The organism is Streptomyces sp. AHU1, from assembly GCF_045343905.1.
GTDB classification, from domain to species: Bacteria; Actinomycetota; Actinomycetes; order Streptomycetales; family Streptomycetaceae; genus Streptomyces; species Streptomyces triticiradicis.
Map to the genome: position 1 here is coordinate 4,375,172 of NZ_CP174283.1, position 461,373 is coordinate 4,836,544.

Annotated in this window: 399 protein-coding genes, 11 tRNA genes, 1 other RNA gene, 8 pseudogenes and 1 riboswitch (2 of these 420 only partly in view); of the genes and pseudogenes, 226 read left to right on the forward strand and 193 right to left on the reverse strand. The window is 70.8% G+C overall.

What is annotated here, in order from left to right; translation table 11 throughout:
- The 5 genes from ACICHK_RS19525 to ACICHK_RS19545 all read left to right on the forward strand — a co-directional run.
- Positions 1–662, forward strand: partial view of an ABC transporter ATP-binding protein gene (locus ACICHK_RS19525; protein WP_406837919.1) — the 3' portion only. The gene continues 355 nt to the left of window position 1, outside the view; only the last 662 of its 1,017 coding nucleotides appear in the window; its start codon lies beyond the left edge, outside the window; it ends in the stop codon at positions 660–662.
- Positions 659–1,462 (forward strand): ABC transporter permease, encoded by an 804-nt coding sequence (locus tag ACICHK_RS19530; RefSeq protein ID WP_406837920.1) that lies wholly within the window; start codon positions 659–661, stop codon positions 1,460–1,462. Before ACICHK_RS19525 ends, ACICHK_RS19530 begins: the two co-directional genes overlap by 4 nt.
- A 20-nt stretch (positions 1,463–1,482) precedes the next feature.
- On the forward strand, positions 1,483–2,826 hold the full coding sequence (locus ACICHK_RS19535) for a sensor histidine kinase (RefSeq protein ID WP_406841263.1): 1,344 nt from the start codon (positions 1,483–1,485) through the stop codon (positions 2,824–2,826).
- A complete protein-coding gene (locus ACICHK_RS19540) occupies positions 2,823–3,467 on the forward strand; it encodes a response regulator (protein ID WP_406837921.1) in 645 nt (214 codons plus the stop codon). Before ACICHK_RS19535 ends, ACICHK_RS19540 begins: the two co-directional genes overlap by 4 nt.
- Positions 3,468–3,489: 22 nt before the next feature.
- Positions 3,490–3,562, forward strand: a tRNA-Gly gene (locus tag ACICHK_RS19545).
- Between the two features lie 97 nt (positions 3,563–3,659).
- Here the strand turns inward: ACICHK_RS19545 and ACICHK_RS19550 are convergent.
- The 6 genes from ACICHK_RS19550 to ffs form a co-directional block, all read right to left on the reverse strand.
- Positions 3,660–4,559: a phosphoribosylaminoimidazolesuccinocarboxamide synthase gene (locus ACICHK_RS19550; RefSeq protein ID WP_406837922.1), complete on the reverse strand. Its 900-nt coding sequence runs from the start codon at positions 4,557–4,559 to the stop codon at positions 3,660–3,662.
- Between the two features lie 184 nt (positions 4,560–4,743).
- Entirely contained in the window at positions 4,744–6,261 is a 1,518-nt protein-coding gene (locus ACICHK_RS19555) for a N,N-dimethylformamidase beta subunit family domain-containing protein (protein WP_406837923.1), read from the reverse strand.
- Between the two features lie 218 nt (positions 6,262–6,479).
- A complete protein-coding gene (locus tag ACICHK_RS19560; RefSeq protein WP_406841264.1) occupies positions 6,480–8,309 on the reverse strand; it encodes a hypothetical protein in 1,830 nt (609 codons plus the stop codon).
- Positions 8,310–8,675: 366 nt separating this feature from the next.
- Complete coding sequence (gene purD / locus ACICHK_RS19565) at positions 8,676–9,929, reverse strand: phosphoribosylamine--glycine ligase (protein ID WP_406837924.1); 1,254 nt, start codon at positions 9,927–9,929, stop codon at positions 8,676–8,678.
- Positions 9,930–10,257: 328 nt separating this feature from the next.
- Positions 10,258–12,546, reverse strand: coding sequence for a DNA polymerase III subunit gamma and tau (locus ACICHK_RS19570; protein ID WP_406837925.1), 2,289 nt, complete (start codon positions 12,544–12,546; stop codon positions 10,258–10,260).
- A 124-nt stretch (positions 12,547–12,670) separates the two neighbouring features.
- Positions 12,671–12,769, reverse strand: an RNA gene (gene ffs, locus ACICHK_RS19575) — signal recognition particle sRNA small type.
- 72 nt (positions 12,770–12,841) lie between these two features.
- Here ffs and ACICHK_RS19580 point away from each other — a divergent pair.
- Positions 12,842–12,929: transfer RNA gene (locus ACICHK_RS19580), tRNA-Ser, on the forward strand.
- 142 nt (positions 12,930–13,071) lie between these two features.
- Here ACICHK_RS19580 and ACICHK_RS19585 read toward each other — a convergent pair.
- The 3 genes from ACICHK_RS19585 to ACICHK_RS19595 all read right to left on the reverse strand — a co-directional run bounded on the left by ACICHK_RS19585 (position 13,072) and on the right by ACICHK_RS19595 (position 17,785).
- On the reverse strand, positions 13,072–15,039 hold the full coding sequence (locus ACICHK_RS19585; protein WP_406837926.1) for a copper resistance protein CopC: 1,968 nt from the start codon (positions 15,037–15,039) through the stop codon (positions 13,072–13,074).
- A gap of 63 nt (positions 15,040–15,102) precedes the next feature.
- Positions 15,103–15,735, reverse strand: a complete 633-nt coding sequence (locus tag ACICHK_RS19590; protein WP_406837927.1) for a GNAT family N-acetyltransferase — start codon at positions 15,733–15,735, stop codon at positions 15,103–15,105.
- Entirely contained in the window at positions 15,725–17,785 is a 2,061-nt protein-coding gene (locus tag ACICHK_RS19595; protein ID WP_406837928.1) for a penicillin acylase family protein, read from the reverse strand. Before ACICHK_RS19595 ends, ACICHK_RS19590 begins: the two co-directional genes overlap by 11 nt.
- A gap of 739 nt (positions 17,786–18,524) precedes the next feature.
- On the opposite strand from ACICHK_RS19595, the gene ACICHK_RS19600 reads away from it, so the two are divergent.
- Both ACICHK_RS19600 and ACICHK_RS19605 read left to right on the forward strand, forming a co-directional pair.
- Positions 18,525–18,821 carry a type II toxin-antitoxin system VapB family antitoxin gene (locus ACICHK_RS19600; RefSeq protein ID WP_030420160.1) on the forward strand — a complete coding sequence of 99 codons (297 nt, stop codon included), beginning with the start codon at positions 18,525–18,527 and terminating at the stop codon, positions 18,819–18,821.
- A gap of 114 nt (positions 18,822–18,935) precedes the next feature.
- On the forward strand, positions 18,936–19,574 hold the full coding sequence (locus tag ACICHK_RS19605; protein ID WP_406837929.1) for a LytR C-terminal domain-containing protein: 639 nt from the start codon (positions 18,936–18,938) through the stop codon (positions 19,572–19,574).
- A gap of 325 nt (positions 19,575–19,899) precedes the next feature.
- On the opposite strand, the gene upp is transcribed toward ACICHK_RS19605, so the two are convergent.
- Positions 19,900–20,535: a uracil phosphoribosyltransferase gene (gene upp / locus ACICHK_RS19610; protein WP_151474514.1), complete on the reverse strand. Its 636-nt coding sequence runs from the start codon at positions 20,533–20,535 to the stop codon at positions 19,900–19,902.
- Positions 20,536–20,673: 138 nt separating this feature from the next.
- Here upp and ACICHK_RS19615 point away from each other — a divergent pair, with 138 nt between their 5' ends.
- The 4 genes from ACICHK_RS19615 to ACICHK_RS19630 all read left to right on the forward strand — a co-directional run bounded on the left by ACICHK_RS19615 (position 20,674) and on the right by ACICHK_RS19630 (position 23,070).
- Positions 20,674–20,856: a hypothetical protein gene (locus tag ACICHK_RS19615; RefSeq protein WP_192582817.1), complete on the forward strand. Its 183-nt coding sequence runs from the start codon at positions 20,674–20,676 to the stop codon at positions 20,854–20,856.
- A 610-nt stretch (positions 20,857–21,466) separates the two neighbouring features.
- A complete protein-coding gene (locus ACICHK_RS19620) occupies positions 21,467–22,006 on the forward strand; it encodes a hypothetical protein (RefSeq protein WP_406841265.1) in 540 nt (179 codons plus the stop codon).
- Positions 22,007–22,256: 250 nt separating this feature from the next.
- Positions 22,257–22,688 (forward strand): tRNA adenosine(34) deaminase TadA, encoded by a 432-nt coding sequence (gene tadA / locus ACICHK_RS19625; protein ID WP_406841266.1) that lies wholly within the window; start codon positions 22,257–22,259, stop codon positions 22,686–22,688.
- A gap of 297 nt (positions 22,689–22,985) precedes the next feature.
- Positions 22,986–23,070, forward strand: a tRNA-Ser gene (locus tag ACICHK_RS19630).
- Positions 23,071–23,211: 141 nt separating this feature from the next.
- On the opposite strand, the gene ACICHK_RS19635 is transcribed toward ACICHK_RS19630, so the two are convergent.
- A complete protein-coding gene (locus tag ACICHK_RS19635; protein ID WP_406837930.1) occupies positions 23,212–24,066 on the reverse strand; it encodes a calcium-binding protein in 855 nt (284 codons plus the stop codon).
- A gap of 625 nt (positions 24,067–24,691) precedes the next feature.
- Between ACICHK_RS19635 and ACICHK_RS19640 the strand changes: the two genes are divergently transcribed.
- From ACICHK_RS19640 to ACICHK_RS19660, 5 genes are all read left to right on the forward strand, one after another.
- On the forward strand, positions 24,692–24,871 hold the full coding sequence (locus ACICHK_RS19640; RefSeq protein ID WP_406837931.1) for a hypothetical protein: 180 nt from the start codon (positions 24,692–24,694) through the stop codon (positions 24,869–24,871).
- Between the two features lie 121 nt (positions 24,872–24,992).
- Entirely contained in the window at positions 24,993–25,286 is a 294-nt protein-coding gene (locus tag ACICHK_RS19645; protein ID WP_406837932.1) for a Dabb family protein, read from the forward strand.
- Positions 25,287–25,502: 216 nt separating this feature from the next.
- Positions 25,503–26,531 carry an RNA polymerase sigma factor SigF gene (locus ACICHK_RS19650; protein ID WP_406837933.1) on the forward strand — a complete coding sequence of 343 codons (1,029 nt, stop codon included), beginning with the start codon at positions 25,503–25,505 and terminating at the stop codon, positions 26,529–26,531.
- A 244-nt stretch (positions 26,532–26,775) separates the two neighbouring features.
- Positions 26,776–27,672 (forward strand): RNA polymerase sigma factor SigF, encoded by an 897-nt coding sequence (locus ACICHK_RS19655; RefSeq protein WP_151474509.1) that lies wholly within the window; start codon positions 26,776–26,778, stop codon positions 27,670–27,672.
- A 104-nt stretch (positions 27,673–27,776) separates the two neighbouring features.
- Positions 27,777–28,604 carry a hypothetical protein gene (locus tag ACICHK_RS19660; RefSeq protein ID WP_406837934.1) on the forward strand — a complete coding sequence of 276 codons (828 nt, stop codon included), beginning with the start codon at positions 27,777–27,779 and terminating at the stop codon, positions 28,602–28,604.
- A 76-nt stretch (positions 28,605–28,680) separates the two neighbouring features.
- Here the strand turns inward: ACICHK_RS19660 and ACICHK_RS19665 are convergent, their stop codons facing one another.
- Positions 28,681–28,878, reverse strand: coding sequence for a hypothetical protein (locus ACICHK_RS19665; RefSeq protein ID WP_103554757.1), 198 nt, complete (start codon positions 28,876–28,878; stop codon positions 28,681–28,683).
- Between the two features lie 295 nt (positions 28,879–29,173).
- On the opposite strand from ACICHK_RS19665, the gene ACICHK_RS19670 reads away from it, so the two are divergent.
- Positions 29,174–29,680: a MarR family winged helix-turn-helix transcriptional regulator gene (locus tag ACICHK_RS19670; protein WP_406837935.1), complete on the forward strand. Its 507-nt coding sequence runs from the start codon at positions 29,174–29,176 to the stop codon at positions 29,678–29,680.
- Between the two features lie 21 nt (positions 29,681–29,701).
- Positions 29,702–31,423: pseudogene (locus tag ACICHK_RS19675) on the forward strand (MDR family MFS transporter); the annotation flags it as partial.
- Positions 31,424–31,557: 134 nt separating this feature from the next.
- On the opposite strand, the gene ACICHK_RS19680 reads toward ACICHK_RS19675, so the two are convergent.
- Complete coding sequence (locus ACICHK_RS19680) at positions 31,558–32,280, reverse strand: ANTAR domain-containing protein (protein ID WP_406841267.1); 723 nt, start codon at positions 32,278–32,280, stop codon at positions 31,558–31,560.
- A 141-nt stretch (positions 32,281–32,421) separates the two neighbouring features.
- Here ACICHK_RS19680 and ACICHK_RS19685 point away from each other — a divergent pair, with 141 nt between their 5' ends.
- Positions 32,422–32,892 carry a PPOX class F420-dependent oxidoreductase gene (locus ACICHK_RS19685; RefSeq protein ID WP_406837936.1) on the forward strand — a complete coding sequence of 157 codons (471 nt, stop codon included), beginning with the start codon at positions 32,422–32,424 and terminating at the stop codon, positions 32,890–32,892.
- Between the two features lie 332 nt (positions 32,893–33,224).
- Here the strand turns inward: ACICHK_RS19685 and ACICHK_RS19690 are convergent, their stop codons facing one another.
- The 8 genes from ACICHK_RS19690 to ACICHK_RS19725 form a co-directional block, all read right to left on the reverse strand.
- Positions 33,225–34,028: a TetR/AcrR family transcriptional regulator gene (locus ACICHK_RS19690; protein ID WP_406837937.1), complete on the reverse strand. Its 804-nt coding sequence runs from the start codon at positions 34,026–34,028 to the stop codon at positions 33,225–33,227.
- Positions 34,029–34,182: 154 nt separating this feature from the next.
- Complete coding sequence (locus ACICHK_RS19695; protein ID WP_406837938.1) at positions 34,183–36,462, reverse strand: ArnT family glycosyltransferase; 2,280 nt, start codon at positions 36,460–36,462, stop codon at positions 34,183–34,185.
- On the reverse strand, positions 36,459–37,952 hold the full coding sequence (locus tag ACICHK_RS19700; protein ID WP_406837939.1) for a glycosyltransferase: 1,494 nt from the start codon (positions 37,950–37,952) through the stop codon (positions 36,459–36,461). Before ACICHK_RS19700 ends, ACICHK_RS19695 begins: the two co-directional genes overlap by 4 nt.
- A 14-nt stretch (positions 37,953–37,966) precedes the next feature.
- The gene (locus ACICHK_RS19705; RefSeq protein WP_406837940.1) at positions 37,967–39,574 is read right to left on the reverse strand and encodes an ATP-binding protein; all 1,608 of its coding nucleotides are present in this window, start codon (positions 39,572–39,574) and stop codon (positions 37,967–37,969) included.
- A complete protein-coding gene (locus ACICHK_RS19710) occupies positions 39,571–40,311 on the reverse strand; it encodes a response regulator transcription factor (RefSeq protein WP_192582816.1) in 741 nt (246 codons plus the stop codon). The genes ACICHK_RS19705 and ACICHK_RS19710 overlap by 4 nt, the downstream gene beginning before the upstream one ends.
- Positions 40,312–40,420: 109 nt before the next feature.
- A complete protein-coding gene (locus ACICHK_RS19715) occupies positions 40,421–41,302 on the reverse strand; it encodes an amidohydrolase family protein (RefSeq protein ID WP_406841268.1) in 882 nt (293 codons plus the stop codon).
- A gap of 55 nt (positions 41,303–41,357) precedes the next feature.
- Positions 41,358–41,708 (reverse strand): antibiotic biosynthesis monooxygenase family protein, encoded by a 351-nt coding sequence (locus tag ACICHK_RS19720; RefSeq protein ID WP_406837941.1) that lies wholly within the window; start codon positions 41,706–41,708, stop codon positions 41,358–41,360.
- Positions 41,709–41,846: 138 nt separating this feature from the next.
- Positions 41,847–42,743, reverse strand: a complete 897-nt coding sequence (locus tag ACICHK_RS19725) for a DUF2797 domain-containing protein (RefSeq protein ID WP_406837942.1) — start codon at positions 42,741–42,743, stop codon at positions 41,847–41,849.
- A 399-nt stretch (positions 42,744–43,142) separates the two neighbouring features.
- Here ACICHK_RS19725 and ACICHK_RS19730 point away from each other — a divergent pair, with 399 nt between their 5' ends.
- A complete protein-coding gene (locus ACICHK_RS19730) occupies positions 43,143–43,997 on the forward strand; it encodes a helix-turn-helix domain-containing protein (RefSeq protein ID WP_406837943.1) in 855 nt (284 codons plus the stop codon).
- 37 nt (positions 43,998–44,034) lie between these two features.
- Positions 44,035–44,493, forward strand: coding sequence for a hypothetical protein (locus tag ACICHK_RS19735; protein ID WP_406837944.1), 459 nt, complete (start codon positions 44,035–44,037; stop codon positions 44,491–44,493).
- A 224-nt stretch (positions 44,494–44,717) separates the two neighbouring features.
- Here ACICHK_RS19735 and ACICHK_RS19740 read toward each other — a convergent pair whose 3' ends face one another.
- Positions 44,718–45,002: a DUF397 domain-containing protein gene (locus tag ACICHK_RS19740; protein ID WP_406837945.1), complete on the reverse strand. Its 285-nt coding sequence runs from the start codon at positions 45,000–45,002 to the stop codon at positions 44,718–44,720.
- A gap of 499 nt (positions 45,003–45,501) precedes the next feature.
- The gene (locus ACICHK_RS19745) at positions 45,502–46,005 is read right to left on the reverse strand and encodes a hypothetical protein (RefSeq protein ID WP_406837946.1); all 504 of its coding nucleotides are present in this window, start codon (positions 46,003–46,005) and stop codon (positions 45,502–45,504) included.
- Positions 46,006–46,324: 319 nt separating this feature from the next.
- Here ACICHK_RS19745 and ACICHK_RS19750 point away from each other — a divergent pair, with 319 nt between their 5' ends.
- Complete coding sequence (locus tag ACICHK_RS19750) at positions 46,325–47,734, forward strand: helix-turn-helix domain-containing protein (protein WP_406837947.1); 1,410 nt, start codon at positions 46,325–46,327, stop codon at positions 47,732–47,734.
- Between the two features lie 209 nt (positions 47,735–47,943).
- On the opposite strand, the gene ACICHK_RS19755 is transcribed toward ACICHK_RS19750, so the two are convergent.
- The 3 genes from ACICHK_RS19755 to ACICHK_RS19765 form a co-directional block, all read right to left on the reverse strand.
- The gene (locus tag ACICHK_RS19755) at positions 47,944–48,531 is read right to left on the reverse strand and encodes a hypothetical protein (RefSeq protein ID WP_406837948.1); all 588 of its coding nucleotides are present in this window, start codon (positions 48,529–48,531) and stop codon (positions 47,944–47,946) included.
- 115 nt (positions 48,532–48,646) lie between these two features.
- Positions 48,647–48,719 (reverse strand) — tRNA-Arg (locus ACICHK_RS19760).
- A gap of 240 nt (positions 48,720–48,959) precedes the next feature.
- A tRNA-Ser gene (locus ACICHK_RS19765) sits at positions 48,960–49,050 on the reverse strand.
- A gap of 157 nt (positions 49,051–49,207) precedes the next feature.
- Here ACICHK_RS19765 and ACICHK_RS19770 point away from each other — a divergent pair.
- Together ACICHK_RS19770 and ACICHK_RS19775 are read left to right on the forward strand one after the other, a co-directional pair.
- Positions 49,208–49,783: an SSI family serine proteinase inhibitor gene (locus ACICHK_RS19770; protein ID WP_406837949.1), complete on the forward strand. Its 576-nt coding sequence runs from the start codon at positions 49,208–49,210 to the stop codon at positions 49,781–49,783.
- Between the two features lie 245 nt (positions 49,784–50,028).
- A complete protein-coding gene (locus ACICHK_RS19775; RefSeq protein ID WP_406837950.1) occupies positions 50,029–54,246 on the forward strand; it encodes a PAS domain-containing protein in 4,218 nt (1,405 codons plus the stop codon).
- 152 nt (positions 54,247–54,398) lie between these two features.
- Here the strand turns inward: ACICHK_RS19775 and ACICHK_RS19780 are convergent, their stop codons facing one another.
- From ACICHK_RS19780 to ACICHK_RS19815, 8 genes are all read right to left on the reverse strand, one after another.
- Complete coding sequence (locus ACICHK_RS19780; RefSeq protein ID WP_151470959.1) at positions 54,399–56,075, reverse strand: long-chain fatty acid--CoA ligase; 1,677 nt, start codon at positions 56,073–56,075, stop codon at positions 54,399–54,401.
- 78 nt (positions 56,076–56,153) lie between these two features.
- Positions 56,154–56,747, reverse strand: a complete 594-nt coding sequence (locus ACICHK_RS19785) for a SigE family RNA polymerase sigma factor (protein ID WP_151470960.1) — start codon at positions 56,745–56,747, stop codon at positions 56,154–56,156.
- Positions 56,748–57,061: 314 nt separating this feature from the next.
- Complete coding sequence (locus ACICHK_RS19790; protein ID WP_406837951.1) at positions 57,062–58,228, reverse strand: lipid-transfer protein; 1,167 nt, start codon at positions 58,226–58,228, stop codon at positions 57,062–57,064.
- Positions 58,225–58,683, reverse strand: a complete 459-nt coding sequence (locus ACICHK_RS19795; RefSeq protein ID WP_151470962.1) for a MaoC family dehydratase — start codon at positions 58,681–58,683, stop codon at positions 58,225–58,227. Before ACICHK_RS19795 ends, ACICHK_RS19790 begins: the two co-directional genes overlap by 4 nt.
- Positions 58,680–59,726, reverse strand: a complete 1,047-nt coding sequence (locus tag ACICHK_RS19800; RefSeq protein ID WP_406837952.1) for an acyl-CoA dehydrogenase family protein — start codon at positions 59,724–59,726, stop codon at positions 58,680–58,682. Before ACICHK_RS19800 ends, ACICHK_RS19795 begins: the two co-directional genes overlap by 4 nt.
- A gap of 1 nt (position 59,727) precedes the next feature.
- Complete coding sequence (locus tag ACICHK_RS19805; protein WP_406841269.1) at positions 59,728–60,750, reverse strand: bifunctional MaoC family dehydratase N-terminal/OB-fold nucleic acid binding domain-containing protein; 1,023 nt, start codon at positions 60,748–60,750, stop codon at positions 59,728–59,730.
- A 38-nt stretch (positions 60,751–60,788) separates the two neighbouring features.
- Positions 60,789–62,042, reverse strand: coding sequence for an acyl-CoA dehydrogenase family protein (locus ACICHK_RS19810; protein WP_406837953.1), 1,254 nt, complete (start codon positions 62,040–62,042; stop codon positions 60,789–60,791).
- A 267-nt stretch (positions 62,043–62,309) separates the two neighbouring features.
- Entirely contained in the window at positions 62,310–62,468 is a 159-nt protein-coding gene (locus ACICHK_RS19815; protein WP_406837954.1) for a hypothetical protein, read from the reverse strand.
- Between the two features lie 369 nt (positions 62,469–62,837).
- Here ACICHK_RS19815 and ACICHK_RS19820 point away from each other — a divergent pair, with 369 nt between their 5' ends.
- Positions 62,838–63,737 carry a bifunctional DNA primase/polymerase gene (locus tag ACICHK_RS19820; protein ID WP_406837955.1) on the forward strand — a complete coding sequence of 300 codons (900 nt, stop codon included), beginning with the start codon at positions 62,838–62,840 and terminating at the stop codon, positions 63,735–63,737.
- A gap of 369 nt (positions 63,738–64,106) precedes the next feature.
- Complete coding sequence (locus ACICHK_RS19825) at positions 64,107–65,402, forward strand: hypothetical protein (RefSeq protein WP_406837956.1); 1,296 nt, start codon at positions 64,107–64,109, stop codon at positions 65,400–65,402.
- A 128-nt stretch (positions 65,403–65,530) separates the two neighbouring features.
- Here the strand turns inward: ACICHK_RS19825 and ACICHK_RS19830 are convergent.
- Positions 65,531–65,615 (reverse strand) — tRNA-Ser (locus ACICHK_RS19830).
- A gap of 427 nt (positions 65,616–66,042) precedes the next feature.
- On the opposite strand from ACICHK_RS19830, the gene ACICHK_RS19835 reads away from it, so the two are divergent.
- Positions 66,043–66,939 carry a DUF2637 domain-containing protein gene (locus tag ACICHK_RS19835; protein WP_406837957.1) on the forward strand — a complete coding sequence of 299 codons (897 nt, stop codon included), beginning with the start codon at positions 66,043–66,045 and terminating at the stop codon, positions 66,937–66,939.
- Positions 66,940–67,042: 103 nt separating this feature from the next.
- Here the strand turns inward: ACICHK_RS19835 and ACICHK_RS19840 are convergent, their stop codons facing one another.
- Positions 67,043–68,521: a S1C family serine protease gene (locus ACICHK_RS19840; protein WP_406837958.1), complete on the reverse strand. Its 1,479-nt coding sequence runs from the start codon at positions 68,519–68,521 to the stop codon at positions 67,043–67,045.
- Positions 68,522–68,778: 257 nt separating this feature from the next.
- Between ACICHK_RS19840 and ACICHK_RS19845 the strand changes: the two genes are divergently transcribed.
- The 3 genes from ACICHK_RS19845 to ACICHK_RS19855 all read left to right on the forward strand — a co-directional run bounded on the left by ACICHK_RS19845 (position 68,779) and on the right by ACICHK_RS19855 (position 71,481).
- Positions 68,779–69,588 (forward strand): glycerophosphodiester phosphodiesterase, encoded by an 810-nt coding sequence (locus ACICHK_RS19845; protein ID WP_406837959.1) that lies wholly within the window; start codon positions 68,779–68,781, stop codon positions 69,586–69,588.
- A gap of 126 nt (positions 69,589–69,714) precedes the next feature.
- Entirely contained in the window at positions 69,715–70,344 is a 630-nt protein-coding gene (locus ACICHK_RS19850; protein WP_406837960.1) for an ATP-binding protein, read from the forward strand.
- A gap of 171 nt (positions 70,345–70,515) precedes the next feature.
- The gene (locus tag ACICHK_RS19855; RefSeq protein ID WP_406837961.1) at positions 70,516–71,481 is read left to right on the forward strand and encodes a DUF5926 family protein; all 966 of its coding nucleotides are present in this window, start codon (positions 70,516–70,518) and stop codon (positions 71,479–71,481) included.
- Positions 71,482–71,722: 241 nt separating this feature from the next.
- Here the strand turns inward: ACICHK_RS19855 and ACICHK_RS19860 are convergent, their stop codons facing one another.
- Entirely contained in the window at positions 71,723–72,235 is a 513-nt protein-coding gene (locus ACICHK_RS19860) for a hypothetical protein (RefSeq protein WP_406837962.1), read from the reverse strand.
- 130 nt (positions 72,236–72,365) lie between these two features.
- A complete protein-coding gene (locus tag ACICHK_RS19865; RefSeq protein ID WP_406837963.1) occupies positions 72,366–73,031 on the reverse strand; it encodes a bifunctional DNA primase/polymerase in 666 nt (221 codons plus the stop codon).
- Positions 73,032–73,513: 482 nt separating this feature from the next.
- Between ACICHK_RS19865 and ACICHK_RS19870 the strand changes: the two genes are divergently transcribed.
- Entirely contained in the window at positions 73,514–75,013 is a 1,500-nt protein-coding gene (locus ACICHK_RS19870; RefSeq protein ID WP_406841270.1) for a PP2C family protein-serine/threonine phosphatase, read from the forward strand.
- Between the two features lie 99 nt (positions 75,014–75,112).
- The gene (locus ACICHK_RS19875) at positions 75,113–76,600 is read left to right on the forward strand and encodes an aminopeptidase P family protein (RefSeq protein WP_406837964.1); all 1,488 of its coding nucleotides are present in this window, start codon (positions 75,113–75,115) and stop codon (positions 76,598–76,600) included.
- A 173-nt stretch (positions 76,601–76,773) separates the two neighbouring features.
- Here ACICHK_RS19875 and ACICHK_RS19880 read toward each other — a convergent pair whose 3' ends face one another.
- Both ACICHK_RS19880 and ACICHK_RS19885 read right to left on the reverse strand, forming a co-directional pair.
- Positions 76,774–77,598 (reverse strand): triphosphoribosyl-dephospho-CoA synthase, encoded by an 825-nt coding sequence (locus ACICHK_RS19880; RefSeq protein ID WP_406837965.1) that lies wholly within the window; start codon positions 77,596–77,598, stop codon positions 76,774–76,776.
- A gap of 156 nt (positions 77,599–77,754) precedes the next feature.
- Positions 77,755–78,210 (reverse strand): ATP-binding protein, encoded by a 456-nt coding sequence (locus ACICHK_RS19885; protein ID WP_151470975.1) that lies wholly within the window; start codon positions 78,208–78,210, stop codon positions 77,755–77,757.
- A 275-nt stretch (positions 78,211–78,485) separates the two neighbouring features.
- Between ACICHK_RS19885 and ACICHK_RS19890 the strand changes: the two genes are divergently transcribed.
- The 9 genes from ACICHK_RS19890 to ACICHK_RS19930 all read left to right on the forward strand — a co-directional run bounded on the left by ACICHK_RS19890 (position 78,486) and on the right by ACICHK_RS19930 (position 88,770).
- Entirely contained in the window at positions 78,486–79,331 is an 846-nt protein-coding gene (locus tag ACICHK_RS19890; RefSeq protein WP_406837966.1) for a hypothetical protein, read from the forward strand.
- Positions 79,332–79,555: 224 nt separating this feature from the next.
- Positions 79,556–80,290 (forward strand): YcnI family protein, encoded by a 735-nt coding sequence (locus tag ACICHK_RS19895; protein ID WP_406837967.1) that lies wholly within the window; start codon positions 79,556–79,558, stop codon positions 80,288–80,290.
- A gap of 145 nt (positions 80,291–80,435) precedes the next feature.
- Positions 80,436–81,080: an SCO family protein gene (locus tag ACICHK_RS19900; protein ID WP_151470978.1), complete on the forward strand. Its 645-nt coding sequence runs from the start codon at positions 80,436–80,438 to the stop codon at positions 81,078–81,080.
- Entirely contained in the window at positions 81,077–81,562 is a 486-nt protein-coding gene (locus ACICHK_RS19905; protein WP_406837968.1) for a copper chaperone PCu(A)C, read from the forward strand. Before ACICHK_RS19900 ends, ACICHK_RS19905 begins: the two co-directional genes overlap by 4 nt.
- A 13-nt stretch (positions 81,563–81,575) precedes the next feature.
- Entirely contained in the window at positions 81,576–83,588 is a 2,013-nt protein-coding gene (locus tag ACICHK_RS19910) for a copper resistance CopC/CopD family protein (RefSeq protein ID WP_406837969.1), read from the forward strand.
- A gap of 8 nt (positions 83,589–83,596) precedes the next feature.
- Complete coding sequence (gene efeB / locus ACICHK_RS19915) at positions 83,597–84,916, forward strand: iron uptake transporter deferrochelatase/peroxidase subunit (RefSeq protein ID WP_406837970.1); 1,320 nt, start codon at positions 83,597–83,599, stop codon at positions 84,914–84,916.
- Positions 84,917–85,122: 206 nt separating this feature from the next.
- Positions 85,123–86,058 (forward strand): prephenate dehydratase, encoded by a 936-nt coding sequence (pheA, locus tag ACICHK_RS19920; protein ID WP_151470982.1) that lies wholly within the window; start codon positions 85,123–85,125, stop codon positions 86,056–86,058.
- A gap of 583 nt (positions 86,059–86,641) precedes the next feature.
- Entirely contained in the window at positions 86,642–87,919 is a 1,278-nt protein-coding gene (gene serS / locus ACICHK_RS19925; protein ID WP_151470983.1) for a serine--tRNA ligase, read from the forward strand.
- Positions 87,916–88,770 carry an HAD family hydrolase gene (locus ACICHK_RS19930; protein WP_151470984.1) on the forward strand — a complete coding sequence of 285 codons (855 nt, stop codon included), beginning with the start codon at positions 87,916–87,918 and terminating at the stop codon, positions 88,768–88,770. Before serS ends, ACICHK_RS19930 begins: the two co-directional genes overlap by 4 nt.
- Before the next feature lie 43 nt (positions 88,771–88,813).
- Here the strand turns inward: ACICHK_RS19930 and ACICHK_RS19935 are convergent.
- The 6 genes from ACICHK_RS19935 to ACICHK_RS19960 form a co-directional block, all read right to left on the reverse strand.
- Positions 88,814–88,898, reverse strand: a tRNA-Ser gene (locus ACICHK_RS19935).
- Positions 88,899–89,161: 263 nt separating this feature from the next.
- Entirely contained in the window at positions 89,162–89,392 is a 231-nt protein-coding gene (locus ACICHK_RS19940; protein WP_151470985.1) for a hypothetical protein, read from the reverse strand.
- A gap of 128 nt (positions 89,393–89,520) precedes the next feature.
- Positions 89,521–90,240 (reverse strand): ABC transporter permease subunit, encoded by a 720-nt coding sequence (locus ACICHK_RS19945; RefSeq protein WP_151470986.1) that lies wholly within the window; start codon positions 90,238–90,240, stop codon positions 89,521–89,523.
- A 10-nt stretch (positions 90,241–90,250) separates the two neighbouring features.
- Positions 90,251–91,162 carry an ABC transporter ATP-binding protein gene (locus ACICHK_RS19950; protein WP_406837971.1) on the reverse strand — a complete coding sequence of 304 codons (912 nt, stop codon included), beginning with the start codon at positions 91,160–91,162 and terminating at the stop codon, positions 90,251–90,253.
- Positions 91,159–92,064 carry an ABC transporter permease gene (locus tag ACICHK_RS19955; RefSeq protein ID WP_151470988.1) on the reverse strand — a complete coding sequence of 302 codons (906 nt, stop codon included), beginning with the start codon at positions 92,062–92,064 and terminating at the stop codon, positions 91,159–91,161. The genes ACICHK_RS19950 and ACICHK_RS19955 overlap by 4 nt, the downstream gene beginning before the upstream one ends.
- Positions 92,054–93,016 carry an ABC transporter ATP-binding protein gene (locus tag ACICHK_RS19960; RefSeq protein WP_151471085.1) on the reverse strand — a complete coding sequence of 321 codons (963 nt, stop codon included), beginning with the start codon at positions 93,014–93,016 and terminating at the stop codon, positions 92,054–92,056. Before ACICHK_RS19960 ends, ACICHK_RS19955 begins: the two co-directional genes overlap by 11 nt.
- A 267-nt stretch (positions 93,017–93,283) precedes the next feature.
- On the opposite strand from ACICHK_RS19960, the gene ACICHK_RS19965 reads away from it, so the two are divergent.
- The 6 genes from ACICHK_RS19965 to ACICHK_RS19990 all read left to right on the forward strand — a co-directional run bounded on the left by ACICHK_RS19965 (position 93,284) and on the right by ACICHK_RS19990 (position 99,965).
- The gene (locus ACICHK_RS19965; RefSeq protein WP_406837972.1) at positions 93,284–95,107 is read left to right on the forward strand and encodes an SDR family oxidoreductase; all 1,824 of its coding nucleotides are present in this window, start codon (positions 93,284–93,286) and stop codon (positions 95,105–95,107) included.
- A gap of 327 nt (positions 95,108–95,434) precedes the next feature.
- Positions 95,435–96,379, forward strand: a complete 945-nt coding sequence (locus tag ACICHK_RS19970) for a MerR family transcriptional regulator (RefSeq protein WP_406837973.1) — start codon at positions 95,435–95,437, stop codon at positions 96,377–96,379.
- 230 nt (positions 96,380–96,609) lie between these two features.
- On the forward strand, positions 96,610–97,158 hold the full coding sequence (locus tag ACICHK_RS19975) for an RNA 2'-phosphotransferase (protein ID WP_406837974.1): 549 nt from the start codon (positions 96,610–96,612) through the stop codon (positions 97,156–97,158).
- A gap of 42 nt (positions 97,159–97,200) precedes the next feature.
- Complete coding sequence (locus tag ACICHK_RS19980; protein WP_406837975.1) at positions 97,201–98,073, forward strand: DUF72 domain-containing protein; 873 nt, start codon at positions 97,201–97,203, stop codon at positions 98,071–98,073.
- A 10-nt stretch (positions 98,074–98,083) separates the two neighbouring features.
- Complete coding sequence (locus ACICHK_RS19985) at positions 98,084–98,980, forward strand: LLM class flavin-dependent oxidoreductase (RefSeq protein ID WP_406837976.1); 897 nt, start codon at positions 98,084–98,086, stop codon at positions 98,978–98,980.
- A gap of 115 nt (positions 98,981–99,095) precedes the next feature.
- Positions 99,096–99,965: a Cof-type HAD-IIB family hydrolase gene (locus ACICHK_RS19990; RefSeq protein WP_225860646.1), complete on the forward strand. Its 870-nt coding sequence runs from the start codon at positions 99,096–99,098 to the stop codon at positions 99,963–99,965.
- 257 nt (positions 99,966–100,222) lie between these two features.
- Here the strand turns inward: ACICHK_RS19990 and ACICHK_RS19995 are convergent, their stop codons facing one another.
- The 6 genes from ACICHK_RS19995 to hisC form a co-directional block, all read right to left on the reverse strand.
- Positions 100,223–101,263, reverse strand: a complete 1,041-nt coding sequence (locus ACICHK_RS19995) for a M23 family metallopeptidase (protein WP_406837977.1) — start codon at positions 101,261–101,263, stop codon at positions 100,223–100,225.
- Positions 101,264–101,409: 146 nt separating this feature from the next.
- On the reverse strand, positions 101,410–103,119 hold the full coding sequence (locus tag ACICHK_RS20000; protein ID WP_406837978.1) for a GAF domain-containing protein: 1,710 nt from the start codon (positions 103,117–103,119) through the stop codon (positions 101,410–101,412).
- 104 nt (positions 103,120–103,223) lie between these two features.
- Positions 103,224–106,751, reverse strand: coding sequence for a thiol reductant ABC exporter subunit CydD (gene cydD / locus ACICHK_RS20005; protein WP_406837979.1), 3,528 nt, complete (start codon positions 106,749–106,751; stop codon positions 103,224–103,226).
- Between the two features lie 60 nt (positions 106,752–106,811).
- Positions 106,812–107,819 carry a cytochrome d ubiquinol oxidase subunit II gene (gene cydB, locus ACICHK_RS20010; RefSeq protein WP_406837980.1) on the reverse strand — a complete coding sequence of 336 codons (1,008 nt, stop codon included), beginning with the start codon at positions 107,817–107,819 and terminating at the stop codon, positions 106,812–106,814.
- A gap of 20 nt (positions 107,820–107,839) precedes the next feature.
- Positions 107,840–109,348, reverse strand: coding sequence for a cytochrome ubiquinol oxidase subunit I (locus ACICHK_RS20015; RefSeq protein WP_406837981.1), 1,509 nt, complete (start codon positions 109,346–109,348; stop codon positions 107,840–107,842).
- Between the two features lie 316 nt (positions 109,349–109,664).
- Positions 109,665–110,741 carry a histidinol-phosphate transaminase gene (hisC, locus tag ACICHK_RS20020; protein ID WP_406837982.1) on the reverse strand — a complete coding sequence of 359 codons (1,077 nt, stop codon included), beginning with the start codon at positions 110,739–110,741 and terminating at the stop codon, positions 109,665–109,667.
- Positions 110,742–111,292: 551 nt separating this feature from the next.
- On the opposite strand from hisC, the gene ACICHK_RS20025 reads away from it, so the two are divergent.
- From ACICHK_RS20025 to ACICHK_RS20035, 3 genes are all read left to right on the forward strand, one after another.
- A complete protein-coding gene (locus ACICHK_RS20025; protein ID WP_151471001.1) occupies positions 111,293–112,405 on the forward strand; it encodes a LacI family DNA-binding transcriptional regulator in 1,113 nt (370 codons plus the stop codon).
- Positions 112,406–112,606: 201 nt separating this feature from the next.
- Positions 112,607–113,749, forward strand: a complete 1,143-nt coding sequence (locus tag ACICHK_RS20030) for a metallophosphoesterase (protein ID WP_406837983.1) — start codon at positions 112,607–112,609, stop codon at positions 113,747–113,749.
- Positions 113,750–113,931: 182 nt separating this feature from the next.
- On the forward strand, positions 113,932–114,795 hold the full coding sequence (locus ACICHK_RS20035) for a hypothetical protein (RefSeq protein ID WP_406837984.1): 864 nt from the start codon (positions 113,932–113,934) through the stop codon (positions 114,793–114,795).
- Positions 114,796–114,936: 141 nt separating this feature from the next.
- Here the strand turns inward: ACICHK_RS20035 and ACICHK_RS20040 are convergent, their stop codons facing one another.
- Together ACICHK_RS20040 and ACICHK_RS20045 are read right to left on the reverse strand one after the other, a co-directional pair.
- Positions 114,937–116,466, reverse strand: a complete 1,530-nt coding sequence (locus tag ACICHK_RS20040; protein ID WP_406837985.1) for a VWA domain-containing protein — start codon at positions 116,464–116,466, stop codon at positions 114,937–114,939.
- Positions 116,463–117,407: a LysR family transcriptional regulator gene (locus tag ACICHK_RS20045; protein ID WP_406837986.1), complete on the reverse strand. Its 945-nt coding sequence runs from the start codon at positions 117,405–117,407 to the stop codon at positions 116,463–116,465. The genes ACICHK_RS20040 and ACICHK_RS20045 overlap by 4 nt, the downstream gene beginning before the upstream one ends.
- A gap of 184 nt (positions 117,408–117,591) precedes the next feature.
- Here ACICHK_RS20045 and ACICHK_RS20050 point away from each other — a divergent pair, with 184 nt between their 5' ends.
- Positions 117,592–117,987 carry a VOC family protein gene (locus ACICHK_RS20050; RefSeq protein WP_406837987.1) on the forward strand — a complete coding sequence of 132 codons (396 nt, stop codon included), beginning with the start codon at positions 117,592–117,594 and terminating at the stop codon, positions 117,985–117,987.
- A 56-nt stretch (positions 117,988–118,043) separates the two neighbouring features.
- On the opposite strand, the gene thiC is transcribed toward ACICHK_RS20050, so the two are convergent.
- The gene (gene thiC / locus ACICHK_RS20055; RefSeq protein WP_406837988.1) at positions 118,044–119,864 is read right to left on the reverse strand and encodes a phosphomethylpyrimidine synthase ThiC; all 1,821 of its coding nucleotides are present in this window, start codon (positions 119,862–119,864) and stop codon (positions 118,044–118,046) included.
- Positions 119,857–120,013, reverse strand: a riboswitch (TPP riboswitch). Its footprint overlaps the gene before it by 8 nt.
- Positions 120,014–120,084: 71 nt before the next feature.
- Between thiC and ACICHK_RS20060 the strand changes: the two genes are divergently transcribed.
- Positions 120,085–121,578: a YibE/F family protein gene (locus ACICHK_RS20060; RefSeq protein WP_406837989.1), complete on the forward strand. Its 1,494-nt coding sequence runs from the start codon at positions 120,085–120,087 to the stop codon at positions 121,576–121,578.
- Between the two features lie 81 nt (positions 121,579–121,659).
- Here ACICHK_RS20060 and ACICHK_RS20065 read toward each other — a convergent pair whose 3' ends face one another.
- The 4 genes from ACICHK_RS20065 to ACICHK_RS20080 all read right to left on the reverse strand — a co-directional run bounded on the left by ACICHK_RS20065 (position 121,660) and on the right by ACICHK_RS20080 (position 124,181).
- Positions 121,660–122,097 (reverse strand): SsgA family sporulation/cell division regulator, encoded by a 438-nt coding sequence (locus tag ACICHK_RS20065; RefSeq protein ID WP_151471009.1) that lies wholly within the window; start codon positions 122,095–122,097, stop codon positions 121,660–121,662.
- A gap of 101 nt (positions 122,098–122,198) precedes the next feature.
- A complete protein-coding gene (locus ACICHK_RS20070) occupies positions 122,199–122,987 on the reverse strand; it encodes an IclR family transcriptional regulator (protein WP_406841271.1) in 789 nt (262 codons plus the stop codon).
- A 499-nt stretch (positions 122,988–123,486) separates the two neighbouring features.
- Positions 123,487–123,699: a DUF5326 family protein gene (locus ACICHK_RS20075; RefSeq protein ID WP_406837990.1), complete on the reverse strand. Its 213-nt coding sequence runs from the start codon at positions 123,697–123,699 to the stop codon at positions 123,487–123,489.
- A gap of 164 nt (positions 123,700–123,863) precedes the next feature.
- Entirely contained in the window at positions 123,864–124,181 is a 318-nt protein-coding gene (locus tag ACICHK_RS20080; protein ID WP_151471012.1) for a cupin domain-containing protein, read from the reverse strand.
- An 81-nt stretch (positions 124,182–124,262) separates the two neighbouring features.
- Here ACICHK_RS20080 and ACICHK_RS20085 point away from each other — a divergent pair, with 81 nt between their 5' ends.
- The 5 genes from ACICHK_RS20085 (at position 124,263) to ACICHK_RS20105 (ending at position 128,131) form a co-directional block, all read left to right on the forward strand.
- Entirely contained in the window at positions 124,263–124,640 is a 378-nt protein-coding gene (locus ACICHK_RS20085; RefSeq protein ID WP_151471013.1) for a phage holin family protein, read from the forward strand.
- A gap of 18 nt (positions 124,641–124,658) precedes the next feature.
- Positions 124,659–125,150 (forward strand): low molecular weight protein-tyrosine-phosphatase, encoded by a 492-nt coding sequence (locus tag ACICHK_RS20090; RefSeq protein WP_406837991.1) that lies wholly within the window; start codon positions 124,659–124,661, stop codon positions 125,148–125,150.
- Positions 125,147–126,346 (forward strand): cystathionine gamma-lyase, encoded by a 1,200-nt coding sequence (locus ACICHK_RS20095; protein ID WP_406837992.1) that lies wholly within the window; start codon positions 125,147–125,149, stop codon positions 126,344–126,346. The genes ACICHK_RS20090 and ACICHK_RS20095 overlap by 4 nt, the downstream gene beginning before the upstream one ends.
- Positions 126,347–126,560: 214 nt before the next feature.
- The gene (locus ACICHK_RS20100; RefSeq protein WP_406837993.1) at positions 126,561–127,466 is read left to right on the forward strand and encodes a LysR family transcriptional regulator; all 906 of its coding nucleotides are present in this window, start codon (positions 126,561–126,563) and stop codon (positions 127,464–127,466) included.
- A gap of 182 nt (positions 127,467–127,648) precedes the next feature.
- A complete protein-coding gene (locus ACICHK_RS20105) occupies positions 127,649–128,131 on the forward strand; it encodes an NUDIX domain-containing protein (RefSeq protein WP_103553423.1) in 483 nt (160 codons plus the stop codon).
- A gap of 35 nt (positions 128,132–128,166) precedes the next feature.
- On the opposite strand, the gene ACICHK_RS20110 is transcribed toward ACICHK_RS20105, so the two are convergent.
- Complete coding sequence (locus ACICHK_RS20110; protein WP_406837994.1) at positions 128,167–128,799, reverse strand: HAD family hydrolase; 633 nt, start codon at positions 128,797–128,799, stop codon at positions 128,167–128,169.
- Between the two features lie 157 nt (positions 128,800–128,956).
- Here ACICHK_RS20110 and ACICHK_RS20115 point away from each other — a divergent pair, with 157 nt between their 5' ends.
- The gene (locus ACICHK_RS20115; RefSeq protein WP_406837995.1) at positions 128,957–129,823 is read left to right on the forward strand and encodes a GNAT family N-acetyltransferase; all 867 of its coding nucleotides are present in this window, start codon (positions 128,957–128,959) and stop codon (positions 129,821–129,823) included.
- A 103-nt stretch (positions 129,824–129,926) separates the two neighbouring features.
- Complete coding sequence (locus tag ACICHK_RS20120) at positions 129,927–130,379, forward strand: N-acetyltransferase family protein (RefSeq protein ID WP_406837996.1); 453 nt, start codon at positions 129,927–129,929, stop codon at positions 130,377–130,379.
- Positions 130,380–130,446: 67 nt separating this feature from the next.
- On the opposite strand, the gene ACICHK_RS20125 is transcribed toward ACICHK_RS20120, so the two are convergent.
- Complete coding sequence (locus ACICHK_RS20125; protein WP_406837997.1) at positions 130,447–131,832, reverse strand: serine hydrolase domain-containing protein; 1,386 nt, start codon at positions 131,830–131,832, stop codon at positions 130,447–130,449.
- A 224-nt stretch (positions 131,833–132,056) separates the two neighbouring features.
- On the opposite strand from ACICHK_RS20125, the gene ACICHK_RS20130 reads away from it, so the two are divergent.
- Positions 132,057–132,623 (forward strand): dihydrofolate reductase family protein, encoded by a 567-nt coding sequence (locus tag ACICHK_RS20130; protein WP_406837998.1) that lies wholly within the window; start codon positions 132,057–132,059, stop codon positions 132,621–132,623.
- Positions 132,624–132,732: 109 nt separating this feature from the next.
- Here the strand turns inward: ACICHK_RS20130 and dnaB are convergent, their stop codons facing one another.
- Entirely contained in the window at positions 132,733–134,199 is a 1,467-nt protein-coding gene (dnaB, locus tag ACICHK_RS20135) for a replicative DNA helicase (RefSeq protein WP_103553419.1), read from the reverse strand.
- 459 nt (positions 134,200–134,658) lie between these two features.
- Here dnaB and ACICHK_RS20140 point away from each other — a divergent pair, with 459 nt between their 5' ends.
- The gene (locus ACICHK_RS20140) at positions 134,659–135,996 is read left to right on the forward strand and encodes an MATE family efflux transporter (protein WP_406837999.1); all 1,338 of its coding nucleotides are present in this window, start codon (positions 134,659–134,661) and stop codon (positions 135,994–135,996) included.
- Positions 135,997–136,196: 200 nt separating this feature from the next.
- Here ACICHK_RS20140 and rplI read toward each other — a convergent pair whose 3' ends face one another.
- From rplI to rpsF, 4 genes are all read right to left on the reverse strand, one after another.
- Positions 136,197–136,643, reverse strand: coding sequence for a 50S ribosomal protein L9 (rplI, locus tag ACICHK_RS20145; protein ID WP_151471023.1), 447 nt, complete (start codon positions 136,641–136,643; stop codon positions 136,197–136,199).
- A gap of 18 nt (positions 136,644–136,661) precedes the next feature.
- Positions 136,662–136,898: a 30S ribosomal protein S18 gene (gene rpsR, locus ACICHK_RS20150; protein WP_003949403.1), complete on the reverse strand. Its 237-nt coding sequence runs from the start codon at positions 136,896–136,898 to the stop codon at positions 136,662–136,664.
- Between the two features lie 57 nt (positions 136,899–136,955).
- Positions 136,956–137,546: a single-stranded DNA-binding protein gene (locus ACICHK_RS20155; protein WP_151471024.1), complete on the reverse strand. Its 591-nt coding sequence runs from the start codon at positions 137,544–137,546 to the stop codon at positions 136,956–136,958.
- A gap of 74 nt (positions 137,547–137,620) precedes the next feature.
- A complete protein-coding gene (rpsF, locus tag ACICHK_RS20160) occupies positions 137,621–137,911 on the reverse strand; it encodes a 30S ribosomal protein S6 (RefSeq protein WP_037615007.1) in 291 nt (96 codons plus the stop codon).
- Between the two features lie 287 nt (positions 137,912–138,198).
- Between rpsF and ACICHK_RS20165 the strand changes: the two genes are divergently transcribed.
- From ACICHK_RS20165 to ACICHK_RS20175, 3 genes are all read left to right on the forward strand, one after another.
- The gene (locus tag ACICHK_RS20165; protein WP_151471025.1) at positions 138,199–138,510 is read left to right on the forward strand and encodes a hypothetical protein; all 312 of its coding nucleotides are present in this window, start codon (positions 138,199–138,201) and stop codon (positions 138,508–138,510) included.
- Positions 138,511–138,673: 163 nt separating this feature from the next.
- The gene (locus tag ACICHK_RS20170; RefSeq protein WP_151471026.1) at positions 138,674–139,795 is read left to right on the forward strand and encodes a peptidoglycan bridge formation glycyltransferase FemA/FemB family protein; all 1,122 of its coding nucleotides are present in this window, start codon (positions 138,674–138,676) and stop codon (positions 139,793–139,795) included.
- Positions 139,796–139,953: 158 nt separating this feature from the next.
- Complete coding sequence (locus ACICHK_RS20175; RefSeq protein WP_103553414.1) at positions 139,954–140,985, forward strand: alanine racemase; 1,032 nt, start codon at positions 139,954–139,956, stop codon at positions 140,983–140,985.
- Positions 140,986–141,075: 90 nt separating this feature from the next.
- Here ACICHK_RS20175 and ACICHK_RS20180 read toward each other — a convergent pair whose 3' ends face one another.
- Entirely contained in the window at positions 141,076–142,581 is a 1,506-nt protein-coding gene (locus tag ACICHK_RS20180; RefSeq protein ID WP_406838000.1) for a glycosyltransferase family 87 protein, read from the reverse strand.
- 110 nt (positions 142,582–142,691) lie between these two features.
- Positions 142,692–145,424 (reverse strand): transglycosylase domain-containing protein, encoded by a 2,733-nt coding sequence (locus ACICHK_RS20185; protein ID WP_406838001.1) that lies wholly within the window; start codon positions 145,422–145,424, stop codon positions 142,692–142,694.
- 374 nt (positions 145,425–145,798) lie between these two features.
- Here ACICHK_RS20185 and ACICHK_RS20190 point away from each other — a divergent pair, with 374 nt between their 5' ends.
- The 5 genes and pseudogenes from ACICHK_RS20190 (at position 145,799) to ACICHK_RS20210 (ending at position 150,917) form a co-directional block, all read left to right on the forward strand.
- Positions 145,799–146,482: a PadR family transcriptional regulator gene (locus ACICHK_RS20190; protein WP_151471029.1), complete on the forward strand. Its 684-nt coding sequence runs from the start codon at positions 145,799–145,801 to the stop codon at positions 146,480–146,482.
- A 44-nt stretch (positions 146,483–146,526) separates the two neighbouring features.
- Complete coding sequence (locus tag ACICHK_RS20195; protein ID WP_406838002.1) at positions 146,527–147,609, forward strand: inositol-3-phosphate synthase; 1,083 nt, start codon at positions 146,527–146,529, stop codon at positions 147,607–147,609.
- A gap of 78 nt (positions 147,610–147,687) precedes the next feature.
- Positions 147,688–148,950, forward strand: a complete 1,263-nt coding sequence (locus tag ACICHK_RS20200; protein WP_406838003.1) for an MFS transporter — start codon at positions 147,688–147,690, stop codon at positions 148,948–148,950.
- Positions 148,951–149,063: 113 nt separating this feature from the next.
- Positions 149,064–149,558, forward strand: coding sequence for a hypothetical protein (locus ACICHK_RS20205; protein ID WP_406838004.1), 495 nt, complete (start codon positions 149,064–149,066; stop codon positions 149,556–149,558).
- Positions 149,559–149,805: 247 nt separating this feature from the next.
- Positions 149,806–150,917, forward strand: a pseudogene (locus ACICHK_RS20210) (transposase).
- Between the two features lie 1,192 nt (positions 150,918–152,109).
- On the opposite strand, the gene ACICHK_RS20215 reads toward ACICHK_RS20210, so the two are convergent.
- A complete protein-coding gene (locus ACICHK_RS20215; RefSeq protein WP_406838005.1) occupies positions 152,110–153,576 on the reverse strand; it encodes a CCA tRNA nucleotidyltransferase in 1,467 nt (488 codons plus the stop codon).
- A 222-nt stretch (positions 153,577–153,798) separates the two neighbouring features.
- Here ACICHK_RS20215 and ACICHK_RS20220 point away from each other — a divergent pair, with 222 nt between their 5' ends.
- The 7 genes from ACICHK_RS20220 to trxA all read left to right on the forward strand — a co-directional run bounded on the left by ACICHK_RS20220 (position 153,799) and on the right by trxA (position 163,488).
- Positions 153,799–156,219, forward strand: coding sequence for a DUF6049 family protein (locus tag ACICHK_RS20220; protein ID WP_406838006.1), 2,421 nt, complete (start codon positions 153,799–153,801; stop codon positions 156,217–156,219).
- A gap of 46 nt (positions 156,220–156,265) precedes the next feature.
- Positions 156,266–158,509 carry a murein biosynthesis integral membrane protein MurJ gene (gene murJ, locus ACICHK_RS20225; RefSeq protein WP_406838007.1) on the forward strand — a complete coding sequence of 748 codons (2,244 nt, stop codon included), beginning with the start codon at positions 156,266–156,268 and terminating at the stop codon, positions 158,507–158,509.
- A 118-nt stretch (positions 158,510–158,627) separates the two neighbouring features.
- Positions 158,628–160,343 (forward strand): protein kinase family protein, encoded by a 1,716-nt coding sequence (locus tag ACICHK_RS20230; protein ID WP_151471036.1) that lies wholly within the window; start codon positions 158,628–158,630, stop codon positions 160,341–160,343.
- A 28-nt stretch (positions 160,344–160,371) separates the two neighbouring features.
- Positions 160,372–161,103 carry an RNA polymerase sigma factor SigM gene (sigM, locus tag ACICHK_RS20235; RefSeq protein WP_406838008.1) on the forward strand — a complete coding sequence of 244 codons (732 nt, stop codon included), beginning with the start codon at positions 160,372–160,374 and terminating at the stop codon, positions 161,101–161,103.
- Positions 161,100–162,005, forward strand: a complete 906-nt coding sequence (locus tag ACICHK_RS20240; RefSeq protein WP_406838009.1) for an anti-sigma factor family protein — start codon at positions 161,100–161,102, stop codon at positions 162,003–162,005. The genes sigM and ACICHK_RS20240 overlap by 4 nt, the downstream gene beginning before the upstream one ends.
- A 145-nt stretch (positions 162,006–162,150) precedes the next feature.
- On the forward strand, positions 162,151–163,110 hold the full coding sequence (gene trxB, locus ACICHK_RS20245) for a thioredoxin-disulfide reductase (RefSeq protein ID WP_103552379.1): 960 nt from the start codon (positions 162,151–162,153) through the stop codon (positions 163,108–163,110).
- A 45-nt stretch (positions 163,111–163,155) separates the two neighbouring features.
- Positions 163,156–163,488, forward strand: coding sequence for a thioredoxin (gene trxA / locus ACICHK_RS20250; protein ID WP_151471039.1), 333 nt, complete (start codon positions 163,156–163,158; stop codon positions 163,486–163,488).
- A 148-nt stretch (positions 163,489–163,636) separates the two neighbouring features.
- Here the strand turns inward: trxA and ACICHK_RS20255 are convergent, their stop codons facing one another.
- The 9 genes from ACICHK_RS20255 to rpmH all read right to left on the reverse strand — a co-directional run bounded on the left by ACICHK_RS20255 (position 163,637) and on the right by rpmH (position 170,648).
- On the reverse strand, positions 163,637–164,254 hold the full coding sequence (locus ACICHK_RS20255) for a GNAT family N-acetyltransferase (protein ID WP_406838010.1): 618 nt from the start codon (positions 164,252–164,254) through the stop codon (positions 163,637–163,639).
- 327 nt (positions 164,255–164,581) lie between these two features.
- Positions 164,582–165,676, reverse strand: a complete 1,095-nt coding sequence (locus ACICHK_RS20260; protein ID WP_406838011.1) for a ParB/RepB/Spo0J family partition protein — start codon at positions 165,674–165,676, stop codon at positions 164,582–164,584.
- A complete protein-coding gene (locus ACICHK_RS20265; RefSeq protein WP_151471087.1) occupies positions 165,673–166,746 on the reverse strand; it encodes a ParA family protein in 1,074 nt (357 codons plus the stop codon). The genes ACICHK_RS20260 and ACICHK_RS20265 overlap by 4 nt, the downstream gene beginning before the upstream one ends.
- 362 nt (positions 166,747–167,108) lie before the next feature.
- A complete protein-coding gene (gene rsmG, locus ACICHK_RS20270) occupies positions 167,109–167,825 on the reverse strand; it encodes a 16S rRNA (guanine(527)-N(7))-methyltransferase RsmG (protein ID WP_406838012.1) in 717 nt (238 codons plus the stop codon).
- 118 nt (positions 167,826–167,943) lie between these two features.
- On the reverse strand, positions 167,944–168,453 hold the full coding sequence (locus tag ACICHK_RS20275; protein WP_103552385.1) for a R3H domain-containing nucleic acid-binding protein: 510 nt from the start codon (positions 168,451–168,453) through the stop codon (positions 167,944–167,946).
- A 15-nt stretch (positions 168,454–168,468) separates the two neighbouring features.
- Positions 168,469–169,764 carry a membrane protein insertase YidC gene (gene yidC, locus ACICHK_RS20280; RefSeq protein ID WP_406838013.1) on the reverse strand — a complete coding sequence of 432 codons (1,296 nt, stop codon included), beginning with the start codon at positions 169,762–169,764 and terminating at the stop codon, positions 168,469–168,471.
- A 3-nt stretch (positions 169,765–169,767) separates the two neighbouring features.
- Positions 169,768–170,121 carry a membrane protein insertion efficiency factor YidD gene (yidD, locus tag ACICHK_RS20285; RefSeq protein WP_103552387.1) on the reverse strand — a complete coding sequence of 118 codons (354 nt, stop codon included), beginning with the start codon at positions 170,119–170,121 and terminating at the stop codon, positions 169,768–169,770.
- Positions 170,118–170,489 (reverse strand): ribonuclease P protein component, encoded by a 372-nt coding sequence (gene rnpA / locus ACICHK_RS20290; RefSeq protein ID WP_151471043.1) that lies wholly within the window; start codon positions 170,487–170,489, stop codon positions 170,118–170,120. Before rnpA ends, yidD begins: the two co-directional genes overlap by 4 nt.
- A gap of 21 nt (positions 170,490–170,510) precedes the next feature.
- A complete protein-coding gene (gene rpmH / locus ACICHK_RS20295) occupies positions 170,511–170,648 on the reverse strand; it encodes a 50S ribosomal protein L34 (RefSeq protein ID WP_006381191.1) in 138 nt (45 codons plus the stop codon).
- Positions 170,649–171,047: 399 nt separating this feature from the next.
- On the opposite strand from rpmH, the gene dnaA reads away from it, so the two are divergent.
- The 9 genes from dnaA to ACICHK_RS20340 all read left to right on the forward strand — a co-directional run bounded on the left by dnaA (position 171,048) and on the right by ACICHK_RS20340 (position 184,690).
- Positions 171,048–173,063: a chromosomal replication initiator protein DnaA gene (dnaA, locus tag ACICHK_RS20300; protein ID WP_406838014.1), complete on the forward strand. Its 2,016-nt coding sequence runs from the start codon at positions 171,048–171,050 to the stop codon at positions 173,061–173,063.
- A 1,060-nt stretch (positions 173,064–174,123) separates the two neighbouring features.
- A complete protein-coding gene (gene dnaN, locus ACICHK_RS20305; protein ID WP_151471045.1) occupies positions 174,124–175,254 on the forward strand; it encodes a DNA polymerase III subunit beta in 1,131 nt (376 codons plus the stop codon).
- A 188-nt stretch (positions 175,255–175,442) separates the two neighbouring features.
- The gene (gene gnd, locus ACICHK_RS20310; protein ID WP_151471046.1) at positions 175,443–176,318 is read left to right on the forward strand and encodes a phosphogluconate dehydrogenase (NAD(+)-dependent, decarboxylating); all 876 of its coding nucleotides are present in this window, start codon (positions 175,443–175,445) and stop codon (positions 176,316–176,318) included.
- 149 nt (positions 176,319–176,467) lie between these two features.
- Positions 176,468–177,592 carry a DNA replication/repair protein RecF gene (gene recF, locus ACICHK_RS20315; protein ID WP_406838015.1) on the forward strand — a complete coding sequence of 375 codons (1,125 nt, stop codon included), beginning with the start codon at positions 176,468–176,470 and terminating at the stop codon, positions 177,590–177,592.
- Positions 177,589–178,155 (forward strand): DUF721 domain-containing protein, encoded by a 567-nt coding sequence (locus ACICHK_RS20320; RefSeq protein WP_151471048.1) that lies wholly within the window; start codon positions 177,589–177,591, stop codon positions 178,153–178,155. Before recF ends, ACICHK_RS20320 begins: the two co-directional genes overlap by 4 nt.
- Before the next feature lie 921 nt (positions 178,156–179,076).
- Positions 179,077–181,140 carry a DNA topoisomerase (ATP-hydrolyzing) subunit B gene (gene gyrB / locus ACICHK_RS20325; protein WP_151471049.1) on the forward strand — a complete coding sequence of 688 codons (2,064 nt, stop codon included), beginning with the start codon at positions 179,077–179,079 and terminating at the stop codon, positions 181,138–181,140.
- Between the two features lie 42 nt (positions 181,141–181,182).
- Complete coding sequence (gyrA, locus tag ACICHK_RS20330; RefSeq protein ID WP_151471050.1) at positions 181,183–183,774, forward strand: DNA gyrase subunit A; 2,592 nt, start codon at positions 181,183–181,185, stop codon at positions 183,772–183,774.
- A gap of 18 nt (positions 183,775–183,792) precedes the next feature.
- A complete protein-coding gene (locus ACICHK_RS20335; RefSeq protein WP_406838016.1) occupies positions 183,793–184,515 on the forward strand; it encodes a DUF3566 domain-containing protein in 723 nt (240 codons plus the stop codon).
- Positions 184,516–184,616: 101 nt separating this feature from the next.
- Positions 184,617–184,690: transfer RNA gene (locus ACICHK_RS20340), tRNA-Ile, on the forward strand.
- Positions 184,691–185,166: 476 nt separating this feature from the next.
- On the opposite strand, the gene ACICHK_RS20345 is transcribed toward ACICHK_RS20340, so the two are convergent.
- The gene (locus tag ACICHK_RS20345; protein WP_406838017.1) at positions 185,167–185,589 is read right to left on the reverse strand and encodes a DUF6344 domain-containing protein; all 423 of its coding nucleotides are present in this window, start codon (positions 185,587–185,589) and stop codon (positions 185,167–185,169) included.
- A 327-nt stretch (positions 185,590–185,916) separates the two neighbouring features.
- On the opposite strand from ACICHK_RS20345, the gene ACICHK_RS20350 reads away from it, so the two are divergent.
- Positions 185,917–186,045 carry a DLW-39 family protein gene (locus ACICHK_RS20350; protein WP_003999697.1) on the forward strand — a complete coding sequence of 43 codons (129 nt, stop codon included), beginning with the start codon at positions 185,917–185,919 and terminating at the stop codon, positions 186,043–186,045.
- 288 nt (positions 186,046–186,333) lie between these two features.
- Positions 186,334–187,821 (forward strand): hypothetical protein, encoded by a 1,488-nt coding sequence (locus ACICHK_RS20355; RefSeq protein ID WP_406838018.1) that lies wholly within the window; start codon positions 186,334–186,336, stop codon positions 187,819–187,821.
- Between the two features lie 32 nt (positions 187,822–187,853).
- Here ACICHK_RS20355 and ACICHK_RS20360 read toward each other — a convergent pair whose 3' ends face one another.
- Together ACICHK_RS20360 and ACICHK_RS20365 are read right to left on the reverse strand one after the other, a co-directional pair.
- Positions 187,854–189,941 carry a protein kinase domain-containing protein gene (locus ACICHK_RS20360; protein ID WP_406838019.1) on the reverse strand — a complete coding sequence of 696 codons (2,088 nt, stop codon included), beginning with the start codon at positions 189,939–189,941 and terminating at the stop codon, positions 187,854–187,856.
- Positions 189,942–190,067: 126 nt separating this feature from the next.
- Positions 190,068–190,616, reverse strand: a complete 549-nt coding sequence (locus ACICHK_RS20365) for a transcriptional regulator (protein ID WP_037614940.1) — start codon at positions 190,614–190,616, stop codon at positions 190,068–190,070.
- 181 nt (positions 190,617–190,797) lie between these two features.
- Between ACICHK_RS20365 and ACICHK_RS20370 the strand changes: the two genes are divergently transcribed.
- Positions 190,798–190,870: transfer RNA gene (locus ACICHK_RS20370), tRNA-Ala, on the forward strand.
- A gap of 481 nt (positions 190,871–191,351) precedes the next feature.
- Here ACICHK_RS20370 and ACICHK_RS20375 read toward each other — a convergent pair.
- The gene (locus tag ACICHK_RS20375) at positions 191,352–192,053 is read right to left on the reverse strand and encodes a DUF5324 family protein (protein ID WP_151471054.1); all 702 of its coding nucleotides are present in this window, start codon (positions 192,051–192,053) and stop codon (positions 191,352–191,354) included.
- Between the two features lie 431 nt (positions 192,054–192,484).
- Here ACICHK_RS20375 and ACICHK_RS20380 point away from each other — a divergent pair, with 431 nt between their 5' ends.
- Both ACICHK_RS20380 and ACICHK_RS20385 read left to right on the forward strand, forming a co-directional pair.
- Positions 192,485–193,018 carry a peptidylprolyl isomerase gene (locus ACICHK_RS20380; RefSeq protein ID WP_406838020.1) on the forward strand — a complete coding sequence of 178 codons (534 nt, stop codon included), beginning with the start codon at positions 192,485–192,487 and terminating at the stop codon, positions 193,016–193,018.
- A gap of 149 nt (positions 193,019–193,167) precedes the next feature.
- Positions 193,168–194,079 carry a rhomboid family intramembrane serine protease gene (locus ACICHK_RS20385; RefSeq protein WP_406838021.1) on the forward strand — a complete coding sequence of 304 codons (912 nt, stop codon included), beginning with the start codon at positions 193,168–193,170 and terminating at the stop codon, positions 194,077–194,079.
- A gap of 290 nt (positions 194,080–194,369) precedes the next feature.
- Here ACICHK_RS20385 and crgA read toward each other — a convergent pair whose 3' ends face one another.
- The gene (gene crgA / locus ACICHK_RS20390) at positions 194,370–194,624 is read right to left on the reverse strand and encodes a cell division protein CrgA (RefSeq protein WP_103554277.1); all 255 of its coding nucleotides are present in this window, start codon (positions 194,622–194,624) and stop codon (positions 194,370–194,372) included.
- 141 nt (positions 194,625–194,765) lie between these two features.
- Here crgA and ACICHK_RS20395 point away from each other — a divergent pair, with 141 nt between their 5' ends.
- The 6 genes from ACICHK_RS20395 to ACICHK_RS20420 all read left to right on the forward strand — a co-directional run bounded on the left by ACICHK_RS20395 (position 194,766) and on the right by ACICHK_RS20420 (position 199,448).
- Entirely contained in the window at positions 194,766–195,545 is a 780-nt protein-coding gene (locus tag ACICHK_RS20395; protein WP_406838022.1) for a DUF881 domain-containing protein, read from the forward strand.
- 65 nt (positions 195,546–195,610) lie between these two features.
- Positions 195,611–196,336, forward strand: a complete 726-nt coding sequence (locus tag ACICHK_RS20400; protein ID WP_406841272.1) for a class E sortase — start codon at positions 195,611–195,613, stop codon at positions 196,334–196,336.
- Between the two features lie 31 nt (positions 196,337–196,367).
- Positions 196,368–196,529 carry a hypothetical protein gene (locus ACICHK_RS20405; protein WP_037614928.1) on the forward strand — a complete coding sequence of 54 codons (162 nt, stop codon included), beginning with the start codon at positions 196,368–196,370 and terminating at the stop codon, positions 196,527–196,529.
- Positions 196,526–197,164, forward strand: a complete 639-nt coding sequence (locus tag ACICHK_RS20410; protein ID WP_151471058.1) for an aminodeoxychorismate/anthranilate synthase component II — start codon at positions 196,526–196,528, stop codon at positions 197,162–197,164. The genes ACICHK_RS20405 and ACICHK_RS20410 overlap by 4 nt, the downstream gene beginning before the upstream one ends.
- Positions 197,161–198,591, forward strand: a complete 1,431-nt coding sequence (locus ACICHK_RS20415) for a class E sortase (protein WP_406838023.1) — start codon at positions 197,161–197,163, stop codon at positions 198,589–198,591. The genes ACICHK_RS20410 and ACICHK_RS20415 overlap by 4 nt, the downstream gene beginning before the upstream one ends.
- 95 nt (positions 198,592–198,686) lie before the next feature.
- On the forward strand, positions 198,687–199,448 hold the full coding sequence (locus ACICHK_RS20420; RefSeq protein WP_404818563.1) for a class E sortase: 762 nt from the start codon (positions 198,687–198,689) through the stop codon (positions 199,446–199,448).
- Positions 199,449–199,696: 248 nt separating this feature from the next.
- Here ACICHK_RS20420 and pknB read toward each other — a convergent pair whose 3' ends face one another.
- The 6 genes from pknB to ACICHK_RS20450 form a co-directional block, all read right to left on the reverse strand.
- Positions 199,697–201,691: a Stk1 family PASTA domain-containing Ser/Thr kinase gene (gene pknB, locus ACICHK_RS20425; RefSeq protein ID WP_406838024.1), complete on the reverse strand. Its 1,995-nt coding sequence runs from the start codon at positions 201,689–201,691 to the stop codon at positions 199,697–199,699.
- A 170-nt stretch (positions 201,692–201,861) separates the two neighbouring features.
- Positions 201,862–203,343: a peptidoglycan D,D-transpeptidase FtsI family protein gene (locus tag ACICHK_RS20430; RefSeq protein WP_406838025.1), complete on the reverse strand. Its 1,482-nt coding sequence runs from the start codon at positions 203,341–203,343 to the stop codon at positions 201,862–201,864.
- The gene (locus ACICHK_RS20435) at positions 203,340–204,785 is read right to left on the reverse strand and encodes an FtsW/RodA/SpoVE family cell cycle protein (protein WP_151471063.1); all 1,446 of its coding nucleotides are present in this window, start codon (positions 204,783–204,785) and stop codon (positions 203,340–203,342) included. The genes ACICHK_RS20430 and ACICHK_RS20435 overlap by 4 nt, the downstream gene beginning before the upstream one ends.
- Positions 204,786–204,811: 26 nt before the next feature.
- A complete protein-coding gene (locus ACICHK_RS20440) occupies positions 204,812–206,350 on the reverse strand; it encodes a Stp1/IreP family PP2C-type Ser/Thr phosphatase (RefSeq protein WP_225860647.1) in 1,539 nt (512 codons plus the stop codon).
- Positions 206,351–206,470: 120 nt separating this feature from the next.
- Positions 206,471–206,992, reverse strand: a complete 522-nt coding sequence (locus ACICHK_RS20445; RefSeq protein WP_151471065.1) for an FHA domain-containing protein — start codon at positions 206,990–206,992, stop codon at positions 206,471–206,473.
- A gap of 10 nt (positions 206,993–207,002) precedes the next feature.
- A complete protein-coding gene (locus ACICHK_RS20450; protein ID WP_151471066.1) occupies positions 207,003–207,845 on the reverse strand; it encodes a DUF3662 and FHA domain-containing protein in 843 nt (280 codons plus the stop codon).
- A gap of 596 nt (positions 207,846–208,441) precedes the next feature.
- Between ACICHK_RS20450 and ACICHK_RS20455 the strand changes: the two genes are divergently transcribed.
- Positions 208,442–208,528 (forward strand) — tRNA-Leu (locus ACICHK_RS20455).
- Between the two features lie 193 nt (positions 208,529–208,721).
- Here ACICHK_RS20455 and ACICHK_RS20460 read toward each other — a convergent pair.
- Together ACICHK_RS20460 and ACICHK_RS20465 are read right to left on the reverse strand one after the other, a co-directional pair.
- Positions 208,722–210,545, reverse strand: a complete 1,824-nt coding sequence (locus ACICHK_RS20460; protein WP_406838026.1) for a hypothetical protein — start codon at positions 210,543–210,545, stop codon at positions 208,722–208,724.
- On the reverse strand, positions 210,542–211,462 hold the full coding sequence (locus ACICHK_RS20465) for a hypothetical protein (RefSeq protein WP_406838027.1): 921 nt from the start codon (positions 211,460–211,462) through the stop codon (positions 210,542–210,544). Before ACICHK_RS20465 ends, ACICHK_RS20460 begins: the two co-directional genes overlap by 4 nt.
- A gap of 183 nt (positions 211,463–211,645) precedes the next feature.
- On the opposite strand from ACICHK_RS20465, the gene ACICHK_RS20470 reads away from it, so the two are divergent.
- Entirely contained in the window at positions 211,646–211,870 is a 225-nt protein-coding gene (locus ACICHK_RS20470; protein ID WP_406838028.1) for a multiprotein-bridging factor 1 family protein, read from the forward strand.
- Between the two features lie 271 nt (positions 211,871–212,141).
- On the opposite strand, the gene ACICHK_RS20475 is transcribed toward ACICHK_RS20470, so the two are convergent.
- The 4 genes from ACICHK_RS20475 to ACICHK_RS20490 form a co-directional block, all read right to left on the reverse strand.
- Positions 212,142–212,576: a hypothetical protein gene (locus ACICHK_RS20475; protein ID WP_406838029.1), complete on the reverse strand. Its 435-nt coding sequence runs from the start codon at positions 212,574–212,576 to the stop codon at positions 212,142–212,144.
- Positions 212,577–213,178: 602 nt separating this feature from the next.
- Complete coding sequence (locus ACICHK_RS20480; RefSeq protein ID WP_406838030.1) at positions 213,179–214,432, reverse strand: MFS transporter; 1,254 nt, start codon at positions 214,430–214,432, stop codon at positions 213,179–213,181.
- A 3-nt stretch (positions 214,433–214,435) separates the two neighbouring features.
- Positions 214,436–214,894 carry an ArsI/CadI family heavy metal resistance metalloenzyme gene (locus ACICHK_RS20485; protein WP_406838031.1) on the reverse strand — a complete coding sequence of 153 codons (459 nt, stop codon included), beginning with the start codon at positions 214,892–214,894 and terminating at the stop codon, positions 214,436–214,438.
- A 51-nt stretch (positions 214,895–214,945) separates the two neighbouring features.
- Positions 214,946–216,319, reverse strand: coding sequence for an NAD(P)-binding domain-containing protein (locus tag ACICHK_RS20490; protein ID WP_406841274.1), 1,374 nt, complete (start codon positions 216,317–216,319; stop codon positions 214,946–214,948).
- Between the two features lie 172 nt (positions 216,320–216,491).
- Between ACICHK_RS20490 and ACICHK_RS20495 the strand changes: the two genes are divergently transcribed.
- Complete coding sequence (locus tag ACICHK_RS20495) at positions 216,492–216,866, forward strand: ArsR/SmtB family transcription factor (protein ID WP_406838032.1); 375 nt, start codon at positions 216,492–216,494, stop codon at positions 216,864–216,866.
- On the forward strand, positions 216,863–217,357 hold the full coding sequence (locus tag ACICHK_RS20500; RefSeq protein WP_406838033.1) for an N-acetyltransferase family protein: 495 nt from the start codon (positions 216,863–216,865) through the stop codon (positions 217,355–217,357). Before ACICHK_RS20495 ends, ACICHK_RS20500 begins: the two co-directional genes overlap by 4 nt.
- Here the strand turns inward: ACICHK_RS20500 and ACICHK_RS20505 are convergent.
- Genes ACICHK_RS20505 through ACICHK_RS20520 form a run of 4 tightly spaced genes read right to left on the reverse strand, consistent with a single transcriptional unit; the run spans position 217,350 to position 220,127 of the window.
- Positions 217,350–217,892, reverse strand: a complete 543-nt coding sequence (locus tag ACICHK_RS20505) for a DinB family protein (protein ID WP_406838034.1) — start codon at positions 217,890–217,892, stop codon at positions 217,350–217,352. The two genes, ACICHK_RS20500 and ACICHK_RS20505, sit on opposite strands and share 8 nt — an antisense overlap.
- A 41-nt stretch (positions 217,893–217,933) precedes the next feature.
- Positions 217,934–218,974: an ArsO family NAD(P)H-dependent flavin-containing monooxygenase gene (locus ACICHK_RS20510; RefSeq protein ID WP_406838035.1), complete on the reverse strand. Its 1,041-nt coding sequence runs from the start codon at positions 218,972–218,974 to the stop codon at positions 217,934–217,936.
- A complete protein-coding gene (locus ACICHK_RS20515) occupies positions 218,971–219,768 on the reverse strand; it encodes an aquaporin (protein WP_406838036.1) in 798 nt (265 codons plus the stop codon). Before ACICHK_RS20515 ends, ACICHK_RS20510 begins: the two co-directional genes overlap by 4 nt.
- A 44-nt stretch (positions 219,769–219,812) precedes the next feature.
- Entirely contained in the window at positions 219,813–220,127 is a 315-nt protein-coding gene (locus ACICHK_RS20520) for an ArsR/SmtB family transcription factor (protein ID WP_406838037.1), read from the reverse strand.
- Positions 220,128–220,198: 71 nt separating this feature from the next.
- On the opposite strand from ACICHK_RS20520, the gene ACICHK_RS20525 reads away from it, so the two are divergent.
- Entirely contained in the window at positions 220,199–220,621 is a 423-nt protein-coding gene (locus tag ACICHK_RS20525; protein ID WP_328449988.1) for an arsenate reductase ArsC, read from the forward strand.
- A 7-nt stretch (positions 220,622–220,628) separates the two neighbouring features.
- Complete coding sequence (gene trxB, locus ACICHK_RS20530; protein WP_406838038.1) at positions 220,629–221,627, forward strand: thioredoxin-disulfide reductase; 999 nt, start codon at positions 220,629–220,631, stop codon at positions 221,625–221,627.
- 89 nt (positions 221,628–221,716) lie between these two features.
- Here the strand turns inward: trxB (ACICHK_RS20530) and ACICHK_RS20535 are convergent, their stop codons facing one another.
- From ACICHK_RS20535 to ACICHK_RS20545, 3 genes are read right to left on the reverse strand one after another with little or no spacing between them, the layout of a single operon-like run.
- Complete coding sequence (locus ACICHK_RS20535) at positions 221,717–222,406, reverse strand: ATP-binding cassette domain-containing protein (RefSeq protein WP_406838039.1); 690 nt, start codon at positions 222,404–222,406, stop codon at positions 221,717–221,719.
- Positions 222,394–224,226, reverse strand: a complete 1,833-nt coding sequence (pstC, locus tag ACICHK_RS20540) for a phosphate ABC transporter permease subunit PstC (protein ID WP_406838040.1) — start codon at positions 224,224–224,226, stop codon at positions 222,394–222,396. The genes ACICHK_RS20535 and pstC overlap by 13 nt, the downstream gene beginning before the upstream one ends.
- A 2-nt stretch (positions 224,227–224,228) precedes the next feature.
- Positions 224,229–225,137 carry a phosphate ABC transporter substrate-binding protein gene (locus ACICHK_RS20545; protein WP_406838041.1) on the reverse strand — a complete coding sequence of 303 codons (909 nt, stop codon included), beginning with the start codon at positions 225,135–225,137 and terminating at the stop codon, positions 224,229–224,231.
- 262 nt (positions 225,138–225,399) lie between these two features.
- Between ACICHK_RS20545 and ACICHK_RS20550 the strand changes: the two genes are divergently transcribed.
- Entirely contained in the window at positions 225,400–225,825 is a 426-nt protein-coding gene (locus tag ACICHK_RS20550) for an ArsR/SmtB family transcription factor (protein WP_406838042.1), read from the forward strand.
- A 24-nt stretch (positions 225,826–225,849) separates the two neighbouring features.
- On the opposite strand, the gene ACICHK_RS20555 is transcribed toward ACICHK_RS20550, so the two are convergent.
- From ACICHK_RS20555 to ACICHK_RS20575, 5 genes are read right to left on the reverse strand one after another with little or no spacing between them, the layout of a single operon-like run.
- Complete coding sequence (locus tag ACICHK_RS20555) at positions 225,850–226,557, reverse strand: glutamine amidotransferase-related protein (protein ID WP_406838043.1); 708 nt, start codon at positions 226,555–226,557, stop codon at positions 225,850–225,852.
- Entirely contained in the window at positions 226,554–226,901 is a 348-nt protein-coding gene (locus ACICHK_RS20560) for a hypothetical protein (protein WP_406838044.1), read from the reverse strand. Before ACICHK_RS20560 ends, ACICHK_RS20555 begins: the two co-directional genes overlap by 4 nt.
- The gene (gene gpmI / locus ACICHK_RS20565; protein WP_406838045.1) at positions 226,898–228,436 is read right to left on the reverse strand and encodes a 2,3-bisphosphoglycerate-independent phosphoglycerate mutase; all 1,539 of its coding nucleotides are present in this window, start codon (positions 228,434–228,436) and stop codon (positions 226,898–226,900) included. Before gpmI ends, ACICHK_RS20560 begins: the two co-directional genes overlap by 4 nt.
- Positions 228,433–229,743 (reverse strand): 3-phosphoshikimate 1-carboxyvinyltransferase, encoded by a 1,311-nt coding sequence (aroA, locus tag ACICHK_RS20570; protein ID WP_406838046.1) that lies wholly within the window; start codon positions 229,741–229,743, stop codon positions 228,433–228,435. Before aroA ends, gpmI begins: the two co-directional genes overlap by 4 nt.
- 34 nt (positions 229,744–229,777) lie before the next feature.
- Positions 229,778–230,095: a hypothetical protein gene (locus ACICHK_RS20575; RefSeq protein WP_406838047.1), complete on the reverse strand. Its 318-nt coding sequence runs from the start codon at positions 230,093–230,095 to the stop codon at positions 229,778–229,780.
- Between the two features lie 545 nt (positions 230,096–230,640).
- Between ACICHK_RS20575 and ACICHK_RS20580 the strand changes: the two genes are divergently transcribed.
- A complete protein-coding gene (locus ACICHK_RS20580; protein ID WP_406838048.1) occupies positions 230,641–231,612 on the forward strand; it encodes a LuxR C-terminal-related transcriptional regulator in 972 nt (323 codons plus the stop codon).
- 108 nt (positions 231,613–231,720) lie between these two features.
- Here ACICHK_RS20580 and ACICHK_RS20585 read toward each other — a convergent pair whose 3' ends face one another.
- The 3 genes from ACICHK_RS20585 to ACICHK_RS20595 form a co-directional block, all read right to left on the reverse strand.
- The gene (locus tag ACICHK_RS20585) at positions 231,721–233,322 is read right to left on the reverse strand and encodes a GNAT family N-acetyltransferase (RefSeq protein ID WP_406838049.1); all 1,602 of its coding nucleotides are present in this window, start codon (positions 233,320–233,322) and stop codon (positions 231,721–231,723) included.
- Between the two features lie 73 nt (positions 233,323–233,395).
- Positions 233,396–233,641, reverse strand: a complete 246-nt coding sequence (locus ACICHK_RS20590) for a hypothetical protein (RefSeq protein WP_406838050.1) — start codon at positions 233,639–233,641, stop codon at positions 233,396–233,398.
- 240 nt (positions 233,642–233,881) lie between these two features.
- Positions 233,882–234,253, reverse strand: a complete 372-nt coding sequence (locus ACICHK_RS20595; RefSeq protein WP_406838051.1) for an ArsR/SmtB family transcription factor — start codon at positions 234,251–234,253, stop codon at positions 233,882–233,884.
- A gap of 95 nt (positions 234,254–234,348) precedes the next feature.
- On the opposite strand from ACICHK_RS20595, the gene ACICHK_RS20600 reads away from it, so the two are divergent.
- Positions 234,349–235,413 (forward strand): permease, encoded by a 1,065-nt coding sequence (locus ACICHK_RS20600; RefSeq protein WP_406838052.1) that lies wholly within the window; start codon positions 234,349–234,351, stop codon positions 235,411–235,413.
- Positions 235,414–235,520: 107 nt separating this feature from the next.
- On the opposite strand, the gene ACICHK_RS20605 is transcribed toward ACICHK_RS20600, so the two are convergent.
- Positions 235,521–235,841 carry a metalloregulator ArsR/SmtB family transcription factor gene (locus ACICHK_RS20605; protein ID WP_245173078.1) on the reverse strand — a complete coding sequence of 107 codons (321 nt, stop codon included), beginning with the start codon at positions 235,839–235,841 and terminating at the stop codon, positions 235,521–235,523.
- Positions 235,842–236,031: 190 nt separating this feature from the next.
- Between ACICHK_RS20605 and ACICHK_RS20610 the strand changes: the two genes are divergently transcribed.
- Positions 236,032–236,205 carry a hypothetical protein gene (locus tag ACICHK_RS20610; RefSeq protein ID WP_386598336.1) on the forward strand — a complete coding sequence of 58 codons (174 nt, stop codon included), beginning with the start codon at positions 236,032–236,034 and terminating at the stop codon, positions 236,203–236,205.
- 41 nt (positions 236,206–236,246) lie between these two features.
- Positions 236,247–237,494 (forward strand): pyridoxal phosphate-dependent aminotransferase, encoded by a 1,248-nt coding sequence (locus tag ACICHK_RS20615; RefSeq protein WP_406838053.1) that lies wholly within the window; start codon positions 236,247–236,249, stop codon positions 237,492–237,494.
- Between the two features lie 244 nt (positions 237,495–237,738).
- Here the strand turns inward: ACICHK_RS20615 and ACICHK_RS20620 are convergent, their stop codons facing one another.
- The gene (locus ACICHK_RS20620) at positions 237,739–238,824 is read right to left on the reverse strand and encodes a TniQ family protein (RefSeq protein ID WP_406838054.1); all 1,086 of its coding nucleotides are present in this window, start codon (positions 238,822–238,824) and stop codon (positions 237,739–237,741) included.
- 169 nt (positions 238,825–238,993) lie between these two features.
- Between ACICHK_RS20620 and ACICHK_RS20625 the strand changes: the two genes are divergently transcribed.
- On the forward strand, positions 238,994–239,449 hold the full coding sequence (locus ACICHK_RS20625) for a hypothetical protein (protein WP_406838055.1): 456 nt from the start codon (positions 238,994–238,996) through the stop codon (positions 239,447–239,449).
- A gap of 59 nt (positions 239,450–239,508) precedes the next feature.
- Here the strand turns inward: ACICHK_RS20625 and ACICHK_RS20630 are convergent, their stop codons facing one another.
- Complete coding sequence (locus ACICHK_RS20630) at positions 239,509–240,522, reverse strand: hypothetical protein (RefSeq protein ID WP_406838056.1); 1,014 nt, start codon at positions 240,520–240,522, stop codon at positions 239,509–239,511.
- A gap of 651 nt (positions 240,523–241,173) precedes the next feature.
- The gene (locus ACICHK_RS20635) at positions 241,174–241,995 is read right to left on the reverse strand and encodes a TIGR04255 family protein (protein ID WP_406841275.1); all 822 of its coding nucleotides are present in this window, start codon (positions 241,993–241,995) and stop codon (positions 241,174–241,176) included.
- 231 nt (positions 241,996–242,226) lie between these two features.
- On the opposite strand from ACICHK_RS20635, the gene ACICHK_RS20640 reads away from it, so the two are divergent.
- Positions 242,227–243,816: a hypothetical protein gene (locus tag ACICHK_RS20640; RefSeq protein ID WP_406838057.1), complete on the forward strand. Its 1,590-nt coding sequence runs from the start codon at positions 242,227–242,229 to the stop codon at positions 243,814–243,816.
- A gap of 484 nt (positions 243,817–244,300) precedes the next feature.
- Here the strand turns inward: ACICHK_RS20640 and ACICHK_RS20645 are convergent, their stop codons facing one another.
- On the reverse strand, positions 244,301–244,954 hold the full coding sequence (locus ACICHK_RS20645; protein WP_406838058.1) for an FMN-dependent NADH-azoreductase: 654 nt from the start codon (positions 244,952–244,954) through the stop codon (positions 244,301–244,303).
- Between the two features lie 207 nt (positions 244,955–245,161).
- On the opposite strand from ACICHK_RS20645, the gene ACICHK_RS20650 reads away from it, so the two are divergent.
- The 4 genes from ACICHK_RS20650 (at position 245,162) to ACICHK_RS20665 (ending at position 248,970) form a co-directional block, all read left to right on the forward strand.
- Positions 245,162–245,524: a winged helix-turn-helix transcriptional regulator gene (locus ACICHK_RS20650; protein WP_406838059.1), complete on the forward strand. Its 363-nt coding sequence runs from the start codon at positions 245,162–245,164 to the stop codon at positions 245,522–245,524.
- A gap of 268 nt (positions 245,525–245,792) precedes the next feature.
- On the forward strand, positions 245,793–247,361 hold the full coding sequence (locus tag ACICHK_RS20655) for a DUF2252 domain-containing protein (protein ID WP_406838060.1): 1,569 nt from the start codon (positions 245,793–245,795) through the stop codon (positions 247,359–247,361).
- A gap of 181 nt (positions 247,362–247,542) precedes the next feature.
- On the forward strand, positions 247,543–248,586 hold the full coding sequence (locus ACICHK_RS20660; protein WP_406838061.1) for a hypothetical protein: 1,044 nt from the start codon (positions 247,543–247,545) through the stop codon (positions 248,584–248,586).
- A 36-nt stretch (positions 248,587–248,622) separates the two neighbouring features.
- A complete protein-coding gene (locus ACICHK_RS20665) occupies positions 248,623–248,970 on the forward strand; it encodes a rhodanese-like domain-containing protein (protein WP_406838062.1) in 348 nt (115 codons plus the stop codon).
- A gap of 43 nt (positions 248,971–249,013) precedes the next feature.
- On the opposite strand, the gene ACICHK_RS20670 is transcribed toward ACICHK_RS20665, so the two are convergent.
- The 6 genes from ACICHK_RS20670 to paaA all read right to left on the reverse strand — a co-directional run bounded on the left by ACICHK_RS20670 (position 249,014) and on the right by paaA (position 254,045).
- Positions 249,014–250,147 carry an acyl-CoA dehydrogenase family protein gene (locus ACICHK_RS20670; protein WP_406838063.1) on the reverse strand — a complete coding sequence of 378 codons (1,134 nt, stop codon included), beginning with the start codon at positions 250,145–250,147 and terminating at the stop codon, positions 249,014–249,016.
- A gap of 266 nt (positions 250,148–250,413) precedes the next feature.
- Positions 250,414–251,478 carry a 1,2-phenylacetyl-CoA epoxidase subunit PaaE gene (gene paaE / locus ACICHK_RS20675; RefSeq protein ID WP_406838064.1) on the reverse strand — a complete coding sequence of 355 codons (1,065 nt, stop codon included), beginning with the start codon at positions 251,476–251,478 and terminating at the stop codon, positions 250,414–250,416.
- The gene (gene paaD / locus ACICHK_RS20680) at positions 251,478–252,011 is read right to left on the reverse strand and encodes a 1,2-phenylacetyl-CoA epoxidase subunit PaaD (RefSeq protein WP_406838065.1); all 534 of its coding nucleotides are present in this window, start codon (positions 252,009–252,011) and stop codon (positions 251,478–251,480) included. Before paaD ends, paaE begins: the two co-directional genes overlap by 1 nt.
- A complete protein-coding gene (gene paaC / locus ACICHK_RS20685) occupies positions 252,005–252,724 on the reverse strand; it encodes a 1,2-phenylacetyl-CoA epoxidase subunit PaaC (protein WP_406838066.1) in 720 nt (239 codons plus the stop codon). The genes paaD and paaC overlap by 7 nt, the downstream gene beginning before the upstream one ends.
- Positions 252,721–253,008, reverse strand: coding sequence for a 1,2-phenylacetyl-CoA epoxidase subunit PaaB (gene paaB / locus ACICHK_RS20690; protein WP_037614825.1), 288 nt, complete (start codon positions 253,006–253,008; stop codon positions 252,721–252,723). The genes paaC and paaB overlap by 4 nt, the downstream gene beginning before the upstream one ends.
- Positions 253,005–254,045, reverse strand: coding sequence for a 1,2-phenylacetyl-CoA epoxidase subunit PaaA (gene paaA / locus ACICHK_RS20695; protein WP_151471074.1), 1,041 nt, complete (start codon positions 254,043–254,045; stop codon positions 253,005–253,007). The genes paaB and paaA overlap by 4 nt, the downstream gene beginning before the upstream one ends.
- Before the next feature lie 262 nt (positions 254,046–254,307).
- Between paaA and ACICHK_RS20700 the strand changes: the two genes are divergently transcribed.
- From ACICHK_RS20700 to ACICHK_RS20710, 3 genes are read left to right on the forward strand one after another with little or no spacing between them, the layout of a single operon-like run.
- Positions 254,308–255,519, forward strand: a complete 1,212-nt coding sequence (locus tag ACICHK_RS20700; RefSeq protein ID WP_406838067.1) for a DUF5819 family protein — start codon at positions 254,308–254,310, stop codon at positions 255,517–255,519.
- Positions 255,516–256,757, forward strand: coding sequence for an HTTM domain-containing protein (locus tag ACICHK_RS20705; RefSeq protein ID WP_406838068.1), 1,242 nt, complete (start codon positions 255,516–255,518; stop codon positions 256,755–256,757). Before ACICHK_RS20700 ends, ACICHK_RS20705 begins: the two co-directional genes overlap by 4 nt.
- Positions 256,754–257,503 (forward strand): TrmH family RNA methyltransferase, encoded by a 750-nt coding sequence (locus ACICHK_RS20710; RefSeq protein ID WP_406838069.1) that lies wholly within the window; start codon positions 256,754–256,756, stop codon positions 257,501–257,503. The genes ACICHK_RS20705 and ACICHK_RS20710 overlap by 4 nt, the downstream gene beginning before the upstream one ends.
- Before the next feature lie 17 nt (positions 257,504–257,520).
- Here the strand turns inward: ACICHK_RS20710 and paaN are convergent, their stop codons facing one another.
- Positions 257,521–259,233 (reverse strand): phenylacetic acid degradation protein PaaN, encoded by a 1,713-nt coding sequence (gene paaN, locus ACICHK_RS20715; RefSeq protein ID WP_406838070.1) that lies wholly within the window; start codon positions 259,231–259,233, stop codon positions 257,521–257,523.
- A gap of 148 nt (positions 259,234–259,381) precedes the next feature.
- Between paaN and ACICHK_RS20720 the strand changes: the two genes are divergently transcribed.
- Both ACICHK_RS20720 and ACICHK_RS20725 read left to right on the forward strand, forming a co-directional pair.
- Entirely contained in the window at positions 259,382–260,896 is a 1,515-nt protein-coding gene (locus ACICHK_RS20720) for a 3-hydroxyacyl-CoA dehydrogenase (protein ID WP_406838071.1), read from the forward strand.
- Positions 260,893–261,483 carry a TetR/AcrR family transcriptional regulator gene (locus tag ACICHK_RS20725; protein WP_151471079.1) on the forward strand — a complete coding sequence of 197 codons (591 nt, stop codon included), beginning with the start codon at positions 260,893–260,895 and terminating at the stop codon, positions 261,481–261,483. Before ACICHK_RS20720 ends, ACICHK_RS20725 begins: the two co-directional genes overlap by 4 nt.
- Before the next feature lie 276 nt (positions 261,484–261,759).
- Here ACICHK_RS20725 and ACICHK_RS20730 read toward each other — a convergent pair whose 3' ends face one another.
- Positions 261,760–262,305 (reverse strand): Lrp/AsnC family transcriptional regulator, encoded by a 546-nt coding sequence (locus tag ACICHK_RS20730; protein WP_406838072.1) that lies wholly within the window; start codon positions 262,303–262,305, stop codon positions 261,760–261,762.
- A gap of 174 nt (positions 262,306–262,479) precedes the next feature.
- Here ACICHK_RS20730 and pdhA (ACICHK_RS20735) point away from each other — a divergent pair, with 174 nt between their 5' ends.
- The 6 genes and pseudogenes from pdhA (ACICHK_RS20735) (at position 262,480) to ACICHK_RS20760 (ending at position 269,108) form a co-directional block, all read left to right on the forward strand.
- Positions 262,480–263,649 (forward strand): pyruvate dehydrogenase (acetyl-transferring) E1 component subunit alpha, encoded by a 1,170-nt coding sequence (gene pdhA / locus ACICHK_RS20735; protein WP_151471080.1) that lies wholly within the window; start codon positions 262,480–262,482, stop codon positions 263,647–263,649.
- Positions 263,646–264,650, forward strand: coding sequence for an alpha-ketoacid dehydrogenase subunit beta (locus ACICHK_RS20740; protein ID WP_406838073.1), 1,005 nt, complete (start codon positions 263,646–263,648; stop codon positions 264,648–264,650). The genes pdhA (ACICHK_RS20735) and ACICHK_RS20740 overlap by 4 nt, the downstream gene beginning before the upstream one ends.
- Positions 264,650–266,188 carry a dihydrolipoamide acetyltransferase family protein gene (locus tag ACICHK_RS20745; protein ID WP_406841276.1) on the forward strand — a complete coding sequence of 513 codons (1,539 nt, stop codon included), beginning with the start codon at positions 264,650–264,652 and terminating at the stop codon, positions 266,186–266,188. Before ACICHK_RS20740 ends, ACICHK_RS20745 begins: the two co-directional genes overlap by 1 nt.
- An 80-nt stretch (positions 266,189–266,268) precedes the next feature.
- Positions 266,269–266,694, forward strand: a pseudogene (locus tag ACICHK_RS20750) (molybdenum cofactor guanylyltransferase); the annotation flags it as partial.
- Positions 266,695–267,114: 420 nt separating this feature from the next.
- A pseudogene (locus ACICHK_RS20755) lies at positions 267,115–267,660 on the forward strand (DUF6457 domain-containing protein); the annotation flags it as partial.
- Positions 267,657–269,108 (forward strand): molybdopterin molybdotransferase MoeA, encoded by a 1,452-nt coding sequence (locus tag ACICHK_RS20760; protein ID WP_406838074.1) that lies wholly within the window; start codon positions 267,657–267,659, stop codon positions 269,106–269,108. The pseudogene ACICHK_RS20755 and the gene ACICHK_RS20760, both read left to right, overlap by 4 nt.
- Before the next feature lie 147 nt (positions 269,109–269,255).
- Here the strand turns inward: ACICHK_RS20760 and ACICHK_RS20765 are convergent, their stop codons facing one another.
- Positions 269,256–270,365: a potassium channel family protein gene (locus tag ACICHK_RS20765; RefSeq protein WP_406838075.1), complete on the reverse strand. Its 1,110-nt coding sequence runs from the start codon at positions 270,363–270,365 to the stop codon at positions 269,256–269,258.
- Positions 270,366–270,762: 397 nt separating this feature from the next.
- On the opposite strand from ACICHK_RS20765, the pseudogene ACICHK_RS20770 reads away from it, so the two are divergent.
- Positions 270,763–271,455, forward strand: a pseudogene (locus ACICHK_RS20770) (potassium channel family protein); the annotation flags it as partial.
- A 29-nt stretch (positions 271,456–271,484) separates the two neighbouring features.
- A complete protein-coding gene (locus tag ACICHK_RS20775) occupies positions 271,485–272,465 on the forward strand; it encodes an NAD(P)H-quinone oxidoreductase (RefSeq protein ID WP_151470015.1) in 981 nt (326 codons plus the stop codon).
- Between the two features lie 77 nt (positions 272,466–272,542).
- Here the strand turns inward: ACICHK_RS20775 and ACICHK_RS20780 are convergent, their stop codons facing one another.
- A complete protein-coding gene (locus tag ACICHK_RS20780) occupies positions 272,543–272,893 on the reverse strand; it encodes a hypothetical protein (RefSeq protein ID WP_406838076.1) in 351 nt (116 codons plus the stop codon).
- 798 nt (positions 272,894–273,691) lie between these two features.
- Between ACICHK_RS20780 and ACICHK_RS20785 the strand changes: the two genes are divergently transcribed.
- Positions 273,692–274,234: a bacterial proteasome activator family protein gene (locus tag ACICHK_RS20785; protein WP_151470017.1), complete on the forward strand. Its 543-nt coding sequence runs from the start codon at positions 273,692–273,694 to the stop codon at positions 274,232–274,234.
- A gap of 149 nt (positions 274,235–274,383) precedes the next feature.
- Here ACICHK_RS20785 and ACICHK_RS20790 read toward each other — a convergent pair whose 3' ends face one another.
- Positions 274,384–276,003: a protein kinase domain-containing protein gene (locus ACICHK_RS20790; RefSeq protein WP_406838077.1), complete on the reverse strand. Its 1,620-nt coding sequence runs from the start codon at positions 276,001–276,003 to the stop codon at positions 274,384–274,386.
- Between the two features lie 304 nt (positions 276,004–276,307).
- On the opposite strand from ACICHK_RS20790, the gene ACICHK_RS20795 reads away from it, so the two are divergent.
- Positions 276,308–277,873 (forward strand): protein kinase domain-containing protein, encoded by a 1,566-nt coding sequence (locus tag ACICHK_RS20795; RefSeq protein ID WP_406838078.1) that lies wholly within the window; start codon positions 276,308–276,310, stop codon positions 277,871–277,873.
- Between the two features lie 221 nt (positions 277,874–278,094).
- Here the strand turns inward: ACICHK_RS20795 and ACICHK_RS20800 are convergent, their stop codons facing one another.
- Positions 278,095–278,760 (reverse strand): response regulator transcription factor, encoded by a 666-nt coding sequence (locus ACICHK_RS20800; RefSeq protein ID WP_151470020.1) that lies wholly within the window; start codon positions 278,758–278,760, stop codon positions 278,095–278,097.
- A 412-nt stretch (positions 278,761–279,172) separates the two neighbouring features.
- Here ACICHK_RS20800 and pdhA (ACICHK_RS20805) point away from each other — a divergent pair, with 412 nt between their 5' ends.
- Genes pdhA (ACICHK_RS20805) through ACICHK_RS20815 form a run of 3 tightly spaced genes read left to right on the forward strand, consistent with a single transcriptional unit; the run spans position 279,173 to position 282,855 of the window.
- Positions 279,173–280,402 (forward strand): pyruvate dehydrogenase (acetyl-transferring) E1 component subunit alpha, encoded by a 1,230-nt coding sequence (pdhA, locus tag ACICHK_RS20805; RefSeq protein ID WP_406838079.1) that lies wholly within the window; start codon positions 279,173–279,175, stop codon positions 280,400–280,402.
- 2 nt (positions 280,403–280,404) lie between these two features.
- Positions 280,405–281,385, forward strand: a complete 981-nt coding sequence (locus tag ACICHK_RS20810) for an alpha-ketoacid dehydrogenase subunit beta (protein ID WP_406838080.1) — start codon at positions 280,405–280,407, stop codon at positions 281,383–281,385.
- A 9-nt stretch (positions 281,386–281,394) separates the two neighbouring features.
- Positions 281,395–282,855: a dihydrolipoamide acetyltransferase family protein gene (locus ACICHK_RS20815; RefSeq protein ID WP_406838081.1), complete on the forward strand. Its 1,461-nt coding sequence runs from the start codon at positions 281,395–281,397 to the stop codon at positions 282,853–282,855.
- Between the two features lie 113 nt (positions 282,856–282,968).
- On the opposite strand, the gene ACICHK_RS20820 is transcribed toward ACICHK_RS20815, so the two are convergent.
- Positions 282,969–283,868, reverse strand: a complete 900-nt coding sequence (locus ACICHK_RS20820) for a D-alanyl-D-alanine carboxypeptidase family protein (RefSeq protein WP_103552614.1) — start codon at positions 283,866–283,868, stop codon at positions 282,969–282,971.
- Positions 283,869–284,070: 202 nt separating this feature from the next.
- On the opposite strand from ACICHK_RS20820, the gene ACICHK_RS20825 reads away from it, so the two are divergent.
- Positions 284,071–284,745, forward strand: coding sequence for a GntR family transcriptional regulator (locus ACICHK_RS20825; protein WP_406838082.1), 675 nt, complete (start codon positions 284,071–284,073; stop codon positions 284,743–284,745).
- Complete coding sequence (locus ACICHK_RS20830) at positions 284,742–286,040, forward strand: nitrate/nitrite transporter (protein WP_406838083.1); 1,299 nt, start codon at positions 284,742–284,744, stop codon at positions 286,038–286,040. The genes ACICHK_RS20825 and ACICHK_RS20830 overlap by 4 nt, the downstream gene beginning before the upstream one ends.
- A 127-nt stretch (positions 286,041–286,167) precedes the next feature.
- On the opposite strand, the gene ACICHK_RS20835 is transcribed toward ACICHK_RS20830, so the two are convergent.
- On the reverse strand, positions 286,168–286,992 hold the full coding sequence (locus ACICHK_RS20835; RefSeq protein ID WP_151470026.1) for a maleylpyruvate isomerase family mycothiol-dependent enzyme: 825 nt from the start codon (positions 286,990–286,992) through the stop codon (positions 286,168–286,170).
- Positions 286,993–287,146: 154 nt separating this feature from the next.
- Between ACICHK_RS20835 and ACICHK_RS20840 the strand changes: the two genes are divergently transcribed.
- Positions 287,147–287,962 (forward strand): carbon-nitrogen family hydrolase, encoded by an 816-nt coding sequence (locus ACICHK_RS20840; protein WP_406838084.1) that lies wholly within the window; start codon positions 287,147–287,149, stop codon positions 287,960–287,962.
- Positions 287,963–287,967: 5 nt separating this feature from the next.
- Here ACICHK_RS20840 and ACICHK_RS20845 read toward each other — a convergent pair whose 3' ends face one another.
- Both ACICHK_RS20845 and ACICHK_RS20850 read right to left on the reverse strand, forming a co-directional pair.
- Entirely contained in the window at positions 287,968–288,462 is a 495-nt protein-coding gene (locus ACICHK_RS20845) for an LURP-one-related/scramblase family protein (RefSeq protein WP_151470028.1), read from the reverse strand.
- Positions 288,459–288,761, reverse strand: a complete 303-nt coding sequence (locus ACICHK_RS20850) for a hypothetical protein (protein WP_406838085.1) — start codon at positions 288,759–288,761, stop codon at positions 288,459–288,461. The genes ACICHK_RS20845 and ACICHK_RS20850 overlap by 4 nt, the downstream gene beginning before the upstream one ends.
- Before the next feature lie 145 nt (positions 288,762–288,906).
- Between ACICHK_RS20850 and ACICHK_RS20855 the strand changes: the two genes are divergently transcribed.
- A complete protein-coding gene (locus ACICHK_RS20855) occupies positions 288,907–289,332 on the forward strand; it encodes a cupin domain-containing protein (RefSeq protein WP_406838086.1) in 426 nt (141 codons plus the stop codon).
- Between the two features lie 6 nt (positions 289,333–289,338).
- On the opposite strand, the gene ACICHK_RS20860 is transcribed toward ACICHK_RS20855, so the two are convergent.
- The 3 genes from ACICHK_RS20860 to ACICHK_RS20870 all read right to left on the reverse strand — a co-directional run bounded on the left by ACICHK_RS20860 (position 289,339) and on the right by ACICHK_RS20870 (position 293,030).
- Positions 289,339–289,584 carry a DUF6458 family protein gene (locus ACICHK_RS20860; RefSeq protein ID WP_151470030.1) on the reverse strand — a complete coding sequence of 82 codons (246 nt, stop codon included), beginning with the start codon at positions 289,582–289,584 and terminating at the stop codon, positions 289,339–289,341.
- 158 nt (positions 289,585–289,742) lie between these two features.
- Complete coding sequence (locus ACICHK_RS20865) at positions 289,743–291,050, reverse strand: M18 family aminopeptidase (protein ID WP_406838087.1); 1,308 nt, start codon at positions 291,048–291,050, stop codon at positions 289,743–289,745.
- Between the two features lie 153 nt (positions 291,051–291,203).
- Entirely contained in the window at positions 291,204–293,030 is a 1,827-nt protein-coding gene (locus ACICHK_RS20870) for an acyl-CoA dehydrogenase (RefSeq protein ID WP_151470033.1), read from the reverse strand.
- A gap of 143 nt (positions 293,031–293,173) precedes the next feature.
- Between ACICHK_RS20870 and ACICHK_RS20875 the strand changes: the two genes are divergently transcribed.
- The 3 genes from ACICHK_RS20875 to ACICHK_RS20885 all read left to right on the forward strand — a co-directional run bounded on the left by ACICHK_RS20875 (position 293,174) and on the right by ACICHK_RS20885 (position 296,055).
- Positions 293,174–293,668 carry an SseB family protein gene (locus ACICHK_RS20875; RefSeq protein ID WP_103552626.1) on the forward strand — a complete coding sequence of 165 codons (495 nt, stop codon included), beginning with the start codon at positions 293,174–293,176 and terminating at the stop codon, positions 293,666–293,668.
- A gap of 156 nt (positions 293,669–293,824) precedes the next feature.
- Positions 293,825–294,796: a pirin family protein gene (locus tag ACICHK_RS20880; RefSeq protein ID WP_406838088.1), complete on the forward strand. Its 972-nt coding sequence runs from the start codon at positions 293,825–293,827 to the stop codon at positions 294,794–294,796.
- A gap of 167 nt (positions 294,797–294,963) precedes the next feature.
- Positions 294,964–296,055 (forward strand): AI-2E family transporter, encoded by a 1,092-nt coding sequence (locus ACICHK_RS20885; protein WP_406838089.1) that lies wholly within the window; start codon positions 294,964–294,966, stop codon positions 296,053–296,055.
- Here ACICHK_RS20885 and ACICHK_RS20890 read toward each other — a convergent pair.
- Entirely contained in the window at positions 295,980–298,349 is a 2,370-nt protein-coding gene (locus tag ACICHK_RS20890) for a SpoIIE family protein phosphatase (RefSeq protein ID WP_406838090.1), read from the reverse strand. The genes ACICHK_RS20885 and ACICHK_RS20890 overlap by 76 nt on opposite strands.
- A 165-nt stretch (positions 298,350–298,514) precedes the next feature.
- Between ACICHK_RS20890 and aspS the strand changes: the two genes are divergently transcribed.
- Complete coding sequence (gene aspS, locus ACICHK_RS20895) at positions 298,515–300,278, forward strand: aspartate--tRNA ligase (protein ID WP_406838091.1); 1,764 nt, start codon at positions 298,515–298,517, stop codon at positions 300,276–300,278.
- Positions 300,279–300,417: 139 nt separating this feature from the next.
- On the forward strand, positions 300,418–301,356 hold the full coding sequence (locus tag ACICHK_RS20900; RefSeq protein ID WP_406838092.1) for an intradiol ring-cleavage dioxygenase: 939 nt from the start codon (positions 300,418–300,420) through the stop codon (positions 301,354–301,356).
- Between the two features lie 114 nt (positions 301,357–301,470).
- Here ACICHK_RS20900 and ACICHK_RS20905 read toward each other — a convergent pair whose 3' ends face one another.
- The 6 genes from ACICHK_RS20905 to ACICHK_RS20930 all read right to left on the reverse strand — a co-directional run bounded on the left by ACICHK_RS20905 (position 301,471) and on the right by ACICHK_RS20930 (position 312,455).
- Entirely contained in the window at positions 301,471–301,947 is a 477-nt protein-coding gene (locus ACICHK_RS20905) for a hypothetical protein (protein WP_151470038.1), read from the reverse strand.
- Positions 301,948–302,145: 198 nt separating this feature from the next.
- Entirely contained in the window at positions 302,146–305,226 is a 3,081-nt protein-coding gene (locus tag ACICHK_RS20910) for an FG-GAP-like repeat-containing protein (protein ID WP_406838093.1), read from the reverse strand.
- A 195-nt stretch (positions 305,227–305,421) separates the two neighbouring features.
- Complete coding sequence (metG, locus tag ACICHK_RS20915; protein WP_406838094.1) at positions 305,422–307,146, reverse strand: methionine--tRNA ligase; 1,725 nt, start codon at positions 307,144–307,146, stop codon at positions 305,422–305,424.
- A gap of 167 nt (positions 307,147–307,313) precedes the next feature.
- A complete protein-coding gene (locus tag ACICHK_RS20920) occupies positions 307,314–309,137 on the reverse strand; it encodes a VWA domain-containing protein (RefSeq protein WP_406838095.1) in 1,824 nt (607 codons plus the stop codon).
- Positions 309,138–309,447: 310 nt separating this feature from the next.
- Positions 309,448–311,382 carry an FUSC family protein gene (locus tag ACICHK_RS20925; RefSeq protein WP_406838096.1) on the reverse strand — a complete coding sequence of 645 codons (1,935 nt, stop codon included), beginning with the start codon at positions 311,380–311,382 and terminating at the stop codon, positions 309,448–309,450.
- 173 nt (positions 311,383–311,555) lie between these two features.
- The gene (locus ACICHK_RS20930) at positions 311,556–312,455 is read right to left on the reverse strand and encodes a hypothetical protein (RefSeq protein WP_406838097.1); all 900 of its coding nucleotides are present in this window, start codon (positions 312,453–312,455) and stop codon (positions 311,556–311,558) included.
- A 303-nt stretch (positions 312,456–312,758) separates the two neighbouring features.
- On the opposite strand from ACICHK_RS20930, the gene ACICHK_RS20935 reads away from it, so the two are divergent.
- A complete protein-coding gene (locus ACICHK_RS20935; protein WP_406838098.1) occupies positions 312,759–313,313 on the forward strand; it encodes an SH3 domain-containing protein in 555 nt (184 codons plus the stop codon).
- A gap of 102 nt (positions 313,314–313,415) precedes the next feature.
- Here the strand turns inward: ACICHK_RS20935 and ACICHK_RS20940 are convergent, their stop codons facing one another.
- Positions 313,416–313,850, reverse strand: coding sequence for a hypothetical protein (locus tag ACICHK_RS20940; protein WP_406838099.1), 435 nt, complete (start codon positions 313,848–313,850; stop codon positions 313,416–313,418).
- A 169-nt stretch (positions 313,851–314,019) separates the two neighbouring features.
- Here ACICHK_RS20940 and ACICHK_RS20945 point away from each other — a divergent pair, with 169 nt between their 5' ends.
- The 3 genes from ACICHK_RS20945 (at position 314,020) to ACICHK_RS20955 (ending at position 317,227) form a co-directional block, all read left to right on the forward strand.
- On the forward strand, positions 314,020–314,658 hold the full coding sequence (locus ACICHK_RS20945) for an NAD(P)-dependent oxidoreductase (protein ID WP_151470046.1): 639 nt from the start codon (positions 314,020–314,022) through the stop codon (positions 314,656–314,658).
- A gap of 28 nt (positions 314,659–314,686) precedes the next feature.
- The gene (locus ACICHK_RS20950) at positions 314,687–315,886 is read left to right on the forward strand and encodes a PP2C family protein-serine/threonine phosphatase (protein WP_406838100.1); all 1,200 of its coding nucleotides are present in this window, start codon (positions 314,687–314,689) and stop codon (positions 315,884–315,886) included.
- A 120-nt stretch (positions 315,887–316,006) separates the two neighbouring features.
- The gene (locus ACICHK_RS20955) at positions 316,007–317,227 is read left to right on the forward strand and encodes a hypothetical protein (protein ID WP_406838101.1); all 1,221 of its coding nucleotides are present in this window, start codon (positions 316,007–316,009) and stop codon (positions 317,225–317,227) included.
- 206 nt (positions 317,228–317,433) lie between these two features.
- Here the strand turns inward: ACICHK_RS20955 and ACICHK_RS20960 are convergent, their stop codons facing one another.
- Positions 317,434–318,678, reverse strand: coding sequence for an amidohydrolase (locus ACICHK_RS20960; RefSeq protein WP_406838102.1), 1,245 nt, complete (start codon positions 318,676–318,678; stop codon positions 317,434–317,436).
- A 69-nt stretch (positions 318,679–318,747) separates the two neighbouring features.
- Complete coding sequence (locus tag ACICHK_RS20965) at positions 318,748–318,921, reverse strand: hypothetical protein (protein WP_406838103.1); 174 nt, start codon at positions 318,919–318,921, stop codon at positions 318,748–318,750.
- A gap of 150 nt (positions 318,922–319,071) precedes the next feature.
- On the opposite strand from ACICHK_RS20965, the gene ACICHK_RS20970 reads away from it, so the two are divergent.
- Entirely contained in the window at positions 319,072–320,415 is a 1,344-nt protein-coding gene (locus tag ACICHK_RS20970; RefSeq protein ID WP_151470049.1) for a helix-turn-helix domain-containing protein, read from the forward strand.
- A gap of 48 nt (positions 320,416–320,463) precedes the next feature.
- Here the strand turns inward: ACICHK_RS20970 and ACICHK_RS20975 are convergent, their stop codons facing one another.
- Positions 320,464–321,153: a L,D-transpeptidase gene (locus ACICHK_RS20975; protein ID WP_406838104.1), complete on the reverse strand. Its 690-nt coding sequence runs from the start codon at positions 321,151–321,153 to the stop codon at positions 320,464–320,466.
- On the reverse strand, positions 321,143–321,700 hold the full coding sequence (locus ACICHK_RS20980) for a SigE family RNA polymerase sigma factor (RefSeq protein WP_240657814.1): 558 nt from the start codon (positions 321,698–321,700) through the stop codon (positions 321,143–321,145). Before ACICHK_RS20980 ends, ACICHK_RS20975 begins: the two co-directional genes overlap by 11 nt.
- A gap of 111 nt (positions 321,701–321,811) precedes the next feature.
- On the opposite strand from ACICHK_RS20980, the gene ACICHK_RS20985 reads away from it, so the two are divergent.
- From ACICHK_RS20985 to ACICHK_RS20995, 3 genes are all read left to right on the forward strand, one after another.
- Positions 321,812–322,765 (forward strand): L,D-transpeptidase, encoded by a 954-nt coding sequence (locus tag ACICHK_RS20985; RefSeq protein ID WP_406838105.1) that lies wholly within the window; start codon positions 321,812–321,814, stop codon positions 322,763–322,765.
- Between the two features lie 50 nt (positions 322,766–322,815).
- Complete coding sequence (locus tag ACICHK_RS20990) at positions 322,816–323,412, forward strand: hypothetical protein (protein ID WP_406838106.1); 597 nt, start codon at positions 322,816–322,818, stop codon at positions 323,410–323,412.
- 439 nt (positions 323,413–323,851) lie between these two features.
- Entirely contained in the window at positions 323,852–324,073 is a 222-nt protein-coding gene (locus ACICHK_RS20995; protein WP_037614735.1) for a hypothetical protein, read from the forward strand.
- Positions 324,074–324,155: 82 nt separating this feature from the next.
- On the opposite strand, the gene ACICHK_RS21000 is transcribed toward ACICHK_RS20995, so the two are convergent.
- Positions 324,156–325,010 carry a hypothetical protein gene (locus ACICHK_RS21000; protein ID WP_406838107.1) on the reverse strand — a complete coding sequence of 285 codons (855 nt, stop codon included), beginning with the start codon at positions 325,008–325,010 and terminating at the stop codon, positions 324,156–324,158.
- 199 nt (positions 325,011–325,209) lie between these two features.
- Between ACICHK_RS21000 and ACICHK_RS21005 the strand changes: the two genes are divergently transcribed.
- On the forward strand, positions 325,210–325,524 hold the full coding sequence (locus tag ACICHK_RS21005) for a MerR family transcriptional regulator (RefSeq protein WP_406838108.1): 315 nt from the start codon (positions 325,210–325,212) through the stop codon (positions 325,522–325,524).
- A gap of 278 nt (positions 325,525–325,802) precedes the next feature.
- Positions 325,803–326,006, forward strand: coding sequence for a cold-shock protein (locus ACICHK_RS21010; protein ID WP_151470054.1), 204 nt, complete (start codon positions 325,803–325,805; stop codon positions 326,004–326,006).
- A 235-nt stretch (positions 326,007–326,241) separates the two neighbouring features.
- Here the strand turns inward: ACICHK_RS21010 and ACICHK_RS21015 are convergent, their stop codons facing one another.
- From ACICHK_RS21015 to modA, 5 genes are all read right to left on the reverse strand, one after another.
- Positions 326,242–326,664 carry an ATP-binding protein gene (locus tag ACICHK_RS21015; protein WP_225860556.1) on the reverse strand — a complete coding sequence of 141 codons (423 nt, stop codon included), beginning with the start codon at positions 326,662–326,664 and terminating at the stop codon, positions 326,242–326,244.
- Positions 326,665–326,857: 193 nt separating this feature from the next.
- On the reverse strand, positions 326,858–327,316 hold the full coding sequence (locus tag ACICHK_RS21020; protein WP_406838109.1) for a cupin domain-containing protein: 459 nt from the start codon (positions 327,314–327,316) through the stop codon (positions 326,858–326,860).
- 170 nt (positions 327,317–327,486) lie between these two features.
- On the reverse strand, positions 327,487–328,566 hold the full coding sequence (locus tag ACICHK_RS21025) for an ABC transporter ATP-binding protein (protein ID WP_406838110.1): 1,080 nt from the start codon (positions 328,564–328,566) through the stop codon (positions 327,487–327,489).
- 103 nt (positions 328,567–328,669) lie between these two features.
- Positions 328,670–329,551, reverse strand: coding sequence for an ABC transporter permease (locus tag ACICHK_RS21030; protein WP_151470057.1), 882 nt, complete (start codon positions 329,549–329,551; stop codon positions 328,670–328,672).
- An 87-nt stretch (positions 329,552–329,638) separates the two neighbouring features.
- The gene (gene modA / locus ACICHK_RS21035; protein ID WP_406838111.1) at positions 329,639–330,484 is read right to left on the reverse strand and encodes a molybdate ABC transporter substrate-binding protein; all 846 of its coding nucleotides are present in this window, start codon (positions 330,482–330,484) and stop codon (positions 329,639–329,641) included.
- A 218-nt stretch (positions 330,485–330,702) separates the two neighbouring features.
- Between modA and ACICHK_RS21040 the strand changes: the two genes are divergently transcribed.
- Complete coding sequence (locus ACICHK_RS21040) at positions 330,703–331,209, forward strand: molybdopterin-dependent oxidoreductase (RefSeq protein ID WP_406838112.1); 507 nt, start codon at positions 330,703–330,705, stop codon at positions 331,207–331,209.
- A 35-nt stretch (positions 331,210–331,244) separates the two neighbouring features.
- On the opposite strand, the gene ACICHK_RS21045 is transcribed toward ACICHK_RS21040, so the two are convergent.
- The 5 genes from ACICHK_RS21045 to ACICHK_RS21065 all read right to left on the reverse strand — a co-directional run bounded on the left by ACICHK_RS21045 (position 331,245) and on the right by ACICHK_RS21065 (position 335,668).
- A complete protein-coding gene (locus ACICHK_RS21045; protein ID WP_151470060.1) occupies positions 331,245–331,640 on the reverse strand; it encodes a molybdopterin-binding protein in 396 nt (131 codons plus the stop codon).
- A gap of 109 nt (positions 331,641–331,749) precedes the next feature.
- Positions 331,750–332,340 carry a hypothetical protein gene (locus ACICHK_RS21050; RefSeq protein ID WP_406838113.1) on the reverse strand — a complete coding sequence of 197 codons (591 nt, stop codon included), beginning with the start codon at positions 332,338–332,340 and terminating at the stop codon, positions 331,750–331,752.
- A gap of 63 nt (positions 332,341–332,403) precedes the next feature.
- On the reverse strand, positions 332,404–333,768 hold the full coding sequence (locus ACICHK_RS21055; RefSeq protein WP_406838114.1) for a dipeptidase: 1,365 nt from the start codon (positions 333,766–333,768) through the stop codon (positions 332,404–332,406).
- On the reverse strand, positions 333,765–334,202 hold the full coding sequence (locus ACICHK_RS21060; RefSeq protein WP_406838115.1) for a hypothetical protein: 438 nt from the start codon (positions 334,200–334,202) through the stop codon (positions 333,765–333,767). The genes ACICHK_RS21055 and ACICHK_RS21060 overlap by 4 nt, the downstream gene beginning before the upstream one ends.
- The gene (locus ACICHK_RS21065) at positions 334,199–335,668 is read right to left on the reverse strand and encodes an APC family permease (RefSeq protein WP_406838116.1); all 1,470 of its coding nucleotides are present in this window, start codon (positions 335,666–335,668) and stop codon (positions 334,199–334,201) included. The genes ACICHK_RS21060 and ACICHK_RS21065 overlap by 4 nt, the downstream gene beginning before the upstream one ends.
- Positions 335,669–335,894: 226 nt before the next feature.
- Between ACICHK_RS21065 and ACICHK_RS21070 the strand changes: the two genes are divergently transcribed.
- Positions 335,895–336,032, forward strand: a complete 138-nt coding sequence (locus ACICHK_RS21070) for a hypothetical protein (RefSeq protein WP_406838117.1) — start codon at positions 335,895–335,897, stop codon at positions 336,030–336,032.
- Between the two features lie 91 nt (positions 336,033–336,123).
- Here ACICHK_RS21070 and ACICHK_RS21075 read toward each other — a convergent pair whose 3' ends face one another.
- Together ACICHK_RS21075 and ACICHK_RS21080 are read right to left on the reverse strand one after the other, a co-directional pair.
- Positions 336,124–336,471 carry a hypothetical protein gene (locus ACICHK_RS21075; protein ID WP_406838118.1) on the reverse strand — a complete coding sequence of 116 codons (348 nt, stop codon included), beginning with the start codon at positions 336,469–336,471 and terminating at the stop codon, positions 336,124–336,126.
- A gap of 111 nt (positions 336,472–336,582) precedes the next feature.
- Complete coding sequence (locus ACICHK_RS21080) at positions 336,583–336,927, reverse strand: MerR family transcriptional regulator (protein ID WP_406838119.1); 345 nt, start codon at positions 336,925–336,927, stop codon at positions 336,583–336,585.
- Between the two features lie 683 nt (positions 336,928–337,610).
- Between ACICHK_RS21080 and ACICHK_RS21085 the strand changes: the two genes are divergently transcribed.
- Positions 337,611–338,294 (forward strand): hypothetical protein, encoded by a 684-nt coding sequence (locus ACICHK_RS21085; RefSeq protein WP_406838120.1) that lies wholly within the window; start codon positions 337,611–337,613, stop codon positions 338,292–338,294.
- A gap of 73 nt (positions 338,295–338,367) precedes the next feature.
- Here ACICHK_RS21085 and ACICHK_RS21090 read toward each other — a convergent pair whose 3' ends face one another.
- Entirely contained in the window at positions 338,368–339,033 is a 666-nt protein-coding gene (locus ACICHK_RS21090) for a DUF4142 domain-containing protein (RefSeq protein WP_406838121.1), read from the reverse strand.
- Positions 339,034–339,782: 749 nt separating this feature from the next.
- On the opposite strand from ACICHK_RS21090, the gene ctaD reads away from it, so the two are divergent.
- The 5 genes from ctaD to ACICHK_RS21115 all read left to right on the forward strand — a co-directional run bounded on the left by ctaD (position 339,783) and on the right by ACICHK_RS21115 (position 344,389).
- Positions 339,783–341,426: a cytochrome c oxidase subunit I gene (gene ctaD, locus ACICHK_RS21095; protein ID WP_225860567.1), complete on the forward strand. Its 1,644-nt coding sequence runs from the start codon at positions 339,783–339,785 to the stop codon at positions 341,424–341,426.
- Positions 341,427–341,429: 3 nt separating this feature from the next.
- A complete protein-coding gene (locus ACICHK_RS21100) occupies positions 341,430–342,005 on the forward strand; it encodes a hypothetical protein (RefSeq protein WP_406838122.1) in 576 nt (191 codons plus the stop codon).
- Between the two features lie 258 nt (positions 342,006–342,263).
- Complete coding sequence (locus tag ACICHK_RS21105) at positions 342,264–342,515, forward strand: PLDc N-terminal domain-containing protein (RefSeq protein WP_151470073.1); 252 nt, start codon at positions 342,264–342,266, stop codon at positions 342,513–342,515.
- 397 nt (positions 342,516–342,912) lie between these two features.
- A complete protein-coding gene (locus ACICHK_RS21110) occupies positions 342,913–344,097 on the forward strand; it encodes a glycosyltransferase (RefSeq protein WP_406838123.1) in 1,185 nt (394 codons plus the stop codon).
- Between the two features lie 106 nt (positions 344,098–344,203).
- The gene (locus ACICHK_RS21115) at positions 344,204–344,389 is read left to right on the forward strand and encodes a hypothetical protein (protein WP_151470075.1); all 186 of its coding nucleotides are present in this window, start codon (positions 344,204–344,206) and stop codon (positions 344,387–344,389) included.
- Positions 344,390–344,521: 132 nt separating this feature from the next.
- Here ACICHK_RS21115 and ACICHK_RS21120 read toward each other — a convergent pair whose 3' ends face one another.
- Positions 344,522–344,710: a hypothetical protein gene (locus tag ACICHK_RS21120; RefSeq protein WP_406838124.1), complete on the reverse strand. Its 189-nt coding sequence runs from the start codon at positions 344,708–344,710 to the stop codon at positions 344,522–344,524.
- Positions 344,711–345,098: 388 nt separating this feature from the next.
- On the opposite strand from ACICHK_RS21120, the gene ACICHK_RS21125 reads away from it, so the two are divergent.
- Both ACICHK_RS21125 and ACICHK_RS21130 read left to right on the forward strand, forming a co-directional pair.
- A complete protein-coding gene (locus tag ACICHK_RS21125) occupies positions 345,099–346,136 on the forward strand; it encodes a hypothetical protein (RefSeq protein WP_406838125.1) in 1,038 nt (345 codons plus the stop codon).
- Between the two features lie 653 nt (positions 346,137–346,789).
- Positions 346,790–348,745, forward strand: coding sequence for a YncE family protein (locus ACICHK_RS21130; protein WP_406838126.1), 1,956 nt, complete (start codon positions 346,790–346,792; stop codon positions 348,743–348,745).
- A 108-nt stretch (positions 348,746–348,853) separates the two neighbouring features.
- On the opposite strand, the gene ACICHK_RS21135 is transcribed toward ACICHK_RS21130, so the two are convergent.
- Both ACICHK_RS21135 and ACICHK_RS21140 read right to left on the reverse strand, forming a co-directional pair.
- Positions 348,854–350,791 carry a YncE family protein gene (locus tag ACICHK_RS21135; protein ID WP_406838127.1) on the reverse strand — a complete coding sequence of 646 codons (1,938 nt, stop codon included), beginning with the start codon at positions 350,789–350,791 and terminating at the stop codon, positions 348,854–348,856.
- Positions 350,792–351,130: 339 nt separating this feature from the next.
- A pseudogene (locus tag ACICHK_RS21140) lies at positions 351,131–351,430 on the reverse strand (GNAT family N-acetyltransferase); the annotation flags it as partial.
- Between the two features lie 75 nt (positions 351,431–351,505).
- Between ACICHK_RS21140 and ACICHK_RS21145 the strand changes: the two are divergent.
- Positions 351,506–352,987, forward strand: coding sequence for an FG-GAP-like repeat-containing protein (locus ACICHK_RS21145; RefSeq protein WP_406838128.1), 1,482 nt, complete (start codon positions 351,506–351,508; stop codon positions 352,985–352,987).
- A 284-nt stretch (positions 352,988–353,271) separates the two neighbouring features.
- Entirely contained in the window at positions 353,272–356,259 is a 2,988-nt protein-coding gene (locus ACICHK_RS21150) for a hypothetical protein (protein WP_406838129.1), read from the forward strand.
- Positions 356,260–356,767: 508 nt separating this feature from the next.
- Here the strand turns inward: ACICHK_RS21150 and ACICHK_RS21155 are convergent.
- Positions 356,768–357,124, reverse strand: coding sequence for a hypothetical protein (locus tag ACICHK_RS21155; RefSeq protein WP_406838130.1), 357 nt, complete (start codon positions 357,122–357,124; stop codon positions 356,768–356,770).
- A 302-nt stretch (positions 357,125–357,426) separates the two neighbouring features.
- Between ACICHK_RS21155 and ACICHK_RS21160 the strand changes: the two genes are divergently transcribed.
- The gene (locus tag ACICHK_RS21160; protein WP_406838131.1) at positions 357,427–358,194 is read left to right on the forward strand and encodes a calcium-binding protein; all 768 of its coding nucleotides are present in this window, start codon (positions 357,427–357,429) and stop codon (positions 358,192–358,194) included.
- Positions 358,195–358,571: 377 nt separating this feature from the next.
- On the opposite strand, the gene ACICHK_RS21165 is transcribed toward ACICHK_RS21160, so the two are convergent.
- The 5 genes from ACICHK_RS21165 to ACICHK_RS21185 all read right to left on the reverse strand — a co-directional run bounded on the left by ACICHK_RS21165 (position 358,572) and on the right by ACICHK_RS21185 (position 366,025).
- Positions 358,572–360,872, reverse strand: coding sequence for a tetratricopeptide repeat protein (locus tag ACICHK_RS21165; protein WP_406838132.1), 2,301 nt, complete (start codon positions 360,870–360,872; stop codon positions 358,572–358,574).
- Positions 360,869–361,294, reverse strand: coding sequence for a hypothetical protein (locus tag ACICHK_RS21170; RefSeq protein WP_406838133.1), 426 nt, complete (start codon positions 361,292–361,294; stop codon positions 360,869–360,871). The genes ACICHK_RS21165 and ACICHK_RS21170 overlap by 4 nt, the downstream gene beginning before the upstream one ends.
- 203 nt (positions 361,295–361,497) lie before the next feature.
- A complete protein-coding gene (locus ACICHK_RS21175) occupies positions 361,498–361,929 on the reverse strand; it encodes a DUF4240 domain-containing protein (protein WP_406838134.1) in 432 nt (143 codons plus the stop codon).
- Positions 361,930–361,968: 39 nt separating this feature from the next.
- A protein-coding gene (locus tag ACICHK_RS21180; RefSeq protein WP_406838135.1) for an IS5 family transposase occupies positions 361,969–362,786 on the reverse strand; the annotation gives its coding sequence in 2 pieces (ribosomal slippage) (positions 361,969–362,429 and positions 362,429–362,786; 819 coding nt in all).
- Between the two features lie 305 nt (positions 362,787–363,091).
- Positions 363,092–366,025, reverse strand: coding sequence for an NB-ARC domain-containing protein (locus tag ACICHK_RS21185; RefSeq protein ID WP_406838136.1), 2,934 nt, complete (start codon positions 366,023–366,025; stop codon positions 363,092–363,094).
- Between the two features lie 599 nt (positions 366,026–366,624).
- Between ACICHK_RS21185 and ACICHK_RS21190 the strand changes: the two genes are divergently transcribed.
- The 15 genes from ACICHK_RS21190 to ACICHK_RS21260 all read left to right on the forward strand — a co-directional run bounded on the left by ACICHK_RS21190 (position 366,625) and on the right by ACICHK_RS21260 (position 376,618).
- The gene (locus tag ACICHK_RS21190) at positions 366,625–366,879 is read left to right on the forward strand and encodes a hypothetical protein (protein WP_406838137.1); all 255 of its coding nucleotides are present in this window, start codon (positions 366,625–366,627) and stop codon (positions 366,877–366,879) included.
- 119 nt (positions 366,880–366,998) lie between these two features.
- Positions 366,999–367,859, forward strand: coding sequence for a helix-turn-helix domain-containing protein (locus ACICHK_RS21195; RefSeq protein WP_406838138.1), 861 nt, complete (start codon positions 366,999–367,001; stop codon positions 367,857–367,859).
- A gap of 92 nt (positions 367,860–367,951) precedes the next feature.
- Complete coding sequence (locus tag ACICHK_RS21200; protein WP_406838139.1) at positions 367,952–368,350, forward strand: ATP-binding protein; 399 nt, start codon at positions 367,952–367,954, stop codon at positions 368,348–368,350.
- A gap of 175 nt (positions 368,351–368,525) precedes the next feature.
- A complete protein-coding gene (locus tag ACICHK_RS21205) occupies positions 368,526–369,377 on the forward strand; it encodes a sigma-70 family RNA polymerase sigma factor (protein WP_406838140.1) in 852 nt (283 codons plus the stop codon).
- The gene (locus tag ACICHK_RS21210) at positions 369,374–370,195 is read left to right on the forward strand and encodes a protein phosphatase 2C domain-containing protein (protein ID WP_406838141.1); all 822 of its coding nucleotides are present in this window, start codon (positions 369,374–369,376) and stop codon (positions 370,193–370,195) included. Before ACICHK_RS21205 ends, ACICHK_RS21210 begins: the two co-directional genes overlap by 4 nt.
- A 178-nt stretch (positions 370,196–370,373) precedes the next feature.
- Positions 370,374–370,721: a hypothetical protein gene (locus tag ACICHK_RS21215; RefSeq protein ID WP_406838142.1), complete on the forward strand. Its 348-nt coding sequence runs from the start codon at positions 370,374–370,376 to the stop codon at positions 370,719–370,721.
- Positions 370,722–370,726: 5 nt separating this feature from the next.
- The gene (locus ACICHK_RS21220; protein WP_406838143.1) at positions 370,727–372,100 is read left to right on the forward strand and encodes an FtsK/SpoIIIE domain-containing protein; all 1,374 of its coding nucleotides are present in this window, start codon (positions 370,727–370,729) and stop codon (positions 372,098–372,100) included.
- Positions 372,101–372,185: 85 nt separating this feature from the next.
- The gene (locus tag ACICHK_RS21225; RefSeq protein WP_406838144.1) at positions 372,186–372,887 is read left to right on the forward strand and encodes a DUF2637 domain-containing protein; all 702 of its coding nucleotides are present in this window, start codon (positions 372,186–372,188) and stop codon (positions 372,885–372,887) included.
- A gap of 17 nt (positions 372,888–372,904) precedes the next feature.
- Entirely contained in the window at positions 372,905–373,090 is a 186-nt protein-coding gene (locus ACICHK_RS21230; RefSeq protein ID WP_406838145.1) for a hypothetical protein, read from the forward strand.
- On the forward strand, positions 373,087–373,266 hold the full coding sequence (locus tag ACICHK_RS21235; protein WP_386597879.1) for a mobile element transfer protein: 180 nt from the start codon (positions 373,087–373,089) through the stop codon (positions 373,264–373,266). Before ACICHK_RS21230 ends, ACICHK_RS21235 begins: the two co-directional genes overlap by 4 nt.
- Before the next feature lie 15 nt (positions 373,267–373,281).
- Complete coding sequence (locus tag ACICHK_RS21240) at positions 373,282–373,437, forward strand: hypothetical protein (protein ID WP_406838146.1); 156 nt, start codon at positions 373,282–373,284, stop codon at positions 373,435–373,437.
- A 26-nt stretch (positions 373,438–373,463) separates the two neighbouring features.
- Positions 373,464–373,769 (forward strand): SpdD protein, encoded by a 306-nt coding sequence (locus ACICHK_RS21245; RefSeq protein WP_406838147.1) that lies wholly within the window; start codon positions 373,464–373,466, stop codon positions 373,767–373,769.
- A 97-nt stretch (positions 373,770–373,866) separates the two neighbouring features.
- Positions 373,867–375,213, forward strand: coding sequence for a replication initiator (locus ACICHK_RS21250; protein ID WP_406838148.1), 1,347 nt, complete (start codon positions 373,867–373,869; stop codon positions 375,211–375,213).
- Entirely contained in the window at positions 375,210–375,422 is a 213-nt protein-coding gene (locus ACICHK_RS21255; RefSeq protein ID WP_406838149.1) for an excisionase family DNA-binding protein, read from the forward strand. The genes ACICHK_RS21250 and ACICHK_RS21255 overlap by 4 nt, the downstream gene beginning before the upstream one ends.
- Positions 375,422–376,618, forward strand: coding sequence for a tyrosine-type recombinase/integrase (locus ACICHK_RS21260; RefSeq protein ID WP_406838150.1), 1,197 nt, complete (start codon positions 375,422–375,424; stop codon positions 376,616–376,618). The genes ACICHK_RS21255 and ACICHK_RS21260 overlap by 1 nt, the downstream gene beginning before the upstream one ends.
- 49 nt (positions 376,619–376,667) lie before the next feature.
- On the opposite strand, the gene ACICHK_RS21265 is transcribed toward ACICHK_RS21260, so the two are convergent.
- Positions 376,668–376,741, reverse strand: a tRNA-Gly gene (locus ACICHK_RS21265).
- Positions 376,742–377,383: 642 nt separating this feature from the next.
- Between ACICHK_RS21265 and dcd the strand changes: the two genes are divergently transcribed.
- The 3 genes from dcd (at position 377,384) to ACICHK_RS21280 (ending at position 380,190) form a co-directional block, all read left to right on the forward strand.
- Complete coding sequence (dcd, locus tag ACICHK_RS21270; RefSeq protein ID WP_151470086.1) at positions 377,384–377,959, forward strand: dCTP deaminase; 576 nt, start codon at positions 377,384–377,386, stop codon at positions 377,957–377,959.
- 10 nt (positions 377,960–377,969) lie between these two features.
- Positions 377,970–378,467 carry a phosphoribosyltransferase gene (locus ACICHK_RS21275; RefSeq protein ID WP_406841277.1) on the forward strand — a complete coding sequence of 166 codons (498 nt, stop codon included), beginning with the start codon at positions 377,970–377,972 and terminating at the stop codon, positions 378,465–378,467.
- A 238-nt stretch (positions 378,468–378,705) separates the two neighbouring features.
- Positions 378,706–380,190, forward strand: a complete 1,485-nt coding sequence (locus ACICHK_RS21280; RefSeq protein WP_406838151.1) for a protein kinase domain-containing protein — start codon at positions 378,706–378,708, stop codon at positions 380,188–380,190.
- A gap of 89 nt (positions 380,191–380,279) precedes the next feature.
- Here ACICHK_RS21280 and ACICHK_RS21285 read toward each other — a convergent pair whose 3' ends face one another.
- The 5 genes from ACICHK_RS21285 to ACICHK_RS21305 form a co-directional block, all read right to left on the reverse strand.
- Positions 380,280–381,332 carry a Yip1 family protein gene (locus tag ACICHK_RS21285; RefSeq protein WP_406838152.1) on the reverse strand — a complete coding sequence of 351 codons (1,053 nt, stop codon included), beginning with the start codon at positions 381,330–381,332 and terminating at the stop codon, positions 380,280–380,282.
- 101 nt (positions 381,333–381,433) lie between these two features.
- Positions 381,434–382,924: an FG-GAP and VCBS repeat-containing protein gene (locus ACICHK_RS21290; protein ID WP_406838153.1), complete on the reverse strand. Its 1,491-nt coding sequence runs from the start codon at positions 382,922–382,924 to the stop codon at positions 381,434–381,436.
- A 297-nt stretch (positions 382,925–383,221) separates the two neighbouring features.
- Positions 383,222–384,688: an FG-GAP repeat domain-containing protein gene (locus tag ACICHK_RS21295; protein ID WP_406838154.1), complete on the reverse strand. Its 1,467-nt coding sequence runs from the start codon at positions 384,686–384,688 to the stop codon at positions 383,222–383,224.
- 81 nt (positions 384,689–384,769) lie between these two features.
- Complete coding sequence (locus ACICHK_RS21300) at positions 384,770–384,955, reverse strand: hypothetical protein (RefSeq protein ID WP_406838155.1); 186 nt, start codon at positions 384,953–384,955, stop codon at positions 384,770–384,772.
- Between the two features lie 207 nt (positions 384,956–385,162).
- A complete protein-coding gene (locus tag ACICHK_RS21305) occupies positions 385,163–387,439 on the reverse strand; it encodes a heterodisulfide reductase-related iron-sulfur binding cluster (RefSeq protein WP_151470091.1) in 2,277 nt (758 codons plus the stop codon).
- 264 nt (positions 387,440–387,703) lie between these two features.
- On the opposite strand from ACICHK_RS21305, the gene ACICHK_RS21310 reads away from it, so the two are divergent.
- The 5 genes from ACICHK_RS21310 (at position 387,704) to ACICHK_RS21330 (ending at position 393,145) form a co-directional block, all read left to right on the forward strand.
- A complete protein-coding gene (locus ACICHK_RS21310; protein WP_406838156.1) occupies positions 387,704–388,819 on the forward strand; it encodes an MraY family glycosyltransferase in 1,116 nt (371 codons plus the stop codon).
- 147 nt (positions 388,820–388,966) lie between these two features.
- Complete coding sequence (gene dnaK / locus ACICHK_RS21315) at positions 388,967–390,811, forward strand: molecular chaperone DnaK (protein ID WP_103550084.1); 1,845 nt, start codon at positions 388,967–388,969, stop codon at positions 390,809–390,811.
- Positions 390,808–391,467 carry a nucleotide exchange factor GrpE gene (grpE, locus tag ACICHK_RS21320; RefSeq protein ID WP_151470093.1) on the forward strand — a complete coding sequence of 220 codons (660 nt, stop codon included), beginning with the start codon at positions 390,808–390,810 and terminating at the stop codon, positions 391,465–391,467. Before dnaK ends, grpE begins: the two co-directional genes overlap by 4 nt.
- Positions 391,468–391,500: 33 nt before the next feature.
- Positions 391,501–392,685 carry a molecular chaperone DnaJ gene (gene dnaJ / locus ACICHK_RS21325; RefSeq protein WP_406838157.1) on the forward strand — a complete coding sequence of 395 codons (1,185 nt, stop codon included), beginning with the start codon at positions 391,501–391,503 and terminating at the stop codon, positions 392,683–392,685.
- A 7-nt stretch (positions 392,686–392,692) separates the two neighbouring features.
- Positions 392,693–393,145, forward strand: coding sequence for a heat shock protein transcriptional repressor HspR (locus ACICHK_RS21330; protein ID WP_103550081.1), 453 nt, complete (start codon positions 392,693–392,695; stop codon positions 393,143–393,145).
- 65 nt (positions 393,146–393,210) lie between these two features.
- Here the strand turns inward: ACICHK_RS21330 and ACICHK_RS21335 are convergent, their stop codons facing one another.
- Positions 393,211–395,628 (reverse strand): PA14 domain-containing protein, encoded by a 2,418-nt coding sequence (locus tag ACICHK_RS21335; RefSeq protein WP_406838158.1) that lies wholly within the window; start codon positions 395,626–395,628, stop codon positions 393,211–393,213.
- 280 nt (positions 395,629–395,908) lie between these two features.
- Between ACICHK_RS21335 and ACICHK_RS21340 the strand changes: the two genes are divergently transcribed.
- From ACICHK_RS21340 to ACICHK_RS21360, 5 genes and pseudogenes are all read left to right on the forward strand, one after another.
- The gene (locus tag ACICHK_RS21340; RefSeq protein ID WP_406838159.1) at positions 395,909–397,033 is read left to right on the forward strand and encodes a substrate-binding domain-containing protein; all 1,125 of its coding nucleotides are present in this window, start codon (positions 395,909–395,911) and stop codon (positions 397,031–397,033) included.
- Positions 397,034–397,258: 225 nt separating this feature from the next.
- Positions 397,259–397,914 (forward strand): annotated as a pseudogene (locus tag ACICHK_RS21345) (M15 family metallopeptidase).
- A 734-nt stretch (positions 397,915–398,648) separates the two neighbouring features.
- The gene (locus ACICHK_RS21350; protein ID WP_406838160.1) at positions 398,649–399,008 is read left to right on the forward strand and encodes a hypothetical protein; all 360 of its coding nucleotides are present in this window, start codon (positions 398,649–398,651) and stop codon (positions 399,006–399,008) included.
- Positions 399,009–399,181: 173 nt separating this feature from the next.
- On the forward strand, positions 399,182–399,889 hold the full coding sequence (locus ACICHK_RS21355) for an ABC transporter ATP-binding protein (RefSeq protein WP_406838161.1): 708 nt from the start codon (positions 399,182–399,184) through the stop codon (positions 399,887–399,889).
- A 260-nt stretch (positions 399,890–400,149) separates the two neighbouring features.
- Complete coding sequence (locus ACICHK_RS21360) at positions 400,150–402,057, forward strand: hypothetical protein (RefSeq protein ID WP_406838162.1); 1,908 nt, start codon at positions 400,150–400,152, stop codon at positions 402,055–402,057.
- A gap of 57 nt (positions 402,058–402,114) precedes the next feature.
- Here ACICHK_RS21360 and ACICHK_RS21365 read toward each other — a convergent pair whose 3' ends face one another.
- Positions 402,115–402,783 carry a LuxR C-terminal-related transcriptional regulator gene (locus ACICHK_RS21365; RefSeq protein WP_406838163.1) on the reverse strand — a complete coding sequence of 223 codons (669 nt, stop codon included), beginning with the start codon at positions 402,781–402,783 and terminating at the stop codon, positions 402,115–402,117.
- 356 nt (positions 402,784–403,139) lie between these two features.
- On the opposite strand from ACICHK_RS21365, the gene ACICHK_RS21370 reads away from it, so the two are divergent.
- Positions 403,140–404,210: a LuxR C-terminal-related transcriptional regulator gene (locus ACICHK_RS21370; RefSeq protein WP_406838164.1), complete on the forward strand. Its 1,071-nt coding sequence runs from the start codon at positions 403,140–403,142 to the stop codon at positions 404,208–404,210.
- Here ACICHK_RS21370 and ACICHK_RS21375 read toward each other — a convergent pair.
- Positions 404,143–405,147, reverse strand: a complete 1,005-nt coding sequence (locus ACICHK_RS21375; RefSeq protein WP_406838165.1) for a LuxR C-terminal-related transcriptional regulator — start codon at positions 405,145–405,147, stop codon at positions 404,143–404,145. The two genes, ACICHK_RS21370 and ACICHK_RS21375, sit on opposite strands and share 68 nt — an antisense overlap.
- Positions 405,148–405,170: 23 nt before the next feature.
- Positions 405,171–406,154 (reverse strand): helix-turn-helix transcriptional regulator, encoded by a 984-nt coding sequence (locus ACICHK_RS21380; RefSeq protein WP_406838166.1) that lies wholly within the window; start codon positions 406,152–406,154, stop codon positions 405,171–405,173.
- 333 nt (positions 406,155–406,487) lie between these two features.
- On the opposite strand from ACICHK_RS21380, the gene ACICHK_RS21385 reads away from it, so the two are divergent.
- Positions 406,488–406,823 carry a hypothetical protein gene (locus ACICHK_RS21385; RefSeq protein WP_406838167.1) on the forward strand — a complete coding sequence of 112 codons (336 nt, stop codon included), beginning with the start codon at positions 406,488–406,490 and terminating at the stop codon, positions 406,821–406,823.
- Positions 406,824–406,983: 160 nt separating this feature from the next.
- On the opposite strand, the gene ACICHK_RS21390 is transcribed toward ACICHK_RS21385, so the two are convergent.
- The gene (locus ACICHK_RS21390; protein ID WP_151470100.1) at positions 406,984–407,397 is read right to left on the reverse strand and encodes a pyridoxamine 5'-phosphate oxidase family protein; all 414 of its coding nucleotides are present in this window, start codon (positions 407,395–407,397) and stop codon (positions 406,984–406,986) included.
- Positions 407,398–407,527: 130 nt separating this feature from the next.
- Between ACICHK_RS21390 and clpB the strand changes: the two genes are divergently transcribed.
- Both clpB and ACICHK_RS21400 read left to right on the forward strand, forming a co-directional pair.
- Positions 407,528–410,140 (forward strand): ATP-dependent chaperone ClpB, encoded by a 2,613-nt coding sequence (gene clpB / locus ACICHK_RS21395; protein WP_151470101.1) that lies wholly within the window; start codon positions 407,528–407,530, stop codon positions 410,138–410,140.
- A 214-nt stretch (positions 410,141–410,354) separates the two neighbouring features.
- Positions 410,355–410,885 (forward strand): YbjN domain-containing protein, encoded by a 531-nt coding sequence (locus ACICHK_RS21400; RefSeq protein WP_151470102.1) that lies wholly within the window; start codon positions 410,355–410,357, stop codon positions 410,883–410,885.
- Between the two features lie 54 nt (positions 410,886–410,939).
- On the opposite strand, the gene ACICHK_RS21405 is transcribed toward ACICHK_RS21400, so the two are convergent.
- The gene (locus tag ACICHK_RS21405) at positions 410,940–412,139 is read right to left on the reverse strand and encodes a hypothetical protein (protein WP_406838168.1); all 1,200 of its coding nucleotides are present in this window, start codon (positions 412,137–412,139) and stop codon (positions 410,940–410,942) included.
- A gap of 648 nt (positions 412,140–412,787) precedes the next feature.
- Here ACICHK_RS21405 and ACICHK_RS21410 point away from each other — a divergent pair.
- Complete coding sequence (locus ACICHK_RS21410) at positions 412,788–414,632, forward strand: hypothetical protein (RefSeq protein WP_406838169.1); 1,845 nt, start codon at positions 412,788–412,790, stop codon at positions 414,630–414,632.
- Positions 414,633–414,711: 79 nt separating this feature from the next.
- On the opposite strand, the gene ACICHK_RS21415 is transcribed toward ACICHK_RS21410, so the two are convergent.
- Entirely contained in the window at positions 414,712–415,929 is a 1,218-nt protein-coding gene (locus ACICHK_RS21415; RefSeq protein ID WP_406838170.1) for a pyridoxal phosphate-dependent aminotransferase, read from the reverse strand.
- 268 nt (positions 415,930–416,197) lie between these two features.
- Here ACICHK_RS21415 and ACICHK_RS21420 point away from each other — a divergent pair, with 268 nt between their 5' ends.
- The 8 genes from ACICHK_RS21420 to ACICHK_RS21455 all read left to right on the forward strand — a co-directional run bounded on the left by ACICHK_RS21420 (position 416,198) and on the right by ACICHK_RS21455 (position 425,342).
- A complete protein-coding gene (locus ACICHK_RS21420; RefSeq protein WP_406838171.1) occupies positions 416,198–416,572 on the forward strand; it encodes a peptidoglycan-binding protein in 375 nt (124 codons plus the stop codon).
- An 889-nt stretch (positions 416,573–417,461) separates the two neighbouring features.
- Positions 417,462–417,992, forward strand: a complete 531-nt coding sequence (locus ACICHK_RS21425) for a DUF2617 family protein (protein ID WP_151470108.1) — start codon at positions 417,462–417,464, stop codon at positions 417,990–417,992.
- Positions 417,993–418,147: 155 nt separating this feature from the next.
- Positions 418,148–419,800, forward strand: a complete 1,653-nt coding sequence (locus tag ACICHK_RS21430) for a polyamine aminopropyltransferase (RefSeq protein WP_406838172.1) — start codon at positions 418,148–418,150, stop codon at positions 419,798–419,800.
- 67 nt (positions 419,801–419,867) lie between these two features.
- Positions 419,868–421,037 (forward strand): carbon monoxide dehydrogenase, encoded by a 1,170-nt coding sequence (locus ACICHK_RS21435; protein WP_406838173.1) that lies wholly within the window; start codon positions 419,868–419,870, stop codon positions 421,035–421,037.
- Positions 421,038–421,081: 44 nt separating this feature from the next.
- Positions 421,082–421,876 (forward strand): aldose 1-epimerase, encoded by a 795-nt coding sequence (locus ACICHK_RS21440; protein ID WP_406838174.1) that lies wholly within the window; start codon positions 421,082–421,084, stop codon positions 421,874–421,876.
- Between the two features lie 10 nt (positions 421,877–421,886).
- On the forward strand, positions 421,887–422,435 hold the full coding sequence (pyrE, locus tag ACICHK_RS21445; protein ID WP_326786548.1) for an orotate phosphoribosyltransferase: 549 nt from the start codon (positions 421,887–421,889) through the stop codon (positions 422,433–422,435).
- Positions 422,436–422,621: 186 nt separating this feature from the next.
- Positions 422,622–423,644: a class II fructose-bisphosphate aldolase gene (fbaA, locus tag ACICHK_RS21450; RefSeq protein ID WP_406838175.1), complete on the forward strand. Its 1,023-nt coding sequence runs from the start codon at positions 422,622–422,624 to the stop codon at positions 423,642–423,644.
- A 99-nt stretch (positions 423,645–423,743) separates the two neighbouring features.
- Positions 423,744–425,342 carry an MFS transporter gene (locus tag ACICHK_RS21455; RefSeq protein ID WP_406838176.1) on the forward strand — a complete coding sequence of 533 codons (1,599 nt, stop codon included), beginning with the start codon at positions 423,744–423,746 and terminating at the stop codon, positions 425,340–425,342.
- A 129-nt stretch (positions 425,343–425,471) separates the two neighbouring features.
- Here ACICHK_RS21455 and ACICHK_RS21460 read toward each other — a convergent pair whose 3' ends face one another.
- The 4 genes from ACICHK_RS21460 to ACICHK_RS21475 all read right to left on the reverse strand — a co-directional run bounded on the left by ACICHK_RS21460 (position 425,472) and on the right by ACICHK_RS21475 (position 429,326).
- On the reverse strand, positions 425,472–425,891 hold the full coding sequence (locus ACICHK_RS21460) for a DUF3151 domain-containing protein (RefSeq protein ID WP_151470114.1): 420 nt from the start codon (positions 425,889–425,891) through the stop codon (positions 425,472–425,474).
- 130 nt (positions 425,892–426,021) lie between these two features.
- Positions 426,022–426,723, reverse strand: coding sequence for an ABC transporter ATP-binding protein (locus ACICHK_RS21465; protein ID WP_151470115.1), 702 nt, complete (start codon positions 426,721–426,723; stop codon positions 426,022–426,024).
- 43 nt (positions 426,724–426,766) lie between these two features.
- Complete coding sequence (locus ACICHK_RS21470; protein WP_406838177.1) at positions 426,767–428,869, reverse strand: hypothetical protein; 2,103 nt, start codon at positions 428,867–428,869, stop codon at positions 426,767–426,769.
- 172 nt (positions 428,870–429,041) lie between these two features.
- Positions 429,042–429,326: a lactococcin 972 family bacteriocin gene (locus tag ACICHK_RS21475; protein WP_151470117.1), complete on the reverse strand. Its 285-nt coding sequence runs from the start codon at positions 429,324–429,326 to the stop codon at positions 429,042–429,044.
- 483 nt (positions 429,327–429,809) lie between these two features.
- On the opposite strand from ACICHK_RS21475, the gene ACICHK_RS21480 reads away from it, so the two are divergent.
- The 11 genes from ACICHK_RS21480 (at position 429,810) to ACICHK_RS21530 (ending at position 442,807) form a co-directional block, all read left to right on the forward strand.
- Positions 429,810–431,261, forward strand: coding sequence for a glycosyltransferase family 39 protein (locus ACICHK_RS21480; RefSeq protein ID WP_406838178.1), 1,452 nt, complete (start codon positions 429,810–429,812; stop codon positions 431,259–431,261).
- A 161-nt stretch (positions 431,262–431,422) separates the two neighbouring features.
- Complete coding sequence (locus ACICHK_RS21485; RefSeq protein WP_151470119.1) at positions 431,423–432,268, forward strand: tryptophan 2,3-dioxygenase family protein; 846 nt, start codon at positions 431,423–431,425, stop codon at positions 432,266–432,268.
- Positions 432,261–433,463 (forward strand): kynureninase, encoded by a 1,203-nt coding sequence (gene kynU / locus ACICHK_RS21490; RefSeq protein ID WP_406838179.1) that lies wholly within the window; start codon positions 432,261–432,263, stop codon positions 433,461–433,463. Before ACICHK_RS21485 ends, kynU begins: the two co-directional genes overlap by 8 nt.
- A 268-nt stretch (positions 433,464–433,731) precedes the next feature.
- On the forward strand, positions 433,732–434,646 hold the full coding sequence (locus ACICHK_RS21495) for an alpha/beta hydrolase (protein WP_406838180.1): 915 nt from the start codon (positions 433,732–433,734) through the stop codon (positions 434,644–434,646).
- Positions 434,647–434,829: 183 nt separating this feature from the next.
- Positions 434,830–435,873, forward strand: a complete 1,044-nt coding sequence (locus ACICHK_RS21500) for an alpha/beta hydrolase (protein WP_406838181.1) — start codon at positions 434,830–434,832, stop codon at positions 435,871–435,873.
- Entirely contained in the window at positions 435,866–437,107 is a 1,242-nt protein-coding gene (locus ACICHK_RS21505) for an acyltransferase (RefSeq protein WP_406838182.1), read from the forward strand. Before ACICHK_RS21500 ends, ACICHK_RS21505 begins: the two co-directional genes overlap by 8 nt.
- A gap of 208 nt (positions 437,108–437,315) precedes the next feature.
- The gene (locus tag ACICHK_RS21510; RefSeq protein WP_406841278.1) at positions 437,316–438,656 is read left to right on the forward strand and encodes a sensor histidine kinase; all 1,341 of its coding nucleotides are present in this window, start codon (positions 437,316–437,318) and stop codon (positions 438,654–438,656) included.
- Entirely contained in the window at positions 438,653–439,333 is a 681-nt protein-coding gene (locus ACICHK_RS21515; RefSeq protein WP_406838183.1) for a response regulator, read from the forward strand. Before ACICHK_RS21510 ends, ACICHK_RS21515 begins: the two co-directional genes overlap by 4 nt.
- A 146-nt stretch (positions 439,334–439,479) precedes the next feature.
- On the forward strand, positions 439,480–440,817 hold the full coding sequence (locus ACICHK_RS21520) for a sensor histidine kinase (RefSeq protein WP_406841279.1): 1,338 nt from the start codon (positions 439,480–439,482) through the stop codon (positions 440,815–440,817).
- Positions 440,814–441,497: a response regulator transcription factor gene (locus tag ACICHK_RS21525; RefSeq protein WP_151470126.1), complete on the forward strand. Its 684-nt coding sequence runs from the start codon at positions 440,814–440,816 to the stop codon at positions 441,495–441,497. Before ACICHK_RS21520 ends, ACICHK_RS21525 begins: the two co-directional genes overlap by 4 nt.
- Positions 441,498–441,586: 89 nt before the next feature.
- Positions 441,587–442,807, forward strand: coding sequence for a cytochrome P450 (locus tag ACICHK_RS21530; RefSeq protein ID WP_406838184.1), 1,221 nt, complete (start codon positions 441,587–441,589; stop codon positions 442,805–442,807).
- Between the two features lie 67 nt (positions 442,808–442,874).
- Here the strand turns inward: ACICHK_RS21530 and ACICHK_RS21535 are convergent, their stop codons facing one another.
- Positions 442,875–444,509: an ABC transporter permease gene (locus ACICHK_RS21535; protein ID WP_406838185.1), complete on the reverse strand. Its 1,635-nt coding sequence runs from the start codon at positions 444,507–444,509 to the stop codon at positions 442,875–442,877.
- Positions 444,506–445,534 carry an ATP-binding cassette domain-containing protein gene (locus tag ACICHK_RS21540; RefSeq protein WP_406838186.1) on the reverse strand — a complete coding sequence of 343 codons (1,029 nt, stop codon included), beginning with the start codon at positions 445,532–445,534 and terminating at the stop codon, positions 444,506–444,508. The genes ACICHK_RS21535 and ACICHK_RS21540 overlap by 4 nt, the downstream gene beginning before the upstream one ends.
- 102 nt (positions 445,535–445,636) lie before the next feature.
- Here ACICHK_RS21540 and ACICHK_RS21545 point away from each other — a divergent pair, with 102 nt between their 5' ends.
- Positions 445,637–446,137 (forward strand): GbsR/MarR family transcriptional regulator, encoded by a 501-nt coding sequence (locus tag ACICHK_RS21545; protein ID WP_406838187.1) that lies wholly within the window; start codon positions 445,637–445,639, stop codon positions 446,135–446,137.
- Positions 446,138–446,193: 56 nt separating this feature from the next.
- Here ACICHK_RS21545 and ACICHK_RS21550 read toward each other — a convergent pair whose 3' ends face one another.
- A complete protein-coding gene (locus tag ACICHK_RS21550; RefSeq protein ID WP_406838188.1) occupies positions 446,194–447,051 on the reverse strand; it encodes a diacylglycerol kinase family protein in 858 nt (285 codons plus the stop codon).
- Positions 447,052–447,247: 196 nt separating this feature from the next.
- On the opposite strand from ACICHK_RS21550, the gene ACICHK_RS21555 reads away from it, so the two are divergent.
- Together ACICHK_RS21555 and ACICHK_RS21560 are read left to right on the forward strand one after the other, a co-directional pair.
- On the forward strand, positions 447,248–448,531 hold the full coding sequence (locus tag ACICHK_RS21555; protein WP_151470132.1) for an adenylosuccinate synthase: 1,284 nt from the start codon (positions 447,248–447,250) through the stop codon (positions 448,529–448,531).
- 205 nt (positions 448,532–448,736) lie between these two features.
- On the forward strand, positions 448,737–449,027 hold the full coding sequence (locus tag ACICHK_RS21560) for a DUF3303 family protein (RefSeq protein WP_406838189.1): 291 nt from the start codon (positions 448,737–448,739) through the stop codon (positions 449,025–449,027).
- Between the two features lie 82 nt (positions 449,028–449,109).
- Here ACICHK_RS21560 and ACICHK_RS21565 read toward each other — a convergent pair whose 3' ends face one another.
- The 3 genes from ACICHK_RS21565 to ACICHK_RS21575 all read right to left on the reverse strand — a co-directional run bounded on the left by ACICHK_RS21565 (position 449,110) and on the right by ACICHK_RS21575 (position 452,187).
- Positions 449,110–449,760, reverse strand: a complete 651-nt coding sequence (locus tag ACICHK_RS21565; RefSeq protein ID WP_151470133.1) for a hypothetical protein — start codon at positions 449,758–449,760, stop codon at positions 449,110–449,112.
- Between the two features lie 205 nt (positions 449,761–449,965).
- Positions 449,966–450,661, reverse strand: a complete 696-nt coding sequence (locus tag ACICHK_RS21570) for a GntR family transcriptional regulator (protein WP_406838190.1) — start codon at positions 450,659–450,661, stop codon at positions 449,966–449,968.
- Between the two features lie 170 nt (positions 450,662–450,831).
- Entirely contained in the window at positions 450,832–452,187 is a 1,356-nt protein-coding gene (locus tag ACICHK_RS21575; protein ID WP_406838191.1) for an aspartate aminotransferase family protein, read from the reverse strand.
- 299 nt (positions 452,188–452,486) lie between these two features.
- On the opposite strand from ACICHK_RS21575, the gene ACICHK_RS21580 reads away from it, so the two are divergent.
- Together ACICHK_RS21580 and ACICHK_RS21585 are read left to right on the forward strand one after the other, a co-directional pair.
- Positions 452,487–454,541, forward strand: coding sequence for a serine/threonine-protein kinase (locus ACICHK_RS21580; protein ID WP_406838192.1), 2,055 nt, complete (start codon positions 452,487–452,489; stop codon positions 454,539–454,541).
- A 111-nt stretch (positions 454,542–454,652) separates the two neighbouring features.
- A pseudogene (locus ACICHK_RS21585) lies at positions 454,653–456,184 on the forward strand (substrate-binding domain-containing protein).
- A 22-nt stretch (positions 456,185–456,206) separates the two neighbouring features.
- Here the strand turns inward: ACICHK_RS21585 and ACICHK_RS21590 are convergent.
- Complete coding sequence (locus tag ACICHK_RS21590; protein WP_406838193.1) at positions 456,207–456,947, reverse strand: SLATT domain-containing protein; 741 nt, start codon at positions 456,945–456,947, stop codon at positions 456,207–456,209.
- A 309-nt stretch (positions 456,948–457,256) separates the two neighbouring features.
- Here ACICHK_RS21590 and ACICHK_RS21595 point away from each other — a divergent pair, with 309 nt between their 5' ends.
- The 5 genes from ACICHK_RS21595 to ACICHK_RS21615 all read left to right on the forward strand — a co-directional run.
- A complete protein-coding gene (locus tag ACICHK_RS21595; RefSeq protein WP_151470139.1) occupies positions 457,257–457,601 on the forward strand; it encodes a YbaB/EbfC family nucleoid-associated protein in 345 nt (114 codons plus the stop codon).
- Positions 457,602–457,688: 87 nt separating this feature from the next.
- A complete protein-coding gene (gene recR / locus ACICHK_RS21600; protein WP_103554796.1) occupies positions 457,689–458,288 on the forward strand; it encodes a recombination mediator RecR in 600 nt (199 codons plus the stop codon).
- Positions 458,281–458,940, forward strand: coding sequence for a DUF5063 domain-containing protein (locus tag ACICHK_RS21605; RefSeq protein WP_406838194.1), 660 nt, complete (start codon positions 458,281–458,283; stop codon positions 458,938–458,940). Before recR ends, ACICHK_RS21605 begins: the two co-directional genes overlap by 8 nt.
- A gap of 266 nt (positions 458,941–459,206) precedes the next feature.
- A complete protein-coding gene (locus ACICHK_RS21610) occupies positions 459,207–460,499 on the forward strand; it encodes an aspartate kinase (protein WP_406838195.1) in 1,293 nt (430 codons plus the stop codon).
- On the forward strand, positions 460,496–461,373 hold the 5' portion of the coding sequence (locus ACICHK_RS21615) for an aspartate-semialdehyde dehydrogenase (RefSeq protein ID WP_406838196.1). Its footprint extends 184 nt past the window's final position; 878 of the gene's 1,062 nt are visible here — the first part of the coding sequence; it begins with the start codon at positions 460,496–460,498; the stop codon falls past the right edge of the window. Before ACICHK_RS21610 ends, ACICHK_RS21615 begins: the two co-directional genes overlap by 4 nt.

Sequence of the window (461,373 nt, forward strand, 5' to 3'; positions counted from 1 at the left end):
CCGCCGGACAGGTCCTGGACCGGATCGGCCTCGCGCACCGCTCCGACGTCCGCGTGAAGCAGTTGTCCGGCGGCGAGAAGCGGCGCCTGGACCTGGCGCTCGCGCTCCTCGGCGACCCCGAGGTCCTCTTCCTCGACGAGCCCACGACCGGACTCGACGTCGAAGGCCGCCGCGGCACCTGGGAGTTGGTCCGCGAGCTGCGCGACGGCGGGACCACGGTCCTGCTGACCACCCACTACCTGGAGGAGGCGGAGGCGCTGGCCGACCGGCTGGCGATCCTCCACGAAGGACGTGTCGCGGCCGTCGGCACCCCGGCCGAGGTGACCGCCTCCCAGCCGTCGCACGTCTCCTTCGAACTGCCCGACGGCTACCTCCCCGGCGATCTGCCCCCGCTGCCGGGGCTCGGCGTGAGCGGCCACGAGACGGTGGGCCGGACGATCAGGCTGCGCACCGGCGAACTGCAGCGGACGGCCACCGCCCTGCTGGTGTGGGCCGAGCGGGCACGCGTCGAACTGCGGGGGCTCGACGTGCGCCAGGCCTCCCTGGAGGAGGCGTTCCTGCGGATCTCGCGGGAGGCGGCGGCACACGACGGGGGCCGGGCGAGGACGACGGAACCGGCCACGGACCCGCGGAAGGCCCGCAAGAGGGGAGCGGCGGCATGAGCGGAACAGCGGTCACCACGGGAGCGGACCCGGCCCGGACCACGGCGGCCGGCCGGACGAGAGCGCTCGCACGCGCCGAACTGACGCTGCTGGGCCGCACCCGGGCCACCCTCGCCGCGGCGGTGTTCGTGCCACTGATCATGCCGTTCTCGCTCCGCTCGGCCGTCACCTCGATGAACCTGAAGGGCACCGGACTCACGGTCGGCTCGGTCCTGCTGCCCTCCTCCATCGGCTTCGCGCTCCTCTTCGCCGTCTACGGCTCGCTGGTGAGCGTGTACGCGGCGCGCCGGGAGGAACTCGTCCTCAAGCGGCTGCGCACCGGGGAGCTTCGGGACGTGGAGATCCTCGCGGGTGCCGCGCTGCCCTCGGTGGCGATCGGTCTCGCCCAGTGCCTGATCCTGACCGTGGCCTACCGGGTGACCCTCGGCGTCGGGATGCCCGAGCGGCCCGGACTCGTCCTGCTGGGGCTGCTGTGCGCGTTCGTCACCTGGCCCGCGCTCGCGGCCGTCACCGCGAGCCTCAGCAGGAGCGTGGAGGGCGCCCAGGTCGCGGCCGCGCCCCTGACCCTGGTGTCCCTGGTCGGCTCGGGAACCTTCGTCCCCCTGGAGCTGCTGCCCCACGGCGCGGCCCCGTTCTGCGAACTGCTGCCGCTCACCCCGGTGATCACCCTGGTCCGCGGCGGCTGGAGCGGACACCTCTCCGCCCACGACACCGTCGGCGCCCTCGTCACGGCGGTGGCCTGGACCGTGATCGCGGTGTTTGCTGTACGCCGGTGGTTCCGCTGGGAACCGCGGCGGTGACCACGGACACGGGGGTGGGCATGGGCAGGCCGTCCGGCTGGTGGCGGGGCAAGAGCACACCGGCGAAGGTCGACACGTACACCCGGTGGTCGTTCCACTTCTTCTCCCTGCTCGAAGCCGCCTCGATCGGACTGCCGGTCTTCGGGAACATGCCGGCGCCCCGCTCCTGGGTGGTGTTCCTGCTGGTGTGCGGGCACTCCGTGTTCTGCGCGGTGACGGCCTCGCGGGCGCTGGACTGGACACGCGGCACACGCGAGCGGCCGCGGCGGACGCTGCTGGCCCTGGCCGTGGCCACCTGCGGGGTGGTCGTCGTGGGGACCGTCCTCTCGGGCGCCCCCTGGCTCCCGGCGGACGACGACGCGTTCCTGGTCGCCTCCTCGCTCCTCGTCGGTGTCACGGCCTTCGGCGCGGGCACGGTCGCGCTCGGGACGCGTGACAGACGACGGATGACGTACGTCGTGCTCGGCGCGGCCGCGGGTGCCGGGGCGGTCTCCCTGCCCCTCGGGTTCGCGGGCCCCGCCGCGCTGGTCACCGCCGTCATCGTCCTGCTGACCGGCGGTCTCCTCACCTCCACCGCGGCCTTCTCCGTCTGGCTGCTCAACGCCGTGTACGAACTCGACGAGGCCCGCGAGACCCGCGCCCGGCTCGCCGTCGCCGAGGAACGGCTGCGCTTCGGCCGCGACCTGCACGACGTGATGGGCCGCAACCTCGCGGTGATCGCCCTCAAGAGCGAACTCGCCGTGCAACTGGCCCGGCGCGGGCGGTCCGAGGCCGTGGACCAGATGACCGAGGTGCAGCGGATCGCCCGGGAGTCCCAGCGGGAGGTGCGCGAGGTGGTACGGGGCTACCGCGACGCCGATCTCGCGGGCGAACTGGCGGGCGCCCAGGGGGTGCTGGCGGCCGCGGACATCGACTGCCGCATCACCGGCACGGCCGCGGAACTGCCGGCGCAGGTCCAGTCGGCGCTCGGCTGGGTGGTGCGGGAGGCGACCACCAACGTGCTGCGGCACGGGAACGCCCGGAGGTGCGCGCTGTCCCTGCGGGTGACGAGGGAACGGGTGACGCTCACCGTCGAGAACGACGGGGTGCCGCGGGATGCGGGGCCGGGTCCCGGACCGGGAAGGGGCAGCGGGCTCGCGGGGCTGCGGGAGCGGCTGGAGGAGGTGGGCGGGACGCTGCGGGCGGGCGCGGACGGCGAAGTGTTCCGCCTGACGGCGGACGTACCCCTGCGCTCCGCCCACGACGCCCGCACGGCATCTCCCGGCGACCCGGCCCCGGACGGTCCTGCCCCCGCAGGCGGCGAGGCGCCCGGAAACCCGTCGGCCCCGTCGGTTCCGCACCAGGTGAGAGAGGTCACCCCATGACATCCGTGCCGTCCGGCCCGCCGGCGACCGGCGCTCCCGTACGACTGCTGCTCGCCGATGACGAGCATCTGATCCGGGGAGCGCTGGCCGCGCTGCTCGGGCTGGAGGACGACCTGGTGGTGGTGGCCGAGGCGGCGACCGGACCGGAGGCGCTGGCGATGGCGCGGGCGCACGTGCCCGACGTCGCCGTCCTGGATCTCCAGATGCCGGGGGCGGACGGTGTGAGCGTGGCCACATCCCTGCGGAGCGAACTGCCGGGCTGCCAGGTGCTGATCGTGACGAGCCACGGGCGGCCGGGGCATCTGAAGCGGGCGCTCGCGGCGGGTGTGCGCGGGTTCGTCCCGAAGACGGTCAGTGCGCGGCGACTCGCGGAGATCATCCGTACCGTGCACGCGGGAAACCGTTACGTGGACCCGGAGTTGGCCGCCGACGCGATCTCCGCCGGGGACTCGCCGCTGACCGCGCGGGAGGCCGAGGTCCTCGAATTCGCCGCCGACGGGGCCCCCGTGGCGGAGATCGCGGAGCGGGCCGCGCTGTCCCAGGGGACGGTGCGGAACTATCTGTCGTCGGCCGCGTCCAAACTGGGCGCGGAGAACCGCCACGCGGCAGTGCGTCTCGCACGGCAGCGAGGTTGGGTATAGTTGCTCTCGCGCCACGGCGCATGCGGACGTAGCTCAGTTGGTAGAGCGCAACCTTGCCAAGGTTGAGGTCGCGAGTTCGAGCCTCGTCGTCCGCTCCGAAAAGAAGCCCCCGACCTCGGTCGGGGGCTTCTTCGTGTGCGGTGGCCCCTTCGCCCGCGCGGGCCCGGCCGACGGCCGGGCCCGCGGACGGGGTCAGGACCAGCTCACGCCCGTCAGACGCTCGTAGGCCTCGATGTACTTGGCGCGGGTGGCCTCCACGACGTTCTCGGGCAGCGCGGGCGGCGGCTGCTCGCTCCTGCGGTCCCAGCCCGACTCGGCGGAGGTCAGCCAGTCGCGGACGTACTGCTTGTCGAAGGACGGCTGCGCGTGGCCCGGCTCCCAGGCGTCGGCGGGCCAGAAGCGCGAGGAGTCCGGGGTCAGCACCTCGTCGGCCAGGACCAGCGTCTCGCCGTCGTAGCCGAACTCGAACTTGGTGTCCGCGAGGATGATGCCCCGGTCGCGGGCGATGTCACGGGCACGGCCGTAGATCGCGAGGGTCGCCTGGCGCAGCTCGGCCGCGGTGTCGGCGCCGACCTGACGGGCGACCTCCTCGTACGAGACGTTCTCGTCGTGCTCGCCGACCGCCGCCTTGGTGGCCGGGGTGAAGATCGGCGCGGGGAGCTCCGAGCCGTCGACGAGACCCTCGGGAAGCGCGAGGCCGCAGACCGTACGGGACTCGTCGTACTCGACGAGGCCCGAGCCGGTCAGATAGCCGCGGGCCACGCATTCGACCGGGGCCATCCGCAGGGACTTGCAGATCAGGGTGCGGCCGTCCCAGTCGGCCGGGGCGCCCGGCGGGAGTTCGGTGCTCAGCACGTGGTTGGGCGCCAGCTCGGCGAGCTGGTCGAACCACCACAGGGAGAGCTGGGTGAGGGTACGGCCCTTGTCGGGGATCTCGGTGGGGAGAACCCAGTCGTAGGCGGAGATGCGGTCGCTGGCGACCATCACGAGGTCGCCCGCCTCGTTCTGGTACAGATCGCGCACCTTGCCGGTGTGCAGATGCACCAGACCCGGCACCTGGAGGGGCTCGGGCTTTTCGACGAATCCGGACACGGTTCCTCCCCGTGGTTGAAGGAAAAAGGCGCCCGCAGGGCCCGAACAGGGTGGCGGTGGGCGACGGGTGGGCCAAGTGGCTCGATTCTCCCGTACGGGGCGAGCGCATGTGGACAGGGGGCGTGCCGGACGCGTGCGGACGCCCCGTGGCGCGGGCGCGTCACGGGTGCCCGGCGGGGCTTCCTCAGTCGTGTTTGCAGATGCGGTCGAGGAGATTGGCGGTCGCCCGCTGGACACGGGGGTCCACGTGGCCGGGGCGGTCGAGGGCCGGGGACCACGCGAACGTCCCGGACGCGAAGACCAGGGCGCCGGACGGGGCGCGGTAGAGCGAGGTCTCCTGATGGCGCAGGACGCCCTCGCTGTCGGGGTACGGGGAGTGCGCCAGCAGGATCCGGTCCTGGTGCTCGGGCAGTGGGGTGCGCGGGAAGTAACGGTCCGCCTCGCCGGCGACCATGCCCTCCACCTCGTCGCCGTCGTGCGCCCCGGTGGCCTCCCACAGCCAGTGGTCGGCGTTGCGGACGATCAGGGGGTGCGGCTCGGGGACGCGCCCGGCGTACTGGATGCCGATGAGCTGCTGCTCGGGGCGGTCGATCTCGCGCCACAGCACGGGCTTTCCGGGGCCCCGGCGCTTGCGGCAGGTCAGCAGCCGGTCGGCGACGCCCGACGGGGACGGCCCGAGTTCCACCTGCCAGTACATGGTGTTGGCGGAGAGGAAGACGAGTGAGGTGCCGTGCTCACGGGCGAGTTCCGTGGTGCGGCGCATCTGCGGCGACCAGTACTCGTCGTGGCCGGGGAAGACCAGGCCGCGGTAGCGGGTGGGGTCGACGCGGCCGGCGTGCAGATCGCGGGCGTCGGCGTAGGCGAGGTCGTATCCGTAGCGCTCGGCCCAGCGGATGAAGTCGTAGGCGTGGCCGACGTGGAGGGGCAGGCCCGCGCCCGCGTACGGGCGGTCGAAGGAGACGGTCGTCGCGGCGTCGGCCTCGCCGAGGAGCCGGCCGTCCTTGTCCCAGGCGTGGTAGAGGCTGGCGCCGGTGTGGCCGTCCTCCGGGTACAGGTTGTACGCCTGCCAGGTGATGTCCGGGAGCAGCAGGAGCAGATCGGCCGTCTGGTGGTCGCGGACGGTGAAGGGGACGTGCGAGCGGTAGCCGTCGAGGGTGGTCAGGACGGCGACGTAGGCGCCGACGTTCCAGTAGGAGGGGATCTGCAGGCGCCAGGACAGCCACCAGTGGTGGCAGGAGACCGTGCGGTCGGCCGTCAGCGGCGGCGGCTGGACGATCCCGGAGAGCCGGGGGCTCGTGGTGATCTTGCTGGCGCCGTCCCCGCCGTAGTGGCCGATGCGGTAGATGTCGACGCTGAACTCCTGCGGCGGGTCGACCGTGACGTGGAAGTCGATGGAATCGCCGGGGGCGGCGGCTCCCGTGCTGGTGAAACCCTTGATCTGGCGGTGGACGTCGTCGGCGGAACGGGGGCCCGGATCCGTGCGCGGACGGGTGCGGGGGGTGGAGCGCGGGGCCGGGATCCGGGAGGCGCCGGCCGCCGGCTGGGGCGCTTCGGTGTCCACGTACCAGGGGACGACGTGGCCGGTGTCGTCGAAATAGGTCTCGCTGCCACGGAGCCAGGGAACGGGTCCCAGGCCGAAGGGATCCGTGACGGCGTGCGCGAGTGCTCCCGACTCCCAGCGGCGGATCTGCTCCGATCCCATGCCCGCACCCCTCCCTCGTGCCCCCGTCGCACTGGCAAGCCCTTGCGCTGTGCTCGACCGGCCCCAGCACATCACATTACGCACGCACTCCGTCACCGTTCGTCGCGAATTGGCGTGAGTGGAACGGTTGACTCCGCCTGAGCCGGTGCGACCGCGCCCTGTGGGGGTGCGCACGGCCAGGACGTGAACGGTGGTGGCGGTCCCCCGGCGGGCCGCCGTCAGACCAGGCGGACCGGTTTCTCCGGGCGGACGCCGAGATGGCGGAGCCAGTCCCGCAGGGGCGCGGGGTCTCCCGTCTCTATCAGGGTGAGGACGCGGGGTCCGATGTCGGCGGCCCGCTCACCGGCGACGAGGAGGGACGGGCCGTCCAGCCAGTCGAGCCCGGGGACCGCCCCGGCGGTGTCCATCGCGGCGCAGCAGACCATCGCCGTGACGTGGTCGGCCAGCAGCTCCCGGCCGGTCCTGGGCGGCTGGAGGGGGAACAGCGGGAGCATCCGGTCGTCCCAGAGGTCGTGGTCGGGGCCCTGCTGCCCGGCGCTCCCCGCGGGCCGGGGCCTGGCCGGGGCGGACGCCTCCTCGCGGGCCACTTCCGCGGTGAGCCGGGCCGCGAGGGCCGCCGACCGCTCGTTGCCCACGGCGAGGTCGTGGTCCTCGCTCTCGGCGATCCCCATCTCCCCGTACGCCTCCGTCCGGTGCTCGGCGAGGGCGGCTCCGGGGTCCGGCTCGGGGACGGGCACGGCTCCCGGCGCGGACAGGTGGTCCAGCACGCGTGCCAGGGTCGGTCCGTTCGCCTCGGGCAGCGCGGGGTCGGCGGGGTGGCGCACGCCGAGCGCGTCCAGGACCCGGTGGAGCCGGGCCGCGTCGGTGCGCCACGTGCGGTCGACGACCTCGTCCGGGTAGTCCTGCCAGTCGACCGGCGCCCAGTCGGGGCCGGCCTCGGCGGGACCGCCGTGGAAGAGCCGGGCGGCGAGCAGCGAAGCGGCCTCGTCCACGGTGCCGGGCTCTTCGAGCAGGTCGCAGGCGGGGCGCTCGCCGAGCCGGGAGGCGAAACCCTCGGCGAGGCGGTCGCGGCGGGACAGCTCGGTCAGGGCGGCGACGACCCCCACGTCCAGCCGGGAGGGCCAGCGGCCCATCCGCCAGGCGGGCAGCGCGACCCGGGTCAGCAGGCGGTCCCAGCCCGCGTACGCCAGCCCCACCTGCTCCTGGGCGACGATCCGCACGCCGTAGTCCACGGCCTGCGCGCGCTCGGCCGCCGCGGACGCCACGGCCCGCTCCATCTCGGCCGCGTGGTCCCGGCAGCCGCGCAGCAGGAGCCGGGTGGTCCAGCCGGCGCCGGCCAGGACCGTACGGGACAGCGGGCCGCGGCCGGGTGCCGAGGCCACGGCGACGGCCGCGTCCAGGCCCCGGACGAAGCGGCGGGCCGCGGCTATGTCCGGGTGCGCCGACGGGCCCGTACCGGCGACGACGGGGGCGAGGACCGCCCGCAGCTCGCCGACCCGCATCCACCACAGGAAGGGGGAACCGATGACGAGGACGGGGGCGGCGCCGGCGCGGGCGGCGCGGTCCGTCGGCACGGTCACCGGACGGCCTCCGGCCGGGCCCCGGCCGTCCGGTTCGTCCCTCGTGCCCGGGGAGAACCAGCCGTGCGCCCGGTGGGTGCGGTCCTCCAGCCAGCTGTCGCAGTCCGGGGTGAGCGCTATCTCCGAGGGGGCCGGGACGTCGAGGCGGTCGGCCAGGTCACGGACCATCCGGTAGAGGTCGGGGGCGGATTCCTCGGAGACCGGGACCGTGGGGCTGATCGCGGGCCGGGCGCGGGCCACGAGGAGCGCGATGCCCGCCGCCGCCAGCAGGACGAGAACGGCGAGGACCGTCACGATCCACCCCGCGATCCCCCAGGGTCTGCCGGTGACGCGGCCGGTGGAACCACCGACGAGCAGCACGACGGCCACGGCCGCGGGCAGCAGGGCGACGGCCAGCGCCCTGCTGCGGACGCGCAGCACGGCGAGAGCCCGGGAGCGCGCTGCCTGCGCGCCCACCTCCACACCCATACCGGTCACGACCGGACGTCACCCCCTCTTGTCCGCCGGGCCCCGGCCCTGTCACTGCCGGCGCCGACGGATGCCCTGGCGTTGGTCACTCCCCCACTGTGGCACCCGCCGCCGACATCGCAATGCCGGTGGGCCAAGTGCCGGAATGCCTTCGCCGCACCATAGTTGGGGCCCCGGCCCTCGTCAGCCGGATAGGGCATCGGTCACCCGATGGAATGGCTCTGGGGAAAGGTGGATGACGGCGGACCCCGGACAGACTTTCGCTTTCGTGCGGAAACCTGCAGGTGGGAGGGGGTGGACGTGACAGGACAAAGCCCCGGATTCCGTACGGAGTCCGGGGCGCTGTACTGCTATAGGGGCCTGGGGCTACGCCTCGGCCGCCGCCTTCGCCGCGATGTCGGTGCGGTGCTGCGAACCCTCCAGGCCGATGCGGGCGACGGCCGCGTAGGCGCGCTCGCGGGCCTCGGCGAGGCCGGATCCGGTCGCCGTGACGGACAGCACACGGCCGCCCGCGCTCACCACCGCTCCGCCCTCGTGCCGGGTGCCTGCGTGCAGGACGTACGCGTGCGGGGCGTCCTGCGCGGCCACCTCGTCGAGCCCGGTGATCGGGTCGCCGGTGCGCGGGGTGTCCGGGTAGTTGTGCGAGGCCACGACGACGGTGACCGCCGCCTCCTCGCTCCAGCGCAGGGGCTCCAGATCGGCGAGGGTGCCGTTCGCGGACGCCAGCAGGACACCGGCGAGCGGGGTCCTCAGACGGGCGAGGACCACCTGGGTCTCGGGGTCGCCGAAGCGGGCGTTGAACTCGATGACCCGTACGCCGCGGCTGGTGATCGCCAGACCGGCGTACAGGAGGCCGGAGAACGGGGTGCCGCGGCGGCGCAGTTCGTCGACGGTCGGCTGGAGGACGGTCTCCATGACCTCCTCGACGAGCTTCGGGTCCGCCCACGGCAGCGGCGAGTACGCGCCCATGCCGCCGGTGTTCGGGCCCTCGTCGCCGTCCAGCGCGCGCTTGAAGTCCTGGGCGGGCTGGAGCGGGAGCACGGTCGTGCCGTCGGTGATCGCGAAGAGGGAGACCTCGGGGCCGTCGAGGAACTCCTCGATGACGACGCGGTCGCAGGCGAGGGCGTGCGCCCGCGCCGTCTCCAGGTCGTCGGTCACGACGACGCCCTTGCCGGCCGCCAGCCCGTCGTCCTTCACGACGTACGGCGCCCCGAACGCGTCGAGCGCCTCCTCGATCTCCTCCGGCGTCGAGCAGACGTAGGAGCGTGCCGTGGGGACGCCGGCACCCGCCATCACGTCCTTCGCGAACGCCTTGGAGCCCTCCAGCTGCGCGGCCTCCCGGGAGGGACCGAAGCAGGGGACGCCCGCCGCGCGCACGGCGTCGGCGACACCGGCGACGAGCGGGGCCTCCGGGCCCACGATCACCAGCTCGGCGCCGAGCCCGGTGGCCAGCGCGGCCACGGCGGCGCCGTCGAGGGCGTCGACCGCGTGCAGCTCCGCCACCTCCGCGATCCCGGCGTTCCCGGGAGCGCAGTGCAGGGCGGTGACGTCGGGGTCGAGGGACAGGGAGCGGCACAGGGCGTGTTCGCGGGCGCCACCACCGATGACAAGGACCTTCACGGGGTCAGCCTAACCGCCGCGCGAGGGTGCCCTTTGTGGGGGCTTCCGAGACGACGGCCCCACGACGCTCGTGCGATCCTCCAGGAAACCGTTTCCCGCATGCCGCTCGGCGCGGTCTCGTGCACCGGCGGACACGGTGGGCGGGCACGGCACCGAAGGGCTGACGGACGGCACGTCGGGCGGCGCGGCCGCCGGGCACCGCTGTCCGGAGCCCGGTCCGAGGCCCGGCGGGCGGCGCGCCGGGAGAGGTGGCCCGCGGCGGGCTCGGCTCGACGGCGTCCGGAGGGCGGCGACCGCTTCGGAGCGGGCGGGGGTGCCCCCGCCGGAGTCACTCGTTCGAGAACTCCTCGACCACCGTCGCCCCGAGTTCGCGGACGATCAGCTCGCGACCCGAGAGGGCGGACTCGTTCAGGTCGGGGTCGTCGTCCTCCGGGATGTCGTCCTCGGGGGCGACCGGTGGCGGCTCGTACGCCGGGGCCTGCGCGGGCGCGGGCATGCCCTGGCCCTGGGGACGGCCGGCGGACGGGCCGGGCCCCGGGGCCGAGGGGCCCGGAGCCGGAGCGGACGGCTGCTGGGGCGCCGGGCCCCGGCCTGCCGGAGCTCCGCCGAACCCGCCGCCTCCGCCGCCGTAGCCACCGCCACCGCCGTAACCGCCTCCGCCGCCGAACCCGCCGCCCGCCGGGGCGGGCGGCGGCGCGGAGCCGCCCGAGGCGTCCACGACCGCCTCGACCTTCCACTGCACGTTGAACTGCTCCGCGAGCGTCTGCCGCAGCACGTCCTCGCTGCCGCTGCTCGCGAAGGTGTCCCGTGCTCCGGCGTTGACGAAGCCGATCTGCAGGGTCGTCCCGTCGAAGGCCGTGACCTGCGCGTTCTGGCTGAGCAGGATCCAGGTGAAGCGGCGGCGGTTCTTCACCGCCTCCAGGATGTTCGGCCACAGCACCCGGGGGTCGGGACCGCCCGCGACCGGAGCGGGAGCCTGCGGCGTCCCAGGAGCGGCGGGAGCGGCGGGAGCGGGCGCGGCGGCGGGTGCCGGTGCGGACTGCGCCGGAGGCCGGCCGCCGCCCGCGGGGGCGGCCGTGGGCCAGCCGCCGGGCCGCCGGCCGCTGCCGGCCGCCGTGGCGGTGGGCCAGGCACCGGGCGCGGCCCCCGTGGGAGCGCCGACCGGTGCGGCGGGCCGCTCGGGCGCCGCGGGAGCGGACGACGGCGCGCCTGTGGGAGCCGGGGCGCCGAAGGACGCGGCGGGTGCGACGGGAGCGGGCGCGACGGGCGCCGCGCCCGGGGCGCCACCGACGCCCTCCCCGGCTCCCGCCGGTCCCGCTCCCCGGACCGCCGCGCGGGCCGCCGCGAGGCCTCCACCTGGAGGGACCGCCGGCCCGGCCCCCGGGACCGGAGCCGCGCCGTGCGCCTCGGGTCCGGGCACGTAGCCCATGGCGGGGGCGGCCGCGCCGCCGGAGAAGTTCACCCCGCGCTCGATGCGGTCGAGGCGGGCCATGACGGAGCGCTCGTCGCCGTAGGCGGCGGGCAGCAGGACGCGCGCGCAGATGAGTTCGAGCTGGAGGCGCGGCGAGGTGGCCCCGCGCATCTCCGTCAGCCCCGCGTTGACGAGGTCGGCGGCGCGGCTCAGCTCGGCGGCGCCGAAGACCTGGGCCTGCGCCTGCATGCGCTCCACCACGTCGACCGGGGCGTCGATGAGCCCCTTCTCCGCCGCGTCCGGGACGGCCGCCAGGATCACCAGGTCCCGCAGCCGCTCCAGCAGGTCGGCGACGAAACGCCGCGGGTCGTTGCCGCCCTCGATGACGGTGTCCACGACCTCGAACGCGGCGGCGCCGTCCCCGGCCGCGAACGCCTCGACGACGGCGTCCAGCAGCGAGCCGTCCGTGTACCCGAGCAGCGAGGTCGCCATGGCGTACGTCACACCGTCGTCGGCGGCGCCCGCCAGCAGCTGGTCCATCACGGACATGGAGTCACGCACGGATCCCGCGCCCGCCCGCACGACGAGGGGCAGCACGCCGTCCGCGACGGGGATCCCCTCCTGGGCGCAGACCTCGCCCAGGTATTCGCGCAGGGTGCCCGGCGGCACCAGCCGGAACGGGTAGTGGTGGGTCCGCGACCGGATCGTCCCGATGACCTTCTCGGGCTCGGTCGTGGCGAAGATGAACTTGAGGTGCTCCGGGGGCTCCTCGACGACCTTCAGCAGCGCGTTGAAGCCGGCCGACGTGACCATGTGGGCCTCGTCGATGATGTAGATCTTGTAGCGGCTGCTCGCGGGCCCGAAGAAGGCCTTCTCCCGCAGGTCACGGGCGTCGTCCACACCACCGTGCGAAGCCGCGTCGATCTCGATGACGTCGATGGAGCCCCGGCCGCTGCGGGCGAGGTCCTGGCAGGACTGGCACTGGCCGCACGGGGTCGGGGTGGGGCCCTGCTCGCAGTTCAGGCAGCGGGCCAGGATGCGCGCGCTCGTCGTCTTGCCGCACCCGCGCGGGCCGCTGAACAGGTACGCGTGATTGACCCGGTTGTTCCGCAGCGCCTGCGACAACGGGTCGGTGACATGCTCCTGCCCGATGACCTCGGCGAACGACTCCGGGCGATAGCGGCGGTACAGCGCGAGAGACGACACGCCTACGAGGTTATAGGCGCCCGCTGACAACGAGGACCGCCCGAGCGCGTCACCGGGCCCGGCCCCGGCGGCACCGGGACGCCGGGCCCGCACGGCCCCCGGCCGCCCCGTCGACCGCCCCGGAAACGCAAGCGCCCCCCACGCACCCGCCAGAGCCGACCTACCCTTGCTGCCTTCCGGCCCTGGGGGAGTTCAGTCAGATAGCGCCACGTGAGGGGCTCCGCAAAGAGTACAGGATTCCCGGGGTGGGGATCGAGTTCGCGAGCACTCCTCAGAGTCTTGTATTGTTTGCCGCGGAGGATTCGCCTAGAGGCCTAGGGCGCACGCTTGGAAAGCGTGTTGGGGGCAACCCCTCACGAGTTCGAATCTCGTATCCTCCGCCAGTGCCTCACCGGGCACGTTGTCGAAGGGCCCCGCTGCTCGCAGCGGGGCCCTTCGACGTTGTGCGGCCCGTCCGGGCGTGCGAAGGGCCCGGCCACCCTCGTGGCCGGGCCCTTCGCACGCGGACCTCAGTGCACGCGGACCTCAGTCGATCTCCACCTTCTTCGAGACGGTGACCTCGTCGAGGTCGCTGGTGCGGATCGTGACCTTCATGGTCCAGGTGCCGGGCAGGGGGAGGGTGAGGCCGTCGGAGGTCCAGTAGCCGCCCTTGTCGGTGATCCCCGCGTCGATCGGACCGACCTTCTGCGATTCCAGGGTGAAGGTGAGGCGCACCTCGGGGACGGTCACGAGGCCGCCGTCGGGTCCGAAGACCACGGCCTGGACGGAGTTCTCGCCCACCTGGCCGGGCGTCAGCTCGATCTGGGCCTTGCCGTGTCCGCCCGGGGTGCCGACGTCGAAGGGGACGACGGTGGTCCTCGAGGTCACCCGGCGCACGGCCGCCACCGCGTCGGCGCTCTCCGTGGCGGCCCGGCCCGGCTGGGTGCCGGTCAGCATCGTCGTGATCACCAGCACCAGGATGCCGACGGCGACCTCGGCGAGCACCGAGCGGCGCAGGCCCCGGTGGTACTCCGTGTCCCCGGGACCACCCGTCGCCCCGGCTCCCGCCGGCACCTCCGGCACCGCCCCCTCCGCCGCGTCCTCCGCCGCCGGGCCGTCCGGGGCCGGGCCGTCTCCCCCGGACCCCTCCGCCGCCGTCCCGGCTCCCGCCGCGGCCTTCCGGCCGTCCGGGTCCTCCTCGTCCGTCCGCTCCTCGCCCGGGTCCCCGGAGACGGCACCCGTGCCCGTCGCCCCGGCCGCCACCGCCACCGGGACCGCGGCCCGTTCCGCCGGGACGGTCCCGGGGACCGCCGCCGGCACCGACCGGGCCGTCCAGCGCCGCGAGAACGCCGCTCCCGCCAGGAGCAGCGCCACCAGGACGAGCTTCACGGCCAGGAGCCTGCCGTACGCCGTCGAGGTCAGGGCGTCCCAGGAGCCGAGGCCGCGCCAGGACTGGTAGACGCCGGTGACCGCGAGGACGGCGACCGAGGTGAGGGCGAGCCGGGAGAAACGGGTGACGACGGCCGGGGGGACCGGCTCGGCGGGGCGGTGGAGGGCGGTCAGCAGGGCGACCAGGCCTCCGAACCACACCGCCATGGCGAGCAGGTGCAGCACGGAGGAGGCCATCGCCACGGGCACCTGGATCCCGGCGGAGGCGTGCTCGGAGGCGGCCCAGGTGACCGCCAGGGCCAGGGAGAACAGCGTCCCGAGCACGAGAACGCCCCGACCGGATCCCCGCTCCCGTGCCAGTGCCCCCGGGGGCACGAAGGCCACTGCGGCGAGCAGCGCCAGCCGCGCCACCAGCACGACGCCCGGCCGGGAGGCCAGGGTGTCGCTGAGACTCGCCGGGTCGAGGGCCCCTGACGGGCCGGTGCCGCGCTCGTAGGGGCCGCGCAGCAGGAGCAGCGCGAACGTGGAGCCGAGCAGCATCCACCAGCCGGTCACCAGGAGACGCCGCAGGGACCCGGGGGAGCCGCAGCCGAGCACGAACGTGACCGTGCCGATGAGCAGGGCGAGTCCGCTGTACGCGATGTAGCGGGCGATGTCGTAGAGGGCGGAGGAGACGGGGTCGCCGGCGGTGGGCGGCAGCGGTGCGCGGGTCGCGGAGGGCTTGCCGACGGAGAAGGTGAAGGCACCGGAGACGGGGTGGCTGTCCGCCGAGACGACCCGCCAGGCCACCGTGTACGTGCCCTCGCCGAGGCCGCGCGGCAGCGTGACGCCGGCGGTGTCGGAACGGCCGTCCGCGTGTTCCGCCTCGCCGGTGCGCACGCGCCGGTTCTCCGGGTCGAGCACCCGGAAGGAGTCGTCGAACAGGCCGATCGACTCGCTGAACGTCAGGGTCACCTGGCGGGGCGCCGACTTCAGCACGCTGCCGTCGCGCGGATCGGTGTCCGTCAGCGCGGCGTGGGCGGAGGCGCCGCCCACGCCGCCGAAGAGCACCAGGACCAGGACGCTGCCCAGCAGGGCCAGGGCCCTGGCGCCGAGCCGTCGCTCTCGCTGCCGGTTTCCGTTCACACGCCGTCTCCGTATCCGCATGTCCAGAGTCTCGGGCATGTACGGATCCGGGCCGCGTCCGGCTCACCTCGGGGCCGCCCCGCCCCTCTCGAAGGCCTCGCGCGTCAGGAAGGCGAGCAGGGCGCGCTTCTCGGGCAGGTGGACCTCGGGCAGGTCGATCCCGGGGAGCACGATCTCACCGGCGGGGACGAAGCCCTGCCGGGTCAGGCGGGCGATGGCCCTGGTGTTGCGGGCGTCGGGCTCGACCACGGCCCGCTGCCGGTCGAGGCCGGTCAGCGCGTACGCCAGGAACGCCCCCAGCAGCGCGGACGACCAGCCCGGCAGCGCACCGGCGCCGGGTGCGGGGGGCCCGATGAGCAGGTGGACGCCGATGTCGCCGGGCCGGACCTCGTAGCACTCGGAGACCCGGTCGGCCTCGGGCTCGTAGGTCTGGAAGAGCGCGGCCGGTACGCCGTCCTTGACGGTGAGGAAGGCGTGGTGGGTGTCGAGCGAGTCGAGGTGCAGATAGGTCTCCAGCACCTGCTGCCTGGTGAACCCGGTCATCCCCCAGTACGCGGCCCGCTCCTCGGTGACCCAGCCGTGCAGCACGTCGAGGTCGGCGCGCGGGTCCAGGGGCAGCACGCGGACCGTGCCGAAGCCGTCGATCCGCTGCTCGTGGACGGCCTCGCGGGCGTCGGCGTACGTCTCAGTCGTCATCGCTCTCCTTGGTCAGCGTGTTCCAGTCGGTGGTCACCCGGGCGAGTTCTCCCCCGAGCCACAAGGGGAGTTGATCGCGGTGGTGGGCGGCTCCGGGAACGCCGTCGGCCCCGAACGGGACCACCCAGAGGCTGCCGTCCCGGTCGGCGAGGTCCCAGACGTAGCGGGCCGCGGGCCCGCGGACGCTCAGGTCGGTCAGCCCGGGGAGCGAGGAGGTGGACAGGACGCAGTCGTTGTCGCCGGACAGGGCCGGTTCGTCGTACGGGGTGCCGGGGAGTGCCCGCCAGGGGGCGAGGCGGTGGGTGTCGCCCCAGGTGCCGGAGACGGGCTCCGCGGCCACTTCCTCGACGGCCTCCCGCACCACGGCGTCGCGGTCGATGCCGTACCGCTCCCCCGCCGTCAGCAGGTTCTCCAGGGCGAAGGCGACGCGCGGGACGACCGCGAGCCAGGGCAGGAAGACGGCCGGGAGGGCGGGCGGTTCGGCCAGGACGGCGAGGGCGGGGTGCGCCACGAGCCGTCGTACGACCGCGTCGCGCACCCGCGCGTACACCGCGGCCGTGCCGCTGCCCGCGTCCATGTGCCGGTCCCAGCCGAGGAGCCGGTCCCGGAGGCCGGCCGCCTCGTCCGAGAGTTCCAGGGCCGCCAGCGGGTCCAGCAGGGCCGCCGCGGAGCCGAGACGGGTGTCCGTGTGGATGGCCGGCATGTCCGCCGCCGACAACGTCCCGCCCTCCTCGAGCAGTCGGCGGATGCGGTCGGCGCGGTGGGGCGGCGCGAACTCGACGCCGAGCGGGGTCGCGGGGCCGCGCTGGTTCGCCATCACGGCGAGTCCGTCCTCGACCGGCCCGTACGGCATCTCGTGCCAGCCGGTCCACTCGTGTCCGGCCTCCCACGCGTTCACCACCCGGAGGCGGTTGGCCGCGGCGCGCACCGGGACCCGGCCCGCGACGCGGTGCAGCAGCCCGCCCTCGGTGTCGGCGGCCTGCACGACGTTCACCGGCTCCGCCCAGGCGTCGAAGGCCCGGTCCACGTCGGCGGCCCGGCGGGCCCGCAGCAGCGGCAGGAGCGCGCCGAAGCCGAGGTCCGCGGTCACGCGGGGCGGGTAGCGCAGGCTGACGGACTCCTCGGCACCGGTGCCCCCGATCACCACGGGTCCGCGCGCCGTCTCGATCACCTCGACCTCGACGCTCTCGCCCCCGGCCACCTCCACCCGCTCCGTGTGCCGTGCCGCGGGCCGCCAGACCCCGTCGGGATCGAGGGCCTCGACGGCCCCGGCACCGGCGTCGCGCAGCCGCTCGCGGTAGAGGTCCTGGTAGTCGGCCATCGCGTTGGTGATCGCCCAGGCGACGGTTCCGGTGTGGGCGAAGTGGGCGATGCCCGGGACACCGGGGACGGCGAGGCCGACGACGTCGAACTCCGGGCAGGACAGGCGGATCTGCTGGTAGACGCCGGGGTCCTCGATGAAGCGGTGCGGGTCTCCGGCGATCAGCGCCCGTCCGGTGGCGGTGCGCCCGCCGCTCACCAGCCATCCGTTGCTGCCCGCCGTGCCCGGGCCGTCCATGGCGAACAGGCCGACCGCGTCCGCGCCGAGGCGCCGCACGACCTCCTCGCGCCACAGCTTCGCGGGGAACCCGGCGAAGAGGATGTGGGTGCCGAGCCAGACGCCCAGCGGGCTCCAGGGCTCCCAGCGTCCCGGGACGAGCCCGCTCGCCGCGAACTCGGGTGCCCGCGCGGCCCCTTCGGCCAGTCCGGCGTTGACCCCGTCGACGTACGCGACGACCCACGCGGCGGTCTCGGGGTCGTGTTCCTCCAGGGACGCGAAGCAGCGTCGCGCGGTGTCGTCGAGCCGGGACTGCCGCGCGAACCGGTCCCAGCCGACGGACTCCGCGCCGAGGAACGCGGCCGAGGTGCCCTGGGAACGGTGCCGTTCGACCTCCAGCTGCCAGGCGCGGTCCAGGGCAGTGACGCGGCCCTGGACGCGGGCGAGTTCCAGGGCGCCGGCCGCGCGCAGGTGCGGGATGCCCCAGGTGTCACGGTAGATCTCGGCGGTCACGGTCCATCCCCAGTCATGTCAGGTTAGGCTAACCTAATCTAGCTTCGGGATGGTACGTCGGGGACGCGGACCCGGCGAACCCGGGGAAGTCGTCCGGCCGCGCCCGCACGCCCCGTCGACGGGCCCGGTGCGCGCCGGGCCGGGCCGCCGGGCCGGGCGGGGACGTCACCGGGAAGTCCCCCGATGTCCTCGCCACGGGGAAGCGATGACCCCTTTCGAGCGAATGAGCCGGACGGCCCGCGCGATCGGGTCCGGGAACGCCCCCCGGAGCCGCCGGGGGGACGGACGGACCTCTCCCCGTCGGCGTCGCCGGCCTCCAGGAAGTCGGGAAAAAAGAGGGCGGCGGGCAGCCACGTCGGGAACGCCGGGAAGAGCCGTGCCCGCCCCGCGCCGGGAGCGCCGGAAAGAGCCGTGACCCCGCCCCGCGCCGCGAGCGGTCCGAGCACCGGGATCACACCCCGGCCGTCCGGCGCCGGGCGCGTGGACCCGCCCGCGCCGCGCCGGGATCGGGGGCGGCCCGCGAAAGCGCGGCCGGCGGCGGTCTCCGGCGCCCCCGCGGGAGTGCGGCGCCACCGTCCACCCTCCCGGCAAGGGTCTCGGCGGCGGTCGACCTCACGGTCCCGCCGCCACTCGTATCAGACCCCTGTTCCCGGTTTGCAAGGATTTACGACATCTTTTCCAGCGCCGCACTCCGTCGCCATGGCTGCGCCCGGAAGGTCTTGACCGGTAGGCTTTCCGTGTGATCTTCAAGCGCATCGGAAACGGCCGGCCGTACCCCGACCACGGCCGGGAAAGCACCCGGCAGTGGGCGGACGTCGCGCCACGCCCGATCCGCCTCGATCAGCTCGTGACGACCAAGGGCCAGCTGGACCTGGAGACCCTCCTCGCCGAGGACTCCACCTTCTACGGCGACCTCTTCGCCCACGTCGTCAAGTGGCAGGGCGATCTGTACCTGGAGGACGGCCTGCACCGCGCCGTCCGCGCCGCTCTCCAGCAGCGCCAGGTACTGCACGCGCGCGTTCTCGAACTGGACTAATGGCCACGGCTTGACCCCAATGGGTTGAACTGAACGCCGGGCAATGATCATCTAGTAGGCATAGGCGCCCCGGCGCACTACGCTGCGCCCATGAGCATGCTTACTCCCCCTGGCATGGGTGGCCAGTATCGGATCACGGGGGACAAGTACCCGCGGATGCGCCGGCGCAGTGGGCGCCGCAAGTTCGCGTTCGTGGGCGTCGCCTCCGTGACCGCACTCGGGCTGATCGGGTGGGGGTCCCTGCAGCTCATCGACATCTACACGGGCGGCGGCAAGGCCACGGCGGCGGACACCAAGGCCGACTGCGCCTCGAAGATCACGCCCGAGTCGAAGGACGCCGTCGCGGCCGCCGCCCTCGCGGCCACCCTGCCGAAGCCCGGCCAGATCACCGTGAACGTCCTCAACGCGACGCCCCGCAGCGGGCTCGCCAAGCAGACGGCGGACGAACTGAAGAAACGCGGCTTCAAGATCGGCGACGTGGGCAACGCGACGGCCGCGTACGACAAGAAGGTCGCGGGCGCCGGGATACTGCTCGGCGCCAAGGGTGCCGAGCGGGCCGCGCTGCCCGTCCTCAACACCCAGCTCTCCGGCGCCCAGCTGAAGACCGACGGCCGCGCCCAGGCCACCACGGTCGACCTCGTCATCGGCACCGGTTTCAAGACGCTGACGAAGAAGGAGGACGCCGACAAGGCGCTGACCGTCCTGACTCAGCCCAAGCCGGCGCCCGCCGCCTCGAAGAAGAAGAGCTGCTGACCGCGGGACCGCTCCCGGGCGAGAGCCGCTGACCACGGGACCGGTCCCGAAGAAGAGCCGCCGGCTCCGGAGCCGTCTCGGACGAGAGCCGTCTCGGACGAGGGCCGTCGGCCCCGCAGCCGTGCTCGGACGAGGACCGTCGGCTCCGGAGCAGCGCTCGCGGGAGGAGCTTCCGGCCGCGGGCGCGCTCCGGCGGAAGCCGTCGGCTCGGAGGCCGGTCTCCGGTACCCGAGCCACAGCTCCGGGACCGCTCTCCGGCACGGCCTGCGGCTCCGGGACCGGGCCGCGGCACGGGACGCGGCTCCGGGCCGCGGGCGCCGCGGAACTACTCGGCGGCCCCGTACATCCGGTCACCCGCGTCGCCCAGGCCCGGCACGATGTAACCGTGCTCGTTCAGGCGCTCGTCGACCGAGGCCGTGACCACGGTGACCGGCGTGCCCGCCAGCTCGCGCTCCATGATCTCGACCCCCTCGGGGGCGGCGAGGAGGACCACGGCGGTGACGTCGTCGGCGCCGCGCTTGATCAGCTCCCGGATCGCGGCGACGAGCGTGCCGCCGGTTGCCAGCATCGGGTCCAGGACGTACACCTGACGGCCGGAGAGGTCGTCCGGCATCCGGGTGGCGTACGTGGAGGCCTCGAGCGTCTCCTCGTCGCGCACCATGCCCAGGAAACCCACCTCGGCGGTCGGCAGCAGCCGGACCATGCCGTCGAGCATGCCGAGGCCCGCGCGCAGGATCGGCACGACGAGCGGGCGCGGGTGGGAGAGCTTGACGCCCGTGGTCGAGGAGACCGGCGTCACGATGTCGACCTGCTCCGTGCGCACGTCGCGGGTGGCCTCGTAGGCGAGCAGGGTGACCAGTTCGTCGGCCAGCCGCCGGAAGGTCGCGGAGTCGGTGCGCTGGTCGCGCAGAGTGGTGAGCTTATGGGCGACCAGGGGGTGGTCGACGACGTGAAGACGCATGTCCACAACAGTAGCGGGGCCGACGGTACCCGCCACTGACCCGCCCGGCGGGGCCCACCGCCCGGCATCGCCCCTCCGCTGGCATCAAACCGCCCGTCGGAGGGAAGGTGGGAGGGACGGACCTGGGGTGGTGTGCCAATGCGGAACCCGCAAGAGGAGTCGTCCGAACGGCTGGAGAGCGACGCCGAGCGCAGGAGGCGACGGGCCCAGTTCCTGCGCGACCTGGCCGAGGCCCGCGAGCTGCGCGACCGGGTCCAGCCCCGCCGCGCCAAGACCGCCCGGCTGCGCCATGCGATGCGCATGCGCACGTTCCGCTGGTAGCCGACGCCCGCGGCGGACCGTCGGCCCGCGCGCCGGGGCCGCCGGACGGACCCGCCACGGTCTCGGCCCGCCCGCCACGGCCGTCGTCCGGCCGTCCCTCACCGACAGCCCCCGGCCCGCCGTCGCCGCCCGGCCTCCGGACACCGGAGCCCATCGCGTCACCCACGGCGTCACCGTCGGACGGCCTCCGTCACGGCGCCGACCCGTGCGGCACGCCGCCGCCCCCGTGGCCGACACGCCCGCCGGAGGAATCCGCGGCGCGCCCTCACGGAACCCCCGCCGTGACGGGGAACGCGCCCGCCCGGAGGTCGGCGCGCGCGGAAGGGAGAACCGGCTCCCGGCCGCCGCGGCACCGGGCCGCACCCGCGTCGCGAGGGGCCGTGTGGCGGACGTGTCGGGCGGGGAGGTGTCCACGTGACGCGGGCAGCCGCGTACGATCCGCTGTTAGCGATCAAAAGAGGCAGACACAGCAGGCCGAAGACGTCCCCTGAACGCTGTCTTTCTGCCACGATTCCGAGTGGGCGGGGCTCGGAGCAGCAGCACTCCCCGCCCACAGCCTCCGCCGGGGGGAACCCCAACCGGCACACCTATGACCAGTGGGAGAGTCACGGTGTACTTCGCCGCACTGCTCGCGCGCACCGAAGACGGGTGGGAAGCGAGCGATACAGAGCTCGACGATGTGGAAACCCTGTCGGATCTGACCGATCTGGCCCGTGAAGTCTCGGACGAGGACACGGTGCTCGTGCTCATCGAGCAGGAGGACGCGTGGTTCGGCGTCGTCCGCGTGGACGGCGAGGAGGATCCTCGTATCTACGTCTCGGACGCCGCCGCGGCCGCCCGTAGTTCCTACGGCGAGATCCTGCTCACGGACGAACTACTAGGACGGGAGCCGGGCGACGACGACGCCGACCTGGACTCCCTCGATCTGGACGGCACGGAGGACCCCGAACCGGGGGACTCCGAGGACGACGACGAGGACCAGGGGAGTGTGTCCGGCGACGCCGTGTCGCACAGCCCCGTCGGGGACCGCGACATCCTCGCGGACCTCGGAGTGAGCGAGAGGGAACTGCTGGCCCTGGACGAAGGCGACGCGCTCGGCACGATCGCCGAGGCCCTGGGAGCGGCAGAGGTCCTGGAGACCGTCCGCTAGGGCCCTGGAAACGGGGCCCGGCCCTCTCGCCCGCGAGCCGGCCTCCGTACCGGCGAACCGGCCCCGTCCGGCGGGCCGGGTCTTCGCCTGCCGTCGGCCGGCCTCCTCTCCGGACGGTGGGACGGCGGGGGCCGCGTCCGCGGGTCCCCTGCCGTCGGCCCCGGCGGGATTCCGCTAGGTTCCCGGGGTGAGCACCCCCCACCAGGTACCCCGGCCGCCCGATCCCGTACGTGACCGGTGGCGGGCCCCGATGCGGCTCGCGCTGGACGAGGCACGGCTGGCCCTCCGGGGCGGCGACGTTCCCGTCGGTGCCGTCGTGCTGTCCCCGGACGGCACGACCGTGCTGGCGGCCGGACACAACGAACGCGAGGCCACCAGCGACCCGACGGCGCACGCCGAGGTCCTCGCGCTGCGCCGGGCCGCCGCCCGGCTCGGTGAGTGGCGGCTGTCCGGGTGCACGCTCGTCGTCACCCTGGAGCCCTGCACGATGTGCGCGGGCGCACTCGTCCAGTCCCGTGTCGAGCGGGTGGTGTACGGCGCCCGCGACGAGAAGGCGGGCGCGACCGGATCCGTCTGGGACGTCGTCCGCGACCGGCGGCTCAACCACCGTCCCGAGGTGATCGAGGGCGTCCTCGCCGACGACTGCGCCGCGCTGCTCACCGACTTCTTCCGCACCCGCTGACCGCCCGCCGACGGCCGCCGGCAACCGGACGGAAGGCGGACAGGCCCGACCGGCCTCCCGACGGCCGACAGCGGCCGAGCCCCGCCGCGTACGCCCACGAACGCACCACCCGGCGGCGGCCGCCGGAAACCGTCCGGGCGGCGACGGGAGCGCGTAGGGGGACGACGGACAGGACGGCCCGGGCACCGGCCGGACGGCGGTCCGCGCCGCCCGTCCCACGCCCCTGTTCCACCCGGACGGACCGGGTCGCCGAAACGGATTTCAGACCACGGCCCACCTTGGGGTAGGGTCTCCCTCGGTAGCGTGTCCGAGCGGCCGAAGGAGCTCGCCTCGAAAGCGAGTGTGGCGCAAGTCACCGAGGGTTCAAATCCCTCCGCTACCGCAGATATGCGAAGGGCCCGACTCGATGAGTCGGGCCCTTCGTGCGTTTCCGTTCCGGTCCGGCCGGGAGGCCGGGCGGGGGCGGTCTCCTTCGTCGCGGAAGGCCCCGGAGCGATCCGGGGCCGCCGCTCAGCCGCTCACATCACCTGACGTCGACGTAGTCGTAGGCGTCCGCGACGGACGAGGTGCTGTTGCCCGCGTAGTGGAAGCGCCAGGTGCCGTCCGCCGAGGCGGTCACCGTCGTCTTCAGGTAGCCGCTGGACGAGCTCTTGACCGTCTTGACGGTGCTGTAGGTGCTGGTGCCCGCCTTCTTGAACTGCAGCTGGACGTACTGGCTGCCGTAGCCGTAGTACTTCAGGTAGGTCCAGCTCGCGCGGTTGAGGGTGCCGGTGACCGTGATGGTCTTGCCCTTGGCGACGGGCTCCGGAGAGGCGTTGAAGCCGCTGAAGCTCGCGGCCCGCTTCACCCAGCTGTTCTTGTAGACGTCCTTCTCGACGTAGTCGCCGTCGTTGGCGATGGCGTACACCGCCACGTTCCACTTGCCGGCCAGGAAGCTGTCGTACAGCTGGGACGTTTCGGTGTACCCGGCCTCGGCCGTGATGGTGATCTTGCAGGTGGCGGAGGTGGCGCTCCAGTTGTCGCAGGTGGCCTCCTGCTCCGCCCCCATAGCCCCGTCGAGGCCGTCCTCGGAAAGGCTGGTGCCGTGCCACAGGATGGCGTCGGCGGTGCTGATGCCGGACGGGTCGGTCGCGGTCACGTAGATGTTGAAGCTCTTCTTGGACACGCCGACGACGATGTCCGAGTTGCCGTTGACCGTGACCTTGGTGATCCGGGTGTCGCCCTGGCTGTCGTCGGCCGGCGTGGCGCCCGTGAACGGCGCCATCTTCGGCGTGGTGATCTCCGGACCGTCCGTCGCCTGGGCGGCGGGAGCGGCGAGGCCGGCGAGCACCACGGCACCGGACACGGTCGCGGCGGCCAGACCTGCACGAATACGCATGCGCGTTCCTCAAATGGGCTGAGCGCTCACGTTCGATGGGGGTCACGTGGGCGCGAGGCTTCGGAGGAGCCCGTTCGGGCTCACGTGCGAAGACTCGTGATCGCGAGGAACAGTTGTACGGCCGCCCGGGGATTTTTGAAATGTTAATGACAGCCGGAGGACCGTCCGGGTATTCCGCGGGTTCACCCGCGGGGACGGCGCTCCGGCCGCCGCCGCGGGTCCCGCCCGTCGCGCGCTCCGGGCGTCCGGGGACGCGGAGGAGCCCCGGCGCCGCTCGGTCGCCGGGGCTCCTCCGCACCCGCAAGGGTGCTCCGCTCCCACAGAGGAGGGGGGAAGGGGCGCATCGGGGCGCACCCGCTTCCCCCACGGAAGGAACCCTCAAGTCCACGCCGCCGTCTTGGGGGAAGGTCGGGCGGCGAGAACCCCGCAGTGGGGCCCCTCCGGCCCCGGGGACTCCTTTCGGCTCCCGCCGGGGCTCCCTTCCATCCTGGACCGCGAGAGCGCCCGTGAGGCCCGGCAAAGGACCTCTGCCAGCGGGCCGTTGGTCCTTAAAGAGAACGTGAAGGTTAAACTCGCCGCCGGCGGCAGGGGGCCGACGGGCGCGGAAGTCACAGGGGAGGCCGCCATGGCGGTGAATTCGAAGAAGATCGCCATCTATGTGCTCGTGGTCTTCGCGCTCTATGTGATCATCACTGATCCGGCCAAGGCCGCCGACTACGTCCAGATAGCGTTCGAGGGCATATCGAACGCCGCCGGGGCGATAGGCGACTTCATGACCTGGATCGCCGACGGCGCGGGGAACTGACGCCGGACGGCGACGCCGACGCGGGAATCTCGCGCACCCGGCGCCGGACAGGCAGGACGCGAGGCGCGGCCGGGCGAGGACGCGACCGCGCGAAGAACCACCTCACCACCAGGGAGCCCCCGTGATCCGCCATCTGGTCCTCTTCAAGCTCAACGACGGCGTCCGGCGCGACGATCCCCGCGTCGTCGAGGGCGTCGCCGCCTTCCGCGCGCTCGGCGGCCTGATCCCCGAACTGCGGTTCTGGGAGTGCGAGTGGAACATCAGCGACCGGCCCATCGCGTACGACTTCGCGATCAACTCCGCCGTCGAGGACACCGACGCCCTCAAGCGGTACCTGGAACACCCGGCGCACACGGCCGGCGTCGCCCTCTGGCGGGAGTTCGCCACCTGGGTGATCGCCGACTACCCGTTCTGATCATTTTTGATCGCACACTCCTTCCGGGCCCTTGACCGCAACCGGTCAGGGGTTCTCGGCGTCTTGGACCTCAACTCACCTCCAACTCACCCCCAACACGGCGTTATGCGGTGCTTGCACACAGTGCACATGTCTTGTGATGCTATGACCGCTTTTGACGAACGAGTTGACGGATACGTTGACGGATCGTTGACGAATGAAGAGGTGGCGTTGACCGTGTCGGCCAGTACTGCGCCGCCCCAGGAGAAAGCCCCGGCCGAGGACCGGGCGACGGCCCTCGCGTCCGCCCCGCCCTCCCCTCCGGCGCGGACCACGGCGCAGACCACGGCCCCGAACCCGGCGCCGGGCACACCGGCCCCCGCGGCCGGTACCGCGGCGGCCCCCGCGGCCCCTCCCGCGTCCGGCCACCCCGCCCCCGGCACCGCCGCACCGGACGCCACGTCCGGCCCCGCGCCGGTCCAGGAGGTCGCGCAGGAGCGGCGTCGCGGCGCCGACACCCGGGCCCTCACCCAGGTCCTCTTCGGCGAGCTCAAGGTGCTGGAGCCGGGCACCCCCGAGCACGACCGGGTCCGCGGCGCCCTCATCGAGGCGAACCTCCCGCTCGTCCGGTACGCGGCGGCCCGGTTCCGCTCCCGCAACGAGCCGATGGAGGACGTGGTCCAGGTCGGCACCATCGGCCTGATCAACGCCATCGACCGCTTCGACCCGGAACGGGGCGTGCAGTTCCCGACCTTCGCGATGCCGACGGTCGTCGGCGAGATCAAGCGGTACTTCCGTGACAACGTTCGCACCGTCCACGTGCCGCGCCGGCTGCACGAGCTGTGGGTGCAGGTGAACAGCGCGACCGAGGACCTGACGACCGCCTTCGGGCGCTCGCCCACCACCGCCGAGATCGCCGAGCGGCTGCGCATCACCGAGGAGGAGGTGCTCTCCTGCATCGAGGCCGGACGGTCGTACCACGCGACCTCCCTCGAAGCGGCCCAGGAGGGCGACGGGCTGCCGGGGCTGCTCGACCGGCTCGGCTACGAGGACCCCGCGCTCGACGGAGTCGAACACCGCGACCTCGTACGGCATTTGCTCGTACAACTGCCCGAACGCGAGCAGCGGATCCTGCTGCTCCGCTACTACAGCAATCTGACCCAGTCACAGATCAGCGCAGAACTGGGCGTCTCCCAGATGCACGTGTCAAGGCTCCTCGCCCGCAGCTTCGCGCGTCTCCGATCCGCAAACAGGATCGAGTCGTAACCGAAAAGAGCGATTCGCTCAAGGTCGATTTTTACGTCGGTTCAGCGCTGAAAACCCGTCAGACCCCTTTTTTCCAGCGCTGATCCACCCTCAACATGTCGACAAGTCTCTACAGCGTGTTGCCGACATGTGACATTCTTCCGGGAGCGCGTTTGCCGCGGCCTCGCCTCCGGTATTCAGGTGGAGGCTGCGTTCCTCCGACGGGAGCGACTGCCGCGACCGTCCGCGACCCAAAGGGGGTGGCATGTCCGCAGATCAGGGCAGCTCGAAGGTGCTCACGCTCACGAAGAGCGACGCAGTGCCCGAGGCGCACGCCGCGCTTCACGACGTCCCTGCCGCCGAGGCCCCGGAAGCCGCTCTGGTCCCCGAGTCCTCGGGCGCCATCGACACCCGGACCCTGTCCCGCTCCCTCTTCCTGCGCCTCGCGGCACTCTCCGAGAACAGCCCTGAGCGCGGCTACGTCCGGGACACCCTCATCGAACTCAACCTCCCGCTCGTCCGGTACGCGGCGGCCCGCTTCCGCTCCCGCAACGAGCCGATGGAGGACATCGTCCAGGTCGGCACCATCGGCCTGATCAAGGCGATCGACCGCTTCGACTGCGAGCGCGGCGTCGAGTTCCCGACCTTCGCGATGCCGACGGTCGTCGGCGAGATCAAGCGGTTCTTCCGCGACACCTCCTGGTCGGTCCGCGTCCCGCGCCGCCTCCAGGAGCTGCGCCTGGCCCTCACCAAGGCCAGCGACGAGCTGTCGCAGAAGCTCGACCGCTCCCCGACGGTCGCCGAACTCGCCGCGGCCCTCGGGGTGTCCGAGGAGGACGTGGTCGACGGCCTCGCCGTCGGCAACGCGTACACGGCGTCGTCGCTGGACTCGCCCGCCCCCGAGGACGACGGCGGCGAGGGCTCCCTCGCGGACCGCCTCGGCTACGAGGACACCGCGCTGGAGGGCGTGGAGTACCGCGAGTCGCTCAAGCCCCTGCTCGCCAAGCTGCCGCCCCGCGAACGCCGCATCATCATGCTGCGCTTCTTCGCGAACATGACCCAGTCGCAGATCGGCGAGGAGGTCGGCATCTCGCAGATGCACGTCTCCCGCCTGCTCACCCGCACGCTGGCCCAGCTGCGCGAGGGACTCATCTCCGACTGACCCGCCCACGCGGGGTTCATAATTGACGGATCGTCAGTCAGACTGGCGCGATGCGTCAGGAGCCGATGCGTCACGAGTCGACGAGCGGCCGTCGAGGTGCCCTGATGAGCGCCTCGGCGGCCGTGCTGTGTCTGGGCGGACTGCTGGCCGCGTGCGGGAGCGGCCGAAGCGGCGGCTATGCCGCCGTCGGGGCCGCGGACGGCTCCCCACGGGTGTCCGGGGCGGTGGTGGCGCCTTCGGGCGAGGTGTCCCTGGTGCCGCTGGACGGCGGGTCCGCGGACGGCTCCGACTCCCCTGGGGGCAAGGCGGGTTCCGGGTCCGGGAACAGGACGCCGACCACCGGTCCGGGCGGGTCCTCGGCCGACGGCGCGGGTGACCCGGGAGATCCTGCCTCCGACCCGGACGGTCCGGGAGGACCGGGCGCCGACGCGGGCGGATCCGGGCCGGGCGCGGGAGGTACGGGAGGTACGGGAGGTACGGGAGGTACAAGAGGTACGGGGACCGGCACCGGCGGCGGGTCCTCTTCGTCCCCGGGTTCACCGTCGGACGGTGACTCCGGCCGTACGGGCGGGAGTTCGGGAGGTTCCTCCGCGCCGCCCGCGCCCGGCCCGACGGTGAGCGCCGGTCCCGCCGCGCTCGCCGTGAGCGGCACCTCGCGCACGGCCACCGACCGGCGGTGGTGCGAGAAGGTGACCGTCTCCTTCAGCAACACCGGTGGTACGGCGGTGCGTTCGGGCACGGTGACGTTCGGTACGCACATCATCGGGGCGCTCGGGATCGACTGGGCGACGATCCGGTCGACCGAGGCCCTTCCGGCGCCGATCGAGGCCGGCGCGCGGAAGAGCGGGACCTGGACGGTGTGCGTCGACGCGTGGCGGGTGCCGCTGGGCATGCACGTCGAGACGCGGGACGTGTCCGTCCGGTGGGAGTAGGGGCGCGGCCCCGCCGGGTCACGCGGCCCCGCTCACCCGCTCGTTCCGTTGCGTCCGCCCGCGCGGCCCCGCGGGATCACATGAAGGCGAGCCAGGCCACCCCGACGACGACCGCGACGGCGAGGACGACGCCGACGATCAGGCCCACGCGGGGACCGGCGGGAGCGGCCGCCTGCTGCTGCCGGCCCTGGGGGGCCTCGTCGACGAACGCACGGAACATCTGAGTGCTGCCCGCGGGGTCGTAGTTGCCCTCGGGGCCCTGGGTGTTTGCCATAGGCCGGACCCTAGCGAATGCGCGGGGGCTGCCCAAGTGCCGGGTTCGCCTTCACGCCGTCCGTGACGCTTCCGCGCCCTCCCCGCGACCAGGGCGCACGCGGTCTCGTACGGCCCCCTCGCCCCGCCCCCGCTCCGCACCCGCGTCACCACCCCTCCTCCACCGCTCCCACCTGCCCGTTTCCGTTCGCCAACACTTGCCTTTGCCAAGTTTTTAGCCCTGAATCCCCGAACTCATTTGCCTGCGGCAACCAACTTCTTTATGGTTGCCCTAAGCAACGAACAGGGGAGGTGCGATGGCCGGGCAGGCGCAGTACGAGGAACTGGCCCGTCAGCTCAGCGCCATCGGGGCCGTGAAGCGGGGCCTGGGACGGATCCTGCCGCCCGAGTGCCCCGCGGGATCCGCCGCCGTGCTCACCCTGCTCGGCCGGTACGGCGAGATGCGGATGAGCCGGCTCGCGGAGCTGCTCTCCGTGGACATGTCGGTGACCAGCCGCCACGTCGCGCACGTCGCCGACCGGGGCTGGATAGAGCGGTGCCCCGACCCGGCCGACAAGCGCTCGCGCATCCTGCGCCTCACCGAGGCCGGGCACGCGCAGCTGGACGAGCTGTCCCTGCGCACGTCGCGACTGCTCTCCGACCGGCTGAGCCACTGGTCCGACGACGAGGTCGGGCTGCTCATCGAGCTGATGGGCCGGCTGCGCGAGAGCTTCGGCGACTGCCGCTCCCCGCAGCGGGCACCCGCGCACCCTCCCCCGTACGCGACAAGCGCACCAGAACCGACCACCCGTACACCCGTGTAAACACGTCAGAAAAGGAACCCCATGGCAACGACCACACCAGCCGGTGTGCGGGGCTCTCACGCCAAGCACGGAGGCGCCGACGGCGCTCCGATGACGCACCGGCAGATCATGGAGGCGCTCTCCGGGCTGCTGCTCGGCATGTTCGTCGCGATCCTGTCGTCGACGATCGTCACCAACGCACTCCCCGAGATCATCGGCGACCTGGGCGGCGGACAGTCCGCCTACACCTGGGTCGTCACGGCCTCGCTGCTGGCCATGACCGCGACCACGCCCTTGTGGGGCAAGCTGTCCGACCTGTACAGCAAGAAGGCGCTCGTCCAGATAGCACTGATCATCTACGTACTGGGATCGGCCGCCGCCGGTCTGTCCCAGAACCCCGGCATGCTGATCGCCTGCCGTGTCGTGCAGGGCATCGGCGTCGGCGGTCTGTCCGCCCTCGCACAGATCGTGATGGCCGCGATGATCTCCCCGCGCGAGCGCGGCCGCTACTCCGGCTACCTGGGCGCGACGTTCGCCGTCGCAACCGTCGGCGGTCCGCTGCTCGGCGGTGTCATCACCGACACCAGCTGGCTCGGCTGGCGCTGGTGCTTCTACGTCGGTGTGCCGTTCGCGGTCATCGCGCTGATCGTGCTGCAGAAGACCCTGCACCTGCCCGTCGTGAAGCGGGACGTGAAGGTCGACTGGGGCGGCGCGTTCTTCATCTCCGCCGCGGTCTCGCTGCTGCTGCTCTGGGTCACCTTCGCGGGTGACAAGTACGACTGGATCTCGTGGCAGACGTACACGATGGTCGGCGGCTCGGTCGTCCTCGGCCTGCTGTTCGTGCTGGTCGAGTCGAAGGCGAGCGAGCCGATCATCCCGCTGCGGCTGTTCCGCAACCGCACCATCACCCTCTCCTCCCTCGCGTCGCTGTTCGTCGGTGTCGCGATGTTCACCGGGACCGTGTTCTTCAGCCAGTACTTCCAGCTGGCGCGGGACAAGTCCCCGACGATGTCGGGCGTCATGACGATCCCGATGATCGGCGGCCTGTTCGTCTCGTCCACGGTCTCCGGCCAGATCATCACCAAGACCGGCCGGTGGAAGTACTGGCTCGTCTCCGGCGGCTTCCTCGTCACCGCGGGCCTCGGCCTGCTCGGCACCATCCGCTACGACACGGCCTACTGGCACGTCGCGGTCTTCATGGCGCTGCTGGGCCTGGGCATCGGCATGATGATGCAGAACCTGGTGCTGTCCACGCAGAACCAGGTGGCGCCCTCGGACCTGGGCGCGGCGAGCTCCACGGTGACCTTCTTCCGCTCCCTCGGCGGTGCGATCGGTGTCTCCGCGCTCGGCGCGGTCATGGCCAACCGGATCACCGACTACGTGAAGGACGGCCTGACCGACCTCGGCCCGAAGTACGCGGCCCTCGCGTCCGGTTCGGGTTCCGGCTCCAGCATCCCGGACATGGACAAGCTGCCCGCGCCGCTGCGGAACGTGATGGAGAGCGCGTACGGCCACGGCATCGCGGACGTCTTCCTGATCGCCTCCGGCATGGCGCTGGTCGCCTTCCTCATCGTGCTGTTCATCAAGGAGGTCCCGCTGCGGACGTCCGGCGCGATGGCCCAGGCCGCCGCGGAGAAGTCCGGTGAGCCGGCCACCGAGGCGCCCGTCGCCGAGGCGGTCGAGGCAGCGGCCACCGCCGCCCTCGCCCCGGCCGCCGGCACCGCACCGGAAGCGGGCCCCGAGGACGACGTCGAACCCGCCCGCCGCGGCGAATAGCCCGAGCCCCGGCCCGTGGGATGCGCGCACCCTGAGCGGCGGTGCGCCCCCACGGGCCGGTTTTCATCGCCCGGGACCGGACGTCCGAGCCGTGCCGGAGCCGTCGGCCTCCCGGGACCGGCTCACTCGCCCTCGCCGGCGTCGATGACCCGTCGGGCCAGGTCGCGGAGCTTGACGTTCTCCCGCTGGGAGGTGCGCACGAGGCTGTCGAACGCCTCGGCGGCGTCGATGTCGAGCCGCTCCATGAGGATGCCCGTGGCCTGCCCGATCAGATCCCGGGTGCGCATCGCCTCGGTGAGCTGTTCGCGCAGGGTCGCCGAGTCCAGCGCGATGCCGACGTGCGCGGTGAACAGCCGTCCTATCCGGGCCGCCGACTCGTCGAAGGCGCGGGGCTCCCGCGCGTACGCCGTCAGGACGGTCAGCCGCCGCCGGTCGGCGCGCAGCCGCAGCGACAGCACCGACCGCAGCCCGAGGTCCGACAGCGCGAGATCCCCGTCCTCCGCGGCGCTGTCCTCCATACGGGCCACCGGTGCCGTCCACAGCCGGTTCCAGTACGGGTGGTGCTCACGGCCCGCGTTCAGCGCGTCGGCGGAGCGGACGACCTCGTCCGTCCAGGCCAGTGTCTGCCGGTCGGACTTGGGCTCGATGACGGAGATCCCGGCGTACTCGACGCCCGGCAGGATGCGCACGGCCAGCCGGACGGCGGTGTGCAGGGTGGCGTGGGGGCTCGATGTCTCGTGCAACTGCTGAGCGGCGGTCGTGAGACCTTCGGCCAGCTCGAAACCCGTATCGGAACGGGACAATTCGGAAAACTCAGACGCAGTCACTACGAACCTCTTCGGCATGCACGGCCACACGGCCATGCGCAGGAGAGCTCCGCAGCACATTCCCGACTGCGAGCACAGGACGAAGAGCACTTTAGCCTCTTCGCCGAGGTCGGGTGCCGCCCGCAGGCGGTCGCGGGGCACGCGCCCTACGCTGATCGCATGGCACCCGACATCGCGACGAACACCTCTGTCTCCCTGGACGAGTTGCTGGACTTCGTACGCCCCCGCCACCGGGCGATCCTGCTCACCCGCCGCGCCGACGGCGGCCCCCAGGGATCCCCGCTGACCTGTGGTGTCGACGACTCGGGCCGCATCGTCGTCTCGACGTACCCCGAGCGCGCCAAGACCCGCAACGCCAAGCGGGACGAACGGGTCAGCCTCGTCGTCCTCAGCGACGAGTGGAACGGGCCCTGGGTCCAGATCGACGGCACCGCCGAGGTGATCGACTCCCCCGACTCGGTCGAGCCCCTCGTCGAGTACTACCGGAACATCGCCGGTGAGCATCCCGACTGGGACGAGTACCGCGCGGCGATGCGCAAGCAGGCCAAGTCGATCATCCGCGTCACTCCCACCCGCTGGGGCCCGGTGGCCACCGGCGGCTTCCCGGCCCACCTGGCCCCCCAGGACTGACCCTCCGCCGGACGGCCCCACCCCCTGTTTTTTTCGCCCCCTCCGCCCCTACCCGACCCGTACCCGGGGGCTCCGCCCCCGGACCCCCGCTCCTCAAACGCCGGAGGGGCTGAACTTTCCCCGCAGCCGGGATCCGGCGCGAGGCGCTGGAACTCAGCCACGATGCACCGGCACCCGGCGACGCACGCGAGGGGCCGTGCCGGTACATCGATGCCCGTCGCCACCGACGCCCACGCCTCACCCGACAGCGACGGGCTGATGCACCGGCACGGCCCCGACCCACCACCGGACCGGCACCGCACCCGCGACGGCCAGCGCAGCGAACCGCGGGGTCAGCCCCGCGCCACCATCGCCTCGATCCCCGCGATCAACAGCGACAGCGCGAACCCGAAGTCCCGCTCCCGCATCTCGGACACGGTGTCCCCGCCCCGCGCCTCCATGAGACCCGCCGCGCCCTCGAAGTGCGCGGCGAACTGCGGCTCTTCGCCGATGGTGCTCATGGCCCGCCGGAAGTACTCGTCCTGCGACATGCCCGCCGATGCGCAGCGCTGCACGAAGTGGCCCTCGATCGTCCCGAACCCGTACACGAACTGGAACACCGCCGACATCGCCCCCATCTGCCCGTGCGGCGGCATCCCGGTGTTCCGGATCACCTGCCGCACGCACGACGAGAACGCCAGGGAACACGGCCCGATGTTCAGGAAGTTCCCTATCAGCGTCGACACCCAGGGGTGGCGCACCAGCAGCGCCCGGTACCCGACGGCCAGCGCCCGCAGCTGATCACGCCAGCCGTCCTGCGACCCGGCGTCCGGCAGCGCCAGCTCACCGAACACGGCGTCGAGCGCGAGCTCCAGCAGATCGTCCTTGGTGTCGACGTACCAGTACACGGACATCGCCGTGACGTTCAGCTCCGCCGCCAGCCGCCGCATGGAGAACTTCGCCAGCCCCTCGGCGTCCAGCAACCGCACCGTGGCCCCGGTGATCCGCTCCCGGTCGAGCCCGGACGGCTGGCCACCTTCCCGGGCCGCCCCGTCCCGAGCCGCCCCGTCCCGGGGAACCCTGCCTCGTGAAGCCTTGCCCTCCAGCCAGACACTGGTCCGCTCCGGTCGTTTCGCCCTGTCGGCTGCCTTCACCATGGCGCACCCTCCTGGGAACTCGAACCCCGTCGCGGGCCGGAACCTCCCGGACCACCCTCCTCGACGATGCTAGGCGGGCCCTTCAGGGACATGGACCGCACTCCGTCCGAAATCCGGCTCTCCTCCGAAACGGCGGTGGCCGGTCAGCTGCCGGTCAGCTGTCGGCCTTCGGCTGCGTCAGGTCGTAGAAGGTGGCCGAACCCACCGTCACCTTCTTGAAGTTGGCCGTGACCCACGAGCTGATCTGCGAGGAGGTGGAGGAACCGCCGGAAGCCGAGCCGCCACCCATGCCACCCCCCGTTCCGCCGCCGCCCATTCCGCCGCCCGAGATGAAGTAGTGGATCCTGCCGTCCGTCACGTACTTCTTGAACTGGGCCAGGGTCGGGGACGGGTCGGTGCCGTTGAAGCCGCCGATCGCCATCACCGGCTTCCCGGTGGCCAGTTGGTAGCTCGCGGAGTTCTGGGAACCGATCGCGGCGGCCGCCCAGGTGTAGTCCCCCGCGTTCTTCGACAGCAGCGCCTCGGCCGCGGAGCTGACGGTCGCGCCGTTCAGCAGCCCTCCGGCCCCGCCGCCACCGCCGGGCATACCGCCCTCACCCGTACCGCCGCCGGGCATGCCACCCTGCTGGTTCTGACCCCGGGTGCCGCCGTTGCCCTGCTGGTTCTGACCGGGGAAGCCCCCCGTGCCACCACCGGGCACACCACCGCCGGGCATCCCGCCACCCTGCTGCCCGTTCGGGGCGGTACCGCCGCCCTGCTGGTTCTGACCACCACCGGGGAACCCGCCCCGCATGCCGCCACCGCCGCCGGGGAACCCGCCCCGTCCGCCGCCGAAGCCGCCCATGCCCGCCCCGGCCGGACCGGCCGTCACGATGGAGCCGGTGTGTCCGGTGTCCACCGTGGAGAGCGTGTACGCCGTCGGGCCCGCGACCGCCGCCACGAAGCCCAGTCCGGCTGCCGCGAGGGAGAGCTGCCTGCCCAGCCGGGCCACGAAGATCAGGCCGAGCGCTGCGGTCAGACCGCCGACGAGGACCAGCCACTTGAGCCACGGCAGATAGTCGGACGTGCGGTTGAGAAGGACGTAGCCCCAGACCGCGCCGGCGGTGACCGCGCCGGCGAGGGTGAGCGCCGCCCACACCTTGCCCCGCTCCTCCCACAGCGCCGTGGCACCCATGCCGACCACGGCGGCGATGTAGGGGGCCAGGGCCACCGTGTAGTACTGGTGGAAGATGCCGGCCATGTAGCTGAAGACCAGCGCGGTCATCAGCAGCGCGCCGCCCCAGGCGAGGAACGAGGCACGGGCCAGGTCGGTCCGCTTCGCCTTCCGGGTCAGGACGAGACCGCCCACCAGCAGGATCAGGGCCGCCGGGAGCAGCCAGGAGATCTGGCCGCCGATCTCGGAGTTGAACATCCGGTCCCAGCCGGTCTCGCCCCACTGCCCGGTGCCGCCCCCACCGCCACCGCCACCGACGCTGCCGGTCTCGTCGCCGTTGATGCGGCCGAGGCCGTTGTAGCCGAAGGTCAGCTCCAGGAAGGAGTTGTTCTGGGAGCCGCCGATGTACGGGCGGGAGGACGCGGGCCACAGTTCCACGATCGCGACCCACCAGCCACCGGCGACGATCATCGCAGCCGCCGAGAGGCCCAGTTGCGTGAACCGCTTCCGGACCGGCACCGGCGCGCAGACCGCGTACACCACGGCCAGCGGCGGCAGGATCAGGAAGGCCTGGAGCGTCTTGACGAGGAAGGCGAGGCCGACCGCCGCGCCCGCCCACAGGAGCCACTTCGTGCGGCCGTCCTCCAGGGCGCGGATCACGCAGTAGACCGTGACGGTCATGAGCAGCGCGAGCATCGCGTCCGGGTTGTTGAACCGGAACATCAGCGCGGCGACCGGGGTGAGCGCGAGCACCGCGCCCGCGATCAGGCCCGCTGCGGCGCCGAACCGGCGGCGTACGGCCGCGTACAGGACGCCGACCGTGGCCACGCCCATCAGGACCTCGGGGACGAGGATCGCCCAGGAGCTCAGGCCGAAGACCCGCACCGACAGGGCCATCGGCCACAGCGAGGCCGGGGGCTTGTCGACGGTGATGGCGTTGGCCGAGTCGAGCGAGCCGAAGAAGAAGGCCTTCCAGCTCTGGCTGCCGGCCTGCACGGCCGCGGAGTAGAAGGAGTTGGCGTACCCGGAGGCGCTCAGGCCGTACAGGTACAGCACCCCGGTGGCGAGCAGCAGGCCGAGGAGGGCGGGGCGGGCCCAGCGCGGGTCCTCGGACCGGCCTCTCCAGACTCGCCGGAGGAAGGGCCGCTCGGGCTCACCGGAGCCGGGGAGGGTCGCGGGCGGGGCGTGCTCCGGGGGAGGCGTCGAGGAGGCCGGCCCCCAGGCGTGACCGGGACCGGAGTCCGTACGCGTAACGGCGCTCGTGTCGGGCTGTGTCGTCATCGCGCGTTCCTCGGATCGTGATCGTGCGGGCGCACCGCCTGCAACTGCATGGTCGAATCCCGCCAGGAGCCGTCCGCGGCCTCACCGGCGCGGTACGGGGCCGTGTCGTACGGGGACGGGGCCGCCGTCGGGCGCTGCGGCAGCGGCGGACACGCGTCCCCGCCCCGGCGTGCGGCCGTCGGGTGGAACGGCTGGACCGGCGGGACCGGCTGGTGGGAGGCCACCACCGGGGACGGCGACGGCGTCCCGCCGCGCCGGTCGGGGAAGACCCAGGCACGGAAGAGCAGGAAGCGCAGCACGGTCGCCGCGAGGTTGGCGATGACGAGCACCGCCAGTTCGGTGGAGTGCGAGGGGTCGCTCGTCGCGGTGTTCAGCGCGGCGAGGGAGCCGCTGGTCAGGGCGAGCCCGATGCCGAAGACGACCAGGCCCTGCGCCTGGTGCCGGACGGCACCGCTCCGGCCGCGCACGCCGAAGGTGAGCCGCCGGTTGGCCGCCGTGTTGGCGATCGCCGACACGAGCAGCGCGAGCGCGTTGGCGACCTGTGCTCCGGAGAAGGAGCGGAAGCCGCTGTAGAGCAGCAGGTAGAAGAGGGTGGACAGGCCGCCGACGACGCAGAATCCGACGAGCTGGCGGGCCAGTCCCCCGGGTACGCCGGTCAGTTCGCGGTCGCGCGGGTCGTCCCCGAAGGGCCGGGTGAGACGGTCGAGCGACAGCGAGCCGGTGGCGAGGGCGCGTCCCACCCGCCACACGCCCTTGAGGTCGTCCGTCGCGGTCTTCACGATGTGGACCGTCGAGTTCGGGTCGTCGACCCAGTCGACCGGGACCTCGTGGATGCGCAGCCCGGCCCGCTCGGCCAGCACCAGCATCTCGGTGTCGAAGAACCAGCCGGTGTCCTCGACCAGGGGGAGCAGTTCCTGGGCGACGTCACGGCGGATCGCCTTGAAGCCGCACTGCGCGTCCGAGAAGCGGGCCTGGAGGGAGCCGCGCAGGATCAGGTTGTACGTGCGGCTGATGAACTCCCGCTTGGCGCCCCGCACCACCCGTGAGGAGCGGGACAGCCGCGAGCCGATCGCGAGGTCCGAGTGTCCGGAGATCAGCGGGGCGACCAGCGGCAGCAGGGCGTTCAGATCGGTGGACAGGTCCACGTCCATGTAGGCGAGGACCGGCGCGTCGGACGCCGACCACACGGTCCGCAGCGCCCGGCCGCGGCCCTTCTGCTCCAGCCGGAAGGACGTGACCTCCGGGATCCGTTCCGCCAGCCGCGCCGCCACCAGGGGGGTGGTGTCCGTGGACGCGTTGTCCGCCACCGTGATGCGGAACGCGTAGGGGAACGTGCGCTTGAGGTGCTCGTGCAGTCTGAGCACACATGGCTGGAGGTCCTTCTCCTCGTTGTAGACGGGGATCACTACGTCCAGGACAGCCGTACCGGCGTCTGTGGCCGGGAGGTGCTCCCGCGCCGGCAGATTGCCGGGAGAAGAGTCGGTTCGCATGGGAGCGACTCTCGTCAAGCCCCCTGTCGCACCCATGTGGTGGCGCTGTGCTGTGCCTGTGAGTGCGATGGCCAGGACGTTTCGGGGGCGAGCGCGGGCAGGTGCAGGGTGAACACGGTCCTGCCGGGGACGCTGTCCACGGTCACGGCACCTCCGTGCGCGGCCGCGACGGCCTGCACGATGGCGAGCCCGAGACCGGTGGACCCGGTGGCCCGGGAGCGCGCCGAGTCGCCTCTGGCGAACCGCTCGAACACATGCGGCAGCAGGTCGGGCGGGATTCCCTGGCCGTCGTCCTCCACGTCGACGCACATCCACGACCCGCGCCGCTGGACACGCACGGTGACCGTCGTACCGGGCGGGGTGTGCTTGCGGGCATTGCCCAGCAGATTGACCAGCACCTGTTGGATCCGTGCCGCGTCCGCCGACGCCAGCGCCGGTTCTTCGGGCAGGTCGAGCCGCCAGTTGTGGTCCATGCCCGCCGCGCGCGAGTCGCTGATGGTGTCCACCACGAGCGGGACGAGGTCGGTCTGCTCGAACTGAAGGGGCCGTCCGGCGTCCAGGCGCGCGAGCAGCAGCAGATCCTCCACGAGCAACGTCATACGGCCCGCTTCGGACTCGATGCGGCCCAGGGCGTGCCGGGTGTCGGGGCCGACCTGCTCGCGGCCGCGCCGGGTCAGCTCGGCGTACCCGCGGATGGAGGCGAGAGGGGTCCTGAGTTCATGGCTCGCGTCGGCGACGAACTGCCGCACCCGCATCTCGCTCTGCTGGCGGGCGTGCAGGGCGCCGTGCACGTGGTCGAGCATCCGGTTGAGCGCGGCACCGACCTGGCCGACCTCGGTGTGCTGGTCGGCCTCGGACTCCGGGACCCGCTCGTAGAGGGTGACCTCGCCGGTGTGCAGGGGGAGTTCGGAGACCCGGGTGGCGGTCGCGGCGACCTTGCGCAGGGGGCGCAGGGCGAGGGTCACGATGGCCGCGCCCGCGAGGGACGCCGCGGCGAGACCGGCGCCGGTGACGCTGATCTCGACGTAGATCAGCGTGGTGAGGGTGTTGGTGACGTCGTCGGTCGGGAGCGCCACGTAGAAGGCGCCGTTCCAGCCCTCCTTGTACTGCACGCGGTACTCGCCCCGGCCGGGGATCTCCACGGTGTGGGCGTGTCCGTCCTTCTCCACGGAGGCGAGGGCGGCGCGCTGGCTCACGCCGAGCCGGAGCGCGGTGGGCTGCTTGACCCCGTTGGAGTCCTTCTTCCCCACGCTGACTATGCCCTCGGTGACCTCGCCGTTCGTCACGGTCGCGCCGATGGCGCCCATGGACTGCCCCCGGAGGACGAACTCCAGGGGATCCTTGGCGATGCCGTCGTCACCCGGGGGGTGTGCGGCTCCGTCGCCGGTGGGGTTGCCCACGGGGGCGGAGCCTCCCGGGCCCGCCGCGCGCATCGCCAGCTCGGCGACGTTGTCGTCGAGCTGGTCGTACAGGTGTGTGCGCAGCGCGAGCGTGGTCACGGTGCCGATCACCGCGCCCACGACGGCGATCAGCGCCACGGACGCGACGACGAGCCGCGAGCGCAGGGTGCGCGGCTGTCGTGCTCGCCTCTTCTGCGCCCGCGTCCGCCGTCGGCCGCTCATGACGCGGCGGGCTTGATCAGGTAACCGGCGCCGCGCCGCGTGTGGATCATCGGCTCGCGCCCGGCGTCGATCTTGCGGCGCAGATACGAGATGTAGAGCTCGACCACATTGGCCTGGCCGCCGAAGTCGTACGACCACACACGGTCGAGTATCTGCGCCTTGCTCAGCACCCGGCGCGGATTGCGCATCAGGAAACGCAGCAGCTCGAACTCGGTCGCGGTGAGGTGGATGTTGTCCCCGCCGCGCGACACCTCGTGGCTGTCCTCGTCCAGGGTGAGGTCCCCGACGACGAGCACGGACTCGGACCGCCGGTCGGCCGCGCCGGAACGGCGGATGAGACCGCGCAGCCGGGCCACGACCTCCTCCAGGCTGAACGGCTTGGTGACGTAGTCGTCGCCACCGGCGGTGAGGCCCGCGATCCGGTCCTCGACGGCGTCCTTCGCCGTCAGGAACAGGACCGGGACGTCCGGCAGCTCCCGGCGGAGCCGGCCGAGCACGGTGAGCCCGTCCATGTCGGGCAGCATCATGTCGAGCACCACGGCGTCGGGCCGGAACTCGCGCGCGGTCTGCACCGCGCCCGTCCCGTCACCCGCGCTGCGGATCTGCCATCCCTCGTAGCGAAGGGCCATGGACAGCAGCTCGGTGATCGACAGCTCGTCGTCCACCACAAGCACCCGGACGGGGCTCCCGTCCGGCCTCAGCAGTTCGGTGCGCCCCTGGGGCGAGGTCGTGGTCATAGCGGACACCTTGGTGGGCGCCGCTGAGAGCATCCTTTCGGAGACCTGTGATTTTCCTGAGAAACGCACAGGTGCCTCTCAGGAAATTGCTGGGTAGCGCTTTCCGGCGTCAGCGGAGGCCGAAGAGACGGGCCCCGTTCCCGAAGCAGACCGCCCGCAGCCAGTCGTCGCCCAGCCCGAGCCGTTCCAGCGCGCGCAGCTGGTGGACGTACGGGTACGGGATGTTCGGGAAGTCCGTGCCGAGGAGCACCCGGTCCCCGAGGTCCGCGAGCCGGGGCAGCAGCGCGGGCGGGAACGGCGCGAGCCGCTCGCTGAAGTCGGTGAACGCCATGGTCGTGTCGAGCCGCACCTCGTCGTACCGCTCGGCGAGGCCGAGGAAGTCCTCGTACTCGGGCATCCCCATGTGCGCGAAGACGAACCGCAGCCGGGGATGACGGCGCAGGACGGCCGCGGCCGGTGCCGGGCCGGTGTACTTGCCGGGTGAGGGCCCCGATCCACAGTGGATCACCACGGGGATCCCCGCCTCGGCGATCAACCCCCAGGCGGGGTCGAGGAGTTCGTCCGCCGGGTCGTACGCCCCCACCTGTACGTGCGCCTTGAAGACGCGCGTGCCCGCCTCCACCGCCTCGCGCACGTACCCCTCGACGCCCGGCTCGGGGAAGAGGGTCGAGGTGTGCAGGCAGTCCGGGGTTCGGCGGGCGAAGCCGACGGCCCAGGAGTTGAGCCACTCGGCCATGCCGGCCTTGTGCGGGTAGAGCATCGCCGTGAAGGCGCGCACCCCGAACTCCCGGATCAGCGCCAGCCGTTCGTCCTCGTCCGCGCGGTAGGCGATCGGCCACTCGATGCCGCCGGTGAGCTCGCCCAGCCCGTCGAAGTAGTCCCACACCTTGCGCAGCACCCGCTCGGGCATGAAGTGCGTGTGGACGTCGACGAGTCCGGGCAGACCGAGGCCTTCCCAGAAGCCCCGCACCTCCCGGGCCTCGTCCCGCACTTCCCGTGCCTCGCCCCGCTCCTCCCGGGCCGCCGGCCGCTCCGCGCCCTCCCGCTCAGTCCCCGGCACGCTCGTACCCGTGGCTCCGCTCGACCTTGGCGATGTGCAGGGTGTACCGCTCGTACCATTCGGCCCGGCCGCGTCGCTGCGCCGCCCGGTGTTCGGCGTGCGCGCCCCACTCCTTGATGGCCTCCTCGTCCCGGAAGTACCCGACGGTGATGGCCAGGCCGCCCGGGGTCCGGGCGTGATCCATTCCCAGATAGCCCGGTACCTGCTTCACCAGGTCCTCCATCCGGTCGGCGGTCTCCCCGTACCCGGCGTCCTCCTCGCTCCGCACGGAGGTGAACACGGCGATGTAGTAGGGGGGCTCATGGGCCGGGACGGGCAGATCAGAGTGATCGTTCATGTCCGCCACTCTCCTTCCGGGCGTCCTCCGCCGTCCACCACCTTTCCGAACGGGATCCAAAAGGGATCGAAGTCTTGACCTTTCCGGCCGCGCCCCGCCCCTCCGAACCCTTTCCCTCCCCCCTCGCACCCTTCCCGTTCAGAAGAGACCGTCCTGGACACCGGCGTCCGCAACGGGCAACTCCCGTACGGGAAAGGTGACTCCAGAACCTCCGTCCGCGCCCCCGGCACCGGCACCGGCACCGGTCAGGTCCCATCCGGTCATCAGCCGGGTGTCGAGGACGACGGCTCCACGCCCGGTGAGGAGATGGAGATCGGGACCCGCCACACCGCACAGCTCACCGCTGACCGCGCCCCCGGCGGCCAGCTCGCGCACGGCCTCCCGCGCGGGCGGAAGCCCGGCGAGTCCGAACACGTCCGTGTGATCGACGGGCTCGAAGGGCGCGCGCACGACCGACTCCGGCCAGCCGTCGAGGTCCCCGGCGCGCCCGTGCAGCTCCCGGAGCTCGGCGACGCGCTCCCCGGGCTCCGGCAGCACCGCCCGCACCGCCCTCTTGTCCGCGTACGGAATCCGGTCCGGCACCCCGAGCGCGGCCCGCAGCAGTTCCTCGGTCCGGCGCGCCGCCATCAACGGCCCCTGCCCCAGCCAGCTGAAGGTGACGGCGCCCTGCTCCAGAAGCCGCACGGAACCCCGCTCGACCCGGGTGATCCCCACCTTGACCATGCCGGGCCCGAACCACGCGAGGTACACCCGGTACGGCCGCGGGTCGTCGGCCAGCGTGTCGGCGGCCACGGAGTGCGCCCGGTCCAGCCGCGCGCACTCCTCGCACCGCGCCCCCGTACCGCGCGGCGACACGACGGCCCGCACGGGGCACGCGTTCCCCCGCGCCCCCACGCAGGTCCGCACGCCTCCGTCCACGACACCGAACGCGACCCGCCGCCCCGGAGCCAGCGGACTCGTCCGCCCGCCGCCCCACACGAGCACGGGCCCGTCCCCCGACCACCGCAACCCCGAACACGTCCACACCCGCCGCACACGACGACAGTAGGGCCTCCCACCGACACAGGGTCTGACCAGCGGGAACGCCCGGAACGCCGGCTTCGGACACGAACGGGAGCGTGCGGCACGAACAGCAGCGGTCCCCGCACGTCCGCAGAGCCGGTCCCGGAGCGCCGTTCCGGATGACATCACTCCTCGAGAGCACCTGAAACCACGCCCGACGCGAGAGGATGTGACGCGCGACACTCTCCCCGGTCTATTCCAGCTCTCGTCGATTAGACATGTGTCGTTTGGGTACCTGCTAGGTGACAGCGGCGTCAAGCGTAGAGCCGTTTGGGTAGCTCGATGTGATGACGGCCAACAGAACCCTTAGGATAGAAAGGTTTCGACACGCCAAGTGTCAAGACGCCCCTGTCGCCCAATCGAAGGAGCGCCATGCCCACCGCCGTGGACCCCAGCCTCAACCGCCGCAAACTACGCCTCGCACTCAAGGCGGCCCGCGACAAACGCGGCCTGACCCAGCGCGAGGCCGCGGACTCCCTGGAGTGGTCCCTGTCGAAGCTCATCCGCATCGAGGCGGGCACGGTCAGTCTTTCGGTCACGGACCTGCGAGCGATCCTCCACGAGTACGGGGTCGACGACCCGGATGTCGTGGCGGATTTGGAAGAGGCCGCACGCGGGAGCAAGGGGCAGTCCTGGTGGACGGAGTACAACGACGTCATCAGCCAGCCCTTCAGCCAGTACCTGGGCTATGAAAGCGCGGCGAACGACATCAGGGGCTATCACCCGAGCCTGATCCCCGGGCATTTGCAGACCGCGGACTACATCAACGCGCTCTTCGAAGTCGGCCAGCCCGTGGCCAAGGCCCAGTTGCGGATCGACCTCCGACTGGCAAGGCAGGACCGCATCTTCCAGGAGGGCGGACCCCAGGTGGAAATGATCCTGGACGAGGCGGCGCTCCGCCGCCAGGTCGGCGGAGCGACCGTGATGCGCCGCCAGCTGACATTCCTCAAAGAACTGATCACGCAGAGCAAGGCCGTCCTGCGGGCCCTGCCCTTCTCCGCCGGGGCCCACGACAGCCTGGACAGCAGTTTCTTCCTGCTGGGCTTCCACGACGACGAGGACGTGCTCTACGTGGCAGGACCGGGAGGCGTGTCCACGATCCGCGACGACCGTGAACTCGTGGCCCGCTACCAGGAGTGCTTCGAGGACCTGCGGAACAAAGCGCTCTCCGAGGAGGACACCGTGGCGCTGATCGACGAACTCATCGAACAATTCCACCGCACCTGACGCCGCATCAGAGTGCTATCGGGGCCCAGGGGAAGTCATGACGACCGGCAAGAGGAGGAGCAAGCGCCGCGGACGGGAGCAGAATCCCGAGACCGCGAGCGTCGGCACCACACGTCCGGCCACCGTCCCTGGGCCCCGCCGGGAACTCGAAAACTCTTCGTTCACCAGGCTGGTTCTCGGCAGTCGCGATGCCTGCGCCCGCCTGCTGCGGTGGAAGAAGGCGGAGACCGACAACGGGATCCGGCGCCGACGGGCTCATGTGGACGACGTGCTGCGTGTCATCCGCAACCTCGTGGTGATGGTGGCGTTCTTCTCCGCGGTCTCGGTCCTGGTGGCTTACGCCGGCATACAGATGGGTGTGCCCCCGGAGGTTGCCTGGGTCGGCACGGTGACCGGAGGACCGATGCTCGTCAGAACGTTCATCAAGCTTTTCGAGAGTGTGCGCTCCGCACTGCCGGACGCGCCAAAAGATCCACCGTCCAGCGACGGGCCGTAGCGGGGGATCTCGCCCACCACCAGCCGGCGCCCGCGGCCAGCGCCACCAGCACGGCCAGCCACACGCCCAGACGCACCCACGGGCTTCCGCCGAGCAGAGAGAACCCGGCACCCGCAGCCGAGGCGAGCATGCCGGTCACCAGGGAGTACCCGATGACGCCGGACCCCCTGCTCATCGACCGTTCACGCTGTTGGCTGCTCATCGCACATCCGGTTGTATCAGAGTCACCCGCTCGACTGCCGGGAACCGCTCCAGGTCGAGAACAACGTCAGTGCCACTCGCCAGGCATCCGGAGTGAAGGTGAGCACGGTGCCACTCGGACGCTTCGAGTCGCGTACTCGGATCTCGCAGGAGAGCACGGCAACCTCACAGCAGTTGCTTTCATTGGTGCCGCTGTAGCTGCTCTTCCGCCAGGAAGCCGCACCCCGATCCTCAGCCAACGCCGCCCCCTTTCGCACGCCGAGATGCTGTCCTCCCCCGGCAGACCGCCCAGCACCGGGAGACCGCACCCGGGCGTCTGGGCCCTGTCAACGCGAGGTTCGATCCGAGAAACACTGTCCGTGTAAGGGGGTTCTACCCCCAGTGGGAGCGGTTCAACAGGCCTCTGCCGGCTGACCGATCCGGTGCAGGCCACATTTCCGAGCCACCCGCGAAGCCCCACCGGGGCGGACAGCCGACGCCGTTCCGTCGTGTGCTTGGACCAATGGTGAGCAAGTGGCACACCCCGGCCCGCTGATCACGTGGAACGAACTTGGCGCAAACACAGCCGAGCCGTCCGAGCGGGAACCACGAACCAGAGGGGCTGCCGGTCGAAACGGGCCCTACCCAGGTCAGCCATCACGCGCACCGGTGTGCTGTCGTCGCCGTCAGGGCTGCCGTCGATCCGGCCGACGAACCAACGGGCAGCGCCTGGGCCCGCCCCGGTTCCGCCCGGCAGCCGACGCACCAGCCGCCGGCGCCTTCTTCCGGTGGTTCCGGTGAAGGCGCCCGGCCCACGGCACCTGGCGGCTACTTGGCCGGGGTGATGCTGACGATGCGGTGATTGGGGGTCATGACGACCGAGAGCTTGACGGGGGCGCCGTGCTCCCAGGACAGGGTGACGGCGGCCTCGGTGGAGTCGCCCTTGCTCTTCTCGGTCACCGTCCACCGGGAGGGGATGCTCTGGGCGCGCAGGACGCCGTCCGCGTGGTTCGTGCGCTCCCAGGCCGTCAGCTTCTTGCTGAGCGCGGAGTCCAGGTAGTGGGCGCGCAGGTCCTTCATCAGCTTGGGCTCGGGGTCGAAGCCGTTCTGGGCGTCGATGTAGGCACCGTAGAAGTCGGCGATGCCGGTCAGCGCGTCGCCGGTCTTGCCGCTCACGGTCCGCGGCTTGGCGGTGGCCGCCAGGGGAGCGCGGTGCCCCGCGTCGGCCTGGGAGGCGTGCGCCGAGACGCCGAGCCCGAGGCCCAGGGCGAGGCCGGCGGTGACGGCCGCGATGCGGCGGAGGCTGCGGCGTCCGGAGGTGTTGCCGTGCATGGTGTGTTCCTCGTTCCTGGTCGGTGGACGTCGTCGCACGGGCCCGTCGGACGCCCCGTCGGGGTGCGTCCGGGCATGGGTGTCCCTGTGGACGGGTCGGTGGTGTGGATGCCGCTCGCCTGAACAGGTCGGCCGGTGGGGCCGTACCGCTGGGAGCGACACCAGGAGCATCGGCGACCCTGGGGGACCGCGGCAATCACTGCCGTCCGATCCGCAACGGTGGAACCGTCCCAGGGCTGTTGACGTGCAAGGAAATGAAGTGACTGGGATGCCGTTCCGGGGCGGGACGGCGAAGTGCGAGCGAAGGTGGGCACGGGCCATGGCCGCGGCCGACGACGACGTGACGAGGTTCGCGGAGCTGCTGGCGCGCCTCAAGGCCCGTACGGACCGCAGCTACGCGGCTCTCGCCCGGCGCCTGGACATGAACGCCTCCACGCTGCACCGCTATTGCGCGGGCGAGGCGGTACCGCTGGACTTCGCCGTGGTGGAGAGGTTCGCCGTGCTGTGCCGGGCCTCGCCCCAGGAGCGCGTGGAGTTGCACCGCCTGTGGATCCTGGCGGTCGCGGAGCGGCGACGGTCCCGCCCGGCCGCCGCCCGGCCGCGGCCGTCCGCGACCCCGCCGCGAGCCGTGCCCGCGGGTGAACCCGCCGTCCCGGCGGGCGGCACGGAGGAGCACGGCGGAACCCCGGAGCCGGGTGCCACGACCGCGCCCCGCCCGGCACCCGCGCCCTCGACGTCGCCCGCGCCGGACGCACCACCCGCACCGGCCTCGCCGGACGCACCACCCCTACGGGACGCACCGGACACGGCGGACACGGCGGCCGCGCGAACCGCCCAGGACACGCCTCCCGCACCGGGCGCCGCGGCCGGAGCCGTCGGCGAGCGGCCCTCCCGCGCCTGGTACCGGCGCCGTCCGGCCGTCGTGTCCGCGGTCCTGGGCACCGTGCTCCTCCTGACCGCCGCGGGGCTCTCGGCGATCTCGGGGTTCCCCGGGTTCCCGGACGTCCTCTCCCCGGGCTCGCCCGGCGGCGCGGCCTCACCGCACCGCGGCACGTCGGCGTCACCCACCGGCTCCCCGGCACCGTCGTCCGCCCCGGCCGTCCCCTTCACCTGGACCGTGAACTCCCACATGTGGGAAGAGGACTGCGGCCACGACTACATCATCGACAAGCCCCCGCGGCAGGTCCCACCGCCGCCGGTCGCCGAGGACGCGGAGGTGTGGGCGAACGCCCAGGACGCGGTGCACGGCGGGGAGACGATCGTGCGCGTGGCGGTGCAGGGGCGCACCTCGGCGGCCGTCGTCCTGGAGGCCCTGCACGTGCGGGTCGTGCGCCGCGCCGCGGCCCCGACCGGCGGGGCCTTCGTCTACGACACGTCCCTGGGCTGCGGCGGAGGCATCAAGCCCAGGTCGTTCGAGGTGAGTCTCGACAAGCACACCCCCATCCCCCACGCCGTGTCCGGACGCAAGGGGGACACGGTCCTGCCGGCGCGGCGCCTCCCCTACCGGATCTCCGTGGAGGACCCGGAGGTGCTGCTGGTCAAGGCACGGACCGAGCACTGCGCGTGCGACTGGTACCTCGATCTCGACTGGTCCTCGCAGGGCAGCACCGGCACCACCCGGATCGACGACCACGGCCGCCCCTTCCGCACCGCCGGCATCGCCGGGCTCCCGCTCTACCGGTACGCCGGTTCGTCCCCGCGGTGGGTCCCGGACTCCCCGCGGAGCTGAGCCCGCCCTTCCCGGGCCGGCACGACCCGGACACCACCCCGCCGAACGGCTCACGGCCCCCGGGGCGTTGATCCCGCCCACTCACGCCGAAGGCCCCGCCGGTCCGACCGGCGGGGCCTTCGATCCGTGCGCGCCCGGCAGGGCTCGAACCCGTGTCCTTCTGACCCGCGGGACCGGGCGAGCCGTTCGGCGAAAGGACCGGCTGCCGGCTAAAGCCGTTTCAGGTTCCGGTCCAGGATCGCCCGAAGCCGGTCCACGTCGGCGGGGTCCTGGGCACCCCTCATGGGCAGTACCGCGATTCCGGCCGCGCGGTCACCGCTCAGCAGCACGAAGAGCCCGGGTGTCTCCAGATACTCCCGGTGCGCCGTCCACTCGGTGGTGTGGGACGCCCGCTCGCCGGTGATGACCGCGCCCCGCTCGTCGGCCACCATGCGGCACTGCCCGTACGACGACTCCATGACGCCGAACATCCGGCGGGCCGTGGTGCGCAGCCCTCGTACGGCGCCCCAGGACGTGGCCGCCACGGAGAGCACCAGCGTGGCGATCCACACGGGCGGCGAGGCGTCGTGGAGGGTCGAGAAGACGGACACGGCGACTGTCGCCGTCAGCGGCGCCATGAGGAACTGGACCCGGCCCGCCGGTGACCGACGGGCCCGTGCGCGGAGGGCCTCCTCGAAGTCCTCGGCCGTCGGCCGGTAGACGAACTCCACCGCCCTGCCACGGTCCGTGTCCTGCCGTGGTGCATCCCCGCCCCTGGTGTCCATGAACAGGAATCCTCCCAGGAAGATCAGGTCCATGCCAAGATTTACCGGCGCCGCCGACCCGCTCCCGAACCCGGCCGCCGGCCATCACCCCCGTCGACACAAAAGCCAGAGGCCCCGTGGATCTCTCCACGGGGCCTCTGGTGTGCTGTGCACTCGGCAGGATTCGAACCTGCAACCTTCTGATCCGTAGTCAGATGCTCTATCCGTTAAGCTACGAGTGCTTGTTCTGTTTTTCTCTTCTGTCTTCGCTCCCCGGGCTTTTGCCCCGCTCGCGGCGACAGGAAGAACATTACATGACTGCCGCCGCCATGTGAAATCCATTCCCCCCACCCCTTGTGACCTGCGAAAACGTCCTTCAGGGTGATCGCGGGCCGGTCGAGGGCAGGTGGGGGCGGCGGTCCTCGTGGACCCCGGGAACGCCGAAACCCCGGTCCAGTGGACCGGGGTTTCGGATCTTCGGGCGGAGGCGGAGGGATTTGAACCCTCGATGGGATTGAAGTCCCAAACCGCATTAGCAGTGCGGCGCCATAGACCGGACTAGGCGACGCCTCCCGCACAACCCCTCACGCGAACGCGAGTGGTGCGTGCAGATGATGACACAGACGAGCACCGCGTCACCAATCGCCTCCCACGGTACTAGGCAGATGCGCCGCACTGCAAAGCCCCCGCGGGTGCGCAACCGGGTGGGTCTCGCCGCGTTAAGCAGGTCATGTTGCGCCGACTGCTCCTCACCGCCGCCGTGTCAGCCACCGCCGCGCTCTCCTCCGTGCCCGCCGCCACCGCCGCCGGCACCCCCTCCGGCGCCCCGGGGGTCTCCCTCGTGCCCGTGGTGTCCCCCTCCGGACCCTCCGGACCCTTCGCGGCGTTCACCGGCGGACCGTCGTCGCCGCTGTCCGCCGCCGCGTACCGCGCCGCCCTGCCGGCCCTCATGCCCCCGCCGGCCCGCCCCGACGACTCCGCCGACCGGCTCACCGTGACCGTCCACGGCGCGGGCGACGGCGCGGACGGGACGTTCGAGCTGGAGTGCCACCCCGCGGGCGGCACCCATCCGCACGCGGCGGAGGCCTGCGCCCGGCTCGACCGGATGACCACCTGGGGCAAGGACACCTTCGCCCCGGTGCCGCCGGACAGCATGTGCACGATGGTCTACGGGGGTCCGGCCACCGCGCACGTCACGGGTACCTGGGCGGGACGCCCCGTCGACGCCCGCTACGACCGCTCGAACGGGTGCGAGATCTCGCGCTGGAACGCCCTGGAGCCCGTCCTGCCCGGCGCCCGCCCCTAGCGCGGAAGCGGCGAGGACACGGCGAAGTCACGGTGATCTCACAGTGCTCTCACGGTTCCGCACGGTGAAATGCGTGGTCACAGGTTCTCCGCCGGTTCTGCGTCTCATATGTGTGCGACCTCCCTCTCATCCGGCATCGCGAGCGCAACCTCTGCCCGTAGACTCCCTCGCGTGACACGCCGCGGGCCGGTTGGCAAGATGGCCCCCGCGGTCGGCAAGGTGCGGTAACAGGGAGGAAGCGTCTCGTGAGCAGCAGGCCATCCCGAGGCGCTGCTCGCCTCGCAGCCATACTGGACGCGCTGCCCGATGCGCTGGTCCTGGTCAACGCCAACGGGACCGTCGTCAACGCCAACACGATCGCCCTGGAGGCCTTCGAGACCCCGGGCACGGCCCTGGTGGGTCGCGGGCTGCTCGATCTGCTTCCCGAGTTCGACTCCAAGCTGATCCCCGGCTCCATGCGGCGCCCCGACACCACCGACGAGCGCGGGCGGACCAAGCCGACCCGGATGGTCGCGCGGCGGACCGACGGCTCGGAGTTCCCGGTCGAGGTCACCAGCGCGAACCTGGAGAGCGGCCAGCAGGCCTACGACAACTACGGTCCCCTCCCCGACGAGCTGCTCATGCTCGTCGTGCGCGACCTGTCGGGCACCGTCGACACCGAGGCCGAGCTCGCGCGTTCGCAGCGCCAGACCGAGATGATCCTGCGCGCGGCGGCCGAGGGCGTCGTCGGGACGGACACCGACGGGCGGGTCGTCCTCGTCAACCCCGCCGCCGCCCAGATCCTCGGATACCGGGCCAGCGATCTCGGCGGCAGGGAACTGCACACCCTCGTCCTGCACTCGCGGGCGGACGGCGAACCCTTCCCCTACACGGAGTCGCCGCTCGCCGACACCCTGCGCTCCGGGCGCAAGCACCGGGTGCGCGGGCAGGTGCTGTGGTCGAAGTCCGGGGACAAGGTGCCCGTCGACCTGACGACCTCTCCGGTGCGCGACGGGGACCAGCTCGTCGGCGCCGTCATGACCTTCACCGACCGGCGGCCGTACGACGCCCTGGTCGAGGAGAAGGAGGCCGCCGCCACCCGGCACGCCGAGGAGCTGGAACGGCTCGGCGAGGAGCACGCCGCCGAGCTGGCGAAGCTGCGCGAGCGGCACACCGCCGAGCTCACCGAGCTGACCGAGGGGCACGAGGAGGAACTCGCCGCCGGCGAGGAGCGGTACGCGGCGCTCGGCGAGCGCGAGAAGGACCGTTACGAGGCGCTGGCCGCCCGGCACGAGCAGCTGCTCGCCGTCCTCGGCCACTCCCTGCGGGGCCCCCTCGACCAGCTGCGCGGCGAACTCGCCAAGCTCGCCGCCGACGACGCGGGCCAGCTGTGGCCCGAGGCCAACCAGGTCCTCCACCACCTCTCGGCCGGCTACTCGCGCATCACGACGCTCGTCGACAACGTCCTCGGCTACCAGCGCCTGGACGCGGGCATCGACACGATCTTCCGTACGAACGTGATGCTGGACGCCGTGGTCGCGGCCGGTGTCGAGGGTGCCATCGAGCTGATCGGGCCCGGACGCGTCCAGTTCGCCGTGCACGCGCCGCCCATCGAGGCCGAGGTCGACCCGGGGCGTCTCGCGCGCGCCCTCGCCCACCTCGTCGCGGACGTCGCGGGAGTCGACGCGACCGGCAACGCGCCGGTGTCGGCGGGCGGTTACATGGACAACACGGTCGTCGTGGCGGCGGCGCAGCGCGGCGAGGTCGTGCGCATCGAGGTGCGCGGGCCGTACGCCGGGGGAGACCCGGTGCACGAGCCGATCGTGCGCGGGATCGTGCGCGCGCACGGCGGTGTGCTCCAGACGCACGAGGTGCCGGGGATGAGCGGCAGCGCGTACGTCCTGGAGGTGCCCATCGGGGGCGGGGCGGGCGCGGTCCCGCTCGAGGCCGTGACACCCGTCGGCGCCGAGATCGCCCTTCCCGAGCAGGACCCGCGGCAGGCCCTGCAGCAGAGCGGTGGCAGGCGGCGGGCCCGGCGGGCCTCCACGGACGCCTTCCTGGAGGGCGAGGAGTCGGGCGAGTCCGCTCCGAACGCCGTCGAGGCGGCCGGCGCGGCGGCTCCCACGGGGCGCCGTCGCCGGCGTGCCGTCGAGGAGCAGACGGCGGGCGAGCCGCCGGCCGCGCAGGAGCAGCCGGGCGAAGGCACCGAGGACGGCTCCGGCGGCACCGGACGACGCCGTGGCCGGCCCAGCCCCGCCGAGGGCGCGGGTGAGGCCCCTGCCCAGGACACGCCCGGCGGGGTCGCCGAGGGCGCGGTCGTGATGGCGGGCGAGCACGGGGCGGGGACCGCGGCCGTGGGATCCGGGCTGGGGCCGGCGGTGCCTCCGCAGGGGGTGCCGGTACCGGTGCCCTCCGGACGGCGCGCGCGCCGGGACGGCGAGCAGAACGCGCTGCCGGCGGCACCCGCCGCGACGGCACCGGACCACGGTCCCGACGAGGACGACGGCACCGCCGACGAGGCCGGCCGGCCGACCGGGCGGCGCCGCCGTGCGCTCGCCGCGGCGGCCGAGCGTGCCGCCGAGCAGGAGACGGGCGCCCGTACGGTGTTCGCGCTGCCTCCGGCGGAGGCGGACCAGTCGCCGGAGTACGTCCAGGCCGCGGCGCAGGTGCAGGCCGCCCAGGTCCAGGCGGCCGAGGCCCACGCCGCCGAGGTCCAGGCCGCGCGGGAACAGGCCGCCCAGGAGGCGCAGGCCCAGGTCCAGGCCCAGGTCGCGCCGGACCGGCAGGCCGAGGGCCGCCATGACGCGATGCTGCACGACCCCGACGACGATCACACCCCGCCGCAGCCGCACCCGGCCTCCGCCCCGACGGGCCGCCGACGCGCCCGTCAGCTCGCGGAACCGGCTCCCGCGGCGGCGGCCGGCGCACCCGGGCAGGCTCTCCCGGCACCGGGCGTTCCCGGACAGCCGGTCCCCGCGCAGGGCGTCCCCGCACAGCCTGTGCCCGCGCTCGGACAGCCGGTCCCCGCGCAGGGCGTCCCCGCGCAGCCGGTCCCCGCACAGCCTGTGCCCGCGCTCGGACAGCCGGTCCCGGCGCAGGGACTTCCCGCGCAGGTGGTCCCGGCCGCCGGTCAGCCGGTGCCCGCGGGCCTGCCCGCCGCCGCGGCGCAGCCGGGTGCCGCCCCGGAGGCGGCGCTGCCGGGCGCCGCGCCCGCCCCGGTCCAGCCCTGGCCCGAAGCGAACACCACCGGCGCGCAGCCCGCGCTCCCGGCGGCGAACTCGGCGGCCCCCGCCCCGCTCCCCCCGGAGCGCCCGGCCGCGCGGGTCGCCCAGCCGCTGCCCGCCGAGGCGACGCCCGCCATCGCCCCGGCCGACCCCGACTCGGCGCAGAGCCGTGCCATAAGCGTGCGCACGCTCGGCCAGGGCGTCCCGTTCGCCCGCCAGGTCGCGGACCGGCCGGGCGGAGGTGTCCAGAGCCCGACGCCTCCCCCGCACGCGACGAACGGCGGGGGCCGCCGCCGCAAGCTCGGTACTCCGCCCGAGCCCGCCGCCGAACGCACGGAGACGGCCGCGCGCGCCCTTCCGGGAGGTGCCCAGCCGGGTGCCGGACCCCGGCGGCCCGGCACCACCGAGGGCGCCGGCCGGTCGTACGCGATAGGCGCGCCGGACGAGAACGCCGCCGAGGGCCCCGAGCCGCTCGACGGTCCCGGTGGTGCCGTCGAGGTCTCCGACCAGCCGCACCCGCGGCCCGTGGACGACGAGCTGCCCCCGGAGCCGCTGGACAACCCGCGGCGGCTGCTCGTGTGGCCGGCGCCCGACGCCGGCACCCAGCAGGCGCTGAGCGACCGTGGCTACCGGCCGGTCGTCGTGAACTCGCGCGAGGAGGTCGACGCGCAGATCGCCGCGTTCCCCGCCGCGCTGTTCGTCGACCCGCTGACCGGACCGATCACCCGCACGGCGCTGCAGTCGCTGCGCCAGGCCGCCGTCGCGGCCGAGGTTCCCGTCCTGGTGACGGCCGGACTCGGACAGGCCACGCGCGAGGCGGCGTACGGCGCCGACCCCGCGGTGCTGCTCAAGGCGCTCGCGCCCCGCGACTCCGAGCAGCACCCGCCGCGCGTCCTGCTCATCGAGGAGCACGCGGAGATCGCGCTCGCGCTGACGGCGACGCTGGAGAAGCGCGGGATGCAGGTCGCGCGCGCCTCGACGGACGAGGACGCGGTCACCCTGGCCGCGCAGATGCGGCCCAACCTCGTGGTGATGGACCTGCTGCAGGTACGGCGCCGGCAGGCCGGGATCGTCGACTGGCTGCGCGCGAACGGGCAGTTGAACCGCACCCCGCTCGTCGTCTACACCGCCGCCGTCGACCCGTCCGAACTGCCGCGGCTGGCCGCGGGGGAGTCGGTGCTGTTCCTCGCCGAACGCTCCACGAGCGACGAGGTCCAGGAGCGGATCGTCGACCTGCTGGCCCGCATCGGTACCAACTAGGGCCGTACGGCGCGTCCTCCCGGTCCGTACGTACGTCCTCGCGTCCTGGGGTCCGTACGTACGTCCTGCGGGTCCGTACGTCCGTGAAGCGCGCGTGAGCCGGGCGGGGAGTTTCGAGGCTCCCCGCCCGGCTCACGCGCGTCGTCCGTGGGTCAGAGCTTGGTCACGTCCAGGGCCCCCTCCGCGTACTTCTTGCGGATGACCTTCTTGTCGAACTTGCCGACGCTCGTCTTCGGGACGGCCTCGACGATCGACCAGCGCTCGGGGAGCTGCCACTTGGCGATCTTGCCCTCGTCGGCGAGGAAGGCGCGCAGCGACTCGAAGTCGGCGGTGGAGCCCTCCTTCAGGACGACGGTGGCCAGCGGGCGCTCGCCCCACTTCTCGTCGGGGACGGCCACGACCGCGGCCTCGGTCACGTCCGGGTGGGACATGAGGGCGTTCTCCAGGTCGACCGAGGAGATCCACTCGCCGCCCGACTTGATGACGTCCTTGGCCCGGTCGGTGAGGGTCAGGAAGCCGTCGGGGCTGATCGTGCCGACGTCCCCGGTCTTGAGCCAGCCGTCCTCGCTGAACTTGTCGGCGGGACGCAGCGGTTCCCCGTCGCTGCCGCCGTAGTAGGCGCCGGCGATCCACGGGCCCCGGACCTCCAGCTCGCCGGCGGACTCGCCGTCCCACGGGAGCCGTTCGCCGCCGGGGCCGGTGAGGCGGGCCTCGACGCCCGCCGGGAAACGGCCCTGGGTGAGGCGGTAGGCGAACTCCTCGTCCGTGCCCACCGCGTGGGCCGGCGGGCGGGCGATGGTGCCGAGCGGGGAGGTCTCGGTCATGCCCCAGGCGTGACAGACGTGCATGCCCAGGTCGTCGAAGGCGGCCATGAGCGAGGGCGGACAGGCCGAGCCGCCGATCGTCACCTGGGTGAGGGAGGAGACGTCACGGGGCTTGGCGGTCAGCTCGGCGAGCAGTCCCTGCCAGATGGTCGGGACGGCGGCGGCGTGCGTCGGCCGCTCGGACTCGATCATCTCCGCGAGCGGAGCGGGCTGGAGGAAGCGGTCGGGCATCAGCATGTTGATGCCCGACATGAAGGTCGCGTGGGGCAGGCCCCAGGCGTTGACGTGGAACTGCGGCACCACGACGAGGGTCGTGTCCCGGTCCGTGAGGCCCATGGACTGGGCCATGTTCACCTGCATGGAGTGCAGGTAGATCGAACGGTGGGAGTAGACGACGCCCTTGGGGTCCCCGGTGGTCCCGGAGGTGTAGCACATGGCCGCGGCCTGCCGCTCGTCGATCTCCGGCCAGTCGTAGACCGTCGGCTTCCCGGCGATGAGCTCCTCGTAGTCGTGCACCCGCACGCCCGCCCCGTCGAGCGGCGAGCGGTCGCCGGGGCCCGAGACCACCACGTGCTCCACCGTCGGAAGGTGGGGGAGGAGCGGTGCCAGCAGCGGGAGCAGCGATCCGTTGGCGATGATCACGCGGTCGGCGGCGTGGTTGACGATGAAGACGAGCTGCTCGGCCGGGAGGCGGAGGTTCAGGGTGTGCAGCACGGCGCCCATGGAGGGGATCGCGTAGTACGCCTCGACGTGCTCGGCGTTGTTCCACATGAGGGTCGCGACCCGCTCGTCGCCCGTCACCCCGAGGTCGTCGCGCAGGGCGTGGGCCAGCTGGTTCGCGCGCCGCCCGGCCTCGCGGAAGCTGCGGCGGTGCGGTTCCGCCTCACCCGTCCAGGTCGTGATCTGCGAGTCTCCGTGCACCAGCGCCCCGTGCTCCAGAATGCGGGTCACAGTCAGCGGTACGTCCTGCATCGTGCTCAGCACGGCGTCCTCCCGGGGCGACATTGCCTACGCGGTAGTAATGGGTTGCGCTGATTCTGCGCACATACCGCTTGGTATGTCACTAGGCCCAGGAATGATCGATCACCTCAGGGCCCGCTCGGGCTCCGGCCGGGAGCCTTCGTGGCGGACGGGGATCAGCTCGGGGTCCTCGCGCAGTTTGCCCAGCGCACGGGAGACCGCCGACTTGACCGTGCCCACGGAGACCCCGAGGACCTCCGCCGTCTGGGCCTCGCTCAGGTCCTCGTAGTAGCGCAGCACCACCATCGCCCGCTGCCGCGCCGGCAGCTTCGTGATCGCCCGCCACATCGCGTCGTGCAGCGCCTGCTGCTCGGCGGGGTCGGCGGCGGGCAGCCCCTCCGGCTCCGGCAGCTCGTCGCAGACGAACTCGTCGACCTTGCGCTTGCGCCACTGCGACGTGCGCGTGTTCAGCAGGGCGCGCCGCACATAGCCGTCCAGCGCCCGGTGGTCCTCGATCCGGTCCCAGGCGACGTACGTCTTCGTCAGCGCCGTCTGCAGCAGGTCCTCCGCGTCGCTCGGGTTCGCGGTGAGTGACCGGGCGGTGCGCAGCAGCACCGGCTGCCGCGCCTTCACGTACGACGAGAACGACGGGTACGAACGGGTCCGCGCCCCCCTTGTGGCGGCGTCCGAGGCGCTCGTGCAGACGGGTGTGGTCATGGCTCCACGCTAGGTTCGCCCCCTCGTCCGGCGGATCGGCCGCAGGTCCCGAAGCGGTGTCCGCCTCAGGTTGTAGAGACGGGGCCGGTCCCACCTCCTGAAGGTGGACAAGCGTGCCGTCGCGTCTGAGGGTTCGCCCCTGAGACGCGGCCGCCGGGGACGGTGTCGCTCCGGTGGGGGGGTCGGGGCCGTGCCGGTGCATCAGCCCGTCGCCGTCGGGTGAGGCGTGAACGTCAGTGGCGACGGGCATCGATGTACCGGCACGGCCCCTTCCTCCTGATGCCGACTGCGGGTGATGCGTGGTGGCGGTGGTCTCAGGCGTCGGTCCCGAGGATCAGGCCCGATGTCGGAACCCCGGTTCCCGCGGTCACCAGGACGCGCTCGGCGCCCGCCGTCTGGTTCACGGACGTGCCCCGCAGCTGCCGCACGCCCTCCGCTATCCCGTTCATGCCGTGCAGGTACGCCTCCCCGAGCTGTCCCCCGTGGGTGTTCAGCGGCAGCCTCTCCTCGGCGACGAAGTCCGCGGCCTGACCCGGCGCGCAGAACCCGAACTCCTCCAGCTGCATCAGCACGAACGGCGTGAAGTGGTCGTACAGGATCCCCACGTCGATCTCCGCCGGGCCCATCCCCGCCGTCCGCCACAGCTGCCGGGCCACCACGCCCATCTCCGGGAGCCCGGTCAGACCGTCCCGGTAGAAGCCGGTCATCTGCTCCTGCGCCCGGCCCGCGCCCTGGGCGGCGGCCGTGATCACCGCGGGGGAGCGCCGCAGGTCGCGGGCCCGCTCCACGGAGGTGACCACCAGGGCCTGGCCGCCGTCGGTCTCCTGGCAGCAGTCCAGCAGCCGCAGCGGCTCCACGATCCACCGCGAGGCCGCGTGCTCGGCGAGCGTGATCGGCCTGCCGTGGAAGTACGCCGCCGGGTTCGTCGCCGCGTGCCTGCGGTCCACCACCGCGACGTGGCCGAACGCCTCGGGTGTCAGTCCGTGGGCGTGCAGGTACCGCTGGGCCGCCATCGCCACCCAGGAGGCCGGGGTGAGCAGCCCGAACGGCAGGACCCAGCCCAGCGCCACGCCCTCCGCGGACGGCTCCCGCCGCTGCACGCCCGCGCCGAACCTACGGCCGGAGCGCTCGTTGAACGCCCGGTAGCAGACCACGACCTCGGCCACCCCGGCCGCCACCGCGAGCGCCGCCTGCTGGACGGTCGCGCAGGCCGCCCCGCCGCCGTAGTGGACGCGCGAGAAGAACGACAGCTCCCCGATGCCGGCCGCCTGGGCGACGGTGATCTCCGGGCTGGTGTCCATCGTGAACGTCACCAGACCGTCCACGTCACCGGGCGTCAGCCCCGCGTCGTCGAGCGCGGCCCGCACCGCCTCCACCGCCAGCCGCAGTTCGCTGCGCCCCGAGTCCTTGGAGAACTCGGTGGCCCCGATGCCGACGATCGCCGCCCGTCCGCCGAGGCCGTCCCGCCCGCGCACGCTCATGCGCCACCGCCTTCGGACCGGGGCCCGGCGGGAGCGGGGTCCGGGGCGGGCGCCGCTCCGGGAGCGGGAGCCCCGGCCGGGACCGTCACCGTCACCGTGCCCGTGACGTGCCGGCCGATGCCGTTGGTGCCGAGGATCCGCACCGTGGCCGTGTCGCCGTCGACCTCCTCGACCGAGCCGGTCAGCACCATGGTGTCCCCGGGGTGGTTGGGGGCGCCCAGCCGTATCGCCACCCGGCGCAGCACGGCGTCCGGGCCGAAGTGGTCGGTCACGTACCGCCCGACCAGTCCGTTGGTCGTCAGGATGTTCATGAAGATGTCCGGCGATCCCTTGGCCCGCGCCAGGTCCGCGTCGTGGTGCACGTCCTGGTAGTCCCGTGAGGCGATCGCCCCGGCCACGATCAGCGTGCGGGTGATCTCGATCTCCAGCGGCGGCAGTGCTTCGCCCGCCCTCATGTCCCCGCCTCCCCGTTCACGATCGGCTCCCCGTTCACGATCGCCTCCCCCAGTTCCTGCAGCACTTCGCCTCCGCCTCCCAGGTACGCGTCCAGCTGACGGCCCCACAGGAAATGCCGGTGGACGGGGTGTTCGAGGTCCGCGCCCGCCCCGCCGTGCAGGTGCTGGCCCGTGTGCACCACCCGCTGCCCGGCCTCCGACGCCCACCAGGCCGCCGTCAGGGCGTGCGTCACGTACGGCAGCCCCTCGTCGCGCCGCCACGCGGCCTCGTACGCCGTCACCCGTATCGCCTCGGTGTCCATGTACGCGTCGGCGGCCCGCAGCTGGACGCCCTGCCGGGCGGCGAGCGGCCGCCCGAACTGCTCGCGCGCGTTCGTGTGCTCCACCGCCCGCGCCAGCGACCCCGCGCACACCCCGGCCTGCAGTCCGGCGAAGGCGGTACGGGCCGTGGCCAGCAGGTCCTCGTACGCTCCCGGGCCGCCCAGCGCCTCGCCCGGCGTCCCCTCCAGCGTCAGGCGCCCCGCCGACCAGGGCGCCGTGAGCTCGACCGGCTCGCTCGCCGCCGCCTCCGCCACGCGGACCAGCCAGAGCTCGCGCCGGTCGTCGGCGACGAGCACATGGGTGGCGTCACGCAGCCAGGGCACGGCGGGAAGGACACCGGTCAGGGCACCGGAGACGGACCGGACGCCCGGGCCCGGCACCGCTCCGGTCACCACCACCGTCCCGTCGGCGATCCCCGGCAGCAGCCGCTCGCGCTGCTCCGGCGAACCGTGCGCCGTCAGCGCGAGCAGTCCGTACACACAGCTCACGGCGAACGGCACCTGCGCCGTGGTGCGCCCCTGTTCCTCCAGCAGCAGCACGAGGCCGAGGAGCCCGGTGTCCGCGACCGCGGCCACCAGCCCGGCGGAGCACAGTTCCTTCCACAGCCCGGCGTCGCTGCCGGTGCCGGCGGCGGTGAGCCGCTCGTGGGTGGAGAGGTCGCCGAAGATCCGCGCGGCCAGCTCCGCGGCGGCCGCCTGCTCCTCGGTGGGCGTGAAGTCCATGTCAGCCCTCCCCGCCCGGACCGGTGCCGGCCCGCCGCGCGGCGCGGAAGACCGGCAGCTCCAGCTCCTCGTCGTACCGCCGGAACTCGAGCCGCACCGGCATCCCGATCCGCACCTCGCCGGGCGGGACCCCCACCACGTTGCTCACGATCCGCACGCCCTCGGCCAGCTCGATCAGGGCGACGGCGTAGGGCGGGTCGAAGGCCGGGAACGGGGGGTGGTGCATGACGACGTACGAGTACACGGTCCCCTCGCCGCAGGACTCGACCGTGTCCCAGTCCGGGCAGCCGCACGCGCCGCACCCCGGCAGCCAGGGGAACCTCAGCGCCCCGCAGTCCGCGCAGCGCTGGATCAGCAGCCGGTGCCGCCCGACGCCCTCCCAGAAACCGGAGTTGTCCCGGTTGACCACCGGCCGCGGGCGTCGGGCTCCCGCCCCGGCGTTCCCGGTCCGCGCGGTGCCCGACGCGTCCCGGGGCGCCTCGCCGGCCCCCGGACTCCGGCGCGCCGGGCGGTACTTGAGGATGCGGAACCTGTGCGTCCCGGCGAGTTCTCCCCCCGCCCGGATGTCCATCCGTGTGGTGACGAAGTACCCGGTGCCCAGCTTGGTCGTCTTGCGCCCGGACACGGACTCGATCATCGAGTCGAAGGTGATCTCGTCCCCGGGGCGCAGCGGGCGCAGGTACTCCTGTTCGCAGTCGGTGGCGACGATCGAGGTGTACCCGGCGCCGTCGAGCAGGGCGAACAGCTCGTCGTAGGTCCCGGAGCGGCCGGGGCGGTCGGTGTGCCCGGAGAGGCCGCTCATCGTCCACGCCTGGAGCATGGTGGGCGGGGCCACGGCGTCCGGCCCCTCGTACGCCGGGTTGGTGTCCCCCATGGCCTCGCACCAGTGCCGGATCATCGGCGCGTTGACCAGGTCCCTGCCCACGCCCCCGACGGTGGCCGGGCGCCCCTGGTACTTCCGCAGGCGTTCCGACAGCTCGTCCCCGTCGTCCGCGCCGGTGCCGGCCGGGGCGGTGTCCCGCACGTCTCCGTCGCGGGCGGCCGCACCCGCTTCCCGCCCGCTCACCGCCGCCCCCTCCTCATGCCGAGCCGCATCGTCGCGACGATCTCCCGCTGCACCTCGCTCACCCCGCCCCCGAACGTGTTGATCTGCGCCGCCCGGTTCATCCGCTCCAGTCCGCCTCCCCCGAACGCGCCCGGCGAGCCGGAGCGGACCAGGGCCTCCGCTCCGACGACGTGCTGGCACATCCGGTACACCGCGACCGCGGACTCGGTCCCCGCGACCTTCACGCCGCTCGCGTCCCCGGGCGCCGGCCCGCCGGATCCCAGGTCCCCCACCAGACGCCAGCTGAGCAGGCGTGACGCCGCCAGCCGGGCGTGCGCCTCGGCGAGCCTGAGACGCACCCACGGTTCGTCGGCCCGGCGCCGCCCGGTCACCGGGTCGGGGGTGCGGGCCGCCTCCAGGGCGGCCGCGTAGAAGTCCTCGGCCTGCATGCCGATCGCGGCCAGGGCCACCCGCTCGTGGTTGAGCTGGCTGGTGACGAGTTCCCAGCCGGCGTTCTCCTCGCCGACCAGGTTCCCGGCCGGAACGCGGATCCCGTCGTAGTAGGTCGCCGTGGTGGTCTGGCCGCCCACCGTCTCGATCGGTGTCCACGAGAAGCCGGGCGCGTCGGTGGGGACGAGCAGGATCGAGATGCCCCGGTGTTTCGGCGCGTCCGGGTCGGTCCGGCAGGCGAGCCAGATCCAGTCGGCGTTCTGGGCGTTGGAGGTGAAGATCTTCTGTCCGTCGATCCGCCAGTGCCCGCCCCCGGTGCCGGTCCCGTCGTCGGTGCCGGTCCCGTCGTCCGCCGCACCGGGACCGGTCCCCGCGCGGGCCGGTCCCGCGGTCCCCCCGGCCTCCCGGACGGCGCGCGTGCGCAGCGAGGCGAGGTCCGTGCCGGCCGCCGGCTCCGAGTACCCGATGGCGAAGACGAGGTCGCCCTTCAGGATGCGCGGCAGGAAGAAGTCCTTCTGCTCCTCGCTGCCGTACTTCATGAGGGTCGGCCCGACGGTGTTCAGCGTGACCATCGAGACGGGCGCACCGGCCCGGTACGCCTCGTCGAAGAAGACGAACTGCTCGTCCGCTCCGCGCCCCTGTCCCCCGTACGCGGCCGGCCAGCCGAGACCGAGCAGACCGTCGGCCCCGATGCGGCGCAGCAGCGCCCGCTGTCCCGCTGGGTCGGTGGCCGGTGGCGGGCCGTCCGGCATCAGGTCCCGGAAGTACGTGCGGAGCTCGGCGCGCAGCCGTTGCTGGCGCTCGGTGGGGGCGAGGTGCACGGCGGCGGCCCTCCCGGACCTCGTACGAACAAGGTTTTCTGACTGTCCGTCAGATACCGTCGCCTGTCAAGGTCGTGGACACCCCGCCCGGACCGCCCCCTCGACGCCGGGCCGGGTACCGCCGCGCCCCTCCCCGCCCCCGCGGACACGTCCGTGCGACGGCGCCGGAGCACCGTCGCACGGACGCCGTGAACCCCCCGGGAGCGCCCACCCGCCCCCACACCCCCCGACCCCCGGCCCCCAAGCCCCTCGGCCCCCGCCTCCGGCTCACCAGGGCCCGACGAAGCCGACGTCGACGTCCCCCCGTCGGACGGCCGCGAACACGGAACCGTCCGGCCGGGCGGCGCTGCCGCGGCCCGGGTCCCCGGAGCCGATCGCCTGCCGCCGAGCGGCGGCGAGGGCGCGGGCGGTACGGATGCTTGCCATGCGAGTTCCTCCAGAACCGGTCGTACGCACCGGCGGTGAGCCGGGCCGTGCGGGAAGTACGGCTTGTTCCGGGGCGGTTGGCCCGCCGCCCCGGACTGTCCACGACGTCGCGGGTCCAGAGTTGCCCACGGCGCCCCGGCGAACCACCCCGGAAGGCGTGAATCCCCCTCAAGCGTGATGACATGTCGATAAACCCCCTCATGACCCGCGAAGCCCCCGCTCAGCCTCCCGCCGGCCACCGGACCCGGGCGCCGCAACGGCCGAAGCGCTCCGGCACCTTTTCGGCCGGTTCCGCGGATCACCCGTCCGGCGCTCCCGCACGCCCGCGGCACCCTTCCTTTTCTCGAACATCCGTACGAGCATGGAGACATGGCCACCATCGACCGGCGGGCCACCACTCTGGCCCTGGCCCATGCCCTGTCCGCGGCCGAGCGCGGACTCGCGGTGATCCCGCTGTCCCGCACGAAGCTCCCGGCCCTGCGCTCCCCCCACCGTGACGACCCCGACCCCCTCCCCTGCCACGGCGAATGCGGCCGCTTCGGGCACGGCGTGTACGACGCCTCGACCGATCCCCGGCGCATCCGCGAACTGTTCGCCGCCGCCCCCTGGGCCACCGGCTACGGCATCGCCTGCGGGCTGCACCCGCACCACCTCATCGGCGTCGACCTCGACACCAAGTCCGGTACGGACTCCTCGGTGGCCCTGCGCGAGCTGGCCCTGCGCCACCTCTTCACGATCCCGGACACGGTCGTCGTCCTGACCCCCAGCGGCGGACGCCACCTGTGGCTGAGCGGACCGCCGGACGTCGTGGTCCCCAACTCCGCGAGCCGGCTCGCCCCCGGCATCGACATCCGCGGCGCGGGCGGCTATCTCGTCGGCCCCGGCTCACGGACCGGACACGGCGTGTACGAGACGGCCCCCGGCACCTCCCGGCTCGCGCCCGCGCCCTGCCCGTCCGAACTCCTGCGCCTGCTCCTGCCCCCGCCCCGCACCCACCACCCCGGCCCCTCCACGGCCGGGCGACAGGGGCAGGGACCGGGACAGGGACAGGGGCAGGGACTGGTCCAGTTCGTCCTCGCCGCCCACGAGGGCCAGCGCAACACCCGCCTCTTCTGGGCCGCCTGCCGCGCCCACGAGAACGGCATCGGCCCCCAGCTGACCGACCGGCTCGTCCAGGCCGCCGTCCGCACGGGCCTGACCGAACGGGAGGCCCGCTCGACGATCGCCTCCGCGGCACGGATGACGGCCCCCGCCGACCGGCGGCACTGAGACGGGCCCGCCCCCCGTGCCGTCGGGCGACGGGCGGCACGGGCGGCGGGCCCGCGGGACGATGCACACGTACGGGGTGCCGACCAGCGAAGTTTCATCACACGTACGGGTGAGCGTCGGGACCCTATGGCCGGGTATGTGCCCACCTGCCCGGAGTCCTGGAAAAGCCCGTCCCGGTGACGCTCCGAGCGGCGAAAACGCCCGGCGGCAAAGGTGTTTCCGGAGGGCGGCGGTGACACGGAACGCGTTTCCGGTCCCCACGAGTCAACGGTGTGTGCGTGTCTACACCGAACCAAACGCCTCGATTGTTCAGAATGTGGCCAACCGCCCCATTTGAAACTTTGAAGTTTCGTTGCCGAGGAGCGTGGCATGCAGGTTCGCAGGTGGCTCCCGGGCCAACCCACCCATATCGGACGGCACGACTGGCCGGACGAGGGCGATGACAGGACACACCTGCGGTTGCGGTCCGGCTCCATTGTGGTACTGGACCGGCAGGCCTGGCGGGTCCTGGAGATCAACGACTACCCGGGCGACTGGTGGCCGGAGGCCTACGAGAAGGCGTGGGGCGAGCACCTGGAGCTGTGGTGGCACGCCAACGAACTGCGGCGGGCCAACGGCCAGGCTGTCAAACCGGCCCCGGAGCGCGCCGAGTTCTACAAGCGCCCGGTGATCCTGGTCCTGCGCAGCGAGAACCTGCCCCGGTCCGCGCCGAAGCACTGGTGCGCTCCCGCCAGCCACGACTGGCAGGTCCTCCCGGAGCACTACGCCGTCTGCCGCGCCTGCGGCGAGCTGCCGCCCTGCCACCACGGGGAGTACCGCTGGGAGAGCGGTCCCCGTCGCCCGGAGCAGAGCGGCGGCATCCCGCTCATGGTGCCGGAGGGCTGCTGCATGGGGTGCGCCGAGCAGATCAAGCCCCGGGGACGGACCGTGCACTTCCCGGGTCCGAACCTCTGGTACCCGGACCTGGGGGAGAACACCGCGGTCTTCCACACCCGTGCCGCCTGCGCCGACCAGGTCGACTGCTACCGCATGCAGTGGCAGGCCCAGTACAGCCCCCGCGCCTCCACGCACTCCGCCACCCTGGCGTTCCCCGGTTTCGAACACCTCATGCTGCCCCGGACGCGTCGTGCGCCGGACCTGCCCCCGCACGTCCAGCAGATCGCCCAGGGACCCTACGCGGCGTCGTCCCCACCCGCTCCGGCGTCCCGTCCGGAAGAGGAGACGCACGCCTTCCCGGTCAGCGGTGCCGGAACCTTCCGTCTCCCGTTCGACAGGTACCGGGGGGAACCGGAGACCGGCGCCGCGCCGGCCGGCCCGCCCGCGCCCGCCGTTCCCGAGCCGACGGGCCCGTCGGCGCCCGCGGCCTCCGGCGCGCCCCCGGCGAACCCGGCCGCGCCGGTCCGGTCCGTCGCGTCGGGGTCCCCCCTCCCGGCCGAGGTTCCCGCGCCCGCCGCCGCCCCGTCCTCCGCTCCCGCTCCCGCTCCCGCTCCCGCCGAGAGTGCCGGAGCGGCTCTGCGGGCGGCGCAGGAACTGGGTCTGTCACTGGCGGAACGCCCGGCCTTCCACAACGCGGAACAGGCGGCCAGGGTGATCGAGGAACTCACCGCCGCGGTCCGGAACATCGCGCTCTGCCTGAACAACCCGGCGACCCGCGAGCACTCCTGACCCGCACCGGTCGCCGGGCCGGACCGGTCGCCGGGCCAGGCAGGCAGGCCGGCCGGAGGACGGAGCCCATACGAATGGGGTGCCCCTCACCGAGGGGCACCCCATTCGTCCTGCGCGTCCATGAACCGCGGTGGGTGTGGGATTTGAACCCACGGTGACTCGCGCCACGACGGTTTTCAAGACCGTTCCCTTAGGCCGCTCGGGCAACCCACCTCGCCCGTCCCACCTGGGACGGAGCGGCTACAGCCTACCGGCCGCGAGCGCCTGGCGGGGGCCGTGGCCCATGAGGGAGCCATCCGTACCGTAATGGTGCGGTACCGGGTGGTTCCGTCCCGCCCGGTCCGCCGAGCACGTGGTCATGGACGCCGACGGCACCCGGCCACCAAGGCGCGGGAAGTCGTCAGACACGGACACGAAAGGCAGCTTTCGCGGACAGTTCCGCCATCTCGCGCTCACTCGATTGCCGCACATCCGGAAGAGGGGGAACAGCGTTAGCCGAACATGGCGAAAGCAAGACCTCTCGCTCCGGCCGTCCCCGAAACGACGGCGGCGGACACGGTCCAGGAGGAAATCGGCCAGCGGTGGAACGGCCGGGGACGCTCCGGCCGCCACGGCGCTCACGTGACCGGGAAGAATTTCCGTGAATGACGACCATGTGAATCTCTCCTTCGCCCGGTACGGACAGAATCCCGGACACCTGGCCGGGACGGAGAGCGGTCCGTACGACGATCCCATGACCACCCTGCACGAACAGGGCTGGGACCCGGTCGAGGAACTCACCTATCTCCTGCAGGACGCCGCGGCGGCGGAGCACGAGGTCACCGTGCCGCAGCCGCGCACCGAGGCGGCCTACGCTCCGCGCGCCGAAGCGGCCTACGCTCCGCGCCCCGAGGCGGCCTACACACCACACGTCGAAGCGGCCTACGCCGACGAGTTCACCGATGACCCGATGGACGATCTGGTCCAGATCACCGCCGAGCTGCCGCCCGTCCGGCGCTCCTCGGCCGGGCACCGCAAGGTACGGGTCCGCAAGCCCCGCAACTGGCTGCAGGCCGTCAGCTTCACGATCGCCGCGATCGCCGCCGCCACCGTGTCGATGGTGAGCGTCTTCAGCGGCATGGTGGCCTACTCGCCCCTGCAGCGCATCGCGTCCAACGCGCAGAGCGGCACGGGGCCTTGGTGGCCCCTTCTGGTCTACGGTCCCTGGACGGTGGCCTCGCTCTCCATCCTGAGGGCCGCCCTGCACCAGCGCCGGGCCGTGCACTCGTGGTACGTCGTCCTGCTGTTCTCCTCCGTCGCCATGATGTTCTGCGTGGCCGACGCCCACCAGACGGTCACCGGCGTGGCCACGGCCGTCGTACCCGCCCTCGCGTCGTTGACCTGCTTCCAGCAGTTGGTCCGTCAGATCACGCTGACCCGGCCGCCCCGCCAGACCGTCTCCCGCCATCGGCAGCGCCCCTGCCCGGCACCGGAACGCGCCGGGAGCAAGGCCGGGGGCGCGAAGGGCCCGTCCGGCGTGAAGAGGGCGCGCGCCTGACCCGTCTTTGGTCACGGGTCCTTCCCGGCCGGGCGCGGCGGGCGCGGAACACGCGGAAGGGGTGTCTCTCGCGAGAGACACCCCTTCCGGCCTGTGCGTGGGGTCAGCTGTCGCCCTCGCGGGAGCCGAGGGTGACGTCGACCGTGTGGGTCTTGCCGTCGCGCGTGTAGGTGAGCTTGACGGTGTCGCCGGGCTTGTGGGTCCAGATCGCGCCGATGAGGGTCGGACCGCTGTCGACCACCATGCCGTCGAGCTTGGTGATGACGTCGCCGGGCTTGAGGCCGGCCTTGGCGGCGGGACCGCCGGGCTCGACCGCCGAGGCGCCGCTCGCGCCCTGCTCGGTGATCTTCGCGCCGCCCGAGTCCTCGTTCAGGGAGACCGAGGCGCCGATCTTCGCGTACACCGGCTTGCCCGTCCGGATCAGCTGCTGGGCCACGTACTTGGCCTGGTTGACCGGGATGGCGAAGCCCAGACCGATGGAACCGGACTGGCCGGAGCCGCCGAGACCGCCGCTGCTCGACGACTGGATCGCCGAGTTGATGCCGATCACCGCGCCCGAGGCGTCGAGCAGGGGCCCGCCGGAGTTGCCCGGGTTGATCGAGGCGTCCGTCTGCAGGGCGCTCATGTACGAGGACTTGCTGTCGGTGCCGCCGTCGCTGGAGGCGACCGGACGGTTCTTCGCGCTGATGATGCCCGTGGTCACCGTGTTGGACAGGCCGAAGGGCGCGCCGATCGCGATGGTGGAGTCACCGACGGCCACCTTGTCGGAGTCGCCGAGGACGAGCGGCTTCAGGTCGGAGGGCGCGTTCTTGAGCTTGATGACCGCGACGTCGTACCCCTGCGCGTGGCCGACCACCTCGGCGTCGTACTTCTTGCCGCTCGGGAAGGTGGCGGTGAGCTTGCCGCCGTCGACCGCGTCCGCCACCACGTGGTTGTTGGTGAGGATGTGGCCCTGCTTGTCGAAGACGAAGCCCGTGCCGGTGCCGCCCTCGCCGTTGGTGCTCTGGGCCTCGATGGTGACGGTGCTCGGCAGCGCGGTGGCGGCCACGTTCGCGACCGTGCCCGAGGCGCGCTTGACCCCGCCGCTGGCGCTCGGGGCGGAGACCGTCGTCGAGTCGGTGGAGCTGTCGTCGTTCTTGGCCAGCGAGTAGCCGATGCCGCCGCCGACACCGCCCGCGACCAGCGCGGCCACCAGCACCGCGGCGACCAGGCCGCCGCGCCCGTTCCTGGGCTTCGGCGCGGGCTGCTGGTAGGAGGAGCCCCAGCCGCCGTGCCCCGGGCCGCCGCCGTCGGCGTACGAAGGGGTGGCGGGCGGCGGGGGCGGCCAGCCCGCCTCGGGCGCGGAGCCCTGCGTCGGCGCCTGTCCGTAGGGGTCGGCGCCCTGTCCGGCTCCGTTCGACGCGTACGCCGGCATGCCCGCGGGCGCCGGGGCGTGCTCCGGTGCGCCGGGCACCGCGGGGATCGGAGCGGTCGGCGCGCCCCCCGCGTGCGAGGCCTGCGCGGAAGCAGCGGGAGTTTCCACCGGCACGGGAGGTGCGGACGGGGCCGGGGGTACTGCGTTGCCCTCGTTCTCGGTGCTCACAGCTCTTCTCCTCGATCCACGGCTGTTGTTCTCGGTCGCACTCGGTCACGCCCACTCACACTTGTCGATGGCCCGGCGCGATGCAGCTGTGCATGTGCTTTTGTACGCCGCCAGCTTTTCCCACGGGGCGTCAGGGCACCATAAGCGGTGGCTGTGGGTCCGAGGTCATCCTTTATAACGGACTTTTATTACTAAAAGGAACGAGATGGGAGATATCTCACCTCACACCTGCGGCGCGACGGTGGCACCATGACGCGGTGACCCTCGCACGACAGCACCCGATCCAGGTCGTCGCCCACCGCGGAGCCTCCGAAGAGGCCCCCGAGCACACGCTGGCCGCGTACAAGAAAGCGATCGAGGACGGTGCGGACGCCCTCGAGTGCGATGTGCGGCTGACCGCCGACGGCCATCTCGTCTGCGTCCACGACCGGCGCGTGAACCGGACGTCCAACGGCCGCGGAGCCGTCTCCGCCCTGGAACTCGCCGAACTCGCCGCGCTGGACTTCGGCTCGTGGAAGAACCGCGACGAGTCGCCCGACTGGGAACACACCCCCGGAAGCCTGGCCGACACCTCCGTCCTCACCCTGGAGAAACTGCTCGAACTCGTCGCCGACGCCGGCCGCCGCGTGGAGCTGGCCGTCGAGACCAAGCACCCGACCCGCTGGGCGGGCCAGGTCGAGGAACGGCTGCTGCATCTGCTGAAGCGTTTCGGCCTGGACGCCCCCGCCTCCGCCGACGAGTCCGCGGTGCGCGTCATGAGCTTCTCGGCGCGCTCGCTGCACCGCGTCCGGGCCGTGTCCCCGACCCTGCCGACGGTCTATCTGCTCCAGTTCGTGTCGCCCCGGCTGCGGGACGGACGACTGCCCGCCGGTGTCCGGATCGCGGGCCCCTCGATGCGGATCGTGCGCAGCAACCCCGGATATATCGAGCGGCTCAAAAGATCCGGGCACCAGGTGCACGTCTGGACCGTGAACGAGCCGGAGGACGTCGATCTCTGCGTCGAGCTGGGCGTCGACGCCATCATCACCAACCGTCCGCGCGCGGTGCTGCGTCAGCTGGGCCGCTGACCCGGCGCCGACCGGAGCCGGCGACCCGCCGGAGAACACCACGATCCCCCCTCCGAAACGGCCGATAACCGGCCTCCGGTCACAGGGAGTGCACCGGCGCGTTCGCTCCGCATTCGATCGTCGTGAGTGCGTCGGCGGACGGCTACCGGCCGGTTTCCGCTCTGGTCCGAAGGGGCATTCACACCGTGGCGTGGGGTGAAGGAGGTTTCGGGGGTGGCGTTGGTGGTGGCACAGGAGGTGCCCACGTCGTCGAGCATGGCCGTACCCCATGGCCCTGCGGGCGTGGGGGAAGCAAGACACCGGATGCGCGATCAACTGCGCTCGGGGGGCGTGGCGGAAACGGTCATCGACGATGCCGTACTGATCCTTTCCGAACTGCTCAGCAACGCGTGCCGACACGGCAGGCCGTTGGGGGACGCCCTCGCGGGCGACGGCGACGTACGCGCGGCCTGGCGTGTCGACCCGGCGGGACGGCTCACGGTCGAGGTGACGGACGGCGGCGGCCCGACCCGCCCCGTGCCCGCCACCCCGTCGGTCACCGCCCGGGGCGGCCGCGGGCTGAACATCATCACGGCGCTGGCCGAGGACTGGGGCGTACGGGACGGGCTGCGCGGCGAGGTCACCGTGTGGGTGGTCGTCCGGGACGACCTGGAAACGGCGCGTCGGCGCGACGATTTCGCTACGCGCGTCGCGTCACCGAGGGTGCCCGGGATCTCCGGTCTGGACTTCGTGGACGCCTTCGACGACCTGGACTGAGCCGGACCGGGGCGCGGGCCGGGGAGCCCGGCCACGCCCCGGCGGGGGGCGCGGGCCGGCCGCCGGACTCCGGGACGACGCGGTGCGTTGTCCACAGGATCCCGTCGCTCTGCGTACGAGCGGCTAGGCTCGCGCCAGTACGAGACGAGCCGTGATCGGGAGACAGCCACGATGGCCAAGAAGCGACCCCAGACGAAGGCCCAGCGGCCGCAGCTCAAGGACGGCGAGATCCCGGTCGTCGGCGCCCGCGAGCCCTGCCCCTGCGGCAGCGGCCGCCGCTACAAGGCCTGCCACGGCCGGGCGGCCGCGCACGCCGCGACCGAGCTGGTGCACCGTCCGTTCGAGGGCCTGCCCGGCGAGGGCGACTGGGTCGCGCTGCGCGAACTGGTGCCCTCCGCGACGGTCGAGCTGAAGCTCAAGGAGAGCCTGCCCGAGGGCGTCCCCTCGGTCACCCTCGCCACGGTCCTGCCGATGGCGTGGCCCGCGCTGCGCCGCGAGGACGGCTCGGTGCTGCTCGGCCTGCAGAACGACACGTCGTCCGGCGACATCAGCCGCGACCTGGCCGACACCCTCCAGCGCGCGCTCGTCGCGCCGCCCGGCACCCCGGTCGAGGGCCGGCGCGCCCCGGTCGACGGTCCCCGGCTCCAGGACCTGCTCGACCCCGAAGGCGCCTTCGAGCCAGTTGTGCACAGCGGCTTCGAGTTCTGGGTCCCGGACGCGGAGAACGCGACGGCCGAGGTGACCGCCTCGCTGGAGCGGGCCAACGCCGCCGCCATCCCGACGGTGAAGCTCTCGGGGGTCGACGCCGCCTACTGGTGCGAGACGCCCGAGAAGAACCACCTGCGCTGGGTCATGCCGTACGCGGAGGAGCAGCTTCTGGACGCTCTGGCGCGGCTGCACGCCGAGGGCCGTTCGAGCCTCGGGGAGGGCACCCGGCTGGTCGGTTCCTTCCGCGCCCACGGGCTCACGGTGCCGGTCTGGGACCTGCCGAGCGGCGTCACGGCGGACGACGTCGAGAAGCCGGCGGCCGAGTTCGCCGAGCGCCTCGCCACCGCTCTGGCCACGGACGCGCCGCTGACGGCGGACGAGCGCCGCGCGCGCGGCGGGCTCACCAACCGCCAGGTGACCCTCAGCTGACCCACAGCCGGCCCACAGGACGGAAAACTGACCGACCGGTCAGCTGGTCGGCACCCATGGAACGGGTGACTCCTGTCACAACTCCCCGTTGTGACAGGTAAATCCGTGTCCGAATAGCCGAGATCGAATTTGCGAACAGCCGATCTCTTGTTACCGTTCGAGTAGCCCGGTTGCTGGTGCATCCCCCGTCGCCAGCAACCGGGTCTTTCCATGTTCGGAATCCCGAACAATATCAATCGTCTTAGCGGCGGCCCGAGTTGCTTCCCGAGCGCAACAGCAGCGGCTCGTCGGAGTCGGCACTCCTCGCGAATTCCGCGACCGCCGAGTACGCCCCCGGATCCCCCGCCGTACGTTCCCCGGGCGTCTCGCACACCCCCGGGTCGTCCTCCGCGTCCACCGCGCAGTTCATCTGCACCGTGCGGCCGCCAGGGCCCATCAGGGTCAGGGCCGAGCTCAGCGCGTCGCCGGTCGCGTTGCGGTAATAGGTGCGCGCCCAGGTCTCCCCGCCCCGCGTCAGGACACAGGTCTGCGCCTCGACGCCGTCGGGCGAGGAGAGCTCGGGACCGCACCGGGCGGTCACGGCGGACCCGGGGCCGGGCCGCGGAGGAGGGTTCCGGGGCCCGGGCGCACGCGGCCGGTCGTCCGGGCGGGCCCTCCCGCGCACGGCCGTGGAACCGTCGTCGGCCACCGGGCCGGCCGAGGACACGGCCAGCGGCAGGGCGAGCACGAACACCACGACCCCCGCCGGCGCCACGAGGCGGACTCTTCGGGGATCCGGCCCGCGGCCCTGTGGCGCCGAGGCCCCGTACCCCCCGGAACGACGCTGCACGGTCGGACGATAACGAGCACGGGCGGGCGCGCGGCCCGCCGCGCGCCAAACGCCCCTACAACTCGGGCGTGCTCACACCCGTACGAGTGAGTGCCTCGACGACGGCGTCCACCACGGCCTCCACGTCGGGCACCCAGGGGGCGGCCGAACCGGGCAGCGGGGCACGCTCCCAGCGGATCTGGCCCTGGCCCGTCCCGGACGGCGGCAGCGCGATGTAGCCGCCGTCGCCGTGGAAGCGCAGGGAACCGGGGACGAAGTCCTTGGCGTAGAGCAGTTCGCCGAGCTGCTCCATGGAGTACGGGGCGACGAGGATCGCCCAGCGGGAGGAGGACGCGACGACCGGGCCGAGGCGCATGCCCGTGCGGTCGAGGGCGTCCAGCGCGCGGGCCGCCGCGAGGGCGGGCAGGCTCACCGCGCACGGGGCACCGCCCCCGGTGGCCAGCACGACGGGGGCCGAGGGCCGGTTGGTCCACCACCAGCGCACCATGCGCTCGTCCGTGGTGGCAGCGAGGAGGCCGGGGTCGAAGGGATGGGCGCCCGGCACCGTGCACTCCGGGTCGGGGCATCCGCAGCGGGCACGCCTCTGCGGGTCTGCCGCCACACCCGGTAGTACGGGCCACCGCCATTCGGTCGCGAAGGTCAGGGCCGCGCTGAGCATCTCAGGCCTCCCGTCGTTCCGCCCGGACAGGAGCCCGCGTCGCCTTCCGAGGATCTCGCGCATGAGCGCTCGTTCCTTTCCGTTGCACGCCTGGCAACACCGAGGATCACATCACACCATGTGTCGATCACTTCACTGTGCGTACCTGCTGGCGCATCACACCCCTGCCGGAGACAAGGGGAACCCCTCTGGGCCGAGCATGTGGCTGTGTCCGCGCCCATACCGCGTATATCCAAAGCATGGGCATGGCGTGGGGTGGCGGCGCCTGGCGTTTTACGTCCCGCGATTTCCTAGCCGCCTCCGCCACGGGAGGATGGGGCACGGTCGTCGGTGGTTAAGACGCCCGGGTCCGTCGCCAGGTTCCGGGCGGATCCCAACCGCCCCTGGCCTTCACCGAGTACGTACCCATCACGACCGCTGTGACGCTCCGTCGAACAAGGCCAGTCGACCTCAATAAGCCGTTGCCCGAGTCAGTTTTAGGCCAATTTTGATTTCCCGCAAGGGTTACCACCGGTCTCATGGACACCAGGAATCCCGGCAGGACAATGCTGGACATCCCCTCACGAGTACGTGTACATGTGGAGACACCGCTAGCGGCGCAGAACGACATGGGGGTTTGCGATGCTATTGAGCAATACGCACCGGTCGGAAAGCCGGTCGTCATGAACGCCCCTCACCTTCCGAAAGTGGCCGGAATCGATTCAACGGTTCCTTCGCCCGCACACACTGTCGCGCCGACGTCCGCGCCCGCGGGCTCCTCACCGGCCGGCCCCGGGGTCGCCCTCCAGGACCGTCTCGCGGGCTGGGTCTCGGACCTCACCACGCTCCACGAACTCACCGAGCGCCTCACCCGCACCGCGACCCTGGACGACGCGCTGCAGGAACTGCTGCGCGCCGGATCCGCCCTCGTGGGCGCCCGGCGCGGTCTGGTCGTCATGGAACCCGGCGACGGCCTCGGCCCCGACACCACGATCGGCCTCGGCCTCGGCCGGGCGGACCTCGGCCACATCGAGACGGTGCCGCGCAGCTCCATGTCGTACGGAAAGATCCTGGACGGACTGCCCGGCGGCGAGGGCGAGATCACCCAGCCCGACCTCCTCTCGGAGGACGGGCTCGACCCGCGCCACCGCGAGGTGGCCGCCCGCCTGGGCTACGCCGCCAGTTACGCGCTGCCGCTGTCGACCGAGGCGGCGGGCCGGCTCGGCGCCGCCGTGTGGCTCTACGACGAGCCCGCCGAGCCGGTGGAACGCCAGCGCCACCTCGTCGGCCTCTACGTCCACCAGGCCACGGAGCACCTGGCACGGCTGGTCGAGCTCGAACGCGCGCGGGCGTGCGTGACGACGATCTCCGAGGAGCTGCTTCCCCCACGGCTGCCCCGGGTCTCCGGCGTCCAGCTCGCCGCCCGGCACCGCACCGGACCGCGCGGCGGCGGCGACTGGTACGACGCACTGCCGCTGCCCGACGCCGCCCTCGGCCTCGCGGTCGGCTCCGTCACCGGGTCGGGACCCAGCGCGGTCGCCGCCATGGGCCGGCTGCGCGCCTCCCTGCGCGCCTACGCCGTCATGGAGGGCGAGGACCCGGTCGCCGTCCTCTCCGACCTCGAACTGCTGCTGCGGCTGACCGAACCCGCGCGCTCCGCCACCGCCCTCTTCGCGTACTGCGAGCCCGCCCTGCGCAAGCTCACGCTCGCCGGTGCCGGCCACAGCCCGCCCCTGGTGGTCGGCCCGCGGCGCACCGAGTTCGTGGAGACCTCCCTGTCCGCGCCCCTGGGCATGCTCGCCTGCTGGGAGGCGCCGAGCGTCGAACTGACCGCCGGCCCCGGCGAGACCGTGCTGCTCTACACCGACGGTCTGCTGCACCGCACCGGCGATCCGATGGACCGCGCCTTCGCCCGGCTGCACGCGGCGGCGGCGAGCGTGCCGAGGGCGCTGCGCGACGACCCGGGCGCGATCGCCGACCACGTGCTGCGCGGTGTGCTGCCGGACGGCCTCGACGAGGCGGACAGCGACGAGGACGTCGTCCTCCTGGCGGCCCGTTTCGAGTGAGAGGGGCCTCACCCGATGTAACAGGCCTTCCGGCCCTGGGCCCCCTTCAGTACGACCGTACGATGGGTGAGGTCCTAAGTCGTACGAAGGAGGCAGACCGTGTCGGAGGCGCTCACCCCGGAGACCCCGGAAGCCGTGCTCGACGAAGCCGCTGACGAAGCGGGCGAGGAAGAGCCCATCAAGCAGCGCAAGAACGGCCTGTACCCGGGCGTGTCCGACGAGCTGGCCGCCAGCATGAAGTCGGGCTGGGCCGACACCGAGCTGCGGGGCCTCACGCCCATCGCGCAGGCCGAGTACACCGCGGCCCGCCGCGCCGCGCTGTCCGCGCGCTTCCCGGGCGAGCGCCTGGTGATCCCGGCGGGCAACCTGAAGACCCGCTCGAACGACACGGAGTACCCCTTCCGTGCCTCGGTCGAGTACGCCTACCTCACCGGCAACCTCACCGAGGACGGCGTCCTCGTGCTGGAGCCGGCCGCCGAGGGCCACAGGGCGACGATCTACCTGCTGCCGCGCTCCAACCGTGAGAACGGCGAGTTCTGGCTGTCCGGGCAGGGCGAGCTGTGGGTCGGCCGCCGCCACTCCCTGGCCGAGGCCGAGCAGCTCTACGGCATCCCCGCCTCGGACGTCCGCGAACTTCCCGCCGCGCTGAAGGAGGCCACCGGTCCCGTCCGGGTCGTGCGCGGTCACGACGCCGCGATCGAGGCCGCGCTGACCGACAAGGTCACCCTGGAGCGGGACGAGGAACTGCGCGTCTTCCTGTCCGAGGCACGGCTCGTCAAGGACGAGTTCGAGGCCGGCGAGCTGCAGAAGGCCGTCGACTCCACCGTGCGCGGCTTCGAGGACGTGGTGAAGGTCCTGGACAAGGCCGAGGCCACCAGCGAGCGCTTCATCGAGGGCACCTTCTTCCTGCGCGCGCGGGTCGAGGGCAACGACATCGGCTACGGCTCGATCTGCGCTTCGGGCCCGCACGCCTGCACGCTGCACTGGGTGCGCAACGACGGCCCGGTCCGCTCCGGCGACCTGCTGCTGCTGGACGCGGGCGTGGAGACCCACACCCTCTACACCGCCGACGTCACGCGCACGCTCCCGGTCAACGGCACCTACACGGAGATCCAGAAGAAGATCTACGACGCCGTGTACGACGCCCAGGAGGCCGGTATCGCGGCCGTCCGGCCGGGCGCCAAGTACCGCGACTTCCACGACGCCGCGCAGCGCGTGCTGACCGAGCGGCTCGTCGAGTGGGGTCTCGTCGAGGGCCCGGTCGAGCGCGTCCTGGAGCTCGGCCTGCAGCGCCGCTGGACCCTGCACGGCACCGGCCACATGCTCGGCATGGACGTCCACGACTGCGCCGCCGCGCGCACCGAGACGTACGTCGAGGGCACGCTGGAGCCGGGCATGTGCCTGACCGTCGAGCCGGGTCTGTACTTCCAGGCGGACGACCTGACCGTGCCGGAGGAGTACCGCGGCATCGGCGTCCGCATCGAGGACGACATCCTCGTCACTGAGGACGGCAACCGGAACCTGTCGGCCGGTCTGCCGCGCCGCTCGGACGAGGTCGAGGCCTGGATGGCGTCCCTCAAGGGCTGACGCGGCGCCCGCGAGGGCCGACGCGGTACCGATGGCCGGGTGTCCTCCGGGGCGCCCGGCCATCGGTGTGTCCGGGTGGCGCGTACCCGCACGCCCGGTCCGTGCCCCCGACGGTTCCGGGTGTGCCCGGAGCGGCCGTCCGCGGACGCGGTCTCCGCTCCGGTGGCGGTCCGTCAGGCCGGCGTGACCGGCAGCGCGTCCACGAACAGCGCGCCCGCGAGCAGGGCACCGCTGCCGCCGGGCCTCCACCCGCGCGCGTGGAGGTCGTCGTCGAGGGCGGCCAGGCCCGAGCGTCCCGCCCGCGTGGACGTGCCTCCCGCTTCGAGCACTTCCCGGGCACCGGCCTGGACATGGCGAAGGCCGTGGGGTCCGGCCGTGTACAGCAACTCGGTGTCCTGGAGCGTGGACATGACGGTGAGCAGGGCGTCGAGACGGGCGCGGGGTTCGGGCGCGCCGGCCGCACGGGTGGTCGCGAGCGCGTCCAACGCCCTGCGCACGTGCGGGAATCCGGCCCGCGCCTCACCGCGCGCGCCGGCCGCGCCGTACTGCGCCGAGACGGACGAGCCGCGGGAGGGCCGCCGCGGTGCCCGCCGGTCGGTGTGCGCCGCGATCCGCTTGGCCGTCGTGGTGACCTCGGCTCCGCGGGCCCCGGGATCCAGGGCCGCCGCGGCGACCAGCAGCCCGAGGGCCCACAGCGCGCCCCGGTGTCCGCCGCCCGCCAGGGCCACCGAGTGCTCGGTGCACCGGCCGATCGAGCCCAGTTCCGCGCGGAGTCCGGGGGTGGCCCGGCCGGTGCGGCGGGCGGCCGCGGCCATGGCCGCGAGGCCGGGGGTCAGCGCCTTGGCGGACCAGCGCAGGGAACACAGATCACGCCGGGTGACCCGGGCACGGAGGTCACGCGGGTCGGGCAGCCCGGGTTTGGGGGTCAGCTCCAGCTGCCGGGTCAGCGCGGCCACCGCGGCCACCGCCAGCGCCTCGTCGTCCTCACGGCTGTTCATCGACGTATCCCTTCCCCTGAGGACACCGGCGGTGGAGGCACCGGAGCCGAAGCCGGCCGCGCGGGAAGGAAACCTAGACGCGCCGGCTGTCGAAAACCTGGGCGGGCGCTGTCACCGGCCTGTGGAACGCGGGAGAACCGGGGGAGGGCCGGCGCGTCAGGCCGGGAGCAGCGAGGGGACCGTCCTCCACTTGAGGATCTTGTCGAAGCTCACCACCGCACCGCCGCGCCCGGGCCTGTTGCCGATGTGGACGTGGTCGGCGAGCTCGTGGATCAGGCACAGCCCCCGGCCGTGCTCCGCGTCCTCGTCGGCCGGGCGCAGCGGCGCACGGACGCTGCCGGCCGGGAACCCCGGGCCGAAGTCGGTGACTTCGATACGGAACTGGTCGCCGTCGAGATAGGCCGTCACGCGGTACGCCTCGCAGGAGGGGTCGTGCACGTCGTCCCCGCCGTGCTCGACGGCGTTGGCGCAGGCCTCGGTGAGGGCGATCGAGAGGTCGTACGAGATGTCCGGGTCGACACCCGCGCTCTCCATCGTGCCGAGCAGCAGACGTCTGGCGAGCGGAACACTCGCAGCCTCGCGCCGCAGATGGAGTGACCACCAGATGCTCATGCTCCAGCCTCCCGGCCGCGGCTCGACATACCGTTACGTATTGCCGCAACCACCCGTGCGCAATCGCATACGCGACGTGATGCCGCCCATACGGCCGACGCGCTCCCCCGGGCAAGCGGTGTATGCGCGAGCGATCAGGCGTCCGGCGCGGACCGCGATCAGGCATCTGACGAGGACCGTTCGGCGGTACGCCGCACGGCGGACGGACCGGTCACAAGCCGTCAATCGGACCTGCCGTACGGGTCGTGCGGGCCCAGTGCGATGATGAGCCCGCCATGACTGCCCCCCACCAGCGTTCGGCGCGCTCCGGAGCAGGCCTCCGGATCCTGAGGGCCGCGGTGTTCGCCGCGGTCTGCGTCGTGCTGGCCGCGGCCGGTCACGGGATCGCCTCCTGCGCCACGGTCCCCCTGTGGACGCTGGGTGCCGGATTCGTCGCGGTCTTCGCCGTCGCCGCGGCGCTGGCGGGCCGCGAACGCGCGCTGCCGGGCATCGTGGTGCTCCTCGCGCTCGGCCAGACGGTGCTGCACACGCTCTTCGGACTCGGTCTGGGGACCCGTGCGTCGGCCACCGGGTCCATGGGCTCGATGGCGCCGGGGCCGCCGATGTCCGACGCCATGCTCGTGGAGCGGGCCGCCCGCCTGGTGTGCGGTACGGCCGCGGCGGCGATCAGCCCCGCGCAGGCCATGAAGATCCTCGCCGACGCGCGGATCGACACGGGCATGACGGGGATGACGGGCATGACGTCGTCCATGCGCCATGCCGCCGACGCCGTGCCCGACGCCGCGGGCACCTCGATGCCGATGCTTCCCTCCCTGCCGATGCTGCTCGGCCACGTGCTCGCGGCCGTCGCCGCCGGGTGGGTGCTGCGCCACGGCGACCTGGCCCTCCTGCGGCTCATGCGGCTGTCGGCGCAGGGAGTCACCGAAGCGGCGCTCGTACGGTCCCTGCGCGCCGCCCTGACACTCGTACGCGCCCTGCGCACGGGACTTCCCGGGGCGCCCGAGATCATGCGCACGCCCCGTACCGCGCTGCTCACGCCCCTCGCTCCCCGGACGACCGCTCTTCAGCACACCGTCGTCCGGCGCGGGCCGCCCTCCACCGCGTTCGCCCTCGTCGCCTGACACGACGCGCCGCCTCACGGAGATCCACGGAACGCCCCGTCCTCGGAGTCCTCGACTCCACGGACCCCGCGGCCTCCAGGACCTCCCCGAAGGGGACGCGGTCGTGCCGCACACGCGCGTGCCCGCCAAGTCTCCCTCCGGGCTTCGTTCCGCCCCTTCCACGGGACACCGAGGCGCACGCGCGTCCCCTTCGTCACCGGACTGAAAGTGGAGTGTTTCCCTACATGAAGACCTCTCGCCTCGTCGCCGCCGGCACCGTCGCCGCCACCGCCGTTCTCACCCTGTCCGCCCCCGCGTTCGCGCACGTCAGCGTGCAGCCCGAGGGCGTGGCCGCCAAGGGCAGCTACGCCGTCGTGAACTTCAAGGTGCCCAACGAGAGCGACACCGCCTCGACCACCCAGGTCGAGGTGAACCTCCCGGCCGACCACCCGCTGGCCTCCGTCATGCCGCAGAAGATCGACGGCTGGACCGTGAAGGTCACCAAGTCCAAGCTGGACAAGCCGGTCACCGCGCACGGCGAGAAGATCGGCGAGGCCGTCACCAAGGTCACCTGGACCGCCGACGGCAAGGGCATCGAGCCGGGCTTCTTCCAGAAGTTCCCGCTCTCCATCGGCGCGCTGCCCGAGGACACCGACTCCCTCGTCTTCAAGGCCGTCCAGACGTACTCCGACAAGAGCGTCGTGCGCTGGATCGAGCCGCAGAAGGAGGGCGCCGAAGAGCCCGAGCACCCGGCCCCGACGCTCGCGCTCTCCGCCGCGACCGAGGGCGGCCACCACGGATCCGCCGCCGCGGAGGACGCCTCCCACACCGAGGAGTCCGCCGAGCACACCGACGAGGCGGCCTCCGCCGCGGACGACAGCGACACCACCGCGCGCGTGCTCGGCGTCGTCGGCATCGTCGTCGGCCTGGCGGGCGTGGCGTACGGCGTTCTGGCCGGCCGTCGGCGTACGAACGCCTGAGGTACAGGCACCCGCCTGAGGCACTGAGACACACACGCTCCTGGTGGGCACCGGAGAGCCGCGGACGCGGCTCCCCGGACCCGGCCCCTCGGCCTCGTCCGGCCCCCGGTGCCCACCGGCGCGCTCACATCTGGGACATTTTTCTATGCGCAAGAAGACGTACGCGACGGCCGCCCTGTTCGCCGCCGCCGCTCTGACCCTCTCCGCCTGCGGCAGCGGCGACGACAGCGCCGCGCCGGCCGCCGTCGTGTCCGCCCCCACCAAGGCCGCGACGGTCCTCGACCAGCCGTTCGAGAAGCCGGACCTCGTGCTCACCGACACGACCGGCAAGAAGTACGACCTGCGCGCGGAGACCAAGGGCAGGCCGACGCTCGTCTACTTCGGTTACACCCACTGCCCCGACGTCTGCCCCCTGACGATGAACAACATCGCCGTCGCCAAGAAGCAGCTGCCGAAGGCCGAACAGGACAAGCTGCGCGTCGTGTTCGTCACCACCGACCCGGCCCGCGACACACCCGCCGCGCTCGGCACCTGGCTCAAGGGCATCGACTCCGAATTCATCGGCCTGACCGGCGACTTCGACACGATCCAGGCCGGCGCCCGCAGCCTCGGCATCACCATCGAGCCGACGACCAAGGACAAGAACGGCAAGACCGTCTCGGTGCACGGCACCCAGGTCATCGCCTTCTCGCCGAAGACCGACGCGGGCTACGTGCTGTACGGCGAGAAGGCCACCGTCGACGACTACACCAAGGACCTGCCCGAGATCGCCGAGGGGAAGAACCCGTGAGCCGCCGTCCGCGCCGGCACAAGGGGCTCCTCGCCGCCTGCTCCCTCGTCCTGGCCACCGCGGGAACCCTCACGGCCTGCGGTCCGGACGGCTCCCCGTCGTCCTCGGCCGCGCCCGAACTCAAGGTCACCGGCGCCTACATGCCCGCTCCGAGCATGGACACGATGGCGGCGGGCTTCTTCACCGTCACCAACTCCGGCGGCGCCGACACGCTCACCTCGGTCACCAGCGACCTCTCGGACGAGGTGACGATGCACGCGACCGTGGACGGCGCGATGCAGGAGAAGAAGTCGTTCACCGTGCCCGCCGAGGGCACCCTGGCCTTCGCCAGCGGCGGCAACCACCTCATGTTCGGAAAGCTCACCCACAAGCCCGGACAGGGCGAGAAGGTGTCCGTGGAACTGCACTTCGCCAAGTCCGGCACGGTCAGGATCTCCATGCCGGTGAAGCCCGCGACCTACGACCCGAAGACCGGACGCTGAGGGAGGCATCACCGTGACACCGACCATCGCCCCCCGCCTCAGGACCCTCCTGCTGCTGCTCCTCACCGTCCTCGGAGCGCTCCTGGCGGGTGCCGCGCCCGCCTCCGCGCACGCCGCGCTGACCGGGAGCAACCCGACGCAGGGATCGGTGGTCGACGAGGCACCCGCCCAGGTCTCGCTCACCTTCTCCGAGCAGGTCTCGCTGAACGGGAACTCGCTCCAGGTGCTCGACCCCAAGGGCAAGCGGGTCGACACCGGCGGCGCGAGCGACCTGGGCGGCGACACCTACGGGCTGAAGATCCGCCCCGGGCTGCCCGACGGCACGTACACCGTCACCTACCAGGTGGTGTCGGCGGACAGCCACCCCGTCTCGGGTGCCTTCACCTTCTCCGTCGGCGCCCCCTCGGGGACCTCCGTCGCGCTGTCCGGCCAGGCGGCGGGCGGCGGCACGGTCGGCTTCCTCTACGGAACCGCGCGCTACTTCTCCTACGCGGGATTCATCCTGCTCGTCGGCGGCGCCGCCTTCGTACTGGCCTGCTGGCAGCGGGGTTCGGGCATCCGGCCCGTGCAACGGCTCGTGGTCGGCGGCTGGCTCACCCTGACCGCCTCCACCCTCGCCCTGCTGCTCCTGCGCGGCTCGTACGTGGGATCCGGCAAGGCCGCCGACATCTTCGACCTGACCCTGCTCGGCCAGGTGCTGCAGACCAAGTCGGGCGCGGCACTGATGTCGAGACTGCTGCTGCTCGCCGCGGCGGCGCTGTTCATCGCGGTGCTCTTCGGCGCGTACGCCAGACGCGACGAGGACGAACGGACGGCCGGCGCGAACACCGGTGACGGCGGGACGGCCGAAGGAGCCGGCACCGGCTCCCGGGACACCGGGGACCCGGACACCGGGGCCCGGACCGCCGGGGACCCGGACACCGAGACCGGTCACCCGGCCGCGGAGAAGAGCGACCTCACCTTCGGGCTCGCCGTCGGCGGCTCCGTCGTCGCGGCCGGCATCGCCGCCACCTGGGCCATGGCCGAGCACGCCTCGACCGGCCTCCAGCCGGGCATCGCGATGCCCGTCGACGTCCTGCACCTGCTGGCCGTCGCCGTCTGGCTCGGCGGTCTGTCGACGCTGGTGGTGGCCCTGTTCCGGGCTCCCGCGGACACCCCGATCGAGGCGAGCGCCGTACGCCGGTTCTCCCGCCTCGCGTTCGGCGCCGTCCTCACGCTGGTCTCGACCGGGATCTACCAGTCGTGGCGGCAGCTCGGCTCCTGGTCGGCCCTCACCGGCACGTCGTACGGACGACTGCTGCTCGTCAAGATCGGCCTGGTGGCAGTCCTCGTGGGCATCGCGTGGCTCTCGCGGCGCTGGACGGGACGGCTGACCGGGACGACCGCCCCCGAAGCCTCCGCCGTCGTCGTGGAGCAGCGCTCCGAGGCGAGGACCCCCGCCACCGTCCCCGCCGACCCCCGGCGCGCCGCCCAGCTCGCCCGGCAGCAGGCCGCCCTGGACTCCACGCGTGACAAGCGGGTCCGTGACGCCGACCCGCACCGCTCGGGCCTGCGGCGCTCGGTGCTCGCCGAGGCCGGGGTCGCGGTCGTCCTGCTCGCGGTCACGACCGCGCTGACGGCGACCGAGCCGGGACGCACCGAGGAGGCGGCCCGGCAGGCCACGGTGTCCGCCGAGCGGCGCTCCGGACCGCTGTCCCTGAAGATGCCGTTCGACACGGGCGGCGAGGACGGCAAGGGCACGGTGGAGGTCACCCTCGACCCGGCCCGCGTCGGCGGCAACCAGATGCACGTGTTCGTGCTCCGGCCGAACGGCAAGGCCTTCGACGTCCCCGAGGTGAAGGTCGCCTTCACCCTCACCGCGAAGGACATCGGCCCGCTGCCCGTGACCCCCGACCGGGTCTCCACCGGGCACTGGGCGGCGAGCGGAGTGCAGATCCCCCTGGCGGGCGACTGGAAGGTCGCGGTGACCGTGCGCACCTCCGACATCGACCAGGCCACCGTGAACAAGAACGCGCAGATCGGCTGAACCTGACCATGGCTGACCAGTCCACCCCCGGGACCTCCGCCCCCTCCGCCCGGAAAGCCCCGACCCCCGAGGAGTCCCCCGGCACCCCGCCGTCGGCCGGCTCCCCGACAGGGGTCATGTCACGGCGCCGGCTGCTCGGCACCGCCGGGGCCACCGGACTCGCCCTCGGCGCGGCGGGCGCCGCCGTGGGATACGCGGCGGCGCCCGCCCCCGTGAAGACCGTCCCGCTGACCTCCGTCGGCGCGGACATGGCGATGTTTCACGGGAAACATCAGCCGGGCATCACCACCGCCCTCCAGGCGCGTGGCCACCTCGTCGCCTTCGACCTCACGGCGGGCTCGGGCCGCAGGGAGGCCGCCGCCCTGCTGCGCCGCTGGTCGGTGACGGCCGAGCGGCTGATGGCGGGCGAGGCCGCGGCCCACGAGGACACGGATGTCGCCCGGGACGCCGGCCCGTCCTCCCTCACCGTCACCTTCGGCTTCGGCCACAGCTTCTTCTCGCGCACGGGCCTGGAGAAACAGCGCCCCCTCGCCCTGGACCCGCTGCCCGACTTCTCCTCCGACCGCCTCGACAAGGCACGCAGCGACGGCGACCTGTGGGTGCAGATCGGAGCGAACGACGCCCTCGTCGCCTTCCACGCCCTGCGCGCGATCCAGAAGGACGCCGGCGCCGCGGCGCGGGTGCGCTGGCAGATGAACGGCTTCAACCGCTCGCCGGGGGCCACCACCGAGCCCATGACCGCCCGCAACCTGATGGGCCAGATCGACGGCACCCGCAATCCGAAGCCGTCCGAGCCCGACTTCGACGGACGGATCTTCGTCCCCGCCTCCGGCACCCCCGAGTGGATGGCGAACGGCTCGTACGCCGTCGTACGCCGTATCCGCATGCTCCTCGACGACTGGGAGAAGCTCTCGGGCAAGGCCCAGGAGGACGTCATCGGACGGAAGAAGTCCGACGGGGCACCGCTCAGCGGCGGCACCGAAACCACCCCGATGGACCTGGACAAGACCGACGCCGACGGCAACCTGATCGTGCCGGTCAACGCGCACGCCCGCATCACCCGGCCCGACCAGAACGGCGGCGCCGCCATGCTGCGCCGGCCGTTCTCCTTCCACGACGGCATCGGCGCCGACGGCACGCCCGACGCCGGTCTGCTCTTCGTGTGCTGGCAGGCCGATCCGGTGCGCGGTTTCGTCCCCGTCCAGCGCAAACTCGACCGCGGCGACGCGCTCTCGACGTACATCCGCCACGAGTCGAGCGGACTCTTCGCGGTGCCGGGCGGCGCCGCCGAAGGGGAGTACGTGGGACAGCGGCTGCTGGAGGGCTGACCGCCCGGCCTCCGGGAGTCTCCTGCACGGTGGTCCGGCGCCAGGCCCGTACCGGACCGCGCGCCGGCCCGGTGCCGGGCTCCGCGCGGACTCGGCACGACGCTCCGTACCGCCTTCCGTACCGCGGTACCGGACTCCGTACCGGAGCCGGTTCCGGGGATCCGCGGGTGTCGGACGCGCCGGGCGAGGCCTATTAGGGTGACGGTATGTCGGCGACGCGCTACACCTATCTCGGCCCCGAGGGTACGTTCACCGAGGCCGCCCTCCGCACGCTTCCCGAGGCCGCGACACGGGAGCTGGTCCCCATGGTGTCGGTGCCGGCCGCGCTCGACGCGGTACGCGGCGGCCAGGCCGCGGGCGCGCTCGTCCCGATCGAGAACTCCGTCGAGGGCGGTGTCACCGCCACCCTCGACGAACTGGCCAAGGGCGACCCGCTGATGATCTACCGCGAGGTCGTGCTGCCGATCGCCTTCGCGCTGCTGGTCAGGCCCGGCACGGCACTGAAGGACGTCAAGACGGTCACCGGACACCCGGTCGCCCAGCCCCAGGTGCGCAACTGGCTGGCCGCGCATCTGCCGGACGCCGTGTGGGAGTCGGCGGCGTCGAACGCGGACGGCGCCCGGCTGGTGCAGGAGGGCCGTTACGACGCGGCCTTCGCGGGCGAGTTCGCCGCGGCGACGTACGGCCTCGAACCGCTGGTGACCGAGATCCACGACGCGGCGAACGCCGAGACCCGCTTCGTGCTGGTCGGCCGCCCGGCCCGGCCCGCCGCGCCGACCGGCGCCGACAAGACGTCCGTGGTCATCTGGCTCGGCGACGACCACCCCGGAGCACTGCTCGAACTGCTCCAGGAATTCGCCGTCCGCGGCGTCAACCTGATGCGGATCGAGTCCCGCCCCACCGGCCGGGGCATCGGCAATTACTGCTTCTCGGTGGATGCCGAGGGCCACATCACCGACCGCCGGGTGGGCGAGGCGCTGATGGGCCTCAAGCGGATCTGCCCCCAGGTGCGTTTCCTCGGTTCCTATCCGCGGGCCGGTGTCGCCCTGGAGGACGTGGGGCCGCTGCGGCCCGGGACGTCCGACGACGAGTTCTCCGCGGCGTCGGACTGGCTGGCGCGCTGCGCCGACGGCCGGTTCTGAACGGCGGATCCACATCCGTCCGAGCGTCGTCCCCCGGTCCTACCTGCCGATTTTCTTTGTCCACAAAGTTATCCACAGGAGTGCTTCTCGACCTGGGGACAAGTCGACAACGAAGCCCTACATCATCGACAAATCGGCTACTCGACCCAAGTCCGTCCACACCCCCGCGCGTCCCTCTTCGTCTACCCTTTTCCATTGATCAACCCTATGGAGCGAATCTTTTACACCCGAAAGTGGGTGTACAGACGGTTTGGACCAGGAATTCCTCGGCCATCCGAGACGGATCGGAACGATCAATTCCGACATCCACAGATCATCCACACAGCCTGTGGATAACTGACCGGTGAGGCCAATCCCTGTGGACAACCCGGTTCGCAAGTCCCGCTCCCCACAAGGGAATCCAGTCAACCGGCCACATGCCCTCTGCCCCGTTTCGGGGAGTAGGCCCCCTTTCCTTGACGGCGTCGGGCGATCAGTCGGGCGATCAAGGGATTCGGTCCGGCATTTCACTCATACCGTGACAGCCATCACGCTCCGGAATATCGGTTCGTTGGCCGGAAGCCCGCACCGGTAGCCTTGAGGGGTGATTGACCTTCGCCTGCTCCGTGAGGACCCCGACCGTGTTCGCGCCTCCCAGCGCGCCCGTGGAGAGGATGTCGCGCTCGTCGACTCCCTCCTCTCCGCCGACGAGCGGCGCAGGTCGTCCGGCGTCCGCTTCGACGAGCTGCGTTCCGAGCAGAAGTCGCTCGGCAAGCTGATCCCCAAGGCCACCCCGGACGAGCGCGCCGAGCTGCTGAAGAAGGCCGAGCAGCTCAAGACCGACGTCAAGACCGCCGAGGCCGAGCAGAACGAGGCGGACGAGGAGACCAAGCGGCTCCTCCTCCAGCTCGGCAACCTGGTGCACCCCGACGTCCCGGTCGGCGGCGAGGAGGACTTCGTCGTCCTGGAGACGCACGGGACCATCCGTGACTTCGCCGCCGAGGGCTTCGAGCCCAAGGACCACCTGGAGCTCGGCGAGGCCCTGGGCGCCATCGACGTCGAGCGCGGCGCCAAGGTGTCCGGCTCGCGCTTCTACTACCTGACCGGTGTCGGCGCGCTCCTGGAACTCGCCCTCGTCAACGCGGCGATCGCGCAGGCCACCGAGGCCGGCTTCACTCCGATGCTGACCCCGGCCCTGGTCCGCCCGCGCGCCATGGAGGGCACCGGCTTCCTCGGCCAGGCCGCGGAGAACGTGTACCACCTGGAGAAGGACGACTACTACCTGGTCGGCACCTCCGAGGTCCCGCTCGCCGCGTACCACATGGACGAGATCCTCGACGCGGACAAGCTGCCGATGCGCTACGCCGGTTTCTCGCCGTGCTTCCGCCGCGAGGCCGGCACCTACGGCAAGGACACCCGCGGCATCTTCCGCGTGCACCAGTTCGACAAGGTCGAGATGTTCTCGTACGTCGCCCCGGAGGACGCGGAGAACGAGCACCGGCGGCTCCTCGAGTGGGAGAAGCAGTGGCTGACCGGCCTCGAACTGCCCTTCCAGGTGATCGACGTGGCCAGCGGCGACCTGGGGGCCTCGGCCTCCCGCAAGTTCGACTGCGAGGCGTGGATCCCGACCCAGGGCAAGTACCGCGAGCTGACCTCGGCCTCCAACTGCGACGGCTTCCAGGCCCGCCGCCTCTCCGTCCGCATGCGCGACGGCAAGAAGGTCCAGCCGCTCGCCACCCTGAACGGCACGCTGTGCGCCGTCCCGCGCACCATCGTCGCGATCCTGGAGAACCACCAGCTCGCCGACGGTTCGGTCCGGGTTCCCGAGCTGCTGCGTCCCTACCTGGGCGGCCGTGAGGTTCTGGAGCCGATCTCCAAGTGACCAGCACCACCGGTTCGGCGGGAGCGTCCGGGGCCGCGGAGCCCGGGGCGTTCCCGTACAAGCTCGTCGCGACCGATCTCGACGGGACGCTGCTGCGTTCCGACGAGACGGTCTCGGCGCGCACACGGGACGCGCTCGCCGCGGTGACCGAGGCTGGCGCGGCCCACATCGTCGTCACCGGGCGCGCGGTGCCCTGGACGCGGCACATCCTCGACGGGCTCGGCTACCGGGGTCTGGCGGTCTGCGGCCAGGGCGCGCAGGTCTACCACGCGGGGGAGCACCGGCTGCTCACCTCGGTGACGCTGGACCGGCAGCTGGCCGGTCTCGCGCTCGCCAAGATCGAGGCGGAGGTCGGACCGCTGCTGCTGGCCGCGAGCCGCGACGGGCTCGACGGCGAGGTGCTGGTGGGTGCCGGCTACCGCAGGCTGGAGGGGGCGCTGCCGGTCGTCCCGCTCAGGGACGCGGCGGACCTGTGGTCGGCCCCTCTGAACAAGCTGTACGTCCAGCACCCGACGCTCTCCGACGACGAGCTCGCGGCCGTGGCCGTGGAGGTCGCGGGCGGACTCGTCGGCGTCACGATGGCGGGTCCGGGGATCGTCGAGCTGCTCCCGCTCGGCCTGACCAAGGCGACGGGACTGTCCCTGGCGGCCCGGCGCCTGGGCGTCAAGGCCGCCGACACCATCGCCTTCGGCGACATGCCGAACGACCTCCCGATGTTCGCGTGGGCGGCCCACGGCGTGGCCATGGCCAACGCCCACGACGACCTCAAGGCGATCGCGGACGAGGTGACGTCCTCGAACGAGGAGGACGGGATCGCGGTGGTGCTGGAGCGGTTGCTGGCGCGTCCGTAGCGACGCCCTCGGCGGCGCCGGGACTTCGGGCGGGAACGTCTCGCGGAGGATGCGCGGATCGAACGCGCGCGGGGTCTCCCCCGACCACGGCTTAGCAAGCCGGTGCCTTTCCACTCGGCCAATCCTCCGGGTGGGCGGCCCGCGCGGTGACGCGCGCTCGAAGCGGCCGCCCCGGGCAACTCCCCCTGCGAGCGGGTTCGACGGAGGTAGTGACTACTCCGGAACCCGCCGCGGGCTGCCCTGTCGGGAGCTCGACGAACTGCTCCTGATGAACATCGTCGCGCTCCTCTCCCCGTGTGTGGCGCCGGCTCGACGCGGCGGCGTGGACGACAACCACTGTGCCCGGGCGCCGACTTGGGCGCCACTGATTAAAAGGCGCGGCCCCGGGGGCTCACTTGCGGCGCCATCTGCGCCGCCGGCCCTTGCTGAAGAACCACCCGGCGGGCGGCTCGTCCGAGCGCCAGGGCTGCGGGTCGGGGCCGCCCTCGCGCCAGCGGGCGGCGAGCATCCGTGCGCGGGCCGACGGCTCGGTCGTCTCCGCGGACCGTACGAAGTCCTCGTCGAGCACGAGGTCGTCCCACGGCTCCCCCGCCGGTTCCCTTCCCGGTTCCTCGGTCGTCATCCCCGTACCTCCCGGCCGTGCGTCCCCGTTCCGGCCAGTGTGCCCGGGCGGGAGTGAAGCCTCTGTCAAGGAAGAAGGGCTCTCCGCGCGCGTGCCCGTGACGGGCACGCGCGCGGAGAGCCCTCGTCTCATTCCTCGCCGGCCAGCGTCAGCGACCGCAGTCGCTGTCCCGCGTACCAGGTGGCGAGGACGGTGACCACGACCAGCAGGACCGTCGCGGTCGGCAGGCTCACGTCCGAGGTGACGATGTCCCCGCCGGTCACCTTGTGGCCCACGGCGAGCGCCCACTGCTGGACGCTGAGCGTGCGCGCGCCGGACACCAGGGACCCGAACAGGGCTTCCCAGACGAGCGCGTAGACGAGCCCGAAGACCACCGCGTGCCGGGTGACGGTCCCGAGGAGCAGGAACATCGCGGCGTAGGCGATCGAGGCGACCAGGGCGGCCACGGTGTAGGCGACGGCGATCTGCTGGCCGTTGCCGTTGAGGATCATGCCCGCGACGAAGGTCGGCACCGCCGAGAAGGCCATGGTGACGGCGATCGCGACGATCAGCTTGGTGAAGATGATCGTGGGCCGCTTCAGGGGCTTGGCCAGCAGGTACACCACCGAGCCGTCGTCGATCTCGGGTCCGATCGCGCCCGTGCCCGCGATGACGCCGATGATCGGGACCATGGTGGCGAGCGCGAACCCGCCGAGCAGGTCCGAGGCCACCTGGTCGTCGGCTCCGGAGAAGCTGCGGACGGCCAGGGAGATCACGACGAGCAGGACGGGCAGGACGCCGAGGATGAGGGCCCGGCGGCGGCCGAGCAGGCCCCGGTAGGTGAGCCGGGCGACTGTGGGGTCGTACATCTTCGGCCTCCTACGCCGCGACGAGATACGAGAAGACGGATTCGAGCGACTCGTCGGACGGGGACACCGTCAGCAGCCGGATGCCGTGCTCGCGCGCGACCTTCGGCAGCAGGGTGGTGAACCGGCCGAAGTCGACGGCCTGGATGCGCAGCGCGCCCTCGGCGAGGTCGACCTCGATGCCGGAGGTCGACGGGTCGGCGATGAGTGCCGCGGCCAGTGCGCGGTCGTCGCTGGAGCGGACCAGGTAGCGGTGCGGGCGGTCGGTCATCAGCCGGCGGATGCGCCGGAAGTCGCCGCTCGCCGCGTGCCGTCCGGCGACGATCACCTCGATGTGGGCGGCGAGCTGCTCCACCTCTTCGAGGATGTGGGACGAGAACAGCACGGTGCGGCCCTCGTCGCCCATGCGGCGCAGCAGGTCCATGAGCTGCATGCGCTGGCGCGGGTCCATGCCGTTGAACGGTTCGTCGAGCAGCAGCAGCGAGGGTTCGTGGACCAGCGCGGACGCCATCTTGACGCGCTGTCGCATGCCCTTGGAGTACGTGGAGATCTTGCGGTCCTGCGCGTACTCCATCTCGACGGTGGCGAGCGCGCGGTCGGCGGCCTTCGCGCCGAGACCGTGCAACTCGGCGTTGGCGAGGACGAATTCGCGTCCGGTGAGGAAGTCGTACATCGCCTCGCGTTCGGGGACGATGCCGATGTGCCGGTAGATGTCCTCGTTGCGCCAGGTCGGCTTGCCGTCGAGGGTGACGGAGCCCGTGGAGGGGGCGAGGAAGCCGCCCATCATGTTGATGAGGGTGGACTTCCCGGCGCCGTTCGGGCCGAGCAGGCCGGTGACGCCGGGGCCGATCGTCATCGTGATGTCGTTGACCGCCACCACGTTGCCGAACCAGCGCGATACGTGGTCGATGGTGAGCGTGGTCACAGCCCGGCCTTTCGGTAGCGGCGCATCAGGAGGCCGTAGCAGCCCGCGATGAGACCGAGGACGACGGCGAGGTAGACGAGTCCCTGTGCGGACGAGGGACCCACCTCGCCGGGGAAGGCGGAGGAGGCGCCGAGGAAGGCCGTCTGGACCCCGTCGATGAGGGTGATCGGGGAGAAGAGGCCGAGCCAGGGCACGGCTCCGCTGCTGGACCGCTCGAAGGCGATGGCCTGGACGGTGGAGACCGCTCCGTAGGAAATGGTCAGGGCGGCGATGACGGCCGCGATGCCGAAGCCGCGGCGCGGGGTGACCGCCGAGATGACCAGGGCGATGCCCGCGAAGAGCAGGGACAGCAGGGCCACGGAGGCCAGTCCCTGTCCGAAGCCCTTGGACTGGTCGGCGAAGTCGAGCTTGGCCAGCAGCGCGCCCACGTAGAGGACGATCAGCGGAGCGGCCGTGAGGACGAACAGGGCCGAGGCCAGGGCCGCGTACTTGGCTCGCACGTAGTCGGCGGTCTCGATGGGGCGCGAGAAGTACAGCGGCACGGTCTTGAAGCGCAGGTCCCGGGAGACCGCCTGGGGGCCCTGCGAGGCGACGTACAGGCCGATGACGGCCTGCATGATCACGGCGTAGCGGGTGTAGTCGACGGGGAGGTCCTTGGCCTTGGTGGCGACCGCGACGGCCACCATGATCAGCGCGGGGACGCACATGACCACGAAGAGCAGCATCGGCAGGATCTTGGACTTGACCGAGCGGCCGAGTCCGTAGGCGCCGCGCAGGGACTGCGAGTAGAGGGAGCGGCGGGCGTAGGCGCGGCCGAGGCGCGGGCCGTCGTAGTTGCGGTAGCCGATGTTGTGGATACGGGTCTGCTCACCCGGCTGGGTGAGGGGGTGCTCAACCGCCATGGCCGACCGCCTCCTTCCGCTGTTCGTCGCTGTCGGTGAAGACCTCGGCGATGTGGTGCCTGCGCTGTTCCATGCGGACCAGCCCGAGGCCGAGGTCGGCGACCGTGTCGCGGACGAGGTCGTAGGTGTCCTCGCTCTCGGCGGTGAGCAGCAGGATGTGTCCGGCGCCGGGCAGTCCGCCGCCGTCGTGGGTCTCGATCCCGCGCGCGTGGAGCACCTCGCGGACCGCGCTCGTGCCGTCCGGGTGCTCGTCGCTGTCGGTGACCTCGATGGCGAGGGTCGTGGTGGTCTTGGTGAAGTCCGTGGTGGAGCTGGAGCGCAGCAGCTTGCCGCCGTCGACGACCACGACGTGGTCGCAGGTGCGTTCCAGTTCGCCCAGGAGGTGCGAGGTGACCAGGACCGAGATGCCGAAGTCCGTGTGGATGCGGCGGATCAGTCCGAGCATGTCGTCGCGGCCGACCGGGTCGAGGCCGTTGGTCGGTTCGTCGAGGAAGACCAGCTGGGGGTCGTGGACGAGGGCCTGCGCGAGTTTGACGCGCTGCTTCATGCCCGTCGAGTAGCCGCCGATGGGGCGGTAGCGCTCCTCGTACAGACCGACGTGGCGCAGGGTGTCCGCGGTGCGCTCGCGGGCCGCGGCCGGCGGCAGTCCGGACATCCGCGCCATGTGGACGACGAACTCGGTGGCCGAGACGTCGGGCGGCAGGCAGTCGTGCTCGGGCATGTACCCGACACGCTCGCGGATGGCGGCGCCCTCGGTGGCGACGTCGAGACCGAGCACGTGCGCGCGGCCCTCGGTGGCGGGGGACAGACCCAGCAGGATCTTGATCAGTGTGGACTTGCCGGCTCCATTGGCTCCGACGAGTCCGGTCACACCAGGCCCGACGTCCACGGAGAGCCGGTCAAGCGCGGTCACCCGGGGGTACCGCTTGCTCAGGCTTTCGGTCGCGATCACAGTCACGGTTCGACGGTAGTGGCGCACACCACAGGGGTCGTCAACCCGTGGAGGTGGATCCGCGTCAGCCTCCAGTCGTACGGGCCCGTAGGGGTCACCCTCAGGTACGGCCGCCGGGCCGGACGGGCCGTCCCGCCCGGCCGGTCGTCCACAGCCGATCGCGGGACTGTTGACGCGGCCTCTAACAACTGTCACATTCGCCGGTGTCACGTTACGGACACGTACCGCGATCGGCGGGGACAGGTGGGGCGGGGCATGAGGACGGCCATGACGGACGGACCGCCGACGAAGCCGCGTGTGCGGCGCCGGGGGGGAGGACGAGTGAGTCTCGTGGGCGCGCGCGAGCGCCGGATACGGACGGGCGGGGTCGAGCTGTGCGTCGCCGAGCTGGGGGACGGCGGGCGGCCGACCGTGGTGCTGGTGCACGGCTATCCGGACTCCAAGGAGGTGTGGTCCGAGGTCGCCGAGCGGCTCGCCGACCGCTTCCACGTCGTGCTCTACGACGTGCGGGGGCACGGCCGTTCGACGGCGCCGCGGCCCCTGCGGGGCGGGTTCACGCTGGAGAGGCTGACCGACGACTTCCTGGCGGTGATCGACGCCGTCAGCCCCGGTGAGCCGGTGCACCTCGTGGGCCACGACTGGGGTTCGGTGCAGTCGTGGGAGTTCGTCACGGCCGCCCGCACCGAGGGGCGGATCGCGTCCTTCACGTCGATGTCCGGTCCGTCGCTCGACCACCTCGGCCACTGGATCAGGCGGCGGACGCGCCGGCCCACCCCGCGCGGGATCGGCCAGCTCCTCGGCCAGGGCGCCAAGTCCTGGTACGTGTACATGCTGCACACGCCGGTGCTGCCCGAGCTGGTTTGGCGCGGCCCCCTGGGCAAGCGGTGGCCGGGGATCCTCCAGCGGTTCGAGAAGGTGCCCGCGGGCGACTACCCGACCGCGTCGCTGCCCTCCGACGCGGCGCACGGCGCGTGGCTCTACCGCGACAACGTGCGGACCCGGCTCGGCCGCCCCCGCGAGGACGCGTACGCGCACGCGCCCGTGCAGCTCATCACCCCCCTGGGGGACCCCTTTCTCTCCGAGCGGCTCCACGACGAACTGGAGAGGTGGGCCCCCGGTTCGGTGCGCCGCACGCTCCCGGCCGGGCACTGGGTCCCGCGGACCCGCCCCGACCAGCTGGCCGCCTGGATATCGGGGTTCGTGACGGCCAACGAGGGCCGCGGGAACGAAGCTCCCGCGCCCGGGCCGGCGGCCTCCGGCAGGTACGCGGACCGGTTCGGCGGGCAGCTCGTGCTGGTCACCGGCGCCGGCAGCGGCATCGGACGGGCCACCGCGCTCGCGTTCGCCGAGGCCGGCGCGCGGGTGGTGGCCGTCGACCGGGACGCGCAGGGCGCGGCCCGCACGGCGGAGACGGCCCGGCTGGTCGGCTCGCCCGCGGCCTGGGCCGAGACGGCCGACGTCGGCGACGAGCGGGCCATGGAGGAACTCGCCGCCAAGGTCGCCGCCGCGTACGGCGTGGTGGACGTGCTGGTGAACAACGCCGGCATCGGGCTCGCCGGCTCCTTCTTCGACACCACGGCGGAGGAGTGGAGGAAGGTCCTCGACGTCAATCTGTGGGGCGTGATCCACGGCTGCCGGCTCTTCGGCGGACAGATGGCCGAGCGCGGGCAGGGCGGCCACATCGTCAACATCGCGTCGGCGGCGGCGTACCAGCCCTCGCGGGCCCTGCCCGCCTACAGCACCTCCAAGGCGGCCGTCCTGATGCTCAGCGAGTGTCTGCGCGCGGAGCTGGCCGGGCGGGACATCGGCGTCTCGGCGGTCTGCCCCGGCTTCGTCGACACGGGCATCACCTCCACCGCGCGCTTCGCCGGGACCGACGCGGCCGAGGAGGAACGGCGCCGGAAGAAGTCGGCGCGGCTCTACGGGCTGCGCGGCTACCCGCCGGAGAAGGTCGCCGACGCGATCCTGCGCGCGGTCGTCCGCGACGAGGCGGTGGTGCCGGTCACCCCGGAGGCGCGTGGTGCCCGCTTCCTGCACCGCTTCGCTCCGGGGGCGCGGCGTGCGGTCGCACGGATGAGGCCGCCCCTGTGAGCGGATGACCGGACGGGGCGCCGGGCGGCCCGGCAGGACCGCCCGCCCCGCTCCACCGGCCGTCCGCGTCGCTGTCCGCCGTGCGCGACGAGGCCGCGCGGAGGCCTTCGCCCGGAGACCGCCGCCCGGCGGGAAGGAGTTCCGCGCGGCGGCCGGAAGGAGTTCCGCGCGGCCGTACCGCCCTCTCCGCGGCGGTCGTACCATCCGTCGCGGGAAGGTTCACCGCTCAGGCCGCCGGACGTCCGGCGCGGCCGCCCGCGGCTCGGTCCGCGGCGGGGGCGAGCGGGCGGCGTCCTCCCGGGGCCCGGGGGCAGGAGGGCGGAAGAGATGAGCGACGAGCCGGGCGGTGTCGTGTACCGCATCGAGGACCTGGCGCACCACAGCGGCGCCACGGTCCGGACGATCCGCGCCTATCAGGACCGGGGGCTGCTGCCCCGCCCCGAGCGGCGCGGCCGCGCCAATGTGTACGCGGACGCCCATCTGGCGCGGCTGCGGCAGATCGCCGATCTCCTGGACCGGGGCTACACGCTGACCTCGATCAAGGAACTCCTGGAGGCATGGGACGCGGGCCGGGGCCTGGGCGGGATACTCGGCCTGGTCGCGGAGGTCGACGGGCCGTGGACCGACGAGGAGCCCGCCCGGATCTCCAGGGCCGAACTCGAGGAGCGGTTCGGCGGCCTTCCCGACGACACGGCGGTGGCGGAGGCCGTGGAGCTGGGAGTGCTGGAGCCCGTTCCGGGCGACGAGGACAGCTTTCTCGTCCCGAGCCCCCAAGAGCTGTCGACCGCGGCCGAGTTGTACGCGGCGGGCGTTCCCCTGTCCGCGATCACCCTCCACCTCAGGGAGTTGAGGGGTCAGGTCGAGCACATCGCCTGCCGTTTCCTGGAGTTCACCACGGAGCACGTCTTCGCGCGCTACCTGGGGGAGCACCCGCCGAGCGACGCGGAAGCGGCCGAGGCGGCCTCACTCGTGCGCCGGCTCCGACCGCTCGCGCGGCAGACGGTGGACGCCGAACTGGCCCGCGCCATGCGGCTCTTCGCCACTCGCCATCTGGACCGGCACCTCGCCACGAGGCAGTTCCCGGCGGAGCGGGAGGGCGCACGCCCGGTGGAGGTGTCCGCCGGGACGATACGGGCCGTTGAACGCCTGGTCGGCGCGGAGCAGGCCGCGGCCTTCATCACGGCGGCCGCCGAACGGGAGCTGCAGGCACGCACGTTGGACCGTCTGACGGCAAACACCCACGACCACAGCGTCGTTGACGAAATGCCTTGAAGCGCAGCCACGTTGTCCACAGGTTCGCCAATTCTCCTGTGGATAACAGTACTTGGCTGTGGATCAAACCTCCGGGCCAAAATAAAATGCGTGATCCGTCTCTCTCCAGGCACGCTGGAGCGATGAAGGAGCACGACGACGAACGGACGCACGGACGGACACGTGAGCGAGCACGGAGCCGGGCGCATGAGCGGACGGATGACCGGACAGAACGACGGGCCGATGAACCGATGGATGAAAAACGCACCGTGAAGGTGTCGAAGTACCTCTCGAAGCACCTGCGGCACCGGCCCGAACGGATCGGACTCACCCTCGACGAGGGCGGCTGGGTCGAGATCGACGCGCTGATCTCCGCGGCCGGCGCGCACGGCTTCCGGTTCACCCGCGACGAGCTCGACCATGTGGTGGCCAACAACGACAAGCGGCGCTTCGCCGTCGAGGGCACCCGCATCCGGGCCAGTCAGGGCCACTCCGTCGAGATCGACCTCGGACTGCCCCCGGCGACTCCGCCCGCGTACCTCTACCACGGGACCGTGGCCGCCAGCCTGGACCCGATCCGCGCCGAGGGCCTGAGACCCATGGACCGGCACGACGTGCACCTCTCCGCGGACCGGGAGACGGCGACCCGCGTCGGCGCCCGCCGCGGCCGCCCGGTCGTCCTCGCCGTGGACGCCGCCGCCATGCACCGTGACGGCCACGTCTTCCAGGTCAGCGCCAACGGCGTCTGGCTGACGAAGGCCGTGCCCCCGCGCTATCTGCGGTTCCCCGAGCCGCACTGATCCCGGACGAATCCGTCACCGCGTACGGGGAACCCGGGCGGAATGGGAGAGATCCGGGTCGGAACCTGCTCGTGGACGGACAAGGCGCTGGTGTCCAGCGGCTGGTACCCGGCAGGTCACCGCGACGCGGAGGGCAGACTGCGGCACTACGCCACCCGGTTCCCGGTGGCGGAGGTGGACTCCACCTACTACGGACTGCCCAGCACCCGCAACAGCCTCCTGTGGATCGACCGCACTCCCGCGGGGTTCCGGTTCGACGTGAAGGCCTTCTCCCTGCTCACCGGGCATCCGACACGGCCGGAAGCGCTGCCTGCGGACCTGCGCCCGGCCTTCGCGCGACAGCGGGAGCGACCGGGTGTCGATCCCGGACTGCTCGACGACGTGTGGGACCGGTACAGCGGGGCCCTCGAACCGCTCCGCGCATCCGGCCGCCTGGGGACGCTGGTCTTCCAGTTCTCGCACCGGTTCGTGCCCGGGAGACCGGCGGTGGAGTTCCTGCGCCGGTGCCGTGAGCGCGCCGCGGGATGGCCGGTGGCCGTGGAGTTCCGCAACCCCGGCTGGTGGCGCGACGAGCACGCCGACGCCACGACCGCCCTGCTGACCGACCTGGACGCGGGGGCCGTGGCCGTGGACATGGCGCAGGACCTTCCCTCTTCCGTGCCACCGGTCGTGCGGGTCACCACGCCGGAACTCGCCCTGGTGCGTCTCCACGGCCGCAGCGACGCCTGGAGGACGGGAACCAAGGAGGAGAGGTTCCGCCACTCGTACACGCGCGAAGAGCTCTCCGAGTGGGTACCGCGCGTCCGGGAGACGGCCGAACGGGCACAGGAGGTCCACGTCCTGTTCAACAACTGCTGCGGTGACGCCGCCGTCCGCGCCGCGCAGTCGATGCGACAGCTGCTCGGTCTCTCGTAGAGTCGACCCCATGCGACTGAGCACTGTGATTCTGCCGATCGACCGCTGGCGCGACGGGGGACGTGACAAGTGGCGACGTGCCGAGGAACTGGGCTTCCACACCGCGTTCACCTACGACCACCTCTCCTGGCGGACCTTCCGCGACGGGCCGTGGTTCGGGGCCGTGCCGACGCTGACCGCGGCGGCCGCCGTCACCGACCGGCTGCGTCTCGGCACGCTCGTGACCTCGCCGAACTTCCGGCACCCGGTGACCCTCGCCAAGGACCTGATCTCCCTCGACGACGTCTCGGACGGCCGGGTCACGCTGGGCGTCGGAGCCGGCGGCACCGGTTTCGACGCCACCGCGCTCGGACAGGACCCCTGGACCCCGCGTGAGCGCGCCGACCGCTTCGGTGAGTTCGTCCCGCTGCTCGACCGGCTCCTCACCGAGGACTCGGTCTCCTACGGCGGCAACTTCTACTCGGCGCACGAGGCCCGCAACATCCCGGGCTGTGTCCAGCGCCCCCGGCTGCCGTTCGCCGTGGCCGCCACCGGCCCGCGCGGGCTGAGGCTCGCCGCCCGTCACGGGCAGGCGTGGGTGACGACCGGCGACCCGAAGCTGTACGAGACGGGCACCCCCGAGCAGTCGGTCCAGGCCCTGCGCGGACAGATCGGCAAGCTCGCCGACGCGTGCGCCGAGCTCGGCAGGGACGTGGCGGAGCTCGACAAGATCCTGCTCACCGGCTTCACCCCCGACCGGGGCCGCCCCCTGGAGTCCCTCGACGCGTTCGTCGACTTCGCGGGCCGGCACGCCGAACTGGGCTTCACCGACATCGTGATCCACTGGCCGATCCCCGACTCGGACTTCGCCGCCGACGCGAAGGTCTTCGAGCGGATCGCCATGGAGGCGGTGGCCCAGCTGCGCTGAACCGCGCCGCCACGACGCGGTGTCGACAGGGGGTGACGGCACCGCCGAGGACAGTGACCACTCAGGTGTGCGGGCCGCCGCACGACCGTGCGCGCGGGTGCGGGAGAATGAGCACGTGACCTCAGCGACTCGCCGGCCCGAGACCCCGGCCTCCACCGTCCCGACCCGGCTGATCGCCACGGACCTCGACGGCACCTTGCTGCGCGACGACAAGTCGGTGTCCGACCGCACGATCGCCGCCCTCGCCGCCGCCGAGCAGGCAGGCATCGAGGTCTTCTTCGTCACCGGCCGTCCGGCCCGCTGGATGGACGTCGTCAGCGACCACGTCCACGGGCACGGCCTGGCCATCTGCGGCAACGGCGCCGCCGTGGTCGACCTGCACGGCGGCCCCGGCGCCCACCGCTTCGTCAAGATCCGCGAACTGACGACCGACATCGCCCTGGACGTCATCCGGATCCTGCGCTCCGCCGCGCCCGGCACGGTGTGTGCCGTCGAGCGGACGTACGGCCTCCATCTCGAACCGGGCTACCCCCTCATGCACATGGAGCCCCCGGAGATCGTCCTGCCCGCCGAGGAACTTCTCGCCGAGGATGCGCTGGACGCCGATCAGCCGGTGCTGAAGGTGCTCGCGTTCCACCCGGAGATGGACCCGGACGAATTCCTCGCCGTCGCCCGCCCGGCCATCGGCGACCGGGCCAACGTGACCCGGTCGAGCCCCAGCGCCCTGCTGGAGATCAGCGGCCCCGGCATCTCCAAGGCCAGCACCCTCGCGCTGTGCTGCGCCGAGCGCGGCATCTCCCCCGAGGAGGTCGTCGCCTTCGGTGACATGCCGAACGACGTCGAGATGCTCACCTGGGCGGGCCGGTCGTACGCGATGGGCAACGCCCATCCCGCGGTGATCGCCGCCGCCTCCGGGCGCACGGTCGCGAACAACGAGGACGGGGTGGCGGTCGTGATAGAGCGGATCCTGGCGGACCGCGCGTAGCCCTCCGGGGCACGGCCACGGGTCCTTCGGCGGCATGCCCGGAGGACCCGGACGGCGTCGGGCGGCCCGCCGAGGGCTCGGGCCACGCACCGGAGGGCCTGCGGCCTCTGCGGTTGTCTGCGGTGACCTCTGTGAGTGCCTGCGGCGGTTCCTTCCGTACGGAAGCGGGGCTCCGCGGCACTCGCCCGGCCCCGTCGGGCGCCGAGCCCCGGCCCGAACCGATCCGACCAGGTCCGACCCGGTCCGGACGGAACCCCCTAGACGACGACCCCGCGCCCCGCCAGCCACGGCACCGGGTCGATCGCCGATCCCATGTCCGGCGTCACCCGCACCTCGAAGTGCAGGTGCGGACCGGTCGAGTTGCCGCTCGTGCCCGACTGCCCGATCCACTCCCCGGTCGAGACCCGCTGCCCCTGGTCGACGGCGACGGACGCGAGGTGCGCGTACTGGGTGTAGTAGCCGCCCGGGTGCTCGATCACGACCTCGATGCCGAAGGCGCCGCCACAGGACACCCTCACCACCCGGCCCGCTCCGGCCGCCCGCACGGGGGTGCCGATGGGCACCGCGAAGTCCTGCCCGGTGTGCCGGTGCGCCCAGTGCTCGCCCCCGCTGCCGAAGCCCGCGGAGAGTTCGTACGTCTCCACCGGCGCGACCCACGCGCGCGTGAACTCCGTCGGCGGCTGGTCGAGACGGACCGCCCCGCGGCAGGAGCCCGCCGCCACGGAGGCGTCCGCCCGGCTCTGCAGCGCCGACCGCGCCTCGTCGAGCTTCGCCTCGATGGTCCGCTTGATCGCGGCGAGTTCCCCGCTCCGCTTCTCCAGCGCCTGCCACTCGGACCGGGCCTTCGCCTCGTCCGCGGCGAGCCGGCCCTCGGCACGCCGGCTCTTCGCGACGGCGCCGGCGACGGCCAGATCGGCCCGTCGCACGGCCTGCTGACCGCGCATCAGACCGTCGGGATCCTTCGCGAACAGGATCTGCGCCGTGTACGGCAGCCCGCCGCCCTGCCGGTAGTGGGCGCGCACGATACGGCCCAGGTCCTCGTGCAGGACCGCGATCTCCTGCCGCTCCCGCGCGAGGCGGCGCTCCGCCCGCTCCGCCCGGCCGCGCTGCGCCTCGGCGTCCTGTCTCCCCGTCTCGTACTGCCCCGTCGCCACGGAGGCGTCCTCGTACAGCCGCGCCACCTGGGCGCTGATGTCGAGGTCCGCGCCGTCGTCGGCCGCCGCGGGCCGGACCGCGAGGACCACGAGCGCGGACAACAGGGCCGGTACGAGAAGGGGATGGCGGCGAGATGAGCGCATGACAGCGATCGTGGCCCGCGCCCTCGGGTCCGGCCCGTTCAAGACGTACACCTGGGGGACAGGGGGTCACGAATGGCCCAGCGGCACGACCGGCCGGTCCCGCACCGGCGGGCGCCGTCGCGAACAGGTCGTCCGCGCAAGGGGGTTCAGTGCGGTGCCTGCCACACCACCGTCGTGCCCCCGCCGTCCGCGCCGATCCCCGGCCCGTGCCAACTCGCGCCGCCCAGCGACTCGGCACGCCGTTCGAGGTTCCTCAGACCACTGCGCCGACCGCCGTCGGGGATGCCGACGCCGTCGTCCGCGACGGCGAGGCGCACGCCCGGGCGCCCGTCCGGCAGCAGGACGTCCGCGTCGACGGAGACCTCGATGCGGGAGGCCCCCGCGTGCCGGAAGGCGTTGGAGAGCGCTTCACGCAGCGCGGCGATGAGGTTCTTGCCGGTGAGTTCGCCGACCAGCGTGTCGACGGGGCCGGTGAAGCGGTGTCCGGGCTGGAAGCCCAGGGGGACGGCGGCCGTGCTGATCTCGCGCAGGACACGGGTGCGCAGGCCGGACGGCATCTCGGCGGGGTCCTGCCGGAGCGCGAAGATCGCGGTGCGGATCTCCTGGATGGTGATGTCGAGTTCGTCGACCGCCTTGCCGACGCCCCGCCGCACCTCGGGCACGTCCGACCGGCGCTGCGCGCTCTCCAGCATCATTCCGGTGGCGAACAGCCGCTGGATGACCAGGTCGTGCAGGTCACGGGCGATCCGGTCCCGGTCCTCGTACACCGCGAGCCGTTCCCGGTCGCGTTGCGCCTCGGCCATCATCAGCGCCAGGGCGGCCTGCGAGGCGAACTGTGTGGCGAGGGTCCGCTCGGTCTCGGTGAACTCGCGCCCCTCGCGGGACCGCGGGGTGAGGAGGGCGCCGAGGACCCTGCCGTCGCTCTGCAGGGGGAGCATCATGACGGGCCCGTAGTCGCGGGTGAGATCCGCCCGCATACGCGGGTCGGCGGACGCGTCCGCCAGGAACACCGGTTTCCCGTCGCGGAGTTCGGCGACCAGTTCGCTCTCCGGCGGGACGACCACGCCGAGTTCCCTCGACGGCTGCTCCGAGGCCACCGCGACGACCTCCAGGCCGCCGTCCTCCACGACCAGCAGCACGATCCCGGCCGCGGAACCGGAGAGCCGACGGGCCTGTTCGGCGACGGTCTGCAACGCGTCCTCGGCGTCGCCGCCCGCCAGCAGCGCGGTGGTGACGGCGACCGAGCCGTCGATCCAGCGCTCACGCTGCTGCGCCGCCTCGTACAGGCGGGCGTTGCCGACGGCGATGCCGGCCTCCGTGGCCAGCACCCGCACCATGTCGAGATCGTCGTCGTCGAAGGTGCCGCCGCCGCGCTTCTCGGTGAGGTACAGGTTCCCAAAGATCTCTCCCTGCACCCGGATCGGTACCCCGAGAAAGCTGCGCATCGGTGGATGGCCGGCCGGGAACCCGCAGGAGCGCGGGTCGTCGGTCACGTTCGCGAGGCGCACCGGACGGGGATCGCGGATGAGCGCGCCCAGCAGTCCCTTGTGTCCGTCGGGTCTGCGCCCGATCCTGCGGACGGTCTCCTCGTCGACGCCGTGATGGACGAAGTCCGCGAGTCCCTCCCCGTCCTCGGCCGCGACTCCGATGGCCGCGTACCGCGCGCCCGTGAGCTCGGCCGCCGTCTCGCAGATGCGGTCCAGCTTGGAGTGCAGCTCCAGCCCTGATCCGACCGACCGCACGGCCTCCAGCAGCCGCGGGACCCGTACGGACGGCTCTCCGGACAGCCCTCCCCGCGCACGGGCCGCCGCGTCCGTGCTGTCGCCCGGGACGGGAGAGGCCGGGGCCGCTGACATGGCTCGAGCCTAATCAGTCCCCTTTGCGGGGGAAAGTCGGGTCACGGGGCAGAGGGGGACCCGAGGCCGCCGATACCTTCCCCTGACGTCCGCCCGTACGACGCTCAGCGCGCCACCGCCCGCACCAGCAGATCTCCGGCGGTCTCCCGCTCCGCCATCTCCCGCAGCGGCCCTTCGGCGGCCAAGAGCTCCGCGAACGCCCCGCGCTGGACCACACGTCCCCGCGCGAGCACGATCACCTCGTCCACCGCGTCGAGTCCGGCCAGCCGATGCGTGATCAGCAGCGTCGTACGGCCCTCGGTCGCGGCCAGCAGATCCGCGGTGAGCGCGTCGGCCGTCGGCAGGTCGAGATGTTCCGCCGGTTCGTCGAGGACGAGCACGGGGAAATCGGCGAGCAGCGCACGCGCCAGAGCGAGCCGCTGGCGCTGACCGCCGGACAGCCGTGCCCCGTGTTCTCCGATCAGGGTGTCGAGCCCGTCGGGCAGCCCGTCCACCCAGTCGAGGAGCCGGGCCCGTCCGAGCGCGTCACGCAGTGCGGCCTCGGTCGCGTCCTTGCGGGCGAGCAGCAGGTTCTCGCGCACGGTGCTGTCGAAGAGGTGCGCGTCCTGGGCGCACAGCCCGACCAGCCGGCGCACGGCGTCCCCGTCCATCCCGTACGCGTCCGCCCCGCCCAGCGTGTACGTCCCCGCCTCAGGGTCCAGGAAGCGCAGCAGCACCTGTGCGAGCGTCGTCTTGCCCGCCCCGGACGTGCCGACCACGGCGATCCTGCGACCCTCCTCGAGGGTCAGATCGAGTCCGGTCAGCGCGTCCCGGTCCTGTCCCGCGTGACGGGCCCGGAGCCCGGACACACGGAGCGGGAACGGTGAGGGAGGCGCCGGCAGCGGCTGTTCGGGCTCGTGTACGGGATCGGCGGTGTCCAGCACCTCGTAGACGCGCTCGGCGCTCTTGCGCACCCGCTGCCGGTACTGGACGGCGAGCGGCAGCCCCATGACGGCCTCGAAAGCGGCGAGCGGGGTGAGGACGACGACGGCCATGGCCACGCCGTGCAGTCGCCCCGCGACGACCGCCTGGGCGCCCACGACGGCGGTGGCCGCGACGGTGAGCCCGGAGACGAGTGCCGTGAGTCCGTCGCCGAGGGCGGTCGCGGTGGCGGCTCGCGAGGCGATGCCCGTGAGAACACCGTCGGCCCGCCGCGTCCTGGCGATGCGGACGGGCAGCGCGCCCGCGACGGTCAGCTCGGCGGTGCCCGTGAACAGATCGGCCACCTGGGTCGCCAGCGCACCGCGCGCGGGAGCCAGCCGCCGCTCGGCGCGGCGCGCCACGGCACCGGTCACCAGGGGGACACCGGCTCCGGCCGCCAGCAGACCGACGGCGAGAACGGCCCCGGCTTCGGGCAGCAGCCAGGTGGTGAACCCGACGGAGGCGGCCGACACCAGGGCCGCGGCTCCGGCCGGCAGCAGCCAGCGCAGCCAGTAGTCCTGCAGGGCGTCCACATCGGCGACGAGCCGCGACAGCAGATCACCGCGCCGGGTGGTCCGCAGTCCGGCGGGCGCGAGCCGTTCCAGTCGCCGGTAGACGGCGACCCGTGTGTCGGCCAGCATCCGCAGCACGGCGTCGTGCGACACGAGCCGTTCCGCGTACCGGAACACCGCCCGCCCGATACCGAACGCCCGGGTGGCCGTCACGGCCACCATCAGATAGAAGACCGGCGGCTGCTGGGACGCCCTCGAGATGAGCCATCCGGAGGTCGCCATGAGGCCGATGGCACTGCCGAGCGCGAGGGCGCCGAGGAGCAGGGCGAGCGCGAGCGGCCCACGTCGGGGAGCCGCCATCGCCCGGACGCGGGCGAGCACATCGCCCCGGTCCCGGGACATCGCGACGTGTGCCTCTCCGTCCGCCGGGAGCGCGCCCTCCGGCCCGGCCGCCCGGGGCGGCTGTGCGCGCGTCGGCTCGGTGGAACCGGGAACGCCGTCCCCGAGCGCCGGCCGCGGCTCGTCGGTCACGGCGGCTTCCAGGCGTACCACCCGGTCCGCCGCCTCCAGCAGGGCCGGCCGGTGCACGACCAGCAGTACGGTCCGCCCCACGGCCAGCCGCCGGACCGCCGCGACGACCTCGGCCTCGGTCTCCCCGTCGAGCGAGGCCGTCGGCTCGTCGAGCAGCAGCACGGGCCGGTCCGCGAGGAACGCCCGCGCCAGTGCGAGGCGTTGGCGCTGGCCGGCCGACAGTCCGGCGCCGTCCTCGCCTAGGACCGTGTCGGCCCCGGCGGGCAGCGCGTCGACGAATCCTGCAGCGCCGGCGTCGACGAGAGCCCTGCGCAACGCGTCGTCGTCGGCGTCGGGCCGCGCCAGCCGTACGTTCTCGGCGATGGACCCGGCGTACAGGTGCGGCCGCTGCGGCACCCAGGCGATCCGTGAGCGCCACTGCGTGAGGTCGGCGTCGGCGAGTTCGACTCCCCCGGCCCGGACCTGGCCGGCGGTGGGCGCCACGAACCCGAGCAGGACGTTCAGCAGCGTCGACTTGCCCGCGCCGCTGGGGCCGACGAGGGCGACCGTCTCGCCGGGCCCGACCGTGAAGGAGGCGTCCGAGACCGCGTCCGCGGAGCGCCCCGGGTACCTCACGGTCACGCCCTCGAAGGTGATCTCCCCCGCGGGCACACGCAGTGAGCCGGTCCTCGGCGCCGGGGTCTCCAGCACCTCGAAGATCGCCTCGGCGGCCGCGAGTCCCTCGGCGGCGGCGTGGTACTGGGCGCCCACCTGCCGCAGCGGCAGATAGGCCTCGGGTGCCAGCACGAGGATGACGAGCCCTGTGTACAGGTCCATCTCGCCGCGGACGAGCCGCATTCCGATGGTCACCGCGACCAGGGCGACCGAGATGGTGGCGAGCAGCTCCAGGGCGAAGGAGGAAAGGAAGGCGATCCGGAGCGTCCGCATGGTCGCCTGCCGGTACTCGCCGGTGATCTTCCGGATCGACTCGGCCTGCGCCTTGGCCCGGCCGAACACCTTGAGCGTGGGCAGTCCCGCGACCACGTCCAGGAAGTGTCCGGACAGCCGGGACAGCATCCGCCACTGGCGGTCCGTCTGACTGCGCGTGGCCCAGCCGATCAGCACCATGAACAGGGGGATGAGCGGCAGGGTGCAGACGATGATCGCCGCGGACACCCAGTCCTCGGTGACGATCCGCGCCAGCACCGCCACCGGCACCACCAGCGCGAGTCCCAGCTGGGGCAGACAGCGCGAGAAATAGTCGTCGAGTGCGTCGACGCCCCGTGTCGCGAGAGCGACCAGGGATCCCGTCCGCTGACCACTGAGCCACCCGGGTCCGAGCGAAGCGGCCTTCTCCACCAGCCGCCCCCTCAGCTCGGACTTGACCGCGGCGCTCGCGCGGTGCGCGGCGAGCTCGGTGAGCCAGGCCACCGCGGCACGCCCGAGCGCCACGGCCGTCAACAGGATCAGGGGAGTGCGCAGTTCGGCGACGGAGAAGCCGTGCTGGAAGGCGCCGACCACCACGTCGGCGATGAGCATCGCCTGGGCGACGACCAGGGCCGCTCCGGCGACGCCCAGCCCCACGACCGCCGCGAGGAAGAAGCGGGTGGCTCGGGCGTACCGGAGCAGGCGCGGATCGATTGGTTTCACGTGAAACACACCTTTGGCCCATCAGGCACGTTTCACGTGAAACATGCCGCTACATCGGATTCAGTGCGACACGTCCACGGCGATGTGGTGCGTGCCGATGCGCTTGCGGAACACCCAGTAGGTCCAGCTCTGGTAGAGCAGGACGACCGGCGTGGCGATCACGGCACACCAGGTCATGATCTTCAGGGTGTACTGACTCGACGAGGCGTTGGTGACCGTGAGGCTCCAGTCCGCGTTGAGCGAGGACGGCATGACATCGGGGAAGAGCGACAGGAAGAGCATCGCGACGGCGGCCACGATGGTGAGCCCCGAGAGAATGAAGGCCCATCCCTCACGCCCGCCGTTGACCATCGCCAGCGCCCCGACGAGGGCGGCCACGGCCACGATCAGCGCCGCCAGGGAGGCGCCGTCACCGCTGTCGACCTGGGTCCAGATCAGGAAGACCAGCGCCAGCACGGCCGTCACCAGGCCGACCTGCAGCGCGAGCTTCCGCGACCGCTCCCTGATGTCCCCCACCGTCTTGAGCCCGACGAACACGGTCCCGTGGAAGGTGAACAGCGTGAGCGTGACCAGACCGCCGAGGATCGAGTACACGTTGAGCAGGTCCCAGAAGTTGCCCACGTACTCGAAGTTCCGGTCGATCTTCACTCCGCGCACGATGTTGCCGAAGGCCACTCCCCACAGGAGCGCGGGGATCAACGAGGTCCAGAAGATCGCCGTCTCCCAGTTGCGCTGCCAGTGCTCCTCGGGCCGCTTCGCCCGGTACTCGAAGGCGACACCGCGCACGATCAGACAGACCAGGATGATCAGCAGCGGCAGGTAGAAGCCCGAGAAGAGGGTGGCGTACCACTCGGGGAAGGCCGCGAAGGTCGCGCCGCCGGCCGTGAGCAGCCACACCTCGTTGCCGTCCCACACGGGGCCGATCGTGTTGATCAGCACCCGCTTCTCGGTACGGTCGCGGGCCAGCAGCTTGGTGAGGATGCCGACCCCGAAATCGAAGCCCTCCAGGAAGAAGTAGCCGATCCAGAGGACCGCGATGAGGACGAACCAGACGTCGTGAAGTTCCATGACTCAGCAGCTCCCCGAGCCTAGTAGGAGAAGGCCATCGGCTTGTCGGCGCCACTGGAGTCGCCGCCGATCCTCGTGGGCGGGTTGAGGTCGGACTCGGTGAGCTCGGGCGGCCCTGCCTTGACGTACTTCGCGAGCAGCTTGACCTCGATGACGGCGAGGATCGCGTAGATCAGCGAGTAGACGGTCAGCGAGGTGATGACCTCGCCCTGGGAGACAGTGGGAGAGACGGCGAACCGGGTCTGCATGACGCCGTACACGACCCACGGCTGCCGGCCCATCTCGGTGAAGATCCAGCCCCAGGAGTTGGCGATCAGCGGGAAGGCCAGGGTCCAGATGGCGATGCGCCAGCCCCACTTGGTGAGCTTCGGGCCGAGCGCCTTGTTCTTGAACAGGACCAGATGAGGCGCCTCGTCCTCGCCGACCCTCAGGTGCTGCGGCAGCATGAACTTCTTACGGGTCAGCCAGAGCCCGACGATGCCGATCACGAAGGAGGCCATGCCGAAGCCGATCATCCAGCGGAACGCCCAGAAGGTGACCGGGATGATGGGGCGGTAGTCGCCTGGACCGTACTTCTCCTGCTCGGCCTTGTTCGTGTCGTTGATACCGGGCACGTACGAGTTGAAGTCGTCGTTGGCGAGGAACGACAGTATCCCCGGGATCGACAGCTCGACGGTGTTGTGGCCCTTGCTGACGTCTCCGTACGCGAAGATCGAGAAGGGCGCGGAGTCCTGGCCGTCCCACAGCGCCTCGGCCGCGGCCATCTTCATCGGCTGCTGCTTGAACATGACCTTGCCGAGGGTGTCACCGCTGATCGCCGTGAGGAGACCGGCGATGACGACGGTGACGAGGCCGAGCCGCAGCGAGGTCTTCATGACGGCGATGTGCCGCTTGCGGGCCAGGTGGATCGCGGCGATGCCCACCATGAACGCCCCACCGGTCAGGAAGGCCGCCGTGAGGGTGTGGAACGCCTGGGCGAGCGCGGTGTTCTGGGTGAGCACATGCCAGAAGTCGGTGAGTTCCGCGCGCCCCTTCTCCTTGTTGATCCGGTAGCCGACCGGGTGCTGCATCCATGAGTTGGCCGCGAGGATGAAGTACGCCGACAGGACGGTACCGATGGAGACCATCCAGATGCAGGCGAGGTGGAGCTTCTTCGGGAGTTTGTCCCAGCCGAAGATCCACAGCCCGATGAAGGTGGACTCGAAGAAGAAGGCGATCAGGGCCTCGAAGGCGAGCGGGGCTCCGAAGATGTCACCGACGAAGCGCGAGTAGGCGGACCAGTTCATGCCGAACTGGAACTCCTGGACGATGCCGGTGACGACACCCATCGCGATGTTGATCAGGAAGAGCTTGCCCCAGAATTTGGTGGCTTTGAGGTACTTCTGATTCTCCGTACGCACCCAGGCGGTCTGCAGACCGGCGACGAGCGCGGCGAGCGAGATCGTCAGAGGGACGAAGAAGAAGTGGTAGACGGTGACAATGCCGAACTGCCATCGCGCCATGGTTTCCGGCGCCAAAGCCAATTCCACGTCGTCATCTCCTTACGTCGCGGCAGTTGCAGTGGCAGTTTGCCCGTTTTCGAGCAGACATTACTAGAACAATAGGACACGCTTGTGAACGCGTTCACATTCACAAGCAATTATGACGCATGCCCGTTCGACGGCAGGGGGTGGGGGGTCCTTGAGCCCGGGCCGAAGGGCCCACGCGCAGAGGGGCCCGTACGCGCTCGACGCGTACGGGCCCCTCTGCGGGCTCACGGATCACCGCCCTCACGGACGCCGGACGGGCCCGCCCCGACAGGCAGTTGATCAACCGTCCCGGCGGACGGGCCGGCCGACCGGGCGGCTACAGCCCCTTGGAGAAGCTCTCGGTCGCCTTCAGGAAGATGTCGTTCGCCTCGGTCTCACCGATGGTGACGCGGACACCCTCGCCCGCGAAGGGGCGCACGACGACACCGGCCTGCTCGCAGTGCGCGGCGAAGTCGAGGGTCCGCTCCCCCAGGCGCAGCCACACGAAGTTGGCCTGCGTCTCGGGCACCGTCCAGCCCTGACCACGCAGGGTGTCGACCACCCGGGTGCGCTCGGAGACCAGGGAGCCGACCCGGCCGAGCAGTTCGTCCTCGGCGCGCAGGCTCGCCACGGCGGCGTCCTGGGCCAGCTGGCTCACGCCGAACGGCACCGCCGTCTTGCGCAGCGCGGCCGCCACCGGCTCGTGAGCGATCGCGAAGCCGACCCGCAGGCCGGCCAGTCCGTACGCCTTGGAGAAGGTGCGCAGCACACAGACGTTGGGCCGGTCCCGGTAGATCTCCACGCCGTCCGGCACCTCGACGTCACGGATGAACTCGCGGTACGCCTCGTCCAGGACGACCAGCACATCGCTCGGCACCCGGTCCAGGAACCGCTCCAGCTCGGCCCGGCGGACCACGGTGCCGGTCGGGTTGTTCGGGTTGCAGAGGAAAATCAGCCGGGTCCGCTCGGTGACGGCATCGGCCATCGCGTCCAGGTCGTGCACCTCGCCCGGGGTCAGCGGCACCTGCACCGAGGTCGCCCCGCTGATCTGCGTGATGATCGGGTACGCCTCGAAGGACCGCCAGGCGTAGATGACCTCGTCACCGGGACCACTCGTGGCCTGCAGCAGCTGCTGCGCGACACCGACCGAGCCGGTGCCGGTCGCCAGGTGGGAGACGGGGACGCCGAAACGGTCCGCCAGCTCGTTCATCAGCCCGGTGCACGCCATGTCCGGGTAGCGGTTGAACGAACCGGTCGCCGCGGTCAGGCTCTCGAGGACACCGGGCAGCGGCGGATACGGGTTCTCGTTGGAGGACAGCTTGTACGCCACCGCGCCGGCCGCGGCGGGCTTGCCGGGCTTGTAGGTGGGGATACCCGCCAGCTCGGCGCGCAGCTTGGGGTTCGTCTCGCTCACCGCAGTCCTCCTCGTGACCACCAGCGGCTCATGACCACCACCGGCTACCAATGCTTCTCACCTTATGAGGATTCCACTCCGCTGCGAATGGGCTGTGGACAACCGGAGACCACCTCGTGTCCGACAGGGCGGTCCTCCACGGACACCGAGGACGCAGGAACGGCCATCGGCGCCGCACGGTCCGGGGCCGCGCGATCCGGGACCGCACGGTCGGGGACCGCACGGTCGGGGGCCGCACGGTCGGGGGCCGCACGGTCCGGGTCCGTCCCCGTACGAAGTCGTACGAAAAGGGGGCGCGTCGTCGATTACCACATGCGCCGGTGGCTCACGCCGTGGCGCGCATCCCTCGTACAGGTGAGTTGAGACCTCTTCGAGACATGGCCCACTCGGCAGGCCTGCGCGCGCCGACAAGTCACGTATCGGGGTGAGATCGCCCAACTGCCTTCAGTTCGCAGGAAGTTATCAACTATCGATCATGCAGAAACGTGCCTGTCAACGTGTGCATATGCGTCCGCACTACCCCACCGCATGAGCCCTACTATCGGCTCGCCATGACAGCAGCAGGGAAGCACCAGGTGAGCCGGGCGGAGACCTCCCGCCGAGGCGGTCGGCCGGGCCGGGCGGGCATCAGAGACGTGGCCGCGGCAGCAGGGGTCTCCATCACAACCGTGTCCGATGCCCTCAACGGCAAGGGACGGCTCCCGGACGCCACCCGACGCCACGTCCGCGAAGTCGCCGACCGGCTGGGCTACCGCCCCTCGGCCGCGGCCCGAACCCTCCGTACCGGCAAGTCCGGACTGATCGGTCTGACCGTCACCACGTACGGGGATGAACCTTTCACCTTCACCGAGTTCGCGTACTTCGCCGAGATGGCCAGAGCCGCCACCTCGGCCGCGCTCGCCCGGGGATACGCCCTGGTCATCCTCCCCGCGACCTCCCGCCACGACGTGTGGTCGAACGTCGCCCTGGACGGAACCGTGGTCATCGACCCGTCCGACCAGGATCCGGTCGTCAGCGAGCTGGTCCGCCAGGGGCTGCCCGTCGTCTCCGACGGCCGGCCCGTGGGATCGCTCCCGGTGACCGCCTGGGTGGACAACGACCACGAGGCCGCGGTCCTCGGCATCCTCGACCACCTGGCGGACGCGGGCGCCCGCCGCATCGGTCTGCTCACCGGCACCACCACGGACACGTACACCCACCTCTCCACCACCGCGTACCTGCGCTGGTGCGAGCGCGTGGGCCAGGATCCGGTGTACGAGGCCTATCCGGCGCACGATCCGTGCGCCGGGGCCGTGGCCGCCGACCGGCTCCTCGCCCGGCCCGACCGCCCGGACGCCGTGTACGGCCTCTTCGACCCGAACGGCACCGACCTGCTGGCCGCCGCCCGCCGCTACGGTCTGCGCGTGCCCGACGACCTGCTGCTGGTCTGCTGCAGCGAGTCGACGGTCTACGCCAGCACCGAGCCTCCCGTCACGACGCTCTCCCTCAAACCGCGCAGGATCGGCACGGCCGTCGTCCAGCTGCTGATCGACGCCATCGAAGGGGTCGAATCGGACCAACCGGTCGAGCAGGTGATACCGACGGAGCTGATCGTGCGGACCTCGTCGGAACGCCGGGCACCCCGTACGACCGTCAGTCCGCCCCGATCACCCGAACAGGGTTGACGCCGTTACGACGAGGACGGGGCAAGCACCGCCCAATCCGGGCGAAAGCCGCGGTGAACTGGACTCCTGTTCCGATTCACCACCCCTGGGTCATCACATGGCGCGATTCGCATTCCTATGATGGGCGGACGACACCGCGGGCCGCTGCGACCAGGCAGTCCGAACCGGTGCAGATGCGGCGCGATGGTGGTGGAGGGGTCGATGACTCAGGGGGCCGGTCAGGGACCCGAGGTGGTGCGGACGGCGACGTTGCGCGACTTCCGAGTACCCGGGTACGTCCACGAGACCGGTCCGTATGCGCAGAACACGCCTCACGGCGAGGGCGCCGGACCCGTCGGAGGGACTGGAGGGTACGCGTCGGGCGAGCCCAACCCGTACATGTCCGGGGAGTCCCCGTCGGAGTTCCCGGGAGAGTTCTCCGAGGGGTACACGCCCACGCAGCGTGATCTGCCGGTCATCAACCGGGGCGACACCCAGCAGGTCGTCGTCGACCCCTCGGGGGCGCCCGCCCCGGCCCCCGGCGCCGGGCCCGGCCCCCTGTACGTCGTCGGGGACGTGCACGGCTACCTCGACCAGCTCCTCGCCGCGCTCCAGGCCAAGGGCCTGGTCGACGCCGCGGGCAGCTGGTCGGCCGGCACCTCGCGCCTGTGGTTCCTCGGCGACTTCACCGACCGCGGCCCGGACGGCATCGGCGTGATCGATCTCGTGATGCGGCTGTCCGCCGAGGCGGCCGCGGCCGGCGGCTACTGCAAGGCGCTCATGGGCAACCACGAGCTGCTGCTGCTCGGTGCCAAGCGGTTCGGCGACACCCCCGTCAGCTCCGGCGCGGGCACCGCCACCTTCCAGGCCGCCTGGCTGCTCAACGGCGGCCAGAAGACGGACATGGACCGCCTCCAGGACCACCACCTGCAGTGGATGGCCCGCCTCGACGCCATGGAACTGGTGGACGGACACCTCCTGGTGCACTCCGACACCACCGCCTACCTCGACTACGGCGACTCCATCGAAGCGGTCAACGACACCGTCCGCGAAACCCTCACCCGCAACGACGCCGAGGACTGCTGGGACCTCTTCCGCAAGTTCACCCGGCGCTTCGCCTTCCGCGACGAGGGCGCGGAGGCGGTCCGCGAACTGCTCGGCGCGTACGGCGGCACGCGCGTCGTCCACGGCCACAGCCCCATCCCGTACCTGCTGGGCGAAGTGCTCCCGGAGGACGGCGAGGCCGGAGCGGGTCCGGTGATCGAAGGACCGCACGTCTACGCCGACGGCCTGGCCATCGCGATGGACGGCGGAGTGACCATGGCCGGAAAGCTGCTGGTCCAACAACTTCCGCTGGACATCTGAGCGTTCACCGGACAGGCGTCCGGCGGGCGGACCGCTCCGGACAGGGGGGCCAATTTCTGGAAACCCCCTGTCACGGCGTGCCGTCACCGCTCTACCATCGGCTTATCCGTAGCAGGCTCCCCTCCGTTTCTGCCCAACGGCTCGTCAGCGTGCGAGCCATCAGCCCTACGGAGCATCGGGGGATGCAGATGAACAGCGTTCCGCAGCACCTGTTGAGCGAGGACCGCCAGGAGTACGAGCGGATCCTCGATGAGGCGCTGCGCTCCGCACCACACCGCCCGGAACTCGCCGCTGTCGGCCAGCGGCTCAATCTCGAACAACTGCGCACCATGGCGCTCAACGCCACGGCCCTCATCACGACGGCCGCGTCGGACGAGTACGCGCACTATGTGAAGGTCCGCAGCGAACTGCGCCGCCCGGTGCGGACCGCCCCGGTCATGAGCGAGGAGACCGGCTCCGCGGAGCCGGGCACCACCGCGATGGGGCTCGCCACCACCGTGGGGGAGGTCACCGAGACCGCCGGTGCCGGCGCGGTCGCCGTCGTCGCGGTCCTCGCCCCCGTCCTCGCCGGGACGGCCGCGGCGATATTCCTGCTCGTGGGCTACGTCCTGAGGATGCTCGATCCCGAGCCGACCATCACCCAGACCCTCCTGACCACCGGATGGGTCTTCGGTGCGGTCACGGCGGCCGCCATCCTGGTCGCCGCGGCGGGACTGCTGCTGACCGCACTGCGCAACAGCTCGTCCTCCCTGCGGGCCGGAGCGGGCGACGAGCTGACCGAGCAGGTCACCCGGGCCAAGGAGGCCTGGCGTGACGCCCTGCTGGAGCGCGGCATCCTGCCGTTCCTCCGGGAGGCCCTCTCGGACCCGGACTCGGTGGCGCTGGACCGCCCCGCGCCGGCCCCCAGCCGCATACCCCACCTCGGTTACGGCCGACCGGGGTTCAGCAGTCCCGAGGACGGACCCGCGGCCGGCCCGCGCCCGAGCTTCTCCAGCCCGGACTTCACCAGCCCGGACTTCGGGGGGCCTGAACACCAGCCCGAGTGACCCGGCCGGCCGACGGCCGGGTTCACGGCGGGAGGGCCCGTGCGGATGCGCGGGCCCGTACACCGCGCTGCCGGTGCGGCCCGGTCCTGCGAACGGGCGCCGGGGTGTCGTGCGGGCGTCGTCCGCCGTCTTCGGGCCGTCTCAGACGATGCCCAGCCGCCGTGCCTCCTTCGTCCACGCCGGGAACTCGGACAGCAACCGGTCGTAGAGCTCCGGATCCGGTACGTCGGCGATGTCGTCGACCGCGAAGAAGCCGACGTTGTCGACGCGCCGGCCCGGCAGGGTGTCGAACCGCTCCAGCACGCCGTAGTTGGAGCGCCCCAGTCCGACGAACTGCCAGAAGACCGGTTCCTCCACCGCCTCCCGCAGCTCCTTCTCGATCTCCTTGTTGCGGTAGACGCCCCCGTCGGAGAAGAAGAGCACCAGCGTGGGATCGGCGGCCGGGTGCTCGCGGACGTACGCCCGGACCTCGGCGATCACCTTCTGCTCCTCGTTCTGGATCCCGACCGCCCGCATGTCCACCTGGCCCGGCAGCAGGCCCTTCTTCGGCTTCTTCCGCCGGAACAGGGTCAGTTCACCGACCCGGACATGCCGCTCCAGCCACTCCGGCAGGTCCCCCAGGGAGAGGTCCGGCAGCCGGGCCGGGTTCGACGCGAAAGTCCACGCCTGCATCTCCCCGTCGTCGTCCATCTGGGCCGCCACCGCGGCCATCCGCTCCACCACGTCGGCCACGACGCCCTTGGAGTACAGGAACGACATCGAACCGGAAGCGTCCAGCACCAGGATGACGCGGGCCCTGATGCCCACCGCCCCGTGCTTGCGCAGACTGACCGCCACCTGCTCCTTGCGCAGGGAGAGCCGCTTGCGCATGTCCAGGGGCAGCCGCTCCTCGCCCTTGACGAGACGAGGAGCCGCTCCGAAGGCCGGGGGCACGGGTGGCGCCGGAGGGACGGGCGCGGGCGGGGGGCCCGGAACCGGCGGGGGCGTGGGCGCCCACTGGGGTGCCGGTGCCGACGGGGGTGCCGGGGGTACGGACGCGGTCGGGGGCGCGGGGGCCGGCGGGGGTACCGGTGCCGGTGCCGGCGAGGTGGCCCCTGCGGCCGTGCTCCTCGTGTCCGTGCTCCCGGAGGTACCCGGCTCCTCGTCCACGCTGATCCCGAAGTCGGTGGCCAGACCGGCGAGCCCGGAGTCGTATCCCTGGCCCACCGCGCGGAACTTCCATCGACCGCCCCGCAGGTACAGCTCGCCTCCGATGAACGCCGTCTCCGTCGTCGCCTCCATCTCGAAGAACGCCAGTTCCTCACCGGTTCCGGCGTCGAGCAGCCTCAGTCGCAGATCCGACAGACGGCCGAAGGTTCCCCCGTCTGCGGAGGCGCCCAGGACCACCCGCTGGATCTCCGGCTCCAGGGTCCGCAGGTCCACCTCGACGGTGTCCGTCGTCCTCTCGCCCTCCCGCCGCTTCCCCAGGTGACGCACGGCACCGGAGGCGTGTTCGGGCTGGTTGTAGAAGACGAAGTCACCGTCGTCGCGCACCCGCCCGTCCGCACGGAGCAGCAGGGCCGAGGCATCGGCGTCCGGCGCGCCGGGGCCTCCGGACCAGCCGAGCACGACCCGCACCTGCTGCGCGTCGACGGGAAGATTGGCGCCCTTGCTCATCGATGTCGGTGTCATACGTCCAGTCTTCCTGGAGAAACCGCCGGTTGATCCGGCGGATACGCCTGCGAGTGGAAAGAGCCGACCGCGTCCGTCGCCGCCCGTACGAACTCGCGCAGCCGTTCGGTGGTGTTTCCCTTCATCCACACCAGTCCCCGTTCGATCGGTTGCGCGTCGTGAAGGGGTACGTAGGCGACATCGGGCCGGGGGTAGTACTGCCGCGAGTGCTCACCGACCGGGAGGACGCCCCGGCCCATGGCGACCAGGGTCAGCATCTCGGAGAACGAGCCGCCGACCGGGCCCTTCGGAACGGGTCGGCCCGAGGGGGTGCGGTCCGGTGTGCGGTCCTGCTTGAACCCCGTCGAGGTCACCTGTGGGTACTGCACCACAGGGTGTTCCGCGAGGACCTCGACGGACAGCCGCTCCTCGCCGGCCAGCGGATGATCCGCCGCGACGGCCAGTACCCGTCCCTCCCGCAGCAGAGCGGGCCCGCAGGCCATTCCGTCGAAGGGGAACGAGGCGAGCAGCACGTCGACCGACCCGTCCAGCAGACTCGCCCGGGAGTTGGACAGCTGTACCTCCCGCACGTCGACCCGGCAGTCGGGGTGCCGCTCGCCGAACCGTGCGACCGCTCTGAGGAGTGCGGGCGCCGTCCACTCACCGAGGAAAGCGGCCCGCAGCTCTCCGGTGACCCCCTTGCCGGCGTCGGTCGCCCTGCGCAGCGCTTCTTCCATTCCCGCGACCAAGGGCGCCAGATCGTCCGCCAGCCTCCGGCCGATCGGGGTGAGCCGCACGGAACGGCTGGTGCGTTCGAACAGCAAACCGCCGACTCTGCGCTCCAGTGCCTTGATCACCTGGCTGACCCGCCCGGTCGTGATCTGCAGCCGCGCGGCGGTACGGCCGAAGTGCAGTTCCTCGGCCAGCGTCAGAAACGTCTCGATCTCCAGCCGTTCCAGCATGAAACCCCCGTCGTTAAATCTAGCTCAACGGTCGTGCAGCAATCATGTCTTGATGGCGTCCGCCGCGAGGCGGATCGTAGAAGGCGTCCATCCGGCCGCGGGAGGAACCGAACCCGGCCGTGCCGACGAGATCCCCCGCCCTGTTCAGCGCGTGGCACCGCCACGCCGTCGCCCTGGAGACGACATGACCACCGTGCGCGTGAAGGCCTTCGACCACTTGGTCCTCAACGTCGAGGACATCGAACGGTCCCTCGGCTTCTACACCGGACTCCTCGGCCTGGAACCCGTACGCGTCGCCGAATGGCGGCGCGGCCAAGCCCCGTTCCCGTCGGTGCGGGTCACCTCGGAGACCATCATCGACCTGGTCGCCCACGCCCCTGAGGGGTCCAACGTCGACCACATCTGCCTCACCGTGGAGCCGCTGGACTGGGACCAGGTCATCGCCTCGGGATCCTTCACCGTGCTCGAGGGTCCCGTGGAGCGCTACGGCGCGCGGGGCGACGCCATCTCGGTCTACGTCCAGGACCCGGACGGCAACACCGTCGAACTGCGCTGGTACCCGCAGGACGTCACGTCGTGACCGTGCCGGGGGCGCGGTCCGGGTGTCCGCCCCGGACCGCGCCCCCGTGCGGTGGATCAGTCGGCCAACGGCAGATACACGCGGTTGCCCGCTTCCGCGAACTCCCGGGACTTCTGGAGCATGCCCTCGGAGATCTCCTCGGCGGAGGCGCCGTCGGCCACCTCGCCGCCGAACCGCTCGTTGATGTTCTGGCTGATCTTCATCGAGCAGAACTTCGGACCGCACATGGAGCAGAAGTGGGCCGTCTTGGCGGGCTCGGCCGGCAGCGTCTGGTCGTGGAACTCCCGCGCCGTGTCCGGATCGAGGGCCAGGTTGAACTGGTCCTCCCACCGGAACTCGAAGCGGGCGTCGGAGAGCGCGTCATCCCATTCCTGCGCACCTGGGTGCCCCTTGGCGAGGTCGGCTGCGTGGGCGGCGATCTTGTAGGTGATGACGCCGGTCTTGACATCGTCACGATCGGGCAGGCCCAAGTGCTCCTTGGGCGTGACGTAGCAGAGCATGGCCGTGCCCCACCAGGCGATCATCGCGGCACCGATGCCGGAGGTGATGTGGTCGTACGCCGGCGCGACGTCCGTCGTCAGCGGGCCGAGGGTATAGAACGGAGCTTCATCACAGATCTCCTGCTGAAGGTCGATGTTCTCCTTGATCTTGTGCATCGGGATGTGTCCCGGGCCTTCGATCATCGTCTGTACCTGAAAACGCTTCGCGACCGCGTTGAGTTCCCCGAGCGTCCTCAACTCCGCGAACTGTGCGGCGTCGTTGGCGTCCGCGATGGAACCCGGCCGCAGCCCGTCGCCGAGCGAATAGGTCACGTCGTACGCGGCGAGGATCTCGCAGAGTTCCTCGAAGTTCTCGTACAGGAACGACTCCTTGTGGTGGGCGAGGCACCAGGCCGCCATGATCGAGCCGCCGCGGGAGACGATGCCGGTCTTGCGGTTCGCGGTGAGCGGCACGTACGCCAGGCGCACGCCCGCGTGGACCGTCATGTAGTCCACGCCCTGCTCGGCCTGCTCGATGACGGTGTCCTTGTAGATCTCCCAGGTCAGCTCCTCGGCACGGCCGTCGACCTTCTCCAGGGCCTGATAGAGCGGCACCGTGCCGATAGGCACGGGGGAGTTGCGCAGCACCCATTCACGCGTGGTGTGGATGTTGCGGCCGGTGGACAGGTCCATGACCGTGTCGGCGCCCCAGCGGGTCGCCCAGGTCATCTTCTCCACCTCCTCCTCGATGGAGGAAGTGACCGCGGAATTGCCGATGTTGGCGTTGACCTTCACCAGGAACCGCTTGCCGATGATCATCGGCTCGATCTCCGGATGGTTGACGTTCGCGGGCAGCACAGCCCGGCCCGCGGCGATCTCCTCCCGTACGACCTCGGGGTCGACGTTCTCCCGGACCGCCACGAACTCCATCTCGGGCGTGATCTCACCGCGTCGCGCGTAGGCGAGCTGGGTGACCGCCTGCCCGGGACGCCCCCGGCGCGGCTGCCGCGGCCGGCCGGGGAAGACCGCGTCGAGATTGCGCAGCCCTCCGCGCGGGGACGTGTGCTTGATCCCGTCGTCCTCGGGACGGACGGGACGGCCCGCGTACTCCTCGGTGTCTCCCCGGGCGATGATCCAGCTCTCACGCAGCGGCGCCAGCCCCCTGCGCACATCGGTGTCGACGGCCGGATCGGTGTACGGGCCGGAGGTGTCGTACAACGTCACGGACTGCCCGTTGGTGAGGTGCACCTGGCGAACCGGCACCCGCAGATCGGGGCGTGTGCCCCCGATGTATGCCTTGTGCCAGCCGATGGACTGCTTGTCCCCGCCGTCCGGGGACGGCGGGGAAGCCCCGTCCGTCCGGCCGGAGGCAGGCGTGCGTACATCCTTGTCGGTCATGAGACCTACTCCCTACGCCGGCATTACCCGGTAACAGGTTCAGCGGTCGACGCAGCGGCTTCCGATCGTCGATGTTTCATGTGAAACATCGCGAAGACGGAGGTCAGCGCCCTCTCAGCCCGGTGCTCCGAGCTCCCGCGTGTGCAAAGGTGCCTCCACGCTAGCGTCATGTCTGGCGCGGTGAACAGAGGGCCCTTGACGTTCTTGCGATGATCGGGCGGTGACAACGACCCGGCAGCACCCGTTCCCTCCGTCCGAGCCACCGCGCCGTCCCGGCTCCGACGGCCACCATGGGCACGGTCCCGACGCCGGGCACAGGCATGAACACGGACCGGGCGGTGGCCACCAGGGCTCCGACGACGAACACGGTCCGGGTCCCGGCCGGGGGCACAGCACGCCTGCGAGCAGCGGACACGGGCATTCCCACAGCCACGGTCCCGCCGCGCCGGTCTCCAAGCAGCTGCGCAAGGTCATCGCCACGGTACTGATCCCCTTCGCGGCCGCGGTGGCGGTGGGTCTCGTGGTGCTGTGGCCCGGCGGCGCGCCCGCCCACGAGCGCACCGGTGTCGGCTTCGACCGGCAGACCCAGCAGGCGACGGTCACGAAGATCGACCAGGTGGACTGCAAGTCCGTGAACGCCTCCTCGGGGGCTCCGGCGGACGGCGCCTCCGCCGCCGGGGATTCCGCCGCCCAGCGCCGGGCGGCGGGGGAATGCAAGAAGGCGACGGTCCGGATCGACACCGGAAAGGACAAGGGCCGCACGTTCACCGAGATCGTTCAGCCAGATCAGTCACGGCAGCTGCACCAGGGCGAGAAGGTCGTCGTCGCGTACGAGCCCTCCGCCCCCAAGGAGCTCCAGTACTCGGTCACGGACGCGAACCGGAAACTGCCCCTGACGCTGCTCGCCGTGATTTTCGCGGTGGTCGTCGTGGTGATCGGCAGGATGCGCGGCGTCATGGCGCTGGTCGCCCTGGCCATCAGCTTCCTGATCCTCAACTTCTTCATCCTGCCCGCGATCCTGCAGGGCTCCGACCCGCTGCTCGTGGCCGTCGTAGGATCCAGCGCGATCATGCTGATCGCTCTCTACATGTGCCACGGCCTGTCGGCCCGGACCTCCGTGGCGGTGGTCGGCACCCTGCTCTCCCTGGTGCTGATCGGCCTGCTCGGCTCGGTCTTCATCGACTGGGCCGTGCTGACCGGCAACACCGACGACAGCACCGGCCTGATCCACGGTCTGTACCCGTCCATCGACATGAGCGGCCTGTTGCTGGCCGGCGTCATCATCGGTTCGCTCGGTGTCCTGGACGACGTGACGGTGACGCAGACGTCCGCGGTCTGGGAACTGCACGAGGCGAACCCCACGATGGGCTGGCGCGGCCTGTACCGCGCGGGCATCCGTATCGGCCGCGATCACATCGCGTCCGTCGTCAACACGCTCGTCCTGGCCTACGCGGGCGCCGCGCTGCCGCTGCTGCTGCTCTTCTCGATCGCGCAGAGCAGTGTGGACACCGTCGCCAACAGCGAACTGGTCGCCGAGGAGATCGTGCGCACGCTGGTCGGATCGATCGGTCTGGTCGCCGCCGTACCGGTGACGACCGCGCTGGCCGCCCTCGTGGTCGCCGCGGACCGCGAAGGCGGCGTGGCCGTCCCCGCGCAGCCCGCGGCTGCCAGGACGCCTGCACGGAGCGGCAGGGGCCGTCGCCGCAAGCACTGAGCCGTTCCTCGAAACGCTGAAACCATCCTGCTGTGGCGCCCCTAGTGAGGAAGCGTTACTCCGCTCCGGGCGGGCGGGGCTTCAGCCCGCGCTCTGCTCCTCCGTGAGGATGCGGTCGAGCACCGCGTCGAGGGACGTGTCGAAGCCCTCGAGGGAGCGTTCCTGCCCGAGCGGCACGAGCCGGTCCGTCCGGTCGAGGAACGCGACGAGCGGCGCGGTCCCGGACCTGAACAGCGCGTGATCGCCACCGACCTGAAGCCGGATCAGCACCTCGCCGAGTGCCTCCGGATCGGCCGGAGCGATGTGCACATCGCCGTCACCACAGGGCCCGCCCACCCCGTCGATCAGCAGTTCCCGCCCGAAAACCCAGGTCACAGGCGCGTCACCGGGCAAGTGGAAGGTCAATCGCACGGCGTACGGATCACAGGTCTCGTACCGCAGCTCGACAGGAATGCGGAAGGACAGCTCCTCGGACACGAGGAAGCTCATCATGACCTCTGCCTGCACCGACTCGCGCATCGCCTACCCCGTCGTTTGCCGTCGACTGGCCAGGAGTCGTCCCACCTGACACTGCTGGAAATCTTGCTCAATGTGTATGCCACATCACAAGGAGTGATTTTTCAGATACTGATAGAGAGGGTGAGTGTTCCCAGCAGCCCGCCGACCTCGCTCTGCAGCTTCCGTGCCGCGGGCATCAGCCGGTCGGCCTGGTGGGACGGGAGGGAGAAGGCCACGGCCGCGGCCGAACTGCCCGCGGTGACCGGGACGGCGGCGCAGACCGTGCCCAGCGCGTACTCCTGCCGCTCGATCACCGGTTCCATCCGCCCCGCTCGTTCCAGGCGTCGCAGCAGACGGTCCTCGTCACGCACCGTGTACGGAGTGATCGGCTGCACCGGGTGGCGGTCGAGGTGGTCACGCCGGGACCGTTCGTCCAGTTGGGCCAGCAGACACTGGCCGAGCGCGTGGGCGTGCCCGGTCTCACGGAAGTCGGCCCACTCCTCGACCGCGGGGTTCGCCGGAGCGTCGGCGACGCACATGACCTCGATCTCACCCTCGCGGTAGACCGCGTAGTACACGGGCGCGTCGATCGTGTCGCGCCAGTGCGCGAGCGTGTCCCTCATCGTGCTGCGACGTTTCTGCCGGGCTCCGCTGCCGCTCAACCGCTCGACGGCCTCGCCGAGGAAGAACAGCCCTCTGTCACGCCGGAGATAGCCCTCGTGGACCAGAGTGCGCAGCAGGTGGTAGGCGGTCGGCAACGCCAGTCCCGCCTCCCGGGCGAGCTGTTTGGCGGGGGCGCCCTGCTCACGCGAGGCGACGGCCTCCAGCAGACGCATCGCGCGCTGGACCGAGCCGATCAAAGTGGTGGTGTGAGAGTCCAGGGGAGCGGCTTCGGGCCCCGCGGAGGGGATGCGGGCCGGCCGTGCCGTCCCCGCGCCCGGCGAGGACGACGTGCGCGTCACCGGCGGTCCGGTGCGCCCGGTGAGCCCGTCCGCCGGCGCGGTGCGCCGAGCGGGTGCCTCCACCGCCGCGGTCCGGGCCGGCGCCGGCTCCCTGGGCGGAGCCGACGGAGTGTGCGAGAGGGGCGGCTGCCCCGGCGAGGTACGTGGCTGGACCGGTGGAACACGTGCCGCCGCGGGCGTGCCCGGTCGTCGGAAGGGTGGAGCGACGGATGGTGCGGGTGCGGTGTCGACCGTGGCCAAGGGGCACTCCGAAGAGCGAGGAGGACCGCCCGTGCGGGGGTTCACGGGAGGGGGCTGTGCGCTGCCCGCGGGATCGGCCCCGCGAGTTCCGGACTCTAACGGCCCGTCACCGCTCGTATGCGGCCTCGCCGGAAAACTTCCCTCGGCCGAGGGAACCTTGGGTTCCCTTTGCCCCTTCGCCGTTACCTGCCGCTCACCCTCTCGCGCCTCACCAGTCGCTCCGCGAGGAGGAACCCGACATGAACTTCCGCACGATGAAGATCAGCCCGCCGACCAGCGCGACGAAGACGAGCAGCTTGAAGAGCAGGCCGATGACGAACCCGACGACGGTCGCTATCAGACCGCCGAACACCACCAGGGCGATGATCGGCACCGCGACCCACTTCACCCACCACGGCATACCGCTGAAGATCTCCTGCATCGCCCTGTCCTTACCTCTCCTCGCCCGTGGTCCCGACTCCGGGACACCGATTCCGGGTTCTCCGATGTCTCGCATCCGATGCTAGGCCGGGGAGGGGGCCGTACGGTGGCCTCGCATCCCTTGTCCTCCCCTGACCGTCCCCCTAGGGAACCCTGAGACGCCTGTCAGCTCTCGGGCGGAGAGAACATCACCAGGACCCGCAGGTCCTCCGTGATGTGGTGGAACTTGTGGGCGACCCCGGCAGGTACGTAGACGACGCTGCCCCGGGCCACCTGGGTGGTCTCCAGGCCGACCGTGATCGACGCGCGTCCGCTGACGACGAAGTACACCTCGTCCTGGGCGTGCGGCTTCTGCGGATCGAGGGCGCCGGCGTCGAGCGCGTACAGCCCGACCGACATGTTCCGCTCGCGCAGAAACTGCAGGTACGCACCGTCGTTGGCGGCACGTTCCGCTTCCAGTTCATCCAGCCGGAATGCCTTCATCGCCCTTGTCCGCTCCCGTGCACCGCAGGCTGTTTTCACAGCCTCTTCTGGCCAGTCGATCTCTCTGCCACGATCAGACACATGAAGAATTTCGTAGTCAAGACGCTCGCCAACGCGGGGGCTCTGGCCGTCGCCGTCTGGCTGCTCGACAAGATCACCCTGACAGGTGACAGCACGGGCAAGGAGATAGGCACGCTCCTCCTCGTCGCGCTGGTCTTCGGACTGGTGAATTTCCTGGTCAAGCCGATCGTGAAGGTACTGACCTTCCCCCTCTTCGTCCTCACCCTCGGCCTGATCACCCTTGTGGTGAACGCCTTGATGCTGCTTCTCACCTCGTGGCTCGCCGACAAACTCGACCTGAGCTTCCACGTGGAGGGCTTCTGGACCGCCGTCCTGGGCGGCCTGATCGTCTCCGTCGTCTCCTGGGCACTCAACGTCGTGCTGCCCGACGGCGACTGAAACGGCCGGGAGAGTCCCATGACCTACCGTGTCTGCTTCGTCTGCACCGGCAACATCTGCCGCTCGCCGATGGCCGAGTCCGTCTTCCGCACCCATGTGGCACGAGCCGGGCTCGACGGGCTGGTCGAGGTCGACAGCGCGGGCACGGACGGCTGGCACGAGGGCGACGGCGCCGACGAACGCACCGTCGCCGTGCTGGAGGCGGGCGGCTACGAGAGCGACCACACGGCCCGGCAGTTCCAGGCCTCGTGGTTCTCCCGCCTCGATCTCGTCATCGCCCTCGACACAGGCCACCTCAAGGCCCTGCGCCGCCTCGCGGGCAGTGCCGGCGACGCCGAGAAGGTCCGGCTGCTTCGCTCGTACGACCCCGCCGCGGACGACGACCTGGACGTCCCTGATCCGTATTACGGACATATGGAGGGCTTCGAGGAATGTCTTGAGATGGTGGAGGCGGCGAGCCCCGGGCTGCTCGCCGCGGTACGAGAACGACTGGAGGAACGAGCGGCATGACGTCAGGGGATTTCGTCACGGCGAACGGCGAGGGCACGGGCCCCGAGAGGGAGAGCGGGGGCACGCGGGCGACATTGCCGGGTGACGGCACACGGGCGGTGCGCGCCGGGCTGCCCGAGCCCGTCAAGTACGAGCCCACTCTTCCCGGCCCGGTCTTCGCCGCGCACTTCCATCTGCCCGGCGACCCCACCGGCCCCTACACCTACGGCCGCGACGAGAACCCGACCTGGACGCTCCTGGAACGCGCCATCGGCGAACTGGAGGCGCCCGGGCTGGACTCCGCCGAAACGCTCTCCTTCCCCTCCGGCATGGCCGCCATCTCCGCCGTGCTCTTCTCGCAGTTGCGGGCCGGTGACGTCGTCGTCCTGCCCGACGACGGCTACCAGGTGCTGCCGCTGGTCCGCGAGCAGCTGACCGCGTACGGCATCGAGGTGCGCACCGCCCCCACCGCCGGAGACGCCCAGCTGGAGGTGCTGGACGGCGCGAAGCTGCTGTGGATCGAGACGCCCTCCAATCCGGGGCTCGACGTCTGCGACCTGCGGCGCCTCGTCGCCGCCGCACACGCACAGGGCACCCTCGTCGCCGTCGACAACACCCTGGCCACCCCGCTCGGACAGCGCCCGCTGGAGCTGGGCGCCGACTTCTCCGTGGCCAGCGGAACCAAGATGCTCACCGGGCACGGTGACGTCCTCCTCGGGTACGTCACCGGCAGGGACGCCGGCCTGATGGCCCCCGTACGACGCTGGCGCAAGATCGTCGGCGCCATCCCCGGGCCCATGGAAGCCTGGCTGGCCCACCGCTCGCTCGCCACGCTCCAGTTGAGGGCGGACCGGCAGACCGCCACCGCGAGGACGATCGCCGATGCCCTGCGGAACCGGCCCGAGGTGACCGGGCTGCGCTACCCGGGGCTGCCCGACGACCCCTCGTACAAGATCGCCTCACAGCAGATGCGCCGCTTCGGATGCGTGGTCTCCTTCACGCTGCCCTCGCGCGAGCGTGCGGAGCGTTTCCTCGGCGCGCTGCGCCTGGTGGACGACGCCACCAGCTTCGGCGGGGTGCGCTCCACGGCCGAGCGGCGCGGCCGGTGGGGCGGCGACGCCGTCCCGGAAGGCTTCATCCGCTTCTCCGCCGGCGCCGAGGACCCCGAGGACCTGGTGACGGACATCCTGCGGGCCCTCGACGCGTCCGCGGAGTAGGGCGTCCACCACCACGGAACCGGTGCTCCCCACGCACGACAGACGGTCCGAGCCTCCCCCCTCGTGGCTCGGACCGTCCCGGTTCTGCGCGCGAAGAACCGCGCGACCAAGGCTAGTTGACTCTGTGTCAGTGTCCAATCACAGTAGCGACAGCGACCTATCGACTTATTTATAGTTGAGGTTCGCGCGGGGGTGCTGAAAGGGGAGGGGCACCATGGACTTGGCCTTGCTGCGCACGTTTGTGACTGTGCACCGGGCCGGTTCCTTCACTCGCGCCGCCGCACTGCTCGGCCTGTCCCAGCCTGCCGTCACCTCGCAGATCCGCACGCTGGAGCGCCAGTTGGGACGGCCTCTGTTCCTGCGCCAGGCGCGTGGGGTGACGCCCACGACCATGGGCGACGAACTGGCCCACAAGGCGGCACCGCATCTCGATGCCCTCGTGGAGATCGCCGAGACCGGTCTCGACGAGGACTCGTCCCTTCGCACACTGCATCTCGCGGGACCGCCCGAGTTCACCGCGGAACGCGCGTTACCCGCTCTCATGGAAATGGCCGGCACCGGCGGCCAGGCCTTCGCCCTGCGCGCCGCCTTCGGCAACGCGGAGGAGACGATGGAGGGGCTCGCCGCCGGGCATCACGATCTGGCCATGACGACGGCCCGGCCACGCGGTGCGCTCCTCACCGCGACTCCGCTCTGCGACGAAGAGCACGTCCTGGTGGCCGCTCCGCGCTGGGCCGCCGAAATCGGTCCGGGCAAGCTCCGCCGCAAGGGCGCCCACGCTCTCGAGGGCTTCCCCGTCGTCGAAGTCCACGAGTCGCTGCCGTTCGTCACCCGCTACTGGGCCTCGGTCTTCGACTGCCGCCCGGCCGCCTCCGGCACGGTGATCGTCCCGGACCTACGGGCGGTCCTCGCCTGCGCCTCCGCGGGCGCCGGTCTCGCCGTCCTGCCCAAATACCTCTGCTCCGACGCCATCGAGCGCGGAGACGTCGTGGCGCTCCTCGATCCCGCGGTACCCCCGCTGCGTACGTACTTCCTGGTCGTACGGACCGGAACACTGGCGATGCCCCACATCGCCCGAGCACACGAAGGGCTGCTGCGCGCGGCCTCCGACTGGAGCTGAGACCGGCACCACCGGGAAGCAGGGACACACGGCGGAAACGCTGCCACCAGGCCGGGGACGCGGCGGCGCGGGACGCCCGTCCGTCACCCGATTCCCTGGCGACCAGGACGGTCTCCAGGGCGTTTCACACGGAATCGGCCGGGCGATGTTTCACGTGGAACCAGCCGGGCCACATTTCTCCCATGACCGTCCGACCCGTGGTCAAGCGCACCGCACGTGCCGTCCTGCTCGACGGCGACGACCTGATCCTGATCAAGCGCACCAAGCCCGGCGTCGATCCCTACTGGCTCACACCGGGTGGCGGGGTCGAGCCGGAGGACACGACTGTCGTCGAAGCACTCCATCGCGAGGTGCACGAGGAACTCGGCGCCAAGATCGTCGATGTGGTGCCCTGCTTCGTCGACACGGTCGAGCACATCGGCGACGACGGCGGCGCGACCGGCGTGAAGGTCCAGCACTTCTTCGTCTGCCGGCTGGAGTCCATGGACCCGGCCCTGCGGCACGGTCCCGAGGTGGACGAACCCAGCGGTGAGTACGAGATCGTCCGCGTCCCGTTCACCAGGGTCGGGATCGCCTCCGTGCACCTCGTGCCGCTTTCACTGAGGCACTATCTCGACGGAAACATCGAGGGTGTCCGAGCCATGCACGCACCCGACCTGGGCTGACCGGGAGGGGCACCGACGGGGACGGCCACCCGTGATCACCCGGTTCGGCACACCAGTCGATAGGCGGCATTTAGGTCCCGTCCCACGTAGGAGTGCGTGGCGAGGCTCCGCAGATGCCGGTCCGCGTTGACCGCGACGGACACCGGCACAGCGCCGAAGAGATCCTTGTCCGAGCCGGAGTCTCCGTAGGCGACACAGTCGGCTCGGCTCACTCCGAACTCCTCGCAGAGCAGGTCCGCGATCTGTACCTTCGCCGCGGCGCTGAGAATGCCTGTCGGGTCCAACGGCTCCGCGAACGGCACGGCGGGAAAACGCGAGCCGTGGGCCGCGTGCGCTCCCCACGAGATCAGGCGCTCCACGAAGAAGGAGGGAGACAGCGAGACGACGGCGCAGTAGTCGCCGTTCCGCCGGATCTCCCTCCAGACCTCCTCGATCCCCGACATCCATGGCGCACCCTCGAAAGCCGCCGTCACATGCGCCACGGTGAGATCGGCCCACAGAGCATGCACCTGCGCCGCGTACTCCGGAGGACCTATACGCCCCTCGGAGATGGCTCTTTCGAGCGCGAAGGTCTCGGCCTCCAGACCGAGTTGCCGGGAGATCTCCAACGGCGCGGTGCTGCCGTGGAGCAACGTCCCGTCGAGGTCGAAGAGATGAAGTCTCGCCATGTCCGCCGAGGCTACTGGGGCAACCGGCGTCCATGAGCCGATGTTCCACATGAACGGCTGCCCGCCCGTCGCCGCCGAGCGGAGTATGGCCAAAAGCCGGTAGAACTGTCGGGAAAGCGGTGGACGGCATGGGCCCGTATCGGACAGCCTGACCTGCGTGTCGACTCCTTCCCTCGCCGCTCTGCCCATTCGCCGTCTGACGCTCCGCGACCTCGCCGCCTGCGCCGACTTGTCCGAGGACCGGGGCTGGCCCCGCGAGGAGCACAAGTGGGGTCTGCTGCTCGCCGGGGGAACCGGATACGGGATCGACGACCCCGCCGGCGGTCTCGTCACCGCATGCGTGGTGACGGAATACGGACCGCACGAGCGTCCCGAACTGGCCGCGATCGGCATGGTCCTCGTCGCCGAGCGGCACGCGCGCCAGGGCGTCGGCCGTCGTCTGATGCGACACGTCATCGAGAGGACGGGTCCTACCCCGTTGACCCTGCACGCCACCGTGTACGGGCGCCCGCTCTACGAGGAGCTGGGGTTCAAGGTCATCGGCCAGGCGGAGATGGTCCGTGGAGTGTTCACTCCTGACGGTGCCGAGTCCGGGGTCTTCACCCGTCCGGCCACGGCGGAGGACCTCGCCCCTGTGCTCCGGCTGGACGAGGAGGTCTTCGGCACCGACCGCACCCATATGATCGCGCGGCTGCCCGCCTTCGCGGACCAGCTGCGCGTGGCCGAGGAGAACGGCCGGATCACCGGCTACGCGGCCGCCTGGCCCAACATGGCCACCCAGGTCGTGGGCCCGCTGGTGGCCCGGGACACGGCGACGGCGAAGGCTCTCGTCTCCTCGCTCGCCGCCCGTACCGACCGCCCGCTGCGCACCGACATCGACATCAGGCACGAAGACCTGCTGGGCTGGCTGAAGGAACGCGGACTGGCCTCCGTCGGCTTCAACGCGGTCATGACGTACGGGATCCCCGAGCTGCCCGGCGACTGGACCCGCCGCTTCGCGCCACTGACCGTGGCCGCCGGCTAGGAGCCCGATCGCCGCGGACACAGCGTGTGCCGGTCTCCCGGGCCCAGCGGAGACCGGCACATCCGGACGGCCGTACGTCAGGCGGCCCTCGTAGGGTGTGCTCATGGCAGATCTTGAGATACGGGCCGCCGTCGCCGACGACCTACCCGCCATCGTCGCGATGCTGGCCGACGACCCGCTGGGCGCCCGACGTGAATCACCCGACGATCTGACCCCGTACCTGGCCGCCCTGCAGCGGCTGAGCAGCGACCCGAACCAGCACCTGGTCGTCGCCGTCCGCGAAGGCCGTGTCATCGGCACGCTGCAGCTCACCGTGATCCCCGGACTGTCCCGCAGAGGGGCGACGCGCTCCGTCATCGAGGCCGTACGCGTCCACGCCGACGAACGCGGCAGCGGTCTCGGGACACAGCTCATCGAGTGGGCCATCGCGGAATCCCGCCGCCAGGACTGCCGATTGGTCCAGCTGACCTCCGACGTCTCCCGCCCCGACGCCCACCGCTTCTATGAGCGGCTCGGATTCGAGGCCTCCCACATCGGCTTCAAGCTCTCGCTCTGAGAAGCTCGCCGCCCGGGATGCGAGGGGGCCGTTTCACGTGAAACGGCCCCCTCGCATCCCGGGGCGTCTACCGGACTCCTCGCCAGCCCTCCGGGTCCACTCCGCCGGGCACCGGAGCGTTCTCGTCGTACGGCTGGCGCGTGAACACGAACGACCCGAGATCCAGGTGGCTCACGGAGCCGTCAGGCCGTCGCAGGGGCCTCAGAAGCTCACCCGCGTAGTAGCCCTCGAGCCCCGTCCACGTTCCGTCACCGTTCGCCCGGAAGCGGGAACCCCTGCCGACGCCCGAGAGCGGGACCAGCACCAGCCCCCCGTCGGCCGGCAGCCGCAGACCGTAAGCCTGAGTCCCCCAGTACCACTGCCCCGCCAACTCCAAGGCGCTCTGGTCGACTTCGGCCATCGGGCTCCAGGGATCGGGGATCCGCGGCTCCGCCTCGGCGACGATCCGCACCAGATCGGCGGCCACGGTGAACACGGGCGGCCCCGAAGTGCAGTTGGACAGCACCACCGCGGCCACGTCGTCCTCCACGTCGATCACCAGTCCGGCGAGGAATCCCGGCAGGGAACCGGAGTGCCCCACGAGGGTCCGGCCATCACGGTGAACGATCTGCAGGGCGAGCCCGTACGAGGACCCCGCCGCCAACTCGGCGGTCTCGGGCGGAGCGGCAGGCGCATGCATCTCCTTGACGGACGCCGCGCTCAGCACCCGGTCGTCACCGTGGGCGAGAAAGACGGCGAAGCGGGCCAAGTCCCCCGTGGTGGACCACAACTGCCCGGCAGGAGCCATTCGCCCGAGGTCTTCCGCGGGTTCGGGCATCATCGCGTCCGCCCAGGGGTGCACAGCCCATCCCCCGGCGTGCGGCGCCTGCGGATGGGCGCTCGTACGGTGCAGAGCGAGCGGTTCGAGGATCTCGCGGCGCAGCACTTCCTCCCAGGGCGCGCCCCGCAACTCCTCGACCAGCGCTCCGAGCAACGTGTAGCCGGGGTTCGAGTAGTGGTACCGGCGTCCGACCGGATGCCTGAAGGGCTGCTCGCCCAGTACGTCGGCCAGTTCGGGACGCAGCGAGCCGGAAGTGCGCTCCCACCATGGCGCCGGCGACTCCGCGGCCAGTCCTCCGGTGTGGGCGAGCAGTTGGGAGATGGTGACCTCCCCCGCGCCGGTGCCGGGCACGTGCTTCTCCAACGGGTCGCCGAGATCCAGGACACCCTCGTCGCGCAGCCGCAGCACCAGAACGGCGGTGAAGGTCTTGGTGATGGAACCGATCCGGTACTGCACGTTCTCGTCCGGGCCGTGACCCGGCACCGAGGTCCGCGCACCGGTCCATACCGCCTTCCCGCCACGGACCACCGTCGCGACGAGCGACGGCGTCCGTCCCTCGCTCTGCGCGACGGCGATACGGTGCAGCAGGGCCCGGCGCGTGCCGGGAAGCAGATCATCGTGGGATGTCGTCATGACACCAGTCCACCCGCCCGGGCGCCGGACGTCGAGCGGATTGAACCGAGGGCGAGGTCGAGATCAGGCGGCTTGCCCGTGTCGGCCGGGTACACCACGCTGAACCCCGAGGACGAGGACCACCGGCGAGCCCGCATCACGCACCGATGAGTTTCCCGCGCCGCGCCGGTCCATACGCCGGACACCCACGGAACGCCGGACACCCACGGACGGAAGGCTGGGCCATGCGGAAACTGATCTACGCCATGAACCTGACCCTGGACGGCTACATCGCCGCGGCCGGCGACGACATCGGCTGGAGCGGACCGCCGAGCCACGAGCTGTCCCAGTGGTGGCTCGGCCACGAGCAGGCGAGTGGCCTGACGCTGTACGGGCGCAAGCTGTGGGAGACGATGAGTTCCTACTGGCCGACCGGCGACCAGAAGCCCGACGCCACCCCGGCGGAGATCGAGTTCGCGCGGAACTGGCGGGACACGCCGAAGGTGGTGTTCTCCTCGACGATCGACAAGGTCGACTGGAACACCCGCCTGGTCACCGGCGACGCGATCGCCGAGATCACCCGGCTCAAGGCCGAGGACGGCGGCCCGATGAACATCGGCGGCGCAACGCTCGCCGGGGCGGCCATGCGCGCCGGGCTGATCGACGAGTACGTGATCGCCGTCCATCCGGTCCTGGTGGGCGGCGGCACGCCGTTCTTCACCGCGCTGGACAGCTGGATGAACCTGAACATGGTGGAGACGCGGACACTTCCCGGCGGCGTGGTCCTGACCAGGTACGAGACGAGGCGCTGAGCGGCAGCACTCGACACGCTTCGGTCTCACGGTGATGTCGTACACGGCATCGGTACGACACGGCCCGTGAGACGACGACATCAGCAGCGCGGCCCCGCGGACCGTCGGATCAGGTCTGCGCCATGTCCACGAAGCGCGAGTAGTGGCCCTGGAAAGCCACCGTGATCGTCGCCGTCGGACCGTTACGGTGCTTGCCGACGATGATGTCGGCCTCGCCGGCGCGGGGCGACTCCTTCTCGTAGGCGTCCTCGCGGTGGAGCAGGATGACCATGTCCGCGTCCTGCTCGATCGACCCGGACTCACGCAGGTCGGAGACCATGGGCTTCTTGTCCGTCCGCTGCTCGGGGCCACGGTTGAGCTGCGACAGCGCGATCACCGGCAGTTCCAGCTCCTTGGCCAGCAGCTTCAGGTTTCGCGACATGTCGGAGACCTCCTGCTGGCGGCTCTCGGAACGCTTGCCGCCGGACTGCATCAGCTGGAGGTAGTCGATGACCACGAGCTTGAGGTCGGCGCGCTGCTTGAGGCGGCGGCACTTGGCACGGATCTCCATCATCGACAGGTTCGGGGAGTCGTCGATGTAGAGGGGGGCGGCCGAGACGTCCGGCATACGGCGGGCGAGCCGGGTCCAGTCCTCGTCCGTCATGGTGCCGGACCGCATGTGGTGCAGTGCCACGCGCGCCTCGGCGGACAGCAGGCGCATCGCGATCTCGTTGCGGCCCATTTCGAGCGAGAAGATCACGCTGGGCATGTTGTGCTTGATCGAACAGGCCCGGGCGAAGTCCAGGGCCAGCGTCGACTTACCCATGGCGGGACGGGCCGCGATGATGATCATCTGACCGGGATGCAGACCGTTGGTGAGGGAGTCGAGGTCGGTGAAGCCGGTCGGTACGCCGGTCATCTCCCCCGAACGCGATCCGATCGCCTCGATCTCGTCGAGCGCACCCTCCATGATGTCGCCGAGCGGCAGATAGTCCTCGGTGGTGCGCTGCTCGGTGACCGCGTAGATCTCGGCCTGGGCGCTGTTGACGATCTCATCGACGTCACCGTCGGCCGCGTACCCCATCTGCGTGATGCGCGTGCCGGCCTCGACCAGGCGGCGCAGGACCGCGCGCTCGTGCACGATCTCCGCGTAGTACTCGGCGTTCGCCGCGGTCGGGACCGTCTGGACCAGCGTGTGCAGATAAGGTGCGCCGCCGACCTTGGTGATCTCGCCGCGCCTGGTGAGCTCGGCCGCGACCGTGATGGGGTCGGCCGGCTCGCCCTTCGCGTACAGATCGAGGATCGCTCCGTAGATGGTCTCGTGCGCCGGCCGGTAGAAGTCGTGGCCCTTGAGCACTTCGACGACATCGGCGATGGCGTCCTTCGACAGGAGCATGCCGCCGAGGACGGACTGCTCGGCGTCGAGGTCCTGGGGTGGTACCCGTTCGAAGGACGAACCGCCGCTCTCCCATGAACCGTTGTCCCGGTCGTGCTGCTCGTCGCGGCCTCGGCCACCGTTCCCACGCCGACGGGAGGGCAGACGATCACTGGGGCCGCTGTCCGCCCAGGGGTCGTCCAAGGGCTCGGAAACAGTCACCGAGCCACCTCCTCCCGTCCGCGGAGCGGACCTAGCAATGCCTTCAATTCCTACGGCATGGCACTGACAAGTGAGCTGCCCGGTTCCGGATCTCGCGCGACGGTTTTGCGTGGTTTCCGAGGACGGAGGAGAGAACAGGCGACGCACCACGTTAGGCCCGCGAGAGGCCCCAGCCAATCTGGTTATCCACAGGCCATGTGGACGACGGCCCCGATGCTGTGGAGAACTCCGCGAAACCTGTGCACGACCCGGTGGACAGCCCTGTGAACAAGCCCTCAGCTCTTCCGGACCATGGGCTCTGACCTGGAGTTTTCCCGTCCACCGGCTGTGCAGAAGAAAAACTTCCCCAGCCGGATCAAGATCGTCCCTCACCGTGCGCCACGACACACCCGGCACGACGCAGAGTAAGGGTCCATATGCCTTTGCATCTCTTACCTGTGGAAGATTAGATTGATGCCCATGACACAGGCTCCCGCGATACCCAAGGCCGCCCGGCGCCGGCACGACCGAGAGATCGTCGCGCTGGCCGTCCCGGCGTTCGGCGCACTCGTGGCCGAGCCTCTCTTCGTGCTGGCCGACAGTGCCATCGTCGGCCATCTCGGCACCGCGCAGCTGGCCGGACTCGGCGTCGCCTCGGCCCTCCTCATGACGGCCGTCGGAGTCTTCGTCTTTCTCGCCTATGCCACCACGGCCGCGGTCGCCCGCAGGGTCGGCGCCGGCGATCTGCGAGCCGCGATCCGCCAGGGCATGGACGGCATCTGGCTCGCCCTGCTCATCGGCGTGGCCGTGATCGCCGTCGCCCTGCCCGCCGCCCCCTCCCTCATGGAGTTGTTCGGAGCCTCCGACTCCGCCGCCCCGTACGCGACGACCTATCTGCGGATCTCGGTGTTCGGCATCCCCGCCATGCTCGTCGTGCTGGCCGCCACCGGAATACTGCGCGGACTCCAGGACACGAAGACCCCGCTGTACGTCGCCGTCGGAGGCTTCGTCGCCAATGCGGTTCTCAACGCCGCCCTCGTCTACGGCACCGGTCTGGGCATCGCCGGATCCGCCTGGGGAACGGTCATCGCTCAGTGCGGCATGGCCGCCGTCTATCTCCGCGTCGTCATCCGCGGAGCACGGCAGCACGGTGCCTCCCTGCGACCTGACACCGCCGGTATACGAGCCTGCGCCCAGGCCGGCACCCCCCTGCTCGTCCGGACACTGTCGCTCCGCGCGATCCTCCTGATCGCCACGGCGGTCGCCGCCCGTCTCGGGGACGCCGACATGGCGGCACACCAGATCGTCCTGTCGTTGTGGAGTCTGCTCGCCTTCGCCCTCGACGCCATCGCCATCGCGGGACAGGCCATCATCGGGCGCTACCTCGGTGCGGACGACGCCCGTGGTGCCCATGAGGCGTGCCGCCGCATGGTGAGGTGGGGGCTCGTCACCGGGCTCGTCCTCGGCCTGCTGGTCATCGCGGCTCGCCCCCTGTTCCTTCCGCTGTTCAGCGGCGACCCCGGCGTGCGGGACGCGGCGCTGCCCGCACTGGTGATGGTGGCTGTCTCCCAGCCGGTCTGCGGGATCGTCTTCGTGCTGGACGGCGTACTGATGGGCGCGGGCGACGGACCGTACCTGGCCTGGGCCATGCTGCTCACCCTGGCGGTGTTCACCCCCGCCGCCCTGCTCGTTCCCGTTCTCGGCGGAGGGCTGGCCGCCCTCTGGGGAGCGATGACGCTGATGATGACGATGCGGATGCTGACCCTGTGGCTGCGCTCCCGATCGGGCCGCTGGATCGTCACGGGCGCGACCCGCTGACGTACATCGGACGGGCATCGCCCCAGGGAGCGGTCCGATGACGTACGCCGGGTGTTTCCCGGGAAAAAGCCGACGGCAGTTTCACGTGAAACGGCGGTCTCCGGCATCGGAAAAGCCCACGCAGGCGCGCTTGAGGGAAAGCGGAAGGGCCGCGCCCCGAGGGGTGCGGCCCTTCCTCTCAGCTATGCCGAGTGCTGCACTCAGGCAGCGACAACCTCGATGCTGACCTTGGCGGCAACCTCGGGGTGCAGACGCACGGACGTCTCGTGGGAGCCCAGGGTCTTGATGGGCGAGCCCAGCTCGATGCGGCGCTTGTCGACCTCGGGGCCACCGGAAGCCTTGATCGCCGAAGCGACGTCGGCCGGGGTGACGGAGCCGAAGAGACGACCGGCGTCGCCGGAGCGAACGGCCAGGCGGACCTTGACGCCCTCGAGGCGGGCCTTGATCTCGTTGGCCTGCTCGATGGTCGCGATCTCGTGGATCTTGCGAGCACGACGGATCTGCTCGACGTCCTTCTCGCCGCCCTTGGTCCAGCGGATCGCGAAGTTCCGCGGGATCAGGTAGTTGCGGGCGTAACCGTCCTTGACGTCGACGACGTCGCCGGCGGCACCGAGGCCGGAGACCTCGTGGGTAAGGATGATCTTCATGTGTCGGTCACCCTTCCTTTATCGCGCGGTGGACGTGTAGGGCAGCAGCGCCATCTCACGGCTGTTCTTCACAGCCGTGGCGACGTCACGCTGGTGCTGCGTGCAGTTGCCGGTCACGCGGCGGGCACGGATCTTGCCGCGGTCGGAAATGAACTTCCGCAGCATGTTCGTGTCCTTGTAGTCCACGTACGTGACCTTGTCCTTGCAGAACGCGCAGACCTTCTTCTTCGGCTTGCGCACAGGCGGCTTCGCCATGGTGTATCTCCTGTGTGATCAAGAAGTGGGAGTACGGCCCACCCTCGGCCCTGAGGCCTAGAAGGGGGGCTCGTCCGAGTAGCCGCCGCCGGAGCCGCCGGAGCTTCCGCCCCAGCCACCGCCACCGCCGCCGCCCTGGTTGCCACCGGCGGGAGCACCGGTCGCCCAGGGGTCGTCGGCCGGAGCGCCGCCGCCCTGCTGACCGCCGCCGGGGCCACCGCCCCAGCCGCCGCCCTGCTGGCCGCCGCCACCGCCGCCGCCGTAACCGCCCTGGCCGCCCCGGCCCGTGGTCTTGGTGACCTTGGCCGTGGCGTTCTTCAGGCTGGCGCCGACTTCCTCTACGTCCAGTTCGTAGACCGTGCGCTTGACGCCCTGGTTGTCCTCGTAGGACCGCTGCTTCAACCGGCCCTGCACGATGACGCGCATGCCGCGCTGGAGCGACTCGGCGACGTTCTCCGCCGCCTGACGCCAGACCGAGCAGGTCAGGAACAGGCTCTCGCCGTCCTTCCACTCATTGGTCTGACGGTCGAAGGTGCGGGGAGTGGACGCGACACGGAACTTCGCGACCGCCGCACCGGAAGGGGTGAAGCGCAGCTCGGGGTCGTCGACAAGATTGCCGACGACCGTGATGACGGTCTCGCCTGCCATGGGGGAACCTCTCGGCGGGTTTGCTGCTGGCTGCTGGTACTACTCGATGCCCGAGATCAGCTGAGCTGGAGAGCTCAGTGGGTCTCGGGGCGGAGGACCTTGGTCCGGAGGACCGACTCGTTCAGGTTCATCTGGCGGTCGAGCTCCTTGACGACCGCAGGCTCGGCCTGCAGGTCGATGACCGAGTAGATGCCCTCGGGCTTCTTCTTGATCTCGTACGAGAGACGACGACGGCCCCAGGTGTCGACCTTCTCGACCTTTCCGGCGCCCTCACGGACGACGGAGAGGAAGTTCTCGATCAGGGGGGCGACGGCGCGCTCCTCCAGATCGGGGTCGAGGATGACCATCACTTCGTAGTGACGCATGTGGAACCCACCTCCTTTGGACTCAGCGGCCACGGTCGTTCCGTGGCAGGAGGGTTGTGATGCGTACGCAACGGTATCGGCCGCCACTGACAATCGGGCCGCCGATCGGTGAACCGAGCGGTGATCCCTGTCGTGACCTGGCCTTGAGCCTGGGCAGACACCGGTGCAGACGGTACAGACTACCTGCACACCTGCTTCCGGTTGAAATCCGACCGGGTTGGCCGTCAATCTGTACACATCGGGTGTGTATGGCGCTACGATGCGCCGCCTTCCGCAGGAGGTGCCTCATGGCACAGGTAATGCGTCCCAGTACCACCGGCTCACTCTTCGCCACGGACGGCAAGCCGCATCCGCTCCAGGACACCCTGCTCGCGGTGACCCTGGTGTGCGGAGTCCTGGCCTTCGTCACGTCGATGTTCCACAGCCTCCATCTGCTGAGCTCGTGGGCCGGACTGGTCGGGATCCTCACCGGCGCCTACGGCCAGTTCATCTCCGAGACGACCCGGGAGCGCTTCGGGCTGATCGTCGGACTCGGCCTCTCGGGCGTCGGTTTCTACCTCGGCCTGGCCCACGGCGGCCTCTTCGGCGGTGTGATCTGAGTCGAACGTCCGTTTTCCCCTGGCCTCGGGACGCCTCGCACCGCGTCCCGGGGATCCAGGTCCCATACGGCCATTCGGGGCGCTCGCGGGGCGCAGTAGGCTTCGGCGCGAGAGCCGGAGCCCTTGTACCCATGGGGACACACCAGCCCGAGGAGCGCCCCTAATGAGCCTGACCCTGAGGACCATCAGCCGAGAGCAGCATCTGGCATACATCCAGAGCCTGCCCGCGGCCAGCCACATGCAGGTCCCCGCGTGGGCGGACGTGAAGGCCGAGTGGCGTTCCGAGAGCCTCGGATGGTTCGACGAGAAGACCGGCCAGATGGTCGGCGCGGGCCTGGTGCTGTACCGCCAGCTGCCCAAGATCAAGCGTTATCTCGCCTACCTGCCCGAGGGCCCGGTCATCAACTGGTTCGCGCCGAACCTCGACGACTGGCTGCAGCCGATGCTCGCGCACCTCAAGCACCAGGGCGCCTTCTCCGTGAAGATGGGCCCGCCGGTGATCATCCGGCGCTGGGAGGCCACGTCCATCAAGGGCGGCATCCAGAACCCGGACGTGAAGCGTCTGCGCGACATCGAGGCCGACTTCATCGAGCCGCGCGCCTTCGAGGTCGCCGACAAGCTGCGCCGCATGGGCTGGCAGCAGGGCGAGGACGGCGGGGCCGGCTTCGGCGACGTCCAGCCCCGCTACGTCTTCCAGGTGCCGCTGGCCAACCGTTCCCTCGAAGAGGTCCACAGGAACTTCAACCAGCTGTGGCGCCGCAACATCAAGAAGGCCGAGAAGGCCGGCGTCGAGGTCGTCCAGGGCGGTTACCAGGACCTGGAGGAGTGGCAGCGGCTCTACGAGATCACCGCGATCCGCGACCACTTCCGGCCGCGCCCGCTCTCGTACTTCCAGCGCATGTGGACGGCCCTCAACACCGAGGACCCCAACCGCATGCGGCTCTACTTCGCCCGCCACAACGGAGTGAACCTTTCGGCGGCGACGATGCTCGTCGTCGGCGGACACGTCTGGTACTCCTACGGCGCCTCGGACAACATCGGGCGCGAGGTCCGGCCCTCGAACGCGATGCAGTGGCGCATGCTGCGCGACGCGTACGCCCTGGGCGCCACGGTCTACGACCTGCGCGGCATCTCCGACTCGCTGGACGAGACCGATCACCTCTTCGGTCTGATCCAGTTCAAGGTGGGCACGGGCGGAGAGGCCGCCGAGTACCTCGGCGAGTGGGACTTCCCGCTCAACAAGCTGCTCCACAAGGCTCTCGACATGTACATGTCCCGCCGCTGAGCCGTCCGGAACCGCGTCCCGGGCCGCCGGAACGCCCCGAATCGCAGCCCGGGCCGCCGAACCGGCCCGGGACAGCCCCATCGGCCCGGCGAATCGGCGACAATTCCTTTTCATACCCCTGATACACCGCAGCCACGAGAAAGGTTCCGGGACCGGCCATGGCGCTCACGCTCTACGTCGACACCGCGCGCTGGCGGGCACACCACAAGCAGGTGTCCGAGCAGTTTCCGGGGCTCGTCCCCGTCTGCAAGGGCAACGGTTACGGCTTCGGCCACGAACGGCTCGCGGACGAGGCCACCCGTCTGGGCTCGGACATCCTCGCCGTCGGCACCACGTACGAGGCCGCCCGTATCAAGGACTGGTTCGGCGGCGACCTGCTGGTCCTGACACCGTTCAGGCGCGGCGAGGAGCCGGTGCCGCTGCCCGACCGCGTCATCCGCTCCGTGTCGTCCGTCGACGGCGTGTACGGCCTCGTGGGCGCCCGTGTCGTCATCGAGGTGATGTCCTCGATGAAGCGGCACGGCGTGAGCGAGCAGGAACTGCCGCACCTGCACTCCGCCATCGAGAACGTCCGGCTGGAGGGTTTCGCGATCCACCTGCCGCTGGACCGCACGGACGGCTCGGACGCCGTCGAGGAGGTCATCGGCTGGATGGACCGCCTCCGTGCGGCCCGGCTGCCCCTGCACACGATGTTCGTCAGCCACCTCAAGGCCGAGGAACTCGCACGGCTCCAGCGGCAGTTCCCGCAGACCCACTTCCGCGCCCGCATCGGGACGCGGCTGTGGCTGGGGGACCACGAGGCCACGGAGTACCGCGGGGCCGTCCTGGACGTCACGCGCGTCTCCAAGGGCGACCGCTTCGGCTACCGGCAGCAGAAGGCGGCCTCCGACGGCTGGCTCGTGGTCGTGGCGGGCGGTACGTCGCACGGGGTGGGCCTGGAGGCCCCCAAGGCCCTGCACGGCGTCATGCCGCGCGCCAAGGGCGTCGCGCGCGCCGGCCTCGCGACGGTCAACCGGAACCTTTCTCCGTTCGTCTGGGCGGGCAAGCAGCGCTGGTTCGCCGAGCCCCCGCACATGCAGGTCTCGATCCTCTTCGTGCCCCACGACGCCACGGAGCCGAAGGTCGGCGACGAACTGGTGGCCCATCTGCGGCACACCACCACGCAGTTCGACCGCGTCGTCGAGCGCTGACCGAGGATCCGGCGCACTCCGGCACAGCGAAAAGGCCGTACACGGACACCGTGTACGGCCTTTCGCGTGCCCCTTCCGCGCCCCGTTCGCTCAGAGCGAACGGTCTCCTGGTGCCGGGTCCTCACGCCAATCGGCCCCGGGAACCCCGTCGAAGTGCGCCGCGTGCCGCCGCGGGTGCCCGGCCGGGCCGAGGACGAAGACGTCCTCCGCGCCGTCGAGGATCCCGCCCGACGGGTCGTCGTCGCCCTCACGGCGCACCACGTCGTGCTCCGGCACGAAGATGTCCCGTACGACCGTCCCGCACAGGTACAGCGTCCCCAACAGGTGGACGGCGATGGCGACCTGGTACCCGTCGGTCGGCAGGCCCTTGTGGGCGTCTCCGCTGGTCGTGTACGCGAGGTACATCCAGATGCCGAGGAAGTACGCCACCTCGCACGCCTGCCAGACGAGGAAGTCCCGCCAGCGCGGCCGGGCCAGCACCGCGAGGGGGACCAGCCAGAGCACGTACTGCGGCGAGTAGACCTTGTTCGTGAGGATGAAGGCCGCGACGATCAGGAAGGCGAGTTGGGCGAGGCGGGGGCGGCGGGGGGCGGCGAGCGCGACGGCGGCCAGACCCGCGCAGATGATCACCATCATCACCAGCGCCCACGCGTTGGCCGTGTCCGGTGTGATCGCGATCTTCATCCACTGCGAGACGAACAGGAAGACCGAACCGAAGTCGACGCCGCGGTCGTGGCTGAAGCTGTAGAACTTCGACCACCCCTCGGGCGCGAGGTACATGACGGGAAGGTTCACGGCCAGCCAGGCACCGACGGCACCGAGCAGCGCCGTGCCGAACTCACGCCACTTGCCGGCGCGCCAGCACAGCAGGAAGAGCGGTCCGAGGACCAGGAACGGGTAGAACTTGGCGGCCGTGGCGAGCCCGATCAGGACGCCGAAGGCGAGCACCCGTCCGCGGGACCACATGAGCATCGCGGCGGCCAGCAGGGCCACGGCGAGGAGGTCCCAGTTGATCGTGGCCGTGAGCGCGAAGGCGGGCGCCAGGGCGACCAGGAGGCCGTCCCAGGGGCGACGGCGGTGGGTGCGCGCGGTGCACACGGCGATGACGGCCGCGCACGCCATCAGCATCCCCGCGTTGACCATCCAGTAGACCTGCTCCTGGTGCTGGATGCTCCCGCCGCCCGGGGTGAGCCAGGCCGCGACCTCCATGAACACACCGGTCAGCACCGGGTACTCGAGGTAGTCCATGTCGCCGGGGAGCTTGTCGAAGTACGGCACGAGGCCGTCGGCGAAACCCCGCCCCTGATAGAGGTGCGGGATGTCCGAGTAGCACGCGTGCGTGTACTGCGAGCTGGCGCCGAAGAACCAGCCGCCGTCGTAGCAGGGCAGCTTCTGGACCATGCCGAGGGCGAACATGCCGATCATCACCAGCGCGACGACCCGTACGGGCGTCCACCAGGACGTCCCGAGCAGGGCGCGCCGCCCGATGGGGCCGCCGATCAGCTCACTGCCGGCGGTGGCGATCTCGTCATCCCTGGTCGGCCGCACCGGCTCCGGCTCGTGAACGCTCGCTCGCGTCGTCTCTGCACTGGGCATGCCGCACATCCTGCCGTACGTGTCCGAGAAGGGAAGCGGGGACGACCCCGGAAACGGCTTCGCGCGTGCGCCCCGAAGGTGCGCACGCGCGAAGGCCGGGTCGGCGACCGTCAGCCGGAGCCTCCGAGGAGACCCCCGCCGCCGTTGCCGTTTCCTCTGGTGCTACCGGTGCTGGCCGGCGCTGTCGGCGTGGTGGCCGTCGCCGTCGGCGACGTGGTCACACCGCCGTCCGTACCACCGATGTCGGTTCCGCCGTTGTCGTTGCCGTTGTTGCACCTGAAGTCGAACTTCCTGCAGGTCTCGGTCGGCGTCGGCGAGGGGGACGTCAGGGTCGCGCTCGGGGTCGGGCTCGGGCTCTCGGTCGCGCTCTCGGTGGCCGAGGGCGTCGGCGTCGGGCTCGGGGCCTCGTTGATGATCTGCCCGATGTCCTCGGGCGTCGGGAAGGCCTTCGCCGGCTGTCCCTTGAGCGCCACCCTCATGTAGTCCCGCCAGATCTGGGACGGGAACGAGGCACCGTGGATGGTCTCCTCACCACCCGTGCCGTACATCTCCAGGAACTCGCGGTTCTTCTTGGTCTCGTCGTCGTCCAGGCGGTACATGCCGATCGCCGTGGACAGCTGCGGGGTGTACCCGACGAACCAGGCCGACTTGTTGCCGTCGGTCGTACCGGTCTTGCCGGCCACCTCACGGCCCGGCAGCTGGGCGTTGGTGCCGGTGCCCTTCTCGACCACGGTCTTCAGCACGTCGGTGACGTTGTCGGCGACCTTCGACGTGAAGGCCTCCACCGTCTTCGCGATCTTGTCGTGCTGGAAGACGGTGCCGTCCTTGTCGGTCACCTTCTCGACCGAGTACGGGTCCCGCTGCTTGCCGCTGGCCGCGAAGGTGGCGTACGCCCCGGCCATGCGGATCGCGCTCGGGGAGGAGGTGCCCAGGGAGAACGAGGGGAACCTGGAGCTGGCGAGGCTGGACTCCTTGATACCCGCACGCAGGACGGAGTCCTTCACCTTGTCCAGACCCACGTCCATGCCCAGCTGGACATAAGCCGAGTTGACGGACTCGCGCATGGCCTCACGCAGGTCGATCTGGTAGGTCGGCGGGTTGAGGGACTGCCCGCCGTCGTTCGTCTGCAGCCACTCCTGTCCCTTGTCGTCCGTCCAGTCGGTTCCGTCGTAGTCCTTGATCTTGAGCTTGTTCTTGCCGCTGTACAGGCTCTTCGGCGAGACGACGGTGCGCTCGTCCTGCGCCTGGGTCGGGTCCCCGTCGGGATCCCTGACGCCCCAGGACATGGCGGCCGCCAGCACGAAGGGCTTGAACGTCGAACCCACCTGGGCACCGGTCTGGTCGGCGTTGTCGGTGAAGTGCTTGGTCGCGTCCACGCCGCCGTAGATGGCCTCGATCGCACCGCTGTCCGGGTTGACCGACGCCCCGCCGAACTGGACGTACTTGTCGGTCTTCGGCCGCAGCTTGGGCTTGATGTTGGCCTTCTGCACCTTCTTCACCGCGGCCTCGAGCGCGTCGACCTTCTTCTTGTCGAAGGTCGTGTGGATCTGGAGGCCGCCCTGCCGGAGCTTGGTCTCGGTGATCCCGGTCTTGTCGCTGTTGTTGACCAGGTACGAGTTGACCAGGTCGACCAGATAACCGACCTGTCCGCCCAGCGCGGCGTTCGTCCGCGGAGACTTGATCTCGGGGAACTTGGTGTACTTGGCCCGTGTGGCCGCGTCCAGACGGCCGTCCTTGACCTCTTCGGTGAGGATCCACCGCCAGCGTTCCTCGGCGCGCTTGCGGTTGGCCTCGGGCGTGGCGGACGAGTCGATCGACACGGCGCCCGCCGGGTCGTAGTACGTGGCGCCCTTGAGCACCGCCGCCAGGAAGGCGCACTCGCTGGGGTTCAGCTTCGTGGCGTCCTTGTCGAAGTACGCGTGCGCGGCGGCCTGGATCCCATAGGCGTTACGCCCGTAGTACGCGGAGTTCAGGTAACCGGCCATGATGTCTTCCTTGGGCACCTTGGCCCCGACCTTGATCGAGACGAAGAGCTCCCTGAGCTTGCGGGAGACCGTCTGCGACTGGTCCTCGAGCATCGCGTTCTTCACGTACTGCTGGGTGATGGTGGAGCCACCCTGCGTCTGGCCACCCTTGGCCATGTTCACGAAGGCGCGGGCGATACCCATCGGGTCGACGCCGCTGTCGGTCTCGAACGTCTTGTTCTCGGCCGACATCACCGCCCACCGCATCTCCTTGGGGATCGCGGCGTAGCCGATGATCTGGCGGTTGGCCTCGCCGCCCGTGGCGACCATCTCGCTGCCGTCGGCCCAGTAGTAGACGTTGTTCTGCGCCTTGGCGGTCTTTCCGATGTCCGGAATGCCCACGAGGGCGTAGCCGACACCGGCGGCCACGACCAGGCTGCCGGTGAAGCCGATGAACAGGCCCGTCACGAGCTTCCAGGACGGCACCCAGCGCTTGGCGCCGTACCGGCCCGCGCGCGGGTAGTCGATGATTCGTTTCTTGGCGGGCTCGGGAGCGCGCCCCCGGCCACGCCCGGGACCCCCCGGGCCCTGGGGACCACCGCGCCGGCCGCCCCCTCCTCCGGAGCCGCCGTGGCCCGCACCGTCGGCGGCTCTGCGCCGGCCTCCGGCGTTCCCGCGCTGCGTGGCACGACGCGCCTCGGCACGGCTGCCGAACGGGCTCTCTTCACCTCCCGTGCCATACGGCTCGGAAGGAGACCCGGTGGCGTCTCGCGGTGCCTCGCGGCGGCCTGCGGACGGGCCGGGCTGTGGCTGGCCGCGCCGGGCCGCGGCACGTCCGCCGCCCTGCGGCTGCGGCGGTTTGCGACGGTGCTCGCTCATCGAACGACTACTCCTCGGGCAGGCGCACCCTTGCGCGCCTGGAAACGGCGGCTGGTTTCCGGTCCCCCCGAAGTACGGATGCGGTCGATCGTGCATTCACCCGTACTGCACCAAAGACGTTGACGCTCTCAGACGTCACTCGGTTCCCGGTGGTCTCCATCCCGCACAGAGTACGCACCGCCAAAACTCATCTAGCACGAAGTTCACCTCAAATCAGGCAACTCGCTTCGTATGAATCGGTGATGTGACGTCGTTCACTCTGCTCCCCCTTGCCGCATACGTAAGGTCGTCCTATCGTGCTGATGTATCGAGTCGATACATCAGCACGGCATAAAGACCACGCCGACGAGGCAGCGACAGGAGAGGGGGCGACGATGAGCCGGCGTGCCGGGATCCTCGAGTTCGCCGTACTCGGCCTGCTCCGCGAGTCCCCGATGCACGGTTATGAGCTGCGCAAACGACTCAATACGTCACTGGGTGTGTTCCGTGCCTTCAGTTACGGAACGCTCTACCCCTGCCTCAAGACGCTGGTCGCCAACGGCTGGTTGATCGAGGAAGAAGGATCCACACCCGAAGACGCCCTGACGGCAACGCTCGCGGGACGTCGCGCCAAGATCGTCTACCGGTTGACGGCGGAAGGTAAGGATCACTTCGAGGAGCTTCTCGCGCAGACGGGTCCCGACGCGTACGAGGACGAGCACTTCGCGGCTCGCTTCGCCTTCTTCGGGCAGACGTCACGCGATGTACGCATGCGCGTACTGGAAGGTCGCCGCAGCCGTCTGGAGGAGCGCCTCGAGAAGATGCGCGCCTCGCTGGCGCGCACCCGGGAGCGCCTCGACGACTACACGCTTGAGCTCCAGCGCCACGGAATGGAGTCCGTGGAGCGCGAAGTGCGCTGGCTGAACGAGCTCATCGAGAGCGAGCGGGCCGGCCGGGACGTCAAGCGTCCCGGCCTCGAAGGCTCCGCTCAGCAGGACAACACATCTGGAGAGACGGGCGGCCTGCCCCGGCACCGGGACAGCCCCCGGCCGGATCCGTCCGACGACACCGCCACGTGAGGCCCCGTTCGGGGTTTCACCGATATACACAGGGAGCAACCGGAATGGGTTCGGTTCGCGTAGCCATCGTCGGCGTGGGCAACTGCGCCGCCTCGCTGGTTCAGGGCGTCGAGTACTACAAGGACGCCGACCCGGCGACCAAGGTGCCCGGCCTGATGCACGTCCAGTTCGGCGACTACCACGTCGGTGACGTCGAGTTCGTCGCCGCGTTCGACGTCGACGCGAAGAAGGTCGGCCTCGACCTCTCCGACGCCATCGGTGCCAGCGAGAACAACACCATCAAGATCTGCGACGTCCCGAACAAGGGCGTCACGGTCCAGCGCGGTCACACCCTGGACGGTCTCGGCAAGTACTACCGCCAGACCATCGAGGAGTCCGCCGAGGCGCCGGTCGACGTCGTGCAGGTCCTGAAGGACCAGCAGGTCGACGTCCTCGTCTGCTACCTGCCCGTCGGTTCCGAGGACGCGGCGAAGTTCTACGCCCAGTGCGCCATCGACGCCAAGGTCGCCTTCGTCAACGCCCTCCCGGTCTTCATCGCCGGCACCAAGGAGTGGGCGGACAAGTTCACCGAGGCCGGCGTCCCGATCGTCGGCGACGACATCAAGTCGCAGGTCGGCGCGACCATCACGCACCGCGTGATGGCGAAGCTGTTCGAGGACCGCGGTGTCCGTCTCGAGCGCACCATGCAGCTCAACGTCGGCGGCAACATGGACTTCAAGAACATGCTCGAGCGCGACCGCCTCGAGTCCAAGAAGATCTCGAAGACGCAGGCCGTCACCTCGCAGATCCCCGACCGCGATCTGGGCGAGAAGAACGTCCACATCGGTCCCTCGGACTACGTGGCCTGGCTCGACGACCGCAAGTGGGCCTACGTCCGCCTCGAGGGCCGTGCCTTCGGCGACGTCCCGCTGAACCTGGAGTACAAGCTCGAGGTCTGGGACTCCCCGAACTCGGCCGGTGTCATCATCGACGCCCTGCGCGCCGCGAAGATCGCCAAGGACCGCGGCATCGGCGGCCCGATCCTCTCCGCGTCGAGCTACTTCATGAAGTCCCCGCCGGTCCAGTACTTCGACGACGAGGCCTTCGCCAACGTCGAGAAGTTCATCAAGGGCGAGGTCGAGCGCTAAAGCGCACTTTCGTGCTCGCTGTCGAGGGTCCCCGGGCTTACTGCCCGGGGACCCTCCTCGTATGTGAGGCTGTGCCCCATGGCCGTCATCCGTGACCTGCGCGTTCTCCTGCGCTTCCAGGGATTCAGACGCCTGCTCGGGGTACGGCTGCTGTCCCAGGGCGCCGACGGCGTCTATCAGATCGCGCTGGCCACCTACGTGGTCTTCTCACCGGAGAAGCAGACCTCGGCGGCCGCCATCGCCTCCGCGATGGCGGTGCTGCTCCTCCCGTACTCCCTCATCGGCCCCTTCGCGGGCGTCCTGCTGGACCGATGGCGGCGACGGCAGGTCTTTCTGTACGGCAATCTGCTGCGCGCGGTGCTGGCGTGCGTGACCGCCGTCCTGATCCTGGGCCAGGCACCCGACTGGCTCTTCTACACCTCCGCGCTCTGTGTCACCGCCGTCAACCGCTTCGTCCTGGCCGGGCTGTCGGCCGCGCTGCCCCGCGTCGTCGACACGGACCGGCTGGTGCTGGCCAACTCGCTCTCTCCGACCGCCGGAACCCTCGCGGCCACCGCGGGCGCGGCTCTCGCGTTCGCCGTACGGCTGGCCGTCGCGGACTCCGACGCCGCGGTGGTCCTCGTGGGAGCCGCGCTGTATCTGAGCGCGGCCCTCGCCTCGCTGCGTATCGCCCCGGAGGTCCTCGGGCCCGACCAGGAGCTGGTCCGCCCGTACCTGGGCACGGTGTTCGCCGGCACCGCACGAGGTCTCGCCGGAGGTGTACGCCATCTCGCGGAGCCTCCACGGCGGGAGGCGGCCTGGGCTCTGATGGCGATGACCCTGATGCGCTTCTGCTACGGCGCCCTGACGGTCATGGTGCTGATGCTCTGCCGGTACGCGTGGGCGTCCGGGGCGAACGGCGGGCTCGCGCTCCTGGGACTGGCCGTGGGGGTCTCCGGAGCCGGCTTCTTCGTCGCGGCCGTGGTGACACCCGGGGCGGCCGGACGACTGGGCCCGGGCCGTTGGATCGCCGTCTGCGCCGGCGCCGCCGCGGTCCTGGTCCCCGCGCTCTGCCTCCCGTTCGCCCCCGCACCCACGCTGTGCGCCGCTTTCATGCTGGGCGTGACCACACAGGGCGCGAAGATCGCCACGGACACCATCGTGCAGTCCGCCGTGGACGACGGTTTCCGCGGCCGGATCTTCTCCCTCTACGACGTCCTGTTCAACGTCGCCTTCGTCGGAGCGGCTGCGGTGGCCGCCCTGATGCTGCCTCCTGACGGGCGGTCCGTTTCCCTCGTCCTCACCGTGGCGGCGGTCTACGCGTCAATTGCGGCCGCTATGGCCCGCTTTGAGCTTCAGTAAGTGTCACATCAGGGCTACAGAGCCACTTCTGACTACTGCATTGTCACAGGAGCCCGATAACTTACGTGCGTCTTACTTTCGCGTCACGCACTTACGTTCCAGGGGGACCTCCAGTGACAACTCCGCCGCCGCCCCAGGGCCAGAACCCCTACGCGCAGGGGCAGCCTCCCCAGGGCGGCAACCCGTTCGCACAGGGTCAGCCCCCGCAGGGATACCCGCAGCAGCCGACCGCCGGTTACGCCCCGGTCCCGCCCGCGCAGCCAAAGCGCAAGATCACCTTCAAGCTGGTCAAGAACGTCGTGACCGTCGTCGTGGTGGCCGTCGCGGTCATCGGTGGCTACATAGCCAGCCGCGACGACGCCAACACGGCGGCGGTCGGTGACTGCATGCACCGCGGCAACAGCAGCAGCACCAACCCCGACCTCGAGGTCGTCGAGTGCAGCTCGTCGCAGGCGCAGTACATCGTGCTGGCCAAGATCGAAGGCTCGTTCACCTCAGCCACCGCAGACAGCAAGTGCTCGGCGGAGGCCAAGGACTTCCAGTACTCGTACACCGAAAGCGGTGACGGCAGTGACTTCCTGCTCTGCCTGAAGGACTACTCGAAGTAAGGCAGCTACGCGAAGGGGCGGTGTTTCACGTGAAACACCGCCGAACACCGAATCGGCGCCGCATCAGCCCTGCGCTTTCATGAAGCGGGCTGTCCGGCAAGTGGTCAGGCCAGCAGAAAACGCCTCTGACTAGTGAGAATGAAGATTGCTGAGATCCTTGTTCCCGCCGCTGTCCGAGGCGCTTTCCAGGTGAAGGAGCCCATCCGGGCCCTGTCCCCATGTCTTTGTCCGGGATGACGGCCGGGCCGTGGTCCCACAGGCCGGTTCGGTACTGCTGGACGAAGCGGCCCGTATGGCCAGCCTCGACCAGGCCATTTCCACAACACTCGCTCCCTAGCGGAAATCGAGGGGCGTCCACGGCCCGGGCAAGACACTCGTGCGATCTTGCGTCGGTGGTCGCGCCCGGAGGGGAACTGCCTCGCCAGCATCGCGATGCTGTGCGCCGAGTTGGCCGTGTTTGAGCTGGCCGCCTCCGATCCCACGGTCTCCCGTCTAGTCAACTCCCTCGCCCCCACAGGTGATGAAGCATTGACCACGATCCGCTCCGCATAACCTGAAGTGCATCAACGCTCCTGGACGTTGGTCGGCAAACGAGCACCGGACACCGGTGGGCAAGCGACCGTGGACCTAGACGGAGTCCTGGTCGTCCCTCACTCCAACAAGCAGAATGTCGCCCCGACATGCAAGAAGTGCCGGCGCGGGCGGCAGACCCTCATCCGATGCGACTCCACAGACGGCGTCCACAAGTTCGTGACCTGGCTCGCTCGGCGCGGGCGCTGGCCGTCCTACCCCGCTGGCATGGTGAATTGGGGTCATCCATCAACACGTTTCGAAGATCCCGGCATCAGCTTGGACCCCGGCCTTTAAGAGCGGCAGCGGAGTCCGCGACGGATCATGGGACACTCAACTCACCGGCGACGTCGTGGAGGGCTGGCCGAAAGGCATGCAACTGATCCTTCGCAAGGAACGGCCGCATCCCGGTGCCCAGCTGAGGATCATGAACACGGACGGCATGCGGGTCACGTGCTTCGCGCCAACAGCGCCAGCTGTCCGATCAACCAGCTCAAGCTCCGTCACCGGCTGCAAGCCCGGGCCGAAGACCGGATCCGGTCCGTCCGCGCGACCGGCTTGCGCAGCCTGCCCCTGCATGACACCGCGCAGAACAAGGTCTGACTCAAAGTTGTCCAGGTCGCTCTCGACCTGCTGGCATGGGATGCCCATGCTCGCCCTGGTCGGCCAGGCCCGCTTCCGGGCGCCCGCCATCTACGGTTCCGCCTGTTCTTCTGCAGCCAGGTAACTCGTCACCACCGGTTGGCGACGCATCCTCCGCCTCGCCCGCCACTAGCCTGGGCAGGTTAGGTCACCACCGCTCTCGAACATCTTGCGCTCTTACCGAACCCCGGCGGAGCAGCAACCTTCCAGTCTCTACGAGGAAACCGGTCCAGACCGGAGCAGTGGAACCTAGCGTCCGCCCGGGACGGCACTCGGGCCTTCCGTCCGCCCACCATCAGCTACGAAAGTGAAGTGGTCTACTGACTACGTCGACGGACCATCACGAAAGATCGAGGCTAGAGCGGCGACCTCAACAGCAAAATCAAGACAACATGTTAACGATCCGCAAATTTATTGATCATGAGCATGATGCGAATGGTACAGTGATCGCTGTTCTTCGACCATTCGCAGGGGGAATAATGAAGAAGGTAATGGCTACCTTGATGGCCACTGCCGGAATATGTGCAGGAATGGCTACATTTTCTGTACCTGCGCAAGCAGCAGTGGGTAGCTGTTTCAAAGAACTGCATCGCGCCACCTATCCGATGTACGTGCGTATGACATGCTCATCGGGTGACGGAGAGTTTCAAGTCCACATAACCTGCCGCGAGGCGAGTGGAAGAACTTATGTCGCGCAGGGTGCTTGGGGGGCCCCTCAAGTGAAGGCTTCTAAGGCTAGCTGCCGCGGGGAAGACTACCTTGTCACCTACACCGTGAGCTATCGATAATTCTCGTTCCGATGGCATAAAAAATCCCAGATCTGGCGTTCATCAAACGCTTTTAGGTGAATTAGGTCCGGTGCCCGTTCGACCTCGAACAGGCACCGGATCGGGGCCGTACGCCGTCCATAGCGGGGGCTATGCATTCCCGGAATACCAGCAGCACGACATCGCTGCACAATGGCGACGTCACCATGGGGCGCGACAGCACCATCAGCGGGGTTTCTGTCGCCGCGGCCCGCCCTTTGCCTAGCCGATGCCGCCAAGAGGAACATCACAGGTGTCATCAGCACCTCCAAAAGCACGCCGAAGAAGGTGCTGAGCAGCTGGGATGGCGCCCGCGTGGCGGCCACTGCAGCAGCGGGCTGGCCAGGGGAAGCAACTACCAATTCGATAAGGAGCAGTGGACGAGGGTCAACGTTAACGACAAGCTCACCAACAGCTCCCTGCGCAACGTGTAGACCAGCAGGACAGCACAATGACCCGCTGACCGTTCGGCTTCCTGGGAAGGGCCGTCATGTTTCACGTGAAACATGACGGCCCTTCCCAGGTCTCAGCCCTCAGCCCTGCTCGGTCCACCACTCCTTGAGTGCCGTCACCGCGGCGTCATGTTCCATCGGTCCGTTCTCCAGCCGCAGCTCCAGCAGGAACTTGTAGGCCTGGCCGATCGCGGGGCCGGGGCCGATGCCCAGGATCTCCATGATTTCGTTGCCGTCGAGGTCGGGCCGGATCGCGTCGAGTTCTTCCTGCTCCTTGAGCTGGGCGATGCGCTCCTCCAGTCCGTCGTAGGCGCGGGAGAGTGCGGTCGCCTTGCGCTTGTTGCGCGTGGTGCAGTCGGAACGGGTCAGCTTGTGGAGACGGTCGAGGAGCGGCCCCGCGTCACGCACATAGCGGCGGACGGCGGAGTCCGTCCACTCACCGGTGCCGTACCCGTGGAAGCGCAGATGCAGTTCGACCAGACGTGAGACGTCCTTGACGAGATCATTCGAGTATTTGAGCGCCGTCATCCGCTTCTTGGTCATCTTGGCGCCCACCATCTCGTGATGGTGGAAGGAGACCCGTCCGTCCTGCTCGAAACGGCGCGTCCGCGGCTTGCCGATGTCGTGGAGCAGCGCGGCGAGCCTGAGCGTCAGATCGGGCCCGTCCTCCTCCAGCGCCATCGCCTGCTCCAGAACGATCAGCGTGTGTTCGTAGACGTCCTTGTGCCGGTGGTGCTCGTCACGCTCCAGCCGCAGCGCGGGGAGCTCGGGAAGCACGTGCTCGGCGAGCCCTGTCTCCACGAGCAGCGTCAGGCCCTTGCGCGGATGGGCGGACTTGATCAGCTTGTTCAGTTCGTCCCTCACCCGCTCCGCGGAGACGATCTCGATACGCCCGGCCATGTCCGTCATGGCGGCAACCACCTCGGGTGCCACCTCGAAGTCGAGCTGCGCGGCGAACCGTGCGGCGCGCATCATCCGCAGCGGGTCGTCGGAGAAGGACGCCTCCGGGGTGCCCGGGGTACGCAGAACACGGGCGGCGAGGTCGTCCAGGCCGCCGTACGGGTCGATGAACTCCTTCTCCGGCAGCGCGACGGCCATCGCGTTCACCGTGAAGTCGCGACGCACGAGGTCTTCCTCGATGGAGTCGCCGTAGGAGACCTCCGGCTTGCGCGAGGTACGGTCGTACGCCTCGGAGCGGTACGTCGTGATCTCGATCTGGAACGACTGCTCCACGTCGCCCACGCGGGCGTCCTTCTGCGCCCCGACCGTGCCGAAGGCGATCCCGACCTCCCAGAGCGCGTCCGCCCAGGGCCGGACGATCTTCAATACGTCCTCGGGCCGGGCGTCCGTCGTGAAGTCCAGGTCGTTGCCGAGCCGGCCGAGGAGCGCGTCCCGGACCGAGCCGCCGACCAGGGCGAGGGAGAACCCGGCCTCCTGGAAACGGCGGGCGAGCTCATCGGCGACAGGGGACACCCGCAGCAGTTCGCTCACCGCGCGGCGCTGCACCTGGCTCAGGGCACTGGAATTGTCTTCGTTGGCGTTCGGCACAACAGAAAAGGGTACGTGGCCGGGGCGGCGGGGAGCGCCTGGATAAATCCCACACCCGCCCGACATCTTTTCGCGGGGCAGAATACGCGCACATACAGGACAGTCGGCGCTCATGCCCGATCTTGCGGACCACTCCGTGGCACTTACTCTCAGCGCACCTCGTTACCATGCGTGGACGCACATTCCGACGACCACTGACGACGACGAGGGACGGGCGAGCGCGTGGCCGAGGCGGCAGACTTCCAAGGGACCAGTCCCTCACCTGCCCGCCGGTGGCTCCGGCGCAGCGGTGCACTGCTCGCCGGGGCGCCGCTGCTGGCCGGGCTGCTCCAGCTGCCCTTGAGCACGCCCTCCCAGGCCGCCGAGAAGGCTTCCGCGGCCACCGCCGCGGGGTCGTCCGGCCCGGTGGACGTGAACCTCGACTCGCTGAGCCCCAGCGCCCCCACCGGCGGCGACACGATCACGGTCTCGGGCTCGGTCACCAACACGGGCAAGCAGGCGGTCACGGACGCCCACGTGGGCATCCGCGTGGGTCCGTCCCCCCTGAACACCCGCACCGCCATCGACACCGTCGCCCGGCGCACCGGCTTCCAGCCGGGCCTCGACCCGCTGGAGGTCGGGGGCAAGTACGTCGTGAAGGTCACCAGGCTCGACGCGGGCGGCTCGCAGCGCTTCAGCATCTCGGTGCCGGCCAAGGACCTCGACCTCGGCTCCGCCGGTGTCTACCAGCTCGCCGTGTCGCTCACGGGCCGGACCACCTCTCAGGCGTGGGACCAGGTCCTCGGCATCGAGCGGACGTTCCTGCCCTGGCAGCCCGAGGCCGCCGACACGAAGACGCGGACGACGTACCTCTGGCCGCTCGTCTCCACCGTCCACCTCACGGCGGAGACCGGTTCGGACGCCCAGCAGACCCCCGTCTTCGAGAACGACGACCTGGCCCAGGAGATCGCCCCCGGCGGGCGCCTGGACCAGCTCCTGTCGCTGGGCAGCCAGCTCGATGTCACCTGGGTGCTCGACCCGGACCTCCTGGCCTCCGTCGACGCGATGAGGGGCGGCTACCGGGTCCAGCAGGAGAACGGCACGACCGTCGCCGGAAATAACCAGGCGGTGGCCAACGCCTGGCTCGACAAGCTGGAGAAGACGGTCCAGGGCCAGAGCGTCGTCGCCCTCCCCTTCGCCGACCCCGACCTCGCGTCGCTGGCCCACCAAGGCAAGGACGTCACCGGTTCCCTGAGCCACCTCAAGGACGCAACCGATGTGGCAGTCCGCACGGTGGAGACGATCGTGCACGTGAAACCGAGCACGGAGTTCGCGTGGCCCGTGGACGGCGCGGTGGACCCCTCGATCATCAAGGTGGCGACGTCGGCCGGCGCGGACAAGGTGATCGCCCGCAGCGACAGCCTGCGCGAGACGAGCGGTCTGTCCTACACGCCCAGCGCCGCCCGCCCCATCGGCGGCGGAACGACGGCGGTGGTCGCGGACGAGCGGCTGTCGACCGTGTTCCAGGGCGACATGCTCAAGGCGAACGACTCGACGCTCGCCGTCCAGAAGTTCCTCGCGCAGAGCCTGATGATCAACCTGCAGGAGTCGAAGAACGAGCGCAGCATCGTCGTCGCCCCGCAGCGCATGCCCACGGCGAGCCAGGCACAGTCCATGGCCGAGGGGCTGCGCGCGCTCCAGCAGGGGAACTGGTCGCAGTCCCAGGGACTGACCGAGGCCGCCAAGGCCAAGCCGGACCCCGGCGCCACCACGACGGTGCCGCCCACGTCCTCGTACCCGTCGGCGCTGCGCCACCGAGAACTGCCGCGATCGGCGTTCGAGAGGATCCAGGCGACCCAGGCCAAGCTCGACAAGTTCCGGATGATCCTCACCGACGAGTCCCGGGTGGTCACCCCGTTCGGTCTGGCCATAGACCGGGGGATGTCGGCGTCCTGGCGCGGCCGGCCCGCGGAGGCGGCAGATTTCCGGCAGGGTGTGGAGACGTACCTCGACGGGCTCATGGGCCTGGTGCACCTCATCCAGAAGTCGGACGCGAAGCTGTCCGGGCGCAGCGCCACGATCCCCGTGACCGTCCAGAACAACCTCGTGCAGGGCGTCGGCCATCTGGTGCTGCGCCTCACCTCGCAGCAGCCCACCCGCCTCAAGATCGGCAATGGCCCGTACGACGAGCAGCAGATCCAGGTCGCGGGCGAGCACAGCCAGTCGGTCAAGTTCACGACGTCCACCAAGGCCAACGGCCCGGTCCAGGTGGTCGCCCAGCTCTACACGGAGGACGGGCAGCCGTACGGGGACCCGGTTTCCTTCGAGGTGAAGGTCACCGAGATCACCTCGACGGTGATGCTCGTCATCGGCGGCGGCGTCCTGCTTCTCGTACTCGCCGGTTTCCGGATGTACACGCAGCGTAAGCGCGCGGCGGCCCGGCAGACCGAGGACGCGGAGAACGGCCCCGAGGCAGGGGGCGGGAGCAAGGACGCGGAAGGCACCGTGGACACTGACACCACCGAAGACTCCGAGGCGGGCCCCGAACGGGCTTCCGCATCGGAGTCCGGGGCAGACGACCCGGAGCAGCCGAGTGACCCGTCACCGGACACCGCACCGGAAAGCGCCGACCCGTCCGGCACGGGTGAGAGAGTGGACCGTTGAGCGATGTCGTGGCCGGTTGGCCCGGGGACGATGAGGTGGGGTAACCATGAACGCGCCGTACGACGGTGACCGCGGCCAGGGCGCGGGATCCTCGGGCTACCCCGAGGACTACCCGGACCGGGACGCGGGCCGCCCCGGCCACCCCGAGGGCACGCCGGAGACCGCTCAGATGCCGCAGGGGTCTCCCGCGGACATGTACCTCCAGGACGCCTACGACCAGGATCCGTACCGGGCTCAGGACCTCTCCGCCCAGGACCCGGTGTCGGAGGCGCTCTACGACCGTGCCGCGCACCCTCCGCCGGCACCCGGGACGTATGCCCCTCAGCAGCCGCTGTACGCACAGCCGCCCGCGTCGCAGTACGCACCCGACCCGCGGCTGTGGGCCCAGACGCCGCCTCCGGAGCCGTCCGGACCGACGCGCCACCTGCCGTACGGGGACGACGCCCGGACCACCCAGTACGTGGGGGTGGACGATCTGGTCACCCAGGCCGGCGAGGAACAGCATGAGCCCGACGCCTTCGCCCACCTCTTCCGCGATCAGCAGCAGGGCGGCGTCCGCCAGGCCTACGCCTCCTCCGCCTCCCCGGCGGTCCCGCCGCCTGCCCCCGAGCCGGCTCCGGCCGCCGCTCAGCCGCCCGCGGCCGCTCCGGCGAAGTCCGGCGGCCGTGCCTCCGGCTTGCTGAAGTCGAGCGCCGTGATGGCGGCGGGCACGCTGGTGTCCCGTCTCACCGGCTTCGTCCGGACCATGATCATCACGGCGGCCCTGGGCGCTGCGACCCTCGGTGACGCCTGGACCGTCGCGTACACCCTGCCGACGATGATCTACATCCTGACCGTCGGCGGCGGCCTCAACTCGGTCTTCGTTCCCCAGCTGGTGCGCTCCATGAAAGAGGACGACGACGGGGGTGAGGCGTACGCCAACCGCCTGCTGACGCTCGTCATGGTGGCCCTCGGCGTGATCGTCACCGCCGCGGTGTTCATCGCGCCGCTGCTGATCCAGCTGATGTCGAACTCCATCGCGAGCGACCCGGCCTCCAACAACGTGGCCGTCACCTTCGCCCGGTACTGCCTGCCCACGATCTTCTTCATGGGCGTCCACGTGGTCATGGGCCAGATCCTCAACGCCCGCGGGAAGTTCGGCGCGATGATGTGGACCCCGGTCCTGAACAACATCGTCATGATCTTCACGTTCGGCATGTTCCTCTGGGTCTACGGAACCTCCCGGCACTCCGGCATGACAGTGGACAACATCCCGCCGGACGGCATCCGCCTGCTGGGCATCGGCACCCTGCTCGGCCTGGTCGTGCAGGCCATGGCGATGGTCCCGTACCTGCGCGAGGCCGGTTTCCGGTTCCGTCCGCGCTTCGACTGGCGGGGCCACGGCCTCGGCAAGGCCATCAAGCTCGCCAAGTGGACCGTGCTCTTCGTCCTCGCCAACCAGGCCGGCGTCCTCGTCGTCACGCAGCTGGCCACCGCGGCGGGCAAGGCTTCCGGCAAGGACGGAGCGGGCATCCTGGCCTACTCCAACGCCCAGCTGATCTGGGGCATGCCGCAGGCGATCATCACGGTCTCCGTCATGGCGGCCATGCTTCCGCGGATCTCGCGGGCGGCCCACGACGGAGACCCGGGAGCCGTCCGGGACGACATCTCGCAGGGTCTGCGGACCTCGGCGGTCGCGATCGTCCCGGTTGCCTTCATGTTCCTCGCCCTGGGCATCCCCATGTGCACCCTGCTCTTCGGCTCCAGCGGCCTCGCGGCCGCCGAGTCCCAGGGCTACGTCCTCATGGCTTTCGCCCTCGGCCTGATCCCGTTCTCGGTGCAGTACGTCGTCCTGCGTGGCTTCTACGCCTACGAAGACACCCGTACCCCCTTCTACAACACGGTCATCGTGGCAGCCGTCAACGCGGCCGCCTCGGCCGTCTGTTACCTGATCCTGCCCGCGCAGTGGGCGGTCGTCGGCATGGCCGGCGCGTACGGACTGGCGTACGCCGTGGGCGTCGGAGTGGCCTGGCAGCGGCTGAGCAAGCGGCTGGGCGGCGATCTGGACGGAGCCCGCGTGCTGCGCACGTACGCGCGCCTCTGCCTGGCCTCCGTCCCTGGCGCCGTGGTGGGCGGCACCGTAGGCTTCGCGATCACCCGGTTCCTCGGCCACGGCGCGATCGGTTCGATCGCGGCGCTCGTCGTCGGGTCGATCGCTCTGCTCGGCGTCTTCTACGTCGCCGCGCGCAAGATGCGCATCGAGGAACTCAACTCAATGGTCGGAATGGTCCGCGGGCGCCTGGGGCGCTGAGGCGGGGGTAGGCGCACAACCATCGTCCGTCGCCGTGTGTCGTGCATAGCGTCGGACTGTGGGCACAATTGGTTTCTGCGTCGGACAGCGCGCAATGGATGGGGAGGCAGGGACGACGGTGGCGGAACGGAGCACGGCTGCCGTCGACGTGGCAGACAACAGCGGTGATGAACCGCTGACCGCCAAGGCGGACCAGACCACGTCCGACGGGGTGGCCCATAACCGGGAGCGGGAAACGGACAGCGAAGAGGCACAGGGGAGCGGCGGGACCGAGGGTCCCGGAAAGGCCTCACCGCCCGAACTGCACAGCGGGCACAAGCTCGCCAGGCGTTACCGCCTCGAAGAGTGCGTCACCCGACTGGACGGTTTCAGCAGTTGGCGCGCGATGGACGAGAAACTCCGCCGTGCCGTCGGGGTGCACCTGCTGCCCGCCGATCATCCGCGCGCCCGCTCGGTACTGGCGGCGGCCCGTTCCTCCGCCCTGCTGGGTGATCCCCGGTTCGTCCAGGTCCTGGACGCGGTCGAGGAGAACGACCTCGTCTACGTGGTGCACGAGTGGCTGCCGGACGCCACGGAACTCACCGCCCTGCTCGCCTCGGGTCCCCTCGAGGTGCACGAGGCCTACCAGATGGTCAGCCAGGTCTCGGGGGCCATGGCCGCCGCGCACCGTGAGGGCCTCGCCCATCTCAAGCTGACCCCGGGCGCCGTGCTGCGCACGTCCACCGGTCAGTGGCGCATCCGCGGGCTCGCCGTGAACGCGGCGCTGCGCGGCGTCAGTTCGGACACCCCGCAGCGCACCGACACGGAAGCGATCGGCGCGCTCCTGTACGCCGCCCTCACCCAGCGCTGGCCGTACGAGAACGACGCCTACGGCCTGTCAGGGCTGCCCAAGGGCGTCGGCCTCATCGCACCCGACCAGGTGCGGGCCGGTGTGCACCGAGGCCTGTCGGAGCTCGCCATGCGCGCGCTCGCCAACGACGGTGCGACCGCCTCCCGCCACGAGTCCCCGTGCACCACGCCGGAGGAGCTGGTGAAGGCGATCGGCGAGATGCCCCGCATCCGCCCGCCGGAGCCCGCGTTCACCGCACCGCCCGAGTACCAGCGCACGACGTACCAGCAGGGCACGTACGGCCGTCAGGCGCCCCGTCCGGGCGCCACCCAACCCTTGCCGACCCCGCCGCCCCCGCTGCAGAGCCGTACGGGCACAGCCCTGAAGTGGGCCGTCTCGGCTCTCCTCATCGCCGCCCTGGGCCTCGGCAGTTGGCAGCTCGCGGACGCGCTCATGGACCACGACAAGTCCGACGACACCAAGAAGACCCAGACGACGGACGGCAACGAGAAGGGCAACACCAAGCCCGAGCCGGTCAGGCCGATCGCGATCAAGGGCGCGCAGGAGTACGTGGCCGAAGGCTCCCCCCAGGCAGCCGACGACGTGGACAAGACCTTCGACGGCAACAGCACCACGTTCTGGCGGACGAAGACGTACACCGCTGGCCCCAAGCTGGCGCCGTACAAGCCCGGCGTGGGCATCGTCTACGACCTGGGTTCGGCCCACTCGCTCAAGAACGCCTCGATAGGACTTCGCTACGCGGGGAATCACACCACGATCCACCTGTACGCCGCCGACGCGCTGTCGCCCACGACGTCCGTCGACGGCATGAAGGAGATCGGCACCGCCATCACAAGCGGCACCACCCTGAACCTGAAAGCGTCCAAGTCCGTGAAGACGCAGTACGTGCTGCTGTGGCTCACCGATGTGCCGAACGCTCCCAGCGACGGCTACAGCGGCGCAGGCTGGAAGCAGGCGATCACGGATGTGAAGTTCACCGGCTGACACTCGTCGACGGAGGGGAGGGGGTCCGATGGCCGATGAAGCCGCACAGGGTGAGACAAGCGATCAGGACCTCCTGGCCCGCCACGTCGAGGGCGACCCGGATGCCTTCGGTGAGCTTGTACGGCGTCATCGCGATCGGCTGTGGGCCGTGGCCCTGCGGACGCTGGGAGACCGCGAGGAGGCCGCTGACGCGGTCCAGGACGCACTCGTCTCCGCCTACCGGGCCGCCCACACCTTCCGGGGCCAGTCGGCCGTCACGACCTGGCTGCACCGCATCACGGTGAACGCCTGCCTGGACCGGGCCCGCAAGGCGGCCTCCAGGAAGACGTCCCCCGTCGACGACACCCAGCGCCTGGAGCAGCTCCTCGAGCCGCACGAGTCCGCTGCCGCCCTGGCCGAACGCAATGACCTCCACCGCGAGCTCATCGGCGCGCTGGGCACGCTTCCCGCCGACCAGCGCGCCGCCCTCGTCCTGGTGGACATGCAGGGCTACCCCGTGGCGGAGGCGGCCCGCATTCTCGATGTCCCGACCGGCACCGTGAAGAGCCGCTGCGCGCGTGGCAGAGCCAGACTCCTTCCCCTCCTCACCCACCTCCGCGCGGAGAAACCGGATGACGAGGAGACGAAGAAGTCGGGCGGCGGACGGAACCGGACGCAGGGGACATCCGTCCCACCCGCAGCGGGACCTCACGAGTCGGGAGCCCGCGGCGCAGGGCCAAGCGATTCAGCTGCTGTGAAGGGCGGAGGTGGGCGAGCGTGACATCCACGGCGGACACGGCCGGACACCCGGACGTCGCGGAAATCTCCGACCTCACCGAAGGTCTGCTCTCGCCTTCCCGTACCGAGGACGTCCGACAGCACCTCGACGGGTGCGCGCTCTGCTCCGACGTGTACGACTCCCTGGAGAAGATCCGCGGTCTTCTCGGCACCCTTCCGGGGCCCTCACGCATGCCCGACGATGTGGCCGGACGCATCGATGCCGCCCTCGCCGCGGAAACCCTGCTGAGCGCCACAGCTCCCGACGGGTCAGCCGACGCCGGCGACGACCGTTCTCATGTTTCACGTGAAACATCGACCGCTGTCGGCCCCTCGGGGCATCCCCGTGGGGCCACCGGCCCCGGTCGCCCCCGTCGAGCACGTCGTGGGCGCCGCAGGACGGCTCTCCTCACCGCCGCCTTCGCGGCCGTGGCTCTGGGGCTGAGTGCGATCCTCGTTCACTCCCTGAGCGACGACTCCGGCAAGACCGCCCAGACAGCGACCCGACAGGAGTCGGGGTCGCCGGACACCTTCTCCGAGCAGACGCTCCAGGGCGAGGTCTCGGCTCTTCTCACCAAGAACAAGACATCGGGCCATGCCTCACCCAAGGCCAAACCCTGGGGCGTCGAGTCGCAGGACGCCGGAACCGACTCCGGCGACGTGCAGACCTTGATCACCCCCACACCCGCTGTTCCCCAGTGTGTCGAGCAGGGGACCGGGGACCCCGGTGTGCTCCTGGCCGCCAAGGAGGGCTCGTTCCAGGGGAAGGGCGTCTATCTCCTCGTGGTGTCGGATGTCTCCGACAGGACGAAGGTCACGGCGTACGTCGTCGACGCCGCCTGTGAGAAGCAGTCCTCTCCGTCGCCCGGCAAGGTGCTGCTGACGCGGTCGTACCCACGCTCCTGAAGGCGTCCCTCTCCGCCCGGCACCCGGTCTCCGTGTGCCCTGACACAGCGGGAATTGAAGCCCCTTAGGATCCGTTGGGTGGGGTGAGAGTACTGAGAGATGCTCCCACCGGTACGCAGCAGTCTCCAGAGACGAGGAATCAAGCGTGAGCGACGTCCGTAACGTGATCATCATCGGGTCTGGTCCCGCCGGCTACACGGCGGCGCTCTACACCGCGCGCGCGTCGCTGAAGCCGCTGGTCTTCGAAGGCGCCGTCACCGCAGGCGGTGCGCTGATGAACACCACCGAGGTCGAGAACTTCCCCGGCTTCCAGGACGGCATCATGGGTCCCGAGCTCATGGACAACATGCGCGCCCAGGCCGAGCGCTTCGGTGCCGAGCTGGTCCCCGACGATGTCGTCGCCGTCGACCTGACGGGTGAGATCAAGACCGTCACGGACACCGCCGGCACGGTGCACCGCGCCAAGGCCGTGATCGTCACGACGGGCTCGCAGCACCGCAAGCTCGGTCTGCCCAACGAGGACACGCTCTCCGGGCGCGGTGTCTCCTGGTGCGCGACCTGTGACGGCTTCTTCTTCAAGGACCACGACATCGCCGTGATCGGCGGCGGCGACACCGCGATGGAGGAAGCCACCTTCCTCTCGCGCTTCGCCAAGTCCGTGACCATCGTTCACCGCCGGGACAGCCTTCGCGCTTCCAAGGCGATGCAGGAGCGTGCCTTCGCCGACCCCAAGATCAAGTTCATCTGGGACAGCGAGGTCGCCGAGATCAAGGGCGACCCGAAGCTGGCCGGTCTGACGCTGCGCAACCTCAAGACCGGCGAGACCTCGGAGCTGCCGGTGACCGGTCTGTTCATCGCGATCGGTCACGACCCGCGCACCGAGCTCTTCAAGGGCCAGCTCGACCTGGACGGCGAGGGCTACCTGAAGGTCGCCGCGCCTTCGACCCGCACCAACGTCACGGGCGTCTTCGGCGCCGGCGACGTCGTCGACCACACGTACCGTCAGGCGATCACCGCGGCCGGCACCGGCTGCTCCGCCGCTCTCGATGCCGAGCGCTACCTCGCCGCCCTTGCGGACAGCGAGACCGCCGCCGCCACCGTCTGATCACCCCCGACCTCCCCACCGCACAAACAAGTTAAGGAGCCCGCCGTGGCCGGCACCCTCAAGAACGTGACCGACGACTCCTTCGAGCAGGACGTCCTCAAGAACGACAAGCCCGTCCTGGTGGACTTCTGGGCCGCCTGGTGCGGTCCGTGCCGCCAGATCGCCCCGTCGCTCGAGGCCATCGCCGCCGAGCACGGCGACAAGATCGAGATCGTCAAGCTCAACATCGACGAGAACCCGGCGACGGCCGCCAAGTACGGCGTCATGTCGATCCCGACCCTGAACGTCTACCAGGGTGGCGAGGTCGCCAAGACCATCGTCGGTGCCAAGCCGAAGGCCGCGATCGTGCGCGACCTCGAGGAATTCATCGCCGAGTAGTCGTCGACGGCCGCACACGCGGCATGTGTTTCACGTGAAACACGAATGGGCCAGCCCGAGCGGGCTGGCCCATTCGCTTTATCCCAGGGATGCCTGGCCATCGGAAGGACATCGGTTGCCGATCACGCATGCCGTGGTCGACCTGCCGTCACAGGGGACGAAGCGCGGGCTCCTTCTGGACCGCTCCGAGAAGCCGGTCCAGCGCCAGCTCCACGTCCTCCTTCCAGGAGAGCGTCGTCCGTAGTTCCAGCCGCAGACGGGGGTATCTGGGGTGAGGGCGAACGGTCTTGAAGCCCACCGCGACGAGATGGTCGGCGGGGAGCACACAAGCGGGCTCCTTCCACCGGGCATCCCCGAAAGCCTCGATCGCCTTGAACCCCCGACGGAGCAGATCCTTGGCCACCGTCTGGACCATCACCCGGCCCAGCCCCTGTCCCTGGTAGCCCGGCATGATGAACGAGGTCATGAGCTGAACCGCGTCCGGTGCTACAGGGCTTGTGGGGAACGCCGTGGAGCGGGGGACATAGGCCGGTGGCGCGTAGAGCACGTAGCCCACCGGCATATCGTCCACGTAGGCGACCCGGCCGCAGGATCCCCAGTCCAGCAGAACCGAGGAGATCCACGCTTCCTTCTCCACGGCGCTCGTGCTCGCTTTTACCGCGGCTTCACCGCTGACAGGATCCAGTTCCCAGAAGACGCACGCACGACAGCGGTTGGGAAGGTCCGGAAGGTTGTCCAGCGTGAGCGGTACGAGCCGGCGCCCCATGAAGGATGTTCCTCGCTTCGTTCGCCCGCGGCGTCACGGGCGGCTGTCAGATGGCTCCGCTCTCTGAGCAGGCTGCCGACGAACCCGCCGACCGCTCCCAGGCCCAGAGCTGCGGTCATCAGTCCGGTACGGCTCACGGTCTGCATGACCCCCGCCTCCCCGATGAAGGTGCTGCCAGGTGGATGCGCCATACCCATCGCATCGTATCCACGATGCGATTCGGTAGATACCGCCGGAAAGCAAAGAGCGGGCCGTGTTCCGGCACACGCCGGGTACGGCCCGCTCTTCTGGTGGACCGGTCGGACACCGATCCACCAGGAAGTCGACTCAGTCTTCCGCGTCGTCGGAGTCGTCGTCCAGAAGGCTCTTCTGAAGGACCGGTCCCTCGCCCGGGGCGAGGGAGCCGAGAATGCGTTCAAGATCTTCCATCGAAGCGAACTCGACAGTGATCTTGCCCTTCTTCTGCCCCAGGTCGACCTTCACCCGGGTCTCGAAGCGGTCCGAGAGACGTGTCGCCAGATCACTCAGCGCCGGAGAGAGCCGACTGCCGGCCCGCGGGCCCTTGGCGCGCTGAGTCGCCTGCGGACGCGACCCCATGAGGGTCACGATCTCCTCCACCGCCCGCACCGAGAGGCCCTCGGCGACGATGCGATGAGCCAGACGGTCCTGCTCTTCCGAGTCGTCGACTGCCAGCAGTGCCCGCGCATGCCCTGCGGAGAGAACCCCGGCAGCCACGCGGCGCTGAACCGACGGCGAGAGCTTCAGCAGACGCAGGGTGTTGGAGACCTGAGGACGCGACCGCCCGATACGGTCCGCCAGCTGGTCGTGCGTGCAGTTGAAGTCCTTGAGCAGCTGGTCGTAAGCCGCCGCCTCTTCCAGCGGGTTCAGCTGAGCCCTGTGGAGGTTCTCAAGGAGCGCGTCCAGGAGAAGCTTCTCGTCCTCCGTGGCTCGCACGATCGCAGGAATGCTCTCGAGACCCGCCTCACGGCAAGCCCGGAAACGGCGCTCGCCCATGATGAGCTCGTAGCGGCCGGAACCCACCTGTCGTACGACGACGGGCTGGAGGAGTCCGACCTCCTTGATGGAGGTGACAAGCTCGGCGAGAGCGTCCTCGTCGAAGATCTCACGCGGCTGACGCGGGTTCGGCGTGATGGCGTCGAGGGACAGCTCGGCGAAGTGAGCGCCGACAGGAGCCTGAAGCGTCTCCAGTGATCCGTTCGACGACACGTCCTCTGTTTCATGTGAAACAGAGGACAGCGTGGTCACCTTGGCCACCGCCACTCCGCGTTCCGCTGTGAGTATGGGGTTGGCAGTCGGCGAGGTGGGTGTCCCACTCGCCGAAACACCCGGCCGTTCACCTGTAGGAGCCGCAGGGATCAGTGCGCCAAGGCCCCGCCCCAGACCCCGTCGTCGGTCACTCACTGGATCCCCTCCACCATGTTCTGATCGTTCTGTCCGCCCACATGGGCATGGTGCGCGTCATACACCACTCCGACTCCTCGCAGGGCGATTTCGCGCGCGGCCTCAAGATACGAGAGAGCACCGCTCGAACCCGGATCGTAGGTCAGAACCGTCTGCCCATAGCTCGGGGCCTCCGAAATACGGACCGAGCGCGGAATGCTGGTCCGCAGCACCTCCTTGCCGAAATGGCTGCGCACCTCCTCCGCGACCTGGGACGCGAGGCGTGTCCGGCCGTCGTACATGGTGAGCAGAATCGTCGAGACATGGAGGTCGGGGTTGAGGTGCCCTCGCACCAGGTCGACGTTGCGCAGAAGCTGCCCCAGGCCTTCGAGTGCGTAGTACTCGCACTGGATGGGGATGAGCACTTCCGCACCGGCGACCAGTGCGTTGACCGTCAGCAGGCCGAGCGACGGCGGGCAGTCGATGAGGATGTAGTCCAGCGGCTGCTCGTACGCCAGGATCGCCCGTTCCAGCCGGCTCTCACGGGCCACCAGTGACACCAGTTCGATCTCAGCACCGGCGAGATCAATGGTGGCAGGGGCACAGAAGAGACCCTCGACATCAGGGACCGGCTGGACGACTTCGGAGAGCGGCCTGCTGTCGATCAGCACGTCATAGATCGACGGCACCTCGGCATGGTGGTCGATGCCCAGCGCCGTGGAAGCATTGCCCTGAGGGTCGAGGTCGATCACCAGGACACGGCCGCCGTGCAGGGCCAGCGAGGCGGCAAGGTTGACCGTGGTGGTGGTCTTGCCCACCCCGCCCTTCTGGTTGGCGACCACGATGACTCGGGTCTGCTCGGGCCGTGGCAGGCCTTCACCGGCGCGACCCAGCGCCTCCACGGCCAGTTGGGCAGCACGACCAATGGGAGTGTCGTCCATCGGAGGCGGTGTTTCACGTGAAACACCCTCCCCCATCGACTCGGTACGGGGACCGGGGACCGGATCGGTCATCGGTCCCGCGATGTTGGCGTCGGACCGCAAGGATTCACTCTCCTCGACTTCAGGCTCGCAATGAACAGAGCTTCCCATGCCATTGGAGTCGTGAACCAGCGAGGACCGCTGTTCTGTGGAGAAATCCACCTCTGTGGACAACCCCGCACCCCCTCCGAGTGATCCAAGAGGCTTCCGACCACGAGGTTCAGCCGCGGCGCGGCCACGACCGATGATGCCGTGCAACAGTGAGCGACGTTTCACGTGAAACACGATGCCGAGCCGCTCAGGTCAGCGCGGCACGACACTCCGATATGCACAGGTTTGGCATCTTTTGTCGAATCGGCCTCACCGGTGAGGCCGATTCAAAGGGAGTGAGAAACAACTCCTGACCCCGGACAGAGAAACTCCCGGCCCCCTCGTGCGGGGACCGGGAGTAGCGATACTCACATCGTTCGGCGTCAGCGCCGACGGCGTGCCCGGCCCGTCCTGGCGGCCTTGGCCCGCTTCGCCGCGAAGCGCACGCCCCCGGGACTCTCGCCCACCTCCACCCGCACCACGGTGGACATCGGATCCACGATGCCCTCACCCACCTGCAGGATGGAGGTCTCCACGGCGCCGAGCTTGCTCAGTGCCGTGGCGGAGGCCTTCAGCTCCTCCTCGGCGGTGTCGCCCTTGAGGGCCAGCATCTCGCCGTACGGGCGCAGCAGCGGAACGCCCCACGTCGCGAGCCGGTCGAGCGGGGCGACCGCTCTGGCGGTCACCACATGGACCGGCTGCAGCTTCCCCATGACCTCCTCGGCGCGGCCGCGCACGACGGTCACATGGTCGAGACCGAGCAGTTCCACGACCTCGGTGAGGAAATTGGTCCGACGCAGCAGGGGCTCAAGCAGCGTGATCTTGAGGTCCTCCCGGACGAGCGCCAGGGGAATGCCGGGAAGCCCCGCACCGGACCCGACATCGCACACGGTCACGCCCTCGGGCACGACCTCGGAGAGCACCGCGCAGTTCAGCAGGTGCCGCTCCCACAGCCGGGGCACTTCACGCGGGCCGATCAGCCCACGCTGCACTCCCGCCTCGGCCAGCAGTTCCGCGTACCGGACCGCGTCCGCGAAGCGATCACCGAATACCTCACGCGCCTGCTCGGGCGCGGGGGGAAGCTCCGCTGCCTCCGTCACGGGGGACCGTCCTTCCGTACCGCTTGAGCGCACTGAGCGCTGATCACCAGGACTATCAGGCTGACAAAATTCGGCCCCGTCTGCGCAACAGACGGGGCCGAAGGAACGTACGTACCGATCAGGCGGGGAGCACGACGACGAAGCGCTGCGGCTCCTCGCCCTCGGACTCGCTGCGCAGACCCGCGGCCTTGACCGCGTCGTGCACGACCTTGCGCTCGAAGGGAGTCATCGGGGCCATCTTCACCGGCTCGCCGGAGCTCTTGACCTCGGCGGCTGCCTTGGCGCCCAGCTCGGAGAGCTCCTCGCGCTTCTTGGCCCGGAATCCCGCGATGTCCAGCATCAGCCGGCTGCGGTCCCCGGTCTCCCGGTGCACGGCCAGGCGCGTGAGCTCCTGGAGCGCTTCCAGCACCTCGCCGTCGCGGCCGACCAGCTTCTGCAGGTCTCGGCCACCGGAGTCACTGATGATCGAGACAGCGGCGCGGTCGGCCTCGACGTCCATGTCGATGTCGCCGTCGAGATCGGCGATGTCGAGCAGACCCTCGAGGTAGTCCGCCGCGATCTCGCCCTCCTGCTCCAGGCGGGTCAGGGTGTCGCCCTCAGCGGCGGCGGAGGTGGTGCCTTCCGTCACGGGATGGACTCCTTCTTACTTCTTGGACGGGGACTTGGGCCGCTGCTGGCCCTTGCGCTGTCCGGACTGGGCCTTGCTGCGGGTACCGGTGCCGGGCTTGTTGCCGCTGCCGGCGGCCGGCTTCGCGGCTGAGGGCTTGGCGTCCTGCGGCTCGTCGGACTTGCTCAGCGAGGTCTTCGGCTCCGGCTCGTCCGCCGGTGCGCTGCTGGACGCCCCGCCCGACTGACGCTGCGCCTTGGTCTGGCGCTTCGGCTGCTGACGCTTGGGGGCGGCGGCCGCGGTGGTCGTGGTGCCGTCCTCGGACTCGATGACCGCGGGGTTCTCGGCGGCCACCACGAGACCGTCGGGCTGGGCCACGAGGCCAGCCTTGGTCAGGCTGTTGATGAACTTGCGCTCGGACTCGTTGCGGTCGCGGCCCTTGATGACGATGGCCTTGACGATCGACTTCTCGCCGCGGCCACGCGTCTTGCCGTGCTGCGTGACGCGCTTCTCCAGGCGCTCCAGGTACGCGGTCTGGGCCTTCGAACCGGGGGTCGGGTTGTTGCGGATGACATACATCTGCTGGCCCATGGTCCACACGTTGGTGGTCAGCCAGTAGACGAGGACACCGACCGGGAAGTTGATGCCGAAGACGGCGAACATGACCGGGAAGACGTACATCAGCATCTTCTGCTGCTGCATGAAGGGCGTCTTCACCGTGGTGTCGACGTTCTTCGTCATCAGCTGACGCTGGGTGTAGAACTGCGAGGCCGACATCAGGACGATCATGATGGCGGTGACGACCCGGACGTCGGTCAGCGTGGCGCCGAGCTTCTCGACCGTCTCGGCGCTGTCGGTGAACTTCGCCGCGAGCGGGGCACCGAAGATGTGGGCCTTACGGGCGCTGGCGAGCAGCTCCTCGTTGATGACACCGATCGTCGTGCCCGTCGCGATGCCGTTGAGCACGTGGTACAGGGCGAAGAAGAACGGGGACTGCGCCAGGATGGGAAGGCACGAGGAGAGCGGGTTGGTACCCGCGTCCTTGTACAGCTTCATCATCTCTTCGGACTGGCGCTGCTTGTCGTTCTTGTAGCGCTCCTGGATCTTCTTCATCTCGGGCTGCAGCGTCTGCATCGCCCGAGTGGCCTTGATCTGCTTCACGAAGAGCGGGATCAGGCAGATACGGATCAGAATCACCAGGGACACGATCGACAGGCCCCAGGCCCACCCCGTGTCAGGGCCGAAAATGGCGCCGTACACCGTGTGGAACTGGACGATGACCCAGGAAACGGGTGTCGTGATGAAGCTGAAAAGACTGGCAATCGTGTCCACTAATCAAGCTCCTTGAGCATGGGACGGGGTCTCGGCGGCCGGACCCGGGGCAGTGGCGTCCCCGGTGGCCGGTTCGGCGGCGGAGGTCCCGCCCTTGCGTGCACGCCAGGCGTTACGCAGCAATTCGTGCCACCGCGGACGCTTGCGCTGTGGAACATGGTCCACACCGCCCAGCGACCACGGATTGCACCGGAGGATGCGCCAGGCGGTCAATGCCGTTCCCTTGATCGCACCGTGCCGGTCGATGGCTGTGTAGCCGTACCGGGAGCACGACGGGTAGTACTTGCAGACCGGCCCGAGCAACGGGCTGATCGTCCACTGGTACAGCTTGATGAGAGCAAGCAGTGGGTACTTCATCGCGCGCCCCCTCCCAGCAGCCGCTGCAGAGCGGCGTCCAGGTCTCGGGCCAGCTGTTCATGGTCGGCGTCACCCGCACCGGGCAGCGCTCGTACGACTACCAGGCTACCGGGGGGCAGCAGGACGACTCGGTCCCGCATCAGATGGCGAAGTCTGCGCTTCACCTTGTTGCGTACGACCGCTCCGCCCACGGCTTTGCTCACGACGAAACCCGCACGCGTCGAGGGAGCGCTCTCCCCAGGCGCGTGCGGGTCCGGTGCACCGCTGCGTAGATGGACGACGAGAAGCGGGCGTCCGGCCCGGCGTCCTCGGCGTACCGCGGTCGCGAAGTCTTCGCGCCGCCTCAGCCGATGCTCGGTAGGCAGCACGAGATCATGACCTGTGAGTAATCAGGCGGACAGGCTGGCGCGACCCTTGCCACGGCGGTTCGCGAGAATCGCGCGGCCGGCACGGGTGCGCATCCGCAGGCGGAAGCCGTGGGTCTTGGCGCGACGACGGTTGTTCGGCTGGAAGGTGCGCTTGCTCACTAGGGGGCTCCAGAAAGAATCGGTGGTGGCGGGGTGCCGCCCTGGCTGTCACCGTGCGCCCACGAGGAAACTCGCATTACGCCCGAGTGCACCGCTTCCCGATCACTCTTCGCGATCTGTGCCCATCGGAGGCAGGCGGCAGCAGCCATCGACAACTCGACCTGGTTACGGTACGCGCGGCTACGCCATCCGGTCAAACCAACCCTCGGCGGGGGACACTGTCCACAGGCTGGGGACAACAACTTGAACCGCACCGGTCGCCCTGACTACCGTGGCGGAACTCCGATTCGTTCCCTTCCCGCCGCCCCAGCGGTTTTGTTCCTCCCCGCCCCAAGCGACTGACTTCCCAACCCGTTCCCAGAACCACACGTTCGTGGGACCCGTGAGAGAGCGTGCCCCGTGGCTGACGTACCTGCCGATCTTGCCGCAGTGTGGCCACGCGTACTGGAACAACTTCTGGGCGAGGGCCGCGGCCAGGGCGTCGAGGTGAAGGACGAGCACTGGATCAAACGCTGCCAGCCCCTGGCGCTGGTCGCGGACACCGCTCTGCTCGCCGTACCCAACGAATTCGCCAAGAACGTGCTGGAAGGCCGTCTCGCGCCGATCGTCAGCGAGACGCTGAGCCGCGAGTGCGGCCGCCCCATCCGCATCGCCATCACCGTCGACGACTCCGCGGGCGAGCCCGCCCCGCCCCGCTACGAGGAGCCCGAGCTCCCCGCCGGACCGGGCCAGGGCCGCGACCCCTACGAGAGCCAGGCCCGCGACGACCGGAACGCGTACGACAGCGGCGCGTACGACGGCGCACAGGCCCGGGACGACCGCGGCCCGTACGAGAGCCAGGGACGGGACGAACGCGGCGCCTATGACAGCCAGGGCCGTGACGACCGCGGCGGCTACGACGGCGGCCAGGGCCGTGACGACCGCGGCGGCTACGAGCCGCAGGTCCGCGAGGAGCGCACCCCGTACGACTCCCGCCGCGACGGCTACGAGGGGTACGGCCGCCACCGCGCCGAACCCCTGCCCGGCGCCCCGGGCGACCAGCTGCCGACCGCCCGTCCCGCGTACCCGGACTACCAGCGCCCGGAACCCGGCGCCTGGCCGCGGCACTCCCAGGACGACTACGGCTGGCAGCAGCAGCGTCTCGGCTTCCCCGAGCGGGACCCCTACGCCTCGCCGCCGCAGGACTACCGCCCCCAGCCGATGGACCGCTCGCCCTACGAGCAGCAGCGCCAGGACTACGACCAGCGCTCCGACCGCCGTGAGCTGCCGGACCCCTCCGACAGCGGCCAGGGACGCAGGGGCGGTCCCTCCCTGCCGTCCGCGGGCGGCGCTCCCGGGACGAAGGCCGCGCAGCCCGCGCCGGCGCCGGGTCCGGGCGAGCCCACCGCACGGCTGAACCCGAAGTACCTCTTCGACACGTTCGTGATCGGCGCCTCGAACCGCTTCGCGCACGCCGCCGCGGTGGCCGTCGCCGAGGCGCCGGCGAAGGCGTACAACCCCCTCTTCATCTACGGGGAGTCGGGACTCGGCAAGACGCACCTGCTGCACGCCATCGGGCACTACGCGCGCAGCCTCTACCCGGGCACACGGGTGCGGTACGTGAGCTCGGAGGAGTTCACCAACGAGTTCATCAACTCCATCCGCGACGGCAAGGGCGACAGCTTCCGCAAGCGGTACCGGGAGATGGACATCCTGCTCGTCGACGACATCCAGTTCCTCGCGGACAAGGAGTCGACGCAGGAGGAGTTCTTCCACACCTTCAACACGCTGCACAACGCGAACAAGCAGATCGTGCTCTCCAGCGACCGGCCGCCCAAGCAGCTGGTCACACTGGAGGACCGGCTGCGCAACCGCTTCGAGTGGGGCCTGATCACCGACGTCCAGCCGCCCGAGCTGGAGACCCGTATCGCCATCCTCCGCAAGAAGGCGGTGCAGGAGCAGCTCAACGCCCCGCCGGAGGTACTGGAGTTCATCGCGTCCCGGATCTCGCGCAACATCCGCGAGCTGGAGGGCGCGCTGATCCGGGTGACGGCGTTCGCGTCGCTCAACCGGCAGCCGGTGGACCTCGGTCTGACGGAGATCGTGCTCAAGGACCTGATCCCGGGCGGCGAGGACTCGGCGCCCGAGATCACCGCGACCGCGATCATGGCGTCCACCGCCGACTACTTCGGCCTCACGGTGGACGATCTGTGCGGTTCCTCGCGCAGCCGCGTCCTGGTGACGGCACGCCAGATCGCCATGTACCTGTGCCGCGAGCTCACCGATCTGTCGCTGCCGAAGATCGGCGCGCAGTTCGGCGGCCGCGACCACACCACCGTGATGCACGCCGACCGCAAGATCCGCGCGCTGATGGCCGAGCGCCGCTCCATCTACAACCAGGTCACCGAACTCACGAACCGCATCAAGAACGGCTGACGGAGGCGGCGCCGACCGGGGCCGCACCTGCCTGAGGGCGCGCCAGGACATCGTCCTGGCGCGCCCTTCGTGCTTCCCGGCCTCCGCTCCGGGGGCCTCGCGCGGGAGCCCGGAACCGGGACAGGAACCGGGGCCGGAACGGCGCCTGGAACGGGCCGGCCGCGCCCTCGGTGAGGTCCGGGGAAGGCTCCCGAAGGATCCGGACACGCTTCCCGGGGGCTCCGGACCCGTGATTCCGAGGGCCACCGCGTCGTTCTCACCGCTGCCGACCCGACACCTGCTGTTCGAATCCGGTCCTGGTTACGGCCACTCTCCACAGATGTGGCGACTTTCTTCCGTCCACATCCTGGGGACTGGGAAGTTGTCCAGATCGTTTCCACAGGGAGCATGGGTGAAAGACCATCAGGGCAGGTCAGGCACCTGTGGATTCGTGGACGAAGATTCTCCACACCCTGTGGACAAGGGATGGATCCACAGGGTGTGCGCAAAGTTGTCCACCGCCGACCCACAGACCTGAGCCGGTTGTCCCCAGCGATCTCCAGCTTCTCCACACCTCTGTCCACTGTTCGGCAACGCGCAGTGCCATCTCACTGAACAGAGTGAAAGGCGTCACACCGAGGTGCCGGATTGGGCTGTGGGGAACGTGGGTAAAGCTGGGGACGGCGCTGGGGAGAAGTCACCCCGCGCTGTGGACCGAGTGTGCAGAACTTTTCGTCGTCCACAGAGACCCCGAGTTGTCCACCGCCGCCGCCCACAGGGCCAGTGGACAAAAAATCGCCTCTGAGCTGCGAAGACGGGGTTATCCACGGTATCCACAGGCCCTACTACTAAGACCAACTAGAGAGAGCCTGGGAATCGTTTCGAAGAGGGGGCTGTGCACAACTTGCTCCCGGCGGCCCGACCGCCGCTCGGCACGACTTGACCCCGAGAGGCAACGACTGTCAGCGCGGTGCGTCAGACTGGTCCCCGGTGTCCTCCCCCTCAGCGGCCGGAACGACACCGAGTCAGACGACGAAGGCCAGCAGGGCGAGAGCGCCGGCAACAGACGGAGGCGGCAACGGTGAAGATCCGGGTGGAACGCGACGTACTCGCGGAGGCAGTGGCCTGGGCGGCTCGCAGCCTCCCGGCCCGTCCGCCGGCGCCTGTGCTCGCCGGCCTCCTTCTGAAGGCCGAGGAGGGCGCGCTGAGCCTCTCCAGCTTCGACTACGAGGTCTCGGCGAGGGTCTCCGTGGACGCGGAGGTCGACGAGGAGGGCACGGTCCTCGTGTCCGGCCGACTCCTCGCGGACATCTGCCGCGCCCTCCCCAACCGGCCGGTGGAGATTTCCACAGACGGTGTACGGGCGACCGTGGTCTGTGGCTCCTCGCGGTTCACACTCCACACACTGCCTGTGGAGGAATACCCGGCACTGCCCCAGATGCCGTCGGCGACCGGCACCGTCCCCGGTGAGGTCTTCGCCTCCGCCGCCGCCCAGGTGGCCATCGCCGCCGGCCGCGACGACACGCTCCCCGTGCTCACCGGTGTGCGCATCGAGATCGAGGGCGACAAGGTCACCCTGGCGTCCACCGACCGGTACCGCTTCGCGGTCCGCGAGTTCCTGTGGAAGCCGGAGAACCCGGAGGCGTCCGCGGTCGCCCTGGTGCCCGCCAAGACGCTCCTGGACACCGCCAAGGCCCTCACGGGGGGCGACAGCGTGATCCTGGCGCTGTCCGGCTCCGGCGCGGGCGAGGGTCTGATCGGCTTCGAGGGCGCCGGGCGCCGTACGACCACCCGTCTGCTCGAGGGCGACCTCCCGAAGTACCGCTCGCTGTTCCCGACGGAGTTCAACTCCGTCGCCGTCATCGAGACCGCCCCCTTCGTGGAGGCCGTCAAGCGCGTGGCCCTGGTCGCCGAGCGCAACACCCCCGTGCGGCTGAGCTTCGAGCAGGGCGTGCTGATCCTGGAGGCCGGTTCCAGTGACGACGCACAGGCTGTGGAAAGGGTCGACGCCCAGCTGGAGGGGGACGACGTCTCGATCGCCTTCAACCCGACGTTCCTGCTCGACGGCCTGAGCGCCATCGACTCACCGGTGGCCCAGCTCTCCTTCACGACGTCCACGAAGCCGGCGCTGCTGAGCGGCAAGCCCGCCGTGGACGCCGAGGCGGACGAGGCCTACAAGTACCTGATCATGCCGGTGCGCCTGTCCGGCTGACCCCGGAGCCCGCCGGTCCCCGGGACCGGCGGGCGCACCGAGTGGGTGCATACGCCTGAGCGGCTGTGTCCACAGATGTGCATAAGTTCCCCAGGTGCCCGAAAGGCGTGGGTGGTACCCCCCGGTTTAGGCTCGGACCCAGGTACGAGAGTGCCCTCACGCCACGTCGCAACCCTAAGGAACAACTGATGGAGCTCGGTCTCGTCGGCCTCGGCAAGATGGGCGGCAACATGCGCGAGCGGATCCGCCGCGCAGGTCACACCGTCATCGGATATGACCGCAACCCGGACCTCGCCGATGTCCACAGCCTGGAAGAACTTGTGGGCAAGCTCAAGGGTCCGCGCGTGGTGTGGGTGATGGTCCCCGCGGGTGCCGCGACCCAGTCCACCGTCGACGAGCTGGCCGCCCTGCTGGAGCCGGGCGACGTCGTCGTGGACGGCGGCAATTCGCGCTGGACGGACGACGAGAAGCACGCCGTCGAGCTGGGCATCAAGGGCATCGGTTTCGTCGACTGCGGTGTCTCGGGCGGCGTGTGGGGCCTGGAGAACGGCTACGCGCTGATGTACGGCGGCGACGCCGAGAACGTCGCCAAGGTGCAGCCGGTCTTCGACGCGCTCAAGCCCGAGGGCGACTTCGGTGCGGTGCACGCCGGCAAGGTCGGCGCGGGCCACTTCGCGAAGATGGTCCACAACGGCATCGAGTACGCCATGATGCAGGCTTACGCCGAGGGCTGGGAGCTGCTCGAGAAGGTCGACTCCGTCACGGACGTGCGCGAGGTCTTCCGGTCCTGGCAGGAGGGCACGGTCATCCGTTCCTGGCTGCTCGACCTCGCCGTCAACGCGCTGGACGAGGACGAGCACCTGGAGAAGCTCAAGGGGTTCGCGCAGGACTCCGGCGAGGGCCGGTGGACCGTGGAGGCGGCCATCGACCACGCGGTGCCGCTTCCCGCGATCACCGCGTCGCTCTTCGCCCGCTTCGCCTCGCGGCAGGACGACTCGCCGCAGATGAAGATGATCGCGGCGCTGCGCAACCAGTTCGGCGGCCACGCCGTCGAGAAGGCCTGATCGACGCCCGGGGTCCTCGCACTCCGGAGCGCCCCGGTTGTCCACAGCCGGGGAACAGCCTGGGGACCGGGTCCGCCCGGACCCCGGGGAAAGATCCGTAACACCCGCAACACCCGAAACACCACGCTGGGGGAGGTCGGCGAACGACCATGCACGTCACGCATCTGTCGCTGGCCGACTACCGCTCGTACGCCCGGGTCGAGGTCCCGCTCGACCCGGGCGTCACCGCGTTCGTGGGGCCCAACGGACAGGGCAAGACGAACCTGGTCGAGGCCGTCGGCTATCTCGCGACCCTCGGCAGCCACCGCGTCTCCTCGGACGCGCCGCTCGTCCGCATGGGCGCCGACCGGGCCGTCATCCGGGCGAGCGTCCGCCAGGGGGAGCGGCAGCAGCTCGTCGAGCTGGAGCTGAACCCCGGCAAGGCCAACCGTGCCCGTATCAACAGGTCTTCCCAGGTCAGACCCCGTGACGTCCTGGGCATCGTGCGGACCGTCCTGTTCGCGCCCGAGGACCTCGCCCTGATCAAGGGCGACCCCGGAGAGCGACGCCGGTTCCTCGACGAACTGATCACCGCCCGCGCCCCGCGCATGGCGGGCGTCCGGTCCGACTACGACCGGGTCCTCAAGCAGCGCAACACCCTCCTGAAGTCGGCCGCGCTGGCCCGTCGGCACGGCGGCCGCACCATGGACCTGTCCACACTCGACGTGTGGGACCAGCACCTCGCGCGCGTGGGGGCCGAGCTGATGGCCCAGCGGCTCGACCTCGTCGCCGCGATCCAGCCGCTGGCCGACAAGGCCTACGAGCAGCTGGCACCCGGCGGCGGGCCCGTCGCCCTGGAGTACAAGGCGTCCTCGCCCGGCACGGTGGGGCACACCCGCGAGGAGCTCTACGCACAGCTGATGGCCGCCATGGAGGAGGCCCGCAAGCCGGAGATCGAGCGCGGCGTGACCCTCGTGGGACCCCATCGGGACGATCTGGTCCTCAAGCTCGGCCGGCTGCCCGCCAAGGGGTACGCCTCGCACGGCGAGTCCTGGTCCTACGCGCTGGCGCTGCGCCTGGCCTCGTACGACCTGCTGAGGGCCGAGGGCAACGAGCCGGTGCTGGTCCTCGACGACGTCTTCGCCGAACTGGACAGTCGCAGGCGGGAGCGCCTGGCGGAACTCGTCGCCCCCGGTGAGCAGGTGCTCGTGACCGCCGCCGTGGACGACGACGTGCCGGACGTCCTGACCGGGACGCGGTACGCCGTGTCCGAAGGCACGGTGGAGCGACTGTGACGGAGAACACGTCAGGAGCCGGCGCCGAGGGTGCGGCGCCCCGCAAGAAGACCCCGGAACCGTCCGGTGTCGACCTCGCACGCGTGGCCCTGCGCGCCGCGAAGGAGCAGGCACGCGCGCGTGGGGACGCGGCCCAGCAGAAGAAGCAGGCGCGGCGCGGCGGCGGTCTGCGCTCCGGTTCGGGCGCGGACGGACGTGACCCCATGGCGCTCGGGGCCGCCATCAACCGGCTGCTCACCGAGCGCGGATGGGAGACCCCGGCCGCGGTGGGCGGTGTGATGGGCCGCTGGCCGCAGATCGTCGGCGACGACCTGGCCAAGCACTGTGTTCCGCTGCGCTACGACGACGACCCGGCCGAGCGGGTGCTGACGGTGCAGTGCGACTCGACCGCCTGGGCGACCCAGTTGCGCCTGCTGGCGCCGCAGCTGGTCGCACGGCTGAACCAGGACCTCGGGCACGGCACGGTGCGCCTGATCAAGGTCCAGGGGCCGACGGGCCCCTCGCGCCGGTACGGTCCGCTGCGCGCGCCGGGCAGCACGGGTCCCGGCGACACCTACGGGTGACCCGGCCGGTGCCGGGCACCGGTCCCGCGGGCGGTGCGCCCGTACGGACGCCGCCGGGGCGTGTCCGCGAAGTCCCGCCCGCCCGGCGGTGAGCCGCGTCGTGGTGCCAGCGGACGACGTCCGGGACGCCGGCCGCGCCCGTCCCGGTCACGGGTGTTCCTGATGCCCGCGGGCGGCTGCCGCGTCGGGCCGTCGGTCGTGGCCGGTCCGGTCGGTGCAGGCCGCCCGCGAACCGGTGGTCCCGACGCCCGCGGGCCGCGGACGAGGGCGATCGGGACGGTTCCGGGCCGATGGCGACGGGCGATTTCCGGCCGTCGTCCACAGGGGCGCCGGGCCGTGTGGAGCACGGGTCCGGGGTCTGTGCCGACGCCGTGGGGCACAGGCGGCGGCCGGTCGCCGCACGCCCGAGCCCCGCGCCGCTCCCGCCCGTGGGCGACCGGCCGCTCTCCCGGGTACGCGCCGGTCGTGGCCAGCGGGGCGCGCCGCCCTTTGCCACCCCCTGCCCGGTGGCCCGGAATGCGAACGGTATTCGCAGGTCAGAGGCTTGTCGAGGGCTGCTCGGAGTCTGTCGCGGGCACCCGGTGGGACGTCGTCCGGCGGGCTTCGGCGGACCGTCGCGGGCGGCCGTCCGCGACGGCGGACGGAGCCCTGCCCCGTCGGCGGCCGAGGCTTGACACCCGGAAGGGCTGAGTGCCGCTGTGAGCCTCTTTGGGCCCGGGTCCGTATATGGGGAGTCGGGCGAGACCGGTTCAGGGCGGCACATGCGGACTCAGGTACCGGCAAACCCCCATCACTGTCAGTGCTACCGGTAGACTGGAAGCTAATCCCGCCCCACTAGTGGGACGCACCGAGCAACGCTGACTAAGGCTTACCAACGCAACACGCCGCAGCCGCTCCGGCCACCCGCCGGGAGTTCGGCTCGTGCTGTGCCAGAAAGGGCGCTTCGTGGCCGATTCCGGCAACCCCAACGAGAACATCCCGTCCACCGACGCCGGCGCGAACGGCGAGGTCACATCGTCGTACGACGCCAGTGCCATCACCGTCCTCGAGGGTCTGGACGCGGTCCGCAAGCGACCTGGCATGTACATCGGTTCGACCGGTGAGCGTGGACTCCACCACCTGGTGTACGAGGTGGTGGACAACTCGGTCGACGAGGCGCTGGCAGGCCACGCGGACACGATCGAGGTCACGATCCTTCCGGACGGCGGCGTGCGCGTCGTCGACAACGGCCGTGGCATCCCGGTGGGCATCGTCGCCTCCGAGGGCAAGCCCGCCCTCGAGGTCGTGCTGACCGTGCTGCACGCGGGCGGCAAGTTCGGCGGCGGAGGCTACGCGGTCTCCGGCGGTCTGCACGGCGTCGGCGTCTCCGTCGTCAACGCCCTGTCCAGCAAGGTCTCCGTCGAGGTCAGGACCGACGGCCACCGCTGGACGCAGGACTACAAGATGGGCGTCCCGACGGCCCCGCTGGCCCAGCACGAGGCGATCGCCGAGACCGGCACCTCGGTCACCTTCTGGGCCGACGCGGACATCTTCGAGACCACCGAGTACTCCTTCGAGACGCTCTCGCGGCGTTTCCAGGAGATGGCGTTCCTCAACAAGGGCCTGACGATCAAGCTCACCGACGAGCGCGAGTCGGCGAAGGCCACCTCCGGTGCGGACGAGGCCGGCGCCGACGAGAAGGCCGAGGTCAAGACCGTCACGTACCACTACGAGGGCGGCATCGTCGACTTCGTGAAGTACCTCAACTCCCGCAAGGGAGAGGTGGTGCACCCCACCGTCATCGACCTGGAGGCGGAGGACAAGGACAAGAGTCTGTCCCTCGAGGTCGCGATGCAGTGGAACAGCGGCTACAGCGAGGGCGTGTACTCCTTCGCCAACATCATCCACACCCACGAGGGCGGTACGCACGAGGAGGGCTTCCGCGCGGCGCTGACCTCGCTCATCAACAAGTACGCGCGCGACAAGAAGCTGCTGCGGGAGAAGGACGACAACCTCACGGGTGACGACATCCGCGAGGGTCTGACCGCGATCATCTCGGTCAAGCTGAGCGAGCCCCAGTTCGAGGGCCAGACCAAGACCAAGCTGGGCAACACGGAGGCGAAGACCTTCGTCCAGAAGGCGGTCTACGAGCACCTCAACGACTGGCTGGACCGCAACCCGAACGAGGCCGCGGACATCATCCGCAAGTCGATCCAGGCGGCCACCGCGCGCGTGGCGGCCCGCAAGGCGCGCGACCTCACCCGTCGCAAGGGCCTGCTGGAGTCGGCGTCCCTGCCGGGCAAGCTCTCCGACTGCCAGTCGAACGACCCCACCAAGTGCGAGATCTTCATCGTCGAGGGTGACTCAGCCGGCGGCTCGGCCAAGTCCGGCCGCAACCCGCAGTACCAGGCGATCCTCCCGATCCGCGGAAAGATCCTCAACGTCGAGAAGGCGCGGATCGACAAGATCCTGCAGAACCAGGAGATCCAGGCGCTGATCTCCGCCTTCGGCACCGGGGTCCACGAGGACTTCGACATCGAGAAGCTCCGCTATCACAAGATCATCCTGATGGCGGACGCCGACGTCGACGGCCAGCACATCAACACCCTGCTGCTGACCTTCCTGTTCCGCTTCATGCGGCCCCTGGTCGAGGCCGGGCACGTCTTCCTGTCCCGCCCGCCGCTCTACAAGATCAAGTGGGGCCGGGACGACTTCGAGTACGCGTACTCGGACCGCGAGCGCGACGCGCTCATCGAGATCGGCCGTCAGGCGGGCAAGCGCGTCCGCGAGGACTCGATCCAGCGCTTCAAGGGTCTCGGTGAGATGAACGCCGAGGAACTGCGCGTGACCACGATGGACATCGAGCACCGGGTCCTCGGCCAGGTCACCCTCGACGACGCCGCCCAGGCCGACGACCTGTTCTCGGTCCTCATGGGCGAGGACGTCGAGGCGCGCCGCGCGTTCATCCAGCGCAATGCCAAGGACGTCCGCTTCCTCGACATCTGAATCGGTCTCAGCTGACCGCGTCAGAAAGGATCTTCACCAGCAATGACCGACGAGAACACCCTGAGCACTCCTGAAGAGGGCGATTCCGTCCTCCGGATCGAGCCCGTCGGGCTCGAGACCGAGATGCAGCGCTCGTACCTCGACTACGCGATGTCCGTCATCGTGTCGCGTGCCCTGCCCGACGTGCGGGACGGTCTCAAGCCCGTCCACCGGCGCGTCCTGTACGCCATGTACGACGGCGGCTACCGGCCCGAGAAGGGCTTCTACAAGTGCGCCCGCGTCGTCGGCGACGTCATGGGCAACTACCACCCGCACGGCGACTCCTCGATCTACGACGCGCTGGTCCGCCTCGCGCAGCCGTGGTCGATGCGCATGCCGCTGGTGGACTCCAACGGCAACTTCGGATCTCCCGGCAACGACCCGGCGGCCGCGATGCGGTACACCGAGTGCAAGATGATGCCGCTGTCCATGGAGATGGTCCGCGACATCGACGAGGAGACCGTCGACTTCACGGACAACTACGACGGCCGCTCCCAGGAGCCGACCGTCCTGCCGGCCCGCTTCCCGAACCTGCTGATCAACGGCTCCGCCGGTATCGCGGTCGGCATGGCGACCAACATCCCGCCGCACAACCTGCGCGAGGTCGCGGCCGGCGCCCAGTGGTACCTGGAGAACCCCGACGTCTCCCACGAGGAGCTCCTGGACGCCCTGATCGAGCGCATCAAGGGCCCCGACTTCCCGAGCGGCGCGCTCGTCGTGGGCCGCAAGGGCATCGAGGAGGCGTACCGCACGGGCCGCGGCTCCATCACGATGCGCGCGGTCGTCGAGGTCGAGGAGATCCAGAACCGCCAGTGCCTGGTGGTCACCGAACTCCCCTACCAGGTCAACCCCGACAACCTCGCCCAGAAGATCGCCGACCTGGTCAAGGACGGCAAGATCGGCGGCATCGCGGACGTCCGGGACGAGACCAGCTCCCGTACCGGCCAGCGGCTCGTGATCGTCCTCAAGCGGGACGCCGTCGCCAAGGTCGTCCTGAACAACCTCTACAAGCACACCGACCTGCAGACGAACTTCGGCGCGAACATGCTGGCGCTCGTCGACGGCGTGCCGCGCACCCTCTCCCTGGACGCGTTCATCCGTCACTGGGTGGCGCACCAGATCGAGGTCGTCGTCCGCCGTACGAGGTTCCGGCTGCGCAAGGCCGAGGAGCGCGCGCACATCCTGCGCGGCCTCCTGAAGGCCCTGGACGCCATCGACGAGGTCATCGCGCTCATCCGCCGCAGCGACACCGTGGAGATCGCGCGAGAGGGCCTGATGGGCCTCCTGGAGATCGACGAGATCCAGGCCAACGCGATCCTCGAGATGCAGCTGCGCCGGCTGGCCGCCCTGGAGCGCCAGAAGATCATCTCGGAGCACGACGAGCTCCAGGCCAGGATCCGGGAGTACAACGAGATCCTCGCCTCGCCGGTGCGCCAGCGCGGCATCATCAGCGAGGAGCTCGCCGCGATCGTCGAGAAGTTCGGCGACGACCGCCGCTCCAAGCTGGTGCCCTTCGACGGTGACATGTCCATCGAGGACCTGATCGCCGAAGAGGACATCGTCGTCACCATCACGCGCGGCGGCTACATCAAGCGCACCAAGACGGAGGACTACCGCTCGCAGAAGCGGGGCGGCAAGGGCGTGCGCGGCACGAAGCTGAAGCAGGACGACATCGTCGACCACTTCTTCGTGTCGACGACGCACCACTGGCTGCTGTTCTTCACCAACAAGGGCCGGGTCTACCGCGCCAAGGCCTACGAGCTCCCCGACGCCGGCCGTGACGCGCGTGGACAGCACGTCGCCAACCTGCTGGCCTTCCAGCCGGACGAGGCGATCGCCGAGATCCTCGCGATCCGCGACTACGAGGCGGCGCCCTACCTCGTGCTGGCCACCAAGGGCGGACTGGTCAAGAAGACGCCGCTCAAGGATTACGATTCGCCCCGTTCCGGGGGTGTCATCGCGATCAACCTGCGTGAGACGGAGGACGGATCCGATGACGAACTGATCGGTGCCGAACTCGTCTCTGCAGAGGACGATCTGCTTCTGATCAGCAAGAAGGCGCAGTCGATCAGGTTCACCGCGACGGATGATGCGTTGCGACCGATGGGCCGTGCGACCTCGGGCGTCAAGGGCATGAGCTTCCGCGAGAGCGACGAGCTTCTCTCGATGAATGTTGTTCGACCCGGTACGTTCGTGTTCACTGCCACAGACGGTGGGTACGCGAAGCGGACCGCCGTCGACGAGTACCGCGTCCAGGGTCGCGGCGGCCTCGGCATCAAGGCCGCCAAGATCGTCGAGGACCGCGGTTCCCTCGTCGGCGCGCTGGTGGTCGAGGAGACCGATGAGATCCTCGCCATCACACTGTCGGGTGGTGTGATTCGTACGCGAGTCAACGAGGTCAGGGAGACGGGCCGTGACACCATGGGCGTCCAACTGATCAACCTGGGCAAGCGCGATGCCGTGGTCGGCATCGCTCGTAACGCCGAGGCCGGCCGTGAGGCGGAGGAGGTCGATGGCGACGATGCCGTGGACGAGACCGCCGAGGGTGTCGAGGCCGTCGGTACGGAAGAGGGCGAGCCGTCCTCGGCCGAGTAGCGCGAGGAGTGAGTCGTCGTGAGTGGAGCCACGGGCGCCGGATCGACCGGTACGGAGACGGACGGCGGCCGTGGCACCGCCATGGACGGGAGCGATTCCCATGACTCTCATGGATCCCAGGGGGGAACTGTGACGGACACCCGAGGCCAGCAGGCCCAGCAGCACGCGGGCGGGCAGGCGGCCCCGGTCGGGGCGCCGGTCGCCCCCGGCACGCCGCCGGTGGCGCCGTCGGCGGCGGCGACGCCGCCGACGGGCGAGCGGCACGGACAGCAGCCCGCGCAGCCGTACCACCCGCCGCAGGCGTACCCGGCGCAGCAGCAGCCGGCGGGCGCGGTCCGCCTGCCGCGCACCGGCGCCCGTACGACGCCGCGCGTGCGCAAGGCGCGGCTGCGGGTGGCCAAGGCCGACCCGTGGTCGGTGATGAAGGTCAGCTTCCTGCTCTCCATCGCGCTCGGCATCTGCACGGTCGTGGCGGCGGCGGTGCTGTGGATGGTCATGGACGCGATGGGCGTCTTCTCGACGGTCGGGGGCACGATCTCCGAGGCGACCGGGTCGAACGAGTCCAACGGCTTCGACCTCCAGTCGTTCCTCTCGCTCCCGCACGTCCTGATGTTCACGTCGATCATCGCGGTCATCGACGTGGTCCTCGCGACCGCCCTGGCGACCCTCGGGGCGTTCATCTACAACATCTCCGCCGGCTTCGTCGGCGGCGTGGAGCTGACCCTCGCAGAGGACGAGTGAGGGCGCCTTCAAACGCCCTCCGACTATCGATTTTGGGACTGGCCGCGTCGTGCGCTAATCTTCAGAGGTCAGCGCGCGGGACACACACCGCAAAGCGCGGCGGGGCTATAGCTCAGTTGGTTAGAGCGCATCCCTGATAAGGATGAGGCCACAGGTTCAAATCCTGTTAGCCCCACCGGTTCGAAGACCCCCGACCCATCGTGGTCGGGGGTCTTCGGCGTTCATGGGGACCGGATTCCGCCCGGCGCTTTTCTCATCGGTGAGGGGCGCGCGGACGGTTCGGGAAACGCCGCGACGCCGAAGGCCCGGCGACTCCTCCGAGTCGCCGGGCCTTCACCCTGGGTGCTTCGTACGCAAGTTCGCCGCTACGTCAGGGAATCCGTGAGGGGTACGGGCCGTACGCGCCGTGGACCGCGCGCAGGACCGTGTGGAAAGGGCGGAGGGAACGGGTCGGCCGGATGTCCGGGGCGGGGCGGCCGGGGGCCGCGAGGCCTGGGAACGGCCAGGAGCCGCAGGGCCGGAGGAGCGGTCGGGGACGGTGTCCCGTGCTCCTGGACCGCGCCGACGTCTCGTACGGCGCTTCCCGCCTGTCTCGCTGCCTGTGCCGGCGTCTGCCCGGTGTCTGGCCCGGTGCCCGGGTCGGCGTCCGGCTCAGCGCTGGAGCTGCGCCACGGGTGTGAGGGCCCCCAGGGGCTCCGTGCCGGGCGCTGCGAGGGTTCCGGGCCCGGAACAGGCGTCGGGGGCCGTGGGGCCTTCTGTGCCCCCGGGAGCGGCGGGGCCCGCCGCGTGGTCGTCCGCCGGTGCGCGGTGGCGGCAGCTCGGCGAGGAACCGTGCGCCTCGGCACGGATGCGTTGTTTCATCGTGGGAGGCAGTGCCCGGCTGTAGGACCAGGGCCCGAGGAGGGGGGCGGGGGCGACCGCCGGGGCCGCCGCCGGGGTCTTGCTGTTGCGGGCCGGGCCGGCCTGCGGTACCGCCGCTGCCGCGGTGGTCGTGACGAGTCCGAGCGTCGTGCACAGCGCCAGGAAGGCGGTGACGATCGCGGCCCACAACTTCATGACCTTGCTCTGAGGCACGGCCCCTCACTTTCGGGTCGGGCGATTTGCGTACTTTCCTCATGATGTGTATGCGGGTCGCGAAGTGGTGGACCTGCGCCCGTGGCGCGTCGATGTTCAGATGAACACCACCCGGATGGTCGTAAGCGCTCGGAAAAGTTCGAAGTCGCCCTTGAATGTCATGATCTGTGGCGCCTGATCGTCCTGGGGTCCGGGTGGTCGCGTCCCGGCCCACCGCCCTGCGTGGAGCGGCAGTTGAGGGCCGATCCAGGTCACCGATCGATATCGGCCGGTGTGTATAGTCGGGCGCCAGAAGTCCCCTACGTCAACGAAAGACGAGGTCGCGCGGTGAAGAAGCTTCTCCTGGTCGCACTGGCCGCCATCGGCGGGCTCCTCGTGTACCGCCAGATCCAGGCGGATCGCGCCGAGCAGGATCTGTGGACGGAGGCGACCGACTCCGTGCCCACGGGTTCGTGAGTATCGACAACAGTCTCGGAGCAGACCCCGGCCGCCTCGCGGTCGGGGTTTTGTGTTCCCCGGAACCCCGAGGGTTCACGGAAGCAATCGAATCGATCGCATAAGCAAAAACTGTCGCGGTTCGGCCGCTTCCTTTCGGCCGCTCCACCGATAGCCCGGGTGCGGCGGTTGCCGACGGTGCAGGATGGTCCGCGCCAGGGAGCTTACGACGGGGGGTGGCGCGTGACGGGGCGGCGCACGGAGGGCCGGCGTGCCGGAAGCCGGCGCGCGAGGTCGTGGCACGGCCGGGTGCTCGTGGCCACGGCGGCGGCCGCGCTGTGCGTGATCCCGGCCCTCGCCGGCCGGGCCGCCGCCGTTCCCGGGACTGCCGACGGGCGGACCGCCGCCGAGGACGCGGGGACGGCCGCCGACGGTACGCCCGGGCCGTACGCCTTCGCCGAGGACGCCGTCACCGTCGAGGGCGCGACCGACACGACCGACTCCGTGCTCCTCCGGCCGGGCCGGACGTACAGGAGCTCCGTCGGAGTCGCGGGAAGGGACGGCAGGCTGTACTACCGTCTCGATCTCGACCCCGTCTCCGGCGCGTACGTCTCCGCCACCGCCGTCCCCCGTCCCGGCACGACGGTCTCCTACTCGGACGGCCTCAAGGTCTCCCTGCAGGACGCCGACGGCCGCAACTGCTCCTCCACCGGAAGCGCCCACTTCGGCGCCACCGAGAGCCCGCACCCCATCGCCGCCTGGGCGTCCCGTGAGACGGGCGGCCGGCAGTACGCCTGTCAGGCGGCGGGAACGTACTACATGGTCCTCGAACGCACAGGGGCGGCGGACGCGGCGAGCGCCGGGAAGGGTCCGGCCGCCACGGAGCCCTCCGCGTCCCGCGCGTGGGACCTGGAACTCGGCTACGTCTCGGAGCCCGCTCTGAAGTCGGCGTCCGGCCCGACGAGCGCTCCTGAGGTCTGGAACTCCGCCTCGCCCGAAGCCCTCGTGGGAGACGCGGTGCACCGCAGCGGCGGCGCCGGGTTCAGCCGGGCCGCCCCGCTCGGCCAGGGAATCTGGAAGGACCGCATCGGCCCGGGACAGACCCGCTTCTACAAGGTGCCGGTCGACTGGGGACAGCAGGTCCAGGCGACCGCGGAGCTCGGCAGCACGAGCCGGGGAGAAGGCTCCGTCGGCACCGCGCTCGTCATGTCCCTCTACAACCCGGTACGGGGTTTCGTCGACGGCGTCGGCGCCGGGTACGACGGCGGCCAGCGTTCCGCCGCGTTCGCCCCCCTGCCTCCCGTCGCCTACGAGAACCGGTACGCGCTCAACGACCGTGTGAGCGGGATGCGGTTCGCCGGTTCCTACTACCTCGTGGTCCATCTCGCCGCGCAGGTCGCCGACCGCTTCGGCGAGGGGCCGTTCGGGCTGACCCTCAGGGTGGGGGTGACCGGAGCGGCGGGGACGGCGCCCGCCTACGCGGGGAGACCGACGCCCCGGGACGTGTTCGCCGTTCCGGCGGCCGGCGAGGAGACGGCCGGCGAGGGGACGGCGGACGGCACGGGCACCGGGGACGGCGGCGGGCCGGGCCGCGGCGGAATCATGAAGCTGGTCGCCGTGGGCGGCATCGGCACCGGAAGCCTGCTGATGCTGACGCTCGGGACGTGGACCGTGGCCGCGCGCCGGCGCGCGGTGCGGACCCTCCGGCCCGCACCGGAGGACGCTGACACGGCCTCGGCCTCGCTGCCGGTGCCGCCACCGGCGTCCTGGGAGCACGGGGCGACACGGGGCCGGTAGCCCACAGGGCCGCTTCCGCGTCCCTCCCGGACTCAGATCTGGGCCAGTGCCCAGAACCCCACCGCGAAGCAGACCAGGGCGAGCAGGAACATCGGCACGGCGACCGCGGCGGGCGGCCCCGGACGCGGCCGTGCGCGCCTTCTCCGGCGTTCCGGAAGCGCCGCGCCCTCGGGCGGGACCTGAACGGACCGGGCGGTGTACGAAGCGGTGGGGGCGTAGGCGTACTGCGGCATCGCGGCGGGCGGCGTCGAGGGCTGGTGGGGGGAGGCCGCGTACGCGGGAAGGGGCGCGGTCGGGGGAGTCGGCGTCGGCGTCTGGTCGAAAGGCTGAAGGCCGGGCGGCGTGTACGCAGGCGGGGGGAGTGGGGCCGAAGCGGGGGGAGTGGACGCCTGCGCGTCCGGCCAGGCCTGCTGGGGCCGCTGATACGGGGACCGGTGGTGAGGAGGTCCGGGCTGCGGTTGCCGCCGGGAGTCGGCGTCGGGCACGGGCCGCGGCGGTGGCAGATGGAAACTTCCGGTGTCCGACATCGAGAACGGCCGGGGAGAGATGCCGGAGGCAGGGTCCTGAGGGGTTTCGTCCGGTGCGCCGGAAGACGGGGCGTCCTCGGGGGCCGGCCGCTCCTGTACGCCGTCGGAGCCGGCCGGGGGATGTGCGTGCTCACGGCCGGACCGAAGCGCGGCTTCCTCGCCCCCGCCCGACTGGGCCGGTGCGCCGTCCCCGGAGAGCCGCTGTCCCGCGGCGACCTCGGCGGAGCTCCGCTCCGTGCCGACGGGACGGGACACCGGGAGCGCGCCCTCGGTACCGAGACCGCGGCCCCTGTCACCCTTCCCCTCCCCGTTCCCGTCCCCGGAGCCGGGAACGGGAACGGGAACGGGAACGGGAACGGACGGGACGACTTCCGGAACGCTCCCCCGCTGCTCCCGCAACTCCTGTGGCTCCTGCGGCCCCTGCAGTCCCTGCGGTCCGTTCAGCCCCGGGCCGGTCTCGGAGCCGGCTTCCTCGTCCGGCCCGGGCGCGGAAGCCGGGACGTGAAGAACACCGGAGCCGTCCGAACCCTGTCCCGGCCCGGGAACGGAGCCGGAGACCGATCCTGGAACAGAGCCGGAGACCGATCCGGGGACCGGTCCGAGAACCGGCCAGGAGCCCGTGCCGGAATCGGTCTCGGGGGCGGCTGCCGCGGTGTCAGGAAGTCCGCGGGAGGACAGAGTCCGTGCGCCTCCCGGCGAGGCGGCCCCCGGCACCAGGGGCCCCGTGGGACCGAACCCTTCGGGCAGCGGCCCGAGTTGGTCGAAGACCTCGATCATCTCGTCGTCGGGCCCCGGCTCGGGCAGCAGCTCGACGGCCGCGGCGAGTGCCTTGCGCGCCCCTGTGGCGGTCCGGAAGCGGGCGTACGGGTCCGGCTGGAGGAGCATCGCCAAGACCTGCCACAGAGGCTCGGGTATGCCCCGTGGGGCGGACGGCGTGCCGTGCTCGGCGAAGTACTCGATCAGCGCCTTGGCGTCGGGCTTGGAGCCTTCCAGGAGGTACAGGGCGACCAGGCCGACGGCGAACAGGTCGGCGGGAAAATCGGGCTCCGAGCCCAGCAGCTGCTCGGGTGCGATGTAACCCGGCGTCCCCACCACGTAGTTGGTCTCGGTGAGCCGTGGCTCGCCCAGCCGCATGGCGATGCCGAAGTCGGACAGACGCAGCCGCGGCCGGCCCGTGCCGGTCGCTTCGAGGAGTACGTTGGCCGGCTTGATGTCGCGGTGCACCACCCCCTCCGCGTGCACGGCGGCGAGACCCGCGAGGAGCTGGTCGGTCAGGGTGCAGACGAACGAGGGGGGCAGGGGGCCGTAGTCGTTGACCAGATGGACCAGGGAGCCCCCGGCCACCAGATCCATGGTGAACAGGACCTTGTCGTCGTCGGCGGCCCAGCTGGCGGGAGCCAGCACATGAGGATGGTCGATCCGCAGCGCCTGTTCCCGCACGAATCGCAGCAGGGCGTGCGCGTCGCTCTGCCGGAGCACCTTGGCGGCCACGTAACGGCGCCGCCGGTGGTCCCAGGCGCGCCACACCGCACCGACTCCCCCGTGCCCGATCGGGTCGACCAGTTCGTACCGGCCTGCGAAGACCTCACCCATGGTCGTACGTCGCTCCCCTTCGGCTGTCGGTCCGGAGACCTCTCCCGAGGTGCCCGGCTGCATGACGTGCGGCGGCTGGAAGGTGTCACTGCCTCCAGCGCCGGGCGGTCGGCGGCCGGGCTCGGCTCAGCTCTGGTGGGACTGGTAGTGCGCGACCGCGTCGGACGTACGGCCGGCGCCGTAGACCCGGAGGAACTCTGCCAGTTCCGGGTGGGTCGGGGCGAGGGTGTCCGCCGCGTCGATGATGTCCCCGGCGGCGGCCACCGAGCGCAGCAGCGACTGGATCTCACGGACCACCCGCTTGACCGTCGGGGCTCCCGAACTGGTCGTGGACTGCGTGGTGTTGCTGAGCACCGATCCCCCCTGGGACTTCTTGATCTCGTCCATCCGCTCGGTCGCCTCGGCGGCGCTGACGCTCCCGTCGGCGACCTGCCCCGCCAGGTCCTGCAGGAGCTGGACGCGCTGGACCACCGCGGGATTGCCGATCTTGGCCCGCTGACCGCTCATCAGCTGCGACAACATGGGTGCGGACAGACCCAGCACCCCGGCAAGACGCGCCTGGTTCAGACCCAGGTCCTCTATGAGCCTACGGAAGAGCGCCCCCAGCGGCTCCCCGTACCAGTTCCGCTGCAGCTCCCGGGCTCTCGCGGTTGCTTCCTGCTGTGCGGCGTCCATTGCGTCTCCCCATCGCTTCCCCAAGTACCGCGGTTCGCGACAGCGAACCACGTCGAGCATCTTACGGAGAGTGGTCGTCCACGGGGACCCCCAATATTTTGCGAGATCCCCTGGATGACCCGGTACTCTGGTCTGCGGCGCCCGTCGACGGATGGTTCCTGTGGTCGGACGCTCCTCTTACGGGGCCTTAGCTCAGTTGGTAGAGCGCTGTCTTTGCATGGCAGATGTCAGGGGTTCGACTCCCCTAGGCTCCACGCACCGGACCGGCCAGACGCCCACAGCGGCGACTGGCCGGTTTTCGTATGTCCGCTTTCGGTCCACGCGCACCCCTGGTGAAGCGGCTCACGGACCAGGACGGCACCCACGCGAGATGCTCCGGTGACGTGAGTCACAGGAGTCGCTTTGCTGTCGTTGCACTTCTTTGCGCAAACGGAATGACCCGCGTGTGACCTGTGGCCTCGCCGCGCGGGCGGCCGGTGCGGTACGGAGGTGCCGACGGGGTCGTCTGGGCCCTTGTGTGAGCTGCCGCGCGGATCGGCGAGTGACCAGTTCGGCACATTCCGTCAACAACACCTTCATGGATGCTGCACACGGGGACCGTTGCAAACGTCATCACGGACCGCCCGGGTAAATCCTCGGGGGAGCGATCGCGGCCCGTGCCGTTGTTCCACGTGAAACATCGCCGCGGGGCAGGAGACCGTCAAGTCTCCTGCCCCGCGGCGATGTTGGCTCCGCTCAGTGGCGGTCGTCGCGCTCCGCCGCCTTCTCCTCGGCTTCCTTGACCTGGACCTCGGGATCCAGGTCGGACTGACCGCTGCCGTCGACCGCCGAGAGGCGTCCTGTCTCGGGCACCTCGGTCGCGGCCGGAGGTTCGACCAGCCAGTCGGGGTTGGCCTGCTTGTCCCACCACCTCCAGGCGGCGAACGCGCCACCCGCCAGGATGCCCAGCACGGCCAGCCCCTTCACGAAACGGCCGGCCCTCGCCCGGCGCTCGTGCTTGCGAAGCAGCTTCTGGATCTCCTGCGGTGTGACCTGGCCGCGCAGGGCGGCGATGGCCGCCACACCGCGCGCAGCCGCCTCGTCCCGGACGGGCTGGGTCGCGGCCACCGCCTGCTCGATCTTCGGCCTGGAGTAGTCGGCGGCCTGGCGAGCCGCCTTACGGGTGCGGACGGCCGCTTCCTGAGCGACCTGGTCGACCTTCGGCGGCACATGGGTACGGGCCTGCTCAATGCGCGGCGCGAGATGGGCGTCGTACTGGACGCGGGCCTGTTCGGCGGCCTGCGACACCTTCGGCGCGAGCCGTACACGCGCCTCGCTCGCGTAGTACGAGGCCCTGTCCTTGGCCGTGTCGGCGTAAGGCGCCACCACTTCCGCGGCGTGCAGCACGCTGTCCTTCGCCGAGCCGGTCGCGGCGCGCACGCTGTCGATGCGGGTCACGGGTTTCCTCCTCCTCGGTGGCGTACGTCGGGGCTACCAGGTACCCCCAAAGACACACAGTTCACCTTTCCACCCTTACGGGGATCATGCCCGCCCAAGGGGGCCGGGGCATGTGAGGGCGGGCATCCGTGTCACGGGTGCCGACTCCCGGAGACTCCCGGTACGGAGCCGGTCAGGTGTCGATCAAGTGAGATAGCGGATCAATACGGGGCAACAGGAGCTTGTCGTCGACAATGCCACGGATCGTCCCGTCCCGCTCCCGTCCCGGCGCGACTCGACCGTTTTTCTGTACACTCGACCGCTTTTCCATACATACGACACCCGTCTCCGAGCCGGTGTCCGCACGTGCGTACGGAGGCGGCGGCCGGGGGCCGAGCGGCCCGGTCCGTGCGAGGATCGGGCAGTCAAGACAAGGCAACGGAAGGCAGATCGTGGCCGAGCAGCTCCACGCCACCCTGAAGACCAGCCACGGCGACATCGACATCCGGCTCCTGCCGAACCACGCGCCGAAGACGGTCCGGAACTTCGTCGAACTCGCCACGGGTGAGCGCGAGTGGGTCAACCCGGAGACGGGCGTGAAATCCATGGACAAGCTGTACGACGGCACGGTCTTCCACCGGGTGATCAGCGGCTTCATGATCCAGGGCGGTGACCCGCTGGGCAACGGCACCGGCGGCCCCGGCTACCAGTTCGAGGACGAGTTCCACCCGGACCTCCGGTTCGACAAGCCCTACCTGCTGGCCATGGCCAACGCGGGCCCGGCCACCAACGGATCGCAGTTCTTCATCACCGTCTCCCCGACCGCCTGGCTGACCCGCAAGCACACCATCTTCGGCGAGGTCACGGACGCGGCCAGCCAGAAGGTCGTGGACGCCATCGCCGGCGCCCCGACCAACCCGCGCACGCACCGCCCGGTCGACGACATCGTGATCGAGTCGGTCGTCGTCGAGACCCGCGCGCGCTGAGCCCGCACGGGCCCGCCCGCCCGCGAGCCCGAAGACCCCCGCAGGGAACCAAAAGCCCCGTTCATCCGTAAGGATGGACGGGGCGGCGCGTTGCGCCCGGACCCGCCGAAACCGCGCGCGAGCCGCCGTACGGAGATTGAGGGGACCCCATGGACCAGCAGTCGCCCGACAGCCCCCAGGGCCCGCGGGACCAGGGACCGCAGGGCGCCCGGGACCTGCCCGGCTGCTACCGGCACCCGGACCGCGAGACCGGTGTCCGCTGCACCCGTTGCGAGCGTCCGATCTGCCCCGAGTGCATGGTCAGCGCCTCCGTCGGCTTCCAGTGCCCCGACTGCGTCCGCGACGGCTCCGGCACCGGCCACTCCCCGGCGGCGAACCGGCCCCGCACCCTCGCGGGCGGCACGGTCGCCTCCGACCCCCGGCTCGTCACCAAGGTGCTGATCGGCCTCAACCTGGCCCTCTACCTCGTCCAGGTCTCGGTGGGCGACGCCTTCACCAGCCGCTTCGAACTCTTCGGCCGAGCCATGCTCTCCGGCGAGGTCCAAGGCGTGGCCGAGGGCCAGTGGTACCGGATGCTGACGTCGATGTTCCTGCACGGCAGCGTCATGCACATCCTTTTCAACATGGTCAGCCTGTGGTGGATCGGCGGTCCCCTGGAGGCGGCTCTCGGCCGCGCCCGCTTCATCACGCTCTACTTCGTCTCGGGCCTCTCGGGCAGCGCGCTCACCTATCTGCTCGCCGGCCCCAACCAGCCGTCGCTCGGCGCCTCCGGGGCGATCTTCGGACTGTTCGGCGCCACCGCGGTCCTGATGCGCCGGCTCAACTACGACATGCGTCCGGTCATCGGCCTGCTGGTGGTCAACCTGATCATCAGCTTCTCGCCCGGCTTCAACATCGCCTGGCAGGCACACGTCGGCGGACTGATCGGCGGTGTGGTGGTCGGCTACGCGATGGTCCACGCGCCGCGCGAGCGGAGGAACCTCGTCCAGTACGGGGTCTCCGCGCTGGTGCTGGTCGTGGTGGTCGTCACGACGCTGCTCAGGACGGCTCAGCTCACCTGAGAGCCCGTTCGGCTCACCTGAGAAGTGATGTTGTCCACAGATCGCGGTGGATCTTGTGCACATGACGCGAGAACAACTGTGCCCCCTGTCACTGACCCGAGTTTTCCCAGGTCAGGCAGGGGGCGAACAGATTTGCGCGGTTCGGTTGACCGGTCATACCGGCGTCAACCTCGGATTAGTTATCCACAGATCGTCTTTCTTTTCCACCTGTGGACAAGTGTTGTGGATAACTCAGTGGACAGCTGTGGGCAGAGCTCGCGCCCGGCCCGTGTCCGTGAGGGTGGGGACGGTCACTTCCACTGCGTGGAGACGCCGAACCCCGCCGCGATGAACCCGAAGCCGACCACGATGTTCCAGTTGTCGAGCGCGTCGATCGGCAGGGTGCCGTCCGTCACGTAGAAGACGACGATCCAGGCGAGACCGATGAGGAACATGGCCAGCATGACCGGTGCCACCCAGGCGTTGCTGGTCAGCTTGACGTTGGTCGCCTGCTTCGCCGGGGGCGGCGTGTAGTCGGCCTTCTTGCGGATACGTGACTTCGGCACGAGGGTCTCTCCTGTCGATGCGCTGCGTGGCCGCGCAGGGAACTGGGGCGGGCTCCGGGGTGGCGTCAAGGGGACTCTGAGCGCTCCCCCGGGCGTCCGTTAGCGTAGTGCTTCCGCGGCGCCGAAGGAGATAAGGGTACGTTGAGCAATTCTGCCGACTCCCCCGGGACACATTCGAGTCCTGGCGGTACGCACCGTTTCCGGCCGGTACGTGTCCTCACGGTGGCCGTCTTCGCCCTCGCGGGCCTCATCTTCTTCACGAGCTTCGACACGGCCAAGGGTACGAACATCCGTACGGACTCGTCCCTGCTGAAGCTCTCCGACCTGATCCAGGAGCGCAGCCGCAAGAACGCGACGTTGGACGAGTCCAACGGCGCCCTGCGTCGCGATGTGGACACCCTCGCCGGCAGCGGGGACGGTGGCGGCGAGGCCGGGGACGCGAAGCTCGCCGGGCTGGAGAAGGACGCGGGCACCCAGAAGGTCAAGGGCGAGGCCGTCACGGTCACGCTCGACGACGCCCCGCCCAACGCGACGGCGAAGCTTCCCGGCTACCCGGAGCCGCAGCCCGACTACCTCGTCATCCACCAGCAGGACCTCCAGGCGGTGGTGAACGCCCTGTGGCAGGGCGGGGCCAAGGGCATCAAGGTCATGGACCAGCGGCTGATCTCCACCAGTGCCGTGCGCTGTGTCGGCAACACCCTGATCCTGCAGGGCCGCGTCTACTCGCCCCCCTACAAGATCACCGCGGTCGGGGATCCGGCGAAGCTCCAGAAGTCGCTCGCCGCCTCCCCGGCGATCCAGAACTACATGGTGTACGTCAACGTCTACGGGCTCGGCTGGAAAGTCGAGGAGAACGGCACGGTGACTCTTCCCGGCTACTCGGGCACAGTGGATCTCCACTACGCGAAGCCCGTCGAGTAGTCCCGGACCTCGCGGAGCAGTGGGCGAAGCCTGGGAGCGAGCTGCCGCCGGAGGGCCTTGTGTCGGTGCGAGTGGTCGTCAGGACGATCAGTGAGCTGTGCCTGACCGTCGGCACCCTGATCGTGCTCTTCGTGGTCTACGTGTTGTTCTGGACGGGGGTCAAGGCCGACAGCGCGATGAGCCACCAGATCGACGTGCTCCAGGAGCAGTGGTCGAAGGGGGCGGTGAACGGGGCTCCGGAGACCCGTCCGGACGCTTCGAAGGGCGCGGGCGGCGGCGGTGGCGCGGCCACCGGGAGCCCGAAGGCGCCGGGCCCCTACGAGTACGGGGGCCCGTTCGCGGTCATGTACATCCCCAGGCTCGGTTTCACGTGGAACAAACCCGTGCTCGAAGGCACGGCCACGCAGGTGCTGAAGGAAGGGCTCGGCCACTACCGGGGAACCGCCCGGCTGGGCCAGGAGGGCAATTTCTCCGTCGCCGGTCACCGGCGTACGTACGGTGATCCGTTCAAGGACTTTCCCCAGCTCCGCCGGGGTGACGCGGTGGTGCTGACGGACGGGACGACCTGGTTCACGTATCGGGTCGACAAAGGCCCGTACAAAACAGTGCCCTCCGACGTTGAGGTGATCGACCCTGTGCCACGTAAGTCCGGGTATACGCGTCCGGGGCGCTATCTCACGCTGACCACGTGCGATCCGGAGTGGGGGCACAGCCATCGGTTGATCGTCTGGGCACACCTTGATTCCACACAGCCTGTGGAGGCAGGGAAACCGGCGGCTCTGCGCCGTTAGTCTGTTGGCGTACGGCGACGGAAGGGACGGCATGTACGGCTGGATCTGGCGGCATCTGCCGGGGAGCGTATGGGTGAGGGCGCTGATCTCGCTCGTGCTCGTCCTGGCGGTGGTCTACGTGCTCTTCCAGTACATCTTCCCGTGGGCCGAACCGCTGCTGCCCTTCAACGATGTGACGGTGGACAACCAGTGAGTACGCGCATCCTCGTTGTGGACAACTACGACAGCTTCGTCTTCAACCTGGTCCAGTACCTGTACCAGTTGGGCGCGGAGTGCGAGGTGCTGCGCAACGACGAGGTGTCGACCGCGCACGCCCAGGACGGTTTCGACGGTGTGCTCCTGTCCCCGGGGCCCGGCGCCCCCGAACAGGCCGGTGTCTGTATCGACATGGTCCGGCACTGTGCCGCGACCGGGGTCCCCGTCTTCGGTGTGTGTCTCGGGATGCAGTCGATGCAGGTGGCGTACGGCGGTGTGGTCGACCGGGCGCCCGAGCTGCTGCACGGGAAGACGTCGCTCGTGGAGCACCAGGGCAAGGGCGTCTTCGCCGGGCTGCCGTCGCCCTTCACGGCGACCCGCTACCACTCGCTGGCGGCCGAGCCGGGGACGGTTCCGGCCGAGCTCGAGGTGACCGCCCGTACCCACGACGGGATCGTCATGGGTCTCAGGCACCGTGAACTGCCGGTCGAGGGCGTTCAGTTCCACCCGGAGTCGGTGCTGACCGAGCACGGTCACCGGATGCTCGCCAACTGGTTGCTCGAGTGCGGCGACAAGGTGGCCGTGGCGAGGTCGGCGGGGCTCGCCCCGGTGGTGGGCAGGGCCACGGCGTGACCGCGCTGCGCCCCGAGCGCGACAGCTCCCCCTACGGCGGCGAGGCCGCGTACGGGGGTGCCGGCGCGTTCGAGGCGGCGGTCGGAGGACTCGCGGACCCGCTGACGGATCCGCTGCCCGGCCAGGGACAGGGCGTTCCGCAGCAGGGCTACGGCCACGGCGGGTACGGGCCCGACTGGTACGCGGCTCAGCAGCAGGAACAGGCGGCCCAGCTGCAGGCCGCTCAAGCGCAGGCCGCCCAGGTGCAAGCGGCCCAGATGCAAGCGGCCCAGATGCGGGCCGCTCAGGCGCAGGCGGCCCAGGCGTACGCCGTCCAGGCCCAGGCGGTCCGGCCGCAGACTCCGGCACAGGCGATGCCCTACACGCCGGCCGCGGCACCGTCGTACGCGGACGAGTACGAGCGGACGTACGCCCCGCCGTACCAGGAGCCCGCGACCCCTCATCACCGCGGACCGGCGGCCGCCCCGACGGCCGCTCCCCTGGCGGAGCCCCTCGTGCCGGGTCCGCCGCGGGACGACGAGACGGTCGCGCTGCGTCTTCCCGGATCGCCCACGCGGGCGGAGCGCCGTGCGCGTGCGGCCGACGGCGGGGCCGTCCCCGTCTCCGGAGGCCGTGCGGCCCGCCGTAAGGCCGCCAGAGGCCGCGGACGGCACGGAGGGGAACAGGACCCCCAGGAGTCCCAGGAGACGGCTCAGGGGGCCGCTGGGAGCCCCCGGAGCCGGATGGACGCCCGGCGCGCGGCGCGGGCGTCGAAACCCGGCACGGCGGTTCTCGTGAGCCGGATGGTCGGAGAGGTGTTCATCACCACCGGCGTGCTGATGCTGCTGTTCGTGACCTATCAGCTGTGGTGGTCGAACGTGCGGGCGCACCAGCAGGCCGGCAGCGAGGCGAGCAGCCTCCAGCAGGACTGGGCGGACGGGAAGCGGAATCCGGGGACGTTCTCGCCCGGGCAGGGGTTCGCCATCCTGCACATCCCGAAGCTGGACGTGGTCGCGCCGATCGCGGAGGGCATCGACAAGAACAAGGTCCTCGACCGCGGCATGGTCGGCCACTACGGGGAGGCGCCGCTCAAGACGGCGATGCCGAACGCGAAGACCGGCAACTTCGCGCTCGCCGGGCACCGCAACACCCATGGCGAGCCATTCCGTTACATCAACCGCCTCAAGCCGGGCGACGAGATCGTCGTCGAGACGCAGGACGACTACTACGTCTACAAGATGGCGTCGATCCTGCCGGTGACGAGTCCGAGCAACACGAGCGTGCTCGATCCGGTTCCCAAGGGCTCGGGTTTCACCGGGCCGGGCCGCTACATCACACTGACCACCTGCACACCGGAGTTCACCAGTAAGTACCGGATGATCGTCTGGGGCAAGATGGTCGAGGACCGGCCGCGCAGCAAGGGCAAGCCCGACGCGCTGCTCGGCTGAGGACGGACGCCGCCGCACGGACGGACGTGGGTGCGGGTGCGGGCGTGACGTGCACGAGAGACAACCTGAGACAGACCAGACGGGGCAGATGAACAGTGGCAGCGAGGACCGACCACGACGAACGCGCCGGATCGGGAGCCGGATACACGGTCTCCGGTGACCTGCCCGGCGGGCGCCGGCGCATGGGATGGTTCGCGATGACGGTCAGCGTCTTCGGCGAACTCCTCATCACCGTGGGGCTGGTGCTCGGCCTGTTCGTCGTCTACTCGCTGTGGTGGACGAACGTCGTGGCCGACCGCGAGGCGCACAAGCAGGGCGACAAGGTCCGCGACCACTGGGCGCAGGCACCGGGCGGTCCGGGCGCGCTGGACACCAAGGACGGCATCGGCTTCCTGCACGTCCCGGCGATGAACAACGGTGAGGTCCTCGTCGAGAAGGGCACGGCGACGAAGGTCCTCAACGACGGTGTCGCCGGCTACTACACGGAACCCGTCAAGGCGTCCCTGCCGATGACCGGCAAGAACGGCAACTTCACGCTCGCCGCCCACCGGGACGGCCACGGCGCCAAGTTCCACAACATCGACAAGATCGACAAGGGTGACGCGATCGTCTTCGAGACCCGGGACAAGTGGTACGTCTACAAGGTCTTCGACATCCTCCCGGAGACCTCGAAGTACAACGTCAAGGTTCTCCAGACGGTTCCGGAGCAGTCCGGCAGGACGAAGCCCGGCCACTACATCACCCTGACGACCTGCACCCCGGTGTACACCTCCCGCTACCGGTACGTGGTGTGGGGCGAACTGGAGCGGGTGGAGAAGGTCGACAGCGCCCGGACACCGCCGAAGGAACTGCGGTAGCCCGTTCGGGACCGATGCGCCGACGGGGGTGACACGTGGTCACCCCGGACACGAGCCGGGCCCGAAGCCGCACATCGCCGTCGTCACGTGCATGCCGTCCGGCGGCAGCGACAGCGCCTTGACCCTGTCGAGTACTTCCGTGCGCCCGGCGCGCCTTCCCGCGGTGTCGAAGAAGGGCCCCGGCACTCGCTCAAGAGTGCCGGGGCCCTTCTTGGTCGGTTGCCCGAGCGGGCGGTTTCCGGGTGGGGCTATCCGTTGTTCCCGCCCAGGAAGCCGCCTCCGTCGTTGCCTCCGTTGTTGTTGTTGCCGAACTTCACCGTCGTCAGTACGACCACGGTGTTGTCCGGGCTGTCGACGGGGCTGTCGCCGCCCGGGTTCTGGTTGATCACCTTGGCGTCGTCGCTCCCGTCGCTTCCCGGGGCGAACTGGATGTTGTTGAAGCCGGCCTGCTGCAGGATCTGCCGCGCCTCGGCCACGGTCTTGCCGAAGACGTTCGGCACCTTCGACTGTTGCTGCTGCTTGGCCTTGCCGATCTGGATCTGCACCTTGGAGCCGGGGTCGGCCGACGAATTGGCCGAGGGGGTCGTCTGGATGACCTTGCCGACCAGGTTCTGGTCATCGGTCTCCGTGTCGACGCACTCACCGACGAGGTTGTTGGCCTGCATCTGCACCTTGGCCTGGTCGCAGGTCTTGCCGGTGACGTCCGGGACGGTGGACTGCTTCTTCTCCCGGGCGACGGTGAGGGTGATGGTCGAGCCCTTCTCCACCTCTTCACCGAGACTCGGGTCCTGGTCCAGGACGGTGTTCGGTTCCTCCGAGGACTCCTCGAACTTCGTCTTGACGTTGAGCCCGTACTTGTCCTCGAGGATCCGCTTGGCCTCGTCCAGGGTCTTGCCCTTGACGCTCGGCACCGAGACCTTCGGCGCCCCGGTGGAGACGACGACACTGATCGTGTCGCCCTTCTTCACCTTCGAGCCCACGGGCGGCTCCTGCGAGCAGATGTTGCCCTTGGGCTCCTTGTCGCACGGCTTGCGTGTGGGGTCGAGCTTCAGTTCGCGGTTCTCCGCCATTTTCCGGGCGTCCGACAACGTCTGGCTCACGAAGTTGGGCACGTCGAAGGCCTCGTTGCCCGTGTCCTTGCCCGAGAAGGCGTACTTCCCGATCAGGATCGCGCCGATGAGGACCAGGACACCCGCGACGACCAGGAGGATCGTCGAGGTGTTGTTCTTCTTCTGGCGGCGCCGGTCGGGGCGGTCGTCGTAGCCGTAGCCGCCGTCGTCCGGGTTCATGGGCGGCAGCATGGAGGTGGCCTGGGCGTCCGCGGAGCGCAGGGCCGTGGTGGGCTGGTCGTCGCCGTAGCCGCCGTAGCCGACCGAGCCCATGGCGGCGCTGGCGGCGATGGGCTGGCCGTCGAGGCAGGCCTCGATGTCGGCGCGCATCTCGTCGGCGGACTGGTAGCGGTAGTCCGGGTCCTTGACCAGGGCCCGCAGCACGATCGCGTCCATCTCGGGCGTGATCTCGGGGTCGAAGACCGACGGGGGCTGGGGTTCCTCGCGGACGTGCTGGTAGGCGACGGCCACCGGGGAGTCGCCCACGAAGGGCGGGCGCACGGTCAGCAGCTCGTAGAGCAGGCAGCCTGTGGAGTAGAGGTCGGAGCGGGCGTCGACCTGTTCGCCCTTCGCCTGCTCGGGCGAGAGGTACTGGGCGGTGCCGATGACCGCGGCGGTCTGCGTCATCGTCATGCCGGCGTCGCCCATGGCGCGGGCGATGCCGAAGTCCATGACCTTGACCTGGCCGTTGCGCGTCAGCATGACGTTGGCGGGCTTGATGTCGCGGTGGACGATGCCGGCGCGGTGCGAGTACTCCAGGGCCTGGAGGATGCCGATGGTCATCTCCATGGACCGCTCGGGCAGCAGCCTGCGTCCCGAGTGCAGCAGTTCGCGCAGTGTGGAACCGTCGACGTACTCCATCACGATGTACGGGATGGAGGTGTTGTCGATGTAGTCCTCACCCGTGTCGTAGACGGCGACGATCGCGGGATGGTTGAGCGAGGCGGCCGACTGGGCCTCCCGGCGGAACCGGGCCTGGAAGGAAGGGTCGCGCGCGAGGTCCGCGCGCAGCGTCTTCACCGCCACCGTGCGGCCGAGGCGTGTGTCATGCGCGAGGTAGACCTCCGCCATGCCACCACGGCCGAGCACGTGGCCCAGCTCGTACCGGCCGCCGAGGCGACGCGGCTCTTCCATAGCTACCTACCAGCCCTCTCCGTCGGTCCCGACCGCACCTTTGTGTGGTCCGGCGGTGTGCTGTCCGGGCATACCGTACCCGGATCGCTTTCTGTGACCTGGCCTAGACCGTCACCCGTGACAGGACCGGTATCGCAACGTGCACCGATGTGATGGGGACGTGAGCGGGATCACTTCTTGCTGTCGATGACTGCCTTCATCACGTCCCTTGCGATGGGGGCGGCCAGACCGCCGCCGGAGATGTCGTCGCGGCTGGCGCTGCTGTCCTCGACGACCACGGCCACGGCGACCGGGGAGCTGCCGTCGGGGAGCTTGGCGTAGGAGATGAACCAGGCGTACGGCTTCTCGCTGTTGGCGACGCCGTGCTGGGCGGTACCGGTCTTGCCGCCCACGGTGACACCGGGGATCTGCGCCCTCTGGCCAGTGCCGTCCTTGACGACCGTCTCCATCATCGACTGCAGGATCTGGGCGTTGGACTCGGAGAGCGGCTCGCTGAGCTTCTCGGGCTCGGTCTGCGAGATGACGTCCAGGTTGGGTGCCTGGAGCTTGTCGACCATGTAGGGCTTCATGAGCGTGCCCTGGTTGGCGACGGCGGAGGCGACCATGGCCATCTGCAGCGGGGTGGCGGCCGTCTCGAACTGGCCGATGGAGCTGAGCGCGGTCTGCGCGTCGTCCATCTTCTTGGGGAAGACGGAGGCGTTGGAACGCACGGGGGTGAGCTGCTCGGAGTTGAAGCCGAACTTCTCGGCCTCCTCCTGCATCTTGTCCTTGCCGAGGTCGGCGCCGATCTTGCCGAAGACCGTGTTGCAGGACACCTTGAGCGCGTCACGCATGGTGGCGTTCTTGCAGGGGATGTTCCCCTCGTTCTTCAGCTCGGTCCGGGTGCCCTTGAGGATGTACGGCAGCGGGGTGTCGGTGTGCTGGTCCGCCGTCGTGTACAGGCCGTTCTCCAGGGCCGCCGCCGCGGTGACCACCTTGAAGGTGGAGCCGGGCGGGTAGGTCTCGCGCAGCGCCCGGTTGAGCATCGGGTCGTCGGGGTCGTTCTTCTTCTGGAGCTTGTTCCAGGCCTTCGCGTCGTCGTTGGTGTTCCCGGCGAAGGAGGAGGGGTCGTACGAGGGGGTGGAGGCCAGTGCCAGGATCGCGCCGGTCTGCGGGTTGATCGCGGCGACGGCGCCCTTGCCGCGGCTCAGCAGGCCCTTGTAGGCGGCCTTCTGCGCGGCGGCGTTGAGGGTGGTGACGACGTTGCCGCCCTGCTTCGCCTTGCCCGTGAGCATGTCGAGGGTGTTGCGGAAGAAGAGCTGGTCGTCGTTGCCGGTGAGGATGCCGTCGTCCAGCTTCTCGAGCTGCGTGGCGCCGAAGGCCTGCGAGGCGTACCCCGTGACCGGCGCCCACATGGCGCCGTTCTTGTAGGTGCGCTTGTAGACGAAGTCGTTGATGCCGTTCTTTTTCGTCTCGGCGTACCCGGTGATGGGGTCGCCGTTGACGATGATGTTGCCGCGCGGGGTGGCGTACCGCTCGATGGCGACGCGGCGGTTGTTCGTGTCGGTCCGCAGGCTGTCCGCCTGGACGTACTGGATGTAGTTGTCGCGCAGCAGCAGGGCGAGGACGAGGAGCCCGCAGAAGATCGCGATCCGGCGCAGGGGCTTGTTCACGGGCGGACCACCTGGGTCATCTCGGCGTCGGGGCTGGGCGCGGGGGCGGGTGCCGGGCGGCGGGCGGTGTCGCTGATGCGGATCAGTACGCCGATGAGCGCCCAGTTGGCGATGACGGAGGAACCGCCGGAGGCCAGGAACGGCATGGTCATACCGGTCAGCGGGATCAGACCCATGACACCGCCGGCGACCACGAAGACCTGGAGGGCGAAGGCGCCGGAGAGGCCGACGGCGAGGAGCTTGCCGAAGGGGTCGCGGGCGGCGAGGGCCGTGCGGATGCCGCGTTCGGCGATCAGGCCGTAGAGCATCAGGATCGCCATGACGCCGGCGAGACCCAGCTCCTCGCCGAACGTGGCGAGGATGAAGTCGGAGTTGGCGGCGAAGCGGATGAGCTCGGAGTGGCCCTGGCCGAGGCCGGTGCCCAGGGTGCCGCCGGAACCGAACGCCCACAGCGCCTGCATGGCCTGCTCGGAGTGGATGATGCCGTCCTGGACCCCGGACCGGCTGAGCATGTACTCGTGCATCGGGTCGAGCCAGGCCTGGACACGGGTCTGGATGTGCGGTTCGAAGCTCGCCACGCCGACCGCGCCGCCCGCGGACATCAGCAGACCGAAGACGATCCAGCTGGTCCGCTCGGTGGCGACGTACAGCATGATGACGAACATTCCGAAGAACAGCAGCGACGTGCCGAGGTCGGTCTCGAAGACCAGGATCAGGATCGAGATGAACCAGACCACGAGGATCGGGCCGAGGTCGCGGCCGCGCGGCAGGTACAGGCCCATGAAGCGGCGGCTGGCCAGGGCGAGCGCGTCGCGCTTCACCATCAGGTAGCCGGCGAAGAAGATCGCGAGGACGATCTTCGCGAACTCACCGGGCTGGATGGAGAACCCGGCGACCGAGATCCAGATCTTGGCGCCGTAGATGTTGGCGCCGAGTCCGGGGACCAGGGGGAGCAGCAGCAGGACCAGGGCGCCGACCATGGAGATGTAGGTGTAGCGCTGCAGGACGCGGTGGTCCTTCAGGAAGAACAGCACGGCGACGAACAGGGCGATGGCCAGCGCGGTGTACATCAGCTGGCGCGGTGCCGCGTTGCCCGCCTGGTTGATCGACTGGAGCAGCTTGGACTGGTCGAGGCGCCAGATGATCACCAGGCCGAGTCCGTTGAGGAGCGTGGCCAGCGGGAGCAGCAGCGGGTCCGCGTACGGGGCGAACTTGCGCACCGCGAGGTGGGCGACGGCGGCCAGCAGGCCGAGGCCCAGGCCGTAGCTCAGCAGGCCGGTGGGCACCTTGTCGTCGATGGCCAGGCCCACGTTGGCGTAGGCGAAGACCGGGATGACTACGGCGAACACCAGCAAGGCCAGTTCGGTGTTGCGTCGGCTGGGTGCGCCGATCGACCCGATCGTGGACGTGTGGTGCGTCGGCGTGTTCGTACTACTGCTCATCGTGTGACAGGGCCCCTCACGGCTTCTTACTGCTTACCGCACAGCGAGACCAGCTTCTGCTCCTCGTCGGAGAGGCTGGGGCCGGGTGTGGGAGTGGGTGCGGTCGTGGACTTGGAGGACGAGGGTGCCGAGCTCGACGGGGTCGGGCTCGGGCTGGACGTGGCCTTGGACGTGAGGGAGGTCTTTGTGGTTCCCGTGGTTCCGTCGGCCTTGCCCGAACTGGGCTTCGCGCTGTTCTTGCTCTCGGCCGCGCGGCGTTCGGCGACCTTGCGGCAGGCGGAGGCCTGCACGGCGAGTTCGTCGATCTTCGCCTGCGCGTCGGCGAGGCCGCCTTCGGCGATGGTCGCCTTGACCTGCTTCTGCTGGTAGGGCGGAAGGTACTTGAGTTCGATCTCGGGGTGGTTCTTCTCCACCTTTGAGAGCGAGACCCAGGCGAGGTCCTGGCTGATGCCGCGGTAGAGCGCGACGTGCTCGTCCTGGGCGCCGACGTAGTACTGCGTCTGCGTCCAGCGGTAGCCGCCGTACAGGCCGCCGCCGAGGACGGCGAGCGTCAGGACGACGTAGAAGGATCGCTTCAGCCACCTGCGGCCGTTGCGCGGTTTGACGAAGTCCTCGTCGGTGTAGTCGCCGAAGCTGCCGGTGGGGGCGTAGCCGGTGGTGTCGCCGCTGCCGGGCGGGCCGAACTCGCCGCCGCCCTGTCCGGGCACGGGCCGGCCGAGGCCGGAGGCGCGGCCGGCGGGGGTCTGCATGGCGCCGTTGTCGTGGAGCTGGTGCTGGTTCTCGGCGACCGCGCCGACCACGACGGGGGTGTCGGAGAGCTGTGCGGCGAGGGTGTCGCCGGAGTCGATGTCGAGGACGTCGGCCACGATGACGGTGATGTTGTCGGGGCCGCCGCCGCGCAGCGCGAGCTGGATGAGCTCCTGCACGGTCTCCTGCGGGCCCTGGTAGCTGGCGAGGGTGTCTTCCATCGTCTGGTGGGAGACGACGCCGCTGAGGCCGTCGGAGCAGATCAGGTACCGGTCGCCGGCGCGGACCTCGCGGATCGAGAGGTCGGGTTCGACGTGGTCGCCACTGCCCAGCGCGCGCATCAGCAGGGAGCGCTGCGGGTGGGTGGTGGCCTCCTCCTCGGTGATGCGGCCCTCGTCGACGAGGCGCTGCACCCAGGTGTGGTCCTGGGTGATCTGCGTCAGGACGCCGTCCCGCAGCAGGTACGCGCGGGAGTCGCCGACGTGGACGAGACCGAGCCGCTGGCCGGTCCACAGCAGGGCGGTGAGCGTGGTGCCCATGCCCTCGAGCTGCGGGTCCTCCTCGACCATCAGCCGGAGCTGGTCGTTGGCACGCTGCACGGCGGTGCCGAGCGAGGTGAGGATGTCGGATCCGGGCACGTCGTCGTCGAGGGCGACGATGGTGGAGATCACCTCGGAGCTGGCGACCTCACCGGCGGCCTGGCCGCCCATCCCGTCGGCGATCGCGAGCAGGCGGGGACCGGCGTAGCCCGAGTCCTCGTTGCCCTCGCGGATCATGCCTTTGTGCGATCCGGCGGCGAAGCGCAGTGACAGACTCATGCGCACCTCGCCCGTCGGCTCCGGGTACATCCGCACGGTGCCCACCCTCCGGTCGGGAGCGCGCCGGGGTCCCTTGTGTGGACCGCCACTGCGTGCTCGCTCCGCTCGCTCATTGTCGTACTACTTCCGCAGCTCGATGACGGTCTTGCCGATGCGGATCGGCGCGCCCAGCGGAACGGGCGTCGGGGTCGTCAGCCGGCTCCGGTCGAGATACGTGCCGTTGGTGGAGCCGAGGTCCTCGACGATCCACTGGCCGTCCCGGTCGGGGTAGATCCTGGCATGCCTGCTGGACGCGTAGTCGTCGTCCAGCACGATGGTGCTGTCGTGCGCCCGGCCCAGGGTGATGGTCTGTCCCTGCAGGGCCACGGTGGTGCCCGTGAGGGTGCCCTCGGAGACGACCAGCTTGGTCGGTGCGCCGCGGCGCTGGCGCCCGCCGCCGCTGGGCGGCTGCTGCTGGCGCTGCTGCGGAGGCGCGGCCTGCCGCGCGGCCTGCTGGGGCCTCGCGGCTTCCCTGCGCGAGCCGCGCTGTGTGACGCGCGTTCCGAACAGGTCGCTGCGGATGACCTGCACGGCCACGATCACGAACAGCCACAGTACGGCCAGGAAACCCAGCCGCATGACCGTGAGGGTCAGCTCTGACATTGCCCCCGCTTCACCCTTCGGCTTGCCGGTAAATGATGGTGGTGCTGCCCACGACGATCCGCGAGCCGTCGCGGAGCGTAGCGCGGGTGGTGTGCTGCCCGTCCACCACGATGCCGTTGGTGGACCCGAGATCCTGGATCGTCGAGGGCGTTCCGGTCCGGATCTCACAGTGCCGGCGCGATACGCCGGGGTCGTCGATCCGCACGTCGGCTTCGGTGCTGCGGCCCAGCACCAGCGTCGGGCGGGAGATCTGGTGGCGTGAGCCGTTGATCTCGACCCAGTGCCGCATACGGCCGCCCGCCGCAGGCCCGGCCGGGGGCCGGGCACCCATGGGTGCCATGCCCGGACGGCCGCCGGGCGGCGGTGCGGACGGCATGGGGGGAGCGGCCGAGGGCGGGTAGCCGTAGCCGCCCTGGGCTCCGCGGGGGCCCGCCGGGGCGGGGCCCGCGGGGGCGCGCTCGGGAGACTGCTGATCGGTGGAGGAGGCGAGCGTACGGCTGCGGACCCGGTACAGGCCGGTGTCGAGGTCGTCCGCCTTCTCCAGGTGGACCTTGATGGGGCCCATGAAGGTGTAGCGCTGCTGCTTGGCGTAGTCGCGGACCATGCCGGCGAGCTCGTCGCCGAGCTGGCCGGAGTAGGGGCTGAGCCGCTCGAAGTCCGGGGTGCTCAGTTCGACGATGAAGTCGTTGGGGACGACGGTCCGGTCGCGGTTCCAGATCGTGGCGTTGTTGTCGCACTCGCGCTGCAGCGCTCCGGCGATCTCCACGGGCTGGACCTCGGACTTGAACACTTTGGCGAAGGTGCCGTTGACCAGACCTTCGAGACGCTGCTCGAACTTCTTCAGGACTCCCATGGGGCACCTCCTCCTTCGTTGCCGTCCTGGTACAGCTTGCTGTCGTCTTCCTGGCCCTGCTGGACCAGCCGGCCTGACCGGCCTTGCTGGTACTGCTTACTGATCGTATCCACGCGTCGGGAAATCGGCTGGTTCCCCCTGTCGGCACGGTCGACTGGTTGTCGACACCTTCCGAAGTCCCCTCCCGAAGTTCCCTGAGAGGCCCCTCTTCGAACTCTTCCCGGCACTGCTTCTGCCATGGATCGTAGAGGCGCCTCACGACCAGTGTCCCGCACCTGACTGTGCGGCCCGTCCGTCTCCTGGAGAGATGCGCTGGACCGGTACGAGGTTGATACGTGAACAGGTTCGGTCCGGAACGTGTGACGCGGGCCGGGGCGCCGGCGGGAGGGACGCCCGCGCGGGGTCCGGAGCGGCCGGGGCGGCGAGGCCGGGCGGGGCAAGGGCACCGGGCCCGCGGACGGCGGGGAGCGCCGGGTCCGGGGGGCGGGCGGGAGGGGCGGGGGAAAGGGATGTGATCCCACCCCTGGCAGCGTGCTAATCTTCTGCATGTCGGAAGGCGCCCGCGGCGAAAGCGGGAGACGGAAGACACACCCAATGCGCGGGTGGCGGAATAGGCAGACGCGCTGGATTCAGGTTCCAGTGCCCGCAAGGGCGTGGGGGTTCAACTCCCCCCTCGCGCACCAGGAAGAACCGACGAAACGGGTCTTCACCGGAGACGAAAGTCCCGGTGGGGCCCGTTTCGCGTTGTGACGGTGGACTGTCCGGTCCGGACGGCGAACGTGAGCAGGGCCCTGACCGTGAGGTATCTCACGGTCAGGGCCCTGCTTTTTTGCTCCTGGTTGTTGGCCGGGTTGATGCTGGGCGAGGTCGGCCGAGTCAGCCGGCTCTCAACAGATGACCTGTGGGTGTCCAGGTTCCGGCGGCTTTGCGTTTCTGCCTGTGGTGGGTTCGACGGCGAGGACGTTCATCGCCGAGCGCCAGTGTCTCGAGCCACTTCTGGATCTTGCGGCGGTTGGCGTGGGCGAGCTGGAAGGCCAGGAGGATTGTCTGGGCGGCGATGCCGCGGATGCGGCGTGAGCCCGCGGCTTCGATGCTCTCGGCCAGTGGATTCTTTGCGTATCCGTTGTAACTCTCGACGCTGTTGCGGAGCCGGAAGTAGATCTTCTGCCACTTCGGGCTGCCGTAGTCCAGGGACTGCCAGTGCTTGGCGCCGGCTTCCGGGCTGACGGTGATCGTGTGCTGTCGGCAGACCTTGAGCGGGCCCGCCGGGCTGGGCTCGGGGGCGACGAGCGGAAGGTGGATGCCGCGGCCGAGGGTGTACGGCTTGATCGGGCACTGGGCCTTGCCCGCTTCGGCGGGGCACATCATCCGCTGGTGACCATCGGCGTCGGCGTTTTCCTTGGGCATGACGCGGTAGCCGCGGCGGGCTGCGATCAGTCTGACCCAGGTCTCCTGGTCGATGCGTTCGGCGTGCAGGTCGATGGTGGCGGTGATGAGGGGTTCGGGCATGGACGGGCAGTACCAGCGGCCCTCGACGAGGATCGCGCCGTCCGACGAGGCCTGCTTGCCGAGCTGGTTCACTCGGTAGTCGTAGACGGGCTTGTAGCCCATGGCCCGGACCGGGAGCTGCCACTCGTCGGGCTCGGAGTTGTTGTAGGCGCGGTCTCCGGCCAGGTAGCCGGGCCGGTATCCCCGCTCGCGGAGCCGGTCGAGGATCTTCACGCCGTTGTACGCGGGGCGCTGGCCGGGCTTGTCGAGGGCCATCCCCAGGACGACGACCGGGAGGACTTCTGGGTTCGGGGTGCCGTCGTCGAGGAGTACGGCGTCGTGCTCGGCGTCGCGGGTCACGACGAGATGGGCGTCGTAACCGAAGAGGTACTTCTTCTTGAGTGGGGTCTTCTTCTCCTTCTTGAGCGAGGTCTTCTTCCTGCCCGGAGAGGTATTGGCCTTGCCCTTCGTGGCGGCTGACGGAGGAGGGCGCATGGAATCGGACACCGGCGCATCGGGATCTTTGTGGTCGCCTTCACGTGAGTACCAGCCGGCGTCGGGGTCGGTGGCGAGCTCGGGCCCGTTCGTGCGGCGGCCGCGGGAGAACGTGCGGACGGGGGTGGCGTCCACACCCAGGGAGACCTCCGCCAGGTCTGCCAGCAGGCCGTGGAGGGGGCGCACGGAGGCGTCCAGCACGAATTCGGTGAACAGCGCCAGCCGCCGTTCCCGCTCCGCCAGGTCCTCGACGTCGGCCGCAGCCGTCAGCGCGTTCGCCTTCTCGCGTGCGAGGTGCCCGTTGGACGGCAGCGGGGAGGGGTTCATCGCGTCCTTCATCGCGTGGAAGAGACGCCGGACGACCGCATAGGCCGCTTCGAATCCCTGGTCGTGGTCTTCGTACTCGGGTATGTCGAGCCGGGCGCGCAGGTGCGGGCTCATGCGGAAGTACAGGATGTCCGTGACCCGTTCCAGGACGATCTTGCCGACGGTGTCCTGGGCACAGAGGTGGAGGCCCACCAGGAGGCTTCTGAGGCGCAGGGTGCGGTGCCGGCCGCGCGGGAGGTGGACGAACTCCTCCAGCAGCGGGACGAGCCGGCTGCTGTCGACTTCCTCGACCGCCGCCTCGACGTCGGCGTCGTCGATGAGTCTGCGCTCGGCGCGCATCGCCAGGAGGCGCTCGTGGCGATCGCTGGGCAGGCTGCGTGGCGCCGTCATCGGCTGCCTCGCAGCAGGCGGGCGGCTTCTTCGGCGGGGACGGCACGCAGGAACGGCAGGATGCGGGAGAGGCCGTGGAGGGTGTCGACGCCGGCCGCGGCCACGATGACGGTGATGGGCAGCCGCTCTTCGAAGAGTTCGGCCAGCCACGTGGACCTGAGACGGCCCATGACCAGACGGGGGACGTTCGGGCCGGGCTGCGTGCGGGCCAGGAAGTTCGTGACGGTGTTGGTGCCGCGGCTGTAGCAGTTGGGGCGGAACAGGTATTGGGCGGTTCCTGCGGTGTCGAGGCGGTCGGCGGCGGAGGCCAGGACTCCTTCCCAGGGACGGCGGCAGAGGATCTCCCTCTTCCGGGTGCCACGCGTGGCTACGACGACCGGGCCGCCGCCTGAGACCCTGCGGATGTCGTGGACGCGCAGGGGAATGACCTCCGGTGAGTCGAGGCCGGCGCCGAGTCCGAGCGCCATGAGCGTCTTGCAGCCCCACCGAAGCTCCTCGGTGGGCTGGCCGCTGCCCCAGCCCCACAGGTCCGCGAGTTCAGTGGGGCTGTACGGGCTGTTGGGCACCGATGCCGACAGCTTGGCGGGCTTCCCGGTCCGGCACTGGCCGCCCAGGACGATCTCGCTGAGCCGCAGGAGCCTGGTCCGGTAGTTGCCGCGGGTGCTCGGTCTCACGTTGGGGCAACCGACCGCGATGAACCGCTCGATCACCTCACGGGACAGCCACACCTCGGCCTTTCCGGGAAGGCCCTCGCCGTTGCAGAAGAGAGCCAACTGAGCCAGAGCGGAGAGCAGTTCACGAGCCTGATAGGGCAGCAGAGGGTCGGCGAGACGGACGACGCGGCGCACTTCGTCGCCGACGCGGCTCCACCCCGCGGGGGAGCCGGACGGGCCGTAGGAATCAATCCGCTGGCTCATCACGTGTCGCCACACCAACACTCCGGCAGGCGGAGTGCTATTCGAATAACATGTACCTGTGACGGCAGCCTCGCGCGACCGGGAAGGACCGGATGGGCCAGAATTCACCTCATGCCTCAAGGGAATGCCCGTCGCCTGCCGCCGCGTGCTTACTGCGCCGACGGTGTGTGGCCTGAGGCGGTCATGGAAGAGCACCACGGAGCGCGCGTCGCCCAGGCGCTGGCCCTCGGGCTGCAGGCGGCCATCGAGCGCAAGGGCTGGACCGTCGCGGAGCTGTCGCGCAACAGCGGCGTCGCCCGGTTCACCATCAGCAAGGCGCTCAACGGGGAGGCGTGGCCCGATCTGCTGACCATCGCCAACCTGGAGAAAGCGCTGGAGACGGATCTGTGGCCCGGCCGAGAAGTGTGACGGGAGCCAAGAAGTACCTGTGCTGGTTCGCGTCATCGCGGCACGGAAGGGCTGTTCGAGGCTGAACACGAGGCGGTCATCCCTTCAGGCGAAGGGCAGGACCAGTTTTCGCGCAGTGCTACCGGCGGCGCGCTGCCGCTCGTAAAATGCAACGTGACGAACTGATCCGGCGCTTGGAAGGTTTTCGGTGGGGTTCGTCGCCACTGGCCGCCACCTTGGACCCTACTCCTCGGTGGCGGCCTTTCCGTTTATTCCGGACGGCCTAGTTCCGCTAGGTGTACTGATAGAAAGCGTTCGGAAGTTTCGTAATCCTTCCGCTTCGGGACAGCTCGTCCAGCGCGACTCGAACGCTCTTTCCTTTATTGGTCTCGTTCAGGGCGTCAGTCATTTCCAACGCCTTCCAGTTTCGTGATGGATCTTGGCTCATGAGGTAGAGGATGCGGTCCTTGCGGCTGGGTGGTTTCCCCTCCGTGGAAGCGGGCGGCACGGGGTTGTCGTGGCCCGGCTCTGCCTGGCGCTGCTCGGGGATACCGGACTCGCGCCACTCGGCCGCGATATCCATCTGCTTCTTGATCTGACGTACGAGGCGCAGCTCCATGCGGACCTTGTGCGTTTCCCGTTGCAGCTCCGCCTCCTTCTCCTCCAGGAGCTCGATGAACTTCTCCGGATTGCCGGCGACGTCTTCCCAGGGAAGGCTTTCGATCATTCCAGAACCCTATCTATGAGAGGGCGCAACATACCCAATCCGCAAGGGCTTGTTCACCTGATGTGGCGACCTGATCAATTACCCTGGCCGCTGCATGTTCCGGGAAGGAAAGTCGGCATGGCGCTGTGGCGCAGGCCTGACGGGAATGTGATGTCCTGTCCATTGCCCGGATGTGGATGATCCGCTTCCTCGGGGTATGCCTGTCGTCGGACAAGGCCTGTGTGTGCATGTCCCCTATCGTTGGCAATTGCAGTGATCAGGAATAGGTAGCCCTGTCTGAGGAAGCGGCGGCTCCAGTGCGTGTCGACCCCGGAATAGTGGGGCATATGCCGTACTGCACGGTTGTGCGGGAAGGCCTGTCCGCCTCACGGGGCTTGAGGGAGGGGCTTCCCCGGTTCCCCCTGTCGCCTTGTTCTTGGCTCTGCCGCTGTTCTCGACTGCAGGGTGGGTCCTGCAGGTGCCGAGTACTTCCGGGTCCCTGGGCGGGCGCGATGACATGACGAGGGAGCGTCGCCAAGTCATGACGCACAGGGCTGTGTGCGGTGCCGCAGGGCCGTGGCGGCACGTGGCGGGGAAGGGGGGCCGCGGAAAGTTCAAGCGGCTCACGTGCGCGGGTGAGAGCCCGGCGGACCGGCTTCACGCCGGGTCGATGCGGCCTGACCCGAGGCGAGGGCCAGTACGGCGGCCGCCCCGGAAAGCACAGAAAGAGCGAGGAACAGTCCGTCGTAGCCGCCCAGAGGGCCGGCCAGGGTCGCACCGGCCCAGGGGGCGAGGGCCGCCGCCACGGTGGCCGGGGCGCTCAGGAGCCCGGAGAGCCGCCCGTAGTGCGATGTTCCCCAGCGGTCGCTGACGGCCGTGGCCTGGAGCAGGGTGAGATTGCCGCGTACGACTCCGGCGAGAACAGCCAGCAGGATCAGCAGCGGGATGGGGCCGTGCACGAGGGCCAGGGCCGTGGTGGTGGCTCCGCCCGCTGCGATCAGGACGGCCGTGCGGGTCGTAGCGCTGGTCGCGCGGGCGAGGGCGGCGTACAGGGTGCGTCCGAGGGTCTGTCCGGCTCCGCCCAGTCCCAGTGCCCAGGCGGCCGTTGCGGGAGTGGCACCGCGCTCGATCATCAGAGGGACCATCCCGAAGACGACCGCGTACATGGCGAACCCGGAACAGGTCAAGGCCGTTGCGAGGAGCAGGAAGGGGCGGCTGCGGGCGATCGGCGTGCGGTCGGGGGCCACTGCTGTCTCCGGTGCGGGTGGCCACGGGGCTCGCAGGGCCAGGGCGTGGGCCGGAACGGTGACGGCTGCCAGAACGGCCGCGAGCACGCCGTAGGTGGCACGCCACCCGAGGTGGTCGCCAAGCGCTGCGGTGATCGGTGCGAACACGGTGCTGGCCAGGCCGCCGGCGAGGGTGACGAGGGTGAGGGCTCGGATGCGGTCGGGGCCCCACCAGCGCGTGAGTGCGGCGAAGGCGGGCTGGTAGAACGTGGCCGCCATGGCTGTACCGGCCATGAGCCAGGCCGCCGCGAAGACGTAGAAGTTGGGGGCCGCGGCGATGCTCAGGACTGACACGACAGCGAGCAGTGAGCCGGTGGTCATCACGGCGCGAGGCCCCCGCCGGTCGAGGATGCGGCCGACAGGTATCCCCGCAAGGGCCGAAGTGAGCAGGGCTGCTGAGAATGCCGCGGTCGTCGCGCCCCTCGACCAGCCGGTGTCCGCTGTCAAGCGCGGAAGAAGCACGGGGAAGGCGTAGTAGACGATGCCCCAGCTGGTGATCTGGGTGACGCACAGGGCGGGCAGGGCGGCGCGGGGCCGCGACCGGTCCCCGGCTCCGGTCGCGGCCCCGCTGGCCTGAAGGTCGGTCGTCAACGGTCAGCAGCAGCTTGCCGTCGAGGCCGCCTCGGCCGTCGTTTCCTCGCTCGGGCCGGTGCAGCAGGTGCTGCCCTGTTGCTTGGCGAGGGTGTCGGCGTCGGCCTTCACGACGTAGACCTCCCAGGGTTCCTGTCCGGGGCCGTGGACCCAGACCTTGTCCTGGAGGGCGTAGCAGCAGGTGGTGTCGTTCTCCACGTCGGTGGCCAGGCCGGCCTCGGCCAGGCGGGCGGTGGCGCCGTGCACCGCCTCGGTCGTCTCGACCTCGACGCCGAGGTGGTCCATGCGGGTGTCCTCCCCCGCGGTGCCTTCGATCAGGACGAGCTTGAGCGGGGGCTCGGCGATGGCGAAGTTGGCGTAGCCGTCGCGGAGTTTGGCGGGCTCGGTGCCGAACAGCTTGGTGTAGAAGGCGATGGATGCGGCGAGGTCGGGGACGCGGAGGGCGAGCTGTACGCGGGACATGGCGAGCCTCCTGCTGGGTGATGGGTGGGATGGCGGGTCTGGAGCCGTGGGTCAGCAGCCGCCGGAGGAGGCCGGGGCGCCGACGCCGATCTGGAGGGTGGCCGGGGCGGCGCAGCAGCCTCCGCCGTCGCTGTCCTGGGCCGCGGTGGGGTCGTCGAAGAGGCCTGCTCCGCCGCAGACTCCGGTTTCCGGCAGGGTCAGCTCGACGCGTTCGGCGGCCTCCTGGTCGCCGGCGAGGGCGGCGGCGATGGAGCGGACCTGCTCGTAGCCGGTCATCGCCAGGAAGGTGGGGGCGCGGCCGTAGGACTTCATGCCGACCAGGTAGACGTCCTTCTCCGGGTGGGAGAGCTCCTTGACTCCGTGCGGGTAGACGGTGCCGCAGGAGTGCTGGTTGGGGTCGATGAGCGGGGCCAGCTCGACGGGGGCCTGGAGGCGCTCGTCGAGGCCGAGGCGGAGCTCGGACAGGAAGGACAGGTCGGGGCGGAAGCCGGTGAGGACGATGACCTCGTCGACCGGGTCGAGGCGGCGGCCGTCCTCGCCGACGAGGACCAGGAGGCCGTCGGCGGCGCGCTCGACGGCGTCGGTGCGGAAGCCGGTGACCGCGTCGGCGTGGCCGTCATCGACGGCCGCCTTGGCGGCGAGGCCGAGGGCGCCACGGGCGGGGAGCTGGTCGGCGGTGCCGCCGCCGAAGGTGGAGCCTGAGATGCCCCGGCGCAGGATCCACACGCCCTTGGTGCCGCTGCCGTCCTCGGACTCGGCGAGGTCGGCGAGGTAAGCGAGCGCGGTGAAGGCGGAGGCGCCGGAGCCGATGACAGCGGTCCGCTTGCCCGCGTACCGGGCGCGGACGGCCGGATCCTTCAGGTCGGGTACGCGGTAGGTGATCCGGTCGGAGGCGGCCTTCTCGCCGAGGGCCGGCAGGCCGCTGGCTCCGGCCGGGCCCGGGGTGGTCCAGGTGCCGGAGGCGTCGATGACCGCGCGGGCGAACAGCCGCTCCTCGCGGCCGTCGGCGTGGGTGACGTGGACGACGAACGGCTGGGCCTCGCGGTCGGCGTCCACGATCCGGTCCCGGCCGGCCCGGGAGACGCCGGTGACGGTGGCGCCGAAGCGCACCCGCTCGCCGAGGACGTCGGCCAGCGGCTGGAGGTACCGCTCGGCCCAGTCCCCGCCGGAGGGGTAGGTGGTCGCTTCCGGCTTCACCCATCCGGTCGGGGCGAGCAGCTTTTCGGCGGCAGGGTCGGTGACCTCGCCCCAGGTGGAGAACAGCCGCACGTGCGCCCACTCGCGCACCGCCGCGCCGGCGACGGGACCGGCTTCCAGGACCAGGGGGGTGAGACCGCGGTCGACCAGATGGGCGGCGGCCGCGAGTCCGGCGGGGCCGGCTCCGATCACGACGACGGGCAGCTCGGTGGTGGCGGGCGCGTTCACGGTCGACTCCTCGTTGTTTCGACATCCGTCGATGGCTTGTACCGTCAGCATGGCACCTGATTCGACGAGCGTCAACATAGACATTCATCGAATTCTCTCCGTGGGTGAGGGTGAGGCGAGGCGGCCGATCCGGCCCTTACCGGGTTGGTTCGATGTGTGTCAACATAGATGCATGTCGAATACGAAGGTGTTGCCGCTGCTGGAACCCGAGATCTCCGGGCCGGTGGCCCCGTGCTGCCCGCCTCTGACCGAGCGGCCGCTGACTGCCGAGGAAGCAGAGCGGACCGCCGCGATGTTCAAAGCCCTCGGCGATCCGGTGCGACTGCGCCTCTTCTCCCTCGTCGCCTCGCACGAGGGCGGCGAGGCGTGCGTGTGCGACATCTCCGACGTCGGCGTCTCCCAGCCGACCGTCTCCCACCACCTGAAGAAGCTCAAGGAGGCCGGCCTGCTCTCCTCCGAGCGCCGGGGCACCTGGGTCTTCTACCGGGTGGAGCCCGCGGTCCTCGCCGCCATGGGGCAGCTCCTGACCCGCGCGGGTGCCGCGTGAGCGTGGTGATCACGCCTCTCGGCGAGGTGCACGCCGAGGAGGTCCTCGCGATCTACCAGGCGGGCATCGACGAGGGAAACGCCACCTTCGAGACCACGGCACCCACCTGGGCGGACTTCGATGCGGCCAAACTCTCGGATCACCGCTTCGCCGCACTCGACGAGTCGGGCAAGGCCATCGGCTGGGTGGCGACCACCAAGGTCTCCGACCGCTGCGCGTACGCAGGCGTGGTCGAACATTCCGTCTACGTACACCCCGGCGCCCGCGGACAAGGCGTCGCCAGGGCGCTTCTGCACGCACTGATCGCCTCCACCGAAGCAGCGGGGATCTGGACGATCCAGTCCGGGATCTTCCCCGAGAACGCCGCCAGCCTCGCCGTCCACGAGCGGGCCGGCTTCCGTGTCATCGGTACCCGTGAGCGCATCGGCCGCCACCACGGCGTGTGGCGCGACGTGGTCCTGCTCGAGCGCCGGAGCCCGCGGATCAGCTGACCTCACCGTTCAGGGTGAGCTGGCGGCGGTGGAAGTCGAAGTGCCGGGTCGGGTAGCGGTAGATGTCGGCGAGCGTCATGAAGTCCTGGAAGAAGGGGTCCCAGCGGACGGGGTAGTGCATGCCTCGGGCCAGGTCGGCATCGGATTCCACCGCGAGCCGGCGGTGCAGGGAGTCGATGACCCGGTCGAACGCGGCACCCGTCCGGCGCGGCCCGAAGACCTTCACCGCCCCGCACGGGCCGATGTAGTTGACCCAGTGGAACGGGACCGTTGCAGCATTCAGCGCGCGGGCGAAGACCCTGCTGGTGCTGCGGGGCAGCCGCCCGAAGACGCGGGTGAGGACCAGCAGCACCCGGACGACCATGTAGCCGAAGAGCATGTGCCACAGCAACTGCTCGTTGGTCCACCGGGTACCGCGAGTGGGACGGGCGAGGTCGGCTTTCGTGGCGGCGTCGAGCAGGGCGTGGAAGGTTTGCCGGGCGTGTTCGTAGTCCGCGGACACGGCCTGCCGGTCCATCGCCATCTCGTTCATCATTCGCACCTGTCCACTGCGACGATTCCCGCTCCTGGGCGGTTTCAGGCGCCGAGGAGTTCGGCGATCTCGCGGACGGCTCCGCGGGCTGTGCGGCCGACGCCGATGAGGGTGGCGGAGGCGGGGCCGGTCCAGTCGCCATAGCCGAGGAGGTGGATCCGGGGGTCGGCTACGGCGCGGGTGCCCTCGGTGGGGATACGGCCACCCCCGGCGCGCAGGCCCAGGGACGACAGGTGCAAGAGGGTGGGGCGGAACCCCGTGCACCAGATGATCGCGTCGCAGGGCCAGATACCGCCGTCGGCCCAGCGGGCTCCGTCGGCCGCCAGGCTGTCGAACATCCGGTGGTCCGGGATGAGGCCGGCGTCGCGGGCGGCGCGTACGGGCGGGACGGCGACGATGTCGCCGAGGTCCGAGATGCGGGAGCCGCCGGACTGGACACGCCGGGTGGCGATTTCGAAGAGGGCGCTCCCGTCGATCTCGTCCGGGAGATAGCGGGCCGGGCGCTGGGTGACCCAGCGGACGGTGGCGTGCGGGGCGAGGTCGGCGGCGATCTGAGCACCGGAGTTGCCGCCTCCCACCACGATGACGCGCTGTCCCGCGTAGTCCCGCGGGCTGCGGTAGTCCACCGTGTGGTGCTGGCGGCCCTGGAAGTGCTCGCGGCCGGGAACGGCCGGCAGGAAGGGACGCCACCAGGTGCCGGTCGCGCTGATCACGGCGCGGGCCGTGAAAGCGCCGGAGTCTGTCTGGACGCGCAGGAGAGGTGCCTGGTCGTGGACGGCCTCGACGTGGACGCCCCGCTGGATCGGGAGTTCGTACCGCTTCTCGTAGTCGGCGAGGTAATCCAGTACGTGGGACACGTCCGGGAACGTCTTGCCTGCCTGCACGGGCATGAGCCGACCGGGCAGCGAGGAGTAGGCAGCCGGGGAGAACAGGTGCAGCGAGTCCCAGGCGTGCTGCCAGGCTCCGCCTGGGGTGGCCTGAGCGTCGAGGATGGTGAAGTCGATGCCCGCCCGGCGCAGGTAGTAGCCAGCGGCGAGTCCGGCCTGGCCGCCGCCGACCACCACCACATCCGCGTGCCGCGTCATGCGGCGGACTGCCCGCTGTCGGTCTCGCCGCGCATGAAGATGACCGCCACCAGAGCCAGGCCCACGACCGCGCCCGCCAGCTGCGCGCCGATGAAGGCCGGGACCGAAGCCGGTGCGATGCCGGCGAAGGTGTCGGTGAAGGCGCGGCCGATGGTGACGGCCGGGTTGGCAAAGGAGGTGGACGAGGTGAACCAGTAGGCGGCGCCGATGTACGAGGCGACGGCTACGGGGGCGAAACGGAGGCGGTCGGTACGGGCCAGGCCGAAGATCAGCAGGATCAGGCCGGCGGTGGCGACGACCTCACCGAGGAGGAGGTGACCGGCGGAGCGGTCGTGGGTGGACCACTTCACGAGCGGCTCGCCGAACATCGCGTCCGCCAGGATGGCGCCCGCGATGGCGCCGACGATCTGGGAGGGCACGTACACGGCGAGCTCGCGGGCGGTGACGCCTGCGCCGCCGCGGCGGGCGCTCCACCACTCGGCCAGGGTGACGGCCGGGTTGAAGTGGGCGCCGGACACCGGGCCGAGGAGAGCGATCAGTACGCCGAGGCCGAAGACCGTGGCGGTGGAGTTGGCCAGGAGCTGGAGGGCCACGTCCTGGGTGAGCTCGGTGGCCTGGATGCCGGAGCCGACCACGACCGCGACCAGGGCGGCGGTGCCGACCAGCTCGGCGGCCGCGCGGGCGATCAGCGGGGTACGGGGCGGGGTCGCGCCGGGCGCGGGCTGCGGCGCCGTGTCGGCGGCCATGACGGTCTCCGCCGCAGGGGCGGTGCCGACGGGCTCAGTGGCGGTCAAGACAGGTTCTCCTCGGGCAGATGAGGCAAAAGAGCGACTCCGGGCTACGGACAGGCCCGCTTGAGGTTCGCTTCGGCGGTGGCACGCGCGGTCTGAGCGAGGTCGGCGAATTGACCGGCGATGGATTCGATGACCTCAGGACGCACGCGGTAGTACACGAACCTTCCGCACGGCTCCGTCTCCACGACCCCCGCCTCGCGCAGCACCTTCAGGTGGTTCGAGAGGTTCGTCTGCTTGGCACCCGTCTCCTCCACAAGGTGGGTGGCGCAAAGGGTCTCCTTGGCCAGGAGAGTGACGATCTGGAGCCTGAGCGGGTCGGCCAGAACCCGGAACAGATCAGTGTCGACTGACATCATCATGTGCTGATACTCTCACATCACTCGGGGCTGATACCAGTCCGGGCTGAGTCATTGGATTGAAGGAAGAGACGATGTCCTCCACCCCGCTCGCATCCGTGCTGTTCGTCTGCATCCACAACGCAGGCCGATCGCAGATGGCCGCCGGATTCCTGCGCCACCTCGCGGGCGACCGGGTCGAGGTCCGCTCCGCCGGCTCCGTGCCCGGAGACCAGATCAACCCCTCCGCCGTCGCCGCGATGGCCGAGCTGGGGATCGACATCTCCGACCAGAAGCCGAAGGTCCTCACCACCGAGGCCGCCCAGGCCTCCGACTACATCATCACCATGGGCTGCGGGGACGCCTGCCCGTACTTCCCCGGCAAGACCTACCTGGACTGGCAGCTGGAGGACCCGGCCGGCCAGGGCGTGGAGGCCGTACGCCCCATCCGGGACGAGATCAAGGGCCTGATCGAGGGCCTCATCGCCGAGATCGACGCGAAGAAGCAGGAGAGCTGACCGCATCATGACGACCAACCCGACAGGCGCCCAGGACGTGCGCGAGGTCATCATCATCGGCTCCGGCCCGGCCGGCTACACCGCGGCTCTCTACACCGCCCGCGCACAGCTGAAGCCGCTGCTGTTCGGCAGCTCCATATTCGTCGGCGGTTCGCTCACCACGACCACCGAGGTCGAGAACTTCCCCGGCTTCCCCAGCGGCATCGACGGCCCGGACCTGATGGACAATATGCGGGCCCAGGCGGAGAAGTTCGGCGCCGAGATGATCGATGACGACATCGTCTCCGTCGACCTCAGCGGCGACATCAAGCTGCTGACCGACTCCGAGGGAACCGTCCACCGCGCGAGGGCCGTGATCATCGCGACCGGCTCCGGCTACCGCAAGCTCGGCCTGCCGAACGAGGACACCCTCTCCGGCCGCGGAGTCTCCTGGTGCGCCACCTGCGACGGGTTCTTCTTCCGCGACCGCGACATCGTCGTGGTCGGCGGTGGCGACACCGCCATGGAAGAGGCCACCTTCCTCACCCGCTTCGCCCGCTCGGTCACCATCGTCCACCGCCGCTCCACCCTGCGCGCCTCCAAGGCCATGCAGGACCGGGCCTTCGCCGACGAGAAGATCTCCTTCGCCTTCGACAGCGAGGTCGCCGAGATCAAGGAGAGCGGCGGCATGCTCTCCGGCCTGGTCCTGCGCGACGTCCTGACCGGCGAGACGCGCGACCTCGACGCGACGGGCCTGTTCGTCGCCATCGGCCACGACCCCCGTACGGAACTCTTCGCCGGCCAGCTCGAACTGGACGGCGAGGGTTACCTCAAGACCCAGGCGCCCACCACCCGCACCAACATCCCCGGTGTCTTCGGCGCCGGCGACGTGGTGGACCACATCTACCGCCAGGCCATCACCGCGGCCGGCTCCGGCTGCGCCGCCGCCCTGGATGCCGAGCGGTACCTCGCGGCCCTCGGCGACGCTGCCCCGACCGGTGAACCCGAGCTTGTGGCGGCAGGCTGAAACAGACGCCGGGCCCGGTCCGTCGTGATTGCGACACGACGGACCGGGCCCGGTTTTCGATACCTGCTGTTGCTCTTTGCGCCCCGTGCTCAGACGGCTGCCGAGGAGAGCGCCAGGGTTTCCGGCAGCTCCAGACGTACCGTGCGGTCACAGAGCCGCTCCACCTGCGCCGGATCGTGCGAGACGAGGAGGACCGTGCGGTTGCCGCGAAGGGCGGCCACCGACTCCTCCACCGTGTCCCGGCTCCGTTCGTCCAGGGCGCTGGTGGGTTCGTCCAGCAGGAGGGCCGCCGGTTCCAGGGCCAGGGCACGGGCCAGGCACAGCCGCTGGCGCTGGCCGTTCGAGAGCGTCTGGGCTGGGGTGTCCAGCCGGTCGCGGACCTCGTTCCACAAACTCGCCTCCCGCAGCGCCTGCTCCACACGGTCGCGCATGTCCGCTCGGGAAGCACGCACCAGGTGCCGGAGGCCGAAGAGCGCGTTGTCCAGGATGCTGCCGCCGAAGACCACGGGTGTCTGCGGCACCAGGACGACCGTGCTCCGCAAGTCCGCGTCCCCCTTGCCGCGGCGGATGGTTCGCCCCTGGACCTCCAGATGGCCGTCGCGGGTGAGGCCGTGGGGCAGCAGGTCGACCAGGGCGCGCAGCACCGTGGACTTGCCGGCGCCCGAGGGGCCGCACAGGCCGGTGGTCGATCCGGCTGCCAGCTCGAAGGTGACCGGGCCCACGAGAGTCTTCTTGCCGTCGAGAACCCGCAGGTCGCGGACGGCTATCACGTTGTCCATCGTGCTCCTTCGAAGCGGTTGCGCAGTGCCACCGCCAGGCTGAGAAGTACCGCGGTGATCAGGACCAGGACCAGCGCGCTGCCCCATGCCTGGTTGATCGCCTCGGGGGCGTTCGAGTCCTGGGACAGGGTGAAGATGTGGGTCGGCAGCGCTTGCACCGGGGAGTTGACGATCCCGGTCGGCAGGGCGGGTGCTCCGAAGAACACCGTGGCGGTGAAGATCAGAGGGGCTGTCTCGCCCGCTGCCCGGGCCAGGCCGAGCAGCAGACCGGTGAGTGTGGCCGGCCAGGTGTAGGGGATGACCACGGAGCGGATGTACTGCGCCCGGGTCAGGCCGAGTGCCAGGGCGCTCTCGGTGAGTTCGCTCGGCATGCTCCGGATGCGGCCTGCGGTGGTCAGCGCGATGACCGGTACGACCACGGGGACCAGGACGATGGCTCCGGCCAGCCAGGACCGGCCCCATCCCATGGTCATGGAGAAGAGGACGTATCCGGCCAGGCCCAGCAGGATGGTCGGTGTTCCGCCGATGGCCACCGTGACGGTCTCCAGCACACGCGCTGTCCTCGCGGAGGCGTGGGCGCCGATCAGAATGCCCGCGCCGTAGCCGAGGGGCAGCGCGATCAGGGCCGCGGTGGCGATCAGCAGGAGTGTCCCGAGGATCTGGCCGCTCACACCGCCGCTGGCCGCACCGGTGGCAGGGGAGAACCAGAAGGCCGGGTTGAGCGCGGAACTGCCCCGTGTCACGAGGATGGCGAGCATCCCGACGAGGAGTGTTCCCGGCAGGAGCAGGGCTCCCAGTCGCAGCAGCGTGGCGAGCCGGTCCCGCGGAATGCGCAGCCACGCGGAGGCCCGGCGGGGGCGCAGCCCGCGCTTCGTGGCACGGCTCGATGTCCCCCGGGTGCCCCACACCGTGGCCGCGGCCACCAGGGCGAGCAGGATGATGCCCAGACCGCACAGCGCCGCGAAGTAGGGGCCGGAGGTTCCCGCGAGCATCGGCTCGGGGCCCGCGAGTTTGGCGGTCAGGGTCTGGCCGGGGTGCACCAGGGAGGAGAAGAAGCCCCCGAGCGACTCCGGAAGCCTTCCGTCGGCCCGTCCCACGACCAGGAAGACCGCGATCGCCTCGCCGAGGGCCCGGGCAAGACCGAGCAGGACACCGGCGCGCATCCCCGACCGTGCCTGGGGCAGCACGGCCGACCGTACGACCTCACGGCGCGTCAGTCCGAGGGAGTAGGCGGCTTCCCGATAGCGGCCGGGGACGGCGGCGAGGGCGTCCACGCTCACGGCCACGATCGTCGGCATGATCATTACGGCGAGCACGATGCCCGCGGCGAGCAGACTGTCACCGCCCGGCACGTCACCCAGCGCGGCGACGAACGGGCGGACGACCATGACGCCGACGAGGCCGTAGACGATGGAGGGGACTGCCGCCAGGAGTTCGACGCTCAGCCTCAGGGGCTTGGCGAGGCGCGGTGGCAGGTACTCCGTCAGTGCAACGGCCGCCGCCCAGCCGACCGGGACGGCCAGCAGCAGCGCGAGGGCACACACGACGGCCGAACCGTAGATCATGGCCAGGGCACCGAAGGTGCCGTTCATCGGGTCCCACGTCGGGTTGGTGGCCAGGTCGGACCAGTCGACGTCGCCGCTCGCGATGCCGGTGGCCAGGTATCCGATCAGTACCGTCAGGATGAGGGCGACCGAGAACATCCCGGTGTAGACCCATCCCCAGACCCATCGTGCCCGCCCGGGGCGGCCGCCCTGAGCGGGCGGCCGCGGCGCGGCAGGTCCGGGCGCCTGGGGAGGGCGCTCCAGAGTGAGACTCACCGTCACTTCCCCATCTGCTTGAGGGTCAGGTAGCCGTGCTTGGGCAGCAGCTTCTGGCCTTCCGGCGAGAGGACGTAGTCGATGTACTGCTTGGCGGTGCCCTTCGGCTTGCCATCAGTGATCATGAACAGCGGCCGGGTCATCGGGTACTTGGAGGACTTCACGTTGTCGAGGGTGGGAGCGACGCCGTCCAGGGCCACGGCCACCAGGTCGTCATGGCCCGCGATGAAGCCGGTCGACAGCGGGCCGATGGAACCCGGGGTGGACTCCAGCTTGTTGAGGGTCTCCGTGTTGCCGCCGACGATGGCGTAGTTGTCGGACTTCGGGGGCGGCGGGGCCTTCTCCTCGCCGTAGACGAACTTGTCGAGCACCTCGCGGGTGCCGCGACCGGGCTCCTTGTCGTAGACGAAGACCTTCAGGTCCGGGCCGCCCACCTGCGACCAGTTGGTGATCTTCCCTTCGAACAGGCCCTTGACCTGCTCCTTGGTGAGGCTCTTGACTCCGGCGTCGGCGACCTTCTTGCTGATGATGACGCCGACCGCGTCCGCGCCGATCTGCGTCGGGACGAAGTCGGTGTCGGGGTAGGCCTTGCGGTCCTCGTCCGCCAGGGGCTTGGAGCTCAGCGCCATATTGATCTGCTTCGAGCCGAGCTGGGAGATGCCGCCGGCCGAACCGCCCTGGGTGGCCACCGTGATGTTCAGGCCCTTGGACTTGAGGGCCTCGGCGGCGTCGGACGCGACGGGGGCGACGGTGGTCGACCCGCTGGCCTGCAGTGTGGCCGAGTCGGCCTTGGCGGAACCCGCGCAGCCCGTCAGCGCGGTTGCGAGGAGCAGCGCGGCGGAAGCGGCGAACCCGAGCTGCTTCCGCCTTCCGGCGCGGAGTGACGTCGCCTGATGGGGTGCTGTGGTCATGACAGACATGGCGGTGCCTTTGCTGGTTGACAGTGAGTTGACTGAGAGTTGAGGGCGGGTGAACAACCCTGACGATCAAGAGTCTGCTCGGTGGGAAGCCGCGGCAGAAGAGGTTGCGGGTGGCATCAACCGCGTACGGCACCCACCTGCCTGGCAGGGCGTCCGGAGCGCGGTCCGGCCAAGTTGAACGGCAGGCAAATAATGGCTGAATAGGATCATCCGGTCGGCTGGGCGCCACGCCCGCGGCCGTAGGGTGAATCGCATGCCCGCAGATCAGGCGACCGGCCGCTCCTCAGGCCTCCTGCCCTTCATCGACGATGATCCGTCCTGCGGGCCGCCCCTTGAAGTGGATCCACTGCCCAGGAAGCGGGCGGAGGTGCTCGCGAAGAATCTGAAGGGCATAGCCGACCCGACACGGCTGCAGATCCTCAGCGTCTTGCTCGCGGCCCCGGATGGTGAGGCGTGCGTATGCGATCTGACGCCGCTCCTGGGGCTGGCCCAGTCCACCGTCAGCCAGCACATGAGGACCCTTGTGGACGCCGGCCTGGTGAGCCGCAGGAAGCGCGGTACGTGGGCCTGGTATGCGGTCAAGCCCGAGCGGCGCGCCCTGCTCCATGCTCTGATCTGGGGCGATGAGGAGACAGCCGGGGAAACGCAGAACCCCGGGCGGGTCATGGTGGAGACATGACCCGCCCGGGGTGCGGTAGGAGTGTCAGGCGCTGATGGCTGCGCGGGCGGCGACCTCGGCCGCGAACGCCTTGATCAGCGCATGGACGTTGCCGGGGCCGGAGACCAGCTCCGGCTGGAAGAGCGTGCCGATGAAGAACGGGTGACCGGGGACCTCGGCGGCACGCGGGGCGCCCTCGGTGTCCCAGCCGCTGAACAGCACGCCCGCGTCCGTGAGGCGCTCGACGAACTCGCCGTTGAGGCCGTACTTGCAGTGGTACGTCTCGGTGGTCAGCTCCGCGTTGCCGTAGACGGCGGCCAGCCGGCTGCCCGCCGTGAGCAGCAGCGGCGCCTGCTCGCCCGCCAGGCAGCAGGTGAGCGGGACGATCAGTGGGGTCGGAGCCTCCGGGTCGTACTGCACGTCGTCGGCGTCGGTGAGCCCGACGACCGTACGGGCGTACTCGATCAGCGCGTGCTGGAAGCCGCCGCAGGTGCCCAGGTAGGGGATGCCGTTCTCCCGGGCGTGCCGGACGGCTGACAGCACGCCGTCCTTGTTCTCGTACGGGGAGCCGGGCACCACCCAGATGCCGTCGAAGCCTTCGAGGGACTCGGGGCCGGTGACGGTTTCGGTGGGGACCCACTCGGTGTCCACGTCGAGCTCGTGCCGGAAGCTGTCGAGCCGGGCGTGGGCGGGGGACTTGCCGTGGTCACCGATCAGCGCGATGCGCGGCCGGGGTCCGAAGGCGGTGGTCATGCGTGCTCCTGCGGGCTGTCGAGGATCCGTCCGAGCTGGACGAAGCCGTGGGGCGCGAGGCGGGCGACGAGCCGGCCGTCGCGCTCCTCGGTGGTCGAGCCGCCTCCGAGGAACAGGAGCGGGCCGTCGGTCTGCGGGAGCAGGCCCTCGGGCTGGAACTCCTGGATCTCGTCGGTGGCGTTGTGGACGCTCAACACGTGGACGGTGCCGGCCGTGTTGGTGCGAATGTCGGCCTTGAGAGCCGGACCGAGGTCCAGGTCGCGCAGCGCGGCCTCGGTGGTGAAGGCGGAGGCGAAGGCGGCGCCGCCGGGGGTGGTGGGTGTGATCAGCTGGGCTGCGGTCACAGGAGACTCCGGCCGGTCATGGCTGGGCTGCTCGGGCGGCCCAGCAGGTGCAGGACGGTGGGTGCGATGTCGGCGAGGCTGCCGCCGTCGGCGAGGTGCTCGGGAAGGAGCTGCCCGGGGGCCGCGACCACGACCGCCGGCACAGGGTTGGTCGTGTGACCGCCGTACGGGAGCGGGGTGCCGTCGGGGCCGGGCTTGGACATGCGTTCGGCGTTGCCGTGGTCGCCGACGAGGAGGACCCAGCGGCCTGTTGCCGCGGCGGCGGTCAGGATCTTCTCGACCTCACGGTCGGTGTGTTCGGCGGCCTTGACGGTGGCGTCGTGGTTGCCGGTGTGGCCGACGACGTCGATGTTGGCGAGGTTGGCGATCACCAGGGCCACGTCGTCACGCCGGGCGGCGGCGGTGATGGCCTCGGTGACCCGGGCGAGGTTCATCTCGGGCCGGGCGACGTAGTCGGGGGTGGTGTCCGCGGTGATGCGGATGTGTTCCTCGACTTCGCGGGCCCGGTCGTCGCGGCCGTTGATGTAGTAGGTGACGTGCTCGAACTTCTCCTGTTCCGCGATGCGCACGGAGCGCAGGCCCTGCGTTTCGAGCGCGTCGGCCAGACCGCCCGAGGCGTCGGCCCGTCCGACCAGGGCGGGGATGGCCGCCCGGGTGTCGTACTGGGTCAGGGACAGGACGTCGACGTCCGTGTCGGTGAGGATCTGGACGAGATCGTCCGCGAGCTGCTGGATGCGGTCGCTGCGGAAGTTGGTGAACAGGATCGTGTCGCCGTCCTGGACGGTGGCGAGCGGCTCACCGCCGGCGTCGGTGAGGACGGTCGGGGTGACCCATACGTCCCCGTTCTGGGCACCGGCCAGGACCTGCTGGTAGTCGCGGGCGGTCGCGCCCTTGCCGTCGGTGATGGCCTCGCTGACCTTGGCGGTCAGTTCCAGGTCACCGCTCTTGTCGAGGCCGTAGCCACGACCGGAGACGGTGGCCAGGGCGCCCGTGCCGGTGGCGGCGAAGAACTCCTCGACCCGGCCCAGGTAGTGGCCGGCGGTGCGGTCGGCGACGTCGCGGCCGTCGGTGATGGCATGCACCCACACGCGCTTCACACCGCGGGACGCCGCGATGGACAGGAGCTCGTGGAGGTGGTCGACGTGGGCGTGGATCATCCCGTCGGAGACCTGGCCGATGAGGTGCAGGGCACCACCGTTGGCGGCGAGCCGGTCGAGGGCTTCGGTCAGGCGCGGGTTGTCCCGCAGCAGGCCGGAGTCGATCTGCCGCTGGACCAGGACGCTGTCGTAGTCGAGCGGCCGGCCGGCGCCGATGACCATGTGGCCGATCTCGGAGTTCCCGACGGTGCCGGGGAGCAGGCCGACGTGCTCGCCCGACGCTTCCACGAAGGTGGAGGGGTGCTTGGCGGCGATGGCGTCGAGGACGGGGGTGTGGGCGTTGGTGAGCGCGTTGCCGGGCCCGGGGGCGGCGTGGCCCCAGCCGTCGAGGACGAGCAGGATCCCGGGGCTTCCGGCGGAAGTGTCGGGACCGGTCACCGCAGGGTGTCCAGGGTGTTCCAGAAGGCGGGGAAGGACTTGGCGACGCAGCCGGGGTCGTTGATGACGACGCCGGGGGTGCGCAGGCCGATGATCGCGAAGGTCATGGCGATGCGGTGGTCGTCGTAGGTGTCGATGACCGCGCCGTGCGGGGTGCCGCCGTGGATGGTCATGGCGTCGTCGTACTCGTCGACGGTGATACCCATCTTGCGGAGCTCGGTGGTGACGGCCGCGATGCGGTCGCACTCCTTGACCCGCAGGCTGGCGATGTTGGTGATGTGGGTCTTGCCCTCGGCGAAGGCGGCGACCGCGGCGAGGGACGGGACGACGTCGGGCATGGCGTCCATGTCGACCTCGATGCCGCGCAGATCGCCGCCCTTGACCGTGATCGACTTCTCGGTGATCTCGACGTGGGCGCCCATCCGGCCCAGGACCTCGGCGAGGCCGACGTCCCCCTGGTGGGAGGTGGAGCCGATGCCGGGGATGGTGACCCGGCCGCCGAGTATCGCGGCGGCGGCGATGAAGTAGGACAGGCCGGAGGCGTCGGGCTCGACGACGGCGTGACCGCCCTTGAAGGACTGGCCGGCCGCGATCTTGAAGCGGCGGTAGCCGTCGCGCTCGACGGTGATGCCGTGTTCGGCGAGGGTGGCCAGGGTCATCTCGACGTACGGCTTGGAGACCAGTTCGTCGACGATCTCGATCTCGGTGTCCTGCTGGGCGAGGACGGAGCTGATCAGGATCGAGGACGTGTACTGGGAGGAGATGGCGCCGGAGATCTTCGTCTTGCCGCCGACGAAGTTGCCGCCGGTGACCTGGATCGGCGGGGAGCCGTTGCCGCGGACCGCGACCGCCTCGACGCCCAGGCCCGGCAGGGCCGCGAGCAGGTCGCCGAAGGGGCGCTCCTGCATACGGGTGTTGCCGGTGATGGTGGTGACGCCCTCGGCGAGTCCCGCCATGGAGATCAGGAAGCGCAGCGGGGTGCCCGCGCCACCGACGAAGATGTCGTCGGCGGGGGCGACCATCGGCTTGCCGGTCGGAGTGAGGGTGAAGCGGTGGTTGTCGTGGTCGATCTCGACGCTGACGTGCCCGAAGGAGGCCACGGCGTCGGCGAAGTAGATGGTGTCGTCGGAGACCAGGGCGCCGTCGATCACACCGGTCTTGCCGTCGAGGGCGGCCAGAGCCGCGATCGCGATCTGGCGGTTGGTGTAGGACTTGGATCCGAGGACCTTCACCTCGTGGTCGATCGAGCCGATGGTCTCGACGGTGAGCTGCTCGGCCTTCAGCCGCGGGTCGTTGATACCGCTCATGGGTGGAACTCCTGGTGATGGTGGGTGATCTGTGTCACGCGAACGCGGCGCCCGAGCCGGGCAGGGCGTCGGGAAGCTGAGGGCCGGCGGAAATTCGCCAATTGGCCAACGTGGGGCTGGAATTGAGTGCGCGACGGCAAATCTCGGCCGCTGCGAACAATGCGCCGTCGGGGCTGCTGGTCTGGTGAAAGAACGTCAGGTCTATACGTCCGGAAGTCGTCTTCGCGTGGACGTGTTCGAGGTCGTCACCCGGCATTGCGGCAGCCCACACGATGTCGGTGACCACCGCCGATTCCAGCTTCGCGGCCTCGGCTTCCCTGGCGGCGACGAGCGTGGCGGTGGCCATGAACATGGGGCCTCCAGGCCGGGCGGTAAGCCCTGGTACGGACCACACGTGCTGGTCGGCTTCAGCCTGGGTGACGGCGTCGTAGAGCTCCGTGTGGCGGCACTTGGGGCCGCAGCCGTGTCCGCCGGCGGGGGAAAAGCCCAGCGCGACCGCGGCGGCTCTGTTGATCAGGCGCAGGGCTCTCCGCGCAGCAGGCATGGCTGTCCTCCGTGTGGTGGAATGAAGGTTTTCGCTCAGATCAGGGGGCGTTCTCGACGCGCTGCGGATTCCGTGTCCGAGGACCTCCGCCGCCCTGTGATCACTATTTTGCTGAGCCTTTTCAAGGGGCGGAAGAGTTCCCCACTGGCATGAAGTGCGACCGGCAGGCACCTGCCTAAAAGTGGCCTGAACCGCGATCCCCGGAGACCCGGAAGGTGCCCGCGCCGGTGATCACTCTGCGAACATCCCTTGTCGCACAGACCCCTGACCTGCAAAGATCGGCGCCCGCCGATGTACTAACGGATCATCTTGATATGTGAGACGTCAAGCGGGGGGTCGCTGTGCTGGCAAGTTTGGGACTGGATGCCGAGGCCGAGTCTGTTTACCGGCTGATGCTCACCCAGCAGGACTGGGGGATTGCGGAAATCGCAGTCCACCTGGGCTGCTCGGAGGAGTCCGTACGGTCCTCGTTGGACCGGCTGGCCGAACTGAACCTGCTGCGCCGCTCCATGCAGGCGCCCGGCGGGCTCAGACCCGTCAGCCCGGATCTCGGTTTCCAGCTGCTGCTCCAGCGCCAGCAGGCTCATCTGCTCGCCCAGCAGCAGCAGTTCGCCGAGAGCCAGGCAGCCATCAGCAAGCTCCTGGACGAGTACTCCGAGCTTCGGACGGGCGAGCGGCACGGCGTCGAGTACCTCCAGGGCATCGACGCCATCCAGACCCGCCTCGAAGAGCTCGCCCATCGCTCCACCAGCGAGTGCCTGTCCTTCATGCCCGGCGGCGCGCAGTCCGCGGCGAGCCTGGATGCGAGCCGACCGCTGGACGAAGACCTGATGCGCCGGGGCGTACGCGTCCTGACCGTTTATCTGGACAGCGTCCGCAACGACAACCCCACGGTCGAATACGCCCAGTGGCTCCACAGCGACGGCGGCGAGGTCCGCACCGTGCCGGCCCTGCCGCTGCGCATGGTCCTGTTCGACCGCGAAGTGGCCCTGCTGCCGGTGGACCCGAACAACACCAAGAAGGGCGCGGTCCAGCTGACCGGCCCCGGTGTGCTCACCGCCCTTGCCGCCCTGTTCGAACAGGTGTGGGAGTGCGCGGCCCCGATCGGCAGCACCCGAGACCGCGACGAGGCCGGCCTCACGGCGCAGGAGCGTGAGCTGCTGCGCCAGCTCACCCAAGGGGCCACCGACGAGATCGCGGCGAAGAAGCTCGGCATCGGCCTTCGCACGGCCCGCCGCATGATGTCGGAACTGATGGCCCGCCTTGGTGCGCGCAGCCGCTTCGAGGCCGGCGTCCTGGCGTCGAAGGCCGGCTGGACCAACTGAGACCCCCTTCCCCTCGCGCTGCACCCCCCCTCCCGCAGCGCGAGCAAGGCCCGGTGTGCGACTCGTCGCACACCGGGCCTTGGGGGGTGTTGAGTTGTGGATCAGGGGTCAGCCGCAGCAGCCGCCCTCCGGCTGGAGAGGCTGGATCGGCTCGTAGGCGTTACCGCCGAGCAGCCTGGCCTTCAGGCGGCCGATGGCCGTGGCCGGCGCCTCTTCCGTCGTCGCGCCCAGAGCCTCACGGCGGGCCTGCCCGAAGGCGGCGTGCAGCTTGGCGACCTCGGCACGCAGGTCGGTGTCGGTGACCAGGATCGCCGAGCGGATCTGGCGGGGCTTGAAGCCGCGCAGCCGCTTGGCCTCGTCCGCACCCGGGCCGGCCTCGATGGACGTGACGCCTTCGGCGTACGCATCACGCAGCGGGCGGTCCAGGACGATCTCGAAGTAGATGCCGCTGCGCTCGCCGAGCGCCTCGTAGTCGAATCCCGCCCACTTCACGAACAGGCGCTTGCCCTGGCGGACGGTCACCGAGACGGCGACGAGCTGCTCGTCCTTGTGGACCAGGTACGCGCGGACGTCGGCCCCGCCCTCGACGAGCGCGCCGAGCAGGGCTCCGATGTGCGCCTCGTCCTCGCCGCCGCCGTACTTCTGGCGGTTCTGGGTGATGAGCTCGGAGATCCGGCCGACCAGCGGGCGCAGCTCCTCGCGGTCCTTGCGCTCGATTCGGGTGCCGGAGCCGTCGGCCCGGTCGCGGTCCTCCTTCACCCGGCGGCGCTTGCGGGCCGGCAGGGAGGCCAGGTAGGCGTCGTAGCTGTCGTGCTGGAGATCCAGAAGGTTGTTCTCGCCGTGGAAGGCGATGTCACCGCCGTACGCCTGAAGGGCGAGCGCGAGGACCTCGCTGTGCGGGCTGTCGTGCAGCCAGGGGGCGATGATCGACCGTACGCCCGCCTCCGCGGCAGCCGGGACGATGCGGTCGATCAGGTCGGCGACCAGCAGCGGATCCTCGACCGAGGCGGAGGCCTCGGAGCGGTAGCCCAGCGGGGAGCCGAGCAGCAGCGCCGGGAAGAAGGCTTCCGCGCCGAGCGCCTCGACGGTGTCGTTGGTGGTGTCGCAGCAGGCGGTGGCCGAGCAGCAGGCCACGGCGCCGTCCTTGGGCTGCCAGCCCAGGTAGGTGCGCGGGTCGGCGTCCACGATCGGGGCGGCGTCGAAGAGGAAGCCGGGCAGGAAGGCGAGCTCGCCCTCGCCGCGGTCGGCCACGGTGTACCAGGGCTTGGCGTCTTCGAGGCTGGCCTCGGTGGCTCGGAGCCAGTGCGGAAGGACGTACGGCGCGGGGTCGGTGACCTGCGGGACGCTGCCGCCGAGGGCCGCGACCGCGTCGTCGAGCGACAGGCCGGTCCGGACGTCGGCCGGGTCCTCCTGCTCGGTGCTGCCGCAGCAGGAGACGGGCTCGGGCTTGGCGGGACCGCAGCATCCGGTGGCGGCCTCGACCGGCTCCGGCTCGGGGTCCGCGGCCGGGCCGCAGCAGCCGGAGGGCTCCTCGGCCTTCGCGGGTGCGGCCTCCTCCGTCGCGCCGCAGCAGGAGGATCCCTCCTGGTCGGCGGCTTCGGGCGTCTCAGTGGCCTCGGGGGCCGAGCAGCAACCGTCGGTCGGCTTTTCCAGCACCACGAGCGCCGGGGCCGGCTCCTCCGTGGTGGCGCTGCAGCAGGTGGTGCTCATCTCTTCTTCTCCTCGGGTGGTGGCTCTGCGGTGTCAGGCCGGGTCAACGGGTCGTGGCTACGAGGGCAGGAGGTCAGTCCCAGCCCGCGCCGTTGGTGGAGGGGCCGATCGGGGCGGTGTCCCAGCCGGCACCGGTGGCCAGGGTCTTGGGGGCGGTGTCCCAGCCGGCGCCGGTGGCCTGGGTGACGGGGGCGGTGTCCCAGCCGGCGCCGACCCGGGAGCCGAGCGGCGAGGAGCCCAGTGCGGAGGCGGAGCCGAGTCCGATCACGGACACCAGGACGGCGGCGGCAAGGCTCATCGAGGTACGCGAAACAGACATGGCTCTCCCCTTGAAATGACAGTGGCTTTTTGGCGACCGGCGGCCTGGTGGCCGGTTCCGGTGGTCCTGGGGGCTTGTCGCCCTCCCGGTGTCCATGAGTCTGTCCGAGGTCACCCAGGGTGCGGAAGAGATCACTGCTGGCATGAAGCGCGCCCGGCACCCTCATGCCTGAACATGCCAAAGGGCCGGTCACCTGCGCGCGGCGCGCAGGTAACCAGCCCTTGGCTGAAACGAGTTGGGTCAGGCGGGGAGGAGATCCGGCGAAGGGTCCAGAGCCTGGCACAGCACGGTCATGCTCCCCGGCGCGATCCGGTAGTACGTCTGACGCCCGCGCCGCTCACGCTCCAGGAAGCCCGCCTCGAAGAGCACCTTGAGGTGGTGCGTGACCGTCGGCTGGGTCAGCCCCAGCGGCTCGGTGAGGTCGCAGGTGCAGGCCTCGCCTCCCGGCTGGGTGCGGATCAGCCCGAGCAGCCGCAGCCGGGTGGCGTCCGCGACGACCTTCAGCGCGGCGGCGAGGTCATCGGCGGCCTCCGGAGTGAGCGGGCCGGCGAGCACAGGGGAGCAGCAGAGCTCCGAGATGGGCGTAGGCATACCCGATTCAACGACGGTCATCTATGGATTGTTCCCCAAACGCATTGACAGTCATCTATGAGTCGGGCAGAGTTCAACCCATCGACAGCCGTCTATGAGTTGAGTTGGAGCTCCCCGTGTTCGACACCGTCCTCGACGTCCTGGGCCGCACGGCCTCGGACGTCGGCCACTCCCTCTCCGCGAACTGGCCCTTCCTGCTGATCAGCGTGGTCGTGGCCTCGGCCATCCCGGTGTATGTCGGAGCGGACCGGCTCTCCTCCTGGCTGCGACGCAAGACGCTCTGGGCGGTCCTCGGGGCGGTCGTCCTGGCCACACTGACGCCGTTCTGCTCCTGCGGAACCACCGCGGTCGTCCTCGGCGCCCTCGCCACGAGCGTCCCCTGGACCCCGGTCATCACCTTCATGGTCGCTTCGCCGCTGACCAGCCCGGAGGAACTCGTCTACTCCACGGGCCTGTTCGGCTCCAACTTCGCCATGACCTTCTTCGTGGCGGCGATCGTCATCGGCCTCTTCGCCGGTCTCGTGACCTGGTTCATCGAAAAGACCGGCTGGCTTGAGGGCCAGGCCCGCCTGACCTCCACCGAGGCCGAGAAGAAGGCCGAAGAGAGCTGCTGCACCGGCGGTGACACCGAGGCCGACGACGTCCCGGGCAACGGTGGCGTCAGCGCCCCGGCCGGCTCCGGCGGTGGCGGCCTGGCCCGCACGGCCCTGCTGAACCGGCCCATCGCCCCGGCGCCAGCCCCCGCCCCGGTCGAGACCGACCTGGTCAAGCGGTGGAAGCTCGACGAGTTCGGCAACGAGCTCCTGGTCACCAGCAAGCGCCTCGCGCTCTACTTCCTCGGCTTCGCGACCCTGGGCTTCCTGATCATCAACTCGATCCCGACCCGCTACCTGACCGAGTACCTCGGCGGCGGCCACTGGTACTCCGTGCCGCTCTCCGCGCTCATCGGCATCCCGGTCTACCTGAACTCCGACGGCTCACTGCCGCTCGTCGCCACCCTGATGAAGGGCGGCATGGGCCCCGGCCCGGCGCTCGCCTTCCTGATGACCGGCGCAGGCACCAGCGTCGGCGCCATCAGCGGCATGCTCCTCATCGCCCGCTGGCGCGTCGTGGCCCTGGTCGTCGGCATCCTCTTCACCGGTGCGGTCGTCCTCGGCTACACCGCCCCGATATGGCTCTGATCCACCTGGCCTGAGCGCCAACGCAACAGACGGCAACGGCCCGCCCCCTGCTCCGGGGCGGGCCGCAGCCGTGTTCGGGGCGGGAGCGCGCACCGGCTCCCCTGCGGTCAGGCAGGGGTGGCGCAGGAGCCCTGCCCGAGCATCGCCTTCATTGCGGAGAGCTGACCGATCAGGGCGTCCAGCCTGTCGGAGCGCACCCGGTAGTACACCTCGGTCGCCCTGCGTTCGGAGGACAGCACCCCGGCCTCCCGAAGCTTCCGCAAGTGATGGCTGATGGTCGGCCCCGAGACGGAGAACTCCGCGGCGATCTCTCCCATGCAGACCTCGCCGGCCGGGCAGCAGGCCACGATGCTGGCGATCCTCAGCCGCACCGGATCCGCCAGCGCTTTGAACGCGGCTGCCAGGTCGGCCGCTTCGGCAGCGGTCATGGGTTCAGGGCAGCAGGGCGCGGATATCCCAGCAGGTGCAGGCTCGATCATGCGCCCAATCTGGCCGATCGGAGCCCCCTCCGTCCAGATCCGCCCGAGAAGCGGGACGCGACACCAAATCCATTGACGATCATCTATGCGTTCTGTCATTCTGTGAGCCATAGACGCTCATCTATGAATCGAGGATGTCATGCCGTCCATTCGCCACTCCATCCGCAAGTTCCGCCAAGCCCGCAACGACGCGTTCGTCGCCCGCGTCCGCTTCTGCGACGGATGCGCTGAAGTCAGCGATCCCGTAAGCCGCTCTGACAAGTTCCGCCGTGTCCAGAACTCCGCAATCGCCCTTCACGGCGCACGCATCTGAACCCCGTCACGACCGCACTGAACCCCACCTTGAGGAACGCCGTGAGCACTGCAACGCCCGCCCCCGAAGCGATCAGCCACGTCCGCCTGGCCCGACGGGCTGCACAGGTCCCGCCGTCCGCGACCGCCGCCCTGGACGCCCAGGCGAAGGCGCTGATCGCCCAGGGAGTGGACGTCATCAACCTCACGAGCGGTGAGCCGGCCTTCCCGACCGTCGAACCGGCGGGCCAGGCCGCCGTTGACGCGATCGCCGCAGACTTCACCCGGTACACCCCCGCCGCCGGCATCCCCGAACTGCGCGCGGCCGCCGCCGACTTCCTCAACCGGCACGGGACGGCGTACGGCAGGGACGACGTGGTCATCACGGCCGGCGCCAAGCAGGCCCTCCACTACGCATTCACCGCACTCGTCGAACCCGGAGACGAGATCTTGATCCCGGCCCCCTACTGGGTCAGCTACCCCCACCTGGCCGCCCTGGCCGGCGGCACCCTCGTCCCCGTCCGGCCCGCCCCGGGCGCGGGTTTGAAGGTGACCCCGGACCAGCTGCGGGCCGCGGTCACCGACCGCACCCGGGTCCTGCTCCTGAACAACCCGGCCAACCCTTCCGGCGTCGTCTACGACCGGACCGAGCTCGCCGCCCTCGTCCAGGTCGCCATCGATCACGACCTGGCGATCATCAGCGACGAGATCTGCGACCACTGGGTCTTCGGCGCCGCCGAACACGTCTCCGTCGCCGCCCTCGGCCCCGAGGTCGCGCAGCGCACGCTCACCATCGGCGGCGTCTCCAAGACCTTCGCCATGACAGGTTGGCGCATCGGCTGGGTCGCCGCCCCCGCCCCCGTGGCCCAAGCCATCACGGCAATCCAGAGCCACACCGCCTCCGCCCCGTCCTCCATCTCCCAGAAGGCAGCCCACGGCGCCCTGACCGCAGACCTCACCACCGAGCTGGAACGCCGGCGACTGGAGCTGGACGAGCGCCGCCGGACCACCATCAAGGCCCTAGCCGACATCCCCGGCATCGAGGTCGACGGCAACCCGGAGGGCGCCTTCTTCCTCCTTGCCGACATCTCCGGCACCTACGGCCGCACGCTGGCGGGCCGCACCATCACCTCCGCCGCGGACTTCGCGGAACTGCTCCTCACGGAGGCCAACGTCGCGGTCGTCCCGGGCGCCGACTTCGCGGCCCCGCACCACGTCCGCATCTCCTATACGGTCCCCCCGGACCGCCTCACGGAGGCGCTGGCGCGGCTCGCGGCCTTTGTGGACGGACTAGGGAAGAGGGCTGCGTAGGCTCGCCTCATGGCCAGGGAGGGTCTTCGAGCTCACCTGCTACGCCGAGGATCTTCGACAGGTTCTGGTGTGGTCCTCGGTAGCCGAGTGATTCGAGGACCAGCAGGGACATAGTGCCGAATGAGTGCCCATGTCTCTGTGACGAGCCTGGGAATCCGGTGGAGCTCTTTCCCGGCCCAGCACGGAGAGCCTCGTTCACCGAGATCCGCCGGGGGTGAACCCGTCGGCTTCGCCCTGGCGCGTCTCAGAGCCAGCCGCCAAGAATGATCAACCCGCGGTGCACCAGCGGCTCGACGAAGGGATTGGGCCGGAGGGACGGCCCGTACGCCAACTCCGCCACGTCCATGCGCCACGGTGTACGTCGGTGGTCGATGAGCCGAAGGTCGGCGACCCAGTCCGCGACCTCTGGGGGGGAATTCCCACGGCGCAGAAACGAGTCCGCGGCGCAAACGGCAGCCGCCACCCGAAGCGAGTCGGTCCACGGCCTTCTCCCGTCTCTCTTTCGTTGGGTGGTGCCCCTGGGAGAGCGCACCGCGTACCGCAGGAGAGGATCACCGCGCCGCAGCATCGACGGGGACATGAGCGGGATCAGGACCGAGGCCAGGGCCACGAGCATCCGGTCTTCATGCGAGGGCGTCCCGTCGAGCCAGGCGTGGACGCGAGTCTGCAGGGCCAGAACGGACTCGTCGCTCACCGGCGTCGGCTGGCACCGGGCCAACGGGAAGCCGCACGGCTCTCCCAGGCTGTAATTTCCCTCGCCCTCGTCGGTCCAGTTCTCGCAGGCTCGCTCGGGCGGGGCGTCATGCCGGAAACGGACGGTGTCCCAGCAGGCCTGGCACTCGGTCACCAGGTACACCCCGTGGTCCACACACGCGAACGACCAGGGGAGTTTCCAGCGCAGAAGCCAGCGCGGACCGTCGTTGCCCCGCAAGCACTTCGGGCACCAGCGGGCCTGTGAGTGGTGGAACCAGGCCCCCTTGTGCCATTGCTCGACCGCCACGCCGTCGGACGAGAACGGCGGCAGATGCGGCAGCGCGTTGCCGGCGTAGCGTGCGAGGGTCATCGCGTGCAGGCGCCCGGCGTCTATCCCGGTTAGCTCCTCCATCCGCTGAACCACCGGACCGGATATCCGCATCTCGGCCCCGGAGAGACCCCCGAGCCGATCGAGGTGAAGCTCCCGCAGGAGCGCCTTCATCTCGAGTTCCTGTTGCTGGGCGAGTGCACCGATCCAACTGGTCAGTGACTCGCCGGGTATCGGCTCAATCGCGGGCAGGGTCAGCGTGCGGCGCGGCTGGCGATGCTTCTGCGCTGTCCTCTTCGCAGTACTCACGAGGCGCATCCTGTGGCAGGCGCGTTCCGGCGAACTGCGGGTCGCGAACAGATCACCGATGTGGGTGACCCTGAGGCGCTCTTTCCTGACGGGATCCTGGCCCGTCGTGCATCACCCTGCTGGAACTCCTGGGGATGCTATTCGAATAACATAGAGGGAAGGTGGGGGTATGGACGATGCCCCTTCGGACGGCCGCGACGTAGTACGTCCTGTCCTCATCGATTCCTCGAAGCGCAGACTTCTCCTGATCCCGTCCGCGCCCGACAGCGAAGTCGGCTCCTGGACCGTGCCGACGTTCCCCATGCGCCCCGGTGAGACCGTCCGCCGCGCGGCACTGAGGCACTTGCGTCGCGTTGTCCGTCTCCCCGCGCTTCGCGTCCAGCCGCTCATCGGCCGCCTCTCCCGCAGGGACGTACCGCAGGGCGTTCAGTACGTCGTCGTGGTGCGGCCCGCAGGAGACAGCTGGCCGTCGGCCACCCGTTTCGCGTTCGCCCCGGAAGCCCAGTGGTGGACGACGGCCGAATTGCGGCGCTCCGGAGAACGGGTCGAACCGGCTGAACTGCTCGACTTCATGGACGGCTACTGGGAGGGATGGCTGCCAGACGGAGAGATCTCGCTGGACTAAAACAGGCGTGAACACAGGCAGCACATGTGGAAACGAACCCCACGGAACGGATGTTTCCTTCAGCGTGGCAGCGGAGGCGAGAGGTGATCGACATCGATCTCCTCGCTCTGGAGGACTCGCTCGTAGGTGATGTCTCGAATCGTGGTCACTTCGGCATCGATCTCACCGCCTGCAACGGCGTTGGTCACATCGTCCGGAGCGGGTGCCTTCGGATTGCATTCGGCGGCCAGGGACTGCGCAAACCCTTCCCATAGCCAGTGCCTTTCGGTCCGCTCTCCGTCGGTGGTGAGCTTGGTGAGTCGATCCGCAATCGCCGCAGGACGCTGCTTGACCCTGCCTTCCTCATCCCACAGCCATTGCTCAAGGGCCGGGGGTGGCTCAGGCTTTTCATTCTCATCGAACACGGGTAGAAGGCCGGGCTTCACGAGCACGAGCAGTGTGAGTTGGTAGGGCGGACCTGCATCCCAACTCGGACTGCACTCCAGCCGCAACGATTCCACCCATCCGTCCAGCACACGCCCCAGTGGGCTGTTGGTGTTGCCCGCCTTACTGATCACCGCACTCTTGAGCGGCTCCAGCCATGGTGAGACCTCGTCCGGGAAAGCGAAGCGAGAGAAGCGACGTCCGACTCGCATCCCGAAGGCTCGCAGGGCCGCTACATCCGCGACACCTCGCTGCGGTGCGAGAAGTGCAACGTGAGCCTTCGACACGGTGGCAATGTGGTCAAGATCGGCAAAGGCATCGGATCCGGCTTCGGGAACTGCGACGTATCCGGGCCTGGCTCCCTTCGCAGCCTGCTTCACCAGGTTCTCCGGCAACCTCACGATGGGGGCCACCTGGAGGTATGCCTTGTTCTGCTGCACGATGTCGCACGTCTGGCTAATGATCACTACACCGTCCGGAGTCGGATGCCAGACCGCCTCACCGGAAGGGCCGCGCAGCGGGATGCGGTCCGTATTGAGCACGTCCGCCTGCTGGTACCCCGAAAGATCAACTGGTGCGCACTCGGGCGGCGGGGTCTGCTCGACCAGCCGGTCCCCTATTTCGCCCGCGGGGAGGGATGGCTCGGTCATGTTGCAATTGCCCTCGCTACTCGTCAGTCATCCCCAGCAGCCCCGCCGGTGTGTACCCAGAGCCGCTCAGTGGCTGCCCAGGGCGGCGGTGCTCGTTCAAGAATCGCTCAATCGGGGTCACTCCGTCAGCTCTTGGCACAAAAAGCCAGGCTCGGCGTTCTTCAGATGTCTCGCCGGGTGCCGAGTTGACGATGCGTAGCAGCTCTCCCAACAGTTCTGTGTTCCGCGCGTTCATTCGCTTCCCGGAAGCCCACATGTGCACAGCACGCCGGCTGACGCCGAAGAGCTTTCCCAGCTGGTCCCAGGTCAAGCCTGAACGATCATGGAGTTGGGAGACTGAGGCGGCGGTGGTGGTTGCGCGCTCCGGAGCCGGGCTCCGCGTCGGCAAGGCGGTACCTGATTCCGCCTGGGTCTCATCGCCCAGGCCTTTGCGAACTTGGGGAGTGTAGGTACGGCCTTCGAGAGGTGTTGCCTGAGCTGGAGCAGCCGCAGCGCCAAAGGTCATCGTGCCTGCGAGACAGGCGGCCGCCACAGGACCTGCAACCCAGATGCGGATGCGGGACGAGGAAACGGCTTGTCGATGTTCGTCAGCCAGCTCGTACTGGGTTGTTGATGTTGCGGTATAGGGCCCAGGGTTCAGCAGGGTGCCAGTCATGGCTGACCACCGAAATGAGTAAGAAACTCCTGAGTTACGGCCCAACGGAAGAGCGTGTGAGCACGTTCGGCACAGGCCTCAGCAGCTCTCGAAACCGCAGCCGACTCTGCTGGCAGTGCCAGGCGCGGGTCTGGAAACTCCTCGTACGAGTCGAGGTCCAGCACCCAACTCGACTCGCCTACTGGTGGGAGTGTCGGGTCAAAAGTTCCGCTCTCCGGGAGGAGCCCGTACTGGACGAGTAGCTTCGCAGCGCCGTCGAAGGAGAGGAGTGTCTGTGACAGCGTGTACGAGAGCTGCGTGCCGCTCCCCAGGGAGGCTCCGACCAGGCCGAGAAACTCGGGGTGGACAAGCTTGGTCAGCTGTCCAAGTGCCGTCGCGCCGGTCAGACGGTTGGTGTAACGGATAGCGACGCGGTGATACGAAGGCACTCGAGTTACGGCCTGCAGGACGCCTGCCAGGCGCGCCAACTCGGCACAGAATCCGGTGCGGCCGGGATACGTTGCGGTCTCAAGCGTAAGCGCCCCGTTGGTCAGTGCGACGACACTCTGATGGTCTGCGGATCGAAGACGCCAGACCTTACCGACCTCGGCTTGCTGCATCGGCTGACCGGGGGTGAAAAGGAGAGTCTGTTCGACCCCCTGCTCGATGAAGGGATAGGTGTCCGAAAGTTCCTTGACGAAGGCTTGAACGGCTTCGTCTCCGGATGCCAACACGGACAGCGTGCCGAAGCGCAGCTGGCCGATCACTCTGGCCAGAGGCGCGTCAGGCAGCGCCACGTCATCGACCAGTAGGCGCTCGAAGAGTGGGCCCCGCTCCATCCCGTCCACACTTCACACTCTACTTCTCACTTGCTGGGCTGTCAGGAGAGCCGCGGCTGAGCGGCTGATTGTCACCCATCGGTGATCGGGGCGAACGCTGACTCTTCTGTGTGGGCCCTGGAGGGCGTCTCCTTCAGTCGGAGGAGGGGATCGCCATCGCGGTGCCGAAGCCCACGCGGCGACCTGCGAATTCTCCCTCTCGCGGGAGGCAGCGCTGGCTAGCGTGCTCTCATGGCTCTTGAACCGGTCTGGATAGCGCTTGTCGATGCTTCTTCGCTGTCTCCCGCGCAGCAACTTGTCCTAGCAGAGCTGTTGGCTCGCCATGGTGACCCCACGGCAGCAGCACGCTTCTTCGCCCGACCCGATGTGACGGCCGAAGCTCGAGCTTTTCTGATCCGGTCGACCTACGACCACCAGTTGATCAAGTCCGTGCTGGCCACGCCCGTGGTGACCACGGAGATGCTGCTGATCGCTGCCGACAAACTGGGCGCCGAGGCGGTCCTGACCGAGGTCGCCCGGACGCGATGGGATCTCAAGGAAGCCCAGCTGCTGCTTGTCGAGAGGCTGGATCACGCCTCGGCTCGTCGCGTTGCGGACTCGTGGGGTGGGTACGTCGGTCACGAGCTGCGTACAGCGCTGATCGACGCCGCCGTTCGGGACAGACCCAAGGGTCGTGAGCGCGGCGTCGCCTCCGATGCTTGGCGCAAGGCCGAGCGCGATGCGTGGATAGCCAGGGTGGAGGCGTGGCACGGCGACATCTGGGCCCTGCTGTCGGCCGAGTCCGCCCGGGGGATTTGGCCGGAGCTCATCGCTCGCGGCGAGGACCACGGCAGCACCAGTCTCATCGTCAACTTGCTGCTCAGCGAGGCGAAGGAACTCACCGACGAGACGCTGTCGGCCTGCCTTAAGTCGGAGTTCGCTGACAGTGCTCCTGCGGCCGAGTCCGACACTGACCTCCGGGGATGGGAAGCATGGTTGGAGCTCGAGCGGATCGCGGACATCGTTGACCGTCATCCTCGCGCTCTTCTCCTGCATGGAGTCGTTCTCCGTCCCCGGGTGGCGGCATTGATCGCAGTGGCCGTGGCTCATTCGAGGGAGAAGGGCATATCGGAGTGGGACTGGTCACACTTCGAGCCGGTCGCTGCCGTGTGCACAAGTCCCGAGGTGCTCGACGATGTCGCAGCTCTCGTGTCGACCGCCGTCCGGCCTTCCTGGCAGCGAGGTGAAGGGCCCGATCCCGAATGGGGCACCGGCCGGACCAAGGCCGCCGACGCTCTGGCCATGAACCCGTTGCTCTCTTCGGCCGCTCTGGCTCTCATCGCTCCCTTGCTCAGTCCCGTAGCCGCTGCTCGCTTCGTTCTGCATCCGGACGAACAGGTGCGGAAGGCAGCGGAAGAGGTCGTTGCTCAGGCTGTCGGGAAGATGCGCGGCGAGCGTTACGACGCACGGACCTCCCGAAAGGAGCCCGAGCGTCCGTCGGTGCCTCTGGACGACGTCCTGGCCGAGAGCGGGGACCCGCGAGCCGAACTGGCTGCCTTCCTGCCCCTCAAAGGGGCGGCGGCATACAAGCGGCAGGTCGCCGAGGCGATCGCTGCATCCCGGTTCGCGGACGCGGACCTCCTCCGGCAGTTGCCGGCCCTCATCGTTCTGGGAAGCACGGTGCAGGCTTCAACGGTTGCCCAACTGCTTCAGAGCGACCTGGGTGACAACGCCGACGCATGGGAGGCGTTTGTGGGGAAGGCGGGACGCCTTACGCCCAATGCCACCAAGAGCCTTTCGACGCTGATTGACGAGGCGCTCGACAGTGGGCCGGAAGCCTGATCCGCCGCCCGACGTGCACGGCGGGAAACGATCAATCTTTACCCGGGAAATGATCTTGAACGCCTCGGGATAGTCGCTGGCCAGCGCATTCCGTCGGTTCCCCACCAGCCGAAAGCCCCCCAGGTCATCGACCTGGGGGGCTTTCGCGTTGTCCGGGTGCTTCCGGGGCCGCGCGCGGGTTCCTCGTGCGGGGCCGGGCGGCGGGGGTGCGTCGCTCGTCGTGGGTCGCGCGGACGGGCGGGAGCGCTGTGAAGTGTGACGATGCTCTCACGCGGGTGACGGGGAATTGTCCGGGTCGGCGGCCGGCCGGCGGGTGTCCGGAGAGCCGCCGGGGCCCCGGGTCGGGCGAAGGAGCCCCCGCGAGACGGCGTGCGCCGGTCCGCGGGGGCTCTGGAGTCGTCATGTCCGGATGTCCGGCGGGCAGTGGTTCGCGGGGGCTCGGGGCCGCCGTGCCCGGCGGACGGTGGTTCGCCGGGCGCCGTGATTACGCGGCGAGGCGCCCCGCCACCTTCTTGGCCTGGGCGGCCGCGTCGTCGAGGGCCTTGCTCCGGGACGCCTCGAAGAGCGGGACCAGGTCGGACATCGCCGGGTTGTGCGGGGCCATGGTGAGCTCCGGGACGATGAATTCGACGTCGAGGCCGAGCATCTCGCCCAGCAGGGCCCCCAGGTAGTTCTGCACGTACTCGAAGCCCTCGCGCGGAGTGCCCGGCGCGTACGAGCCGCCGCGGCTGGCGACGACGGTGACCGGGGTGCCCTTGATCTTCGAGTCCTCCGTCATGGCGGTGCGTCCCACGAGGACGACGTTGTCCAGCCATGCCTTGAGGGTCGAGGGGATGGAGAAGTTGTACATGGGGGCGCCGATCAGGATCGCGTCCGCGTTCTCCACCTCCTCGATCAGCTTCACGCGTGCGGCGAAGGCCTCGGCCTGCCCGGGGGTGTGCGTGTCCGGGGCGGCGAAACCGGCGGTGTGGGCGTCGGCCGTGATGTGCGGCACGGGATGCGCGGCGAGATCACGGTGGATGACAGTGCCGTCGGGGTGCTGCTCCTCCCAGGCCGCGCGGAAGGCGTCCGCCACGGCGCGCGAGACGGAGGTGCCGTCCGGGGAGACGGACGAGTCGATGTGGAGGAGGGTGGCCATGATGATCTCCAGACAAAAGGGATGTATGAGGTCGAACGCCGGAACCGGGGCGGGGCCGGGAGTCGAGCGGGGGTGCGGGCCGGATCGGGACAGGGCTGTCGCGGAAGGCCGAGCCGCCCCGAAGGGCTTCTCTTTCGTTCCTAACTAGAGATAACACAGGTACTTACTTTTTTTCATCCCCTTGTGGGGACGCAGTACCCTGGGCGCATGGCAGAACCGGGAAGCCACGACGCGGGGCCGTGCCAGAAGGTCGACGACGGCATGACCCGTGTCTTCGCGCTGCTCGGAAAGCGCTGGACGGGCCTCGTGGTCGCGGTCCTGATGCAGCAGCCCGCCCACTTCGCCGATCTGCGCCGGGCGATCCCCGGCATCAGCGAGCGGATGCTCTCGGACCGGCTCACCGAACTCGGCGCGGCCGGGCTGGTCGTGCGCAAGGTCAGCGAGGGGCCGCCGCTGCGGGTCTGCTACGCCCTGACGGAGGCGGGCGCGGCGCTGGAGCCGGCCCTCAAGGAGCTGGGGTCCTGGGCGGAGAGACACCTGCCGGAGGGCGGCCCCTGCCGGCTGCGGTAGCGGGCCTGACGCGGCGCGACCCGTCCGGACCGTCCCCGGCGTCCCTGCCGTGACCGGGCCGTTCACGGTGTCGCCGGTGCGCTCGGCCGTTCCGGCGCCGCCGGTACGACGCCGCGGTGCGACGCCGCCGCTCCAGCGGTGCGCGCGGCTGCGTCCGCGGTGTCCTCGTCCGGGGGCCGGCGGAGTTGTCCACAGGGTCTGACGCGTTTTCCCACCCGGCTGTACGGTCAGCACGAGTTGATGTTCGTGTGCGGGGGAGGCGGTCGTGATGACCGAGGTCGGTACGGCGGGGACGGAAGGGCAGACGGTGCCGATGGGACGGACGGTGCTGGTCGGGCAGGCCGGTCCGGTGCGTCAGGAGCACGTCGGCGGGCGGCCGGGAGGGAGCGCGTCCGGACCCGAGGCCGGAGGGCCGCCCCTGGCCGAGGACGGTCCGGCGGTCGAGGCGTTCGGGGCCCGGGGATTCGCCGTTCCGGGATTCGCCGCCTGGCCGGTGAAGGACTCGCCCAAGGAGGAGGGGAAGGCCCTGCGCGGGCGGGTCCCGCGCGCGGCGCACGCCGAGCTCCTGGTGGACGCCGACCGGCCGGACGCCGTGACCGCGGTCGAGGAGTCCAACCGGGGCCGGATCCGCGAACTCACCCCGATACGGGTCGGCAGGATGGCGGCCACGCCCTTCGCGTTCCTGCGCGGCAGCGCGGGCCTCATGGCGTACGACCTCGCCCGCACCCCGATGACCGGCGTCGGCGCCCAGATCTGCGGTGACGCCCACGCGGCGAACTTCGGCCTCTACGGGGACGCGCGCGGCGGCCTGGTCATCGATCTGAACGACTTCGACGAGACGGTGCACGGCCCCTGGGAATGGGACCTCAAGCGGCTCGCCACCTCGCTCGTGCTCGCGGGCCGTGAGGCCGGGGCCGACGAGGACACCTGCCGCGCGGCCGCGCACGACTGTGTGGGCGCGTACCGCCGCACCATGCGCCTGCTGGCCAAGCTGCCGGCGCTGGACGCGTGGAACGCCATCGCCGACGAGGAGCTCGTCTCGCACGCCGACGCCCACGACCTGCTCGGCACCCTGGAGCGGGTCTCCAAGAAGGCGCGGGCCAACACCAGCGGACGGTTCGCCGCCAGGTCCACCGAGGCCGTGGAGGGCGGTGGCCGCCGCTTCGTCGACGCGGCACCCGTGCTGCGCCGCGTTCCCGACCGGGAGGCGGCCGCGGTCGCGGCGTCCCTGGAGCACTATCTGACGACGCTCTCCGAGGACCGCCTCCCCCTGCTCGCCCGCTACGCGGTGCACGACGTCGCCTTCCGTGTCGTCGGCACCGGCAGTGTCGGCACCCGCTCGTACGTCGTGCTGCTCCTGGACCACCGCGGCGAGGCCCTGGTCCTCCAGGTCAAGGAGGCCCGCGCCTCGGCGCTGCTCCCGCACCTGGCGACCATCGGCCGTCCGATGCCCGAGGCGGTTCACGAGGGCCGCCGTGTCGTCCTCGGCCAGAAGCGCATGCAGGTCGTCAGCGACATCCTTCTCGGCTGGACCTCGGTCGACGGGCTCCCCTACCAGGTGCGCCAGTTCCGCAACCGCAAGGGCAGCGTCGACCCCGCGGCCCTGGCCGCCGACCACATCGACGACTACGGCCGCATGACCGGCGCCCTGCTGGCCCGCGCCCACAGCCACAGTGCCGATCCCCGCCTGATAGCCGGGTACTGCGGCAAGAACGAGGAACTGGACGAGGCAGTCGCCTCCTTCGCCGTCGCCTACGCGGACCGCACGGAGGCGGACCACGCGGTCCTGACCGCGGCGATCCGAAGCGGACGGATCGCCTCCGAACCGGGGGTGTGACCCCTGCTCCCGCCTCCGTCCCGCTCCTTTCGCGGCCTTGTCGCCGTTCGGCCGGCATGCCGGCCGGGGAGGGCGGGATGATCGGGGTGGTTGGGGGCATTGGGGTCGTTGTGGCCGGTCAGGTGGCTGTGGGGACGGGGAAGGCGGTGAGCCGCGGGGGAGTGTGGCCTACGCTGGACGGGTGACGACCCCGGAAGCCGATCAGAGCCAGTCCGAGCCCGCCTCCGAGGGGGGCCGGGAACACTCCGGTGCCCCGGAGGGCGAGACGCCCCACGCCTCCTTCGGCGACGACGGCCGCATCACCGGCCCGGAAGGCACGGAGGGCACCGAGGGCGCGGACGCGCCGTCCGGCGCCCGGACGGCGGGGCCGGAGGAGGGGCGGCCCGACGGGCAGGACGAGGCTCGGGCCGATGAAGGCCGGAGCCCGGCCTCCGGTGACGAGGACCGGCCCGAGGCCCGTCTCGAACGGGCCGTGCGAGCGGCCGAGCAGGCGTTGATCGAGTTCGAGATCGCTGTGGAGACGTTCCGCGTCGAGGTCGACAATTTCTCCCGGCTGCACCACCAGAAGCTCGGTCCGATGTACTCCCGTCTCGACGAGCTGGAGGCCCAGATCGCCGAGGCGCGCGCCGCGCGCACGGGCGACCCGGAGGACGTGTTCAAGGCGCACGAGGCACGGGCTCGGGTCATGCCCATGCCCGGTGTCGAGGAGCTGTTCCACGGCTGGATGGATTCGGACGGCCTCTTTCCCGAGGCCGTGGCCATGCTCACGGACCAGCCCGTGCGGCCCCCGCAGCGCGTGCGTCCCAGCGAGGAGGCCCGCAAGCTCTTCCGCGAGCTGGTGCGCAAGGCTCACCCGGATCTCGCGCAGGACGACAACGAGCGCAAGCGGCGTGACGAGTTCATCGCCCGCGTGAACACCGCTTATGCCAGGGGTGACGAGAAGCTGCTGCGGGAGCTGGCCGAGGAGTGGGCCGCCGGTCCCGTGCCCGAGGAGTGGAAGCCGAGCCGCAGCGAGGAGCTCTACGCCCGCTTGGAGTGGCTCTCCCAGCGCAAGGAGATGCTCACCCTCGTCGCCCGCGAGCTGGAGGAGAGCGCCATCGGCGCCATGCTCAAGCTGGCGCCGGAGGACCCCGACCGTCTCCTGGAGGAGATCGCCGAGCAACTGCTGGCGCAGGTCGGCCAGCGCGAGCACGAGCTGGCGGAGCTGATCTCCCAGGCTCCCTGACCTTCGCATCGGGCGCGGTCGGGTAGCGTCGGGGGTATGAGTTTCGGAGCTGGTGTGCCCACGGTCGGGGTCGGCGATCTCAAGGTCGACGACTTCCTGCTGGACGTCCGGGAGAACGACGAGTGGGAGGCGGGTCATGCCCAGGGGGCGCTGCACATCCCCATGAGCGACTTCGTCGCCCGGTACGGCGAACTGACCGAGGCGGCCCCGCAGGACGGCCGGGTCAACGTGATCTGCCGCTCCGGCGGCCGTTCGGCCCAGGTCACCATGTACCTGGTCCAGCAGGGCATCGACGCCGCGAACGTCGAGGGCGGCATGCAGATCTGGGAGGCCGCCGGGCGTCCGGTCGTGAACGCCGAGGGCGAGCCCGGCTTCGTGCTGTAGTCCGGGCCCGCTCACCCCGGGCGGCTTCCGTGGTCCGGGCCGCTCACCCCAGGGTGTGTGCCGCCAGCAGGTCGCCCAGGGCCTCTTCGTGTGCCGCCGCCGGGCCGAGCGACAGTTCCAGGTGCTTGGCCCAGGCGTGGTACCGGTGCAGCGCGTACTCGGTGTCGGCGCCGAACCCTCCGTGCAGGTGCTGGGCGGTCTGGACGACCCGGCGGACCCCTTCGGACGCCCAGATCTTGGCCACGGCCACATCGCCGGAGGCCGGGAGCGCGCCCCCGGCTCCCGTGCTGATCCGCCACGCGGCCTGCCAGAGCGTCGCCTCCATCGCGCGCAGGTCGATGTAGCGGTCGGCGGCCTGGACGGCGACCGCCTGGAACGTGGCGACCGGGAACCCGAACTGCTCCCGCTTGCTGGTGTACGCGCTCGTCATCCGGAGCACTTCCTCCCCGAGCCCGAGCGCCAGCGCACAGGTGCCGGTGGTCAGCAGGTCGCGCAGCCACTCCCACGCCCCGGGCGCGTCGATGACGTGCGGGGCGGTGATCCGGGCGGACTCCAGCCGCAGTTCGCCGAGTCTCTCGCCGGTCGTGGAGATCTGTTCGGCGAGTACGGTCCCTTCGTGGCCGCGGGGGACCAGGGCGAGGACGGTCCGGCCGGTGTCCGTGTGCGCGGGCACGACGACGAGATCGGCGTCGCAGGCCCAGGGAATTGCCGTCTGGGCGCCGTCCAGTACCCATTCCGCGCCGTCCTGCCGGGCGGTCACGGCGAGTTCGGCCGGGTCGTGGCCGGTTCTTCCGTTGGCGGCGACGGTCAGCACGAGTTCGCCCCGGCCGGCCCGCGCGGGCAGCTCCGCCCTCAGCTCCCCGCCGCCGTAGCGTTGCACGGCCGCCGTCGCCGCGCTGCTCTCCAGCAGCGGCACCCGTGCCAGCACCTTCGCCGATTCCCGCAGCACGAGACACAGCGCGACCGCGTCGAGGCCCGCCCCGCCGGACTCCTCGTCGAGCAGCAGGCTCAGCAGGTCCGCCTCGGCGAGCCTCGCCCACAGGGGCCGGTCGAAGTGTTCGGCCACGGCGCCCGGGCTGAGGGCGGGACTGGGCACGCCGTCGGGGGAGACCCCGGCGAACACCCCCTTCGCCGCCTCGACCGCCGCCTGCTGCTCCTCGGTGAAGGTGAAGTCCACGATCCCGTCCTCCCGCGCACGCACCGGACCAACGACCAGACAGGAAGCCTGATCTGACGGAGCGTCAAGATAGAACAGGTTCTACGAGAAGGGAACGGCGGACGACCGGCCACCACGGGGACGGCCGCACCGAGAACGGCAGTCCCGGGAACGCACGGCTCAGGAACGGCCGCCCGGGGGAAGGCGGTTCGGAGAGTGCCGACCGGGCCGGTGATCGGGAACGTGCCCGTCGAGCCGGCCCGGTCGGCGAGGCGTGTCCGCCGGTCTCAGCGGTCGAAGTCCAACTCGACCTTCTCCGTGGCGGGATGGGACTGGCAGGCCAGTACGTAACCGGCTTCCGTCTCCTCGGGCTCCAGGGCGAAGTTGCGGTCCATCCGCACCTCGCCCGAGACGAGGAACGCCCGGCAGGTGCCGCACACGCCGCCCTTGCAGGCGTAGGGCGCGTCCGGACGGTTGCGCAGCACCGCGTCCAGCAGGGACTCGCCGTCCTGGACGGGCCAGGTGCCGCCGCGTCCGTCGAGCCGCGCGGTCACCGTGCTGTGCGCGGGGGCCGGGACGGCGGAAGGGGCCGGGGCGGCGGCGTCCACGTGGAAGATCTCCTCGTGGATGCGCGTCCGGGAGACCCCGAGCCCGCGCAGGGCCCGCTCGGCGCCTTCCACGAGTCCCATCGGCCCGCACAGGAACCAGCCCGCCACCTGCTCCACGGGCAGCAGCGCCGGAAGCAGCCCGGTCAGCCGCTCCTGGTCGAGCCGCCCCGACGGCAGCCCGGCCTGCTGTTCCTCCCGGGAGAGGACCGTCACCAGCTGGAACCGTTGCGGATAGCGGTCCTTGAGGTCGGCGACCTCCTCCAGGAACATCGTCGAGGCCGACGTACGGTCGCTGCGTATCAGACAGAAACTCGCGTCCGGCTCCCGCGCCAGCAGGGTCGAGACGATCGACAGCACCGGGGTGATCCCGCTGCCGCCCACCACCGCCGCGTACAGACCGGCCGAGGGCTCCAGCGTGAAGCGTCCCGCCGGGATCATCACCTCCACCGTGTCGCCGACGGCGATCTCCTTGAGCGCGTACGTCGAGAACGCGCCTCCGTCGACCAGGCGCACTCCGACCCGCAGGGTGCGCGGTGCCTCGCCGTCGGGGGCGGGTGCCGGCGAGCAGATGGAGTACGTACGGCGGATCTCCGTGCCGTCGGCCGTGCGGCGCAGTGCCAGATGCTGACCGGCGGCATGCCGGTAGTCCTCGCGCAGTTCCGCGGGCACCGCGAAGGTCAGGGCCACGGAGTCGTCGGTGATCCGGTCGACCGCGGCCACCGTGAGCGGGTGGAAGCGGGCCATCACAACTCCTTGAAGTGGTCGAACGGTTCGCGGCAGGACAGACAGCGGCGCAGCGCCTTGCACGCGGTGGAGGAGAAGCGGCTGAGCAGCTCGGTGTCGGCCGATCCGCAGGAGGGGCAGCGGATGGGCTCCGGCTCCTGCTCGTCCGCGGCCGTCCGGGTCGGTCCCAGGTCGAGGGCCACCGGCCCCGAGGGGCGGCCGCCGCGCGGCGGTGCTATCCCGAACTCCCGCAGTTTGCGGCGGCCTTCGTCCGAGATGTCGTCGGTCGACCAGGCGGGACTGAGCACCGTGCGCACGGACACCTCGCGTATGCCGTGCTCGTGGAGCACCCGCTCGATGTCCGTGGACATGGCCTCGACGGCCGGGCAGCCGGTGTAGGTCGGGGTCAGCTCGACCTCGACGCTGTCCGCGTCCCGGACGTGGACGGCGCGCAGCACACCGAGGTCCTCCAGGGTGAGCACGGGCAGCTCGGGGTCGGGAACGGAGCCGGCCAGTCTGCGCAGCTCCTCCTCCAGGGCGGTGGTCGTCACCATGACGCCCCCGGGTGGCTGCGGTGCAGGTGCTGCATCTCGGCGAGCATCCGTCCGAAGGACTCGGTGTGCAGGCCCTGGCGCCCGGCGCCGGCCGTCCACGCCCCGGTCACCGGACCTTCGGGGACGGTCAGCGTGGCACGGCGCAGGGTGTCCTCCACGGACTCCAGCCAGGCGGCCCGCATTCCGTCCCAGTCGACGCCGACGCCGTCGAGCGGCTGGAACATCTCGCCCGTGAAGCGCCACAGGGCCTGGCACGCCCGGTTCATCCGCTCGCGGCTCTCGTCCGTGCCGTCACCGAGGCGCAGGGTCCACTGCTCGGCGTGGTCCTGGTGGTAGGCGACCTCCTTGACGGCCTTCGCGGCGAGGGGGGCGAACTCGCCGTCCCCGGACGCCAGCTGTGCGTAGAGGAGCCGCTGGTAGGTCGAGAAGTAGAGCTGGCGGGCGATGGTGTGGGCGAAGTCGCCGTTCGGCTGCTCGACGAGCTGGAGGTTGCGGAAGGCGCGCTCCTCGCGGAGGTACGCCAGCTCGTCCTCGTCACCGGCCATGGACAGCAGGACCCGGGCCTGGCCGAGCAGGTCCAGCGCGATGTTGGCCAGGGCGACTTCCTCTTCGAGGACGGGCGCGTGGCCCGCCCACTCCCCCAGCCGGTGCGAGAGCACCAGGGCGTCGTCGCCGAGGGCCAGGGCGGCCGCGGTGTTCACGGTGAGCGTCACAGGTGCTTCACCCCTTCCGGGATCTCGTAGAACGTCGGGTGGCGGTAGGGCTTGTCCGCGGCGGGCTCGAAGAACGGGTCCTTCTCGTCGGGCGAGGACGCGGTGATCGCCGCCGAGGGGACGACCCAGATCGAGACGCCCTCGCCGCGGCGGGTGTACAGGTCGCGGGCGTTGCGCAGCGCCAGCTCGGCGTCCGGCGCGTGCAGGCTGCCGGCGTGGGTGTGCGAGAGTCCGCGGCGCGAGCGCACGAAGACCTCCCACAGCGGCCAGTCGGTGTTCGTCATGCTCGGGTCGCTCCTGTCTCACCGGTCGTGCTCGTGGAGCCGACGGCCCGGTTCGTGTGCTTGTCCGCGTACGCGGCGGCCGCTTCCCGCACCCACGCGCCCTCCTCGTGGGCGCGTCGGCGCTGGGTGATCCGCTGGTCGTTGCACGGGCCGTTGCCCTTGAGGACCTCCCAGAACTCCGTCCAGTCGATGGCGCCGAAGTCGTGGTGTCCGCGCTCCTCGTTCCACACGAGGTCGGGGTCGGGCAGGGTCAGGCCGAGCGATTCGGCCTGGGGCACGCAGATGTCGACGAAGCGCTGGCGCAGCTCGTCGTTCGAGTGGCGCTTGATCTTCCACGCCATCGACTGGGCGGAGTGCGAGGACTCGTCGTCGGGCGGGCCGAACATCATCAGGGAGGGCCACCACCAGCGGTCGACCGCGTCCTGGGCCATCGCGTGCTGCTCGGGGGTGCCCTGGCTCAGGGCCAGCAGCAGTTCGTACCCCTGGCGCTGGTGGAAGGACTCCTCCTTGCACACGCGGATCATGGCGCGCGCGTACGGGCCGTACGAGCAGCGGCACAGGGGGACCTGGTTGGTGATCGCCGCGCCGTCCACGAGCCAGCCGATGGCGCCGACGTCCGCCCACGTCAGCGTCGGGTAGTTGAAGATCGAGGAGTACTTCTGGCGGCCGGAGTGCAGCTTGTCCAGCAGTTCGTCGCGGCTGACGCCGAGCGTCTCGGCCGCGCTGTACAGATACAGCCCGTGTCCCGCCTCGTCCTGGACCTTCGCCATCAGGATCGCCTTGCGGCGCAGCGAGGGCGCGCGCGTGATCCAGTTGGCCTCCGGCTGCATGCCGATGATCTCGGAGTGGGCGTGCTGCGCGATCTGGCGGACCAGGGTCGAGCGGTAGGCGTCGGGCATCCAGTCGCGGGGCTCGATGCGTTCGTCGGCCGCCACCGCGGCGTCGAAGACGACCTCGTATGCCGCCGTGCGCGCCGCCTCGTCGGCGGCTTCGTCCGCCTGTGTGCGGGCCGTGTGGTGCGCTGATGCTGTCGCCATGCGGTCCCCCTCGACCTCTCGCTCCCGACCGACCGATCGTTCGGTCCATTCGCAACAATGGTCGGTCGGGCGCCGTGCGGTGTCAACCGCTGTGGACAACCTCATGCGCGTCGGTGCGGCCGCCGTGACGCACGGGGCTGTGCCGGACGGTGGGCTCTGAGTACCGTTCGCTTGCGAACGCCGTGGCACGGTGCGACGTGGCGGTACGGTGCCCGCAGTCCGGCGGACGGCAGTCGGATCCGGGATCGTGGATCGGGGCGGGATGGACGCGAGGGACGAGGGCTCCAGGCGGGAGCCGGGGCCGGCCGCGTTCGAGGAGGGTGCGCCCGGTACCGCCGGCGCCGCGCCGTTCCCCGGCCCGCGGCCGGCCGACGAGACGGCGGACGGCGCCCGGACCGGGGCGGAACCCTCCCCGGAGTCCGGGGAGGGCGGTCCGGAGGACACCGTCCCCGAGGCGGCGCGGGGCCCGGAGCCCGAGGCGACGCCTGGTCCTGAGTCCGGGGCGGCGCATGATCTGGGGCCCGGGACGGCCGGGCCCGGTACGGGTGCGGCCGAGGAGGGCGCGTCCGCGTCCGTGGAGTCCGAACGGCCACAGCCCGGGGCGGACGTTCCCGCGGACCGCGGGACGGCCGGGTCCGGGACCCTCGCTCCCACGGACGCCGGGGGTGCCGCTCCCGCGGGGCCCGAGGAGGACGGCCCGCTCGTCGTCGCTCTCCCCGGCCCCGGCGAGGTCGAGGCCGACGCGCCCGCGCCCGTGTTCCCGAAGCAGTCAGGGGAGTCCGGGGAACCCGGCTGCCCGGAGGCCGGGGTCCCCGTGGGCCTCGCGGCCCTCCCCCTTCCCCATCAGATCGCCGCGGCCCTCGCCCTGGCCCTCGTGGCCGTCGTCTCCTGCGTGCACCTCGGCATGGTGTTCCTGCACGTCGCGCCCTCGAACACGGTGACGAAGCAGCACGGCCGCGCGATCGACGACTGGATCTACCCCGAGTTCGAGCAGAACTGGAAGCTCTTCGCTCCCAACCCGTTGCAGCAGGACATCGCGGTCCAGGTCCGTGCCCTGGTCCGCGCGCAGGACGGCACCAGCCGCGAGACCGGCTGGTACGACCTGTCCGCGCTCGACGGGCTGGCCATCGACGGGAATCCGCTGCCCAGCCACACCCAGCAGAACGAACTGCGCCGCGCCTGGGACCTCTACGTCGGCACGCACGACGGCGAGAACCGTGCCGTGGGCCTGCGGGGCGACCTCTCGGAGCGCTATCTGCGCCGCATCGGCGTACTGCGCCTCCACCGTGAGCACGCGGACGCCGAGGGCGCCGTCGTCGAACGCGTCCAGTTCCGCTCCCTCACCACCGACGTACCGCCCCCGCGGTGGAGCGGCGAGAAGGTGTCCGACCGGCCCGTCGTCCGTGAGCTGCCCTGGTGGGCGGTCCCCGGGAGCGATCGCGCGGACGGGCTGACGGAGGCGGGCGCCCGGTGAACCGACCCGCTCCGACGATCGCGCGCGGCATCGCCCGGGTCACCGAGTCCGCCCTCGGCCCGTACCAGAGCGCCGTGATCCGTATCGGCTTCGCCGCCACCTGGCTGCTGTTCCTGCTGCGCGAGTACCCCCACCGCCAGGAGATGTACGGGCCCGACGCGCCCTGGAGCTGGGACCTCGCCCGCCGCCTCGTCGCGAACAACCACGCCTTCACGGTCCTGACGTGGTCCGACAGCCAGGTGTGGTTCGAGACCGTCTACGCCCTCGCCGTCGCCTCCAGCGCCCTGCTGCTGGTGGGGTGGCGGACCCGCGCGATGTCGGTGCTCTTCATGGTCGGTGTGCTGTCCCTGCAGAACCGCAGTGTCTTCATCGGGGACGGCGGGGACAACGTCCTCCACCTGATGGCGATCTACCTGGTGTTCATCCGCTGCGGCCGGGTGTGGTCCCTCGACGCGCGGCGGGACCGCCTCGCCCGTGAGGCCCACGCGCGCGGGGAGTGGACCGGGCCCGGGCGAGGAGGCCCCGCGCTGTGGGCGGGGCTCGGGATCGCGCTGGCGGTGGCGACGGGCGCGGGACGGATCGACGGGGGTTTCCTGGGCGGCTGGCTCACGGTCTTCTGGGGGCTGTGGGCGGTGCAGGCACTGTGGTGGGCCGCCGGCCGTCTCGCCCGCACCGCGGAGCCGCGCGTCCTGCTGGACGTCGTCGCCAACCTCGTGCACAACGCGGCCCTGATGATCGTCATGGCCGAGGCGTGCCTGATCTACGCGACCGCCGGCTGGTACAAGATCCAGGGCTCGCGCTGGCAGGACGGCACCGCCGTCTACTACCCGCTCCACCTGGAGTCCTTCTCCCCGTGGCCGGCCCTGTCCGGCCTGATGTCCGCGCACGGCTCGATCGTGATGCTGGTGACGTACGGGACGGTCGCCGTGCAGGTCGCCTTCCCCTTCACGCTGTTCAACCGGCGGGTCAAGAACGTCCTGCTGGTGGCCATGATGACCGAGCACGCAGTGATCGCCGTGGTCCTCGGGCTGCCGTTCTTCTCGCTCGCGATGATCGCCGCGGACGCCGTGTTCCTGCCGACGTCCTTCCTGCGGCGCCTGGGCGGACGGGTCGCACGCGCGCGTGACCGGCTGTTTCCCGGCGGCGGCCGGGGGCTTCCGGGACCCCGGGAACCCGTCCCGGACGTCCTGGACGTCCCGGAGGAGCCCGGGCAGGCGCACGTAGGCTTCACCGCATGAACGACCCGGTACGTGTCTGGCGCCAACTCTTCGACGACTCCGTCCTGCTCGACGGCTTCCACGCCCTCAAGCACGCGGTGCGTTTCGGGGCGCGCGTCCCGGTCGCCGTCACGACCGACCGGCGGGCGGTCCTCGAACTGGCCGGTGAGCTCGCCCCCGACGTGCGGGCCGCTCTCGACGGGCTCCTGACCGAGGTCCCGCAGACGGCGTTCACGGCACTCGTGCCGCGTCCGCATCCCACCTCGGTGGCGGCTCTGGCCGTACGCCCCTCCCGCGCCGCCAACCTGGAGGCACTGGCCCGGGTGCCCCGCACCGCGCCCGTGATCGTCCTCGACAATCCGCGCAACCTCGGCAACGCCGGAGCGGTGATCCGGCTCGCGGCCGGTTTCGGCGCGACCGGGGTGGTCACCACGGGCACGCTCGACCCCTGGCACCCCACGGTCGTGCGCGGCGGGGCCGGCCTGCACTTCGCGACCGCCGTGGAGCGCCTGACGGCGGACGAACTCCCGGCGGGCCCGGTGTTCGCGCTCGACCCCGAGGGCGAGGACATCCGGGGGACGAAACTGCCCGACGACGCCCTGCTCGCCTTCGGCTCGGAGCGCAGCGGGCTGTCCGCCGAACTGCGCTCCCGGGCCGACCACCTGGTCTCCCTGCCGATGCGCCCCCAGGTCTCCAGCTACAACCTCGCGACCAGTGTGGCCATGACGCTGTTCCACTGGAGCGCCACGGGGGACGCACCGGCTTAGGGAGCAAGACTCCGGGCTCACGCCTCCCGGCGGACCTCGATCACCCGGAAGCGGTTCGCCACGAACGCCCCGTCGCACAGCGCCGCGTTGGCCGCGCCGTTGCCGCCCGAGCCGTGGAAGTCCGAGAACGCGGCCGTCTGGTTGACGTAGACCCCGCCCGTGAGGTTCAGGGAGAGCTGGGCGCACTCCTCCAGGCAGGCCTCCTGCACCTCGCGCTCGAACGCCTCGTCGGTGGTGTAGGCGCCGACGGTCATCGCGCCCTTGTCCCGGGTGGTGCGCCGCAGCAGTGCCACGGCGTCGGCGGCCGAGTCGACCGCGACGGCGAAGGAGACCGGGCCGAAGCACTCGCTCATGTAGGCGGCCTCGTCGTCGCTGCCGCCGTTCTCCCAGTACTTGCGCGCGCCGTCGAGCTTCACGATCAGCGGCGAGCGCACGACGGCGCCCGGGAACTCCGGGTTGTCGATCTCCTGTGAGGGCAGGGCCACTTCGCCGAGTCCGGCGGCGGCCTCCAGACGGGCCTTCACGTCCGGGTTCACGATGGCGCCGAGCAGCGCGTTCGCGCGGGCGTCGTCACCGAGGAGCCCGCCGACCGACTTCGCGAGATCGGCGGTCACCTCGTCGTAGGACTTGTGGCCCTCGTCCGTGGAGATGCCCTCGCGCGGGATCAGCAGGTTCTGCGGGGTGGTGCACATCTGGCCGCTGTAGAGCGACAGGGAGAACGCCAGGTTGGACAGCATCCCCTTGTAGTCGGCGGTCGACTCCACGATCACCGTGTTGACGCCGGCCTTCTCCGTGTAGACCTGCGCCTGGCGGGCGTTGGTCTCCAGCCAGTCGCCGAAGGCGGTGGAGCCGGTGTAGTCGATGATGCGGATCTCGGGGCGGGTGGCCAGCGTCTTCGCGATGCCCTCGCCGGGACGCTCGGCGGCGAGCGCCACCAGGTTCGGGTCGAAGCCCGCCGCGGCGAGCACCTCGCGCGCGACCTGCACGGTGAGCGCGAGCGGGAGCACCGCGCGCGGGTGGGGCTTCACCAGGACCGCGTTGCCCGTGGCCAGGGAGGCGAACAGGCCCGGATAGCCGTTCCACGTCGGGAAGGTGTTGCAGCCGATCATCAGCGCGATGCCGCGCGGGACGGGCGTGAACTGCTTGGTGAGCGCGAGCGGGTCGCGCTTGCCCTGGGGCTTGCTCCACTCCGCGGTGTCGGGGGTGCGGACCTGCTCCACGTAGGCGTAGGCCACCGCCTCCAGACCGCGGTCCTGCGCGTGCGGGCCGCCCGCCTGGAACGCCATCATGAAGGCCTGGCCGCTGGTGTGCATGACCGCGTGCGCGAATTCGTGGGTGCGGTCGCTGATCCGCTTGAGGATCTCCAGACAGACCACGGCGCGGATCTCCGCGCCCGCGTCGCGCCAGGCGCGCTGTCCCGCGCGCATGGCGGGCAGCAGGGTGTCGATGTCCGCGTGCGGGTACGTGACGCCCAGCTCGATGCCGTACGGCGACACCTCGTCCCCGACCCAGTCGTCCGTGCCGGGCTGGCCCAGGTCGAGGCGGGTGCCGAGGAGGGCGTCGAAGGCGGCTTTGCCCTCGGCCATGCCCAGGCTGCCGTTCTCGCCGTACGCCTTGGGGTGCTCGGGGTGCGGGGACCAGTACGCGCGGGTGCGGATCGCTTCCAGCGCCTGATCCAGGGTGGGCCGGTGCTGGGCGATCAACTGGTGCGCGGTGAGTTCGGCGGCCATCAAGGACCAACTCCTTGTCTCAAGAGCTCCTCGTCGAGCTCGCGAGCTGGGCAGGAATGGACAGTCAGGGTTAGAGTAACCGAACGATCGGTCGGGACAAGGGGGACCGCCGCATCTGTGGAAAACGGCGTGCGGGAGGATCGCGCACATGACAGCACTCGACCTCAGCAGCCCCGTGGCAGTCGTCGGCACCGGCACCATGGGCCAGGGCATCGCCCAGGTCGCGCTGGTGGCCGGCCACCCCGTACGGCTCTACGACGCCGTTCCCGGGCGTGCCGCGGCGGCGGCCGAAGCGATCGGCGCCCGCCTGGACCGGCTCGTCGCGAAGGACCGGCTCACCGCCGCCGACCGGGACGCCGCGCGCGCCCGCCTCCAGCCGGCCGAGAGCCTCACCGACCTCGCCGACTGCGCGCTCGTCGTCGAGGCCGTGCTCGAAGAACTCGACGTCAAGCAGCGGCTGTTCGGCGAGCTCGAGGAGATCGTCGGGGACGACTGCCTGCTGGCCACCAACACCTCCTCGCTGTCCGTCACGGCCATCGGCGGCGCGCTGCGCAACCCCGGCCGTTTCCTCGGGCTGCACTTCTTCAACCCGGCGCCGCTGCTGCCGCTCGTGGAGGTGGTCTCCGGGTTCGCGACCGACGTCACCTCGGCCACGCGCGCGTACGAGACGGCCCGCGCCTGGGGCAAGACGCCCGTCGCCTGCGCGGACACGCCCGGTTTCATCGTCAACCGCATCGCGCGGCCCTTCTACGCCGAGGCCTTCGCGGTCCACGAGTCCCAGGCGGCCGACCCCGCCACCATCGACGCGGTCCTGCGCGAGTCCGGCGGGTTCCGGATGGGCGCCTTCGAGCTCACCGACCTGATCGGCCAGGACGTCAACGAATCCGTCACGCACTCCGTGTGGCGGTCCTTCTTCCAGGACGTACGCTTCACGCCCTCGCTCGCCCAGCGACGGCTCGTCGAGTCGGGCCGGCTCGGCCGCAAGACGGGGCACGGCTGGTACGACTACGGGGACGGCGCCGAGCCCTCCGAGCCGCACACCGCGGAGAAGGAGCAGCCGCCCGCGTACGTCGTCGCCGAGGGTGACCTGGGTCCCGCCGCCGACGTCCTCGCCCTGATCCGCGAGGCGGGCATCCGGGTCCGGGAGGACGAGGAGGACAACGGCACCCGCCTGGTGCTGCCGAGCGGCGGCCAGCTGGTCCTCGCCGACGGCCAGACCTCGGTCGAGTTCCGCGACGTCGTCTACTTCGACCTCGCGCTCGACTACCGCGAGGCCACCCGGATCGCCCTGTCGACGGCCCAGGACACCGCTCCCCAGACCCTCTCCGAGGCCATCGGCCTCTTCCAGGCGCTGGGCAAGGACGTCAGCGTGATCGGGGACTGCCCCGGCATGATCGTCGCCCGCACGGTGGCCCGGATCGTCGACCTCGCCCACGACGCGGTCGCCAAGGGCGTGGCCACCGAGGAGGACGTCGACACCGCGATGCGCCTCGGCGTCAACTACCCCCTCGGCCCCTTCGAATGGAGCCGCAGGCTCGGCGCGAGCTGGTCGTACGACGTCCTGGACGAACTGCACGAACGTGACCCCTCGGGGCGCTACGCCCCGTCGCTGGCGCTCTACCGCCACGCGTACGCCGACGAGAAGCGGGAGGACACCCAGTGACCACCGCCAAACGGGACACGTACACCCCCGAGACACTGCTCTCCGTCGCCGTCCAGGTCTTCAACGAACGCGGCTACGACGGCACTTCCATGGAGCACCTCTCCAGGGCGGCCGGCATCTCCAAGTCGTCGATCTACCACCACGTCTCGGGCAAGGAGGAGCTGCTGCGGCGCGCGGTGAGCCGGGCGCTGGACGGGCTCTTCGAGATCCTCGACGAGGAGCACGCGCGCGTGGGGCGTGCCGTGGAGCGCCTGGAGTACGTGGTGCGGCGCATGGTCGAGGTCCTCACGTCCGAACTGCCCTACGTGACGCTGCTCCTGCGGGTGCGCGGCAACACGGACACCGAGCGGTGGGCGCTGGAGCGGCGCCGCGACTTCGACCACCGGGTCGCCGAGCTCCTGAAGGCCGCGGCCGCCGACGGGGACGTGCGCGGCGACGTGGAGGTCAGGCTCGCGACCCGGCTGGTCTTCGGGATGATCAACTCGCTCGTGGAGTGGTACCGCCCGGACGCACGGGGCATGGGCGCGCGCGAGGTGGCCGACGCCGTGGTGGTGCTGGTCTTCGGAGGGCTCCGGCAGGAGCGCTGAGGCCGGTTCCGGGGCCGGTGGCGTCCGGGCTCGGCCGATGTCTCCGGTTCCGCACCCGGGCGGTGCGTGTGCCGCCGGGCCGCTCCACGCCCTGGTCCGGGCCGCCTCACGGCCGTGTGTCGTCGGGCCGCCTCAAGACCGTGTACCGCCGGACCGCTTCGGATCCGAGGCCGCGCTGGGCCGCCTCACGGCCGTGTGCCGTCGGGCGGCTCCCCGCCCGACGGCGGACCGTGCCGCCCCCCGTGAGCGGGCGTCGCGGGTCCGTGAGCCGGGGCGTCAGCCCTCCGGCTCCAGGTCCTCCTCCTCGAAGACCAGCAGGGTCCTGCTGCTGAGCACCTCCGGGATGGCCTGGAGCCGGGTGAGCACCAGCTCGCGCAGGGCCCGGTTGTCCGGCGTGTGCACCAGGAGGAGCACGTCGAAGTCGCCGCCCACCAGGGCGATGTGCGAGGCCCCGGGGAGCACCCTCAGCCGCTCCCGCACCGTGCGCCAGGAGTTCTGCACGATCTTGAGGGTGATGTACGCCGAGGTGCCCTGTCCCGCGCGCTCGTGATCGACGCGCGCCCCGAAGCCGCGGATCACACCGTCCTCGATGAGGCGGTTGATCCGCGCGTAGGCGTTGGCCCGCGACACATGGACCCGCTCGGCCACGGAACGGATGGAGGCACGGCCGTCCGCCTGCAGCATGTGCAGGATGTCCTGGTCGATCGCGTCGAGCGGACGGGCGGGCGGCAAGGGCGGCGCGGAGGGTGCGGAGGGCGCGGGTGGCGCGGGCGGCACGGAGGGCCCGGCCTCCGGCGGCTCGGCCATTTGTTCAGGTGCCATGTCCCCCCGCCTCCCTACCATGGACGTACTGCATCCATCTCAGGCCGCGCAGAACCGTTTGTCCACAGCCTGGCGGCGCCTGTAGCCAAAATGTGCCGACGACCGAACAATCGGTAGGTGAGGCGCGTCACACCCGTGGCGCGTCCGGAGCCGCTCCCACGAGGAGGTGCCGTCATGACGGTCATGGAGCAGCGAGGGGCCTACCGGCCCACGCCGCCGCCCGCCTGGCAGCCCCGCACCGACCCCGCGCCGCTGCTGCCCGACGCGCTGCCCCATCGCGTCCTCGGCACCGACGCCGCCGCCAAGGTCGATCCCGCCCTGCTGCGCCGCCTGCACACGGAGCTGGTGCGCGGCCGCCGCTACAACGTCCAGGCCACCGCCCTCACCAAGCAGGGCCGTCTCGCCGTGTACCCGTCCAGCACCGGACAGGAGGCCTGCGAGGTCGCCGCCGCGCTCGTGCTGGAGGAGCGCGACTGGCTCTTCCCGAGCTACCGCGACACCCTCGCCGCCGTCGCCCGCGGCCTCGACCCGGTCCAGGCCCTCACGCTCCTGCGCGGTGACTGGCACACCGGCTACGACCCGCACGAGCACCGGATCGCGCCCCTGTGCACCCCGCTCGCCACCCAGCTCCCGCACGCCGTGGGCCTCGCGCACGCCGCCCGCCTCAAGGGCGACGACGTGGTCGCGCTCGCCCTGGTCGGCGACGGCGGCACCAGCGAGGGCGACTTCCACGAGGCGCTGAACTTCGCCGCCGTGTGGCAGGCGCCGGTCGTCTTCCTCGTGCAGAACAACGGCTTCGCCATCTCCGTCCCGCTCGCCAAGCAGACCGCCGCCCCGTCGCTGGCCCACAAGGCCGTCGGCTACGGGATGCCGGGCCGCCTGGTCGACGGCAACGACGCGGTGGCCGTGCACCAGGTCCTGAGCGAGGCCGTCGCCCACGCGCGCGCGGGAGGCGGTCCCACCCTCGTCGAGGCCATCACGTACCGCATCGACGCCCACACCAACGCCGACGACGCCACCCGCTACCGGGGCGACGCCGAGGTCGAGACCTGGCGCGCCCACGACCCCGTCGCGCTGGTGGAGCGCGAGCTGACCGAGCGCGGTCTGCTCGACGAGGCCGCCCTGCAGGCCGTGCGCGACGGCGCCGAGGCGATGGCCGCGGACCTGCGCGAGCGCATGAACCAGGACCCGGTGCTCGACCCCATGGACCTGTTCGCCCATGTGTATGCCCACCCCACGCCTCAACTGCTTGAGCAGGAGAGCCAGTTGAGGGCGGAGCTGGACGCCGAGGCGGACGGCACGCCCGGAGCGGGCCCGCACGGCCCGGAAGGAGCCGGGCGATGACCACGGTTGCCCTCAAGCCGGCCACCATGGCGCAGGCCCTCGGACGCGCCCTGCGCGACGCCATGGCCGCCGACCCGACCGTCCACGTCATGGGCGAGGACGTCGGCACCCTCGGCGGTGTCTTCAGGGTCACCGACGGACTCGCCAAGGAGTTCGGCGACGACCGCTGCACGGACACCCCGCTCGCCGAGGCGGGCATCCTCGGCGCGGCCGTCGGCATGGCCATGTACGGCCTGCGGCCGGTCGTGGAGATGCAGTTCGACGCGTTCGCCTACCCGGCGTTCGAGCAGCTGCTCTCGCACGTGGCGAAGATGCGCAACCGCACGCGGGGCGCCATGCCCCTGCCCATCACGATCCGCGTCCCCTACGGCGGCGGCATCGGCGGCGTCGAGCACCACAGCGACTCCTCCGAGGCCTACTACATGGCCACCCCGGGCCTCCACGTCGTCATGCCCGCGACCGTCTCCGACGCCTACGGGCTGCTGCGGGAGGCCATCGCCTCGGACGACCCGGTGGTCTTCTTGGAGCCCAAGAGGCTGTACTGGTCGAAGGATTCCTGGAACCCGGACGAGCCGTCGGCCGTTGAGCCGATAGGTCGCGCGGTGGTGCGGCGCCAGGGCCGGAGCGCCACGCTGATCACGTACGGGCCGTCCGTGCCCGTCTGCCTCGAAGCCGCCGAGGCGGCGCGGGCCGAGGGCTGGGACCTCGAAGTCGTCGACCTGCGCTCCCTCGTGCCGTTCGACGACGAGACGGTCGCGGCGTCGGTGCGGCGGACCGGACGAGCGGTCGTCGTGCACGAGTCGAGCGGGTTCGGCGGACCGGGAGGGGAGATCGCGGCCCGCGTCACGGAGCGCTGCTTCCACCACCTGGAGGCGCCGGTGCTGCGCGTCGCCGGGTTCGACATCCCGTATCCGCCGCCGATGCTGGAGAGGCACCACCTGCCCGGCGTCGACCGGATCCTGGACGCCGTGGGACGTCTGCAATGGGAGGCACAGAGCTGATGGCACAGGTGCTGGAGTTCAAGCTCCCCGACCTCGGGGAGGGACTCACCGAGGCGGAGATCGTCCGCTGGCTGGTGGAGGTCGGCGACGTCGTCGCCGTCGACCAGCTCGTCGTCGAGGTCGAGACGGCCAAGGCGATGGTCGAGGTCCCCTGCCCCTACGGCGGCGTGGTCACCGCCCGCTTCGGCGAGGAGGGCACGGAACTGCCCGTCGGGGCACCGCTGCTGACCGTCGCCGTGGGCACCCCGGCCGCGGACGAGGACGGCGGGAGCGGCCAGGACGACCGGAGCGACGAGGGCTCCGGGAACGTGCTGGTGGGGTACGGCACGGGAGCGCCCCCGGCGCGGCGCCGCAGGGTGCGGCCCGCGGCCGGCGCCCCGGTCGGCGGGCCGTCCGGCGCGCCGACCCCGGCGGGCACGGGTACCCCGCAGGCCCGGCCCGAGCCGGGCCGCCCCGAACCCGTCGGTGCCGCGGCGTCGGCTGCGGCCCCGGCCACGGCGGGCATGCCGCGGACCGCCCGCAACGGCGTCGCCCCGGCGCGGGGCGACGGCCCCGTTCCGGTCATCTCGCCCCTGGTGCGACGGCTCGCCCGGGAGAACGGCGTGGACCTGCGGGAGCTGGAGGGCTCCGGTCCCGAGGGGCTCATCCTGCGGGCCGACGTCGAGTACGCGCTGCGCGCGGCGGCGACCGGCAGGCTCCGGCCGTCCGGCGCCGCGGCGCCGCAGCACGCTCCGGCCGCCGGATCCGGTGCGCCCGCCCACGGCGGCGTGCCCGACCAGGTGACCTCGTACGCGGACGTCGCCTCGGTCGTGCCCGGTGCGGCCGGCGTCTCCCGGGGCTCGGCCCCGGAAGGCGTCCGTGTCCCCCTCCGGGGCGTACGCGGTGCCGTCGCCGACAAGCTCTCGCGCAGCCGGCGCGAGATCCCCGACGCGACCTGCTGGGTGGACGCCGACGCCACCGAGCTCATGCAGGCACGCAGGGCGATGAACGCGGCCGGGGGTCCGAAGATCTCCCTGCTGGCCCTGCTGGCCCGGATCTGCACCGCGGCGCTGGCCCGTTTCCCCGAGCTCAACTCGACGGTCGACATGGACGCCCGTGAGATCGTCCGGCTCGACCAGGTGCACCTGGGCTTCGCGGCCCAGACCGAGCGCGGGCTCGTCGTCCCCGTGGTGCGGGACGCGCACGCACGGGACGCGGAGGGTCTGAGCGCGGAGTTCGGCCGGCTGACCGAGGCGGCCCGGACCGGGACGCTGACGCCCGCGGACCTCACGGGCGGCACCTTCACGCTGAACAACTACGGCGTGTTCGGCGTCGACGGCTCCACGCCGATCATCAACCACCCCGAGGCGGCCATGCTCGGCGTGGGGCGGATCATCCCCAAGCCGTGGGTCCACCAGGGCGAGTTGGCGGTGCGTCAGGTCGTCCAGCTCTCGCTCTCCTTCGACCACCGGGTCTGCGACGGCGGTACGGCGGGCGGTTTCCTGCGGTACGTGGCGGACTGCGTGGAGCAGCCGGCGGTGCTGCTGCGGACCCTGTAGGACACGGGGGGCCGGTCGTTCCGGTCCCCGTGCCGTGCCCCGGGGGTGGCGCCGGTCTGCCCGGCGCTCATACTCGGGGCATGACCGCGTACGAGCCCGAGGGCGCGACCGGGCGACCGGGCGACCGTGATCCACGGGGCGCTTCCGGCGTCGGCGCCGGAAGCGCCGACGCCGGGTACGACGCCGTCGTGCTCGCGGGCGGTGCCGCCCGGAGGCTCGGCGGCGAGGACAAGCCCGGCGTGCGGGTGGGCGGCCGGAGGCTGCTGGACCGGGTGCTGGCCGCGTGTGCGGACGCCACCCGCACGGTGGTCGTGGCCGACCCCAGGAGCACGGCGCGCCCCGTGGAGTGGGCCCGCGAGGACCCGCCGGGCGGGGGCCCGCTCGCCGCGCTGGACGCCGGGCTGCGGCACACCGCGGCGCCGTACGTCCTCGTGCTGTCGGCCGACCTGCCGTTCCTGGAGGAGAAGACGGTCCGGCGCCTGCTGGACACCCTTCGGAGCGGGGGCGGCACACACGGAGCCCCACCCGCCCCCGAAGCACTCCGCCAGACCCCCGACGTGCAAGCCCCTGACCTCGCTGGGCAAGCCCCCGGCCCCGGTGGACAGGGCGCCCGCTCCGAGGCGCAGGTCGCCGACGACGGTGAGCGCGCCGCAGGCTTCGAGAGCCACGCCACCGGCCCCGGCGGGCACCACGTCGGCTCCGCTGGGCAAAGCATGGGCCTTGGCGGATACGGCACGGGCCCGGACGGGCAAGGCACCGGCCTCGCTGGACAGGGCGCCCGCTCCGAGGCGCAGGCCATCGACGACGGTGAGCGCGCCGGGGGCTTCGAGAGCCACGCCACCGGCCCCGGCGGGCAGGTTCCTGGCCCTGGCGGGCAGGCTTCCGGCCCTGGTGGGCAGGCTTCCGGACCTGGTGGGCAAGCCCCCGGCCCCGACGGAGTCCTCCTCGTCGACTCCGGTGGGCGGGATCAGCCCCTTGTGGCCGTCTACCGTGCGGACGCGCTGCGCCGCGAGCTGGACGTGCTCGCCGCCGTGCACGGGAGCCTCGCCGGGCTGCCGCTGCGGCGGCTCGTCGCCGCCCTCGACCTCACCCGCATCACCGACCCCGTCGCGTCCTTCGACTGCGACACCTGGGACGACATCGCCGCCGCTCGAACGCGCATCAGGGAGCATGAGCACGTGCTGGATGAATGGATTTCCGCAGTCAAGGACGAGCTGGGCATCGATCTGGACGTCGACACAGGCGTCCTGCTCGACCTGGCCCGCGACGCCGCGCACGGGGTCGCCAGGCCGGCCGCGCCGCTGACCACGTTCCTCGTCGGATACGCGGCCGCGCGGGCCGGCGGAGGACCGGAAGCGGTCGCCGAGGCCGCCCGCAAGGCCGCCGCGCTCGCGCTCCGCTGGGCCGAGGAGGACACCCCCGACGCCCGGCCGGACGCCGCGTCGCCCGCCACCGAGCCGGACGCCGGATGACCGCCGCCCGCTCCACCCGGGACAGCCAGGACGCCGACGACTTCGACGTCGAGGAGGCGCTCGCCCTGGTCAAGGGCACGGGCCCCCGCGCGTCCGGCGAGCCCGGCCGGGCGGAGCGTGCCGGCCCGGGCCACCGGGGAACCGACGAGGCGGCGGCCCCGGCGCCCGGCGCCCAGGGGGACCGCGGCAAGGGCGGGCACGCCCGTCACCGGTCCACCCCGTGGCCGGAGGCCCGGGCCGCGGCCGGGCGGGCCGCCCGTTCCCTGCCCCGCCGCACCCCCGTCCCGGTCCCCCTCGACGCCTCCCTCGGCCTCGTCCTCGCCGCCCCCCTGACCGCGCTCACGGACCTTCCCCCCTTCGACACCTCCGCCATGGACGGCTGGGCGGTCGCCGGACCCGGACCCTGGGAGGTGCGGGAGGACGGTGTGCTCGCCGGGCACGCGGAGCCGGAGCGGCTCGGCGACGGCGAGGCGGTCCGGATCGCCACCGGGGCGCGGGTCCCGCGGGACGCGACCGCCGTCCTGCGCAGCGAGCACGGCCACCTCGACGACAAGGGGCGGCTGCACGCGAGCGTCGCGCGGACGCCCGGCTCCGCCGGTCCACGGGGAGTCCTGGCGCTCGCGCACGGGCAGGACATCCGCCCGCGCGGCCAGGAGTGCCGCAGCGGCGACCAGCTGTTGCCGCCCGGGGCGCTGGTCACCCCCGCGGTGCTGGGCCTCGCGGCGGCCGCCGGGTACGACACGCTCGCCGTCGTCCCCCGCCCACGCGCCGAAGTCCTCGTCCTCGGCGACGAGCTGCTCACCGAGGGACTGCCGCGGGAGGGGCTCATCCGGGACGCGCTCGGACCCATGCTGCCGTCGTGGCTGCGGGCGCTCGGCGCCGAGGTCGTCGCGGTACGCCGCCTCGGCGACGACGCCGAGGCGCTGCACAGGGCGATCACCGGCTCCCGGGCCGATCTGGTCGTCACCACCGGCGGCACCGCGGGCGGACCCGTCGACCACGTCCACCCCGTCCTGCGCCGGATCGGCGCCGAGCTGCTGGTGGACGGCGTCGAGGTGCGGCCGGGGCACCCGATGCTGCTGGCCCGCACCCGGGAGGACCAGCACCTCGTCGGCCTGCCCGGCAACCCCCTCGCCGCCGTCTCCGGACTGCTGACGCTCGCCGAGCCCGTGCTGCGCACACTGGCCGGACGTACGGCTCCGGAGCCGTACGGGCTGCCCCTGGGGGAAGCCGTGCAGGGGCACCCGCACGACACCCGGCTCATCCCCGTCTCGCTGCGCGGCGAGCGTGCCGTGCCGCTGCACTACAACGGTCCGGCGATGCTGCGGGGAATCGCCGCCTCCGACGCGCTCGCGGTCGTACCACCGGGCGGCGCACGGGCCGGTCAGGAACTGGAACTCATCGATCTGCCGTGGGCCGCGGCGGGGATCGACGCGTGCCTGGCCTGAACCACCGGAGCCGGCACCCCGCCGGACGTGCCGGACCGGCACCCGCGAACGCCCGCGCGCCACGGCTGGTCAGGGCACCCGCGCGCCACGCCCGGACAGGGCACCCGCGCGCCACGCCCGGTCAGGGCAACCGCGCGTCTCACCCGGTCAACGGATGCGCGCTGCCTGCCTGATCGAGATCACGCGGTCTCCGGCCTGGAGGCTCGCGGCCTGTGGGTCGGTGTAGTCGAAGACCGCCTTCCGGCGCACGACGGCCACGACCAGATCCGCGCACTCCCGAGGTGACCGGCCGACCTCGTCCGCGGCCACCGGACGCTCCACGAGGTCGAGTCCCCGCCCGTAGGTCATCAGGTTCTCGAGGGTGTCCGCGAGATGGGGGTTGGCCATCGACACACCGAGAAGGCGGCCCGCGGAACTGGAACTGGTGACGACGGTGTCGGCGCCGCTCTGCTTCAGCAGGGGAACGTTCTCGTCCTCCCGCACCGCGGCGACGATGGTCGCGCGCTTGTTGAGCTGGCGCGCGGTCAGGGTGACCAGCGCCGCGGTGTCGTCGCGCTGCGGTGCGACGATCACCTGCGCGGCGCCCTGCAGCTCGGCCTTCAGGAGGGTGGCGGACCGGGTGGCGTCCCCGAGGACCGACACCAGCCCGTCGCTTCCCGCCGCCTCGACGGCCGTCCGTTCCGGGTCGACGACGACGATCTTGTCCTTGTGGACGCCCTGCCCCTGGAGCGTCTCGACGGCCTGCCGGCCCTTGGTGCCGTAGCCGATGACGACCACGTGGTCCCGCATGCGGGAGCGCCAGCGGTGGACGCGCACCTGCTGGCGCGTGCGCTCGGTGAGGACTTCGAGCGTGGTGCCGACCAGGATGATCAGGAAGAGGATGCGCAGCGGCGTGATGACGAGGATGTTGACGAGCCGGGCGGTGTCGCTGACCGGGGTGATGTCCCCGTATCCGGTGGTGGAGAGGGTGACGGTCGCGTAGTAGGCGGCGTCGAGGAAGTCGACGCTCTTGTCGGAGTTGTCGGTGTAGCCGGCACGGTCGAACCAGACCAGGAGCGTCGTGACGAGGAGGATCAGCAGGGCCATGGCCAAGCGCCGCAGGACCTGCTGGAGGGGCGGCACGCCGCGCTCGACGGGCATCGTGATGGAACGTCCGGCCTCGGCGTCGTCCAGGGCCTCGGCCCGTGACCGGTACCAGAGGGACCGGAGGATCGAGAACTTCCCGGTCCGGGAGGGCGATCGTTTCTCGTCGTTCAATGCCTGTCTCCTGCGACGGTGATCCATCGAGTCGGCACCATGATTCCGGATCGGCCGACGGACGGGCTGTCCGCCGGGCGATCGAGCCGGGCGCCGAGCCGGCTGCCGAGTCGGGTGCCCGGCCAGGTATCGATCCGGGTTCCGACGGTCCGCCGACGGGCTCCCCGGCGACATGAATCACAAGATGATCACGAAATGTTCATTCGATCTTCACTTTCACTTCATGTCCCGTGTCGAATGGCCCGTGCGGCGCGGCGCGCTTTCTCGGCCGCTCACCTGGTATCCCATGGAGAAGCGCGCCGACGGCCGTCGACGGCGAGGTCCTCCGCCCTCCCCTTCCCCGCCGCGACGGCGGCTCCCGTCCCCTCCGGCGCCGTTCAGGGTATTTTCGAGAAAACGCTGGAGGTCGGCCTTGAGGGATCACACCGTCGTCGTCGGCTTCGGGACCAAGGGGCGGTCGGCCGTCGAGGCCGTCCGCGCGACCGGGCTCAAGAAGGAACAGGTCGTGGTCGTCGACCCGAGTTCCAGGGCGGCCGACGCGGCGACGGCCGAGGGGTACGCCGCGGTGACCGGGGACGCCACGCGCAGCGACGTGCTGATGCGCGCCGAGGTCCACAAGGCGCGGCAGATCATCATCGCCACCCAGCGGGACGACACCGCGGTCCTGGTCACCCTGACGGCGCGGCAGCTCAATCGCGAGGCGAAGATCGTCGCCGCCGTCCGCGAGGAGGAGAACGCCCCGCTGCTCCGGCAGTCCGGCGCCGACGCGGTCATCATCAGCGCCGGCGCGGCCGGCCGACTGCTCGGGCTCTCCGTGCTCAGTCCCGCCGCGGGCAAGGTGATGGAGGACCTGATCCACCAGGGCAGCGGGCTCGACATCGTCGAGCGGCCCGTCACCAGGGCCGAGGTGGGCATGGGCGTCCGGGAGACCGCCGACCTGGTGGTCAACGTCGTACGGGGGCACCGCGTACTCGCGTACGACGATCAGGACGTCGGCACGCTGCAGTCGATGGACCGGCTGATCACGATCGTGCGGGTGGTGCGAAACCCCGGGACCACGCCGGGCGTTCGGCCCCTGCCGCAGAAGTAGGCGGCGCCCCCAGGAGTAGCGTCCCCCTCATGTACGCGATCACGATTCCTGAACCTGGTGGACCCGAGGCGCTGGTGTGGGACGAGGTACCGGATCCGGTGCCGGCCGAGGGCGAAGTGCTGGTCGAGGTGGTGGCCAGCGCCGTCAACCGCGCCGATCTGCTGCAGCGGCAGGGGCTGTACAACCCGCCGCCCGGCGCGTCCCCCTACCCCGGACTCGAATGCTCGGGGCGCGTCGCCGCGGTCGGACCGGGCGTCGTCGGCTGGTCGGTCGGCGACGAGGTGTGCGCGCTGCTCTCGGGCGGCGGATACGCGCAGAAGGTCGCCGTCCCCACCGGGCAGCTGCTGCCCGTGCCCGCGGGGCTGGAGCTTCGGCAGGCGGCGGCACTGCCGGAGGTGACCTGCACCGTCTGGTCGAACGTCTTCATGGTCGCCCACCTGCGCCCCGGCGAGACCCTGCTCGTGCACGGCGGCTCCAGCGGCATCGGCACCATGGCGATCCAGCTGGCGAAGGCCGTCGGCGCGAAGGTCGCGGTCACGGCGGGCAGCAGGGAGAAGCTCGACTTCTGCGCGGAGCTGGGCGCGGACATCCTGATCAACTACCGCGAGCAGGACTTCGTCGAGGAGATCGAGCGGGCCACCGGCGGAGCGGGTGCCGATGTCATCCTCGACAACATGGGGGCCAAGTACCTCGACCGGAACGTGCGCGCCCTCGCCGTCAACGGGCGGCTCGCCATCATCGGGATGCAGGGCGGGATCAAGGCCGAGCTGAACATCGCCGCTCTCCTGAACAAGCGCGCCGCCGTCAGCGCGACCTCACTGCGCGCCCGGCCGCTGAGCGAGAAGGCGGCGATCGTGGCGGCCGTGCGCGAGCACGTGTGGCCGCTGCTCGACTCCGGCCACGTCCGTCCGGTCGTCGACCGTGAGCTGCCGATGAGCGACGCGGCGGGCGCGCACCGGGTGCTGGAGGAGAGCAGCCACATCGGGAAGGTGCTGCTCGTCGCTCCCTAGGACTCGCCCGACCGTTCCCGTCCGGTTCCCGTCCGTCCGGCGACGGCGCGAAGCGTCGGCCGGGCTCCGGTCCCCGTTCAGCCGTGGCGTGCCCGCAGGCCGAGGAAGGCCAGCCCCAGTCCCAGGCCGATGAGGATCAGACCGCTGCCCAGCGGCAGGATCGCCAGGTCAGGACGGGGCGTGGAGCCGGCGCCCACGACGCTCTGTTGGACGGGGGCCGCGTCCTCGTGCGAGGGGTCGGGGACGGTGCTCGGTTCCGCGAGCCCGGTGTCGGCGGCGGGGGCGGTGTCCTGGAGGTCCGGGACGGTGGTGCCGTCCGGGTCGGGGCTGTCCGGGGCGTCCGGCTCCGCCGTCCGGCCGGGCCGCTCGCGCCCCTCGCCCGCGAAGCTGCCCGCGCGGGAGGGGTCCGCCGTGGGGGTGGGCCGCACGGGATCGGACGCGGCGGGGCCGGGCGCCCCCGAGCCGGCGGACCCATGGGCGGACGGGAGGGGCGAGGAGGCCTCACCGGCCGACGGAACCGGCGTGACGGCGTGCGAGGGCTCGCCGGAGCCCCCGGAGCCCCCATGGCCCCCGGAGCCCCCATGGCCTCCGGAACCCCTATGGCCCCCGGAACCCCCATGGCCACCTGAACCACCAGAGCCGCCGTGGCCGCCGGAACCACCGGAGTCGCCAGATCCACTGCGGTCACCGGATCCACCGGGCCCGCCAGATCCACCGCGTTCGCCGGATCCACCAGGGCCACCAAGCCCACCAGATCCACTCTGGTCACCGGACCCACCAGATCCACCAGCCCCACCGCGATCACCCGAGTCCGCGGGGACGGCAAGAGACCCGGAGGCGGCGAGGGTGGTGTACCGGAGGTTCCAGGAGAGGGCCGGGACGGTGGAGGAGGGGGCCCCGGGGCCCGCCGGGGCGGCGTTCGCGAGGAGTCCGGCGCCGTTCAGCAGGACGGCCGTGAGGAGTCCGGCCGTGGGCAGGGTGCGCAGCCATGGAGTCACGTCGGTGACCCCCTCCCGGAACGGTTCGCCAAGACGGGTGCCGTGATCGACCCAACCAGCCTCACATGACGTCGTGATCCCGGCATCTCGACAGAAAGTGACGTCATTCGTGCACTTCAGAGGTCGTGGAACCCCGCCTTTTCGCCAACTGGGCCCTCCTGCACGGTGGATCACCGTGTACGGGGGGCACCACCGTGATGGAGTACATGGGTGCGAGAGAATGGCGGCATGGAGATGCCGAGGAACGAACGGTCGTCGGAGAAGCCTCAGGTCCTGGTCGTCGGCCAGGACGGAATGGCGCTCGGCGGCACCGGGGACGAGGACTCCCGAGAGATTCCGGTGACGGAGATGGTGGAACAGCCCGCCAAGGTGATGCGCATCGGCAGCATGATCAAGCAGCTGCTGGAGGAAGTGCGCGCCGCGCCCCTGGACGAGGCCAGCCGGGTCCGGCTCAAGGAGATCCACGCGAGTTCCGTCAAGGAGCTGGAGGACGGTCTCGCTCCGGAGCTCGTGGAGGAACTGGAGCGGCTCTCCTTGCCCTTCACGGACGAGGGGACCCCCAGCGACGCCGAACTGCGGATCGCGCAGGCCCAGTTGGTGGGCTGGCTGGAAGGGCTCTTCCACGGGATCCAGACGACCCTGTTCGCCCAGCAGATGGCGGCCAGGGCGCAGTTGGAGCAGATGCGCCGTGCCCTTCCCCCGGGCGTCGGCGGTCTGGAGGGCGACGAGGACCCTCGTACGGGAGGCCGCTCGGGCGGACCGTACCTGTGACCACGCGGGCGGCCGAGCCGCCGCCGTCCCGGTGATCCCGGGTCACCCCGACCGTGACGGGCCCGGCACCCAGGTGCCGGGCCCGTTCCCGTGTCCGTTGCCGGAGCATGTAGGGCACACCCCGGCCGTCCGGGGAGTGCCCCGGGAGGCTAGGAGGGGTCGCCCGTGGACACCTTGAGCTCGATCTCGGGCATCTTCTTGGGGTCGACGTCCGTTCCCGCCGAGGGGAACTGGTCCATGATCGTGTCCTCGCCGTAGGTGTTCTCGTCCACGGGCGTGACCTTCATCTGCCAACCGGCGGCCTGGAAGCAGGACTTCACCGAGCTGAGGTTCTTGAAGTGGAAGTCCGGGACCTCGATCTTCTTCGGGTCGTTGTACGACTCCGACGGGTCCGTGCACTTCTCGGTGTCGATCGTCTTCGACGTGTCCGGGCCCTTGTGCCCCGCGACCGCGCTGGACGACGAACTGGCGGTGCTGTGGCCGCCGCCCTTGTTGTCGTCGCCGCTGCCGCCGTTTATGACGATCGCCGTGATCAGGCCGCCGACCGCGATGAGTGCGACCAGGACCGAGCCGATCACGACCGGCTTGTTGCTCTTGGCGCCGCCCGGGCCGCCGGTGGCGGGCTGGGGGGACAGGTTGTAGGGGGGAGGCGTGGAGGGGCCGTGCTGCCCGGCGTACGCGGCGGTCTGCGGCGGGGCCTGGTAGCCGCCCTGCTGCGGGTAGCCGTACGCCGGGGCGGGCGTCGGCGTGCCGTACGGGCCCGGCTGGTACGGCGTCTGCACGGGGCCGGGGGCCGGGGTGCCCTGGTCGACCGGCGGGAACACGGCGGAGCCGACGCCGGAACCGCTCGGCGTCGGGGCGCCCGGCACGATGTTCGGCGCCACGGCCTGGAACGACTGGGCGACCCGGAGGCACTCGTCCCGCATGGTCTCGGCGCTCGGGAAGCGTTCGTTCGGGTTCTTCTTCAGCGCCCGGGCGATCAGCGCGTCCACGGCCGGGGGCAGCGAGCGGTTGACCGAGGAGGCCGCGACCGGCTCCTCCTGGACGTGCGCGTAGGCGATGGCCAGCGGGGAGTCCGCCTCGAACGGCAGCCGACCCGTGACCAGCTGGAACAGCATGATGCCGACCGAGTACAGGTCGGACCGGGCGTCGACGCCCCGGCCGAGGGCCTGTTCCGGGGAGAGGTACTGCGGGGTGCCGACGACCATGCCGGTCTGGGTCATGGAGGTGACGCCGGACTGCATGGCGCGGGCGATGCCGAAGTCCATGACCTTGACGACGTTGCGCTTGGTCATCATCACGTTGCCCGGCTTGATGTCCCGGTGGACCAGGCCCATCTCGTGGCTGATCTCCAGGGCCGCCAGCACGTCCGCGGTGATCTTCAGGGCCTTGTCGGCGGGCATGGCGCCGTACTGCTGGATGTCCGCGTCGAGGACCGAGCCGAGCGGCTTGCCCTCGATGTACTCCATGACGATGTACGGCGTCGTCATGCCGTCGAGCTCGTCCTCGCCGGTGTCGAAGACCGAGACGATGTTCGTGTGCGTGAGTTTGGCCACCGACTGGGCCTCGCGGCGGAAGCGCTCGCGGAAGGCCTGCTCGCGGCCGAGCTCGGTGTGCAGTGTCTTGATGGCGACCTGGCGGTCGAGCACCGAGTCGTAGGCGAGGTGCACCGAGGCCATGCCGCCCTCGCCGAGGAGATCGCGCAGCTGGTAGCGGCCGCCGGCGACCGCGCGCCCCGCGTACCGGCCCTGTGCGCCGTCCTGGCTCATCTTCTGCGTCCCCCGCGGCATCAGTGATCGATTGGCTTATTCCCGGCCAAGTCTGCCCCAGGGCACGGACACGTCAAGCTCGATGCCCGTTCCGTGACCGTCTGAGAAAGAAGCGTCGCGGAAGCGTTACAGGTGACGTACGGCCGGTACACGGAAATTGCACCCACGGCCCCCGGACGGGTTGGATGGCCGGTCCACTCACGCTCATCCCGGACCGGCGTCACGCGTGGAGCCTGTAGCGTGGCCCGACGGAGACCGTAACAACCACCGCGCGGACCGCGGGCAGAAACGACGGCGAGGACTGATGGCACAGCAGCAGCGCGCTCAGGGCCCGTCCGACCCCGAGGCGACTGGCGGCGGTATGTCAGATGCGCCCGAGATGTGGGGTAACGGCGGGCTGGTCGGCGACGGCCGATATCGGCTGACACACAGGCTCGGCCGAGGCGGAATGGCCGAGGTGTTCGCGGCCGAGGACGTACGGCTGGGCCGCACCGTCGCGGTCAAGCTGCTGCGCGCCGACCTCGCCGAGGACCCGACCTCCAAGGCCCGCTTCACGCGTGAGGCGCAGTCGGTGGCCGGCCTGAACCACCATGCGATCGTCGCCGTGTACGACTCCGGCGAGGACGTCGTCGGGCACGGGGTCGTCCCTTACATCGTCATGGAGATCGTCGAGGGTCACACGATCCGCGACCTGCTGATCAACGCCGAGGCCCCCGGGCCCGAGCAGGCGCTGATCATCGTCTCCGGCGTCCTGGAGGCGCTGGCCTACTCGCACCAGCACGGCATCGTGCACCGCGACATCAAGCCGGCGAACGTGATCATCACGGAGACCGGCGCGGTCAAGGTGATGGACTTCGGCATCGCGCGCGCCCTGCACGGCGGCCAGGCCACGATGACCCAGACCGGCATGGTCATGGGCACCCCGCAGTACCTCTCCCCGGAGCAGGCGCTCGGCAAGGCCGTCGACCACCGCTCCGACCTGTACGCGACCGGCTGTCTGCTCTACGAACTCCTCGCGCTGCGGCCCCCGTTCACCGGGGAGACGCCGCTGTCGGTGGTCTACCAGCACGTCCAGGACATCCCGGTGCCTCCCTCGGAGGTCGACCGCGAGGTGCCGCCGGAGCTCGACGGGCTCGTCATGCGCGCCCTCGCGAAGGACCCGGACGACCGGTTCCAGACCGCCGAGGAGATGCGCGGACTCGTCCAGTACGCGCTGCAGATGCTGTACGACCAGGGCAGCCACACCGGCACCTGGAACACCGGCCCGGTCGCCATGCCCGAGGCCTCGCACGGCCAGGCGGCCGGTTTCGCCGGCACGGCCTCGCTGCCGCACCCCGGTGACTACGGCACCACGCAGATCCCGGCCCCGCTCATCCCGTCCTACGGCAACGGCGACGACGGCGGTTTCGAGGGCCACGGCAACCGGGGCAGCGGCCGCGGCAAGATGCTGCTCCTCGCGGTCTTCGCGCTGATCGCCATCGCCGCGGGTGTCGCGTTCGCGATCAACAACACCGGCAACGGCGGCCATGGAAAGACCGGCACCTCGCCGACGCCGACCGTCACGCACTCCAGCAAGAGCAACGACTCCACCGAGCAGCCCAGCGACGAGTCCACGGACGAGTCCACGGGCGACGACACCTCGGACGGTTCGACCGACACCGGCGACGACACGGACTACCCCCCGTCGTACGAGCCGACCCGCAACGTCGACACCCAGCAGCCGACGTACCAGCCGACCAGCGAGCCGACGAAGCCGACGCCGAGCGCGACGACCCCGACGAGCGAGCCGACCACGCCGACGACGGAGCCGACGACCGAGGACCCGGGCGACGGCGGCACCGAGTCCCCCGCCGCGGGGGACCTGGGCTGACCCGGTCCGGACGGGTCCGCGCGGACCCGTGAGAGCGCACGTCACCACGCGCGCGGGGAGCCCCCGGGAGGGGCTTCACGCGCGCGTGCGTCGTTACCGGGACATCCGGCCGTACCGGATCGTCCTGTCGTCCTCCGGTCCTGAAATCATTCGGTCGTCCCGAATGATCGGGTCGTCCGGATGATTCGGTCGATCCGGTCGATGCTGTCCTTCCGGATCATTCAGTGGTGCTGCTGTTCCGCCTGTTTGCGCGCCACATAGGCCGCCGCCTGCGACCGGCGCTGCATTCCCAGTTTGGACAGCAGGCCCGACACATAATTCTTGATCGTTTTCTCGGCGAGGTGCAGCCGCTCCCCGATCTGGCGGTTGGTGAGCCCTTCGCCGATCAGGTCGAGGATCCTGCGTTCCTGGTCGGTGAGGCGGGCGAGCCGGTCGTCGTCCTTGGGGGTGCCGCCGTCCCGCAGCCGTTCCAGGACGCGCGCGGTGGCCACCGGGTCGAGCAGGGACTTCCCGGCCGCGACGTCCCGTACGGCCGCGAGCAGCTCATTGCCGCGGATGGCCTTGAGGACGTAGCCCGAGGCACCCGCCATGATCGCGTCGAACAGGGCCTCGTCGTCGGCGTACGAGGTCAGCATCAGGCATTTGACGTTCTCGTCCGCGGAGCGGATCTCGCGGCAGACCTCCACCCCGCTGCCGTCCGGGAGGCGCACGTCCAGGACGGCCACGTCCGGACGGGTGGCCGGGATCCGCACCAGTGCGTCGGCCGCCGTACCCGCCTCTCCCACCACTTCGATGTCGTCCTCGACCGAGAGCAGCTCGTGGACACCGCGGCGGACGACTTCGTGGTCATCGAGGAGGAATACAGTGATTTTCCCGATTTCGCGCACCTTGTCAGTGTCACACACGATCATGGGCATTGCCCCAGGTGAACTCTTCCCGAGTTCGGGGTGGCCGGGATAACGTGCCGGTGTTCCGGCCCCCTGCAAGGCTGTGACCAGTGCTGTGACCAGCGAGTGTTCCGACCTGTTCGACCCAGTAGGAAATTCACCTTTCCAAGTACTTGGATTTCCTATCAAAATCGCAGGTCAGAAGGGGTTTCACAGAATTGTGAAGCACTGGGTAACGTGGCAGTTGCAGGGCGCTCGCCGGGGCACCTGTCACGCCTGTTCCCGGCCGAGTGGCACCCACCCCGTGCACGGGTGCCGGAACAGGCGAGCCGCTCTCCCGAGCTCGAACCGCGAGCGAGGGGGATCCCAGCCTTCCGGCAACCCCGGGGGCCGGACCGACGGAGGAGCACACGTGACCGTGGAGAGCACTGCCGCGCGCAAGCCGCGACGCAGCGCCGGTACGAAGAGCGCCGCGAGCGCCAGTACGACCGGGACCAAGAGCGCCGCGAGCAGGCGCGCCGGCGCGGCCGCCGGGAAGTCGCCCGGGGCGACGGGCGGTGAGCCGCAGCTCGTTCAGCTGCTGACCCCGGAAGGCAAGCGGGTCAAGGACGCCACGTACGACCCGTACGTCGCCGACATCACCCCCGACGAGCTGCGCGGCCTGTACCGGGACATGGTCCTGAGCCGCCGCTTCGACGCGGAGGCCACCTCCCTGCAGCGCCAGGGCGAGCTGGGCCTGTGGGCCTCGATGCTCGGCCAGGAGGCCGCCCAGATCGGCTCCGGCCGCGCCACCCGCGACGACGACTACGTCTTCCCGACCTACCGCGAGCACGGCGTCGCCTGGTGCCGCGGGGTCGACCCGACCAACCTGCTCGGCATGTTCCGGGGTGTGAACAACGGCGGCTGGGACCCCAACGGCAACAACTTCCACCTGTACACGATCGTCATCGGCTCGCAGGCGCTGCACGCCACCGGCTACGCCATGGGCGTCACCAAGGACGGCGCGGACTCGGCCGTGATCGCGTACTTCGGTGACGGCGCCTCCAGCCAGGGCGACGTCATGGAGGCCTTCAACTTCGGCGCGGTCTACAACGCGCCCGTCGTGTTCTTCTGCCAGAACAACCAGTGGGCGATCTCCGAGCCGACCGAGCGCCAGATGCGCGTGCCGCTCTACCAGCGCGCGCAGGGCTTCGGCTTCCCCGGCATCCGCGTCGACGGCAACGACGTCCTCGCCTGCCTGGCGGTCACCAAGTGGGCGCTGGAGCGGGCCCGCAACGGCGAGGGCCCCACCCTGATCGAGGCCTTCACCTACCGCATGGGTGCGCACACCACCTCCGACGACCCCACCCGCTACCGGGGCGACGACGAGCGCGAGGCCTGGGAGGCGAAGGACCCGATCCTGCGTCTGCGCGCCCACCTGGAGTCCGCGAACCACGCGGACGAGTCGTTCTTCGCCGAACTCGAGGCCGAGAGCGAGACGTTGGGCAAGCGAGTGCGTGACGTGGTGCGGGCCATGCCCGACCCGGACCACTTCGCCATCTTCGAGAACGTGTACGCGGACGGGCACGCGCTCGTCGACGAGGAGCGCGCCCAGTTCGCCGCCTACCAGGCGTCGTTCGCGGACGCGGGGGAGGGCAAGTAGCCATGACGATCGAGAAGATGGCGCTGGCCAAGGCGATCAACGAATCGCTGCGCACGGCCCTGGAGGCCGACCCCAAGGTCCTCGTCATGGGCGAGGACGTCGGCAAGCTCGGTGGTGTCTTCCGGGTCACCGACGGGCTCCAGAAGGACTTCGGCGAGGAGCGGGTCATCGACACCCCGCTCGCCGAGTCGGGCATCGTCGGTACCGCGATCGGCCTGGCCCTGCGCGGTTACCGTCCGGTCGTGGAGATCCAGTTCGACGGGTTCGTCTTCCCGGCGTACGACCAGATCGTCACCCAGCTCGCGAAGATGCACGCGCGGGCGCTCGGCAAGATCAAGCTGCCCGTCGTCATCCGCATCCCCTACGGCGGCGGCATCGGCGCGGTCGAGCACCACTCGGAGTCCCCCGAGGCGCTGTTCGCGCACGTGGCGGGCCTGAAGGTGGTCTCTCCCTCGAACGCCGGCGACGCCTACTGGATGATGCAGCAGGCCATCCAGAGCGACGACCCGGTGATCTTCTTCGAGCCCAAGCGGCGCTACTGGGACAAGGGCGAGGTCGACAAGGACGCCATCCCCGGTCCGCTGCACAAGGCGCGGGTGGCGCGCGAAGGCGGTGACCTCACCCTGGCCGCCTACGGCCCGATGGTGAAGGTCTGCCTGGAGGCCGCCGCGGCCGCCCAGGAGGAGGGCAAGTCCATCGAGGTCCTGGACCTGCGCTCGATGTCGCCGATCGACTTCGACTCGATCCAGGCCTCGGTCGAGAAGACCCGCCGCCTGGTCGTGGTGCACGAGGCGCCGGTGTTCCTCGGGACGGGCGCGGAGATCGCGGCCCGCATCACCGAGCGGTGCTTCTACCACCTGGAGGCGCCCGTCCTGCGGGTCGGCGGCTATCACGCCCCGTACCCGCCGGCCCGCTTGGAGGAGGAGTACCTTCCGGGCCTGGACCGGGTGCTCGACGCCGTCGACCGCTCGCTGGCGTACTAGGAGAGAGTCGTGACGACGATGACTGAGAACGCGTCGGGACTCCGCGAGTTCAAGATGCCCGACGTGGGCGAGGGGCTCACCGAGGCGGAGATCCTCAAGTGGTACGTCCAGGTCGGTGACACGGTCACCGACGGCCAGGTCGTGTGCGAGGTCGAGACCGCCAAGGCCGCGGTCGAACTGCCGATCCCGTACGACGGTGTGGTGAGCGAGCTCCGCTTCCCCGAGGGCACGACGGTGGACGTCGGCCAGGTGATCATCACGGTGGACGTCTCCGGCGGTACGGCGCCCGCGCAGGCGGCCCCGGCCGTCGAGCAGGCTCCCGCCGCTCCGGTGGCCCCCGCCGCTCCGGCGGCTCCCGCCGAGGAGGCCAAGCCCGAGGGCCGCAAGCCGGTCCTCGTCGGGTACGGCGTGGCAGAGTCTTCCACCAAGCGGCGCCCCCGCAAGGGCGCCGAGACCCCGGCCCAGCAGGGCGGGACGATGTACGCGGCCACCGCGATCCAGGGCGAGCTCAACGGCCATGGGTCCGCCCCGCAGCAGCGGCCCCTGGCCAAGCCCCCGGTCCGCAAGCTCGCCAAGGACCTCGGGGTCGACCTGGCGACGGTCACCCCGTCCGGCCCGGACGGCATCATCACGCGCGAGGACGTGCACGCCGCGGCCGCCCCGGCACAGGCGCCCGCTCCGGTCGCGGTCCCGGCCGCGGTTCCGGCTCCGCAGGCCCCGGCCCGCGTCCAGCCCCAGGCTCCGGCCCCGGTCGCGTCGTACGACGGCGCGCGCGAGACCCGGATCCCGGTCAAGGGTGTCCGCAAGGCGACGGCCAACGCGATGGTGGGCTCGGCGTTCACCGCGCCGCACGTCACCGAGTTCGTGACGGTCGACGTGACGCGCACCATGCGCCTGGTCGAGGAGCTCAAGCAGGACAAGGACATGCAGGGGCTGCGGGTCAACCCGCTGCTGCTGGTCGCCAAGGCCCTGCTCGTCGCGATCAAGCGCAACCCGGACGTCAACGCGTCCTGGGACGAGGCCAACCAGGAGATCGTCCAGAAGCACTACGTGAACCTGGGTATCGCCGCCGCCACCCCCCGCGGCCTGATCGTGCCGAACATCAAGGACGCCCACTCCAAGACCCTGCCGCAGTTGGCCGAGTCGCTGGGCGAACTGGTGGCCACGGCCCGCGAGGGCAAGACCTCGCCGGCCGCGATGCAGGGTGGCACGGTGACGATCACCAACGTCGGCGTCTTCGGCGTCGACACGGGCACGCCGATCCTCAACCCCGGCGAGTCCGCGATCCTCGCGGTCGGCGCGATCAAGCTCCAGCCGTGGGTCCACAAGGGCAAGGTGAAGCCCCGTCAGGTCACCACGCTGGCGCTGTCCTTCGACCACCGTCTGGTCGACGGCGAGCTCGGCTCCAAGGTCCTGGCCGACACCGCGGCCGTCCTGGAACAGCCCAAGCGCCTGATCACCTGGGCGTGAGCCGACCGGCCGCGCGGGCCTGACCCCCGCCGGCCGTCCGGAACACCGGAGGGGCCCGCCGCGCATCGCCCGGCGGGCCCCTCTTTCTGTCTGTGGTGCTGTGTCCGCGGGCTTTAGCGGGCGAAGCTGTAGTTCAGCAGCTTCTTGGCGTCGTCCGTACGGACCGTGGCCGAGCTGGAGGCGAGCACCGTGCCGATGATCGTCTTGCCGTTGCGGGTGGCGGCGAAGACGAGGCAGTACTTCGCCTCGGGGCCCGAACCGGTCTTGACGCCGATCGTGCCGGAGTAGCCGGTCAGCAGCGGCTTGTTGGTGTTCTCCCACGTGTAGTAGCGGTAGCCGCCACTCGAAGTCGTCACCTTCTGCTTGGTGGTCACGGTCTTGACGACCGACTTGAACGTCGAGTTCTTCATGGCGCTGCTGGCGAGCTTCGTCAGGTCACGAGGCGTCGAGTAGTTGGCACCGTGGCCGACGCCGTCGAACGAGTCGAAGTGGGTGTTCGTCATGCCGAGGCTCCGCGCGGTGGTGTTCATCTTGCCGATGAACGACTTCACGCGGGCGGCGCGGGTCGAGCCCGAGCCGAACTTGTCGGCGAGCGCGTAGGCGGCGTCACAGCCGGACGGCAGCATCAGACCGTAGAGGAGCTGTTTGACGGTGACCTTGTCACCGACGATCAGGTGGGCCGAGGAGACGTAGCCGCTGTCGACGATGTAGTTGCTGTACGCGCTCGAGACCGTGACCTTGGCGTCCAGGTTCAGGTTCGGCTGGGACAGCACGACCTTGGCCGTCATGATCTTCGTGGTGGAACCGGTGGACAGCTTGGTGTCCGCGGCCTTCTTGTAGAGGGTCGCACCGGTTCCGTTGTTCATGGTGTATCCGCCCTTGGCGGAGATCGTGGGTGTGGCCACGGCGCCCGCCGGCGCGGCGCCGAAGGCTCCGGCTGCCAGCACGGCGCCGGTGGTGAGGGTCACAGCGGCGGCCCTGCGGAAACGCGTGCCCTTAATGCCGGTAATCAAAATGAACGCTCCGTATGCGCGAAATGCCCCTGGCAGAACGGCACATGACGGTGCCGTCCCACGTTCAGACTCTCGGAGCGCGCAAAGGGATGTACGGCAAACGCGTGAAATTCACGTGACCTGGGTTACATGCGGGGGCTGTTGAGGTCCACATGCCGAAATGCCGCCGGGCATGCGTACGTGTTGTATCTATGATGTGCGCATGCCTTCAGCACCGCCCGCGCCGATGCGCCCTCCCGTCAAGCAGCCGCCGGCAGCCGACCGTGTCTACGCACACGTCAAAGAGGGGGTCCTGGAGCGCCGTTACGAGGGCGGGGCCCTGCTCACCGAGGGCGAACTCGCCGACGCGGTGGGCGTCTCGCGCACCCCGGTCCGTGAGGCGCTGCTCCGCCTGGAGGCCGAGGGCCTGATCAAGCTCTACCCGAAGAAGGGCGCGCTCGTCCTGCCGGTCTCCGCCCAGGAGATCGCGGACGTGGTCGAGACCCGCCAGCTCGTGGAGGAGCACGCCGCGCGCAAGGCCGTACCGGCGTCGCCGCAGCTCCTGGCCCGGCTGGAGGAGCTGCTCGACCGGCAGAAGGAGCAGGCCGCCGCGGGCGACCTGGCCGGAGCGGCCGTCACCGACCGCTGCTTCCACGCCGAGATCGTCCGCAGCGGCGGCAACGAGATCCTGTCCCGGCTCTACGACCAGCTCCGCGACCGGCAGTTGCGGATGGGGGTCGCCGTGATGCACGCCCACCCCGACCGGATCACCAAGACGCTCGTCGAGCACGAACAGATCCTCCGGGCGCTGCGCTCCGGCGACGCCGACGCGGTCGTCGCCCTCATCCACGGACATGTGAGCTGGTTCTCGAACCTGGCCCGGGGCGAGGTCCGATGAGCTCCCCGGCCACTCTGCCCGGAGACCCGCCCGGAGGCCGGCGCGCGGTCGCCGTCTGGGGCATCGGCGTCTCGGTCTACTTCGTCGCGGTCATCTTCCGCACGTCCCTGGGGGTGGCCGGGCTCGACGCGGCGGAGCGCTTCCACGTGGGCGCCTCCGCCTTGTCCACCTTCTCCATCCTCCAGCTCCTCGTGTACGCGGGCATGCAGATACCGGTCGGGCTGCTGGTCGACCGGCTCGGCACCAAGAAGGTGCTGACCATCGGCGTCCTGCTGTTCACGGCGGGGCAGCTGGGCTTCGCGTTCTCCCCGTCCTACGGCACGGCGCTCGCCTCGCGCGCCCTGCTGGGCTGCGGTGACGCGATGACGTTCATCAGCGTGCTGCGGCTCGGCACCCGCTGGTTCCCCGCCCGGCGCGGACCGCTCGTCGCCCAGCTCGCGGGCCTGGCCGGCATGGCCGGCAACCTCGTGTCGACGCTCGTGATCGCCCGGCTGCTGCACGGGGTGGGCTGGACGGCCGCGTTCGCCGGCAGCGCCGCCGCCGGTGTGCTCGTCCTCGTGCTCATGCTGCTGTTCCTGGAGGACCACCCCGAGGGCCACCAACCGGAGCCGTTCCCGCACCGGGGCGCCGCCTACGTCCGGCGCCAGATCGCCGCGGCCTGGCGGGAACCCGGTACCCGGCTCGGTCTGTGGGTGCACTTCACCACGCAGTTCCCGGCGATGGTGTTCCTGCTGCTGTGGGGGATGCCGTTCCTCGTCCAGGCGCAGGGCCTCACCCGGGCCACGGCCGGTGAGCTGCTCACGCTCGTGGTCCTGTCCAACATGGGCGCCGGGCTGGTGTACGGGCAGATCGTCGCCCGGCACCACACCGCGCGGCTGCCGCTGGCGCTGGGCACGGTCGCGGCGACGGCCGTCGTGTGGGCGGGGGTGCTGGTGTACCCCGGCGAGCACGCGCCGATGTGGCTGCTGGTCGTGCTGTGCGTGGTGCTCGGGTTCTGCGGACCGGCCTCGATGCTCGGCTTCGACTTCGCGCGGCCGGCGAACCCGCCGGAGCGTCAGGGAACCGCGTCCGGGATCACCAACATGGGCGGTTTCATCGCCTCGATGACGACGCTGCTGGCCATCGGTGTCCTGCTCGACGCCACCGGCGACGACTACCGGATCGCCTTCGCCGCCGTGTTCGTGCTCCAGGCGCTCGGGCTCGGCCAGATCTTCCGGCTGCGGGGGCAGGCGGCCCGCCGGGAGCGGGAGCGGCTCGTGGCCAGCCGGGTGGAGACGGTGCACGTACCGGCGTGACCGCCGGACCACGCCGTCCCCCGCCGTCCGGCCCGGGGCCGGTTCCCCCCGCCCGGCGGCGCCGGTTCCCCGGGTGCCGGAGGACCCGGGGCCGCCCACGGAGCAGCGGGCGCGACCGTCCGGTCCGTTACGGCGTGACGGCGAGACCGCGCAGGATCGCCGCGGCCAGTTCGGGGTCGCCCTCGGCCTTGACGCGGTCGGACACGGCGTCGGGGTGGACGCGGCCGCAGGCGAGCCGGACGAAGGTCTCCCAGTCGAGGCCGAGGCTCACCGCGGGACCGAGGGACGGCGCACCGTCTATGGTTCCGCGCCCGTCGGCGTCGACCCGGACGGTGCGCAGGAACTCGACGGGGCCGTGCACGTCGAAGACGACCGCGGAGTTCGCCGGCGCCCCCGCGTTCTTGGCGACGACCTTCGGCAGCGCGGCCAGGAGCTGGTCCCGCACGATCCCCGAACCGGGGGAGTCGAGGTTCCCCGGCCGGCCCAGCGCCCACCGCAGGTCCTGCTCGTGCACCCACACGTCGAAGGCGCGGTTGCGCATCGCCTGTTCGAGGGTGATCTCGGTGCCGAGCGGGCCGCGCACCTTGGCGTCGGGCTGCCGCGACTCGTTCCGCAGCTGCCGGTTGCGGCGGATGACCGTGTACTCCAGCTCGGAGGTCATCTCCGGCGCCGTGTGGTGGCGGCGCACGTCGACCTGCATCTCCATGTACCGCTGGTGTTCGTTCGTGACGTGGTAGAGGTCGCGGGGAAGGGTGTGGATCGGCCGGGGGTCGCCGAGCATCTCGCAGTCCAGCCCGATGACGTGCGAGACGATGTCACGGACCGACCAGCCGGGGCACGGGGTCCGCCGGTTCCACTCGCCCTCCACAAGCGGCTGCACCAGCTCGGATATCGCTTCGATCGAGTGGGCCCAGGCGTCGGCGTAGGACTGAAGACTCGGATGCAGACTCACGGAACGGGACCCCTCGGGCGGTTGGACGCGGGCATTTCACAGGCAGCGGGTGTCTTGGGACGCTAAGTTACGCTGCTGTGAGGCACCCCGGCAGTGCTTTCGTGTGACGATCGTAGGCCCGTATCGACGGCTCGAATGCCAGGACGGTGGTAGTGTGCGCGCCTCGCTCCTCCAGATCGACGTAAACGACGACGAATCGGTCGCGTCCCGCAGACGGCGCGTGGCCGACCTGGTACGTGATCAAGCCGGAGTCGATCTCGTCGTGCTCCCCGAGCTGTGGACCACCGGCGCTTTCGCCTACGAGGGCTTCGGAGCGCAGGCCGAGCCGCTGGACGGGCCGACCCACGAGGCGATGAGCAAGGCGGCGAGCGACGCGGGCGTGTGGCTGCACGCGGGCTCGATCCCCGAGCGCGCCGCGGGCGGGACCGGCTCCGCGGCCGAGGGCGCGCTCTACAACACCTCCCTCGTCTACTCCCCCGCCGGCGAGCTCGTCGCCTCCTACCGCAAGATCCACCGCTTCGGCTTCGACCAGGGCGAGGCCGTGCTGATGGGCGCGGGCACGGACCTGGTGACGGTGGAGCTGCCGGAGACCGTCGTCGGCCTCGCCACCTGCTACGACCTGCGCTTCCCCGAGCTGTTCCGCGGACTCGTCGACGCGGGGGCGCAGACCTTCGTCCTTCCGGCTGGCTGGCCCGAGCGCCGCCGCTCCCACTGGACCCTGCTCGCCCGGGCGCGCGCCGTCGAGAACCAGGCGTACGTCCTCGCCTGCGGAACGGCCGGTACGCACGCGGGGGTTCCCCAGGCCGGTCACTCGATCGTGGTCGACCCGTGGGGAGAGGTCCTTGCCGAGGCGGGCCCGGGCGAGGAGGTCCTCACGGTGGACTTCGACCCGGCGAAGGTCGCGGCGACCCGGGAACAGTTCCCGGCCCTGAAGGACCGCCTGCTGGGCCTGGACACCCCCGCCCGCTGATCGGCTCAGTCGATCCCCCGTTCCTTCTCCGCCAGATGGATCACGCACACCGCGACCGCGATCAGCAGCGCCGGATCGGCGTCCTCCCGGACGACGTCCACGCCGTAGGTGTCGCGGAGGTGGAGCCAGCGCCGGGAGATCTGGGCGAGGAGTTCGCCGTCGTAGTCGACGGCGAACTCGCGGTCGAGGATCTTGCCGCTGACGTCGAGTTCGGTGCCGTCGACCAGCGACACGCGATAGTGGTTGCGGAGCAGGGACCAGCGCTTGCGCTTGATGGTCGCGAGCGGATCGCCGTCCCGCTCGATGATCATCGTGTCGCGCAGCGCGAACATCTTCTGGTGGATGTCGATCAGGACGCGTCCGCCGGTGTCCTTCAGCTGGAAGGTGTCCCGCAGCCGCATGGCCTTGCCGTCGACGAGGAAGGCCTTGTCGCCGTGGTCGTCCTCGATCCAGTAGTCGTCACCGAGACCGAGCAGCCGGTCGCGTACGAGGTATCTCATGCCGTCACCGGTTCCCCGGTGAGCGCTCCCAAACGCCGCCGGTAGGCCGACGGGCTGAGCCCGGTGACCCGCCGCACCCGCTCCCGCGGGTTCGCGGCGGTCCCGGGCCCGCCGCGGTCGTCCACCGCGTCGAGGCCGGGGACCCCGCTCGGCGCGAAGAACCCGTGGTGCACGCGGACACCGGGCGTGGGGTGCACGGGGCCGGCTCGTAGAGGGGATCGGGCCGTCCCGGTGGACAGCTCCGTGGCGACGCCGGCTTCGAAGGGGTCGGTCCCCTCGTCGACGATCACGACGATCACGGCGACGCGGTGGGGCCGGTGCGACGGAGGCCGTGCCGGCTCGCGCTCCGACGGGCTCCGGGGCCGGGGGACGGTGCGGGGATCCTTGCGACACACGCGGTCTCCGGTACTCGCGGGGGTGCCGGGAGCCGCGGACGATGAACGCATGACCAGCGCACCCGCCCGCCGCGGCGAACCCGTCTCCCTCTCCGCCGCCCTCGCCGCCTTCGACGAGCTGTGGAGCCCCCGCATCGTGACCGCCGTCAACGACTACGACGTGCGCGTCGCGAAGGTCGAGGGCGAACACGTCTGGCACGTGCACGACCACACGGACGAGTTCTTCCTGGTCCTGGAGGGCGAGCTGACCATCGCGCTCCGCGAACCGGCCGGCGAGCGGACCGTCGTCCTTCCGAGGGGTTCCGTCCTCACCGTCCCGCGCGGAACGGAGCACAAGCCGTCCGCCCCCGACGGCGCGGCGATCCTCCTCTTCGAGCCCACCGGAACCCTCACCGTCGGCGACCGCCACGACGAGATCCCCGCCCACGTGGACGCGACGACGGGTCACGCCCTGGACCGGCTCACGGACGCCTGATCCGGCTCACACGCCGTAGCCGTCGGAGTAGCCGTCCCGGCGGTGGCGCTCGTCGTCCACGACGGTCGCCGCCGGCGGGACGACGACGCGCCTGCGCCGCGCGATGCTGCTGAAGGTGGTCACGCCGATCAGTCCGACGATCATGAGGATCACACCGACCAGGTGAAGGTTGACCCCCTGCATGTGCCAGTCGGTCGCGAACGTGAGGATCGCCCCCGCGCCGATCAGGATGATGCATCCGCCCAGGCCCATGGGTGTCGTCTCCTTGAATAGCAACTCCGAGTAGTTCCGGACGCGTTCCGGGTACCCGGGACCTCACGAGCCATGCGGAGGCGATCCCTCGCACCGCCGCGCGCCGCCTTCCCCGGAAGACGGCGCGCGTTCCGCCCTGCGGCGGAGGGCTGTTCACGTCACGCGGCGGAGGGCTGTCCCTCCAGGAACGCCACCAGCGCGTTCGTCAGCAGGAACGGGTCGTCGGCGCCGCAGAGTTCGCGGGCGCTGTGCATGGACAGGATGGCCACGCCGATGTCGACCGTCCTGATGCCGTGCCGTGCCGCGGTGATGGGGCCGATGGTGGTGCCGCAGGGCATGGAGTTGTTGGAGACGAAGGACTGGAAGGGCACGCCCGCCTTCTCGCAGGCGGCGGCGAACACGGACCGGCCCGAACCGTCGGTGGCGTAGCGGTTGTTGACGTTCACCTTGAGGATGGGTCCGCCGTTGACGCGCGGGTGGTGCGTCGGGTCGTGGCGCTCGGCGTAGTTGGGGTGCACGGCGTGACCGGTGTCGCAGGAGAGGCAGACGGTGCCGGCGAAGGCGCGCGCCCGGTCCTCGTAGGAGCCGCCGCGGGCGAAGACTGAACGTTCCAGCACACTGCCGAGCAGCGGTCCGTCGGCGCCGGTGTCGCTCTGCGAGCCGTTCTCCTCGTGGTCGAAGGCGGCGAGGACCGGGATGTACGAGAGTCCGGAGTCGGCCGCCGCGACCGCCGCCAGCGCGGCCGTGGCCGCGTGCACGGACAGCAGGTTGTCCATGCGCGGTCCCGCGAGCAGTTCGCCGTCGCGGCCCAGGTAGGCGGGACGCTCGACGGAGTGGGTCATCAGGTCCCAGCCGGTGACCTGGCCCGCGGGCAGCCCGGACTCCTGCTCCAGGAAGGAGATCAGGTCGCCCTCGCGGGCGTCGCCGAGTCCCCAGACGGGCTGGAGGTGGCGCTGCTTGTCGAGCTTGAGCCCGTCGTTGACGGAACGGTCGAGGTGGATGGCGAGCTGCGGCACGCGCAGCAGCGGCCGGTCCACGTTGACCAGGCGGGTCGAGCCGTCCCGCAGCGACAGGCGCCCGGCCAGGCCCAGGTCGCGGTCGAGCCAGGAGTTCAGCAGCGGCCCGCCGTAGATCTCCACGGCCACCTGCCGCCAGCCGTGCGCCCCGGTGTCCGGCAGCGGCTTGACCCGCAGGTTCGGGGAGTCGGTGTGCGCGCCGATGATCCGGAACGGTGTGTGCGCCTCGGCGCCCTTCGGCACGTACCAGGCGATGATCGCCCCTCCGCGCAGCACGTACTTCCCGCCGCTGGTCCCTTCCCACGCGTCGGTCTCGGCGACCTGACGGAACCCGGCCTTCTCCAGCCGCTCGGCGGCGGTCGCCACGGCGTGGTACGGCGTCGGGCTCGCGGCGAGGAAGGACATGAGGTCGTCGGTGTGGCCGCGGTCGAAGCGGGTGGGTGCACTCATGGGTTCACCTTAACGACGCACGAGGGCCCGCTCCCGGCGTTGGGAACGGGCCCTCGTAAGGGGGATGTGAAGGGCGGACACCTCGGGACACCTGAACGGAGGGACAGGTGCCGGGTACGGTGCCCGGGTGGCCCGGGAGGGGCCGGCGGGACCTTAGAAGGCGGCCTCGTCCAGCTCCATCAGGTCCAGGTCGACGCCCTCGGCGAGCTTGCGGGCGCCGGTGACGCCCGGCAGCACGTTGGCGGCGAAGAACTTCGCGGCCGCGATCTTGCCGGTGTAGAACGCCTTGTCCTTGGCGGAGGCGGTCTCCAGCTTCTCCGCGGCGACGGCGGCACCGCGCAGCAGCAGGTAGCCGACGACCACGTCACCGGAGGCCATCAGCAGGCGGGTGGTGTTGAGGCCCACCTTGTAGATGTTCTTGACGTCCTGCTCGGTGGCGGCGAGGTCGGTCAGCATCAGGCCGACGATGGCCTCCAGCTCGACGGCGGCCTTGGCGAGCTGCTCGCGGGCGGCGGACAGCTCCTCGCCGCCCGTGCCGATGGCCAGGAACTTCTTGATGTCCTCGGCCAGGGAGTTCAGCGCCGCGCCCTGGTTGCGGACGATCTTCCGGAAGAAGAAGTCCTGGCCCTGGATCGCGGTGGTGCCCTCGTACAGCGTGTCGATCTTGGCGTCGCGGATGTACTGCTCGATCGGGTACTCCTGCAGGAAGCCGGAGCCGCCGAAGATCTGGAGCGACTGGGCGAGCAGCTCGTAGCCCTTCTCGGAGCCGTAGCCCTTCACGATCGGCAGGAGGAGGTCGTTCAGGGCCTCGGCGGCGGAGGTGTCCTCGCCTGCGGCCTCCTTGATCTGGATCTCGTCCTGGACCGCGGCGGTGTGCAGGACCAGGGCGCGCATGCCCTCGGCGTACGCCTTCTGCGTCATGAGCGAGCGGCGCACGTCCGGGTGGTGCGTGATGGTGACCTTGGGCGCGGTCTTGTCCATGAAGTTCGCCAGGTCGGTGCCCTGGACGCGCTCCTTGGCGTACTCCAGCGCGTTCAGGTAGCCCGTCGACAGCGTGGAGATGGCCTTCGTGCCGACCATCATGCGGGCGAACTCGATGATGCGGAACATCTGGCGGATGCCGTCGTGCTTGTCGCCGATCAGCCAGCCCTTGGCGGGGTGGCGGTCACCGAAGGTCATCTCGCAGGTGTTGGAGGCCTTGAGGCCCATCTTGTGCTCGACGTTCGTCGCGTACACGCCGTTGCGCTCGCCCAGCTCGCCGGTCTGGAAGTCGAACTCGTACTTCGGGACGAGGAAGAGGGACAGGCCCTTGGTGCCGGGGCCGTGGCCCTCGGGGCGGGCGAGGACGTAGTGGAGGATGTTCTCCTCCATGTCGTGCTCACCGGAGGTGATGAAGCGCTTCACGCCCTCGATGTGCCAGGAGCCGTCCTCCTGCTGGATCGCCTTGGTGCGGCCGGCGCCCACGTCGGAGCCGGCGTCGGGCTCGGTGAGCACCATGGTGGAGCCCCACTGCTTCTCCACGGCGACCTTGGCGATGTGCTTCTGGACCTCGTTGCCCTCCTCGAAGAGGATGCCCGCGAACGCGGGGCCGGAGGAGTACATCCAGACGGCCGGGTTCGCGCCGAGGATCAGCTCCGCGTAGGCCCAGATCAGGGAGCGCGGCGAGGTGGAGCCGCCGATCTCCTCGGGCACGCCGAGACGCCAGTACTCGGAGTCCATGAACGCCTTGTACGACTTCTTGAAGGAGGCCGGGACCGGCGCGGTGTTGGTCTCGGGGTCGAAGACCGGCGGGTTGCGGTCGGCGTCCGTGAAGGACTCGGCCAGCTCGTTCTCCGAGAGGCGGGTCAGCTCCTCCAGGATGCTCTTGGCGGTGTCCGTGTCCATCTCCGCGAACGGGCCGGTGCCGTACAGCTTGTCGCGCCCGAGCACCTCGAAGAGGTTGAACTCGATGTCGCGGAGATTCGACTTGTAGTGCCCCATGGCGACGGCTCCGTAAGAGATCGGCGAGGCACTGACTCCCCGCACCTATGTACACGTACCAGCAAGTAGCTAAGATGATGCTACCCGTCAGTAATAAGAAGCAACCCCGGGTGGGCCATATGTGGCCCACTACTCTTTGACGCATGTACGGCTACGAGCAGAACGCGGGCGCCCAGCAGGGGTACGTCCCGCCGCAGCAGCAGATGCCCGGCCAGATGCCGGACGGGCAGCAGATGCCCGGTGGATACGGCCAGCAGCCGCCCCTGTACCCCGAGCCGTCCCCGCCGTCCCTGCCGGACGCGGTCCGCGCCTTCACCACGGGTGCCATGGCGGCCGAGGACTTCCAGCAGGTCTTCGCCACCTCGAAGGTCTACTGCCCGCGCGGCGACAACCCCGGATTCCTGGCGCTGCACAACACCCAGCAGCCCGTCATCCCGATGTTCAGCTCGCTCAAGGAGCTGCGCCGGTACGCGGGCAAGGAGTCCAAGTACTTCGTGATCACCGGTGCCGAGGTGATCGACCTGCTGCCCACGGGCTACGGCTTCGTGATCGACATGGAGGGCAAGCACCGGATGGTCTTCGACGCGAAGGCCGTGGAGCAGATGGTGGACTTCGCGATGCGCCGTATGTACGGCTGACGGTCCGCCGCGGGTGCCGTCGGCGCCCCGGTGTCCGCTCGGCCGGATGCTTTTCGAACTCGTGACGCCCGGAGGGAATGCCCTCCGGGCGTCGTTCGTTACGGGTAGCAGAAAGTTCAACTCTCAACTAAACTCGAAGCGCAAGGAGGTACCGACATGCCCGCAGTGACTGTCGAGAACCCGCTGGCCCTGCCCCGTGTGGCCGTGCCGACGGATGCCGTGGCCCGTCCCGTGCTGGCCGTGACGACCGCGCCCCAGGGCTTCGAGGGCGAGGGTTTCCCGGTCCGCCGCGCGTTCGCCGGCATCAACTACCGCCACCTCGACCCGTTCATCATGATGGACCAGATGGGTGAGGTGGAGTACGCGCCGGGCGAGCCGAAGGGCACCCCCTGGCACCCGCACCGCGGCTTCGAGACCGTGACCTACATCATCGACGGGATCTTCGACCACCAGGACTCCAACGGTGGCGGCGGCACCATCACCAACGGCGACACCCAGTGGATGACGGCCGGGTCCGGCCTGCTCCACATCGAGGCGCCGCCGGAGCACCTCGTGACGTCGGGCGGCCTCTTCCACGGGCTCCAGCTGTGGGTGAACCTGCCGGCCAAGGACAAGATGATGGCCCCGAGGTACCAGGACATCCGGGGCGGCACCGTGCAGCTGCTCAGCACCCCGGACGGAGGCGCGCTCCTGCGCGTCATCGCCGGTGAGCTCGACGGCCATCAGGGACCGGGCATCACGCACACCCCGATCACCATGGTCCACGCCACGCTGCGGCCGGGCGCCGAGATCACCCTGCCGTGGCGCGAGGACTTCAACGGCCTCGCCTATGTGCTGGCCGGACGCGGCGGCGTGGGTGTGGACCGCCGTCCGGTCCACACCGGCCAGACCGCCGTCTTCGGCGCGGGCTCCTCGCTGACCGTCCGGGCGGACGAGAAGCAGGACTCCAACACGCCCGACCTGGAGGTCGTGCTGCTCGGTGGCCGGCCGATCCGTGAGCCGATGGCCCACTACGGTCCGTTCGTGATGAACACCCGCGACGAGCTCCAGCAGGCCTTCGAGGACTTCCAGAAGGGCCGCCTGGGGACGATCCCGGCGGTGCACGGGATGTCGGAGGGCGGACTGTAAGCCCTTCGGTCCCGCCCCGCGGCCGCGCACGAGGTCCTCGCCGGGCTCTTTCGGGACCCGCCTGAGCGCCGACGCCCCGGGAAGCCCCGTCCGCCCGCCCGGATGGGGCTTCCCCCGTTCGGGCTTCCCCGGGAGCCGCCCCGGCTGACGCATGGTCAGCTGGCAGGGTGCAGCTACTCCCCGAGGGTGCCCGGCGGCTGGCGGCCTGGTGTGTCGTGATCCTCCTGGCCGCCGGAGTGGGATGGGTGGGGATCGAGCTGTGCTCGGAGTTCCGGACGGCGGTGGTGCCGGTACTGCTCGCGCTGCTCGGGACCGCGCTGCTCGGACCGCTGTACCGGCGGATGGTCAAGGCCAAGCTCAACCGCTCGCTCGCCGCCGCCCTGACCTGCGTCGCGGTGGCCGTCGTGGTCGGCGGTGCCGTCTACGTCGTCGTCGCGGCCCTCATCCACACCGGCGCCCAGATCGTGTCCTCGCTCCGGGAGGCCTCCCGTTCCGTCGCCGAGCACTTCGGCGCGGCGGGCACCTCGCTCGACGACATCGCCGCCAACTCCCATGACCTGCTGGCCAAGTTCGGCGGCACGGCCGCGTCCAACGTGGTCAGCGGCGTCAGCGTCGTGGCCGAGACCCTCGCCATGGGCTTCCTCGCCCTGCTGCTCGTGTTCTTCTTCCTGCGCGACTCGCACCGGGTGGCCGGATCACTGCGGTCGCTCGCGCCCCGGGGCACCGCCGACGTCGTCGAGGCCATGGCCCGGCGTGCCTACGGGGCCGTCGAGGGCTTCATGCGCGGGACGACGATCATCGCGCTCATCGACGCCCTCTGCATCACCGTCGGACTCCTGGTCCTGCGCGTCCCGGGCGCGGTCGGGCTCGGCGCGCTGGTCTTCGTGGGCGCCTACATCCCGTACCTCGGAGCGTTCATCTCCGGCACGGTGGCCGTCCTGGTCGCCCTCGCGGACCGGGGGTTCGTCATCGCCCTGTGGACGCTCGGGGTCGTGCTCGCCATCCAGATGCTGGAGGGATACGGACTCCAGCCGATGATCCAGAGCCGGCAGGTGCAGATGCACCCGGCGGTGGTGCTGCTCGCCATCACGGCGGGCGCCTCCGTGGCGGGCGTCCTCGGCATGCTGCTGGCCGTCCCCCTGACGGCGGCGGTCTTCGGCGTCGTGCACGAACTCCGTGTGCGCTACGCGCCGGAAAGGCCGGAGGGCCCACCGGGGCCGGAGGGGCCGGGGGCGCCGGCGCCGTCCGAGGACGTGTAGCCACCGGAGGAACCCTTGCCCTCCGCGGCCTCCACGGGGCCCGCGGAGGCGGGTCCGTCGAGGTCCGTCGCCTCGGTGAACGCGTCCCGCGCGTCCGGCTGCGGTGAGCCGTCCGGGGTCCCGGGCTCGTCGGAATCCTTGTCCGGTTCCTCCGAGAACTCGAACCAGATGCTCTTGCCCTCCCCCCGCGGGTCCACCCCCCACGCGTCCGCGAGCATCTCGACGAGCACCAGTCCGCGTCCGGACGACGCCAGTTCCCCGGGATGGCGCCGGTGCGGCAGGTCGTCGCTGCCGTCGGTGACCTCGACCCGCATCCGCCGCTCGCCCGGCTCGCCCGCCACCTCGGCGACGAGCAGGGCGTCGGCGTCGGTGTGCACGAGGACGTTGGTGACCATCTCGGAGACGAGCAGGACCGCGGAGTCGAGCTGGTCGGCGGAGGCCCAGTCGTGCAGGAGTTCCCGCAGCTGCTGACGGGCGTCCGCGATCCGCTCGGGCTCGTCCTGCGCCACCGTCAGCATCGTGCGGCGCGTCGGCGGCAGCAGGGGCGGGGCCGTGTCGTCGCGGGCGTCCACCAGGGGCAGCCGGTACAGCAGCAGCACCGCTATGTCGTCCTCGCGCCGGTCGGCCAGCGGACCGGTGGTGTGGTGGGAGGAGGGCCCGTGCACCGCCTGGACGAGCGCGTCGGCGAGGGTCTCCATGTCGCCGTCGTGGGATTCGAGCGTCCGGCGGATACGGCGCCAGCCGGTGTCGAGGTCGTGTCCGCCGGTCTCGATGAGCCCGTCGGTGCAGATCAGCATGGTCTCGCCCGGTTCCAGGACGAGCCGGGTGGTGGGGTAGTCGGCGTCCGGGTCGATGCCGAGCGGCAGCCCGCCCGCCGTGGGCCGCATCAGCACGGTCCCGTCCGCCATGCGGATCGCGGGGTCGGGATGTCCGGCGCGGGCGATGTCCAGCGTCCCGGTCGCCGGGTCGACCTCGACGTAGAGACAGGTCGCGAAGCGTACGTCTGCGGGGTCCGCCGGCTCCTCGCTCTCGTCGGCGCCGCCGCTTGACCCGTAGGTCACCGCCTCGGTGACCCCGTAGAGGAAACGCGCCGCCCGTGACAGCACCGCGTCGGGGCGGTGGCCCTCGGAGGCGTAGGCGCGCAGGGCTATCCGGAGCTGGCCCATCAGGCCCGCCGCGCGGACGTCGTGGCCCTGCACGTCGCCGATGACCAGGGCGTAGCGGCCGGCCGGCAGCGGGATCACGTCGTACCAGTCGCCGCCGACCTGGAGCCCGCCGCCGGTCGGGACGTAGCGCCCGGCGACGCTCATGCCCGGCATCCGCGGGCCGAGCGTCGGCATCATCGAGCGCTGCAGACCGTCGGTCAGCTCCCGCGCGGTCTCGGCGGCTCCGGCGCGGGAGAGTGCCTGCGCGAGCATGCGGGCGACGGTGGTGAGGACCGAGCGCTCGTCGGGAGTGAAGGTGACGGGATAGGTGAAGGCCGCCATCCACGCGCCCATGGTGCTGCCGGAGACCGTGAGCGGCAGGAACGCCCACGACTGCCGCCCGAAGTGCCGTGCGAGCGGCCAGGACGCCGGGTAGCGGTCCTTGTAGTCCTCGGGGGAGGAGAGGTAGACCGCACGGCCCGTACGGACGACCTCGGCGGCCGGATAGTCCGTGACCAGCGACATGTGCGAGAAGGGGTCCTCGGCGCCCGGCTGCTGCCCGTGATGGCCGATGACCGTCAGCCGGTCGCCCTCCGCGCCGAAGACGGCGAGACCGTCCGGCGAGAAGCCGGGCATCGACAGCCCCGCCGCCACCCGCAGGACCTCCGCCGTGGACCGCGCCTCGGCCAGTGCCCGTCCCGCGTCCAGCAGGAACGCCTCCCGCGATCGGCGCCAGTCCCCGGTGACAGGGGTGCGCGCGGCGGCGTCCGGAGGCTGCTCGCTGACCTCCTGGAGGGTGCCGACCAGCTCGAACCGCCCGGTCCCGGAGTCGACGAGCGGCTTGGAGCGGCTGCGCACCGTGCGGAGCACCCGGCCGTGCTCGTCCATGATCCGCATCCGGGCCTCGGCGAGCGTGCCCTCGGTCACCGCGAGCTGTACCACCCCGTCCATCTCGTTCCAGTCGACGGGGTGGACACGGGAGCGCGCACCCGCCGCGGAGAGGGTCGTCCGCTCCGCGGGCAGGCCGATCAGCCGAGCGGCCTCCGCGTCGAAGGTGACGAGTCCCGAGGCGTTGTCCCAGCGCCACACACCGGTGGCGAGCATGGCCAGGACGTCCCCCACGGCGGGCAGGGACTCACCAGTGCGCATGCGCCCACTGTAGGAACAGGTGATCGGTGCCTGCCACCGATGCCGTCCGGGCGACGAGCCGCGGCCGAGCGGTTAATGATGGGGAGGTGATCCTGGGCTGCCCGGTACCCTGGGGGTGTTTCACGTGAAACAGCCCCCCAATCCGCGAAGACTGGATGAACCTCGATGCATCGGTACAGGTCCCACACCTGCGGCGAGCTCCGCGCCTCTGACGTCGGCACCGACGTCCGGCTGAGCGGCTGGCTGCACAATCGCCGAGACCTGGGCGGCATCCTCTTCATCGATCTGCGCGACCACTACGGCATCACGCAGCTCGTCGCCCGCCCCGGCACCCCCGCCTACGAGGCCTTGGACAAGGTCTCCAAGGAGTCGACCGTCCGTGTCGACGGCAAGGTCGTCTCGCGTGGCGCGGAGAACGTGAACCCCGAGCTGCCGACCGGTGAGGTCGAGGTCGAGGTGAGCGAGGTCGAGCTGCTCGGCGCCGCCCAGCCGCTGCCGTTCACGATCAACGCCGAGGACGGTGTCAACGAGGAGCGCCGCCTGGAGTACCGCTTCCTCGACCTGCGCCGCGAGCGCATGCACCGCAACATCCTGCTGCGCACGGCCGTGATCTCCGCGATCCGTCACAAGATGACGGCGCTGGGCTTCAACGAGATGGCCACCCCGATCCTCAGCGCCACCTCCCCCGAGGGCGCGCGCGACTTCGTGGTCCCCTCCCGGCTGAACCCCGGCAAGTTCTACGCGCTGCCGCAGGCCCCGCAGCAGTTCAAGCAGCTGCTGATGATCTCCGGCTTCGACCGCTACTTCCAGATCGCGCCCTGCTTCCGTGACGAGGACGCCCGCGCGGACCGTTCGCCGGGCGAGTTCTACCAGCTCGACGTGGAGATGTCCTTCGTCGAGCAGGAGGACGTCTTCCAGCCCATCGAGAAGCTGATGACGGAGCTGTTCGAGGAGTTCGGCGGTGGCCGTCACGTCACCTCCCCCTTCCCGCGCATCCCGTTCCGCGAGTCGATGCTGAAGTACGGCTCCGACAAGCCGGACCTGCGGGCCCAGCTGGAGCTCGTCGACATCACCGACATCTTCGAGGGCTCCGAGTTCAAGGCCTTCGCCGGAAAGCACGTGCGCGCGCTGCCGGTGCCGGACGTGGCCGGCCAGACGCGGAAGTTCTTCGACGGCCTCGGTGACTACGCGGTCGAGCAGGGCGCGAAGGGCCTGGCCTGGGTGCGCGTGGGCGAGGACGGCTCGCTGACCGGCCCGATCGCCAAGTTCCTCACCGAGGAGAACGTCGCCGAGCTGACCAAGCGCCTCTCCCTGGCCGCCGGACACGCGGTGTTCTTCGGCGCGGGCGAGTTCGACGAGGTCTCGAAGATCATGGGCGCGGTGCGGGTCGAGGCCGCCAAGCGCTCCGGCAACTTCGAGGAGAACGTCTTCCGCTTCTGCTGGATCGTCGACTTCCCGATGTACGAGAAGGACGAGGACACCGGGAAGATCGACTTCTCGCACAACCCGTTCTCCATGCCGCAGGGCGGTCTGGAGGCCCTGGAGACCCAGGACCCGCTGGACATCCTCGGCTGGCAGTACGACATCGTCTGCAACGGCGTCGAGCTGTCCTCCGGCGCGATCCGCAACCACGAGCCCGAGATCATGCTCAAGGCCTTCGAGATCGCGGGCTACGACCGGGAGACCGTCGAGGAGCAGTTCGCCGGCATGCTGCGAGCCTTCCGCTTCGGCGCCCCGCCGCACGGCGGGATCGCCCCGGGCGTCGACCGCATCGTCATGCTGCTCGCGGACGAGCCGAACATCCGCGAGACGATCGCGTTCCCGCTCAACGGCAACGCGCAGGACCTGATGATGGGCGCGCCCACGGAGCTGGACGAGACCCGGCTGCGCGAGCTGCACCTCTCGGTGCGCAAGCCGCAGCCGAAGTAGGCGAGCTCCGCGTCCCCTGAGGGCGGCGCACACGGAAGTGGCCCGGAACCAGCGATGGTTCCGGGCCATTCTCGTGTGGCGCCTGAAAACACAGCTCGTACCCATGCTGCTGACAGGTCGGCTCCCTACCGTCCCGCGCATGACTGAGACCCAGGAACCAACGCACGAAGGGAACATGACCCGGCGCAGGGTCGTCGTCGCGGGCGGAGCGGCCGTGGCGGCCGTGGGCGTGGGCGGCGCCGCCGCCGTGAACGCGTTCGCGGGCGAGGCCGCGGCCGGCACCACGACGACCGCGTCCGGTGCGGAGGCCTGTTACACGCTGACCTCGGAGACCACCGAGGGCCCCTACTACATCGACGCGGACAAGATCCGTCAGGACATCACCGAGGACCAGGAGGGCATCCCCCTGACCCTCACGCTCAAGGTGATCGACGCCGAGACCTGCAAGCCGGTCAGGAACGCCGCGGTGGACATCTGGCACTGCTCGGCGCTGGGCGTGTACTCCGGCTACGAGGCGATGAGCAACGGCGGTGGCGGCGGCGGTCCGTCGGGCGATCCGACGGACGTCCCGTCCGGCACCCCGACCGGTGAACCCCCCTCCGGTCCTCCCCCCGGGGGCGGTGGCGGGCACGCCGAGCCCACCGACGACAAGCGGTACCTGCGCGGCACCTGGAAGACCGACCGGCACGGCCACGTCACCTTCAGGACGGTCTTCCCCGGCTGGTACCGGGGCCGCTGCGTCCACATCCATGTGAAGGTCCACGTGGACGGCACCTGGACCGACGCGGGCTACGAGGGCGGGCACACCTGCCACACGGGCCAGCTCTTCTTCTCGGAGAAGTCGGTCCTGGCGTCCGCCGAGGTCGCGCCGTACTCCACGAGCACGGTCACCCGCACGACGCTGGACGAGGACACGATCTACCCGGGCAACGGGCACGAGGGCGGTCTGCTGTACCTCGCGTACGACAAGAGGCACATCGCCCGGGGCGTCCACGGCCGTCTGACGCTGGGCGTCGCCCCGGACGAGACCCACGACAGCACCGACACCGGTCCGAGCCCGTCGGCCACGTCGTCCTGATCTCCCGGCACACAGCGGCCCGGAGCGCAACGGGTTCCGGGCCCTCCGCCCCCTGACAGGCGGAGGGCCCGGAACACGGGTACCCGGTGGGGCAGCCCGTGGCGGGGGACGTGCTCAGGTGTCGTACGTGCCGTCCCACGGCTCGGAGAAACCGAGGCGGTCGGGGTACAGCTCGGCCCAGGCCTCGCCCTCGTCCTCGCGGGGCACCAGTCCGAACAGCACACCGTCGACGGTGAGCCGGAACGGCCGGATCGCGATGTCCGTGTACGAGCGCCGGGGCAGACTGCGGAGCAGCTTCGCCAGGTGGATGCGGGCACGGGAGAGCACCGAGAACTCTCCGTGCGGGGCCCGCTGCTGTTCGGCCCAGGTGCCGGCGCACCAGATCTCCGAGTCGTTGTAGTGGCCCTCGTCGTCGAAGGTGTGGAGAACCACGTACAGACGTTTGTGCTCTTCCCAGCCGTCGTCGGGACGGAACCCTTCGGGGAAGGCGTACGTGATCGATGCCAGGAACTGACCGTCCGCGTACCGGCCTATGGTCTCGGTGCGGTGCTTCGGCTCGTAGGCGATCGGGATGACCTGGGGGACTGCCATGGCGGAAACCATACGGGTGGCCGGGCCCCTTGTGGTGCCGGGGTCGATTACGGATCGGCGGCATTGGAGCGAGGGCGGTTCTCCCGGCTCTTCGCGGGTCCTCCGCCGGTCCTTCACCGGGCTCCCACCTGGTCCTCGGCGACGGGAAAGGGGGCACAGGACGGGTCGTCCGTGCCCCCTTCCCCGGTCGGGGAGCCGTCAGGAGACGGACCGGTATCCGCCCCAGCCGGTGGCTATTTTCGTGCGGGAGCCGAACGATCCCTTGCCGTCCCCGTTGTTGCGGTACAGGTTGCCGCCGGTGTCCCGGGAGACCAGGTCGGCCCGGCCGTCGTCGGTGATGTCACCGACCACGACGACGGTGTCGTAGGAGCCGCCCCAGTCGCCGAACACCTTCACGCGGGCGGCGAAGGTCCCGTCGCCCTTGCCGTTGTAGCGGTAGAGGGTGTTGGACGTGTCCTGGGCGAGCAGGTCGCCGATGCCGTCGCCGTTGAGGTCACCGGCCCCGACGATCTTCTTGTAGCTCTTCCAGTTGTCGTAGAGCTTCACGCGGGCGGACAGCGTTCCCGTGCTCGTCCCCTTGTAGAGGTAGACGGTCCCGGTGGACGCGACGCGCGCGATCAGGTCGGGCCGGCCGTCGCCGCTCACGTCGCCGGGCGAGGTCAGGGCGTCGTACTGCGTCCAGCCGCTGCTCGCGAGGGTGGTGTACGACGTCGTCGGGGTGACCGCGGCGCCGCAGCGCGGCTTGTACGCGCGCAGGGCGCCGCTGCTCAGCCGGACGAGGACGTCGTTGCAGCGGTCCCCGTTGAGGTCGCCGAACGGGACCGCCTTGATGCTGGTGGCCCAGCCGGAGCCGCTGATCTTCTCCCCGAACCTTCCGGTGCCGGTGCCCGACTGGAAGGTCAGGCCGCCGGACGAGTTCAGGGTGAGGAGGTCGCCGCGGCCGTCCACGCCGTCCACGCTGCCGAAGTCGTGCCGCACCGGCGCGCCTCCCTGCAGGAAGCCCTCCCCGGTCGCCACGGTGACCGCCGAGGCGGTGCCGGTGCCGGTGGCCTTCAGGGTCCAGGTGAACCCCCCGTTCGGGAAGCGGGCGTTGTCGACCGTCGTGCCGGACCAGTCCGTGGCCACCCAGGCGGTGGACGCGCCCCCGGTGACCGTGCGGGTCGCCTTGCCCCGCGCGCCGCTCTGGACGGAGGTGAAGGTCACCGACCAGGAGGAGACCGGGCGGGACAGCAGCCAGGAGCCCTGGAAGGGCGTGCCGGAGCCGACGTAGCTCGTGGCCTCGGACCTGAAGGCCGTCACGGCGGACGGGGTGACGCCGGTCGTGGCGACGTGCGTCTGCTCGAACAGGTCGAACCAGGCGACCAGGCCCGTGTACTCGTCCACGGTCCAGCGGTAGCGCCGGTCGGTGGCCGTGCCCTTCTCGGGGAGGTCGGAGGCGACGACACGGGTGGCGCCGGTGGCCGCCTCGGTCAGGACCAGGGTGCCCGCGGCGTGGTCGTGGCGGACGGTGAAGCCGTCGCCGAGGAGCACGTCGCCGCCGCTCACCGCGCGGGACGTGGCGGCCTTGGTGTCGTACACGCCCGCCGAGTCCGTACCGCAGGCCCAGTAGACCCAGCGGCCCGCCGCCTGGAGTTCGCTCGGCACGCAGGACATGCCCGGAACGGTCACCGTCGCAAGCGTCTTGTCCTCGGCCAGGCTGTACGAGGTGAGTTTGCCGGTGGTGGAGGCGCTCCACAGGGTGGAGCCGCTCAGGGCGGCGGCGCGCACCGACCGCTTCAGCTTCTGGCCCTGTCCGAACTCGCCGATGTACTGCGCCGGGGCGGTGCCCCCGGATTCGTAGACCGCGTAGTTGTCCGAGACGTCGACGATGTGGCCGCCCGTGGTGCCGAACTCCAGCGTCCAGTCCGAGGAGCCGTCCAGCATCGCGACCAGCCTGTCCTTACCGGTCAGACCTGTGTCGGTGGTGCCGAGGAAGGCGTCCCGGGGGTTGTTCCCGCGGTTGCCCCAGAGCACCGAGCAGGTCACACCCGTGTACGGGCAGCGCGTGAGCACCTTGTCCCCGGTCTCGGGAGCGGAGGCGGTCAGCTGTCCGCCGACCACGGCGAGCGTGCGCAACGAGGTGGTGTCCATGGTGCCGCTCGGGTCGTCCTCGGCGATGCGCAGACTGCCGCGGCTGAGGGCCAGGCCGGTCTTGGCGTTCTCCTTCGCCGGGATCCGGGCGAGCTGCTCCAGGCCGGGCGTGCCGTCCGCGGCCTCGGTGAAGCGTCGCACCCACCAGTCGTCCGCGCCGGTGCCGCCGGTTACCAGGGCGGTGCCGCCGGACGCGCCGAGCAGGTACGAGCCCGCCTTGGCCGCGAGGGTGTGGGAGGAGCCGTCCTTCAGGGAGACGGCCCGCAGCTCGCTGGTGCCGGTGCCGGTGTACAGCGGGAGCAGCAGCCAGTCGCCGGAGAGCACGGGGGCGCCGTCGAGCTGGGTGCCGGGCGAGGGCAGGTCGATCACCTGCTCGTCGGCTCCGGGGTCCGTGCGGGGCTTGAGGTGCAGGTCGCTGCTCGCCGAGTCGTACCAGCCGATCCGGTCGTCGTCGAGGACGTCGTACTGCTGCGAGTACGGACCGGAGAAGACCCGGGTGGCTGTGGCTGTCGCCAGGTCGAGGTAGTACACCGAACTGTCGACCTTGAACAGCACGCCGTGCGCGTCGGCGGCCGTGACGGCGCCCGAGGTGATCCGCATCCAGCCCGGCGTGATGGCACGGGAGCGCCAGGTGCCGTCGACGAGGTCGTGCACCGCGTACTCGGTGAGGACCGTCCGTCCGGCCAGTCCCCGGTAGCCCTCGTTCGAGGTGAACGACGTCGTCGTCCGGGTCGCCGGGTCCCACAGGGCGACCGAGCCGGCCGACGGCAGCGCGACCAGGTCACCGTCGCTGCCGTACGAGGCGACGGGGCAGGTCGACGAGCCGATGACCGCACACACGCCCGCGGGCGCGTACACGCCGTCGGGGGTCCTGACGACCGTGCTGGCGCCGCTGGCGTAGTCCGTCCACAGCAGACCGGTGATCCCGGTCTGCCGGTGCAGGAAGCCGCTCGTACCGGCCACCAGCGGGCGGTCCGTGCGCGGCTGCGTGTCGGCGGGGTCGGTCAGGGTGATCTCGGAGGCGGACCCGGCCGGGTCCGCCGAGGCGCCGTTCTGCGGCAGAACGGCGAGGGCCGCGGCCGCCAGGGCGACCGCGAGCGTGGAGACGAGGGCGGACGTGCCGCGTCGTCTCGGGGCGTTTCTGCCCACGTGAAGTGTCCCTCCCCGCGAGGGCCCCCGCCCTCGCACAAGTGCGCGGATGCTAACAGGAGGTGATGGCGGATCCGATGGTCAGGGTCGGGTAAAGCTGCTGGTGGAGCGGCTCGTTTCCCGGCCGGTCGGGTGATCGGGGCATGCGAAGGGCCCGGGAACCGTTCGTTCCCGGGCCCTGTCGAGCGGTCGCCGTTACTCCGGCGCGCCGCCGAAGCGCTCCTTGTAGGACTCCAGGTCCTCGTCCGTGATCTTGGCGAAGAGGACCGGGGGAACGGTGAAGGGGGTGCCGGCCGGGAGGAAGGCCAGGGCACGGGCCTCGTCCGCGCTCACCCAGGTCGCCGTGTCGTCCGCGAGGGCGAAGGCCGAGCGCATCGCGCGGGCGGACGCCGGGATGAAGGGCTCGGAGACCACCGAGTACAGGTGGATCAGGTTCATCGCCGTACGGAGCGTCAGCGCCGCGCCCTCGGGGTCGGTCTTGATCTCCAGCCAGGGGGCCTTCTCCTCCAGGTAGGAGTTGCCCGCGGACCACAGGGCGCGCAGCGCGGCGGCCGCCTTGCGGAACTGGAGGGCCTCCATCTGGGACTCGTACTCCGCGAGCAGGCCCGCGATCTCGGCGCCCAGCTTCGCCTCGGCCTCACCGGCCTCCGAACCCGCCGGGACCTCCTCGCCGAAGCGCTTCTTGGAGAAGGACAGGACGCGGTTGACGAAGTTGCCGAGGGTGTCGGCCAGGTCCTTGTTGACCGTGGCCGTGAAGTGCTCCCAGGTGAACGACGAGTCGTCCGACTCGGGGGCGTTGGCGATGAGGAAGTAGCGCCAGTAGTCGGCGGGCAGGATCTCCAGGGCGTGGTCCGTGAAGACACCGCGCTTCTGGGACGTGGAGAACTTCCCGCCGTAGTACGTCAGCCAGTTGAAGGCCTTGACGTAGTCGACCTTCTTCCACGGCTCGCGCACGCCCAGCTCGGTGGCCGGGAACATCACGGTGTGGAAGGGCACGTTGTCCTTCGCCATGAACTGCGTGTAGCGGACCGGGTTCTCGCCGGAGTCCGCGTCGTACCACCAGGACTTCCAGTCACGGTTCTCCGTGTCCTGGTCGGACCACTCCTTCGTCGCGCCGATGTACTCGATCGGGGCGTCGAACCAGACGTAGAAGACCTTGCCCTCGGCGGCCAGCTCCGGCCAGGTGTCGGCCGGGACCGGGACGCCCCAGTCCAGGTCACGGGTGATCGCGCGGTCGTGCAGGCCCTCGGTCAGCCACTTGCGGGCGATGGAGGAGGCGAGCTGCGGCCACTCGGACTCGTGCCGGGCCACCCACTCCTCGACCTCGTGCTGGAGCCTCGACTGGAGGAGGAACAGGTGCTTCGTCTCACGGACCTCCAGGTCCGTCGAGCCGGAGATCGCCGAACGCGGGTCGATCAGGTCCGTGGGGTCCAGGACGCGCGTGCAGTTCTCGCACTGGTCGCCGCGAGCCTTGTCGTAACCGCAGTGCGGGCAGGTGCCCTCCACGTAGCGGTCCGGGAGGAAGCGGCCGTCGGCGGGCGAGTACACCTGCCGGATCGCGCGCTCCTCGATGAAGCCGTTCTCGTTCAGGCGGCGCGCGAAGTGCTGCGTGATCTCGCGGTTCTCCGGGCTGGAGCTGCGGCCGAAGTAGTCGAAGGCCAGCTCGAAGCCGTCGTACACGGCCTTCTGGGCGTCGTGCGCCTGCGCGCAGAACTCGTCGACCGGCACGCCGCGCTCCTTGGCCGCGAGCTCGGCGGGGGTGCCGTGCTCGTCCGTCGCGCAGATGTACAGGACGTCGTGGCCGCGCTGGCGGAGGTACCGGGAGTACACGTCCGCCGGGAGCATGGACCCCACCATGTTGCCCAGGTGCTTGATCCCGTTGATGTACGGAAGGGCGCTGGTGATGAGGTGTCGAGCCATCGCGGGCTGCTCCCAGGTCGCTGCGTGGGGCGACGATCGCGTCGGATTTCCGGTGGGCGTCTCGTCGCCGGTGAACCTTGAAATCGTAGCCGACACGGGTGGGCCGCCCGCTTCCCGTTTTAAGGCGTGGGAAGGGGGCGGCCCGGATGCTGCTCGGAGGGGGGGGGCTACGGGCGCCAGTTCTCCAGCACGCCGTCGTAGACCTCGACGTCCGTCAGTTCGCGCGGGGCGGGGCCCGCGTGGAAGAAGGCCGTGTTGCCGGTCTTCAGCTTGCGCAGGTAGTCGAAGGCCTTGTTGTCGTGCTCGCCGAAGGCGACGAACGAGAAGAAGACGTTCGGGTGGTTCTTCGCCGCGTCCGTGAGGGACTGGGTGGCGGGGGTCTTGGCGTCCGGGGCGCCGTCCGTCTGGAAGATCACCAGGGCGGGGTCGGCGGAGCCGGAGCGCTGGTGGTGGGTGACGACCTCCTCCACGGCGACGTGGTAGCTCGTACGGCCCATGCGGCCGAGGCCGGCGTGCAGGTCGTCGACCTTGTTCTCGTGCTCGGCGAGGGTGAGGGCGCCGGTGCCGTCCAGCTCGGTGGAGAAGAAGACGACGTGGACGGTCGCCTCCGGGTCCAGGTGGGCGGCGAGGGCGAGGGCCTGCTCGCCCAGGGCCTGGGCGGAGCCGTCCTTGTAGTAGGCGCGCATGGACGACGAGCGGTCGAGGACGAGGTAGACCTTGGCGCGCTTGCCGGTGAGGTCCCGCTTCTGGAGCGCGGTACCCGCTTCCTGGTACGCCGTGACCAGGGCCGGGGCCTCGTCCTTGACGCGGGTCAGGGCGACGGCGGAGTCGCCCGTGACCGGGGTCTCGGCAACCGGCTCCGCCACGACCGGCTCCGCCTCGGTGACCGGCTCGATCTCGGCCTCGACCGTGGCTTCCGCCTCGGGCTCCGTGACGGCTTCCGCCTCGGGCTCCGTGACGGCTTCCGCCTCGGCGACGGGCTCCGCCTCGGGCTCGGCTGCGGCTTCCGCCTCGGCTTCGCCTTCGGCGTGGTCGTTCCCACCCGCACCACCCGTGCGGCTTTCGTCGTCGGCTGCGGGTGCCGCCTGCGGGGCCTCACCGCCGTCGGCGACCGCGGGCTCGTCCACATCGGCGGTCTCTGCAACCGGCTCCGCCTCGGCTTCAGCGACGGCTTCCGCCTCGGCGGCCTCAGCCTCGACCTCGGGGGCGACCTCAGTCTCGGCGGCGGCCTCGGGCTCCGCGACGGCTTCTGCCTCGGCCTCGGGCTCCGCTTCGGCGACAGGCTTCGCCTCGGCGACGACCTCTGCCTCGGCGGTGGGCTCGACCTCGGCCTCGGCGGTCGGCTCAGGCTCGGCCTCGGCAGCAGGCTCGGGGGCGACCTCAGTTTCGGCGGTCGGCTCGGGCTCTGCGACAGCTTCTGCCTCGACCTCGGGCTCCGCTTCGGCGACAGGCTTCGCCTCGGCGACGACCTCGGCCTCGGCGGCGGGCTCGACCTCGGCCTCGGCGGCCGGCTCGGGCTCCGCGACGGCTTCCGTCTCGGCCTCGGGCTCCGTCTCGGCGGTGGGCTCGGGCTCCGCCTCGGCCTCGGGGGCGACCTCGGTCTCGGCGACGACCTCGACCTCGGCCTCGGTGACGGCCTCGGCGGTCGGCTCAGGCTCGGCCTCGGCGGCGGCCTCTGCGGCGGGCTCGGGGGCGGTCGGGGTTTCTTCCGTGGTGGGCTCTGCCGGAGGCGTCTGCTTCGGGACCGTCACGTTGTCGAAGGCGGCCGACACCAGCTCGTCGACCACGGAGGGCTCGGGCTCGGAGGCGGGAGCCGGAACCTTCGGCTCGGCCTCCGGCGCGGAGGCGGAGGCCGGCTCGGCCTCCGGGGAGGGCGTCGGCTCCGCAGCGGGAGCCGGGACCGTCGCGGCCTCTCGCGAGGTCTCCGCGTCCGCGTCACGACCCTTGCGTGAGCGGCCGAACGCATTCCGCAGGAGAGTGAGAATGCCCATGTGCGCAACCCTTCGCGTGAGTTGATCCCGTCAATCCCTGGCCAGGACGGACACGTAAGGTTAGCGGCCATAGACGGTGATCTTCGGCAGGGGCGGCAGACCGGACAAAGGTCAGGTCAACCCCCTTACGACGCCCACGGATTCACTTTCCTACCACGGGGATTTGTCGGAATTAGGAGTTCCGCCACGCACCTTCCCCCGGCATCACACTTGTGTCAAGAGATTGTCAGGGGAGAGTAAAGCGCGTCCGTCCCGCGCGGGAGCGGGAAGCGGGGTCGTGGCCGAATCGTCGGTGCCGACGCCGCCCGTGTCAATGAGGTGAGGCGATCGCCCTGGCCGCCGCGACCTCCTGCCGCACCGGTTCGAGGACGCTGCCCGCGGGTCCGGTGAGGTCGGTGCGGACGGCGAAGAGCACGTCCGTCCGGCGCAGCCCCTCGGACAGCTCCCGCAGCTGGCGCGCGACGGTGGAGATCTCGGCGGCGGAGGGCTCGGCCGCGCCCTGCCGGACCCGGACCCGGGCCGCGGTCGTCGCGTCCACGATCCGCTCGACGGCGACGACGAGCGGCATCCAGGCCGCGGCGCGGCGCCCGTTCGGCGGCGGCTCGGTCAGGGCGCGCTGGAACTCCGTACGGATGGAGGAGAGGTCGCGGTACAGGCGCCGCCTGCTGCGGGCGCGGGCCCCCGGCTCGACGGCGTCCCCGAAGGCCAGCTCGACATAGCCGGCGGTGTCGGCGACCGCGTCCGCGAGCCGGTCCCCGACCCGGGCGTGCCAGCTCTCCGGCCACAGGAGGTAGCCGGCCACCAGGGCGATGGCGCAGCCGATCAGCGAGTCGACCAGGCGGGGGACGACGAGCCCGGTGCCCTGGTGGTTGAGGATGTCGGACAGCAGCAGGATCACCGGGGTGATGGCGGCGGTCTGGTAGCCGTAGCCGCGCGGGGTCAGGGCCGGGACGAGCGCGCCGAGCACCATCAGCACGGGCACGTCCCACCAGCCGCGCGGGACCACGGTCAGGAGGGCCGCCGCGACCACGAGGCCCGCGACCGTGCCGAGGGCGCGCAGCAGGGCCCGGGAGAAGACGGAGCCGTAGTCCGGCTTCATGACGAAGGTGATGGTGAGCGCGACCCAGTACGAGCGCGGCACCTCGACGGTCGAGACGAGCACCTGGCCGAGGCCGATGCACAGGGCGAGACGGGTGCCGTAGCGCCAGGAGGCCGCCGACAGCAGGACGTCGCGGCCGGCGCGGGCGGCGCGGACGCGCAGCGCGGCGGGCCGGCCGAGGCGGTCGTCGAGGGCGCCCGGGTCGGGGAAGCGGTCCGTCACGACGGTGGCGGCGTGCCGCAGGGCGTGGTCGACGGCGCGCCCGGTCTCGTCGGCCGGGGCGGGGAGCCGCAGGTCGAGGGGGTCGGTGCCGCCGGTCTCGACGGTGTCGGCGAGCAGGCGCACGGCGGCGGGGATCTCGGCGGGCAGCGGGTCGCCCCGCTGGTGGGCGGCGGGGGCGGCCTCGACGACGGGGGTGACGGCGTTCAGCTGGGCGAGCAGCCGGACGAGGTCGGGGCTGCGGCCGTGGTAGAACGCGCGCCGGGCGAGGACGAGGTCGTACGACTCGTTCAGGGACTGCGTGACGGTCAGGCGCAGGCGCTCGTAGTCGGCGGTGCCGCCGGCGGCGAGCAGGTCCGCGACCGTGCGGTAGGTGCCCGCGACGGAGGACCGCTCCGGCACCCCCGAGCGCAGTGGCCAGGCGAGCAGGGTCAGCGCGAGGACGAGGAGCCCGCCGCCGGACATCAGCAGCGGGGCGAGCCACCAGGGGCCGGGCAGCGGCAGTCCGGCGCCGATCAGGCAGTTGATGAGCAGCAGCAGTCCGGTGACGGAGGCGACGGCGCCGATCGACGAGATCATCCCGGAGACCAGGGCGACCCCGGTGACCGTCGCGACGGCGACCCAGCCGTGCCCGTAAACGGCGGCGCCGATCATGATGCCGATCGCGCCGAAGAGCTGCGGGACGGCGATGTTGAGGATCCGCATGCGGTACGCGTCCGCGGTGTCGCTGATGACTCCGAACAGCGCGCCCATGGAGGCCAGGGCGCCGTGCGCGGGCTGTCCGCGGGCGAGGCCCACGGCGAGGGGGAGCGACAGGGCGACGGCGGCGCGGGCGGCCGCGGCCCGGTTGACGGGGGCCCGCTGCGGCCGGAGGTTCCTGACCAGCCAGTCGGGAGGAGTGAGGCCGATGGGGAACTCGCGGGACATGTACCGAGTATGGCGGTTCTTCCGGGGGTGGTCCCGGCCCGGACCCGCTGACGGGGGCCCCGGCCGGTCCCGCTGACGGAGGGTGGGACCGCGGCGGGGACGCGGTGGTCGCGGGCGGGGGCGCGGTGGCCGCGGCCGTCGGCCGGGAGGAGGACCGCTCGGCGGAGGAGGGGTCAGGCGCCCACGTGGGTCGACTGCTCCGAGGGAGCCCCCAGGGCTGCCTCGGCCGGCCGCCGCCGGCGCGCGTACGCGTGGGTGAGCGCCGCGGCCAGAGACACCGTCAGACCCATGGCCAGCAAAAGCCAGCTGACGAACCGCAGGGTCTCGGTGAGGGCGTCGTACACCGCGCCCGCGGCCGTGCGGGAGACGTCGGGCGGCAGGTCGTCGAGGGTGAGTCTGCGGCCGATCGTGATCGCGGCACCGAGCAGGGCCGCGCCCAGAGCGGTGCCGAGACCCGTCGCGAGGACCGCCCGGCGGCGGCGCACGGCGATGACGATGCCGGCCGCCGCGAAGACGACCGACGCCGACGGGAGCCAGAATCCGGCGACTTCGAGCACGTGGAACCCCTTCCGGACCCGGGCCAGGTCCTCGGCCTCCAGCACGGTGATCTCGGTGTGCTCGACCGGGATCCGGTCGGCCAACGGCATGTGGTCGTCGGCGAGACGGCGTTTGACCTCTTCGGTGACGGGTGCGAGATCGACGGTCACCGCTTCCTCGCGGTCCTCGCGCAGCGCCCGCATCACGGCGTCGTGCGCCGCCAGGTTGGCGGCCTCCCACGCCGTGCGGTACGCCTCGGTCTCGGTGAACGAGCGCACGGCGTCCCGCACGAAGTGGTTCACCGGCCCCTGGAGCCTTGGCCGTACGTGGACTTCGCGCAGGATGTCGTCGGTGACGCCGGCCGCGATGGCGTCCCGGACGTCGTCGTCGGCGGCGAGCGGCGCCATGGTGGCCTCGTAGCGTTCGGAGTCGCCGAGGCCGTACGTCGCCCACGCCGACAGCGCGCCGAGCGGCGCGAGGAGGCAGGCGAGCGCGATCAGCACGGCCGACAGGGCGCTGCGGACACGAGGGGGCACGTCTCCAGGCAAGGCCTTCCGGTCCCCGCGGGCGAGTGGACCGACTGCAAATGGGCGCATGCGGCAAGCCGTACGGGGAGCCGCCGCACCCGTTGCACGGAGCCGGTCCCGGCCCCGCCCGGACCTCGTCGGCGGCCGTCCGGTCCCGTCGTCACCCCGTCAGATTCCCGTCCACGCCCGCCGGGGGCCGCCCGGACCGGCCGCCGGTCCCCGCGCATCCCGGCCACCCCAAGGGTTTTGACCGCTCGGGTGGAGCCCTCACCCGAACGGGTGTTTCCTGGATCTGGGGAGAAGGAGGCCGATATGCGCACCACCCCAGCACCGCGAACCCTTGTCGCGGCCCTGCTCAGCGGCGGTGTACTGACCGCCCTGGCCGCCGGTCCCGCCGTGGCCGCGGCCGAGTCGGCGCACACCGGTGACGGTGGCTCCGGCAGCTCCGTACGGGGCACCGTCGTCTCCCGCGGAGAACTGAACCTGCGGCTGCAGCCCAGCACGGACTCGCCCGTCGTCGGCGCGCTCCCGCCGGGCAGTCAGGACCGCGTCCAGTGCGCGGTGAACGGGCAGAGCGTGCTCGGCACCAGCGTCTGGTACTGGCTCGTCGGCGCCCACGCCTGGGCCAGCGCCGCCTTCGTCGACACCGGCGGCCGGTCGGTGCCGAACTGCTCGGACCCGTGCCCCGACCAGAAGGACGGGACGTGGCACAACGCGCACTGGGACCACGAGCGCGACCCGGCGAACGACCCGGGCTGGAGCGTGAGCGCCTCCGGCTCCTGGACCTTCACCGTCTCCAGCGCGTGGAGCTGGACCGTGTCCGGCTCCACCTCGAACTCCTGGGACTGGGTCCCAGGTGGCAGGTGAGTAGGTGAGTGAGGGAGACGCACGGGGCCCCGGCATCGCGCCGGGGCCCCGTGTGCCGTGCGCGCCGCTCCGCGGACCACGGCGGAACGGCGCCTCACGGCGTCAGCTCGGCTTTCCCTCCGCGTCCTCGTGCGTGTAGTAGCGGTAGAAGGCCACCGCGTACACGCCCGCCGCCACCGGCAGTGACATGAACACGGACCGCAGGATCGTCGCGTCGGTCTGGCTGTACAGGAAACCGAACGCGCAGCCCGCGAACACGGCCCACACCAGGGCGTGCGTCTCGCGCCGCATCAGCGGCGCCACCGTCCGGGCGCCGATGTAGGCCGCCGCGAACGCGATGGCGCACACGAAGCCGAACAGCACGTTCCAGCCCGTGATGGCCCCCGCGTCCCGGTTGATGGCGGCGGCCCAGTAGCCGTAGACGAGCCCGCCGGCGACGGGTACGGCCCACTTCGCGATCGTGTGGGTCTGTTCCCCGAAGACGTCGGTCGACCCGGATGTGCGTGGTGTCCCTGACACGGGTGCGGCTTGAGCCATGGAAGGACTCCTCTCTGCTCGCCCCCGCCTTCCAGGTCACACCCCGCCGCAGCCCCTGGCAAGTCGGGGCGGCACCCCCTCGCGGCACGCTCCGCGGCACCCCTCACGACACCCTTCCGACCGCTTCTCCGGGATGCGGTGATCATGGTCGCGTGCTTCGCTGAGGTGCATGAAGCTCGTACTCTTCGGTGCCACCGGCATGGTCGGCAGCCGTATCGCCACGGAGGCGTCGGCGCGCGGACACCAGGTCGTCGCGGTCAGCCGGTCCGGACAGTCCCCGGTTCCCGGGGTCACCGCGACGGCGGCCGACGCCTCGGACCCGGCGAAGGTCGCCGAGCTGGTGGCCGGCGCGGACGCGGTGGGGTCGGCGTGCGCCCCGCCCCGCGACGGCTCCGATCCCCGTGAACCCTTCCTCGCCCTCAACCACTCCCTGGTGGAGGGAGCCCGGACGGCCGGGGTGCACCGGCTCGTGATCGTCGGCGGCGCGGGCACCCTGGAGGTCGCGCCCGGCGAGGCCGCGTGCGACCAGCCCGGCTTCCCCGAGGAGTACCTCCCCGAGGCGCTCGCCCAGCGGGACGCACTCGACTACCTGCGCACGGACGTCGACGACCTCGACTGGACCTACATCTCGCCCGCCGCCGAGATCGGCCCCGGCGAACGCACGGGCGAGTTCAGGATCGGCGGCGACCGCATGCTCACCGACGCGGGCGGCCACAGCCGGATCAGCGCCGAGGACTACGCGATGGCCTTCGTCGACCAGCTGGAGATGCCCGTCCACCCGCACGGCCGGATGTCCGTCGCCTACTGAGGGCACGACGAGGAGGCGGTACGGAGAGGTGGCCGGCCGGAGATCCGTACGCGACCGGCTCCGGCAGGCCCTGCGGCCGCGCGGCGGGCTGCCGGAGGCCTTCCAGCAGTCGCAGCCGCTGAAGGTGGGCGGGCGCAACGTGGCCTGGCTGCCCCCGCTGCTCCTGCTCGTCGGCATCGCGCTGCTCGACGTCAACACCTCCGGCCGGTTCCGGATCATCTCCTGGCTCGTGCTGGTGCCGGTCATCGCCGCGGCGATCTGCGGAGTGCTGGGCACGGTGGCCTTCGCCGGGCTGTCGCTGCTCACCTACGGCGCCGTGGACACGAAGTGGCCGCACCCGTACCAGAACGGCCTGCCCGACTTCATCCTCGTCGTGGTCGGCAGCGGCCTCGCGGCCCTCGCCTGTTCCGTCAGGCTGCGCGCCGAGCGGCGCATGCTGCACATCCGGGACGTCGCCGAGACGACCCGGCGCACCGTGCTGCGCCCGATGCCCCCGGGCTGGGGCGGCCTGGACCACGCGGCCGTCTACCTCGCCGCCGACAGCGAGGCCCGGGTCGGCGGCGACTTCTACGACATCCAGCCCGGCCGGCACGGCACCCGCCTGCTGCTCGGGGACGTCCAGGGCAAGGGGCTCGCGGCGGTCGAGGCGGCGGCCGCGCTGCTCGGCACCTTCCGGGAGGCGGCGTTCCACGAGCCCGCGCTCGACACGGTCGCCGCCCGGCTCGGGGTCAGGATGCGGCGGCACAACCGCTACCGCGTGGCGCTCGGCCGCGACGACGGCGACCGTTTCGCGACCGGCGTCCTGGTCGCGTTCCCCGAGGACACGCCGATCACGGTCGAGGTCGTCAACTTCGGCCACGAACCCCCGCTCGTGATCACCTCCGACGGGGTGCGGAGCCTGCCTCCCGAGCACGGACTCCCGCTCGGCATGGACGAGTTGGTGTCCACGCCGCCACCGGTCATCCGTGTGCCGCTCGCCCCCGGCGAGACGCTGCTCCTGGTCACCGACGGGGTGACCGAGGCCCGTGACGCGGCGGGCGAGTTCTTCCCGCTCCGGGAGGCCGTCACCAAGGCGCTGGCACGGGACCCGCGCACCGCCGATCCGCAGCGGCTCGTCCGCTTCGTGCGCGACGGCACACTGGAGCACTGCGGCGGGCGGCTCGCCGACGACACCACGATCTTCGCCGTGCGGCGCCGGGTGGACGGCGGCCTGCGGGCGCTGCCGTGACACCGGCCGCGGACCGCGGAACCCTCGGCCGGGCGGGGGGCGTTCGCGCTCTTCGCGTCCCCTCTTTGCACGCGCACCCGTTACGGTGCTGAGGTGTCGGATCGATGGGGGAGGGAACCTGTGCCCGGAACCGTGCTGCTCCTCGCGGCCTCGCCGGTGGGCAAGGGGTGTCTGGTGGACGCGGCCTCCGTGCTCCCCGTGCTCGCGGCCGTGGCCCCGTCGGTGCTGTCGGGCACCGACACGGCGAACGTCGTCGAACTGGCCGACCCGCTGGAGCCGCAGGCCGTCCTGACCCGGCTGCGCGCGGCGGCGACGGCGCCCGGACCGCTGACCGTGTTCGTGACGGGACAGCTCCAGCTGGACCGCCGCCAGCGGCTTCCGCACCTCGCGCTGGCCCGCACCACCCCGGCGACGGTTCGCTACACCGCTTTCCCCTGGCACTGGATCGCCGACGAACTCCGCCTGCGCCCACCGGGTTCGACGACCGTCTTCGCCGACCTGCACGCGGACGCGGACACCTGGGAGTTCCTCGCCGGACGCCCCCTCGCGGCGGGCCCGTCGACCGCGCTGTACGGCCGTGTGGCCCCGCCGCCGTCCCGCCGCGGGGTGGCGCGGCCGACGTACATGAGAGCGGTCGCCACCCTGCTCCGCAGCGGCCACCGGCCTCCCCCCGCCGAGCTCCACGAGCAGGCCCTGACGAGGGTGTCGGGCGAGGAGGGCGCCCGGCCGGGGACGGCGGACCTCGTGCTCGCCCCCGACCGGGCGTGGGCCGGACAACCATGGCCCCCGGCACCGGAGTTCACGACGGTCACGGCTCCCCCGGGTACGCCCGCGCCCCCACCGCACCCGCCGGCCGTGCCACCCGCTCCGTCCGTGACGCCTCCCGGCCCGGCGGGCCGGCGGGCGGGTCCACCGTCCTCCGATCCCCACGGGGAGATCGCCGTGGCGGTCCGGGAGGGCCGCCACGACGAGGCGCTCGCGCTGGCGGCGCGGTGGGAGCGGGAGGCGCTGCGGGCGCACGGGCCCGGGTCCGAGCAGGTGCTGCACTGGATGGAGGTGCGGGCGGACCTGGCGATGTTCGCGGGGGACGCGGAGCGCAGCTGCCGTGGCTGGATGGCCCTCGCGGGGACCCGGCTGGACGCGGGACAGGCGCCCGGTGCCCCGGAGGTTGAGTCGGCCGTGGACCGCGCGCACCACCAGTGGGGCCGCATCGGCGATCCCGCGCTGGTCCGCGAACTCGGGGCGGAGCTGGCCCGGTTGAGACAGCGCGTGCCCGGCCGCCGGGAGGGCGCGCTGGACCATGTCCAGCGGCAGCTGCGCCAGTTGCAGACGCAGGCCTGAGCAGGCGGGGCCGCGTTCGTGGGCTCGGTCGCACGGCGCCGCGTCCGTGGTGTCAGGTCCGTGGTGTCAGGTCCGTGGGGCTGAGCGCACGGCGTCCCGTCCGTGGGGCGCGGTCCGCGGCACCGCGCTCCCGGGCCGGGCGCGCGGTTCGAGCCCGAGGCGCCGCGGGCCGTGGCCCCGGGTCCGCGAGGCCCGGTCCGGCCGGTTCAGTCCTCGGCCGACAGCGACGCCAGCGCCCCCGACACCAGGGTCCGCACGCCCGGCGCGACCGTGGACAGGTCGGGGGCGAAGTGCGGACTGTGGTTGCTGGGCACGGACGCGAGCCTGGTCATGAGGTCGCCGCCCGGGGCCGCGTTCCAGACGTCGGCCGGGGTGCCGGTCACGAACCAGTAGGAGTAGGGGATCCGGCCCGCCGCGAGCCGTGGGAAGTCCTCGCTGGCCATGGCGGGACCGGGATCGAGGACCGTCCCGGCGCCGAAGACCTCGCCGTGCACGGCGGCGATCCGGCGGTCGGTGCTGGCGTCGTTGACGGTCACCGGGAAGTCGTCGCCGACGGTGACCGTGGGCTCGGCCGGGCAGCCGGCCGCCGCGCACTCGCCCCCCGCGACGCGCCGCACGGCGGCGATCATCCGCTCCCGCACGTCCGGCGACTGCGTCCGCAGGTTCAGGGCGATCCGGGCCTCGGACGGGATGATGTTGTGCCGGGTGCCGGCCTCGATCCGTCCCACGGTGAGCACCGCGGACTCCCGGGCCGCGATCTCCCGGCTGACGACCGTCTGCAGCCGCGTCACGATGTACGCGGCCGTCACCACCGGGTCGACGGTCGTCTCGGGCCGCGAACCGTGTCCGCCCCGCCCGTGCACGACGATGTCCAGGTCGGTCGAGGCGGACATGAGTAGACCCGGGGAGTGCGGGTACAGCCCGACGGGGCCGGGCACCACGTGCTGGGCGAGCAGGACGTCGGCCGGCGGGAAGCGTTCGTGGAGGCCGTCGGCGACCATGCGGGCCGCGCCCCCGCCGGTCTCCTCGGCGGGCTGTCCGACCAGCACCAGCGTGCCGGACCAGGTGTCCCGCCCGGCGGCGAGCGCCTGCGCCGCGCCGGCGAGCCAGGTGACGTGGAGATCGTGACCGCAGGCGTGCATGACCCCGTCGGTCTCCGAGGCGTACGGCAGCCCGGTCTCCTCGGCGACGGGCAGCGCGTCCATGTCGGCGCGCAGCAGGACGGTGGGCCCGTCGCCGTTGCGCAGGACGCCGACGACGCCCGTGCCGCCCACGCCCTCGGTCGTCTCGTACCCGGCCCCGCGCAGCCGCCCGGCGAGGGCGGCGGCCGTACGGTGTTCGCGCAGCGACAGTTCGGGATGCCGGTGCAGGTCCCGGTAGAGGTCCTCCAGGGCGGGGACCGGGAGGTCGGCGGTGAGGTCCAGCGCGGTACGAGCGGCGGAAGAGGTCACGGGGTCACTGTAGGCGCCGCGCTTTTCCCGTACGGGGATCCACCGCCGCCGCGGGACCGCGGGAGTCCGTCACCGGTCCGTGGGGAGTTCCCGGTGTCCGGCCGCGGGAGCGGTGGTGTGTGCCGCGGGGGCCCGGTCGGCCGCTCTCGCCGGGCCGACGTTCGCCGCCGTGACCAGCGCGGCGACCGCGATGACGGCGGCGAGGAGCCCTCTGGAGTAGCGCGCGGAAATACGTCGGAGCACGGTGACCTCGCAACAACAGCGGCGTATTAAGCATGCTTAATCCGGCGTTTAACGTAGAGGCTCCCGGGCGCGCACCGCAAGAGGGTCCCGGAGTTGGACAGTAGTCAAAAGCCGGACCGACCCGGCTTCGCTTGATGGCATGCTTGTCCCATGGCGGAGCGGGACGACCCTGAGATCATCGGGCGCAGGGTGCAACAGCTGCGTACGGAACGAGGACTGACGCAGAAACAGCTCGCGGAGCCCGTGTACACGCCGGCGTACATCTCCACGGTGGAGGCGGGCCGGGTCCGGGCCTCCGAACCCGCGCTGCGGCACATAGCCGGCCGGCTCGGGATCGCGTACGAGGAGCTGGCGACCGGACGGCCCGCCCACCTCGCCACCGACCTGCGGCTGCGGCTGACGGACGCGCAGCGCACGCTCTCCACCGGAGAGGCCGAGGTGGCCGCCGGGACGTACGCCGTCCTGCTCGCGGAGGCGGAGGCCCACGGGCTGGTCGCCGAGCAGGCGGCGGCACTCCTCGGGCTCGGTGAGTGCGCCCTGGACACGGGGGACCTGGAGACGGCGCAGCGGCGCTTCGAGGAGTCGGAACAGCGGATGGGGGACGCGCCGCTGACGCAGCGGGTGCCCGCCGTGCGCGGCCGGGCGGTCTCCCACTACCTCGCCGGTGAACTCCGGTACTCCTGCTACCTGTTCGAGTCCACCCTCGACGAGCTCAACCGGACGGGCCTGCACGATCCCGAAGCGCTGCTCCTCCTCTACACCGGGGTCATAGCGCCCTACATGGACATGGGCGCGCACGCCCGTGCCGCCCAGGCCGCGGAGTTCGCGCTCGCCCTCGCGCCGCAGGTCCAGGACCCGGCCCTGGTGGCGCGGATGCACCGGTCGGTGGCGCGGACGATGATCGCCGAGGGGCGGATCGCCGAGGCCGACGTCTCCCTCGCCAAGGCCGCCGAGCTCTACCGGCAGCTCCAGATCCGCACCGAACTCGCCAACTGTCACTGGATGCGCGGCTACCTGTACGCCCAGAACGGCGAACTGGAGCGTGCGGAGGACGAGTTGCGCGAGGCACAGGCGATGCTCTCGGCGAAGCGGGCCGCGCTCTACACCAGCCAGGTCGCGGTGGAACTGGCCGACGTGCTGCACCGGCGCGGCAGGTCCGACGAGGCCGGCGAGCTGCTGCGGCAGGTGCTCGGGGACCTGAACTCCGAGCGGGGCGCCATCCACGCGGCCGCCGCGCACCGCCTGCTGGGGATCATCGCGGAGGACGCCCGGGACACCGAGGCGGCGGAGGAGCACTACGTGCGGGCCATGAGCCTGCTGGAGCGGGCGGGCGCGGCGGGCGACCTGGCGGACCTGTGCCGGCTGCTGGGCGATCTGCTGCGGCGCACCGGCCGCGTGGAAGCGGCCCTGGACGCCTACCGCACGGGTCTCGGCCACCGCACCGCCCCGGGCACGACGACCCTCGGCCCGGCTCCGGCCCAGCCGCCCCTCTGAAGCCGGACGGCCGCGGCACGGGGGGTGTCCTTCCGGCTCCGGCCGTCGCTAACCGCCCGGGGTGCCCGTGCCCGACTCCGGCGGTCCCGTGTTCGCGGGTGCCGACGAGGAGGCCGAGGCGCCGGACGAGGGCCTGATCTCGACCACCGCTCCCGGTGCGAGCCGTTCGTACAGCAGCTTGGCGTCGGCCGTGTCCAGGCCGATCCAGCCGTGGGGAGAGCTGTAGGCGCTCCCGTCGTGCGGCATGGCGCCGATGTAGTCCTTCGTGCCGTCGGGCCGGTCGAGTTCGATCACCCAGGTGGCCATGAAGGAGTAGGCGCCGTCGAGGCCGACCGTCTTGCCGGAGAGCCTCAGGTGGGCTTCCTTCGCGGCGACCGTCGTCCGGACCGTCGGCGTGTACCCGGTCAGGTTGTCGCCGTTGAGCGTCAGCCGGTGGCCGTCCACGGAGATCACGCGCGTGCCCAGGTCGATCGTGGCGTCCGGCGCGGCCGGCGACGGGCTCGGGACGGCGGTGGGGCTCGCGGCCGGCGGGGACTCGTGCCGTGCCCCGCCGCCCAGGCTCACCGCGACGACCAGGGCGAGCGCGCCCGTGACGGAGATGCCGGCCACGGCCAGGGCCGTACGGCGGCGGCGTCGGCGGCCCTTCGCGCGGCCGCGGATCTCCGCACCGGTCAGCGCCGGAGGCCTCTCCCCCTCGGTCGCCAACTCGCGCAGCACGGAGGTGAGTTCATCGGACACGGTTGCCCTTCCCCTCCTCCTTGCCCGACGCCCCCGCGAAGCCCGAGGGGCGCGCGGAGCCGGCCAGGTCCGCCGAATCCTCCGAGAGCACCCGCGCCAGCGCCGCCCGGCCCCGCGAGAGCCTGGCCTTGACCGTGCCGACGGGGGCACCGGTTTCGGAGGCTACCTGCTCGACACTCAAGTCGCACAGATGGTGCAGAACGATCGCCATCCGCTGGGCCTCGGGCAGCGTGCGCAGCGCGGTCACGAGCGCGGTCCGCTCGGGCCCGGGCCCGGGAGCGTGGTCGGCCGGAGGCGTGCGCCGCACCAACTCCAGCCAGCGGCGCGCCCGGCGCCAGCGGCTCACCGCGAGCCGCGTCGCCACGGTGCGTATCCACGCCTCGGGGGCGCCGTCGGCGAGGAACTCCCGCCGCCGGTCCCAGGCGCGGACGAACGCCTCCTGGACGACGTCCTGCGCCTCGCCGTGGTCTCCCGTGAACGCGTAGAGCTGTCCGGTCAGCCGGGGGAACGCGGTCGCGTAGAACACGTCGAACTCTTCCTCGGTCATGCCCCCCGCCCGAATCTCCGAAGTTTCTCCGGCCGCGTGCAACCCGGCCGTCCCCACCGTGCGTACAGGTCCCGTACGTCGCACATCGAAACACACCACAGGGGGATCACCATGACCACGGGACGGAGAGGCGGCCGCGGCCGTCTGGCCCGCGCCTGGAGCGCGGCGGCCGTGTGCGTGCTCGCGCTCGCCGGCTGTTCGGCGCAGGCGCTGGCCGACGGCGGGGGCGGAACGGCCGGCGCGGGGGACCGGCCGAACGCCACCGGAACGGCCGGGGCCACGGGCAAGGCCCGGCCGAAGCCCTCCGCCACACCGCCCAAGTCCCTTGCGGGCGCGCACATCAACATCGCCGACGGGCAGACCGTGGGTGTCGGCATGCCGATCTCGGTGACCTTCGACCGTCCAATACCCGTGGCCGAACGGGCCGACGTGGAAAGGCAGTTGAAGGTGGCCGCCGATGTGGAGGGCTCCTGGGGCTGGGTCAAGGACCGTAACCTCCTCGACGGGCAGCGCGTCGACTTCCGGCCCCGCGCGTACTGGAAGCCCGGAACGGCGGTCACCGTCCGGGCCGGGGCCGGGATCACCAGGCATTTCACGGTGGGCCGCTCCCTCATTGCCACAGTGGATGTCCGTACACACTTCATGACGCTCGAAACGGCCGGATCGTCGCGCCGCGTCCCGATCACCGCGGGCGCGCCGGGCATGGACACCTGGAACGGCACGATGGTCGTCTCCGACAAGGCGTCGAAGATCTTCATGGACTCGAAGACGGTCGGCTACGGCGACCAGTACCACGACTACTACTACTACGCCGTCCACCTCACCACCTCGGGCACCTACGTCCACATGAACCCGAAGGCGAACACCTACGGCGGCCGTCAGAACGTCACGCACGGCTGCGTCGGACTCGCCACCGGCGGTCCCGCGAAGCGGTTCTTCGACGAGGTCATCCCCGGTGACGTCGTCAAGGTCGTCAACTCCCGGGACACGGTCGCCGTCGGCAACGGCTACGGCGACTGGAACCTGAACTGGGACCAGTGGCGGGCGACGAGCGCCCTCGACTGACGCGTCACGCACCCCCGAACACCTTTCACATCACGAGGAGTTGTCCGTTCATGGCAGGGATGAAGAAGTACGCGGCGATCGCCGCGGTCGCCGTCGCGCTGATCACGGCGCCCACGGTGGCGTACGCCGCCTCGCCGGGGAAGGCGGCGCCCGCCGCCCGCTCGGCGCACGCCGCCGCCCGCTCGGCGCACACCTCCGCCCTCCCGGTCGTGAAGACCGCCCCCACGGCCCGGATCGTCGCCCCGGACGAGCACGTCAAGGAGCCCGGCGGCGCCGAGTTCTGGCTGACGGAGGAGGGCAAGCACTGGACGACGCCCGGCGACCCCGATCCCCAGTTCAGGAGCGTGGTCGACGGCAACATCGACCGCGGCACGCCCGGCGTCTCGGCGCAGATCGAGGGCACCGCCCAGGGGCACTTCACGCTCTCCGGCCTGTACTACGGCGGCAAGGGCACCGCCTCGACCGTCACGGTCCGGACCACCGCCGGGACCCTGCACGCCAAGCTCCTGGAGCTCGCGGGCGCCCCGGGCTGGGGCGTCTGGTACGTCAGCACCGACCTGCCCGCCGCCGGCGAGGGCTTCGACGTCAAGCACGTCGTCGTCCACGACACCAAGGGCCGGGTCTACTCCCGGCTGGACCTGATCTGAGCCCACGGGCGCGGGGGACGGACCGTCCCGTCCCGGCCCCCGCGCCCGACCGCGCACGGCGCGGGACCGTCCACCACGGCCGCCCTCCTCACCCGGCGTCCGCGGGGGCGGTCCGACCGGGTTCGCGCCGGCGTACGCCCCCTGGGGTTCCGCCGTGCCGACGGCTCCCGGGCCCGGGTCCGGCCCACCCGGGAACCGCCGGGGCGGCGGGTCCGGTCCGTGACCGGCTCGCCCGGCGGACGGCTCCGCGCACCGCGAGGACCGCCGGCCCGCGGCCTCGACGGCTGACCTCGGGGAACACGCGGCCGGCCGGGCGGGGACCCGCCCGAGGGGGTGTCGGCCCGCCGTGTCCCGTGGTCCCGGGCGATGCCGAGTCGGAGCGGGATCGAGACCATCGGACCCTGGCGCCCGCCGGAACAGGGCCCATACTGGGTTCACGATGAGTAAATCCTCCGCGCCCCGGCGCCACCTGCCCACCAGCCCCTTCGCCGCACCCGTCGTCCCTGTGGCCAAGGAGTTCAGCCTCGGAGACCGCGTCTCCCACGACCAGTACGGCCTGGGCACGATCGTCGGCGTCGAAGAGGGCATCGCGATGCTCGTCGACTTCGGCGCCCGCCAGGTCCGCGTCCTGAGCCCCTACACCCGGATGGACCGGCTCTGACCCGCACCCGCTGACCTCGCCGGCCCGCGGCAGCCGTGTCACAGGCTGCCCGGGCCGCGGTGCGTCCGGGAGGTGTCCTCCCTCAGCCCTGTGTCGGGGCGGGCGACTTCCCCGCCAGTACGTCCTTCAGGCGGTTCGTGCCCGCCTGGACCGCCTGCTCGGTGCTCTGGTGCTGGGTGCCCGAGAGGCCGCCGTTGGTGAGGGACAGGGCGCTGTCGCCGACCCGCACCGCCGCGAAGTCGAGCGTCAGCGTCTCGGGGTCGCCCTCCAGCTCACCGCTCATCGTCACCTGGAGACCCTGGCGGGCGTCCCCCACACCGGGCAGGTCCGTCTCGATGACCTGGACGGTCTGCCGGTCGCCCCTGCCGTTGACGGCCGTGAACTGGTCGCAGACGTCCGGCAGCGTCGACAGCCACTTCAGCTGGTCGTTCAGGGCGTTCTTCCCGTACGAGGCGACCTCGTAGCGCATCTGGGCGTCGTTGTCGCTGTCGTCGAAGCCGGTGACGGCGCTCGCGCCCACCGGCTTGCCCAGCAGGTCCTCCTTGTACAGGCCGTCCAGCAGCTTCTGGCACTCCTTGGCGTTCCCCTTGTCCGTCACGAAGGCGGACGCGTCGACCTTGCTCTTGAGCAGCGCGTCGTGCCAGGCCGCCACGCCCTTCGACGTGGTCCACTGCGACCCCAGGTCGGAGTTGGTGATCAGAGCCGCCCGGGCCTCGGCCTCGGTGAGCGCGCGGACGGAGGCGGAGGGCGAGGGCGACGCGGCGCCGGGCTCCTCGGCGACGGGAGAGGCGGGGACGGTGGACGCGGGGGACGCGGAGGACGTGGAGGAGTCGGCACGGGCCGGACCGCCGTCGCCTCCGCCGCTCGAGCAGGCGGCCGTCGAGAGCAGCGTCCCCGCGGTCAGGGCGGACGCGAGGAGACAGGACGGACGGATCATGCGAGGGCCTCCCGAGGACGGTCCCGAGGCGGGGCTGTGTCCTTCCACGCCACCACCGGGCACGGCCCCCCACCAGCGCACCGGGCCGTCCGGGTGAGTGCGGCGCGCGGACGCCACCGGGCCTGTGCCGGGTGTCCCGGCCGGTAGCGGCCGGGATCTGCCAGAGTGGGAGGTGATGCACGCGCCCCAGGGAAGCACCATGAGCCCCACCGACCGGGTCGAAGACGACGACTACCCCGCCTACACGATGGGCCGTGCCGCCGAGCTGATCGGCGCCACCCCCGCGTTCCTGCGGGCCGTGGGGGAGGCCGGGCTGATCACGCCGCTCCGCTCCGGGGGCGGCCACCGCCGCTACTCCCGCAACCAGCTGAGGGCCGCGGCCCGCGCCCGGGACCTCGTCGACCAGGGCACGCCCGTCGAGGCCGCCTGCAGAATCGTCACGCTGGAGGACTGTCTCGACGAGGCCCTGCGGATCAACGCGGAGCTGCGCGGCTCGGCGTCACGGGGTGCGTGAACGTGCCGTCGGAGTCCCTCCGGGAGCGGTGCCCGGCGGGCTCCGGATATCTGCACCGGCCGATACAGAATTTGATGCACGGTCCTGTGAGTTTTCGATATTCCCCGCGCCGGGGTGAGATAACGTGCCCGCTTCGGCGCGGTCATCGTGCTACTGTCGATTTCAGTTGCAGTTGTGGTTCCCAAAGTTTTTCCCGGTGCATTCCGGTTGGGGCTTCATTGCGGCAGCGCAGGTCCGCGAGGTGTGGACCTGCGAGCTCAGCCCCGAAGGAGATTGACATGGCTACTGGCACCGTGAAGTGGTTCAACGCGGAAAAGGGCTTCGGCTTCATCGAGCAGGAGGGCGGCGGCCCCGACGTCTTCGCCCACTACTCCAACATCAACGCCTCCGGCTTCCGTGAGCTCCAGGAAGGCCAGAAGGTGACCTTCGACGTCACGCAGGGCCAGAAGGGCCCGCAGGCGGAGAACATCGTCCCCGTCTAGTCAGGGACACCGGGTGGCCGGCGTCCGCACCGCGAGGTGCGGGCACCGGCCATCTGCTTTTTTGCGGTCATTGAAATTGCGATGAATTTTCGGTGGCCATTCCCGTTTTCGATGAGATCAAACCCGGATCATCGATCCGAACGGTCCGACCACTCCGAACGGTCCGATCGAGCGGACGGCTCCGGACGGGCGCCGCGAACGAATCGAGCGGCACCCGGCGACGGAACGGTCTTCGTCACCGGGCCGCCAGGACCGCGCGTACGGTCTTGCCGCCGAATCCGGTATTGACGATCTCCAGGCTGTGGGCGAGTTCCTGGACCATGGCCAGGCCCCGGCCGCTTTCCGATTCCGCGTCCAGCGCGCCGATCCGCGGCCGCCCGGGACTGTCGTCGTGGACCTCGACCGTCACCCGCCCGTGCCCCAGCTGCAGCCGCAGCCGGCAACCGCTGCGACCGTGGCGCACGGCGTTGGCGACGAGTTCGGAGGCGATCAGTGTCGCGTCGTCCACCTGGTCCGCGGTCGGCGGCGCGAGCCGTGGCCGTGGCCGGGTCAGGAACGCCGTCGTCAGCTTGCGGGCCCTGCCCGCCGAGACGGCCGTACGCGGCAGTGTGTACTCCACGCGGGCGGTCGGCCGGACGGTGCGCCGGTGCGCACGCATGACTGACACCTCTCTTCCCCCTCCCAGGACGACCGGCACCCGGCCGACGGCTCCGTCCCCGCCGGCCGGGACCCCGCGCGACACGGCACGCGGCAGGTCCTGCCCTCGGGTGATGCCCCACCCGGGCGGTCCGCAACCAACTGCCTGCGTCACAAAGCCGCCACGGGATCTCCGAGGGCCGTCCGACGGCCCGTCAGCGCCCGGAGTCCAGCAGGTGGAAGTCGTCGTAGTCGAAGCCGGGCGCCACCACGCAGCTGACCAGAACCTCCTCGTCGCCGGCCGGCCGGGCGGACTGCCACACGCCGCCGGGGACGAGGACCTGAGGGCGCTCCCCGGCCTCGACCCGGGGGCCCAGCCGGACCACCTGCGGGGTGGACTGGGGGCTGGTCCCGTCACCGCCGAGCAGGAGGTCGAGGGGGCCGCCGCGGTGCCACAGCCACAGTTCGTCCGAGCGGACGGTGTGCCAGGCGGAGGTGTCGCCGGGGGTGAGCAGGAAGTAGATGGCGGAGGCGGCGGCGCGGGGGCCGGGGTAGCCGTCGGGCAGGAAGGCCTGCGGCGCCGTCCAGGTCTCGACGAACCAGCCGCCCTCCGGATGGGGGCTCATGTCCAAGGCGGCGGCCAGGGCCGGGATCCCGGTCTCAGGAGAAGTCATCCTCTGCCTGTATCACGCGGCCGAAAGCGGGTTCAACCCATTCCGGACGGACACGCTCGTACGTCCGACAGAGGGCGGTCCATGCGTCCCCTGTCGGACGGAAGGCCGCCGGGTCCGCCTCCGGCGCGGCGGGCGGGGGGTGCGTGACCGTCAGGCCGGATACGCGACCGTCAGGCCGGATAGGCGTGCGTCTGGGCCGCCTTCACCGTGGCCCAGACGGCGGAGCCCGGATGCAGGCCGAGTTCCGCCGCCGCGACCGTCGTCAGGTCGGCGGCGAGGGGGAGTTCGCCGGTGAGGGCCACGCGGATCTGGTCCCCGTGCGTCTCCAGGCCCGCGACACGGCACTGCCACAGGTTGCGGGCGCTGGAACCGCCGGGGCGGTCGCGGTGGAGCGTGACGGCGCCGGGCGGGAACGCCACGAAGACGGGTCCGTCGAGCCGCTCGGTCGTGGTGATCGCCGGACCCGCCTCCAGCCGTACGGTGTGGCCCTCGGCCTCGCCCCGGTAGAGGTTGAGCCCGACGAGCTGGGCGATGTAGTCGGTGCGCGGCCTGCGGGCGATGTCGGAGGGGCCGCCCTCCTGGACGACCCGGCCGTCCTCGACGACCACGAGCCGGTCGGCCAGCACCATCGCGTCCAGCGGGTCGTGCGTCACGAGGACGGCGACGGCCTCGAAGTCGGCGAGGTGGTGCCGGAGTTGTGCCCGCACGTCCAGCCGTGTGCGGGCGTCGAGCGCGGCGAGCGGTTCGTCGAGCAGCAGCAGCCGGGGACGGGTGGCGAGGGCGCGGGCGACGGCGACCCGCTGCGCCTGGCCGCCGGAGAGCCGCCGCGGTCTGGTCCCGGCGAATTCGGCGAGACCCATGCGCTCCAGCCACGCGGCGGCCTGGGCCCGGGCCTCCGCCTTGGGCACGCCCCGGCAGCGCGGTCCGAAGGCGACGTTGTCGAGCGCGGACAGGTGCGGGAAGAGCAGGTAGTCCTGGAAGACGACGCCGACGGGGCGGGACTCCGGCGGCGTGCGGTCCAGCCGGACGCCGTCCAGCAGCAGCCGGCCGCCCTCGGACAGCGGGGTGAGTCCGGCCAGCGCGCGCAGCGCGGTCGTCTTGCCCGCGCCGTTCGGCCCGAGCAGCGCGACGACGTCACCCGGGGCGGCGGACAGTTCGACGTCGAGGCGGAACGAGCCGCGCCGGACGACGAGACGGGCGTCGAGGCCCTTGCCGGACGGCACGGCCGTCACCGGGTCCGCCTCGGTCATGACGCGATCACCTCACCCTCGTCCGGACGGTCCGCCGTCCTCGTACCGACCCCGTCCGCCGCCCTCGTACGGACCCCGTCCGCCGTGCCCGTCCGTGTGCCGGTCATGAGGCCGCCGTCATCCAGCGCTCCCGCAGTCCGGCGAGGACCGCGACCGACACCAGGAGCAGCACCAGACTCAGCGCGATCGCGGCGTCGGGGTCGCTCTGCAGGGCCAGGTAGACGGCCAGCGGCATGGTCTGGGTGCGGCCCGGGAAGTTGCCCGCGAAGGTGATCGTCGCACCGAACTCGCCGAGGGCGCGGGCCCAGGCCAGGACGGAACCGGCGGCGATGCCCGGCGCGATCAGGGGCAGGGTGACCCGGCGGAACGCGGTGAAGCGGGAGGCGCCGAGGGTCATGGCGGCCTCCTCGTACCGCGGGTCGGCCGCCCGCAGGGTGCCTTCCACGCTGATCACCAGGAAGGGCATCGCCACGAAGGCCTCGGCCACGACCACCCCGGCCGTCGTGAAGGGCAGCGTGATCCCGAACCACGAGTCGAGCAGTCTGCCCACGACGCCGTTGCGGCCGAGGGCCAGCAGCAGCGCGACACCGCCGACCACCGGGGGCAGGACCAGGGGCAGGGTGACCAGGGCCCGGACGAGTCCCCGGCCGGGGAACTCCGTACGCGCCAGCAGCCAGGCGAGCGGCACCCCGAGCACCAGGCTCACCGCGGTGGCCGCCGTGGCCGACACCAGGGACAGTCGGAGGGCCTGCCAGATCTCGGGCTTGGCCAGTTGTTCCGGCAGGCTGCCCCAGGGCGCCCGCACGAGCAGCGCGACCAGCGGCAGGAGCAGGAACACGAGCCCGACGAGGGCGGGCAGCAGCAGGGGGAGCGGCGCCCCGCCCCGCATCCGGCCCGGTGTCCGGCCGCGCCCGCGCCGCGGCCCACCCGTGAGGGTGTCGGCCGGGGCGTCGGACGTGTCGGGCGGGGTCACGGGATCACTCATGGCTTCAGGAGACGGGGTTCGGGGCGTCCGCCTCAAGGGGCGGGCCGTACGGGACACGGGCCTGCCCGGGCGGCGGGTGTCAGGACGTCAGGAGGCGGGCTTCAGGAAGCCGGCGTCCGTCAGCACCTTCTGGCCCTCGGCGGACCGGACCAGCGCGATGAACGCCTTGGCCGCGGCCGCGTTGTGCGCGTCCTCGAGCAGGGCGATCGGGTAGTCGTTGACGGCGCCGGCCGACTCGGGGAACTCCACGCCCTCCACCTTGTCACCCGCGGCCTTCACATCGGTCTTGTACACGACCGCGGCGTCGGCCTCCTTCAGCTCCACCTTGGTCAGGGCGCTCTTGACGTCCTGCTCGTAGGAGACGGGGGTGAGCTTCAGCCTGCTCGCGTCCAGCGCCTTCTGCGCGGCGGCGCCGCACGGCACGGTCTTGTCGCACAGGACGACCTTGAGACCGGACTCGGTGAGGTCCTTCAGGGAGGCGACCTTGTGCGGGTTGCCGGGCAGGGTGGCGATCTCCAGCTGGTTGCGCACGAAGGTGGCGGGGGTGGTCGCCGCGTCGCCCTTGTCGGTCACGATGGCCATCGTCTTCGGGCTGGCCGCGGCGAAGACGTCGGCCGGGGCGCCGCCGGTGATGCTCGCCGCGAGGCTGTCGCTGCCGCCGAAGCTGAAGGTGACCTCGGTGCCCGGGTGGGCCTTCTCGAACTGCTCGCCGAGGGCCGTGAAGCTCTCCTTCAGGGAGGCGGCGGCGAACACGGTCACCGTGCCGGAGAGCTTCGGGGAGGAGGACGTGGAGGACTTCGCCGCGTCCGAGGAGTCGGACGTGCCGTCCGAGGAGGAGCAGGCGCTCAGGGCCAGCAGCGCGGCCACGCCGGCGCCGGCCGCCTGAAGGGTCCGGGTGGTGCGGCGGGTCCGGCGCGCGGATCGGGTCGTCACGGATCTACTCCCTCGAAGACTCTGGGGCTCGCTGGAGCCTCCGTCGTGAGCATCGGTCCCGGGGCCCACGTTCTGCCATTGCCTGATCATACTTCCGCATATGCGAGCTGTAAGTCCCCTGTCGCATTGCATGAGCTGTGCCCACGGGCGTCGGATGTACGCATGTGCGTTTGCTTCGGGCCGTCCGCGGGGTACGGTCCACCGGGAGGTGCTGTCCAGTGAGCCAGTCCCTGACCCAGCCGACGCCGCCGGCTCCCCCGCTCGCGGAACTCACCCTGACCGGTGACCGAGGGGGTGTCGTCCGGCCCGCCCTGCTCACCGTGCCCGACCTGCTCGCCTGGCCCCAGCGCCGGGCGCGGGTCTCCTTCGAGTGCGCCACGAGCGGGGTGCGGCACCACGGGTTCGAGGGCCCGCTACTGCACGACGTGATGCGGGACGCGGGTCCCCGATTCGATCCGTCCCGCCGCAAGGACCGGCTGCGCTTCCTCGTCGTGGTGGCGGGCGCGGACGGCCACCACGCGCTGCTCACCTGGGCCGAGATCGACCCCGACTTCGCGGACGCCCCGGTGCTGCTCGCGGTCGGCGTCGACGGCACCCCGCTGGACCGGGCCGGCCCGCAGCTCGTCCTTCCCCAGGACCGGTGCGGGGCCCGGCACATCAGCGGGATCGACACCATCAGGGTGGACGGCCGTCACCCGTCCCGGCCGGACGCGGTCACCGGCTGACGTCCGAGCCCTGCGCGGCCTTTCCGGCGCGCCTCTCAGGCGCGGTCGATGTGCACGTTGGTCGACTTGACCCTGGCCGTGGCCTCCACGCCGACCTCCAGGCCCAGTTCCTCGACGGCCTCCCGGGTCAGCAGGGAGACCAGCCGGTGGGGTCCCGCCTGGATCTCCACCTGGGCCGCGACGTCGCCGAGTTTGACGGCGGTGACGATGCCGGGGAAGGAGTTGCGGACGGACGTGTACGACGTGACGCCCTCCTCACCACCGGCTCCGGCCAGCTCCACCGAGAACGCGGCGAGGTCACGGCCCTCGATGAGGCGCCGTCCGCTCTCGTCCCGGTGCGTGGCCACCCGCCCGGCGTCCGCCCAGCGGCGGGCGGTGTCGGGGCTCACGCCGAGGAGCCGGGCGGCCTGGCCGATGGTGTAGGACTGCATGGGCGCGACGATAGGCAGGTGGTTCTCGCCCCTGCAAGCCGCGCCCCGGGCGCGGCGCGGCTCGCCCCGGGGCGCGGTGGAGGGGTCCTGCCCGGGTCCGCCGCCGGTGTCAGAGGAGCGACGCCGATCCCACGTACTCCACCCTGATGTGCTTCGCCCAGAACGGGCCGAGCTCCTTCTTGAGGACGAGGTCGGCCTTGGCCGGGTCGTCGACGCCGAAGAACACGAAGCCCCTGGGGTCCGGGCCCACCTCCCGCAGGTCGAACTGACCGTCCCAGCGGTCCATGCGGTCGCCGGTCCGCTCGACCAGGGCTTCGAGCCGGCGCACGGTGACGTCGGTGTCGTGCAGCCGCACCCGTATCCCCTTCTCCGCATGGGCGCAGACGTCCGCGTCGAACGCCTTGGAGGGGATGCGGTACACGTGAGCCGTTCGCGGGTCGTCGTCGCCGGCCAGACCGGTGAAGACACGTGCGTAGCGTGTCTCGCCCCTTTTCTCGACGTAGCGCAGCAGTCGGTCCAGCGAGAGTTCCGGGTCGGACGGGCTGCCCGTCGGCCGGGTGCCGACGCACACCGTCGCGCGCTCCGCGGCCCGGCTCTCGCCGCTCTCCGCGACAGCGCTCGACCCCTGGACCGCGACGAGCGCCACGGCACTCGCCGCCACGACGCCGGCCGTGTCCCTGATCCTGCTCCGCCTGTTCATCGAACCCTCCCCGTCCGCCGTACCGTACCGTCGGTACGGGGACGCACGGGCGGCCCGGTACGTTCAGCGGCCGCGGCTCCCCGTGGCCGCGTAGGCGCGCAGGAAGAGCGCCTCGACATGGGCCATGTGCTCGATCTCGGCCGGGTCGACGCTCTCGTCGGGCGCGTGGATCAGGCACTTGGGCTCCTCCACGCCCATGAGCACGATCTCGGCACGGGGGTAGGTCTCGGCGAGGACGTTGCACAGCGGGATGGAGCCGCCCTGGCCGAGGAAGGCCAGGGGCTTGCCGTAGACCTCGTTCACGGCACGGCCGAGCGCGGCGTAGGCGGGGCCGTCGGTGGCCGCCCTGAAGGGGGCGCCGGCGCTCTCGTCCTCGACGCTCACCCGCACCCCCCAGGGCGCGGCTCCGGTGAGGTGCCGGGTGAGGGCCGCGCGGGCCGCCGCCGGGGCCGTGCCGGGCGGGATGCGCAGGCTGACCCGGGCCCGTGCGGTGGGCGGTACGGCGGCGGCGGAGCCGACCACCGGAGGGCAGTCGATGCCGAGGACGGTGACGGCGGGGCGGGCCCAGAGCCGGTCGGCGACCGTGCCGGTCCCGGTGAGCCGGACGCCGTCCAGCACTCCGGCGTCCGCGCGGAACCGCTCCTCGTCGTAGCCGACGCCCTCCCACGTGCCCTCGCAGTCGAGTCCCTCGACCCGGGTGGCGCCGGTGACCGGGTCGCGCAGGGTGGAGAGCAGCTGGATCAGCGCGGCGAGCGCGTCCGGGGCGGGGCCGCCGAACATGCCCGAGTGGATCTCTCCGGCCAGGGTCCCGACGGTGACGACGACGTTGACGAGGCCGCGCAGGGTGATGGTCGCGGTGCCCGTGCCGACCTCCGCGTTGCCGGTGTCGCACACCAGCAGGGCGTCGGCGAGGAACTGCTCCGGGTGCTGGACGACGTAACCCTCCAGGCCGCCGGTGCCCTGCTCCTCCGACCCCTCGGCGACGAACTTCAGGCCGACCGGGATGTCGTCGCCGAGCGCGCGCAGGGCGGTCAGGTGCATCACGATGTTGCCCTTGCAGTCCGCGGTGCCCCGGCCGTACCAGCGGCCGTCGCGTTCGGTGAGGGCGAAGGGCGGGGTGGTCCAGGCGTCGTCGTCCAGGGGCGGCTGCACGTCGTAGTGGCAGTACAGCAGGACGGTGGGGGCGCCGGGAGGCGGCGGGCGGTGGCCGATGACCGCGTGGCTCCCGTCGGGCGTCTCGGCGAGGTGCACGTCGTGCAGCCCCGCCTCGGTGAAGGCGTCGGCCACCCACTGCGCGGCCCTGCGGCACTCCTCGGGCGGGTACTGGCGCGGGTCGGCGACGGAGGGGATGGCGACCAGCTCGGCCAGGTCGGTCCGGGCCCGGCCCATCAACCCCGCGATCCTCTCGGCGAGTTCGGACACGGTCACCGCCTCACCGTGTCGTCGGTCTTCAGGTCGTCGAGCCTGTCCTGGATCTTGTCCAGCTTCTCCGGGCAGTAGATCTCGATGATCGTGGCTTCCGCCCGGAGCGCCCTGCCGTCACCGATGACGGGCCGCTGCCCGACGAACGCGGCGCCGTTGGACACGTTGATCTTCCACAGCGCCGACTTGAGGGCGCTGGCCGGATCGTCGCAGACCAGCCCGCCGTCGGTGCCCAGCAGGCTGGCGATCAACTCCGTGTCGGGGCGCGGGAGTCCGGCCTCGACCGCGGCGTCGGCGAGCTGGTTGGCCTTGCTCACGGCCCTGTTGTTCGTCGTGATGGCCGAGTAGCGCACGAGTCCGGCCACGACCAGACCGAGCAGCACGATGATCGCGCCCCAGTAGATCCACTTGTGCTCGGACGCGAACCGGGTGGGACTCATGCCCCCGCCCCCTCCTCGCGCGCGGCTTCCGTCCGCCAGCTCGGCTTGCGGAGCTTCAGGAACGCCCAGGGGATCAGCAGTCCGAGGATGCCGAGGCCGCAGCCGATGATGACGACGTACAGAAAGACGCTGTTGCCGCCGAACTGGGAGGGCGGCACGAAGCCGATGACCATGGCCGCGGCCGAGGCCAGGAAGCCGACGACGCACACCAGGTTGAGGGCCGGGACGCGGTAGCCGCGCGGGTGGTCGGGCTGGTTCCTCCGCAGCCGGACCGCCGCGACGAACATCAGCAGATAGACGATGAGGTACACCTGCGTGGTGATCGTCGAGAAGATCCAGTACACGTTGGAGACGTTCGGGATGAACGCGTAGCCCAGTGCGATCACCGTGGTCACGATGCCCTGGGTCACCAGGATGTTCTGCTGGATGCCGAACCGGTTCAGCTGCTGCAGGTACGGCGGCAGGTAGCCCTCGCTGCGGGAGATCTCCAGCAGGCCCTTGGAGGGCCCGGCGAGCCAGGTCAGCATGCCGGCCAGCGACGCGGAGATCAGCATCACCGCCGCGATCGGTGTCATCCAGCCGATGTCGAAGTAGGAGAAGAACGCGTCGAACGCCTGCATGACACCGGCGGTCAGGCTGGTCTGGTCGGCGGGCACCACCCAGCTGATGGCCAGCGCGGGCAGGATGAAGATCAGCAGCACCAGGCCCATCGCCAGGAACATCGACTTCGGGTATTCCTTCGCCGGGTCCTTCAGCGAGGACACGTGGACGGCGTTCATCTCCATGCCGGAGTACGAGAGGAAGTTGTTGACGATCAGGACGAGGCTGGCCAGGCCCGTCCAGGCCGGCAGCAGATGGCTGGCCGTCATGGGCGCCGCCGAGGGGTTGCCCTGGGCCAGGAAGACCATGCCGAGCACGACGAGGATCGTGCCGGGCACCAGGGTGCCGATGACCAGGCCCCAACTGGACAGTCCGGCCAGGGCCTTGGTGCCGCGCGAGGAGACCCAGACGCCGGTCCAGTACAGGACCACGATGACGATGGCGGTGTAGAGACCGCTGGAGGCCAGGGACGGGTCGATGATGTATGCGATGGTGCTCGCCACGAAGGCCAGCAGGCTCGGGTAGTAGAAGATCGTCATCGCGAACTGGCACCACACGGCGAGGAATCCGAGCGGCTTGGACAGTCCCTCGCTCACCCAGCGGTAGACGCCGCCGTTCCAGCCCGAGGCCAGCTCCGCCGAGACCAGGGCGGTCGGCAGCAGGAACACGATCGCCGGGACCAGGTAGAGGAACACGCAGGCCAGCCCGTACACCGCCATCGTGGGGGCGGCCCGCAGGCTCGCGACCGAGGCGGTCGTCATGAGCGCCAGCGTCAGCCAGGTGAGTCTGGGTGCCGCCGGGACCGTGGCCCGCTCCGCCCGCGCCGACTGCCGTGGCGCGTCCGCGGGCATGTCCATCGAGCTCATCGGACCCCTCCTGTTCACGCGTCGGAAGCGATGGGGCCAGCCTCCGTCCGGGTGAGCGGCACCGCGCGCCGGGGTGATCCGTCCGGGTGAGCCCCCACCACCGCCGGATCCCTGCCCGGGCCGCCGCCGGCACCGGCCGGGCCGGGGCCCGGTTCTCCCGCCGGTGAGGCGCTCTCACTCGTTCGGGCCGCTTCGCCCGCCTCCTGGACGGGGGCTCCGCAGGCTGGTGGCGGGACCGCGCGCGTCCCGGGCGGGCGGCGGCTACGTCGTCGAGGGCTTCCGCGACCTGCTGAAGCTCGGCACGATCGTCACCGCCATCGCCGTCGGCCTGGTCCTCGCCCAGCCGGCGGACGCCGAGCGCTGAGCCGCAGCATCCCTCCGCGCGGCCACGGGGAGCGCACCGCCGCCGCGCGCCGCCGCCGCGCGCCGGGACGCGGACCGGGAGCGGCGCGGGCTCACATGCGCAGCAGCCGCTGGGTCATCTCGCTGTACTGCCGCAGCGCGTGGCGCAGTTCCTCGCCCCGGGTCCCGGGGTCCTGGCCCTGCCAGCCCGCGTGGAGGTCGCGCCGCCGCTCCGTGAGGGAGCTCATGAGCCCGGCCGCGGCCTCGTCGAACGCCGTCTCGGCCTCTTCCAGCGCCTCGAGCGGGCTGTGCGCGAACGTGTTGAGGGCGTGGTGGAGCCGCTGGGTGACTTCGGCCCGTTCGTCCTCCCCCAGCAGCGGTTCCGGGCCCGGCGCACGACGTCCGGCGGGGCCGGACCGCCCGTCCGGAGGCTGTTGGGCGCGTGTCTGGTCGTACATCATGGCTGGCCACTTCCTGTACGTCGTACGGGCGGGGCGCGCGCGGGGGATGGTGCGGCGGCGATCGGGCCGGGTGTTCCGGAGGGCCGCCGGAAGGGCGCCGCTCCGGCGGGTTCAGCCGGTGCTGGATCCCTCCGGTGCCGCCTGCGCGGCGCGCCGGTACTCGGCGTTGATGCGCTGGGATTCTTCGAGCTGGTCCTCGAGGACGACGATGCGGCAGGCGGCCTCGATCGGGGTGCCCCTGTCGACGAGTTCCCGCGCGCGGGCGGCGATCCTCAGCTGGTGGCGGGAGTAGCGGCGGTGGCCGCCCTCCGAGCGGAGCGGAGTGATCAGACGGGCCTCCCCGACGGCTCGCAGGAAGCCCGGCGTCGTGCCGAGCATCTCGGCGGCCCTGCCCATCGTGTACGCGGGATAGTCGTCGTCGTCGAGACGACCACCGAGTGGAGTGTCCGCTGTCATTTCACCTCGTCGTGGCACGCGTCGAGGGGCCCCGTCGCCGTACGGCACCAGGGCCCCTAAGGAATTGAACACCATCTGCCGGCTCCGCTGAGGGGCCGACCTTCTGTTTCCGCTACCTGGCCCGGCTGAGGGGCGGGTGAGCGGGGATCGTGTATGCCGTGACCGGGAACCACCGTCCATTCCGGGTTCTTGCGCTGCCCGGCCGTGCCGTTCGGGGCCGGGCGATCCTGATGGCGTCTGCTTCCTCCGTTCTTGGCTCGGCTTCGACGACCTGCCGGAACGGGAGCGAACTCCTCCGGACCAGCGGTGTCCGTACAAGAAACCCTAATCACGCCGACGCTCGATGTCTACCGTGACAAAGACAGATTTGGCGACGCGCGAGGGTCAGTTTTCCTGTGGCGCGCAGCCTTTCCGCGATGCGCGGCGACCGCCGCGACGGCCGCCGCGAGGGTCCCGTCGGCCGGATGCGGAATCGAGACCATTCCGCGTCCTCCCGTCCGCAACTCCCGGGCGGTTCCGGCTGTCTCCTGTGGGAACAGGATCCGCGGCCGCGCGGGGGACGGCCGTGCGCCGTGGTCGCGCGGACCGTGGCCACGGCTTCGCCGGCCGGAAGGGCCGGGAGGGCGGGGAGGACCGGCGGGAGCCGGCCGGAAGAGGTCGTCGGGAACAAGGAGGGGTGGGTCATGCCCGGTCTCATACGTACGTCGGCGCTGGCGATGGCGCTGGCGGGCGGGGTCATGCTGCTGACGGGGTGCCAGGACTCGGCGGGCGCGGGTTCCGCCGCGGACACCCCCGCCTCCTCCGCGGCTGCCTCCGCCTCCGCCGCGGACACTCCCGCCTCCTCCGCGGACACCCCCGCTTCTTCCGCGGACGCCTCGGCCGGAGCGGCCGTACGGACGAGCGCCCCGGCCCGGACCGCGTCGCCCGCGTCGGGTTCCGCCAGCACGGTCAAGCCGTCGAGCGGCCCGGCCACCGGAGCCCCGGCCCGGGCCACCGCCCCGGCCGCCGCGGGCTGCCGCAACCTGGCCGCCGGTGCCGAGGTGAAGGCCGAAGTGACCCGGACGTACCGGCGCGACGTCACCCACTTCGTCCACATGGGGCCGGCGCCGGGCACGTTCTTCTACGGCCGGTGCGGCACCGTCCGTTACGCCGCCGCCCGTTTCCAGCCCACGGCGGGGGCCACCGAGGCGGAACTCGTGGGCCTGCAGGACGAGGGCAGCGTCACCAAGTACTTCCGCGACTCGGGCGGCGGCTGGGTCTACGTCGCGACCGACGGCCTCCCCGTGAGTCCGCGCGGCTGCGGCGACATCCCGGCGATCCCCCACGCCCTGGCCACCGCCTGGAGGAACTGCTCGATCGCGCCCTGAACCGTCCCGCTCCCGCTCCCGTCCCCGGCACCCGGAGCCCCGCCGCGCCCCGCTGCCGCGGGGCCGCGGGAGCTCACGGCGACGACGGTGCCGGAACCACGGTCGGAACCGCGGCCGGAGACTCCGTCGACCCGTGCGCGACGGTGTCGAAGTCGACGTACCCGGTCCTCTCCAGCGCCGAGATGTGGCCGAGTTCGGTCCGGTTGGCGAACGTGGCCAGATCCCGGACCAGCGTGTTGCGGGTGCTGCTGCGCACCTGCGCGAGCTGCTGGAAGATCCTGCCGTGCTCCTCGCGGAGCAGATTCGCGAACAGGTGACGGTACTCGCCGTCCTGAGCGGCCGTCAGCTGGGCCAGCCAGCCCTGCTGCTCCGCGGTCGGCCGGTCCGGCAGGGCGATGGCGAGGTCGGCCGCCACCGTGCGGACCCGCTTGTCGAGCTCGGTGTGGCCGGTCACCAGCTCGTCGCCGGCCTCCTTGACGGCCTTCGTGGGAGCCCGGTCGGCCGCCTGCTTGCCCGCGGACACCTCCCACAGCCCGTCCACCTCCACCTGCACCACGAGGTCGCGGTCGGCGGCGCTCAGCGGCCCCCAGGGCGTGCTCACCACGGGCCCGGGGTCGGCGATGGCGGCCTTCACCGCGTCGAAACGGTGGGGGTACGAGTAGAACACCGGGTACAGGAGTGAGCCGATCGTGCCGCCGATCGCCAGCACCAGCAGGATCGAACCGAAACTGCGCCGCACCTGAGCCTCCCTGAGGACCGGCTGTTCTCCGGCAGCCCTTCTCGGCCGGTGCGGTCCGTACCGGTCTGAGCCGTTCTTGGCGCGTACCGAGTGCTCCGGCCCGTTCCCCACGGGGGAGAAGGGAGTTGCGTGGGCGGGGGCACCCGGCCGCCCAGCCAGAAGATCACCCGGCCGCGCGGGGCCGATAGGGCCGAACGGCCCCGGCCCCAGGGCCGTACGGACGCCGCGCCGCGCCACCGGTCCGGGTGCGTCCGTTTCCCGGACGCGTGTCCCTCTTCCGCTGCGCCGCCCGGCAGTTGGCGGGCCCGTATGCGGAAAGAAGCGGGCATTCGTGCTCGTCGCCGGGGCCCGCGCACGGGAACCGGCACGGTGCCCCGGCCCCGGCCGCGTGGTGCGGATGGGGCCGTTGGGCCCTGCTGACAGGGCCCACGTGGGGGCTGTTCGGCCCTATCCGGCCCCCGTGTCCCGGCGTCGATCATGGGGCGGCGGCCGGGAAGCGGCACCGCGTCCACCCCCGTGCGCGGGCACTCTCCGGCCCGCCGACGCCATGAGCGGGACCTGCGCCCATGGGCGGACACACCTCATGAGCGGGACGCGCCTCATGAGCGGACAGGTGGAGAAGGGGAGGGAGTCGTCCGGTGGACGAGGCACAGATACACCCGGTGGAGGCGGCGGGACCGCACGCGGTCTCCGCGGCCGACAGGGCCGAGGTGACGGACGCGGCCGACGCGGCACGCACGGGCGGCGAGGTGACCGGGCGGCCCGGCGCGGCGTCCGCCGCGGGTTCCGGCCGCGCGTCGTGGGTGGACTGGCTGACGACCACCGACCACAAGAGGATCGGGACGCTGTACCTGGTCACCGCGTTCGTCTTCTTCATCGTCGGCGGTGTCATGGCGCTGCTGATGCGCGCGGAACTGGCCCGGCCCGGACTGCAGATCCTGTCGAACGAGCAGTTCAACCAGGCGTTCACGATGCACGGTTCGATCATGCTGCTGATGTTCGCGATGCCGCTGTTCACCGGCTTCGCCAACTGGATCATGCCGCTGCAGATCGGCGCGCCCGACGTGGCCTTCCCCCGGCTGAACATGCTGGCCTACTGGCTGTTCCTGTTCGGCTCGTCGATCGCGGCGTTCGGCTTCCTCACCCCGGGCGGGGCGGCCGACTTCGGGTGGTTCCTGTACGCGCCGCTGTCCGACGCCGTCCACTCGCCGGGGCTCGGCGCCGACATGTGGATCATGGGTGTCGCCCTGTCGGGCTTCGGCAGCATCCTCGGCGCGGTCAACTTCATCACCACCATCATCTGCATGCGCGCCCCCGGTCTGACCATGTTCCGCATGCCGATCTTCACCTGGAACGTGCTGCTGACCGGCGTCCTGGTCCTGATCATCTTCCCGGTGCTGGCGGCCGCGCTGTTCGCGCTCGAGTGCGACCGGAAGTTCGGCAGCCACGTCTTCGACCCGGCGAACGGCGGCGCGCTGCTGTGGCAGCACCTGTTCTGGTTCTTCGGCCACCCGGAGGTGTACGTCCTCGCGCTGCCGTTCTTCGGCGTCGTCTCCGAGGTCATCCCGGTCTTCTCCCGCAAGCCGATGTTCGGCTACATGGGCCTGATCGGCGCCACCATCGCGATCGCCGGCCTGTCGGTGACGGTGTGGGCCCACCACATGTACGTGACCGGCGGTGTGCTGCTGCCCTTCTTCTCCTTCATGACCCTGCTGATCGCGGTGCCGACGGGAGTGAAGTTCTTCAACTGGATCGGCACCATGTGGAAGGGCAGCCTGTCCTTCGAGACGCCGATGCTGTGGACCGTGGGCTTCCTGATCACGTTCACCTTCGGCGGGCTGACCGGCGTCATCCTGGCGTCACCGCCGCTGGACTTCCACGTCTCCGACTCGTACTTCGTCGTGGCGCACTTCCACTACACCGTCTTCGGCACGGTCGTGTACGCGATGTTCGCCGGCTTCCACTTCTGGTGGCCGAAGATGACCGGCAAGATGCTCGACGAGCGCCTCGGCAAGATCACCTTCTGGACCCTCACCGTCGGCTTCCACCTCACCTTCCTCGTGCAGCACTGGCTGGGCGTCGAGGGCATGCCCCGCCGGTACGCCGACTACCTCGCCTCCGACGGCTTCACGACCCTCAACACCCTGTCCACGATCGGGTCGTTCCTGCTGGGTCTGTCGATCCTTCCGTTCCTCTACAACGTGTGGAAGACGGCCAAGTACGGCGAGAAGGTCGAGACCGACGACCCCTGGGGCTACGGCCGTTCGCTGGAGTGGGCGACCTCCTGCCCGCCGCCGCGGCACAACTTCACCTCGCTGCCGAGGATCCGGTCCGAGTCCCCGGCCTTCGACCTGCACCACCCGGAGATCGCCGCGGCCGAGGCGGTGCACTGAACCATGGCGCAGCCCGTTCTGGCCCTGGGCGCCGCCCTGCTGACGGCGGCCGGCAGCGTCTGGTACGTCCCGGCCCTCACCGATCTGCGCGCGGGCGCCGACCGTCCGCACTCCCGCCGTGACGCGGCCGCGGCCTGTGTGAGCGTCTGGAGCACGACCGGGGTGATCGCCGTCCTGCTCCTGGTCACCGGGGCATGGTGGATCCCGGCCCTCACCGCCGCGGCGGGCACGGCCCTCGCCCTCGTCCTTCGGACACGTGCGGCCGTGCGGCGCCGACGCGAGGAGCGGGAAGCGGCCCGCCACTGGGAACAGCTGCGGTGGCGGCCCGCGGCCGCGGACCGCTCCCGGAACGGCCGCACCGCCTTCGCCGTCCTGCTCACCACCGGGCTCGCCGCCGCCGCGGGCACCGCGGCCCTTCTGCTGACGGGCGGTCCCGGCGACGGTCCGTACTGGCTGACGGCGGCCGTACCCGCGGCGCTGGTCGGCCTGTTCCTCCTGGTCGCGGCGACGGTGACGCACACCCACACGTATGCGCGCGCGATCCGTCATCCAAGGCCGCGGGGCGCCCGGCACCACTAGGAACGAAACGAGTCTGCCGGGAGGACCGACGGCGCCCGGACGGCACTGAGCCCCCTCACCGGCAGGTGAGGGGGCTCAGTGCCGTCCGGGCGCCGGCTCAGAACAGGCCCTTGTACCCCTGCCAGCCGGTGGCGATCTTCGTAGACCTGTTCCGCGTGTCCGTGAACCGATCGGAGGGGCTCGTCCGATGAGGGGGTGGACGCCGCTCCGGGACGGAGCCCGATCCGAGTCCGAGCAAGGGGAAGAAGGAGAAGACGGATGCTGCACATGATGGACCTGCCGGCCCTCGCGCTGATCGCCCTCGTGGCCGCCATCTCGCTGTGGGCCCTGATCGACTGCGTCCGCACCCCCGCGGACCGCGTCCGCTTCGTGCCGAAGCTGCTGTGGCTGCTGTTCCTGCTCCATGGCTCGGTCCTCGCCACCCTCGCCTGGGTCTACTTCGGCAAGAAGTCCATAGCGGACACGGGCCGGAGCCCGATCCGACGGACCGGGGCATACGCTCAGGCGTGACGGTGCCGTGTGTGCCGTAGGCGGCCGCCGGAAAGGCCCAGGTCCGTGGCCCGGACCTCACCTGCCAAGGGCGCGTGCAGACGATGCGCGCCCCATCCTCACCACCCGACCCTGTTCGCGCTCCACCACCCACCATTGGGCTCTCGTGCGCCCCTCCATCACCCTTCCGGGACCGTAACCGACGCCTCGACAATGGCCTTCTATGACGCCGCTCGTCGCAGCGGTGATGTCTGCCTGCGCCGAGGGGAACGGCACCGGGCGGCGGTAGGCAAGTGGCGGTCCGAGAGCCGCCGGGGAAAGCAGCGGCAGTCGTGCCGCCGGGGGGCAACACACCATGAACGACCAGATGACCACCGCTGGGCGCTCAGGCACAGCAGCGCGGGCGTCGTCGGATCCGATGACCACCGAAGAGAACCGTGATCACAACAGATCCGACCAGGGCCACAGAGGCCGACGCGGGCACGGCTTCCACCGGCGCCGGCTGGTGACCCAGGCGGCGGCCGCCCTGATGGAAACCGTCGTGCTCCTCCCCGCCCGCAACGAGGAGGCCGGCGTACTGCTGGCGCTGGAGTCACTGGCGGCGCAGACCGCCCCGCCCGACCTGATCGTGATCGTGGTCAACAACTCCTCCGACAGGACGGAGGAGTTCGCCCGGGAGTTCGCCGACCGTCCCGGTGTACCGCGCACCGTCGTCTTCAACCTGCCGGACAACCCGCACAAGAAGGCCGGCGCCCTCAACCACGGCATCGGCTGGCTGAACCGGACACCTGGCGGACTCGCGGCGGCCACGAAGTACCTGCTGGTCATGGACGCCGACACCAGTCTGCACCCGAAGTTCCTGGAGCGGGCGCGCAACGTCATGGCCTCCGACCGGCGCGTGGGCGGACTCAGCGCGACCTGCCTCGGCCGCACCGGCCTGTGGAAGAACCTCTGGCAGCGCTATCTGCTGGGCATGCAGATCATGGAGTACGGCCGCTACGCCCGGGGCCGTTACCGCTTCGGCATCCACAGCATGTCGGGCGCCGGCTCCTTCTACCGCACCGAGGCCCTGCTGAGCATCCTGCGCTGGCGCGGCGAGGTGTTCTGGGAGGACCACGCCAACCTCGTGGAGGACTACGAGACGACCCTCGCGCTGAAGGAAGCGGGCTGGAAGGTCACGGCCAACCAGCACTGCATCGCCTACACCGATCTCATGCCCACCCTGCGGGAGTTGATCGGCCAGCGGGAGCGCTGGGGACGCGGCACGGTCGACACCCTGCGGCGGCGCGGCTGGACGAAACACACCTGGTTCTCCATCACCAGCATGGTGCTCGGCTTCGTCGGCTTCCTCTACACCCTGGCCTGGCTGGCCACCTGGACCGGCGTGATCGCGAGCAACGGCTTCGTCCTGGACCGGGTCTGGCTGTGCCTGGTCGCCTTCTGGATCGCCTACGCCGCCTTCCGCGCCCGTCACCTCGGCTGGAAGGGCGTCCTGGTCGACGTCCTCATGCTGCCGGGCCTGGTCTTCGCCGGCGTGCGCGCGTACTGGTTCGTCACCTCGGTGGTGAAGTCGTACGCCACTGGCGTCTCCGCCTGGAAGTGACCGCCACGGCCGCGTCGCACGCGCTCGTCACCCGAAACGCATGTCCCGCGAAACGCATGTCCCACTCGACAGAGGCGGCCGACAGGTCGCCGGGAGGAAGAAGAACATGAACTACCTGAGTGGTTCCGGCATCGGAATCGTCGCCGGAACCGCCTCCCTCGCGGCCACCGGTACCTCGTCGACGACCAGCCTGATCATCGCGGCCAGCCTCGCGCTGGTCCTGGGCGGCCTGACGACCTACACCGCGGCCGTACGCCGCCGTCGCCGCGACGCCAGCGCGGCCGGCTACTGATCCTGATCTTCCGTCAACAGGCTTGGCTCCGGCCGCATCCAGCGGCCGGGGCCAAGCCGCGCGTGGCGAGCGGGGCGGACCACGGGGCGCGGTCGTGGTGCGCACACCCGGCATCCCCCGTCTCGGCGGCGCCTATCGCTTCTGCGCCCTGTAACGCTTCATCAGCGCGGTGATCCGGGCGTGGTCCGCACCGCCGTTGAGCTCGTCCACGAGCTCGTCGGGGCACAACTCGTAGAGATCGCCCCACCATCGGCGTCCTCGGTTGTCCCAGATCCGGTAACCACCCGGCACGCCCCTGGCGACGTAGCGTCTCCTGCTCACGTCTCCCTCTCCCTCCCAGGCGCCGGCTCCACTGTCTGCCGACGAGCCGTCCCGCACGCGACCGTACGCGGCCTGCGGCAGGCCCGTGAGGGAGGGCGCAACTCATGACGGGCAGATCATGACTTGCTGCCTTCTTTGAGTGAGTACGGCTGTTCGTTCCCGATGTCCACGGCGAGCATGACCTGAAATGCGGGCAATCCGAAGCCGAGAGATGCTTGAGCTTTCAACATGAATTACGGAGTGATCACGGGTACTGCATATTTCCTTCACATCTGCCACACTCGCGATCGCCAACTGATCTTGTGGCGTGGCGCGCTGTTTCTCACCGCGCAGCCTGCAATCGGGGAAAGGTCTGGGGGACCGCAAAGCTCGTCGGTATGGCACCCAAATGACGGCACGACGAAAGATCCAGTACATGCGCATACGCAGCATCGTCATCAGCGGCGTCGCGGCTTCTGCGGCGATCGCCCTCGGCACCACCTCCGCCTACGCGTCGGTCACCGTCGACGCGAACGGCAAGGGCTTCATCGGCAAGGGCGAGGTCCAGAACGCCCTCGGCATGAACAACTCGGCGCTCCAGAAGGCCGTCGACGCCAAGAGCCTGGTGTTCACCGCCAAGCAGTCGACGTCCCAGGAGGTTTCGAAGGGCGTCACCCAGGCCGGCTCGCAGAGCGGTTCGCAGGCCGGTACCCAGGAAGGGACCCAGGCCGGCACCCAGGCGGCCACCCAGGCCATGTCGCAGGACCTGGTCTGCACGTTCACCAACGGCAGCGGCACCAAGACGTTCCACCGTGACGGTGAGCGCGACGGCAGCCGCGACGGCTCCCGCACCGGCTCCCGCACGGGCACCCGTGAGGGCAGCCGTGAGGGCAGCCGTGACGGCAGCCGCACCGGCACCCGTGCCGGCAGCATCGCCGGCAGCCTCAACTACGACCTCGACGTCGACGCCCGCAAGTCCAACCAGTACACCGGCTTCATCCTCAACGGCTGGAAGGGGCAGTCGTACACGGAGGGCGCCACCACCTGGAACGCCCCCGTGTTCGGCGAGTACACCTTTGGTGGCTACTCGTTCGGTGCCTGGTCGTTCACTGGTGACTACTCCTTCGGGGAGTACGAGTTCGGCGACTTCAAGCCCACGGGCGACGTGAAGTGGGGCGACTGGGACGCGGCCCCGGGCGAGAACCCGGACGACTGCCTCCGCAGCTCCAACGCCGACAAGATCACGGCCATCAGCAACGTCGTCACGCCCGGTGCGGTCACCGATGGTGCGGTCACCGACGGTGCGATCACCGACGGTGCGATCACGCCCGGTGCGGTCACCGATGGTGCGATCACCGACGGCACGGTCACCGACGGCGCGATCACGTCCGGCGCCGTGACCCCCAACGGCCCGGTCCAGGTGTTCGTCAACGGCAAGGGTCTCTGAGCAACCCGCGGCACACCACAGCGGCAGCCCCCGACCGCATCCGGCGGTCGGGGGCTGCCGCCCTCGGCCGGAGCGGCGGCGGCCGAGCTCCGGCGAGGAAGGCCGACGGCGACAGCGATGGGGCGCGTCCGCCGTGGCCACGGCGTTGCGGCGGTGGCGTAGGGGCCGGTTTTGAGAACCGCCGTGGCGCGAGTCGCGGCGGGTTCGGATCCCGCACCCACCGTGCATGAGAGCGGCCCCTGACCAGGCGACCTGGTCAGGGGCCGCTCTCATGGGCGTCATCCGCCGACTACTGCCGTTCCCCGTACCTGTGAACCTCTGGTGCTTCAGGTGTGAGGCGCGTCTTCATGGCCGGCGGTTGCTCGGAGAGGTTCACGCGGCGTCCGGCGTATCGACGATCGCGGCACTGAGAAGGCGATTGCGGATGCCGTTCGTCGGCGCCGACGCGCTTTCCGGCGACCGGAGGCGGAGCGGTCCCTCCCGGATGACCGGATGGCTGGATGACCGGATGGGACGAAGGGGGGCCGAGTGCTGCGGTTTTCCGCAACATGATCTAGTCTTCGCTCACTTGCCACATGGGGTACACGGTTTGCACACATCGGACGTGTCGGTGGCACCCATCTGCGCTCACCTCATTCCGGGGGTTCGTCACCGTGCGCCTGCGCGCTCTTCCGGCCGCCGCGGCTCTCGCGGCCCTGTTCGGTCCGATGGTGCTCGCCGCACCCGCGTCCGCCGACTCCAGCCGAGCCCTGGCGGTCTTCGGCGTGAACGACGTGCTGGTGGACGCCGTCCACCAGCACGTCTTCATCAGCGACGCCTACAACAGCCAGATCGTCGTCACCGACCTCATCGGGAAGGTCGTCGCAACGCTCACCGACCTGCCCCAGGTCGCCGACCTGGAGCTGAGCCCCGACTCCGGCACGCTGTACGCGGCACTCCCCGACGCGGACAAGATCGTCGCCATCGACACGGGGCAGCTCACGCGGACCGCCGAGTACCCGACCGGCGACGGGACCGCTCCCTCCAGAGTCGTCCACGCCGACGGCAGACTGTGGTTCGGCTACGGCGACCAGTGGGACTCCGGGCTCGGTGAGGTCGACCTGACCGCGGAGACGCCCACGGTGACCCTCGACCTGGCGGCCGGCCACGACTTCGCGGGCCCGCCGATGCTCTACGCCGACCCCGACAACCCGGGCACGCTGCTCGCCCTCGACGCGCGCATCAGCTCCGGCCCGATCATCGTGTACGACATCTCCTCCGGCACCCCGGCGATCCGCGTCTCCGACGAGAAGGGCGGCTCCTACAACGACGCCGCCCTCACCCCGGACGGCCGGAACGTCATCGTCGCCGGTCCCGGGGGCCGGGCGCTCACCGAGTACCGCCTCTCCGACCTGTCCGAGGTACGTACTTTCCCGACCGCCTCGGCACCGGAGACGGTCAGCGTCGCGCCGGACGGCACGGTCGCGGCCACCGTCCTCGACGACGGCAACGTCGGCGACACCTACGTCTTCGGCACGGACCCCGACCGGCCCGCCAGCGTCCGCAACCTGTCGCGCGAGTGGATGCCCCGGGGCGGACACTCCGCCAGCTGGTCGGCCGACGGCTCGAAGCTGTTCGTGCTGACCGGGTACAACAACGCGATGCAGTTCCAGGTCGTCGACGCGCCCCGCGCGTACGCCTCCACCCTGACAGTCGATGCCCCGGCCAAGGCCACCCGTGCCGCTTCCCTCACCGTGAAGGGCAAGCTCACCGCGAACCTGGCGCTGCCCGCGGGCACCCCGCTCCAGGTCATCCGCACCGACCTGGAGTCGCCGAACGGCAAGTCCCTCGGCACCAAGTACCTGGGCGCGGACGGCACGTACTCCCTCACGGACACCCCGCCGGCCGGCGGCAAGGTGAAGTACACGGTGACGTACGCCGGTGACACCACGCACACCGCGGCGACCGCCACGGACACCGTCGACGTCTCGCGCGCCACGCCCACGCTGACGCTGAACAACGACGGCAAGGAATACGACTACGCGCAGTCCGTCACCTTCACGGCGCACCTCGGCACCACGTACAAGAACCGCACGGTCGAGATCTGGGCCAACCCGTACGGCGCCGACAAGCCCGACAAGCTGGTGAAGTCCGGCACGGTCAACTCCAGCGGCAACCTGTCCGTCACCCTCGCCCTGACGCGCAAGACCGCGCTCACGGCGAAGTTCGCCGGCGACGGGCGCTACGCGCCGAAGACGGCGGCCAGTACCGTCGGTGCCAGGGTGAAGGTGTCCACGACGCTCGGCGGCTCCTACAAGTCCCAGTACACGTGGAGCCACACGTACTACTACTTCCACCAGTCCAAGGACCCGGTCGTCACGACCACCATGACGCCGTACCCGGACCGCAAGCAGTACCTGAGGATCCAGATCTACGCCGAGGGCGGCTGGGAGGCCACGGCCGAGGACTTCTTCAAGCTCGACTCCGCGGGTAGGTCCGTCGTCACCCTGACGGGCACCCCGCCCACCGGCCGCCGCTTCCGCGTCCGTAGCGCGTACCTCAGCGGCTCGGGCGACGGCGTGAACACGACGACGTACGGCGCCTGGAAGTACTTCACCTTCACGCGCTGAGGTTCGCGCGGCGTCCTCGGGAAGAACGCCGGGAGGGGGCGGCCGCCCAGCGGTCTTCGGAGGTGCCGAGGGCGTCGTGGTCGATGTCGACAGGGCGCTCCCGCCCGGCTAGTTGGAGAAGTACAGGTACTTCCACGAGCCGTTCGTCGTCGAGTTGACGTTGTCGCCCGAGTACTTGTTCTCGTACGAGAAGCGCATGCGTACCTTGACGCCCGACGTGCCGGGCGACTTCAGGCTCACGGCCGACCTGCCGTTCGAGTCGAGCTTGAAGTACTGCGGGCTGTTGTCGGGGGTCTGCCACTCACCGGCCCGGTAGACCTGCAGGTCCACGCGCTGCTTGCGGCCCGGGTAGTACGTCATGGTCGTGGTGAGCAGCGGGTTGGTGCTCTTGTGGAACCAGTAGTACGACGTCGAGCCGATCCTGGCCGTCTTGTAGTGCTTCGAGACGACGGTGGAGGTCTTCACCATGGCGTAGCCCGTGGACGCGACGGTCCTGGACTTGAAGCGGGCATCACCCTTGAAGACCGCGGTGACCTCGGTGTCACGGGTCATGTCGACCGTCGCGGAGATGTTGCCGCTGGAGTTGACCGTCCCGGACTTGATCAGCTTGTTGGGCTTGTCACCGCCATAAGGGTTGGCCCAGATCTCGACCGTGCGGTTCTTGTACGTCGTACCGAGGTGCGCGGTGAACGTCACGTCGGTGCCGTAGGCGTACACCTTGCCGTTGTTGTTCAGGCTCAGCGAGGTCGGGGCGAGGGAGACGGATACCTTGGCGCTCACGGAGACGGCCGAGCGATCGGCGTCGCCGGCGTAGGACACCTTGTAGGTGACCGTGCCACCGGCGGGCGGGGTGTCGGAGAAGGAGTACGTACCGTCCGGCTTCACCGTGACGGCGGGCAGCGCCTTGCCGCTCGGGGATTCCAGGTCGGTGCGGGTGACCTGGAGCTTCGTGTCCGGCGGCAGCCACGTCATCGACAGATTCCCGGTGACGGTGAGCTGCTGGGCACGGGTGGCCTTCGTCGGGGCGTACACCGTCAGGGTCGGGACGTCCCGCGCCGGATCGGTGAGCGCCTTGAGGAAATAGCCGTCGCCGTCCGTCCCCCTGAGGACGAACAGACGTGAGGAGTCCGGTGCCCATGCCACTCCGCCCACCTCGTTGTCCGAGACATGGTGGGCGACGATCGGGGTGTCCGTGCCGGACCGGTAGACCGTCACGTATCTGTCGTCGGACTTGGCGAGCAGGCCGCTCGGTGAGATGTCGCCGTTCCATCCGCCGTACGCGTACGAGCCGGCGCCGCTGAGTTTCCCGTCCGCGTAGGCGTAACGGTTCCTCGCGTTGATCAGCACCTCCGGAGCACCGGGTACGAGATCGACGTCAACGGCCCCGGAAACCTGGGAGTTGTCGTGGGCGACGAGCTGGGGAGAGGTGCCGGAGACGTCCAGGACCCCCATCCCGCCGCTCGCGTCGAGGCCCGTCGCGGCGAACGCCAGCGTGTCCGGCTTGCCGGGGTCGGAGTCGAGGACCAGGTCACCGAAGGGGCCCGGACCGTCCGGCAACTGACCGAGCGTCACGGCGTCGGTGCCTCCCGCCGGGTCGACCGAGCCCAGGCCGCCGCCCTGCGGATCGTCGTAACCGAACCAGACCTTGCCGCCGGCGAAGGCGAGGTGGCGCGGCCCTTCGGCCGCCGCCACGTCGTACCGGGCCTCGATGTCGAGCGTGGCGGCGTCCAGGGCCAGGATCTGGTGGCTGTCGGGCAGCGCCGCGTACAGGGTGGCGCCGTCGGCGGAGAGGGTCAGGTCGACGACCGTCCCGAGTCCGTCCACCGAGTCGACGAGGGCACCGGAGTAGTCGTCGGCCAGGATCTTCCCGCTCCACTGGTCGGCGACGAAGACCCGCTGCAGGGCGCCGTCGGCGACGATCCCGCCGGGTGTGTAGACGACCACGGCCCCGGCCGCCGCGGCGGGCACGGCCGGGACACCGCTCAGGACTGCCGAGCCGGCGAGGACGGCCAGTGCCGTCGCGGTGGCGGCGCTGCGCGTACGCACAGTGGTGGTACCCCCATGAGTGAGCCCGGTGCCGACCGGGCGGACGAAAGCGTCGTGCGACCCCGGACAAGGCAGCTGAGCTGCGGTGACGCGGGTGCGACTGCTGCGCGCAGCGTAAGGCATGGCAGTGACGGTTGAGGAGGGGGTCCCTCCGAGTGGCCGTCCGTGCCCGCACGGCCCGGCCCGGGGCGGAGTCCGACCGCGCAGGGCGGCTCCCGCGGGGTCGTGGCTTCCTGTCCGCCGGTGGCGTCTCGGCCAGGACAGCTTCTTGTACATGTGGACGTCCTCGGCGCCACCAGGAATGCCCAGGGTTCTGCCGGTCTCGACATATCCATGACGCTGGTAGAACGCCGGGGCCCGGAAGGTGAACGACGAGACGCACGCCCGGTCGCAGCCGCGCCCCCGCGCTTCCTCCTCCGCGGCCGGCAGGAGTCTGCTTCCCCAGCCGTCCTCGCGGCTCTCCTCCCGGACCCGGGGCATCTCGATACCGAGCAGTCCGCCCCACGTCCAGGCCGACAGCCCCCCGATGAGATCCCCTTCGCCGTCGACGGCCCTCACCGACAGCGCGCCCTGGTCGGCGGCAGTTTGTCGGAAGTCGCGTACAACCTTGCGGCACCTTCGTGGGTCAAGTGGTGCGATCGAGCTTCGAGTTCATGCAGCTCTCGCCTCTCTGTGCCTTCCGTGCCTTCTGTGTCGTCCGCATGAGGAGTTCCGTTGCGCAAAGCAGTCACGGCCGTGGCCGTGCTCGCCCCCCTCTTCGCCGTCACCCTCACTCCGGCGACGGCTTCGGCGACCGCTCCGTACAAGGGGGCCAACACCGCCGCCGTCCAGGACGACTTCAACGGTGACGGTTATCGCGACCTGGTCGTGGGCGCCCCCTACGCCTCCAACGGATCGGTGGAGGAAGCCGGTGCCGTGGTCGTCCTGTACGGGTCGGCGTCGTCCGTGAGCGCCACGCGTCGGACCGTGATCACGCAGGCGACCGCCGGGATCCCCGGCGCGCCCGAGGGCGGGGACGGGTTCGGCTCGGCGGTCGCCAGTGCCGACCTGGACCGGGACGGGTACGCGGATCTGGTCGTCGGTACTCCCGACGAAGACGTCGACGGCACGAAGTCCCGGGGCTCCGTGACCGTCGTGTGGGGTGGGCCCCACGGCCTTCAGGGCGGCGCAAGCATCTCCCCGCCCTCCGGGTTCGGGGACGGCATGACCTATTGCGGATTCGGGATGTCCCTGGCCGCGGGAGACATGAACGGGGACGGCGCCCCGGAAGTGGGCATCGGCTCGCGCTGCGAGGCGTCCTCCTACACGGGCCCCTTCACCCGCACCGGCAAGGCCGCCACCCGCTACCACGAATGGCGCGCCAACTCCCGCGGTCTGGTGATGGGCGACGTGAACGGGGACGGCAGGGCGGAACGGTTCTGGCTGCCCGGCCCCTCGGACGACGACGTCCGCGGATCCGTGCTCGTCGACAACGGCCCGATCGGCGACGACCCCATGACGAACTGGCCCACGGAACTGCCGCTCGCCGACGGTCACGCCGGCCAGATCGGCGACGTCAACGGCGACGGCTACGGCGACCTCGTCACCGGCATCGCGGACGACGAGTCCTCGATGAACATGTCCGGTGCCGCGCACCGCGGCGGCGAGATCCAGGTCCTCTACGGAAGCGCGAGGGGCATCACCGCCGACCAGCGGCCGAAGGTCCTCCACCAGGACACGGCGGGGGTTCCCGGCACGGCGGAGAACGGCGACCGCTTCGGCCAGTCGCTCAGCGTCGCGGACATCGACGCCGACGGCTACGCCGATGTCCTCGTCGGTGTCCCCGGTGAGGCCCTCGGCACGCGCGAGACGGCCGGCTCGGCCGTCCTGCTGCGCGGCTCCGCCACGGGTCTGACCACGGCCAAGGCCGTCGGATACACCCAGGACACGGCCGACGTGCCCGGCACCGCCGAGGCCGGCGACCAGTTCGGAGCGTCGGTCCACCTCGCCGACCTCGACAAGGACGGCAAGGCGGAGACTGTCGTCGGCGTTCCCACGGAGAACAGCGACGGCTGCCTGTGGATCGCCCGCGGCTCGGCCACCGGCCCCGTCCTCAAGGGTTCCACCGGCCCGTGCGGCAAGAGCGCCGGCATCACCGTCCGCGGCGTGAAGGGCTACTTCGGTGCCGCTCTGACGAGCCCTCACATCGCCTTCTAGGGTTCTCCGCTTCCAGGGCTTTCCGCGGTGTCGACGCCGACTGCCCGGGGTCGGATGCCGGCCCCGGGGCAGCCGGTCGTCGTGGCCGGTCCCCGAGCGGCCGCTGCCGCTCGGTCGCCCGTCCGCTCGGTCGCCCGTCCGCTCGGTCGCCCGTCCGCTCGATCGTCCGTCCGCTCGGCGCGTCGATCGCCGACGGCCCGGGAAAGTCCCGCTCCCACCTGGGCGTATGGGTCTTCGGCCCGTGTGCGATGATCCCGCCCTCACGTTCAGGAGGAAGCGGCCCCATGCCCTCACACACGCGTCACGTCGCCCTGTCCGCGGCCGTGGCCGGCGCGCTGGTCCTCACCGGTTCGGTCGCGCTGCTTCCCGCCGCCGCGGCCACCACCGGAGTGACGGCCTCGCTGCCCGCGCGGACCACGTCCGTACCGTCGGCCGACCAGGTGTCGGGGTCCGGCCGGGCGGTCGTCTGGCAGCAGAGCGCGTCCGCCGACGGGCTGCCGCACGGCTGGCTGTCCGTGGCGGGCGGTACCCCGCAGGACCTCGGGGTATTGGCCGACACCGCCGAATCCGCCCACCCCGACGCGGTGTCCGTGCAGGGTTCGGTGGTGGCGACCGCCACCTCGACCGATCCCAACGGCGACCTCGCCGACCACGTGACCCTGCGCCACCTCGACACCGGTGCCCGGGAGACGCTCGCCGTCGCCTACGACAGGTCCGGCGACTCGCTCGACGAGCGGTACCGCGCTCAGGCCGGTGCCGGCATCCTCGTCCAACAGGCCTACGAGAACGGTGACTCGGCATACCGCGTGCGGCTGGTGCTGCGTACCTCCGGCGGTGACCGCACCCTGTTGTCCGACGACGAGCAGTACGAGGTGCTGGCGTCGGACGCCGACGGCGCGCTGGTTCTGCGGCGGACCGCACCCGGCTGGGGTCACCGGATCGACTACGTCGACTTCGCCACCGGTACGACGGTCACCGTCGCCGAGCCCGACACCGACCAGTTGCCGCAGGGCCTGGAGTTCACCCCCTCCCGCTTCGGCGTCATCGACGGCGCGACCCTGACCGAGTGGCGGCGGTCCGCGCCCGGCGACGGCCCGGCAACCGTCACCCTGCCCACCGACAAGGCCCGCTGGATCAGCGACGACACCCTGGCCTGGTACGAGGGGAGCGCCGACGGCAACGAGCTGTACGCGATGTCCCGGGACGGCTCCACCGCCACCGCCGCCGACCTCGACGGCACGTTCCGCGACATATCGGTCGGAGACGACGGCCGGATGCGTGTGTCGCTGTACCGGCCGGACAAGGACGCCGCCGTTCAGACCCTCATCGACGGCAGGGTGTCCAAGGCCGACGGAGACGCCTCGACGATCCCCGCCGGCCCGGCGCGCCTGGACGCCCTCGCCCTGTCCGGCGGCACCCTCTACACCGCCGACGACTCCTCCCGCCGCACCGGTGTGCTGCTCTCCTCCGGCCTCACGGTCGGCCCGTCCGGAGCCTCGGCGGCCACGCCGTCACGTGTTCTGGCCTATTCGACCGGCACCGTGCACCAGACGCTGGCCGCCGCCGGGCACCGGGTGCTGGTCGAGCAGGGCGGTGCCTACCAGGTCTACGACGACGGGAAGCCGACCGGCGTGCCCCTGGACCTGGGCGACATCTCGGCCGATCAGGTCAGGGACTTCGACGGCGAGCACTTCCTGCTGTCGGACAGGACGACCGTCTACAACGACACCCTGCTGCTGTACACCGTCGCGACCGGCAAGAGCGAGCGCGTGCCCGACGGCTCGGTCCTGTACGGAGGCGCCCTCTACACCTCGGTGAAGAGCGGTACGTCCGGCTGGTCCGTCCGGCGGACGGACCTGGCGACCGGAACCACGTCCACGGTCACCACGGTGGACTGTCTGCCCGGAGGCCTCCAGGTCCGCGGCTCATGGGTCCTGCTGACGACGTGCGGAGCCGGCTCCCACCAGGGCCTGCTGATCAAGACGGGCACGACCACCACCCGTACGCCGGTGGACTCCTCCGTGATGGCCCCGGTCCTCGGCACGGACACGCTGTACACCTTCACGAGCGACACGGGTCCGGGCATCACCTTGAACGCCCAGGTGCTGGGTGTGGCCGGCGCCACCGCACGGCCGCTGTTCACCCTTCCGTCGAAGGCGAACACCGCCGCCGCCGAGCGGTGGGCCGTGGACCGCGACGCGCCGTGGGCCGCCTGGATGGACGGCGACGGCGTCACCCACACGGTGTGGGCGGGCACCCCGTCCCGCTCCTCCGGTCCCGCCTCCGTCCCGGCCGGGTTCAGCCCGAACGGCGACGGCTCGGCCGACTCCTGGGCGCCCACCTGGACGTACGACCGGCCGGTGGCCTGGACACTGACCCTCAAGTCCGGCAGCACCCCGGTGCGTACCCTGACCGGGACGGCCCCGGGCGGGAAGGCCGCTCCGGTCTGGGACGGCAAGAACACCGGGGGCACGGCGGCCGCCGAGGGCGCCTACACCTGGACGCTCACCGCGAAGGACACGGTGACGGGCCTGCCCGCGGCCGGCCTCAGCGGTACGGTCACCCTGCGCAGGAGTGTTCCCGCCGCGTCCGTCACCGCACCCGTTCTCGCCAGTGACGCCTCGGCTGGCGCGGTGATCCCGGTCGGCTGGGCGGCGAGAACGGCGGGCGTCACGTCGTACGACGTCGGCTGGCGGGTCGCCACCCGCGGCAGCACAGGCGTATGGACGCTCGGTCCGCTCCAGACGTGGCGCACCCGTACCACGGCCAAGTCCGCGGCGTTCGGGGCGTCCGGCAGCCCGGTGACGCCGAAGTCCGGCCTGACGTACCGCTTCTACGTACGCGCCCATGACGACGCAGGTCAGACCGGGGCGTGGAGCGCGGCGGCCGCGACCGGCGTGCCGACCGACGACCGGTCCTCGGCGCTGACCTACAAGGGGACCTGGACGTCGGCGTCGGTGACGTCGGCCTGGGCGAAGACCGAGCGGGTGTCCGCCGCGAAGGGCGCCACGGTGTCCCTCACCGGCGACGGCACGAAACTCCGGATCGTGGCGACCCGCAAGTCGAACGGCGGCCGCTTCTCGGTGCTCGTCGACGGGGTCACCGTGGGCACGGTGAACACCTACGCTCCGACGACGGGCTACCGGAAGGTGGTGTTCACGTACACGCTCGGTACGAAGATCACCGGCCACAAGGTGCAGTTGAAGGTGCTGTCCGGCAGCTCGGCGGGGCGCTCCACCGTGCACCTGGACGCGGTCATGGTCACCCGTTGACCCACTGACCCGTTGATCCACTGACTCGGACGATCGGTCCGAAAGCCACGGAGCTCCCCCGGCCGCCCATGCGGTGGCCGGGGGAGCTCCGCGCTTTTCCACCACGGCGCCATGACCGCCGGCCACGGATCGGGCGGTCCCGATCCAAGCCGCCCGGTGCGCTCTTCAGGGCTTGGGAGGACCGCACGTGAGCCGGTAGGCCTCATGGATCCAGGCCTCTGCGGTGCGGGGGTTCACGCCGCAGGCCAGGGACGCCCCCGTGTCGCCGAACCAAGTGGTCACGCTGCCGTACAGGCCGCCGCCGACGGCACCACCGCGCACAGCAGTGCCACCGACAACCACCTGCGACGTCGCGTCGTCCTGCTGCGTGCCATGCGCTGTCGTTCCGCTCGCTCGAGTGCCGGACCCAGCCGTTCGGGCAACGGGGTCCAAGATCCGGGAGTCTGCGAATAGAGGCCCTCTGACCAGCTGGAACAGAGTTCGTGTTCCCTCGGCGGGGAGAGGCCGATCACCACAACAGGAAAGCGGTGATCAGCCATCCTGGCAGCGCGATGAGGAATCCCATGACGGCCAGGCCCATGCCGCGCTGGCCCCGTCGGGCCACCTGGATGCCGGCGGTGATGCTGAAAACGACTGCCAGGGGCGTGAAGACGAGCAACGACACGAGCAGCCCCAGGACGCCGAGACCGATGAGCAACAGCAACGACAGCAGTGAGAGGACCAGTGCGGCGATGGCGGCACCGTTCCATACTGCCGACGGGCGTGCTGGTTCGCCGGACGAGAGGTAAGGGCCGGACGCAGCATGCCATTCCGGGCCCGCGTACGGGCCGGGTGGCCTGCCTGGGGTCGGATCGGAATCCGTCATCGGATGGTGCCCTCCCGGCTCCGCGGCTGAGGTCGAGCGGTGTACCGACCCGCCCAAAGATTCGCACGGAGGTGCGGGGTGGGCTACCTCGGGTTGCGGACGTCCGTCGGCTGAATGCCTGGTTCAGGGTGCCGCCCCGCGATCGGTCGAGACGCCGACCTGTCGGGCGAACGCCGAGCTGAGGCCGGCTCGGGCCGACCTGAGGCGCACGTACAACCATTCCCCCAGGTAGAGGGTCTTGTGCACACCCGGACTCCAAGAGCGGAGCTCCGGCCGACTGTTTCTGTCGTTCCTGGAGAACCATGCACATCCGTACGGCCGCGGCCGCCACCCTCGGCAGCCTGGCGCTGCTCACTCTTCTCGCGCCCGCCGCGCAGGCGGACACCCACAAGGGCGACACCGCCTTCACGTCGGTGACCTTCAGCAAGACCACCGTCAACGTCGGCACCAGCGCTGTCCAGAAGCTGACCGTCACAGCCACCGCCAAGGACAACTCGGGCATCAAGCTCATGGCCGGCCTCAAGCTGGTGAGCTCGGACGACCGCCTCCAGTACGCGAAGTCGTCGACGTGTACGCGCCCCACGTCGACGACCATGAAGTGCGTGTGGTCGTACGACCTGGACCCTGACGGCACCGACTACTTCGATCTCCGCAACAGCTCGGCCGGCACGTGGCACCTGGACGTGGAGACCGCCGGCTACGACGGTGACTTCTACTCGCTCGACAGCAGCGCCACGATGAAGATCAAGCGCTATGCCAAGCTGGCGACGACCCAGGCGACGCCCGAACCGGTCGCCAAGGGCGGAAAGCTGACGGTGACCGGAGCCCTGACGCGAGCCGACTGGAACACCAACGCCTACGTCGGCTTCGCCGCGCAGAAGGTTGCCCTCCAGTTCAAGAAGTCCGGTTCCTCGACGTACACCACCGTCAAGACGGTGACCACCGACAGCGCGGGCAAGCTGAAGACGACGACCACGGCGAACGCCTCCGGCACCTGGCGCTGGCACTTCGCGGGAACGGGGACGACCAGCTCGGCGACGGCGGCGGGCGACGGCGTCGCGTTGAAATAGGGCTCTTCCCGGACCACCCGGAGTGGGTGCGGCTGACCACCCCGAGAGACAGCCCTTGGCCACCCCATTACCGGGGTTGGTGCCCGCCCCGCTCAGTGGCTTGGGCAACGGCAACAAAGAACCCCCGGACCTCTGGCCTGGGGGTTTCACATGGAGCGGGTGACGAGAATCGAACTCGCACTCTCAGCTTGGGAAGCTGAGGTGATCTGGGGCTTGCTCCGAGGCTGACCTGCCGCTGAGCGCTATTGGCGCCTAGGGCAAGACCGGCTTGGTTCCCCGGTGTTCCCCGTGGTTCCCCGCACGATCTGGCACGGGTCTGGCACGACCTCTTCGTCCCGAACTATCGGCGGGAAGGTCATTGACGGTTCTCGGGCTGCTCAATCAGCCGTGGACGGCTTTTGAGGTACAGCTTTGGTCACTGAGGTTGCTGTACTTCCGTGCTGTACGGCTTCGGCCTTATGGCGGGCGTAGGCGAGGTTGTTGCGGCTGGTCAGGGTGCTGGGGTGGGTGTCGCCCAGGACCTGCTCGCGCTGGGCGAGGGTGGCCTCGTACAGGGGGATGGCCCGGTCTAGATCCCCCGCCGACTCGTAGGCGCCGGCGAGGTTGTTGCGGCTGGTCAGGGTGCTGGGGTGGGTGTCGCCCAGGACCTGCTCGCGCTGGGCGAGGGTGGCCTCGTGCAGGGGGATGGCCCGGTCTAGATCCCCCGCCGACTCGTAGGCGCCGGCGAGGTTGTTGCGGCTGGTCAGGGTGTCGGGGTGGGTGTCGCCCAGGACCTGCTCGCACTGGGCGAGGGTGGCCTCGTACAGGGGGATGGCCCGGTCTAGATCCCCCGCCGACTGGTAGGCGTAGGCGAGGTTGTTGCGGCTGGTCAGGGTGCTGGGGTGGGTGTCGCCCAGGACCTGCTCGCACTGGGCGAGGGTGGCCTCGTACAGGGGGATGGCCCGGTCTAGATCCCCCGCCAACCTGTACGCGGCGGCGAGGTTGTTGCGGCTGATCAGGGTGCTGGGGTGGGTGTCGCCCAGGACCTGCTCGCGCTGGGCGAGGGTGGCCTCGTACAGGGGGATGGCCCGGTCTAGATCCCCCGCCAACCTGTACGCGGTGGCGAGGTTGTTGCGGCTGATCAGGGTGCTGGGGTGGGTGTCGCCCAGGACCTGCTCGCGCTGGGCGAGATTGGCCTCGTGCAGGGGGATGGCCCGGTCTAGATCTCCTGCCGACTCGTAGGCGTAGGCGAGGTTGTTGCGGCTGATCAGGGTGTCGGGGTGGGTGTCGCCCAGGACCTGCTCGCGCTGGGCGAGATTGGCCTCCAGCAGAGGGATGGCACGGACTGCATGGCCTTGCTGGTGGAGCCGTTGCGCCGCGGACTCATACGCATCGGCAAGTGAGGCGTTGTGGTGTTTCGGCGGTCTGGTGGCTGCGAGGGTGACGAGGTGAGGCGTGAGGGTGTCCCACTGATCTTCAGTAGTGGTGTCCTGGCCTCGGGGCGGGGTCAGGTGGTGGAGGACTGCCTGTTCGGCGCGGTCGCGGCCTTGTAGTTGCCGGGGCAACTGAGTGTCGTCAGTGGTCTGTGGGGTGCGTAGGACGGTCTGGACTAGCCGATGGACGCTCAGAGTGGTGCCGGTGTCGGTGACCATGCTGTAGGCGGCCAGGGTTCCGATGGCTTCGGCGATGTCGTCCGGGTCGGTGCCAGGTGGGGTGAGCAGGCTGTGGGGGATGTCGTCGGGGGCCAGCCAGGCGGCGGTGTGCAGCACCTCCACGGCCAGTGGATCGGCCTCCTCCAGTGTGTGGAGGGTGACGTTCCAGATGTGGGCGAGGGTGCGTTCGGTGTCGGTGCCGTGGGCGGTCTTGGCGAGTTTGGTGTCCAGGCGGCGGCGGTAGGAGTCCAGGCTGATGCCGCGGTTCCGGGCCAGGTAGGCGCCCGCCTGTTTGATCGCCAGCGGGAAGTACCCCAACTCAGCTGCAAGGAAACGAGCTTCGGTCTGCTGGCGGGGCGTGGGGTTGGTCTCCTTGAAAGCGAGTCGGCACAGCAGGGTGGTGGCGTTGTCGAGGTCGAGGTTGCCCAGGGTCAGGGTGGGGGCGCTGTCGGGCCAGCCGGTGGTGCGTCGGCTGGTGGCGAGGTGATGGCCTTGGTGGAGTGCTCCGGTGTAGGGGGTGAGGTCGTCGGGGTTCTCCACGTTGTCGTAGATCAGCAGCCAGTCCGGATGCCAGGCCAGCCACTGCATCGCCCACGCCACCTGCGCCCCTCGCTCGGCTGTGGTGGCCCAGTCGGGTACCAGGGCGTGGGTGAGTCCGGTGAGGGAGGTCTCGATCTCGTCGGGGGACGCGGCGTTGATCCACCAGATCAGGCTGTAATCGCCGCGGTGACGGTGGGCGTAGTGCAGGGCGAGCGTGGTCTTGCCGATCCCGCCCAGACCGTGCACCGTCCCACTCTGGGTGATCGCACTCTCGTGCTGGCTGGTCAAGATGCGCCGCAGCAAGTCCAGTTCTTCCTCCCGCCCCAGGCAGAGGGCGATGGGGGGCAGATTGGAGGTGCCCGGGGCCGCCGAGACCTTGCCCGGTGCGTGCAGTGCCCCGGCCGGCAGTACATCGCCCGTGAAGGCGGTACCGATGTGCTGGGCGGCGATCGACCTCGGTCCGGCCGCCTCGATCCCCGGCCGAGACCGATCCTCGTCCGTACTCACGGCCGCGGAGCGGTATGACCGTCACCGGTGATGGCAGTACCGATGTGCTGAGCGGCGATCGACCGCTCACCGGAGGCCGTGACATTGACCGTGCCCGGCGCAGGAGCGGGCAGTACGGCGGCCAGTTCCTCCCGGAGCGCGGGATCGTTCTGCAACGCCTGCCTGAGCAGGCGGCTCAGCACGGCCGTGGAGTACGCGTCGTCCTGCTCGTCGGCGGCCTCACCCACCACCCGTTCCAGCTCCGCCCGGCCCGCTTCGTCCCTACGGCGCCAGACCAGTTGAAGAATCCGTTGCCCGAGACCGACCGTGGCGTCGGCCGCGGCATCCTGGGCGCGGGTCAGCACCGCTGCCCCGTACGCCCCCACCGCAGCCGTCACGGCCGGCCCCGCCTGCCCGACCAACTGCACGATCTCAGCACCCACTTGATCCCCAAACTCACGCGGCTCCGAACGAACTCAGCGTAGGAAACAAGACTCTGGCCGTGAGGCCAAAACGCCCGAATCATCTGAGTCGGCTCCCGCGAACACCTCGCCAGTTACCGACCCGAGCATGACTGCACCGGAGGAGGGCAGACCGCAGCCTTGTAAGACGTCGTTTCTAATGGTGAGGAACGGATCGTCGGCGTCTATGCGTCCGTCCACCCGGCACGATTGGAGTAGGACTCGTAGCTGTACCGGGTACTGCGGTCCCACTCGTCTCCAGTGAGGTGCTCGTATGCGTTGTCGGGTACGTAGAGCAGTGCCTCGGCCCAGACGAGGTCGTTGGCGTAGGGCATGAACCGCTGTGGGTCCCGAAGTACGCTCTCGTACTCCTCCCGGCCAGCTGCGACGACCGCAGCCCGGGTGTAGAGGAACTGATCGCTCGACAGGTCATCGCCATATTCCTTACGGTCCAGTCTGTACAGCGCCCAGGAGAGCTGCTCGGCGAAGCCGACCACGTTAAACACGGGTCCCTTCGCTAGGCGGGCTGCCAGAGAAGCGGCGAGCTGATGGCCGTCAGGGTCAGGGGTTGAAGGGCTGCACTCATGGATGAGCTGCCAGAAGACGTCCTCGTTCATGTCGCAGAGCATGACGGACGGGTGTGACAGGCAGCATCGTCAGGCCTTCTCCCTGGCCAGTCTGCGATAGGCGATCAGGGCCGCGGCTATGCCGACGAAGGCGAGGAAGTGTTCGGCCTTGCGCTCGTAGCGGCGGTGGAGGCGACGGCAGCCGGCGAGCCAGGACACGGTTCTCTCGACGACCCAGCGGTGTCGGCCGAGCCGCTGTGAGGACTCGATGCCCTTGCGTGCGATGCGGTGGCGGATGCCGCGCTTGCGGAGCCAGCGGCGCAGGTGGTCGTAGTCGTAGCCCTTGTCCGCGTGCAGTTTCGCCGGCTTTCGTCGCCGTGGGCCGCGGCGGGATCGGATGGGTGGGATCCCGCGCACGAGGGGTTCGAGGCCGAGGCTGTCGTGCATGTGGGCACCGGAGATACCCAGGGACAGGGGCAGTCCGTTCCGGTCGGTGATCAGGTGGATTTTCGATCCCGGCTTGCCGCGGTCGGTCGGATTCGGTCCGGTCAGTGGCCCCCTTTTGCGGCCCGGATGCTGACGGAGTCGATCGCGCACCGCGACCAGTCCAGCTCACCCCGGGCACCGAGCTCGTCGAGGATGACTCGGTGGAGCCGAGCCCAGACTCGGTCTTGGCTCCACTGGGCGAAGCGTCGGTAGACGGTGGGCCAGGCAGGCCCGAACACCGGCGGAAGCTGCCGCCAGGTGCAGCCCGAGGTGGCCACGAAGATGACCGCTGCCAGACATTCACGGTCACCCGCCCGCCGTCTCCCGCCGCCCTGCGGACGTATGACCTCCGTCGACGGGACCACCCGCCGAAACAGCGTCCACAACTCGTCCGGCACCAAACGCTCCACCAGAACCGTCATGCACGACACAACGAACGATCACGCCATTAGAAACGACGTCTAAGGGCGGTCATGGTCGATGGCGATGGCGCCCAGGTCAGTCTGGCTGTAACGGTCACTCAGGTGACCAGCGCATCTCCACTGCCATGAGCCGTCGTTGACCGTGGCTGACCGCACGATGTGGCACGGCAGTGGCACGGAGACTGCTTCGTCCCGAAGCACCTTAGACGGTGGCTTCACCTTGAGGGGTCAGAGAACCGTTTTCCTTCGGTCCGCAAGCATGCTGGCGGGTTTTGCGGGGTCCTACGTTCGCGTGAACCCACGCTCTATCGCTGCGATGAAATCTCAATGCAGACTTGACGGAGAAGATCGATTGCCCTTTGATCTTCGGCGGAGCCCAAGTGCATGAAGGAGTCGAGGTTTGGCCAACTAACCAACTCATACATCACTGAAAGCGCGCGAGAATCGCCCGCAATAAGTGCCTCAGCGCAAGCATGACCAACATTGCGAATCAGATCGAGGATCGACTCACGGAAGAGGCTAGGCGCAGCAGGGTCAGCCTTCCAGAACTCTACTTCCTTCCTTGCTTCAGCCCACTTTCCCTGCCGTGCTAGGGCTTCTATAAGGAGACGTCGAGCCTCAGCGTTGGTCCAACCTACGGGATCACTTTGCAAAACTTCTCGACAGTTTGATTCTGCCACATCGAAATACCCCTCCCTTATTCGCTCCTCCGAGCTCACTATCAGACCGAGATTCTGTGAATAATTCGATTCGGGCAGTCTCGACTCTAGATCAGAAAAAGCGTCTGCCAAATAATTGAGTTCGGTCAATCCGTCGAGATTCGTATGACGATCGTGAAGGATCGTTCGAATATCCGCAGCAAACTTCATTGCGGCTTTCGGATATGTGTCGACCCAACCCCGAGAGACGTACAAAACATACTCGAGATGCTTGACTGTTTCGTCGTATGTTGTCTCAAGCTCGGGAATAGTCGGACGTTCTGAATTGCAATTCGAGTATAGGTACATATGTGCAAGCATGAAGCGCGTCTGCGAGATCAGCGTCTCATTGTCAGGAGCCACTTCCTGGAGAATTTGCAATTCGAGCTTCAGCAACCGTTCTGCCCTGCAGGGGTCACCGAGTAGCTGGTAGGGCCCAGCTAGATTTCCGCACAGCAATGCTACACGCTCACTACGGACACCGGCCTCTTCAGCGTGAGTTAGGAGCATCTCTGCATGAGATTGAATTGCCTGTACCCGTTCAGTCATTCCAAATTCCGAAGATGCGCGAAGCCATCGTTCGACATGCCCCACGAGTCTATCGATGAAACTCGGAAGATCTCGATGGCTAACGACTCGCATTCGGATAATTTGCTGAGCGACTGAGTTCACAGTTATCGTTCGCGTCGCCTCGGGGAATTCACCATCTCTAGAGGTAGGGAGTGGTAGGTCATTCTTGGCGAGCGAGAAGTGAAAAAGCTCCCGGAGAACTTCCCCAAGCCGGATAATAGCAGGCGAAACTATTAGAGGGCCCGAATGCTTTTCTTCTTCTTCCGGATTCGATAATGCCGTCGCGAGAAGAAGGTGCGCCGGAATCTGGTGTGACCCCAAGAAGGCCGACATGATCAGAATGTGGGTTGCCACTGCCGCAGGATCCGGAGTGCTACCTGTGGCATCTTCGATTCGCTTTTCGAGCTTATCTATGCACATATTAAGCGCTGCAGCCAACGTTCGAGGGTAACCGGCCGGAATTGAATAATGATCAGAAATCGCGCGAGTCCTCAGGGCGTCAATATAGACGTCCGAACTTTCGATTCCGTAGCCACATCCAACTAGGTAGCCAGCCCCCAACTCAAGAGCCAAAGGCCAGTCGCCGAGTTCTTCCGCCATTCGTTTTAGGGCAGGTCTCCATTGGGTGGACTCGCCCTCCGCGAGCTGCAGTCGCCGGCGAAGAAGTTCAACTGACTGCCCCCGTTCCAGGATAGATACAGTAACGACGTGAGCGTTACCGGCAGGTGCCGCCGAGTTAATCGTTGTCATGATGACATCGCCACGACTCACCTTTGGTACCCACGGCTCAACCTCTCGCACGGAGAGAGCGTTGTCCAAGATGAGTAGCCAGCGGCCAGGGAAGCGGCCAAGTGTTAGCTGAATATCACGTCGAAGTTCCTCGGGTGAAGCAAATTTCCCGCCCTGTTTCGAGGGATCAAGCGCCTGAAGCGCTTGGCGAAAGTCTGAATATAGAGAGTTTGCTGTTTCGCAGTTAATCCAGGCGATCACGTCGTATTGATCGGCGCATGCGGAAATGTAGAGCGCTGCTGAACTCGATTTCCCGATACCGGAGGGGCCAACCAGGTTAACAAAACGCGTCGCGCGATTAGGCGTTCGCGGGAAGGCGTCCATGATTGAGTTAACTACTTGAGGACGGGGAACATCAGGGATCCTCGGCAGCGGGCCCACCACGACTCCCCAGTCGAGAGAACCGACCGTTCGAGCTAGCGTCTCTCCGTCGACAAGCGCCAATCTGCGCAATTCTGCGACTGAAAAATTAGCCCTCTCTCCAGAGAGGTCGGCCGCACGACCAAAAACCTCCGATATCAAATATCCGACGAGCAATCCAGCGGATTCTTCTCCGAGACCGAGGCGAGTGCTGTTGCGAATATTACGCAATGCATTGCGCAGCTCCTCCCGAATATCTTCATCGTCTCGGGAGTCGTAATCAACTCTGCACCGTCGCAACCGAGCTAACTCTTCCTCGCTCAGTGCGGCTATTTGACTCCGGCGCTGTGGCGCTTCACGACACAGGTCATCTAGTTGCGCACGAAGCTCTCGCGTATCAGAAGCAGAAATCAGGATCTGTTGTAGCCTGCTGCTCTTTTCATCCGGCCTCCCATTAGTCAGGAGAGAATATGCCGGATGATTCGGTTCACCTCTGATCATATCCAGGAGGATTCCGAGTGCAGCCGTACCGCCCAGACTTCCGCCAGCCACCCTGCTCTTGACCTGTGTAACGAGGAGGACGTCTCCATTATGATCGACTACGTCGAAGTCAACCTTGTCAGTCGCGGTTTCGCTGAGCGGCGATCCTTCTACCCGAACACCCGCAGACTCGGCCTGTCCCAGAAGTCCAACGAGATGCTCCAGTGTTCGCAGGTACTGGTACTGGAATCCGTACGCCGCGACCCGACCCCCATCCACCGCCACTACGCCTCCCCAGTTCGGACTGCCTTGGCCGCGGCAGTTCGCCTCCCCATTGGACACGCCAATCTCCCCATCGCGCCACAAGCTTGGAACTATTACCTCCAGGCTGCGGGGCTGTTCCTCAACCCACCACCCTCCCCAGCTCCCATCCCGTCCGCCGTCGACCCACACACCGTGGAGCGGGCGTGGCTCATGGCGTCCAGGTGGAGCGCGCCACTGTACGAACGACCTGGACGCCATGAGCCACGTCTGCTCGGCTCTGCCTGGGTCGACGGTGGACGGGATGGGAGCCCACCACGCTCGCCGTGATGCGCCCGCGGCCGGGAACGGCGCCCCCTCCATCCCGGTGCCGGCCGATCCCCCGCCGGAGGCACCGTCTGTGGCCGCTGAGTCAGCGGTGATCGGCTCCTGGTCGCAGGCCTTATCCATCTGTAGCGGGCGTCGGCGCAGCGCGGGCAGAGCGGGCCGAAGGCAGGAGCGTCGCCCGCAGCGGAGCCGAGTAGCCCGCCCGGCGGAGCGGAGCGCAGCCGGGCCTTGAACCAGTAGAGAAAATTTGAATCACGTCGTGCTCGCAGGGCCTGTCCTGGGGCGGGCGCTATCGCAGGTTGGCCAGCCGGAGCCATCCAGGGCCGAGCGCCTGAGCTGGCACGATGTCCTCTGTGGAAGCTGATGACTCGCGGGAATCCGTACCGACGGTAAATGTCAGGCTGTGGCACGCGGATGCCGTCGTGCTGTATGACTGGCTGATGAGCACCGATCTGGACGCGGTGCCTATCACGCACCCCGCGCAGAAGCAGGCGTTGGCGGATCTTCTGAGCCGCTTTGAGTGGGCGGCTGACGTCGATGTCACGGCGTGCACGGCTCAGGAGGTCTCTGCTGCGCAAGCGGAGGTCGCCAAGGACATGGGCTGGTAGGGCCTCGGTTGATCCGCATGAATCGGACGGCGTCTCCCGCACTTGGGGTTTGTGCTCGCGTAGGGCAGAGTGCTTTCTGATCTGGGTGCTTGCCGATGCGTTGGTGTAGAACGCTGGGTATGGGGAGTGAGCGGCAGGAACGAATGCGGGCGCTGGGGGCACGTCTTCGGGCTCTGCGTGTAGATGTCGGCCTGACGGGTGCCGTGTTGGCGCAGCGGGCTGGGGTGGGGCAGCCGACGGTATCCAAGGTGGAGAACGGGCGGATGGTTCCCAGCCGTGACGTCCTCGACCGCCTGTCCGGAGCTCTCGGCCTGGATGCTGCTGCTGTCGCGGAGCTGCGTGCAGTCCTCGCCGAAGTCGAGTCGGCTCCTTCCGCGGGCGTGAACGAGACCCTGTCGGGCTCGGGCGTTTCCGCAGACGCCGTTGTCGACCTGGCCGTGCGCGGGGCCCGGCTCGTTCGCTCATTCCAGTGCGTTGTCCTGCCGGCCATGCTCCAGAGTGCGGAGTACGCCCGGCACGTCTTCGCGAGCACGCCCGGTGCGGAGCCGGCCGAGGTGGGCAAGGCTGTTGCGGCTCGGGTGGAGCGGCAGAGTGTCTTGTACGAGCCCGGCCGAGAGTCCGTCTTCGTGGTGACCGAGGGCGTGCTGCGAACGTGGCCCGGCAGTCCTGTGCTGATGCTTGCTCAACTCGATCGGCTGCTCGCGGTGGAGAGCTTGACCACTGTGCGGTTCGGCGTGATCCCCTGGGACCGTCCGGTGCCGGTCATGCCCCGGCATGGCTTCACCTTGTGCGACCGGGAGACGGTGGTCGTGGAGACCTTCCGGGACGAGCGGGCGGAGAAGGATCCGGATGTGCTCGCGTCGTACGAGGAGACGTTCGCCCAGTTCGAGGGTGCGGCCGTCTTCGGTGATGAGGCGCGGGAACTGCTGATGCGGATCATGGGTGATCTGCGAGTCCTGCCCGAGGACGTCACTCCGTAGAGGAATAATTCCTCTGAATGCCTAGAGGCTTGGCTCGCCTAGGAATACTCTGCCTGTGTGCTGTCTAGCCCTCTAGACGAGGAGTGTTCCTCTTGCTTGCAAAGTGGTGCCGTCCGTTCCCTGGCCTGCCGCAACAGGTCGCTGAAGCCCGTTACTTCGTCGCTGCCCTGATGGAGGCCGAGGGTCCCCGCATGGTGGAGAACGCCGTCCTCATCGTCAGTGAGCTGGCGTCCAATGCCGTCCGGCACTCCCGGAGCGGTCGTAAGGGTGGCTGGTTTCTCGTGATCGTCGTGCTCGACGACGACCGGGTGCGCATCGAGGTGATCGACGAGGGAGGCTATGACAGGCCGCAGCTGCTCGCCGCCAGTGACTGGGAGGAGGAGAGCGGGCGTGGGCTGTTGCTGATGGCGACCTGCGCCAAGGACTGGGGAGTGAAGGAACAGACGCATGGTCGGTCCGTCTGGGCCGAGCTCGCGCGAGCCGGCGCGTGATGCCCGTCGCTCCGGCCGGCCGCGCTGCATCCCCCGTGGGCGGCGGGGGGTGAGCCCTCGGGGGGTCCCTGGTTATCGGTCCGGTTTCTATGTGGTTGATGTTCGTACGGGTCGACGTCTCCCGCCCGAATCGTCTAGGGCCCTAGACTCCTGGGTGCGTCTAGGAGGTGTGGGCATGTCGGACGAGTTGCAACGGATCGCGGCCATCGATGATCCGTACTTGCTGCTGCGTGAGGTCACGACCAGGTTGGCCGACGCTCAGCAGGAAGTTACGGAACTCGCCCGGCTGCGCCGGCGCGTGGTGCAGGACCTGCATGCGCAGGGGCTGTCATACGCGCAGATCGCGGCAAAGGCCGGCCTGAGCCGCGGGCGCATCCATCAGATCCGGCATACGGGACCGGCCCCTGAAGGTGCCTTCCTCGGGAGGGGTGCCGTCACCGTGGCTACTCCTCTGCGGCGCGACGATGAACGCGGGCGCACGGTGGTGGCCGTCGACGACGTCAGCTCGGGTAAGCGGCTGGAGGATCTGGCGCGGTCGTACGGGCTCGACGTGCTCTCCGAACACGTTTCGGTGAGCGGTGACATTGACCTCAACCGTGACGGCCTGGTCGTGGTCTGCGGACCCCGGATGTCCCAGCAGATGTGGGACACCTACAGCCAGGACCCGGTGCTGAGCTGGAAGCAGGCGGACGACGGGCCGTGGACCGTTGTCGACGGGCGCACGGGCACCGTGTACCGGTCCGGTCAGGACAGCGATCCGGCCCGTCCTTACGACGTCGGCTATCTCGGCAGGCTGCGCCGGCCAGACGGAGCGGGCTCACTGCTGGCCATCGCCGGAATCCACACGCAAGGCTCCCTCGGCGTCGTCCAGTTGCTCTCCTCCGACCTGAACAGCCTGTGGGGACAGGTCGGTGAACAGCGCTTCTCCACTCTCGTGGGAGTCGAGTACGACCCCGAGACCGGCGAACCCTGCAGCGTTGAACTGCTCTGCCCGCTCTACCGTCACGACGGGGAGTCGGCGGCGTGACGATCGCGCTGGTCTCGCTCCCCGCGACGCCCGACGCGCCGAACGAGGATTTCGCCGCTGCCTTTCCTGGGGGCGCGGTCCTCCTCGACGGCGCGGGGGTGGCCGGGGGCCGGACTGGCTGCGAGCACGGTGTTGCCTGGTTCTCATCGACACTGGGCGGGGTCCTGCTCGGCACGCTCGTCGCTCAGCCGGGCCTTTCGTTGGCCGAGTGTCTGGGGCATGCGATCCGCACCGTCCGTTCCCTGCATGAGGGTGACTGCGACCTGTGCCACCCGGCCAGCCCAACCAGCACTGTCGTTGCAGTAAGGGTCCGGGCGGGCGCTCTGGAATACGTCGTCCTGGGAGACTCGGCGCTCCTCCTGGCCAGCCGTGACGGCATGGTCGACGTCGTCACGGATCGACGGTTGGACGAGGTGGGCAAGCGGCTGCGCGGTCCCGTCGATGCGTTGCCCACCGGTTCGCCCGAACACGCCTCCGCGCTGGCCGAGTACAGGAGTGCCCTGACCGGGCTGCGCAACCGGCCCGAGGGCTTCTGGATCGCGGGGCCCGACCCGGAAGCGGCTCGGCATGCGCTCACCGGTTCCGTCCCGCTGGACTCGTTGGCGTCTGTGGTGCTGATGAGCGACGGGGCCACCCGCCTCGTTGACCGGTTCGAACTCGCCACCTGGGATGAGCTGTTCGCGCTCGTTGTCGCCTCCGGTCCTGCCGAGGTGATCCGCCAGGTGCGCGACGCGGAAGCCGACGACCCTGCTGGCCGGCGCTGGCCGCGGGGCAAGGCCCGTGACGACGCCACGGTGCTCCACTGGGTTCTGCCGTAGTTGCTGCGACTCGCCACAGCCTTTTGTGTACCCCCCTAGACAGTTGACGGGTCGTCGGCTTACTGTTGTCGTCAACCCCCCTAGACAGTTGAGGCGGCTCCCTCCTTGTGCTGTCTAGGGGGGTATCCAACCGGGATGGTGCCGGAAACGGCGCCACCGACTCAGTGAGGTCAACAGAATGCGTGTCATCCCCGTGGACACTTCGGCCGCGACGCTCCTCGTCACCAAGCTGCCCGAGGTGAAGGTGAAGGACCGGCAGACGGGCGAGATCGCCGTGGACCCGGTGACCAACGACCGGCTGATGGTGCTGGAGGTGGTGTTCATCGCCCAGGGCGGCTCGGACATGGTCAAGGTGACCGTGCCGGCCAAGGGTGTCGGCGAGGGCCTGGTCATGGGTACGCCGGTGATCCTTTCCGGCCTGGTCGCACGGCCGTGGGAGAGCGAGTTCGGCGGCCGGGCCCGGCACGGGATCGCCTACCGGGCCGATGCCGTCATGGCCAACGTCCCCGCCCCGGTGCAGGGCTGAACGCCATGACCGACTCCGTGTGGACGCTGCTCTTAGGGCTGGTGGCCCTGGCCGTGATCCTGCAGGTGCTGCGGCACCGCTTGCCGGTCGTCTTCTGGTGGCTCATCGGCTATCCGGTCGTCGCGCTGCGCGTGCTCGCCACCTATCGCGCCACGATGGACGCGTGCGGCCTGACCGTCCCGGCCTCGGCCGTACGGCGGGCGACGGCCCGGATGATGGGGCGGGAGGCGTCCCCCGTACCGCCGCGCCGGTCGCTTCCCCTGCCCACCGGCTCAGGGCTCGTGATGCGGCTGCGCATGGCGACCGGGCAGGCGCCGGAGGACTTCGCCGCCTCCGCCGACCGGTTGCGCCACGCCTGGGCGGCCCACGCCGTCCACATCCGTCCGACCAAGCCGGGACGCCTCGAACTGCGGCTCATCGGCTGGGACGTACTCGCCAACGTCCGTCCCGCCCGGCGCCGGCTCTCCGGTGGACCGCTGACTCTTCCTCTCGCCCTGCGGGACGACGGGAGTTGGCACGTACGAGACTTCCGGACCGTGCCGCACGAACTGATCCTCGGCGCCACTCAGTCCGGCAAGTCCGTCTACCTGCGCAACCTGCTGTGCGGCCTGGCCCGGCAACGGGTCGTCCTCGTCGGCATCGACTGCAAGTGGGGCGTCGAACTGGCACCGTTCGCGCCCCGGTTGTCCGCGCTCGCCGATACCTCGGACCGCGCGAACGAACTCCTGGACGTCCTCCTGGAGGAGATGGAGGAGCGGTTCCGGCTGATCGGCCTCACCTCGGGAGCGGGCCCGGACGCCGTGCTCACCTCCGACGTGTGGGGACTGCCCGACGCGGTCCGGCCCGTGCCGATCGTGGTCGTCGTCGACGAGGTTGCGGAACTCTTCCTCGCCGCGAGCCGCGATGACGAGAAGCGCCGGGACGCCATGGTCACCAAGCTGATCCGCATCGCCCAGCTCGGCCGCGCCGCGGGCATCTACCTGGAAGTGTGCGGACAGCGCTTCGGCTCCGAACTCGGCAAGGGCGCCACCATGCTGCGGGCCCAGCTCACCGGCCGCGTCTGCCACCGCGTCAACGACGAGTCCTCCGCCAACATGGCCCTGGCCGACATCTCCCCGGAAGCCGCGCTCGCCGCGACCGGCATTCCCGCAAACCGTCCCGGTGTGGCCGTCGTCGGGGACTCCTCGGGCGGCTGGTCCCGCGCCCGCTCGCCGCACCTCACCCTGGATGACGCCGCGGCCGTCTGCCGCGCCACTGCGGACCTGGTCCCGGACCTGCCTCGCCTTGCCGCCTTCCGGCCGGCCGTCGCTCCGGAGGCCGTGGAGAAGCCCACGCCCTCCACCGCCGCCGCGACCGCCTCGCGCCCGGTGACCGAGTAGCGGCACCGCATCCCCCGGTCGGCGTGACCGCCTCGCGCCGTGTCCCTACCCCTCCCATGCCTCGAACCGGAAGGAGTCCGTGCCGATGCGTGCCTTCCTGGCCCGTGTGGACGCCGTGATCATCCAAGCCGTCATCGCGGGCGCCCTGTCCTTCTCCCACCTGCACGACCTGGCCGAGGCGGCCGGACAGGGCGGCTGGAAGGCGTGGGCCTACCCCGTCTCCGTCGACCTGCTTCTCGTCGCTGCCTGGCGACGGATGCGCGAACAGCAACGTGCCGGGCTCCCGGCCGGTGGACCTCGGCTGTGGTTCCTCGTCGCCCTTGCGGCGTCCCTCGGCGCGAACATCGCCACCGCCGGACTCCTCGACCTGGACCACGTTCCCGCCCTGCTCCGCGTGGTCGTCGCGGGCTGGCCGGCCGTGGCCTTCTTCGGCGGCACGCTGCTGGCCCACACGCCCCGCACCTCGGACGGCGCCGACCGTAGTGCGTCGACCGGGTCCGAGGTGGGGGAGTCGATGCCGCTCGTCCCCACTCCCGCGATCGTCGAACCGACAGTCAGCGGCACGGCAGAGCCCAACCCCATCCCGGCCCTGGAACCCGCGGCCGATTCGGGCCCGGCACCGGTGCCCGCCTCGACCGTCCACCTCCCGCCCGCCCTCGTCGACCGTGCCCAAGCGCTCGCCCGAGAGCTCCACTCCAGTACCGGCGAACCCGCCGACCCCGACACCGTCCGTGCCCGGCTCGGTCTGCCCGCGTCCATGACGCCAGCCGTCGCCGCGCACCTCTGACCAGGGAGACACCCGTCATGCGTCCGGCCCTCCGCTCCGCGCTGGAGCACGCCGCCGAACTGACCCGCAAGAACTGTCTGGCCGACGCCTTCGCCCTCGGAGAAGCGGTAATCAACCAGGCCACCGACGAGGAACACGCCGAGATCCGCCAGTGGCTCGCCGACCACGCTCACGACTTCACCGGAGAGGAACCCCTGTTGTGAACCCCCGCTTCCGCGACGTCCGCCGCATTGGCCCCGTACAGGTCGCCTCGTACCTCTCCCGGGGCCGTACGCGACACGTCGCCGCCTGCACCGCCCCGCGCTGCGACTTCTCCGCCGAGTACGACAGCCGCGCCGCCGCCGAACTCGCCGCTCGCATCCACCGCTGCCGCGCCTGACAGGAGACGACAGACATGCACGTCCCGCTCTGGCTCGCCCTCCTCGCCGTCGGGGCCCTCGGGGTTCGGCTCGCCCGCCCGCCGTGGTGGCTCGTCGTCGTGCTCCTCCTCGGCGGCTACCTCGCCGCCGGGAGCTTCATGGCCCCCGCCATCGATCCCGTCCTCAAGTAGCGCCCGCACGGAAGGGAGTCCGCTCCATGTTCAAGCCCAAGTACCCGCCCATGGACACCACCCCGGTACCTGCCGCGCCGCCTTCTACGGTCCACAGCCCAGTTCCCCTCCAGCGCGGTGCGGCGCCTGCTCCCACAGGGGTGGCTTCGAACCGCCCTGCCGTGCAGCTCACCCCGGGAAGCGCGCTGACCCTCGTGGCGGGCGGCTCCGCCGTCGTCCTGGTCGTGGGGGCCGTTTTGGTCTCCATGCTCCTTGCCGTCGCGATCACCGCCGCCTCCGTGGCCGTCTGCGCGGTCACCGTCCGCTCGATCCTCAAGAGCGACCGTCGCTGACCTCACTTCGTTCGCGCACTGGCTTGCCCATGGTGTCTAGCCCCCTGGACAAGCCAGGCGCCGTCTCGAAATCGTTCCCTCAAGGAGGAACCCGCACATGCGCCCCGAGGCTCCGACCGGAGCCGTCCGCCAATTGGCGGCCCTCGCCCAACACGGCAACCTCAGCACCTACGCGCACCAGATCCAACGACTCGGCGGCTGCGAGCGACCCGTACGGATGGAGGGTCACCGCCTGGACGTCCTCGCCGCCACCGGCGAAATCGTCCGGGAGATCGCCGACCGCGACCTTCCCGCCGGGCAACTCCTCATCCGCTGCAACAACCGCCGCGCAACCCGCTGTGCCGCCTGTGCCGAGGTCTACCGCAAGGACACCTTCCATCTCGTCACAGCCGGCCTGAGCGGCGGCAAGGGCATCGGTCCCGCGGTCACCGAACACCCCCGCGTCTTTGCCACCTTCACCGCACCGTCCTTCGGCCCCGTCCACAACAGGCCCGGTGGCGGCCGCTGCCGCTGCGGGCGTCTGCACGCGGACGGAGACGCCGAACTCGGCACCCCGCTGAACGTGGACCGCTACGACTACCGCGCCGCCGTCCTGTGGAACGCCCACGCCGGTGCCTTGTGGGCCCGCTTCGTCACCTATCTGCGTCAGCAGCTCGCGTCCCGCGCGGGCATCGGCCGCTCGGAGCTGCGCGACTGCCTCAAGGTGTCGTACGCCAAGGTCGCCGAGTACCAGCGACGGGGCGCCGTCCACTTCCATGCCGTGATCCGCCTCGACGGCCCGGACGGAGCCGAGGACACTCCGCCGGCCTGGGCCACCACCCAACTCCTCACCGACGCCATCCGCTCGGCCGCCGCCCTCGTCGAGACCCCCGGCCCGGTTCTGGACGGCCGTGCCCACACCTTCCGCTTCGGCGAACAGCTCGACGTCCGCCCCATCCAGTCCGCCGACTTCACCGGCCCCACCAACCTGAGCAGCCGCGCCGTTGCCGCTTACATCGCCAAGTACGCGACCAAGGGCGCCGAAAGCGCGACGGGCACGCTCGACCGCCCGATCCGCAACCCCGTCACCGACCTCATCGGCGTCGAAGTCACCGACCACGCCCGGCAGATGATCCTCACCTGCTGGCGCCTTGGCGGCCTCCCCGAGCTCGAAGAACTGCGCCTGCGCAAGTGGGCCCACATGCTCGGCTTCCGCGGCCACTTCTCCACCAAGTCCCGCGCCTACTCCGTCACCCTCGGCGCCCTCCGCCAGGAACGCGCCGACCACAACGAAGCACAGACCCGCGAACGCGCCGCCGAGGCGGGCCACCCGCTGCCCGACCCGGACACCGTCCTCGTCCTCTCGCACTGGCGCTTCGCCGGCACCGGTCTGACCGCCGCTGAGTCCTGGTTTGCCACTGCCCGACCCAAGACCTCAGATCCAGACGAGGGAGTACCCGCATGAGCGAGCGCCATCTCTCCGTCGACCAGGTGGCCGAGCTGCTCGGTACCTCGGTCCGCTTCCCGCGGCGGCTGATCGAGGAGCGCCGCATTCGATACGTGAAGGTCGGCCGACATGTGCGTATCCCGGAGAGCGCGGTCGAAGAGTTCATCCGGGCCCGCACCGTGCAGCCGCTGAGGCGGTCTCGCCCCCGCTACGGGAGGGTTGCCTGATGGCCAACAGCAAGGGCAGGCGGCGCCGGTTCGGTGCGATTCGGCGTCTCAAGTCCGGTCGCTATCAGGCTCGTTATCCGGGGCCCGACGGGGTGATGCGCCCGGCGCCGTTCACCTTCGAGACGACGGCGGACGCGGACGACTGGCTTGCCGAGAAGCAGACCGAGATTCGCCGGGGGGAGTGGCGTGACCCCGAGGCGGGAGCGGTGAGCTTCCGCGCCTACGCGGACAAGTGGATCGAGGAGCGGGAACTCGCGCCTCTGACCCGCGATCTTTACCGGTACCTCCTCGACAAGCATCTCCTCTCCTTCTCCGAGTCGGACTTGGACGAGATCACCGCACCTCGCGTCCGCGAGTGGCGCACCGAGCGGCTGCGGGCCACCGGCGCCAAGACGATCACCGCCAAGGCGTACCGGCTCCTCAAAGCCATCATGGAAACGGCCGTCGACGACGAGCTGATCCAGCGGAACCCGTGTCGGATCAAGGGCGGCGGCAAGGAGAAGGCCGTCGAGCGGCCCATTGCGACCGTCTCCCAGGTCGACGCTCTCGCCAATGCCGTCGGGATGCGGTGGCGCCTCATGGTCTACCTCGGCGCCTACGGCCCGATGCGGCCGGAAGAGCTGGCCGGCCTCCGTCGCCGAGACGTCGACCTCGACGCCCTGCGCATTCGCGTTCGCCTCGCCGAGCCGGAGCGGATGAACGGGCGCCGCGTGCAGGGCGACACCAAGTCGGAGGCCGGTACTCGGACGGTCGTTCTTCCCGAGTTCCTCCGGCGTGAGCTGCGCTGGCACCTGGAGTCGTATGCCGAGGAGGGGCCCGACGGTCTGATCTTCGTCGGGGAGAAGGGAGCTCCCTTCCGGCGCAGCACCTTCGGCACGAAGTGGAGAAAGGCGCGGGCCTTGGTCGGCATGCCTGAGGGCTTTCGGTTCTACGATCTCCGCCACACCGGTCACACCCTGTCCACGCGCTCCGGCGCGACGCTCAAGGACACGATGGTGCGGGCTGGCCAGTCCTCGGAGAGGGCGGCGCTGATCTATCAACACTCCGACGACGAGCGACAGCAGGAAGTTGCTGCCGGACTCGACGCGACCGTCCGCCGGGCACGCCGGGAAGTACAGGAAGCTGCTGTGGCAGCGGAAGACACCGGTGATCCAGGCGATCATCGTTCTGGCACGGATCTGGCACGCGGCGAGTGAGCACGGTGGGTAGCAAAAAGGCCCGGGTCTGTGACCTGGGCCTTATCCATGGAGCGGGTGACGAGAATCGAACTCGCACTCTCAGCTTGGGAAGCTGATGTTCTACCACTAAACTACACCCGCGTAAGACGCCGGCTGGGCCGGTGCCGAATGCTCGCTCACTGTACCTCATGCCCGGCCCCCGGCGTCGAAGCCGCGGGGTCCGCTTGCGTTTCGGGGGGGCGGACGAGGCTGCGGGGAGCCGGAGTTGGGGCGTACGGTGGGGTGACGGAGGGAGCCCGGGTGGGGCCGGAGTGCCGCCTGGAGAGCCGTCTCTTTCATCCCGTAATGTGGCTTTCGGCGTCAGGGAATCAGCCTGACGCGGCTCATGGGGAAGGGACTCTGGGACTTGATGGAGCGCACCGTCGTCCGTTGTGCCGAGGGGCACGTGTTCAGCACCGCTTCGTTCCCGATGCAGCGGGCCGAGCGGCTCGGCCCCGGCCGGCTGCTCCGCTGCCCACGGTGTGCCCGGCTCCGCAGTGTGGTGCCGGTGGCCTTGGAGAGGGCAGTGCCGGAGCAGTAGGACGCAGTGACAGCGGCGGTGCGGCAGGGGCGGGCGCGGCAGGAACGTGTCGGCACCGGGGCACTGCCGTGACGGCGACGGCGACGGCGTGGTGACGTGGGGTCGTCGTGGCGTCGCCGTGGTGGACGAAGCGAAGGAACGGCACGGGCGCGCGGGGCCGCCACGATTGTGGTGGCCCCGCGCGCCTTGCGTATCCTCAGGACGTGCTTCTCTCTGACAAGGACATCCGGGCCGAGATCGACGCCGGGCGGGTCCGGATCGATCCCTACGACGAATCCATGGTGCAGCCGTCGAGCATCGATGTGCGGCTCGACCGCTACTTCCGGGTGTTCGAGAATCACCGCTACCCCCACATCGACCCCTCGGTCGAGCAGGCGGACCTCACGCGGCTCGTCGAGCCCGAGGGCGACGAGCCGTTCATCCTCCACCCCGGGGAGTTCGTTCTCGCCAGCACGTACGAGGTCATCACGCTGCCCGACGACATCGCCTCGCGGCTCGAGGGCAAGAGCTCGCTGGGACGGCTGGGGCTGGTCACCCACTCCACCGCCGGGTTCATCGACCCCGGGTTCTCCGGGCACGTGACCCTCGAGCTGTCCAACCTGGCGACCCTGCCGATCAAGCTCTGGCCGGGGATGAAGATCGGGCAGCTGTGCATGTTCCGGCTCAGCTCGCCGGCCGAGTTCCCCTACGGCAGCGACCGGTACGGCTCCCGCTACCAGGGCCAGCGCGGACCGACCCCCTCGCGCTCCTTCCTGAACTTCCACCGCACCCAGGTCTGAGGCGATGACCATGTCCCCCGTGCGCGAGAACCTCACCTACGAAGGGTTCGGCGTCGCCGTACGCGAACTCGCCCAGACGATCGCCGACGACGGCTACGAGCCCGACATCGTGCTCTCGATCGCCCGCGGCGGCGTCTTCGTCGCGGGAGGGCTCGCCTACGCCCTCGACTGCAAGAACATCCACCTGGTGAACGTCGAGTTCTACACGGGGGTGGGGACGACGCTGGAGATGCCGGTCATGCTGGCCCCCGTCCCCAACGCGATCGACTTCTCCGACAAGAAGGTCCTGATCACCGACGACGTCGCCGACACGGGCAAGACGCTCAAGCTCGTGCACGACTTCTGCGTCGGCGAGGTCGCCGAGGTCCGCAGCGCCGTGATCTACGAGAAGACCCAGTCGCTCGTGAAGTGCGAGTACGTCTGGAAGCGGACCGACGAGTGGATCAACTTCCCGTGGAGCGCCGAACCGCCCGTCGTCCGGCGGGCCGGGCAGGTGCTCGACGCGTAGGCGTGGGGCGCCGCCGCGACGGTCGGCGGACGTGACGTGTGAGAGGGGCTCCCGGCAATGCAGGGAGCCCCTCTCCCGTACCTCGTGGTCGCCCGCGCATGAGGCTCTGATCACGTCACCCGATGGGAACGGTGCCCGGCGTCTAGGGTCTCTTCCCGTGTGTCGAACGCGATCTGCGAACCACGGACCGCCGGCGTCGACACGTACGAGGACGTGGACGGCCCGTTGGGGGAACGTGGTGGAGCACAGGACGCTGGGGCAGCGGTACGAGCTGGTGGAGCAGCTCGGCCAGGGCGGGATGGGCACGGTGTACCGGGCCGTCGACCACCGCCTGCGCCGTACCGTCGCGGTCAAGACGCTCTCCGCCGAGCTGGCGCTGCAGCAGCAGTTCCTCGCCCGGTTCCAGCGCGAGGCACACGCGGCCGCCGCGCTCAACCATCCCGGCGTGGCGACCGTGTACGACGTGGGCGAGGACGTGGTGGACGGCTGCGCCGTGCCGTACCTGGTCATGGAGTACGTCGAGGGCCGGACCCTCGCCCAGGCCCTGGGGGACGGAACCTTGTCGGCCGAGCAGGCGGTCGACGCGGCGGGGCAGGTGCTCGAGGCACTGCGGCACAGTCACGGCCACGGCATAGTGCACCGGGACATCAAGCCTGCGAACGTCATGCTCACCCGGGCCGGGACGGCCAAGGTCCTCGACTTCGGCATCGCGAAGGCGCTCAGCGAGCTGGCGACCCGACTGACCGGGACGGGCGTGGCGGTCGGTACCCCCGCCTATCTGGCGCCCGAGCAGATCGAAGGCCGCGACGCGGACCACCGGACGGACCTGTACGCGGTGGGCTGCCTGCTGTACGAGTTGCTGACCGGCCGCCCTCCGTACACCGGGGAGTCGCCGTTCTCGGTGATGCACCAGCACCTGGTGCAGGAGCCTGTGCCGCCGTCGCGGCTGCGCCCGGGACTGCCGCCGGGCGTGGACGCGGTCGTGCTGCGGGCGCTGCGCAAGCGCCGGGAGGACCGGTTCGCCGACGCGGCGGAGATGAAGGCGGAGCTGGATCGGGCCGCGCGGATGTCCACGGCACCCACGATGCCGACCCCGGCTGCCGCGGACCCCCGTGCTCAGGCGGACCGGCCCGAGCCGGCGGAGACTCCGCGACACGACCGGGCCGTGACGGGACCGGACCGGATCCGGTCCCTGGGGCGGGTGGTGTTCCAGCCCACGCCGGAGGGGATGGTCGCGCTCCTCGGCAGCGCCCTCGCGGTGGTGGTGTCGCGGTCCGAGATGATCGATACCGAGCACTTCCCTCTGGTCGCTCTGCTCGGCGGCCTCGCGGGGTGTGTACTGCTGCTGTGGTCGGCCCGCCTGGCGTGTGCCGTGGCATGGGCTCCGGTGGCGGAGGCCGTGGCGGTGTGGTCGGGGTTCTCCCGCGCCGAACTGGGCTGGGAGACGCGGTACGTCGTCATCGCCCTGCTGCTGGGGCTCGTCGCCGGGCTGTGCCTGACCGCCGCCTACCAGGACGGGCGTTCGGGCGGGTTCGCGCTGGTGGCGTTCTGGTTCACGGGGCTGACGTCGGTGTGGTACTTCCTCGACGACCTGCACAAGATCGGCGTGTTCTACGTCCTGCTGCTCGGGGTCTGTCTCGCCCTCGGCACTCAGACCCTGAAGACCCGTCTCGCCGATTCCCGCAGCTCCGCCGTCCCGGCCCCGGAGCCGGCTGCCCGCTGAGTCGGACGTGACACGAGAGAGGGGCTCCCGGCGATGCCGGGAGCCCCTCTCTCGTGCGCCCTGGGCGGGCGTGTGCGCCGTCGTGGGCGTCAGAACGTGCCCAGCTTGATGATCGACAGGATGGCGATCAGCTGAATGGACGAAGCGGCGAGGGCCTTCGGCCACGGGAGGTCGTGGGACTTGCCGACCATCAGGGTCAGCAGGGCGCCCGCGGCGACCCAGGTGATCCAGCCGAGGAGCTTCACGAAGGACGCGTCGCCGCCGAGGAACATGGCGAAGACCAGCCGCGGGGCGTCCGTTATGGACATGATCAGCATCGAGAGGCCGACCGTGGGCTGCCAGGCGCCGTCGCCGCCGAGCTGACGGGCCAGGGTGTGGGTGACCACGCCCAGGACGAACGTGCTGAGCACGAGCGCGACGGCGGTGGTCAGGACGATCGGGACGGCGTTGGAGAGGGTCGCGTTGATCGCGTCCTCGCGGGCGCCGTCGAAGCCGAAGACCGCCAGCAGGCCGTAGAGGAACGTCACGATCAGGGCCGGGGCCCACATCGTGTAGTCGCGCATCTGGAGGAAGGTCCGGTTCGGGGCCGTCACGATGCCCGTGAGCAGGTCCTTCCAGTGCAGCTTGGGGCCGACCGGCGGAGCGGGCGACCGGCCCGCCTGGTAGACGTCCCCCTGGTTGTAGGGGTCCTCGCCGATCGAGAAGGCCTGGGTGTGGCCGGGGCTGTTCGCGGCGTACGGGTCCGGACCCTGCTGCGGGTGTCCGTCGCCGAAGTACTCCGGCTCGCCGTGCCCGCCGCCGTGTCCGCCGCCCTGGGGCCAGCCGCCCTGCTGTCCGCCGCGATAGGGCTGCCCGCCCTGCTGCGGTCCGCCGTACGGCTGCTGTCCCCCGTACTGCGGCTGCGGTGGCGCGGGCGGGTAGCCGTACGGCTGCTGCCCGCCTCCCCGGGGGGACTGCTGCCCACGTCCCTGGGAGGACTGTCCGTACGACGGTTGTTGTTGCGGTCGCCCTTGCGGGGCACGGTTGTCCCGGCCCCCGCGTCCGATCCTGAATCCAGCCACGTCATCGAACGTACCTGGTCCTGGCGGGCGGTGTGCGGGGGCCGGGGCAACGGGCCCGGCATTGGGTCCGAGCTGTGACATCCCTTAAGGGAGCGCCGCGGGCTGCCCCTACGGGGGCGGCCGCCCGGCGAAACGCCGTGGTGGGAGGGGCCGCCCGGACGGGGCGGCCCCTTCGGGGGCGGTCAGTCGGCGAAGAGGGCGCCGAACTGGGGGGTGCCCGACGTCGAGACGCCCGACGCGTCCGGGGCGACGAAGCGGGAGCCGGCCGTGGTGATCGTGTGGCCGTCGGAGGGCAGGTAGACGACCGCGCCGTCGGCGGAGTTCTCGTACGAGCCGACGAGCAGGTCGGCCTTCCCGTCGCCGTTGACGTCGTCGAGCTTGACGTCCGCGCCGAACAGGTCGCCCTTCTCGTCGTTGCCGGGGACGCCCGCCGTGCTCTGCGCGAACGCCTGGATGCCGGAGGAGACGTTGATGCCGGACGCGGAGCCGTACATGACGGTGACCATGCCGGTGTTGGTGACGCCGCCGAGGTCCTCGTTCGGGGCCGAGACGACCAGGTCCTGGAAGCCGTCGCCGTTGACGTCGCCCATGTCCAGGTCCCAGCCGAAGCCGTCGCCCTTCTCCGAGGAGCCGGGGACGTTGCCGCTGTTCTGGGTGACCCCGGTCGTGCCGGCCGGGCCGGACGCCGAGCCGTAGGTGATGTTCACCTTGCCGCCGTTGGCGGAGTCCGGGACCGGGGTGCCGTCGTCCAGGGTGCCGTCCCAGCCCGCGCCGCTGACGATGTCGCCGAAGCCGTCGCCGTTGATGTCGCCGATGCCGGTGATGATGCCGGTCTTGAGGGCCTTGGCGGACGCCACGCTCAGGCCGCTCGCCGTGCCGGGCACGTAGTAGTTCGTGTTCCAGCCGTCGGACTGCGTCTCGAAGCCGTCGACGATCAGGTCGGTCCTGCCGTCGCCGTTCACGTCGCCCGCGGTCAGGCTCATCGGGCCGTAGGGGCTGTCGTTGGTGCCCGACTGGATCGGGGGCTTGATCGTCGTACGGCCGCCGGGGGTGCCGGACGTGCTGAAGCCGCCCTTGTAGACGTAGAGCGTGCTCGCCGAGCTGCCGACCACGAGGTCGGCCTTCCCGTCGCCGTCGAAGTCGCCGGCGGCCAGGTCCTTGCCCCAGTAGTCGTGCGAGGAGGGGGACGGGTCCGGGACGTCGACGCTCTTGCCGGTGAGGCCGTTCGCGGAGCCCCAGAGGATGGCGAGGGCGCCGCCGTTGGTGTCCGTTCCGACCTTCTCCCACGGGGAGGAGACGGCGAGGTCGTCGTAACCGTCGCCGTTGAAGTCGGCGTACGCCGTCTCGCCGCCGAAGCCGTCGCCGGCCTCGGCGGTGCCGGGGACGCCGGTGGTGTTCTGGCTGATCGTGGAGCGCTTGGCGGACGACACGCCGGTGGCGGTGCCGTAGAGGGCGACGATCTGGCCGGCGCCCGCGTGCCCGCTGACGGAGGCGCCGTGGGCCGAGACGGCCACGTCACCGATGTGGTCGCCGTTGAAGTCGGCCTGCGGGACCCTGGCGGAGTCCGCGGCGGTCGCGGTCGCGGCCGAGAAGGTGAGCAGGCCGCCCGTCAGCGCGGCGGCCGTCGCCGTCGCGAGGGCCAGTCGCACGTGGTGCGGGTGACGCTTGTGCATGCGGGGTTCTCCTGCGGCATGCGGGGACGCTTGGGGGCGCGTCCAGAGTCGATGGGTTGTCGTACCACCCGTGTTCACCTGGAGTTGTTCCGGGAGTGGCGAGGTGGTCGTCCAACAGGAGACCGGTCAAGGTGGTTGAGGGTTGTACGTGCATGCGAAGAATTTTTGAGCCGTGCGGGGTTCACGGGGTGCGACACCCCGGCCACGCCGAAGCCGCCCGGTCGCACGGTGCGTCGAGACCGCGTCGGCCGCGCAGCCGGCCGGCGCACGGGTCGTCGCGCGGCCGTCGCCGCGGCACTACGTCAGCCGCAGGGGGACGTCGATGTCGTCCGGTGTGAAGAGCCGTGTCTCCTTGGGAGCGAACCCGTCGTCCGTGCCCCGCAGCACCAGGTACGCGCCCTTCCTCTTCTCGTACAGCGGCCCGAAGACGACCGCGTCCATGTGGCCGTCGCCGTCGACGTCGAGCAGCGGGGGACGGTGGTTGAACGCGTTCCAGTCGTACGGGTTCGGGGTGCCGGGCAGGCCGTCGGTCTTCGAGTCGATCCCCTGCTCGCCGTCGAGGGACTGGGTCCCGTCCGCCCCGCCGGGCAGCAGCGTCACCTTGCCGTCGTGGCCCCGGAAGGTCGGGGTGTTCACGACGACGTCCGGTCTCCCGTCGCCGTCGACGTCGCCGACGGCGGGCGACGAGCCGAAGCCGCTGGAGTACCAGTCGGCAGCGCCCGTGCTGCCGATCACGGTCCGCTCGCGGCCGGTGTCCAGACCGGACTTCGCCCCGTACAGGATCGTCAGGGTGCCCGTCGGGAACTTGGTGTGCACGAGCAGGTCGGGGAGGCCGTCGCCGTCCGCGTCCCCGGTCTCCGGGACACCGGGCTCCGTCAGGCCACCGATGGTCTTCTCCTGACGGGTGTCCCGCACAAGCCCCTGTTCGCCGCCCTCGTACACGCCGGTCGAGTGCAGGTCGGAGGGCGGGCCCTTGCCCTCCTCCACGTCTGACTCGTCCTGCTCGAAGTCGAGGGAGTACGTGAACACCACCTCGGCCCTGCCGTCGCCGTCGAAGTCACCGGTGGTGGCCGTGGCGGGTGTGACATAGCCGTGCTGGCTGAGGTCGAGAACGGCCCGCCGGGCCGGTGTCCCCTCGCGGTCGAAGGGCCCGTACAGGAGCAGCCCGTCGCCGCCCTTCCCGGTGGCGTTGGGGTTGCCCGAGCCGCTGTGGCCGCCGTGGCCGCCGTCGAGCAGGTCCACGGAGCCGTCGCCGTCGAAGTCGGCGGCGGCCAACGGGCGGAAGCCGGCGGGCAGGTCGAGCCGGCGGGCGCCGCTCAGCCCGTGCGCGCCGCCGAACAGCGCGAAGGTCTCGCGTGCGGTTTCGCCCGTACCACGGCTGCCGACCAGGTCCGTGAAGCCGTCGCCGTCGAGGTCGGTGCGCAGGGGCGCCGACGTGAAGGCCGCGTCCGGCTCGGTGCCGGCCGGAGTCCGTCGTGCCGTGGTGGTGACGAGGCCCGTGCGCGATCCGTAGACCACGACCAGGTTCTCCGCGTGTTTCTTCCCGTCCTTGGACTTCGACCGCACGACGTCCACGAAGTCGTCGTAGCCGTCGCCGTTGAAGTCGCCGGGGTCGGAGTGTTCGGCGGGCTTTCCGGCGGCGGGCCTCGTGGTGGCGGGGCGGGAGGAGCGGCCGCCTCCGAAGAGCCCGCTCGCGCCGGACCCCGCGACCGTGAGCAGAAGGGCGCACCCCAGGACGGCGGCCGGACGGTGGCGGGTACGCATGGCGGGCTCCAGGAGGGACTACGGGGCCGGACGGGGATCAGGGGGGTGTCGGGGGCGGACTCGTCGACACGTCCTGATCCGTCAGGTCTCCGACAGGAACGCGGCGGTGGAGAAGGTGACGTCGGCGGCGGCCTCGCCGCCCTTGTCCTGCGGGACGGGGAGCCGGGCGGGGGCGTCGGCGGCCCGCACGGGTGTCCGGCGCGGAGGAGGGCGCGGCCGAGAGCCGTCGCCGTACGTGTCCCGCGTGTTCGCCCGTGCACCGCTCACCTCGTCAGCCCCGTGGAAAGCGACGGGATCATGATGCACGCGTTCGGGTTACGGCGACACCCCCGTGCTCCGGGGAGCACGGGGGTGTCGGTCGTACCGATCCGGACCGGGCCGGTCGGCCTGTGCCTGACGGGCCGGGTCAGGCGGCTGTGTCAGACAGTCGTGTGTGTCGGACGGTCGTGCCGGACGGTCGTCCGGGCGGGGCGGCTACTTCACCGGCTCCGGCTCGGGCTCGCTCTCCGACTCGGCCGCGCCCGCCGGGGGCTCTTCCTCGACCGGGGTCTTGACGGACTCGAGGAGCAGCTGGGCGACGTCGACGACCTGGACGGACTCCTTGGCCTTGCCGTCGTTCTTCTTGCCGTTGACCGAGTCGGTCAGCATGACGAGGCAGAACGGGCAGGCGGTGGAGACGATGTCGGGGTTCAGCGACAGGGCCTCGTCGACACGCTCGTTGTTGATGCGCTTGCCGATCCGCTCCTCCATCCACATCCGCGCGCCGCCGGCGCCGCAGCAGAAGCCGCGCTCCTTGTGGCGGTGCATCTCCTGCTGGCGCAGGCCGGGGACGGCGGACATGATCTCGCGCGGGGGCGTGTAGACCTTGTTGTGGCGGCCCAGGTAGCACGGGTCGTGGTACGTGATCAGACCCTCGACCGGGGTCACCGGGAGCAGCTTGCCCTCGTCGATGAGGTGCTGGAGCAGCTGGGTGTGGTGGATGACCTCGTAGTCGCCGCCGAGCTGCGGGTACTCGTTGCCGATGGTGTTGAGGCAGTGCGGGCAGGTGGCGACGATCTTCTTCGCCGACTTCGGCTTCTTCGTCGACTCGTCCTCGTCGTCCTCGCCGAAGGCCATGTTCAGCGCGGCGACGTTCTCCATGCCGAGCTCCTGGAACAGGGGCTCGTTGCCGAGGCGGCGGGCGGAGTCACCGGTGCACTTCTCGTCGCCGCCCATGATCGCGAACTTGACGCCCGCCATGTGCAGCAGCTCCGCGAAGGCCTTGGTGGTCTTCTTGGCGCGGTCCTCCAGGGCGCCGGCGCAGCCGACCCAGTAGAGGTACTCGACCTCGGAGAGGTCCTCGATGTCCTTGCCGACGACCGGGACCTCGAACTCGACCTCCTTGAGCCACTCCAGGCGCTGCTTCTTCGCCAGGCCCCAGGGGTTGCCCTTCTTCTCCAGGTTCTTGAGCATCGTGCCCGCCTCGGACGGGAACGCGCTCTCGATCATCACCTGGTAGCGGCGCATGTCGACGATGTGGTCGATGTGCTCGATGTCGACCGGGCACTGCTCGACGCAGGCGCCGCAGGTGGTGCAGGACCACAGGACGTCCGGGTCGATGACGCCGTTCTCCTCGGCGGTGCCGATCAGCGGGCGCTCGGCCTCGGCGAGGGCGGCGGCGGGAACGTCCTTGAGCTGCTCCTCGGACGCCTTCTCCTCGCCCTCCATGGTCTTGCCGCCGCCGGCCAGCAGGTACGGGGCCTTGGCGTGCGCGTGGTCGCGCAGCGACATGATCAGGAGCTTGGGGGAGAGCGGCTTGCCGGTGTTCCAGGCGGGGCACTGCGACTGGCAGCGGCCGCACTCGGTGCAGGTGGAGAAGTCGAGCAGGCCCTTCCAGGAGAACTGCTCGACCTGGGAGACGCCGAAGACGTCGTCCTCACCGGGGTCGGTGAAGTCGATCGGCTTGCCGCCGGAGGTCATCGGCTGGAGGCCGCCGAGGGCGGTCTCGCCCGTCGCGTTGCGCTTGAACCAGATGTTCGGGAAGCCCAGGAACCGGTGCCAGGCCACGCCCATGTTGGTGTTGAGCGAGACCACGATCATCCAGATGAACGAGGTGCTGATCTTCACCATGGCGGTGAGGTAGATCAGGTTCTGCAGGGTGGTGACGCTCAGGCCCTTGAAGGCCAGGACCAGCGGGTACGAGGCGAAGTACGCGGCCTCGTAGTGCTCCACGTGGTGGATGGCGCCCTCGAGACCGCGCAGCACGTAGATGGCGAGGCCGATGGTGAGGATGACGTACTCGACGAAGTACGCCTGGCCGGCCTTGGAGCCCGCGAAGCGGGACTTGCGGCCCGGGCGGGACGGCAGGCTCAGCAGGCGGATCGCGATGAGCACGGCGATGCCGAGGATCGTCATCACGCCGATGAACTCGATGTACAGCTCGAACGGCAGGAAGCCGCCGATGACCGGCAGCGTCCAGTCGGCCGAGAAGAGCTGGCCGAAGGCCTGGGCGAGGGTCGGCGGCAGGGTCAGGAAGCCGATCGCCACGAACCAGTGGGCGAAGCCGACGATCCCCCAGCGGTTCATCCGCGTGTGGCCGAGGAACTCCTTGACCAGTGTCACGCTGCGCGCGTAGGGGTTGTCGGTCCGGGTACCGGCCGGGACCGGCTGTCCCAGCTTGAAGTACCGGACGAACTGACCGATGGCGCGTGCTAGCAGCGCAACGCCGACCACGGTCAGGACCAGCGACACAATGATCGCGGCGAGTTGCATTCGGGGGCTCCTCGGGCCTGCGAGGTGTTCTTCGAGGCGGTCTCGAAGGTGATTACTAAGCGGTAACTTATGCAGTCCGTCTGAGACTACCCACTTCCTCCGCCGCACTGTAGTCAGCGGTGCGGTGATCTGCGTCGCTGAGGGAAGCCTGAGTGGGCGCCCGGGGGACGGGTACCGGGTGCGGTTCGTCCGGTGACGACAGGACACGTGAACCCGATCGTGTTATTCACCCAATACTGTGACAATTCCCCCTAAATTGGCGACGTGCTGTACGGAATCACGGCCGCCACCGCCGCTCTGCTCCTGACCGCCGCACTCGCCGGGCTGCTGCGGTCGCTCTCCCTGCGCCTCGGCCCGGCCGGCGGGGCGGGGCCTCCCGCGCGCCGGGCGAGACCGCGGACCCCCGGAAGGAGCAAGCCCGTTCCGCTCCTCGGCGGGCTGGCCGTGGTGGGCACGACGGCGCTCGTCGGCTGGGCCGGGGACTGGACCGGTGCCGCCCCGCTCGGGCCGGAGGCCGGGGAGCTGCTGGTCGCCGGGATCGTGGTCGCCCTGCTCGGACTGGCCGCCGATCTGCTGCCCGTGCCCCCGGTGGTGTGCGCGGCGGGCGTCACCGTCGCCGCCGCGCTGACCGTCCCCTATGACGAGCTCGGTGTGCCGGCCGGGATCCTGGCGGTGGCCTGGACCGTCTTCGTCACGCAGGCCTTCCGCTCGCTGGACCACGCCGACGGGGTGATGGGGACGGTCGGCGTCATCACCGCGTTCGCGCTCAGCGGGTGCGCGGCCGCCGAGATCATGGACGGGCTCGCCGCGCTGCTCAGCGTGCTGGCCGCCGCCCTCACCGGCTTCCTCATGCACGGATGGCCGCCGGCCCGGATCGCGCCGGGACGCTGCGGATCGCTGTTCGCGGGGTTCGTGCTGGCCTCGGCGGCCGTGCGGGTGCACGCGGAGCGGCCCCCCGGACCCGGCCTCGGCGCCGCGTTCGCGCTGACGGCCGTGGCCGGCGCGGACGTCCTCCTGGTCCTGGTGTCGCGGCGCCGGGCGGGGCGGCCGCTGCTGCGCCCGGCGCCGGACCACCTGGTGCACCGGCTGCGCCGGGCGGGGCTCACCCGGCAGGGGGGCCTGGTCGTGACGGGACTGGCGGCGTTCGCGGCCGCGCTCGTGGGGCTGTGCATCGATCTCGGGTGGCTGGGGGCCGGGGCGGCCTGGTGGCCGGCCGGTGCCGTGGCGGCGGTCGTCGTCATGGGAGCCGTGCGTCCCGGGCCCCGTCCGCGCCGGGACCGTCCGCACGCGATCCCCGCCCCCGGGGGACCCGTCCCGAGGGCGCTCGGGCGTCCGGGGCGCCCCCGTCCGGAGGCGCCGGGCGCGGTGAAGGTTCACTGACTCTCTGAGAAAACAGCAGCTCAGAGGCTCCATGCGTGTAAGGAACGGATAAGAGTTGAGCCCCTGCGACTCAGGTCTGTTGACCGGGAGGCGGACGTCGTGCACACTTGAGTCCGTTCCACTCAAGTCATTGCTGGAGGAATCGAAATGGCACGTGCGGTCGGCATCGACCTGGGCACGACTAACTCCGTCGTCAGCGTTCTCGAAGGCGGCGAGCCCACCGTCATCACCAACGCCGAAGGCGCCAGGACCACGCCGTCCGTCGTCGCCTTCGCGAAGAACGGCGAGGTGCTCGTCGGCGAGGTCGCCAAGCGCCAGGCGGTCACCAACGTTGACCGGACCATCCGTTCGGTGAAGCGTCACATGGGCACCGACTGGAAGATCGAGCTCGACGGCAAGAGCTTCAACCCGCAGCAGATGAGCGCCTTCATCCTGCAGAAGCTGAAGCGCGACGCCGAGGCGTACCTGGGCGAGAAGGTGGCCGACGCGGTCATCACCGTCCCGGCGTACTTCAACGACTCCGAGCGCCAGGCGACGAAGGAAGCCGGCGAGATCGCCGGTCTGAACGTCCTTCGCATCGTCAACGAGCCGACCGCCGCCGCCCTGGCGTACGGCCTCGACAAGGACGACCAGACGATCCTCGTCTTCGACCTCGGTGGCGGCACCTTCGACGTGTCCCTCCTGGAGATCGGCGACGGCGTCGTCGAGGTGAAGGCCACCAACGGTGACAACCACCTCGGTGGTGACGACTGGGACCAGCGCGTCGTCGACTACCTGGTGCAGCAGTTCCGCTCCGGCCACGGCGTGGACCTCGCCAAGGACAAGATGGCGCTCCAGCGTCTGCGCGAGGCCGCCGAGAAGGCCAAGATCGAGCTGTCCTCGTCCACCGAGACCTCGATCAACCTGCCCTACATCACGGCCTCCGCCGAGGGCCCGCTGCACCTGGACGAGAAGCTCACGCGCGCCCAGTTCCAGCAGCTGACCGCCGACCTCCTGGAGCGCTGCAAGACGCCGTTCCACAACGTCATCAAGGACGCCGGCATCCAGCTGTCCGAGATCGACCACGTCGTCCTCGTCGGCGGCTCGACCCGTATGCCCGCCGTCGCCGAGCTCGTCAAGGAGCTGACCGGCGGCAACGAGGCCAACAAGGGCGTGAACCCGGACGAGGTCGTCGCCATCGGCGCCGCCCTGCAGGCCGGTGTCCTCAAGGGTGAGGTCAAGGACGTCCTGCTCCTCGACGTGACCCCGCTGTCCCTCGGCATCGAGACCAAGGGCGGCATCATGACCAAGCTCATCGAGCGCAACACCACGATCCCGACCAAGCGGTCCGAGATCTTCACGACGGCCGAGGACAACCAGCCGTCCGTGCAGATCCAGGTCTACCAGGGCGAGCGCGAGATCGCGGCGTACAACAAGAAGCTCGGCATGTTCGAGCTGACCGGCCTGCCGCCGGCCCCGCGCGGTGTCCCGCAGATCGAGGTCGCCTTCGACATCGACGCCAACGGCATCATGCACGTGACCGCGAAGGACCTCGGCACGGGCAAGGAGCAGAAGATGACCGTCACCGGCGGCTCCTCGCTGCCGAAGGACGAGGTCGACCGCATGCGCCAGGAGGCCGAGAAGTACGCGGAGGAGGACCACGCCCGCCGCGAGGCCGCCGAGACCCGCAACCAGGGCGAGCAGCTCGTCTACCAGACCGAGAAGTTCCTCAAGGACAACGAGGACAAGGTCCCCGGCGAGATCAAGACCGAGGTCGAGGCCTCCGTCGAGGAGCTCAAGGGCGCGCTCAAGGGCGAGGACATCGCCGAGATCCGCACCGCCACCGAGAAGGTCGCCGCGGTCTCGCAGAAGCTCGGCCAGGCCATGTACGCCGACGCCCAGGCCTCCCAGGCCGCCGGCGGCGACGCCCACGGCGCCGAGGCCCCGAAGGCCGACGACGACGTCGTCGACGCCGAGATCGTCGACGAGGACCGCCGGGACGGTGCCGCGTGACGGAGGAGACCCCGGGCTTCGAAGAGCAGCCCGACGTCCCTTCCGGCGCCACCTCTGACGACGCCGAGCCGCAGACCGCCACCCCCTCTGCGGAGGGGGCGGCGGCCCCGGACGGGGACGCAGCAGCACAGTTGGTCGGCCTGACGGCCCAGCTGGACCAGGCGCGCACGGCACTGACCGAGCGCACCGCGGACCTCCAGCGGCTCCAGGCCGAGTTCCAGAACTACCGCCGCCGCATCGAGCGCGACCGGATCGCGGTCAGGGAGATCGCCGTGGCGAACCTCCTGACCGAACTCCTGCCCGTGCTCGACGACATCGGCCGCGCGCGGGACCACGGGGAACTCGTCGGCGGATTCAAGTCCGTCGCCGAATCCCTGGAGACCGTCGCGGCGAAGATGGGACTCCAGCAGTTCGGCAAGGAGGGCGAGCCCTTCGACCCGACGATCCACGAGGCCCTGATGCACTCGTACGCGCCGGACGTCACGGAGACGACGTGCGTGGCGATTCTGCAGCCGGGGTATCGCTTCGGCGAGCGCACCATCCGCCCCGCGCGGGTGGCCGTCGCGGAGCCGCAGCCCGGGGCGCAGACGGTCAAGGCCGAGGAGCCGGCCGAGGCGGCCGATGACAAGGAGAGCGGTGGCCCGGACGAGGGCTGAGCTTGAACGGACGAGGGAGGAGGGACGTCGGGGATGAGCACCAAGGACTTCATCGAGAAGGACTTCTACAAGGTCCTCGGCGTCCCCAAGGACGCCACCGAGGCCGAGATCAAGAAGGCGTACCGGAAGCTCGCCCGCGAGTTCCATCCGGACGCCAACAAGGGCAATGCCAAGGCCGAGGAGCGCTTCAAGGAGATCTCCGAGGCGAACGACGTGCTCGGCGACGCCAAGAAGCGCAAGGAGTACGACGAGGCACGCGCCCTCTTCGGCAGCGGTGGCTTCCGGCCCGGTCCCGGCGCCGGCGGCAACTTCAACTTCGACCTGGGCGACCTCTTCGGAGGCGGTGCCCAGGGCCAGGGAGCGGGAGGAGCCGGCGGCTTCGGCGGCGGCATAGGTGACGTCTTCGGGGGCCTGTTCAACCGCGGCGGCGCCGGCACGGGCACGCGTACGCAGCCCCGGCGCGGCCAGGACATCGACACCGAGGTCACGCTCTCCTTCACGGAGGCGGTGGACGGCGCGACCGTTCCGCTGCGCATGACCTCGCAGGCGGCCTGCAAGGCCTGTTCGGGCACCGGCGACAAGAACGGCACACCGCGCGTGTGCCCGACCTGCGTCGGCACCGGCCAGGTGGCGCGGGGCTCGGGCGGCGGATTCTCGCTCACGGACCCGTGCCCGGACTGCAAGGGCCGCGGCCTGATCGCCGAGCACCCCTGCATGGAGTGCCAGGGCAGCGGCCGGGCCAAGTCGTCCCGCACGATGCAGGTCCGGATCCCCGCGGGGGTCAGCGACAACCAGCGGATCCGGCTGCGCGGCAAGGGCGCTCCCGGAGAGCGGGGAGGCCCGGCGGGGGACCTGTACGTCACGGTCCACGTCGACGCCCACCCGGTCTTCGGCCGCAAGGACGACAACCTCACCGTCACCGTGCCCGTCACCTTCTCGGAGGCGGCGCTGGGCGGCGAGGTGAAGGTGCCGACGCTGGGCGGCCCCCCGGTGACCCTGAAGCTGCCGCCGGGCACCCCCAACGGACGCACCATGCGCGCCCGGGGCAGGGGCGCGGTCCGCAAGGACGGCAGCCGGGGAGACCTCCTGGTCACCGTCGAGGTGGCGGTCCCCCAGGACCTGTCCGACAAGGCTCGTGACGCCCTGGAGGCGTATCGCGAGGCGACCGCGGGTGAGGACCCGCGGACGGAGCTGTTCCAGGCCGCGAAGGGAGCATGACGGAGCCATGGACACGACCGGTCGTCGACGCAACCCCTATGAACTGACCGAGGAGACCCCGGTCTACGTCATCTCGGTTGCGGCCCAGCTCTCCGGACTGCACCCGCAGACCCTGCGTCAGTACGACCGGCTCGGTCTGGTCTCTCCCGACCGCACGGCCGGCCGGGGCCGCCGCTACTCGGCCCGTGACATCGAACTGCTGCGCACCGTGCAGCAGTTGTCGCAGGACGAGGGCATCAACCTGGCCGGCATCAAGCGCATCATCGAGCTGGAGAACCAGGTGGCCGCGCTCCAGTCCCGCGTGGCGGAGCTGGAGTCGGCCCTCGACGGGGCCGCGGCCGCCATGCAGCAGCGCGAGGCCGCCGTGCACGCCTCCTACCGGCGTGACCTGGTCCCGTACCAGGAGGTCCAGCACACCAGCGCACTGGTGGTGTGGCGCCCCAAGCGGGCGGCCGAGTAGTCCATCACGCGAAGGGGCCCGGCGGTTCGTCCGAACCGCCGGGCCCCTTCGCGTTCGGGTCCGGGTCAGAGCCAGTCGTCCCAGATGCCGTAGGCCTGCTGCTTCACGACCTCCTCCTCGCCCGTCGGGTCGATGTAGACGGCGCGGTAGTAGTACAGCCCCAGCCGGTCCTCGTTCACGGTGGTGTCCATGTGGGTTTTCGGGGCGGTCACCTTGCCCGTGGCGAACGTGGTCCAGGTGCCGGCGGCCGCGTCCCACTTCTCCCAGCGGTAGTCCGTGTGGTCACCGCACGGCATGTCGTAGATGGTCTCGCCGCAGCGGACCACCAGCTCCGGGTACTGGTCCTCGCGGACGTCGGTCCCGGTCCAGCCCGGCGGGCGGGTGTCCGGCAGGGTGACGGAGACCTCGGCGGGGCGGTAGGCCTCCGGTCCGGCGTCCTCGTCCACCTGACCGTCCGAGGCAGCCACCTTGTAGACGTGGGTGGCGCCGTCGGGCACGGTGGGGCAGAGGATCTCGGTGGGAGCCAGGGAGGTGCTTCTCCAGCAGTTGCCCGCCCACCGCGTCCCGCCGGTCTCCGGGTCGGTGACCCCTTGCCAGACCTTGTACTTGGTGATGTCGTCGTCGGCGGGCGGTGTCCACGTCAGGCGGACGCCGAGCGGGAGCTGCTCCGCCGTCAGGTTCTCCACGGGAGCGGGGCGTTCGGTGTCCGGTGTGGTGGCCGTGGCGGCCGGGCCGGTCCGCGACTCGTGCCCGTAGGGGTCGATGGTGACGATCCGGTACTCGTACGTCGTCTCGGAGGCTCCGGAGACGTCCCAGCAGGTGCCGTGGACCACCTTGCGTCCCGCGTAGGACGGGGCACGGTCATCGGCCCACGACCAGTACGTCGACGGGGGCCGGAGCGTGTCGTCGAACATGATGTTCGGCTTGCAGAGCTCCACGGTGGTGCTCCGCCCGGTCGCCGGGTCGGTGCGGACGATCTTGTACGTGAGCAGCGGGCCCTCGTCGAAGGTCCACGGATCGGCGCTCGTCCACTCGATCATCACCCCCTCGCCGAACCGGTTCGCGGTGGTCTCGTACGCGGGGACGGCCTCGGGCCGGTCGGCCATCGTCAGGGTGGTCTCCGCCGGGGCGGCGGCGTTGCCCCTGGCGTCCACCGAGCGCACCGCGTACCGGTAGCCGTCGGCGACCGCGGCCAGCTGGCGCGGCACGATGTCGGTCCGCGTGGTGGTGCCGCCGCCGGGCAGGGCGTCGGACCAGCCGCCGCTCGACGGGTCGTACTGGAGGACCTGGTACGAGGAGGCGTCGGTGACCGGGGACCACGTCAGATGGGGAACACCCGACAGGTACTCGACGCGGACGCCGGAGACGGGTGCCGGCGGTGTCCGGTCGGACGTGGTGAACGTGGTGGCGGCCGAGTACGCGGACCAGTTCCCGGCGGCGTCGCGGGCCCTTCCCCGGTAGGTGACCTTGCTGCCGTCGGCCCGGTACCCGGTGTCGCAGATCGCGCCCTTGGTGCCGGAGTACACGGTGGTCCAGGTGCCGGTCGACGGGTTCAGCCGCTGCATCGAGTACAGCGCGATGTCGGCCGCGTTCGCCGCGGTGGTCACGAGCTCCGGTGCCGCGTAGGGCTGGTCGTCGGGGCAGACGTCCATCTCGACGAACGGCGCCGCGGGCGGGGTCCTGTCGACGGTGGTGACGCCCCGGTCGGCCGTCCCCGCCGACTCGTTGCCCGCCTTGTCGCGGGCACGGACCTCGTAGTAGTAGGTGGCGCCGGTCTCCGGGAGGGACGTGTCGGTGTACGAGGTGGCGGTCGTCGTGGTCCGCAGGGCCCACGCGGTGCTGCCCTTGAGGCGGCGGTAGACGCGGTATCCCGCGAGGTCCATCTCGGCGTTCCTGGACCAGGAGACCTTGGCCCTGCCGGTGGCGGTGTCGTACGACACCGCGGAACCCGCGGGAACAAGTGGCTTGATTCTGTCGGTACCGGGAGAAGTGACGGGTTTGTAGGCGAAAGTGACGTTCGCCTTGCCCGTCCAGTTGACGAAATCGACGCGCAGCGTGTGCTTTCCGGCGGGAATGGTCAGATTGACCGTTTTCGACTGGGTGGACGAGACGTTCTTCCACAGGTCGACCTTGCGCACCCCGTCCAGATAGACCCGTGTTCCGTCCTGGGTGGTGACGGGGAGGGTGAAGGGGCCGCCCGAGCCGAAGTCGCGGGTCACGGTCCAGCGGACGCCGAAGTTGTCGGCGGGCAGCCCGGCCGCGGGCGCGCCGGAGCCCCAGTTCTGGTCGATCGCGGAGTCGCAGTCCGTCCTCTTCGGTGTGCCCGAGAAGGTCGTGTTCGCATAGAACTGTCGCTTATAGACAGGCGATGTGCAGTTGGTCACTGCGGAGGCGGCCGTGTCGGCCGCTCCGAGCAGTCCGCCCGCGGTGGCCAGCACGAGGGCGGAGGCGATGGCGCCCCGCGTGCCGATGGCTCTGTGCATGTGTTCCTTCTGGTCCGCTCGATCGTCAACGGCGGTTAAAACCGTCGAGGGTCATGACTCCTGTGAACGGAAGTTGGTTGTACCTGTGAATGACAGAAGGTGAAGCTGAGGGGGTCGGTCGGTGGATGGGCGTACTCTTTTCCCGTCGCGTTCACTTGTGGAACACAAAGCGCCGTTGCCATCTCGTTAAGTGGTTACTCCTTGACGCTGAGGTGATCGCCGCGTTGGCTTTCAGCCACCTGGGTCGCAATGCCGCAACCTCGCCCGGAAGGCACCTGATGTGAAGACTCGTAACACCGGCCTCCGCCGTACCGCCATAGCCGTGGCGTCCTCCACCATGGCCGTCACCGTCACCGGTTGCGGCATGATCGGCATCGGAGGGGACGGCGCCTCGGCGAGCGCCACGAAGGGTGACGACATCAAGGTCGGCCTGCTCCTTCCGGAGAAGGAGAACACCCGTTACGAGAAGTTCGACTACCCGATCATCCGGGACCAGGTTCAGAAGCTCACCGACAAAAAGGGTGATGTCGTCTACCTGAACGCGGAGCAGGACGCCGCCAAGCAGCTCCGGCAGATGCGGCAGATGATCGACGACAAGATCGACGTCATCCTCGTGGACGCGGTGGACTCGGTGTCGATCGCCAAGGGTGTGCGCGAGGCCAAGGAGGCCGGTATCCCGGTCATCGCCTACGACCGGCTGGCGCAGGGTCCGATCGACGCGTACATCTCCTTCGACAACGAGCTGGTCGGCCAGGTCCAGGCCAAGGCCCTGATCGCCGCGCTGGGCACGGACTCGGCCTCGAAGAAGATCGTCATGATGAACGGTTCGTTGACCGACCCCAACGCCGCGGAGTTCAAGGCGGGCGCCAAGTCCGAGCTCGAGGGCAAGGTGATCATCTCCAGCGCCTACGACACCAAGGACTGGAAGCCGGAGAACGCCAGGGCCAACATGGAGAAGTCCATCCAGGACGTCGGGCTGAACAACATCGCCGGTGTCTACGCCGCCAACGACGGCATCGCGGGCGCGGTCATCGACGCCTTCAAGGCCGCGGGCGTCAGCAAGATCCCGCCGGTCACCGGCCAGGACTCCGAGCTGATCGCCGTGCAGCGGATCATCAAGGGCGACCAGTACATGAGCGTGTACAAGTCGTACCCGCAGGAGGCCAACGCCGCCGCCGAGATGGCGGTCGCCCGGGTCCAGGGCCGCTCGATCGAGTTCGACGCGCTCACCCGCGACAAGGTCGACAGCCCCACCAACAAGGACATCCCGTCCCAGCTCGTGCCCGTGGTGGACCTCACCAAGGAGAACATCGAGAAGACGGTCGTCCAGGACGGCATCTACCCCGTCAGCAAGATCTGCACGGCGCCCTACAAGTCGCTCTGCAACTCGCTCGGTATCAAGTAGGACGCTCGACGGGGCGCCCGGCAGGGCGCTCACCGTACCGTTTCGGGGCCAGGCGGTCCGCACGTCCTCGCCGTCGCGACGGGCGGCGAGAAAACTCCTTCCGGGGTGCCGGGCGGTCCGCCCGGCACCCCGGATGCCCCGGCCGGGCCCCACCCGGTCTCTCCGGGGCTTCTGGGGCCCCGAGGCCCTGGGGGCGTCGGCTCCGCGATGCGGCATGATCGCCCCATGTCCCGGATCGTGCTGATGTCCGACCCGAAGATCGCCGCGATACCCGTCGTGGACTGTGGCGAGCCGCTCCCCGACGTACGGACGGAGGAGCCCTTCCCCCTCGACGCCCGCAGACGGGACGACTCGGGGCCTACGCGCATCTACGCGAAGGGGTGCTGAACCGGCTCGTGGCGGCCGGGGAGCTGCTGCTCGACGGTGTACGGCTGCTGTTCGTCGAGGGCTACCGCCCGCCCTCGCTCCAGTGGCTCTACTACGACCGGTACGCTGCCGGACTGCGTGCGGAACACCCCGAGTGGGACGCCGTGCGCCTGCGCGACGCGGCGAGCCGTTACGTGTCCCCGCCCGAGATCGCCCCGCACAGCACGGGCGCCGCCGTCGACCTCACCCTCGTCGACGCCGACGGTCGGGAGCTGGACATGGGCACTCCGGTGAACGCGAACCCCGAGGAGAGCGACGGCGCCTGCTACAGCGCCGCGGACGGCATCAGCGGGAGGGCACGGGCCCATCGTCGGCTGCTGTCCGACGCGCTGGTCGCTGCGGGCCTCGTCAACTACCCCACCGAGTGGTGGCACTGGTCGTACGGCGACCGCTACTGGGCGCTCGCCACGGGGGCCGGTCACGCACTCTACGGGCCCCGGGAACTCGACGCCTGACGCAAGCCGACGGGCCTGTGGGGCGCGGAGTTCCCGTGGAGATGAGTTGCGTCCGGCGCCCTCGTACGGCAGACCTCCGACGACAAGCAGCCGTGGCCCCGTCTTCCGGCCGCGTCCTGACGACGACGCCAGGACGGTGGGGTCCACGCCACCCGTGTGAACCTCACCGTCACCTCCGGCGGTCCCGGCCCTCCGGTCGACTCCCTTGTGCGGGGTCACGTCGTCGTACGAGACGATCACGGGGCCTCGGCGGCGGTGAGCGAGAGCGGCTCGATGCCCGGATCGCCCACGCCCTGACGGGCGGGACGGGTGTGCACCGTGATCGTGGAGCAGTGCTCGCCCCCGGGCAGGGATCGGCAGGTCCATGTCGTTCTGTGAGGCTGCGACCAGGACTTGCTGATGCCGACGGCGGCTCAGGTCCGCGATTCATTCCTGAGACGCGGACTCCGCACCGTTCATCCGTGCCTTCTTGCCGACCAGGGAGCCCCCAAGGAGCAAATGACGCGTCGGGCAGATGAGTGCCGATCCTCCCGATGGGGGACGGGAGTGCGTGAACCCGTCGAAAGAGGGGTGTGAGAAGGGGAGGCTCTGACGCTTCACTGTTCCTTGCCCGGTTCGCTTTTGGCCAGCGCGACCGGGGCTCTTCCCCGCACGAGGCGGGGACTGAGCATGAGCCTGTGCATGAGCTGACAGGCCTCCTACGAAAGAAGGAAGGTGCAATGAGCGGCAGAGGGATGAGACGAGCTGCGGTTGGTGTGCTCACCGTGATCGCCATCGCGGGAGCGTCGCCGGCGTTCGCGCTCTCGGCCAGTCGGAACGGTGCCCGTGGATGGACCGAACAGTCCGCCACGGTCATGAACCTCCAGGACACAGAGGACGACGGCCATGACGTGAAGGCCGAGTACTACAGGACCGCCCACCCGAGCGACAAGCTCACCCTGTGGAACAAGCAGGCCTATGGCGACAGGTATTTCGAGGACAACGACGGGAACGCCTGGACCGTGGAGAGCGGTAAGTACTCCACCATCTTCAAGATGCAGGTGTGCGAGGTGTACAACAACTGGCCCGACTCCTGCAGCGGTTGGGTCGAGTAGCCGCCGCAGTTCGTAGCTGACCCGCTTCGGAGAGCCGGAAGGGTGGCGGCCGGTGTTGGCGGCCGCCACCCCTCCCTGCGCCATGAGTCTACTCAGCGAGTCGGACCCACGGCGCTGTTCGTCGACGGGACTCGGGTCGGACAAGCAATGTGGAAGTCTCTCTGGAGGTGCAAGTGGGCGGCTACACCGAGCGCGTTGTGCTCGAAGTCGAGGATCTCAACTACGGCCTGCCCGGCCGGTCACTGCTGGCAGGTGTCCGCCTGTCTGTCGCTGCGGGCGAGTCTGTTGCTGTGACGGGGGCCAGCGGCAGTGGTAAGACGACCTTGTTGACGTGCATTCTCGGTCTTGTCGAACCGGACGCCGGCTCGGTGCGCATTGCGGGCGTCGACCAGGGCGGGCTGTCGTCACGCGAGCTTGCCCGGCATCGCCGGGAAAACGTCGGAATGGTCTTCCAGTTCGGCGAGTTGCTTCCAGAATTGTCTCCTTTGGAGAATGTGGCCCTGGCGGGTCTCCTGGCAGGCAAGAAGACCGGTGAGGCCTACGCGCGTGCGGCTGAGCTGCTGGATGAGCTGGGTGTGCCGGCCGAGGGTTCTGCCACTGCGACGCTGTCCGGCGGTGAACGGCAGCGAACAGCAGTCGCACGGGCATTGATGAACGATCCCGCTCTGCTCCTCGCGGATGAACCGACAGGGTCACTTGACCCTGTGCACCGTGACGCCGTTGCTGAACTGCTGTACAGCGTGCCACGGCAGCGAGACTGTGCCCTCCTGGTGGTCACACATGACGTCAGCGTTGCGCAGCGCGCGGACCGACGAGTCCGACTTGACGGAGGTCGGCTGGCAGCCGGTGCGGAGGTTGCGGAGACGGGGGAAGTCGCGTGAGTGACAGAGGGCTGTTCCGTCAGTTGCTGCGCATGGGACGCGCGACCGCCCTGGCAGCGGAGGCAGGGCGGGTTCGCTTCTGGGCCCTTGTTCTGGCCACGTCTCTGTTGTCCCTCGCGGCAAGTGGCCTGGTGTTGGCTTCGGCCTCTTTTGACGCCCGCGCAGAACGCAGCGTCGCACGGTCCCCTCGGCTCATTGCCGCCCACCCACGCGAGACCCCCCGGGCGCTCTGGGCGCCGACCACCTCAAGTATCGGGAACATGGCGTTCGACGTCGTGTACATCGAGCCGATAGGTGACGACGCGCCGCTTCCCCCCGGTCTCTCCCGCTGGCCCGATCCGGGAGAGGCGGTGTTGTCACCCGCTCTGTTGAAGGCCGATGGGAGCGATGGCGTCTCCCGGGAGTTCGGGCGTTTCGGTGGAGTCATCGGTCCTGCCGGCCTCGAAGCGCCGGCAGAGCGCTTCGTTTATGTCCGGCCCAGCGCCAAGTTGCTCGATCGATCCAAGATGTTCGAGATCAGCGGCTTCGGCGCAGAGGCATCTGCCGGTTTCGTCGGAGAGAGTATTCATAATTTCGGAGCCCAGAAGTTTTATGCCGGATACGCCGGATTGATTCTTCTCCCGGCGGCTCTCCTGGTGGTCATCGCGGCACGTGTGGGAGCCGTTGCCCGGGACAGGCGAACGGCACTGCTCGGAGCTCTGGGCGCCGGCAGGAGAGTCAGGCTGGCTTTCGCGCTCGGTGAGGCGGCGCTCCCCGTTGCCTTTGGAGCAGGTATCGCGGCTTTGGGTGCATCGATCCCACTCGCGTCGGATTCGTCGTACCCTCTCGTGGAATTCATCCTCTCGAAGGAGGATGCTCGTGACGCGTGGCCAGGGCTGTTGCTCTGCCTGACAGGTGTTCCGATCGCGGTGCTCTTCCTGGCGATTGTCCTTCAGCCCGGCCATCGGCGTTCGGGCGGAACCAGGCCGACCTACGTATCGGGTCGCAGAGCGTGGATTCCATGGGTGTTTCCCTTCGCGTTGCTGGTCACCGTGCGAGGTGCGGAACTCGTTCCTCTTGAATTTCGGATACCTGTCTACGCCACTGGTTGCATCGTGGTGCTTGCGACTCTTCCCGCGGTCATCGGAGCCGGGGTGGGGTGGTTGGGCCCGTTCATGGCGAGTATCGGTCGGCGGGTCGGTGCTCCGGGGCTTCTGGTCTCCGGGCGCCGACTGGGTGTCGGGTCGCGTTCGGTGTCGAGGCTGGTGGCCTCCATGGTGATCGCCATTGGACTTGCCGCCCAGACGCAGCTGTGGACAGGAGTGTTCGGGGAGTTCACGCAGAGTGCGATGGAGACACAGAAACGAGTGGGGACGACGGTCCTCAGAGTTACCCCCTACGTAGCGGGTGATCGGGTACGGGTTTTCGAGAGCGAGCTTCCGTCGGGTGCCCTGCCTTTGGGCGTACGGCAGACGGGCGACCGGGTTGAGGTCGTGGGTGACTGCGTCGCCCTTCGAGAGATCGGCCTGCCGTGCTCGAAGGCATCTGTACGGATCTCGGCATTGGGCGGAGACGTGCGCCTTCGAGAAATCCTGAGCCGAACCGGGATGGCACAGGGGGCGAAGGGGTACGCGCGACGCGGGGCGCTCTCGCAGGTCGGAACGGGTAAGGGCGGTTCGCTGACCTTGCTGGTCGTGGGCAAAGGTCGCAAGCAGCTCTCGGTAGCGGAAATTCAGAGGATAGCCGGCCGGTCCCTGGCGATGAAGGCGTCCGTCCGTCCCTTGGGTGACCTGTCCGACACGGGGAAACTGGTGACGGCCACCAAGTGGGTACGACTGATGTCACTGGTGGGAGTCGGAGTGATCGGCTTGGCTGCCGGGACAAGTGCGATGGCTGAATTTCTCCGCTTCGGACGGGAACTTGCCCCGCTGTCCGTGCTGACGGGCAGCCGCCGGATCTTCCGGTCGGTGGCCATGTGGTCGCTGTTCATGCCCGCGGTCCTGGCGGCAGTGTTCGGGGTTTTGGTGGCATGGTGGCTGGCGACCCCGCTGACCAGCACTTCTGTGGCGACACCTGCATCTATGGCGCCTATCACGGTGGGTGCGCTCGTCTGCGCCCTGGGGCTTGCCTCGTGGGGAGCTCATGCCGCGGTGCGGGCGGCAGGGATGTGGACGCCTTCATCGGACTGAGGTGCGCGCGACCACTCCGCCTGCACGCACAGTTGGGGAGTTTTGGCGCAAGGCCCTTCATAAAATGTGGAGTTGCTGTTCGCGGGACTGAGATCGCCAGGCGATCCTGGCGGCTTGTACGCGGTTTTCGACACCGATCGTTTCGTAGATCGTGCGCACGTGATCCTTCACGGTGTGCGTGCTGATGCCGAGCTTTTCGGCGATGGCGAGGTTCGAGAGTCCTTCGCCAAGGAGACTCAGGATCTCCTGGCACCTGGGACTGAGGCCTCTCAGCTGCTCCCGAGCGGTGTTCACTTCCTCCGCCGCGTGACTGGGTTCGAGGTAATGGGCCACCACGGGTCGAGCCACCTCCGGCGCGAGCGCCACACTGCCGGCGTGGGCCGCTCGTATGGCCCACAGGAGGTTCGTCACGCAGTCGCCGCTGTGGAGGATGCCGTTCGCCCCGTTGCGGAGAAGCCTTCGGGTTGCGGGCTCCGTGACACGGTCCATGAGGACGATTCTCTTGGCCGTGATGGCGAACTGGTTCAATTCCTCGAGTGTGTTCAGGGCTTCGTCGACGCTGGAATGGCTCATCACGAGTATTTCCGGCGTCGCCGTGCGTACGAGCCGGGATGCCGATGCAATGGAGCCTTCGCTGACGACCTGCAGTTGATCGTCCTGCTCGACGGTCCGACGTAATCCGGCGCGTTCCAGTGAGTGGTGCCCGAAAATCCCGATCCGTATCACTTGCAACCTCCCCGTTCGATACGGCACGTCATGAGGACCCTGGCCGGATGGGGGAAATCCGGCCAGGGTCGTTCAGGGTGCCGCTGCGCCCGAATTCCACGAGCGTTTTCGTCGGCGGGGGGAGTCAATCCCCGCCCTTCACCAAGAATGCGCTCCGCGGACACACGGTCGCCACCGTCATCTTGTTGCAAGGGGAGAGGCGGAGTGGGGATTTATATGAGCAAAGCGGGACGAGAGTGGGCGCGATCACGAGACAGCCGTGTTGCGATGCCGGTCGCGTCCGCGCATAGTTGCGCTGCGGAAGGCGCCGAGGCGTCTCACCGCGGAAAGGGCTGGAGCCAGGGTTGGAGCCAGGGGTGGGAGACGGCGGGCACGGGACGGACAGGCATCCGCACGGCGCTGACCGACTGTGCGAGGTCGGCGACCGGGTGTACTCCCGGGCCGTACGGCGCGGCCGGGTGCCCCGCGAGGACGCCGAGCCGGTGCCCTGCCTGCTGGAACTGGCGCTGCTGCACCCCGATCCGGACGACATGGGCTGGCTGGTGCCGACCTCGCCCCAGGAGGTCATGACCCGGCTCCTGCGGGGGGTGTACGAGGAGGTCAGCGCAAGCCAGGCGCGAGTGGGTGACGCGGTGTCGGCCTTCGAGTGGTACGCGGGCCTCGACGGTCGGCTGCGGGCACCGGCCGAAGGCGCGGCGATCCGGGTCCTCGACGGGCTGCCGCGGATCCACGCCGCCATGGACAAGGCGACCGAGGAGTGCACCCGTGAGGTCCTGACGGTGCAGCCGGGCGGCATCCGGCGCGAGGACGAACTCGTCGAGGGCCTGCACCGGGCGCTGGAGATGCGCCGGCGCGGGGTGCGCATGCGCGATCTGTACACCCACGTGGCCCGGCACGGCCAAGGCCTTCTGAACTACATGGAGTTGATGGGAGGCGCGGCCGAAGCCCGCACCCTCGACGAGGTCGTGGAGCGGCTCATCCTCTTCGACCGCACGGTCGCCTTCATCCCCGCCAACTCCGACCGGACGATCGCGCTGGAACTGCGTCACCCCGCGCTGGTGGACTACCTGGTGACGGTCTTCGAGCGGCTGTGGCGCCTCGCGATCCCGCTGACCTCGCCCATACCCTCGACGGGCATCGAGGGCATCACCCACCGGGAGCGTTCCATCGCGACGCTGCTGGCCGAGGGCCATCAGGACGCGGTCGTCGCGGAGCGCCTGGGCATCAGCGTGCGCACCTGCCGGGCCCACATCGCCCGGCTGTCGGAGACCCTGGGCGCGGCGAGCCGCACCCAACTGGGCGTCCGCATCGCTCAGGCAGGGCTGGACGGGCCTCGGTGGACTCCGGAGCCAGGGACGATCACCGTTCCTGAGGCTGTTCCCGAGCCCCCTGGTGTTCCTGATCAAGGATCCCCGACCGGCCTATGAGATAGCCGAGTTGGGCCCGGCTCTCACTGCCGAGGGTGGCGGCGAGTTTGGCTATGTGGACTCGGGCGGTGCGGACGTTCATGCCGAGGCGGTCGGCTATGGCGGCGTCGGTGTGTCCTTCGACGAGGAGGCTCGCGATGGCGCGTTGGCGGGGGGTGATGCCGTTGAGGGTGGGCCGCTGGGCGGCTTGCGGGTACATGGGCGTGGCCAGGCGCCACAGGCGCTCGAAGGTGATCACGAAGAAGGTGATCAGGGCTGGGTTGCGGACTTCCAGCGCGAGGGTGCGGTCCTTGTTCGCCGGGATGAACGCGACAGTGCGGTCGATGATGATCAGGCGTTCGGTGACTTCGTCGAGGGTGCGGACCGAGATGTCGCCCTTCAGCAGTTCATGGCGGGCGACCACCGCTGGCGAGTGGCGGAGCGTGTGCTGGTAGAGCGTACGGATGCGGGCGCCCCGGTCCAGCAGTGCCTGGTCGCGTTCCAGGGACTCTCGCACGGATACGGCGTTTCGCCCGTTGTGGGGCTGAATGGTGAGGAGTTCCTCGTGCGCGGCGGTCATGGTCTGCGTGATGACAGAGTTGATGCGCTGGAGACCGCTGAGCACACTGATCGTCGGGGTCTCTGCCGTCGCGGCGTGGGGCCCGTCGATCCGCATGAGCGGCTCGAACGCCTCCGCCAGGCGTGCCTCGCGCTGCCGCTGCTGTGCGATGGCGTCAGCGGTGCTGTGCAGCAGCCGGGGGAGTGCCACGGCGGGGGCCACGGGACGCAGCCATCGCGTGTCCTCGATGTCCGGCTGGAGCAGGCCGAAGTCGACGAGGCAGGGAACGGGTTCGGCCTCCAGCTGGGTGACACGGCCCTCGTGGAGCGCGCGGGCGTACAGGTCCAGGCCCGCCTGGCACAGTTCCTCGGCGCCGTGCTCGTGCGCCCCGGTCGTCACCTGTGGCTCTGTTCTCTCGGCATTCAGCGCTCCTGGTCCAGAAGCCCTGACTGGGCTATCAGGAAACCGAGTTGAGCACGACTTCCGCTGCCGAGGGCGGAGGCCAGCTTGGCGATGTGGGCGCGGCAGGTGCGGACGTTCATGCCCAGGCGGCGGGCGATGGCCTCGTCCACGTGGCCCTCCACGAGGAGTTTCGCGATGGAGTGCTGGATGTCCGTGATGCCGTCGGGGGTGGTTTCGTAGGGCGCGCCGGCGTTCAGCGGGACGGAGCGGCCCCACATGAACTCGAAGACCTTGATCAGGTAGCGGACGAGGCCCGGGTGGCGAAGCTCGAGGGCCACCTTCTGGTCGTCACGGGTGGGGATGAAGGCGACGGTCGTGTCGCAGATGATGAGCCGCTCGACCAGCTCGTCGATGGTGCGGTGCTCCACCTTGCCGTTGGAGAGCTGGTCCACGTAGGCCAGTTTCTCGGGGCTGTATCGCGCGGTGTGCTGATACAGGGTCCGTATGCGCACACCGCGTTCGATCAGGGGCCTGTCCCGCTCCAGCCCCTGAATGAGGTTGCGTTCGGGGCGGGGGCCGCTCGGCTGGACCGTGAGCATCTCGGTCTGGCACTGGGCCGTGGCCAGGTCGAGTGCCGCGTTGATCCGGTCGTTGCCCTCGAGCACGGTGATCGAGTGAGTGGGCGCGGCTGCTTGCGCGCTGAGGGTCATGAACGGCTCGAAAGCGTCGGCCAGTTCGATTGACATCCGTCTGCGCTCGGTGATCTCACGCTCTATGGCGTTGAGTCGTTGGGCCAGGGCGGCCGACGGGGGCACGGGGCGCAGCCAGTTTGCATCGTCAGGATCCGGGTGGAGAAGGGCGAACTCCATCAAACAGGGAGCGCTCTCCACATCTGCGCGGGCGATACGCCCCGTGCGGAGAGCGACCGCGTAAAGTCGGCCACCTTCCCCACACAACTCGGTCACCGCATGGGGATGTGTCGCTTTAGTCCCATTGGTTGTCAAATCTCCACCCCCCAGGGTCCTGAACGTGCAGGAACATGATGCATCGATTGTGTGGCCATGACCTCCCCAAATGAGCCATCGTCGTATCCGACGGGGGAAGAGGGGACCTTCAAGTGAGGACGAAGCCGATTATGCGTAAGAAAATGCTTCGCTTGGTGCTTGTCGCCGCCTTCTCCGCCGTCACGGCCTTCGGAGCGCTGAGTGGCCTCTCCGATGCGAAGGGCGACGTTCGGGCAGACAGTGTCTGGCCGTCGGCCGCGGTCACCGTGGTAGCCGGCGACAGCGTTTGGCCGGTGTCTCCTGGCCGCACTGACGACAGTGTCTGGGCTTGACATGACTATTCCTCCCGACGACCGTTCCTTCCGCCGAGAGATGGCCACCGCCTACCGGTCCGGCTGGCACTTCATCGACCTGGTCACCGCCATCCCCGGCAGCGGCGACTCGCTGATGGTGACCGTCTTCGGAGAGCCCGTCGTCGTCACCCGCGACGACGACGAGGACGTACGGGCCTACCGGTGTCTGCGGCGGCCTCGGGGGGCGCCGCAGCCCGTCCGGTGCGCCATCCGGTACGGCATGATCTTCGTGAACCTCGACCAGCGTGACCACCAGCTCACCGGACCGGACGTCCCGGACGTCCCGACCGTCGAAGCCACCCCCCGCAGTGCCTGACGCGATTCCCCCGTCGTAGTAGATCGCGCAGGTACTTCCCCCGCAGCGGCGTCACCGTGACCTGAACACGGTGACGCCGCTGCAGTTTGCGGGGGGATCTCCTGGTTCCGGACCGTTCTCACAAGGGCCGGAACCGGCCGCGGGGCGCCCGTCCGCGGTCTCATCCGCGGCCCATCGCCGCCGTGAGTTCGATCTCGATCGCCACCCGGGAGGGGTTCGGCGACGGCATGCGTCCATAGCGTTCCGCGTAGCGCCGCACGGCCTCCGCGACGCGCGCCGGGTCCGTGAGGACCCGTGCCCGCCCCTCCAGCGTCGCCCAGCGCCTGCCGTCCACCTGGCACACCGCCACCCGTGCCCCGTCCGGCCCGGCCGCCCGTACGTGGGCCGCCTTCCTGCTGGACTTGTTCGTGATGACCCGAGCGAGACCGGCCTCGGGGTCGTATGTAACGCCGACGGGCACCACGTGCGGGCTCCCGTCGGGCCGGAGGGTGGTCAGCGTGCACAGGTGGCGCTCGCGCCAGAAGCTCAGATAGGCGGCGTCGGGCCGCCGGGGGTCCACCGGATGGGATGCCATGGGGCCTGAATCTACGCCTGCGGGGTGGCCGTTTTCCGGCTCTTCCAACCTTGAGCGGAATAGACTCAACTTTGTGTACGCTGGATGAGTCAGAAACGGTCAGGAACATCAGGAGGAGGAGAACGCGAACGTGGACGCCGAGCTGACCAACAGGAGCCGGGACGCGATCAACGCGGCCAGCAACCGCGCCGTGCGGGAGGGGCACCCGGACCTCACCCCCGCCCACCTGCTGCTCGCTCTGCTGGAGGGGCAGGACAACGAGAACCTCATCGACCTGCTGGCGGCCGTGGACGCCGACCAGGCGGCCGTGCGCGCGGCCACCGAGCGCGTGCTCGCCGGCCTGCCCAGCGTGACCGGCTCCACCGTCGCGCCCCCGCAGCCCAACCGTGAGGCGCTCGCCGTCATCGCCGACGCCGCCGAGCGGGCCAAGGAACTCGGCGACGAGTTCATCTCCACCGAGCACCTGCTCATCGGGATCGCCGCGAAGGGCGGGGCGCTCGCCGACGTACTCTCCGGGCAGGGCGCCAGTGCCAAGAAGCTGCTCGACGCGTTCCAGAAGACCAGAGGAGGGCGCCGGGTGACGACCGCGGACCCCGAGGGCCAGTACAAGGCGCTCGAGAAGTTCGGCACCGACTTCACCGCCGCGGCCCGTGAGGGCAGGCTCGACCCCGTCATCGGCCGGGACCACGAGATCCGCCGGGTGGTGCAGGTCCTGTCCCGCCGCACGAAGAACAACCCCGTCCTCATCGGCGAGCCCGGCGTCGGCAAGACCGCCGTCGTCGAGGGGCTCGCCCAGCGGATCGTGAAGGGCGACGTGCCCGAGTCGCTGAGGAACAAGCGGCTCGTCTCGCTCGACCTGGGCGCGATGGTCGCCGGCGCGAAGTACCGGGGCGAGTTCGAGGAGCGCCTGAAGACCGTGCTCGCGGAGATCAAGGACTCCGACGGGCAGATCATCACCTTCATCGACGAGCTGCACACCGTCGTGGGCGCGGGCGCGGGCGGCGACTCCGCCATGGACGCCGGCAACATGCTCAAGCCCATGCTCGCCCGCGGTGAGCTGCGCATGGTCGGCGCCACCACCCTCGACGAGTACCGCGAGCGGATCGAGAAGGACCCGGCGCTGGAGCGGCGCTTCCAGCAGGTGCTGGTCGCCGAGCCGACGGTCGAGGACACGATCGCCATCCTGCGCGGGCTCAAGGGCCGCTACGAGGCCCACCACAAGGTCCAGATCGCCGACTCGGCGCTGGTCGCCGCCGCGAGCCTGTCCGACCGCTACATCACCTCCCGCTTCCTCCCCGACAAGGCCATCGACCTCGTCGACGAGGCGGCCTCCCGGCTGCGGATGGAGATCGACTCCTCCCCGGTCGAGATCGACGAGCTCCAGCGGGCCGTCGACCGGCTGAAGATGGAGGAGCTGGCGATCGGCAAGGAGACGGACGCCGCCAGCAGGGAGCGCCTGGACAAGCTGCGCCGCGACCTCGCCGACAAGGAGGAGGAGCTGCGCGGCCTCAACGCCCGCTGGGAGAAGGAGAAGCAGTCCCTCAACCGGGTCGGCGAGCTGAAGGAGAAGCTCGACGGGCTGCGCGGCCAGGCCGAACGCGCCCAGCGCGACGGCGACTTCGACACCGCCTCCAAGCTGCTGTACGGCGAGATCCCCACCCTGGAGCGGGACCTGGAGGAGGCCTCGCAGGCCGAGGAGGAGGTCGCCAAGGACACCATGGTGAAGGAGGAGGTCGGACCGGACGACATCGCGGACGTCGTCGGCTCCTGGACCGGCATCCCCGCCGGCCGCCTCCTGGAGGGCGAGACGCAGAAGCTGCTGCGCATGGAGGCGGAGCTGGGCCGCCGTCTGATCGGCCAGACCGAGGCCGTGGGGGCGGTGTCCGACGCGGTGCGCCGCACCCGTGCCGGGATCGCCGACCCGGACCGGCCCACCGGCTCCTTCCTCTTCCTCGGCCCGACGGGCGTCGGCAAGACCGAACTCGCCAAGGCCCTCGCCGACTTCCTCTTCGACGACGAGCGGGCGATGGTCCGCATCGACATGTCGGAGTACGGCGAGAAGCACAGCGTGGCCCGGCTGGTCGGCGCGCCCCCCGGGTACGTCGGCTACGAGGAGGGCGGCCAGCTCACCGAGGCCGTCCGCCGCCGCCCGTACAGCGTGATCCTGCTCGACGAGGTGGAGAAGGCACACCCCGAGGTCTTCGACATCCTGCTGCAGGTGCTGGACGACGGACGGCTGACGGACGGGCAGGGCCGGACGGTCGACTTCCGCAACACCATCCTGATCCTCACCTCGAACCTGGGCAGCCAGTTCCTGAGCGGGCAGAGCCTCGCCGATCCGTCGGCCTCCGAGGAGGAGCGCAGGCGGCAGGTCCTGGACGTCGTCCGGGCGTCCTTCAAGCCGGAGTTCCTGAACCGGCTGGACGACCTCGTGGTCTTCTCCGCCTTGAACCAGCAGGAGCTGGAGCGCATCGCCAGGCTCCAGATCGACTCCCTGGCACGGCGGCTCGCCCAGCGTCGGCTCGCCCTGGAGGTCACCGACGCGGCGCTGGCCTGGCTCGCGGAGGAGGGCAACGACCCGGCGTACGGAGCGCGGCCGCTGCGGCGCCTCGTCCAGACCGCCATCGGCGACCGGCTGGCCAAGGAGATCCTGGCGGGCGAGGTCAAGGACGGCGACACGGTCCGGGTGGACGCCTTCGGCGACGGCCTGATCGTGGGACCGGCCACGGGCAAGACGCTGTAACCGGCACCGGAGCCCGGCGGGAGAGGGGCGACCGGCACCGGAACCCGGAGAGGGAGGGCCCGCGGCACACCGCCGCGGGCCCTCCCCTTTGCCCGTCCGATGCCCGCGCGTGACCGGATCTTGTCAGCCCCCGGCGGACAGGCCCCGCCAGAGGTTGCCACCCCCCGCCCCGCATGAGAGAGGATGGCAGCATCCGTACGAAGGGAAATACACGGTGAGCATCGACCCGTCCTCGATTCCGAATTTCGGGGGCCAGCCCGAGCCGCAGCCCGGCCCCGCCGGCCCCGTGGTCCCGGATCAGGACCTCGTGAAGCAGCTCCTGGAACAGATGGAGCTGAAGTACGTCGTCGACGACGAGGGTGACCTCGCGGCGCCGTGGGAGGAGTTCCGTACGTACTTCATGTTCCGCGGCGAGGGTGACCAGCAGGTCTTCTCGGTGCGGACGTTCTACGACCGGCCGCACCAGCTCGAGGAGAAGCCCGCGCTCCTGGAGTCGGTCGACGACTGGAACCGTCGCACGCTGTGGCCCAAGGTCTACAGCCACACCCACGACGACGGCACCGTCCGCCTGATCGGCGAGGCGCAGATGCTGATCGGCACCGGCGTCAGCCTGGAGCACTTCGTGTCCTCCACGGTGAGCTGGGTGCGCGCCGCCATCGAGTTCGACAAGTGGCTCGTCGAGCAGCTCGGCCTGGAGCAGGAGATCAACGAGGCGGACAAGCCCGAGGACGACGAGGAAGAGTAGGCCCGTCCTCCCGACGGCGCTCCCCGCGCCGCGCACCGGCCCCTGGGACGGGTCCTAGAGCGGGGTGTGCGCGATCACGACCAGATAGGCGCCGTAGGCGAACGAGAGCCCGGCCAGGGCACCGGCCACCAGAGCCGCGTGCCAGGGCCGGGCTCTCGCCGTTCGCACCAGCGCGCGGGCCAGCGGCAGCAGCAGCGGGAACGCCGGGAGCAGGAAGCGCGGCTTGGACTCGAAGAACCCCGAGCCGCCCAGCGCGATCAGCAGCAGGACGCCGCTGTACACCAGCAGCGGCAGGGGCGCCCGGTCCGCGATCAGCAGCGCGTACAGGAGCACGGCCGCGGCGACGATCACCATCGTCATGGGGAACACGAACCGGTCCCCGTGCAGCAGCAGGTGCTTGACGAAACGGAGCGACCCCTCGCCCAGGTCGAAGCGCGAGCCCCACAGCCGCTGCACCCGGAAGTAGCCGTCGAGCAGGGCGCCCTCGCGGTGCCCCACCCACAGCACGTAGCCGGCCCAGCCGGCCGGCGCGAGCGCGGCGCCCGTCCACACCCTGTGGGTGACCTTCCCGCGGCTCCGCCAGATCTCGTGCGCCGCCGCCACGAGGACGGCGGCGGCCACCGCGAAGCCGTTCGGCCTGGACAGCCCCGCGAGCGCGGCCAGCGAGCCGGCCCACAGCCAGCGCCCGTCGAGCACCGCGTACAGCGACCAGGCCGCGAACGCGGTCAGCACGGGCTCGGTGTACGCCATCGACAGCACCACCGAGTGCGGCAGCAGGCCCCACAGCAGCACCAGCGCCGTACCGACCGCCCGGCCGTGCAGACGGGCCCCGATCGCGTACACCCCGCACGCGGCGGCCGCCGCCGCGGTCCAGGAGACCAGCAGGCCCGCCGAGCCCCCGGTCAGCGGTGTCAGCGTGGTGACGGCCCGGACGAGGGCCGGGTAGAGCGGGAAGAACGCGAGGTCGCTGTGGACGACCGTGGGGTGGAAGTGGAGCGTCCTGCCGTAGCCGTGCGCGGCGATGCCCAGGTACCAGGCCGAGTCCCAGGACCGCGCGAGCAGGGCGACCGGGTGCCCGCCGGTGGCCCGGGCGGTCCCGGCGAGCACGAGGAGGCCGGCCAGGCGCGCGGCGGCGAACAGCCCGAGCGCCGTGATCGCGGCGGACGGCAGGCTGCGTGCGGCGCGGGACGGGCGGACGGCACGGTCGCCGGACTCCGGGAGAGCGGGGCGAGTGAGGGTACTCGGGTGGGTCACACCCCGAACTGTGCGTTCCCCACGGGGTATTCGCGAGCTTTGCTCGTCCGTGCGGGTTCCGTCGCGGGCCCCCCGGCGCGCCGCCCGCGCGCGGGGCGCGGACGGTGCTAGACGGCTCCGCCGCGGGGCGCGGACGGTGCTAGACGGCTCCGCCGCGGGGTGCCGGTGGTGCTGGACGGCTCCGCCGGACGTCGGGGGTGCCGGCCGGGGAGCCGCCGTGGGCTCTTTGCCGAAGTGCCCAGGAAGCCGCGCGGAACCTCTTGCCGGAGTGCCGGAGTGCCGGAGTGCCGGAGTGCTGGAGTGCCGGAGTCCGGGAGTGCCGGAGTCCGGGAGTGCCGGAGTGCTGGAGTGCCGGGGTGCTGGGGTGCCGGAGTCCGGGAGTCCGGGAGTCCGGGAGTGCCGGAGTGCTGGAGTGCCGGGGTGCCGGAGTGCCGGAGTGCTGGGGTGCCGGAGTGCTGGGGAGGCCTGTGGCCGGATCGGCCGTCGGTCCGCTCCCGGCGGCCGGGACCCTTCCGCCGGAGCTCCGCCGCGCTGCTGTCCCGGGATGTCCGGAACCCTCCTGGGCTGCCGTCCTCCGGCAGTTCCGGTGCCGGAACGTTGCCGTACCCGGGCAGCGGTGAGCGCGAGGCCGTACCCCATAATCCTGGCGTGTCGAAGATCCCGGGGCCGGTACCGGCCCCGATACCGTCCGCCTGTGTTCCCCCGGGCACCCCCGTCTGGTCCTCCGAGGAAGCGGCCCGGTGGTCGCGGGTCCGCGGCGCGCCCTGGGCGCGTCCCCTGTGGTCCGTACCGGCGCTGCTGATCGCCGTGGTGTGGGCGATCGCGGCGGCGCCGGAACCGCCGTGCACCGATGCCGTGCCGTGCGGTGCGGACTGGCCGGGCATGGTGGAGGTGGGCCTGGCCGCGGGGCTCCTGTACTGGTTCGCCCGGCTGCCGGAACTGGCGCTGGTCGCCGCCCCCGCCCTGGCGGCCGTCGTGGCCCGGACGGAACTTCCGGACGCGGGGCCGAACTCCCTGGCCGCGAACCTCTGCGTCCTCGCGGCCCTCGGATTCGGGTGGGCCGCCGCCCGCGAACGACTCGCCGCCCGTCGCCGGCAGCGTGACCTGGTGGAGGGCGCCGCGGTCGTGCGGCACCCGCTGCCCGGACCCGTCGCGCCCCTGCGGCGCGGGCTGGTCCTGATCCCGGCGGGGCTGGTGCTCCTCGCCGTCGCCGCCTTCTGCGTGGCCGAGGGGATCGCGGGCGTCCGGGACGACCGGCACCACGCCGACCGCGCGGTCCGTACCGTGGCGAAGGTGGTCGGCCGGGACGACGATTCGCTCCGGGCGCTCACCGAGGACGGGCGGCCGCTGATCCCCGGCTCGGCCTATCCGGAGGACCACCGCGTCGGCGGCACGGTGACCGTGCTGGAGGACGGTTCGTGGCAGCGCCTGGCGTCCGAGCCGTACGACGCCACGGGCCCGCAGTTGGGGGCCCTGGCCGCCGGTCTTCCCGGGCTCTCCCTCCTCGTCACCGGCCTTCTCGCCCGCCGCCGTGCCGCCGCGCTGCGCCGCGGTCCGGTGCCGGTCCTGCGGGTGCTGGAACGCATGGACGAGGACGGTCTGGTCCAGATCCACGCGGGCGACGACACCGCCTGCCGTCGGCCCGTTCTCGCCGCGCCCTTCGCCGCCGGGGCTCCCGGCGGCGACGAGCGGGAGGCGGCGGCCGGCGCCGAGGGCCTGGAGGAGCTGACGGCGGCCGCCGCGCTGCCGCGCGAGGCCGTCATGTTCGGCTCCCCCCACGACGGCGGCGAGCTGCTCCTCGTCACCACGTTCCGCGGCGAGCCGGCCGTCCTGCGCACGAGCGGCCCCGTCCGGCGGTCGCGCCCCGACGGGCGACCGGTGTCCGCTTCGGAGACGGGGGCGTGCGCCGCGGCCGGCACCACCGCCACCCCGGTCCCGGAGACCCTGGTCACGACAGGCCGCCCGCTGAGCTGGGGTCCCGGCCCCGTGGCGCGCGCCGGTGGCGCGACCCTGGCCCTGATCATGATCGGGGGCGTCGCCTTCAACGCCCGCACTCTCGTGACGGACGGGTTCGGCGTGAAGGCGGCCTTCTTCCTGCTCTGTCTGCTCACCTGGCTCGGGATCGCCGCGGAACTGCTCAACTGGCGCGTCACCGCGGACAGTTCCGGCTTGTGGCTGTCCGGGCGGTGGAAGGTCCGGCACCTGCCGTGGGACGACCTGCGGTCGGCCCGGTACACCAGGGAGGGGAGCGTGGTGCTGAGGACGGCGGACGGCGAGGACTGGCGGCTGTCCGGCCTCGGGATGCCGAAGCTGGAACGGCGCTTCGGCCTCAACCCCTCCTACGTCCGCATGGCCGAGGAGGTCACCGCGCTCCGCGACCACCCGGAACTGCGGCCCGCCGAGGCCGCCCCCGGCCGCGGCCGGGGCTTCCCCCTCGGCCCCGTGCTGCTCGGCCTCGCCGTCCTGGCCGCCGGGGCCTGGGCCCTTCACTGAGACACGGAGACACGGAGACACGGAGACACGGGCGAACCGCCCTTCCGGCCGACCCGGGCCGCCCCGGGCCGGCCGGAGTTCAGGCCGACAGCCGGCGCAGCCGCCCGGCGGCCTCGTGCAGCACCTCGTCCCTCTTGCAGAACGCGAACCGCACGAACGGCGCGCCCTGCTCGCGGTGGTCGTAGAAGACGGCGTTCGGGATGGCCACCACACCGGCCCGCTCGGGCAGGGCGCGGCAGAAGGCGAAACCGTCGCTCTCGCCGAGCGGCCGGATGTCGGTGGTGATGAAGTACGTGCCCGCGGACCGGAAGACCTTGAACCCCGCCTCCGCGAGCCCGGCCGCGAGCACGTCCCGCTTGCGCAGCATGTCCGCGCGGAAGTCCTCGAAGTAGGCGCCCGGCAGCGCGAGCGCCTCGGCGACGGCGTACTGGAAGGGCCCCGACGCCACGTACGTCAGGAACTGCTTCGCCGACCGCACGGCACCGACCAGGGCGGGCGGCGCGGTCACCCAGCCCACCTTCCAGCCGGTGAACGAGAACGTCTTGCCCGCGCTGCCGATGGTGACCGTCCGCTCGCGCATCCCCGGCAGACTCGCCAGCGGTACGTGCTCGGCGTCGTCGAAGACGAGGTGTTCGTAGACCTCGTCCGTCACCACGAGCAGGTCCCGTTCGACGGCGATCCGCGCGACCTCCGTCAGCTCCGCGCGCGTGAGGACGGTGCCGGTCGGGTTGTGCGGGGTGTTGATCAGCAGCAGCCGGGTCCGCTCGGTGACCGCGTCGCGCAGCTCGTCGAGGTCGAGCCGGAAACGCCGGAGGCCGTCGGCGTCCTCGTCCCCCGCCTCGTCGGGGCGCAGCGTCACGGGTACGCGGATCCCGCCCGCCATGGCGATCGAGGCCGCGTACGAGTCGTAGTACGGCTCCAGGGCGATCACCTCGTCGCCCGGCTCCAGGAGCGCGAGCAGGGACGCGGCGATGGCCTCGGTGGCGCCCGCCGTCACCAGGACCTCGGTGTCGGGGTCGTACGACAGGCCGTAGTGGCGCTTCTGGTGCGAGGCGATCGCGGTGCGCAGTTCGGGGACGCCCGGACCCGGCGGGTACTGGTTGCCGCGGCCGTCCCGCAGCGCGTGGACGGCCGCCTCCCGGATCTCCTCGGGACCGTCGGTGTCGGGGAAGCCCTGTCCGAGGTTGATCGAGCCGGTGCTCATCGCGAGGGCGGACATCTCGGCGAAGATCGTCGTCCCGAACTCGGCGAGCCGGCGGTTCAGGAAGGGGCGCGCGCTGGAGGTCATGCCGGCCATCCTGCGCCCAAGTTCCGGGGTTCCTCAACCGACGTCCACGGACGGTCGCCCGCGGTGGTGTCCGACACGCCCCCGCGAGTGACCGCCGAACCGTTCGGAGCCCGTCGTCCGGCTCGTCGTCCGGCCCGCCCCCGGCGGACCGGAGCCGTTGGAAGTGCCCCTGACCAGGTGGCGTTCGAGGTGTCTTCGCGGTGTCCCTTACACTCCCGATCGACCAGAAAATGATCTTGAATGGGTGCTTGGGGGACAGTTCCAGATGAAACCGAGCATGAAGTCGGCGCTTCGCGCGGGAGCGGCCACCTGCGCGGCGTTCGTGGTGACCGCCATGGGCACCTCGTCCGCGAGCGCGCAGCCGGGCGTGGGCAACGTCCAGTACGGCTCCCGGGGAGCCGGTGTCACCTGCGTCCAGATCGCCGTCAACGCGTTCTACTCGAGCCGTCTTGAGCCGATGTTCGCCATCGCCGTGGACGGAGTCTTCGGCAAGGACACCCGTCGGGGGGTGATGGACTTCCAGCGTGCGCTCGGCGATCGTTACTACGCCGTGGACGGCATAGTGGGGCCCAGGACCGGAACCGAGCTGTGGGCCGACTACCTGGCGGCGACCGACCCCTATTGCTACAAGGTCATACCCACCCTGAAGTGAGGTGACCCGCGAACGGCCCCTGACCTGCCCTTCTGGCAGGTCGGGGGCCGTTGCCGCGAGAGAACCCTCTGGAGTTCCTCAACTCCGCTTTGGGCCGCGGTGCGCAAGGGCATCCCCCTGTCACGCAGGACCCGAATCGGAAAGCACGGCCCACGGGGGGCCGCTTCGGGAGGACGGAAGGAGGGTGACGCCATGGTCATCGGCATCATCCTGGCGATCGTTGTGCTTGTCCTGGTCGTGAGCGCCGTCGGCGGGGCCAGGAAGGAGAAGCGCCGCTCCCGGCGCCGGGGCGGCAGCGGCAGCGGCAGCGGCAGTGACAGCAGTTGGTGGGCCGGAGGTGCGGGCGGGGCCGCGTCCTCCTGTTCGTCCGGCGGGTCCTCGGGCGGGCACCACGGGGGACACGGGGGCCACTCCTGCGGGGGGCACTCGTCGTGCGGCGGAGGTTCGTCGTGCGGCGGCGGGTCCTCGTGCGGCGGGGGCGGATGCGGCGGAGGCAGCTGACACGGGGCAGTTGAGCTCCTGGCCGAAAACGCGTCCGGTGCACGGAGGTGCCCGTCGGGCGACGACCGCCGACGGGCACGTTCGTGCGCCGGACGCACGTCGTGGTTGAACAGTTGAGCTGTGAAGCCCTCGGGGGGATGGAAACCCCACGAAGTTGGGTAAAAACGCTGTGGCGGCAGCACAGTTCATGATTCCCTCTAAACCACCAAAGCGGCCCTGGTGCATCACCGAGCAGCCCTGGGCCGACAGGCCTCGGAAGTCCATCGGACGGTCCTGTCGGACGCGTCCGATGGGTGCCCTTCCGGCCAAGCCGGCCGGGCCGTCCCCCCGGTGTTGACCGGGTGCGCAGGAACCCCACCTCACCTTTGCGTGCTAGCGGAGCCCACCCATGCTCACGACCCTGAAAACCTCGTACACCGACACGCGCGCGGCCGATCTCGCCTGGGCCCTGGGCCGCGAACCGCTGCCGGCCCTCGCCACCCTCGATCTCGAACTGGCCGGGGCGAAACTCCAGTTGAGACTGCTCGGCGCGTCCCACCAGGTGCTTCTGGAGGAGGAGAGGGGCAGTTGTTCGGAGACCGTCGCGTGCATCGCCGGCAGCAGCACGCCCCTGCCGCTCGGCGTCGCGAAGCGGTTCGGCGACTGGGAGTACGAGTTCGCGGCCCGCGTCGAGATCCTGTCACCCGGCTCCTTCGCGGGCCGCGCCCAGGAGTTGCTGGCCCTCGTCTCCGACCACCCCCAGGGTCTCGCCGGCGTCTTTCCCGGCAGCCCGCACGCGTTCACGGCGATGCTCGCCCAGAAGCGCGAGGGCCAGGTCCACTGGCGTACGTGGCACGCGTACCCGCAGGACGGCCAGTTGGTCGCGACGCGCACGCGGGTCGGGGTACGGAGGGGAGCCCTCAGCGCGTCCGGCGTCTGACGGCGGAGCGCGGGCCGGGCGGAACCACCGCACGCGGGGCCCGCGCACTGTGCGCGGGGAAGGCGCCCAGGTCAACCCGGTACACCGTGAAGAGCAACGGTTTCCACACGTGTGGGTGACGAGACGTAGTGGTGGCGTGACGTAGCGTTCACGGCGTGATCGAACCGCACGCGCCTGCCCCGCCCGGCGCGCCGCCGCCCTGGGGCGTCCAGGGCCAGGCGCGGCTGCCCGTCCGTCCGGGCATCGGCAGGTTCCTCGTCCTCGCGGGAGTGTTCGTCTGCGCGGCCTGCGGACTCGTGTACGAGCTCGAACTCGTCGCCATCGCCTCGTACTTGATCGGCGACTCGGTCACCCAGGCGTCCGTCGTGCTCTCCGTGATGGTCTTCGCCATGGGCGTCGGCTCCCTCGCGGCGAAGCGGCTGAGCCCGCGCGCCGCGGCCGGCTTCGGCGCCGTCGAGGCGGCGCTCGCCCTGGTCGGCGGCTGCAGCGCGATGGCCCTGTACGCGGTGTTCGCCTGGACGGGCGGATGGGGCGGCCCGTGGGCGGAGGGGCCCCGCTGCCTGCTGGTGGTCTTCTCGCTCACCATCGGCCTGCTCATCGGCGCCGAGGTCCCGCTGCTCATGGAGCTGATACAGCGCATCCGCCGCCAGGACCCCGGCGGCGCGGTCGCGGACCTGTTCGCGGCGGACTACGTGGGCGCCCTCTTCGGCGGCCTCGCCTTCCCCTTCCTGTTGCTGCCCCTGTTAGGCCAGTTGACGGGCGCGCTGCTGACCGGAGCGGTGAACGTGATCGCCGGCGGCGCCCTCGTGCTCGGCCTGTTCCGGGGCGACCTGACCCGCCGCGCGCGCTGGACCCTGGTCGTCGCCAACGTCGTCGTGCTCGGTCTGCTCGCCTCGGCCGCGGTGCTGGTCGGTGACTTCGAGCGGGCCGCGCGGCACGCCCTGTACGGGGCGGACACGCGCGCCGTGCTGCGCACCGGAGTCCAGGAGGCCGTCCTCACCGGCGGCACCCACGGCCGTCCGCTCCGCTTCTTCCTCGACGGCCGCCTGCGGTTCAGCGGCCACGACGAGCGCCGCTACCACGAGGCGCTCGTCCACCCCGCGATGAACGGTCCGCACGCGCGCGTGCTCGTCCTCGGCGGCGGTGACGGACTCGCCGCCCGCGAGGTGCTGCGCCACCCCGGTGTGCGCCGCGTCGACATCGTCGAACCCGACGCGGACGTGGTCCGGCTGGCACGCCACGACGCCGTGCTGTCCGCCCTCAACCGCCACGTGTACGACGACCCCCGGGTCCACGTGGTGACGGCGGACGCCTTCGGCCGGCTGCGCGGCACCCGGTCCACGTACGACGTCGTCGTCTCGGACCTGCCCGACCCCCGTGTCACCGCCGCCACCAAGCTGTACTCGCAGGAGTTCTACGGCCTCGCCCGCCGCGTGCTCGCCCCCGGCGGGCGTCTCGTGGTCCACGCGGGCCCGCTGGCCGACCGGCACCGGACCTTCTGGACGGTCGACGCGACGATCCGCGCGGCCGGCCTGCGCACCAGGCCCTACCGTGTCACCGGCCGGGACCCGGGCCCCGCGGCCCGGCCCGACGGCCGCGCCGGAGCGGGCGCGGCGGGGTCCGCGGGCGACTGGGGTTTCATCCTCGCCTCCCGGGCACCCCCACCCCTGCGGCTCGACCCCTCCCTCCCGCGGCCGCGCACCCTCACCCAGGCGGACCTGACGGCGGACGCGCGCGCCGCCTCCCGCAGTCGCTTCCCGCGTCCGCTCCCCCCTTCCACGCTGGTGCATCCGCGCTACACCGACTGAGGGGAAGGTCCGGAAATCCCGTGATACGCGGGTGCGGTCCGGGCCGTGCTGGGTAGGCTCGGCTGACATGGAGCATGAGGTGTTCGTTCCGTTTCCGGCCCGGCGGCTGAGGGAGGCGCTGGCCGATCCCGTCCGGGTCGCCCGCGCGATCCCCGGTCTCCAGCAGGACGCGTCGGCCGTCGCCGACGGCGCGGCGGACACGGACAAGGGCTCGCCCCCCGTCCCCGGGGCCGGGCGGGACACCGCGGACACGTCCTCCCCGGCCGGGGGCGGGAGGGACACGGGGTCCGCGCGGGTCGCCGGGCGGCTGAAGGTCCGCGTCGCCGGTCACACGATCACCTATCGCGGCGCGTTCCGCGTCACCGCCCAGGGCGACGGCTCCTACGCCGTCGAGGGCGACGCCACGGAGGCGCGCGGCGGGGGCGCCGTGAAACTGGCGCTGACCCTGCGGCTCCTCCCCGCCGACGGCGGTACCACCCTCGCGTTCGGCGGCACGGCCTCCGGCGACGGCCGGGTGGCGGAACTCCCGCACGACGCGGTGTCCTCGACGGGCCGGCGCCTGCTGAACCGTTTCGGTGAAACCCTGGCCGCGGACCTCGCGGCCGGGCCCGGACCCGCGTCCGGCGCCGGTTCCGGGCCCCGCCCCAAGGACGGCCCCGCGACGGACCCCGGCCCCGCGACGGACCCCGACTCCGGTCCGGAAACCGGAACCGGTCCGGAAACCGGAACCGGGCAGGCGGGCGGAACCGGGCAGGCGGCCGGATCCGAAGCCGAGGCCGGGGCCCCGGCCGAGGCCCGGCCGGGCCGGGGACCCGACCTCGGACCCGAGGCCGAACCCGAATTCGACCTCGAACCCGAACTCGAACCCGATCCCGAGCTCGAGGCGGACTCCGGGATCGACGAGGAACCCGATACCGAGGCGGACCCCGGCGTCGAGGCGGACGTGTCCGCCCCCTCGTTCGGCGGCCCGGCCGACGACGAGGAGTTCGACGGGGAGGACTTCGTGGAGGAGGCCGGGCGGGCGGACGCGATGGCCGAGGCGGCGCACGCGCGGCGGACGATGATCGGACGCAGCGCGGAGGAGGTCGACCACGCCCCTCCGCGCGGCCGCTACGCCCCCGTCCCGCCCCCGGAGGCCACCGCCGCACGCGCCACCCTCCGCTGGGCGGCCCCCGCGGCGGCCCTGGCGCTGGCCTCGGCGATCGCCCTGACCCGGGCGCTGCGCAAGCGTCGTTGAGGGCGGGAACGACGGGGCGCCCCCGCCCCAGTAGGGTCGGCCCCGTGAGTAACGAAGACATCACGCTGACCGCGGGCGACGCGGAGGCGACCGTGTCGCCGGGCAACGGCGGACGGATCGGCGGTCTGCGGATCGACGGCGTCGAACTGCTGCGGCAGGGCGCGAAGTTCGGGTGCTTCCCGATGGTCCCGTGGTGCGGACGGATCCGCGACGGCAGGTTCCTCGACGGCGCCGCCGTCCGGCAGATGCCGCTCAACTCCCCGCCGCACGCCATCCACGGCACCGCCCGCGACGGCGCCTGGAGGACGGCCCGCGTCACCGCGGACGAAGCCGTGATCACGTACGACCTGGTCGAGCCGTGGCCGCACCCCGCCCGCGTCACCCAGGCCTTCGCCCTCACCGGGGACGGCCTGACGGTCACCATGTCGGTGGAGACGTACGGGGAGTCGTTCCCGGCCCAGATCGGCTGGCACCCCTGGTTCAACAGGACCCTGGAGGACGGCGGCGAGGGCGTCCGCGTCGACTTCAGCGCCGCCTGGCAGGAGGAGCGGGGCGAGGACCACCTGCCCACCGGCCGCCGCTTCGATCCGCGGCCCGGCCCCTGGGACGACTGCTTCGGCATGCCGGAGGGCGTCGACGTCACGCTCACCTGGCCGGGCCGGCTGGAGCTGAAGGTCGCCAGCCGCGAGCAGTGGGTCGTCGTCTACGACGAGCAGGAGGCGGCCGTGTGCGTGGAGCCGCAGACCGGTCCGCCGAACGGGCTCAACACCCACCCCAGGCTGGTCACGCCCATCGAGCCCCTCGAAGCCACCACGACCTGGAGCTGGCGGCGCCTCTAAGCTGGCGTCCATGAGTGACGTACGCGGCGCGCTGCTGCAGCAGATCAAGGACAAGGCCGTGGTGCACGGCAAGGTGACCCTCTCCTCGGGTCTTGAGGCCGACTACTACGTGGACCTGCGCCGGATCACGCTGGACGGCGAGGCGGCCCCCCTCGTGGGACAGGTCCTCCTCGACCTCACCGCCGACCTGGACTTCGACGCGGTCGGCGGGCTGACGATGGGCGCGGACCCGGTCGCCGGGGCGATGCTGCACGCGGCCGCCGCGAACGGGCGCAGGCTGGACGCCTTCGTCGTCCGCAAGGCCGCCAAGGCGCACGGCCTGCAGCGCCGTGTCGAGGGCCCCGAGATCAAGGGCCGGCGCGTCCTCGTCGTCGAGGACACCTCGACCACGGGCGGCTCCCCGCTCGAGGCCGTCCAGGCCGTCCGCGAGGCCGGGGCCGAGGTCGTCGGCGTCGCCACGATCGTCGACCGCGCCACCGGTGCCGCCGAGAAGATCGAGGCCGGCGCCGGTGTTCCGTACCTCTTCGCCTACTCCAAGGGCGAGTTGGGGCTCGACTGACGACGCCCCCGCGGGACCGGGCCGAACGCCCGGTCCCGTATGCCGGACAGGTTGTCCGCCGTATCCGGCGACGTCTGGAAAGATGGGGCCGACGATGACGTCGCCCCCCTAGGTCAGGGCCATAAGCACCAGTCCCGTCGTACCGCAGCAGCAGTACGCAGACCCGCACATACAAGGAGCGGACAGATGCCCATCGCAACCCCCGAGGTCTACAACGAGATGCTCGACCGGGCGAAGGCAGGCAAGTTCGCCTACCCGGCCATCAACGTGACCTCGTCCCAGACCCTGCACGCTGCGCTGCGCGGCTTCGCGGAGGCGGAGAGCGACGGCATCATCCAGATCTCCACCGGTGGCGCGGAGTTCCTGGGCGGCCAGTACAACAAGGACATGGTCACGGGCGCCGTCGCCCTCGCCGAGTTCGCGCACGTCGTCGCCTCGAAGTACGACATCACGGTCGCGCTGCACACGGACCACTGCCCCAAGGACAAGCTGGACGGCTACGTACGTCCGCTGCTCGACATCTCCGCCGAGCGCGTCGCCAAGGGCGAGAACCCGCTGTTCCAGTCCCACATGTGGGACGGCTCCGCCGAGACCCTCGCCGACAACCTGGCCATCGCCCAGGAGCTGCTCGCCAAGGCCGCCGCCGCGAAGATCATCCTCGAGGTCGAGATCACCCCGACCGGCGGCGAGGAGGACGGCGTCAGCCACGAGATCAACGACGAGCTGTACACGACCGTCGAGGACGCGCTGCGCACCGCCGAGGCCCTGGGCCTGGGCGACAAGGGCCGCTACCTGCTCGCCGCGTCCTTCGGCAACGTGCACGGCGTGTACAAGCCGGGCAACGTCGTCCTGCGCCCCGAGCTCCTCAAGGACCTCCAGGAGGGTGTCGCCGCCAAGTACGGCAAGGCGGACCCGTTCGACTTCGTCTTCCACGGCGGCTCCGGCTCCACCGCCGAGGAGATCGCCACCGCGCTGGAGAACGGCGTCGTGAAGATGAACCTCGACACCGACACCCAGTACGCCTTCACCCGTCCGGTCGTGGACCACATGTTCCGCAACTACGACGGCGTCCTGAAGGTCGACGGCGAGGTCGGCACCAAGTCGAAGTACGACCCGCGCACCTGGGGCAAGCTCGCCGAGGCCGGCATGGCCCAGCGTGTGACCGAGGCCTGCGCCGCCCTGCGTTCCACGGGCACGCGCCTCAAGTAGTCCCGGAACCGTCCGGCCCACGCGGCCGGACGGTGCTCGTGCGTCCCGGAAGGGCCCGGTACCCGTCACGGTGCCGGGCCCTTCCGTATGCTCCGAGGTATGGCTGTGCCCGCGCGGGACGCATCGGACGGCAGACCCGCGGGCGGTGGACCCGCGGTACGGATCGCCTCCCCGACCGGGAAGTGGATCCTGCTGACCACCGTCCTCGGCTCCAGCATGGCCCTGCTGGACTCGACCGTCGTCAACGTCGCCCTGCCCGCCATCGGCCGTGACCTGGACGCGAGCCTCGCCGCCCTCCAGTGGACCGTGAACGGCTACATGCTGTCGCTGGCCGGGCTGATCCTGCTGGGCGGCTCGCTCGGGGACCGTTTCGGACGCCGGAGGATCTTCGTCATCGGCGTGGTGTGGTTCGCCGCGGCCTCGCTGCTGTGCGGACTCGCGCCGGACGTGGACGTGCTCATCGCGGCCCGCGTCCTCCAGGGCGTCGGCGGGGCGCTGCTGACCCCCGGTTCGCTGGCGATCATCCAGGCCTCCTTCCATCCGGACGACCGGTCCCGCGCCATCGGGCTGTGGTCGGGCTTCGGGGGCGTCGGGGCCGCCGTCGGGCCGTTCCTGGGCGGCTGGCTGGTGGACGGTCCCGGCTGGCGCTGGGTGTTCCTGCTGAACGTCCCGGTCGCGCTGGTGTGCGCCCCGATCGCCGTGCGCCACGTCCCGGAGTCCACCGGGGGTGCCCACGGGCCGGGCCGCCGCGGTTTCGACGTCCTCGGCGCCGTCCTCGGCGCGCTCTCGCTCGCCCTGGTGACGTACGCCCTGATCGAGGCGAGGAGCGGTTCCGTGCTCGTGCCGGTGGCGGCGGTCGCGGGCGTGGCGGCGGGGGTGGCCTTCGTGTACGTCGAGCGGCGGCGGCCCGATCCGATGATGCCCCTGGACATCTTCGCCTCGCGCCAGTTCACGGCCGTCAACCTGGTGACCCTGTGCGTCTACGCGGCCTTCGGCGGCTTCTTCTTCCTGACCGCGCTCCAGCTCCAGGTCGTGGCGGGCTACTCGGCGCTCCAGGCCGGCACGGCGCTCCTGCCGACGACCGCTTTGATGCTGCTCTTCTCCGCCCGCTCCGGAGAGCTCTCCCAGCGGATCGGCCCGCGTGTTCCACTGACGGTCGGGCCGCTGCTGTGCGCGGCGGGCATGCTGCTGATGCTGCGCGTCGGCGAGGACGCGTCGTACGTGGCCGACGTGCTGCCCGCGCTGCTGGTGATGGGTCTGGGCATGGTGACCCTGGTCGCGCCGCTGACCGCGACCGTCCTGGCCTCCGTGGACACCGGGCGGGCCGGTCTGGCCAGCGGGATCAACAACGCGGCGGCCCGCGCGGCCGGGCTCGTCGCCGTGGCCGCGCTGCCGCTGCTCACCGGGATGGGACCGGAGGCCTACCGCTCGGCGGAGGCCTTCGACGCGGCCTTCCGCCGGGCGATGCCGCTGTGCGCGGGCGTGCTGGTGGTCGGCGCGGTGCTGGCCTTCACGACCGTCCGCCGTCCGCCGCCCGGCTGCCTGCGCCCCGAGTGCCGCAGGCACGGCTCGCTGACGGCGCCCCCGCTGGAACCGGAGCGCTCCCGGGGCGTCCTCGGGAACGGGGGTTCCTCCGGGTCCCCGGCGCCCTCCGATCCCCCGGGCCCCGGGCCTTCCGGCGCTGGTCCGGCTTCGTGACCGTGCCGGTGTCGGCCTCCGGTCCGCAGGCGGCCGTGGCGAGCGGCAGGGCGGTGGCCCGGACGCGCCGTGCCGCCGTCACCGTCCGGGTGACGGCGGCACGGACGCCCGGGCCGCGGTGACCGCTGTCTACCGCTTCAGCTCGGTGTACGCCTCGGCGCTGCTGTCCTTGAGGAACTGCCAGCAGCGCTCCGTCTCGTCCTTCTCGTCGATCTCGCCCGCGGCACGGGCGAGGGCGGCGAGGCAGCGCAGGAACCCGCGGTTGGCCCGGTGCTCCCAGGGGATGGGGCCGTGTCCCTTCCATCCGGCCCGGCGCAGGGAGTCCAGACCGCGGTGGTAGCCGGTACGGGCGTAGGCGTACGACTCGACGACCCGCCCCGATTCGAAGGCGTCGTCGGCGAGCATCGCCCAGGCGAGCGAGAACGTGGGGTGCTTCGCCGCGACCTCGACCGGGGGCCGGGATTCCTCACCCAGCAGGCGGTACGCCTCTTCGTTCTCCGGCAGGTACGTCGGGTCCGGGCCGCCGAGCAGGTTCTTGTGCGTCGTCATGGAAGCAGTCTGCCACTTGCGGACAGACCCCCGGGGCAAGGAATGGGGGCCGCTCCGAGTCGTCCGCGGCTGCTCTCGGGCCCCGGAGAGCAGGTCCTGGGCGGTGTGGGGTGCGGTGCGGGGTGTGGGGTCACCCCTTCGCACCGGCCGCCGCCGGGGAGCGGACGAGGGAGGACTCGTGCACGGCGAACACGGCGTCGCACCGATCACGGACACCGGCGTCGTGGGTGGCGATGACCACGGCGCATCCGGCCTCGCTCATCTCACGGAGGATGTCGATGACGACCGTGCTGTTGTCGTCGTCGAGCGCACCGGTCGGCTCGTCCGCGAGCACCAGGGCCGGCCGCTGGACCATGAGACGGGCCAGGGCCACGCGTTGCTGTTCGCCACCGCTGAGGTGGTGGATCCTCTCCTTCTCCAGCCCCGCCAGACCGACACGGTCGAGGGCTTCGGCGACAGCCGTACCGCCCTTCTTCCTGTCGGTGCCCTTGCTCTCGCCCTGCGCCGACCGCCGTGGCCCGGCCACCACTTCCAGGTTCTCGGCGACCGTGGCGTTCTCGATCAGCGCGTAGTGCTGGAACAGATAGCCGAGGGTGTCGCGGCGAAACCGGCGGACATCGCCCCGGCCGAATCGGGTGATGTCCTTCCCCTCGTACCGGATCGACCCGGTACTCGGCCTGTCGAGCAGCCCGAGACAGTTCAGGAGGGTCGACTTTCCCGATCCGCTCGGGCCGGTGAGAGCGAGCATCTCACCACGGTCGACGGTGAGGTTGACATCGCGCCACAGGGTCCGGGCGCCGAAGGCCTTCGAAAGGTTCTCTATATCGATCACGACATACTCCGGCTGAATGGAGGGGTTTTCGCGTGGGCGGGGCTCACGACTCCGTCGCCCCTTCCTTCACGATGCGGTGATGGAAGAACGCGAGAGCGGTCAGCACGGCGCCCAGTTCGAAAACGACGAGGCCGGTGATGACGGTGAGATCCAGTGCGTCGATGTGAATCTGCTCGAAGGGGGCGGGCGCGCCGGCCGCGGCGAACTTCTCCAGTTCCTGGTTCTGCTGCCAGGCCTGGAAGGGAACCCGTGTGGCGAAGACGAGCGCGATGGCCACCTCCACGGCGAGCACGAAGCGGTGGTTGGCGACGTACCTCCAGCCGCTGATGTGCCGTACGAATATGCTCTGCGCGTTCTTCCGCGAGTAGATGAGGCAGACGCCGACCCCGGCGACGATGAGCACGGTCACGGCAATGACGAGGTTGAACATCTGAAGCCGGAGTTCTGTGACCGAATTCCGTAGGGCCAGGGCGGTTTCCTGCCCGACCGGACTCATCGAGTTCACGTAGTTCCGAACGTTTTTCGTCCTGATGGCGTTCGACACGTCATCAGGGTCGGGGAAGACCACTCCCGACTGAGTGGCGAACGAGGTGTACGCGTCGTCCGTGAGGAAACGTGAGCCGTTGGGGACGGCGATGACGACCGGGTCGCGGACCATGGACCTGTCCTCGTCCGCGCTGTGCGCGGAGTTGTAGACGTACCTGCCGGTGTTGTACCCGAAGAGGCGCTGTCCGGTTCTGCTGCTGAGCGTTTCGATCGGGATGTGCCGACTGAGATCCGGATCGATGATCTCCGAAGCCGCCTTGGCGATCGTCCGCGTGTGTGAGGAAAGGGATTCGGGAATGATGACCCGCACCGGGCGGGAGTCCGGCGCCTTGCCGCTCCCGGCTTCGGAGGTGTAGGGCCGGCCCGCCGGATCGAGAATCGGCTGTCTGCCGAGATACGTGTCATTGACGACGAGGATCTCGCCGGCCGGCAGCCGCGCGTCCGGCGCGGAGACCTGGAGGTCCCTGCGCCCGGCGACGATGATCTCGCCCCGCTCGTCGGCCTGGCGCAGCCACGGGCCGACGTGGTCGTTCAACTGGTCCATGTGCATGGCGAAGGCGCCGTTGAGGCGGAGCGAGACCGCGTCGCCCACGGCACGGTAGGCGTCCCGGTTCTCCTGGCGGGTCAGTACGTCCCGGCTCGCGAGCGTGACGTCCGTGGCGATGCCGAGAGCGAGCAGCAGCGCGGGAACGCGTACGAGGTAGACGCTGACGGACGCCGCCCGTGAAGGCAGTTCGCCCTTGAGGGCGCGCAGTACGTCGACCTTGTAGGTCAGAGCCAGCGCGGCCGTGTGAGCGGCCAGCACCAGGGTGGTGAGCAGGGCCGCGACGCCCGCGGTCAGCGAAGCGAACAGCCCCGGCCGGGCGAGGCCGTTGTAGAGGCCGAGGAAGGCGAGCGCCGAGACCGTGACGGTGGCGGCCGCGATCAGCCAGAACACCGCCAGCTGCCGCAGGTCGCGAAGGAGGATGCCGGCGAAGGACATGCCCTGCATCCGCAGGACTCCGTACGACTTCGCGTTGAGCAGCACGCTCGCGCCGGTCGTGGTCAGCGCCGCGAGGGCGACCACGCAGAAGGCCCAGTACAGGGGGTCGTCCGAGTACCGGTCGGCCAGTTCGGTGTACGACAGGGGGTGGGTGACGGCCACGGTCATGCCGAGGCCGTCGAGCTCGGCCTTCAGGGCGTCGGCCGCGGCGGCCGATCCGAACACGTAGTAGGAACCGCGAGGGTCCCGTTGTCCGATCTCGGAGATCGGGTGCACGCGTGTCTCGTATTTCCCGCTGAACTCCGGATAGCCGTCGTCCAGCCAGTCCGCGGTCGGGGAATGGGGGCCGCCCGGAGCCAGATAGAGATGCCGAACACCGTCGGGATTCTTCAGGTCGGCCACCTCGCGGGCCACCCCGACTTCGTGCTCGGCGGAGAAGGCCGTGATTTTCCGGGCGACCTGAGCACCACTGACGGAATCGTCGGAGTCCATCACGTCGACCAGGGCCGAGTTTCCCAGGATCCCGCTCTCGTCCAGGCCGCTCAGGAACAGAAAAGCCAGCACTGCGGAGAAGGCCAGGACGGCGGCGTGGACGAATCGTATACCTCGATGCAGCATGGGATACCTAGGTCGAGGGCGCCCGGGAGCACCCGTCCGGAAATTCAAGGTCCGCGAAGAAAGGCTGTGGAGGCGAGGGACGCTCGCCTCCACAGCCGAAAGAGCCCGGTCAGACACCCGAGAGCGGCGCCACTCGTGGATGCCTAGACCCGCCGGGTTTCGACCGGGAAACTCAGCAGTTCGGGTTGTAGTGGTACGACACCGAGCCGTTCAGGCTCGCCGAGGCGAGGGACCACTTCCCCTTGGCGGTGCAGCCGCTGCCGAAGACCGTGCCGCCCACCTTCACCGAGGACGAGTGCTGGTTGCTCGGGTGCTTGTAGTTCGACCACGCCGTGTTGGCGCCGTGGTCGTAGCTCCACTTGCCGCCGCCCACGTCGACGGTGACGGCCAGGGCCGGCGTGGCCGCGGCCACGATGAGAGCGGTGGCCGCCAGTGCAGCCTTTACCCCGTTTCGCATGCTCAAGACTTACTCCTCGTCATTCTGTTCTGGTCGGAACAGGGATAGATCCTGAACGGAAAATGCGGCCAGGGGCAACCGAATATCGAGGTGATCAGGATCACGGCGTTAATTCGGTCGCGGCGGGCATCGGGCGGAACGATCAATTCCTGATTGCTTCACGGGGTGAATATGCGGGCCGGGAGGGGCGTGAAGTGTGCGCGTGGAGGGTGAAATCTGTTTTGCGGTTGCGCCGGATGTCGCCAAATTTATAGACGGTTTTCAGCCATAATCCCTGGGTTGTAGCGGTCTTTTCCATGTGCATGTACTGTCGTCGGCTTACGGGGCGGCGCAGGCAATGCCCCCTGCCTTGCCGGCGGGTCTGGAATTCGCGTTCACGGGGAATTCCCGTGCGAACCGACAGCCGGTCCGCGGGGGTCCTCAGTCATGTCGACGAACCGCTGACTTCAGTTCGCACCGCTACCCGAGGGCCCCACCACCTTCATGACTCCCCACATAACCGCCGGCCGTCGCCTCCCGCCCGTCTGGCTGATTCCCCCGCTGTGGACCCTGGCCCTGGGCATGTGGGGACTGTCCCGGCAGCACAGCCTGTGGCGGGACGAGGCGGCGACCTGGCAGGTGGCCCGGCGGCCGACCTCCGAGATCTGGCACATGCTGGGGCAGGTCGACGCCGTACACGGGCTCTACTACCTGCTGATGCACGGCCTCTTCGAATGCTTCGGGCCCGGCACGACGACGCTGCGGCTGCCCTCCGTGCTGGCCATGGCGGTGGCGGCGGCCTGTGTGACGGTCATCGGCCGGCGACTGGCCGGGACCTGGGCGGGCCTGGGGGCGGGGCTGTCGCTCGGTCTGCTTCCGGCGGTGCAGTTCTATCTCCAGGAAGGACGCCCGTACGCACTGGTCACGGCCGGGGCCGCGGTCTCGACGCTGCTGCTGGTGACCGTGCTCGAGGGCCGTGGCGGAACAGCACGGTGGGCGGGCTACGCCGGCGCGGTCCTGCTGTGCGGGCTGCTGAACTGGCTGGCGCTGATGATCCTGCCCGCGCACGCGGTGACCCTGATCCGGACGAGGGCCCGGCGCGAGGTGTGGACCCGCTGGACGGTGGCCTCGGCGGCGGCCGTGGCGGGCGCGCTGCCCCTGATCCTGTTCACCCGGACCCAGTCCGACCAGGTCTCCTGGATACCGCCGCTGACCTGGCACATGATGATCGGCCCGGCGATCCTGCTGGCGATCGGCGGCCTCGGAGCGCTGCTGGACCGACCGCGGGCGGGCCGGCCGTCCGTGGCGGCCGTGGGACTGCCGCTGCTCGCGGTGCCACAGATCCTCCTGATCGGCATCTCCCTGGTCCAGCCGCTGTTCCTGGACCGGTACGTCCTGTTCAGCCTGCTGGGTCTGGCGCTGCTGATCGGGACGGCGCTGGGCACGGCGGTACGGGCGGCCACGCCGCGCTTCCCGAGGGCGTCGCCGTGGATCCTCCCCGTGGTGGTCGCCGTGGCGATGGCGGGGTTGCTCCCCCAGTCACTGGCCAAACGCGCCCCGGCCAGCCGGGTGGACGACGTCTTCGCCGTCGCGACGGACGTACGGCGGCTCAAGGAGCCCGGAGACGCGGTGCTCTTCGTACCGGCGGCGCGACGCGACACCGAGCTGGTCTCCCCCCGGGCCTTCAGCGGTCTGCGGGACATAGCCCTGGCCGAGAGCCCGGAGGAGTCCGGGACGCTGAAGGGCGTGGAGGCCGGCCCGGCCCGGATCCGGACCGCGATGCTGGCCCAGCGGCGGATCCTGCTGGTGACGGATGCGGCGGAGGTCGCGAGGCCGGTGTCGGCGCAGCGGGACCGGATGAAGACCTCGGTGCTGGAGAAGTACTTCACGCCGGTGGCGGACGAGCAGGTCCGCGGCCGCAGGGTGACGGTGTACCTGCGCGTCAAGAGCCCGTGACGGGGGGTGGAGGTCCCCGGAAAGCGGGCCCGTCCGGTGTGATCGGGCGGGTCTTGCGATTCCGGGGGACGATTGTGGAGGATGCCCGGTGGGGACCGGGGCCCCCGTGTCGGTAACGGCAGGGGCGGACCGCTACCCGGAGCACGATTCAGGAGACAGCGATGTCCCACCAGGCTCGGCCCGACGAGGCTCAGGAGCCCGAGACCCCGCATCTCGACTTCCAGGGCACGACGCCGTACGAGGACTACGTACAGGCGGACGTGCTCACCCACCTCCAGCACACCCTCTCCGACGACCCCGGAGAGATGGTCTTCCTGGTGACGACCCAGGTCATGGAGCTGTGGTTCACGGTCATCGTCCACGAGTGGGAGACCGCGGCCAAGGCGCTGCGCGCGGACGACGTCCCCGTCGCGGTGGCCGCGCTGAAGCGGTCCGTACGGGAGCTGGAGGCGCTCAACGCGTCCTGGCGTCCGCTCGGGCAGCTCACGCCCGCGCAGTTCAACTCCTACCGTTCGGCCCTCGGCGAGGGGTCCGGCTTCCAGTCGGCGATGTACCGGCGCATGGAGTTCCTGCTCGGCGAGAAGTCCGCGTCGATGCTCGTCCCGCACCGGGGCGCGCCGCGCGTGTACGCCGAGCTGGAGAAGGCGCTGCACGAGCCGAGCCTGTACGACGAGGTGCTGCGGCTCCTCGCGCGGCGCGGGCACGCGATCCCGGCCGCGGTGCTGGACCGTGACGTGTCGCTGCGCTACGAGCCCGTGCCCGAGGTGCAGGCCGCGTGGACGGCCCTGTACTCCGGTGACGACAGCGACGAGCTCGCCCGTCTCGGCGAGGCGCTGACGGACGTCGCCGAGCTGGTGTGGCGCTGGCGCAACGACCACCTCGTCGCCACCCGCCGGGCCATGGGATCGAAGACCGGCACCGGCGGCAGCGCCGGGGTGGCCTGGCTGGAGAAGCGCGCGCAGAAGAACGTGTTCCCCGAGCTGTGGACGGCGAGGTCCTATGTCTGAGCGAGCCCAGGTGTCCGCGTTCGTCGAGCGGGCGGCGGAACTCGACGCGGCGGACGGACTCGCCGCCCTGCGCAAGCGGTTCGTGCTCGACGACGTGGTGTACCTGGACGGGAACTCGCTCGGCGCGCTGCCCGTCGAGGTCCCCGGCCGGGTCGAGGACGTCGTCCGCCGGCAGTGGGGCGAGATGCGCATCCGCTCCTGGGACGAGAGCGGCTGGTGGACCGCGCCCGAGCGGATCGGCGACAGGATCGCCCCGCTGGTCGGCGCGGCGCCCGGACAGATCGTGGTCGGCGACTCGACGAGCGTGAACGTCTTCAAGGCCCTGGTGGGCGCGGTGCGGCTGGCGGGCGAGGGGCGCGACGAGATCCTCGTCGACGCGACCACGTTCCCGACGGACGGGTACATCGCGGCGTCGGCGGCCCGGATGACGGGCTGTGAGCTGCGCCCGGTCGATCCGGACGAGCTGTCCTCGGCGCTCGGCCCCCGCACGGCCGCGGTGCTGCTCAACCACGTCGACTACCGCACCGGCCGGCTCTACGACCTGCCGTCCCTGACCTCCGCGATCCACGCGGCGGGCGCGCTCGCCGTCTGGGACCTGTGCCACACCGCGGGCGCCCTGCCGGTCGGTCTCGACGAGCACGGGGTGGACCTGGCGGTCGGCTGCACCTACAAGTACCTGAACGGCGGCCCCGGTTCGCCCGCGTACCTCTATGTCCGCGCGGACCTCCAGGACCGTTTCGACTCCCCGCTGCCCGGCTGGAACTCGCACGTCGAGCCCTTCGCCATGAGCTCGTCCTACGAGCCCGCGCCGGGCGCGCTGCGCGGCCGGGTCGGCACGCCGGACATCCTCTCGATGCTGGCCCTGGAAGCGGCGCTGGAGGTGTGGGACGGGGTCTCGGTCGAGGACGTCCGCGCCAAGTCGCTCGCTCTGACCGACTTCTTCCTGGAGTGCGTCGCGGCGTACGTCCCCGAGGGCCGGGTCGAGTCCGTGACCCCCGCCGCCCACGCGGAGCGGGGCAGCCAGGTGGCCCTGCGCTGCGCGGACGCGGGCGCCGTGATGAAGCGCCTGATCGACAACGGCGTCGTGGGTGACTTCCGCCACCCGGACATCCTCCGCTTCGGCTTCACCCCGCTGTACGTCGGCTTCGCCGACGCGGAACGGGCGGCACGGGTCCTGGCGGAGACGCTCGGCTGAGTCCAGCCCCTCCGGCGTTCGAGGAGCGGGCTCCGGGGCGGAGCCCCGGGTACGGGAAGGGCAGGGGCGGAGGGGGCGGGATTCCCTCCGCCCCTACCCGTACGCCGGGTACCCGCCCCCGCCCGGGGGACGCAGGAAGGAGGGAACCGCCCCTGACCGAGAGCAACGGCCTGCTGCGGACCCACGTCATTGGCCTGATACCGTCCACGCGAACGGCCGAATCGTTTCCTCGCCCGCCAAATCCGTTTCACCGCTGAGAGGTTGGAGCATGCAGGACGACGTCGCATCCCGGGACGACGCCGCCGCGCGCGACGCAGCCGAGGAGGCGTCCGCCTTCTCGCACCCGGCCGTGGACCCCGACGTCACCATGGCGTACGGCGACCACCCGGACCAGGTGATCGACTTCTACGCCCCGCGCGATCCCGATCCGGCGGTCCTCACCCCCGTCGTGGTCGTGCTGCACGGCGGTGCCTGGCGCGCCCCCTACGACCGCCGCCACATCACCCCGTTCGCCGCCTTCCTGACCCGTCGCGGGTTCGCCGTGGCGAACGTCGAGTACCGCCGCGGAGAGGACGGGGGCCGGGCCGGCACCGAGGCCGGCGGCACCGCCGGGGCTCCGGTCGCCGGCCGCTGGCCCGACACCTTCGACGACGTGGCGGCCGCGCTCGACGCGCTGCCCGCACTCGTGCGCCGGGCGCTCCCGGGGGCCGACCCCGGACGCATGGTGATCACCGGCCACTCGGCGGGCGGACACCTGGCGCTGTGGCTCGCGGCCCGTCACCTCCTGCCCGCCGACGCGCCCTGGCGCACCGACGGTCCCGCCCCCCTGCGCGGTGTCGTCGCCCTCGCTCCGATCGCCGACTTCCAGGTCGCGGAGGAACTCGACGTGTGCGGCGGGGCTTCCCGGCAACTCCTGGGCGGAGAAGCCACGTTCGCGGAACGCCTGCCCTACGCCGACCCGGTGCGGCTGCTCCCCACCGGCATCGCCACCACGCTCGTCCAGGGCCGTACCGACGTCGTCGTCCCGCAGGCGGTCGCCGAGTCGTACGCGGACGCGGCGGCCAAGGCGGGCGAGGTGGTGGGTCTGACGCTGCTGGAGGACGTCGGCCACTTCCCCCTGATCGACCCGTCCGCCGACGCCTGTGCCGTGGTGGCGGAGGAGATCGCCCAACTGGCCTGGTAGGCACTTCAACTGCGTTGATTTCAAGGACAGTTGAACCATCCTCCCGGACCCCGGTCATACCCGTAGTACCTGAGAGCTACCTCTCGAATGAGGTCCGCAGCGGGACGCGGACGACAGGTGACGATCCGTAATTTCCCTTCCAATGGCGCCCGATGACCGGGCGGACGGGGAGGGACGGACACCATGGACCACCGGACGAAGCCGGCTGCCGAGGGGAGCGCGGACGCCCCCGCGGCCCCGTGCCCCCGGACCGGAGACCGGACCGCCCGTCGGCCGCGTCGGCCGGGACGCGCCCGTCGGCTGCGCCGGACGCTGCTCGCCGCGCTGATCACGGCCGCGGTCGTCGTTCCCGTGTCCGCCGCCGCTCGCCCCGAGATCCCCGCGCCCGCGCCCGCGGTCCTCGCACCGCTGGCGGCGTCGACCCTGGACCAGGCGTACGAGGCGAACCGGGCGGACGCCGCGAAGGCGGCCCGGATGGCCGCGGACCACGGTGACCGCACCCGTGCCGCCGCCGACCGCGCCCTGGCCGCACCCTCCCGCCGTCTCCTCCTCTTCGACGGCCGGGGCACCGGCCGGGCCGTCGAGGTCCTCGGCGATCTCGCCCACGCCGACCGCGTGGCCGTCCTGGTCCCGGGCTCGGACACCACGCTGGAGACGTACGGCCGCTTCCGCGCCGGCGCCCTCGCCCTGCACGACCGGCTCGGCCCGCGCGGAGCCGTCCTCGCCTGGCTCGGGTACGAGACGCCGGGCACCGTGAGCACCACGGTCCTGACGCCGGACCGTGCCGAGGAGGCGGCTCCCCTGCTGAGGGCGTTCCTGCGCGAGGTGCGCGGAGTCGTCGGCCGGTCGGCGCACCTCTCCCTGCTCTGCCACTCCTACGGCACGGTGGTCTGCGGCCGTGCCGCCCCGGGCCTGGACGTGAGCGACATCGCCGTCCTCGGCAGTCCGGGCACCGGAGCGTCCTCGGCCTCCGCGCTGGGCACGTCCGCCCGCGTCTGGGCCGCCCGGGGCTCCGCCGACTGGGTCGCGCACGTCCCGCACACGAGCGTCGGCCTCTTCGGCACGACCGTCGGCTTCGGCACCGACCCGGTGTCCCCGTCCTTCGGCGCCCGGGTCTTCCGGGCCGGTGCCGCCGGGCACAGCGACTACTTCGCGCCGGGCTCCGAGTCCCTGGCCAACCTCACCCGCATCGTCCTCGGCGACACCTCGGAGGTGACCCGTGCGTGACCTGACCGGTACGACCGCCCCGAAAGGCACGGCCGGCACGACCGCCCCGACCGGCCTGCGGGCCGTGATCCACCGCGTCGACCGGGCCACCCCCGTGGAGCGCGACCGCGCCGTGGACGCCCTGCGCGCCCTCGCGATCCTGGGCGTGGTCCTGGGCCACTGGCTGGTGACGGCGCTCGTCGCGGACGGCGGCACGCTGCGCACGGCGAGCCCGTTGCGGTACATGCCCTGGCTGACCCCGGTCTCCTGGGCCTTCCAGACGCTCGCCGTGTTCTTCCTGGTGGGCGGCCACGTGGCGACGAAGAGCTACGCGTCGGCACGGGCCCGCGGCACGACGTACGGGCGGTGGCTGCGCGCCCGCACGGAACGTCTGCTGAGGCCGGTGGCGGCGGTGCTGACGCTCTGGGCGGTGGCGACCGGCTGCCTCCTCGTGTCCGGCGCGGACTTCCGCACGGTCCACACCCTGGTGAAACTGGCGCTGTCCCCGCTCTGGTTCCTGGTCGTCTTCGCCGGACTGACCGCCGTTACACCGCTGCTCACCCGGCTGAACCCGCTGTGGCCGCTGGCCGTCGTCCTCCATGTGGATGTCGTACGTTTCGGCTTCGGCGGCCCGGCGTGGCTCGGCTGGGTGAACGTCGCGGCGGGCTGGCTGGTTCCTTACGCCCTGGGCGCGGCCTGGACCCGAGGCGAACTGGAGGGGCCGCGCGCGGGCCTCCTGCTGTTCGCCGGCGGCGCGACGGCGACGGCCGCCCTGGTGCTGTGCGCCGGTTATCCGGCGTCCATGGTCGGCATACCGGGGGCCGCGGTCTCCAATCTGGACCCGCCGACGCTGGCCGCGGTCACCTTCGGACTGGCCCAGTGCGGACTCGCCCTGCTGCTGCGTGAGCCGCTGCGCCGGGGGATGCGGCGCCCGGTGGTCTGGGCGGGCACCGCCTTCGCCAACCTCTCCGCGATGACGATATTCCTCTGGCACCAGACGTCCCTGATGGCGGTGACCGCCCTCGGTCTGCTCGCGGGCAGGCTTCCCGGTCTGCACACCACCCCCGACTCCCTGGCCTGGGTGGCCGCGAGACTCCTCTGGCTGCCCGTCTTCGGCTGCGCCCTCACCCTGTGCTGGTTCGCTTTCAGCGTCCATGAGAGGGGACCCCGCCGTCCCGTCGGCCGCCCCTCCCGGGTCGTCCGTGTCCACCGGGGCCTCGGCCGGGGGACACCCGAGGAGGTGCCTCGTGCCTAGGGTTGGCGACGTGACCAGCGAGGAGCAGGGGCCCCCGATCGGCGGGCGGGCAAAGGTGTCTGACGCACCGTCGGGCAGATCCGGATCTCCCGCACCGATCGCCGTGCCCGCCGGTGGTGGCCGCCGTGGCGGCGGGCGCGTACAGGCGCTCGCCCGGGCCCCCTTCCTGCTTCTCCCGTTCCTGCGCGGGATCCTGGCCGAACTCGCGGTGCCGGCGGCCGCGCCGCTGCCGCCGCTGTCCCGGCCCCGGCTGCTGCGCCGGCTGCCGCATGTCGTCGTGTGTCTGATCGCCCTCGGGCTCGGGCTGGCGGCCATGGACGAGCTGAGACACGGCTACCGACTCGGTTTCCCGCTGGGCACGGTCAGCGGCTTCGCGGTGGGCGCGGCCGTCGCGTTCGCGCTGTGGCGTCCTGTGCCGGCCTGGTGGCTGTCGCTGGGCGCCACCGTGGTCGCGGGCATCCCCGGCCCGGCACGGGGAGCGGACTGGCCGTGGAGCTCGTCCACGATGACGGCACAGGCCGTCGTGCTCTTCCTGCTCGCCCTGCGGTCGCCCACGCGCGTCGCCGTCGGCGCGCTGTCGCTGACAGCCCTGGCCACCTACCTCCTGCAGGATCTGGCCGTCAGACCCGCGTACTCCCCGGCCGTGCCGGTCGTCGGACCATCCATCCGACCATCCATCGGACTGTCCTACCACCCGACGGGAGCGCTGGCGCTGGTCGTCTTCGCCGTCGTCGTCCTCCTCGGCACGGCGCTGCGCGGTCGCCGCGAGGCCCGCACCCAACTGGTCGAGCAGGCCTCGCTGACCGAGGAGGAGCGCGCCCGCCGCACGGTCCTGGAGGAGCGCAGCCGCATCGCCCGCGAACTCCACGACGTGGTCGCCCACCACATGTCGGTGATCTCCATTCAGGCACAGGTCGCCCCCCACCTGGTCGAGAATCCGACCGACGAGCTGAAGGAGAACCTGGAGGGCATCCGGCAGAACGCCCTGGAGGCGCTGACCGAGCTGCGCCGGGTGCTCGGAGTGCTGCGCTCGGAGAACCCGGAGGACCCGTACGGCCTCGGCACCGGGGCGGGCGTGGCGCCGGACGCCCCGCAGCCCACGCTCGGCCGTCTCGACGCCCTGGTCGAGAACACCCGCGCCGCGGGGCTGGACGTGACCACGGAGATCGCCGGGGAACGGCTTCCCCTGGCCCCGGGCGTGGAGCTGTCGGCGTACCGGATCATCCAGGAGGCGCTGAGCAACGCCCTTCGTCACGCGCCGGGTTCCGCGGTCAAGGTCGAACTCTGGCACTTCCCCCGGGGCCTCCAGGTGAGGGTCGTCAACTCGCGTCCCCGGCACCCCGCTCCGCCGTCCCCGGGCGCCGGACACGGACTGCTCGGCATGCGGGAGCGCGTCGCGATGCTGGGTGGCACCCTCATGACCTCGGAGACGTCGTGCGGAGGGTTCGCGGTGGTTGCCTTCCTCCCGGGCAGCGGCACCGCGCCCGCCGACGCCACCGGCCGGACCGACGAGACCCCCACAGGCCCGCGAGGAGAAGAGACACCATGACGACCGTGAGCGGCACCATCCGCGTACTGATCGCCGACGACCAGCAGATGGTCCGCCAGGGATTCACCGTGCTGCTCAACACCCGTCCGGGCATCGAGGTGATCGGCCAGGCGGTCGACGGTCTCGACGCCGTCCGCAAGGTCGCCGAACTCGCCCCGGACGTCGTCCTGATGGACATCCGCATGCCCGAACTCGGCGGCATCGAGGCGACCCGCCGCATCACCACGGACACCCCGCACATCAAGGTCCTGGTGCTGACCACCTTCGACCTCGACGAGTACGTCTACGAAGCCCTGCGCGCCGGCGCCTCCGGCTTCCTTCTCAAGGACGCCTCGGCCGACCAGCTCGCGGAGGCGGTCCGGGTGGTCGCGGCCGGTGACGCCCTCCTCGCCCCCGGCATCACCCGCCGCCTCATCGCCGAGTTCTCCCGCCTCGGCTCCGCCCCGCGCACCCCCCTCAAGCAGCGGGTCGGCGACCTCACCGAACGCGAGACCGAGGTCCTGGCCCACATCGCCCAGGGCCTCTCCAACGCCGAGATCGCCCAGCGCCTGGTGGTGGCCGAGCAGACCGTGAAGACCCACGTCGGCCGCATCCTCGTCAAACTGGGCCTGCGCGACCGCACCCAGGCGGCGGTCTTCGCCTACGAATCGGGCCTGGTCCGTCCCACGGGCTACTGACCCGCACCCCACCGGCCCGCGGAGGGCGCCCACGGCCCTACCCGTAGTACCTGAGACGGACCCCCGAGGACCCTCCTCGCAGGTGACGACCGCACCCCCCGTCCGGCTCTACCGTTCTGAACGTGACCGAGACGACCCAGACGCAGATGACGTCCCCGCCCCCCGGCGGTGCCGGGGACAGGCCCCGCAGCCCGGAGTACCGCCTCGCGGCGGACGCCGTGCGCGGCCTGCGGCAGGACATGTTCCACGACGCCTTCGCCTACCGTCCGCTCCGCCGCATGCGCACGGACGGTCCCCTCACCCGCCGCCTGCCCGGAACCCTGCGCGCGTACGCGGCCTGGACCCCGCACGCGACGGTGGCCGCGATGGGCCTGCTGGCGATGGCGGCCGGCTACAGCGGTGTCGGCGGCCCCGGCGAGAGCCCGGTCACCCAGCTGCTGTGCGGGCTCCTCGCCCTGCTCCCGGTCCTGGCGACCCTCATCCGCCCGATCGGCGCCTTCTGGCTCTCGATCGCGGCGGTCCCGGTCGTCGCCGTGTTCAGCAACTCCTGGAGCGAATGGCCGTGGGCGCCCGGCAGCTTCCTGGCGCACGTCACCGTGCTGACGGTCGTCGCCCTGCGGTCGCGCCCCCGCGTCGCGGCCTGGATGTGGCTGCTGACCGCCGCGTACAGCCTGGTGGCCGAGACGTTCTTCGGCGGGAGCTACTACAGCGCCAACACGTTCCCGCTCCTGTTCGTCTCCGCGCTCGCCCTCCTGATCGTCACGGTCCTGAACGTCCGCAGGGAGGCCGAGCAGGAGGTGACGGCCCACCAGTCGGAGACGGCGCAGGAGCGGTCCCGGCGCACACTGCTCGAAGAGCGCACGACGATCGCCCGCGAGCTGCACGACGTGGTCGCGCACCACATGTCGGTGGTCGCCATCCAGGCGGAGGCGGCGCCCTACCGGGTGGAGAACCCGCCCCCGGAGCTGGAGCAGGCCTTCGTCACGATCCGGGAGAACGCGGTGGCCGCGCTGACCGAGCTGCGCCGTGTGCTGGGTGTGGTCAGGGCCGAGGACTACGAGGCGCCGGACGCCCCGCAGCCCACGCTCGCCGATCTGGACGGGCTCCTCGCCAACGTGCGGGACGCGGGTCTGACCGTGGAGAAGGCGGTCACGGGTGCGGTGCGCGAGCTGCCGCAGGGCGTCGAGCTGTCGGCGTACCGGATAGTCCAGGAGGCCCTCAGCAACACCCTGCGGCACGCGCCGGGAGCGTCGGCCCGCGTCGAGATCGGTTATGTCCTCGGCGGGCTCGGCCTGCGCATGGTCAACGGCCCCGCGCCGGTGACGACCCTGGAGAAGTCGACGCACGGCGCGGGGCACGGCATCACGGGCATGCGCGAGCGGGTCACGATGCTGGACGGCGAGATGACGACGGGCGTCATGGACGACGGAGGGTACGAGGTGGTGGTGTTCCTGCCGGTGCCGTCGGGGGAGGCGACCGGATGACGGGCGGTACGGGCCGGGCGATCCGGGTGCTGATCGCCGACGACCAGATGATGGTCCGCGAGGGCTTCTCCGTGCTGCTCGGCGCGATGCCGGACATCGAGGTCGTCGGCGAGGCGGTCAACGGCCGGGAGGCGGTCGAGCGGGTACGTGAGCTGCAGCCGGACGTCGTGCTGATGGACATCCGCATGCCGGAGATGAACGGCATCGACGCGACCCGGGAGATCGTCGCCGCGGACGGCGCCGCGAAGGTGCTGGTGCTGACGACGTTCGATCTCGACGAGTACGTGTACCAGGCGCTGCGCGCGGGGGCGTCCGGCTTCCTGCTCAAGGACGCCTCGGCCCGCCAGCTCGCCGACGGGGTGAGGGTGGTGTCGGCCGGGGAGGCGCTGCTCGCGCCCTCGGTCACCAGACGGCTGATCACGGAGTTCTCCAAGCTGGCGGAGGAGCCCCGGCTGCCGGCGACGGCACACGCGGCGTACGGGGATCTGACCGACCGGGAGACGGAGGTGCTGGTGCTGATCGCACAGGGCCTGTCGAACGCGGAGATCGCCGAGCGGCTCGTCGTCGCGGAGTCGACGATCAAGACCCATGTGAGCCGCGTCCTGGTGAAACTGGGGCTGCGGGACCGGACGCAGGCGGCGGTGTTCGCGTACGAGGCGCGCCTGGTCACCCCCAGGTGACGCGGACCCGCCGTCGAAGGCCGCCGTTCAGGTCCCCCCGCCCGGGACGCCCCTGGTCAGCGGGGGGCGGGCCGAGCTAGCGTCCGTTCATGGCAGCTTTGGAGAGTTCGCGGGCCTTCGACCCGTGGGATCCGGCCTTCGTGGCGGACCCGTACCCGGCCTACGAGGAACTGCGTGCGCGGGGCCGGGTGCACTACTACGAGCCGACGAACCAGTGGCTGGTGCCGCACCACGCGGACGTGTCGGCCCTGCTGCGGGACCGCCGGCTGGGCCGGACGTACCAGCACCGGTTCACGCACGAGGACTTCGGGCGGACGGCCCCGCCGCCGGAGCACGAGCCGTTCCACGTGCTCAACGACCACGGGATGCTCGACCTGGAGCCTCCGGACCACACGCGGATCCGGCGGCTGGTGTCGAAGGCGTTCACACCGCGCACGGTGGAGCGGCTGAAGCCGTACGTGGAGGGGCTGGCGGGCGAGCTGGTCGACAGGCTGGTGGAGGCGGGCGGCGGGGATCTGCTGACCGACGTGGCGGAGCCGCTGCCGGTGTCGGTGATCGCGGAGATGCTGGGCGTCCCGGAGTCCGAACGGGCGCCGCTCCGCCCCTGGTCGGCGGACATCTGCGGGATGTACGAGCTGAACCCGTCCGAGGAGGCCGCGCGGAAGGCGGTGCGGGCGTCGGTCGAGTTCACCGAGTACCTGCGGGGGCTGATCGAGGCCCGGCGCAAGGAGCCGGGGGACGACCTGATCTCGGGACTCATCGCGGCGCACGACGAGGGCGACCGGCTCACCGAGCAGGAGATGATCTCCACCTGCGTGCTGCTGCTGAACGCCGGGCACGAGGCCACGGTCAACGCCACGGTGAACGGCTGGTGGGCCCTGTTCCGGCACCCTGGGCAGCTGGCGGCGCTGCGGGCGGACCATGCGCTGATCCCCACGGCGGTGGAGGAGCTGATGCGCTACGACACCCCGCTCCAGCTGTTCGAGCGCTGGGTGCTGGACGACATCGAGATCGACGGCACGACGGTTCCGCGGGGCGCGGAGATCGCGATGCTCTTCGGCTCCGCGAACCGTGACGCCGCGGTGTTCGAGGACCCGGACGCGCTGGACCTGTCCCGGGCGGAGAATCCGCACATCTCCTTCAGCGCGGGCATCCACTACTGCATCGGTGCTCCGCTGGCCCGGATCGAGCTGGCCGCGTCCATGAGCGCGCTTCTGACCAGGGCCCCCGGCCTCAGGCTCGCCGGGGAACCGGTCCGCAAGCCGAACTTCGTGATCCGCGGACTGGAGGGTCTGCAGGTGGAGGTCTGACCTCCGGCACGGCCCCGTCCGGCGGCGCGGCACCCCGCCCGGGCGAGGTGCCGCGCCGCCGGGCTCCTCACGTCGCCAGGTCCCGGCGGCGCAGGCACGTCAGTCCCGCCGCCGTCAGGGCCACCGCGATCGCGGTGAGGACCAGGACCGGGGTCCAGGTCATGGTGCCGCCCGGCAGCCTCGGGAGGTGGCCGAAGGGGGAGAGGTCCAGGACGGCCTGCGGGATCTTCAGGGCGGGGCCGAGCCAGCCGAGGAGGAGGGCGAGGCCCGCCGCGGCCCAGGCGCCGGGGGCGAGGCGGGGCGAGAGGCCGTACAGCAGGACGGCGAGGCCGCCCAGGGTCCACACCGCCGGGACCTGGACCAGACAGGCGCCGAGGATCGCGCCGTACTCCGCTCCGTAGCCGAGGGCGAGGCCGACCCCGCCGAGCAGCATGACGACGGCCGTGCCGCCGAAGGCGAGGACGAGGTGTCCGCCGGCCCAGCGCAGCCGGCCGACGGCGGCGGCGAGCAGGGGTTCGGCGCGCTGCGAGGTCTCCTCGCCGTGCAGCCGCAGCACGGAGGAGACGACGTAGAGGGCGGCGACCATGCCCAGCATGTTCACCATGGCGGCGAGGAACGCGTCGGTGAGCCCGGCCTGCCCGCCCATCCGCTCGATGATCTCGCGGGTCTTGGCGTTGCTGCCGACCAGGTCGGCGGCCCCCTTCGTGATGCCGCCGAACGCGGCGCCCGCCGCGAGGAAGCCGAGGCTCCAGCCGAGGACCGCGCCGCGCTGCAGCCGCCAGGCCAGCGCCCCGGCCGTGCCGAGGCGGCCGGTCGCGGGTCCCGGCCGGGTGGGCAGGAAGCTCATGCCCACGTCGCGCCGCCCGGCCAGCACGTAGGCGGCGGCGCCCTGTGCGATGACGGCCGCGGCGAACAGCAGCAGGACCCACCAGCGTTCGTCCGCGAAGGCGCGGAGGTTCTCCAGCCAGCCCAGCGGCGAGATCCAGGTCAGCGCCGACGAGCCGTCGTCGGTCGCCGAGTCGCCCGCCGCCCTGAGGACGAAGGCGGCGCCGACCAGGGCGCCCGTCAGTCCCTTGGCGAGCCGCCCGCTCTCCGTGAGCTGGGCGACGATCGCGGCCATGGTCGCGAAGACCATCCCGGTCGCGCCGATCGCGAGTCCGAGCGCCAGGGCCCCGGCGGCGCCCTGTCCGGCGAGGCCGGCCGTGACGATCAGGGCGAGGACGCCGTCGGCGACGAGCGCGGCGAGCAGGGCGGCGGTCAGCGGGGCCCGCCGCCCGACCATCGCGGCGGAGACGAGTTCCTGGCGGCCGCTCTCCTCCTCGTCCCGGGTGTGCCGTACGACGACGATCAGGCTCATGACGGCGGCGAGGATCCCGGCGTAGACGCCGATGCGCCAGGCGGTGAGTCCGCCGAGCGAGTCGCTGAACACCGGTCCGTAGGTGGCGCGCAGGGAGTTGTTGGCGAGCATCTGCTGGGCCAGGGCGGCGCGTTCGGCCGGGGTGCCGTACACGCTCTTCAGCGAGGCCGGCAGGGAGAGCACCATCAGCGCGGTCACGCCGATCCACAGCGGCATCATCACGCGGTCGCGGCGCAGCGCGAAGCGCAGCAGGGTCCCGGTGCCGGCCAGGGGGCGGGAGCCGCCGGCGCGCGCGGCGAAGGCGCCGGGGGCAGGGGCGGGGGCCGGGGTGGTCGTGGCGGTCATCGGGCCACCGTCTCCTCGGACCCGTCCGCCCGGTCGTCCGCCCGCCCGTCCGCCGGGGCAGCCGCCCGGCCGTCGTCCTGGTAGTGCCGCAGGAACAGCTCCTCCAGGGTCGGCGGGGTCGAGGTCAGGGACCGGACGCCGGAGTCGGTCAGCGACCTGAGGACGGCGTTCAGCTTGTCGCCGTCGGCCTGGAACCGGACCTTGCACCGGACCCCGTCGTGCCGGACCCCGGCGTCCTGGACGTCGAGTTCGTGGACGCCGGGCAGGGACGCCAGCCCGTTCGGCGGGCCGGTGAGTTCGGCGGTGACGCTGGTGCGGGTGAGGTGGCGCAGGTCGGCGAGGGTGCCGCTCTCGACGGTCCGGCCCTTGCGGATGATGCTGACGCGGTCGCAGAGTTCCTCGACCTCGCTCAGGATGTGGGAGGACAGCAGGATCGTGCGGCCCCGGTCGCGTTCCTCCCGTACGCACTTCTGGAAGACCTCTTCCATCAGCGGGTCGAGGCCCGAGGTCGGCTCGTCCAGGATGAGCACGTCGACGTCCGAGGCGAAGGCGGCGACGAGGGCGACCTTCTGGCGGTTGCCCTTCGAGTAGGTGCGCCCCTTCTTGGTGGGGTCGAGTTCGAAGCGCTCGATCAGGTCGGCGCGCCGCGCGGGGTCGAGGCCGCCGGTGCGTCCGCCTTCCCGTCCGCCGCGACGGGCGCGGCCCCCGTCGTGCAGCCGCCCGTAGAGGTCGATGACCTCGCCGCCGGAGAGGTTGCGCCACAGGGTGACGTCGCCGGGGACGTAGGCGACCCGGCGGTGGAGTTCGACCGCGTCCGCCCAGGGGTCCATGTCCAGCATCCGGGCCGTGCCCGAGTCGGCGCGCAGCAGGCCCAGCAGGACCCGGATGGTGGTGGACTTCCCGGAGCCGTTGGGGCCGAGGAAGCCGTGCACCTCCCCGGCCTCGACCTCCAGGTCCAGGCCGTCCAGCGCGTGCGTCGTGCCGAACGACTTGTGCAGTCCGGCGACGCTGATTGCCTTCGTCATGGCCCGAACGTACGCTTCTTTCAGAAATTTGTGAAGTTAAGGAAACGTATAAACCCTGGATACACTCGACGACGATGCGCGAGCAGGGGAGATGATCGGCAGATGGCGGAACCGAGTGCGAGGGAGCGGGACCCGGAGGCGGTCTCACAGTTCGTCGAGGGCTTCGCGGCCCAGCTCGTCGAGGCCGGGATGCAGCGGATGCCCGCCCGTGTCTTCGCCGCGCTGCTGGCCTCCGACTCCGGTGCCATGACCTCCGCCGAACTCGGCGAGCAACTCCAGGTCAGCCCCGCCGCCGTCTCCGGCGCGGTGCGCTACCTCGCGCAGCAGCACATGGTCTCGCGCGAGCGGGAACCCGGCTCACGGCGCGAGCGGTACCGCGTGCACAGCAACCAGTGGTACGAGGCGCTGACCAGACGTGACGCGGTGCTCAAGCGCTGGGAGCTCGCCCTGCGCGCCGGTGTCGACTCCCTCGGTCCCGCGACCCCCGCCGGGCGGCGGCTCTCCGAGACCCTCGCGTTCTTCGAGTTCATCGACGGCGAGGTCGCCGCGATGATGGAACGCTGGCGCGCCCACCGCGAGACGCTGTTCGGCGACGACGCCTGACGAACGCGACCGGGTGGACCGGCCCCGGCCCCGGTCCAGGTCCCGGTCCAGGTCCGTCAGGTCCTGGCCGGCAGGGTCAGGCCCCAGGCCGACTCCCGTACCGTCCAGGTCCGGGTCCGGACCGGGCCGCTCACCACGGAGTCCGCGCGGTAGCGGAAGTCGGCGCCGGAGACGGTGACCTTGTGGCCAAGGAGCCGCAGGGGCGAGGAGCCGGTGCCCGCGGACACCGCGCGGACCTCGATCTCGGCGCCGCAGCCCGCCTCCCCCGGCGTCACGGACACGGCCTCCACCGGCTGGTCCAGGTCCACCACGCACACCCCGTCGACCTCGATCCGCAGCCTGGAGGGCCCCGTCGCGGGCGCGGCGGCGAGCCGGGACGGCCGGGAGGCGAGGGTCCGCACCAGGGACTGGCAGGTGCGCAGCCAGGCATGCCCGCCGGCCTCCTCCCCGGGCGCCCCCGCGGGTACGGGGGCGGACGGCCGGGAGGGCGGCGAGGGGATGCACAGCGCGCCGAGCACCACGCCGTCGCTGTCGTCCACGAGCAGGTCGAGCCGTCGTTCGGCCCCGTCGAGGACCGCCCTGGCCGCCGCGACGGCCCCCACCGGCACCCCGAGCGAACCGGACAGCGGCGACACACCGCCCACGGGCACGAAGGACAGCGCGCACGCGGCGAGTTCCCGCCGCCGGTGCAGCAGGGACACCGCCCGCAGCAGGGCCCCGTCGTCACCGATGACCACGGGGCGACGGGCACCCCGGCGGATCAGCGCCCGGGCGAATTCCTCGGGCCCTTCCGGGAGGCACACCTTCGTCGCCGCACCCGCGCTGAGCACGTCTTTCGCGATCCGGACGGACTCGCCGTCCGTCCGTCGGGCGACCGGGTCGATGACCACCAGGAGCTGGTCGGAAGCCGCCACCTCGGTCCTGCCTCGCTTCCTCGGGTAGCATCTTTCTGCAAGAGCCCCTTGCGCCTTTGCGCCAGGGGCTTCGTCTATTCCGGGGCATCCGGTCCGACGGTCGCGGCCAATGGTGGTCGCCGGTGTGCGCAGCCGTAGCCACGGCCGCGTACGTCCCCGACCTTGGACATGCCCCGCCCGGAAGGGGTGTACGCCTGTGCCCGCACTTGTGCTGCTCGGTGCTCAGTGGGGTGACGAAGGCAAGGGAAAGGCCACCGATCTGCTCGGTGGATCCGTGGACTACGTGGTGCGCTACCAGGGCGGCAACAACGCCGGTCACACGGTAGTCGTGGGTGACCAGAAATACGCCCTCCACCTCCTCCCTTCCGGAATCCTCACGCCGGAGTGCACTCCGGTGATCGGAAACGGAGTCGTCGTCGACCCGGCCGTCCTGTTCTCCGAGCTGAACGGACTCAACGAGCGCGGCGTCGACACCTCCAAGCTGCTGATCAGCGGAAACGCTCACATCATCACGCCTTACAACGTCACTGTCGACAAGGTGACGGAACGCTTCCTCGGAAAGCGGAAGATCGGCACCACCGGCCGCGGGATCGGTCCGACATACGCGGACAAGATCAACCGCGTGGGCATCCGCATCCAGGACCTCTACGACGAGTCGATCCTCACCCAGAAGGTCGAGGCGGCCCTGGAGGTCAAGAACCAGCTGCTCACCAAGCTCTACAACCGCCGCGCCATCGAGGCGGGCCAGGTCGTCGAGGAGCTGCTGGGCTACGCGGACCGGCTCGAGCCGTACGTCGCGGACACCGTCCTGGTCCTCAACCAGGCGCTGGAGCAGGACAAGGTCGTGCTCTTCGAGGGCGGCCAGGGCACGCTGCTGGACATCGACCACGGCACGTACCCGTTCGTGACGTCGTCGAACCCGACCGCGGGCGGCGCCTGCACGGGCGCCGGCGTCGGCCCGACCAAGATCAGCCGGGTCATCGGCATCCTCAAGGCGTACACGACCCGCGTCGGCTCGGGCCCGTTCCCGACGGAGCTCTTCGACGCGGACGGCGACGCCCTGCGGCGCATCGGCGGGGAGCGCGGTGTGACGACCGGCCGTGACCGGCGCTGCGGCTGGTTCGACGCGGTCATCGCCCGCTACGCGACCCGCGTGAACGGCCTGACCGACTTCTTCCTCACCAAGCTGGACGTCCTGACCGGCTGGGAGCAGATCCCGGTCTGCGTGGCGTACGAGATCGACGGCAAGCGCGTCGAGGAACTCCCGTACTCCCAGACCGACTTCCACCACGCGAAGCCGGTCTACGAGACCCTCCCCGGCTGGTCGGAGGACATCACCAAGGCGAAGACCTTCGGTGACCTCCCGAAGAACGCGCAGGCCTACGTGAAGGCGCTGGAGGAGATGTCGGGCGCCCCGATCTCCGCGATCGGCGTCGGACCGGGCCGCGACGAGACGATCGAGATCAACTCGTTCATCTAGCGCGGAGCGGCCGTCTCACGCGGAGCGTGAGCGGACTTCCCACGGGTGTGCCCCGGCCGTCGGCCGGGGGCACACCCGTATCCGTACCCGAGCCCGTCGCGGTGGAGCCGGCCTCGGCGCGAGGTGGGCGGGGTGCCCGCGACGGGAATAGCCTGAAAGTGCGCCTCGGGGGCCTGTGCGTCGATCGGCGGAGAAGGTGAACGCGATGCGCGTGATGCTCAAGGCGACCATGGACACGGACAAGGCCAACGAACTCATCCGCAGCGGAAAGCTGCCGGAGCTGATGCGGGAGACGATGGACCGGGTGAAGCCGGAATCGGCCTACTTCACCGCCCACGAGGGCAGCCGCACCTGCTACCTGGTCTTCGACATGCAGGACAGCAGCCAGATGCCGGTGATCGCCGAGCCGTTCTTCATGGATCTCGGTGCCCGGGTCGAGTTCTCCCCCGTGATGAACGCCGACGATCTCTCGAAGGGCCTGTCCCAGCTGGGCTGACGACCTCGGCCGGATCGCGGTGCCTCGGCCGGGCCGCGGTGCGGGACCGTGGGACCGGGTCCCGCACCGGAGGACGGCCGGATCAGCTGAAGACGATCATGGACCCCTGGGCGAGGCTCCGGGTCGCCGCCGCGTGCAGGCCCAGCCAGACGTGGCGCTCGCGGGCGAAGGGGCTGGAGTCGTAGGGGGCCGGAGCGGCGGGCTCCTCCAGCTCCGTCGGGACGGTCGGGGGCCCCGGCGGCGCCGGGGGGTTGGACGGGTCGATGCCGATCGCGGGTGCCACGAACTCGAGTTCGCGCAGGAGAGCCTGCGACGAGCCCAGGGGCCCGCCGCCCGCGAGGAGTTCGTCGTTGGCCAGCGGGTGCGGGAACTCCACCGGGACGTAGGCGCCCGCGTGGTCGTAGTGCCAGACCAGATGGGACTGCTGGGCGTTGCTCTCGAACATCTCCAGCAACTGCTCGTAGTCGCCGCCGAGTTCGTCGACCGGCGCCACCGCGAGCCCGCACATCTGGAGCAGGTACGCGCGGCGCAGGAAGTGCAGCGCGTCGTAGTCGAATCCGGCGACCGGGGCCACGTCGCCCGACAGGCCCGGCATGTACGCGTACACCGGCACCGGGGGGAGCCCGGCCTCGGCGAGCACCTTGTCGTAGAGCGCCAGTTCCTCGGCGAAGGGGTTGTCGGGGGTGTGGCACAGCACGTCGACGAGCGGGACCAACCACAGGTCACAGGCCAACAGACGGCTCCTCTTGCTCCATGGGGTGCAGGGTGGTCAGGGCAGCGTAATGCGCGTGGCGGTCCTGTGAAGAGGCCGGTACGCAAGTAGGCCACCGGGCGGCCGGGGTCGTTCGTCCTCGGGGGCCGGGCCCCCGTCCCTCCGATCACCCGGAGCGGGTGCCCTCAAACACGGGAACGGGACGATCCGGACCCCGGCCCGCCCCTCAGGGGGCGTCGAGGCGCTCGATGAGGGTGAGCGCGTGCTCGTTGTACGCCGTCACGATCGCCCGGGCCCCGTCGGCGTCGCGGCGCGCGAGGGCGTCCACCAGCGCGGTGTGACCGGACCACAGATGGCCCCTGAGGTCGGAGACGTGGCGCAGGTGCTGGACCGTGCAGACCCACGACTGGACCCGCATCCGGTGCAGGAAGTCGGAGAGGTAGGTGTTGCCGAACAGGTTGCTCAGTTCGCGCCAGTAACGGAGGTCGTAGCCGATGAGGATGTTCAGGTCCCCGGCGGTGGCCGCGCGCTGGGCCTCCTCGCCGCGGCGCCGGACGGCCGCGAGGGCGGCGAGCGCGCGCGGGTCGTCGGCCTGCGGCATGCCGGTGGCCACGAGGTGCTGGAACATGCCCTCCGTGATCAGGCTGCGCGCCTCGATCATGCCGCGGTAGTCGGCGCCGGAGTACTCGTGGACGCGGAAGCCGCGGTGCTGGTCGGCGTCCAGGAGGCCCTGGGCCGACAGGTCGACCAGGGCCTCGCGGACCGGGGTGGCGGAGACGCCGTACTGCTCGGCGATCTCCTTCACCGTGAACTCCTGGCCCGGCCGGAGGCGACCCCCGAGCACCTCGTCACGGAGCGCGTCCGCGATCTGCTGCCGCAGGGTGCTGCGTGTTACGGCGCCACTGCCGCCGGTCCCGGCCATGGTGGTGGTCTCACTCCCCGTCGCGTGGGTGGGTGCGGAAGTCCGCTCGCGTACCTCTTCGAGCAGGCCACCATACGCCGTGGGGGCCGGCGCACCGATTTCCCGCACCCCCGAAAGGGCGCGGGAAACCGGCGCGACCGGCCCCCACGAGGGCGCGGACCCCCTGCGCCTCACACCGTGTGCTCGTCCGCCACCGACAGCGCCTCGTCCAGGGCCGCCAGCCCCTCCTTGGCCTCGGCCTCGGTGATGTTGCACGGCGGGACGACGTGGGTGCGGTTCATGTTGATGAAGGGCCACAGACCGCGGGCCTTGGCCGCCGCGCCGAACGCGGCCATCGGCGCGTTCGCCTCGCCCGAGGCGTTGTACGGGACCAGCGGCTCCCGGGTCTCCCGGTCCTTCACCAGTTCCAGCGCCCAGAAGGCGCCCGTGCCGCGCACCTCGCCGACGCTCGGGTGCCGTTCGGCCAGCTCGCGCAGCCCCGGTCCGAGGACCCTCTCGCCGATGGCGGCGGCCTGGCCGACGACCCCCTCCTCCTCCATGACGTTGATCGTCGCGACGGCGGCGGCACAGGCCAGCGGGTGCCCGGAGTAGGTGAGTCCGCCCGGGTAGGGCCGCCGGGCGAAGGTCTCGGCGACGGCGCCGGAGATCGCCACGCCGCCCAGCGGCACGTAGCCGGAGTTCACGCCCTTGGCGAAGGTCATCAGGTCCGGCGTCACCTCGTAATGGTCGGCCGCGAACCACTTGCCGGTCCGTCCGAACCCGGCCATGACCTCGTCCAGGACGAAGACGATCCCGTACCGGTCGCAGATCTCGCGCACCCCGGCGAGGTAGCCGGGCGGAGGCGTCATGATCCCCGCGGTGCCCGGGATCGTCTCCAGGATCACGGCCGCTATGGTCGCGGGCCCCTCGAAGGCGATCGTGTCCTCCAGGTGCTGGAGCGCGCGCTCGCACTCCTGGCCCTCACTGTCGGAATGGAAGGGGCTGCGGTACAGGAACGGCGCCCAGAAGTGGACGACACCGGCCGCGCCGAGGTCGTTCGGCCAGCGCCGCGGGTCACCGGTGAGGTTGATCGCCGTGGAGGTGGCCCCGTGGTACGAGCGGTAGGCGGAGAGCACCTTCGGGCGGCCGGTGTGCAGCCGGGCCATCCGCGTGGCGTTCTCGACGGCCTCGGCGCCGCCGTTGGTGAAGAAGATCTTGTCCAGGTCGCCCGGGGTCCGCTCGGCGATCAGCCGGGCCGCCTCCGAACGCGCCTCGACGGCGAAGGCGGGCGCGAACGTGGACAGGGTCGCGGCCTGTTCCTGGATCGCGGCGACGACCTTCGGGTGCTGGTAGCCGATGTTGGTGAAGACGAGTCCGCTGGTGAAGTCCAGGTACCGCTTGCCTTCGTAGTCCCAGAAGTAGGACCCCTCCGCGCCGGCGACGGCGAGCGGGTCGATGAGCTCCTGCGCGGACCATGAGTGGAACACGTGCGCGCGGTCCGCGGCCTTCACGGCGGCGCCGGCCTGGGGGTCGGTCTGAGGGGTCATGCGGCGAAGCGTAAGTGTCCACGGACCGGGCGCGACATCGGCGTCCTGTCTGCGGTCGGGGGCTTTCCGCGACAGTCTGTCGGGCTTGGCGGGCGCCCGCGCCGGACCGCCGCGGCCGTCGGTACGGGTGCCGGGCGACCGTCCGGGGGCGGTTTCCGGAGGGGACGTCAAGGACAGGGCGGGACCTGTTACCGAAACGGCGCCGGTCGTGACAGAACCGTGTACATCGCCCCGCCCGCCTCCCCGTATGGCGCACTATCCTCGGTCTGTTGCACATATGGGGGAGGGTGGGCACTGCCATGGAGAAGTTGGGGGCGGGGGATCCGCAACTGATCGGGGCGTACCGGCTGCTGGCGCGACTCGGCGCCGGGGGGATGGGGCACGTCTATCTCGCGCGGTCCGACCGGGGGCGTACGGTCGCCGTCAAACTCGTCCGGCCGGAACTCGCCGAGCAGGAGGAGTTCCGGGCCCGCTTCCGCCAGGAGGTCCAGGCCGCGCGCCGGGTCGGCGGGCTGTGGACCGCGCCCGTCCTGGACGCGGACACCGAGGCCCCGATCCCGTGGGTCGCCACCGGCTACGTCGCCGGTCCCTCGCTGCAGGCCGTCGTCGGGCGCGACCACGGCGCCCTGCCCGAGCGCTCCGTGCGCATCCTCGCGGCGGGCCTCGCGCACGCGCTGCGGGACATCCACGCGGCGGGCCTCATCCACCGCGACCTCAAGCCCTCGAACGTCCTCGTCACCATCGACGGCCCCCGCGTCATCGACTTCGGCATCGCGCGCGCCCTGGAGACGGTGACCGACGGCGGTCTGACCCACACCGGGGCGCTCGTCGGCTCACCCGGGTTCATGGCTCCCGAGCAGGTCCGCGGCGACCGCGTCACGCCCGCCTGCGACGTCTTCTGCCTCGGCTCGGTCCTGTCGTACGCGGCCACCGGGACCCTCCCGTTCGGCGCGGCCAACAGCGGTGTGCACGCCATGATGTTCCGCATCGCGCAGGAGGACCCCGATCTGACGGGGGTGCCCGAGGGGCTCGCCGACCTGGTGCGCGACTGCCTGCGCAAGGACCCCGGTGCCCGGCCGGGTCTCGACGAGATCCTGGAGCGCACGGGCGCGGAGGACACCGTCGCGGAGGGACGCACCCTCGACCCCTGGCTGCCCGGCTCGCTGGTCGCCCAGCTCGGACGGCACGCCGTGAAGCTGCTCGACACGGAGAACCCCGACCAGGGACCGGCACAGCTCCCGCCCGGCGCTCCGGCGCCCGGCGCGGTCCCCGCCCTGCCGCCGGCACCCGCGGCGCCCGTCGCCACCCCGGACTTCTCCAAGCCGCCGTCCGGCACGCCCGCTTCCTCGGCCTCCGCCTCCTCCTCGGCCTCCGCCTCCTCCTCGGCCTCCGCCTCCTCCTCGACGCCCTCCGACTCCTCCTCGGCACCCGCCGCGTCCGCCGAGGGGCGCGTCGCCCCGCCCCCGGCGGGCCCCGTGAACCACCTTCCGACCGTGGCCGCGAGTCCGGGCCCGACGCCTCCCCCTCCGGCGGCGCCGGCCGGCCCGCACCCGGCCTACGGCTACCCGCAGCAGCACCCGGGGGTCCCCGGCCAGGGCCCGGCCCACTCCGCATACGGCTATCCGCAGGCCGGCTGGGGCTCGGCCCAGCCGCCGTACGGCTCGACGCCCCCCTACGGTCCGGGCGCCGCCGCGGGCCCGTACGCCCCCGGCGGCGCGACCCCGCCCTACGGCCCGACTCCTCCGTACGGCCCCGGAGTCGTCCCGCTCGGCCCGGAGCCCGCGCGCAGGAACGGCCGGTCCACCGCCCTTCTCGTGGTCGTGGCCCTGGTCGTCGCGCTCGGCGCGGGCGGCAGCGTGTTCGCGCTGCTGAACGGCGGAGGGGGCGGGGGCGGCCAGGACGACCCCAAGGCGTCCACCAAGGCCTCCGGCGAGACGACACCGGGGCCGAGCACGTCGCAGCCGCCGGCCACCGCCTCCGAGTCGCCCAGTGCCCCGGCGACGCAGGACGGCACGATCCCGGAGGCCTTCCTCGGCACCTGGGACGGCGTCATCGACAACTCCGCCGGTCACCACACGCGCCGGATGACGATCCGGCAGGGCGATCCCGGCGACACGGTGCTGACGATCGTCGCGGACGGCTCGTCCGGCTACCACTGCGTCTTCGAGGCCGACCTGACCGAGGCCCCGGCCGCCGGCGGACCGCTGGAGATCGGCCCCTCCCGGGTCACCGTCGGCGCGCCGCCGTCCTGCAGTCCGGGCGAGGCCACCGAGGTCACCCTCCTGACGGACGGCCGGCTGAACCGGGTCAACATCAGCACGAACGAGTCGCTGGCCTACACCAGGAGCGGCTGAGCCCCCGGGCCGTCCTGCGGCCGCCGAAGTTCACCTCCTGTATGTGGGCTGTTTCCGGCCAGAGCCGTACGGTGACCGCACCGCAGGGCAGTGCTCGGGGGAGTGGCTCACGTGGAGTGGCTGAGCGCAGAGAACGTCGTGGCCGTCGGGACCGCCGGCATCGGTGTCGTCTCCTCCGCCGTGATGGTCTGGTACGAGCGACGGGTGCCGCGCCGCAAGACCGTCGGCTACCGCGTCCAGATGGACAACCCCATCGGCGACGGCGTCCGCTCGGGGCGCGTGAACGTGCGGCTCGGGCTGTTCGACGAGGCCCCCGGCATGTCCGACGCGACCCTCGTGCTGCTGCGGATCGAGAACGACGGCTCGCAGAGCATCGCCGGGGACGACTACACGAGCCACGAACGGCACGGCCTGACCGCGGTGTTCACCGATCGCACCATCCGCGGCGTGTCCGTGACCCAGCCGCCCGGCACCGACCATCTGATGGACCACTTCACCGCGGCCGCCGGTCTCAGCTACGAGAACGGCACGCTGCGCATCCCGAGGGTCCCGCTCAACCGGGGCGAGCACTTCAAGCTGCTCGTCCTGCTGTCGGGCGGCGACGTGGGTTGTCCGGTGCGGATCGTCGGCGGCATCCGGGACGGCGAGGTCCGGCCCAACCGCAGCACGACACCGGACGACCAGCCGCCGCTGTTCAGCCGTGCCGCGCGGCTGTTCACCGTGCTGCTGACGGTGTGCGTCGTCACGCTCGCCCTGATCGTGGTCCTGCGCGACGACACACCGCCCCCGATCGGCTGCGAGCGGGGCACGCTGGCCGTCACGGGGTCGACCGCCTTCGAGCCGGTGGTGCGCGAACTGGCCGAGAAGTACGAGCACGACTGCCAGGGCTCCACGATCACGGTGGACGCCCACGGCAGTACGGCCGGCGTGCGCGAGCTGGACGCGGCGGGGCACGCGTCGAAGAAGGGGTCCCCGGCCCTCGTCGCGCTCTCCGACGGCCCCAAGCCGGGAGCCTTCCCGAAGCTGCGGGAGAACCGGATCGCGGTGTCGGTGTTCACGCTGGTCGTCAACGACGCCGTCCCGGTCAGGAACCTGTCGCTGGCCGACGTGCGGCGGCTGTACCGCGGCGAGATCGGCAACTGGAAGCAGCTCGGCGGGCCCGACCTACCCGTCCTCCTGGTCAGCCGGGACGCCAACTCCGGTACCCGGCAGGTGTTCCAGCGCCGGGTCCTCGGGCGCGGGGAGATCGCCAACTCCTCGCTGGACTGCCTCCACAAGGACGACGCGACGGCGCCGGTCGTGCGGTGCGAACTCGACTCCACCGAGCAGGTGCTGGCCACGGTCACCAGGCTGCCCGGCGCGATCGGCTACAGCGAACCAACGGCGCCACCGGGCGCGAGGGCCTGCACCGGGTCGGCCTCGACGGCCACGCCGCCTCCGTCGAGGACCTGGAGCACGGCACCACGGACTACCCGTACCGCGAGATCGAGTACGCCTACACCTACGGGCAGCCGCCCGCCGACTCCCTCGCCTCCAGCTTCCTCTCCTACATCGCCCGGGGCAGCGGCCAGGACGTCGTCCGCACCCACGGCCATCTCCCCTGCGGGACACCGGTCGGACTGAGGATCTGCGGGGCCGGGTGACGCCGTGGTGCCCCCCGGCCCGCTACCGGGGCTCGGGCGGGCGCTGGCGGGGCATGTTCGGGCGGGTTCCCGGCGGCAGCGGGGTGCGTCCGTTCAGCGGCGGCCCCTCGGTCCGGGGCGTTCCCGTCGCCGACTGGATCCCGAGCGGCGCCGGGCCCGTGCGGAACTCCACCATCCAGTCCGCCGTCTCGGTGCGCACCAGTTCCGTGACGTCCTCGGAGAACCTGCGCAGCACCCCGATGCACCGTTCCGCCGCCTCGCTGGCCGTTCCGTCGGCGGGCCCGAGGACCTCCCGGACGCTCTCGGACGCCCAGTCGAACTGAAGCGCCTGGAGCCGCCGCTGCACGGCCTGCGCGGTGGCCACGTCCCTTATCCATCCGGAGGTCACCCCGAAGAACCGGTCGACGGCGACGCAGGAGACCGCGAGCAGCAGCGCCAGATATCCCCACGGAGCCGCCCCCGGCACCGATCCGGTGAGGTCGAGCAGCGGCAGCGCCGCCCCGGCGACGGCCCCCAGCGAGGCCCCGCACCGCAGCAGACGCGCCGACCGCCGCTTCCACACGCGGTCGGAGAGGTACCAGGCGGCCGTGTCGAGCGCCCCCTGCTCCACCCAGCGGTAGAGCTCGTGGAGCCGCTCCGCGGGCTCCCCCCAGTCGCCGAGCGGGAACGGCCGACCGGTCAGGTCGCCCGGCCGGGGCCCCGCCGCGCCCTCGCTCCGCCCGTCCTGGAGCGGCCCCTCCGGCTGCATCTCCGGCTGACTCACCCGGCACTCCCTAGTTGACGACGGTTGACGGCGGTGATGACGGACGACGGTGACGACGGCGACGAAACTGACACTGCGTGACGCCGTGTGACGCATGGTGTAAATGCGCCGCACCCTTCCTACCGCCCAATGGGTGGCGGTGGACCGGGTTTACCGGCTTTTCCGCCCGGAAGTGGGCCTTGATCAGGTATAGGCGGCGCTGTGATGTCACTCGAAAGAGTGCTTGGGCGACGGGCCGGTCGACCACGTAGGCTCGTGCTGGACAGGAAAAGACGCTCGGACAGCCGTACTCGAAACCAGGAGCTGATCGTGATTCCCGGTGGTGGCCAGCCCAACATGCAGCAGCTGCTGCAGCAGGCCCAGAAGATGCAGCAGGACCTGGCGAACGCGCAGGAGGAGCTGGCGCGGACGGAGGTCGACGGCCAGTCGGGCGGCGGCCTGGTGAAGGCGACCGTGACGGGCTCCGGAGAGCTCCGTGCCCTGGTGATCGACCCGAAGGCGGTCGACCCCGAGGACACCGAGACGCTCGCGGACCTGGTCGTCGCGGCCGTCCAGGCGGCGAACGAGAACGCGCAGGCGCTCCAGCAGCAGACGCTCGGCCCGCTCACCGCGGGGCTCGGCGGCGGAAGCGGCATCCCCGGTCTGCCTTTCTAAGACCGGCGGCATCCAACTACCGTACGCACCAGGAAGAAACAGCAGGACGGGACCAGGTGGTACCGGAGCACTCGGAAAGGCAGTCCGTTGTACGAAGGCGTTGTTCAGGACCTCATCGACGAACTGGGGCGGCTCCCCGGCGTCGGTCCCAAGAGCGCGCAGCGGATCGCCTTCCACATCCTGCAGGCGGAGCCCACGGACGTCCGCCGGCTCGCACAGGCCCTCATGGAGGTCAAGGCGAAGGTCCGCTTCTGCGCGACCTGCGGCAACGTGGCGCAGGAGGAACTGTGCAACATCTGCCGCGACCCGCGCCGCGACCTCTCGGTGATCTGCGTGGTGGAGGAGCCGAAGGACGTCGTCGCGATCGAGCGGACGCGTGAGTTCCGGGGCAAGTACCACGTGCTCGGCGGCGCGATCAGCCCGATCGAGGGCGTCGGCCCGGACGACCTGCGGATAAGGGAACTCCTGGCCCGCCTGGCCGACGGAGCGGTCACCGAGCTCATCCTGGCCACGGACCCGAACCTGGAGGGCGAGGCCACGGCCACGTACCTCGCCCGCATGATCAAGCCCATGGGCCTCAAGGTCACCCGCCTGGCCAGCGGCCTCCCGGTGGGTGGCGACCTGGAATACGCGGACGAGGTCACGCTCGGCCGCGCCTTCGAGGGGAGACGACTTCTAGATGTCTGACGCCACGCTGCACGAGACCAGCCCGGACCCCGACGACTTCGTGGTCCAGATCGCGGACCAGGTGGAGAGCTTCCTGGTCGCCGTCACCGAGGTCGCCAAGGGCGACGAGCCGGACTCGGCCGTGCCCTTCCTCCTGCTGGAGGTCTCCCAACTCCTCCTGGCCGGCGGCCGTCTCGGCGCGCACGAGGACATCGTCCCCGAGGAGCGCTACGAGCCGGACCTCGGCCCGGAGGCGGACGTGGACGAACTCCGCGAGCGCCTCGCCGTGATGCTGGAGCCGATCGACGTCTACTCCGAGGTCTTCGACCCCTACGAGCCCCGCAAGGCCCCGGTCCCGGCCCGTATCTCCGACGACCTCGCCGACGTCATCACCGACCTGCGCCACGGCATGGCCCACTACCGCGCGGGCCGCACCACGGAGGCGCTGTGGTGGTGGCAGTTCTCCTACTTCTCGAACTGGGGCTCCACCGCCTCCGCGACCCTGCGCGCCCTGCAGTCCGTGGTGGCCCACGTCCGGCTGAACCAGCCCCTGGAGGAGCTCGACGGCCTCGACACCGACCAGGACCTCGGCGAGGAGATCCTCGCGGAGGAGGCCGGCAAGGTGATGGCGCAGGAGATCGCGGGGCCGCTCGGTCTGCGCACGGTCAAGTAACCGCCCCCGGTCCCGCCCCGGTCCCGTTCCTGTTTTTGGCCTGCCTCCGGTGTGAGCTGGGGCACTTTCGGAGTGGCGGCGTTCCGGTACGGGCAGGTGCCGTCTCGGAGCGGCCGGACCTCCCTTGTGGACCTGACAGCCCGGAGTGATCACGTCGTGAGCGGGACATCTCACGATGCGATACCCCGGAAGGGAAATCCGGCCGCTCGTTAGACTGAGCCGACCGCAGTAGTGCGGTGCAGAGACGGACTGAGCGAGGAGCGCACGTGGGCCTTGTCGTGCAGAAGTACGGAGGTTCCTCCGTAGCCGATGCCGAGGGCATCAAGCGCGTCGCCAAGCGGATCGTGGAAGCGAAGAAGAACGGCCACCAGGTGGTCGTCGTCGTTTCCGCGATGGGCGACACGACGGACGAGCTGATCGATCTCGCCGAGCAGGTATCCCCGATGCCCAGCGGACGAGAATTCGACATGCTGCTGACCGCCGGAGAGCGGATCTCCATGGCCCTGCTGGCGATGGCGATCAAAAACCTGGGCCACAGCGCCCAGAGCTTCACCGGCAGCCAGGCAGGCGTCATCACCGACTCGGTCCACAACAAAGCGCGGATCATCGACGTCACCCCGGGCCGTATCCGTACGGCGCTCGACGAGGGCAACATCGCCATCGTCGCCGGCTTCCAGGGCGTCTCGCAGGACAAGAAGGACATCACCACGCTGGGCCGCGGCGGGTCCGACACCACGGCCGTCGCGCTGGCCGCGGCGCTCGACGCCGAGGTGTGCGAGATCTACACCGACGTGGACGGCGTGTTCACCGCCGACCCGCGCGTGGTGAAGAAGGCGAAGAAGATCGACTGGATCGCCTTCGAGGACATGCTGGAGCTCGCCGCCTCCGGCTCCAAGGTGCTGCTCCACCGCTGTGTGGAATACGCCCGCCGTTACGACATCCCGATCCACGTGCGGTCGTCCTTCAGCGGACTCCAGGGCACCTGGGTCAGCAGCGAACCGCTCGTTCAGAAGACTCAGCAGCAAGGGGACCAGAAGGTGGAGCAGGCCATCATCTCCGGTGTCGCTCACGACACCTCCGAGGCCAAGGTCACGGTCGTCGGCGTCCCGGACAAGCCGGGCGAGGCCGCCTCGATCTTCCGCGCCATCGCCGACGCCGAGATCAACATCGACATGATCGTGCAGAACGTGTCGGCGGCCACCACGGGCCTGACGGACATCTCCTTCACCCTCCCGAAGACCGAGGGCCGCAAGGCCATCGACGCCCTGGAGAAGGCGAAGAGCGTCATCGGCTTCGAGTCGCTGCGCTACGACGACCAGATCGGCAAGATCTCGCTCGTCGGCGCCGGCATGAAGACCAACCCGGGCGTCACGGCCGGGTTCTTCGAGGCGCTCACCGACGCCGGGGTCAACATCGAGCTGATCTCGACCTCGGAGATCCGCATCTCCGTCGTCACCCGCGCCGACGACGTCAACGACGCCGTCCGCGCCGTGCACACCGCCTTCGGGCTCGACTCCGACAGCGACGAGGCCGTCGTCTACGGAGGCACCGGGCGATGACCCGACGACCGACGCTCGCGGTCGTGGGAGCGACCGGAGCCGTCGGCGCGGTCATGCTCCAGATCCTGTCCCAGCACGCGGACATCTGGGGCGAGATCCGTCTGATCGCCTCGTCGCGTTCGGCCGGCCGCAAGCTGGCCGTGCGCGGTGTGGAGGTCGAGGTGGCGGCCCTGTCGGAGGAGGCCTTCGACGGGGTCGACATCGCCATGTTCGACGTCCCGGACGAGGTGGCCGCCCAGTGGGCGCCGATCGCCGCGGCCAAGGGCGCGGTCGTCGTCGACAACTCCGCCGCCTTCCGGATGGACCCGGAGGTGCCCCTCGTCGTCCCCGAGGTGAACCCGCACGCCGCGCGCGTGCGCCCGCGGGGGATCGTCTCCAACCCGAACTGCACGACCCTGTCCATGATCGTGGCACTGGGCGCCCTGCACGCCGAGTTCGGGCTGCGCGAGCTCGTCGTCTCCTCGTACCAGGCCGTCAGCGGCGCGGGCCGCGCGGGCGTCGACACCCTGCGCCGGCAGACGGCCCTGGTCGCGGGCACGGAACTGGGGAACAACCCCGGTGACGTACGCCGGGCCGTGGGCGACGACACGGGCCCGTTCCCGGAGCCGGTCGCCCTGAACGTGGTGCCGTGGGTCGGGTCGCTCGCCGAGGACGGCTGGTCCTCGGAGGAGATGAAGGTACGCGACGAGACCCGCAAGATCCTCGGGCTGCCCCGGCTGAAGGTCGCGGTGACCTGCGTCCGTGTTCCCGTCGTCACCACGCACTCCCTGACCGTGCACGCCCGCTTCCAGGACGAGGTGACCGTCGACAGGGCGCGGGAGATCCTGGCCACCGCGCCCGGCGTCGTGCTCTTCGACGACCCGGCCGCGGGCGA

Coding starts and splice junctions, on each gene's coding strand:
- ACICHK_RS21205 (WP_406838140.1), top strand. CDS start 368,526: ATGTCGGACGAGTTGCAACGGATCGCGGCCATCGATGATCCGTACTTG.
- ACICHK_RS19750 (WP_406837947.1), top strand. CDS start 46,325: ATGGCCGCGGCCGACGACGACGTGACGAGGTTCGCGGAGCTGCTGGCG.
- ACICHK_RS19705 (WP_406837940.1), bottom strand. CDS start 39,574: ATGAGCGGCCGACGGCGGACGCGGGCGCAGAAGAGGCGAGCACGACAG.
- ACICHK_RS21415 (WP_406838170.1), bottom strand. CDS start 415,929: ATGGCCGGCATGACCTCCAGCGCGCGCCCCTTCCTGAACCGCCGGCTC.
- ACICHK_RS19855 (WP_406837961.1), top strand. CDS start 70,516: ATGGCCAAGAAGCGACCCCAGACGAAGGCCCAGCGGCCGCAGCTCAAG.
- ACICHK_RS20365 (WP_037614940.1), bottom strand. CDS start 190,616: ATGGACGCCGCACAGCAGGAAGCAACCGCGAGAGCCCGGGAGCTGCAG.
- ACICHK_RS20605 (WP_245173078.1), bottom strand. CDS start 235,841: ATGACCGCTGCCGAAGCGGCCGACCTGGCAGCCGCGTTCAAAGCGCTG.
- ACICHK_RS19795 (WP_151470962.1), bottom strand. CDS start 58,683: ATGAGGGCGGGCGAAGCACTGCCGCCGCTGGAGATCGAGATCACCCGC.
- ACICHK_RS20900 (WP_406838092.1), top strand. CDS start 300,418: ATGACTGAGACCCAGGAACCAACGCACGAAGGGAACATGACCCGGCGC.
- ACICHK_RS20550 (WP_406838042.1), top strand. CDS start 225,400: ATGCCCGCAGATCAGGCGACCGGCCGCTCCTCAGGCCTCCTGCCCTTC.
- pdhA (WP_151471080.1), top strand. CDS start 262,480: ATGACGGTCATGGAGCAGCGAGGGGCCTACCGGCCCACGCCGCCGCCC.
- ACICHK_RS20905 (WP_151470038.1), bottom strand. CDS start 301,947: ATGGCAGTCCCCCAGGTCATCCCGATCGCCTACGAGCCGAAGCACCGC.
- ACICHK_RS21045 (WP_151470060.1), bottom strand. CDS start 331,640: ATGCAGTCCTACACCATCGGCCAGGCCGCCCGGCTCCTCGGCGTGAGC.
- ACICHK_RS20890 (WP_406838090.1), bottom strand. CDS start 298,349: ATGCGCACTGGTGAGTCCCTGCCCGCCGTGGGGGACGTCCTGGCCATG.
- ACICHK_RS20130 (WP_406837998.1), top strand. CDS start 132,057: ATGCGGAAACTGATCTACGCCATGAACCTGACCCTGGACGGCTACATC.
- ACICHK_RS20935 (WP_406838098.1), top strand. CDS start 312,759: ATGCGCACCACCCCAGCACCGCGAACCCTTGTCGCGGCCCTGCTCAGC.
- ACICHK_RS20595 (WP_406838051.1), bottom strand. CDS start 234,253: ATGACCGTCGTTGAATCGGGTATGCCTACGCCCATCTCGGAGCTCTGC.
- ACICHK_RS19720 (WP_406837941.1), bottom strand. CDS start 41,708: ATGAACGATCACTCTGATCTGCCCGTCCCGGCCCATGAGCCCCCCTAC.
- ACICHK_RS21295 (WP_406838154.1), bottom strand. CDS start 384,688: ATGCGTACCCGCCACCGTCCGGCCGCCGTCCTGGGGTGCGCCCTTCTG.
- ACICHK_RS21060 (WP_406838115.1), bottom strand. CDS start 334,202: ATGAGTCCCACCCGGTTCGCGTCCGAGCACAAGTGGATCTACTGGGGC.
- ACICHK_RS21385 (WP_406838167.1), top strand. CDS start 406,488: ATGACTATTCCTCCCGACGACCGTTCCTTCCGCCGAGAGATGGCCACC.
- ACICHK_RS20710 (WP_406838069.1), top strand. CDS start 256,754: ATGAACGACCCGGTACGTGTCTGGCGCCAACTCTTCGACGACTCCGTC.
- kynU (WP_406838179.1), top strand. CDS start 432,261: ATGTCTGAGCGAGCCCAGGTGTCCGCGTTCGTCGAGCGGGCGGCGGAA.
- ACICHK_RS19555 (WP_406837923.1), bottom strand. CDS start 6,261: ATGGGATCGGAGCAGATCCGCCGCTGGGAGTCGGGAGCACTCGCGCAC.
- ACICHK_RS19660 (WP_406837934.1), top strand. CDS start 27,777: ATGAGCGCCTCGGCGGCCGTGCTGTGTCTGGGCGGACTGCTGGCCGCG.
- ACICHK_RS20875 (WP_103552626.1), top strand. CDS start 293,174: ATGTACGGCTACGAGCAGAACGCGGGCGCCCAGCAGGGGTACGTCCCG.
- ACICHK_RS19655 (WP_151474509.1), top strand. CDS start 26,776: ATGTCCGCAGATCAGGGCAGCTCGAAGGTGCTCACGCTCACGAAGAGC.
- ACICHK_RS20085 (WP_151471013.1), top strand. CDS start 124,263: ATGAAGAATTTCGTAGTCAAGACGCTCGCCAACGCGGGGGCTCTGGCC.
- ACICHK_RS19530 (WP_406837920.1), top strand. CDS start 659: ATGAGCGGAACAGCGGTCACCACGGGAGCGGACCCGGCCCGGACCACG.
- ACICHK_RS20585 (WP_406838049.1), bottom strand. CDS start 233,322: ATGAGCACCACCTGCTGCAGCGCCACCACGGAGGAGCCGGCCCCGGCG.
- ACICHK_RS20990 (WP_406838106.1), top strand. CDS start 322,816: ATGGCAGGGATGAAGAAGTACGCGGCGATCGCCGCGGTCGCCGTCGCG.
- ACICHK_RS21085 (WP_406838120.1), top strand. CDS start 337,611: ATGCCCGGTCTCATACGTACGTCGGCGCTGGCGATGGCGCTGGCGGGC.
- ACICHK_RS19700 (WP_406837939.1), bottom strand. CDS start 37,952: ATGCGAACCGACTCTTCTCCCGGCAATCTGCCGGCGCGGGAGCACCTC.
- ACICHK_RS21215 (WP_406838142.1), top strand. CDS start 370,374: ATGCGTGTCATCCCCGTGGACACTTCGGCCGCGACGCTCCTCGTCACC.
- ACICHK_RS20190 (WP_151471029.1), top strand. CDS start 145,799: ATGAGCCGGCGTGCCGGGATCCTCGAGTTCGCCGTACTCGGCCTGCTC.
- ACICHK_RS21360 (WP_406838162.1), top strand. CDS start 400,150: ATGGCGTTCGACGTCGTGTACATCGAGCCGATAGGTGACGACGCGCCG.
- ACICHK_RS20045 (WP_406837986.1), bottom strand. CDS start 117,407: ATGCTGGAACGGCTGGAGATCGAGACGTTTCTGACGCTGGCCGAGGAA.
- ACICHK_RS19995 (WP_406837977.1), bottom strand. CDS start 101,263: ATGCGCTCATCTCGCCGCCATCCCCTTCTCGTACCGGCCCTGTTGTCC.
- ACICHK_RS20460 (WP_406838026.1), bottom strand. CDS start 210,545: ATGACGGCGCCACGCAGCCTGCCCAGCGATCGCCACGAGCGCCTCCTG.
- ACICHK_RS20525 (WP_328449988.1), top strand. CDS start 220,199: ATGTCCTCCACCCCGCTCGCATCCGTGCTGTTCGTCTGCATCCACAAC.
- ACICHK_RS20635 (WP_406841275.1), bottom strand. CDS start 241,995: ATGGAGCGGGGCCCACTCTTCGAGCGCCTACTGGTCGATGACGTGGCG.
- ACICHK_RS21230 (WP_406838145.1), top strand. CDS start 372,905: ATGCGTCCGGCCCTCCGCTCCGCGCTGGAGCACGCCGCCGAACTGACC.
- ACICHK_RS20475 (WP_406838029.1), bottom strand. CDS start 212,576: ATGATCGAAAGCCTTCCCTGGGAAGACGTCGCCGGCAATCCGGAGAAG.
- ACICHK_RS20855 (WP_406838086.1), top strand. CDS start 288,907: ATGACCAGCGCACCCGCCCGCCGCGGCGAACCCGTCTCCCTCTCCGCC.
- ACICHK_RS19890 (WP_406837966.1), top strand. CDS start 78,486: ATGACTGCCCCCCACCAGCGTTCGGCGCGCTCCGGAGCAGGCCTCCGG.
- ACICHK_RS20980 (WP_240657814.1), bottom strand. CDS start 321,700: ATGACCGAGGAAGAGTTCGACGTGTTCTACGCGACCGCGTTCCCCCGG.
- ACICHK_RS19770 (WP_406837949.1), top strand. CDS start 49,208: ATGTTGCGCCGACTGCTCCTCACCGCCGCCGTGTCAGCCACCGCCGCG.
- ACICHK_RS19865 (WP_406837963.1), bottom strand. CDS start 73,031: ATGCGCGAGATCCTCGGAAGGCGACGCGGGCTCCTGTCCGGGCGGAAC.
- ACICHK_RS20040 (WP_406837985.1), bottom strand. CDS start 116,466: ATGACACCGACATCGATGAGCAAGGGCGCCAATCTTCCCGTCGACGCG.
- ACICHK_RS21175 (WP_406838134.1), bottom strand. CDS start 361,929: ATGAACGAGGACGTCTTCTGGCAGCTCATCCATGAGTGCAGCCCTTCA.
- gnd (WP_151471046.1), top strand. CDS start 175,443: ATGGAGCTCGGTCTCGTCGGCCTCGGCAAGATGGGCGGCAACATGCGC.
- ACICHK_RS19945 (WP_151470986.1), bottom strand. CDS start 90,240: ATGTACGACCCCACAGTCGCCCGGCTCACCTACCGGGGCCTGCTCGGC.
- ACICHK_RS21000 (WP_406838107.1), bottom strand. CDS start 325,010: ATGATCCGTCCGTCCTGTCTCCTCGCGTCCGCCCTGACCGCGGGGACG.
- ACICHK_RS20610 (WP_386598336.1), top strand. CDS start 236,032: ATGCCGTCCATTCGCCACTCCATCCGCAAGTTCCGCCAAGCCCGCAAC.
- ACICHK_RS20575 (WP_406838047.1), bottom strand. CDS start 230,095: ATGTTCATGGCCACCGCCACGCTCGTCGCCGCCAGGGAAGCCGAGGCC.
- ACICHK_RS21560 (WP_406838189.1), top strand. CDS start 448,737: ATGCGCGTGATGCTCAAGGCGACCATGGACACGGACAAGGCCAACGAA.
- ACICHK_RS20095 (WP_406837992.1), top strand. CDS start 125,147: ATGACGTCAGGGGATTTCGTCACGGCGAACGGCGAGGGCACGGGCCCC.
- ACICHK_RS19535 (WP_406841263.1), top strand. CDS start 1,483: ATGGGCAGGCCGTCCGGCTGGTGGCGGGGCAAGAGCACACCGGCGAAG.
- ACICHK_RS21305 (WP_151470091.1), bottom strand. CDS start 387,439: ATGCAACTCGCCGCGATCATTGTGTCGCTGGTCCTGACCGTGGTCGGC.
- ACICHK_RS19685 (WP_406837936.1), top strand. CDS start 32,422: ATGGCACCCGACATCGCGACGAACACCTCTGTCTCCCTGGACGAGTTG.
- ACICHK_RS20650 (WP_406838059.1), top strand. CDS start 245,162: ATGGCAGAACCGGGAAGCCACGACGCGGGGCCGTGCCAGAAGGTCGAC.
- ACICHK_RS19785 (WP_151470960.1), bottom strand. CDS start 56,747: ATGACCACACCCGTCTGCACGAGCGCCTCGGACGCCGCCACAAGGGGG.
- ACICHK_RS21500 (WP_406838181.1), top strand. CDS start 434,830: ATGGACCACCGGACGAAGCCGGCTGCCGAGGGGAGCGCGGACGCCCCC.
- ACICHK_RS20025 (WP_151471001.1), top strand. CDS start 111,293: ATGACAGCAGCAGGGAAGCACCAGGTGAGCCGGGCGGAGACCTCCCGC.
- ACICHK_RS21025 (WP_406838110.1), bottom strand. CDS start 328,566: ATGACCGAGGCGGACCCGGTGACGGCCGTGCCGTCCGGCAAGGGCCTC.
- ACICHK_RS21460 (WP_151470114.1), bottom strand. CDS start 425,891: ATGACGACGCACAAGAACCTGCTCGGCGGCCCGGACCCGACGTACCTG.
- ACICHK_RS20785 (WP_151470017.1), top strand. CDS start 273,692: ATGGAGATGCCGAGGAACGAACGGTCGTCGGAGAAGCCTCAGGTCCTG.
- ACICHK_RS19880 (WP_406837965.1), bottom strand. CDS start 77,598: ATGAACAGCCGTGAGGACGACGAGGCGCTGGCGGTGGCCGCGGTGGCC.
- aspS (WP_406838091.1), top strand. CDS start 298,515: ATGCATCGGTACAGGTCCCACACCTGCGGCGAGCTCCGCGCCTCTGAC.
- ACICHK_RS20870 (WP_151470033.1), bottom strand. CDS start 293,030: ATGGGGCACTACAAGTCGAATCTCCGCGACATCGAGTTCAACCTCTTC.
- ACICHK_RS21335 (WP_406838158.1), bottom strand. CDS start 395,628: ATGCACAGAGCCATCGGCACGCGGGGCGCCATCGCCTCCGCCCTCGTG.
- ACICHK_RS20155 (WP_151471024.1), bottom strand. CDS start 137,546: ATGGCAGGCGAGACCGTCATCACGGTCGTCGGCAATCTTGTCGACGAC.
- ACICHK_RS21290 (WP_406838153.1), bottom strand. CDS start 382,924: ATGCACAAGCGTCACCCGCACCACGTGCGACTGGCCCTCGCGACGGCG.
- ACICHK_RS21485 (WP_151470119.1), top strand. CDS start 431,423: ATGTCCCACCAGGCTCGGCCCGACGAGGCTCAGGAGCCCGAGACCCCG.
- ACICHK_RS20995 (WP_037614735.1), top strand. CDS start 323,852: ATGAGTAAATCCTCCGCGCCCCGGCGCCACCTGCCCACCAGCCCCTTC.
- ACICHK_RS20445 (WP_151471065.1), bottom strand. CDS start 206,992: ATGTCAGAGCTGACCCTCACGGTCATGCGGCTGGGTTTCCTGGCCGTA.
- ACICHK_RS19985 (WP_406837976.1), top strand. CDS start 98,084: ATGCGACTGAGCACTGTGATTCTGCCGATCGACCGCTGGCGCGACGGG.
- ACICHK_RS21075 (WP_406838118.1), bottom strand. CDS start 336,471: ATGATGTACGACCAGACACGCGCCCAACAGCCTCCGGACGGGCGGTCC.
- ACICHK_RS21155 (WP_406838130.1), bottom strand. CDS start 357,124: ATGACGGATTCCGATCCGACCCCAGGCAGGCCACCCGGCCCGTACGCG.
- ACICHK_RS19640 (WP_406837931.1), top strand. CDS start 24,692: ATGGCGGTGAATTCGAAGAAGATCGCCATCTATGTGCTCGTGGTCTTC.
- ACICHK_RS20520 (WP_406838037.1), bottom strand. CDS start 220,127: ATGATGATGTCAGTCGACACTGATCTGTTCCGGGTTCTGGCCGACCCG.
- ACICHK_RS20050 (WP_406837987.1), top strand. CDS start 117,592: ATGACCACCGTGCGCGTGAAGGCCTTCGACCACTTGGTCCTCAACGTC.
- metG (WP_406838094.1), bottom strand. CDS start 307,146: ATGGCTCGACACCTCATCACCAGCGCCCTTCCGTACATCAACGGGATC.
- ACICHK_RS21255 (WP_406838149.1), top strand. CDS start 375,210: ATGAGCGAGCGCCATCTCTCCGTCGACCAGGTGGCCGAGCTGCTCGGT.
- ACICHK_RS19970 (WP_406837973.1), top strand. CDS start 95,435: ATGAGCGACGAGCCGGGCGGTGTCGTGTACCGCATCGAGGACCTGGCG.
- ACICHK_RS20625 (WP_406838055.1), top strand. CDS start 238,994: ATGGACGATGCCCCTTCGGACGGCCGCGACGTAGTACGTCCTGTCCTC.
- ACICHK_RS20120 (WP_406837996.1), top strand. CDS start 129,927: ATGGCAGATCTTGAGATACGGGCCGCCGTCGCCGACGACCTACCCGCC.
- ACICHK_RS20495 (WP_406838032.1), top strand. CDS start 216,492: ATGTCGAATACGAAGGTGTTGCCGCTGCTGGAACCCGAGATCTCCGGG.
- ACICHK_RS19885 (WP_151470975.1), bottom strand. CDS start 78,210: ATGAGCATCTGGTGGTCACTCCATCTGCGGCGCGAGGCTGCGAGTGTT.
- ACICHK_RS21030 (WP_151470057.1), bottom strand. CDS start 329,551: ATGAGTGATCCCGTGACCCCGCCCGACACGTCCGACGCCCCGGCCGAC.
- ACICHK_RS19695 (WP_406837938.1), bottom strand. CDS start 36,462: ATGACGACACAGCCCGACACGAGCGCCGTTACGCGTACGGACTCCGGT.
- ACICHK_RS20435 (WP_151471063.1), bottom strand. CDS start 204,785: ATGAGCAGTAGTACGAACACGCCGACGCACCACACGTCCACGATCGGG.
- paaN (WP_406838070.1), bottom strand. CDS start 259,233: ATGGCCGCCGAACTCACCGCGCACCAGTTGATCGCCCAGCACCGGCCC.
- ACICHK_RS20030 (WP_406837983.1), top strand. CDS start 112,607: ATGACTCAGGGGGCCGGTCAGGGACCCGAGGTGGTGCGGACGGCGACG.
- ACICHK_RS21160 (WP_406838131.1), top strand. CDS start 357,427: ATGCACATCCGTACGGCCGCGGCCGCCACCCTCGGCAGCCTGGCGCTG.
- ACICHK_RS20510 (WP_406838035.1), bottom strand. CDS start 218,974: ATGACGCGGCACGCGGATGTGGTGGTGGTCGGCGGCGGCCAGGCCGGA.
- ACICHK_RS19665 (WP_103554757.1), bottom strand. CDS start 28,878: ATGGCAAACACCCAGGGCCCCGAGGGCAACTACGACCCCGCGGGCAGC.
- ACICHK_RS19635 (WP_406837930.1), bottom strand. CDS start 24,066: ATGCGTATTCGTGCAGGTCTGGCCGCCGCGACCGTGTCCGGTGCCGTG.
- ACICHK_RS20065 (WP_151471009.1), bottom strand. CDS start 122,097: ATGCGCGAGTCGGTGCAGGCAGAGGTCATGATGAGCTTCCTCGTGTCC.
- ACICHK_RS19590 (WP_406837927.1), bottom strand. CDS start 15,735: ATGACGACTGAGACGTACGCCGACGCCCGCGAGGCCGTCCACGAGCAG.
- ACICHK_RS20110 (WP_406837994.1), bottom strand. CDS start 128,799: ATGGCGAGACTTCATCTCTTCGACCTCGACGGGACGTTGCTCCACGGC.
- ACICHK_RS20720 (WP_406838071.1), top strand. CDS start 259,382: ATGACAGCACTCGACCTCAGCAGCCCCGTGGCAGTCGTCGGCACCGGC.
- upp (WP_151474514.1), bottom strand. CDS start 20,535: ATGCGTCTTCACGTCGTCGACCACCCCCTGGTCGCCCATAAGCTCACC.
- ACICHK_RS21420 (WP_406838171.1), top strand. CDS start 416,198: ATGAAGTCGGCGCTTCGCGCGGGAGCGGCCACCTGCGCGGCGTTCGTG.
- sigM (WP_406838008.1), top strand. CDS start 160,372: ATGGCCGATGAAGCCGCACAGGGTGAGACAAGCGATCAGGACCTCCTG.
- ACICHK_RS21260 (WP_406838150.1), top strand. CDS start 375,422: ATGGCCAACAGCAAGGGCAGGCGGCGCCGGTTCGGTGCGATTCGGCGT.
- ACICHK_RS20865 (WP_406838087.1), bottom strand. CDS start 291,050: ATGAGTGCACCCACCCGCTTCGACCGCGGCCACACCGACGACCTCATG.
- ACICHK_RS21580 (WP_406838192.1), top strand. CDS start 452,487: ATGGAGAAGTTGGGGGCGGGGGATCCGCAACTGATCGGGGCGTACCGG.
- ACICHK_RS20200 (WP_406838003.1), top strand. CDS start 147,688: ATGGCCGTCATCCGTGACCTGCGCGTTCTCCTGCGCTTCCAGGGATTC.
- ACICHK_RS21050 (WP_406838113.1), bottom strand. CDS start 332,340: ATGAACAGGCGGAGCAGGATCAGGGACACGGCCGGCGTCGTGGCGGCG.
- ACICHK_RS20100 (WP_406837993.1), top strand. CDS start 126,561: ATGGACTTGGCCTTGCTGCGCACGTTTGTGACTGTGCACCGGGCCGGT.
- ACICHK_RS19965 (WP_406837972.1), top strand. CDS start 93,284: ATGACGGACGGACCGCCGACGAAGCCGCGTGTGCGGCGCCGGGGGGGA.
- ACICHK_RS19755 (WP_406837948.1), bottom strand. CDS start 48,531: ATGGACCTGATCTTCCTGGGAGGATTCCTGTTCATGGACACCAGGGGC.
- ACICHK_RS20360 (WP_406838019.1), bottom strand. CDS start 189,941: ATGGGTGAGGTCTTCGCAGGCCGGTACGAACTGGTCGACCCGATCGGG.
- ACICHK_RS20535 (WP_406838039.1), bottom strand. CDS start 222,406: ATGGACAACGTGATAGCCGTCCGCGACCTGCGGGTTCTCGACGGCAAG.
- ACICHK_RS19605 (WP_406837929.1), top strand. CDS start 18,936: ATGGGTGGCCAGTATCGGATCACGGGGGACAAGTACCCGCGGATGCGC.
- ACICHK_RS21570 (WP_406838190.1), bottom strand. CDS start 450,661: ATGGCCGGGACCGGCGGCAGTGGCGCCGTAACACGCAGCACCCTGCGG.
- ACICHK_RS21115 (WP_151470075.1), top strand. CDS start 344,204: ATGAACTACCTGAGTGGTTCCGGCATCGGAATCGTCGCCGGAACCGCC.
- ACICHK_RS20140 (WP_406837999.1), top strand. CDS start 134,659: ATGACACAGGCTCCCGCGATACCCAAGGCCGCCCGGCGCCGGCACGAC.
- ACICHK_RS19745 (WP_406837946.1), bottom strand. CDS start 46,005: ATGCACGGCAACACCTCCGGACGCCGCAGCCTCCGCCGCATCGCGGCC.
- ACICHK_RS20000 (WP_406837978.1), bottom strand. CDS start 103,119: ATGTCAGCGGCCCCGGCCTCTCCCGTCCCGGGCGACAGCACGGACGCG.
- ACICHK_RS20985 (WP_406838105.1), top strand. CDS start 321,812: ATGACCACGGGACGGAGAGGCGGCCGCGGCCGTCTGGCCCGCGCCTGG.
- ACICHK_RS20655 (WP_406838060.1), top strand. CDS start 245,793: ATGACCGAGGTCGGTACGGCGGGGACGGAAGGGCAGACGGTGCCGATG.
- ACICHK_RS20035 (WP_406837984.1), top strand. CDS start 113,932: ATGCAGATGAACAGCGTTCCGCAGCACCTGTTGAGCGAGGACCGCCAG.
- ACICHK_RS21540 (WP_406838186.1), bottom strand. CDS start 445,534: ATGACGAAGGCAATCAGCGTCGCCGGACTGCACAAGTCGTTCGGCACG.
- ACICHK_RS21520 (WP_406841279.1), top strand. CDS start 439,480: ATGACGTCCCCGCCCCCCGGCGGTGCCGGGGACAGGCCCCGCAGCCCG.
- ACICHK_RS21005 (WP_406838108.1), top strand. CDS start 325,210: ATGAGCCCCACCGACCGGGTCGAAGACGACGACTACCCCGCCTACACG.
- ACICHK_RS20105 (WP_103553423.1), top strand. CDS start 127,649: ATGACCGTCCGACCCGTGGTCAAGCGCACCGCACGTGCCGTCCTGCTC.
- ACICHK_RS19540 (WP_406837921.1), top strand. CDS start 2,823: ATGACATCCGTGCCGTCCGGCCCGCCGGCGACCGGCGCTCCCGTACGA.
- ACICHK_RS20385 (WP_406838021.1), top strand. CDS start 193,168: ATGGACCAGCAGTCGCCCGACAGCCCCCAGGGCCCGCGGGACCAGGGA.
- thiC (WP_406837988.1), bottom strand. CDS start 119,864: ATGACCGACAAGGATGTACGCACGCCTGCCTCCGGCCGGACGGACGGG.
- ACICHK_RS20700 (WP_406838067.1), top strand. CDS start 254,308: ATGGACGCGAGGGACGAGGGCTCCAGGCGGGAGCCGGGGCCGGCCGCG.
- ACICHK_RS20845 (WP_151470028.1), bottom strand. CDS start 288,462: ATGAGATACCTCGTACGCGACCGGCTGCTCGGTCTCGGTGACGACTAC.
- ACICHK_RS19815 (WP_406837954.1), bottom strand. CDS start 62,468: ATGGCAAGCATCCGTACCGCCCGCGCCCTCGCCGCCGCTCGGCGGCAG.
- ACICHK_RS21435 (WP_406838173.1), top strand. CDS start 419,868: ATGGAGCATGAGGTGTTCGTTCCGTTTCCGGCCCGGCGGCTGAGGGAG.
- ACICHK_RS21425 (WP_151470108.1), top strand. CDS start 417,462: ATGCTCACGACCCTGAAAACCTCGTACACCGACACGCGCGCGGCCGAT.
- recF (WP_406838015.1), top strand. CDS start 176,468: ATGCACGTCACGCATCTGTCGCTGGCCGACTACCGCTCGTACGCCCGG.
- ACICHK_RS20645 (WP_406838058.1), bottom strand. CDS start 244,954: ATGGCCACCCTCCTCCACATCGACTCGTCCGTCTCCCCGGACGGCACC.
- ACICHK_RS20125 (WP_406837997.1), bottom strand. CDS start 131,832: ATGACGACATCCCACGATGATCTGCTTCCCGGCACGCGCCGGGCCCTG.
- ACICHK_RS20830 (WP_406838083.1), top strand. CDS start 284,742: ATGAGCTCCCCGGCCACTCTGCCCGGAGACCCGCCCGGAGGCCGGCGC.
- ACICHK_RS20465 (WP_406838027.1), bottom strand. CDS start 211,462: ATGAGCCAGCGGATTGATTCCTACGGCCCGTCCGGCTCCCCCGCGGGG.
- ACICHK_RS19825 (WP_406837956.1), top strand. CDS start 64,107: ATGCAGGTTCGCAGGTGGCTCCCGGGCCAACCCACCCATATCGGACGG.
- ACICHK_RS20555 (WP_406838043.1), bottom strand. CDS start 226,557: ATGACCACCGCCTTCGGACCCCGGCCGCGCATCGCGCTGATCGGTGAC.
- paaB (WP_037614825.1), bottom strand. CDS start 253,008: ATGACGAACACCGACTGGCCGCTGTGGGAGGTCTTCGTGCGCTCGCGC.
- rplI (WP_151471023.1), bottom strand. CDS start 136,643: ATGAAGATCATCCTTACCCACGAGGTCTCCGGCCTCGGTGCCGCCGGC.
- ACICHK_RS20255 (WP_406838010.1), bottom strand. CDS start 164,254: ATGGGGCGCCGGCTCGTACCGCTCACGCTGGACAACCTTCCGGACCTT.
- paaE (WP_406838064.1), bottom strand. CDS start 251,478: ATGGCCCGCTTCCACCCGCTCACGGTGGCCGCGGTCGACCGGATCACC.
- ACICHK_RS21455 (WP_406838176.1), top strand. CDS start 423,744: ATGGCTGTGCCCGCGCGGGACGCATCGGACGGCAGACCCGCGGGCGGT.
- ACICHK_RS19975 (WP_406837974.1), top strand. CDS start 96,610: ATGGATGAAAAACGCACCGTGAAGGTGTCGAAGTACCTCTCGAAGCAC.
- ACICHK_RS20180 (WP_406838000.1), bottom strand. CDS start 142,581: ATGCCCAGTGCAGAGACGACGCGAGCGAGCGTTCACGAGCCGGAGCCG.
- ACICHK_RS21250 (WP_406838148.1), top strand. CDS start 373,867: ATGCGCCCCGAGGCTCCGACCGGAGCCGTCCGCCAATTGGCGGCCCTC.
- ACICHK_RS19940 (WP_151470985.1), bottom strand. CDS start 89,392: ATGACGACCGAGGAACCGGGAAGGGAACCGGCGGGGGAGCCGTGGGAC.
- ACICHK_RS21245 (WP_406838147.1), top strand. CDS start 373,464: ATGTTCAAGCCCAAGTACCCGCCCATGGACACCACCCCGGTACCTGCC.
- ACICHK_RS21195 (WP_406838138.1), top strand. CDS start 366,999: ATGGGGAGTGAGCGGCAGGAACGAATGCGGGCGCTGGGGGCACGTCTT.
- ACICHK_RS21545 (WP_406838187.1), top strand. CDS start 445,637: ATGGCGGAACCGAGTGCGAGGGAGCGGGACCCGGAGGCGGTCTCACAG.
- ACICHK_RS21350 (WP_406838160.1), top strand. CDS start 398,649: ATGAGACGAGCTGCGGTTGGTGTGCTCACCGTGATCGCCATCGCGGGA.
- ACICHK_RS20470 (WP_406838028.1), top strand. CDS start 211,646: ATGGAAGAGCACCACGGAGCGCGCGTCGCCCAGGCGCTGGCCCTCGGG.
- ACICHK_RS21605 (WP_406838194.1), top strand. CDS start 458,281: ATGTCTGACGCCACGCTGCACGAGACCAGCCCGGACCCCGACGACTTC.
- ACICHK_RS21575 (WP_406838191.1), bottom strand. CDS start 452,187: ATGACCCCTCAGACCGACCCCCAGGCCGGCGCCGCCGTGAAGGCCGCG.
- ACICHK_RS20505 (WP_406838034.1), bottom strand. CDS start 217,892: ATGATGAACGAGATGGCGATGGACCGGCAGGCCGTGTCCGCGGACTAC.
- ACICHK_RS21530 (WP_406838184.1), top strand. CDS start 441,587: ATGGCAGCTTTGGAGAGTTCGCGGGCCTTCGACCCGTGGGATCCGGCC.
- ACICHK_RS21105 (WP_151470073.1), top strand. CDS start 342,264: ATGCTGCACATGATGGACCTGCCGGCCCTCGCGCTGATCGCCCTCGTG.
- dnaJ (WP_406838157.1), top strand. CDS start 391,501: ATGAGCACCAAGGACTTCATCGAGAAGGACTTCTACAAGGTCCTCGGC.
- ACICHK_RS20745 (WP_406841276.1), top strand. CDS start 264,650: ATGGCACAGGTGCTGGAGTTCAAGCTCCCCGACCTCGGGGAGGGACTC.
- ACICHK_RS21125 (WP_406838125.1), top strand. CDS start 345,099: ATGACGGCACGACGAAAGATCCAGTACATGCGCATACGCAGCATCGTC.
- ACICHK_RS21515 (WP_406838183.1), top strand. CDS start 438,653: ATGACGACCGTGAGCGGCACCATCCGCGTACTGATCGCCGACGACCAG.
- ACICHK_RS20795 (WP_406838078.1), top strand. CDS start 276,308: ATGGCACAGCAGCAGCGCGCTCAGGGCCCGTCCGACCCCGAGGCGACT.
- ACICHK_RS21475 (WP_151470117.1), bottom strand. CDS start 429,326: ATGCGAAACGGGGTAAAGGCTGCACTGGCGGCCACCGCTCTCATCGTG.
- aroA (WP_406838046.1), bottom strand. CDS start 229,743: ATGAGCGGTATCAACGACCCGCGGCTGAAGGCCGAGCAGCTCACCGTC.
- ACICHK_RS20810 (WP_406838080.1), top strand. CDS start 280,405: ATGACGATCGAGAAGATGGCGCTGGCCAAGGCGATCAACGAATCGCTG.
- pknB (WP_406838024.1), bottom strand. CDS start 201,691: ATGGAAGAGCCGCGTCGCCTCGGCGGCCGGTACGAGCTGGGCCACGTG.
- ACICHK_RS21285 (WP_406838152.1), bottom strand. CDS start 381,332: ATGTCACAGCTCGGACCCAATGCCGGGCCCGTTGCCCCGGCCCCCGCA.
- murJ (WP_406838007.1), top strand. CDS start 156,266: ATGAACGCGCCGTACGACGGTGACCGCGGCCAGGGCGCGGGATCCTCG.
- ACICHK_RS21225 (WP_406838144.1), top strand. CDS start 372,186: ATGCGTGCCTTCCTGGCCCGTGTGGACGCCGTGATCATCCAAGCCGTC.
- ACICHK_RS21470 (WP_406838177.1), bottom strand. CDS start 428,869: ATGCTGCATCGAGGTATACGATTCGTCCACGCCGCCGTCCTGGCCTTC.
- ACICHK_RS21015 (WP_225860556.1), bottom strand. CDS start 326,664: ATGCGTGCGCACCGGCGCACCGTCCGGCCGACCGCCCGCGTGGAGTAC.
- rpsF (WP_037615007.1), bottom strand. CDS start 137,911: ATGCGTCACTACGAAGTGATGGTCATCCTCGACCCCGATCTGGAGGAG.
- ACICHK_RS20185 (WP_406838001.1), bottom strand. CDS start 145,424: ATGAGCGAGCACCGTCGCAAACCGCCGCAGCCGCAGGGCGGCGGACGT.
- ACICHK_RS19870 (WP_406841270.1), top strand. CDS start 73,514: ATGCTGGACATCCCCTCACGAGTACGTGTACATGTGGAGACACCGCTA.
- ACICHK_RS20945 (WP_151470046.1), top strand. CDS start 314,020: ATGAAGCTCGTACTCTTCGGTGCCACCGGCATGGTCGGCAGCCGTATC.
- ACICHK_RS20485 (WP_406838031.1), bottom strand. CDS start 214,894: ATGTCCCGCGTACAGCTCGCCCTCCGCGTCCCCGACCTCGCCGCATCC.
- ACICHK_RS19980 (WP_406837975.1), top strand. CDS start 97,201: ATGGGAGAGATCCGGGTCGGAACCTGCTCGTGGACGGACAAGGCGCTG.
- pheA (WP_151470982.1), top strand. CDS start 85,123: ATGTCGGCGACGCGCTACACCTATCTCGGCCCCGAGGGTACGTTCACC.
- ACICHK_RS20640 (WP_406838057.1), top strand. CDS start 242,227: ATGGCTCTTGAACCGGTCTGGATAGCGCTTGTCGATGCTTCTTCGCTG.
- ACICHK_RS20665 (WP_406838062.1), top strand. CDS start 248,623: ATGAGTTTCGGAGCTGGTGTGCCCACGGTCGGGGTCGGCGATCTCAAG.
- ACICHK_RS19615 (WP_192582817.1), top strand. CDS start 20,674: ATGCGGAACCCGCAAGAGGAGTCGTCCGAACGGCTGGAGAGCGACGCC.
- ACICHK_RS20075 (WP_406837990.1), bottom strand. CDS start 123,699: ATGCAGGAGATCTTCAGCGGTATGCCGTGGTGGGTGAAGTGGGTCGCG.
- ACICHK_RS21080 (WP_406838119.1), bottom strand. CDS start 336,927: ATGACAGCGGACACTCCACTCGGTGGTCGTCTCGACGACGACGACTAT.
- ACICHK_RS20175 (WP_103553414.1), top strand. CDS start 139,954: ATGGCGCTCACGCTCTACGTCGACACCGCGCGCTGGCGGGCACACCAC.
- ACICHK_RS21480 (WP_406838178.1), top strand. CDS start 429,810: ATGACTCCCCACATAACCGCCGGCCGTCGCCTCCCGCCCGTCTGGCTG.
- ACICHK_RS21220 (WP_406838143.1), top strand. CDS start 370,727: ATGACCGACTCCGTGTGGACGCTGCTCTTAGGGCTGGTGGCCCTGGCC.
- pyrE (WP_326786548.1), top strand. CDS start 421,887: ATGAGTGACGTACGCGGCGCGCTGCTGCAGCAGATCAAGGACAAGGCC.
- ACICHK_RS19820 (WP_406837955.1), top strand. CDS start 62,838: ATGGCCACCATCGACCGGCGGGCCACCACTCTGGCCCTGGCCCATGCC.
- ACICHK_RS20760 (WP_406838074.1), top strand. CDS start 267,657: ATGACCGCCGCCCGCTCCACCCGGGACAGCCAGGACGCCGACGACTTC.
- ACICHK_RS20925 (WP_406838096.1), bottom strand. CDS start 311,382: ATGTCCCGCGAGTTCCCCATCGGCCTCACTCCTCCCGACTGGCTGGTC.
- ACICHK_RS21535 (WP_406838185.1), bottom strand. CDS start 444,509: ATGACCGCCACGACCACCCCGGCCCCCGCCCCTGCCCCCGGCGCCTTC.
- ACICHK_RS20195 (WP_406838002.1), top strand. CDS start 146,527: ATGGGTTCGGTTCGCGTAGCCATCGTCGGCGTGGGCAACTGCGCCGCC.
- ACICHK_RS20970 (WP_151470049.1), top strand. CDS start 319,072: ATGGCGGAGCGGGACGACCCTGAGATCATCGGGCGCAGGGTGCAACAG.
- ACICHK_RS21010 (WP_151470054.1), top strand. CDS start 325,803: ATGGCTACTGGCACCGTGAAGTGGTTCAACGCGGAAAAGGGCTTCGGC.
- trxB (WP_406838038.1), top strand. CDS start 220,629: ATGACGACCAACCCGACAGGCGCCCAGGACGTGCGCGAGGTCATCATC.
- ACICHK_RS20265 (WP_151471087.1), bottom strand. CDS start 166,746: ATGGGAAGCTCTGTTCATTGCGAGCCTGAAGTCGAGGAGAGTGAATCC.
- ACICHK_RS19560 (WP_406841264.1), bottom strand. CDS start 8,309: ATGGGTGTGGAGGTGGGCGCGCAGGCAGCGCGCTCCCGGGCTCTCGCC.
- ACICHK_RS21495 (WP_406838180.1), top strand. CDS start 433,732: ATGCAGGACGACGTCGCATCCCGGGACGACGCCGCCGCGCGCGACGCA.
- ACICHK_RS20740 (WP_406838073.1), top strand. CDS start 263,646: ATGACCACGGTTGCCCTCAAGCCGGCCACCATGGCGCAGGCCCTCGGA.
- dnaK (WP_103550084.1), top strand. CDS start 388,967: ATGGCACGTGCGGTCGGCATCGACCTGGGCACGACTAACTCCGTCGTC.
- efeB (WP_406837970.1), top strand. CDS start 83,597: ATGGCTGACCAGTCCACCCCCGGGACCTCCGCCCCCTCCGCCCGGAAA.
- ACICHK_RS21100 (WP_406838122.1), top strand. CDS start 341,430: ATGGCGCAGCCCGTTCTGGCCCTGGGCGCCGCCCTGCTGACGGCGGCC.
- ACICHK_RS19680 (WP_406841267.1), bottom strand. CDS start 32,280: ATGCCGAAGAGGTTCGTAGTGACTGCGTCTGAGTTTTCCGAATTGTCC.
- ACICHK_RS20170 (WP_151471026.1), top strand. CDS start 138,674: ATGAGCCTGACCCTGAGGACCATCAGCCGAGAGCAGCATCTGGCATAC.
- rpsR (WP_003949403.1), bottom strand. CDS start 136,898: ATGGCGAAGCCGCCTGTGCGCAAGCCGAAGAAGAAGGTCTGCGCGTTC.
- tadA (WP_406841266.1), top strand. CDS start 22,257: ATGCGGCTCGCGCTGGACGAGGCACGGCTGGCCCTCCGGGGCGGCGAC.
- ACICHK_RS20880 (WP_406838088.1), top strand. CDS start 293,825: ATGCCCGCAGTGACTGTCGAGAACCCGCTGGCCCTGCCCCGTGTGGCC.
- ACICHK_RS20790 (WP_406838077.1), bottom strand. CDS start 276,003: ATGAGCCAGGACGGCGCACAGGGCCGGTACGCGGGGCGCGCGGTCGCC.
- ACICHK_RS20450 (WP_151471066.1), bottom strand. CDS start 207,845: ATGGGAGTCCTGAAGAAGTTCGAGCAGCGTCTCGAAGGTCTGGTCAAC.
- ACICHK_RS19895 (WP_406837967.1), top strand. CDS start 79,556: ATGAAGACCTCTCGCCTCGTCGCCGCCGGCACCGTCGCCGCCACCGCC.
- fbaA (WP_406838175.1), top strand. CDS start 422,622: ATGCCCATCGCAACCCCCGAGGTCTACAACGAGATGCTCGACCGGGCG.
- ACICHK_RS20825 (WP_406838082.1), top strand. CDS start 284,071: ATGCCTTCAGCACCGCCCGCGCCGATGCGCCCTCCCGTCAAGCAGCCG.
- ACICHK_RS20860 (WP_151470030.1), bottom strand. CDS start 289,584: ATGGGCCTGGGCGGATGCATCATCCTGATCGGCGCGGGGGCGATCCTC.
- ACICHK_RS21110 (WP_406838123.1), top strand. CDS start 342,913: ATGACCACCGAAGAGAACCGTGATCACAACAGATCCGACCAGGGCCAC.
- paaD (WP_406838065.1), bottom strand. CDS start 252,011: ATGGTGACGACCACCGCCCTGGAGGAGGAGCTGCGCAGACTGGCCGGC.
- ACICHK_RS19690 (WP_406837937.1), bottom strand. CDS start 34,028: ATGGTGAAGGCAGCCGACAGGGCGAAACGACCGGAGCGGACCAGTGTC.
- cydB (WP_406837980.1), bottom strand. CDS start 107,819: ATGGAACTTCACGACGTCTGGTTCGTCCTCATCGCGGTCCTCTGGATC.
- ACICHK_RS20920 (WP_406838095.1), bottom strand. CDS start 309,137: ATGGGCATTCTCACTCTCCTGCGGAATGCGTTCGGCCGCTCACGCAAG.
- ACICHK_RS20630 (WP_406838056.1), bottom strand. CDS start 240,522: ATGACCGAGCCATCCCTCCCCGCGGGCGAAATAGGGGACCGGCTGGTC.
- yidD (WP_103552387.1), bottom strand. CDS start 170,121: ATGAAGTACCCACTGCTTGCTCTCATCAAGCTGTACCAGTGGACGATC.
- ACICHK_RS19710 (WP_192582816.1), bottom strand. CDS start 40,311: ATGACCACGACCTCGCCCCAGGGGCGCACCGAACTGCTGAGGCCGGAC.
- ACICHK_RS19790 (WP_406837951.1), bottom strand. CDS start 58,228: ATGAGCGTGCGCGGGCGGGACGGCCTCGGCGGACGGGCGGCGATCGTC.
- ACICHK_RS21150 (WP_406838129.1), top strand. CDS start 353,272: ATGCCCTCACACACGCGTCACGTCGCCCTGTCCGCGGCCGTGGCCGGC.
- ACICHK_RS20405 (WP_037614928.1), top strand. CDS start 196,368: ATGTACGGCTGGATCTGGCGGCATCTGCCGGGGAGCGTATGGGTGAGG.
- ACICHK_RS21275 (WP_406841277.1), top strand. CDS start 377,970: ATGTCCCCCGTGCGCGAGAACCTCACCTACGAAGGGTTCGGCGTCGCC.
- ACICHK_RS21020 (WP_406838109.1), bottom strand. CDS start 327,316: ATGACTTCTCCTGAGACCGGGATCCCGGCCCTGGCCGCCGCCTTGGAC.
- ACICHK_RS19730 (WP_406837943.1), top strand. CDS start 43,143: ATGCCCACCGCCGTGGACCCCAGCCTCAACCGCCGCAAACTACGCCTC.
- ACICHK_RS20590 (WP_406838050.1), bottom strand. CDS start 233,641: ATGTCTGTTTCGCGTACCTCGATGAGCCTTGCCGCCGCCGTCCTGGTG.
- ACICHK_RS20090 (WP_406837991.1), top strand. CDS start 124,659: ATGACCTACCGTGTCTGCTTCGTCTGCACCGGCAACATCTGCCGCTCG.
- ACICHK_RS20440 (WP_225860647.1), bottom strand. CDS start 206,350: ATGAGTCTGTCACTGCGCTTCGCCGCCGGATCGCACAAAGGCATGATC.
- ACICHK_RS19735 (WP_406837944.1), top strand. CDS start 44,035: ATGACGACCGGCAAGAGGAGGAGCAAGCGCCGCGGACGGGAGCAGAAT.
- ACICHK_RS21330 (WP_103550081.1), top strand. CDS start 392,693: ATGGACACGACCGGTCGTCGACGCAACCCCTATGAACTGACCGAGGAG.
- ACICHK_RS21065 (WP_406838116.1), bottom strand. CDS start 335,668: ATGAGCTCGATGGACATGCCCGCGGACGCGCCACGGCAGTCGGCGCGG.
- ACICHK_RS20940 (WP_406838099.1), bottom strand. CDS start 313,850: ATGGCTCAAGCCGCACCCGTGTCAGGGACACCACGCACATCCGGGTCG.
- ACICHK_RS20730 (WP_406838072.1), bottom strand. CDS start 262,305: ATGGCACCTGAACAAATGGCCGAGCCGCCGGAGGCCGGGCCCTCCGTG.
- ACICHK_RS19955 (WP_151470988.1), bottom strand. CDS start 92,064: ATGGCGGTTGAGCACCCCCTCACCCAGCCGGGTGAGCAGACCCGTATC.
- ACICHK_RS19780 (WP_151470959.1), bottom strand. CDS start 56,075: ATGTCGCCCCGGGAGGACGCCGTGCTGAGCACGATGCAGGACGTACCG.
- ACICHK_RS20545 (WP_406838041.1), bottom strand. CDS start 225,137: ATGACCACAGCACCCCATCAGGCGACGTCACTCCGCGCCGGAAGGCGG.
- paaA (WP_151471074.1), bottom strand. CDS start 254,045: ATGGCGACAGCATCAGCGCACCACACGGCCCGCACACAGGCGGACGAA.
- ACICHK_RS21525 (WP_151470126.1), top strand. CDS start 440,814: ATGACGGGCGGTACGGGCCGGGCGATCCGGGTGCTGATCGCCGACGAC.
- ACICHK_RS20165 (WP_151471025.1), top strand. CDS start 138,199: ATGGCACAGGTAATGCGTCCCAGTACCACCGGCTCACTCTTCGCCACG.
- ACICHK_RS19900 (WP_151470978.1), top strand. CDS start 80,436: ATGCGCAAGAAGACGTACGCGACGGCCGCCCTGTTCGCCGCCGCCGCT.
- ACICHK_RS21240 (WP_406838146.1), top strand. CDS start 373,282: ATGCACGTCCCGCTCTGGCTCGCCCTCCTCGCCGTCGGGGCCCTCGGG.
- ACICHK_RS20775 (WP_151470015.1), top strand. CDS start 271,485: ATGTACGCGATCACGATTCCTGAACCTGGTGGACCCGAGGCGCTGGTG.
- gyrA (WP_151471050.1), top strand. CDS start 181,183: ATGACCGACGAGAACACCCTGAGCACTCCTGAAGAGGGCGATTCCGTC.
- ACICHK_RS19800 (WP_406837952.1), bottom strand. CDS start 59,726: ATGGACTTCACGCCCACCGAGGAGCAGGCGGCCGCCGCGGAGCTGGCC.
- ACICHK_RS21390 (WP_151470100.1), bottom strand. CDS start 407,397: ATGGCATCCCATCCGGTGGACCCCCGGCGGCCCGACGCCGCCTATCTG.
- ACICHK_RS19670 (WP_406837935.1), top strand. CDS start 29,174: ATGGCCGGGCAGGCGCAGTACGAGGAACTGGCCCGTCAGCTCAGCGCC.
- ACICHK_RS20080 (WP_151471012.1), bottom strand. CDS start 124,181: ATGAAGGCATTCCGGCTGGATGAACTGGAAGCGGAACGTGCCGCCAAC.